Source organism: Butyricimonas paravirosa, assembly GCF_032878955.1.
GTDB classification, from domain to species: Bacteria; Bacteroidota; Bacteroidia; order Bacteroidales; family Marinifilaceae; genus Butyricimonas; species Butyricimonas paravirosa.
This window is the reverse complement of the sequence record NZ_CP043839.1, coordinates 4150408-4611780: the sequence shown is the minus strand read 5'-3', so window position 1 is coordinate 4611780 and position 461373 is coordinate 4150408. Positions and strand designations below refer to the sequence as shown.

The 461373-nt window shown below is 42.8% G+C and carries 343 protein-coding genes, 5 tRNA genes, 3 rRNA genes, 1 other RNA gene and 2 pseudogenes (1 of these 354 only partly in view); 121 read left to right on the top strand and 233 right to left on the bottom strand.

Going from position 1 to position 461373, the window contains the following annotated elements:
- From F1644_RS18595 to F1644_RS18525, 15 genes are all read right to left on the bottom strand, one after another.
- Window positions 1–2332, bottom strand: the 5' portion of a protein-coding gene (locus F1644_RS18595) for a SusC/RagA family TonB-linked outer membrane protein (protein ID WP_158571889.1). It extends 965 nt beyond the left edge of the window; 2332 of the gene's 3297 nt are visible here — the first part of the coding sequence; it begins with the start codon at window positions 2330–2332; its stop codon lies off the left edge, out of view.
- A gap of 143 nt (window positions 2333–2475) precedes the next feature.
- A complete protein-coding gene (locus F1644_RS18590) occupies window positions 2476–3642 on the bottom strand; it encodes a FecR family protein (RefSeq protein WP_118304868.1) in 1167 nt (388 codons plus the stop codon).
- A 97-nt stretch (window positions 3643–3739) separates the two neighbouring features.
- Window positions 3740–4279, bottom strand: coding sequence for an RNA polymerase sigma factor (locus tag F1644_RS18585; RefSeq protein ID WP_118304867.1), 540 nt, complete (start codon window positions 4277–4279; stop codon window positions 3740–3742).
- A gap of 287 nt (window positions 4280–4566) precedes the next feature.
- The gene (locus F1644_RS18580; protein WP_118304866.1) at window positions 4567–6870 is read right to left on the bottom strand and encodes a Gldg family protein; all 2304 of its coding nucleotides are present in this window, start codon (window positions 6868–6870) and stop codon (window positions 4567–4569) included.
- A 13-nt stretch (window positions 6871–6883) separates the two neighbouring features.
- Window positions 6884–7804: an ABC transporter ATP-binding protein gene (locus tag F1644_RS18575; RefSeq protein WP_118304865.1), complete on the bottom strand. Its 921-nt coding sequence runs from the start codon at window positions 7802–7804 to the stop codon at window positions 6884–6886.
- A 105-nt stretch (window positions 7805–7909) separates the two neighbouring features.
- On the bottom strand, window positions 7910–8833 hold the full coding sequence (locus tag F1644_RS18570; RefSeq protein WP_118304864.1) for a putative zinc-binding metallopeptidase: 924 nt from the start codon (window positions 8831–8833) through the stop codon (window positions 7910–7912).
- A 33-nt stretch (window positions 8834–8866) separates the two neighbouring features.
- Complete coding sequence (locus F1644_RS18565) at window positions 8867–10381, bottom strand: RagB/SusD family nutrient uptake outer membrane protein (RefSeq protein ID WP_158571891.1); 1515 nt, start codon at window positions 10379–10381, stop codon at window positions 8867–8869.
- A 12-nt stretch (window positions 10382–10393) separates the two neighbouring features.
- Window positions 10394–13906 carry a SusC/RagA family TonB-linked outer membrane protein gene (locus F1644_RS18560; RefSeq protein WP_229782458.1) on the bottom strand — a complete coding sequence of 1171 codons (3513 nt, stop codon included), beginning with the start codon at window positions 13904–13906 and terminating at the stop codon, window positions 10394–10396.
- Between the two features lie 175 nt (window positions 13907–14081).
- Window positions 14082–15245 carry a FecR domain-containing protein gene (locus F1644_RS18555; protein ID WP_168044431.1) on the bottom strand — a complete coding sequence of 388 codons (1164 nt, stop codon included), beginning with the start codon at window positions 15243–15245 and terminating at the stop codon, window positions 14082–14084.
- A 308-nt stretch (window positions 15246–15553) separates the two neighbouring features.
- Window positions 15554–16129: a sigma-70 family RNA polymerase sigma factor gene (locus F1644_RS18550; protein ID WP_118305738.1), complete on the bottom strand. Its 576-nt coding sequence runs from the start codon at window positions 16127–16129 to the stop codon at window positions 15554–15556.
- Window positions 16130–16185: 56 nt separating this feature from the next.
- Window positions 16186–17256, bottom strand: a complete 1071-nt coding sequence (mutY, locus tag F1644_RS18545; protein ID WP_118305739.1) for an A/G-specific adenine glycosylase — start codon at window positions 17254–17256, stop codon at window positions 16186–16188.
- A 123-nt stretch (window positions 17257–17379) separates the two neighbouring features.
- Complete coding sequence (locus F1644_RS18540) at window positions 17380–17865, bottom strand: Dps family protein (RefSeq protein WP_229782459.1); 486 nt, start codon at window positions 17863–17865, stop codon at window positions 17380–17382.
- Window positions 17866–17996: 131 nt separating this feature from the next.
- Window positions 17997–19616 carry a SusD/RagB family nutrient-binding outer membrane lipoprotein gene (locus tag F1644_RS18535; protein WP_118305740.1) on the bottom strand — a complete coding sequence of 540 codons (1620 nt, stop codon included), beginning with the start codon at window positions 19614–19616 and terminating at the stop codon, window positions 17997–17999.
- 12 nt (window positions 19617–19628) lie between these two features.
- The gene (locus tag F1644_RS18530; protein ID WP_168044433.1) at window positions 19629–22718 is read right to left on the bottom strand and encodes a SusC/RagA family TonB-linked outer membrane protein; all 3090 of its coding nucleotides are present in this window, start codon (window positions 22716–22718) and stop codon (window positions 19629–19631) included.
- A gap of 168 nt (window positions 22719–22886) precedes the next feature.
- A complete protein-coding gene (locus F1644_RS18525) occupies window positions 22887–24992 on the bottom strand; it encodes a M3 family metallopeptidase (RefSeq protein ID WP_124315780.1) in 2106 nt (701 codons plus the stop codon).
- Between the two features lie 172 nt (window positions 24993–25164).
- Here F1644_RS18525 and F1644_RS18520 point away from each other — a divergent pair, with 172 nt between their 5' ends.
- Window positions 25165–26364 (top strand): C1 family peptidase, encoded by a 1200-nt coding sequence (locus tag F1644_RS18520; RefSeq protein WP_229782460.1) that lies wholly within the window; start codon window positions 25165–25167, stop codon window positions 26362–26364.
- Between the two features lie 49 nt (window positions 26365–26413).
- Here the strand turns inward: F1644_RS18520 and F1644_RS18515 are convergent, their stop codons facing one another.
- From F1644_RS18515 to F1644_RS18495, 5 genes are all read right to left on the bottom strand, one after another.
- Entirely contained in the window at window positions 26414–28201 is a 1788-nt protein-coding gene (locus tag F1644_RS18515; RefSeq protein ID WP_168044435.1) for a vWA domain-containing protein, read from the bottom strand.
- Between the two features lie 10 nt (window positions 28202–28211).
- Window positions 28212–29060: an AAA family ATPase gene (locus F1644_RS18510; RefSeq protein ID WP_168044437.1), complete on the bottom strand. Its 849-nt coding sequence runs from the start codon at window positions 29058–29060 to the stop codon at window positions 28212–28214.
- 86 nt (window positions 29061–29146) lie between these two features.
- Complete coding sequence (locus tag F1644_RS18505; protein ID WP_168044439.1) at window positions 29147–29836, bottom strand: hypothetical protein; 690 nt, start codon at window positions 29834–29836, stop codon at window positions 29147–29149.
- A 261-nt stretch (window positions 29837–30097) separates the two neighbouring features.
- Window positions 30098–31315, bottom strand: coding sequence for a peptidase T (gene pepT / locus F1644_RS18500; RefSeq protein ID WP_168044457.1), 1218 nt, complete (start codon window positions 31313–31315; stop codon window positions 30098–30100).
- Between the two features lie 118 nt (window positions 31316–31433).
- Window positions 31434–33401 carry an OPT family oligopeptide transporter gene (locus tag F1644_RS18495; protein WP_087421681.1) on the bottom strand — a complete coding sequence of 656 codons (1968 nt, stop codon included), beginning with the start codon at window positions 33399–33401 and terminating at the stop codon, window positions 31434–31436.
- A gap of 134 nt (window positions 33402–33535) precedes the next feature.
- Between F1644_RS18495 and F1644_RS18490 the strand changes: the two genes are divergently transcribed.
- Complete coding sequence (locus tag F1644_RS18490; RefSeq protein ID WP_373291458.1) at window positions 33536–33895, top strand: DUF1622 domain-containing protein; 360 nt, start codon at window positions 33536–33538, stop codon at window positions 33893–33895.
- On the opposite strand, the gene F1644_RS18485 is transcribed toward F1644_RS18490, so the two are convergent.
- The 12 genes from F1644_RS18485 to rsmG form a co-directional block, all read right to left on the bottom strand.
- Window positions 33892–34668 carry a glucose 1-dehydrogenase gene (locus F1644_RS18485; RefSeq protein ID WP_209279545.1) on the bottom strand — a complete coding sequence of 259 codons (777 nt, stop codon included), beginning with the start codon at window positions 34666–34668 and terminating at the stop codon, window positions 33892–33894. The two genes, F1644_RS18490 and F1644_RS18485, sit on opposite strands and share 4 nt — an antisense overlap.
- A gap of 524 nt (window positions 34669–35192) precedes the next feature.
- Complete coding sequence (locus F1644_RS18480) at window positions 35193–35633, bottom strand: FtsZ/tubulin family protein (RefSeq protein WP_118305748.1); 441 nt, start codon at window positions 35631–35633, stop codon at window positions 35193–35195.
- 48 nt (window positions 35634–35681) lie between these two features.
- Window positions 35682–36656, bottom strand: coding sequence for a FimB/Mfa2 family fimbrial subunit (locus tag F1644_RS18475; protein WP_168044443.1), 975 nt, complete (start codon window positions 36654–36656; stop codon window positions 35682–35684).
- Between the two features lie 121 nt (window positions 36657–36777).
- Window positions 36778–38454, bottom strand: a complete 1677-nt coding sequence (locus F1644_RS18470) for an Mfa1 family fimbria major subunit (RefSeq protein ID WP_087421678.1) — start codon at window positions 38452–38454, stop codon at window positions 36778–36780.
- Window positions 38455–38567: 113 nt separating this feature from the next.
- A complete protein-coding gene (locus F1644_RS18465) occupies window positions 38568–40073 on the bottom strand; it encodes a DUF3868 domain-containing protein (RefSeq protein ID WP_168044445.1) in 1506 nt (501 codons plus the stop codon).
- Window positions 40074–40076: 3 nt separating this feature from the next.
- Window positions 40077–40652 carry a DUF3575 domain-containing protein gene (locus tag F1644_RS18460; protein ID WP_168044447.1) on the bottom strand — a complete coding sequence of 192 codons (576 nt, stop codon included), beginning with the start codon at window positions 40650–40652 and terminating at the stop codon, window positions 40077–40079.
- 25 nt (window positions 40653–40677) lie between these two features.
- On the bottom strand, window positions 40678–42339 hold the full coding sequence (locus F1644_RS18455; RefSeq protein ID WP_168044449.1) for a hypothetical protein: 1662 nt from the start codon (window positions 42337–42339) through the stop codon (window positions 40678–40680).
- Window positions 42340–42345: 6 nt separating this feature from the next.
- The gene (locus tag F1644_RS18450; RefSeq protein ID WP_168044451.1) at window positions 42346–45312 is read right to left on the bottom strand and encodes a hypothetical protein; all 2967 of its coding nucleotides are present in this window, start codon (window positions 45310–45312) and stop codon (window positions 42346–42348) included.
- Window positions 45313–45778: 466 nt separating this feature from the next.
- Window positions 45779–49315, bottom strand: a complete 3537-nt coding sequence (gene nifJ / locus F1644_RS18445; protein WP_168044452.1) for a pyruvate:ferredoxin (flavodoxin) oxidoreductase — start codon at window positions 49313–49315, stop codon at window positions 45779–45781.
- 56 nt (window positions 49316–49371) lie between these two features.
- Window positions 49372–50547, bottom strand: coding sequence for an AAA family ATPase (locus F1644_RS18440; RefSeq protein ID WP_087421673.1), 1176 nt, complete (start codon window positions 50545–50547; stop codon window positions 49372–49374).
- 219 nt (window positions 50548–50766) lie between these two features.
- Window positions 50767–52776 (bottom strand): transcription termination factor Rho, encoded by a 2010-nt coding sequence (gene rho / locus F1644_RS18435; protein ID WP_118305754.1) that lies wholly within the window; start codon window positions 52774–52776, stop codon window positions 50767–50769.
- A gap of 126 nt (window positions 52777–52902) precedes the next feature.
- Window positions 52903–53400: a 16S rRNA (guanine(527)-N(7))-methyltransferase RsmG gene (gene rsmG / locus F1644_RS18430; RefSeq protein ID WP_209279546.1), complete on the bottom strand. Its 498-nt coding sequence runs from the start codon at window positions 53398–53400 to the stop codon at window positions 52903–52905.
- 245 nt (window positions 53401–53645) lie between these two features.
- Between rsmG and F1644_RS18425 the strand changes: the two genes are divergently transcribed.
- On the top strand, window positions 53646–54824 hold the full coding sequence (locus tag F1644_RS18425) for an IS4 family transposase (protein WP_168044627.1): 1179 nt from the start codon (window positions 53646–53648) through the stop codon (window positions 54822–54824).
- 68 nt (window positions 54825–54892) lie between these two features.
- A complete protein-coding gene (locus tag F1644_RS18420; protein ID WP_008766692.1) occupies window positions 54893–56182 on the top strand; it encodes an IS1380-like element IS612 family transposase in 1290 nt (429 codons plus the stop codon).
- A gap of 169 nt (window positions 56183–56351) precedes the next feature.
- Here the strand turns inward: F1644_RS18420 and F1644_RS18415 are convergent.
- Both F1644_RS18415 and F1644_RS18410 read right to left on the bottom strand, forming a co-directional pair.
- A pseudogene (locus F1644_RS18415) lies at window positions 56352–56477 on the bottom strand (16S rRNA (guanine(527)-N(7))-methyltransferase RsmG); the annotation flags it as partial.
- 11 nt (window positions 56478–56488) lie between these two features.
- Entirely contained in the window at window positions 56489–57439 is a 951-nt protein-coding gene (locus F1644_RS18410; protein ID WP_229782504.1) for a lysylphosphatidylglycerol synthase transmembrane domain-containing protein, read from the bottom strand.
- A 171-nt stretch (window positions 57440–57610) separates the two neighbouring features.
- Here F1644_RS18410 and rsmA point away from each other — a divergent pair, with 171 nt between their 5' ends.
- From rsmA to F1644_RS18390, 4 genes are all read left to right on the top strand, one after another.
- Window positions 57611–58381: a 16S rRNA (adenine(1518)-N(6)/adenine(1519)-N(6))-dimethyltransferase RsmA gene (gene rsmA, locus F1644_RS18405; protein WP_118305756.1), complete on the top strand. Its 771-nt coding sequence runs from the start codon at window positions 57611–57613 to the stop codon at window positions 58379–58381.
- Window positions 58382–58391: 10 nt separating this feature from the next.
- The gene (mgtE, locus tag F1644_RS18400; RefSeq protein ID WP_087421668.1) at window positions 58392–59759 is read left to right on the top strand and encodes a magnesium transporter; all 1368 of its coding nucleotides are present in this window, start codon (window positions 58392–58394) and stop codon (window positions 59757–59759) included.
- A gap of 139 nt (window positions 59760–59898) precedes the next feature.
- A complete protein-coding gene (locus F1644_RS18395) occupies window positions 59899–61206 on the top strand; it encodes an acetyl-CoA hydrolase/transferase family protein (protein WP_118305757.1) in 1308 nt (435 codons plus the stop codon).
- Window positions 61207–61334: 128 nt separating this feature from the next.
- Window positions 61335–62681, top strand: a complete 1347-nt coding sequence (locus F1644_RS18390) for a deoxyguanosinetriphosphate triphosphohydrolase (protein WP_087421895.1) — start codon at window positions 61335–61337, stop codon at window positions 62679–62681.
- Between the two features lie 110 nt (window positions 62682–62791).
- Here the strand turns inward: F1644_RS18390 and rrf are convergent.
- The 18 genes from rrf to sufB form a co-directional block, all read right to left on the bottom strand.
- Window positions 62792–62902 (bottom strand): 5S ribosomal RNA (gene rrf / locus F1644_RS18385).
- Window positions 62903–63044: 142 nt separating this feature from the next.
- A 23S ribosomal RNA gene (locus F1644_RS18380) occupies window positions 63045–65930 on the bottom strand.
- A 139-nt stretch (window positions 65931–66069) separates the two neighbouring features.
- A tRNA-Ala gene (locus F1644_RS18375) sits at window positions 66070–66143 on the bottom strand.
- Between the two features lie 114 nt (window positions 66144–66257).
- A tRNA-Ile gene (locus tag F1644_RS18370) sits at window positions 66258–66331 on the bottom strand.
- Between the two features lie 81 nt (window positions 66332–66412).
- A 16S ribosomal RNA gene (locus tag F1644_RS18365) occupies window positions 66413–67937 on the bottom strand.
- The 16S, 23S and 5S rRNA genes sit together here with 2 tRNA genes alongside, the layout of an rRNA operon.
- An 878-nt stretch (window positions 67938–68815) precedes the next feature.
- Entirely contained in the window at window positions 68816–69334 is a 519-nt protein-coding gene (locus tag F1644_RS18360; RefSeq protein WP_118305798.1) for a hypothetical protein, read from the bottom strand.
- A 10-nt stretch (window positions 69335–69344) separates the two neighbouring features.
- Window positions 69345–70001 (bottom strand): hypothetical protein, encoded by a 657-nt coding sequence (locus tag F1644_RS18355; protein ID WP_229782503.1) that lies wholly within the window; start codon window positions 69999–70001, stop codon window positions 69345–69347.
- 2 nt (window positions 70002–70003) lie between these two features.
- Window positions 70004–71530: a RagB/SusD family nutrient uptake outer membrane protein gene (locus tag F1644_RS18350; RefSeq protein WP_087421666.1), complete on the bottom strand. Its 1527-nt coding sequence runs from the start codon at window positions 71528–71530 to the stop codon at window positions 70004–70006.
- 3 nt (window positions 71531–71533) lie between these two features.
- Window positions 71534–75070, bottom strand: a complete 3537-nt coding sequence (locus F1644_RS18345) for a SusC/RagA family TonB-linked outer membrane protein (RefSeq protein ID WP_229782502.1) — start codon at window positions 75068–75070, stop codon at window positions 71534–71536.
- Between the two features lie 102 nt (window positions 75071–75172).
- Complete coding sequence (locus F1644_RS18340) at window positions 75173–76342, bottom strand: FecR family protein (RefSeq protein ID WP_118305796.1); 1170 nt, start codon at window positions 76340–76342, stop codon at window positions 75173–75175.
- 97 nt (window positions 76343–76439) lie between these two features.
- A complete protein-coding gene (locus tag F1644_RS18335) occupies window positions 76440–77021 on the bottom strand; it encodes an RNA polymerase sigma factor (RefSeq protein ID WP_229128384.1) in 582 nt (193 codons plus the stop codon).
- Between the two features lie 105 nt (window positions 77022–77126).
- The gene (queG, locus tag F1644_RS18330) at window positions 77127–78020 is read right to left on the bottom strand and encodes a tRNA epoxyqueuosine(34) reductase QueG (protein ID WP_118305795.1); all 894 of its coding nucleotides are present in this window, start codon (window positions 78018–78020) and stop codon (window positions 77127–77129) included.
- 72 nt (window positions 78021–78092) lie between these two features.
- Window positions 78093–78407: a metal-sulfur cluster assembly factor gene (locus F1644_RS18325; protein ID WP_087421662.1), complete on the bottom strand. Its 315-nt coding sequence runs from the start codon at window positions 78405–78407 to the stop codon at window positions 78093–78095.
- 8 nt (window positions 78408–78415) lie between these two features.
- Window positions 78416–78832 (bottom strand): SufE family protein, encoded by a 417-nt coding sequence (locus F1644_RS18320; protein ID WP_118305794.1) that lies wholly within the window; start codon window positions 78830–78832, stop codon window positions 78416–78418.
- A gap of 5 nt (window positions 78833–78837) precedes the next feature.
- Window positions 78838–80058, bottom strand: coding sequence for an aminotransferase class V-fold PLP-dependent enzyme (locus tag F1644_RS18315; protein WP_118305793.1), 1221 nt, complete (start codon window positions 80056–80058; stop codon window positions 78838–78840).
- A gap of 3 nt (window positions 80059–80061) precedes the next feature.
- Window positions 80062–81423, bottom strand: a complete 1362-nt coding sequence (gene sufD, locus F1644_RS18310; RefSeq protein ID WP_118305792.1) for a Fe-S cluster assembly protein SufD — start codon at window positions 81421–81423, stop codon at window positions 80062–80064.
- 6 nt (window positions 81424–81429) lie between these two features.
- Entirely contained in the window at window positions 81430–82194 is a 765-nt protein-coding gene (gene sufC, locus F1644_RS18305) for a Fe-S cluster assembly ATPase SufC (RefSeq protein ID WP_087421658.1), read from the bottom strand.
- A 131-nt stretch (window positions 82195–82325) separates the two neighbouring features.
- Window positions 82326–83771, bottom strand: coding sequence for a Fe-S cluster assembly protein SufB (gene sufB / locus F1644_RS18300; protein ID WP_087421657.1), 1446 nt, complete (start codon window positions 83769–83771; stop codon window positions 82326–82328).
- A gap of 256 nt (window positions 83772–84027) precedes the next feature.
- Here sufB and thiL point away from each other — a divergent pair, with 256 nt between their 5' ends.
- Window positions 84028–85080 carry a thiamine-phosphate kinase gene (thiL, locus tag F1644_RS18295; RefSeq protein WP_118305791.1) on the top strand — a complete coding sequence of 351 codons (1053 nt, stop codon included), beginning with the start codon at window positions 84028–84030 and terminating at the stop codon, window positions 85078–85080.
- 9 nt (window positions 85081–85089) lie between these two features.
- On the top strand, window positions 85090–85692 hold the full coding sequence (locus F1644_RS18290) for a hypothetical protein (RefSeq protein ID WP_087421655.1): 603 nt from the start codon (window positions 85090–85092) through the stop codon (window positions 85690–85692).
- A gap of 45 nt (window positions 85693–85737) precedes the next feature.
- Here F1644_RS18290 and F1644_RS18285 read toward each other — a convergent pair whose 3' ends face one another.
- Window positions 85738–86043: an RNA recognition motif domain-containing protein gene (locus F1644_RS18285; RefSeq protein ID WP_087421891.1), complete on the bottom strand. Its 306-nt coding sequence runs from the start codon at window positions 86041–86043 to the stop codon at window positions 85738–85740.
- A gap of 315 nt (window positions 86044–86358) precedes the next feature.
- On the opposite strand from F1644_RS18285, the gene F1644_RS18280 reads away from it, so the two are divergent.
- Window positions 86359–86431, top strand: a tRNA-Phe gene (locus F1644_RS18280).
- 181 nt (window positions 86432–86612) lie between these two features.
- Window positions 86613–87758 (top strand): IS256 family transposase, encoded by a 1146-nt coding sequence (locus F1644_RS18275; RefSeq protein WP_273493712.1) that lies wholly within the window; start codon window positions 86613–86615, stop codon window positions 87756–87758.
- A gap of 472 nt (window positions 87759–88230) precedes the next feature.
- Here the strand turns inward: F1644_RS18275 and F1644_RS18270 are convergent.
- Window positions 88231–88303 (bottom strand) — tRNA-Trp (locus F1644_RS18270).
- A 204-nt stretch (window positions 88304–88507) separates the two neighbouring features.
- Here F1644_RS18270 and mnmA (F1644_RS18265) point away from each other — a divergent pair.
- The gene (mnmA, locus tag F1644_RS18265) at window positions 88508–89554 is read left to right on the top strand and encodes a tRNA 2-thiouridine(34) synthase MnmA (protein WP_118304308.1); all 1047 of its coding nucleotides are present in this window, start codon (window positions 88508–88510) and stop codon (window positions 89552–89554) included.
- Window positions 89555–89573: 19 nt separating this feature from the next.
- A complete protein-coding gene (locus F1644_RS18260) occupies window positions 89574–90137 on the top strand; it encodes a Crp/Fnr family transcriptional regulator (protein ID WP_118304309.1) in 564 nt (187 codons plus the stop codon).
- A 20-nt stretch (window positions 90138–90157) separates the two neighbouring features.
- On the opposite strand, the gene F1644_RS18255 is transcribed toward F1644_RS18260, so the two are convergent.
- The 5 genes from F1644_RS18255 to lysS form a co-directional block, all read right to left on the bottom strand.
- Window positions 90158–91819, bottom strand: a complete 1662-nt coding sequence (locus tag F1644_RS18255; protein ID WP_118304310.1) for a putative transporter — start codon at window positions 91817–91819, stop codon at window positions 90158–90160.
- 53 nt (window positions 91820–91872) lie between these two features.
- The gene (locus F1644_RS18250; protein WP_118304311.1) at window positions 91873–93072 is read right to left on the bottom strand and encodes a hypothetical protein; all 1200 of its coding nucleotides are present in this window, start codon (window positions 93070–93072) and stop codon (window positions 91873–91875) included.
- Window positions 93073–93076: 4 nt separating this feature from the next.
- The gene (locus tag F1644_RS18245) at window positions 93077–94033 is read right to left on the bottom strand and encodes a nucleoside recognition domain-containing protein (RefSeq protein WP_087421116.1); all 957 of its coding nucleotides are present in this window, start codon (window positions 94031–94033) and stop codon (window positions 93077–93079) included.
- A gap of 102 nt (window positions 94034–94135) precedes the next feature.
- On the bottom strand, window positions 94136–95140 hold the full coding sequence (locus F1644_RS18240) for an NAD(P)H-dependent glycerol-3-phosphate dehydrogenase (RefSeq protein WP_087421115.1): 1005 nt from the start codon (window positions 95138–95140) through the stop codon (window positions 94136–94138).
- 94 nt (window positions 95141–95234) lie between these two features.
- On the bottom strand, window positions 95235–96959 hold the full coding sequence (gene lysS, locus F1644_RS18235) for a lysine--tRNA ligase (RefSeq protein WP_087421114.1): 1725 nt from the start codon (window positions 96957–96959) through the stop codon (window positions 95235–95237).
- Window positions 96960–97279: 320 nt separating this feature from the next.
- Here lysS and recJ point away from each other — a divergent pair, with 320 nt between their 5' ends.
- Both recJ and recR read left to right on the top strand, forming a co-directional pair.
- The gene (gene recJ / locus F1644_RS18230; protein ID WP_087421113.1) at window positions 97280–98998 is read left to right on the top strand and encodes a single-stranded-DNA-specific exonuclease RecJ; all 1719 of its coding nucleotides are present in this window, start codon (window positions 97280–97282) and stop codon (window positions 98996–98998) included.
- Between the two features lie 3 nt (window positions 98999–99001).
- Window positions 99002–99619: a recombination mediator RecR gene (gene recR, locus F1644_RS18225; protein ID WP_118304312.1), complete on the top strand. Its 618-nt coding sequence runs from the start codon at window positions 99002–99004 to the stop codon at window positions 99617–99619.
- Window positions 99620–99698: 79 nt separating this feature from the next.
- On the opposite strand, the gene F1644_RS18220 is transcribed toward recR, so the two are convergent.
- From F1644_RS18220 to F1644_RS18160, 13 genes are all read right to left on the bottom strand, one after another.
- On the bottom strand, window positions 99699–101081 hold the full coding sequence (locus tag F1644_RS18220; protein ID WP_158572057.1) for a TlpA family protein disulfide reductase: 1383 nt from the start codon (window positions 101079–101081) through the stop codon (window positions 99699–99701).
- 8 nt (window positions 101082–101089) lie between these two features.
- Window positions 101090–102520 carry a RagB/SusD family nutrient uptake outer membrane protein gene (locus F1644_RS18215; RefSeq protein WP_118304318.1) on the bottom strand — a complete coding sequence of 477 codons (1431 nt, stop codon included), beginning with the start codon at window positions 102518–102520 and terminating at the stop codon, window positions 101090–101092.
- A 12-nt stretch (window positions 102521–102532) separates the two neighbouring features.
- Entirely contained in the window at window positions 102533–106033 is a 3501-nt protein-coding gene (locus tag F1644_RS18210) for a SusC/RagA family TonB-linked outer membrane protein (protein ID WP_118304319.1), read from the bottom strand.
- 39 nt (window positions 106034–106072) lie between these two features.
- Window positions 106073–107236 carry a FecR family protein gene (locus F1644_RS18205; RefSeq protein WP_118304320.1) on the bottom strand — a complete coding sequence of 388 codons (1164 nt, stop codon included), beginning with the start codon at window positions 107234–107236 and terminating at the stop codon, window positions 106073–106075.
- Window positions 107237–107304: 68 nt separating this feature from the next.
- The gene (locus tag F1644_RS18200; protein ID WP_158572056.1) at window positions 107305–107835 is read right to left on the bottom strand and encodes a sigma-70 family RNA polymerase sigma factor; all 531 of its coding nucleotides are present in this window, start codon (window positions 107833–107835) and stop codon (window positions 107305–107307) included.
- 541 nt (window positions 107836–108376) lie between these two features.
- Complete coding sequence (locus tag F1644_RS18195; protein ID WP_118304321.1) at window positions 108377–109987, bottom strand: PKD-like family lipoprotein; 1611 nt, start codon at window positions 109985–109987, stop codon at window positions 108377–108379.
- A 17-nt stretch (window positions 109988–110004) separates the two neighbouring features.
- Window positions 110005–110838, bottom strand: coding sequence for a DUF4843 domain-containing protein (locus F1644_RS18190; RefSeq protein WP_118304322.1), 834 nt, complete (start codon window positions 110836–110838; stop codon window positions 110005–110007).
- Window positions 110839–110850: 12 nt separating this feature from the next.
- Window positions 110851–112326: a RagB/SusD family nutrient uptake outer membrane protein gene (locus F1644_RS18185; protein WP_158572055.1), complete on the bottom strand. Its 1476-nt coding sequence runs from the start codon at window positions 112324–112326 to the stop codon at window positions 110851–110853.
- A 12-nt stretch (window positions 112327–112338) separates the two neighbouring features.
- Complete coding sequence (locus tag F1644_RS18180; RefSeq protein ID WP_118304324.1) at window positions 112339–115449, bottom strand: SusC/RagA family TonB-linked outer membrane protein; 3111 nt, start codon at window positions 115447–115449, stop codon at window positions 112339–112341.
- Between the two features lie 965 nt (window positions 115450–116414).
- Complete coding sequence (locus F1644_RS18175) at window positions 116415–116801, bottom strand: HIT family protein (RefSeq protein ID WP_118304325.1); 387 nt, start codon at window positions 116799–116801, stop codon at window positions 116415–116417.
- Window positions 116794–117879, bottom strand: coding sequence for an HNH endonuclease domain-containing protein (locus F1644_RS18170; RefSeq protein ID WP_118304326.1), 1086 nt, complete (start codon window positions 117877–117879; stop codon window positions 116794–116796). The genes F1644_RS18175 and F1644_RS18170 overlap by 8 nt, the downstream gene beginning before the upstream one ends.
- Window positions 117880–117958: 79 nt before the next feature.
- Window positions 117959–118747: a nucleotidyl transferase AbiEii/AbiGii toxin family protein gene (locus F1644_RS18165; RefSeq protein WP_118304327.1), complete on the bottom strand. Its 789-nt coding sequence runs from the start codon at window positions 118745–118747 to the stop codon at window positions 117959–117961.
- A complete protein-coding gene (locus F1644_RS18160; RefSeq protein ID WP_118304328.1) occupies window positions 118744–119361 on the bottom strand; it encodes a type IV toxin-antitoxin system AbiEi family antitoxin domain-containing protein in 618 nt (205 codons plus the stop codon). Before F1644_RS18160 ends, F1644_RS18165 begins: the two co-directional genes overlap by 4 nt.
- A 186-nt stretch (window positions 119362–119547) precedes the next feature.
- Here F1644_RS18160 and F1644_RS18155 point away from each other — a divergent pair, with 186 nt between their 5' ends.
- A complete protein-coding gene (locus F1644_RS18155) occupies window positions 119548–120597 on the top strand; it encodes an alcohol dehydrogenase (protein WP_118304329.1) in 1050 nt (349 codons plus the stop codon).
- Window positions 120598–120637: 40 nt separating this feature from the next.
- On the opposite strand, the gene F1644_RS18150 is transcribed toward F1644_RS18155, so the two are convergent.
- From F1644_RS18150 to F1644_RS18095, 12 genes are all read right to left on the bottom strand, one after another.
- Window positions 120638–122929 (bottom strand): Gldg family protein, encoded by a 2292-nt coding sequence (locus F1644_RS18150; RefSeq protein ID WP_118304330.1) that lies wholly within the window; start codon window positions 122927–122929, stop codon window positions 120638–120640.
- A gap of 11 nt (window positions 122930–122940) precedes the next feature.
- Window positions 122941–123870 (bottom strand): ABC transporter ATP-binding protein, encoded by a 930-nt coding sequence (locus F1644_RS18145; RefSeq protein ID WP_118304331.1) that lies wholly within the window; start codon window positions 123868–123870, stop codon window positions 122941–122943.
- A gap of 26 nt (window positions 123871–123896) precedes the next feature.
- On the bottom strand, window positions 123897–125363 hold the full coding sequence (locus tag F1644_RS18140) for a M20/M25/M40 family metallo-hydrolase (RefSeq protein ID WP_118304332.1): 1467 nt from the start codon (window positions 125361–125363) through the stop codon (window positions 123897–123899).
- Window positions 125364–125374: 11 nt separating this feature from the next.
- Window positions 125375–128467: a beta-galactosidase, LacZ type gene (lacZ, locus tag F1644_RS18135; protein WP_118304333.1), complete on the bottom strand. Its 3093-nt coding sequence runs from the start codon at window positions 128465–128467 to the stop codon at window positions 125375–125377.
- A 6-nt stretch (window positions 128468–128473) separates the two neighbouring features.
- Entirely contained in the window at window positions 128474–130450 is a 1977-nt protein-coding gene (locus F1644_RS18130; protein ID WP_118304334.1) for an MGH1-like glycoside hydrolase domain-containing protein, read from the bottom strand.
- A 1-nt stretch (window position 130451) separates the two neighbouring features.
- Window positions 130452–131975 (bottom strand): PKD-like family lipoprotein, encoded by a 1524-nt coding sequence (locus F1644_RS18125; RefSeq protein WP_158572054.1) that lies wholly within the window; start codon window positions 131973–131975, stop codon window positions 130452–130454.
- 11 nt (window positions 131976–131986) lie between these two features.
- Window positions 131987–132694: a DUF4843 domain-containing protein gene (locus F1644_RS18120; RefSeq protein ID WP_158581825.1), complete on the bottom strand. Its 708-nt coding sequence runs from the start codon at window positions 132692–132694 to the stop codon at window positions 131987–131989.
- Window positions 132695–132725: 31 nt separating this feature from the next.
- Entirely contained in the window at window positions 132726–134183 is a 1458-nt protein-coding gene (locus tag F1644_RS18115) for a RagB/SusD family nutrient uptake outer membrane protein (RefSeq protein ID WP_158572052.1), read from the bottom strand.
- A 10-nt stretch (window positions 134184–134193) separates the two neighbouring features.
- A complete protein-coding gene (locus F1644_RS18110) occupies window positions 134194–137577 on the bottom strand; it encodes a SusC/RagA family TonB-linked outer membrane protein (RefSeq protein ID WP_118304338.1) in 3384 nt (1127 codons plus the stop codon).
- A gap of 105 nt (window positions 137578–137682) precedes the next feature.
- Window positions 137683–138831, bottom strand: a complete 1149-nt coding sequence (locus F1644_RS18105) for a FecR family protein (protein ID WP_158572051.1) — start codon at window positions 138829–138831, stop codon at window positions 137683–137685.
- 47 nt (window positions 138832–138878) lie between these two features.
- A complete protein-coding gene (locus tag F1644_RS18100; protein WP_158572050.1) occupies window positions 138879–139439 on the bottom strand; it encodes an RNA polymerase sigma factor in 561 nt (186 codons plus the stop codon).
- Between the two features lie 696 nt (window positions 139440–140135).
- Window positions 140136–140600, bottom strand: coding sequence for a cytidine deaminase (locus F1644_RS18095; protein WP_229782376.1), 465 nt, complete (start codon window positions 140598–140600; stop codon window positions 140136–140138).
- 50 nt (window positions 140601–140650) lie between these two features.
- Between F1644_RS18095 and F1644_RS18090 the strand changes: the two genes are divergently transcribed.
- From F1644_RS18090 to F1644_RS18080, 3 genes are read left to right on the top strand one after another with little or no spacing between them, the layout of a single operon-like run.
- Window positions 140651–141568, top strand: coding sequence for a glucosaminidase domain-containing protein (locus F1644_RS18090; RefSeq protein ID WP_168044084.1), 918 nt, complete (start codon window positions 140651–140653; stop codon window positions 141566–141568).
- Between the two features lie 14 nt (window positions 141569–141582).
- Window positions 141583–142119 carry a DUF4199 domain-containing protein gene (locus F1644_RS18085; protein ID WP_087421082.1) on the top strand — a complete coding sequence of 179 codons (537 nt, stop codon included), beginning with the start codon at window positions 141583–141585 and terminating at the stop codon, window positions 142117–142119.
- A 2-nt stretch (window positions 142120–142121) separates the two neighbouring features.
- Entirely contained in the window at window positions 142122–143069 is a 948-nt protein-coding gene (locus F1644_RS18080) for a glycosyltransferase family 2 protein (RefSeq protein ID WP_087421081.1), read from the top strand.
- Window positions 143070–143150: 81 nt separating this feature from the next.
- Here the strand turns inward: F1644_RS18080 and F1644_RS18075 are convergent, their stop codons facing one another.
- Window positions 143151–144803: an MFS transporter gene (locus F1644_RS18075; RefSeq protein WP_087421080.1), complete on the bottom strand. Its 1653-nt coding sequence runs from the start codon at window positions 144801–144803 to the stop codon at window positions 143151–143153.
- A gap of 438 nt (window positions 144804–145241) precedes the next feature.
- Between F1644_RS18075 and F1644_RS18070 the strand changes: the two genes are divergently transcribed.
- Genes F1644_RS18070 through F1644_RS18060 form a run of 3 tightly spaced genes read left to right on the top strand, consistent with a single transcriptional unit; the run spans window position 145242 to window position 148730 of the window.
- Complete coding sequence (locus F1644_RS18070) at window positions 145242–146189, top strand: NAD(P)H-dependent flavin oxidoreductase (RefSeq protein WP_118304343.1); 948 nt, start codon at window positions 145242–145244, stop codon at window positions 146187–146189.
- A 16-nt stretch (window positions 146190–146205) separates the two neighbouring features.
- A complete protein-coding gene (locus tag F1644_RS18065) occupies window positions 146206–147447 on the top strand; it encodes a M16 family metallopeptidase (RefSeq protein WP_118304344.1) in 1242 nt (413 codons plus the stop codon).
- An 11-nt stretch (window positions 147448–147458) separates the two neighbouring features.
- Window positions 147459–148730, top strand: coding sequence for a M16 family metallopeptidase (locus tag F1644_RS18060; protein WP_118304345.1), 1272 nt, complete (start codon window positions 147459–147461; stop codon window positions 148728–148730).
- Window positions 148731–148806: 76 nt separating this feature from the next.
- Here the strand turns inward: F1644_RS18060 and F1644_RS18055 are convergent, their stop codons facing one another.
- The 3 genes from F1644_RS18055 to F1644_RS18045 all read right to left on the bottom strand — a co-directional run bounded on the left by F1644_RS18055 (window position 148807) and on the right by F1644_RS18045 (window position 151526).
- Complete coding sequence (locus F1644_RS18055; RefSeq protein ID WP_118594368.1) at window positions 148807–149454, bottom strand: energy transducer TonB; 648 nt, start codon at window positions 149452–149454, stop codon at window positions 148807–148809.
- A gap of 189 nt (window positions 149455–149643) precedes the next feature.
- The gene (locus F1644_RS18050; protein ID WP_118594367.1) at window positions 149644–151158 is read right to left on the bottom strand and encodes a M56 family metallopeptidase; all 1515 of its coding nucleotides are present in this window, start codon (window positions 151156–151158) and stop codon (window positions 149644–149646) included.
- An 11-nt stretch (window positions 151159–151169) separates the two neighbouring features.
- Window positions 151170–151526, bottom strand: a complete 357-nt coding sequence (locus tag F1644_RS18045) for a BlaI/MecI/CopY family transcriptional regulator (RefSeq protein WP_087421074.1) — start codon at window positions 151524–151526, stop codon at window positions 151170–151172.
- A gap of 125 nt (window positions 151527–151651) precedes the next feature.
- On the opposite strand from F1644_RS18045, the gene F1644_RS18040 reads away from it, so the two are divergent.
- On the top strand, window positions 151652–152218 hold the full coding sequence (locus tag F1644_RS18040; protein WP_118304348.1) for a DUF4251 domain-containing protein: 567 nt from the start codon (window positions 151652–151654) through the stop codon (window positions 152216–152218).
- Here F1644_RS18040 and F1644_RS18035 read toward each other — a convergent pair.
- The 6 genes from F1644_RS18035 to F1644_RS18010 all read right to left on the bottom strand — a co-directional run bounded on the left by F1644_RS18035 (window position 152178) and on the right by F1644_RS18010 (window position 158406).
- Entirely contained in the window at window positions 152178–153410 is a 1233-nt protein-coding gene (locus F1644_RS18035; RefSeq protein WP_087421072.1) for a nucleoside recognition domain-containing protein, read from the bottom strand. The genes F1644_RS18040 and F1644_RS18035 overlap by 41 nt on opposite strands.
- A 90-nt stretch (window positions 153411–153500) precedes the next feature.
- On the bottom strand, window positions 153501–154376 hold the full coding sequence (folD, locus tag F1644_RS18030) for a bifunctional methylenetetrahydrofolate dehydrogenase/methenyltetrahydrofolate cyclohydrolase FolD (protein WP_087421071.1): 876 nt from the start codon (window positions 154374–154376) through the stop codon (window positions 153501–153503).
- A 163-nt stretch (window positions 154377–154539) separates the two neighbouring features.
- Complete coding sequence (gene ffh / locus F1644_RS18025) at window positions 154540–155865, bottom strand: signal recognition particle protein (protein WP_087421070.1); 1326 nt, start codon at window positions 155863–155865, stop codon at window positions 154540–154542.
- A 162-nt stretch (window positions 155866–156027) separates the two neighbouring features.
- On the bottom strand, window positions 156028–156687 hold the full coding sequence (locus tag F1644_RS18020; protein ID WP_087421069.1) for an aspartate kinase: 660 nt from the start codon (window positions 156685–156687) through the stop codon (window positions 156028–156030).
- A 48-nt stretch (window positions 156688–156735) separates the two neighbouring features.
- Window positions 156736–157227, bottom strand: a complete 492-nt coding sequence (locus F1644_RS18015) for a prolyl-tRNA synthetase associated domain-containing protein (RefSeq protein ID WP_087421068.1) — start codon at window positions 157225–157227, stop codon at window positions 156736–156738.
- A gap of 240 nt (window positions 157228–157467) precedes the next feature.
- Window positions 157468–158406: a TIGR01212 family radical SAM protein gene (locus F1644_RS18010; protein WP_118304349.1), complete on the bottom strand. Its 939-nt coding sequence runs from the start codon at window positions 158404–158406 to the stop codon at window positions 157468–157470.
- A gap of 267 nt (window positions 158407–158673) precedes the next feature.
- Here F1644_RS18010 and ppdK point away from each other — a divergent pair, with 267 nt between their 5' ends.
- Window positions 158674–161406: a pyruvate, phosphate dikinase gene (gene ppdK, locus F1644_RS18005; RefSeq protein ID WP_118304350.1), complete on the top strand. Its 2733-nt coding sequence runs from the start codon at window positions 158674–158676 to the stop codon at window positions 161404–161406.
- Window positions 161407–161460: 54 nt separating this feature from the next.
- Here ppdK and F1644_RS18000 read toward each other — a convergent pair whose 3' ends face one another.
- Both F1644_RS18000 and F1644_RS17995 read right to left on the bottom strand, forming a co-directional pair.
- Entirely contained in the window at window positions 161461–164817 is a 3357-nt protein-coding gene (locus F1644_RS18000; protein WP_118304351.1) for an efflux RND transporter permease subunit, read from the bottom strand.
- 34 nt (window positions 164818–164851) lie between these two features.
- Entirely contained in the window at window positions 164852–165343 is a 492-nt protein-coding gene (locus tag F1644_RS17995; RefSeq protein WP_118304352.1) for a hypothetical protein, read from the bottom strand.
- Between the two features lie 230 nt (window positions 165344–165573).
- On the opposite strand from F1644_RS17995, the gene meaB reads away from it, so the two are divergent.
- On the top strand, window positions 165574–166686 hold the full coding sequence (meaB, locus tag F1644_RS17990; protein WP_209279490.1) for a methylmalonyl Co-A mutase-associated GTPase MeaB: 1113 nt from the start codon (window positions 165574–165576) through the stop codon (window positions 166684–166686).
- Window positions 166687–167379: 693 nt separating this feature from the next.
- On the opposite strand, the gene F1644_RS17985 is transcribed toward meaB, so the two are convergent.
- Entirely contained in the window at window positions 167380–167823 is a 444-nt protein-coding gene (locus F1644_RS17985) for a type I restriction enzyme HsdR N-terminal domain-containing protein (protein ID WP_118304353.1), read from the bottom strand.
- A gap of 4 nt (window positions 167824–167827) precedes the next feature.
- Window positions 167828–169051 (bottom strand): S-adenosylmethionine:tRNA ribosyltransferase-isomerase, encoded by a 1224-nt coding sequence (locus F1644_RS17980; protein ID WP_168044148.1) that lies wholly within the window; start codon window positions 169049–169051, stop codon window positions 167828–167830.
- Between the two features lie 143 nt (window positions 169052–169194).
- Here F1644_RS17980 and F1644_RS17975 point away from each other — a divergent pair, with 143 nt between their 5' ends.
- The 12 genes from F1644_RS17975 (at window position 169195) to F1644_RS17920 (ending at window position 180162) form a co-directional block, all read left to right on the top strand.
- A complete protein-coding gene (locus F1644_RS17975) occupies window positions 169195–169965 on the top strand; it encodes an AMP nucleosidase (protein ID WP_087421311.1) in 771 nt (256 codons plus the stop codon).
- Window positions 169966–170002: 37 nt separating this feature from the next.
- On the top strand, window positions 170003–170440 hold the full coding sequence (locus F1644_RS17970; RefSeq protein ID WP_118304355.1) for a DUF1573 domain-containing protein: 438 nt from the start codon (window positions 170003–170005) through the stop codon (window positions 170438–170440).
- Between the two features lie 12 nt (window positions 170441–170452).
- Window positions 170453–170773, top strand: a complete 321-nt coding sequence (gene yajC, locus F1644_RS17965) for a preprotein translocase subunit YajC (RefSeq protein WP_027202744.1) — start codon at window positions 170453–170455, stop codon at window positions 170771–170773.
- A gap of 95 nt (window positions 170774–170868) precedes the next feature.
- Window positions 170869–171858, top strand: a complete 990-nt coding sequence (locus F1644_RS17960) for a CdaR family protein (RefSeq protein WP_118304356.1) — start codon at window positions 170869–170871, stop codon at window positions 171856–171858.
- Between the two features lie 4 nt (window positions 171859–171862).
- Window positions 171863–172462, top strand: a complete 600-nt coding sequence (gene coaE, locus F1644_RS17955; protein ID WP_118304357.1) for a dephospho-CoA kinase — start codon at window positions 171863–171865, stop codon at window positions 172460–172462.
- Window position 172463: 1 nt separating this feature from the next.
- Window positions 172464–173198 (top strand): TerB family tellurite resistance protein, encoded by a 735-nt coding sequence (locus F1644_RS17950; protein WP_087421054.1) that lies wholly within the window; start codon window positions 172464–172466, stop codon window positions 173196–173198.
- Between the two features lie 108 nt (window positions 173199–173306).
- On the top strand, window positions 173307–173717 hold the full coding sequence (locus F1644_RS17945) for a DUF5606 family protein (RefSeq protein WP_087421053.1): 411 nt from the start codon (window positions 173307–173309) through the stop codon (window positions 173715–173717).
- Between the two features lie 111 nt (window positions 173718–173828).
- Window positions 173829–174536 carry a tRNA1(Val) (adenine(37)-N6)-methyltransferase gene (locus F1644_RS17940; protein ID WP_118304358.1) on the top strand — a complete coding sequence of 236 codons (708 nt, stop codon included), beginning with the start codon at window positions 173829–173831 and terminating at the stop codon, window positions 174534–174536.
- Between the two features lie 276 nt (window positions 174537–174812).
- Window positions 174813–175766 carry an ROK family protein gene (locus F1644_RS17935; protein WP_087421051.1) on the top strand — a complete coding sequence of 318 codons (954 nt, stop codon included), beginning with the start codon at window positions 174813–174815 and terminating at the stop codon, window positions 175764–175766.
- A 10-nt stretch (window positions 175767–175776) separates the two neighbouring features.
- Window positions 175777–177987 carry a GH92 family glycosyl hydrolase gene (locus tag F1644_RS17930; protein ID WP_118304359.1) on the top strand — a complete coding sequence of 737 codons (2211 nt, stop codon included), beginning with the start codon at window positions 175777–175779 and terminating at the stop codon, window positions 177985–177987.
- A gap of 24 nt (window positions 177988–178011) precedes the next feature.
- Entirely contained in the window at window positions 178012–178713 is a 702-nt protein-coding gene (ispD, locus tag F1644_RS17925) for a 2-C-methyl-D-erythritol 4-phosphate cytidylyltransferase (protein ID WP_118304360.1), read from the top strand.
- 21 nt (window positions 178714–178734) lie between these two features.
- A complete protein-coding gene (locus F1644_RS17920) occupies window positions 178735–180162 on the top strand; it encodes a capsule assembly Wzi family protein (protein ID WP_229128357.1) in 1428 nt (475 codons plus the stop codon).
- A gap of 507 nt (window positions 180163–180669) precedes the next feature.
- Here the strand turns inward: F1644_RS17920 and F1644_RS17915 are convergent.
- From F1644_RS17915 to F1644_RS17900, 4 genes are all read right to left on the bottom strand, one after another.
- Complete coding sequence (locus F1644_RS17915) at window positions 180670–181989, bottom strand: O-antigen ligase family protein (protein ID WP_229128358.1); 1320 nt, start codon at window positions 181987–181989, stop codon at window positions 180670–180672.
- An 80-nt stretch (window positions 181990–182069) separates the two neighbouring features.
- Window positions 182070–183368 carry an O-antigen ligase family protein gene (locus tag F1644_RS17910; RefSeq protein ID WP_168044086.1) on the bottom strand — a complete coding sequence of 433 codons (1299 nt, stop codon included), beginning with the start codon at window positions 183366–183368 and terminating at the stop codon, window positions 182070–182072.
- Window positions 183362–184270, bottom strand: coding sequence for an SP_1767 family glycosyltransferase (locus tag F1644_RS17905; protein ID WP_118304362.1), 909 nt, complete (start codon window positions 184268–184270; stop codon window positions 183362–183364). The genes F1644_RS17910 and F1644_RS17905 overlap by 7 nt, the downstream gene beginning before the upstream one ends.
- Entirely contained in the window at window positions 184270–185073 is an 804-nt protein-coding gene (locus F1644_RS17900; protein ID WP_087421308.1) for a glycosyltransferase family 2 protein, read from the bottom strand. Before F1644_RS17900 ends, F1644_RS17905 begins: the two co-directional genes overlap by 1 nt.
- A gap of 241 nt (window positions 185074–185314) precedes the next feature.
- Here F1644_RS17900 and F1644_RS17895 point away from each other — a divergent pair, with 241 nt between their 5' ends.
- A complete protein-coding gene (locus F1644_RS17895) occupies window positions 185315–186400 on the top strand; it encodes a CDP-glycerol glycerophosphotransferase family protein (RefSeq protein WP_147378873.1) in 1086 nt (361 codons plus the stop codon).
- Between the two features lie 30 nt (window positions 186401–186430).
- Here F1644_RS17895 and F1644_RS17890 read toward each other — a convergent pair whose 3' ends face one another.
- The 4 genes from F1644_RS17890 to F1644_RS17875 form a co-directional block, all read right to left on the bottom strand.
- Entirely contained in the window at window positions 186431–187153 is a 723-nt protein-coding gene (locus F1644_RS17890; protein ID WP_168044088.1) for an SDR family NAD(P)-dependent oxidoreductase, read from the bottom strand.
- A 9-nt stretch (window positions 187154–187162) separates the two neighbouring features.
- Window positions 187163–188506, bottom strand: coding sequence for a Gfo/Idh/MocA family oxidoreductase (locus F1644_RS17885; RefSeq protein WP_168044090.1), 1344 nt, complete (start codon window positions 188504–188506; stop codon window positions 187163–187165).
- A 133-nt stretch (window positions 188507–188639) separates the two neighbouring features.
- Window positions 188640–189704: a glycosyltransferase family 9 protein gene (locus F1644_RS17880; protein ID WP_168044092.1), complete on the bottom strand. Its 1065-nt coding sequence runs from the start codon at window positions 189702–189704 to the stop codon at window positions 188640–188642.
- Window positions 189701–190315, bottom strand: coding sequence for a DUF4254 domain-containing protein (locus F1644_RS17875; protein WP_118304367.1), 615 nt, complete (start codon window positions 190313–190315; stop codon window positions 189701–189703). Before F1644_RS17875 ends, F1644_RS17880 begins: the two co-directional genes overlap by 4 nt.
- 188 nt (window positions 190316–190503) lie before the next feature.
- On the opposite strand from F1644_RS17875, the gene F1644_RS17870 reads away from it, so the two are divergent.
- The 4 genes from F1644_RS17870 (at window position 190504) to F1644_RS17855 (ending at window position 194735) form a co-directional block, all read left to right on the top strand.
- Window positions 190504–191559 carry a CDP-glycerol glycerophosphotransferase family protein gene (locus tag F1644_RS17870; RefSeq protein ID WP_168044094.1) on the top strand — a complete coding sequence of 352 codons (1056 nt, stop codon included), beginning with the start codon at window positions 190504–190506 and terminating at the stop codon, window positions 191557–191559.
- 320 nt (window positions 191560–191879) lie between these two features.
- Complete coding sequence (locus tag F1644_RS17865; protein WP_087421307.1) at window positions 191880–192935, top strand: pyridoxal phosphate-dependent aminotransferase; 1056 nt, start codon at window positions 191880–191882, stop codon at window positions 192933–192935.
- A 13-nt stretch (window positions 192936–192948) separates the two neighbouring features.
- Window positions 192949–193686: a phosphocholine cytidylyltransferase family protein gene (locus F1644_RS17860; protein WP_168044096.1), complete on the top strand. Its 738-nt coding sequence runs from the start codon at window positions 192949–192951 to the stop codon at window positions 193684–193686.
- The gene (locus F1644_RS17855) at window positions 193683–194735 is read left to right on the top strand and encodes a CDP-glycerol glycerophosphotransferase family protein (RefSeq protein WP_168044098.1); all 1053 of its coding nucleotides are present in this window, start codon (window positions 193683–193685) and stop codon (window positions 194733–194735) included. Before F1644_RS17860 ends, F1644_RS17855 begins: the two co-directional genes overlap by 4 nt.
- Window position 194736: 1 nt before the next feature.
- Here the strand turns inward: F1644_RS17855 and F1644_RS17850 are convergent, their stop codons facing one another.
- The 10 genes and pseudogenes from F1644_RS17850 to F1644_RS17805 all read right to left on the bottom strand — a co-directional run bounded on the left by F1644_RS17850 (window position 194737) and on the right by F1644_RS17805 (window position 202270).
- Window positions 194737–195474 carry a Kdo domain containing protein gene (locus F1644_RS17850; protein WP_168044100.1) on the bottom strand — a complete coding sequence of 246 codons (738 nt, stop codon included), beginning with the start codon at window positions 195472–195474 and terminating at the stop codon, window positions 194737–194739.
- Complete coding sequence (locus F1644_RS17845) at window positions 195471–195959, bottom strand: dihydrofolate reductase (RefSeq protein WP_118304372.1); 489 nt, start codon at window positions 195957–195959, stop codon at window positions 195471–195473. The genes F1644_RS17850 and F1644_RS17845 overlap by 4 nt, the downstream gene beginning before the upstream one ends.
- Window positions 195960–196132: 173 nt before the next feature.
- Entirely contained in the window at window positions 196133–196927 is a 795-nt protein-coding gene (locus F1644_RS17840) for a thymidylate synthase (protein ID WP_168044102.1), read from the bottom strand.
- 90 nt (window positions 196928–197017) lie between these two features.
- On the bottom strand, window positions 197018–197659 hold the full coding sequence (locus F1644_RS17835) for an O-methyltransferase (RefSeq protein ID WP_168044104.1): 642 nt from the start codon (window positions 197657–197659) through the stop codon (window positions 197018–197020).
- Between the two features lie 8 nt (window positions 197660–197667).
- Window positions 197668–198885 (bottom strand): M16 family metallopeptidase, encoded by a 1218-nt coding sequence (locus F1644_RS17830; RefSeq protein WP_168044106.1) that lies wholly within the window; start codon window positions 198883–198885, stop codon window positions 197668–197670.
- A 1-nt stretch (window position 198886) separates the two neighbouring features.
- Window positions 198887–199927: a hypothetical protein gene (locus tag F1644_RS17825; protein WP_168044108.1), complete on the bottom strand. Its 1041-nt coding sequence runs from the start codon at window positions 199925–199927 to the stop codon at window positions 198887–198889.
- A 36-nt stretch (window positions 199928–199963) separates the two neighbouring features.
- Window positions 199964–200454: pseudogene (locus tag F1644_RS17820) on the bottom strand (DUF4924 family protein).
- A 140-nt stretch (window positions 200455–200594) separates the two neighbouring features.
- Window positions 200595–200966 carry an RNA-binding S4 domain-containing protein gene (locus F1644_RS17815; RefSeq protein WP_087421031.1) on the bottom strand — a complete coding sequence of 124 codons (372 nt, stop codon included), beginning with the start codon at window positions 200964–200966 and terminating at the stop codon, window positions 200595–200597.
- Window positions 200967–201110: 144 nt separating this feature from the next.
- Window positions 201111–201680 carry an aminoacyl-tRNA hydrolase gene (gene pth / locus F1644_RS17810; RefSeq protein ID WP_087421030.1) on the bottom strand — a complete coding sequence of 190 codons (570 nt, stop codon included), beginning with the start codon at window positions 201678–201680 and terminating at the stop codon, window positions 201111–201113.
- Between the two features lie 20 nt (window positions 201681–201700).
- A complete protein-coding gene (locus F1644_RS17805; protein ID WP_027202775.1) occupies window positions 201701–202270 on the bottom strand; it encodes a 50S ribosomal protein L25/general stress protein Ctc in 570 nt (189 codons plus the stop codon).
- A 367-nt stretch (window positions 202271–202637) separates the two neighbouring features.
- Between F1644_RS17805 and F1644_RS17800 the strand changes: the two genes are divergently transcribed.
- Complete coding sequence (locus F1644_RS17800; protein WP_071595998.1) at window positions 202638–202808, top strand: DUF362 domain-containing protein; 171 nt, start codon at window positions 202638–202640, stop codon at window positions 202806–202808.
- A 116-nt stretch (window positions 202809–202924) separates the two neighbouring features.
- Here F1644_RS17800 and F1644_RS17795 read toward each other — a convergent pair whose 3' ends face one another.
- Window positions 202925–203461 (bottom strand): 5-formyltetrahydrofolate cyclo-ligase, encoded by a 537-nt coding sequence (locus F1644_RS17795; protein ID WP_118304377.1) that lies wholly within the window; start codon window positions 203459–203461, stop codon window positions 202925–202927.
- Window positions 203462–203610: 149 nt separating this feature from the next.
- Between F1644_RS17795 and F1644_RS17790 the strand changes: the two genes are divergently transcribed.
- Entirely contained in the window at window positions 203611–205191 is a 1581-nt protein-coding gene (locus F1644_RS17790) for an NAD+ synthase (RefSeq protein ID WP_168044110.1), read from the top strand.
- A 22-nt stretch (window positions 205192–205213) separates the two neighbouring features.
- Window positions 205214–205933, top strand: coding sequence for a Crp/Fnr family transcriptional regulator (locus F1644_RS17785; RefSeq protein WP_087421027.1), 720 nt, complete (start codon window positions 205214–205216; stop codon window positions 205931–205933).
- Window position 205934: 1 nt separating this feature from the next.
- Here F1644_RS17785 and F1644_RS17780 read toward each other — a convergent pair whose 3' ends face one another.
- Window positions 205935–206390, bottom strand: a complete 456-nt coding sequence (locus F1644_RS17780) for a regulatory protein RecX (protein WP_168044112.1) — start codon at window positions 206388–206390, stop codon at window positions 205935–205937.
- Window positions 206391–206402: 12 nt separating this feature from the next.
- Window positions 206403–207263: a peptide chain release factor N(5)-glutamine methyltransferase gene (gene prmC, locus F1644_RS17775; RefSeq protein ID WP_168044114.1), complete on the bottom strand. Its 861-nt coding sequence runs from the start codon at window positions 207261–207263 to the stop codon at window positions 206403–206405.
- A 57-nt stretch (window positions 207264–207320) separates the two neighbouring features.
- Between prmC and cls the strand changes: the two genes are divergently transcribed.
- On the top strand, window positions 207321–208775 hold the full coding sequence (gene cls, locus F1644_RS17770; protein WP_087421024.1) for a cardiolipin synthase: 1455 nt from the start codon (window positions 207321–207323) through the stop codon (window positions 208773–208775).
- Between the two features lie 193 nt (window positions 208776–208968).
- Here cls and F1644_RS17765 read toward each other — a convergent pair whose 3' ends face one another.
- A complete protein-coding gene (locus F1644_RS17765) occupies window positions 208969–212337 on the bottom strand; it encodes a golvesin C-terminal-like domain-containing protein (RefSeq protein ID WP_168044116.1) in 3369 nt (1122 codons plus the stop codon).
- A 404-nt stretch (window positions 212338–212741) separates the two neighbouring features.
- On the opposite strand from F1644_RS17765, the gene F1644_RS17760 reads away from it, so the two are divergent.
- Complete coding sequence (locus F1644_RS17760; protein ID WP_168044118.1) at window positions 212742–215180, top strand: bifunctional UDP-N-acetylmuramoyl-tripeptide:D-alanyl-D-alanine ligase/alanine racemase; 2439 nt, start codon at window positions 212742–212744, stop codon at window positions 215178–215180.
- A 79-nt stretch (window positions 215181–215259) separates the two neighbouring features.
- Here the strand turns inward: F1644_RS17760 and F1644_RS17755 are convergent, their stop codons facing one another.
- The 7 genes from F1644_RS17755 to F1644_RS17725 all read right to left on the bottom strand — a co-directional run bounded on the left by F1644_RS17755 (window position 215260) and on the right by F1644_RS17725 (window position 225700).
- Window positions 215260–216459, bottom strand: a complete 1200-nt coding sequence (locus tag F1644_RS17755; protein ID WP_118304383.1) for a TlpA disulfide reductase family protein — start codon at window positions 216457–216459, stop codon at window positions 215260–215262.
- Window positions 216460–216470: 11 nt separating this feature from the next.
- Window positions 216471–217661, bottom strand: a complete 1191-nt coding sequence (locus F1644_RS17750) for a TlpA disulfide reductase family protein (RefSeq protein WP_118304384.1) — start codon at window positions 217659–217661, stop codon at window positions 216471–216473.
- A 4-nt stretch (window positions 217662–217665) separates the two neighbouring features.
- Window positions 217666–218643 (bottom strand): zinc-binding metallopeptidase, encoded by a 978-nt coding sequence (locus F1644_RS17745; protein WP_147344521.1) that lies wholly within the window; start codon window positions 218641–218643, stop codon window positions 217666–217668.
- An 11-nt stretch (window positions 218644–218654) separates the two neighbouring features.
- The gene (locus F1644_RS17740) at window positions 218655–220163 is read right to left on the bottom strand and encodes a RagB/SusD family nutrient uptake outer membrane protein (protein WP_158572079.1); all 1509 of its coding nucleotides are present in this window, start codon (window positions 220161–220163) and stop codon (window positions 218655–218657) included.
- Between the two features lie 10 nt (window positions 220164–220173).
- Entirely contained in the window at window positions 220174–223701 is a 3528-nt protein-coding gene (locus F1644_RS17735) for a SusC/RagA family TonB-linked outer membrane protein (protein ID WP_158572080.1), read from the bottom strand.
- Between the two features lie 175 nt (window positions 223702–223876).
- Window positions 223877–225049, bottom strand: a complete 1173-nt coding sequence (locus tag F1644_RS17730; protein ID WP_158572081.1) for a FecR family protein — start codon at window positions 225047–225049, stop codon at window positions 223877–223879.
- Window positions 225050–225133: 84 nt separating this feature from the next.
- Window positions 225134–225700, bottom strand: coding sequence for an RNA polymerase sigma-70 factor (locus F1644_RS17725; RefSeq protein ID WP_087421017.1), 567 nt, complete (start codon window positions 225698–225700; stop codon window positions 225134–225136).
- A 92-nt stretch (window positions 225701–225792) separates the two neighbouring features.
- On the opposite strand from F1644_RS17725, the gene F1644_RS17720 reads away from it, so the two are divergent.
- Window positions 225793–227073 carry a M64 family metallopeptidase gene (locus F1644_RS17720; RefSeq protein WP_229782375.1) on the top strand — a complete coding sequence of 427 codons (1281 nt, stop codon included), beginning with the start codon at window positions 225793–225795 and terminating at the stop codon, window positions 227071–227073.
- Window positions 227074–227185: 112 nt separating this feature from the next.
- On the opposite strand, the gene F1644_RS17715 is transcribed toward F1644_RS17720, so the two are convergent.
- The 12 genes from F1644_RS17715 to F1644_RS17660 form a co-directional block, all read right to left on the bottom strand.
- Entirely contained in the window at window positions 227186–228568 is a 1383-nt protein-coding gene (locus tag F1644_RS17715; protein ID WP_118304390.1) for a hypothetical protein, read from the bottom strand.
- 16 nt (window positions 228569–228584) lie between these two features.
- A complete protein-coding gene (locus F1644_RS17710; protein ID WP_118304391.1) occupies window positions 228585–230078 on the bottom strand; it encodes a RagB/SusD family nutrient uptake outer membrane protein in 1494 nt (497 codons plus the stop codon).
- Window positions 230079–230088: 10 nt separating this feature from the next.
- Complete coding sequence (locus tag F1644_RS17705; RefSeq protein WP_168044120.1) at window positions 230089–233592, bottom strand: SusC/RagA family TonB-linked outer membrane protein; 3504 nt, start codon at window positions 233590–233592, stop codon at window positions 230089–230091.
- Window positions 233593–233733: 141 nt separating this feature from the next.
- Window positions 233734–234852: a FecR family protein gene (locus F1644_RS17700; protein WP_118304393.1), complete on the bottom strand. Its 1119-nt coding sequence runs from the start codon at window positions 234850–234852 to the stop codon at window positions 233734–233736.
- Window positions 234853–234897: 45 nt separating this feature from the next.
- A complete protein-coding gene (locus F1644_RS17695; RefSeq protein WP_317147138.1) occupies window positions 234898–235578 on the bottom strand; it encodes an RNA polymerase sigma factor in 681 nt (226 codons plus the stop codon).
- A gap of 274 nt (window positions 235579–235852) precedes the next feature.
- Window positions 235853–237238 carry a hypothetical protein gene (locus F1644_RS17690; RefSeq protein WP_118304395.1) on the bottom strand — a complete coding sequence of 462 codons (1386 nt, stop codon included), beginning with the start codon at window positions 237236–237238 and terminating at the stop codon, window positions 235853–235855.
- 20 nt (window positions 237239–237258) lie between these two features.
- A complete protein-coding gene (locus tag F1644_RS17685; protein ID WP_118304396.1) occupies window positions 237259–238758 on the bottom strand; it encodes a RagB/SusD family nutrient uptake outer membrane protein in 1500 nt (499 codons plus the stop codon).
- 10 nt (window positions 238759–238768) lie between these two features.
- Complete coding sequence (locus F1644_RS17680) at window positions 238769–242275, bottom strand: SusC/RagA family TonB-linked outer membrane protein (RefSeq protein ID WP_158572092.1); 3507 nt, start codon at window positions 242273–242275, stop codon at window positions 238769–238771.
- Window positions 242276–242417: 142 nt separating this feature from the next.
- A complete protein-coding gene (locus F1644_RS17675) occupies window positions 242418–243533 on the bottom strand; it encodes a FecR family protein (RefSeq protein ID WP_118304398.1) in 1116 nt (371 codons plus the stop codon).
- Window positions 243534–243886: 353 nt separating this feature from the next.
- Window positions 243887–244444 carry an RNA polymerase sigma-70 factor gene (locus tag F1644_RS17670; protein WP_118304399.1) on the bottom strand — a complete coding sequence of 186 codons (558 nt, stop codon included), beginning with the start codon at window positions 244442–244444 and terminating at the stop codon, window positions 243887–243889.
- A 135-nt stretch (window positions 244445–244579) separates the two neighbouring features.
- Window positions 244580–245671 (bottom strand): TlpA disulfide reductase family protein, encoded by a 1092-nt coding sequence (locus F1644_RS17665; RefSeq protein WP_118304400.1) that lies wholly within the window; start codon window positions 245669–245671, stop codon window positions 244580–244582.
- Between the two features lie 77 nt (window positions 245672–245748).
- Window positions 245749–248049, bottom strand: coding sequence for a sensor histidine kinase (locus F1644_RS17660; protein WP_087421004.1), 2301 nt, complete (start codon window positions 248047–248049; stop codon window positions 245749–245751).
- A 110-nt stretch (window positions 248050–248159) separates the two neighbouring features.
- On the opposite strand from F1644_RS17660, the gene F1644_RS17655 reads away from it, so the two are divergent.
- From F1644_RS17655 to F1644_RS17640, 4 genes are all read left to right on the top strand, one after another.
- Window positions 248160–249536: a glycosyltransferase family 2 protein gene (locus tag F1644_RS17655; protein WP_118304401.1), complete on the top strand. Its 1377-nt coding sequence runs from the start codon at window positions 248160–248162 to the stop codon at window positions 249534–249536.
- Window positions 249537–249557: 21 nt separating this feature from the next.
- The gene (locus F1644_RS17650; RefSeq protein WP_118594406.1) at window positions 249558–250490 is read left to right on the top strand and encodes a DUF4922 domain-containing protein; all 933 of its coding nucleotides are present in this window, start codon (window positions 249558–249560) and stop codon (window positions 250488–250490) included.
- 2 nt (window positions 250491–250492) lie between these two features.
- Window positions 250493–251920, top strand: coding sequence for a SpoIID/LytB domain-containing protein (locus F1644_RS17645; protein WP_118304484.1), 1428 nt, complete (start codon window positions 250493–250495; stop codon window positions 251918–251920).
- A gap of 90 nt (window positions 251921–252010) precedes the next feature.
- Complete coding sequence (locus tag F1644_RS17640) at window positions 252011–253273, top strand: MFS transporter (RefSeq protein ID WP_087421001.1); 1263 nt, start codon at window positions 252011–252013, stop codon at window positions 253271–253273.
- 85 nt (window positions 253274–253358) lie between these two features.
- Here the strand turns inward: F1644_RS17640 and F1644_RS17635 are convergent, their stop codons facing one another.
- The 7 genes from F1644_RS17635 to F1644_RS17605 form a co-directional block, all read right to left on the bottom strand.
- Entirely contained in the window at window positions 253359–254540 is a 1182-nt protein-coding gene (locus F1644_RS17635; RefSeq protein WP_168044122.1) for a thioredoxin family protein, read from the bottom strand.
- A gap of 51 nt (window positions 254541–254591) precedes the next feature.
- Window positions 254592–255884 (bottom strand): BT_3987 domain-containing protein, encoded by a 1293-nt coding sequence (locus F1644_RS17630; RefSeq protein WP_087420999.1) that lies wholly within the window; start codon window positions 255882–255884, stop codon window positions 254592–254594.
- 16 nt (window positions 255885–255900) lie between these two features.
- On the bottom strand, window positions 255901–256938 hold the full coding sequence (locus F1644_RS17625; RefSeq protein ID WP_168044124.1) for a hypothetical protein: 1038 nt from the start codon (window positions 256936–256938) through the stop codon (window positions 255901–255903).
- Between the two features lie 21 nt (window positions 256939–256959).
- Window positions 256960–257502: a DUF4843 domain-containing protein gene (locus tag F1644_RS17620; RefSeq protein ID WP_140402583.1), complete on the bottom strand. Its 543-nt coding sequence runs from the start codon at window positions 257500–257502 to the stop codon at window positions 256960–256962.
- Window positions 257503–257515: 13 nt separating this feature from the next.
- On the bottom strand, window positions 257516–258931 hold the full coding sequence (locus tag F1644_RS17615) for a RagB/SusD family nutrient uptake outer membrane protein (protein ID WP_168044126.1): 1416 nt from the start codon (window positions 258929–258931) through the stop codon (window positions 257516–257518).
- A gap of 12 nt (window positions 258932–258943) precedes the next feature.
- Window positions 258944–262276: a SusC/RagA family TonB-linked outer membrane protein gene (locus F1644_RS17610; RefSeq protein ID WP_168044128.1), complete on the bottom strand. Its 3333-nt coding sequence runs from the start codon at window positions 262274–262276 to the stop codon at window positions 258944–258946.
- A gap of 95 nt (window positions 262277–262371) precedes the next feature.
- Window positions 262372–263529: a FecR domain-containing protein gene (locus F1644_RS17605; protein WP_087420994.1), complete on the bottom strand. Its 1158-nt coding sequence runs from the start codon at window positions 263527–263529 to the stop codon at window positions 262372–262374.
- A 152-nt stretch (window positions 263530–263681) separates the two neighbouring features.
- Here F1644_RS17605 and F1644_RS17600 point away from each other — a divergent pair, with 152 nt between their 5' ends.
- A complete protein-coding gene (locus F1644_RS17600; protein ID WP_087420993.1) occupies window positions 263682–264242 on the top strand; it encodes a sigma-70 family RNA polymerase sigma factor in 561 nt (186 codons plus the stop codon).
- Window positions 264243–264276: 34 nt separating this feature from the next.
- Here F1644_RS17600 and F1644_RS17595 read toward each other — a convergent pair whose 3' ends face one another.
- The 13 genes from F1644_RS17595 to metG all read right to left on the bottom strand — a co-directional run bounded on the left by F1644_RS17595 (window position 264277) and on the right by metG (window position 284655).
- Window positions 264277–265236, bottom strand: coding sequence for a FimB/Mfa2 family fimbrial subunit (locus F1644_RS17595; RefSeq protein ID WP_087420992.1), 960 nt, complete (start codon window positions 265234–265236; stop codon window positions 264277–264279).
- A gap of 114 nt (window positions 265237–265350) precedes the next feature.
- Window positions 265351–266706, bottom strand: a complete 1356-nt coding sequence (locus tag F1644_RS17590; protein ID WP_087420991.1) for a TIGR00341 family protein — start codon at window positions 266704–266706, stop codon at window positions 265351–265353.
- A gap of 208 nt (window positions 266707–266914) precedes the next feature.
- Entirely contained in the window at window positions 266915–268021 is a 1107-nt protein-coding gene (locus tag F1644_RS17585) for an OmpA family protein (protein WP_168044130.1), read from the bottom strand.
- Between the two features lie 131 nt (window positions 268022–268152).
- Window positions 268153–270831, bottom strand: coding sequence for a TonB-dependent receptor (locus F1644_RS17580; protein ID WP_168044132.1), 2679 nt, complete (start codon window positions 270829–270831; stop codon window positions 268153–268155).
- 295 nt (window positions 270832–271126) lie between these two features.
- Window positions 271127–272557, bottom strand: coding sequence for a thioredoxin family protein (locus F1644_RS17575; RefSeq protein WP_118304412.1), 1431 nt, complete (start codon window positions 272555–272557; stop codon window positions 271127–271129).
- A 158-nt stretch (window positions 272558–272715) separates the two neighbouring features.
- Window positions 272716–274089, bottom strand: a complete 1374-nt coding sequence (locus F1644_RS17570) for a hypothetical protein (protein ID WP_118304413.1) — start codon at window positions 274087–274089, stop codon at window positions 272716–272718.
- A gap of 31 nt (window positions 274090–274120) precedes the next feature.
- The gene (locus F1644_RS17565; protein WP_118304414.1) at window positions 274121–274813 is read right to left on the bottom strand and encodes a DUF4843 domain-containing protein; all 693 of its coding nucleotides are present in this window, start codon (window positions 274811–274813) and stop codon (window positions 274121–274123) included.
- A 12-nt stretch (window positions 274814–274825) separates the two neighbouring features.
- Entirely contained in the window at window positions 274826–276274 is a 1449-nt protein-coding gene (locus F1644_RS17560; RefSeq protein WP_118304415.1) for a RagB/SusD family nutrient uptake outer membrane protein, read from the bottom strand.
- A gap of 23 nt (window positions 276275–276297) precedes the next feature.
- Window positions 276298–279522, bottom strand: coding sequence for a SusC/RagA family TonB-linked outer membrane protein (locus F1644_RS17555; protein ID WP_118304416.1), 3225 nt, complete (start codon window positions 279520–279522; stop codon window positions 276298–276300).
- A 144-nt stretch (window positions 279523–279666) separates the two neighbouring features.
- Window positions 279667–280830, bottom strand: coding sequence for a FecR family protein (locus tag F1644_RS17550; RefSeq protein ID WP_118304417.1), 1164 nt, complete (start codon window positions 280828–280830; stop codon window positions 279667–279669).
- Between the two features lie 361 nt (window positions 280831–281191).
- Window positions 281192–281773, bottom strand: a complete 582-nt coding sequence (locus F1644_RS17545; RefSeq protein WP_118304418.1) for an RNA polymerase sigma-70 factor — start codon at window positions 281771–281773, stop codon at window positions 281192–281194.
- Between the two features lie 185 nt (window positions 281774–281958).
- Window positions 281959–282195 (bottom strand): hypothetical protein, encoded by a 237-nt coding sequence (locus tag F1644_RS17540; protein WP_147344511.1) that lies wholly within the window; start codon window positions 282193–282195, stop codon window positions 281959–281961.
- Between the two features lie 429 nt (window positions 282196–282624).
- On the bottom strand, window positions 282625–284655 hold the full coding sequence (metG, locus tag F1644_RS17535; RefSeq protein WP_118304420.1) for a methionine--tRNA ligase: 2031 nt from the start codon (window positions 284653–284655) through the stop codon (window positions 282625–282627).
- A 91-nt stretch (window positions 284656–284746) separates the two neighbouring features.
- On the opposite strand from metG, the gene F1644_RS17530 reads away from it, so the two are divergent.
- From F1644_RS17530 to mnmA (F1644_RS17505), 6 genes are read left to right on the top strand one after another with little or no spacing between them, the layout of a single operon-like run.
- Entirely contained in the window at window positions 284747–285637 is an 891-nt protein-coding gene (locus F1644_RS17530) for a S66 peptidase family protein (RefSeq protein ID WP_118304421.1), read from the top strand.
- Between the two features lie 58 nt (window positions 285638–285695).
- Window positions 285696–287456: a gamma-glutamyl-gamma-aminobutyrate hydrolase family protein gene (locus tag F1644_RS17525; RefSeq protein ID WP_118304422.1), complete on the top strand. Its 1761-nt coding sequence runs from the start codon at window positions 285696–285698 to the stop codon at window positions 287454–287456.
- A 48-nt stretch (window positions 287457–287504) separates the two neighbouring features.
- Window positions 287505–288125, top strand: a complete 621-nt coding sequence (locus F1644_RS17520) for an NUDIX hydrolase (protein ID WP_087420971.1) — start codon at window positions 287505–287507, stop codon at window positions 288123–288125.
- Window positions 288126–288139: 14 nt separating this feature from the next.
- Window positions 288140–288619, top strand: a complete 480-nt coding sequence (locus tag F1644_RS17515) for a gliding motility lipoprotein GldH (RefSeq protein ID WP_118304423.1) — start codon at window positions 288140–288142, stop codon at window positions 288617–288619.
- Entirely contained in the window at window positions 288606–289364 is a 759-nt protein-coding gene (trmB, locus tag F1644_RS17510) for a tRNA (guanosine(46)-N7)-methyltransferase TrmB (protein ID WP_087420969.1), read from the top strand. Before F1644_RS17515 ends, trmB begins: the two co-directional genes overlap by 14 nt.
- Before the next feature lie 10 nt (window positions 289365–289374).
- The gene (mnmA, locus tag F1644_RS17505) at window positions 289375–290505 is read left to right on the top strand and encodes a tRNA 2-thiouridine(34) synthase MnmA (RefSeq protein ID WP_229782374.1); all 1131 of its coding nucleotides are present in this window, start codon (window positions 289375–289377) and stop codon (window positions 290503–290505) included.
- A gap of 123 nt (window positions 290506–290628) precedes the next feature.
- Here the strand turns inward: mnmA (F1644_RS17505) and F1644_RS17500 are convergent, their stop codons facing one another.
- Together F1644_RS17500 and F1644_RS17495 are read right to left on the bottom strand one after the other, a co-directional pair.
- Window positions 290629–291153, bottom strand: coding sequence for a hypothetical protein (locus tag F1644_RS17500; protein ID WP_140402580.1), 525 nt, complete (start codon window positions 291151–291153; stop codon window positions 290629–290631).
- Between the two features lie 13 nt (window positions 291154–291166).
- Window positions 291167–292141: a D-alanine--D-alanine ligase gene (locus F1644_RS17495; protein ID WP_087420967.1), complete on the bottom strand. Its 975-nt coding sequence runs from the start codon at window positions 292139–292141 to the stop codon at window positions 291167–291169.
- Window positions 292142–292237: 96 nt separating this feature from the next.
- On the opposite strand from F1644_RS17495, the gene F1644_RS17490 reads away from it, so the two are divergent.
- Window positions 292238–293653 (top strand): MATE family efflux transporter, encoded by a 1416-nt coding sequence (locus F1644_RS17490; protein ID WP_087420966.1) that lies wholly within the window; start codon window positions 292238–292240, stop codon window positions 293651–293653.
- Window positions 293654–293850: 197 nt separating this feature from the next.
- Window positions 293851–294786: a malate dehydrogenase gene (mdh, locus tag F1644_RS17485; RefSeq protein ID WP_118304424.1), complete on the top strand. Its 936-nt coding sequence runs from the start codon at window positions 293851–293853 to the stop codon at window positions 294784–294786.
- A gap of 351 nt (window positions 294787–295137) precedes the next feature.
- Here mdh and F1644_RS17480 read toward each other — a convergent pair whose 3' ends face one another.
- Together F1644_RS17480 and F1644_RS17475 are read right to left on the bottom strand one after the other, a co-directional pair.
- Window positions 295138–296904 (bottom strand): RagB/SusD family nutrient uptake outer membrane protein, encoded by a 1767-nt coding sequence (locus F1644_RS17480; protein ID WP_229782373.1) that lies wholly within the window; start codon window positions 296902–296904, stop codon window positions 295138–295140.
- A gap of 12 nt (window positions 296905–296916) precedes the next feature.
- A complete protein-coding gene (locus F1644_RS17475; protein ID WP_118304425.1) occupies window positions 296917–300027 on the bottom strand; it encodes a SusC/RagA family TonB-linked outer membrane protein in 3111 nt (1036 codons plus the stop codon).
- Between the two features lie 299 nt (window positions 300028–300326).
- Here F1644_RS17475 and F1644_RS17470 point away from each other — a divergent pair, with 299 nt between their 5' ends.
- The 11 genes from F1644_RS17470 (at window position 300327) to F1644_RS17420 (ending at window position 312021) form a co-directional block, all read left to right on the top strand.
- The gene (locus F1644_RS17470; RefSeq protein ID WP_118304426.1) at window positions 300327–300980 is read left to right on the top strand and encodes a hypothetical protein; all 654 of its coding nucleotides are present in this window, start codon (window positions 300327–300329) and stop codon (window positions 300978–300980) included.
- A 20-nt stretch (window positions 300981–301000) separates the two neighbouring features.
- Entirely contained in the window at window positions 301001–301303 is a 303-nt protein-coding gene (locus F1644_RS17465; protein WP_087420963.1) for a winged helix-turn-helix domain-containing protein, read from the top strand.
- Window positions 301304–301368: 65 nt separating this feature from the next.
- Window positions 301369–302769, top strand: a complete 1401-nt coding sequence (gene creD / locus F1644_RS17460) for a cell envelope integrity protein CreD (RefSeq protein WP_118304427.1) — start codon at window positions 301369–301371, stop codon at window positions 302767–302769.
- Window positions 302770–302828: 59 nt separating this feature from the next.
- The gene (locus F1644_RS17455) at window positions 302829–303110 is read left to right on the top strand and encodes a hypothetical protein (RefSeq protein WP_118304428.1); all 282 of its coding nucleotides are present in this window, start codon (window positions 302829–302831) and stop codon (window positions 303108–303110) included.
- Window positions 303111–303235: 125 nt separating this feature from the next.
- Window positions 303236–303661 carry a retropepsin-like aspartic protease gene (locus F1644_RS17450; protein ID WP_087420961.1) on the top strand — a complete coding sequence of 142 codons (426 nt, stop codon included), beginning with the start codon at window positions 303236–303238 and terminating at the stop codon, window positions 303659–303661.
- Between the two features lie 97 nt (window positions 303662–303758).
- Entirely contained in the window at window positions 303759–306764 is a 3006-nt protein-coding gene (secDF, locus tag F1644_RS17445) for a protein translocase subunit SecDF (protein ID WP_118304429.1), read from the top strand.
- Between the two features lie 401 nt (window positions 306765–307165).
- Window positions 307166–307414 (top strand): (2Fe-2S) ferredoxin domain-containing protein, encoded by a 249-nt coding sequence (locus F1644_RS17440; RefSeq protein WP_018338306.1) that lies wholly within the window; start codon window positions 307166–307168, stop codon window positions 307412–307414.
- On the top strand, window positions 307405–309123 hold the full coding sequence (locus tag F1644_RS17435) for a [Fe-Fe] hydrogenase large subunit C-terminal domain-containing protein (RefSeq protein ID WP_118304430.1): 1719 nt from the start codon (window positions 307405–307407) through the stop codon (window positions 309121–309123). Before F1644_RS17440 ends, F1644_RS17435 begins: the two co-directional genes overlap by 10 nt.
- A gap of 11 nt (window positions 309124–309134) precedes the next feature.
- Entirely contained in the window at window positions 309135–310319 is a 1185-nt protein-coding gene (locus tag F1644_RS17430; RefSeq protein ID WP_118304431.1) for a SpoIIE family protein phosphatase, read from the top strand.
- Between the two features lie 36 nt (window positions 310320–310355).
- The gene (locus F1644_RS17425) at window positions 310356–310610 is read left to right on the top strand and encodes an NADH-quinone oxidoreductase subunit NuoE family protein (protein WP_118304432.1); all 255 of its coding nucleotides are present in this window, start codon (window positions 310356–310358) and stop codon (window positions 310608–310610) included.
- A complete protein-coding gene (locus F1644_RS17420; protein WP_118304433.1) occupies window positions 310600–312021 on the top strand; it encodes a monomeric [FeFe] hydrogenase in 1422 nt (473 codons plus the stop codon). The genes F1644_RS17425 and F1644_RS17420 overlap by 11 nt, the downstream gene beginning before the upstream one ends.
- Window positions 312022–312090: 69 nt before the next feature.
- Here the strand turns inward: F1644_RS17420 and F1644_RS17415 are convergent, their stop codons facing one another.
- Window positions 312091–313458: a Gfo/Idh/MocA family protein gene (locus F1644_RS17415; protein WP_118304487.1), complete on the bottom strand. Its 1368-nt coding sequence runs from the start codon at window positions 313456–313458 to the stop codon at window positions 312091–312093.
- 585 nt (window positions 313459–314043) lie between these two features.
- Here F1644_RS17415 and F1644_RS17410 point away from each other — a divergent pair.
- From F1644_RS17410 to F1644_RS17380, 7 genes are all read left to right on the top strand, one after another.
- Window positions 314044–315375 (top strand): TolC family protein, encoded by a 1332-nt coding sequence (locus F1644_RS17410; protein ID WP_118304434.1) that lies wholly within the window; start codon window positions 314044–314046, stop codon window positions 315373–315375.
- Window positions 315376–315400: 25 nt separating this feature from the next.
- Complete coding sequence (locus tag F1644_RS17405) at window positions 315401–316570, top strand: efflux RND transporter periplasmic adaptor subunit (RefSeq protein ID WP_087420954.1); 1170 nt, start codon at window positions 315401–315403, stop codon at window positions 316568–316570.
- A 21-nt stretch (window positions 316571–316591) separates the two neighbouring features.
- Window positions 316592–317335: an ABC transporter ATP-binding protein gene (locus F1644_RS17400; protein WP_087420953.1), complete on the top strand. Its 744-nt coding sequence runs from the start codon at window positions 316592–316594 to the stop codon at window positions 317333–317335.
- Between the two features lie 155 nt (window positions 317336–317490).
- A complete protein-coding gene (locus tag F1644_RS17395; RefSeq protein WP_087420952.1) occupies window positions 317491–318711 on the top strand; it encodes an ABC transporter permease in 1221 nt (406 codons plus the stop codon).
- A 138-nt stretch (window positions 318712–318849) separates the two neighbouring features.
- On the top strand, window positions 318850–319914 hold the full coding sequence (locus F1644_RS17390) for a sensor histidine kinase (protein ID WP_087420951.1): 1065 nt from the start codon (window positions 318850–318852) through the stop codon (window positions 319912–319914).
- Window positions 319915–319925: 11 nt separating this feature from the next.
- Window positions 319926–320642: a LytR/AlgR family response regulator transcription factor gene (locus F1644_RS17385; protein WP_087420950.1), complete on the top strand. Its 717-nt coding sequence runs from the start codon at window positions 319926–319928 to the stop codon at window positions 320640–320642.
- A 144-nt stretch (window positions 320643–320786) separates the two neighbouring features.
- Complete coding sequence (locus tag F1644_RS17380) at window positions 320787–321965, top strand: AIR synthase related protein (protein WP_118304435.1); 1179 nt, start codon at window positions 320787–320789, stop codon at window positions 321963–321965.
- A gap of 65 nt (window positions 321966–322030) precedes the next feature.
- Here F1644_RS17380 and F1644_RS17375 read toward each other — a convergent pair whose 3' ends face one another.
- The 8 genes from F1644_RS17375 to F1644_RS17340 form a co-directional block, all read right to left on the bottom strand.
- Window positions 322031–325111, bottom strand: a complete 3081-nt coding sequence (locus F1644_RS17375) for an AsmA family protein (protein ID WP_118304436.1) — start codon at window positions 325109–325111, stop codon at window positions 322031–322033.
- A gap of 95 nt (window positions 325112–325206) precedes the next feature.
- Complete coding sequence (locus F1644_RS17370) at window positions 325207–326364, bottom strand: exo-beta-N-acetylmuramidase NamZ family protein (RefSeq protein ID WP_118594379.1); 1158 nt, start codon at window positions 326362–326364, stop codon at window positions 325207–325209.
- Between the two features lie 3 nt (window positions 326365–326367).
- On the bottom strand, window positions 326368–327372 hold the full coding sequence (locus tag F1644_RS17365) for a DUF4837 family protein (RefSeq protein WP_118304438.1): 1005 nt from the start codon (window positions 327370–327372) through the stop codon (window positions 326368–326370).
- 132 nt (window positions 327373–327504) lie between these two features.
- Window positions 327505–328266, bottom strand: a complete 762-nt coding sequence (locus F1644_RS17360) for a DUF3108 domain-containing protein (protein WP_118304439.1) — start codon at window positions 328264–328266, stop codon at window positions 327505–327507.
- Window positions 328263–330176 carry an Ig-like domain-containing protein gene (locus F1644_RS17355; protein ID WP_118304440.1) on the bottom strand — a complete coding sequence of 638 codons (1914 nt, stop codon included), beginning with the start codon at window positions 330174–330176 and terminating at the stop codon, window positions 328263–328265. Before F1644_RS17355 ends, F1644_RS17360 begins: the two co-directional genes overlap by 4 nt.
- 82 nt (window positions 330177–330258) lie before the next feature.
- On the bottom strand, window positions 330259–330948 hold the full coding sequence (locus F1644_RS17350; protein WP_118304441.1) for a ComF family protein: 690 nt from the start codon (window positions 330946–330948) through the stop codon (window positions 330259–330261).
- Entirely contained in the window at window positions 330945–331718 is a 774-nt protein-coding gene (locus F1644_RS17345; protein ID WP_118304442.1) for an energy transducer TonB, read from the bottom strand. The genes F1644_RS17350 and F1644_RS17345 overlap by 4 nt, the downstream gene beginning before the upstream one ends.
- Window positions 331719–331722: 4 nt before the next feature.
- Window positions 331723–332952, bottom strand: a complete 1230-nt coding sequence (locus F1644_RS17340; protein WP_118304443.1) for an ABC transporter permease — start codon at window positions 332950–332952, stop codon at window positions 331723–331725.
- 529 nt (window positions 332953–333481) lie between these two features.
- Here F1644_RS17340 and F1644_RS17335 point away from each other — a divergent pair.
- The 5 genes from F1644_RS17335 (at window position 333482) to F1644_RS17315 (ending at window position 337805) form a co-directional block, all read left to right on the top strand.
- Entirely contained in the window at window positions 333482–334798 is a 1317-nt protein-coding gene (locus F1644_RS17335) for a pyridoxal phosphate-dependent aminotransferase (RefSeq protein WP_118304444.1), read from the top strand.
- 255 nt (window positions 334799–335053) lie between these two features.
- A complete protein-coding gene (locus tag F1644_RS17330) occupies window positions 335054–335281 on the top strand; it encodes a 4Fe-4S binding protein (RefSeq protein WP_087420939.1) in 228 nt (75 codons plus the stop codon).
- 18 nt (window positions 335282–335299) lie between these two features.
- The gene (locus tag F1644_RS17325) at window positions 335300–336385 is read left to right on the top strand and encodes a 3-methyl-2-oxobutanoate dehydrogenase subunit VorB (protein ID WP_087420938.1); all 1086 of its coding nucleotides are present in this window, start codon (window positions 335300–335302) and stop codon (window positions 336383–336385) included.
- 3 nt (window positions 336386–336388) lie between these two features.
- Entirely contained in the window at window positions 336389–337156 is a 768-nt protein-coding gene (locus F1644_RS17320) for a thiamine pyrophosphate-dependent enzyme (RefSeq protein ID WP_087420937.1), read from the top strand.
- A 97-nt stretch (window positions 337157–337253) separates the two neighbouring features.
- Window positions 337254–337805, top strand: a complete 552-nt coding sequence (locus F1644_RS17315) for a 2-oxoacid:acceptor oxidoreductase family protein (RefSeq protein WP_027202853.1) — start codon at window positions 337254–337256, stop codon at window positions 337803–337805.
- Between the two features lie 36 nt (window positions 337806–337841).
- Here F1644_RS17315 and F1644_RS17310 read toward each other — a convergent pair whose 3' ends face one another.
- The 10 genes from F1644_RS17310 to F1644_RS17265 all read right to left on the bottom strand — a co-directional run bounded on the left by F1644_RS17310 (window position 337842) and on the right by F1644_RS17265 (window position 352405).
- Window positions 337842–340019 carry a TlpA family protein disulfide reductase gene (locus tag F1644_RS17310; protein ID WP_118304445.1) on the bottom strand — a complete coding sequence of 726 codons (2178 nt, stop codon included), beginning with the start codon at window positions 340017–340019 and terminating at the stop codon, window positions 337842–337844.
- 2 nt (window positions 340020–340021) lie between these two features.
- Window positions 340022–341563, bottom strand: coding sequence for a PKD-like family lipoprotein (locus tag F1644_RS17305; RefSeq protein WP_118304446.1), 1542 nt, complete (start codon window positions 341561–341563; stop codon window positions 340022–340024).
- A gap of 24 nt (window positions 341564–341587) precedes the next feature.
- Window positions 341588–342448 (bottom strand): DUF4843 domain-containing protein, encoded by an 861-nt coding sequence (locus tag F1644_RS17300; RefSeq protein ID WP_158572042.1) that lies wholly within the window; start codon window positions 342446–342448, stop codon window positions 341588–341590.
- A 32-nt stretch (window positions 342449–342480) separates the two neighbouring features.
- Window positions 342481–343959 carry a RagB/SusD family nutrient uptake outer membrane protein gene (locus tag F1644_RS17295; RefSeq protein WP_118304447.1) on the bottom strand — a complete coding sequence of 493 codons (1479 nt, stop codon included), beginning with the start codon at window positions 343957–343959 and terminating at the stop codon, window positions 342481–342483.
- Window positions 343960–343979: 20 nt separating this feature from the next.
- Window positions 343980–347291 carry a SusC/RagA family TonB-linked outer membrane protein gene (locus F1644_RS17290; RefSeq protein WP_087421300.1) on the bottom strand — a complete coding sequence of 1104 codons (3312 nt, stop codon included), beginning with the start codon at window positions 347289–347291 and terminating at the stop codon, window positions 343980–343982.
- A 135-nt stretch (window positions 347292–347426) separates the two neighbouring features.
- Window positions 347427–348584 carry a FecR family protein gene (locus tag F1644_RS17285; protein ID WP_118304448.1) on the bottom strand — a complete coding sequence of 386 codons (1158 nt, stop codon included), beginning with the start codon at window positions 348582–348584 and terminating at the stop codon, window positions 347427–347429.
- A gap of 69 nt (window positions 348585–348653) precedes the next feature.
- Window positions 348654–348947: an RNA polymerase sigma factor gene (locus tag F1644_RS17280; RefSeq protein WP_317147137.1), complete on the bottom strand. Its 294-nt coding sequence runs from the start codon at window positions 348945–348947 to the stop codon at window positions 348654–348656.
- The gene (locus tag F1644_RS17275; RefSeq protein WP_317147136.1) at window positions 348920–349213 is read right to left on the bottom strand and encodes a sigma factor; all 294 of its coding nucleotides are present in this window, start codon (window positions 349211–349213) and stop codon (window positions 348920–348922) included. Before F1644_RS17275 ends, F1644_RS17280 begins: the two co-directional genes overlap by 28 nt.
- 387 nt (window positions 349214–349600) lie before the next feature.
- A complete protein-coding gene (locus tag F1644_RS17270; protein WP_087420929.1) occupies window positions 349601–351226 on the bottom strand; it encodes a sodium/sugar symporter in 1626 nt (541 codons plus the stop codon).
- A gap of 24 nt (window positions 351227–351250) precedes the next feature.
- On the bottom strand, window positions 351251–352405 hold the full coding sequence (locus tag F1644_RS17265) for a galactokinase (RefSeq protein ID WP_118304450.1): 1155 nt from the start codon (window positions 352403–352405) through the stop codon (window positions 351251–351253).
- A 148-nt stretch (window positions 352406–352553) separates the two neighbouring features.
- Here F1644_RS17265 and F1644_RS17260 point away from each other — a divergent pair, with 148 nt between their 5' ends.
- The gene (locus tag F1644_RS17260; RefSeq protein WP_158572040.1) at window positions 352554–353570 is read left to right on the top strand and encodes an aldose epimerase family protein; all 1017 of its coding nucleotides are present in this window, start codon (window positions 352554–352556) and stop codon (window positions 353568–353570) included.
- A gap of 10 nt (window positions 353571–353580) precedes the next feature.
- On the opposite strand, the gene F1644_RS17255 is transcribed toward F1644_RS17260, so the two are convergent.
- Both F1644_RS17255 and F1644_RS17250 read right to left on the bottom strand, forming a co-directional pair.
- The gene (locus F1644_RS17255; protein WP_118304452.1) at window positions 353581–355131 is read right to left on the bottom strand and encodes a DHA2 family efflux MFS transporter permease subunit; all 1551 of its coding nucleotides are present in this window, start codon (window positions 355129–355131) and stop codon (window positions 353581–353583) included.
- Window positions 355132–355133: 2 nt separating this feature from the next.
- Window positions 355134–355811, bottom strand: a complete 678-nt coding sequence (locus F1644_RS17250) for an efflux RND transporter periplasmic adaptor subunit (protein WP_118304453.1) — start codon at window positions 355809–355811, stop codon at window positions 355134–355136.
- 271 nt (window positions 355812–356082) lie between these two features.
- Here F1644_RS17250 and F1644_RS17245 point away from each other — a divergent pair, with 271 nt between their 5' ends.
- The 3 genes from F1644_RS17245 to F1644_RS17235 are packed head-to-tail and all read left to right on the top strand — an operon-like array spanning window position 356083 to window position 358280.
- A complete protein-coding gene (locus tag F1644_RS17245) occupies window positions 356083–356502 on the top strand; it encodes a hypothetical protein (protein ID WP_118304454.1) in 420 nt (139 codons plus the stop codon).
- On the top strand, window positions 356477–357781 hold the full coding sequence (locus tag F1644_RS17240; RefSeq protein ID WP_087420925.1) for a DUF3440 domain-containing protein: 1305 nt from the start codon (window positions 356477–356479) through the stop codon (window positions 357779–357781). Before F1644_RS17245 ends, F1644_RS17240 begins: the two co-directional genes overlap by 26 nt.
- Window positions 357768–358280 (top strand): IbrB-like domain-containing protein, encoded by a 513-nt coding sequence (locus F1644_RS17235; protein ID WP_087420924.1) that lies wholly within the window; start codon window positions 357768–357770, stop codon window positions 358278–358280. Before F1644_RS17240 ends, F1644_RS17235 begins: the two co-directional genes overlap by 14 nt.
- Here the strand turns inward: F1644_RS17235 and F1644_RS17230 are convergent.
- The 3 genes from F1644_RS17230 to F1644_RS17220 all read right to left on the bottom strand — a co-directional run bounded on the left by F1644_RS17230 (window position 358277) and on the right by F1644_RS17220 (window position 361783).
- On the bottom strand, window positions 358277–359845 hold the full coding sequence (locus F1644_RS17230; protein WP_118304455.1) for an ATP-binding protein: 1569 nt from the start codon (window positions 359843–359845) through the stop codon (window positions 358277–358279). The two genes, F1644_RS17235 and F1644_RS17230, sit on opposite strands and share 4 nt — an antisense overlap.
- A gap of 285 nt (window positions 359846–360130) precedes the next feature.
- Window positions 360131–361234 carry a pyridoxal phosphate-dependent aminotransferase gene (locus F1644_RS17225; RefSeq protein WP_087420922.1) on the bottom strand — a complete coding sequence of 368 codons (1104 nt, stop codon included), beginning with the start codon at window positions 361232–361234 and terminating at the stop codon, window positions 360131–360133.
- A gap of 15 nt (window positions 361235–361249) precedes the next feature.
- Window positions 361250–361783 carry a DUF4268 domain-containing protein gene (locus F1644_RS17220; RefSeq protein ID WP_209279491.1) on the bottom strand — a complete coding sequence of 178 codons (534 nt, stop codon included), beginning with the start codon at window positions 361781–361783 and terminating at the stop codon, window positions 361250–361252.
- A 183-nt stretch (window positions 361784–361966) separates the two neighbouring features.
- On the opposite strand from F1644_RS17220, the gene F1644_RS17215 reads away from it, so the two are divergent.
- The 3 genes from F1644_RS17215 to F1644_RS17205 all read left to right on the top strand — a co-directional run bounded on the left by F1644_RS17215 (window position 361967) and on the right by F1644_RS17205 (window position 365296).
- Entirely contained in the window at window positions 361967–362572 is a 606-nt protein-coding gene (locus tag F1644_RS17215; protein WP_118304456.1) for a ribonuclease HII, read from the top strand.
- Window positions 362573–362654: 82 nt separating this feature from the next.
- Window positions 362655–364169 (top strand): GH3 auxin-responsive promoter family protein, encoded by a 1515-nt coding sequence (locus F1644_RS17210; protein ID WP_087420920.1) that lies wholly within the window; start codon window positions 362655–362657, stop codon window positions 364167–364169.
- Window positions 364170–364273: 104 nt separating this feature from the next.
- Entirely contained in the window at window positions 364274–365296 is a 1023-nt protein-coding gene (locus F1644_RS17205; RefSeq protein WP_229782372.1) for an META domain-containing protein, read from the top strand.
- A 148-nt stretch (window positions 365297–365444) separates the two neighbouring features.
- On the opposite strand, the gene ispF is transcribed toward F1644_RS17205, so the two are convergent.
- Window positions 365445–365924, bottom strand: a complete 480-nt coding sequence (ispF, locus tag F1644_RS17200; RefSeq protein ID WP_118304489.1) for a 2-C-methyl-D-erythritol 2,4-cyclodiphosphate synthase — start codon at window positions 365922–365924, stop codon at window positions 365445–365447.
- 96 nt (window positions 365925–366020) lie between these two features.
- Between ispF and F1644_RS17195 the strand changes: the two genes are divergently transcribed.
- The 3 genes from F1644_RS17195 to F1644_RS17185 all read left to right on the top strand — a co-directional run bounded on the left by F1644_RS17195 (window position 366021) and on the right by F1644_RS17185 (window position 369586).
- The gene (locus F1644_RS17195; protein ID WP_118304457.1) at window positions 366021–367313 is read left to right on the top strand and encodes a UDP-N-acetylmuramoyl-tripeptide--D-alanyl-D-alanine ligase; all 1293 of its coding nucleotides are present in this window, start codon (window positions 366021–366023) and stop codon (window positions 367311–367313) included.
- An 11-nt stretch (window positions 367314–367324) separates the two neighbouring features.
- Window positions 367325–368080 carry a polyprenol monophosphomannose synthase gene (locus tag F1644_RS17190; protein WP_118304458.1) on the top strand — a complete coding sequence of 252 codons (756 nt, stop codon included), beginning with the start codon at window positions 367325–367327 and terminating at the stop codon, window positions 368078–368080.
- A gap of 174 nt (window positions 368081–368254) precedes the next feature.
- Window positions 368255–369586, top strand: coding sequence for a dihydroorotase (locus F1644_RS17185; RefSeq protein WP_118304459.1), 1332 nt, complete (start codon window positions 368255–368257; stop codon window positions 369584–369586).
- 1 nt (window position 369587) lies between these two features.
- On the opposite strand, the gene F1644_RS17180 is transcribed toward F1644_RS17185, so the two are convergent.
- Complete coding sequence (locus F1644_RS17180) at window positions 369588–370562, bottom strand: hypothetical protein (RefSeq protein WP_140402579.1); 975 nt, start codon at window positions 370560–370562, stop codon at window positions 369588–369590.
- Between the two features lie 8 nt (window positions 370563–370570).
- Window positions 370571–371839, bottom strand: a complete 1269-nt coding sequence (gene purD / locus F1644_RS17175; RefSeq protein ID WP_118304460.1) for a phosphoribosylamine--glycine ligase — start codon at window positions 371837–371839, stop codon at window positions 370571–370573.
- Between the two features lie 229 nt (window positions 371840–372068).
- On the opposite strand from purD, the gene F1644_RS17170 reads away from it, so the two are divergent.
- Window positions 372069–372644: a Fic/DOC family protein gene (locus F1644_RS17170; protein ID WP_087420914.1), complete on the top strand. Its 576-nt coding sequence runs from the start codon at window positions 372069–372071 to the stop codon at window positions 372642–372644.
- Here F1644_RS17170 and F1644_RS17165 read toward each other — a convergent pair.
- From F1644_RS17165 to F1644_RS17150, 4 genes are all read right to left on the bottom strand, one after another.
- Complete coding sequence (locus F1644_RS17165) at window positions 372625–372798, bottom strand: hypothetical protein (RefSeq protein ID WP_157232726.1); 174 nt, start codon at window positions 372796–372798, stop codon at window positions 372625–372627. The genes F1644_RS17170 and F1644_RS17165 overlap by 20 nt on opposite strands.
- A gap of 98 nt (window positions 372799–372896) precedes the next feature.
- Window positions 372897–373586, bottom strand: a complete 690-nt coding sequence (locus tag F1644_RS17160) for a DUF2461 domain-containing protein (protein ID WP_229782371.1) — start codon at window positions 373584–373586, stop codon at window positions 372897–372899.
- A 23-nt stretch (window positions 373587–373609) separates the two neighbouring features.
- Window positions 373610–374161, bottom strand: a complete 552-nt coding sequence (locus F1644_RS17155; protein ID WP_087420913.1) for a cob(I)yrinic acid a,c-diamide adenosyltransferase — start codon at window positions 374159–374161, stop codon at window positions 373610–373612.
- Window positions 374162–374258: 97 nt separating this feature from the next.
- A complete protein-coding gene (locus F1644_RS17150; protein WP_118304461.1) occupies window positions 374259–374879 on the bottom strand; it encodes a hypothetical protein in 621 nt (206 codons plus the stop codon).
- 123 nt (window positions 374880–375002) lie between these two features.
- Between F1644_RS17150 and recG the strand changes: the two genes are divergently transcribed.
- On the top strand, window positions 375003–377105 hold the full coding sequence (recG, locus tag F1644_RS17145) for an ATP-dependent DNA helicase RecG (RefSeq protein ID WP_118304462.1): 2103 nt from the start codon (window positions 375003–375005) through the stop codon (window positions 377103–377105).
- A gap of 451 nt (window positions 377106–377556) precedes the next feature.
- On the opposite strand, the gene F1644_RS17140 is transcribed toward recG, so the two are convergent.
- The 7 genes from F1644_RS17140 to F1644_RS17110 form a co-directional block, all read right to left on the bottom strand.
- Window positions 377557–378039 carry a DUF3332 domain-containing protein gene (locus F1644_RS17140; protein ID WP_087420910.1) on the bottom strand — a complete coding sequence of 161 codons (483 nt, stop codon included), beginning with the start codon at window positions 378037–378039 and terminating at the stop codon, window positions 377557–377559.
- 70 nt (window positions 378040–378109) lie between these two features.
- On the bottom strand, window positions 378110–379522 hold the full coding sequence (gene aspA, locus F1644_RS17135) for an aspartate ammonia-lyase (RefSeq protein ID WP_087420909.1): 1413 nt from the start codon (window positions 379520–379522) through the stop codon (window positions 378110–378112).
- A 284-nt stretch (window positions 379523–379806) separates the two neighbouring features.
- Window positions 379807–381444, bottom strand: coding sequence for a hypothetical protein (locus tag F1644_RS17130; RefSeq protein WP_118594359.1), 1638 nt, complete (start codon window positions 381442–381444; stop codon window positions 379807–379809).
- Between the two features lie 21 nt (window positions 381445–381465).
- Window positions 381466–383787 carry a fibrobacter succinogenes major paralogous domain-containing protein gene (locus F1644_RS17125; protein ID WP_118304464.1) on the bottom strand — a complete coding sequence of 774 codons (2322 nt, stop codon included), beginning with the start codon at window positions 383785–383787 and terminating at the stop codon, window positions 381466–381468.
- Window positions 383788–383804: 17 nt separating this feature from the next.
- The gene (locus F1644_RS17120) at window positions 383805–385220 is read right to left on the bottom strand and encodes a hypothetical protein (RefSeq protein WP_147344504.1); all 1416 of its coding nucleotides are present in this window, start codon (window positions 385218–385220) and stop codon (window positions 383805–383807) included.
- A 3-nt stretch (window positions 385221–385223) separates the two neighbouring features.
- Window positions 385224–386240 carry a FimB/Mfa2 family fimbrial subunit gene (locus F1644_RS17115; protein WP_118304466.1) on the bottom strand — a complete coding sequence of 339 codons (1017 nt, stop codon included), beginning with the start codon at window positions 386238–386240 and terminating at the stop codon, window positions 385224–385226.
- Between the two features lie 33 nt (window positions 386241–386273).
- Window positions 386274–387869: an Mfa1 family fimbria major subunit gene (locus tag F1644_RS17110; protein ID WP_118304467.1), complete on the bottom strand. Its 1596-nt coding sequence runs from the start codon at window positions 387867–387869 to the stop codon at window positions 386274–386276.
- Window positions 387870–388220: 351 nt separating this feature from the next.
- On the opposite strand from F1644_RS17110, the gene F1644_RS17105 reads away from it, so the two are divergent.
- Complete coding sequence (locus F1644_RS17105; protein ID WP_118304468.1) at window positions 388221–389198, top strand: hypothetical protein; 978 nt, start codon at window positions 388221–388223, stop codon at window positions 389196–389198.
- Window positions 389199–389538: 340 nt separating this feature from the next.
- Here F1644_RS17105 and F1644_RS17100 read toward each other — a convergent pair whose 3' ends face one another.
- Complete coding sequence (locus tag F1644_RS17100) at window positions 389539–390051, bottom strand: DUF4494 domain-containing protein (RefSeq protein ID WP_118304491.1); 513 nt, start codon at window positions 390049–390051, stop codon at window positions 389539–389541.
- 156 nt (window positions 390052–390207) lie between these two features.
- On the opposite strand from F1644_RS17100, the gene F1644_RS17095 reads away from it, so the two are divergent.
- Window positions 390208–391755, top strand: coding sequence for an ATP-binding protein (locus F1644_RS17095; RefSeq protein ID WP_118304469.1), 1548 nt, complete (start codon window positions 390208–390210; stop codon window positions 391753–391755).
- Between the two features lie 76 nt (window positions 391756–391831).
- Here the strand turns inward: F1644_RS17095 and F1644_RS17090 are convergent, their stop codons facing one another.
- The 14 genes from F1644_RS17090 to F1644_RS17025 form a co-directional block, all read right to left on the bottom strand.
- Complete coding sequence (locus tag F1644_RS17090) at window positions 391832–393661, bottom strand: protein-disulfide reductase DsbD domain-containing protein (RefSeq protein ID WP_118304470.1); 1830 nt, start codon at window positions 393659–393661, stop codon at window positions 391832–391834.
- A gap of 9 nt (window positions 393662–393670) precedes the next feature.
- On the bottom strand, window positions 393671–394876 hold the full coding sequence (locus F1644_RS17085; protein WP_118304471.1) for a TlpA disulfide reductase family protein: 1206 nt from the start codon (window positions 394874–394876) through the stop codon (window positions 393671–393673).
- 27 nt (window positions 394877–394903) lie between these two features.
- The gene (locus F1644_RS17080; protein WP_087420897.1) at window positions 394904–396343 is read right to left on the bottom strand and encodes a TlpA family protein disulfide reductase; all 1440 of its coding nucleotides are present in this window, start codon (window positions 396341–396343) and stop codon (window positions 394904–394906) included.
- A gap of 66 nt (window positions 396344–396409) precedes the next feature.
- A complete protein-coding gene (locus F1644_RS17075; RefSeq protein ID WP_158572038.1) occupies window positions 396410–397969 on the bottom strand; it encodes a PKD-like family lipoprotein in 1560 nt (519 codons plus the stop codon).
- A 20-nt stretch (window positions 397970–397989) separates the two neighbouring features.
- Window positions 397990–398745 (bottom strand): DUF4843 domain-containing protein, encoded by a 756-nt coding sequence (locus tag F1644_RS17070; RefSeq protein WP_118304472.1) that lies wholly within the window; start codon window positions 398743–398745, stop codon window positions 397990–397992.
- Window positions 398742–400223 carry a RagB/SusD family nutrient uptake outer membrane protein gene (locus F1644_RS17065; RefSeq protein ID WP_168044136.1) on the bottom strand — a complete coding sequence of 494 codons (1482 nt, stop codon included), beginning with the start codon at window positions 400221–400223 and terminating at the stop codon, window positions 398742–398744. Before F1644_RS17065 ends, F1644_RS17070 begins: the two co-directional genes overlap by 4 nt.
- Window positions 400224–400239: 16 nt before the next feature.
- Entirely contained in the window at window positions 400240–403575 is a 3336-nt protein-coding gene (locus F1644_RS17060; RefSeq protein ID WP_158572036.1) for a SusC/RagA family TonB-linked outer membrane protein, read from the bottom strand.
- A 158-nt stretch (window positions 403576–403733) separates the two neighbouring features.
- A complete protein-coding gene (locus F1644_RS17055; RefSeq protein WP_118304475.1) occupies window positions 403734–404861 on the bottom strand; it encodes a FecR family protein in 1128 nt (375 codons plus the stop codon).
- 128 nt (window positions 404862–404989) lie between these two features.
- Window positions 404990–405571, bottom strand: coding sequence for an RNA polymerase sigma-70 factor (locus tag F1644_RS17050; protein ID WP_118304476.1), 582 nt, complete (start codon window positions 405569–405571; stop codon window positions 404990–404992).
- A 361-nt stretch (window positions 405572–405932) separates the two neighbouring features.
- A complete protein-coding gene (locus F1644_RS17045) occupies window positions 405933–407330 on the bottom strand; it encodes a calcineurin-like phosphoesterase C-terminal domain-containing protein (RefSeq protein ID WP_118304477.1) in 1398 nt (465 codons plus the stop codon).
- A gap of 38 nt (window positions 407331–407368) precedes the next feature.
- A complete protein-coding gene (locus tag F1644_RS17040) occupies window positions 407369–407902 on the bottom strand; it encodes a hypothetical protein (RefSeq protein WP_087420889.1) in 534 nt (177 codons plus the stop codon).
- 9 nt (window positions 407903–407911) lie between these two features.
- Complete coding sequence (locus F1644_RS17035) at window positions 407912–409336, bottom strand: SusD/RagB family nutrient-binding outer membrane lipoprotein (RefSeq protein WP_087420888.1); 1425 nt, start codon at window positions 409334–409336, stop codon at window positions 407912–407914.
- A 20-nt stretch (window positions 409337–409356) separates the two neighbouring features.
- The gene (locus tag F1644_RS17030; protein WP_308424592.1) at window positions 409357–412566 is read right to left on the bottom strand and encodes a SusC/RagA family TonB-linked outer membrane protein; all 3210 of its coding nucleotides are present in this window, start codon (window positions 412564–412566) and stop codon (window positions 409357–409359) included.
- 409 nt (window positions 412567–412975) lie between these two features.
- Window positions 412976–413302, bottom strand: coding sequence for an RNA recognition motif domain-containing protein (locus F1644_RS17025; protein ID WP_087420886.1), 327 nt, complete (start codon window positions 413300–413302; stop codon window positions 412976–412978).
- Between the two features lie 240 nt (window positions 413303–413542).
- On the opposite strand from F1644_RS17025, the gene F1644_RS17020 reads away from it, so the two are divergent.
- Window positions 413543–414838 (top strand): alpha-L-fucosidase, encoded by a 1296-nt coding sequence (locus F1644_RS17020; RefSeq protein WP_118304479.1) that lies wholly within the window; start codon window positions 413543–413545, stop codon window positions 414836–414838.
- 235 nt (window positions 414839–415073) lie between these two features.
- Here the strand turns inward: F1644_RS17020 and F1644_RS17015 are convergent, their stop codons facing one another.
- The gene (locus F1644_RS17015) at window positions 415074–417467 is read right to left on the bottom strand and encodes a glycoside hydrolase family 3 C-terminal domain-containing protein (protein ID WP_087420878.1); all 2394 of its coding nucleotides are present in this window, start codon (window positions 417465–417467) and stop codon (window positions 415074–415076) included.
- Between the two features lie 121 nt (window positions 417468–417588).
- On the opposite strand from F1644_RS17015, the gene clpP reads away from it, so the two are divergent.
- Together clpP and clpX are read left to right on the top strand one after the other, a co-directional pair.
- Entirely contained in the window at window positions 417589–418266 is a 678-nt protein-coding gene (gene clpP / locus F1644_RS17010; RefSeq protein ID WP_118305788.1) for an ATP-dependent Clp endopeptidase proteolytic subunit ClpP, read from the top strand.
- Window positions 418266–419483, top strand: a complete 1218-nt coding sequence (gene clpX, locus F1644_RS17005; protein WP_118305787.1) for an ATP-dependent Clp protease ATP-binding subunit ClpX — start codon at window positions 418266–418268, stop codon at window positions 419481–419483. The genes clpP and clpX overlap by 1 nt, the downstream gene beginning before the upstream one ends.
- 247 nt (window positions 419484–419730) lie before the next feature.
- Here clpX and F1644_RS17000 read toward each other — a convergent pair whose 3' ends face one another.
- From F1644_RS17000 to F1644_RS16990, 3 genes are read right to left on the bottom strand one after another with little or no spacing between them, the layout of a single operon-like run.
- Window positions 419731–420447 (bottom strand): tRNA threonylcarbamoyladenosine dehydratase, encoded by a 717-nt coding sequence (locus tag F1644_RS17000; RefSeq protein WP_118305786.1) that lies wholly within the window; start codon window positions 420445–420447, stop codon window positions 419731–419733.
- A gap of 1 nt (window position 420448) precedes the next feature.
- Complete coding sequence (locus F1644_RS16995; RefSeq protein ID WP_118305785.1) at window positions 420449–421123, bottom strand: TatD family hydrolase; 675 nt, start codon at window positions 421121–421123, stop codon at window positions 420449–420451.
- Between the two features lie 9 nt (window positions 421124–421132).
- Window positions 421133–422413, bottom strand: a complete 1281-nt coding sequence (locus tag F1644_RS16990) for an L-cysteine desulfidase family protein (RefSeq protein ID WP_118305784.1) — start codon at window positions 422411–422413, stop codon at window positions 421133–421135.
- Window positions 422414–422560: 147 nt separating this feature from the next.
- On the opposite strand from F1644_RS16990, the gene F1644_RS16985 reads away from it, so the two are divergent.
- On the top strand, window positions 422561–423079 hold the full coding sequence (locus F1644_RS16985) for an SPOR domain-containing protein (RefSeq protein WP_118305783.1): 519 nt from the start codon (window positions 422561–422563) through the stop codon (window positions 423077–423079).
- A 203-nt stretch (window positions 423080–423282) separates the two neighbouring features.
- On the opposite strand, the gene F1644_RS16980 is transcribed toward F1644_RS16985, so the two are convergent.
- Window positions 423283–424272, bottom strand: a complete 990-nt coding sequence (locus tag F1644_RS16980; protein ID WP_118305782.1) for a GSCFA domain-containing protein — start codon at window positions 424270–424272, stop codon at window positions 423283–423285.
- 99 nt (window positions 424273–424371) lie between these two features.
- Here F1644_RS16980 and F1644_RS16975 point away from each other — a divergent pair, with 99 nt between their 5' ends.
- The 3 genes from F1644_RS16975 to F1644_RS16965 all read left to right on the top strand — a co-directional run bounded on the left by F1644_RS16975 (window position 424372) and on the right by F1644_RS16965 (window position 426788).
- Window positions 424372–424926 (top strand): manganese efflux pump MntP, encoded by a 555-nt coding sequence (locus tag F1644_RS16975; RefSeq protein ID WP_087420870.1) that lies wholly within the window; start codon window positions 424372–424374, stop codon window positions 424924–424926.
- A 60-nt stretch (window positions 424927–424986) separates the two neighbouring features.
- Window positions 424987–425388: a transfer-messenger RNA gene (ssrA, locus tag F1644_RS16970) on the top strand.
- Between the two features lie 170 nt (window positions 425389–425558).
- Window positions 425559–426788, top strand: coding sequence for a site-specific integrase (locus F1644_RS16965; protein WP_118305781.1), 1230 nt, complete (start codon window positions 425559–425561; stop codon window positions 426786–426788).
- 186 nt (window positions 426789–426974) lie between these two features.
- On the opposite strand, the gene F1644_RS16960 is transcribed toward F1644_RS16965, so the two are convergent.
- The 4 genes from F1644_RS16960 to F1644_RS16945 form a co-directional block, all read right to left on the bottom strand.
- Entirely contained in the window at window positions 426975–428237 is a 1263-nt protein-coding gene (locus tag F1644_RS16960) for a PIN domain-containing protein (protein WP_158572082.1), read from the bottom strand.
- 239 nt (window positions 428238–428476) lie between these two features.
- On the bottom strand, window positions 428477–430318 hold the full coding sequence (locus tag F1644_RS16955; RefSeq protein WP_118305779.1) for a hypothetical protein: 1842 nt from the start codon (window positions 430316–430318) through the stop codon (window positions 428477–428479).
- A gap of 180 nt (window positions 430319–430498) precedes the next feature.
- Complete coding sequence (locus tag F1644_RS16950) at window positions 430499–431404, bottom strand: hypothetical protein (protein WP_118305778.1); 906 nt, start codon at window positions 431402–431404, stop codon at window positions 430499–430501.
- A gap of 179 nt (window positions 431405–431583) precedes the next feature.
- Window positions 431584–432588 (bottom strand): hypothetical protein, encoded by a 1005-nt coding sequence (locus F1644_RS16945; RefSeq protein WP_118305777.1) that lies wholly within the window; start codon window positions 432586–432588, stop codon window positions 431584–431586.
- Window positions 432589–433674: 1086 nt separating this feature from the next.
- Here F1644_RS16945 and F1644_RS16940 point away from each other — a divergent pair.
- The 7 genes from F1644_RS16940 (at window position 433675) to F1644_RS16910 (ending at window position 442368) form a co-directional block, all read left to right on the top strand.
- Window positions 433675–434460, top strand: coding sequence for a hypothetical protein (locus F1644_RS16940; RefSeq protein ID WP_147344522.1), 786 nt, complete (start codon window positions 433675–433677; stop codon window positions 434458–434460).
- 129 nt (window positions 434461–434589) lie between these two features.
- Window positions 434590–435063, top strand: coding sequence for a hypothetical protein (locus F1644_RS16935; RefSeq protein WP_118305774.1), 474 nt, complete (start codon window positions 434590–434592; stop codon window positions 435061–435063).
- A 247-nt stretch (window positions 435064–435310) separates the two neighbouring features.
- On the top strand, window positions 435311–435754 hold the full coding sequence (locus F1644_RS16930; protein ID WP_118305773.1) for a JAB domain-containing protein: 444 nt from the start codon (window positions 435311–435313) through the stop codon (window positions 435752–435754).
- A gap of 251 nt (window positions 435755–436005) precedes the next feature.
- Entirely contained in the window at window positions 436006–437061 is a 1056-nt protein-coding gene (locus F1644_RS16925; protein WP_118305772.1) for a DUF3871 family protein, read from the top strand.
- 388 nt (window positions 437062–437449) lie between these two features.
- Window positions 437450–437683 (top strand): hypothetical protein, encoded by a 234-nt coding sequence (locus F1644_RS16920; RefSeq protein WP_118305771.1) that lies wholly within the window; start codon window positions 437450–437452, stop codon window positions 437681–437683.
- Between the two features lie 8 nt (window positions 437684–437691).
- Window positions 437692–441876, top strand: coding sequence for a BACON domain-containing protein (locus F1644_RS16915; protein WP_118305770.1), 4185 nt, complete (start codon window positions 437692–437694; stop codon window positions 441874–441876).
- A 66-nt stretch (window positions 441877–441942) separates the two neighbouring features.
- A complete protein-coding gene (locus tag F1644_RS16910) occupies window positions 441943–442368 on the top strand; it encodes a hypothetical protein (protein WP_087422668.1) in 426 nt (141 codons plus the stop codon).
- A 148-nt stretch (window positions 442369–442516) separates the two neighbouring features.
- On the opposite strand, the gene F1644_RS16905 is transcribed toward F1644_RS16910, so the two are convergent.
- The gene (locus tag F1644_RS16905) at window positions 442517–442696 is read right to left on the bottom strand and encodes a hypothetical protein (RefSeq protein ID WP_118305769.1); all 180 of its coding nucleotides are present in this window, start codon (window positions 442694–442696) and stop codon (window positions 442517–442519) included.
- A gap of 384 nt (window positions 442697–443080) precedes the next feature.
- Here F1644_RS16905 and F1644_RS16900 point away from each other — a divergent pair, with 384 nt between their 5' ends.
- Entirely contained in the window at window positions 443081–444022 is a 942-nt protein-coding gene (locus F1644_RS16900) for an ADP-ribosylglycohydrolase family protein (protein ID WP_118305768.1), read from the top strand.
- A gap of 573 nt (window positions 444023–444595) precedes the next feature.
- On the opposite strand, the gene F1644_RS16895 is transcribed toward F1644_RS16900, so the two are convergent.
- The 5 genes from F1644_RS16895 to F1644_RS16875 form a co-directional block, all read right to left on the bottom strand.
- The gene (locus tag F1644_RS16895; protein WP_118305767.1) at window positions 444596–445369 is read right to left on the bottom strand and encodes a LytR/AlgR family response regulator transcription factor; all 774 of its coding nucleotides are present in this window, start codon (window positions 445367–445369) and stop codon (window positions 444596–444598) included.
- On the bottom strand, window positions 445362–446393 hold the full coding sequence (locus F1644_RS16890) for a sensor histidine kinase (RefSeq protein ID WP_118305766.1): 1032 nt from the start codon (window positions 446391–446393) through the stop codon (window positions 445362–445364). The genes F1644_RS16895 and F1644_RS16890 overlap by 8 nt, the downstream gene beginning before the upstream one ends.
- A 36-nt stretch (window positions 446394–446429) precedes the next feature.
- Complete coding sequence (locus F1644_RS16885) at window positions 446430–447725, bottom strand: TolC family protein (RefSeq protein WP_087420861.1); 1296 nt, start codon at window positions 447723–447725, stop codon at window positions 446430–446432.
- Window positions 447722–450760, bottom strand: coding sequence for an efflux RND transporter permease subunit (locus F1644_RS16880; RefSeq protein ID WP_118305765.1), 3039 nt, complete (start codon window positions 450758–450760; stop codon window positions 447722–447724). The genes F1644_RS16885 and F1644_RS16880 overlap by 4 nt, the downstream gene beginning before the upstream one ends.
- A gap of 62 nt (window positions 450761–450822) precedes the next feature.
- A complete protein-coding gene (locus F1644_RS16875; protein WP_118305789.1) occupies window positions 450823–451878 on the bottom strand; it encodes an efflux RND transporter periplasmic adaptor subunit in 1056 nt (351 codons plus the stop codon).
- Window positions 451879–452042: 164 nt separating this feature from the next.
- Between F1644_RS16875 and F1644_RS16870 the strand changes: the two genes are divergently transcribed.
- On the top strand, window positions 452043–452426 hold the full coding sequence (locus F1644_RS16870) for an MmcQ/YjbR family DNA-binding protein (protein ID WP_118305764.1): 384 nt from the start codon (window positions 452043–452045) through the stop codon (window positions 452424–452426).
- Window positions 452427–452510: 84 nt separating this feature from the next.
- Here F1644_RS16870 and F1644_RS16865 read toward each other — a convergent pair whose 3' ends face one another.
- A complete protein-coding gene (locus tag F1644_RS16865; RefSeq protein WP_118305763.1) occupies window positions 452511–453989 on the bottom strand; it encodes a catalase in 1479 nt (492 codons plus the stop codon).
- A gap of 85 nt (window positions 453990–454074) precedes the next feature.
- Window positions 454075–454407 carry a diguanylate cyclase gene (locus tag F1644_RS16860; RefSeq protein WP_087420850.1) on the bottom strand — a complete coding sequence of 111 codons (333 nt, stop codon included), beginning with the start codon at window positions 454405–454407 and terminating at the stop codon, window positions 454075–454077.
- A gap of 162 nt (window positions 454408–454569) precedes the next feature.
- Between F1644_RS16860 and F1644_RS16855 the strand changes: the two genes are divergently transcribed.
- The 6 genes from F1644_RS16855 (at window position 454570) to F1644_RS16830 (ending at window position 459627) form a co-directional block, all read left to right on the top strand.
- Window positions 454570–454643 (top strand) — tRNA-Asn (locus F1644_RS16855).
- 251 nt (window positions 454644–454894) lie between these two features.
- Window positions 454895–456109 carry a site-specific integrase gene (locus F1644_RS16850; protein ID WP_118305324.1) on the top strand — a complete coding sequence of 405 codons (1215 nt, stop codon included), beginning with the start codon at window positions 454895–454897 and terminating at the stop codon, window positions 456107–456109.
- An 88-nt stretch (window positions 456110–456197) separates the two neighbouring features.
- Window positions 456198–456731 carry a JAB domain-containing protein gene (locus F1644_RS16845; RefSeq protein ID WP_118305323.1) on the top strand — a complete coding sequence of 178 codons (534 nt, stop codon included), beginning with the start codon at window positions 456198–456200 and terminating at the stop codon, window positions 456729–456731.
- Window positions 456732–457454: 723 nt separating this feature from the next.
- Window positions 457455–457868: a hypothetical protein gene (locus F1644_RS16840; protein ID WP_118305322.1), complete on the top strand. Its 414-nt coding sequence runs from the start codon at window positions 457455–457457 to the stop codon at window positions 457866–457868.
- 26 nt (window positions 457869–457894) lie between these two features.
- A complete protein-coding gene (locus tag F1644_RS16835; RefSeq protein WP_189021483.1) occupies window positions 457895–458899 on the top strand; it encodes a hypothetical protein in 1005 nt (334 codons plus the stop codon).
- Window positions 458900–458922: 23 nt separating this feature from the next.
- A complete protein-coding gene (locus F1644_RS16830) occupies window positions 458923–459627 on the top strand; it encodes a hypothetical protein (protein WP_118305321.1) in 705 nt (234 codons plus the stop codon).
- Window positions 459628–461373: the final 1746 nt, after the last annotated feature.

The following is a 461373-nucleotide window of genomic DNA, read 5'->3' as shown; positions in this document are numbered from 1 at the left end:
TTTGTTGTTTTAGGTTCGGATTAGCAAAACCATTCAATGTCCAACAAAGTCCTCCCAAATAAAGATCTTGCGAATTACGATTAAAAACCTCCATATAATCTTGAGGAGCTAAAGATGAATTTCCCACAACACCAAAGGAATAACGTAAACGCAATTCATTGATAAATGGAAGATTGTTCTGAATGAAAGATTCATTATTCATCAACCAACCACCACCAATAGAATAATAAGGAGAAAATCGACTATTTTCGCCAAAAGAAGATGCACCATTATAAGTAATAGATCCATCCACGAAATAACGTTGATCATAATAGTAGTTTGCGATATAGGAAAAACTTGCCCGACGAGTCACGCTCTTATCACCAAAAACATGACCATTTTCGGGATAGGCCAAGGACATCCCCGGATGATCAATATTATCAGCCATAAAGCCACGGGCCGTCCAATTAGCATTATCTTCTGTTGACTCCGATAATTCTGTACTAAATCCCGTAGAGAACATATGTTTATCTTTAAACGTGTTTGTATAATACAACGTACCACGCACTTGCCACTCTATATTTTCACGTTCACCTCTCGTAAAAGAACCTTTCTGCTCTAATTCTGTCACGGTATTAAAATTTTTGTGACTCGGCGGATAATAGGAATCCCCCTTCGTTTCTTTCCGAGAGATACCGAAAGATACCTCCGTGTAAAATCTTTCTGTAAAATTATATTTTAATCGAGTGTTACTACGAGTACTATAATATTTTGTTTTTGCCCAGACACCAACACTCTTGTCATATAACGGATTATCAATAGGATAGTTAAATCCTCCATTAGGATGATAATAATATTCAACAGGCTCCCCATCTTCATCATATGGTTTCCAGTAACGGTTCATATTCACATAATTCGAAAATTGTCCATAAGGAGAATCTTGATTACTATTTACCCCTATCGACAAAGATTGCCAAATATTCCATTTATCCTTACGGTATCCCAAGCTCATGGTACCATTGAAATTATTACGCTCAGAATCTTTCATAGCTCCACGAGTCGATTGATAATTCAAATCCAAAGAATAATTCCATGATTCCTGTCCTCCACTAACTTGTAATATATGATTTTGCCCAACCCCTGTACGAGTCGGAACCTTTAGCCAATTATAATTCAACCCATTAGCGATATTAGTTTCTATTTCATCATATAATTCTTTATATAAATCGCTCTCCCAAAGACCATACTCTTTCTCTAATTCAAATTTCTCTGAGGCTGACATCAAATTATCATAAGTACCAAGAGATGGAATTTGAACATTTACACGTCCTTGGTACATAATCCTCAAATTCCCAGCTGTATAACGATTCGTTGTAATCACGATCACGCCATTAGCACCTCTGGACCCATACATTGATGTTGCGCTGGCATCTTTTAAAATCGTAATATTCTCAATTTCATTCTCATTCATATCCATGACACGTTCCAGATCAACCTCAAAACCATCCATGATAAATAAAGGACGATTGTAATCCGGACGTCCACTTTCTTGTGATTTCAATTCCTCTGCTGTCAACATCGTTGAAACACCACGCAAACGAATCTCTGGTAATGTATTCGGATCCGATCCCATTTTATTATTCTGCACAATCCGTAAACTTGGATCAATATTAGCTAATGTCTGAAGGACATTACGAGAATAGTTTGCCTTAATATCATCTTTGGTTACCGCCACAACAGCCCCTGTAAAACTCTCTTTCGGTTTATTGAAAATACCTGTCACAACCACCTCTTCCACCTGTTGGAAATCCTCCTCCATCACGATCTGCAGCGTATCTGTTTTTTCCGTAAAAGCAATTTTCTGTTTTTTATATCCCACGAAAGAAAACTCCACCTCCCCTTTCGTCACAGGTAAATCTATCGCAAACCATCCTTGAGCATTGGTTGCCGTTCCCAAGCTCACCCCCACCATTCTTACCGTCACCCCTGGTAGCGGTTCTTTTTTCTTATCACGAACCCACCCTTTTAATCGCACGGATTTCTTTTCTTCTTTCACCTCCTGGGGTTGAATCACGATCACATGATCTTCAATCTGGTAAACGAACCCCGTGTTTCGAAGGACTTCATCCAGAATCTCTTGGATAGTAGCCTCATGTACGTTTATTGATTTTACCCGGATATTCCTCACGTCATCCATATTATAGATAAACGTGAACTCACTACTTTTCCGGATAGTCGAAAAAACATCCGTCAACGCAACATTTTCCAATGCCAGAGTAAACCTTGCATTCTGTGAATAACTTGCTGCTGATACCGAAACAGACAACAAGAAAAAAAAGCACAAAAATTTCATAACCAACAATGTTTTTCGCAGCCTTATTTTCATAAGACCACCAGAATTACATTTTTTTTTCATAACTTTGTTCTTGAGTTTTACATTGAATTAAATATTGAATGTATTCGGACAGATAGCATGGGGGTGCTGTCTGTCTTTTTTTATTCATACACGTTTATAGTTCTATCTTTTATTTCAAATTTTACACGTTTAGTTTGTTCTATTCTTCTCAGGATCTCGTTTATATCCCCATAACGTCTAATCTCGACAGAGAATTTCATCTCTTTCAACGCTGGGTTCATATAAAAAACATTCACGTTATACCAGCGGGCCATATCATCCAGAATTGTCTCCAAATCAACATCTTCAAAATAAAAAATCCCCTCTTTCCATAACACATAATTACGGGCATCTACCTGTTTCACTCTAAACTCGTCATCAGACCATATTGCTTGCTGGTTAGGCGATAAAATAACCTGTTCATTACCTTTTTTCAACTGCACCTTTCCTTCGACCAACGTGGCCACCACCTCTTCTTGATAAGCCGAAACATTAAAACTTGTTCCCAAGACCCGAATATCAACCCCATTCACGGTTACAATAAAAGGTTTTTCCTTATTCTTTGCCACTTCAAAATAAACCTCTCCCTCCATCTCAACTTTTCTCTCCTTACCCGTGAAAGCCACCGGATAACGCAACCTCGACTCCGCATTCAACCACACCCGAGTTCCATCTGCCAATTCCAACGAAAATTCACCTCCTCGCGGCACGATCAACGTATTATACTTTACTTCTGTCGATTGTCCGGCTAAAGAATCCTTCCCCGAATACTTTACCCTATTATCTGATGTCAAAATTCGGGTTCCCCCCTCCTCTTCTAATTGTAAGCTTATTTCTGGCCTCAAATCCACCTTTTTTCCATTAGCAAGTACAAGCTGCGCTTTCATGCTACCATGTTCAATTTGGGCAACAGTACCATTCTCCACCTCCTGCTTTTCTTCATTTACAAGCCAAAAAATTCCAATGCTCACGAATAACACGATAACCGCCACATACTTACTCCACGTAATCCACCGGTCAGTCTTCCGAACCGTATGAGATTTCACTGTCCCCCATCGGGATTCCATTAACTGCCTCCCCCGCTCCTGATCCTTCCAAGCCTCGTTCCCAGTCTTTAATGATTCTAAAATATTCGCATATTCCCCCCGGTGTCGTTCGTCCTCATCCAACCAACGGGCCAACACGACCCGATCCTTGTCATCAATCGTTCCGATCAACTCTTCGGCAATAAGCCGGGCAATATCCAAACGTTTTTTTAGTAAATCCATACTTTTACATTTGTAATTTTATCATAGAGATTACTTCAAATGAAAAGTGGGTAGGTCAAACTAGAAAAAAAATTCAAAAAAAGAAAAGATTTAACATTTACTCCCCTAACAGGAATATCAAAATCACAAAGTAATTTTGGGATAGGGTCCCCCTTAATGTCTCGTAAGCAGACTTTTTCAAACACTTCACCGTGTTCACGGAAATACCTAATTCTTCCGCAACCTCAGGGTTCGTTTTCCCTTCCAAATTCAAAAGGATCACGTTACGAGTCTGTGGTGGCAACTGGTCAATAGCAACATATAACATTCGCATGGTCTCCTGCCGGGTAACCTCCTGCAAGAAATCGTAATCATCCACGTTGCCCTCATCCAATTGCGCAAAATAATTTTCCTTCACCCGTTGATGCTTACAATGATTCCAGTACAAATGACGCGCAACCGTGTATAAAAAAGCTTTCCCGTAATCAACAGAAACAATCTCATCCCGCCGTTCATAAACCCGGATAAAAGTCTCTTGTGCTAAATCTGCCGCTAATTCATCATCCCCCGTGTAGCGTTTCATGAAAGCGTACACGGATGGAAAATTCTCCCGAAAGAATACTTCAAAGTCTTTATTGGTCTGAATAATAGCACTCATAGTGCTACAAAAATAAAGATTTATTCTGTTATCCCCAAATTGTTATATACTCATATAAATATTGATATTATTTCAATTTCAACTTTCCTCGTTACTAGCTCCTTGCCCTTTAGATAAATTTCCGGTCTAATAACTTTTACACCCTAATATACTCTAGCATTCAATAAACATATCCTGGGGAGATTGGTTGGTAAATTTTTTCCAACATTTTAATCACCCCAGGAATACTTCTTGATACAAATTGCATTTACCGACTCGTCATCACGACACGGATATACTCAAATTATTTAACGTCCTCTCCTTCTCAACCAAATAACCATAGCTAAAATTAGTATCAGACAAGGGAAAAGCCATTGAAATGACATAGTTATTAGTCCCATGTCACCTTCCTCCACAAGCAAATTATTATCTGTAAATGCAGGTCTACGCACATCAATAGGAACTTCCCCGTCCGATAACCAAAAAAACAAACTTTGAATAAGGGTAAAATTTGAAGCACGCACCCCTCTTCGACTAGTACTTAATTCTCCATTTGCAATACAATCTGCATCACCCAATATTGTTATCTTTTGTTCTTTTTCTCCCATTTTTCGGGTCAAAGCCAAACCTGTCACATATTTCTTTTGAATCTCACCACTACCATTATCAAGTGTAGCTCTTTGGTCCTCATTCATAAAATCAGTAGTTTGTAACTCATTCCAAGCAAGCGTATCGGTAGCAAGAATTTCTGTAACGTTAAATCCTTTATCAAGCGTATACTCTAACCCAACCGCATCAGGCATTGAAATGACCGAACCAAAATAACGTAATCCCGCTAATTGATACAAATTATCAATATTTTTAATATCTGCCGTAGGACGAGATTGTGTTAAATTAGAATACTCTCCAGAATTTGCCAAAATCCCTGGGACAAATTTCACTCCAAAACGCTCAATGAGAGAGTTTGCAACATCACGTCTCTTAGGCTCTGTCGCAATTACCAAATTATCTCCACGCTCAATATACTGATCCAAATTACGACGTTCGTTCTCGGTCAACTCCTGTTGAGGATCTGCAATCACTAATATTTTAATATCATCAGGTATAGGTTTATCCAAAATTACTTCTGCAACATCAAAACCTTGATTTATTAAGGCCGGACGAAATGTTTTATAATTAACAAAGGCAGAATAACTTCGGTTATCATCCTCTTTGATTGATCGTTCCCCGTGCCCCGACAAGAAACCGACAATCGGTAATCTCATCGTAATCCGCTTAAATGCTGCAGTTATTTCAGCCTCTGATGGTAATTTTTCGAAATCATTATAAATTCTAAGAAACGTTCTCTCACCGTTATCTCGAACCAATTCTCGTACGAAGGTTTTCCCCTCGCTAGAAAGATCCACCAATTTATCAACTTCACCCGGCTTTAAAAAGAGTCTGGAATTTACTTTATGAAGCTCCATAAGCCGCTCTGCACGCTGTTGCATCGACATATTGGGAAACCGATATTCCAAACTCGGACTGTATATTGAATCATAATAATATACATACTTAAGTTTAATTTCCGGCTTGAAACGTAAGTAATGACTAAAACGAGCCATATCATTATTCACAAAACGCGGGAATGCTATGGGATGATTCGTCTCATCAAACAAATTTACATAAGTTGTAATCGTCAAACCACCTTCCATTTTTGCAATTACATCCTGACTATTAGGCGTTAATGTATTAGCTTTAGTCGTCGTGGCATCATAGTAACATTTCATTACCGGACGAGACGTAATGTATCCTAAAATAATCGTAATTGAAAAAATCAACAAATATTTACTCATAGAATGAATCCATCGAGCTTTTTGTCGACAGGCTTGCAGACGAACTATCGTTAAAGAAAGAAATAACAGAATTACAATCAAGAAGTAAATCAAATCTTCACTCCCGATAAAACCGTATAAAAACGAAACAGAACGACCGGATATAGAAAACCAATAAGTTATATCTCTGACAAATTCAATATCTTGCCACATCACCTTTACATAATTCAACGCCGTAAGGATCACCAGAGTTCCAATTGCTGCAACAACTTGATAAGAAGTCAAGCTTGACATGAACAAGCCTATCGCCGCATAAGTACATATCAACAAGTACAATCCCAGTAAAGCAGTTAACAACCAACGCCATTCCACATTCTCAATCACACAACAACCAAATCCCACGTATATACCGATAATACAAATCAATAAAGAAGCATACACCACCATAGACAGGTATTTCCCTAAAATAATCTGCGTATTGGTGATCGGGGACGAGTAAAGTAAGTTTATTGATCCACTACTCAACTCTCGACTCATCAATCCCATCGTTAATAAAGGAATATACAGATAAAGATAATTCTGTACCTCGAATAAAAGCCCTCCCGACGGATTGGCAAATATGGCTTGCGTCAACATTGGTGTACGATACCCCAACAACATCTGCGTCACACGTAACTCCAAGGCAGAGGTAAATAATAAACTCACTTGAAATATAAAAACAATGATAATAAGCCAAGCTATTGGTGAATAAAATAATGTCTGCAATTCGGCTTTTGCTACCTCGTAAATTTTCCTCATGATTTCTACTCAATTATTTTTTTGACAATTCTGCAAATACCTCGTTTAACGAGCTCTTCTCAATATTAATCTCCGTCAGTCTCCATCCTCGGTTCACGCATGTTTCCACAATTTGCTCCATCGCATCTGTCGAGCGATCAAAAAACAGACGATACCGTGGCCCTCCCAACTCTTCAACCTTAATTACCCCCGGAAGTTTTAGAAGTTCATTTCTCGTTGGCATTGCCATTAAAATCGCAATTGCGGAATTAGGAGCCAGGTAATTATCAAACTCATCAACCGTTCCGGCAAATACGACACGTCCCTGTTCGATCATCCGGATATCATCACATAAGGCCTGTACCTCCGAAAGGATATGAGTTGATAACATCACCGTCCGTTCCTCCGCAATTTCTTTCACCAATCGACGTATTTCAAGAATTTGATTAGGATCAAGCCCGTTTGTCGGTTCGTCCAACACGACAAAATCGGGATTATGTATAATCGCCTGTGCAATTCCTACTCTCTGGCGATACCCTCCTGATAGATTTCTTATTACACGTTTCTTAAAATGAGAAATCGCACAACGTTCCATCACTTTATCCACCGCCTTCTGAACCTCTTTTCTTGGAATATCTCGCAATCCGGCACAATAAGAAAGATATTCATTTACGGTCAACTCCATTTGCACAGGCGGATTTTGAGGCAGGAAACCAATATATCGTTTGGCTTTCACCGCATTCTCCGTCATTGAAATTCCTTTAATCCAAACATTTCCTTCCGTCGGTCTCAACACCCCGCACATGATGTTCATAATCGTTGACTTCCCCGCCCCGTTAGAACCGAGTAACCCGAAAATTCCCTTTCCTGGTATTTCAAAATTGATATCTTTAATAGCCCATTGCACGCTATAGCGATGTGACAAATTCTCAATTTTCAAAACTACATTTTCCATAATTCATTACATATCAATACAACATATATAAATACAAGCCCCTACCCGATCTGTAATTCATACAAATCAGACTCGAACAAACTAGACTCGTGATAAAAAATTTTGTTACTCGCCGTAACTCGACAAATCGTTACTTATTTTCTGCAAATCAATTTGGTAGTTTGTCTTAAAAAACTCAATAACCAAATTATATTTCTCGCGTATCTTCCCTTGGGTATCTTTACTGGGATGTAAAAAACCCGATGGACCATCAGAAATCCATTCTTCATACGAATGATCTACAATTGCATCAATATATGAAAACCAATCTCTCTGTGGAGTACTCGAATTATCCCAATTAATAAACCCATAACGGTATATATACGGTTTATTATTCACGTTCGAAAATATCGTGTAATTTCCAATCGCAGCGAATTCTGCTGTAACCGGAATGTCTAAATAATCTAAGAATACCCGGTGTAATACCCTCTTGAATTCATACTTATCCGCTTTTGTCATTTCATCAATCCGACTACTGCCATAAGTGACCAAAATATAATCAACCCCTCTACAAACTAAATAATTATTATTCAAAAGTTCCACCGGAGATCCATACCCGCTTTTTGCTGAATACAAACTATCAACCAAGAAAACCTTAAGCGGTAATTGTTGTCTCAAAAACTCTTCGGGATAATAATCCAACCATAATTCTTGAAGCAATTTTACCTGTTTCCCAACCCAAGCTTCATCCGAAGGTACATCAAAAAGCCCGGCTGCCGTACTATCTTTTTCGGGAAAGTAAGTCCCGTTCACATACTCATCCGTATTATAATAAATATCCTTTGGATTATATTTGTAAAGGAACAACGTATTGTATTTTTTAAACATCTCCAGAATATCCTTGTCATAATCATGATCTCCTTGCGGCAAATCATATTCACTATAAACTTTTTCATTTTCCATTGATGCATGTAAAGCTCCTTCTTTATAGCATCCGGATAATCCCAACACGAGGGACAATATCAGTGACCAGAATCTTATTTTTTTCATAATTCATCCAATTATTAAATATGACCTATCATCTCAAGGATTTGCCTCCAAATTGTAATTTTTATCGAGAACAGAGCGCGGAATCGGAAGTACGTAACGATCACTCCCTTGCGGTAACACATAAGTAGCAGGAATCTCTGATTCACTCCCTTGATACACGTGTGTTATTTCCGGCATCCCGTACCTTCTTAAATCAAACCAACGATGATCTTCAAAAGCGAGTTCACGCCGACGTTCTTCCTTGTAAAACGTTAATAAATCATCTCCTGAATAATCAACATCTTTATATTCCACGTTACGAGTATCATAACGGGAAGAACGTAAAAAATTAAGATCAGTCAAAGCACTTACACGCAAACGTTCCTCTCCATTTTGAAGATAACGGCGCATGTTCGCCTCCGCCCTGTTCAAATAAAGTTCGGCCACGCGCATTCCTTTAATCGGGTAATTCGTCTCTGCGGTATATTCTCTTCGTATACCATATTTGATTTTAAACTCCATCAATGGAGATGAAAAATCCCTCATGTACTCGTAATAAAAACGCAAACGTAAATCTCCTCTGTTGTTCACGTTACTTTCTGTGAAATCATACAATTGTACAAGTTCGGGAGAAGGAACAAACGTAAATCCAGATTGAGCAAAATCATACTCGTAACTATTTCCGTACCCCAGCCAAATCACCTCATCACTCTCTCTTCCATAAACATTTTTAGCAGGATTGTAAGCTAACCCCCAAGTCTGATAAGGAGCATTTGCCATATCGAATAAACTGGAATTCTTTGCTAACCCCATAGATGCATATTTCTCTGCCTCCTCCCATTTTTCCATATAGAGATATAATCTTGACAATAATGTATAGCAAAACATTTCCGATGCCTTAAACTTACTATTTTCTCCTCCATACTCACGTAAAAGTGGTAGTGCCTCTAACAGATCCGTCTCAATACATGAATACACTTTGGCGATGGAAGCTCGCTTGGGATATTCATCCGAAACTTCCGATGTCATGATTAAGGGAACACCAGGAACTTTTTCAATATCAATTCCCGGAGCATTATAAGGCTTTGCAAAAAGATTCACTAACATAAAGTAAAAATAACCCCTCATCGCTAAACTTTGCCCTTTGACATTTGCTTTCTGTCCTTCACTACCCGTCACCTCGTCTAACATATCAAGAACAACATTACACCCCTTTATACAACGATAGTAATGATCATAAGTATCAGCTCCCTGTACACTACTATTTTCTAGCTGCTCGAACATATCAAATTGCCAAGCGTACACCGGCCAATATCGTTTATAATACTGTTGCACCATTTGATCTTTGGAGTAAACACAAGTAACATCATCCGTCATCATATCGAGATATAAATGAAAAACATTCTCACTATGCCCCGCAGAATATACTTCCCCCATGAGTAACTGTTGTAAATCATCCGCAGAACTGGGCCTCATTTCATTTTGACTGACTTCCTCCAAAAAATCTCCACATCCGCATATCCCGACTAAACAAATTAAAAAACATATATTCTTACCCATTCGTTTCATATTCATATGCTATTAAAAAGTGACATTTAAACGTATTGAATAAATTCTCGACAAAGGTTGACCTCCCGTTGCAACTTCCGGGTCTACCCCTTTGTAGTCCTTACTTACAATTATAAACGGATTACTCATAGAGCCAGAAATCGATGCTCCTTTCAAAGCTATACGTTTCACAAATTCTTGCGGTAAATTATAAGTTAATGTTAAATTATTACATCTCAAGAAAGAGGCATTAACCACCCGGACATCCGAATAATCATACATCTCATACACGTTACTATTAAGATAACCAGAAGGGAAACCGATATTAACATTTCCTGTTCCCGCTGAAGGGATAGACGGAATATTCGTATACTTCTCATCTCCCGGATTCCTCCATCGTTTCACGAACTCTTTTGAATAATTGTCATAAGCACTCGGGAGCGAATAAGGAAAATTTTTACTTTGGAACAAAGGATGCAAAAAACGCTTTCCCCCGATACTCAAGGTGAAACCACTACTCAACGATAAATTTTTATACCTGAAAGACATAGATAAACCACCTGTAAAATCAGGTTCCATCTTTCCCATATACTTCATGTATTCCGTTGCATCATTTACCCCGATACCCTCCGGATTATTCTGTTTATTCGGAATATCAAATATAGGTGTTCCATCTACAGGATCAAGTCCCTTTAACTCGAAAGCCCAGAAAGCAGAAACCGGATAACCACTCTTGTTCAATTGCCCACTAACAGCCGATAACCACGAATTATCCGGCAGTATAGTACTTTTAACCTTATTCCGGTTCTTAGATGTGTTCACTGAAATATTCCAAACGAAATCTTTCAGTCGGATCAACGTTGTACTCAAATTCAACTCGATTCCTTCATTTTTCATCGTTCCCCCGTTAATAGGCATCTCTTCAATCCCGTAACTAACCGGAACACTCTTATAAATAATCAAATCTTCAGCTCGTTTCATGTAATACTCAACGGATAACATAATCCGATTCTTAAACAACCCCATATCCGCTCCCAAATTAATAGTTTTCGTCTTTTCCCAGCGGAGATCAGCATAGGGTAATGATTTTATTTCTAACTCATACTCACCCGTCACGTTATTCACCACGTTGGTTGGAAGTTTGGCAATAAGATCCGGTCCAAAATTTTCAGCAACATTTCCCTGCCACCCATAAGAAACACGTATATTCAATTCACTGAACACCTTCTGATTTTGCATCCATGACTCATTATGCACATTCCAACGTCCACCTAGTGACCATACCGGAAGGAATTTAGACTTACTATCCTGTCCGAATCTATTGGAGGCATCCGAACGCACACTAGCCGTAAACACGTAACGTTCATCAAATGAATACGTCATACTACCATAAAAAGACAAGAAATTAGAAGTCCTATCCACTATCTCGGTTTTAATCTTCTGATAAATGGGATTCGCACCCGAAGAAATCAACTGAGGGGGCAAGGTCACATTTTTCCCTCTATTAGGAAAATAGCCATACGTCACCGCTGACACCTGCTTGTTTATCGTACTACGACTCTCTTGTCCAACGACAAAACCAATTCTATGCTTACCAAATAACTGATTGTACGACAAACTATTCCGCCACGTGAATGAAGAACTTCTTGCTTCCGTGTTATTCAATTCACCGCCATGAGGCAATTGCGAACGTTCATAAACAGGGTCTCCCTTCAAATATTGTCCGAACTCATACCCCCGAATAGCCGTGATATAATAACTATATTCTGACGCATACGACTCTCCCACCGTATTATTTGACCCAAAACTAGCCAAGGATTCGAATCGTACCCCCGGAAGAATGTCATAATCAAAATTCGCCGTCATATTAAAAGTCCGCCTGTCATTGGTATTCCCCGTTTCCGCCAGTTCATGCAGGATATTGAACTTGTATCCATCCGCCCGATCATAGAAAAACAACTCTCCATCTTCATCAAAACAAGGAATAGCCCGGCTCGTGGACAATGCATAAGAATAGGGATTGGCAATATAAAATCCATCGGTTACACCGTAGTTGGCATTCAACCCAAATCCAACCCTGATTTTTTTGCTCAAATGAGCATCCATCCGAAAAGAAGCTCCCAATTGTTCTGATTCATTTCCCTTCGCCGCCCCCTTATTTTGTACATAATTCAAAGAACTGTAATAAGTCACTTTGTCGCTACCACCTGAAACACTAATACTATGACTATGACTTAACTGAGTTTGATACAAAATATCCATCCAATCTGTATTCATTTCTTCAAGCTCCTTTACTGCCGCATTAAACTCATCATATGTGATTTCCTTATTCATATATCTTTCCATCTCTCTCTCATACCCCACGGAAGTTGTCGGAATTTTACCCAATAAACGTTTTTCATAAACCTCTCGAGAGAAATCAATTCTTTCTTTTGAATTCATCAAATTCATCTTCTTATAATTTAACTTCTCAGTGATGGTTAAACCTCCCGAATAAGTAACAGACAATCGTCCGTTTTTACCTCGTTTCGTGTTTATCACGATCACACCGTTAGCAGCCTTCACCCCGTATAACACAGTAGCAGAAGCATCCTTCAACACGGTAATATCCTCAATATCATTAGGATTCAGCCAAGCGATACTATTACCCACAAAGTTACTGATCATATCAAAATTATCTCCCAAGTCATTCAGAGCCTGCGCATCGAAAGGAAGTGGATCCTCTTGAATAATACCATCAACCACCCAAACCGGTTCTTGATTACCAAGTAAAGTCGAAGTTCCTCGTACACGTACTTTCTGACGTGTCCCCACCAAACCTCCCGTATTCATCACCACCACTCCGGGAAGTTTTCCCTGTAACATTTGTTCTATACTATTAGTTCCATCGAAAAACATATCTTCTCGTTTAACCGTATTCGTTGAGCCAACCATATCCGTCTTCCGAATTCTTTGGTAACCAGTAACAACAACCTCATCCACAGTCTCCGAAACCTCGCTCAAGACCACGTTAATCGTATCTTTCCCTGTATACGCAACTTCACGTGTTTCCATTCCGACAAAAGAAAATATCAAAGATAAATTTTTGGGAGGATTAGGAATTATCATTGAGAACTCTCCCTTCGTATTCGTAGCCACCCCAAGAGTCACCCCCTTCACCATAACCGTCACTCCGGGCAAAGGTGTTTTTTTCGTGTCACAAACCTGACCTCTCACCCGTATGGTTCGTACACTATCCTTTTCCACTTTTACCACGGGAGTGATCAAAATATAATCATCCACGAATTTATAGGTCATCCCGCTCCCAACAAGAATCTGTTCCAATATCACGGCCAATTCCACATCTTTAAAATTTGCCATCACCTTTTGTTGCATTGTTAACCGATCGTCATTGTAAATTACGACCTTATTGGTTTGTTTACGAATCTCCTCAAAAACCTTTTTGATGGATGTCTCCCCCAAATTCATGCTTAATTTCTGTTGTGACATCACATTTGCTGATAACGTACACACAAAACAGACACATAAAATCCAAGTTAACTTCATAATTCTCCACATTTGTTGCCGCTTATTTTTTATCAAAATAAGCCACAAGACATTACTTTTTTTCATACATTTGTAAGTTAAGTGATACTTAATGTTTCCCCTCAGGAGGAATTACCGGATCGTGGCCCTAACACTTTCCGGTATTTTTATTCCCTTAAGAAACTGGTTTTACAATTTATTTTTCATTAGCGACAATCACATCTCCATTAATTTTAAATGATACATTCGTGGTAGCCTCTATCAAAGCAAGAATATAATCTATATTATTATATTTCTTGAAAGCTCCGGAAAATTTCAAATGTTTCAAACTCTCCTTACTAAAAAAGAATTTCACTCCGTACCAACGCCCCAATTTATCCCCCAACTCCTCCAATGGCATGGCATCAAAATTCAGCAAACCATTTTTCCAATCGACATACGTACTCACATTCACCGCACGAGTCCGACATTTCCCACTCTCATTATCTACCACGAACTGACTGTTTGGAGTCAAAATCTCGCTAACATCTCCCCTTGTCACGTCCACTTTCCCATTCACCAAAGTTACTTCCGTGCGAGCATCTCCCTTGTAAGCCATCACGTTAAAGCCTGTTCCCAATACTTTCACGTTCAATTGTTCCGTACGCACTATAAAAGGATGCTTCTCATCACGAGTCACTTCAAAATATGCCTCACCCTCCAATTTCACGACTCGTTCATCCCCTACAAATTTTACCGGATATTTTAACCGAGATTCAGAATTCATGTAAACCACCGTACCATCTGACAAAACCAATCGATACTCTCCCCCCGACGGAACGATCAACTCGTTATACACAACATCTCCCTGTAAGGAATTTTCCTGTTTACTATAATCAATATATTCTTTCCCGTTCAAAATTGGGAAACCCTTTTCACGGATCGTATCCCCATTCGTGCATCCCAACTCAACCTCAAATCCAGATGACAACACCAAGCGAGCTTTCGCCTCACCCGGTTTTACCACCGGGGACTGAGCCACAACCGAAGAGGGAATTTCTTCTTCCCACGATCCCACAAGCCATGTAATCCCAATCAGCACAGCCACACTTGCAGCCACACTCCACCCGATTCGTCTGAAATGACGCCTTTGCCTCTGTTCCTTCCTGTGTTCCACTGCTTTCCATGCGGCACTCATCTCCACGTTCTTCCACCGGGCCACATACTTTCCCGTGTACCAGGCCCGCTCTATTTTTTCAAAGAAGACACGGTGTTCAGCATTTTCCCGCAACCACGCCTCGAACTCCTCCCGTTCCTCCACGCTCGCCTCTCCCACTAGAACTCGATAAATTAAGTCTTCCATGTAGTCTGAAATAGCCATACTTATTCTTATTTTTTACAAGTAGGACTAAATAAAAATCAAAACGGGTGAATGGAGGCACATTTTTTTCGAAAAAATAAACTTAAAAAACGGTAACTCCTACCATTCTCTCTAATTTTGAGTGACTGTTACCTGACCGTTGCCTGACTGTTGGGCGCTATCGCCGCCTTGTCGCCGCCTTATCGCCCACTTATAGCCGCCATTTTAACAGACATAATACAAATTAAACAGATCTGACATTACCACCTAAGTGATCTATAAACACGTAACAATAAACCAAACATAATACATCAGAGAATAGCAAGGGGTTAATCTCCCAAGCTCTTGGATAGGATAAGTAACAGAATCAATTCTTCATCTCCCTTTAATTCTTCCCGCAATATACGCATTCCATTACGTAACAACGTTTTCACCGTGTTTAGAGACACCTGTAACTCGTTGGCCGCATCCTGATATTTCATATCCCGCATCAGCACGCAATCCACCACTTTCCTCGTTTGCTCCGGCATCCGAGCGATAACAGTCGTCACCCGATCCACAATTTCCTGATTCAGCACCGTGGCCGTGTCTGCGGCCACGTCAATAGCCGTGTAATCCACCCGTCTACGCAACACATCCTTCTTGTGCGTGTAAGTGTAACAACTATTGCGAACAGAAGAAAAAAGATAAGAACTAAGAGCCTTTTCCTCGATATGCTTCAGATAATCATCTTCCCATAAACGCACGAAAAATTCCTGAACGAGATCTTCTGCCATCGTATCATCATCAATCAAACTTCCCGCATACAGCACGAGAGGCCGATAATATTGATCAAACAACATCCGAACTCCTTCCTTACGGTTCTTCACGAACACATCCAATATATCTCGATCACTTTTTCGCATTAGTGCAAAAATAAACTTTTTTCAACAGCGATCGACAAACAATGAACTTTTATTTCTTAAAACAACAAACCATCTCGCACTTCAAGATATGACTGAATTAATCGGGAAACGGCATATTCTCCCACCCGATCATCAGGCACTTTCAAATATTTTTCCATACTCTCTGAAAACGAATCGACCCGGATTTCATAAAATACAGGGTATATCACCCGATGAGACAAAACGTGTTTCTTTGCCACATACTCCCGGATAATTTCAACCTTTTCGATACCATCAAATAACTCTTGAAAAACAGCCATCCCGGACAATTCCTCCCACGTAACCGCACGTTCCGTTTCGATTAACGGGAACTCGTAGAGATTACGCCAAATATCATTCCCCGTTCGCTTAAATAAAAGGGTCATACCTTGCCCATGTATATACAAATAATTAAAATAACGGGGTTTCACCACGGTCTTCCCACTTTTCACGGGTAATCGCTCCACTTGCCGGGCGGCTAATCCCAGGCACTTCCCATTTAGAGGACAATGTTCACAATCTGGTGATTTGGGTATACATTGCAACGCCCCGAACTCCATCATTGCCTGGTTGAACAAATCCGGACGACGTTCATCCAACAGGGATTGAGCCAATGCCGTAAAATATTTCTTCCCTTCTCCCCCGTCAATGGGTAAATCTATATTAAACAACCGGGCCAATACCCGGAATACATTCCCGTCCACGGTTGCATAGGGTAACCGGTAGGCAAAAGAACAAATAGCCGCTGCCGTGTAATCACCAATTCCTTTCAACGAAAGCACTTCTTCACGTGTACGGGGAAAAACACCACTGAAATCATTCATGATCTGCCGGGCTGCCGCATGCAGGTTCCTAGCCCGGCTATAATACCCCAACCCTTGCCAGTACTTCATCACCTCGTCCTCATCCGCCCGGGCAAGAGCCGCCACGTCGGGAAATCGCTCCGTGAATCGGTTAAAGTACTCCAATCCTTGTACCACCCTAGTTTGTTGAAGTATGATTTCCGAAATCCAGATCAGGTAAGGATCGGAAGTCCTTCGCCACGGTAAGTCCCGTTTATTCTCCTCGTACCAACGAATCAATATATCGCTAATCTCTCTATCTTCCATCTCGTGTAATTATTCGCCACGAAGATACAAAAACATCGGATTAGAATATTATTATACACACAACAAAAGGGATCACCATCACAGCAATCCCTTTCCATTCACTAATAACAAAAAAATCTATCCCTATTCCAAATGGGCCCGGATCATCCAAGTTACTTTTTCTTTCTTCTCGATCATATCCTCCAAGAAATTGGATGTCCCGAAGTCCTTTGATCCTTCTTTCTCCATGGTTTCCAAATCGGTACGAATTTGTCGAATCACCTCGGCATTATCGTCCAGCAAAGCTGCCAGCATACCCTTTGCATCGGGAAGCGGTTTTTCATCATCATGTTCTTTGATACGATTATGCTCCAAACATCCCTTCAAAGAACCGATAGGACGTTCGTCCAAATCACGAACACGCTCGGCAATGCTATCTATATCTTCAATCAAGCCGTTATAAAGATCTTCCAAAAAAGTGTGATAAGACCTGAAACTCGGGCCCTTCATATTCCAGTGGTAATTCCAAGTTTTAGCGAGTAAAACAAAATGATCAGCCAACAGGTTATTCAAAATGGTTTTGCTGGATTTAATCATTGCAGCATCTAAACCGATATTTCCTTTCATCATAACTATAAATATTTAAAAGTTCGTTTTTATTTCGTTTTCAACACCTATAGAAACGAAAAGAACTTGATAAAGTTTCGATTTTATAGCCTAAAATTTTATATCTTTTTCTCTTGCCGCAATAAACAAGGTGCCTAAAAATTCCGTCCAGTATCCCACCACAAAGGAGTTCCGGCATGATCCGGACCTCCCAAGGCATCGACCAACATCTCGTATTGCCCGTTATCATTATCAAGAATAGAAGAGGGATAATTCAGACGACGAATCATCTTTTCCGTGTCAACACACCCGTTACGACTATTATTATACCGCACGGGGAATAATCTCGGATAACCTGTCCTTCGTTGTTCAGCCCATGCCTCGCAACCTTCCGGGAAAACTGCCAGCCATTTTTGCGTGATAATCCGTTCCAGTTTCATCTCGTCAGAGGCGGCATCATCCCAACGGGGAGTAACCAGACAACGAGCCTTGATATTATTCCCGGGGGTAAAGGCATCCTCGAAATCAGCCGCCCGACAATCACTCTGCAAATAAGTTTCCACATCGGGTACCTGCCACTGGGAGAATGAACACCGGATGCCTTGTTCGTAACAAATTCCGGGGTCCTCCGTCGTCCATCCCCGCAAAGCGGCTTCCGCCCGCAGAAACCAGACCTCGGCAGCCGTCATCAGAATCGGTTTCGTCCGGACATTCACGTATATTTTCGACAAAGCGGAATAAAGCGTGTGGGCAAACATGGTTCCTTGACGGATTCCCCGGTACTGCCCTTTCAAGGGGATACGAACCGAATCCCGTCCCTCCCGATCCTGCAAAAGAACATCATCGGGACAAGGCTCGAAAAAAGCCTCCCGCCGGGGATCATCAAAACCATTCAGAATAGATTCCATGGACGCATTCATGTACACCTCGCCCCACACCCGGTTAATCTCGCCCAACGGGTTAGTATATTCATTGTCTGTCGTCACGGCCACCTGTTGCGTGGGTTCTTCAAAAAAACCGTGGGGATCAGCGAAAGCGTCCACGAACTCTTGCCGGGCTCTATCCGGATCGGCCATTGCCATCCGGATTGCCAGACGCAAACGCAACGAGTTGGCAAACCGAATCCACGATTCGACCTTACCATCCAACAACAAGTCGAAACGGGAAAATTCAGGTGTGTAGCCAGCTAAATTCACGTGATTTTCCAATATCCCCACCGCCGTTTTCAAATCATCCAGAAAACGATAATAAACATCCTGTTGCGAATCCGGCAGGTATATCATTTTTTTATTTCCGAAACTCGTGTAAATGACAGGACCATAATAATCAGAGACCCGATGCATCACCTCCACTTTCAATATTTCAGTGACAGCATAGACGGCAGGGTATTTTAACCGGGTAGAATCCTCCAGTCGTTTAATCTGGGGCATGATGTAAGCGTAGGTATTCTCCCACAACGTCCCGTTCCACCCGTCTTGCAGATTATAATCGGAGTTATGACTTCCACCGTTTAGAGGTTTGTAATCGTGCATGTACCCGCTAAACATATCGGCACTCAGATTCTGCATCAACTGATAAGGCCAATTCTTCCCCTTCCCGTAATCATAGTTAAAATAAATCCCTTGCTGAATCACGTTTAACGGTATGCCCAGGTGATTCAGATCGACTTGCATATCCTCATCCGTGATTCCCGTATTATCCGTGTTCAAGTCCCTGAAACGTCCCGTGCAAGAGACGAACATCAACCCCATTATCATGTAGATTAAACCTCTCATTCTTTCTTCCAATTAAAACATGACACGTAAACTGAATCCCATACTTCTCGTGGTGGGCATCCCGTACACTTCTATCGCTTGGTTATCATTCCCCGTGGAAAGAATCAGATCCGGGTCAAAAGGCGCTTTCTTGTATATAAAAAATAAATTTCGGGCAGTAAAAGCCAGCTGAATATCCCGGAAAAACTTCGTTGCCTCCATCCAGCGCTTGGGGAAGGTATAGCCCAAAGCCAACTCCCGCAAACGGAAATTAGTGGCATCATACATATAATATTCCGTCACCCCGGCACGTCCCCCGACGATAGACTTGTAGAACCCTTTCACGTTAGTAATCTTCTCTCCTTCCAGCATCACGTACCCCTTGTCCCGTGCATCCCCGGTAACTTTTGTCACCCCGTACATATCCATGTCGGCCTGTGTCTGCGACAACACTTTACCCCCGTACCGACCATCTACCAGCAAGCTCAACACCAATCCCTTCCAAGAGAAAGTGTTCGTCCATCCCAACGTGAAATCCGGATTAGCATTTCCCACTTTCACCGTGTTCCCATCTCCTTCAATCATCGGCAATCCTTGATGTTCCCCATCCGTCTCGTAAAGAATTTTCCCGTCAGCATCCCGCTTGAACGCCTTACCGTATATATCCCCGAAAGACCCTCCTTTCTTCAATTTCATCGCGAAACTGGATGAAAAACCATAAGGCCCGTATTGAAACACGGGTAACTCGGCGTGCAAACGAACCACTTTATTCTTGTTAAAAGCGTAATTTATTCCTGTCTTCCAACTGAAATTTTTAATCTCAACCGGAGTACCCTCAATCATCAGCTCGACACCTGTATTCTGAATATTTCCAGCATTCACGTAACGATAGGCATACTCGTCACCATCTTTTGCCGGTAATTTGAAAAACTGATTCTTGGTATGCGTCTGATAATAGGTAAAGTCAACGTGCAGGCGAGAACCAAAGAATTTCCATTCCGTTCCCACCTCCATTGACAAGCTCATCTCCGGCTTCATCTCTTCAAAAGGAGCCGCATCCGATGCCTGTATTCCCCCTCCGGCCAGAACGTGAGCCACGGGATTCGTGATATACAAGGGAATGTCATTTCCCACCTTACTCCACGTGGCCCGCACCTTACCACTCGTCACCTGTTCGGGTAATTTCAGCACCCGATTCACCAACCATGAAAGACCAACGGACGGATAGAAAAAGCCTCTCGATTCCCTGGTCGTGTACGCTAAAGTAGAACTCCAGTCATTCCGGGCTGAAACATCCAGAAATAAATAATCTCGAAACCCTACTTGTGCCGTGAAAAACAATGACTGCATCTCCCGGACGGCATCAATCTGCTCTGAAATATAGGCAGATGTATTCATGTTTATGTTCGCTATATTAAACACGTTAGCGAATTTCAAAGAGGCGGTCTTCGAATCGTATCGAAGTTCATTGACTTTTTTCCGGTTAATACTGGCCCCTAAAGATACATCCAGCGAAAAGTCATTAAACTTTCCTTTATAAGTTCCAATCACATCCCCGTACGTTTGCACCTGTTCGTTCCCGGAATCTATATAACGCCCGTTATCTCCTGCCAGCGCGGGAGCCGTCGAGGCATAATATTTTTGACGGAATTTATCGTTCACGTAATCCACGTTTCCACGGGCCTGAACTGAAAAACAATTTGTAATTTTCAAGTTCAATGCGAGGGAAACAATAGCCCGTATTCGTTGATCCCGGCTCGTGATCCGCTCCTGTATCCAATATGGATTCTGCTCGAAATCCTCTGTCGGGGCATGCCAATTCTGCACGTTCAAATGCCGATCTTCATTCCATACTTCAAAATGTTCTTTATATTCGGTTATATCCATTCCCCGGGGGAAACGATACAGACCAACTAACGGATTCATGTAGAATCCTCCCGGAACAGGACGATTTTTCACGTGCTGACTCAATAGATTCACATTCCCGTCTATTTTCAAACGTCCCTCGTAAAATGTCGCCGTTTCCCGCAAGTTAATATTGTGTTTTGACAACTTATGATTCTCCAGAATCCCTTTCCCCGTGGTATTAGCATACGAGAAATAAGTTTGCACTCGCTCATTCCCTGTCATGAAGGACAAAGAGTGAATCGCTGTTACTCCCGTCCGGAAAAAAGAGGGTATCGGGTTACCCGTGGCTATATTCTCTCGCTCTCCCCAACTCTCGATTTCATCGCTCATCCCGTAATGATTCTGCAACTTTGGTAACATCATCGCCTTATCAAAAACCACGCTGGAAGTGAAAGAAACCTCTTGTTTCCCGGCTGATCCTTTCTTCGTGGTAATCAAGATAACCCCGTTGGCAGCCTGTGTCCCGTAAAGGGCCGCAGCCGGGGCTCCTTTCAAGATGCTGATACTCTCTATATCTTCCGGGTTCAAATTAGAAATTCCATCTCCGGCATCCCGATTTCCCGCATCAGCCGTTCCCCCGATAGCCGTGTAAGGTTGTTCACTGCTTTCGTTCAACATCGGTACCCCGTCAATCACGTACAACGGTTGATTATTCCCGGCCACGGATCGACTTCCCCGCATCACGACTTTCACGGAGCCACCCATTCCCGAAGAACTCCGGTTCACTTGCATTCCGGCCACTTTTCCCATCAACGCCACGATCATGTTCGGATCTTTCACCCGGACTAACTCATTCTTGTTCACCTGAACAGTAGCGTAAGACAAGGCCGATTCTTTCTTTTGCAATCCCAACGCTGTCACGATCACGTCATCCAAAAGAATATAATCATGCTCCAATGTGATAACGAAATCGGTTCTCCCGTCAATCGGGATGATCTGGGTTCGATAGCCGACAAAAGAGACGATCAACGTTCCATGCAAATCTACCTCAAGCGAGAATTTCCCTTCCCGATCGGTAGTTACCCCGTTCATCGTTCCTTTTTCAATAATATTGACCCCGGCTATCGTCTCGCCTTGTACATCATACACGACTCCTGTTACAACAGCACATTTTTCATTCCGAGCCAATGAATCAATTCCCCGTACCACGGCAAACAGTCTTCCACCCTGTACAGATAATAAACAAAGCAAAAGAACAAATACACGCACACACATCGCAATAAGTTTATAAAGTCCATAAAGTTCATAATGTCAAAAGTTTTTGGTATCCTTCAGACTATTTATTGGCAACAATGCCATCATGAACAAATCATCCACAAGGATTCACAAACTTTACAGACCTTATAAACTTTATAAACCTTACGAACTTTACGGACTTTCCTGTTATTTCAATCCTCTCTTATGCAACAAAGGATCTTCTGACGGTTCCTGACCACGGAATTTGATATACTGCTGCATAGGGTCAGCATATCCGCCTTCTGACAAGACATATTTTCTAAACTTGGCTGCCAGCTCTTTGTTATAAATATCCCCGGAAGATTTGAAAGCCTGGAAAGCGTCAGCGTCCAGCACTTCGGCCCAGAGATACACGTAATATCCGGCACTGTAACCGCCATCAAAAATATGAGAGAAATACGTGGAACGATAGCGAGGTAATATCTCTTTGATCAAACCGTATTTATCCATAGAGGCCTTCTCGAAAGCGTTCACGTCAAAATCTTTCACTTCTGTATTAGAGTACCAATCCATATCCAGTAAAGCCGCAGCCACGTATTCTACCGTCGCAAATCCCTGATTAAAATGTCCGCTCTCCTGAATCTTCTGGATTAACGCATCCGGCATAGTCTCGCCAGTCTGGTAATGTTTTGCATACATTTTCAACACTTCCGGTTCGCTCGCCCAATTCTCCATCACCTGTGAAGGTAACTCTACCATATCGTGAGGAATAGTACCCGCAATCCGCTGGTAATCGCCACGAGTAAAGAATCCGTGCAAGGCGTGTCCGAATTCATGGAACATCGTTTCCGTGTCATCCCAACTCAACAAAACGGGAGCATCCCCCACGGCCGGAGAGAAATTATAAACCACGGAAACTAACGGCATTTCTTCCTGTCCGTTCACTTTCGTGTAGTGACGGAATTCGGTCATCCATGCTCCTGCTGACTTGCTGGCACGAGTGTAATAATCCAAATACAAAATTCCGAGAGAAGTTCCGTCAACATCTTTCACCTCGTAAGTCTCCACTTGTGGGTGATATAACGGAATATCCGTTCTTTTATGCATGGTGATTCCATACAATTTATTGGCAACCGCAAACATTCCATCCCGCACGTTTTCCAATTTCAGATAAGGAGCCATCTCGGATTCGTCCAGATCATATTTCTGTTTCCGCAACTTCTCCGCGTAATACCACCAATCCCAACTTTCCAGTTTAGACGTCATTCCTTCTTTCGTGGCAATAGCTTGCATTTCAGCCAATTCCTGTTTGGCAACTTTCAATGCCGGTTCCCACACACGTCCCATGAAATCATAGATAGCCTTCGGGGTTTTGGCCATGTTCACATCTACCACGTAAGCGGCATAAGTGTCAAATCCCAACAATTTAGCTTTTTCCGTTCTCAAGTTCACCATTTTAGCTAACACGGCCTTGTTGTCATTAGCATTGTCATTATTTCCGCGCATATAATATCCCTTGTACAACTTCTCCCGCAAATCACGATTTTGGGCATACGTCAGGAAAGGAATCATACTTGGTTTTTGAACCGTGAAAACCCATTTACCTTCCATTCCCCGGTCTTTAGCCTCGGCCGCAGCGGCGGCAATAGAAGTTTCCGGAAGTCCGGCCAAGTCTTTCTCGTTATCAACAACCAACGTGAAAGCATTTGTCTCTTTCAATAGGTTATCACCATATTGCAAACTCAATTTAGCCAATTCACCATTAATCTGCATCATCTTAGCCTTATCGGCATCATTCAGATTCGCACCACCACGCACGAAATCATTGTAATACAGTTCCAACGTACGCAAAGCCAGAGCATCCAATCCCAAAGTCTCCCGTTTATCGTACAATGCCTTGATCCGGGCAAACAATTTAGGATTCATGTTAATCTCATCCCCGTGGGCTGTTACGGCAGGACTGATTTCCATGGCTAATTGTTGCATTTCATCATTCTTCATCGCCTCGTACAGGTTAAAGAATATCGATGAGGTCTGATTCAGCAACTCCCCGGCTTTATCAAGAGCCACGATCGTGTTCTCGAAAGTCGGTTCTTCCGGGTTATTCACGATAGCCTCAATTTCTGCCTTGTGTTGTTTCATACCTTCCTCGAAAGCCGGCTTGTAATCCGCCGGTTTTATCTTATCAAAAGGCGGAGCTTGAAACGGGGTTTCAAACTTCTGCATTAACGGGTTGTTTACCTGCTTAGCTCCATCCTTACAAGACGTTACTAATGCGGTAACACTCAAAAGTAATATAACGCTCTTTTTCATGAATAAAGTAATTTATATTTAAGTATATTTCTCCCCACGTCCACAAAAACAAGGTAAAGATATAGATTATCCGCTACAAAGCATTCGTTTTGCCGGTAAAAGATTATTTTTAGTGTATGCAAAATTTTAATTAACTTCGCCACCAAAGTAAAAATACCAAAATTAATCAGATATGATAAAACATTCGTTCTTATGCATGGTCATCCTGCTTGTTTCTATCAGCACGGCCGTGTTTGCACAAAAAGGCGGACCTCGTTCCGGCTACAACTTTACAACAGTCGTTGACTTGAAAACGACCCCGGTGAAGAATCAACAAAGCGTGGGAACCTGCTGGGACTACGCAACTCTCTCATTCTTAGAATCAGAATTACTGCGCAAAGGCAAACCTGTCTATGATCTCGCAGAACTTTACGTGGCTAAAAACGCCTACTTCGAGAAAGGATTACGTTACGTTCAATTCCACGGGAAGACAAACTTCAGCGAGGGAGGACAAGCTCATGACGTAATAGATATGATCAAAAAGTACGGAATTGTTCCGGAAGAAGTATATACCGGATTGCAATACGGACGAGACTTTCACATTCATGCAGAAATGGTGGCTGCTTTGCAAGGAATCCTTGACGCCGTGAACAAAAATCCGAACCGACAGATTACTCCCGTGTGGACAAAAGGTTTCATGAGATATATCGAGGCTTACCTGGGTGACACCCCGGAAACATTCACTTACGAGGGCAAGGAGTATACCCCGCAAAGTTTCGCGGCATCCCTAGATCTAAACTTAAATGATTACGTGGAATTGACTTCTTTCCAGATGTACCCTTTCTACGAAGAGGTGGAACTCACAATTCCCGATAACTGGATGCACGCCCGTTACTACAATCTACCGATTGACGAGTTAATGGAAGTGATGAACAACGCCTTGAAAAACGGGTACTCCGTATGCTGGGATGGAGACGTAAGCCACAATGGTTTCAGCCACCCGAACGGGTTGGCCATTCTCCCGACCAATAACCCAGAGGAAATGATCAATGCCGAGATCGACAAGTGGACCACACTTAGCGCAAAAGATCGGGAACGTAAAATGCAGTCTTTCGAATCTCCCGTACCGGAAATGAAAGTAGATGACAACAAACGTCAATTCACTTTTAACAACCGCCAGACAACAGATGATCACTTGATGCACATCACCGGAATGCTAAAGGATCAGAACGGAACGATCTATTATAAGACCAAAAATTCTTGGGGAGAAGATCGTAACCCGTTCGGTGGTTATCTTTATATGTCCGAACCATTCTGTCGCTTGCAAACCGTGGCAATCATGGTTCACAAAGATGCTATTCCGAAAGCAATACGTAAGAAATTAGGATTATAATAAGAAATGAAAAAACAGCATCCAAACCGATGCTGTTTTTTTATTATCGTTAAAACGAATTATCATCCGCTATCGACATGAATTTCTTACGAATCCACTGAGAAATCTTCGTTGTGATCTCCGGACCGGAATAAGGAATAAACTCTTCATACATATCCGCCTGTTCGAAATTATCAATTCCCACGGACAGAACCTCGATTCCTCTCTTCTTTCCTTCCCGCACAACCTCCCACACGTGTTCACGGGCATCCTCCCCGTCATATCCCGTGGCTGAGGGAGCCCCGTCGGAAATCATGAAGAACAATTTATTCTTAGCATCCGACTTGAACTTATCAAAACAATACAGCATGGCATACCCGTCAGCATTGGCATTTAACGCTTGTTGAGAAAACAGTTTTCCCAGTTGCAGTTTTTCGCCCCGATCGTGGAAACGAATAATCTCGATGCCCTCATCTCCACAGCGATGCCCGTATATCGAGTAATACACCACGTTCGGATACTTGTTGAAAGCCAAGGCTAACGCAGAAGAGATCACAATTTGCGTAGAAATCTTGTCTCCCGTACACATCGAACCAGACAAATCCAAAAGGATAACCACTTCGAGTATAGCCGAAGGAGCCATTACTTCCTCGAAAAATATATTCCGGTTATATCGGGATTGATACAATTCATCCTCATCCAGCTCCCCGGAATCCTGCTCGTATATTACCCGGCTACGATCCATTTTCCCGGAAAACATGGCCAGACTCAACTGTATTTTCGCCGCCAGTTCCTTTGCCCAGTTCAATAAATCATCCGAAATTTCGGCCACATCAGCCTCGAACTCTTCGATACGGTCACAAATTCCCAATGTTCCCTTCCATTCCAGCTTTGACCGTTCCGGACTCACGTATAACTGGGTCGAAAAGACAGGCTCTTGATTCAACGTTTTCCGCAAATCACGAATAACGGATTCAGCCATTTTAATCTGCTTATCCGTCTTGAAATCCTCGATCCCCTTCATCGCCTTCTTCATCTCCTGCAAAAAGAAATGATCCGGACATATCTCCTTTTCTTGAAACAACTCGGTCAACATTCCCGCGTACCAAACAACCTCCTTGTAAGTCAATTCCCCGTAATCTTTGATCGATTTCAAGATCGCATTCACTTGCCGTACTTTCCCGTCATTACCGGGAAAAGACAATACTTCCCGCATATAATTACTCTCGTCCAGAAGATTCGGGTACAATATTTTAGAACAGATATAATCATACAAAGCCTCGGAACCATCCATTCCCCGATGTACACCATCTTCACTCTGTCCGCCATAAAATCCCATATAATGTTCCACGGCATTCAATCCCATCGCCAACCCCAACTTACGAGCCGCATACAAATAATAGTGATAACCGGGAAAATCCTTTACGAGTTTCGACTCCACTCGCCGATCCTCAATAAAATGAATCATATCATAATGCATTGGCGTGTAGCGCAATTCATCGTCACTCAACTCTGCAATATCTTTTCCCGTGTAAATCAGATGTGCCAACTCGTGAACGAAATACCCAAAAAAGACAAATACTCTTGTCTCGTCCGACACGCCCAATCGCAACAATTTTAAATTCAGGGCAATATGCTTGGGATTCATCGACAGACTAGGAACCCGGTTAGAAAGTACCATTTTAGGAATCTCCCCCGTGACATGAAAAGCGATCCTTGCGCATACCGGAACCAATTTCAATAAATCCGTGGTTCCCAAATCCCGATCCAGTAAATTTCGAGCCATGGGAAAATTTCCCCACCAATCCCGGTCGATAAACTGCTCGTCATATATCTCTTCTATCCGTCGATAATCCATGACCGCACGTTCAAAGGGTCTGTATTAAGGAACGAGCCACCGTCTCTTCCCCTGTAATCACGTAGTTTGTGAGAATCACCCGCTCGATCACCTCATCCAGCCTGTACCCTAACGGGATATAAGCCGCCGCATCCAGCACCTGACGAGTCGAAAGTGAAACGGATAGCGTTTCTTTCTGTTCGGCCAAACGTAACACCTCGGCTACCTTGGCCAATTGAGTAGCCGCATCACGAGACACCTTCGGGAACCGAGCCCGAATCAATGCAGCCTCTTCCGTCGTGGTCAAGTAATTTAATCGAACTTTGATAAAACGATCTTCAAAGGCTGTATCCAAACGCTGCGTGGAAACATAGGCAAATCCCACGTTACCTGCTGCCACGAAAAGCACATTTTCGCCTTTATTATAGCGTTTCCCGGAATCCTCATCATAGATATACGATTGTTGACGGTCCAAGATAGTCATCAGGAAATTCGCCGCCACCATCGGGGTACGTGTCAACTCATCTAAGAATATTAACGTTGGTTTAGTCGACACAAAAGCTTTGAAAAACTCCGAACGCACCGCTTTCGTTTTCCCGTCATCCCCGATAATCAATCCTCCCACGAACATCTTTTTCGGCTTAAAAGCCTGCCCCATATCGAAAGCAAAATACTCCATCCCCATGGCATCCGCCAATTCCTTAGCAATGGAAGACTTCCCACATCCTTTCGGACCGAGTAAAAAAGGATACCGCTTTAAATAGAGCGTGTGACATAAAAATTCCCACGTCTGAACGGGAATACACAAACTATCCGAATGTTTCGGCGGGGTAAAAGGGAAAAGAGTAGCCTGTTCGGCCATGGACATATTATTTTTCATGTTTTAAACCTTACTTTATTAAGGTGTAAAATTAATATTTTCTTGACGTCAAACCTTGATAAAAATCAAGCAAACGATATTTACTTTCAATCAAATCGTTGATAAGTGTAGTAATATTCAGTATATACAACACCATCAACCCCATACGAATTACACGACAAAAGATTCCCCGCCTCATCGTATTTATGATCTTTAAGCACGTGTGCGGGTTTTCCATCTTGATATTCCTCCTCCAATATCAAGTAACCCTCGGAATCATAAGAATACTCCCACGTAGTAGTAAGCGTTCCAAAACTCAAATACGATGTCACCGTGCTTTTTTCTATTTTCCCAGCCCTATTATAAGTAGCCTCATATTTCATTTTAAGTTGCCCGTCTTTATCAACATCATGAACCAAAAGTAAATTCCCAGAATTGTCATACTTGTAATTCGTATGTACCCCAAGAACCTCGTCATTGAGGTAAGAAAGCTGCTGAATTTCACGATCCTGTTCATCATACGTGTATTGTGTCAGGTAATGGTCTGTCTCCGCCCCGTACCCGCTCTCTGCTATCGGAAGAAAAACTTTGTCCTCCACCAATATCTTTCCTGACGCGGAATAAGTATAATCCATCGTTAACCCTTTCCTCCCATCCGGGGCAAAAGCTTCCCAATGCAAAACTCGTCCCTGTTCATCATGCTTGTAATTTTTCCTTTCCTCCACGTTTTCACCATCAACGTACAAGATAAAACTATCTTCATACCCGAAATCGTTGTAAGTATAGACCTCCTTCATCTCTTTACCCTTTTGGTACTCAGTTGGCAACATTTTTACAGTCCTAGTCAATACTAAATACCTTGGTTGAGAAGGCTTGTTATCACTTTTCTCGCATGAACAAATTATACATGCGAAGATGAATAAGGTTATGAATTTCTGCATATCTTTTTGTATTTCTACAAATATATACATTTAAATCCTAAAATATCTATTATTCCCCATAAAAAACACCCCAAACTTAACAAGATTGGAGTGTTTGTATTTTTTATCGAGTTAATTCTATTCTGCCCAAAGCTGAATCAAGTTCAAAATCGTCTGCTGCGCACGTCTCATCGTGTCCAGAGAACAGTACTCGAACTTACCGTGGAAGTTCATTCCCCCGGTGAATAAATTCGGACAAGGCAATCCCATGTATGAAAGACGGGCGCCATCAGTACCTCCGCGGATCGGACGGACAATCGGGGTTACCCCGGCTTGTTCCATAGCCTTGAACGCCTTATCGATCACTTCCGGATGTGGCTCAACCATCTCACGCATATTATAATATTGATCCTTCAAGGTTAACGTCAACACACCTTCGCCATACTTCTGAGTCAACAATTCTACCACTTTCATCATGAATTGTTTTTTAGCCTCAAACTTCTCCCGGATATGATCACGAATGATATAGCTGATTTCCGCATTCTCCACGGAACCGCTCAATCCTACCAAATGATAGAAACCCTCGTATCCATCTGTATGCTCCGGACGCTCCCAGGCAGGCAACAGGCTATTCACCTCGGCTGCTACCTGCAAAGCATTAATCATCTTATCTTTAGCATAACCCGGATGCACGTTACGTCCTTGAATAGCAACCTTGGCACTGGCGGCATTGAAGTTTTCATATTCCAATTCGCCCTCGAACCCACCATCAATGGTGTAAGCGAATTTAGCGCCGAATTTTTCCACGTTGAAATAATCCACTCCCCGGCCCACTTCCTCATCCGGAGTGAAACCGATACGGATCTTCCCATGTTTGATTTCGGGATGTGCCATTAGATACTCGGCAGCCGTCATGATCTCGGCAACACCCGCTTTATCGTCAGCACCCAACAAAGTTGTCCCGTCGGTTGTAATCAACGTGTGTCCTTTAAATGCGGACAATTCCGGGAAATCCTTCACCGTCATCATCAGATTTTCGTTCAAACGAATATCCTTTCCATCATAATTCTCGATAATCTGCGGTTTGATATTCGCCCCGCTCATATCCGGACTCGTGTCCACGTGAGAGATAAAACCAATCACCGGACGATCCTCATATCCCGGAGTAGCGGGAATTGTACCCATAGCATAGCTATGCTCGTCCATCTCCACCTCGGTTAACCCAAGAGATTTCATTTCCTCTACCAAGTATTGCAGCAACACTTTCTGCTTTTCGGTAGAAGGGAAAGTCTCGCTCATTTCGTCACTTTGCGTGTCGAAACTCACGTATTTCAAAAAACGATCTTTTAAATCCACCATTTTTATTTTAGATTTTAAATTTTAGATTTTAGATTAAAACGGCTTAATCATTATTTTAGATTGCAAATTTCCAATTGCATTGTCCAATTTAAAATTTACAATCTAAAATTTAAAATTAATCTGTCAGTTTAGCTTTCATAGAATCGTAGATGAAGTAAAGGATGATCAAAATATACATCACGACAGCCAATACTTCAGCACCACTCCAAGTGATAAACCAGTCTGCACCGCAATATTTCAGAATAGCACTGATCACACCCATTAAAGCCCCACCGGCAATAAATCCGGAAGCAATTAATGTACCGCGTTCACGGCGAGCTTTATTCACATTCTCGTCTTTACTACGAGTACCCACGTACCAGCTAACCAAACCACCAATCAACAGCGGGGTATTCAAATCCAACGGGATAAACATTCCTAGAGCAAAAGCCAATGCGGGAACACCGATCATCGTCAAGATCAATGCCAAAGCCGCTCCGGCAAAGTACAACAACCAAGGAGTTGCTCCACCTTCCATTAAAGGCTTGATCACGGCAGCCATCGCGTTTGCCTGCGGGGCAACCAACGCGTTCTCTCCCACGAAACCATAAGTCTGGTTCAACACCATCATTACACCGGCAATCGTGGCGGCAGAAACAGCCGTACCCAAGAACTTCCAGCCTTCCTGTCTGGCAGGAGTTGTCCCCAACCAGTAACCGATCTTCAAGTCGGTAATGAAACCTCCGGCCATAGACAGTGCGGTACAAACCACCCCACCGATGATCATGGCAGCCATCATTCCGCTCGTTCCGCTCAACCCGGCACTAACCAATACCAGCGAACTCAAAATCAACGTCATCAACGTCATTCCGGATACCGGATTCGACCCCACGATAGCGATAGCGTTTGCTGCCACCGTCGTGAACAAGAAAGAGATAATGAATACAATCAAGGTAGCGATGATCGTGTGAGTTAAATTACCCAACACGCCAAATTGGAAAAACACGAAAGTAGCGATCAGCACGGAGATAATCCCGGACAGGATGAACTTCATGGAAATATCACGCTGTGTACGCTCCACCACACCATCTCCTTTTTTCTTACCACCCAATTCACTAACGGCCAAACCTAAAGCCTGCTTGATAATACTGGAAGAACGGATAATACCGATAACACCGGCCATGGCAATACCACCGATACCGATATGACGGGCATAATTCGAGAAGATCTGCTCCGGGGTCATATCCCGCAACAACACTGTAATTCCCTCACCAACAGCTAATGTCTGTCCATCAGCGAAATGGCTGATAAAAGGAATCAATACGAACCACACGGTGAAAGAACCGGCACAAATAATCGCCGCATATTTCAACCCGATAATATATCCTAAACCGAGTACTGCCGCACCCGTGTTCACTTTAAACACCACTTTCATCTTGTCGGCAAGCACTTCTCCCCATCCCATGATACGGGTAGAGATTCCTTCTGCCCACCAACCAAAGGTACTCACACAGAAATCATAAAGACCTCCGATCAGACCACTCACTGCCAATAATTTAGCCTGGTTACCTTTCTTTTCACCGGAAACCAGAACTTCCGTGGTTGCTGTTGCCTCCGGGAAAGGATATTTCCCGTGCATATCTTTCACGAAATATTTCCGGAAAGGAATCAATAACAAGATACCCAAAAAACCCCCGAACAGAGAAGAAAGGAATATCTGGTAAAATTGGGCCTCCAGTCCTAAAATGTAAAGAGCCGGTAGCGTAAAGATTGCCCCGGCCACGATTACACCGGAACTAGCTCCGATAGACTGGATAATCACGTTTTGTCCCAACATATTTTTCTTCCCCAACATATTGCCCACACCAACAGCAATAATAGCGATAGGAATCGCGGCCTCGAATACCTGTCCTACTTTCAGTCCAAGGTAAGCTGCTGCCGCGGAAAAAATGACCGCCATGATAATACCGAATGTCACGGAATAAGGCGTAACCTCCTTGGGCTTCGTGTTCGCCGGCATCATCGGCTTGTACTCCTCGCCCGGGGCGAGCTCCCGGTACGCATTATCCGGGAGTGAATTCATTTGTTTGTTCTCTTGCTCCATTGTTTCTTTATAGTAAGTGATTTATTTTTACAACACCCCAAAGATAACGATTTTAGCGAAAAAACGGGAATTGTAACAACCTTTATACAAAAAATCCGTAATTACGACATTATAAATACCATATTATGAAAATCATGTACTATCTTGAAATATTATCCACGGGAATCAGCGTCATCAGCCTGATCATCGTTATCTATGGGGCGATAATTGCTTTTTGCGCGTTCATCCGTAATGAATCCCGACGTTTTACCGGAAAATACTCGTTCACGGCAACCCGTGAACTTCGTGCCGATCTAGGAACTTATTTACTATTAGGCCTCGAGTTTTTGATTGCCTCCGATATTCTAAAAACGGTTCTGGAACCCAGCTTGAATGAATTGGCCATACTTGGGGGAGTTGTAATTTTACGGACGATCCTGTCCATTTTTCTCAACAAAGAAATCAAAGAATTACAAGTACAAAAAGAAGGAACGGGTGGTCTCGAAAAGGATTAATCCAACGTTTGGACACCGCCCCCGTTCACGAATAACACCTGCCCCGTGATCCAACTGGAAATCGGTGCTGCAAAAAAGAGGACCGCCCCGGCAATATCTTCTATTTCACCCAATCGCTTGATTGGCGTGTGTTCCAACATCTTTTTCTCGATCTCCGGAGTCAGCACGGATGCGAGTGCTTGCGTTTCCACGGCTCCCGGTCCCACGGCATTAATCCGTACATCGGGTCCGAAATCCATTGCCAAGTTGGCAGTCATGTGATTCAAAGCCGCTTTTGACGAGGCATAGGCACTCATGTTCGGACTCCGGTTGATACTCCCCATGGAAGTAATGTTCACGATCGAACCGTAACCAGATTGTTTCATATAAGGTACGGCCAACTGGCACAATCTCCAAGCACTGAACACATTTACCTTGAAAATATGTTCGAAATATTCCACCGTCACCCGAAAAGGATTTTCACGGCCTCCCCCGCCAACTCCCACGTTATTCACCAGAATGTTCAATTTACCGAACTCCACGATGGTCCGTTCCACGAGATTCATCAAATCCGCATCTTTCGTCACGTCACATTTCAGAGCCAGAGCCCGGCGCCCCATTCCACGTATATCTTCAGCCACCTCTTCGGCCGCTGCCAGATTCACGTCACCAATCACCACATCAGCGCCCGCCTCTGCCAAAATACGGGCACTCCCGCAACCGATACCATTACCGCCTCCCGTCACAAGAGCCACCATTCCCGTCAAGTTCAACATTTTATTCAAATCCATCATCTTTCTTGTTTAATTTTTACACATTACGCTTTTCCCCCTTTCAAGGTTACTTCGAAACGAGAAAATTCCAAAAACAAGCGACGGGAAACGCTATCTATTTCACGTATTTTCAATCTTTCTGAGATAGGTTTACTCTAGTTTACAATAAACTTTTTCAGGGTAATAACCGTGTTTACCCGTTGCATATTCAATGCACTTAGGGATTAAAGACGTATCAACTTCGCTACAAAGACGTATCAAAGACGTTCGTGAACGTCTTTGATACGAACTTGATAGGCTTTTACTCTATGATTATCTGGTAATTACCTTAAGTACTCATTCCTTCTTCACTTGATAACGGGTAGTCCTATACGCATTCTTGCATTTAGGAATTCACATTTCACTACAAAATTGTATACAAGTACCTTAAGTTACACTTCTATGTATTTTTCTCTTTGCCAGAAAAGAATACCTATCACGGGAATCTTGAAAAAGATTTCCGTGAATACTCTATTTTATATGACCGTTCAGAATCTCTCTGGTAATTACTTCCACCCGGCCAACAATAATATTTCCAATTGATTCCCTAATTCATCATTACGCCCGGCTCCCCAAACCATTTCTACTTCATTTCCAACCTTTTCCTCAAAATAATTCATTACCCGGACCAATTCATCCATCATCAAATCCTCCGCACCATATTCAATGTACATCAAATACCTAGCATGATCCGCTTCTTCGACAACCGATCCCAATTTTGTCAGCACATCTCCAATTGCATCTATGGCTCGACTTTCGCCGACTCCCGTCCCGATCTTCAACCGAAACTTATTATTACCATCCATAAGATGCTCCACATCCCCTCGATCCAGACCTACCAAATTCTCTCCATGCACGAGAGGAACAAGGTCTTTTATAAATACATTTCTTAATTCTTCAACTGTAAGTGACGAATTATTAAACAATTCTTCCAATCTTTTTTCCATGCAATATTATTGATTACCATTTTCTCAAAAATAATCAATTTTTGGAAATTACAAAACCTCTCCCTCATCTTGAATGTGCCACGTCCAATCATTAATGATCACTTGCACGGCATGCCATAGACCTTCCCCGTTCTCCCCGGCAAAATAGAAAACAACATCCCATTCATCCTGACGATCAAAATACTCTTGGGTACTCCAATTACGCCCGGCCATCATGGTCTTGCTAAAATAATCGGTAAGACTTATATTAAACACCGGTTTATTCGTGGCTTTTTCCGTCACGACAAAGCGAGTCGGTCGATCATCCATCAAACGCATCGTGTTCAATTCCACACCGATGGCTGCAGGACTGATCTGTTTGCTATAATAGGGACGAAAACTCAACTCATCATCATCTTTCAATTGATTCTGATGATCAAGATACCCGTTCGATTCGAGAATCTCGTAATCATAATCATCCACGGCAAACCCACCCCCACTATTCTCCGGTTGCTGAAAAATAAATCTCACCGTGTTCGTGTTCTTAATCAAGTTTATCGTCTCGACAAGATTCACGTTCCCGGTAAAATGAATATCATTGATTTCACCATACCAGAGAGGTTCCAACGCTTTATCAATAATAAGCGAAGAAGTTCTCTTCAATTTCAATTCCAAATCCGTGATTGACTCACCCGGGGCTAATTGCGGGACATCATACGAATCATGTACCCCCGCCCAAGCCATAAGCTTGTACTCTCCCAAAGGTAACGCCACGGACATCTGGTAATTACCGGTAGCTAACGCATCCCCCTCTTCGGCTTGTTGGAAAAGGAATTTGCCATCCTTGTCGAAAACATAGAGTTCCACTTTATCCACCTGTTTATGAAAAGCGCAGACGGATAGCATGTTATAGTCATATTTAAACTTGACAAACAAACGACACTCCGGCAAATTTTCATTAAAGGCATCACAGGATATGAAAATCCCTGTACCAATCATCAGAAGTCCAATGATCAGTAAATTTACATGACTTTTGAAATTCATTTCTTTCTTTTTTGGCATTCCATTTTACCAATGGCAAACAACATCCCCTCAATTTCAAGAGGTATTAAGTTTGCGAGGGACAAGAGTTGTCCCTCACAATTTAGTAGCATTATCGAACAAATTACAGTTCTTCAGTTTGAGTATACCAAGTCCACGGGTTAACATTGATTCTGATGGACAAATAATTATCCTCATCTTCATCTTTGGTACCCGGATCTGGTTCCGGAATATTCGGATAACCGGGATTATTTACCCTGGAAATATTCACGTCGTAAACAGAATTACGAACCACTCCAAATTCTCCCAGTTCGTTATACACGTCCCCGGAATCATCATGCTTGATCATGATCGGGTAGTAATTCACTCCGCCCACGTAGTATGAAACAGTACCGTGACGATCAGCGCCATGAGTTGTTACTGCATTTTTCTTTACATTAAAAGCATCAACAATATCTCCAGCTTGTTCCTCCGGACTTCTGGCATTATTTCTATCAATAGGAACTTTCACTTCATTAATTGCCTCCAAATAATTATTTAAAGCGTTTGTAAGTGCCGTATTGTGAATGATCGTGGGATCATTATCTTCACTTTGAAATTTGAACGTCAATTCCGCTTTAATATAATCCATCAGCAAATTCCACGTGTAATAACCACCATTCACCATAAGCCAGTCTTTTCCCGGATCCAACGCACCCGCGTTCACGAAATCTGCAGGATTATCATAAACGTTTTTATCAGGAGTTTGTAATCCTTTCGGAGAGAAAATAACTTTGAATAACACTTGGGTCGTATAAGCCCATACATTATGATCTTCAGTTTGAGTATTCTCTAGACAATATTCTGCATTATCCGAAGAAGCATCTGTCGGGTGCCACGCTCCTGCGGGAACATCCGTTGCATCCAGATAGTAGTTATAATCTTTCAAATAGTCTGTGAAAGCCGGAGGCAAAACTGTTGGCTGATTATCATAGTTCGGATCTATTCTATACGAACCTAATTTATACTGATCGAAAGGAGTAATACACCCTCTCGGTTGAGTTTCATACCAAGTTTTTTCACGTTTCGACACGGGGAAATACTTCTTGTTCGTTGCGTTCAATACCCAACCAGGTTCAGAAATATTAGCCTTCGTGTTATTAGAGGAAATACCAGTATTGTCTGTATATACCCTTACTTTTGCAACAGCACGATCAACATTGATGGAAAGGGCCTGACTTTCAGCTTTAGAGGCTGAATTATAAAGGACCAAATTCGCATCCGTCCCATCCGTATTCGATGCTGACGGTTCCAAACCACCTTTGGCATTACTCATCATAAAATACTCATCGCCAGAAAGAGAGGCAACAGCAAGAATAGCTTGATTAAAAACGGTATATGTGGTTGTCCCCACAGATGTTACGGGCAAATCCGGACTCGGATTCGCAATAATCAAAATTCGTTTGGATGAAGCAGGCACTTTAAAAGCTTTTCCTTGATCACCTTCCGGCTGATTCGGATTACCAGCTTCTTGATCTGTTCCAACTGTAAATGTTTTATCCGCTGTTACTTTTTCACTTCCATCAAAGAATATAGCCCGGATTTTTTTCACGTTTGATTCTTTGGTTGTTCCTATTATTTTATCAGGATCGTGTAAAGCCCGAGAAAATGAGGTCGTCGGGGGTCCCACGTTTAACGCAATCCAAGCCTCTCCAGTAGGATCAGTTACGATCCCATCATCATCTTGATCAATATGATCATTGGTACATGCCGCGGACAACAACACTAAAAGTGCCGCGACTAAAAAATACATCTTCTTCATAGTTACAAAGTTTAATTGAAAATTGGTTTACTTATTAAAAATCGGTTCGTTTGTTTTTATATTATTAATATTGGTTGTTTTCTCAATTCAATGATTGATAATTTCGTTATTCATTATTTTTTTCTTGACTTTATTTCAAGATCGGTTTGTTCTCTTTTTTCAAGTTCTTCCAGATTCTTCCCGGCAACCTCCAGTCCTGCATCCACCGCTATCTGCAAATACTTCCGGGTAGACTCGTAATCGTCCTTAAGCAAAGCTAACACTCCCGCCGCATTGGCATATTCCGGTAACTCCCGGTGTTTTACCTGATCCAAATATCGTTCTGCCGTTTCAATATCCCGGCGAGAAAGAGCTGCCACCGCCGCATTAAGCTTGGCAATGTCATCCTCAGGGAATAATCTCACGGCTGTCTCGAATACGTTGATAAACTCTTTCGAGCCATTCGGATAAGTATTTGCCACCAAGTACATCTCGTTAAGACTCAAATTTTGCGGCCGCACTTTCATAATCTCTTTGGCCTCCTCCACGTTGAAATTCTTAACGTGATACTCCACCTTACAAATAGCGACACGCAATTTGGGATAAACGTTTCTAAGCAAATAACGATAAGGCGCACCTCCCTGCAATCTCATCAAACGATCTTTCCGTTCCTGCCCATCGTAATCATCAATAATCGATTCTACCGCTACTTTATAAGGTTCGTCAAGATTCGTCAATGCCTTACGCAATCCTTCCCAGTTTTCACCCCCGAAAACGACATGATAAAGGGAAGGTGCAAAAGTGTAGCGTCTTGACAAATAGTTCTTCAATGCCAAAGCCCTTCCTTCCGACAACCGTTTATTACCAGCCAGAGACCCCTCGGGAGAGGCATAACCAATAAGATCCAAGCGATTAATCGTTATATCTTGATCGACACGTAATTCATCAATCATTGCCCGAATCTTCGCCAATTCCACGGGATTATTCATGTATTCCGGTTGAATATAAGTCTGATTCACCTCGAAATCCAGAAAAGCCTCCACCTGTTTCTCCCGGTTCTTAACGGGTTCAGGCACGGGTTGCACGTAAGCCATGTGGGGGATCACCCGATAAGGTTCCGGAATGAAATCCAATCTCACGGAATCGACAGTTTCCACTTCCATCCAAGCAATTTCCCCGCAACCGCACTCATCCTTTTGGACATCCAAGTACGCTTTGGCCATCCAAGGCTCGTAAGGCACGGTATGTCTATACTGAATCGTCCGGCTTTCAGGTTTCACGTTTCTCTCAACCAGATAAGGTATTGCACGATCCGAACGTTCCGAGTTACTCATCAAAGCAAGTATTCGCTCGTAAGTTGCATACTCGTTACGTCCTTTAAGCGAAACTTTCGGGAGTTCCAGCGTGTCGGAAGACGCCACTAAGCAAGGAATAATATCAACGGCTCCGGCAGACTTCACTTTAACCTGATCCAAGATAATATCCATCTCCACGTAAAGCATTTCACCCGCTTGTAACACCCGCACCGGTTTTACACTTATTGTTCCCACATAAGAGGGTCTTGACTGGGCCATCGAAGTTAATGTTCCCAATAAAAGGACCATCAACACGCAAGCCATATATCGTAACATGATTCTCATACTTTACTTGATTAAATAGATTAATGATATACCAACTTTCGTGGGGCCGAAATAATCACGATTACCGGATTTTAGCCGGGTACCACATACCGCACAAGGATACTTGTCATAAACGATCCGGGCATATCCTAGCCCGAGAGTAGCCTCTATACCCCAACGTCTTTTTAATATCCAAGCATGACCGATAGAAATCCCGGCACCATAAAGATGTCCCTCGTAACGGTTCTGTTGCATATTCTCGCTTATGAAAGACCAATGGGGTAAACTACCTACATTAAAATCTGCATAATGAGCATGTAACCCGATAAAAGTACGCCTGAAACGCTCGCAGAACCAGTAACGAACTTCAGGCTGTATTCCCCAGTGCCGTAACCGCATACCATCGCTAAATTTCCAAGGATTCATGTTCACGGGAATATCAAGCGTCCACTTCCGAGCCAAGCCGAGTTCCACCCCAAGATTAAAAGTAGCTGTTGCATCATATAGCAGGTTACTTTTTACCGCAACTTTCTGTGCCTGCATTTCGGAAATGGCACAACAAGCAAGTAAAAAAATAAATATCAATCGTAGTTTCTTCATAGTTTCATTTTATAGTTGATTCACATCAAGAGGCTATTACCGCTTGAGTTATATAAACTTTTATTCTTTGAGTTGAACCTTTACCTACCGCAACATATACAACTCCCACTCTCTTGCCAGATCCATTCCTCTCTACATTCAAGTTGATCTTTCCATCATCCACGTATATGTAATCCGGATCATTACGTACCCCTCCTTCCCCGGGAGATAATTTCAGCCAAGTATGACTCGCGTAATCTTCCACTTGGGCGGAAACATAATACCCGTTATCAATAAACTGGTTAATTACTCTCGCCACACCGGATAGCATATCGTTCCTTCTGACCGTTATTACTTTTCTCAGATTACCAAGATATAGTTCGATCTCTCCCGAGGTGAAACCGGCCAGCATCTTTATTTTCACCTCGTAAGGAGAATCTGTTGAAACCGGGATCCTACCATTAGCAGGAGAAACAATCTCCAGTCCACTCGTAAGCGAGGTTATAGTCCTTTTATCCGGGAATTCTGTTTTACAATCCGTTATCATGGTAAAAGCGGTATAGGTGTCACTTGTACCCGCAGAGGCGTAAATCTCGAAATGAGAATTGGTCACCCCTAGATAATACTCGTTATTACTCATGATCTCGTAACCCGCTTGATCCTGTACCAAAATAGTATAATTCAGATTGGTATTAGATGCCAACGAAGCTTTTACATCTGCAATTGTACCGTATCCCATCCCTTTAACAGAAGTAATCGTGAAAATGTATTCCGTGTTACGCTGAAGATTCAACATATCCAGGTGATCATCCACAAGAGCCATTTTGTAAAAGAACGGATCGTTCATATAACGTCCCCGAATAATAAGATAGGTATTATTTGACAATGTATGTGTCTCGTAAACATAAAGGGGATTATTCCCTGTCGTTTGCTCACCCACAACGATCGTTTCTGCATTCGCAATATTTGAACTATACAGATTATCTACTCTATATTCCACTAAATTTCCAGCTCCAATACTTTGTTTCAAGGTTCCATTTAAATTATATAATCTTGACTCTTTAGCAACATTTGTCACCGTTGTAATTCCCTCCAATACAAAATCCGGGTCTGTGTTCCGTACAATGATTTTCCCGACAACACGTTTCAATTGTACTTGGGGTATTGTCACGCTGGCATCGATCTTAGTCACATCAACCAAATCGCTCATAGGCAATTTTTGTCCGACATAAGGCACCGTCGTTTGCGGATCGGTCAATGCTGCCGTAAGCAAGTTCTCACTTGCATAAGTAAGTGTCTTATTTTTCAGACAAGTATTAAAATTCTCCGCGGTAAATGCATATAACGTGTTTCCCACATAGAAACCACTTGACTGATTCGCCAGTATCAATAACCGACAAGCCACGGTTTGTTCCGTCAGGTAAACGTAAGTTTTACCGTTAAGCTCATCAGCCTGAACTGCCTCCACAAATTCAGCATCCCCATTGGTTCCTCGAAAAACAAGTACCCAAGGTCGTTGGTCTACATTAGTTTCATCCGCCCCGGCCCGGGAAACAGGCAGCCCGTAGGCCCCAATCCGGGTGAAAAGCTCAAACCTGATCTTTTCTTCCGTGACCACAGGCCCACCTCTCTCCTCTTCCCGTATTGAACAAGTCGAGAAGGATAACAGCAGCGTGAATAAAACTAATATATATCTATACTTATACATCTCTTATTAATTTGAGCTTATTTCATCTTTTACACAACGGATAGAATGACCAAATTCCGGTAGCGTATGTAAATGGCCAGGATTCCAACTGCCAATTTCAACTGCCCAAACAGACCGGACAATGATTCCATCCCAAGTTGGAGTTTTAGGTGCCGTCGAAGAACTCCAATAATACGCAGCTTCTCCTGCATACTCCAATTGCCCTGCCGTATTCTTTCTCCGCCCGGAAGCAGGGAAAAAGACGGAGGCATTCGTCTCCGGATTATAAACTATTGTTCCTCGATAAGCCACACTAGGACTATTTACAGAAACTCCAACCTGAACAGAACTCGTCGTCGATGACTGAATCTTTTTCGGTCGCCGGTCAAAGTAGCCATCGGCATATAACCCGAACAACAAGAAAATATCTGTATTTGCTTGGTAAGCAGGTGAGGTTCTTTCTCTAACAGCTGTTTTCACCAGAGAAGTTCCAGCCCCAACTTTAACTTGCTCGTTTCCCGGAACAGTTTCCCCCTGCCAAGGATTTTTCCATAGAGATTGCCTCCATTCAGAAAAAGCGATATTACCAGAACTATTTGTCTGACTCACCTGATTACCATCAATATCAACATAAACACCATTCCATTTATAATTCGGATAAGGCCCGTTGTACGAAATTTGATTCGTGTACCCGTCCGTTGGTCGATGATACCCCGGAGGACAGATCTCAAATTCATTTCCATACCCATACTCGTAGTCTGTCGTCGCTCCCGCTCCCGAAGATGCCCATATCGGAATTTTATTTATAGCTTGATCACTCGCCCAGTATCCCGTGGGAGAAGTCCCGTTAAATGGCTGGGCCGGATGATAAGCCCGACGAAAGTAAGCAAGAAAAGTATTATCTGCCTTGTTTACCCCCCATTGATAGAAAGTTCCGGCCTGAGTCGGATAATCAACAAATTCCGCTCCTTTTTTATCCGTTTGCTCATATAATTCGACATAATTCTGATCCTTATTTTTCATTTTCGGATCTATCAAGTTAAATGGAGAAACTTTTCTGGCATAACTCCGCTGCACGCCACTCAAAGGTCCGCTGGCAATTGATGTTCCTTTATTCATAATATAGTCGTCAGCCTCTCCTTGTCGTAAATAAAGTTTATACGAAACCTCCCAATTGGCAGTAGCATAAGTTACTGTAAGCGTGGCATACTTAGGCGTTTTCTCTCCTGTATTTCCTGAATTATTATTCGCCTCCCGCCAAGCTACACGGAAATAAATTCGGCCTTTACCTTTTATTTCGGTTCCATCACTAACCAATTCTTCCGTTTTATATTCATTCGGACGCACAGGGTATAACTCCGGTCTTCCCGGATTATCCGTCCCGGCATAAGGATCAAAACTCGGTGTCGTACTCAAGATAACTTGACCTTTATATGAATTATCAACTTTCACATTCCAGAATCCAAGAGCCCCGTCCGTTCGTTTAGGTAACTGCATCGAAATAATTCGTTCACCTGTTTCATTTTCCCGGAAGAAAGCACCGATATATGTATACCCATCCCACGGATTAGCCGCAAAATGTATTCCATTCTGGCTTGTATTTACAGTGATTTCTCTTTGCAAGCTATTTCCCCCATTCTCATCTTCCGCCGACAACACAAGCCGGAATACAGTAGAACGCCCATTAGGATTCGTTTGAAAAGTCGCCATATCCATGTTATATTCGTCTAACAAAATATCCATGTATCCGGAACCTTTACCACTTACCGCATCGTAAGTATACGCGAAACGACTTGTTGAAGTCTCTCCTGTTCCAAGCACAAGATCATTAAATACTTTACCCGTTTCCATGGTCTGCGACCCACTCCCGACAATCACGTTGGGTAACACTTTTACCACGGGCATATTGGATGAAAATGTAATCCGGGCTCCATTATAATCAGTAATATTCACGTTTATGTCAGAAACATTCAAATACCGATTCTGAACTTGCCAGTCATGTTGCTCTTCTCCCCAGGGTGTTACTTGGATATTAAGATTCAAAGGAGCCTTAATCGTACCGGTAAGTAAAAGTGCAGAATTATAAGGTAAAGTGTAGTTATCCTTCGAGGCTCCAGCCACTCCCTTGGTCTGTATTTTCAAGTGACAAGAAGGGCTATACCGATTCTCCATATCAACTTTTAATGTAATAGCCTTGCTGTCGTCATCTTCAGGTGAAAAATTACTGAACGGTAAGATGAACCGAGTGATTTTCTTTACCCACACGATACCACGAGATTGTTGTTCCAAGCTGGGAGAAACACTCGTGAAATAGCCGGCATCGTCTGTCAATGTAAAGCTCCGGTTCTTACTTCTACCAAGCGAGGCATTACTTGCTGACATCAACGTGATCCCTTCCGGAAGATTATAAAAAGTAATTCCTTTAAAATAATCCGTTAAATCCTCTTCTCCTTCCAATACAATATCTACGCGAGTACCAAGCCGTTCCAATTGCAATTCAATCAGACTCTGTATTTCCCCTCCATCAACTCTCGCTCCACCCCGGTTAGGAAGAACCTCTACATTCTTTAATTCTTGAAACATCGGAACGGGTACATCAGATCTAAAAGCTTGTTCGGGATACGTGATATTTCCAAGATCAGCGTAGTCATTAATCCCATTCAAACCATCCAAAATACTCACCAAGTTCGGTTCATTCGCCAAAAACACGAAATCATATACACCCTCATCAATAGGGTGATTGATCACATCGTTCAATTCTGCACTATACAATTTGTTGCTTACGCATTGTCCCGTGCTTTTCTTGAACGCAAGTATCCTAAGGTTCTTAATCTCATTATCAAGCGGGTCTGTTGAACTTAACAAACTGTTCCCTCGCACCTGTAAATAGGCCGATGCACTCTCTGTATCATCTGCGCTCAAACGCTCTTCGATACAAGACACCAGTAGAACAGATGCCAAAATTATCCCCAATATATGTATTTTCTTAATCATTCCTTCCAACTACAAATAGTCTAATATACACTCATCAAATTGAGATAAACAAAAAGGTTTTATTTTACTTCTAACAACCCCAGCATGATCAAAACACTCTCAATCATCATTTCTACTTGAAATAAGTAACTGTAATTGTCATCTATAAAAAAATACCTAATTATTATCCATTATTCCTTCTCATTTTATACAATACAAAAATACTTTCAGTAAATCAAGAATTAGTACTATTTATAGTGTATTTACAATCTATCGTGCCTCTAATGAAGTAATTAAAATTAACAACTGAACCGTATTTAGGTAATTTCATCATATGCGGGTGCGTTTTGTTTCGTTTTTCAGAATACAGTAAAATGAAGACACGGATAATACAAAAGAGTCTTGTTTATGGCTTGCCAGTGGAATCTACAAAAAAATCGCCCGGAAATAATTCCGGGCGATCTTCTTCTATTATTAACGTGAGACATTACTCTCCATATTTCATTTCTGCACGGCGTTTGTAACCTTCATAACGCCATTTAGCATCAGACTGGGTCTTAGCAAATAATTTCTCGGCTTCTTCCGGGGCAGCTTTCAACAAGGAGTTGAAACGAACCTCACCCATCAGATAATCGCGGAATTTGCTATAATCCGGTTCTTTAGAATCCAACTGGAATGGATTCTTACCCTCTTCCTCCAAAGTAGGATTATAACGGTACAATTGCCAGTATCCACATTCAACAGCCTTCTTCTCTTCAGCCTGAGATTTACCCATGCTTGCTTTCAACCCGTGGTTAATACACGGAGCGTAAGCGATGATCAATGAAGGTCCATCATAAGCCTCTGCCTCTTTCAATGCTTTCAGGTATTGAGCTTGGTTAGATCCCATAGCAACTTGTGCAACATACACATAACCATAAGACATTGCCATTGCACCCAAATCCTTCTTGCGAACACGTTTACCGCTGGCAGCAAATTTAGCCACGGCACCAACAGGGGTTGATTTAGAAGATTGACCTCCAGTATTGGAATACACCTCGGTATCAACCACTAATACATTCACGTTGTGACCGCTTGCTAATACATGATCCAAACCACCGTAACCGATGTCGTATGCCCATCCGTCACCACCGAAGATCCATTGAGATTTCTTCGTGAAGTAAGCCTTCAATTCTAAAATCTCTTTAGCGATAGCTGAATTTTCTTTAGCTAAAGCAGCAGACATATTGTCGCTCACGGCTAAAGTCTTCTCTCCATCCTCGAAAGCAGCAAGCCATTCGTTAACAGCAGCCTGAGTTTCGGCAGAGAAACTTGACAAGTTCTCTTCCAACAATCTCTTAGCACGGTCACGCAAACGGTTATTACCCTCTGCCATTCCAAGACCATACTCGGCATTATCCTCGAACAATGAGTTAGCCCAAGCTACACCACGTCCTGATTGATAATTTTTGCAATACGGAGTTGAAGGAGCAGAACCTCCATAGATTGAGGTACATCCGGTAGCATTAGCCACCATCATTCTCTCTCCGAACAATTGAGTAATTAACTTAATATACGGAGTCTCACCACAACCGGCACAAGCTCCGGAGAACTCGAACAAAGGTTGTTGGAACTGAGAATTCTTCACGTTATTCGGCTCAACTACTTTCTTGTAGCCAACCTTCTTATCCATGTATTCGAAACGAGCGATTTCAGATTCTTGAGATTCAAGCGGCTTCATGATCAATGCTTTCTCCTTAGCCGGACAAACATCGGCACAGTTACCACAACCCGTACAATCTAACGGAGATACTTGAATCTTAAACTTCAATCCTGCAAGTTCTTTACCGATAGCCGGTTTGGTTTCTGTTCCTGCAGGAGCAGCAGCCAATTCAGCGTCAGAAATCAAGAACGGACGAATAGCAGCATGAGGACAAACGTAAGCACATTGATTACATTGAATACAATTATTCACTTGCCATTCCGGAACATTAATAGCGATTCCGCGTTTTTCGAACTTAGAAGTTCCGGCAGGGAAAGTTCCGTCTTCACGTCCTGCAAATGCACTAACAGGAAGATCGTCTCCTTTCTGAGCATTCATCACGTCAACCACGTTACGGATAAATTCCGGACGGTTCTCGTCATGAGCGCATTTCTCGTCTTTCAAGTTTGCCCATTCAGCAGGAACAGTAACTTTCACCACGTTTTCAGCCAAACCACCTGCATCAACAGCAGCATAGTTCATCTTCACGATAGCCTCTCCTTTCGTTCCGTATGACTTGTCGATAGCTTTTTTCATCTCGCTAACAGCCAATTCGTAAGGAATCACGTTAGTGATTTTGAAGAATGCAGACTGCATGATCGTGTTCGTACGATTACCTAAACCTAATTGCTGACCGATCTTTGTTCCGTTGATAATATAGAAATTAATCTCGTTTTCAGCCAAATAACGTTTCATCGCATTCGGAAGATGCTCTCCCACCTCTTTCTCATCCCAAAGAGAGTTTAACAAGAAAGAACCACCTTTCTTCAAACCTTTCAACACATCATACATGTGAATATATGCAGGCACGTGACAAGCCACGAAATCAGGAGTAGTCACCAAATAGGTAGAACGGATAGGATCATCCCCGAAACGAAGGTGAGAAGCCGTGAAACCGCCTGATTTCTTTGAATCATAAGCGAAATAGGCCTGGCAATATTTATTGGTAGCTCCACCAATAATTTTGATAGAGTTTTTATTGGCACCTACTGTACCATCAGAACCTAAACCGTAGAATTTAGCCTCGTACATATGATCTGAATTCACCTTCACCTCTGGTTCAACAGGAAGAGAACGGAAAGTTACATCATCCACGATACCAACAGTAAATTGGTTTTTCGGCTCGTTCATAGCCAAATTCTTGTAAACAGCAATGATTTGTCCCGGAGTTACATCCTTAGAACCTAATCCATAACGTCCGCCAACAATCATCGGGGCATTCTTCTGACCATAGAACACGTCTTTCACGTCAAGATACAACGGATCTCCGTTTGCACCCGGCTCTTTCGTACGGTCAAGCACTGCAATACGTTTTACAGTAGCAGGAACAGCCTCCATGAAATATTTAGCAGAGAACGGACGATACAAATGAACAGCCATCATACCTACTTTCTCGCCATTAGCAAGCTTGTAATCGATCACCTCACGGATAGTCTCGGTCACAGACCCCATGGCGATAATGATATTCTCGGCATCTTTAGCCCCGTAATAAACAAACGGACGATAAGTACGACCGGTTATCTTGGACATTTCATCCATGTAATTAGCCACGATGTCAGGTACTGCATCATAGAATTTGTTAGCAGCCTCTCTACCCTGGAAATATACGTCCGGATTTTGAGCGGTTCCCTTTGTTACAGGGTTCTCAGAATTCTGAGCCCGGTCACGGAACTCCTGCAAAGCCTTCATGTCAACTAAGCCACGAATATCTTCCATATCTAACTCTTCGATCTTCTGGATCTCGTGAGAAGTACGGAAACCGTCAAAGAAATTAACGAAAGGAACTCTTGACTTGATAGCCGTCAAGTGTGATACAGCAGAAAGGTCCATTACTTCTTGCACAGAACCGGAAGCCAACATAGCAAAACCAGTTTGGCGAGCAGCGTAAACGTCTGCATGATCACCGAAAATAGAAAGTGCATGAGCAGCCAAAGCACGGGCACTCACGTGGAAAACACAAGGAAGTAACTCACCTGCAATCTTGTACATATTAGGAATCATTAATAATAATCCCTGAGAGGCCGTATAAGTCGTGGTTAACGCACCAGCTTGTAAAGAACCGTGAACAGCTCCGGCAGCACCTGCCTCTGATTGCATTTCCATCACTCTTACTGTCTCCCCGAACAGGTTCTTTCTACCTTTAGCAGCCCATTCGTCTACATACTCTGCCATCGGAGACGACGGAGTAATAGGATAGATACACGATACCTCGCTGAACATATAAGCTACATGAGCAGCGGCCGCGTTACCATCACATGTGATAAATTTCTTTTCTTTTGCCATTTTTTTAAACATTAACTAACAATAGTTGATCACTCTATTTAAGATTTTTACTTCTCTCAATACACAAAACCGGCAAGCCACAAGGGTATAACATTCTTTTTACCTCGTTCGATCATATCGGTCATCAGAATTACTGAATCCCGGACTCGCCCTTTATCTCCTTGTTGCCGTACAGAAATCTCGTATTTCTGGTTCACGAATAAATCTTCATTTCCCGAAAAATTCAATCTTGCCACGGCACATAATTGACTAATTAAAAATGTTTTCCGAATCATCAATGAATCCGTCTGATCCAAACAAACCGCATTCAGCAAATTGGGATTATGCAAAAATACTTGATTCGGTTTTAGCCCGTTCTCATCATCACTTTCCCGATCAAACAACAAAGTCAACAACCGAGCATTCTTCATGTAATGCAGGTAATTTAACACCGTTGCACGAGAAACACCGATCTGCGCACTCAGCTTACTGATATTAATATTACTATTACCATTTGCCACGATAAAAAGTAATTGTTTCAATTTTGTCAAGTACTTCAGCTCGATTTGATTATTGTACGGAATATCAAACTCCAATGTTAAGTTGATGTTTTTCAGCAAATAATCAATATGTGATTTCTCCTCCAAATATATAGGATAATAACCATATTTCAAATAGTTATTAAAAAAAGCTAACGGACGCACCTTTTCAAGAATATCGTTCACGATTTCCTCGTGATGTTCCACGATTTCCTCAAAAGAATAAACGGAAAACTTATATCCCGTTTCTAACTCCAAAAACTCCCGAAACGACAAACCGCTCAGGTTGTACATCTCCACGATTCCATGCAAATATTTGTTGGATTTGACCCGTAAAATAGAAGATGCGGTGAAAACGATCTGCAAATCAGGGAAACGATCGTAAGCCTCCCGCAATTCCCGGTCCCAGTTTGGATACTTATGGATCTGATCCAATAACAATACTTTCCCTCCCAGCTTGTAGAAACGTTCCACGAAATTAAACAATCCTTCCATCGCAAAGAACAAGTTATTGATGTTCACGTAAAGACAAGAAGGATCGTCCTTGTAATGATCCTTGCAAAAGTCTAGTAGGAAATTGGTCTTTCCCACACCACGACTTCCCTTTATCGCAATCAACCGGGCACGAGAATCTATCGTATCCAATAAACCGCGACGGATAGCCGACGTCCTTTCTTTCATCAGGATCTTATGCGTGTTACGTAAACTCTCCATTTTTTATTCTTTGCAATGCAAAGGTAATAAAAAAAGCATGGTTTTGTAATCTACATGTTGCAAAACATACATTTCATACACCCCAAATGAACGTTCATTCACACATAACCCGCTACAGCATTGCGATATAAGCACGTACTTAAAATGATTCTATATTTGAGGCATCAAAAAAGCGAGTCCATTATGAACCCGCTTTTCCATATTATAAAACTTATAAAACTATTTATCATTCATCGAGATCAAGAATTCCTCGTTAGATTTCGTCTTTTCCAAACGATCCTTCACGAATTGCATTGCCTCAACAGAATTCATATCCGTCAAATAGTTACGCAAAATCCAGATACGGTTCAACGTGTAGTCCTCCAACAACAAGTCATCACGACGCGTACTTGATGCCGTAATATCCACAGCCGGGTAAATACGACGGTTGGACAACTTGCGATCCAACTGCAACTCCATATTTCCAGTACCCTTGAATTCCTCGAAAATCACGTCGTCCATTTTTGAACCGGTCTCAGTCAACGCGGTTGCCAGAATCGTCAACGAACCACCATTTTCGATATTACGGGCTGCACCAAAGAACCGTTTCGGTTTGTGTAATGCATTTGCATCCACACCACCGGAAAGCACCTTTCCGGATGCAGGAGATACCGTGTTATAAGCACGAGCCAGACGAGTAATTGAATCCAACAGGATCACCACGTCATGCCCACATTCTACCATACGCTTAGCTTTTTCCAACACGATATTGGCCACCTTCACGTGACGCTCTGCCGGCTCGTCGAAAGTAGAGGCAATCACCTCCGCATTCACGCTACGAGCCATATCGGTTACCTCTTCCGGACGCTCGTCAATCAACAGGATAATCAAATACACTTCAGGATGATTGGCTGAAATTGCATTAGCAATTTCTTTTAGCAACATCGTCTTACCCGTTTTCGGCTGAGCCACGATCAAACCGCGCTGTCCTTTACCGATCGGGGCAAACATATCCACCACACGAGTAGAAATCGTAGCCCGCCCACTTCCGGTAAGATTGAATTTTTCATTCGGGAAAAGCGGGGTCAAGTGATCAAACGGGATTCGGTCACGCACCGCTTCCGGAGACTTCCCGTTAATTTTCGATACTTTAATCAACGGGAAATACTTCTCTCCTTCTTTCGGGGGACGCACGGTTCCTTCCACCGTGTCACCCGTTGACAAACCAAATAACTTAATCTGACTTTGAGACACGTAAATATCATCCGGAGAATTCAAGTAATTATAATCAGAAGATCTAAGGAATCCATACCCGTCAGGCATGATTTCCAACACACCCGAGTTTAAAATAATTCCTTCGAACTCGTAATATTTATCGCGTTTGTCAAAACGCATCTTGTTTTGACTTTCTCTTTTTTCTTCAAACTCAGCAGGAACGCTTTCATAATTTTCATTTTCAGCCTCTTCCTTAACGCCAGATTCATTTTCGACATCTTCAAAATCATTCTCTTCCACATCTTGACGAATGGTTTCTTCATCTCTCTCAACACGTCTATTCCGTTTTACAAACTTCGGACGGCTGGGTCTTTCTGCCACCTGTTCCTCTTTAACAACCTCTTCAACCGCCTTCTCCTCTTTCACCTCTTCTTTACCTTCTTCACTTTTCACCTCTTCTCGATTGGTTTGTTTCCGATTACGCTTATCAAAAAACTTACGGTCTTGCTTTTGTCCGGCTTGCTCACGTTTAGGAGCCTCTGAAGTTTCATTCTTTACTTCCGTTTCCTGTGGTTCTGCAACAACCTCTCCTTTTTTCTCTACAACAATACCGTTTTCCGTACGACTGAAAACCAGATCCTTATCCAAAATATCACTATGCACGACATTGATCGGCTGCACTTCCTCTACGGGTAAAACTGCATCTTTCTTTTCGGGAGCCTCTTTGACAGTTTCATTTTGGGTTTTCTCCTGTTTCGCATCGGCCTTCTTATCTTTATTCCGATTAAATTTAGCCAATCCACCTTTGGAATCTCCCACTTTTTCAGCACCTCCCCTTATCACTCTCACGCGAGGTTTCTTCTCCTTCGGTTCAACGGGAGCTGTTTCCTCGGTAGCAATCATGGCTTGCTGATCTAAAATTTTGTATATTAATTCTTTCTTTTTAAAGGATTCAATCCTTTTAACATTCAGTTCTTTTGCAATTTGACGCAAATCTGAAAGTAACTTTTCATTCAGTTCTAAAATATCGTACATATAGTCACGTTATATTTGGATAATTCTCATTACGTAAGTAAAATCACCCGGCATGAACCAGGTGGAAATGTAAACTGCGACAAATTTAAGAAGAATTCTTCTTATTCCCAAATCGTTAATAGAAAATTATTTGAGGAATTTCATATAAATTAATTTCTTCGTTTCGAAAAACTCTTCCTCAAAAAAATCAGGAATATTATAAACAGAAATTTTATCCTTGAAATCCCGAATCTCTTCTTCAAAATCCCCTCCCTTCAGATACAAAATCCCATTGGACAAATCGTTGAAACTATTCTCTCGAATACGCTTTCTGGTCAAGGCTACAAAAGCCGGAAAAGCCGTCACGGCACGACTCACGATGAAATCAAATTTTTCTTTCATCGTCTCTACTCTCAATTGCCTTGCTATCACATTTTTTAAGCCTAAAGCTCCTGCAACGCCCTCTACCACTTTAATTTTCTTCCCGATAGAATCTACCAGGAAAAAATCTACCTCAGGAAACATAATAGCCAACGGAATTCCGGGAAAACCTCCTCCCGTTCCGACATCCAACACTTTTGTCCCCGCTTTGAAAGAAATCACCTTTGCTATCGCCAAAGAATGTAAAACATGATGCACGTTCAAAGCATCTATCCTTAATTCCGCAACACTTTGATTTAAATTAATTTATAAGTTCCTGAGCAACAAAAAGTTGCCCAGGATTTTGCTGTGTCAGATTTTTCACTTATCTTAGTGTTGCAATTATTAGTGGTGCGATAAAAACCACACCACTGTAGTTAAACGATTAATTTTTAGTCAAATATAAGCGTTCATTGATTTTTTGATTTGAAAATGATTTATTAGTCCTGTAGTTTCAACACATCAGGATTATGAATCAAGGCAAGTTTGTATTTTCCCAAGTTGTCGAGTATATACCGCGTTATCAGTTTGATAAACTCGTAAAGCAATATAAAGGAGATTGGCATACCAAAAATCTCAGCAGTTACAATCACCTCCTTCATCTGCTTTTCGGACAGTTGACAGGATGTGATTCTCTGAGGGATATTTGTCTATGCCTCGAAGCCCATAACAAGATGCTTTATCATCTCGGTTTTCGTAAGGCCGTGAACCATACCTCATTGTCTCGTGCAAACGAAAGCAGGGATTATCGCATTTTTGAGGGGCTGGGCCTTTATTTGATTGCCACGGTCAGACCGATGTTCTCAAATATCCAACTGTCTCAAATTACCATTGATAACGTGATATATGCGCTTGATTCCACGACCATATCAACCAGTATAAGGCTTGCAACGTGGGCTTTGGGGAAATACAGCAAAGGAGCTGTCAAGATGCACGCCCTGTTGGATTTGAGAGGCAGCATACCTGCCAATATCCATATCACGGACGGCAAGTGGCATGACAGCAACGAGCTTGATGCACTGGCACCGGAGCCTTATGCTTTCTACGTGATGGATAAGGCCTATGTTGACTTTAAAGCACTTTTCAGATTTCATCAGGCTCAGGCATTTTGGGTATCACGTCCAAAAGAGAACATGAAATTCGAGACTGTCGAGCAGATGGATATTTCCGATGTCAAGTCTGGCGTACTGGAAGACTCCCGTATAAGGGTAACGGGGTATAACTCAAGCAAGCTGTATCCCGAAGCCATGAGATTTGTCCGCGTTTATGACCCTGATAATGATACTATTGTGGACTTTATATCCAATAACTTTGAAGTCAGTGCCTTGGAAATATCCAACTTGTACCGCCATCGATGGGATATAGAGGTATTCTTCAAGTGGATTAAACAGAACATTACCGTAAAAACTCTGTGGGGATATTCGGAAAATGCTGTCAAAATCCATCTTTGGGCTGCCATCATATCGTATCTGACAGTAGTAAGAATAAAGGTTGCCAGCAACAGCCCTTATTCAATCACCGAGGTGGCTACCCTGATTAGAATATCCGCGTTGGAAAGGACTGACCTGCGGTCGTTGATAACCAAGCTAGACTCATCAATCATTTCAAACCAAAATGTCAAAGAACTCTCGTTATTTGATGATATTTAAAACTAATGCGATTTTATCGCACCAGTAGTATGTTGCAATTAGAAAACAAGCGAAAATCGTAACAAGGCATGGCAAAGGTACAAATAAAATCTGAGAAACTCACACCTTTTGGAGGAATTTTTTCAATCATGGAGAAATTTGACTCCATGCTTTCACCCGTTATCGACTCAACACTGGGTCAGAGATGCCGCAGTATCATCGGATATCAGTTCAGCGAGATAGTCCGTTCGCTGATGAGCGTTTATTTCTGTGGCGGCTCATGCGTGGAAGACGTAACGTCACAACTGATGCGCCATCTCTCGTATCATCCTACCCTTCGTACATGCAGCTCTGATACCATCCTCAGAGCCATCAAGGAACTGACAAAGGAAAACATCTCCTATACTTCCGACCAAGGCAAGACCTATGATTTCAATACTGCAGACAAACTCAACACATTGCTTATAAACGCTTTGGTTTCTACAGGCGAGTTGAAGGAAATTGAGGAATACGATGTTGACTTTGACCATCAGTTTCTTGAAACGGAGAAGTATGATGCAAAACCGACCTACAAAAAGTTCCTCGGCTACAGGCCTGGCGTATATGTTATCGGTGACAAGATAGTCTATATCGAGAACAGCGATGGCAACACGAATGTGCGTTTTCATCAGGCAGACACCCATAAGAGATTCTTCGCTCTTCTGGAATCCCAGAACATCCGTGTAAATCGCTTCAGGGCAGACTGCGGTTCCTGCTCGAAGGAAATCGTCAGTGAGATAGAGAAGCATTGCAAACATTTCTACATCCGTGCCAACCGATGCAGTTCGCTCTACAATGACATCTTTGCTCTGAGAGGATGGAAGACGGAGGAGATTAACGGCATCCAGTTCGAACTCAATTCCATTCTCGTTGAGAAATGGGAAGGCAAGTGCTATCGTCTTGTCATCCAGAGACAAAGACGCAACAGTGGCGACCTTGACCTGTGGGAAGGCGAATACACTTACCGTTGTATTCTGACCAACGATTACAAGTCATCGACAAGGGACATTGTTGAATTCTACAATCTGCGTGGCGGCAAGGAACGTATCTTTGACGACATGAACAACGGATTCGGTTGGAGCAGGCTCCCCAAGTCATTCATGGCGGAGAATACTGTCTTTCTTCTGCTTACTGCATTGATACACAATTTCTACAAGACCATCATGAGCAGGCTTGACACCAAGGCTTTTGGGCTCAAGAAAACGAGTCGCATAAAGGCTTTTGTCTTCAGATTCATCTCCGTACCTGCCAAGTGGATCATGACTGCAAGGCAATACGTGCTGAATATCTACACAGAGAACCGCGCTTATGCAAAACCCTTCAAAACAGAATTCGGATAAGAATCCTTTCTTTCCGGTTAGAATCTGCGTATTACCTCAAGTCGCATCGTGGGGTAAGGGGATGTTGGCTACATATTGATGTTGTGCTGTTGCTTTTTACTGAAAGCTACTACTAACGACTCATAAATCTACCCTTAATCGTGTATTGGATGATAGTTGCGGATTTTAGGTCTATATCTTTCCTCGAAATCACATTGATCTTTTCATTCCATTCCCGGTAAAGCCCCTCCAATTGTTGGAACTGTTCCAATTGTCTCTCACTTAACCCGGTAAAATATTTTTCAACAATATCCATAAACATGAAATTTACTTCCGATTATATATTGGCAAGAATAACAAACACAACACGCCTACCACGATATACAACAATGTCATCGTGCCGTGAGTCAACAAAGCAAATGTCTTAGACAGGCTGGCAATTTCTTCCGTATGCGGTAAATAAATCATCAAGGCTGCAATCACCATGAAATGCCACGCACCCACGCCACCTTGTACCGGAGCCACCATCCCGTAACTGGAAAGAACAAACACGGTCAAACCAACCATCGGTCCCAAGTGAGAGGTGAACTGGAAACAAAAGAAACAAACGTATAGCATCAGAAAATACATCAGCCAGATAAAAATCGTATGACCGATAAATAACCACTTATGTTTCACGTCCTTCACGGTCAATAAACCTTCTTTCATTCCCGATAAAAAATGATGTAACCGGGTGAAGAAAGTACCTTTCCGTACAAACCAGAAGAAACCTGCCACCCCCACGATCAATACTCCCAACACCACGTAAGTCCATGGGGAATGAAACATCGTGTATAACTTTTGTTTAATCTCTTCATTATTATCCAGGAATATCCCGACCTGTTTAAATTGCGAAACAACAACAACCAAAGTAAGCAACAGCAACATAATCATGTCAAATACCCGCTCGGTAACAACCGTTCCCAATAACTTCGAGAATGGCACGTTCTCATATTTACTCACCACTCCACAACGGGTAAACTCACCCATCCGGGGAATCGCCATATTAGCAAAATAACCAATCATCACCCCCATGAAACTATTCATGAAAGAAATCCGGTATCCCATAGATTTCGTCAACATCTGCCAACGCAGAGAACGACTCACGTGGCTAAGTAAACCGAAAACAATCGCTACCCATATCCACGTATAGTCGACATCATCACGCAAAACCTTCATCAAGTCATCGAAATTTTGATCTCGATACACCAGCCAGAACAAAAAAACTGTTACCAGCAAAAAGGCAAAAAACTTTATAACCTGTTTATAAAATGGCTTCATCCACAAAATTCGTCAAGATTGAGACTCTAATAATTTTCACAAATCAAAATAAAAGCATTATTTTGTAAGTCGTTTGCAAAAGTAAATAAATAATTGGAAGTTTAACCCATAACACCCTGAATTCATACTATGAGTATCGTTCGAGCAAAAAAACATCTGGGACAACATTTTTTGAAAGACCAAAACATCGCTTGTAAAATCACGGCGAGTTTACTACCTGTCACCAAAGGGGTACTGGAAATCGGGCCGGGTATGGGAGTACTGACACGTCATTTATTAAAAGATACGAAATTTTCCGTGCTTGCCATTGACATCGACCAGGAGTCCATTGACTACCTGCACGAAGAGCTACCTGCCCATAAAGAGCAGATTATTTACGGGGATTTTCTAAAATCGGATATTCGAAATTTCTACACAGAACCGTTTTCGATTATCGGGAATCTTCCTTATAACATCTCTTCGCAAATCTTTTTCCGTATCCTAGAAAACCGGGATCTAATCCCCCAAGTCGTCTGTATGATACAAAAAGAGGTGGCCGAACGCATCAGTGCCTCTCACGGGAACAAAACATACGGGATTTTAAGCGTATTCCTACAAACATTTTACGACATCGAGTATCTTTTCACCGTGGGAGAACAGGTTTTCGATCCACCACCAAAAGTAAAATCCGCCGTAATCCGACTCACCCGGAATAAAAGGGAAAAACTCGATTGTGACGAAAAACTTTTTTTCAATATCGTAAAATCAGGTTTCAATCAACGACGAAAAACCTTACGTAATTCTTTAAAATCAATTATTTCTCCGGATTTTGCCTCAGAAACGTTATCTTTGCGCCCGGAACAATTAAGTGTAGAGGATTTCATTACACTATGTAAAGAGATTCAGCAGGCAAACAAGTAATTGATGAACTATGCAACAGTTTGAACTCTCGGAAGAATTAGTTTCCCAGATAGAGGGACTGATAAAAGCGGATAATAAAGAAGATGTCGCCAAGTTGGTAGAACCTCTTCATCCGGCGGATATTGCCGAAATCATGAATGAATTGGACACCAAAGAAGCCCAATTCCTGTTTCTGTTGCTAGATGAAGAGAAAGCCGGAGACGTTCTGGCAGAAATCGAAGAAGACGAAAGACAACGATTTATCGATTCTTTCCCCCCGGAAGTTATAGCCAAACGTTTCGTGGATAACATGGACACGGACGATGCCGCCGACCTCGTGGGTAGTATGCCCAACGAACAGCAGCAAGAAGTTCTTTCACACATGGAAGACCTCGAACAAGCGGGAGACATCGTCGATCTGTTGCATTACGACGAAGATTCTGCCGGTGGACTTATGGGTAAAGAGCTAGTGAAAGTCAACGAGAATTGGACCGTCCTCACCTGTCTACGCGAACTTAGTCGACAAGCAGAGAACCTAGATGAAATATTTTACATCTACGTCGTTGATGACGACAACATCTTGAAAGGAAGACTTTCATTGAAAAAGATGATTCTTTCCCCGACATCTACCAAAATCCAAAGTATATATAACCCGGACGTAACCTACGTGACCACCGATGAACCAGCCGAATCCGTGGGACGTATCATGCAGAAGTACGATTTAGTCGCCATTCCCGTGGTTGATTCTATCGGACGTCTTGTCGGACGAATCACGATCGACGACGTGGTTGACGTGATCCGGGAAGAAGCAGAAAAAGACTACCAGATGATGTCCGGTATCTCGCAAGACGTGGAATCATCCGACACGATTTGGGACCAAACGAAAGCTCGTCTCCCGTGGCTGATCATCGGTTTATTCGGAGGAATGCTTGCAGCCTATATGATTTCTTTCTACGAGGCAGACATTGCCTTATTCCCAGCAACAGCCATGTTCATTCCTGTTATCACCGCCATGGGGGGAAACGTGGGTATCCAGTCTTCCGCCATCGTGGTAAAAGGACTTGCCTCCAACACCCTGACATCAAAAAACATATTACAAAGTATCTCAAAAGAAATTTCATGTGCGGTCATAAATGCCTGCATCTGTTCTTCCATCATTTTTATCCTATCCCTTTGTTTCAACCTAACATCACTTGCCATGCCCATCACGGTAACTATATCCTTGTTTATCGTGATCATGTTCGCATCCATGTTCGGTACAGCATTCCCGTTATTACTCAATAAACTAAAGATAGATCCGGCTCTAGCTACCGGACCGTTTATCACCCTAACGAACGACATCATCGGTTTGAACATTTATCTTTTCACGGGAAAGGCCATTCTAGGCTGGCTACTGTAAGTAAAAACCGTGTCACAAATTGGACACTAATAATTACGGAAAAAATTGTTTAATTAAAAGAGTGTTGTTAACTTGCACCCCTCTTTCAAGAGGTTAGCTAATAATTAAATCATAAGAAATCAAAACAAAATAACTTGCTATGTATCAAGGAATCAAAACAGTGTCATTTGAAGAGGCTGTAAAAGTTGTAAAATCCGGAGACCGGATTCACATTCACAGTGTGGCTTGTGCCCCCCAAGGTCTAATTCAAGCTCTTTGCAACAGAGGACGTGCAGGAGAATTGAGAGACGTCAAGTTGCAACACTTGCACACGGAAGGTAGTGCCCCGTATGCAGAAGCAGAATTCGAAGGAATCTTCTTCCTAGAATCCTATTTTGTGGGCAGTAATGTGCGTAAACCGACTCAAGAAGGATATGCAGATTATGTACCCGTTCATTTGAGTGAAACCCAGAAACTGATCAGAAGCGGTATTCACCCGGTTGATGTTGCCATGATCCAAGTTTGTCCCCCGGACAAGCATGGTTTTGTATCCATGGGAACCTCCGTTGATGCCACGTTAGCTGCCGTACAGAATGCGAAAACAGTTATTGCTGTTATTAACCCGAATGTTCCGAGAGCATGGGGAGATGCAATTATCAGATTATCTGACATTGACATTTTCTGCGAAGATAATACTCCACTTATCGAAGCTCATCCGGCAACGTTAACAGAACAAGATATTGCTATCGGTAAAAATGTAGCTTCCTTAATCGAGGATGGAGCTACCCTGCAAATGGGAATCGGAGCAATCCCCAATGCGGTACTTTCCCAATTAGGGAACCACAAAAACTTAGGTATTCACACGGAAATGTTTGCTGACGGAGTATTACCCTTGTATGAAAAAGGTGTTGTCAACAACATGAATAAGAAATTCGACAAAGGTAAGATCGTATCAACCTTCTTGATGGGATCAAAAAGAGTATATGACTTCATCGATGACAACCCAGGAGTAGCCATGATGGATGTAGGTTACACGAACGATCCGTTCATCATCGCACAACAACCGAAAATGACGGCTATCAATTCGGCTCTTTCTGTTGACATCACAGGCCAAGTCAACGCAGACTCTTTGGGTATTAAATTTTATAGTGGTAGTGGTGGTCAATTAGACTTCATCCGCGGAGCAGCAGCCAGCGAAGGTGGAAAACCGATTATTGCCTTACCGGCAGTAACAAACAAAGGCGTGAGTAAAATTTGCCCGACCTTGTTAAACGGAGCCGGAGTTGTTACCACTCGTTTCGATGTACACTACATTGTTACGGAATTCGGTATCGCAGACCTTTATGGTAAAACCCTTCAGGAAAGAGCAAAGACTTTAATCAATATTGCTCATCCCGATCACCGAGAAACGCTTGATAAAGCAGCATTCGAAAGATTTGGTAGTCACTACCACTTCATTTCAAAATAAAGATCGAAAGAGGAAGCAGTTTGCTTCCTCTTCTTTTTATTACTACATTTGTATAACCGTTACAGGTCTCCAACTGACATACTTTACTTAAACCTGTAACCTATAAATTTGTAATCTGAACTACCATGATGGACTGGAATAAATTATTATCATCGAGACGTTATCAACCGGGAAGTACTATCACCATGTTTCGATCTCATGACCGATCACAATTTCAAAGAGACTACGATCGTTTAATCTTTTCCTCTCCATTTCGACGATTACAAAATAAAACACAAGTATTCCCGTTACCGGGCAATATCTTTGTACATAACCGTCTAACTCATAGCCTAGAAGTAGCTAGCGTGGGACGTTCGCTAGGAAACAAGATTGCACAATTTGTTAAAACCAAAGAGGCATTGGAACACCCGGAAATCCTCGAAGAAATCGGTACCATTGTTAGTACGGCCTGTTTAGCTCACGATTTGGGGAATCCTCCTTTCGGACATTCCGGAGAAGAGGCTATTTCTTATTTTTTCACGGAAGGAGAAGGACAATACTTGAAAAAACTCCTGACGGACGAGGAATGGGCTGACATCAGTCATTTCGAAGGTAACGCAAATGCTTTCCGGTTATTAACCCATAGCTTTAACGGACGCAGACCAGGTGGTTACACGATGACCTTTACCACTCTTGCATCCATTGTTAAATACCCATTTGAATCTAAAGCCTCCCTCAAAGGACATAAATACGGATTTTTCCAAAGTGAAAAAGAAATATACAAGGAAGTAGCCGAAGAACTTGGTATTATCCAACTCAACTCAAAACCTTTGCAATACGTCCGCCATCCACTCGTTTATCTGGTTGAAGCCGCTGACGATATTTGCTATCAGATCATGGATATTGAAGACTCTCACAAGCTAAAAATTCTATCCTATGATGAAACTACCCGGATACTTCTTAATTTCTACGACAAAGATACAGACAAGGAAGATTTAAAGACGATCTCCAGAACCTTCAAAATTGTCACGGACAAAAACGAATGTATCGCATTTCTACGTGCAGGTATTATTAATAAATTAATCAATGCCTGTGCAGACATCTTTTGCCAAAACTACGAGGCAATCATGAACGGAACCTTTCAAGGCAGCTTGATACATCACTTAACAGGCACCAATAAACAAGCCTATGAAACCTGTACCGAATTAGCCTATTCCCGGATTTATCACACGAATATCGTTACACAAATACAGATTGCAGGTTTCAAAATCCTTGCCACCATATTAAAAGAATATATTGATGCTGTTCTGAAACCAGAAACCTATTATGCCCGGAATATTCTATCCGTTATGCCAGAACAATACAAAGTTCATCAAGATGATTCCATTTACACGAAAATACAAACGGTAACGGATTACGTCTCAGGAATGACGGATTCTTACGCTTTAAATTTATACCGCAAAATAAAAGGTATCGAGTTACCAGAAATCAGATAAATTGCCTTCGGCAAGCTACAGGTTACAAGTTAGCAGGTTACAGGTTCTCCACGATCGGAAGCGAGAGAAAATAAAAAAGAGCGAGTTTTTGAACTCGCTCTCTCTTCTAAATTCAGCATCGACCTACTCTCCCACCTGTCGGCAGTACCATCGGCGCTAACGGGCTTAACTTCTCTGTTCGGGATGGGAAGAGGTGGATCACCGTCGCTATAGACACCTTTTAATGTTTTCCAGTCACTTCATCGAGCCCTCCGGCCGCTCGTGACAATATCTTTAAAGTTTCTTCATCTCATGCTTTCTATCGACCGTCAATCACCTTGATTGACAATCGCTTGGAACGTTAACTGAATCATCTCACCCACCGAACGTCAACTTTCGGGTGATTAGTACCACTCGGCTTTGCCGTCACCGGCTTTACACCTGTGGCCTATCAACGTCGTCGTCTACGACGACCCTGTAAGGAGATCTCATCTCGAGGCAGGCTTCGCGCTTAGATGCTTTCAGCGCTTATCCCGTCCGCGCGTGGCTACCCTGCCGTACGACTGGCGTCATAACAGGTTCACTAGCGGCGCGTCCAACCCGGTCCTCTCGTACTAGAGTCAGGACCTCTCGAATCTCCAGCGCCCACGACAGATAGGGACCGAACTGTCTCACGACGTTCTGAACCCAGCTCGCGTGCCACTTTAATCGGCGAACAGCCGAACCCTTGGGACCTTCTCCAGCCCCAGGATGTGACGAGCCGACATCGAGGTGCCAAACCGCCCCGTCGATATGAGCTCTTGGGGGCGATCAGCCTGTTATCCCCGGAGTACCTTTTATCCTTTGAGCGATGACCCTTCCACGCGGGATCACCGGATCACTATGCCCTGCTTTCGCACCCGATCGACTCGTTGGTCTCCCGGTCAAGCACCCTTGTGCCATTGCACTCTACGGTTGATTACCAACCAACCCGAGGGTACCTTTGGAAGCCTCCGTTACGCTTTTGGAGGCGACCACCCCAGTCAAACTACCCACCACGCGGTGTCCCCTATACTTAGGGTTAGATCCCAGACAAGAGAAGGGTCGTATTTCAACGATGGCTCCACGAATCCTGGCGAATCCGCTTCAAAGCCTCCGACCTATCCTACACGTCCCGTGCCCGGGAACAACGCGAAGCTGCAGTAAAGGTTCACGGGGTCTTTCCGTCCCGTCGCGGGTACCCGGCATCTTCACCGGAACTACAATTTCACCGAGCTCATGGTCGAGACAGTGCCCAGATCGTTACACCATTCGTGCAGGTCGGAACTTACCCGACAAGGAATTTCGCTACCTTAGGACCGTTATAGTTACGGCCGCCGTTTACCGGGGCTTCAATTCAAACCTTCTCCTCGCGGATGAGCTCTCCTCTTAACCTTCCGGCACCGGGCAGGTGTCAGGCCATATACGTCATCTTTCGATTTGGCATAGCCATGTGTTTTTGGTAAACAGTCGCCTGGGCCATTACTCTGCGGCTCTATCACTAGAGCGTCCTTTTTCCCGAAGTTACAGGACTATTTTGCCTAGTTCCTTGACCATGAATCACTCGAGCGCCTTGGTATGTTCTACCCGACCACGTGTGTCCGTTTACAGTACGGTTCCTCGTCACTTGAAGTTTAGCGGGTTTTCTAGGGGGTAAATTGCCTGGACGCTATCCCCTCGGCCGAGGCCTCGAGGTACTATCGACTTTCGCCTCCGGTGGCGTGCTTGACTACCACCGTCACAGGGTACGGCCTTCAACGCGCTATTCCGTCAGCGCGCGGTCCATTCATCACCCCGTCACCGCGTCACGGTGACGAGAAGCACGGGAATGTTAACCCGTTTCTCGTCGGCGTCCCCGTTCGGGTTAGCCTTAGAGGCCGGCTGACCCCCGGCTGATTGACATTGCCGGGGAATCCTTGGTCTTGCGGCGTGGGGGGTTCTCGCCCCCATTATCGTTACTTATGCCTACATTTGCTTTTCATGCCGCTCCAGTCACTCTCGCGGGTGACCTTCTAAGCTGGCAGGAATGCTCTCCTACCGGTCAGTCATTAACTAACCCCACGGCTTCGGTTGACAGTTTGATGCCCGTGTATTATCCACGCGGGATCGCTCGACTAGTGAGCTGTTACGCACTCTTTAAATGAATGGCTGCTTCCAAGCCAACATCCTAGCTGTCTCCGCGATCCCACCTCGTTTGATCAACTTAACTGTCCATCCGGGACCTTAGCCGGTGGTCCGGGTTCTTTCCCTCTCGTCCGCGGACCTTAGCACCCGCGGGCTCACTCCATGATTTCGTGTTCCAGCATTCGGAGTTTATCCGGATTTGATAGGCGGTGAAGCCCTCGCGTCCAACCAGTAGCTCTACCTCTGGAACAGAACATCACAGGCTGCACCGAAATGCATTTCGGAGAGTACGAGCTATTTCCCAGTTTGATTGGCCTTTCACCCCTACCCGCGAGTCATCCGAAAACTTTTCAACGTTTACCGGTTCGGTCCTCCATCACGTGTTACCGCGACTTCAACCTGCTCGTGGGTAGATCACAAGGTTTCGCGTCTAGCGCCACCAACTCGACGCCCTGTTAAGGCTCGCTTTCACTTCGGCTAACGGGCCTGAAGCCCTTAACCTCGCTGGTGACGACTAACTCGTAGGCTCATTATGCAAAAGGCACGCCGTCACCATATTTCATGGCTCCGACCGCTTGTAGGCGCGCGGGTTCAGGGTCTATTTCACCCCCCTGCTCGGGGTACTTTTCACCTTTCCCTCGCGGTACTGGTTCACTATCGGTCTCTCGGGAGTATTTAGCCTTGCCAGGCGGTCCTGGCGAATTCAGGCAGGATTTCTCGTGTCCCGCCCTACTCGGGATCCCGCTATCTTCGTGAGAGGTGTCGTGCACGGGGCTGTCACCCTCCACGGCTTACCTTTCCAGGTAATTGCACTTCGTCTCACGTCGAATGTCGCGGTCCCATGACCCCGCTGTCGCCGAAACGGCAGCGGTTTGGGCTCTTCCCCGTTCGCTCGCCACTACTGGGGGAATCACTGTTGTTTTCTTCTCCTGCGGGTAATGAGATGTTTCAGTTCCCCGCGTTCGCCTGCATTACTGCATGACCGTCATCTAGACGGCCGGGTTGCCCCATTCGGAAATCCACGGGTCAAGGGTTACTTGCACCTCGCCGTGGCCTATCGCGGCTTATCGCGTCCTTCATCGCCTCCGAGAGCCTAGGCATCCACCGCGCGCCCTTGGTTGTTCACGTTCGTTAGCGTCGTGTTCTTAAATAATTTTACCTTGTCCCGTGTATCGCTACAGGGACGGCTCTGTGTTATTCTACTACATTTTTACTTCGTGGATCAAATGATCCATTAACGTTCCAGCATGTCAAAGAACTTTATACGTGGAGAATAAGGGAGTCGAACCCTTGACCTCCTGAATGCAAATCAGGCGCTCTAGCCAACTGAGCTAATCCCCCGGGTAATCTGGAAACTTAAAACTAAAAACTAAAAGTTAAAAGTTTCAAGCATCGCGGAAGTTCGAGCCGGGTAAACTTTTAGTTTTTACCTTTTACCTTTTAACTTCTCGCTCGTAGTCCCTCGCGGAGTTGAACCGCGGACCTCTACATTATCAGTGTAGCGCTCTAACCAACTGAGCTAAGAGACTATGGTTAACCCGTCACGGGCAATCATCTAGCGTGAAAAAAAACGTGAAACGTGTAGCGAGCCACATGAGCTCCTGCTCCAGAAAGGAGGTGTTCCAGCCGCACCTTCCGGTACGGCTACCTTGTTACGACTTAGCCCCAGTTACCGGTATTACCCTAGCCCGTTCCTCGCGGTCACGATCTTCAGGTACTCCCGGCTTCCATGGCTTGACGGGCGGTGTGTACAAGGCCCGGGAACGTATTCACCGCGCCATGGCTGATGCGCGATTACTAGCGAATCCAACTTCGTGGAGTCGGGTTGCAGACTCCAGTCCGAACTACGACCGGCTTTAGAGATTCGCTCCGGGTCACCCCGTGGCTGCCCTCTGTACCGGCCATTGTAACACGTGTGTCGCCCCGGGTGTAAGGGCCGTGCTGATTTGACGTCATCCCCGCCTTCCTCGCACCTTACGGTGGCAGTCTCGACAGAGTGCCCGGCCTCAGCCGCTGGCAACTGGCGATAGGGGTTGCGCTCGTTATGGGACTTAACCCGACACCTCACGGCACGAGCTGACGACAACCATGCAGCACCTTGTGAAGAGTCCCGAGGGAAAGAACTGTTTCCAGCTCATGCACTCCACATTTAAACCCGGGTAAGGTTCCTCGCGTATCATCGAATTAAACCACATGTTCCTCCGCTTGTGCGGGCCCCCGTCAATTCCTTTGAGTTTCATCGTTGCCGACGTACTCCCCAGGTGGCTCACTTAATACTTTCGCTTGAACCCTGGCAGTGTATCGCCAAGATCCAGTGAGCATCGTTTACGGCGTGGACTACCAGGGTATCTAATCCTGTTCGCTACCCACGCTCTCGCGCATCAGCGTCAGATCGAGCCTGGGAAGCTGCCTTCGCTATCGGGGTTCCAAGTGATATCTAAGCATTTCACCGCTACTTCACTTGTTCCGCCTCCCTCGTCTCGTCTCGAGGTCGCCAGTTTCAACGGCGTGCTACAGTTTAGCTGCAGTCTTTTACCGCTGACTTGGCGTCCCGCCTACGCGCCCTTTAAACCCAATAAATCCGGATAACGCTCGCATCCCCCGTATTACCGCGGCTGCTGGCACGGAGTTAGCCGATGCTTATTCGTCAAGTACTGGCAAAACAGCACGCGTGCCGTCTATTCTTCCTTGACAAAAGAGGTTTACAGGCCATAGACCATTCTTCCCTCACGCGACTTGGCTGGTTCAGGCTCTCGCCCATTGACCAATATTCCTCACTGCTGCCTCCCGTAGGAGTCTGGACCGTGTCTCAGTTCCAGTGTGGGGGACCTTCCTCTCAGAACCCCTAGACATCGTCGGCTTGGTGGGCCGTTACCCCGCCAACTACCTAATGTCGCGCGTGCCCGTCCCGTACCACCGGAATTTTAAATCCAGAGCCATGCGGCTCTAGAGTCTTATGGGATGTTAGTCCACGTTTCCGCGGGTTATCTCCCGGTACGGGGTTGGTTGCACACGTGTTACTCACCCGTGCGCCGGTCGCCACCAGTGTATTGCTACACCGTGCTGCCCCTCGACTTGCATGTGTTAAGCCTGTCGCTAGCGTTCATCCTGAGCCAGGATCAAACTCTTCATGGTAAAGTTATTTACAGAAATTTTTATTCTGGCCGGGTCATGTGTTTCATGAATCTCGACTACCGTCGATTATCGATTCACGCTCGCTACGTTGTTTATTTTCACGTCAATATTGTTAAAGAACTCTTCTTGTCATTTTCATCGCCCTCGCTTTTTCAGGAGCGAAAGCGGATGCAAAGATAAGGCGTTTTTATCTTTCCTTCCAAATCTTTTTCGAAGTTTTTTCAAACTTTTTTTCGAGGGCCTCGTTTAAGGGACTTCCCGTCGTCAAAGATCGTCATCAACACCACCAGAACGCCGCCTCCACGTGAACTCTACTCCCTCTTTCATCCTCCCCCTGTCCCGTTTTAGCGGGTGCAAAGATAAGGTAAACATTTACCCTTTTCCAAACTTTTCAACCACTTTTTTTCAAACTTTTTTAATCGACACTGGAATCCAGACTTTTAGAACGAGAAGAGCCAGGCAAGAACCAACCCGGGAAGCGGGAGGAAACGGGGTAAGCCCCCTTCAATACCCGGACAGGCACGCTTCAAGGACACTCCCGAACGCCTTTGAAACGTCTTTGATTCGAATGTGATACGTCTTTGAACCCTACCTTCTCCCTCTCTTCAACGGGAAAACTACGGGAAATGGACCAGTACTCTACACTTAAGCTAAGGAAGGTCCGCAGATGGACTGAGGCAAGACCCCAACAATGATAATACTCGAACTCTCCAACTACACCCACCCGTGTTCATGTTATGTACATACTATGAAGATGCTATGTTCTTGTCCTAGCCCAACGGTTAACAAGCGACGAGGGGACACCAAACAAGAACGGGGCAAAAGAGGTGATTGTATCTTGTAATCACCTCTTTCACTAATATCACCACACGTACATTCTATTTCACGATAATCGTAAAACAGTCATTCACATCCTGAGTATATCCTTCATTCGTAAAAGTCAGAGATATCCGATAACGCCCAACAGGGACATCACTATATACTGGCATAGAAAAAGTTCCGTCACCGCTGACCTTCAACACTTCCCACATTTTTTCCGCATTACCCAATTCCGTGGTAATACTTTTTATACTGACAAAAATAGGTCGAGTACCTTCTACCCCTTCTATCGGCGTACTCGTCCAAGGCCATCCGTACTTATCACGTTTATATTCATCTCCTCCTATTGTCGGATAAATACCATTCTGCACGCAATATTCCGGAGTATATCCATAATTATTTACATACATCTCAAAAGTCGGATTCGGTTCGGGAGGTGTCAGATCCAGCACTTTTTTCACAACCATAGAATCCATAGTATAACCCGCATATTCTGTCTGTAAATAACCGGGAGTAACATCCTGGCAAGCACCCAGCAACATACACACTCCCATCATTAATATCAATATTACTCTCATAATCTTTCATTTAAATTTTTCCAAAATCATAACCATAATTCAAGGCATGAACTACTCCGTTTTTAGGTTGTATATTCGGTGTTGCTAAAGGAATCATTTTCCCGACGGTTACAGAATACAAGAACATTTCTATTGCTCCGGCCTCCGGAATCCCCTTATAAGTATCCCGTTCCAGATAAGCAATGACTTGATTCTCTCCTATGCAAGTAAAAGTTGTTCCTCCATCCTGTTCCTCCGCATATATTGCGTAGTCCATATTCCGAAAGTCGATATTCTCTTTCAAATATTTTCCCACGACAACATGTTTCAATATTAGTTCTCGACACAAATCAACAGGCATTTCCTCTATACTCTCATACCTCTCCTCCGAAACTCCATCATATTTACAATCCATCACATAACGATAAACAGCAAAAGAAGGTGGGGCAAAAAAAGTCATTGCCGGCACGGTATCCACTCTTCCTTCAAACAAATCCGTCAATCCCGCCCGTTCTATCATCTGTACCGTATACCCCCATTGCTCAGAATTTGAACGCAAGTACTCCATAATAGTACCGTCGTAATAAGGAGAAGCAACTCCTCCATCAATGACTTCTTGCTTAGTTGTGCATGCAAAACAAACGATACACATACTCAATCCTATCAATATTTTCTTCATATTCTTCATAACTATTGTCTTTTTAACCAATATAGATTCTGTCGCATCAAGGGATTTTCCTTAAAATCAATACTCTTATTCATCAAGAAAAAAGCCCCATCAATACAATCCTGTTGTGTCACCGTCTGATAACCTCCTTCCAAGAAAGAATGCACGTAATCCAATCCGTTCCGGATAATATCATAATAACGATACCCCTCTACCAGTAATTCTTTTTCACGTTCCCGGAACACCGTCATCTGTAAATCACCATTATCTTCCGAGGATTGATAGAGAGCCGCACCCGCCCGTTTCCGGATCGTGTTCAAATCTTCGATGGCTCCTTCGATTTTATCACCTCCTAAATGTACCCGACATTCCGCTCTCAACAAGTAGATATCAGCCAATCGCCACCAAATACGATTAGAATTGAAAGAAGCAAATTTCTTTTTAGTACCCGTGACCGTAATATTCACACTTCTCTCCTTATAAGGGTAAGCAAAACCACCTGTTATACTCTTATCCATGGCATCCATCCCGTCAAGATCATAGAAATAGGCATATTTTCTAGTATCCGCACCCGGATACATTTTCCGAACTGAAGTCGTGAATATACGTAATGTGAAATCTTGCACGACACCCGGGCCATATTCAGGACGCACGGGATAACCCACATAATCCGTACCCAGCGAATATACCCGTTTTCCTACCTCGTTATAATAATCTTTCATTACCGTTTCATAAACTCCTTCCTTGCTATTACCAACAAGTACCGAAGCACAAACCTCTTCCGGCGTAGCTACCAAGTCATATAAAGGAGATTCTATCACCTTGGTACAAGCTTTTTCAGCCATATCCCACAATTCTTTCTCATCATAATTCCGATCAACTTCAGCTGCAAAATACTTACCTCCGGCTTTCCAAGCACACAAATGAGCCAGTAAAGCATAGGCCGCCCCCTGACAAGGTGTTGATTTTGAAAGCATAGTATTCCCGTTACAATCCGTCAGTTTGTCAAAAGGAGGTAAAATCTCGGCAGCTTTTTCAGCCATCTCTATCGCAAAATCACACACCTTCGGCCAAGGAGTTTTAGCCACAGGTTCCCAGTTAATCCCCCCCTTCTGTAAAATACAGTCACCCCAACGACGTATCAAATCAAAATAAGCTAAAGCTTTAAAGAAGTAAGCCTGCCCTTTATAAAACTGTCTCCGTTCATTCGGCATCTCAACAACATCGACATGCGACAGCACGGTCTCTGCTCCCATAATCACCTGATACCAAGCTTCCCACAAATCAGCCGTCCCGGCTTCCAATTCCAACATCCGGGCACCCCTCCGTGATTCATCCGCCTCATCAGCATAAGCTCCTTTTTCCACTTGCAGCAAAGCATTCCAACATACCATATCCCGTACCCCCGCTCCAACACCGTATACTAATGCTTCAACATCCTTTTCTTTCGTGATATTTCCAAAAGTCAGGCTGTTTTCCGGTTCAACCCGTAACAGGTCCGTACATCCCACAAAGAACGACATACATAATAAAATTACTATCAATTTCATAACTTAAAATTTCAAGGTTAAACCTATTGTAAACTTTCTAGCAAGAGGATAATTTCTCCCGCTATCGATACCGGTTCTAATATCCACGATCTCCGGATCAATGCCTGAATAATTCGAGAAGGTTAGCAAATTTTCTCCACTAACAAAGAGACGTAACTGTTCAATCTTCCAATTCCGGATCAAGAAACGAGGCAAATCATACCCCAAAGTCACGGTTTTCAATTTTAACCAATTCACTTTTTCTACATAACGATCAATCACGCTCATTTCATTCGGAAAGAACTGCATCTGGCTATCGGCTTGTAATTTGGCATAATCCGAATTATCCCCCGGTTGTTCCCAGAAAGTGACATTCCGCACATCCATCAAAACAGGATGCTCCAAACCATTGTAATTAGGAATAATTGAACTTCCGGGAAGAGTATTGTACATATGACGTCCCAACTGGTAAGCCCATGAAAAATTCAAATCAAATCCTTTCCATTTCAACTCACTAACAATTCCACCACTAATTTGAGGTAAAGCACTACCTAAATATACCCGATCACTACTCCCAATAGAACCGTCACCGTTTACATCCACAAATTTCAAATCTCCGGGTTTGTAGTACTGGATACCTCCCATTGGAGAACTCATGCCAACATTATTGTATACAATAGGCACCTCATCTTGACTGTTAATATATCCCTCCGTCCGATAACCATAAATCCCATTCAAAGCTTTACCGATAATTCCCCTTGAGTTATCTTTACCATTATATGATTTCTCATAACGATTCCAGACTTTTGCACCATTAACCGACACTCGCCATGAAAATTCGGGCTTTCTAAATATATCATATTTAACCAACAATTCGATTCCCTCATTTGAGATGGCAGCTGCATTCTGCCACTGAGAACCGAAACCGTTATGCTCTCCCGGCAAAGAGACCGGGAACAGGAGCTTATCGGTATAACGGTAATAATAATCCAAGGTAATTCCCAAACGATAATCCAGTAAATCCAGATCCAAACCGAAATCATACTGGTCTGTCTCCTCCCAAGTCAAATCTTGATTATACGCTCCTAAAGACCACGAGGGTTCTAATGTACTATTCCCTTCAAAAGGAGCACCATTTTGCATAATTCCCAATGCGAGATAAGCCGATTCGAAATGTTTCCCGGAACGTCCCCAGCTAGCCCGGATTTTACCGAAATTCAACCATTCTAAATTTTCCCGAATAAAACTCTCCTCGGAAAAAGTCCATGCTGCAGCAACGGAAGGGAAAGTTCCCCATTTCTTATGTTCCCCGAAAGTCGAACTTCCATCCCGCCGGATACTGGCTGAGAACAGATATTTCTTTTTATAGTTGTACTCCAAACGAGCAAAATAAGAAATCAGGACCTGTTCCGTCATATCCGAAAGGTAGTGCTGCAAAGCTATTTTACGGCTAAGTGTAGGTGTCAGTTGTTCATCCCCTAAATCCGGGAATCCCGGACGCACGTAATAAATCTGATCACTAGGAGAATTCTCCCCGCTTCCTCCATTATACTCGGTCTGATCATACTGATAGGACAGACCGGCCACCGCACTTATATTATGATTCTCGTTAATTGTAGTTTTATAATTCAATAAATTTTCATTCAATACCATCAAACTTATCCCGGTTTCACCAACACTCATAGACCGGTTGGTAGACATCAGGTAAGAGGGTGTAAAACCATTACGACGATTTAATGAATAGTCTGCAGCCAAGGAAGTTGACAATTGTAAACCTTTGATAATCTCATAGCCTAACTTGAAATTGGTTCTCAAACGAATTGAACGGTTTTTTTCTTTTATATTTTTCATCTGGTCGACAATATAGTCCCAAACAGCCGAACCTTCCCCCGGATATAGAGAACTAAGATAATAAGGGTCCCCCGGTACAACGCCGATCATCGGTGAACTCTGGAAACTAGAACTGAACGACCCGTATCCCTGTTTCCGATTAGCCAAAGAAGCGTTCAAGCGCAAATCCACGGTCAGTTTATCTACTGGAATTATGTTCATACTGGAGTTCAAATCTATTCGATTAAAACCGCTCCCTTTTAATATACCAGATTCATCGTAATAGCCTAATCCCAAACTATAAGCGATTTTTTCCGAACCGCCATAGGACTGGATATTAGCATTCGTCACTTTCCCCTTATGGTAATACATCGGGAAAAAGTTCGTGGCATTATTATAGAAATCGTTCAAACTATCCTGGAAAAAAAGCCCATTTGAAGTAGAAGTAACCGGATGCATCAAAGCATCCATCGTTCCTCCGGGATGCAAATAATTCTCCTCCCAAGTTTCAGGGTATTTATAACGCAAAGTTTCCATATCCAAATAAGCTATCAACTCTTTTCTCAATGCCTTTAAACGAAAATCTCTTTCATAACGCCCCACCATGATCGTCGGCAATTCCGGCAACACGCTCCAACTCTGTGAAACATTTACCGATAAAGAACTTTTTTGGTTTTGACGTCCCTTTTTCGTTGTCACGATAATCACCCCGTTGGCAGCCCTAGAGCCGTATATGGCTGCAGAAGAAGCATCTTTCAAAACTTCAATGGATTCGATCATATCGGGATTAATGTCTGACAACAAATTCGTTCCCGTGATCGGAGAAGTAAACGAGTTCAATGGAACACCATCGACAACCCATAATGGATTAGAAAAACGTCTCTCCAACTCTATGTCCAAAGAGTTGTATCCCCGAATGGTTATCGCGGCTCCGCCACCTCCCGGGGCCCCGGAAATATTCGTAATATCCATCCCGGCAACCCTTCCTTGCAATAAAGTTGCAATATTCGGGGAGGGGATTCCTTCTAAATCTTCTCCCTTTACTGTGGATATTGCTCCTGTCATTTCACGACGGGTTGTCGTTCCGTAGGCTACCACAACCGCTTCATCCAACGCCTGAATATCTTCCTCCATAATAACCCGTAGGGTATCGGATTGAGCATTAAAAGTTACTATTTTCTTTTTAAAGCCCACGAAAGAAAATTCCAACGTCCCACTCGTTACAGGCAGATCCATGGCGAACCATCCCCTTGTATCCGTCGCTGTCCCCAAAGATACACCTGCAACCTTCACCGTCACTCCGGGAATGGGATCTCTCCGTGTATCATACACGAATCCTTTTACCCGCAATGATTTTTTTTCTTTCTCCTCTTTTTGCACCAACATCACCACGTCCTTATCAAACAAAAAGGTAAATGGGGTTTCAGCCAACGCATCACGTAAAACATCTTTAACTTTCTTCTTTTCCGCATGAATGTCCAACTTGTCCATTTTCTCTAGTTGGTTCGTGTTATAAATAAACCGTAACCCCGTCTGTTTATGAATTTCATCAAATAACTGATAAAAACTCACGTTTTTCAAGTTCAAGCTAATCACCTGATCTTGTGCTACACTATTTGCAAATGCGGTAAATTGCAAAAAAAACATAAAAATAACACACAACCTCATGATCATCCAATTTTTTTTATGTGACTCATCCAAGATGTGCCACATGATTCTCTTTTTTTTCATACATTTGTAATTGAACTAAAATTAATACTGGACAGGTTCAGGCTCAATTGAACCTATCTATTGTTTAATTGTAAGTGATGAAGAGGCTCATTTCTTCGTCACTTATTTTTTACTTATGACAACTGTTCGTCCATTCAGAGCAAACCGGGCATTTGAGGTTTTCTCCAAAAAGAAAAACAAATCCCTAATATCAGCATACCGTCTCATGTTACAATCAAACCGCAGATCCTTTAGACTTTCATCTTGAAAAAACACGGTTACATCATACCAACGAGCCATTTTTTCCATGATAGATTCTAACCGCTCGTTGACAAACACAATATTTTGATTTTTCCATGCGATATAAGGGTATATATCCACCTGATGTATTTCACTCTGCCCCGTCCGGGAATCCGAAACAGCTAACTCGTTGGGTGCCATCATTCGCTCCGGAGTACTTATATTCGCCTTAAACCCTATTGATCCGTTCACAAGAACAGTCTCAATATTTTGTAAATCGTAAGCATTCACGTTAAACTCAGTCCCATATACCTTCAACGAAAATTCCCCTGCACGTACGACAAAAGGCTTATCATTTTTTTTCGTAACACAGAAATAAGCATTTCCTTTCAATTTTACCTCTCTGAAATCTCCAGAAAAAAATACCGGATACTCTAATTCAGAGTCCGCATCCAACCACACTTTCGTACCTTCACTTAGTGTCACAAAATATTCTCCTCCTCGCGGAACGACAATTTTGTTATAAATCGGCTTTTCAACTCTCTGTGTAGATAAAGCATCATATTGTACTCCCATGACACTGTCGATCTTCAACACGGAACCGTCTTGCTCCTGAATCTTTTGTGTCGATTTTGTTAACTGAATTTGTTCACCCGTGGACAGAACTAACATTGCCTTTGATTGAATTGGCTTTATTTCCGAAACAACAAGTTTTTCAGAAACGACCTGTTTATCCTCTCGAATAAAAAAGAATAATGTCACAATCAATAACACTGCTATTGAAGCTGCCACTCCGTAATAAGGCGTCAGATTCCTTTTCTTTTTCAAAGAAGAGAATATTATCTTTTTTGCCTGTTCTTCCCGTATATGTACATCTTCTTGTACCCACCGGATTCGTAAATAATCCTTCATCAAAGATTCGTAAGCATTCCGATTCTCTTGACTCGCCTCCAACCATACACGCACATTTTCTTCTTCCCGCTCGTCTAATTCACCACTCAGAAAAGCAATTAACCAATCTTCTGTTTCGTGATCCAATTTCGTTTTTTCCATAGATTTGATCCTTTTTCATCTTATGTACAAAAAAGAGGATGAAAAAGTCTAGTGATTTTTGAAGAAAAATCATCAATTATCCAAAAAACATTATTTTTTAACAATACCGGCAATAAACGAGCAAAAAATCAAGAAATCCTTCACGCCCCATTCGTTCTCGTAGTTTCCGTATAGATGTTCCTAACAAAGTTTTTACTGTAGAAACCGAAATATTGTAACGATCTGCCACTTCTTGATATTTCATTCCCTCAACAAAAACGCCATTCAATATTTCCCGACTACGATTCGGAAGAAGAGCAACTTCATCCATCACTTTAGCGATCAACTGGTCCTTCGAATCATCATATTCCTCAAACATACAATCGACACGTTCCACACTCACAAAACACGTGAATATATCACGTTTCGTCAATCGATTATAGCAACGATTTCGAACCAACACCCGTAAAAAAGAAGAAAGTGTTTCCGGCTTTAATTCCCGGTGAATCTCTTGATTCCACAGAGCGATAAAAAATTCTTGAACAACGTCCTCGGCTACCCCGAGATCGTTCAAAAAAGTATTAGCCCATGAAACCAGAGATTTATAATAAGCTTCGAATAAAAGCTCCATCCCTCGTTGATCACGAGCATTTAACAAATCACAAATTTCTTGATCTTTCACCGACCGCTGTCCCATCATAACAGATTGAATCCATTTTGATACAAAAATAAAATTTTTATCCGGTGAATCTATAACCAAGGGGAATTTTAGCAAGAAAAAAAACAATGTATAAATGATCCGAAATTACAAGTTGTGTTTTATCCGTTCCAAACCGGGCCTCTGGAGCGGCGATTCCTTAAAGCGGACTTGAAATGTTTCCTCATCAAGTGCCAACCACTCTTCCCGGCTCATCCGCATCAACCATTCATTCGGGGAAAATTCCTCTACATGATGCAGTACGGCTTTCCGATTCCACGGACAGACCTCCTGACAGGCATCACACCCAAAAAAGCGATCTCCCATCTTTTTCTTTATTTCTGACGGGATGTCATCTTTTCTCTCTATTGTGTTATAAGAAATACAAAGATTGGCATTCACTTCATGCGAGGAAAGGGCTCCCGTGGGACAAGCCTCCACACACCGGTTACACTGACCACAAAAATTCCGCTCTTCGGGCAGAGAATACCTTGAAGGTTCAAAATCCGATATAATAACACCAATAAAACAATAGGACCCCAAACGAGGATGAATCAACAAAGAGTTCCGGCCAATCCATCCCAACCCGGCCCGTCGAGCCCACTCGTGTTCAAACACGGGAGCGGAATCCACGAATGCCCGGCCCGTAATCTTTCGTCCGGTCACTTCTTCCAGACAAGTATGCAATTTAAATAACCGGTCTTTCACCACCCGGTGATAATCTTTCCCGTATGCGTAGCGGGCAACTACCGGAATGCCTTCCGATTGGAGTTTTGGAGTATAATAATTAGTCAGAGTTACAATCACAGAGCGGGCCCCTTCAACAAGTAAAGCGGGATTCTCCCGCTTCTCTATATTATTCGCCATATAATTCATTCCTGCATGAAATCCTTGTCCGATCCATCGCTCCAACCTCTCTCTCTCCCGAAATAAAACATCCACCGGAACAATGCCACAGGCATCAAACCCGCACTCTTTGGCCTTTTCTAATAATGCCTCCATTTATGAAATTATAAGGTTTATAAAATTTGTAAGGTACAAGACAACTTTATAAACCTTACAAACTTTATGAACTTAAATATCAAACCCCAATTCCAACCGGGCCGTTTCGCTCATTCTTTCCGGAGTCCACATCGGTTCGAAAGTCAGGTTTACCGTGGCTTCATCAATCCCGTCAATCGTCAACACGACATCATGCACCTCCTGCACGATCTGGTCGGCAATCGGACATCCCGGAGCAGTAAGGGTCATGGTAACAATCACCTCGTTTTGTTTCGGGAATTCAATATTATAAACGAGTCCTAACTCCCATATATTCACCGGAACTTCCGGATCATAAACGGTAGATAATTTCTCGATCACTAAATCTTCCATTAAACTTTTTCCCATATCTCTCGTTATTTTCCCTCGTATGCCAAGGCGTAATACTTTATTTGTTTCACCATCGACAACAACCCGTTAGAACGTGTCGGTGACAGGTGTTGAGTTAAACCGATCTTGTCGATAAAATCCAGATTAGCATTCACGATGTCGTGAGGCGTCTGACCGGAGAATACCCGGATCAATAATCCGGCAATACCTTTCGTGATAATGGCATCACTATCCGCTTCAAAATACAACTTACCATCTCGCAATTCGGCATGAAACCACACCCTGGACTGACATCCTTTAATCAGATTGTCATCCGTCTTATGCGTTTCGTCCATCGCATTCAAGCCATTACCTATTTCTATCAGATAAGCATATTTATCCATCCAATCATCATACATGGAAAACTCATCCACGATTTGATTCTGAATCTCTTCTATCGTCATTGCTCTTATAATTTGAAAATCTTTTCTATCTTTCTTAACCCTTCACAGAAAACATCAATTTCTTCCCGGGTGTTATACATGGCTATGGAGGCGCGAGCCATTCCCTGTACCCCGTAATGTTGCATCACGGGTTCGGCGCACAATTGTCCCGTACGTATGGCAATCCCCATCTTATCCAGCAAAGTGCCCAGATCAAAAGGATGTATGCCCTCGATTCCGAACGAGATCACGGAAGACTTATTCGCGGCATCCCCGTATAAGATAATGCCCGGAACTTCCCGAACCTGTCTCATGGCATAATCCATCAGACCATGTTCATATTCGGCAATCTCTTGTAAACCGATACTTTTCACGTACTCCAAGGCCTCACCTAAACCGACAACCCCGATAAAATCCGGAGTTCCTGCCTCGAATTTAAAAGGCAATTCGTTGTAAGTCGTTTTCTCGAAACGAACTTCCTTGATCATTTCTCCCCCGCCCTGCCAAGGTGGCATCTGTTCCAACAGGCAACGCTTTCCATACAGGACACCAACTCCCGTGGGCCCGTACACCTTATGCCCCGAAAAAGCGAAAAAGTCACAATCCAATGCCCGCACGTCAACCGGGATATGCTGGATAGCCTGAGCTCCGTCAACCAAAGCGTATGCTCCCAAAGCGTGTGCCGCGTCAATCATCTCCTTCACCGGATTCACCGTACCCAACACGTTAGAAACATAAGCCACACATACCAATCTTACCCGCTCATTCAAAAGCCCCCGGAACACCTCCATGTCCAGCTCGCCCTTATCATTAAAAGGAACTACTTTCAACACGGCCTTCTTGCGTTCACATAACATTTGCCAGGGAACGATATTGGCGTGGTGTTCCATTTCCGTCACGATGATCTCGTCACCTTCCCGGATAAAAGCCTCCCCGAAAGTGTAAGCCACGAGATTGATACTCTCGGTCGTTCCCCGGGTAAATATCACCTCATCCGTGGACTCCGCATTGATAAACTCTCTCACGGTTTCCCGGGCTTGTTCATTGGCATCCGTACATTTATTACTCAGATAATGCACTCCCCGATGCACGTTGGAATTGTAACGTAAATAATATTCCGTCATCTTTTCCACCACCCGCAAAGGTCGCTGGGTTGTTGCCCCGTTATCCAGGTAAACCAACGGTTTGCCATAAATCTTTTCCTCCAGTATCGGGAAATCTTTTCTAATCCGATTGACGTCAAACATAATTTATTTCTTACAATGCATCACGCAATTGTGACACTTGGTTAATTCTCCTCTTAATCGTTTATCCACCAAACTATCAATCTCTTCCCGGAGCGGCTCAAGTTTCACCCGTCCGACAATCTCATGCGCAAAACCGAACATCATCATCATTCGAGCCTCTGCCTCCCCGATCCCGCGGGAACGAAGATAGAACATTGCCTCCTCGTCGATCTGTCCGACCGTAGCCCCGTGACTACACTTCACGTCGTCGGCATCAATCACCAGCTGGGGTTTCGTGTTCACTTGAGCCGTATCCGTCAATAATAGATTATTGTTTGCTTGATAGGCCTCCGTTTTTTGAGCATCGGGACGCACGACGATCCGTCCGGCAAAATTAGCCAGTGCCGCATCGTCCAACACGCCTTTGAAATGTTGATTACTTGTACAATGAGGTGCAATATGGTCGATAAAGGTGAAGTTGTCCACCTGTTGTTTTTTATCCGACAAATACATCCCGTAAAGATTACTCTCGCATCCTTCTTCCGTCAAAGCGGCAAAAAGATTGTTACGAATGAACCCGCCATACAGGGTAATCACGTTTGCATCATACCGGGAATTGCGTTTCTGGGAAACGAACACGCTGTTTATCTGGGAAGCCTCGATATGTTGATTCTGAACATGGTAGTATTCAAAAGCCGCATTCTCCCCGACAACCACTTCCGTGGTATTATTCGATAAAAAGCTATCATCGGAAAGCGTGTGGTCGCAAACCAAAATAGTCGCCTTAGCATCACGTCCCAAGATAACCATGTTCCTCTGGAACGACATCAAGTCCGCATTCGCCCGCATCAGGTTCACAATCTGCAACGGACGCTCCATCACCACCCGATCCGGAACATACACGAATACCCCGTCTTGGGCAAATGCCGTGTTCAGTGCCACTAATCCATCCGCATCTGCCGGTTTCGTGTACTGATTATAATGTCTTTCAAATAACTCTTTATACTTCACGCTGGCCTCTGCCATACTGCAAATCACCACACCTTCGGGAATTTCCGGTACAACATTCTCCTGCACGAACCAACCGTTGATCGTCAAAATCAAATTGGTGTCCAAATTCGGCACGTGACACTTGAAAATCTCACCCACTTCAACCTCTTGCTTGATATATTTCAGTACCACCCTATAATCCCGGTCAAACACCGGTAAGGTATCCGCGTAAAGATAGTCCTCCGTTTTATAGGGGATTCCTCCCAAGGCCTCGAAACGTTGAAACGCCTCCTCCCGGTGTCGGTTCATCACGTCACCGCATCCTTCCTGCAGTAACCGTTGTCCCTCCCGAAACAGAGTCGCGAAATCATTATTTATCTTTTCTAATCTTTCCATCTTCCATTACTTACCGGACTCAACTTCCTGTTTAATCCAATCATAACCATACTTCTCTAACTCCAAGACCAACTCTTTTCCAGCCGTCTTCACGATACGGCCGTCATACAACACGTGTACAACATCCGGCACGATGTAATCCAACAAACGCTGGTAGTGAGTGATCACGATAGTAGAGTTATCCGGTCGTTTCAGCTTGTTCACCCCGCTAGCAACAATACGTAACGCATCAATGTCCAAACCGGAATCCGTTTCGTCCAGAATAGCCAGTTTCGGTTCCAACACCGCCATCTGGAATATTTCGTTCTTTTTCTTCTCCCCGCCGGAAAAACCTTCATTCAGTGAACGGTTCAACAAACGACTGTCAATGTTCACCATCTCCATTTTCTCCCGGATCATTTTCAGAAACTCGCTTGCCGGGTAAGGAGGTAATCCCTTATACTTACGTTGCTCGTTTACCGCGGTCTTCAAGAAATTAACGGTACTCACACCCGGAATCTCTACCGGGTACTGGAAACTTAGGAATATCCCTTCCCTTGCCCGGTCTTCTGCCGGAAGTTCCAACAGATTCTTCCCGTTAAACCAAACTTCCCCTTCCGTCACCTCGAAACACTCCCGTCCCGTAAGCACGGCCGACAAAGTACTCTTCCCTGCCCCGTTCGGTCCCATAATCGCGTGAACCTCCCCGGCATTCACCTCCAAATCAATCCCTTTCAATATTTCTTTTCCGTCTATCGCGGCATGTAAGTTTTTTATCTTTAGTAAACCCATTTTATTTTAGATTTTAAATTTAGATTTCAGATTCCAATCTCTCGAACCGCCTCCATTCCAAAATCATAAATCGTAATTCATAAATCATAAATCTATAAACTTTTAGCTTTTAGTTTTTAGCTTTTAGTTTCCTATCCCACGCTTCCCGCCAAACTGATTTGCAACAGCTTTTGTGCCTCGACAGCAAATTCCATCGGCATTTTATTGATCACGTCTCCGGCATATCCTTTGATGATCAAACCAATGGCATCTTCTGTTGAAATTCCTCGCTGGTTACAATAGAATATCTGGTCTTCCCCAATCTTGGAGGTTGTAGCCTCGTGTTCCACCTGTGCCGTGGGATTCGCCACTTCCAAATAAGGGAACGTATGAGCCCCGCATTTATCTCCCAATAACAAAGAATCGCATTGTGAAAAATTCCGGGCATTCTTACAATTTTTCACCACCTTCACCCGGCCCCGGTAAGAGTTGGAACTATATCCCGCCGAAATACCTTTCGATACGATCCGGCTACGAGTGTTATTTCCGATATGGATCATCTTGGTTCCCGTGTCTGCCTGTTGGTAATTGTTAGTCACGGCCACGGAGTAAAACTCGCTGACAGATCCGTCTCCCTTCAATATCGTACTCGGGTATTTCCATGTAACCGCTGATCCGGTCTCCACCTGAGCCCATATCAATTTGGCATTCTCCCCTTTGCAGATGCCCCGTTTGGTCACGAAATTATAGATACCACCTTTCCCGTTCTTATCTCCAGGGTACCAATTTTGCACGGTACTGTATTTCACTTCCGCATTCTTTTCCACCACGATCTCCACGATGGCAGCATGTAACTGATTCTCGTCCCGTTGCGGTGCAGTACATCCTTCCAAGTAGCTCACGAAACTCTCCTCTTCTGCCACGATCAAAGTACGTTCAAACTGTCCAGTATTTGCCGCGTTGATCCGGAAATAAGTGGACAACTCCATCGGGCAACGAACCCCTTTCGGGATGTAAACAAACGATCCGTCACTAAACACGGCCGAATTTAATGCGGCAAAGAAATTGTCAGCATAGGGGACAACCGAACCCAGATAACGTTTCACTAAATCCGGGTGATTCTTCACGGCCTCGGAGAACGAGCAAAAGATCACTCCCCGTTCTGCCAGCGTCTCCTTGAACGTGGTCTTCACGGACACGCTATCCATCACGGCATCCACTGCCACCCCGGATAACGCTTTTTGTTCGTCCAAAGGAATACCCAATTTGTCAAACGTCGCTTTCAACTCGGGATCGACCTCATCCCACGATTTCTTTACCTCCTGTTTCGGGGCTGCGTAGTACACGATGTCCTGATAATCAATCGGAGGAATCTCCAATTTCGCCCACGTGGGCATTTTCATCGTAAGCCAGTGACGGTAAGCCTTCAAGCGGAATTCCAAGAGCCATTCCGGCTCTTCCTTCTTCTGTGAAATCAAGCGGATCACCGATTCATTCAATCCCTTCCCGATCATCTCGGTTTCCACGTCAGAAACAAAACCGTATTTATACTCACCCTCAGTTACTTCATTCAATATATCGTCTTGTTCTTTAGCCATAACTTTTTTACCCTATTATCTCCAATTTATCAATCTGTGCAAAAGTACAAAAAAATATTACCTATCAATCATCTATCAGGTAGATAATATCTATTACGTGATAAATCCCCGTTATGATTCATTCTCTCTTGCGAAATACCTCATCATAAACTTATAACCTGCAAACTTGTAACCTGTAACGTGGCGTAGCCACATTATCATTTGCTCGATTCATCAATTTAGCGTATTTTTGTTTTCAATATATAAGAACTGAAACATGAGTGAAAACAAACCATTGACGAAACTATCCACGTTAGGGGAATTCGGCTTGATCCGCCACCTGACACAAGATATAAAATTAAAAAACGAATCTTCATTGAAAGGAGTCGGCGACGATGCGGCCGTACTCGATTACAAGGACAAAAAAGTACTGGTCAGCACGGATATGCTGATCGAAGGAGTACATTTCGATCTGGCCTATGCCCCGTTGAAACATCTAGGGTACAAGGCTGTAGCGACAAACGCCAGCGACATATACGCCATGAACGGGACTCCCCGGCAGATCACGGTTTCCCTTGCTGTTTCCAATCGTTTCTCTTTGGAAGCGGTCGATGAATTGTACGAGGGCATTTATCTTGCCTGCGACCACTACGGGATTGATCTCGTGGGCGGTGACACGACCTCTTCCCAAACGGGAATGTGTATCAGTATCACGGTGATCGGAGAGGCTGACGAGGAAGATATTGTTTATCGCAATACCGCACGGGAAAATGACCTGATTTGTGTCAGTGGGAATTTGGGTGCCGCTTACATGGGACTTCAGTTGTTGGAGAGAGAAAAAGTCGTGTTCAAGGAAAATCCCAATGCCCAACCGGACTTCTCGGGGTATGAATATATCCTCGAACGCCAGCTAAAACCGGAAGCCAGAATGGATATCATCCAATTACTCAAGGAAAAAGGCATTAAGCCGACTGCCATGATGGACGTTTCCGATGGTCTTTCATCCGAAGTTTTGCACATCTGCCATGATTCCGGCCTAGGTTGCAACATCTACGAGGAAAAGATTCCAATTGATTACCAGACTTTCAAAATGGCCGAGGAGCTTAACATGAATGCCACGGTATGCGCTCTTTCCGGGGGAGAGGATTATGAACTCTTGTTCACCGCACCACTGGATGCCTACGATAAACTGATTACCATGGAAGAGATCAGTATCATCGGACATACTTGTGCCAAAAGCGAAGGTTATAATTTAATCACGAAGGACGGTAATTCATTCGAGCTGAAAGCCCAAGGCTGGGTAAACTTTAACCCGTCCGAAGAAAAATAACAGACAACCATGAACAAACTGGAAAACATACTTGACGAATCTTTACTACACAGTGCCAGCGGGGACCGGAAGGCCCTCCGTCTGTTATTGAAGAAAGTCATCCCCGATCGTTTTCATTATTACCATGAAAGCCGGGACATCACCCGTCAGGAGGAATACGCCGATTTGTTGTACAAGATTCTCCTACTCGAACTGGATGAAGAAGAAGAGGAAAGCATCGAGCTGGCAGAACTTGCTTATCTGGGCATCAGCGAGTGTATCTCGTCAGCCCCGGCACACATCTACGAGTGCCTCAAAAAGCGTATCATCTTGATGCACTATTTCGCAGACTATTTCACGGATAGCCTAATCGAAGTCTTCTTGAAAAAATACCGGGAGAACAACCTGTTGGAAGCCCGAAATCTAGCCTTGGAATCCATCGAACGGATGCAATTGTTCGATATTTTCTTGATAGAACAGAATTTCGATGACCGTATCGACCGGGATGAACAATTGACAGATGTCTGCAACGGCATAGAACTCGCTCCCAACCTCACGGACGAAGAACTGACGGAAGCACAATTAATGCACCAAGTGTTATACGCTTATTTGAAAGCGAAGTACCGAAAATGATACAAAAAAACAGAGAGCTTTTCCAAACTCTCTGTTTTCTCATTCTTAACGATTCGAATTAAATCTTCTTTCTCTTGGGAATCTTTGACCTCTGTCGTCGCCACCTTCTTCTCTGGGTCTAGCCTTTTTCACAACGATTTTTCTTCCTTGGAATTCAGTTTCGTTTAAGGCATTGATCGCGTTGAAACCTTCCGTTTCATCTTCCATCTCAACAAAACCAAAACATTTAGAGTTACCAGTTTCTTTGTCCATAATAACTTTGGCTGAAGAAACAGAACCATGCTCTGAGAAAAGAGCTTGTAAGTCCTCACTTGTGGTCGTGGAACTTAACTTTGCAACAAAAATATTCACAATAAAAATAATTAAAATTAATAATACATATAGAAGGGTACGTAGAGGTATATCTTTGGTTTCAACGATAAACAACTATTTATCTTCTAATGCGACAAATATAAGTAATTTCTTAATAATCAAAAATTAATCACGCATTTTTTCTTTATTTTACACCAGATTTATTCCCTTATCATAGATATTGAATCACAGCCTGTTTTCATCAATTCGATTTCATATTCATCATTTTTTTTACATTTCCCTCCACTTTTTCTCCCTAAACGCTTGCGATTTCAAAAATTTTCCCTACTTTTGCACCCGTTAAACAATAACGATGGTGCCATAGCTCAGTTGGTAGAGCAAAGGACTGAAAATCCTTGTGTCCCCGGTTCGATTCCTGGTGGCACCACTGAAAATGAGAGAGTTACAAAAGTAGCTCTCTTTTCTTTTACCCTCAAAAATGCCATTTTTAGCCCAATATTTAAACTACGGTTAAACCAATTTGTCAACCAGAATGTGATAGTGTTTCAAAAAGTGTGTAAATTCCGAATTGATTATTTTTGTAATGCAATTTTCAAAAATGAATAATTATGGAATTTACACATGAACAAATCTCGGAAATAATTTCCGAAATCACAAACGGTGAACTAGGTTTACAAGGCTTGGTTAAACAAGGTTTAGAGAGTTTAATGTTATCGGAACGTGATCTTCATAACGAGACACGTGGTGACGTGAGTAACGGTTTTCGTGGTCGTCGAGTATGTCATGGCGGTAAGGTCTTCGAACTTCGGGTCCCGCGTAGTCGTAACAACCATTTTTACCCGATGTTACTGGGGGTGCTAAAAGACCAGGAAGAAGAGGCTCAAAAGCTAGTGAGTAGCCTTTATTGCAGCGGTTTAACCACGGAACAGGTGGGTAAAATTTACGAGCAATTTTACGGCAAACATTACAGTAAAAGCCAGGTTAGCCGCTTGTTGAACACGGCCCGCGAGGATGTAAATGCCTGGCTAGGTCGTGAACTGGATAATCGTTACCCGATAATTTACATCGATGCCACCTATGTCCTCACCCGTCGTGATGATTCCGTTTCCAACGAGGCTTACTACACGGTTTTGGGGGTGAAAGAAGACCGAACCCGCGAGGTGCTGGCCGTGGTGAATTTCCCCACGGAAAGTGCCACGAACTGGAAGGACGTGTTTGAAGACCTCAAGGAAAGAGGCGTGGCCGTGATTGATCTCCTGGTGTGTGATGGATTGCCCGGTATTGAAAACGTGCTGGCAGAAACCTTTCCAAAAGCAGATTTACAATTATGTACCGTGCACCTGAAGAGGAATATAGCTGGGAAAGTCAAGCCCAGGGACAAGAAACAGGTCATGGAAGAACTCAAGCAGGTTTGCGCTCCCGACCAGTGGGAGATCTCCCCGGAAAAGGCTTTCGAAAAATTTAAAGAGTTTATTGCCAGGTGGCAGAAAAGTTATCCCGTTTTGAAAAGATATTGCCACGACAGGTACAGGTTCTATTTCACCTACTTCAAGTACGAGAGGGAAATCAGGGGGATGATTTACACCACAAACTGGATCGAAAGGCTGAACAGGGATTACAAGAGGGTCATCAACATGAGGGGCGCCATGCCAAACCCCCAAGCCGTTATTCTCCTAATGGGAACGGTAGCCCAAAATGCAGATATTTATAAATATCCTATTTATAATTTTTTAGAATCAAGATTATTTTATTGAACTATTTATAATTTTGCAGTCATGAGAAAAGAAGGTATTTACACACTTTTTGAAACACTATCTTTTTAGTGATGACAAAAGTATACATATCCGGGGAAACGGCAAAATCGAGTTATGCGTGGACACGATTCGCAACATTCATTAACACGATTCTTAATTAATGTTCAATACAATACAAGTAAAGTTCGCAGTTCCCCATCATGTTCCATCACTTATTTCACTATATTTCAGTACATTCTCTCCCGTCTCCCGCCGTACCTTCACTACTAACTTAACGATAAGTCATCGATAAGTTACCGATAAGTCATCGATCCTCAGCCGACAAGTTATAGTCAATCAAACCTGAACTTCCTGCCAAGATATAGGCGAGACAGGCTTGCAACTACGATAAAAGTCATGATCAACAAGCGACAGACATTATCCCAATGGCATAACACACGAAAAAAGAGGTTGCCGTAACAACCTCTTTCTGCACGGGAGGAGAGGTTCGAACTCCCGACCCTCGGTTTTGGAGACCGATGCTCTACCAACTGAGCCACTCCCGTATTTCGTGCTGCAAATTAAGGTAATTTAAACGAGAAAAACAAGTCCCATCCGGAAGTACACGTAAAAAATATTGCCTTAAAAATACTTGCTATCCCACAAGTATCAGGAGTTCAAGCAACAAATTCATCCAATAAAATACAAAACCTCATGACAATTCTAAAATTAAACCGTATTTTTGTCCCCCGACTTCAATAAAAAGGAACATGGAAAAAGTTGTAGTTGGTCTCAGCGGAGGCGTGGATAGTTTCGTTACGGCACTCCTGTTACAACAACAGGGTTTTGAAGTTATTGGTGTCCACCTGCAATTATGGGAATCACGGGCCGGCTCCTCGCAAGAACCGGAAGTCGAGGAATTGTGTAAACAAACGGGCATCAAACTCTACCGGTTAAATGGTAGACAACTTTTCCAAGAACAGGTGGTCCAACCCTTCATCCAAGGTTACCTTTCGGGAATTACCCCCAACCCGTGCGCCACGTGTAACAGCTTTGTCAAATGGAATCTACTTCGAGACTTGGCAAACGAACTAAAAGTACACCATGTCGCCACGGGACACTACATTCGGATTCACCCTTTCGCGAACCATTATTACGTCCATAAAGGAGTTGACCCGAATAAAGACCAATCGTACTTCTTATGGGGCGTACCGGAAGAGATTCTATGCCGGGCCATCACCCCATTAGGAGATTACACGAAAACACAGGTAAAGGAAATGGCCAAAGAACACGGGTTTATCCACTTGGCTGAAAAACAGGAAAGCATGAGTATCTGTTTTCTTGAGAAAGGAGACTACCGGGATTTCATCGCCCGCCAGCCGGGGACAGACTCTTGTTTCACACCCGGCCGGATCGTGGATGAATTCGGAAATCACGTGGGAGAACATACCGGAATCGTGAATTACACCGTGGGACAAAAGAGAGGAATCCCACCCAATGAACAATTCCCACAATATGTTTCACGCCTATCCCCGTCCACGAACCAAATCGTCGTGGGAGATAAGGCAAGCCTACACCGAAGGACCTTTACTCTCGGGCAAGTTCATTTTATTAATCCCGAAGAAATTCATTCACAAGACATAGAAGTTAAAGTACGGGGTATCGGGCTGAACCCGGAAGGATTCGTACAACTATCTTTCCAACCCGATCGGACATTACACGTACAACTCTCCTCTCCCGCATGGGCTATTGCCCCCGGACAACCGGCTGTCTTTTATCGGGAAGACCGGGTAATCGGTGGCGGGATCGTCCTATAACCTTTCAAAACATCATGACATGACATTTTCAGATATACTCCAACAACAATATAAACTATCCTCGGATAGTATCCTCCTTCTCCTTAAAGATGCAATAACCATCTCTTTCAACAAAAAAGACCCCATCGTGCAGGAAGGGCAACGCAATGACTATATTTATTTCGTGGAAAAAGGTTCTGTCCGTGGATTTATCGAACGGGAAGGTAAGGAGTTTACCCTATTGTTTGCATTCGAGGGAGATATGGCCGCCACCATGCCAGACCTGTCACAAACACCGACAGCTAAATTCACACTAGAAACCCTCGAATCTTCCACGCTCGTGAAAATCTCCCGTTCTCACTTGGAATACCTCTTCCTTCATTCCCTGGAATTGGCAAACTGGGGACGCAAACTGATGGAAAAGACCATGCAGGAGTACGAACATTATTTTATCGAGTACTACTGGGCCGATAAAGGCCACCAGTATCAAATGCTAATAAAAGAATTTCCACAACTTTTACAACGAGTTTCGTTAAAAGAAATCGCCTCATACCTAAACATCACGCCTCAATCATTAAGCCGGATTCGGGCTCATTTGAAATAAATCTTACACGAGCATCACCGCTAAACAAAAAATAAAACCAGCATCTGTGCCGTCAGTACCCGCAAGAACATCGTGAGCGGGTACACCGTGGCGTAACTCACGGCAGGAGCATCATTTCCCACGATTCCATTGGAGTAAGCCAATGCTGGCGGGTCGGTCATACTTCCGGCCATTAACCCCATCAACGTGAAATAATTCACTTTATATATGGTGCGGGCAATTATCCCGATAATAATCAAAGGAACCACGGTAATAATAAAACCGTAACCAATCCAGGCATAACCACCTCCATCAATAATGGTCTCCACAAACCCATCGCCTGCACCCAACCCGACACTCGCAAGGAACAAGGCAATCCCCACTTCCCGCAACATCAGATTGGCACTCATAGTCGTGTAAGTCACCAAACCGTATTGAGGACCGAAACGACTGATCAAGATAGAAATAATCAACGGACCTCCCGCTAATCCCAGCTTTACCGGCTGAGGAATACCGGGGAAAGTAAATGGAATACTCCCCAGCAAAATTCCTAAGAATATACCCAAAAATATGGATACCAGATTCGGTTCACGCAAACGACGTAAAGAGTTACCCAACACCTTTGCCACATTCGTAACGGCAGCTTCCGGACCGACAATCGTCAAGCGATCCCCGATCTGTAACTGCAAATTCGGTTTAGCCACCAAATCCACCCCGGCTCGATTCACCCGGGTCACGTTAACCCCGAAACAATTCCGCAACCGCATCTCTCCTAACATTTTCCCGTTCACCTCTCCTTTGGTGATCACGATTCGACGAGACACCAGTTGCTTATCCAACTGTTCCCAAGCAACTTCAACCCGTTCCCCGAGAAAAGCAGTGATCGCATCAATATCTTGTAAGGCAGCCACGACAAGTAATTTATCCCCCTCGCGCAAGCAAGTCTCGGAAGAACCTATTTCAATCCGGTCATCCTCGTGGCAAACCCGCGAAAACACGAACTTTCGGTTTATCAAACGGGTAATTTCCATCAAATCCTTACCAAACAAAGCCGGATTCGTTACCCGCACGGAAAACTGTTGAGCCCCGTTGGCCCGATCCCCGTCCTGCCGTTCCAAATCCTCGTTCTCCTTTTCGAACTTCACCCGGAAGATCACCCGCATCAACAAGATCGACCCGATAATCCCGATCACGCCCAACGGATAAGCCACCGCATACCCCAAAGCAATCGTGGGATCATTCACTCCCGCCATATCCGAATAGGCTTGTTGAGCGGCACCCAATCCCGGCGTATTAGTCACGGCCCCGGAAAGAATACCGACCATCGTTGTGATCGGTAACCCGGTAACAACATGGATAACATACGTGGTAACCACCCCCAACAACACGATTCCCGTGGCCAGCATATTCAAAGTTAAACCACCCTTCCTAAAAGAGGAGAAAAAACCGGGACCAACCTGTAATCCCACGGAATACACGAACAGGATCAAGCCGAATTCTTTCATGAAATGCAACGTATGCCCATCTACCCGCATCCCGAAATGACTGCAAATAATCCCAACAAAAAGAATCCAGGTTATTCCTAACGAAACTCCCCAAATTTTCACTTTCCCAAGCACGATCCCCAAAGCGATAACGATTGCGAACATTAACACCGAATGAGCAACCCCCTGTCCAAAAAACAGCTCACTTAACCAAGACATACTTATTTTAGATTTTAAATTTTAGATTTCAAGTTAAGTAACTCGCTATTTTATCACTCAGCACTCTCCGGGTCTTTTACCTTTTTATCGATAGAACGGCAAAATTCAATATCATCCCGAAACAACTTACGATAAGTAATATAAGTCTGAGATTGTTTTGCTCCGATATAATCCATCAAGTGCATCATCTGTGGGTTGAAATCTCCCACCCAACTCATATCCAACCAATCATATGTCTTCTTCGACAAAATGATATTCTTACAGAAAGCATAAATCATAGCAGCCTCCACCCCACGCCCCTGGAATTCGGATGCAACTCCAAAGATCAATCCCAAGGCCACACGTCCCCGCTTGATATGACGATAGTACAGGAATTTCAAAATACCCAACCCGCTAATCTTACCATTCACGTGCTTCACGATATAGTTCAATTCCGGAATCATGATAAAAAAACCGATAGGTTCCCCTTTATAGTAAGCAAAATACAATAAATCAGGATCAAGCACGGGTTTCAGGGTCTTGAACAACGCCTCCACCTGTTCCTTATCCATTCCTCCAACGCCATGTACGTTCAAGTTCCATGCCTTATTATAAATGGTCAGGAATGAATCTTTTGCCTGCCGGGGAGTCATTTCACGATAGGAAATAATCCGGTAATCTTCATTCTTCAACAACCGTTCCGATTTCCAAACCACGACCTTGGAAAGACTTTCCTCCACCAAGCGAGTCCGGTAGATATATTGTTTGAAATAGTCACGGAACCCGTAGTTCTCGAAGAACGGAACATAATACTTGTGCGTGTAAGGCATTTGGAATACAGGCGGTTTGAAACCGTCTACCAACAATCCCCACCACTCGTTACGCTCCCCGAAATTCACCGGCCCCTCCATGGACTCCATTCCCCGTTCCTCCAGCCATGCCCGACAACGATCGAACAGCATGAAAGCGGCCTCCTGATCATTAATACACTCGAAGAAACCCATTCCCCCCACCGAGTAGGAATCCAAATGGCAGGAACTTCTATCAATAAAAGAAGCCACCCGCCCAACACATTGGCCTTTCTCATCCCGTAACAGCCAACGGGTACACTCGCCATGCTTGAAAAACGGATTCTTTGCCGGATCGAAAACCTTTGTGATGTCATTATCTAAAGGCCGTACCCAATTTTCGTCATTCTTGTAAAGGGATACAGGTAGCAGCAAAAATTCTTTTGCTTGCTTTTCGTTCAAAACCTCTTCAATAGTGTATTTCATATCTTTATAAACTAATATTTTCAACTTTTACCGGTGAGTGTACACGCACCTGTAATAAATAAATGCCCCGACGAATCCACACAACAATCACGGCTAACACGACACGGGGAAATATCAACCATCCCGCAGGTAATCCCATCACGGCAAACAACAGCGGATCCTCCAGTTGCGAATGAGAAATCGCCAGATGATGATTCAGCAAATCTGCCTCCTGATGTCCCAGTTTTCCCATCTTGGCATAATCCATCATGATCGCGGAACCGTAAGCCAATCCGACCGTGTTCCCCACCAACCACAGAAAAGCCACATCCGGATTCAGCCCGAACAAACGCATTAACGGGGATAACATGGCAGACAATATTTTCAAAATGCCGAACTCTTCCAACAACCGTTGCAGTATCATCAACCCCGAAATCACCAGTACGATTTTCAGCCCCAGCATCACACTACTCTCCAGCCAATGTAACATCGTCTCCCAGAAACCGAGAGAAACCGCCGTTTCCGCCATCATCTTCCCGCTCATTTCCGGCAGCAACCAATTCAAACCAATTGCCGCAACGAAACTTCCCAAGACTCGCAAGATCACCATCCACACCGCAGACGAACCGGTCTTCTGTAACACGATAGTTTCCACGACAAAGTTATGGGAAATCAAACACATCGTCGCCATGATCAAACTTTCCCGCACGGAAAAATCAAGCGTGGAAAGCAAGGCGATTACGGTATATATATTCGTAAATATACTGGTAACGAACACTAAGGCTGCATCTCCCGGCAAACCGATCAAGGTAAACAAAGGGGATGCGAATGAAGAAATATAAGGCAGAATATTAAAGTATGACAGCAAGGTCACGAACAAAGATACCGGCAACATGATTTTCAAAAACCATACTGACGTCTTTATCGCCACGGGTAAGGCCTTTTTCACACATTCCCAAACCCTCGCACTGTAATTTGACATACTTTTTAATTGAAAATTGAAAATTGAAAATTGAAAATGATAAAACCTCATTTACACTTTCCAAATTTTCTTATTAAACTTTTAGCTTTTATCTTTTAATTTTTATCTCAACTCGTCGGTTAACAATCTGATTTCCATTGTCGGACTGATTCGCTCGTAGAGGATGTTATAAACGGCCTCCGTGATAGGCATGTGGACTTTATACTGCTGATTGATTTCATGAATTCCTTTCACGCCAAAATACCCCTCGGCAACCATCAACATCTCCATTTGCGCAGACTTCACGGAATATCCTTTCCCGATCATCGTACCGAATGTCCGGTTCCGGCTGAACTGGGAATAGGCTGTTACTAACAAATCACCCAAGTATGCAGAAAATTTAATATCCCGTTGAATCGGATGCACGGCATTCACAAAGCGTTCCATTTCCTGAATGGCATTAGCAACCAACACGGCCTGAAAATTATCGCCATATCGCAATCCGTGACAGATTCCCGACGCAATAGCAAAAACGTTTTTCAGCACCGCGGCATACTCGGCCCCGTATATATCATCGGAAATCGTGGTTTTCACGTAGAAACACTCGAATAATTGAGCCACAGTCCGTGCTACCCGCAGGTTCTCACTGGAGAATGTCAAATAAGACAAACGCTCCAAGGCTATTTCCTCCGCATGGCAGGGACCGGAGATAATTACAATCTGTCCTAGAGGTACCTCGTATTTCTGGTGGAAGAACTCCCCGATAAGTAGATTCTCATCCGGAATCATCCCCTTGATGGCCGAAACGATAATCTTATCTTTCAACGACACTTGCAACCTTGGAGTTACCACGTTTTGCAGGAAAGCACTCGGGATAGCGAACACAATCACATCGGAATTCATGATCACCCAATCCAGATCATCCGAAAATGAGATTTTGTCTATATCAAAATCGACACCACACAAATACCGCGGATTGTGTTTTAATACTTTAAAGGCCTTTATCGATTCAATGTTTCTCATGAACCAATTAATATGCCCGTTATTTTCTGTCAGCATTTTAGCGATAGCGGTAGCCCAACTACCCCCACCAACTACTCCAATCCTTGGTTTCTCAACTATTTCCATGATACCAATAAGTTTATAAAGTTCATAAAGTTATAAAGTTTATAAGGCAAAAAAATAACTTTATAGACCTTATAAACTTTACAAACCTTAGAACCTATTTTATCCAGCTCTTTACCTCATCCGGAGATAAGGTCTTCAAGCCTAATTTCATTTTTTTATTTAAACCGCTCAATTCCTGATGCAACTTGTTCGGGTTCTCTACCGCCTTCAAGGCTTCCACGGTCTGGTAACCGGCTTTACGAACCACGGCAACCCAATCAGCCGGGATTCCCAACTCGATAAATTTCTCGTCAGCATCCACGGTAGCCACTTTCTCCGGTTTCATTTGCGGGAACAACAGCACATCCTGTATAGACGGGCTATTAGTCAGGATCATACAAAGCCGATCGATTCCGATACCCATTCCCGAGGTCGGGGGCATACCGTATTCCAAGGCACGCACAAAGTCGTAATCGATAAACATGGCTTCATCATCCCCTCTTTCCTGAAGTGCCAACTGATCTTTGAAACGATTCAACTGATCGATCGGGTCATTTAACTCGGAATAAGCGTTCGCCACCTCCTTACCATTCACGAACAACTCGAAACGCTCCGTTAATCCGGGATCTGAACGATGCATCTTAGTTAGCGGAGACATCTCCACCGGATAGTCGTAAATAAAGGTCGGCTGTATATAATGACTTTCACATTTCTCTCCGAAAATCTCGTCAATCAACTTACCCTTACCCATCGTCTCGTCCACGTTCAAGCCGATAGACAAACAGAATGCCCGGATCTCATCCTCACTCTTACCTGTGATGTCAAACCCGGTATATTCTTTAATCGCCTCGGACATCTTCACGCGCTTGAACGGACGCTTGAAATCCACCTCGTTCTCCCCGAAAGGAGCTTTAGTTGTCCCGTTCACGGCCATTGCCGCTGCCTCGATCATTCTCTCTGTGCTATCCATCATCCACAAATAATCCTTGTACGGCACGTACACCTCCATACAAGTAAATTCCGGGTTATGCGTCCGGTCCATACCCTCGTTACGGAAATTACGGGAAAACTCGAACACCCCGTTAAAACCGCCCACGATCAAACGTTTCAGGTACAACTCGTTCGCGATACGCAAATAGAACGGAATATCCAGCGCATTATGATGCGTGATAAACGGACGCGCCGAAGCCCCTCCCGGTATAGCCTGCAACACCGGAGTCTCCACCTCCAAACATCCCATTTCCGTGTAGAACTGACGGATGGCGTTGATCATTTTCGTACGCTTGATAAACACATCCTTCACCTGCGGGTTCACGATCAAATCCAAATAACGTTGACGGTATCTCAATTCCGGATCGGTAAAAGCATCAAACACTTTACCATCCTTTTCTTTCACAACCGGTAGTGGACGCAAGGACTTGGACAACATCACCAACTCTTTCGCGTGAACTGAGACCTCTCCCATGTTCGTGCGGAACACGAATCCCTTGACTCCCACAATGTCACCAATATCCATTAACTTTTTGAAAACGGTATTATACATCGTGCAAGCTTCATCCCGACTCACATCATCCCGACTCACGTAGACCTGAATCCTACCTTCGGCATCCTGTAATTCAAAAAATGAAGCCTTACCCATAATCCGCCTGCTCATCATTCGCCCGGCAATCACAACCTCTTGCAATTCCTCCGGTGATTTTTCAAATTTATCCAGAATCTCTTTAGAAAGGTGAGTTACTTTAAATTCCGGTGCCGGATAGGCATCTATTCCCAAATTTTTCAACTCGTTTAAAGAGTTCCGGCGAATAATTTCCTGTTCGCTTAATTCTGCAAGACTCATTTTTATATGCTTTAAAAGGTTATATAAAATCTATTTTATCACCGGGCATACGCCCGCTCTAAATTTTATTCAAAAATTAATGTGCAAAGATAATAAATAAAGTGCAAAGAAGAAAGTAAAAGGGCTGCTCTCCCTCGTTATTTACATTTCCCCTGCTTTTTGTTAAAATTTTATCACCAAAAATTCAATCTTATTTTTATACAACTGAAACACAACCGCATAACCTTATTTAGAACAAACCTGTTAAAAAATATAATCAGTATTCTTTTGAAATCCCAAGGAATTTCTGCTTCTTTGTAGCAGAATAGGAGAAAGAGATAATGAAAAAAAGATGGGTCATCAACACCCCACCCGAGTGGGAAAAAATTGACAAACTATCCAAAGAACTTAACTGCAGTCATGTTATCGCGAACTTGCTTTTGCAACGCGGTGTGGACACTGCAGAAGAGGCCCATGCTTTCTTCAATCCAACCCTCAACATGCTCCATGACCCGTTCTTGATGAAGGATATGGATAAAGCAGTTCTCCGGTTGGAAAAAGCAATCAGCACCGAGGAAAAAGTCATGATCTACGGCGATTACGACGTGGACGGTACCACGGCCGTTGCTTTACTCTATAAATACCTGAAAAATAAATGCGAGAATCCGGAGTATTACATCCCGGACAGGTACACGGAAGGCTACGGGGTTTCCATCTTGGCCATCGATTATGCGGCCCGCAACGGGATCACACTCATGATCGTAACCGATTGTGGAGTGAAAGCCGTGGAGAAAGTCCGTTACGCAAAATCCAAGGGTGTGGATGTCATCATCTGTGACCATCACACCCCGGGAGACGAACTTCCGGATGCTGTCGCCGTCCTCGACCCTCAACGGAAAGATTGTCACTACCCCTACCGGTGGTTAAGCGGTTGCGGTGTCAGCTTCAAACTGGCACAGGCATATAGCATGAAACACAACTTACCAATGGCAGACTTGTACAAATTGTTGGACTTGGTTTGCGTCAGTATTGCCAGTGACATTGTTCCAATCACGGGAGAGAATCGTATCCTCGCTCATTTTGGTTTATTACAATTAAATAGGAAACCCAGCCTGGGATTAAAAACGATACTAAGTTTCTCCGGAATCGGTAAAGACCTGACGATAAATGACATTGTTTTTCGCATAGGCCCAAAAATCAACGCGGCAGGGCGAGTTGAATCGGGGAATAAATCAGTTGAACTCCTGATTGCCGATGACGAGACCAGAGCCACGGAAGTCGCCGCAAGTATCAACAACTTCAACGATCAACGCAAAAAGCTGGATCACGACATCACCGAAGAAGCCCTCGAATACATCAATCAGTCCCACTACGACCAATCCCAAAAAGCAACCGTACTTTACAACCCGAACTGGCACAAAGGTGTCATTGGAATCGTTGCTTCACGTCTGACGGAATATTACTACCGCCCGACCGTGATCCTGACAGAATCCAACGGTTTGGCTACCGGATCTGCTCGCTCCGTGGAAGGATTTGACCTGTATTACGCCATTTCACAATGTAGCGAATTCTTGGAAAATTACGGGGGACACAAATACGCAGCAGGACTGACATTAAGGCTTGAAAACATCGAACCTTTCAAGGCTAAATTCCAAAAAATCGTGAGTGAAACGATCACGGAAGAGATGTTGACACCCCAGATCAATATTGACGCCCAAATCAAATTAAACGACATCACCCCGGATCTTTATGCCATGATTCAGAAGTTCGCCCCGTTTGGTCCCAACAACACGATCCCCGTGTTCATGACTGAAAACGTGACGAATTTCATTGGTTCAAAACAAGTGGGACGTAACAACGAACACCTAAAACTGGTCGTCGTGGATGACACGAGAGTCTGCAACGACCGGAGTGGTATAGCTTTCGGTATGGGAGAGGCATTTTCCCGTATCAGTAAAGGTGAATATTTCGATATTTGCTACACCCTTCAGGAAAACGAATTCATGGGGAAAAGCGACATTCAAATGATGATTCGGGATTTAAAATTCAAAGAGGAATAAAACATGCAATCTTTATCTTCCAAACTATTGGAAAAAGCAGTGGAACAATTTGCATCCCTTCCGGGAATCGGACGCAAAACAGCTTTGCGTTACGTACTACACATGCTGCGCCAAAGCCCCGAAGAGGTAAAGCAATTTACAGCCAGTATCACCGCCTTGAAAGAATCTATCAAAGAGTGCCAGTACTGCCATAACATTTCAGACAGTGACACCTGCGAGATTTGTTCCGACCCGAAACGGGACTCTCAGACCATATGTGTCGTGGAAAACATAAAGGACATCATGTCCCTTGAAGCCACGGGCCAATACCACGGGCTTTACCACGTTTTAGGAGGGATTATTTCCCCCATGGACGGCATAGGCCCATCCGACCTTCACATTAATTCTCTACTAGAACGAGTGGCCAATCCTTCCGTGAAAGAGGTTATTTTCGCCTTGCGAGCCACCATAGAAGGTGATACCACGGGTTACTACATTTTCAAAAAACTCCCCCGCCGGGATGAAATCACGGTCAGCACCCTTGCCAAAGGTATCGCCATAGGTAATGATCTCGAATATACCGACGAACTCACTCTGGGACGCTCCCTCGTAAACCGGGTAAAATTTAGTCTAAATGGATGATTTTCCTACATATTAAAAAGAATCCGGACGGAGTTCCGTCCGGATTCTTTTTTTAATTACACTTTGAACTACATGATAATTATTTCACCAATTGTTCCAACTGCATCCGCAATTTAGGATCCGAGGGACGTTTGGCATTCGCATCCACAATTTTCCCCTCTTTATCCACGATCACAATACGAGGAACCCCACGAATCAGGTATTTCTTTACCAGATCCGATTTAAAACCTCCCGGCACGTTCAACTGTAACTCGGCACCTTTCTTATCTTTAACCATCTTTCTCCACAAAGCCATCAACTCATCTCCCGTATCCACGGACATCGAGATAAACACGATATTTTCCCCTTGCATATCATCAGCCAACTTCTCCATATAAGGCATCTCCGCACGACAAGGAATACATCCCGTAAACCAAAAATCCAACACCATCACCTTGCCCTTAAAATCAGCCGAAGTATATTCTTTTCCCTTCACGTCAACCGCCTTAAACTCCGGGGCCATCTGTCCTCTTGCGATGATTTTATGGGTTTCTTTGGACTCTTGGTAACGAGCCTCCAAAGCGGGTAATGCCGCCAATGCCTCCGGATGGGTAATATATTGACGAACCCCTTCCAGATAAGTCGGGAAATCATCAGAATATCCTTTCTGTAATGTAAGATTCAACAATTCCACCAAGAACATAGAACGAACCTTCTCATCCCCGATCTTCTTCGCGTAAATTTCCATATATCTCTCCGGAGAAATCTCAATCCATCCCTTCTTTTCCATCTGTTCAAATGTCCCCAACATCATGTTAAACCATTTTGGTATCTGCACGAGAGATGAATCCGAAAAGTTCACCTCTTTCATGAAATCATAAAAATTATCTGCCAGTTCAATCTTCAACTGAGGAGCAAACATCGCAGTATTCGCAGGACCATTTAATCTTTGCAAGTAAAAATCACAACGATACTTTAATTTTTGCAGCCGAATAAAGTCCTGATCCAAACCGGAAGTTTCCAAATTTCCAATCAAACGATTCACCTCCTCTGTGTTCAGTCTCACCCACTCTGCCGAGTAAAGCGAAACATCCTCAGGTACAGAACCTAAATATACATTTTCAGACAAAAACGTATTCTCGGCAGCATGATCTCCCACAAACACAACACCATCCGCACCTTCTTGTATCTCTACCCGTGCACCCGGAGTCAAATAAACCAAATAAAATTTCTTGTTCACCCCTACATAACGGAAATAACCCGGTACATTCAAATCCACCTCATAAGCATAATTTCCCAAAGAATCCGGTTCCATTTTCGTGTACCCAGCTGTAGACCCCTCTGGAATAAAAAAGAAGTTTCCTTCAACCGTATTCTTAAACTCCACTCTCGCCTTAGTAGATGATTCCGTCTTATCCTGACATCCGGTTCCGGCAAAAGCCAGAACCGTTAATATCAAAAATACACAACATATTTTATTCATATGAAATATCATTTCGTATTTTGAACCAAATTGCTTGTCTCCATCGCTTGCTGTGGGAAAGGCCACACTAACAGAGGCGAATCCGGGCGCAAAGAATACGTTTTAGTTTCTCCGGCCTCATTCACATAGGTCTTTGTCAACGTTTCATTAAATTCTGTACAGAAACGTCTCATATCAAAGAATCCGTTATAAGTCAAAACTAATTCTCTCTTTCTCTCCTCACGAACCAATTTAAATGCTTCATCGGCATTAGCAGCAGTTAACTCTGCCGTTCCAGGGAACACCCGATTCCGATACAAATCATTCAGGTATTTCATCGCATTATCTTTATCGTCCTTTCTTGCATAACATTCAGCTATCATCAAGTAAACTTCTGACAAACGCATACCTCCCGGATTCCACTTCACATTCATACTTCCAAACATAATAGCCCCTGTTTCTGCCGTAGGACGTGCTGGCATATAGTATGCCCAACAAGTGATATAACGCAAATCATTATCCTTATCATACAAATCGATCATTTCTTTCCGCGCATACTGCGGGTACGGATCTGTATTAGTATGTGCAAACTGATATAATAAATGTTCTGGATTCGAATCCTCAAGTTTAGCAGACATCATCCATCCGCTTGCCATTGATGGAAGCAAAGGATTTTGTGCAAGCGCCTCATTATACATCTCATTTATATCCCAAAGTTTATGATAGCTTGACTTTAAGGCATTCAACCCGGACTCCAAGGCCAAGTCGATCTCTCCTTTATACAAACGCACCTTAGCCTGCAAAGCATACCCGAAACCCTTGGTCGGACGATAGGAATTCAAAGCCTGTTCTGGTAGATCAGCTAAAGCCTCCTCTATATCCTGTTCAATAAATTCATAAACTTCCTTAACCGTATATTGCTTACTTTCAGACTCCAAATCAAACTTTTTATGAATAATAATACCCATATCGGTTGCCGCAGTCTCTTTCTTATAAGGTTTTGCAAAAGTGTTCACCAAGAAAAAGTAATTATACGCCCGCATTATTTTAGCCTGAGCAATTCCCAACTTTTTATCCGTATCCGGTCCCTCTGCATCATTCATATGTTCTACTACAACATTGTACGACGCAATTCTGGAATAACAATCAGAATATAACTCTGCAATCTCTCCATCTACCATATAATTATAACGATCAACACTCTCATCCCAAAAGAACCCGATAGAATACATCGGATACAAGTAAGATTCCAACTCTGCCTTTTTATAATAGGTAACTTCATTTGCCATATACCAAAAAGGAGTCATAGAAAATTTCGGACTAGCCGCTTCGATCAACCCCAAATAATCATCCGTTGAATTCAACACGGCTTCCCCTTTAGGTACAACATCCAGATAGTTATCACAGGACACAAGCCCCATAACCAAAGATAACCATATAATTACTATATATTTTTTCATACATACACTCAATTAAAAGTTAATATTCAAACCAAGACTATAGGTCGGCATCAGCAACTCCGTACGAGTTCCCGCATTTGCATTGAATGATTCCGGATCAATCCCTTCCCCGTTACTTGCCCAATAGAACGGATTATCCACTTGAGCCCGAAGACTAACATTTTGTAAATTCACTTTCTTAATCAAATCTTTAGGTAAAGAATAGGTAATCCCGATATTACGACATTTGATAAAAGAAGCACTCAACACGTGTACATCGGCATATTTCCAGAGATAATTACGATCCGTGTTTGCCCCGTACGCTCCCATAGCAGGAATATCCGTGTCCTTATTCGTCTCAGTCCACCGTTTCGCCATATCTTTATGCATACTGCCCGTGATATCCGTGTAAGTAGAATAAAGAGGTGTTACATCATTTCTCAAAGAATGTCCCGTGTAATACACGAACTTCGTAAAGAATTCTAAACTCTTCCATCTTAAGTTGATCGTCAAAGCCCCGTTCCATTTTGGAGTCAATTGCCCGGCGTTTACCAAAACAGCAATATCACGTACAGGTTCATTTGATTTTATCTCACCATTCTGGTCATACACGGAAGGATCTCCTGTCTCCGTCAAACCTGCATAGCGATAAGCGTACACCGAATTATAAGAATCTCCCTTCAAATAATTACTTCCCGGATATTGCAACATATCAATGGCATTAGAAGGCACGTAACCCACTTTTTTAATCACATTCTTATTATTAGCCGCAGTTAACGTCGTGTTCAAAGCCCAATCCTTCTTCTTTAACCAATCGTATGACACAGAAATTTCCAAACCGGTATTTCTCATGGCTCCATTATTTACCCTGGCAGTCTCGAAACCTAATGATGGATCTAACGTCTTATTAGCCAATAAATCCGAACTATAGCGACGATAGAACTCCAAGGATCCGCTCAATCTTCCGATTAACGCAAAATCCATACCCACATTAAACGTGGATGTTTTTTCCCAACGTAACATTTTATTAGGAGCTTGCGTGATTAAGGTGATGCTGGCCTGCGTGTAAAGCGAGTTCGCGTAAGTTCCCAGCAAATAAGGAGAAGAAGACTGATCCACGTTACCCGTAATACCATAAGTAACACGTAATTTCAACATATCCAACCAAGCGATGTCATTCAAGAATGATTCCCGGGTCATCAACCAGCTCGCCCCCACGGACCACAAAGGACGATAACGATATTTCGGGTCTGTACCGAAAAGGTCTGCCTGATCCACACGAATACTTGCATTCAGACTATATTTAGAATCATAAGTGTACCCGGCATTAGCATAAGCTGAAACATAACGGTGTTTCGTATTCGTCACATTCAACAATTCAGACTTTTTCTGAAGAGCATCTGTCAATTGTCCTTGTACACCATCCGTCATCAATGTTTCCCAGTTCACTTGCTTATAAGTCAATTTTCTACCATCATAACCGTAACGTTCACTTTGAGATTCATTCCATTCATCTTGGCGAATTTCACCTCCGGCAAGTACCGTCAAATCATGCCTATCAGCAATTGTTGTCTGGTAATTCAATTGTGCTCGGAAATTAAAGAACTCCGAATCAGAATGTTTTTCAGCCAAATGTCCTCCTTGAGGAATATGATATACAAATTTCCCAACAGAACCCGATGCGTAACGATTCACCATGTCCCGCATAATATAAGAATCCGCCTCGTCATATTGCTTAGCATCTGATTTAGTACGTTCATACTGGAATTTTACTCCTAAATCCAATCCTTTGTATAATTTGAAATCGGCATTCGTAAACAAACGTACGTACACACTTTTCGTGGTAAGCATATTTTTATACATCTCCTCTTTCAAATTATACCCCATAAATTCCAACCCTTCTGTTTCATTTATATCCATAGCACGATAATAATTTACCTTGTATTGGTAAACCGGATCACCCTCATCAGACACAACCCGCTCGTACGGCATCGCATCCAGCCAAGACACTCCTGATTGAGATACTTCTGTCTTGGTAAGGTAAACATTAGACCCGTATGTTAATGTGAACCAATCCGCTAACTTCAACTCGTTTTTCAGATAAATACTATACTGATTAGCCGAATTCGATCTTAAATATCGTCCGCTATCTTCATAACGAAGTGAAAAATACAAATTAGACTTTTCCCCTCCTTTTAGTAAGGACAAATTATAATTCTGGCTCAAAGCCGTGTGCGCCAATACTTTTTGTGCTTCTCGACGATAATCATTACTTCTCATCGCATTTATCGCCTGATTCACTTCGCCTTCTGTCATATTGCCGTCGAGCATCTCCCGGTAATAACGTTCAATGCGAGTATATGATCTCGGGGAATTAGAGGCATCTTTATTGGCAAAATACCCACTGGGATCACTTCCATATTCCGTATGATTAAACAAGAAATCTTGTTCAAAATCAATAATATCACTCGTGGATGCATAATCCATATAACTGATTTTAGGAAGTGGATTTATGTAAAAACTAGCGGATAAATCAATATTCACTTTATCCCCTTTTCCTTTTTTCGTCGTGATTACGATCACACCATTAGAAGCACGTACCCCGTATAATGAAGTGGCCGCAGCATCCTTCAACACGGTTATCGTTTCCACATCATCCGGGTTGATGGAACTCAAAGATTGATTCATCACGATTCCATCTACTACAAGTAAAGGGGTTGAACTCACCGCGAAAGAAGATGCTCCCCGAATCTCCAACTCATCCCCATAAGTAGACAAACCGGGAGTCAAACCTTCAATCTTGGAAACCAAACTCGTACTTTGTACTTTTCCTAAATCTTCCGCTTTCAAAATCGTCACAGAACCCGTTGAACGTTCACGAGAAATCGTCTGGTAACCGGTAGCCACCACTTCTCCCAACATCTCAACCTCTTCCTCCATCGTCACGTCCAATAATTTATCCGAACCATCATACAACAGTTCCTTCGTCTTCATTCCAACAAATGAAAATACCAAGGTAACGTTCTTTTCTGTTAATTTAAACTCGAATCTCCCATCTACATCGGTAGCCGCTCCCAACGTCGTACCTCTCTGAATCACCGCTACACCGGGTAGAGGCATCCCTGTCTCATCCTTCACCACTCCTCGAACCGTGTAAATTTTCTTCTCGTCATTACTTTTATAGGAAATAACAATTAATTCTCCCTCATGGCTATATTTAAAAGGCATTCCCTTTAACAAAATATCCAAACATTCCTCCACACTCTTATTTTCCAATTTTGCAGACACTTTATAACTATTCAAGTCATCATAATTGAAGATAAACTTACAATCAGCTGCTTCACTCAAACTTTTCAATGCTTTCGACAATTCCACGTTTTCAAAGTCCAAGCTCACCACCCGATTTTGAGTCACACCGGATGCGATACTCGTGAAAAAACACAAGGAAAACACGAATTGTATCAAAAACATTTTCACAATTCTCCTACTAACGTTCCTGTCAATGGAACGCTTCTTACTCAAAAGTATTGCCATAAATGATAGTTTTGGTTATAAATTAAAATGATTACTTATTTATCTAATTACCTCGGAAACGACTAACGTCTTTCCATTTACCTTTACTCCAATTCGATTCGTCTTCATCAACAAACCGGTAATCACCGAAATCTCGCTATCCCGACTTGCCCACAATTCAAATCGATAATCTCGAACCTTATCCCCCACGTACATGACATCAAAATCATACCACCGTTTCAAATCATCCATGATAGATTCCAATGACTCGTTCTCGTAATAGAAATACCCATCCTTCCAAGCAATATACCTGTTCACGTTCACCTTCGTGATCTCCGGCACGCTCTCGGCGAAGCGGGCATTCTCTCCCGGGTTTAACGTATACTCCGAACCGTTCTCCGTTTTCTTCACGGCAACCCGGCCCTGTACCAATGTCACGTGAACATTCTCCTCTCCGTAAGAACGTACATTAAATTCTGTCCCGTACACCTTCGTGTAAATATCAGAAGACACGACTATAAAAGGATGTTTCTCATCGTGAGCCACGGAAAAATAACCTTCTCCTTTCAAAAATACCTCCCGTTTTTCACCCACGAAAGAAGTTGGGTAACGCAATTCCGATTCAGAATTCAACCATACAACGGTTCCATCATTCAAGGTCAATTTATACTCTGCCCCCTTGGGTACTCGAAGCGTGTGATAACTGACCACAGCCCCCTTGGCCAAATTGTAATTAATCCCTCTCAGACTATCGTACTCCACACGGATACCTTCACCCAGCTCCCGACTTTCACTCCCGGATGCACTCAAAACAAGTTCCTCTCCGGATTCCGTAATCAACACAGCTTGATTTTTTCCGGGGACAATGTGCTCTGCCACCGGAATCACCTCTTGCTTTTTCGACGACAACGAATTTTCCAACAACCACCAACTGGCGGAAATAAGTATAACCACGGCTGCAGCCACAGAAAACCAAGTCATTCGTCGAGACCGACCACCGGATTTCATCTTCCGGGTAAAATTCCGATATTCTCCCTCCACATCCAACTGATCACCCACGGTCAGCCGAAGCCCTCCTTCCAAGTACCTCCGACATTCCTCGTACAAATCCTTGTTACGGGGTTCTGCCAACCATTCCTGCACCCGAACTTCCTGCAATAACTCAGGATGATTCAGTATCTCAATGACAAAATTTAAACGATCTTCTTCTTTCTCGAATTTCATAACTTCACGTTCATTTTACTATTACACGTAAAGCATGGTAAATGATGTGGGTCAAAAAACAATATTTTTTATTTTTTTAAGAAAAACGCATATAACAATATCATTTCGACATCAGACATTTGTCCCCTTAATATACTGATTGCCTTCGTTATATGCCAACGAACCGTGTTAATAGAAATTCCCAACTCATCCCCCGCCTCTTGATATTTTTTCCGCTCGATAAAACATTTTTTGAACACAGTAGCTGTCTGTTGGGGCATATTCTCAATAATATGCATCACCTTTTCGATGAGTTGCTCATACTCCACGTATTCCTCCTCCTCTTCGGGAAAGGTCTTTTTATAAGCCAAAAACTTTTCTTTTGTTTTTTCCTTCCTCAAAAAATCAAGAGAACGGGAACGAACCAGTGAATATAAAAAGGGACGCAGAGAAACCGAAGAATCCAATTTTTCAAAATTCTTCCACACGTATTCATAAACATCCGTCACGATGTCTTTTGCTTCTTCTTCATCCCGAACAAAGCTTAAAGCATGAATATACAACTCTTTATAATGAGTTTTATACAATAACTCAAACGTGTCCCTCTTTTCTTTATCCACTATAATCTTTCAATTTGATCCATACTTTTTGCATCGATCCTTTTTTCCTCATGTCCAGTTCAAAGATAAATATTTTTATTTTAATCATAATCTTATTCAACAAACCTTCTTTCCACAAAAAACAAATTCCCCTTCCATCACATTTTATTTACATCACATTCCCGATTACAAAACAGATCAGGGGGAAATAAGGCCACACGCACAGATCACAGACGTTTCGTCCTCGTTCGATAATCGCTCCCCTTGAACGTCTTTACACCGACGGGGACACGCCTATCTGAAATCTGTATGCCCTTATTTCCCCCCATCCTCGCGGAGATCTCTTCCCACTCTTTAGCCGTAGACCGATCTCACGCATAACAAAGAGTAAAAAGAGAATTTATCAAAAGGAAAAGAAATCATCTTTTAAACAACTACCTCCCCTAACCCCTCCTTACACAGGAGGGGGAACCGCTTGGTAATCATCCCTTCCCCTGTGTAAGGGGGAGTTGGAGGGGGTAGTCATTTAAAACAAGACTTCTAACACTTTTTCTCTATCACGTTATCGCCGCTCACGATACACGACATCCTTTATCTTTGCAAAACCACTGTATTCCGCCCTTTTCGTCACACTATTATTCACCCCATCCACCGGGTAGAACCCTAGCTTCCCGCCATTGTTATCCGGAGCCGCCGTATTATACGAACCCACCATCAACTCATACTGCCGAGCCATAAACTCGTCGGACTGATTATTCAGATCGCTTAACGAACATTGCCTGTACAGGTTAAATTTCAACATCGTAACAGTCTCGTTTTCCCCTAAAGCAATATTATTCATCGGGTAAGTCGTGTTTGTTCCTAAATTATGCAAATACACCTTATTCCCCACGGCATAGAACATATAAGGGAATTGAGAATGGAAAGCAAAAATCGTCGCCTTGTCAAAATCGGGTGCATTCAAATTCTCGTACTTCGCCTCCTGTACGAAACCGTTATTCGACATATTGATCCCGTAAATACAACGCTTTCCTCCGGCATCCTGCAAAACGGAGTATACCAAACCATTGGAATAACGGGTACTCTCCATATACACCAGCTCCATCCCCGTCTTGAAACTGAACAAACTGTTCTCCGGGTCAGCCACGGGAGTCAAAGTTTGCATGGCATCGGCAACATAACCATACTTCCATCCCATGAAACGCTTGTTGTCCATGTCATAAAACAGAGCCGTTTTCCCGTTACCCAAGCGGGCCATGCTCACACCCACGTACGGGGCTACCCGGTACTCCGGAGCTTTCCCTCGTTCCGACGTGTTGATCGGGTACTCGAAAGCGGCCCCACCATAATCCAGTACCTGTGCGTAGGCATTTCCGGCATCCGTCACGCAAAGGCAGGCCAACGCACCCGCGTTACTCGCGTTATTTACCGTCTCATAGCGTACGACATACTCTCCTTCCGGGGGAAGGATAAAATCGACAAACCCGATCTCCCATGATTTATCCGTCTTGAACGTTTCCCGATCCAGTTTATACGCCCCCTCGCCCGTCATCACGTAGATCAGGTCGTTGGGACTATAATACCGGTTCGGGTAGAATGCGATTCCCTTTGCCCCCTTCGATTCCGGTAACCCCAAGGGTGCCAACAAGTCATAAGCCGGTATAATCCGCTCGGCCGAGATCACGGAAATCATATCCATCCGCACTCTTGCGTTCTCTCCCTCCTCACAAAGTATCATCCATCCCTCGTAAGTGGGGGACGAAACCCTTATATCGAACGTTGCGGACGTCTGTATGCCGGAGCGTTTGTCCGTCACGGCAAACCAACCGATATACGTATCAGCGGAAAAAGCGGCCAACGTGTCCAAGTTCAACGTCCCGGCAGGATTCAGGTTTACCCAATTTTGGTTAAGCACGATCGTTCCCCCGGATTTTTTCTCAATCTTGTAACTAAACTCGAAATTGGTGTTCCCCGTCCCGATCTCTCCTTCCAGTGAAGAAACCACCTTAGGATTCACGATGATATGATCGGAATTTCCCAGCACCTCAATCACCTCCGGAACATTCTCAATGGTTATTTCCGCCACCTCATGGTAATCGTAATTTCCCTTGTCATCAAAGCAAGCACAAAGAGAAACAACAAGTAAAAACAATATAATATAATTCATTTTCATAACATCTCGTTTTAATATTATTCATACCGGGAGTAATCGACCGAGTAGGACGGGTCAAGTTGCATATATTCCCCGTCAGAGTCCAGTTCCGGGGTTCCGGCATCCGCCTGTTCCTGCAAATATTTCTGCACGGCGAGAGCGAAAAAATTAAACCGTCCGTATTGCACCTTCGCCCCGGCATACCCAGCACCACTCCAATCCGTGGGAGTCAACCCACAAACCGAGTTAACCACGACATACTTTTCAGGTGTCCAATTCCCGAAAAATTCTGTCCCGAAATCCGTCCAGTAGCCCGGTTCCGTGTACATCTCGCTCACCGAAAAGGCAAACAGATTCCCGTGAATCATCACCCCCGTGGACGAGTACGCATTCGTGTTCTTGTACTCCGGAAAATAACACTTAAAATATTCGTTATCTTCCAGCCGGAGAACCAACCGTATCGTTCTTTTCATCAAGTCTGCCGTGCGAAAAAAACGTACACGCACTCTCGCGGAACTCTCCCCCGCACGAACAACCAGCGTGTCCAGGTCGATCTCGTAATGCTCGCCTTCAACAGCCGTCGAACCTTCTTTATCCACGACTACCTTGAAAGGACGATCATAGTCAGCCACTTTACCCATCGTCCGAACCGTAGCGGCAAGCACCGCACTCTTCGCCGAGGCTCGAACAGACGCGAAGGAAGAAGAGAGCGAATCCGTGTAATATTCCGTGGTCGTCCCGTAAATAGACATCGTCACCATTTGAAAATAAATCCCGGCATCATCTGTGGTAAAAATCGAGCTATCCTGTTTTTCACAAGCACTTGCGACAAAACCCAGTCCCACGATCAATAAAATATTTTTCCATTTCATAACCTTGTCATTTTAACGATTAGCAATTTCCTTGGAAGGCACCGGTAGCACGTAGCGTTCTTCCCGGGCCCCGTAAGTATTGGTATCATACCCGTTCTCGTAACTATTGATATTTATATACAGCCGTTTATACATGAAAAAGATTTGCCCCTCGCCGATAAACTCCCGCACGTACTCCGAACGCAACCGCTTCATGAAATCATCCTCTGAAACGACAGGCGCGTCGGGTAACCCTCTCCGGGCTCGAACCCGGTTCAGCCAACCATACTTGTCCGCCAACAGGGGCTCGCTCTCCGCCGCGATGTAATATACTTCGCTCAACCGGATCAACGACATGAAAACAGCGTAGAAATACTCTGATCCCGCCGTCCCGTCAGGTTGGTCTATCTCCTTGTATTTAATCATCACGTGACCGCTCTCACCCACGCCGGATGCTACCTGCCACCACGTCTGGAATCGATAATCCTGTGTCTCTCCGGCAAAAAGGCTCGTTCCCACGAAATCTTTCCGGGGATGCAGGAGATTATTTCCCGCCTGCTCCGAGCTGAAATAACGGGTATAAATCTCCTTTCGGTCCTTTTTATAAATTCCCGTCAGTACTTCCGTGGAGAATACCCGGTCGGGATTGCTCTGGTTGGCCAGCAGTTTATTCGGGTCCACCGCCGGGAAATATTCATCCACTTTCGGGTCCGTCAACAGTTTCCGGGCAGCAGCCAGCGCGTTCGCCTGTTCTCCCGCGTACAGGTACACCCTCGCCTTCAATGCCAACACGGCGTAATAATTCATCCGCAACTGGCGATAGCGCAGGTAAACTTCCTCGTCTTCCCCGAGAGAGGCCATCGGCCCGTTCTCGATCACCGGGTCACTATCCGCCAGTAACTTCTCGGCCTCATCCAGATCCCGCAATATTTTCTCGTGTAACACAGAATCGGCCGTCATTAACGGCAGGGCCGCCACTTTCGACGATTCGTTGTAGGGAATGGATGCCGCCTCCGGGTGGAGCTTGTAAACCGGACCGAACAAACGCAACATATCAAAGTGCAGGAAAGCTCGAACGGCCAGCATCTCGCCTTTCAGCACGCGATACTCCTGCCCCTGCAACACGCCTTCGCTCTCTTCAAGATTCTCCAGCAACACGTTGCAATTCAACACCGTGTTGTAAGCCGTCGTCCACGTGTTCTCCAACTCTTTCTCGACCTCTTCACCCGTGTAAGCAAAGGTACTTAACGCGGTCAAGTACGTGTTCACAGAGAGAGGCAGGTAGCGTTTCGAAATCACGTCCACCAACTCGTAGGAAAGATTTTTCCCGTAAAGAGCCGTGGAGGCCACCTTGTTATATATCCCGTTTACCGCCGTGTAGAATCCGCCTCTCGTAGCGAATAATTGTTTCTCCGACTGCTTGTCCTTGGGTTGCACGTCCAGAAAGCTCGAACACCCGGCACCACACACGAGCATGACCCCGATCCAAATGATATTCCATAATTTCATAACCATTCTTCTTTAAAAATTAAACGAAAGTCCTGCCTCCATACTCCGGGCAAAAGGATAAGATATTCCTCTTTCAGACCGGATTGTCGATGCCCGGAACACGTCACGCATGGAGAATTGTAGTTTCAGGCTACTCAAGCCAAGTTTCTCGATCCACCCGTTGTAAAACTCGTACCCCAGATAGAGAGACTCCAAGGTCAACACGTTCTCTGTCTGCACGAAACGGGAAGACATCGGGGTCGTCTCCGCACTGGCAATATCCTTGAAACGCACGATGTCCCCCACTTCCTGCCAACGTTCGTACAACGCCCGCTTATCCTGATTCTTGTTCAAATCACTCCTTGAAATATTTTCCACCTTACTATAAAGGGCCTCGTTGAACACGTCCGCACCCATCTGGTAACGGAAATTCAAACTCACGGAAAATCCCTTCCAGTTGAGCGAGGTCCCGATCACACCTTCCACGTCGGGACGGGTGTTCCCGCAAATCACCTCGTCATCATACGAGAAATCGTACGTGTAGCTACCATCCTTGGCATAGAACAACTCCTTCCCGTTCGAGGGATCAATCCCCGCGGACTTCACCGCCCAAATATCATCCGGGTCTGCCCCGTCATAATACCTCACCGTGTTTTCTCCCTTTCCACTGGCGTTCAACGTGGAGAGCTTGTTCCCGATCTTGTCAATCCGGGTTTTCTGAGTTCGCACGTTCGCCCGTATCATCCACGAGAAACGTTTCTCAAAATCTTGGAAAATATAATAAGACACCGATGCCGTCAATCCCTGTGACACCTGTTCTCCCGCATTCGTCATGTAAGTCGGCGTTCCGGAAGAAAGCGGCGTACTTACCTTGATCAACAACGGGTCGGTCACCTTGTAATAATAATCCGCCGTCAGCGAGAAACGCTTGTTAAACAACGTCACGTCGAGACCAATATTTTTATCGACCGTGATCTGCCATTCCAAATCGGGATTACCGATTTGTGACAACACGGCACCCAGCCCGAAATAGTTCATCGAACCGTACTGGAAAGAATAAGTCAACAAGGATTGCGCCGAGTCAAAACTCTGGTTTCCGGGATTACCGATAGAGGCCCGCAGTTTCAATATGTTAATCCATTCCACGTGATCCATGATAAACTTCTCCTTGTGCAAGTTCCAGCCTAACCCGACCGACCACGTCGTGTTATACTTTCGGGAGGTTCCAAAAACCGAAGACCCGCTTGTCCGCAAACTGAAATCCATCAAATAACGATCGTCAAAAGAGTACCCCGCGTTGAAATAACCGTTCACCGAGCGGGACACCGTCTCGTAGTATGTCGGCGTGCCATTTTCCGGGTAACCGTTCGAGAATGAGGGATAAGAAAAATTACCCTCCGGGAATCCTAATGCTGAATATCCCTGCGTTAACGACTTGTTACTGGAAATATTTCCCCCGGCCACCAAGTTAATCCGGTGTCTCCCCAACATCTTGGCATACGTGACACTCAATTCCGCCTCCACTTGATTTTTTCTGGTATTCGTTGAACGATATTCCCCTTTCTTGATCGTTTCCACATTCTCGTAACGGGTATCATTCCGGGAATAGAACTTTTCCGTGTCGTCATTCCCGTAAGTCAGCCCTAACCGGGCACGTACCCGCCATTCCACGGTGGGGAAATACTCCGCCATGAAATAATTACTAATAGAGAGATTTTTCCCCTCGTCCCGACTATTCTGTCGGGCATTCCACAACGGGTTAGCCGCCTTGAAAAATTTGTTATTCTCCAACCATTTATCCACGGTTCCATCCTCGTTATACTTTCTGTAATAAGGATTCGCCGCGGCATACGCGCTGAAAGCCACGATCGGGTTCTTGTAATCAGTTGAAGTCAACGAGAATTTATTGGAGAACTGAAATTTCGACATCCGGTAAATCAAATCAATATTACCGCTAAGCACCTCCCTATCAGACTTCTCCATAACCCCGGTTATCCCGTTATATCCCGCACCTAAACCAAACAGGAAGTTTCCTTCACCGCCCTGCACATAGAGCGAGTGTTTCTGGTTCACCCCTACCCGTAAAGGTTCTGCCAGCCAGTACGTGTTTACACCGCTCTCGATTTCCTTCAATTTCTCGTTATACAACCGATTCATTTCCACTTCGTTCGCTGTCGACCAATTCGCCGGGTCGTACCTTCCTGCCAATAATTCAAATTCCAGTTTTTCCCTTGAATTCATCAAGTTATAACTCGACAAATCGGGTATCGAGAGATTCATGTTCCCGTTGTAGCTCACCTGTAACTTCCCCGCTTCCGGTTTCACCGTTTCTACCACGATCACCCCGTTAGCCGCCTTCGAACCGTAAATTGCCGTCGATGCCGCATCTTTCAAGATCGTGATCGAGGCCACCCGGTTTATATCCAGATCATTAATCGCTGCCAACGTAGACTCGAAACCATCCAGGATAAACAATGGCTGGTTCGGGTCGGCATCCAGCTCGTCCCGCAATCCCAACATGCTCGACTTTCCCCGGATTTCCATGTTCGGCAAGCGATTCGGGTCAGAACCGAACTGGTTATCCTCGATAATGGCGAAAGCCGGGTCCAAAGTCTTCAAGCTTTGTAACACGTTCTGCGTACCCATCGTTTTCAACTCGGCAGCCGAGTAAGTGGAAGCCGATCCCGTGAAACTTTCCTTCTTACGGGTGAAGATACCCGTCACCACCACGTCTTCCAGTTTCACGTCCTCTTCCCGCAACACGATCGTCAACTCCTTTTGTTCCGCACCCGTTTTCAGCCGGGGAATCTTCACGATCTCGGTCTTCATCCCGATAAAGGAAACTACCAGCGTGGCCGTGTCAGCCGGGATCAACAACTTGAACTTCCCATCAACATCAGTGGCCGTTCCCATCGACGTTCCTCCCAGACGCACCGAGACTCCCGGTATCGGCAGCTTCTTCTCGTCCACCACCTTTCCCCTCACCTCCCGATTCGCTACACGAGTGGAATCCACCGTCCCGGCCCTCGTCAATAGCGGGAAGCCCAACAATAAAATCATAAATAACCGGATTGTCACGGTTACCGTCCTTCGATCCGACAGTAACTTTCGCTTAAAAACTTTCCTGTCATAAGTTTTTTTCATAACTTTGATTGTTAATTAATTGATAAAATTGATTTACACAAGGGGGTGATATTCAACGTTTCTCAGGCATAGAATACACCCCTCTTTTATTTTTCTGTTTCTTCTTTCACAATTTACATTTCGTAACAATTTGACATACCCATCCCTACCTTTACCATACAAGATAAAGATTTTACAAAACTGATCAAAAGATATAAAGATCAAAACATTCCTAACTTCGAATACTCTCCTAGCCGACCTAATTACAAATCAATAGTAAAATCAAAGAAATATGGAAAGCAGATCAGCAATTCCCCTCACAAAAATATGATCACGATTTACCCTCATAAGCCTTTTTGTTTAAAGATTAGGACGAAAAAAAACGGTTCCGCCTGTCCCGCTGCGTAACACCTCAAGGGCTGTGGGTGCATTACACACTCCATCACGGGGGTTCGGAACCGCCGTATGGAGATAACAGGCATAAAAAATGCCTGCTATGCAGTGGCAGGATTCCCTACCCTTGAGTATGTTACGCATTACAAATATATAAACATTTTTACAATAAACAAATATCACTTCACAAATTAACAGTCAATAATCATACAACATAGCTTTTTTTACATTTACACCGCTACAACATATTACAACTCTACATCTAGAAAGCATATATTTAAAGCTTCAAAATGGGATCTTCCGTAAATTCGGAGATTATATGAGACATATCTTGTGAAACCTTTCTTTACCGTTAGATAAGGATACCAAGGGAGTGCCAACACACCATTAACAAATCATAAACATAGACAAGTGTATATGCTATGTTCATACTATATTCATGTTACGCCAATAATCAAGGGAAAGGATAGTCCAACCTTAGTTATCTATGAAACAAGGGATAACTTTATAACTCTTTTGCGTGATTTCGTTTTGATCGTATCCTCTGAATTCCTGCTAACAATAATCTACCCTAAATTACAATCAAGACTAATTCAATATTTTTGCTTACAAGGAATCACCCCACGGACTCCCCCCTTCGGATTCTCCATATCCCCCTTATATCTTGGAATAAGATGCATATGTACATGAAATATAGACTGTCCTGCAGACTCGTTTACATTGACCCCAATATTATACCCATCCGGATGATAACGTTCATCTATAACCTTCTTTACATACCACAACATCTCTTGCATTTCCAGAACTTCATCACGAGTAAGTTCAAAATAATTAGACACATGACGTTTAGGAATTATCAACGCATGCCCCGGATTCACAGGGAAACCATCATAAAAAGCAATACAACTTTCAGTTTCAGAAATAATCTCGATTTCCTTTTTTAAATTACAAAAAGGACATTCAACAATCGTTTTATTCATAATTAAATGTATAATTCCATAACTCAAATCCCATATTCATAGCAATTTGAACCATTGGAGAAAATGTCTGATAAAAAATCTCATAAAAATGAACGTCATTCATATTTGCTAATTCATTTGGAGTATGCCCCAATGACAAGTAATCTTCTAACACCATCTTGTTTTTATCCAATGTTATATAAGTACACAAAGCCCTATGGTGAGCATTTGCCAATCCGGGGAGATAAACATCTAATAATGGTAATTTGTTACTCTTCGATGAATTAATACTTGGATCAGCAGGTAATAGATTCCACAATAAATCGTGAGAAACAAAACTCCATGGGATAAAATGATCTAAATCATAATTTCCCACATGCAATTCTCGTCCCGTATAAATACACGTTAATTGTCCATTTGTCTGAATCACTGTATTCCAAAACATACGCTGCCTTGTAAGTGAATCCCGGTATTCTGGTTTAATTAATTTATTAGGGATATTAGGTACATTGGGATTACGAGTTTGCAAAAACAATGTAAGATTCCAATAAGCAAAATCCATCAATATCCGGTAATTCTCCTTCAAATAATCACTCCAAGCAGGATTTATCTCAATCCACCATTCATTTTCCTCTTTTTTCAAGGCATACAAACAAACATTTTCAAATGCCTGAGAACGTACAACCATCTGTTTATCATCAGATGTATCTATCCACGGGCGAAGAAATCGAAAAGGGACATTCAACGTGAAAACACGTAACAACGACTTAATTTCTTTGCGATGCAATTCTTTCCTTAAAGCATCTACAATATCTTTTTTATTTGCATCTATTGGTATTCCGGCCAACACTTGGAGCTGTTTAATTGCCCCATACATCGAATCATTTTTCCCAAACGAAAGACGAAAATAATGAACCGGATACCATGCATTAGCAATCATCGAAATAATAATATCCCAAAGCTTTATCCGTGAAGTTTCCGTCCCCACATATATCTCTAAAATAGAAATAAACCAATAATATTTATAAGTAGCTACTGTCGAATTAAATACCCGACTCAAACAATTGGTGGTCAAAACCTTTGATGAAGGAATTTCCATACTATAACTATATCTTTAGAAATTACGCCATGCTAATATACATAAAATAATAAAACAGGCAAATATCATCCTCACATAATTATTCTGTCAGAGAATCCACAAATTCCCCAAATCTTAAGATCTTCTCACTATTCACTTTGTTGAAAAGTAAATGTTCAAAATCCTTTTGTTTCTCCTTCAAATCAACTGTTTTTAGCAATTCGACCGTCACTTGCTTAAATTCTTGCAAATTATGTATTCCACAACGTTGTGATAGATAATTGTAATCCGTTTTTGCTTGTGAAAGCAAAAACATCAGGTCATAAAAATCACGACCTTTAGCACGAGCTAACATAGCTGCAATTTTCATACTGCATAATACACCATCAGAAGGAACGGGAAACGGAAAAAAGAATCCACACTCCTTGATATTTGTAACAACCGGGGAATAATTAACTTGTTGATCTTGGCTCCCGACCTTTATTAAAAAACGTTCTTCCTTGTGTCCATTCAATCCTAAATCGAACAAGAGTTCCGGGAAATAGATATTACGCCTAAATGCTGTTAACTTCGGATTTTCTTTATCTTTCGCTTCGACCCTTAACCCTGAACGCTCCAAAAACCGGATTACCCCATTTGTCATTTCAACAAACTCTTCTTTCGATAATTCTTTACAATCAAAATCCAGGTCTTCGGAGAACCGATCGATCCCTTTGACTAAACGCAGGTTTGTTCCCCCGATAAAAACCATCTTTTGAATGGTTGGAGTAGAAGAAAGGTAATCTAAAATCATCAACTGCAAATACTCTTTCAACATATACTTATCGAAACTTGAATTTCCACGAATCTGAACTGGAAAATAATTTCTTATCTGCTCTATTTGTATCATAAATCATAAGTCTTAAAAAGTAATTTTATCCGACGGTCAAGTGCCTTGTTTTGAAACTTGCCACAATAGTCCATCAATAAATCCTTATTTAAATCATCATGTAGATAATCTTCATCCAAACGCAACTCCTCTAATTCCTGCTCGTTATCATAAAATGGATAAAGATACAGTAAATCAAGCAATGCTTTTTCAGGTGTAGCAAACTGCATGGTACGATTATCTGCCACTGGCTTTAATTCATACCCGAACATTAGATTCTCTTTGAGATTTTTATAGGAGTATTCACCAAAGTCGTTATTAAATGAGACAGTTTTTAGTGATGTCACACTGGTAATTTGCACTACTGCTTCCGGTATCATCCCGTAAAACGCTAATGCTGTATGTAGACTAATATAAGAGGGCCGGTAAATCCGATTAGCAAAATAAAGGGAATAATCCAGCTTACTCTTGTATTCAGAAAAAGCAAAATATCCTTGCCGTAAACGGACAAGATACCCTTTTTTCACCCAACGGGTAAGATTATTGCGGTCAAAATCCGGTTGCCATGCATATACCTGATAGATATTGAAACATGCTAAATCGAATAGTTGATTCTTAAATTCTAAAAAGGTCATTCTTTTATTTTGTTTCCATTATGCTGTAAATATAATGCATTTCAGAAATAAAACTAGATAAAACTAGCTTTTTTCTCCTAATTCAGAACTCTCGAAGTTCTCTTTTGAGATTTATACCTTATATTTGAAACCCGATAAAAAACGCTTTTTATTAATTGCAATATTTAAATATATATCTACGCCCCTATGTTAGCATACACCTACATCAGCAAGGAAAATTTCAAGCTTCAAGAGAAGCCGCTCCCCAAGATAGAAGATTCACGAGATGCTATCGTGCGTGTCACATTAGGCAGCATCTGCACCAGCGATTTACATATCAAACACGGAAGTGTCCCCCGTGCTGTACCAGGAATTACCGTCGGGCATGAAATGGTGGGTATTGTAGAACAAACAGGAGCTGACGTGACGACCGTAAAGCCCGGAGACCGAGTCACCGTTAACGTGGAAACCTTTTGCGGAGAGTGCTTCTTTTGCCAAAAAGGATTCGTAAACAATTGTACTGATCCCCATGGCGGCTGGGCTTTGGGATGCCGCATTGACGGGGGACAAGCCGAATATGTATGTGTCCCCTATGCCGATAGCGGACTAAACCGTATTCCCGATATGGTTAGTGACGAACAAGCTCTTTTCGTGGGTGACGTACTTGCCACCGGCTTTTGGGCTGCACGTATTTCTGAAATCACGGAAGACGATACTGTATTGATCATTGGTGCCGGACCAACCGGAATATGCACGCTACTTTGTGCGATGTTGAAGAATCCGAAGCGAATTATTGTCTGTGAAAAATCCCCCGAAAGGATTCAGTTTGTTCGGGAACACTATCCCGATGTATTGATAACCGAACCGGAAAAATGCAAAAAATTCGTCCTTGAGCACAGCGATCATGGCGGAGCCGACGTGGTACTAGAAGTAGCCGGAAGCGATGATTCCTTCCATCTTGCATGGGAATGTGCCCGTCCCAACGCCATTGTAACCGTAGTTGCCCTCTACGACAAACCGCAACTTTTGCCGTTACCCAATATGTATGGCAAAAATCTCACGTTCAAAACCGGCGGTGTAGATGGTTGCGATTGTGCCGAAATTCTTCACCTGATAGAAGAGGGCAAAATTGATACTACCCCACTCATCACACACCGTTTTCCATTAAACGAAATTGAAGAAGCCTATCGCATATTCGAAAACAAACTTGACGGAGTGATCAAGGTTGCGATAACAAAAGTTCATCCGGTAATTTAATATTACCGGATGAACCTTACATATATTTAAATATTTATCCCTATTTTCCTCTTCTTCTCACCCAAATAAATACACTACAAATTAACAGTAATATCGGCAACACACCCAAGAATCCAACTTTCGCAACAGCCATCGCATCCATACTCAAACTCACACTATTATCTTCTGCTTGTTGACGACGAACATCAATAGGCACCTCATTATCCGAGAACCAAAAAAACATAGCATTGATAAAAGAGTAGTTAGAAGCCACAATATTTGATCTCTGGCGACTAATTTCCCCATTACTAATACAATCAGCATCTCCCAAAATAATTATTTTCTGATCTTTATTCCCAACTTTCCGATTCAAAGCTACTGCAGTTAAATTCGCCTGTTCCACTTCTCCATCTTCTGGATTCAATTCTACTTTATCATCTATAAAATCAGTTGTTTTATATTCAATCCAGCTACCCTTATTTGGGGTTACTAAAAGAGGTGTTAAAATAAATCCTTTCGTTGTATCACATTCCAAAGCAACTGCATCCGGCATTGTCACACTATAGAGACGGAACATATCACTAAACATATAATTCAAGCTACAACTTTCCCTCGTCACATTCCCCACAATTAAATTAGCAACATGTTCACTTGATTGCACCAAACGACCAGGTAAGAATTTCACACCAAACGGAGCGATCACTGGATTCATAATTTCCTGTCTTTCAGCATCTCCTGCAACTAACAAATTACCACCTCGTTCTATATACTTGTTTAAACGTTCCATTTCTTCAGCTGAGAATGGAGTTTTCATCTCGGCAATAACCAATACATTAATATCCTCCGGTACATCTTGATCTAACGTCAGTGAAGTCACATCAAAACCTTGATTCAACAGAGAATAACGGAATATCTTATTATGAGCAAAATTGTAATAATCCAAATCACCCGTTTTCCCTATATCACGCATACCATGTCCTTGCACGAAACCAACTTTCGGTAAATCCATCACCAAACGTTTCATTGCTGCAGAGATTTCCCGTTCATGTGGATGTTTTTGATTATCCTCGTACACTCTCAAAAATGTCTTTTCCCCACTCTCTCTTTCTAACACTCGAATAAAACGATTATACTCATCTGATAAATCAATAATCTTATGAAATTCTTCCGGTTTCATAAACATCTTGGGATTCAGACTCATCGTTTCGCACAATTTTTCCACGATCTCTTCGTCACTTAATCCCGGATAACGTTGTTGTAATGCAGCGTGATTATAAGTTCTATCATAGTAATACACGTACTTCATTTTAATATCCGGTTTAAAACGGATATATTGAGCAAAACGACCAATATCTCCATTTCTACTGATTGGTAAACCTGACCAGCAATTGTCCTCAAACAGATTCACGTACGTTGTTATTGTCAAATCACCTGTCATCTGGCTCATGATATCTTGACTACTTTTAGTCAACGTTTTTATTTTATTAGCAGTAGAATCATGGAAGAATTTCAGCATCGGCCGAGAACTGAGATAACCCAAGAAAATTGCAACAATAAATACTCCTACATACTTGCTAAACACCATATACCAAGTCGTCCGTTGCTTACCTGATTGCAACTTAATGATACAGAAACCTAAGAATACAGCGATAACGATAATAAAGTACAAAATATCTTCACTACAAATCAATCCGGCAATCAACTCATCCGCACGTCCGGAAATAGAGAGCCAATACGTGATATCGCGAATCAAATCTACACCTTGCCACATTCCTCCCACGAAATTCAAAGCAGCCAACAAGGCTAAAGTACCGATAGCAGCAACCACTTGATAGGAAGTCAAACAAGACATGAATAACCCGATGGCCGCATAAGCACAGATCAACAAGTATATTCCCAGCAATCCGGTAAAGACCAGTCCGCAATCCATATTCTCTATCGTGAATAGGTTAAAGATAACCATCACACATAATATGCCGATCAATACCAAACCATAAATCACCATAGCCAGATATTTTCCCAGAATAATCTGCCAACTCGTGACTGGAGAAGAATACAACAATTTAATCGAACCACTGCTCAACTCCCGGCTCATCAACCCCATAGTCAGCAATGGCATATAAAGATACAGGTAATTCTGTACATTCGAGAATACACCCGTCCAGCTTGCATATAGACGGGAAGTAACACTATACACCCCATAACCAAGGGCTTGAGACCTTACATATCCTTCCATTTCCTGTACGAAAACCATACAGGTCTGAAAAGTGAACACGATAAGAATTAACCAGGCTATAGGGGAATAGAACAAGGTTTGCAATTCCGTTCTTGCTATTCTATATATTTTTCTCATAAGATTCTTTATTAATTGATTTTTTTACCCGATAATTTAGCAAAGATCACATCCAATGAACTCTTTTCCATATTGATCTCTTGCAAATGCCATCCGTTAGCCACGCTCGCTTCGATCACTCTTTCCGAAATAGCATCCATTGTGTCAAAGTGCAAACGGAAACGCTTGTTTGTCAAATTTTCCACGCTTACGATTCCCGGAATGGCTCGCAGTTCATTTTCACTTGGCGGAGCATCCATTAGCACGACTAACGAATCCGGTTTGATGTAATTATTAAATTCATCCATGGTCCCCGCAAACACCATATGCCCGGACTCAATCATCCGGATCTGATCACAAGTCATTTGCACTTCTGGTAAAATATGCGTGGAAAGCATCACGGCTCGATCCACCGCAATCTCCTTTACCAAATTCCGGATTTCCACAATCTGGTTGGGGTCCAACCCGTTTGTCGGTTCATCCAATACCACGAATTTCGGATCATGCACGATAGCCTGCGCTATTCCCAAACGCTGCTGGTATCCTCCGGAAAGATTACGCACCAAACGCTTGCTGAAATGCATAATTCCACATTTATCCTTCGCCTTCTCCACGGCAGCTTTGATATGCTTGGGTTCCACGGAACGCAAATAAGCGCAATGTGTTAAATATTCATCCACATTCAAATCCAGATGTAAAGGCGGTTTCTGCGGCAAAAAACCGATATGCTTCTTCGCCTCCACCGGGTTATCCCGCAAACTCACCCCGTTAATATATACTTCCCCCTTCGTCTGTTTCAACACGCCACACATGATATTCATCGTGGTTGATTTCCCGGCTCCATTCGAGCCCAATAACCCAAGGACTCCCGTCTGGTTAATCTCAAAACTAATATCCTGTATAGCCCACTGGGAACTATAGCGATGAGAAAGATTTTCTACTTTTACAATAGCGACATCCATACATTTAAATTTTATAATTTACACGTCTATTTTTCTCTCAAAACACCTTTGATCTTTACAATCTCCGGTAATGCCAGAAACAACATTCTAGCTGCATCCTCCATAATTTCAGGAGTCAATGTTTCAGCCCGATCTCTCGGATCATGATAATACATAGGTTTCAACTCCTCGGTCGTGGCTATATATAAGGCCGGAATCCCCCGTTTGGAAAATTCATCACCATCCGCCTGGGAATAACTCACGGCCCGCTCATAAGGAGTTACCTCAAATTCCCGGTGCAACCATCGATCGTTCACTTGAGCGAATATTTTTGCCACCGCCGGAAAGCTTTCTGCCCCCCAAACCGATAAACCATTTCCATTTCCAACCATATCTATATTCAACATACACATGGTTTTGTCCAGCGGAAACGTAGGATGATTCAAATAATGAATTGCTCCTTTAATACCTCTTTCCTCCGCCCCGAAAAAAGCGAACACGATATTCTTCTCCGGTTTGATTCCACTAGCAGCCAAAGCCTTCGCTACGGCTAACTGTAAAGCAACCCCCGAAGCATTATCCAAAGCACCGGGAAACATTAATCCATTGTTACCCAAATGATCGAGGTGTGCCCCCAATACAATGGAAGAAGTCGTATCCACCCCCTTGATCACGCCGATCACGTTACAGGTGGTCGCATAAGGATAGTGACGAGTCACAACATCCATATTCAAACGACATCCGGTATTAAAAGAACAGGGCTTTTGTTTCTCACTGATCTGTTTTTTTAACCCGTCCCGCGTATACCCGGCTTTTGCAACCAATTCATCCACCATGGAAGGATCCACGTGAGTATAAATCATCTCTTTCGAAAAAGCAATTCCCGTGTGTGCCAGTTTTCCAACCAACAACACCGCTGCCGCACCTTTCTTTAAAGCCTGAGGTAATTTATAACTCTCGGAAGCATAGCGCATATAAAGATCAAAACGTTTCTTCTCATCCTTATCCCGATATGGTATACCCCGTTCAATGATCACAATCTTTCCCTTTACATCTATCCCCTCGTAATCATCATACCCGTATTCCGGGGCCGTGATCCCATACCCGGCATACACCACTTCTGCATTTTCCACCTTCCTCGAATCAGAGTTCATTCCCGGATAAAAATCCCGCGGGAAGACATACTCTTGTTCATTTCCCACTTTTTTCAATCTACAATCGATCAAACTCGTCGTAGGCATCCGAAAATGTTGTAAATAAGAACCATCATCCCCCGCGGGTTCTAACCCGAAATCACACAATTGTTCCGCGCACCAAAAAGCACATTTCATATATTCTCCCGTTCCGGCAAGCCGTCCGTTATATTCTTCCTTGCATAATTCATGCACATATTCCATAATTTCATCACTTGAAATAGAGTGAAACACATCCATTATCTCCTTGGACATCTTTTCATGTTGGGCTTTCACCGAACAACACCAACCGATCAATAAAATCAAAATCCAATATCTCATACTCGAACTATTTACATTTTAACAGGTAATACCCGGAAAGTGAAATCATATATCCCCGGCAAAATCAAGTACTGCGGATGAGTCACTGCCCGCAAACTCCAAGTCGTATCCCCGCCAACACCCATTTGTCGCCAATCAATATTCCAAGTAATCAAATTTTCCTCTTTCACTTCATTCAAATGACGCTGTGTCTTTTCGGCACCCGGTTCATCCAATACATTATTGGAGAACCGGTAAACAGATGATCCGAAAGGAACATCCCCGATCACTTCCAAGCCCAAATCATCGCTCTCAAGCCTCATCCGGCGAATATCCGTCCGGTTTCCATTCTCTTGAGGACGGGCATAAGGCACATACCAATCTTCCACCGGACATTCATACCGTCCGACGAAAGCCCCAGAACAACGGTCTATGTAATTTTCCCGCGGTCCCCGGCCATACCATTCTACACGGGTAAAATCAGGAACAAGCTGCCAAGTCAGTCCTACCCGGGGAATCAATTCCGAAGTACAATTCCGGGCGTCCACATGATAGCGGACTTCCATTTCTCCCATCCCGTTCAAACGGTAACACAACTGATATGTCGTATTCATTTTCTTCAATTCGAAATCAGTTCGAATCTCCACGAATTTTCCTTGTTGTTTCACGTCGAAATTCACCAATTTCGCTTGTGAAGCAGCCCCTTTCCAACCGATACATTCCGGGATAATATACTCACTGCCAAAATCATTATCCGTTCCCGGCCGCCAAAAATTAGCTTCCAGACCATTCACTAGAATCTCTTTGTTGTTTACCTGATACGAGATCAATTTACCAGTTTCTCGATCAAACTCAAGCATGACATCTCGTCCTTGCACAGAAACCCGATTCCCGTTCTCAACCACTTTAACCTCACCATTTTCCGCGAAAGCAGATAGTTTATTCAAACAAGGTAATACAAACTGTTCCGCGGCCAACACATGCCCTTTCTTGATCAAGGAATAATCTTCATTAGCAATAGCATACACGTTCACGCAATATTCTGCACTACGGTCTTCAAGTTTCGGGAACGGCAATTCCAACAAACACGTTTCCTGTGGCATCACTTTTAAATTAGGTACCATACCGGAGTCCACAACAATTCCATCCTTCAGCAATTCCCATTTCAGATCCGTATGCTCCAAAGATTTAAAAAACAACTCATTAAAAATCTCCACGATGCCCCGGTTATAATCCAGCAAACGAAATGCCACATCTTGATATACCTTTTTCACCTCCCAAGCCGCAGGGCTCCATGAACGGTCTGCCCGAACTATGCCATTCAAACAAAAGTTATTGCCGGAAGGAATCTCCGGACCTCCGAAGTCTCCCCCGTAGGCCCAATATTTCACTCCGTTACTATCCACTTGTTCGATACCTTGGTCAACCCAATCCCATATATGTCCCCCTTGCAAATAAGGATATTTCCGAATCACATCCCAATACTCCTTCAGTCCCCCGACACTATTTCCCATCGCATGAGCATACTCACACAAGATCAAAGGCTTATCTGGCCGGGACAACACATGATTAATCAGAACATCAATCTGTTTATACATCGGACAGTAAATATCCGTAAACTCTTTCTTCCCGGCATCCTCTGAATGAATCGGACGCCGTGACAAATCATGCTCCTTCAACCATTTATAGGTTGCCAAGAAATTAATTCCGGACCCAGATTCGTTTCCCAGCGACCAAGCTATAATACAAGCATGATTTTTATCTCTCTGGAACATCCGTTCCGTACGATCAATAAAGACATGCGTCCATTCCGGTCTGTTCGCCAGAGACTCCCGGGGATCATAACCAATTCCATGGCTTTCAACATTCGCCTCATCAACGACATACAAACCATATTCATCACACAACCGATACCAAAGAGGATCATTGGGATAGTGAGCCGTACGCACACTATTTACATTCATCTCTTTCATCAAGCGAATATCGGTCAACATCGATTCCCGATCCACCACATGTCCCTTTTCAGGATCATGTTCATGACGATTCACCCCTTTCAACAAAACAGGTTGTCCGTTTACCAGCAATTGCCCTCCCTTAATCTCTGATTTACGGAAACCTACCGCTTGGGTCAATACCTCCCGAACCACGTTACGCCCCCGCTCCTCAACACGGGTCTCGATGATCAAATCATATAGATTAGGCGTCTCTGCCGTCCATTTCAACGGATTTAAAATCTTCTTTTCAATACAAACCGTATCCATACCCTCCTTCTTTCCGGAAGTAATCACTTCTGAAAATATCGTATTACCCTGTCTGTCATTCAACGTCAAGGTTACATCATACTTTTCTCCCCGGTTTTCCAATTCCATATTCAGACGCAACAAAGCATCCCGGTAATCAGCATCCAAATCCGTTGCAAGCTGAAAATCATATACATTTGAACGGGGACGGGCATAAAGAAATACATCCCGCTGGATACCGGAAAAACGCCAGAAATCCTGATCCTCAACGTAAGTACCATCACACCAACGGAAAACCTGCACGGCAATTTCATTCTTTCCTTTCCGTACACAAGAAGTTACATCAAATTCCGCCGGAGTTTTCGAATCTTGAGAATAGCCAACCAATTGACCGTTTACCCACACGTAAAAAGCCGAACTCACGGCCCCAAAATGTAACACGATCTTGTTCCCAATCCAATCATCGGGTACACGGAATGTCCTCTTGTAAGAACCAACCGGATCGTTCTCCGGGTCCACATTCGGCCACTTGGCTTTAAAACCGAATCCTGTTTCCACGTAAATCGGTACCCCGTAGCCTTTTAATTCCCAGTTAGAAGGGACCTCGATATTATCCCATTTACGAACATCATACCCAACCTTGTAAAAATCCATCGGACGGTCTGCCGGCTTACTCACCCACTTAAATTTCCACACCCCGTTCAAAGAAAGATAACGAGAGGAATTTTCCACATCCCATACCAATGCCTGTTCCCGATTATCAAACGGGATATAGAAAGCATGGCTACGCATCCGGTTTCTCTGGAGAACATCCAGATTTTCCCAGTCATTCTGCGCCCCTGCCGACAATGTCATCAGCATAAAAACAAACAGCAAACATCTCATAATTAATTATTTATATTCAAACATCATTAATAACAAATGTGCTGAAGACCAACCAAAATGCGGAGCATTCAAGGTCTCTCCGGTCAAGGGGTTATAATTTTCATGAATAGGTTGATCCCCCAGCAACCCCTGGCAATTATTTAATATTTTTAATGTCAATTCATTTGCCTCTTTATCATACCCGTAATTTCTCAACCCCCGAATACCGAAATACGCCTGATCCAACCAAACCGGTCCCCTCCAATAACCTCGTTCCGGTTCCAGGCGGGGATGACTTAGATCCAAGGTTCCCAAAGGCACAAAGGAATTGAACCGATTCACATCCATCATAATATTTCTCACCTGATCCGCTTGTTTTTGGTTTGCTACTCCGGCCCAAAGAGGTAACCAACCCTCCGGTCCGTAAACCGGAATAAGAGCGTGTGATTTTAACCGAACATCAAAGAAATATCCATTCTCATCATCGAACATGATTTGTCGAATCCTGTCGGCCAGAATACCCGCATCTTTTTCCAACTGATTAGCAAACTCTTCCCGGTTTAGCAAGCGGGCAAAGCGGGCAAGCGTCATCTTTTCATCATACAAGTAAGTATTCAAATCCACACTTTCCTGACTCATAGACCAAGCTTTCGGTAACTCACCCTTCAACATCTCTGTACTATCAAAACGCACAGCATTATCCATCCCGCTTTCCCAAGCCGCAGCCTGCAAAGTCCCGTCCGTTGCCCCGTACTCACACAGTCCGTTCTGATCAACATCCCGATAAGCATACCACCAATTATGATACCTCAACAACCGATCAAACATCTCCTCGACAAAGGACAAATCCCCGTCCGCATCATAAATTTCCTCCACGGCCCATGAAGCCAGAGGGGGTTTCGTGTCCCGCAAATTATTAATATACTTTATCCGGCTGACAAAATCCGGAATCATACCTTCTTCTGTTTGGTAATCAAACAAAGCCCGAATATGATCTTTAGCCAACTCCGGTTCCCAACGCCCGATCGCCGCAGCAATCTTCCAAGAATCCCATGACCAGAATCCCGTACTGAATCCCCAATAAGAAGGATAACCTCCATCATGCAATAAATCATGTGCAGCACTCCGCCAATTCGCCATCAACGTCATCAAGCACTTGACTGCTATTCTTCTGTATTTCAAATTAGTAAATAATTCCGACTTATTTTCAAACAACTTTTCAATATAGCGCTCCCATCGTTGAGCGGCCATTTCAAAAAATGGTTCACTCTCCTCGAAAGGATTTTCCTCCAATACCGGATGCTTCACGTGTTCTGGTTCATCATTAAAATAAGCGGAATAAACAAACATATCCTCCCGTTCCTCACCTCGCCCGAATTTTCGCACCTCCGTTTCAAAACGATACTTTCCATCCCGAACTACCGCATGACAGCCTTCACCCGCCTCTATTTCAAAACAACATTTCGTTGCGGGAAACTCCAAATACACCGTCCGTCCGTCAATAACCTGACCTTGGAAATATTGAGTAAAAAAGCTCCCCTCATAAATAATCTTAACCTCTTTGGGACCTCCCGTGTTGCGGACCCGAGTCCGCAACAAAGAAGTCCGATTGTTTACAAAAACAATCTCCTGTGTCAAGGTTAGAGTCTCCCAGGTAAAGGACTGAATCATCCGACCCGGAAAATAACTTTTTTCAACAATAGCATTCGTAACTTCCTGTAATACTCCGTCAACAACCACTGATGCAACCGCAGTATAAGAGCCCACGGCATAATTGGATGCCATAGACATGGGACCGGAAAAACCTCCTGCCATTCCGACACTATCCGGAATAAAGGCAAATCCATGCCATGCCCCCAAATCGGAGAAAAGAGAAACTCCTTCTCTGATGCCTTGAGGCCAGTTAGATATATTCAGTACATTACGATAGTCAGCTTGTACATTTAAAAACGATTGTCCTGCACACCCGCACAGAAGGATTACAAAAAGCCATATATATTTCATACTATTCCGCTGCTTTATGAATAATCTGTTTTACCATACCAACATTTTGATCCATCTTCATGACCAAACGTCCCGCCTCGTCCGACGCAAATCCCTCTGAATTAATCTTCAAGAGGTAAACTGCACCATTAGCCAATCCAACACACAAATATTCATTAGCATAGAATTCATCCTCCATCGCCTTAATTTCTGCCGGAAAACTATAATACCGTTCCGGCACAATCTCACCCTCCGCATCTTTTCCAAAATAATACAAAACATTACCGGAAGCAATGAAAGCATACGGACAACCAAATCCCCGGCCTCTACCATTATCCGGAATCAACAATAAAATATTGTCATTCATCATATCCCCCTTAAATTCCCGTTGAGACTCTGCCACAATATCTTCAGGGTCATCCGTTAACAACATTTGTCCCACGTAAGTTCCATCCGCACGTTTGATGATATTATACAACCCGCCAGCCGGAATATAATAGTCATTCCACCAATACCCGCTTGTTGCTATTAACTCATTATTACCCAAGTTATCCATGGGAATAAATCCATTCGGATAACCAGCACATTTCGGCTCTCCAATAGTTCCATAGCTGGAAGCCCCCCGGATATACAAGAATCGTTTTCTCTCTTTTTCATACACGAACACGTACCCATTTTCTGTATTCATATCATACACGAAACGATCTGCATTCAATTGATGAGCAACCTCTTCACCCACAGCATCAGGTTCCATATACACCATCGGATATTGCGAAAAATATCCCGTATGGAAAGCTTCTGAACTAAAATTCTTACGCCCGAATACCCGTCCGTCCTCGGCCAGCAAAAAACTATACCAATCATCAAAGAATACTTGCTTAGGTCTCACGTTCTCCGGGATCACTTGAAATTCTTTCGACAATTCCAAAGATTTTTCCAAATTCGCACCATCCAAGTCAAGACATTTATAAAAATCATCCTGCAATAGCATAATATGTTCGTCTGTCTGATTTCCTAAATCATGCAGATGAATCTGTACAGGCTTCCCATCCAAAGAAACGCCTTCAATACCTTCATAAATATCATAGATACACCGAGCCCACTCCCCTTTCACTCTTTTTAAAAAACTTAATGATGACACACCATTTTTTTCTGATAAAATCAAAAAACCATCGGAATAAAGTGAACTAACCCTTACCATCGTCTGGGTCATAAAAGTTAATCCACTCAATGTATCAGTTACCTGCAACACCCATTTCATCTGCTCCGGAGCATCCAGGGGAATAATATATTCTATATTTTTCTCCCGGGAAAACACAGAATCAAGCTCCACGGACCATTCGTACTTTAACCCAACTTTCGTTTCCAAATCGAACACGATCTCCGGCTCAATAATCAACGTATCTCCAACAGACACATGGTATGATCCATTTACATTTCCGATTGTACCTTCTGCCAAATTACGATAATCATAATCACCTTTATCTTCGTAACATCCTGTTATGCTCCAAGCCATCACAAGACACAATATCAATATCTTTTTCATAACATTCATTATTAACCGATTACTGTCACTGTTATTCTAGTTCCATCATCCTCGTATTCCGGATGAGCCTCCAAATAACGCTTAAACTTCAAGGCATACTCCCGTATATATTTTTCCTCAACACCCGTCAGATCAGTCACACCCACTTCCCGACAAAAAATCTCGTATTTCCTGGGTGTAAATCCACCTAAATAATATTTATCAACCGTCTCATCCCACCATCCTGGAATTGAAATCGCTGAAGTAAAGTATATCTTTGCTTGGCTATAAACAGTTTCACCTACTTCAAAAAATTCATTCGGCTCAATTTGTAATACAACCCGACAATAAGCATCCTCCAATTGAGCCGTTTTCTTCAATACTACAAACACCGAATCGACATTCATACCTTTATGAAAAACCATCTCATCCGGAAATGCAAAATCCGCATCTGAAAGCGGAGATACCACCTTCCCATCTTTCAACAATCCCGACAAAGAATCCACCACACACAACTTGATCGGGCAATCCTCGGTCAATAACTGGCCTCCCAAATTAAATTTCACGGGAACTTCAATCGCATCCTTCCCCTGATGAAAGAAGAAGGTTTCCACGATGCTATCCGTAGCCGGATTATTATAAAAACTCAAATAATTAACACTACTATATGTATCGAACTCATCTTCCTTACATCCGAAAACGGCCAAAAGAAGAAATAAAAAGAGAAACTGTCCTTTCATAATCTTTATATTTTTGGTGACCATTATTTTTCTATTGATTTAAAGTTACATCTTCACTATCCGGAATTTCGAAAACAAACGCCCCATCCTTCATTCCCGAATAAAATTCTGTCCCCAACTTCTTATACAAGAAAAATAACTGTCCTTCACCGATAAACGTACGGTAAGCATCATTTATCCATGTCTTATGGTAATCCTCAAGACTTTGTACCGTTACCGGGGTATAGGCACCCGATGCCTGCTTTACCACCGTGATACGAGAAGCTGCCGTCGCATAATCTTTAATAGAGGCATAATACTCTCCCGCAATATACTGCATCTCACTTGTACGAATAATCGGGATGATTTCATTAGGGATCGTTCCTTGATCAGAACTTACAGGAAGATACTTTTTACTCACTTTATTCGCTCCATCCAAATTTTGCATATGATAATACCCACGATAATCATAAGTATCGGATCCCAATATCTTATTTAGCGCCGTATTCGACACGCATAACACCTTATTGGTTCCGGTATAGTAAGCCTCAAAAAGTTCTGTCAATTTCCGATTACTCAATGCAAATATAACATCCTCATATTGCTTGGGCTTAGCATAATCTCCCTTAACCGGAAAAGACCCGTTATCTATCACTTCCTGAGCTTGTTCTGCCGCTAATTGCAGCTCGCCTTTATAATTATATACACGAGCCAACATTGCGGTTGCCGCATAGTAATTCATCCGGAACCCCCGGAAACAATAGAATAAATCCTCTACCGCTCCTGCAGTTCCCAATAAACGATTAGTTGTTCTTAATTGATCTTTTCTCACAGAAGAAACAGTATCAAACGTAGCCAATAAAGTTTTGGCATCTTTTAAATCCCGAATAACTTTGTCCAAATAATCTTGCACATTCTCCCGTTTCTGGAACACTGCAGGATGAGTCTCACAATAAGGAAGATACTCGTTATTATCATTAACAGGCACGTATCCCGTTTTATCCCCATTTAGTTCAACAGCCACGGGAGCAAACAAGCGTAATAAATCAAAGTGCAAAAAAGCCCGTAAAGCCAAAGCTTCTCCCTTCACCATATTCTTTTCTCCCTCACGCCCCAAAAATTTTGTAACATCCTCCTTATCTATATTCTGAATCAAATTATTACAATTTGCTATTGACTTGTAAGCCCCCTGCCAAATATTCTCTAAAATCCCTTTGACCTCATTATTATCGTAATCACCTTTGTAAGCTTTAGGATAAGCTCCATATTGATTCATTTTGTCAAAATTATAATATTGAGCCAGCACATCCATAAATCCCCAAGTCAATTGTTGAGCATACATATCCGATTCCGAAATCCGGGAATAAACGCCGTTCAACGAATTACGATACCCTTCCCCGTCTGCAAAAAGGTCTTCTTCATCAACTTCCGATTGCGGAGTGACATTCAACCAGCCATTGCATCCAAACAATAGCGGTAAAAACAATAGTAACAATATTTTGTTTTTCATACTCATCGCATTAATTGAAATTAATTTTAATAGAGAAATTATACGAATGGGCATAAGGAAACTCCGTTCCCCGCTCTTGCTTGATCGTTGAGATTCGGAACAATTCATTTGCACCTAATTCAAAACGAACCAAGCCAAATTTATATTTTCGTAAGAATTTAGAATCCAAATCATAACCTAATGTAATAGAATTCAAACTAAGTTCATTATCCTTCTGCATAAAACGAGATGTCGGTTTTGTGTACCCATCTTGATTTCTAATATCCTTATATTTAGCGTTGTCTCCTGGTTTCTGCCATCTTTGTTTCAAAACACGTTTATCCACATTTTCCTCGTAAATCTTAGCATTCTCAACCTTCGTCACCAAAGTAGAATTATAGGCATCGCCACCAAACTTATACATAAACGAAGCGAACAATGACAAATTTTTATAACGTACATTAAACCCGAAAGACCCCTGAGCATCCGGTTCTGTATCACCGATAATCACCATCTCGTCTCCAGACCAAGTATAAGTAATCGTCCCATCTTTCTTTAAAAACATCTCTTTACCGTTTGCCGGATCAATTCCTAAAGATTTCATACCATATTTGGCTGTATTAGAACCTCCTTCTTCATATTTTGTTAAAATTTCCGAAGACGATTTCAAATTTGAACTCCGTTGGTAATACTGATTTACCCGGTCATTATACCGTTTTAAAGCTTCAGAGATCGCTAATATCTCGTTTTTATTATGAGACAAATTTCCATAGACAGAGAAATTCCAATCCTGACATCTTACAATCTCGTACTTCACATCCAACTCAATACCTTTATTCAAAACATTACCCATATTATCATAGTAATCATTGAAACCAGAGGATGTCGGAATAGCTACCGTGGTAATCAAACCTGTCGTTTTCTTGTGATACCAACTTCCCGTGATAAACAAACGGTCATGCATAAAACCTAATTGGAATCCAGCATCAAAAGTTTTCGTTTTCTCCCAAGATAAAGCTGGATTACCCAATGCTTTCAGTAATGCACCAAATCCCGTACGATACCATTGATCAGTTAAAACCTCATAGGTTGTTTTCGCTACATACGGGGGAAAATTCACTTTACCCGTGGCCCCGTATGATGCCCGCAATTTTAAAGTTGACAACACACCTTGTTGTTTCATGAATTCATAGTTATGAATATTAATACCGAGTCCAGCCGACCAGAAAGGAGCAAACTTTTTATCCTTACCAAAATCTGAAGAACCGTCAAAACGACAAGAAGCATCCAACAAATAAATATTATTATACGTGTAATTCAATCCAGCCAAAAAACCAATCATTCTACTCAAACGCTCATTAGCAGTCGGCTTTTCATATATTTCCTCTGCATAATTAATAGAATTCAACGAGCCGGACGGAAAACCTTTATATTGACTAGAAGTCCCCTCACTCTTATTTGCCATAATATTCAACCCGGCAGTCAAATTTATATTATGCCTATTCACCATTTGATTATATGCAAACAAAATATTGGTATTCCAACTAAGTTCTTCACTCTTACTTAAATTATACGAGCCAGAAGACATATTATTTACAGACAATGATTCATTCTTATTTTGTAAAGACTTTGGATCAACGAAACGTTCTGTCGTAGAAAAACGGCGGGTCACACTAAAATCACCCTTTAACTGAAAATGCTCGGCAAACATCCAATTCACACCAAAGTTATCAATTAACTCCTCATACTTTGATCCACTGAAATTATTCAAAGTTGACTCGTACAATGGATTTACCCGTCCCAAATCCTCAGTCGTCATCCCGGATCTATTATGCCATTGAGGCAAATTTTGGGCAATTACCCCATTTTCATCTTTATAACGATCATAAGGCAATGCTGATGCATAACTAGAAAAAGAACCGTATGGAGAATCCTCTGAATTCATCACGCTATAAGAGATATAATTTCGCACCGACAAGCCTTTAACTTGATAATTAATAGAAAATCCTCCCCCTATTCTCTTTCGGAAAGATTCTTTCATCACCCCTTTATCATTCCGATAACTAAAATCAATCCCATATCGTAAACCTTGAGCCCCTCCTTCCATGTACAAACTATGCTGCGTGTTGAATTCTGTACGTAAAGGTTGCGACAACCAATAAGTATTCACTCCCCGCGCTATATTCGCCTCCTTAGCTAACAATTCCTCCCGCTTAGAATACAATTCGGGAAAAGTCTCTGCCTCATAAAAACCTGCCGCAATTTCTGTATCCAACAATTCTCTGGCATTCATTAAATTATAATCACTCAAATCAGGAGTAGAAACTTTTCCGGTCAAACTATACGTTACAGACAACTGTCCGGCTTTCGGAGCCACGGTTGTAATGACCACCACCCCATTGGCAGCACGAGAACCGTAAATCGCAGTTGCAGCAGCATCCTTCAAAATTGTAATGTTTTGAATCCTATTGGGATCAAAATCGTATAACTTCTCCGCACTAATTTCGAAGCCGTCCATAATAAATGTCGGTAAATTTGAATTATTCTTCAAATTCGATTTATCCAGCGGATCGGCATCCAACGCCTTCACTCCCGTACTGGAAGTACCCCGGATATTCACCTCTGGTAATGCATTCGGGTCTGATCCCCATTTATTATTTTCCCGAATTCTAAAGGAGGGGTCAAACACTTGCAACGCTTGGATCACATTCGACTTGGAAACTTTCAGTAATTCCTCTTTGCTCACGCTAACAGCATTTCCGGTAAAGCTCTTTTTATCAATATTGGCATATCCTGTAACGACCACATCTTCCAAAGCACTTGTTTCGATCTTCATCCGTATATTCAGTTTCTTGTCACCTTGTACTTTTATCTCCTGTGTTTCATAACCGATAAAGGAAACAAGTAATATCAACGAGTCTTTAGCAGGCAGAAGTAATGTAAAATCTCCCGTCTCATTAGAGGTTATACCGATCGTCGTACCTTTCAATATAATCGTGGCACCCGGCATGGGCTCACCCCTCTCATCCTTTACATTTCCTTTCACCACAATCTCCTTCTTTTCTTGAACAACCACCTCTTCTTTCTCGGAAATAACATATACCCCATCTACTTCCTTGTACATGTACTTTGTCCCTTGCAAACATTTATTCAGGATATCAGGAAGAGCTTTGTTCGTCAATACGACATTAATCCTCACGGATTTATCAATCCGCTCATGATTGTATAATATCTTTCCACCCGTTTGTTTGCTTAAATGTCCCAAGGCATCCAAAAGAGACATATTTTCAAACTTAACACTCATTTGTTGCGTTTGGGCTGAAACCTCTTCCCTTAGCATGGTCCCGTAAGCCAGCAACAGAGTCACGAAAATAAACAAGAATTTCCGCGATTGAATCACAACTTTTTTCATCATAAGTTATTGGTTTTAATTTATATGATTAAAAAACATTAGTATATAGTATTCCCATTATTGAACATTTTCACGTTCAATATCACACATTATTTACTCAAAAATTCCTTATTTCTTCGATCGGGAAATGAGTACTTTACCTTTTTCTAAAGAAAAATCCAAATGGGTAGCGAACTCCAGTATATCAAATACTTTTTCAATATCGGTATACTTGGGCACATTCCCTGTAAAGTGTAATTCCCGAATGCCCAGGTCCGCATAACACACCTCAATTCCATACCAACGAGCCATCCGTTTCATAATCGACTCCAGTTTTTCATTAAAAAAGTAAAGCCGATCTTCCATCCAAGACGTATAAGGCAAAATATTCACCTCTTTCACTGATAAGGATTGTTCTTTAATCAAGGCTTGCTCCCCGGGACTCAATATTTTTTTCTGATCCCCAAGGGCTACTTCAATCTTTCCCGAGGCAAGAGTCGCCAAACCAAATTCATCATCATTATAGCAACTTACATCAAAAGATGTCCCCAAGGCTTTCACCGAAAAAGTGGCACAATTTACGATAAAAGGTTTTGACGTATCCCTCGCCACGTCAAAAAACGCTTCACCTTCCAAATACACTTCCCGAGAAGTTCCCACAAAATTAACCGGATACTTTAACCGGGAGGTTGCCGCCAACCACACCTTTGTACCATCTTCTAGGGTCAGACAATATTCTGCACGGGCGGGAACACTCAATGTATTATAAATTAATTCCTTGGAAATGTCATCATGATTCTCGTACACGATTTGATCCCTTTTCTCCGTCATCCTAATTTTCATCCCGTTCTTTTCCAGTACTCCAGTCGAATCGAACTGACTAATGTTCACCCGCTCCCCGTTAGAAAGAAACAACATAATACCATCCTCATTAGCAGTAACCTCCACGCTTGACTCCACATCTCCCGTCTTCAGTAGCCACCAAGCAAACAAAGCCACGAACGGTAATAACACAGCGGCATAACGCATGAAAGAACGTCGCAAAACTCGTACTCGTTCTTTTTTCCGAGTCTCATCCAACACCCGGTTCCATATAAGTTGTCGATTAAACGATTTTTTTATCCTCAAATCGCTTGCAGCCTGTTGCAGTGCTTCCTCGTAACATTTCTGATGTTCCTCGGATTCTTTCAGCCAAGCCACGAACTCCACGTCATCATGAGGACGTTTCCCTCGTAAAACCTCTTTTAGAATATTCATATTTGATCTGTATTCTTCCATATTCAAATAGCCTTTCATTAACAAGTCACATCAACTTGAAAAAAGTATTACTCGGATTTCAAAAAAATCAACAAAAAAATAGAAAATTGTTCTTTCGTCAATTTTTCCCGTAAAATCCGGTACGCTTTACTGACTTGTACTTTTACTGTATTTACCGATAGATCATACTTTTGCGCCACCTCAACATAGCTACATTCCTCGATACAGGCATCCACAAAAATAGCTTTACATTTTTCCGGCAAAGAATCAATTGCCAGATGTATTTTCTCACTTAACTCCGCCCGTTCCATTTCATACTCCACACAAGACGGATCCTCTAATTCTTCAGATAATTCCGTATCCCTGTATTTCGTCCTTGTCGCATTTAATGAAGCATAATGTATTGCTGAAAAACAATAATAACGAAAGGATTTATATATCTGGACCTTTTCCCGATTCATCCACAGCTTCACGAAGAAATCCTGCACAACATCTTCCGCTACCGCCTTATTTCCCGTGATACGATAAGCAACCACATACAAATCCGGAGAATACCGATTAAATATATTCTCAAAACAAACTCTATCCCCCCGCCGTAATCCTTCTACATCCTTATCTTCCACCATCATAATGGGCATATTATATATTCCAAAAAATCTTTCCTACGAAAGAATCACATCTTTTTTAAATCCCCACACACTATATCAAAAGACGATCGTTTAATAATTTAAGATTTGATATTAGCTATTATTTCCTTTATCTCTGTTATCACGCAATTACGCTTTTCTAATCCATTCATATCACCAATCATTAAACGATCGTTTAATAATCACAAAAGTAATAATATTTTATTATTCCATGCCTTCCGTAAACAATTTCGTCCGTTCTACATCTTTCTTTGAATAAGTCACATCAACTTCAAAAAAGTATTATTCAAAACTTATAAAAAATAGACTATATTTCTTCCTTTTTTCCACCACCCTTACGCTTACACCCGTCCCTTCATTGTTTCGTTATGTTATTGTTTTCACTTCAACAATGATATAACGAATACAAAACGAATAAATGTAAAGCAATGTATTGAACAACAGATAATAACCAGTAAAATTCAACAAATCTATCCGAGAACAAGAAGAGATTTAACCGAAAAGCTATCCCTCTTTCGAAGGCTCCCCAGAACTTAAACAGAACTCAGATAACAGCGACAGGCGAATCAACGGTTTATCTCTGAATGATCAACGAAAAAGGGTACTGTTCTCTATTAGATTACAACTGTATTACACCTAATTCTAGTTTAATCAAACCACTCTCTTGAGGAAGACATTTTAAGGCATGACAAACGAAAAAGGTAATAACTGGCTGGCCTTGATCAAGAGGGTTCTTTTTTTGCCTATCATGATAACATCAAAATCCGCTTTATAGCGTTGAACAATCTCGGCCATCACCTGACGACAAGCCCCGCACGGGGTAACATTGTCCTCCACTTCCACGCCATGATCCCGGGCTGCAATGGCAATTGCCTTGATCCCCGCCTCCGGATACGTAGAACAAGCATAAAATAATGCGGTCCGCTCGGCGCACAACCCGGAAGGATAAGCAACATTCTCCTGATTGGTACCACAAACGACCTCTCCGTTATTCATCAACACGGCGGCCCCCACGGCAAAACCGGAATACACGCAATACGCATTTTTCGTGACATCCAAGGCTGCACGACACAAGTCCTCGTACCCTTCCGGGTAAGATTCCCGGTACACCGTGTAATCAATCTTCAATTCCGCTTTCTCCATTCTATTTTTTTTCGTAATTTTACCGCCAATATAAAACATTATCGGAAACTATGAGCAAGATTTACGTTATTTTATTTTTGAGTTTTATATGTGTTAACATATGTGGAGCCTCTACGGACAGTCGCAAAGCGTTCATCAAAAAATATAAAAGTATTGCCATCGAAGAGATGGATCGTACGGGAATCCCCGCCAGTATCAAGCTGGCACAAGGGATGTTGGAATCCGGATGCGGAACATCCAAACTGGCGGTCAACGCCAACAACCATTTCGGTATCAAATGCCATAACTGGAACGGGGCCAGTTTCACCATGGACGATGATAAACGAAACGAATGTTTCCGAAAATACAGGAATCCAGAAGAATCATGGGTAGATCACAGTGAATTCTTACTCACCCGCCCCCGCTACGCATTCTTGTTCGACCTGCCAAAAACAGATTACAAAGGCTGGGCTAAAGGATTGAAAAAAGCGGGATATGCAACCGCCTCCGATTACGCGCAAAAACTCATTAAAATTATCGAGGAAGAAGAGTTATATCAATTCGATCGTCCGGCAAAAAAAGTTCATCCGATACCCAATGAATTAAACTACAAACTCAGCGAAAGCAAAAACTACCAGAGCCGGGTAGTATATATCAATCGGATTCCTTCCGTGAAAGTGAAAGAAGGGGACACATTTGAAAGTATCGCCCAGTATTTCAACATTCCGTTGAAGAAATTATTAAAATACAACGATAAAAACGAACTTTCGATTCGTACAGGAATGCACGTGTTTCTGGCAAAGAAAAAGAACAAAGCCCCCAAAGGTTACACGTTCCATAAAACGAAAGCCGGAGACACCATGTACATGATCTCCCAGATATATGGAATCAAGCTCGCCAAATTGTTGCAATATAATTACATGGAAAACGGCGAGCAACCTCAGGTCGGTGAAATGATCTCGTTAAGAGGTCCCGCCCAATTATACTAAAGGAGAAAAATTAAATGGAAAAAAATAACGAGCTATTCTTAAAACAGAATTCAATATTCGGGTGCCTAATCGGGGGCACCTTCATTTTCGCGTCTTTGTTATTTATCCTGGCAGGAAAAGGAATCGTGGTAAACGCACAATTCCACAACATCATCATGATGCTAACCATTTTCGGGATATTCATCGGTGTTCGGAAATACAGGGATGAACAGTTGGCAGGTGTCATTTCTTACGGGAAAGCACTGAAAACAGGCATTTTCATCCTTTGCATCGCCTCGTTATGCTATGCCGTGTACGTGTTCTTTTTATACACGTTCAACGCAGACTTACTGACCGAATTCAAAAACGTGACAATAAACACACTGAAAATTACCGGCCAAAATTCCCCGCTCTTCAAAATGCTCGAAGAAAACGTTGATGTATATTTTGTTCCCGCCAGTATCGCTTTCGGGGAACTATTCAATAGAATCATCGTGGGAGCAGCCTTCTCGCTATTTATAGCCGGGTTGGTCAGAAGAAGTAAATTACCGTTTAACCCGCAAGAATTTTAAACATGGATATTTCAGTAGTCGTACCGTTATATAATGAAGAAGAATCCTTGCCAGAACTTTCCGCATGGATCGAGAGAGTCATGGTTGCGAACAATTTTACCTACGAAATTATTATGGTAGATGACGGGAGTAACGACAAATCATGGAAAGTGATCGAACAACTGTCTGCTAAAGACGATCATGTACGTGGCATTAAATTCCGCCGTAATTATGGGAAATCGGCCGCATTACATTGTGGTTTCGAGGATGCACAAGGAGACGTGGTAATCACCATGGATGCAGATTTACAAGATAGCCCGGACGAGATTCCGGAACTCTACCGCATGATCACGGAAGAAGATTATGACTTGATTTCCGGCTGGAAAAAGAAAAGATATGACCCGATAACCAAAACACTCCCGACAAAGCTTTTCAACGCTACTGCCCGGAAGTTCTCCGGCATAAAGTTACATGACTTTAATTGCGGGTTAAAGGCTTATAAAAACACGGTAGTGAAGAATATCGAAGTGTACGGGGAGATGCACCGCTACATCCCGATTTTGGCCAAACAGGCCGGATTCACCCGGATCGGGGAAAAGGTGGTTCATCATCAAGCCCGAAAATACGGGGTAACGAAATTCGGACTTAACCGGTTTATTAACGGTTTTCTCGACCTACTTTCCGTAACTTTTATTACCCGGTTCGCTAAAAAACCCATGCACTTATTCGGTGCACTGGGAACGCTGTTATTTATTATCGGATTTTGTGCCGCCGCTTGGATCGGTATTGAAAAACTGATCGCCGTGGCCCATAACCTAAGAGCCCCTCTAGTGACAAATAATCCTTACTTTTATATCGCTCTGACCTGCATGATCATCGGTTCTCAACTTTTCTTAGCCGGTTTCTTGGCAGAATTAGTTTCCCGAAGTGCCAGCGATCGGAACGTGTACAGGATCGAGAAAAAAATATAAACCACAAGATATATTCTAAATTAAAAATGTCCACCTCGTTTGAAGTGGACATTTTCAATATGAATACAATCAATTTTCTTCTTACTGTTGAACGTTCGGTAATTCCAAACCGAGACCTTTCACCTTATCAACACGTTTCAGGATTATACCGATAATCAAAGCGGCAACACCCAAGCAAGCCAACATGACAAGAGGCCACGTATAATTATAGGAAACAGCAGCTTGTTCCGGGGTGATCACGTGATTCTTCAAGTCATTTACAACTTGAGGATTTGTGTTATCCAACACTTTACCGATCAATAACGGGAAAAGCCACAAACCGATATTTTGAATCCAAAATATCAATGCATAAGCAGAACCGATCACTCTCTGATCAACCAACTTCGGAACACTCGGCCATAATGAAGCCGGAACCAGCGAGAACGATGCTCCCAGAATTAAAATGGTCACGTATGCAATCAAAACACCTCCGATTGCACTACCTTTAAACAGAGGTAAGATAAATGCAAAGGTCAAGTGACACACGATCAACAAGATTGAACCGAACATCAACATGGTAGCAGCCTTACCTTTATTGTCAACCACTTTACCAAGTATCGGCGTGATACCCACTGCCAACAACGGGAATACGGCAAAAATAGTCTCTGCCGACTGACGCATATAACCCATGTAGCAGAATATAATCAAACCTATTACAGAGATAGCTAACAACAAAGTTTTCAATGCCTTCTTGCTTGTAAAGTTAAATGCAAATGCAGTAGCTGCAACAACCAGCATGATACAATATTGAATAATTGTCACAGTATTCCCAGCCCAGAAAGAACCTTCGGCAGGAGGAGTAAATGTCAAATTACATTGTAGCATGTTAACTGCATATTTCTGGAACGGGAAAATAGCCGAGTAATACAATACACAAAGTAATGCAACCAACCAGAAACCTCCACTTGACAGGATTTTCCCAATATCTTTAATTTTAAAGGGCTCATCTTTTTCTTCAGCCTCTCCGGTCTGTGCATCCAATTTCTTATCCATGAAGAAATAAACAATGAACATGATCAACGCGATCATCAATAACACCACGCCAAAAGCGACTGAACGAGAAACGTCAACCTGTCCACCAAGTTTGGCGAAGAACGGAGAGAAAATCATACAAGTAGCAACTCCTAAACGTGCTAATGCCATTTCGGACCCCATTGCCAAAGCGATTTCACGTCCCTTAAACCATTTTACAATACCGCGAGAAACCGTGATACCAGCCATTTCCACACCACAGCCGAAGATCATGAAACCAACTGCAGCCAGTTTAGCAGATGCCGGCATTCCCTGGTAGAACGGGGAGATTCCCAACTCATCAAAACCCGGGATGTAATTCAAATTGTTCGTAAACCATGCTTCCAACCCGCTTCCCTTGAAACCTTCTGCAACAGCATACCATTTAATAACCGCACCGATTAACATTACCCCACCTGATAAAAGAGCCGTGAAACGAACACCCATTTTATCCAGAATGATACCGGCAAAAATTAAAAAGAATACAAATACATTCAAGAATGTTTCAGAACCTTGCATTGTTCCAAATGCCAATGAATCCCAACCACGTTCTGACTGCATCAAATCTTTAATCGGTGATAAAATGTCCATAAATATATATGAACAAAACATGGCTAATGCCAGCAACAATAAAGCGGCCCACCGAACGGCTGCATTGTCTCTTAGAGTAAGCTTTTCTGTCATTTGAATTTATTTTTTATAGAAATGAAGAAAATAAACAATGTTTTCCTATAACCACGCACCTTTACCTCTTCACATCTAAGTAAATAATTTATTTTGCAACAAAAATAGTATTTATTTTTAATAGAGAATCATTGTTATTCTTTAAAAATACGGGAAATCCAAAATAAAAGGAAATTGCCGGATTTCAGCCCGGAATTACTGAATATCAAGAAATAATCTATCGTTCAAAAAACGAGTGTCCGGAAACTTTAGGGCCTAATGAAAGCCTTTTGCTATCCGCAGTGAACAATTTTAAAGAAAAATACTTTTCAACAGCAGCATTTTTCTCTATCTTTGTTTAATGTCACGTCTTTCCTGAAGAGTGATTTTATAGCTAGAGGACATCCTTATAGCTAATTTTTTACAAGAGATGATTACAAACGATTTTATTTATACATCATGAAAAATAGAATAACAAAACTTTTCAATATAAAATACCCGATTATTCAAGGGGGTATGGTATGGTGTAGCGGATGGCGGCTAGCTTCCGCAGTAAGCAACAACGGGGGATTAGGATTACTGGGCGCCGGTTCCATGCACCCGGAAATGCTGGTGGAACATATCCGGAAAATGAAAGAGGCCACGGATAAACCGTGGGGGATCAATGTCCCGTTACTTTATCCGGAAATTGACCGGCTTATGGATATAATTATTCAAGAAGGCGTTAAAATTGTTTTCACCTCTGCCGGAAGCCCGAAAAAATGGACTCCCCTGTTAAAGTCGCATGGTATCACCGTGGTACACGTGATCAGTAGTGCCCTGTTCGCAAAGAAATGTGAAGAGGCAGGAGTAGATGCAGTTGTCGCTGAAGGTTTTGAAGCCGGGGGACATAACGGACGGGAAGAAACGACCACGCTCACCTTGATTCCCAATGTTGTGGAATCCTGCTCCCTACCCGTTATTGCCGCAGGGGGAATATCCTCTGGAAAATCCGTGGCAGCCGCCATGACTCTCGGAGCGGAAGGGGTACAAATCGGAACCCGTTTTGCCGTTGCCGCAGAATCTTCCGCCCATCCGACATTCAAACAACGGGTATTTGACACGGAAGAAGGTGGCACCATGCTGGCATTGAAAAAACTCGCCCCTACCCGTCTGATTAAAAACGACTTCTTCAATCAGGTAAAAGCACTGGAAGACGCCGGAGCAGAGGCTGCCCAATTAACCGAACTTTTAGGTAAAGGACGGGCTAAGAAAGGAATCTTCGAAGGTGACATGACGGAAGGCGAGTTAGAAATCGGACAAATCGCATCCATGTTGCACAAAGAAGAAACCGTGGCTGAAATTATGGAAGATATTATCGCTGATTTCAACAAAACAACAAGCAAATTGGGCGATCTGAAACTATGAAAATGAATTTACATTTATGATAAAATTTACACGCCACACACTAGACAATGGCTTAACAATGATCTGTAACACGGATACCAGTACTCCATTTGTATCCGTGAACATCCTTTATAAAGTAGGTGCCCGGGACGAAGATTCCAATCGCACGGGCTTTGCCCATCTTTTTGAACATTTAATGTTCGGGGGCTCCAAACACATCGCTGATTACGATTATCACGTTCAGAAAGCGGGCGGGGATAGTAATGCATTCACGAATAACGACTACACAAATTATTACATCACGATCCCGGCCCCCAATATCGAAACGGCCTTGTGGCTGGAATCAGACCGGATGCTGGCACTCGATTTCTCCCAAAAATCACTTGATGTTCAACGTAACGTGGTCATTGAAGAATTCAAACAGCGCTACTTCAATAATCCTTACGGGGACATTTGGTTGAAATTACGTCCTTTAGCCTATAAGGTACATCCGTACCAATGGCCCACTATCGGGAAAAACATTGACCATATCGCAGGGGCATCCCTGGAAGAGGTGGAAGACTTCTTTCATCGTTTCTATGCCCCGGATAATGCCATACTAAGTATCAGCGGTAATATTACCGACGAAAAAGCCCTTGAACTCGTGAAAAAATGGTTCGGGGACATTCCTCCCGCCCGTTATAAGAGAAAAGCATTACCCATGGAACCGCAACAAACCGAAGAGCGTCGCCTCGTATGCGAGCATAACAAAGTTCCGGCAGATGCAATCTATAAAGTATACCACATGGGCGACCGCCGATCGGATAATTTCTACACGTGCGACACGATCTCAGACATATTATCCAACGGTCAATCCTCCCGCTTGTACATCAACCTCATTAAAAACGGGAAATTATTCTCGGAAATTGACGCTTATATCACCGGAGACATGGATCCGGGATTATTCATTTTCTCCGGGAAACTCTCGGAAGGAGTAGCGATAGAAGAAGCGGAAGCCGCCATCCAAAACGAGATTGATCGTTTTATCGAAGACCCGATTTCAGAACGGGAACTCCAAAAGGTAATCAACAAAACTGAAGCCCGAATCTCTTACAGCGAGATCAATTATCAAGGGAAATCAGCCAACTTGGCATTTTTTGACTATCTAGGAGATATTAACCTGATTAATTCGGAGTCTATCCGATACGCGGAAGTATCTCTTGATTCGATAAAACAGACCGCCCGAGAATTATTCTCCACACAGAATTGCTCTACCTTGTGGTATCTTAAAGACAAATAATTGCTACTTTTATGAATAGAAATATAGAACCGTCCATCACTGAAATCTCCCGTCCATCGCTGTGGGGGCATCAACAAATCACGCTTCCCAATGGAATCGAAATCGTGTACCTTCACGATCCCAATCAAGAGGTTTTCAAGATGGACGTGGTACTCTCAGCCGGGATTTACAACCAATCCCGTCCGGTTATCGCATCAAGCATGATTAACATGCTCAACGAGGGAACCCGTCAACATACCTCTGCCGAAATTGCAGAGTTGTTTGATTATCATGGAGCATACGTGGACTTCAATTGCGGTATGCACAAAGCTGAATTAAGCCTGATTTCGCTTAATAAATACGCCCCACAAACCATTCGTATGCTGGCAGAAATGACACTTGAAAGTACATTCCCGCAAAAAGAACTGGAAACGTATATCCGTAACCGAAAACAGCAACATCTGGTAAACATTGAAAAGACCTCTTACCTTGCACGGATGGAATTCATATACCGTATGTACGGGAAGGAACACCCTTATGCAAATTACTTCACACTGGAAAATTTCGACCAAGTGACTCCGGAATTATTACACGATTTCTACCGGGAAAGAGTGCAGGCATCACAATGCAGAATCATGCTTTGCGGGAATGTCAGCGATACGGTTTTACAAGAAGTAAGCCAAGCCTTTTCGCCCATGAGCAGTACTCCCCTGCCACCAGACAAGACCTACTCAATACAACCGAGCGGCCCCGGTAAATACCATATATCCAAACCCGATGCCGTACAAACCAGTATCCGTATCGGGAAAAGCGGAGTCATGTTACTGGACGAAGACTACACGTATTTCCAGCTTTTGAACATGGTACTCGGCGGCTATTTCGGCTCCCGCCTGATGTCGAACATCCGGGAAGAAAAAGGGTATACCTATGGCATCGGCTCATACAACGTTACCATGCCGCAAGCCGCTCACTGGATGATTGCAACGGATGTCAATGCCGACGCAACGGAGGCAACAATAGCTGAATGTATAAAAGAGATTCGCCGCCTGCAAGAAGAACTCGTTCCCGAAGAAGAATTAAGTCTCGTAAAGAGTTATTTTAACGGGGAGTTGTTACGAGAACTAGACGGTGTTTTCTCCCAGTCCGATGCCTTGAAACACAAACTCAATTACGGACAAGATAACACGTTCTATCTCCAGGCTATCGACAAGATCCGTTCTTGCACCCCCGAAGACATTATGCGTCTGGCTCAAAAATATTTGAACGTGGATGATATGTATATCGTGACAGCCGGGAAAAATTGAAACCTCCCCTATCCACTCCTAAAATGACTTCATGGAGCGGATAGGGGGGCGCCCTTGAACGCCTCTCGGGAGTATTTTATTGCAACATGAAATTTATCGGGATCGTGTAGGAAACTCTCACGGGCTTACCTTTCTGAATTCCAGGCCGCCATCGAGGCATTTCCCGTATTATCCGACACGCCTCATAATCCAAAGAAGGATAAACGGGACGAAGAACTTTTATTTCCGACACACTCCCGTCTTTCTCTATAATAAATTGCACGTAAACTTTCCCTTGAATCTTCATCTCCAACGCATCTTTCGGATATTTTATATTCCGCACGATATACATTTCCACCCCCTCGCCTACAAATCGTGGCATTCTCTCTTCGATATATTCCTCGTCAATCAGCACCACTTGCATCTCCTTGTCAACCTTTGCCCGGATCTCTTTATCCATCTTGCCCAAAAGAGAAACTACGAGTTTCGTCCCTTTCTTAACCGCCAGCGAGAATTTCCCATCCACCCCGGTATATATTCTCTCGTTCGAGTTTTTCACCATGACACAAGCCCCGTATAAGGGCTGTTTATTCTTATTTACCACGATCCCTTTCGCCACGAACTTCACCGAATCCTTTTCTGCCGCTTGCAGACAAGTAGTTAAAAACAAAATGCCCAACATGAAAAAAAACGGGATACACCAATCCCATTTTATCTTTAAACCTCTTTTCCCCTTTGTAGTCATAACGAACCTTTTTAATAATTAATAAATTCGCCCAAAAACAAGTTCAAGCCACACACCTACTTCAACCTGTTCCTATACCTTCACACTATTTTTCAAAGATATTAAAATAATTTACAAATCTCCTATTTTACATTATATATAATGCAAAATAGGAGATTTATATACAACAAGAGGTTTGTATCTTTACAACTACTGCAATTGGAAATTAATCGGAACAGTATATTCAACACTAACAGGCTTTCCTCTCTGTGTACCCGGCTTCCAGTTTGGCATCAACTGCAGGACACGTATGGCCTCTCGATCCAACAAAGGATCTACACTCCTTGCAATCTTAAAATCTACAGGCTCCCCGTCTTTATTGATGATAAAAGTCACGAAGACTTTTCCTGTAATATTTTTTTTCATCGCTTCAAAAGGATAACGAATTCTTTTTGCCAAAAATTTCATCACACTACCATCTTCACCCACGAATTTAGGCATATCCTCTACAATTTGGAAAACCTCTTCATCCTTATCACCTTTTTCTTTATATCCTACAACCACTAGCTCATCCAACACAACCGGTTCTGTTGTCATTTTTATCCGCATTTTTTTGGCATTCTTCACGGGAAGAAATTGATTTGCCTTTCCCACGTAAGAGAAAATAAGCACGGTTCCCGGTTTCACTGTAATCGAAAATTCTCCCTTATCATCCGTCATCGTCCCAATACCTGTCCCCTTTATTATAACACTTGTTCCAACAAGAGGTTGGTCATTGGTATCGACAACAATTCCTTTGGCAACTATAGAATCCTGCCCCGTAACACCCATTACATTTTCGTTCACTTGTACAATTGCTTGCACATTACTGGATAAAATCAACAGTCCTGCAATCGGAACAAGCAAGGCATATTTGATTAACCCCATTCTGGAAGTTCTTTTTTTATTCATCATCATAATACGTTTTTTTAATGGTGACACATTAAATTTATTTACTATTTGAGCTGCAGCCGAAGGATGGGATAAACGGAGAAGGTGATATTGGTAAGCCTTACGGTCAAAACCGGAGTGAACGACACACTTGTCCGCTAAAAATTCAAGGTTACGACGAATCTCGCGTTTCAGTAACCACATGGCGGGATTCATCCAAAAGAAAGCACATAAAATTTCAGAAACCATCACGTCCAACGAATGATATTGTTCCGCATGAATCCGCTCGTGAGTGATAATCTCTTGCATATCATCAGAATTGTATAACGATGGACTTACAAATATCCATTTAAAAAAAGAAAACGGTGTAATCTTCCCCGATAACGTAATCACCGAAGTCGAACAACAACACGCCCTTTCCCCTTTATAGACTAACCGAATGATTGAAACTAATTGAATAACAATTCGACCGAGTAAAAGTGTTACGATTCCCCAATAACAAAACCTTAGAATATCCCAGACTCCCACTGATACTTGATGTCCTTCCGGGAACACGCTTACTTCCGGAAGTAAATTGGGTGCATATTGAACAACCGCTTGTTGAATAGCCATCTTTTGTTCTTCTTCGAATGAAAATACAACCAAAGGATAAATAAATGATACACCCAATATTGTCCATAAACAAAATCTCCGGATGACAAAGAAGGTATCCTGACTAAATAATAGCCGATAAAAAAGATAAAAAACGACCAGCGCAATATTTACCTTTATCAAATAAATGAACGCCCCATCCATAATTGTATATTTTATTGTTTCTCTATTAGCTTGATGATCTCTTCGAGATCTTTTGCCGAAATCTTTTGCTCTTTAGCAAAGAACGTCACCATCTCCTTGTAAGAATTTTCAAAATAATTACGTACCACCCCGGACATAAATTTCGTTTTATATTCACTTTCATCCATGACGGGAATATACTCGTAAATATTTCCATGCTTCTTACTGGTCAGGAATCCTTTTTTCTCCAAGTTCTTCACAATAGAAGCGACCGTCGTGTAAGGCGGCCTCGGTTCTTCCATCCGATTCAAAAAATCTTTTATCACGCCACTTTTCACCTGCCAGATGATCAACATTACCTCTTCTTCCTGATGTGTCAATTTTTCCATACGAACTATTTATTTACGATTCTTTCGCAAATCTACGAAAATTTCGTAATAATACAAACTTTTCGTAGAAAATATATTTATAACATTTTCAATCTACCCACGTATAGTACTCAAAAAAGGGAAATATGAAAAGAATTACATTCATCTTTTTGATTGGAATACTGTTCTTTACAACAGGTCAAGCTCAGAATAAAAAAGAAATTCGTTTCGAAAAAGAGTTTCAGAAAACACTGGCACTGGTGAATAGTGATCAATTCACTGTTAAGTTCTACATTGCGACCCCTACCGTACAAACACTTTTCACACCACCGGGGGCGGGTGCCAACATTGACATTAACCCACAAAATTGTTATCTAAGCATAAATGACTCCCTGGTAACGACACAACTTCCTTATTTCGGCAGAGCTACATGGACATCAAATTCACACTTAGATTCAGTTTCTTTCAACACGGTATTATTCAGTCGCACGGTAAAAATTTATCAAGACGGAAAAAAGAAAGCTATTGCCTATCAAATAACCGTTCGCTCCAACCAAGATATTTGTTATCTGAACATGGATATTCAATATGACGGAACTTGCTATTTATATTTTAGTGACCGTAAGCGAGCTCCGATCAGTTATGTCGGGCAAATAACACCCTTAGATTCTACTATGCAAAAAAGATATAAGCCATCACCAAAGCAGCAATGATACCCGCAAAATCGGCAATCAATCCACAAGGTATTGCGTAACGTGTATTTTTAATCCCCACTGCACCAAAATACACGGCGATAATATAAAATGTCGTATCTGTAGCCCCTTGGAAAGTTGACGCCAATCGCCCGGCGAAAGAGTCTGCCCCGAACGTGTTCATGGTGTCAATCATCAGCCCGCGCGCCCCACTTCCACTAAGCGGTTTCATCAAGGCCGTAGGCAAGGCCGGTATAAAATCAGCATCTAATCCACAAGCCAGACACAAACGTTCCAATCCACTCATCAACATATCCATCGCTCCCGCTGCCCGAAACACCCCGACAGCCACAAGAATCGCCACTAAATACGGAATGATTTTTACTGCAATGGAAAAACCCTCTTTTGCGCCATCAATAAACGCATCGTACACATTTATTTTACGCCAAGCCCCCATGGCAATAAAAGCTGTGATGATCGAGAAAAGAATAACGTTACTAGCTACCGTGGAAATCGTTGTGATCGTTTCCTTGTCCAACCCGGAAAAATACCAGATTAAACCACCCACGGCCAAGGTTCCTCCAATCAAATAAGCCATAACAACCCGGTTAAACAGGTTCAAGCGCTGGTACACCGCCACCGCAATCAGGCCGGCTAACGTGGACACGTAAGTAGCCAATAATATCGGAATAAATATATCCGCCGGATTCGCTGCCCCCATTTGAGCCCGATACACCATAACGGAAACCGGGATAATCGTCAAACCGGAAGTATTCAGCACCAGAAACATAATCTGCGCATTGGAAGCCCGATCTTTATGAGGATTCACCTCCTGCATTTGTTGCATCGCTTTCAGTCCCACGGGAGTTGCGGCATTATCCAACCCAAGCATATTCGCCGCAATATTCATCATAATTGAACCGTATGCCGGACTATCCGGTGGTAATTCCGGAAACAACTTCCGAAAAAAAGGACTAATCAACCATGACATCACTTTCACAGCCCCTCCCCGCTCTCCAATTTTCATGATTCCCATCCACAGAGTTAATACACCCGTTAAACCTAGCGAGATTTCAAACCCCGTTTTTGACATATCAAAGGTGGCCTTCACGATGGCAGAAAAAACTTCTGTATCACCCATGAAGATCAATTTACAAAGCGCCACGATAAATGCCGCACCAAAAAAGAAAATCCAGATATAATTGAGAACCATAGATCAATTGAAAATGCAAAATTGAAAATTGAAAATTAAAAAAAGAAATCATCTTTCATTTTCAATTTTCAATTCTCAACTTTCAATTATTTAATGTTTTGCTTTACAAGCTTTTATCGTGTTTTGCAACAAAGTCACGATGGTCATCGGTCCCACACCACCGGGAACCGGAGTAATATATGAACATTTAGGAGCCACGTGGTCATAATCCACATCTCCTACTAATTTCCAACCATTCTTTGCTGTTTCCGAAGGAATACGATGAATCCCGACATCCACCACAACAGCACCTTCTTTCACCATATCTTCTTTCAGGAAGTGCGGAACACCAATCGCCACGATCAAAATATCCGCCTGCCGAGTAATATCTTTCAAATTCGCCGTTCTGCTATGACATAAAGTAACGGTACAATTGGCATTTTTGGCTTTCCGGGACATTAACACTGCCATAGGTGTTCCCACGATATTACTTCTTCCGACAACAACACAATGTTTGCCTTCTGTCGGAATATTATAACGGGTCAGCAGTTCCACGATACCTGCCGGGGTTGCCGGTAAATAAGTCGGTAATCCTAACACCATGCGGCCCACGTTACAAGGATGGAAACCATCCACATCCTTATCCGGATGAATACGGTTCAAAACTTTCTCTTCGGAAATATGTTTCGGGAGAGGTAACTGCACAATAAACCCATCTACATCGGGGTCCTCGTTCAACTTATCAATGACTGCCAACAACTGCTCTTCAGTGATGTCATCACCATAACGCAATTCTGAACTTTTCATCCCTACCGCCTGACAGGCCTTCACTTTACTAGCAACGTACGTTTCGCTAGCCCCGTCATTTCCTACAAGTACAGCAACCAAATGCGGAACCTTTTTCCCTTCTGCCACGAAAGCAGCGATTTCATCTGCAAGCTCTTGCTTTACCTGTGCTGAAATTTTTTTACCGTCAATAATTTCCATCTAATCAATTTTAAATTTTAGATTTCAAATTTTAAATTTCACATGAACATTCACGTAAAATCTAAAATTACAATTTTATCTATTTGATTTTAAATCTTAAACCTCAAATTCAAACCTGATAAAAGGATTAAATCTAAAATCTAAAATTTAAAATCTAAAATCTTTAGCGTCTCTTCATAGGGGCATTCCCCATCATCTTACCGCCCTTGGATAACATTCGCATCATCTTTTTGGATTCATCGAACTGTTTCAACAAGCGATTTACATCTTGAATAGTGGTACCGCTACCGGATGCAATACGTTTACGACGAGAACCGTTGATTAGTTCCGGATTCTCCCGCTCTTCCGGGGTCATCGAGTAAATGATAGCCTCAACTCCTTTAAACGCATCATCATCAATATCCACATCTTTCAATGCTTTACCCACACCCGGGATCATGGATGCCAGATCTTTTATGTTACCCATCTTCTTGATCTGCTGAATCTGGCTCAAGAAGTCATTAAAATTAAACTGATTCTTGGCGATCTTTTTCTGTAACTTCTTCGCCTCCTCCGCGTCAAATTGCTCCTGAGCTTTTTCAACCAAAGAAACAATATCACCCATACCCAAGATACGGTCAGCCATACGTTCGGGATGGAACACATCAAGAGCCTCCAGTTTTTCACCCGTACCGACAAATTTAATCGGCTTACTCACCACGGTACGAATAGACAATGCCGCTCCACCACGAGTATCACCATCCAGCTTGGTCAGGATCACACCATCAAAGTTCAGACGATCGTTAAATTCCTTCGCCGTGTTCACGGCATCCTGTCCGGTCATGGCATCCACCACGAAAAGGGTCTCTTCCGGATCGATTGCTTTCTTGATGGCAGCAATTTCATTCATCATCTGCTCGTCAATAGCCAAACGTCCCGCAGTATCGACAATCACGACATCTTTACCTGTAGCCCGGGCCTCTTTCACGGCATTCAAGGCAATTTTCACAGGATCATTGTTTCCTTCCTCGCTATACACGGGTACCCCGATCTGCTCACCAAGCACTTTTAACTGCTCGATAGCTGCCGGACGGTAAACGTCACAAGCTACTAACAAAGGATGTTTTCCCCGCTTTGTCTTCAGTAAATTAGCCAGTTTACCAGAAAATGTTGTTTTACCGGAACCTTGCAGACCCGACATCAAGATAACAGCCGGATTACCTTTTATATTAATATCGACATGGGTCCCTCCCATCAACTGGATCAATTCATCGTGAACAATCTTCACCATCATCTGCCCCGGTTTCACGGCAGTCAGCACGTTCATTCCCAATGCCTTTTCTTTTACCGTGTTGGTAAACTCTTTCGCGATCTTATAGTTTACGTCGGCATCCAACAATGAACGTCTCACCTCTTTAAGCGTTTCGGCCACGTTGATCTCGGTGATCTTTCCCTGTCCTTTTAAAATCTTAAACGATTTTTCTAACCTCTCCGATAGATTCTCAAACATAATTTATCAATTGAAATTCGAAAATTGAAATTACAATGCACTCGCATCTAATCTTCAAAATTCGCTATTATAACTCTTAATTAATTCATTCCCCGCAAAATTAATAATTTTACCCGAAAACATACATTTTCACTTTTCAATTTTGCGACACTCTTCTTTTTACTATTTCCGACTGATGTTCTTCAACACCACAAACGTTTTGTCTATTAACGAATTATCTACCACAACGGTAAACTCGTTGGTGGAAGAAATAACCTCCGTCAAGTTGATCCCCTCCCAAGATAACTCCTTCATTATGCAATAATAGAAACCGGGTTGCAATATATTTCCTTTAGGGAGCTTCAACGTAACGGACGACAAACCATTCTTTTTGAAAATACACTGTTCCTCCTTGAAATGTTCATCCACCATCCCTTCCATGATTTCACTCACGACAAGGTTGGTCTCGAAAACCCCCTGCACCATCGTGTAGAAGACCTCATCTCTTCGTGCAATGGATTTCAGCACCCGGATATGGCAATCCATCAGAGTATTCGAATTTTTAAACGTGTAATCACACAAGTTACTCCTCAGGATAATATCCCCCATGTTATTCAGCAACTTGTTTAATTGTACCTGTTCCCGCACTTGTAAATAAGGAGCCAACCGATTCAACGCCATCACGATTGCACCTGCATTTACCGGCTTCCCCAATAATTTCTCCACTTCTTCCTGTATCTGTCGGGCCAAAGCCGAGATATTGATAATCCCTGCCGCCAAAGATTCCGACAAATAAGGCTTGTGCTTCACGATTCCTTCCACTGCCTGGGCTACACTGATCATGTTAATTGAAAATTGAAAGTTAAAAATTGAAAATTATTTCTCTCTTTATTAATATAGTTCGATCCACTCGTAAGCATTTCCCACGTAATCCATATAACGGATGAAATCTTCCGTTTTTATGGCTAACGAGGCGTGATTGTCATTCGGGTGGAATGATAATCTTTTCGCTTCTTGCAGATGTTTATCCAAGAACACGTACACGTGGTGTTCCACGTCATTCAGCAAGCCGAAAGGACTTACAGATCCGGGATGCAATCCCAGGTATTTTTCCATTCGAGCTTCAGAGGCAAAACTTAACTTACCCTGCTTCAACATTTTTTCCATATCATGGATAGCCATATCATGATCACATTGAAGAATTACCAAATAATGACGATTCCCCTTGTGATTTCTGAAAAACAAGTTCTTGCAATGTGTACTATCCAGATTTTTCCAATATTGTCTGGCAATCTCGATCGTCGGTGCAGCCGGATGTTCCGTATATTCAAACTCTATCCCCAGAGCTGCCAACGTTTCATATACTTTCTCCTGTCCTACCATGTATTAATTAATTTTTGATTTTATGATTTTAGATTTTACCTTTCCAACTACCCCCTCTAACTCCCCCTTACACAGGGGGAGGACTCGCTGCATTGCTACATTGAAACACCTTCTTGCGTCCGTCTCTCCCCCTGTGCAAGGGGGAGCCGGTGGGGGTAGTCCTTTCATTCTAAATTCTAAATTTCAAATTCTACATTACCCGAAACCATAAACTTCATTTAAACTTTTAGTTTTTAACCTTTAACTTTTATCCTTCAACCTTCCCTGCCACGTATCCAATTCCTCCAAACGTTTATCCAATTTTGCCGTGAACTCGAAATTTTTAATTCCCCATTGTGGAGCGATTAAATATTCGGGAGGTGATTGATTCACGAAACGCTCCAAATAAACATCGGGCCGGATACGTTCGATAACTTCCACGACAAAATCCAAATACTCATCCAACGTGTAAAGACGAAAGAGTGCCGGATTTTCCAAGTATTGTTCCGCCAATCGAGTCCCTTTCACGATTTGCAACTGGTGAAGTTTTAATACTTGAATTGGCAATTCACACAAACGAATAGCCCCCTCCAACATAGATTCACGACTTTCCCCCGGTAACCCGAAAATCAAATGCGCACCAATCGTTATTCCACGTCCCGCTGTTGCACGGATAGCCTGTTCTGCAACGGCAAAATCATGTCCCCGGCTTACCTGACGTAAAACAGTATCATTCACGGACTCCACCCCGTATTCCACGCAAACATAATATCGTTGAGCCAACTCTTCCAGATAATCCAGAATTTCCTTGCTCACGACATCCGGTCGCGTCCCGACCACCAATCCCGAAATCATCGGATGAGCCAAAGCCTCTTCATAACGTAACTTCAACACGTCTAATGGCGCATACGTGTTCGAATACGCCTGAAAATAAGCCAAATATCGTTGTCCCTTATACTTCCGGGCAAAGAAACGGATGCCTTCATCGATCTGTTCCGTAATTCCCCGCACCGCTCGACAATAATCGGGGTTAAAACTCTCGTTATTACAAAACGAACATCCCCCCACACCCTTACTCCCATCCCGGTTAGGACAAGTGAATCCTCCATCTATCGACAACTTTTGTACTCTTTCCTCGAAAAGAGTTTTAAAAAAAGTCGGATAGTCATTATATCGTTTTTTACCGGGTTTAAATTTCATCTGGAACAAAATATTAACAGGTCGCAAAAATAAATATTTATCTGTTTAGAATTTAACAAAGATCACTAATTTTTTATGACTACCCTCATTTTTACCGGAAAGTTACCTATTTCATACGTTTGCGTAGATTTTAACTATTTTTCCCTATTTATATATTCAAGAAAAAAAATTATCTTTGCATCCCTAAGATGAAATTTTGAGAAAAGAATGATCTATAAACAATCACTCCTGAATGTCAGGAGGTAAACGCAAAAATCTAACAGAATTATGAGTACGAAGTACGTTTACACCTTTGGTGACGGAAAAGCAGAAGGAAAAGCAGACATGAAAAACCTGCTAGGCGGTAAAGGCGCCAATCTTGCCGAAATGAATCTCATCGGAGTTCCTGTTCCTGCTGGTTTTACTATTACAACAGAAGTTTGTACCCTTTATAATCAAGAAGGAAAAGACGCTGTCGTAAAACTAATTGAGAATGACGTTAAAGCTGGCATTGCAGCTACAGAAAAGTTAATGAATGCCAAATTCGGATCAAAAGGAGAGGCCTTCCCTCTTTTAGTTTCCGTACGTTCCGGAGCCAGGGTGTCCATGCCGGGTATGATGGACACAGTGTTAAACTTGGGAATGAATGATGATGCCGTTAAAATCGTGGCCGAAAAATCAGGTAACGCCAGATTTGCATGGGATTCATATCGTCGTTTCGTACAAATGTATGGAGATGTCGTGATGGGCGTTGCAGCCGGAAAAGGCGAACACAACCCGTTCGAAGTTGAAATCGACAAATTAAAAGCAGAAAAAAATATTTCTAACGACACAGAATTCTCGGCTGAAGACCTGCAAGAACTTGTTCGTCGTTTCAAAATTGTCGTTAAAACCAAAACCGGTAAAGATTTCCCGACCTGCCCGTGGGAGCAATTATGGGGAGCCATCTGCGCCGTGTTCGATTCATGGATGACGGAGCGCGCCGTTCTGTACCGCCAGTTGAATCAAATCCCGGAAGAATGGGGAACAGCGGTGAATGTTCAAGCTATGGTTTACGGAAACATGGGTAACAATTCTGCGACCGGAGTTGCTTTCACGCGTGATGCCGCTACCGGTGAAGATATTTTCAACGGAGAGTACCTGATCAATGCGCAAGGAGAGGATGTTGTTGCCGGAATCCGTACCCCGCAGGAGATTACCATCGAGGGATCTCGCCGCTGGGCTAAAATGCAGAATATTTCAGAAGAAGAGCGTGCCGCTAAATATCCTTCACTGGAAGAATCCATGCCAGCCGCCTACGCAGAATTAAATGCCGTTCAACAAAAATTGGAAGACTATTTCCACGACATGCAAGACCTTGAATTTACCATCCAAGACGGTAAATTATGGATGTTGCAAACCCGTAACGGAAAACGTACCGGTACGGCTATGGTAAAAATGGCGGTTGACATGCTCGAACAAGGCATGATCAATGAAGAAACAGCAATTCTTCGCCTTGAAGCAGCAAAACTGGATGAATTACTTCACCCGGTATTCGACAAAGAATCACAATCCAAAGCAAAAGTATTAACCAAAGGTTTACCGGCATCCCCGGGAGCCGCTTGCGGACGTGTCGTGTTCTTTGCTGACGAGGCGGAAGAATGGAAAAACAGAGGCGAGCAAGTAGTATTAGTTCGTTTGGAAACTTCTCCCGAAGATTTACGCGGAATGAACGTTTCCGAAGGTATCCTCACCGCACGCGGGGGTATGACCTCTCACGCAGCTGTTGTTGCCCGCGGTATGGGTAAATGCTGTGTTTCCGGAGCCGGAGAAATCGTTGTTGATTACCACAAACGTACCTTTACCGTGAAAGGTGTTACCATCAATGAAGGCGACTGGATTTCTTTGAACGGTTCTACCGGAGAAGTTTACTTGGGTAAAGTAGCCACCACCGAGGCGTCACTGGACCATGACTTCAGAACTATCATGGATTTGGCCGAGAAACATACTCGCATGTACGTGAGAACCAATGCAGACACACCTCGTGATGCCAAAGTAGCACGTGATTTCGGAGCCAAGGGTGTTGGTCTTTGCCGCACGGAGCACATGTTCTTCGAAGGCGACCGTATCGACGCCATGCGTGAAATGATCCTGTCTGATACCGTTGAACAACGCCGTATCGCTTTGTCAAAAATCCTCCCGATGCAAAGAAGTGACTTCGAGGGAATCCTTGAGGCTATGGACGGATTCGGAGTTACCATCCGTTTGTTAGACCCGCCATTACATGAATTTACCCCGAACGAGCCGGAATCTCAAAAATATATGGCTGAAAAAATGGGTATTTCAGTAGAAGTTGTCAAAGAAAAAGTGGATGCGTTACACGAATTCAACCCGATGTTAGGTCACCGCGGTTGCCGTTTAGGAATCACTTACCCGGAAATCACAGAAATGCAAGCCCGTGCAATCATTGAAGCTGCTTGTAACTTGAAGCTGAAAGGCTTTAACCCGAAGCCGGAAATTATGGTTCCGTTGGTAGGTACTGTGAAAGAATTAAGACAACAAGCGAACATCATCCGTTGCACTGCTGACGTGGTATTTGCAGAAAAGGGCGTAAAAGTAGATTACATGGTAGGAACCATGATCGAAATTCCTCGTGCCGCGTTAACCGCAGACCAGATTGCAGAAGTTGCAGAATTCTTCTCTTTCGGTACGAACGACTTAACCCAGATGACTTTCGGATATTCTCGCGATGACGCTGGTAAATTCTTACCGGAATATATCAAGAAAGGTATCTTGAAAACCGATCCGTTCGCCGTATTGGATCAAGAAGGCGTGGGACAATTAGTTCAAATGGGAGCCCAAAAAGGACGTTCAGCCAACAGCAAGTTGAAACTCGGAATCTGTGGAGAACATGGTGGAGAACCCTCTTCCGTGATCTTCTGTGACAAAGTGGGCATGGACTACGTTTCATGTTCACCGTTCCGTGTACCCATCGCACGTTTGGCTGCCGCGCAGGCTGCTATCATGCACGCGAAAAAATAAAAACAGCATAGTTTATGAAAAAACCACTTGTTTTCACAAGTGGTTTTTTTATCCCTATTCAATCCGCACCCATTTCACCGCATCGGCCATCAAGACCTCATTATTTTTCAGGCCATCATCATGCAGCACTAACTTCACGTTCCCCTCTGCTAATTGAAATGTTCCGGCCGCCACCCATCCTCCGCGAGAAGTGAAAGGAGTCGTCCAAAATTCAATAGGCTCTTTACCTGCATAACGAATAACACTTTTCACCCCAGCACTCAAACCATTAATATACAATATAATACTCTCTTCCAAACCATCATGACAAAAAGTATAACGATGAAGCGGCTGCACCCAATCATTCAAAAACATTCCCATGTAAATATACATTTCATACGTTCCATTCCTAGGAATTCGAGCATTCCACTCCACGTCCGCCTGCTTTCCCCCGGCACCTTTACAATGGAACCCCCGGACAAATTCGCCATAACTATTTATATCATCATTAAAAACAGGGCTCCACGAGGTTGGACTAAAAATGTGTCTTTGATAACCTTCCCGCTTACGGGTAAAAAAGAAACTTTCTCTTTTTATAACCTTGAATCCTTCGTCCTCATCATCCACGATGATTTCATTTTCAGAAGGATAGAATAACGACGTGTCACAATCAAAACGACCTGCATCCAACCTTGACAAATTACAGGATTCCATTGCATTTTCGTATTCACCCGGTAAATTCTGAGACAAATTAGTATTTAACCGTACTCTCAGGAAATCAGAACTTGGTTGCATCAGATAATAATTCACTTCCCTGGCACAGCCTGCTTCAATCAAGTAATGTTGATCTATTATTTTCTTCCTCGCGCTCTCCCACGCCTCTAAAGAAACAATCGCATCCACTCCCGTGGGGTTCCATACTTTAAAATGTACAAATCGTTTCTCTGAATTCTCCGTCTGGATTCTTCGCGTATGAAAATTTCGTACAAGTAGCTTCGGCACGCCACGTTCATGCAACCATTGAGGGATATATTCCCTTAAATCCCAATCAAACTTTGCCTGAAATGCATCCAGAAAATAATCCAAACTCACTTCTTGAAAAGGATGTTCTTTCAAAAAGTCATCCATGAAGACCGAAAAATCCGCCCACGCCACTTGAGTCAAAATATAACGTTGAAGTTGCAATGCTTTCAAGTAAATAACACTCTCCATGCAAGAACCAGCACTATCCGCATGTAAAGCATCCCATAAACTATGATGCATAAGAAACTTCACACCTTCCCAATGATAAGATAATTTATCCGGCAAGGCCATTTCCCTCATCTCTGCCTGCCTTTGCACGATCGTCATCATCCGGTGGATAACGGGGATTTCATCGGACACGATCAACGTGCCACACGCCATCAAAAGCGGTCCTATACTATATTTATTCTTCGGCCAAGCACCAAATAAATTTTCACTCCTCCTCCGACTCCGTTCCTGTTTACGATTAAATAATACTTCTTTAACAGACAATTCCGGGACATCATGTTTTTGCACCCTACGCGCGTATTCTTCGCCTAAGATATATTTCTGAAACCATTCCGCGGACCTTTCTTCTTTGGTTTTTACTTTTTTCATCCTTCGTCGAAATTCAGAAGGGACAACACCCCTCCATTCCCTGTAAAACTGCATTTCTGGATGAACATAATCATTCTTCTCTTTCCAAGAACGCTCGAAGGCATAAAAAGAAACAGGCACTTCCACGAAAGTCAACTTATCAAACGGGTACTTTCCCCCGGGACTCATCCACTGAAGCGCGGTAAATGTACGCTTCAAACTCGATTCCAGAGCTTGTGGATAGTCCCCCCAAGCACTCCCCAACATCGATTTTTTCGTTCCATAAAACTCGAAAAGCAAAGGATTGCCCGCAAGTCGAAACGAGTCTCGATAAAACTGACCGGAAATCAAGGTAATTCCCTGTAACTTACGGCTATTAGTGAAATAGCTTGTATCTCCCGAGACCGTCAACTTACCTTGCGATACAACCGTATTGCCTTGAGCGGGCACAACCGTAAGCGTGTAATCCGTGTATTCAGAAGTGTTCACGTAAGGATTCATTAACTCAGTCACGGATTTACTCACAGGATACCATAAAGCTTCCGGGGTTAATAACGTGAAATCTTTTCCCGTGAAAACAAATCTTTTCCCGTAACAAGCGAAAAGCTCATCCTGTTCCTGCTCATCGTATCGCTCCGGAGATATATCCAAATAACAAATCCGCGGATCAATCGCTCCCGAATAAGAAAGGTCCAGCTCACACCGTTCATCCGGGTGTAGCGATTTTTCAATCACCACAATCTGCTGATTCCTCGTGAAATTCACGTTATGGCTTCCGGCTGTGACTCCTGTCACTTCCAAAGAAGGATTCAAATAAAAAATCACAGAATCCACCCGGAATAAATTACTATTTCGGACAGAAATCACGCTACGAGCTAATATCTTTTCACCACGAATATCATACTTGATTTCATGCTGCTCAATCTTTACTTTAGGATATGCATCGTACTTTTTCTGGATAGTGACCCAATCGTTCCTTGTCTCTCGCGCCACTTGATGTGGTAACCAATATAACCAACCAGTCAGGAATCCCAACAGCACGAACACCACCCCAACTACACCCAACCTTCTCGACCGTCCTGTATTATTAGGGAGACGTTTGAATCCATACACGGAAATCACGAAACATCCCACCCCAACCAACACGAACACCAACCGGTGCAACAAATAACTCCCCATAGCCGGATGTCCCACCATCGAAGAAAATATATGAGGGACCCGGGATGCCATGAAATCAAATATTCCCAAGGTTTTTGTTGAAAAGACAAAAAGGGAAAGAAACAAGAACATCACCAGTCCCGTTAAAGCAAAAAAACGGAATTTTATCCATATTTTTATCATGAAAACCAAACCGGACATGAATAACAAGGCTGGCAAAGAAACTGTCAACAAATAGAAAAGGTAAAGTCCGACATTAAATCTAAAGCTACTCGCAAATAAATGAACGAGCATACAAATAAACATGGAAATAACATTCAATACCAAAAATACGACCACCACCCCAACAAGCTTTCCTGTCAAATATTCCAAATTACTGAAATCCCGTGCCAGAAACACATCATTTGTCTTTTCAATGTTATCCCGATAAACAAAATCTCCCACAACAAAAATCACAAGAAACGACTGCATGATCCCCCAAAGATAAGCATTAGCGTATGGCATCCCGGAAGGTAAATTCACCGAGTACTCAAATACCCGCCAATCACTCTGGAGAAAGACATGAAACACGACAATCCCCAACAACATAAAGCCACACAATAATAGAAATACAAAATTACGACAAAGTAATTTTCCCTCGTAACGAGCAATCAATAAAATCTTATAACTATCCATAGAACAAAACAAAATGGAATTATTATTCGGTTATCTAACTCCCTGCAAATTGTATAACATCGCTTTTTATACAAGTCCAGTCATAAGGACAAACAAAATTTAATTTATTAAACACAAATAAGCTTCTTGACGGAGATTGATCTATTCTTATACGAACAGTCGTTTTTATCCCCGATTCCGGTTCCGGGTAAGTGATAAACACAGTTCCAATCCCTACGCAGCCATCATATCTCCCCGTTATCGTTATTGTAGCACTTCCATCCCCAACAACAACAACCTCAATCCAACCTACCCCGTATGTTGCATGATGGTGATCTCCTCTCCTAACCCAACAAACACTTTCATTACTACTTTTTGCATCAAAATCAACCGTAGAATAAATTTTACCCCCACCTCTATCTCGAAATTCAATTCCAATGGTATAAATCGGAATTACTTCCTCCTCTTGCGCACAAAGAGGAATAGCAAAACTCGTCGTTACAAATAATAACAACATTTTTTTCAAAAGAATCTGTATTTCCTTCATAAGCATAAATTTTAAGTTTCATTCCATTCTGCTTTATTCATTAATATTTACATTTTCATCTTTATAACACAAAAAATAGCCTTTCATACTATTCAAATTTCATTTTTTTTTGCATAACCCATAAAAATTTATTCCTTTTCTGGCGAGCTATCACCAAAAGAAGATATACCCCATCACTTGTAACTTCCCCACATTAACCCTATCTTTGTCGAAGATTAATTTAAAACGCTATGCAACAAAATATAGAACATCCTGAAAACGAAGCTTGTTATGAAGGACTAGCCGTCAACAAGGGTATCGAACAGCCGGATCCCGTGAACCCGGCAATCGCGGAAAGATTGAAGCATCTGAGGAAAAAGACGCTTACCGCAGACGAGTACGTGGCAGGTATTCTTCGCGGGGACATTAACATTTTAAGCCAAGCCATTACCCTTGTGGAAAGCGCCCGCATTGACCACCAAGCCATGGCACAGGAAGTGATCAACCGTTGTCTCCCGAACACGGGCAAATCCGTCCGTATCGGGATCACGGGAGTACCCGGAGCCGGGAAAAGTACTTTTATCGAGGCTTTCGGGAAATTCCTCACCGGACAAGGACATAAAATCGCCGTGCTTGCCATCGACCCGAGTAGTGAACGCTCGAAAGGGAGTATTCTTGGAGACAAAACCCGTATGGAAGAGTTAGCCTGTGATCCACACGCCTACATCCGCCCTTCCCCATCGGCTGGCTCGCTAGGTGGCGTAGCCCGCAAAACGAGAGAGGCCATGTTACTCTGCGAGGCTGCCGGATTTGACATCACCTTGATTGAAACCGTCGGGGTCGGTCAAAGTGAAACCGCCGTGCATTCCATGGTCGATTTCTTCCTGTTGGTACAAATTGCCGGAGCCGGGGATGAATTGCAAGGCATCAAGCGAGGCATCATGGAAATGGCCGACAGCATCATCATTAACAAGGCTGACGGTAACAACATCACCCGTGCCGAACTTGCTAAAGTTCAGTTGCAAAATGCTCTTCATCTCTTTCCCCCTCATGAATCAGGCGTGGAACCGAAGGTCATGACCTGCTCTGCTTACGAGAAAACCGGGATCAAGGAAATATGGGAAAACATACTGCACTATTGCAGCGAAACCCAACAAAGCAAATATTTCGACATCCGTCGCAGCGAACAAGCCAAGTACTGGATGTACGAAACCATTGACGAACAACTAAGGAATCGTTTCTACCAGAGCCAGAAAGAACAAATAAAAGAGGCTGAAGAAAAAGTGCAACATAACGAGGAAAGTTCTTTTGCCGCGGCCTTCCGCTTGTTAGACAACTATTTCAAGGAAGACACGAAACTATAATCGTAAAAATATTTCCGGCATACTTAGAACGGGAGAATATCTAAAATCATTTTTGGATACTCTCCCGTTCCGGTTTCATATAACGTGAGTGCATCTTCTTATTGGGCTTTTCATGGAAATCACCTGACTATTGGGTGATTATTGGCAGACAATTAGGCGCCATTGCCGCCTTGTCGCCGCCTAGTCGCCCGATTATTGCCGCCATTTTAACAGATGATTAGTAAAAGAAACATCGTACACATCCGCACGGGACAAACCAACAACAGGTCAACATAGAGGCAATTTCAAACTTTTATCTATTCTAAGCCCCGATAAAAGTATTGATTTATGTTAGGACATGCCAACACATATTCTAAAAATACAGTTTTAAGATAAGTACAGGCGTCAAATATTCCTTTGTAGAAGAATCATTAAACGAACGTTTAATAAAATTCATTTCTCCATGCTAACAAATATTTTTTTTAATCTTGAATTGTGATACTCAGATTCAAAAAAAAAAATATTTGTGAGATTGGCGAAATGATATTTTATTAAACGTTGGTTTAATGATACAGAAGGATCAATGTAGCCTTAAAAAATTCAGAGTCCGCCTCTATGGTTGCAAATTGTATGTGAAAGAACATGTTACATTCCCATCGGCATCGCTTAGGCGATGCCGGGGACATGTTCAATTCTTTTAAACAAAAATCCTGTTTACCCGCAAAAATTCGGAATTTCGGCTAACATTTGAAATTTTCCATCATCGGAGATCTCCCCGCAAAAATGCAAACACCCGTTCGTTATCGCGATAAAACGAGCTGCAATGGACAAATTATACTGGAATGCCTGATCGAAGACGACTTGCGACAACGCCACGGAAGGCGCTTTACACTCCACGATCAAGTAAGGGTTCGCCTGCCGGTCATAACATACCAGATCGAAACGCCTCTTCATACCGCACACTTGAATCTCTTTCTCGACAGCAATCAACTGGGCAGGATAACCTTTATTCTCGATCAGGAAATGAATGAAATGCTGCCTTACCCACTCTTCCGGGGTCAAAACGACGTACCTTTTCCGGATCATATCGAAAATCCAGATCTGCCCGTTCTGCTTTTTCACCTTGTACTCGAAAGGAGGTAAGTTCAAACTTTTCACGCGATCACTTTTTATCTTTTCTTACTTTCAACAAACTACTATCACCATAACTCAAAAAACGAAAATCATGAGCCAAGGCGTAATCATACACTTTGTGCCAATCTTCCCCGATAGCCGCCGCAACCAATAATAATAACGTACTCTGAGGCTGATGGAAATTAGTAAACATCGCCGTGATCACACGGTACGAATAGCCGGGAACAATAATAATCGTGGTCTTAGCCTTCAACAATTCGGCATCTCGTTCATCGAACCACCCCAGCAAGGCAGTCATAGACTCTTTCAACGAGTAACCGGAAGGCAAGTCGTAAGCCTCCCACTGGCCCAGAGAACTGAAATCCTCATCTCCCAAAATTCGTTTCACACCCATCCAGTAAAGGCTTTCCAGCGTACGGACGGATGTCGTTCCCACGGCAATTATATTTTCCGGGTGAGTACACAGATGCTCCACGACTTCCCGTCGAACGGAAATATGTTCCGTGTGCATATCGTGTCCCCCGATCGTCTCGCTTTTCACGGGACGGAAAGTCCCGGCCCCCACGTGCAAGGTCAGCTCCTCGATCGTTATCCCTTTTTCCCGCAAGGCTTTCAACACGGGGATGCTGAAATGCAACCCGGCCGTCGGGGCTGCCACCGATCCTTCGTTCTTGGAATACACCGTTTGATAGCGAATCTTGTCATCCTCTTCCGACTCCCGGTTCAAGTATGGCGGGATCGGGATTCGTCCGCAACACTCCAGCACGTCACTGAAACTGGCCGGAGCATCCCAGGTAAATTCCACGATAACATCATTCTCTTCTCGAAGTTTCCGTGTCGCAGCCAACTGATACTCTTTCCCCTCAAACCGGTAATGACAAAAAATCGTTCCCTCTTTCCATTTCTTCAGATTTCCGATCATACATTTCCACTCGCACTTCCCGTAAGCGGCAAAGCTCTGCACGTAGTCCGAAGGCTGGTAGGGTTCCAAACAGAAAACCTCGATCACGGCTCCCGTGACCTTCTGAAAAAGAATCCGGGCATAGATCACCTTCGTGTTGTTAAACACCAACATCTTCCCGGCATCAAGAATTTCCGGTACCTCGTAAAAATGCCTCTCGTCAATCCTACCCTCATCATAAATCAACAACTTCGACGCCTCCCGATTTTCCAGTGGAAACTTGGCAATCCGTTCGTCGGGCAAATCATACGTGTAATCCTCAATCCTAATTTCTTTTAGCTTTTCTACCATTTCACGAGAATTTTCGATTGCTATTTTTTTTGTCATTCGGCAATAATATCTTACTTTTAAGGCTGCAAAAGTAATGATAAATAACGAAAAAAAAGGAAATGGGATACTCCATTCTCAAATTTCCCAACCGACATATTATGAGCATGAAAACAAAAAAAGATATAGTGGAGGATTGGCTGCCCCGGTACACGGGACGGGCCTTGGAAGATTTTTCAAAACACATCATCCTGACCAACTTTGATTACTACCTGGACTTGTTCGCTGAAAAATACAATGCTCCTATCATCGGCGAGAATAAAAACATGCCCAACGTTTCGCACGACGGGATCACCATGATTAACTTCGGAATGGGTAGCGCCAACGCCGCCACCGTCCTGGACTTGCTTTCCGCCATAGAACCGGAAGCCGTGCTATTTATCGGGAAATGCGGGGGACTGAAAGCCAAACACCACGAGGGGGACTACATCCTTCCCATTGCCGCCATTAAAGGCGAGGGTACATCCAACGACTACATGCCGAAAGAAGTCCCTTCCCTACCTTCTTTCAGCGTTCAGAAAGCCTGTTCAAAAATAATCACGAATCATGACAGGCAATATTACACGGGAGTGGTGTACACCACCAACCGACGAGTATGGGAATTCGACGAGAATTTCAAAGAATACTTGATAAAAACACGGGCGCTGGCCGTGGATATGGAAACCGCCACGATTTTCACCGTCGGGTTCGCCAATCGTATACCGACGGGAGCCTTATTGCTAATATCAGACAGGCCCATGATTTCCGACGGCATAAAAACGTCTGAATCAGACAAAATCGTCACGCAAAATTTCGTCCGGCAACATCTCGATATAGGCATTGAAACCATGCAATACATCAAGGATAAAAATTATTCTATGAGGCATCTTATTTTTTAAATATTATGTCGTATTTTCGTTGTCAAATTAATTACATATGCTGAAGGGACTACTTTACATCTTTTTAGGGATCATGCTCGCCTGCTCATGTGACAGCAAAAGTAAAAAACAAAACGAACAGGAAGTAAATACCTCGACCAGCGTGAATGATTCTAACACGATTGCCAAAATTGAATTCCCGCAAAAATCATTCAACTTTGGCGACCTGCAAGAAGGAGAAATCGTCACGCACACGTTCCGTTTCAAAAACACGGGGACCAAAAGTCTTGTTATTCTAAACGTGGAGGCCAGTTGTGGCTGCACTACCCCCAAGTATGACAAAAAACCGATCCCGCCGGGAGGAGAAGGAAAAATCGAGGTTGAATTTAACTCTTCGGGCAGATATGGTAAACAATACAAAGTAATTAATATCTTTGCAAACGTTCCGGAAAAAGTGATTGAACTAAAAATAATCGCAAATATCAAGAATAAATAAAAAAGTAAATTTATGAACACAATTTTCATGTTAACATTACAACAAACTGCTACACAAGGTAACGCTTTCATGCAATTCTTACCCCTTATTCTTATTGTCGTTGTATTCTGGTTCTTCATGATCAGACCCCAGATGAAAAGACAAAAAGAATTGAAAAAATACCGGGATGAATTGAAGAAAGGCGACAAAGTCATGACAACCGGGGGAATCTTCGGAAAAATTGTCGAGATCAACGACTTTACCGTTATCATTGAGGTAGAAAGTCAAGCCAGATTAAAAGTAAGCAAGGAAGCCATCGTGAAAGACATGACGGACGTTCCGGCTAGCAAATAGTTTATAAAGTTCATAAGGTTCATAAAGTTCACAAGGTAACAAGACGAACTTTATGAACCTTAAAAACTTTACAAACATTATAAACTTTTCGTTATATGCGTGGTCTTATCGGTAAAATATTCAGTTATTTCGGTGCATCCCATGAATTACACATCAAACGTAATGTAGTCACTTACGGGATATGCGTTATCATCGCAACTGTGCTATGGTTTTTAAACGCGTTGAATAAAGAATATACCACGGAAATCACCTACCCGATAAAATACACGGATTTCCCTAAAGGGAAACTACTCGTTTCCGAACCACCCAAAGAGATGACGTTGGCCATAAAGGCTCACGGTTTCGCCTTACTGCGTTACAGCATCAGCACCTCTTTTCTACCGATCGTGCTTAACGTGAACTCATTACTGGACAAAAAAGACCAGTTGGAATACACGGTGAACACGTCAGAGATAAAAGATCGCATCAGTTCACAATTGAACACGGACATCCAGCTAATCTCCATTAAACCGGAAAGTATCACATTTCAGTTCTCCCGGTTCGAAAGTAAAAGAGTTCCGGTAATTCCCCGGGTCGATTACACATTAAAACGGCAGTACATGCTGAAAAACGATATTTCTGTTACCCCCGATTACGTGGACATCAGTGGACCAGCCTCCATTCTTGACACGCTAAAAGCGGTGTACACGGAACCGATCTCTTTAAAAAACCTCTCGAAAGACGTGACCAAAACGGTATCGTTTGAGGAAATCTACGGAACCCAGATCAATGAAAATGACGCGAAAGTCAAGGTCGAAGTGGAACGATTCACGGAATCTAAAAAAACAGTACCCCTCGTCGTTAAAAATCTCCCGGACTCACTTTTGATCCGCCTGTTCCCTCACTCCATTGACGTGACGTTTGACGTGGGATTAAGCCGCTATGAAGTAGTTTCCGACACCAGTTTCTCTTTCTACGTGGATTACAACCAAATCAAGAACAACCCGGCATCCTTGAAAATCCAGATCGAGCGATCTCCCCGTCACATAAAAGACTTGGTATTCACCCCGGAAACCGTCGAGTATCTTATCGAAAAGAAAAAATAATTCCATGTTAAAAATTGGTTTGACAGGAGGCATCGGAAGTGGAAAATCCACGATAGCCAAAATTATCAAGACATTGGGGTACCCCGTGTATATTAGTGACTCCAAGGCATCCGAGCTAATCAACCGGGATGAAGAAATCAAGAGACATTTAACCGAGCTATTTGGCAAAGACATTTACCAGCCCGACGGGAACCTGGATAAAAAACGGTTGGCAACAATCATATTCAATGATAAGGAAGCGATCAAGAAAGTAAATGGCATTGTTCATCCTGCCGTAACACGGGATTTCATGACGTGGTGTTCGGCACAACGACGCCCGTTTCTGTTCTTCGAATCGGCCATTCTGTTCGAAGCAAAACTCGAACACCTTTTTGATTACATTATTCTAATCTCGACAGACTTGGAAACCCGCGTGGAACGGGTGATCTCAAGAGACGCTACCACCCGGGAGAAAGTGATTGAACGTATCAACAATCAAATGCCCGATGAAATAAAACAATCGAAATCGAATTTCGTAATTTACAACAATAATGATGACAAGGTAATAAAACAAATCCTTTCCATCATTCATCAATTAAACAATATTCATTCAAAACAAGCATAATATGGCAAAATACGGAAAATGGATAGGAGCAGGTTTAGGTTTTGTCATGGGAGGTCCCATCGGAGCCCTGTTCGGTTATTTCATCGGTTCCACATTCGACACGGCAACAATTGTAACATCTGGCCCGGCGAACGATCCGGGTACCCGCCCCACGGGAAGAGGTGACTTTTTGCTGAGCCTTGTCGTCTTGGCAACGGCCTTGATGAAAGCCGACGGAAAAGTGACCCGCAACGAACTGGACTACGTGAAAAAATTTTTCCGGGATAATTTCGGGCTGGAAGGAGAGCGAGAGGCCTTGACGATTATCAAAGACCTATTGAACAAAGACATCGAGGTGGATCAAGTTTGTACCCAGATCCGCATGAACATGAACGTCTATTCCCGTACACAATTATTATATTTCCTGTTCGGACTGGCCAAAGCCGACGGAACGGTATGTAAACACGAAATTTCCCTGCTGGATAAAATAGCTAATTTACTGGGAATTGATTCAACCACATACCAGTCAATCAAAGCCATGTACTATGACGATTTGGATTCTGCTTATAGCATTCTAGGCATCAGTTCCTCCGCTACCGACGAGGAAGTGAAAAAAGCTTACCGGAAAATGGCTATCGAAAACCACCCGGACAAAGTCGGATACATGGGAGAAGATATTCGTAAGGCTGCCGAGAAAAAATTCATGGCCATCAACGAGGCTTACGAGAAAATCAAAAAACAACGGGGCATCAATTAGTCGGGTAGAGTGGATTGAAATTAAAAAAATAAATATTTCATTGCTTTTACTTTTAAACATTGATTCGTACTTTTGCCCACCAATAACAAAACACAAAAAGAAAGCAATATGTTGAAAGAAATTTTATCCATATCAGGAAAACCCGGGTTATTCAAATTAATCAATAACACCGCAAACGCCTTGATTGTAGAATCATTACTTGACGGGAAACGCTTTCCTGCATATTCTAATGCTAAAATTATCGCCCTCGAAGATATTTCAATTTACACGGAAGATGAAGACATGCCTCTGAAAACCGTGTTCAAACGTATGTATGAAAAAGAAGAGGGTAAACCGGCTATTAATCACAAAGAATCATCCGCCGTTATCACGAATTATATAGAATCTGTCATCCCGGAATATGATGCGGATCGCGTTTACGTTTCAGACATGCGGAAAATGATCCAATGGTATAACTTATTATTAGACAAGAACCTTCTGAACTTCGACGAACCGGAAGAAGAAAAGAAAGAAGAATAAGTTTATAAAGTCCATAAAGTTTGTAAGGTTTATAAAGTTATATCTCTACCAACATAGTGAGACTTTATAAACCTTATAAACTTTCAAACTTTACAAACCCATTATCCCGTCATGGCAAACGACTATTTTCAATTCAAACAATTCACCATTCGGCAAGAAAGATGTGCCATGAAAGTCGGCACGGATGGTGTCCTTTTGGGAGCGTGGACTGATGTAACCCATGCACGACGTTTGCTTGATATCGGTACGGGAACCGGACTTATAGCCATCATGGCAGCACAACGCAATCCCGAATTAATTATTGATGCTATTGAAATTGATCCGGCAGCTTTTGAACAGGCACGGGAGAACGCAAACAGTACATCGTGGCGGGAACGTATCCATCTTTTTCAAGGTGAAGTACAAGCATTTGCTCCCCCGTATAAATACGACATCATTGTTTGTAACCCACCTTTCTTTATCAATTCTACTAAAAACCCGGAACTCAATCGCACGTTAGCCCGGCATTGCGAAACATTATCACACGAGGATCTTCTCCAAGTTAGCGACAATTTACTCTTACCGGAAGGCAAACTTTGTGTCATACTACCTGTTAACGAAGCCAAACATTTTATAGAATTAACCCAGGGGAAAAAATGGTTTGTTAACAAATTATCAACAGTTTACCCCACTCCCGACAAGGCTCCAAAACGTCAACTCATCGAACTCTCGAAAGTAAAAAAACACTTCGTAGAAGATTCAATAACTCTTGAAATAGAGAGACATATACTTCACGAGAGTTACGCAAACCTCACCAAAGATTTTTACTTGAAACTCTGATTCCCGAAGGTTTATCCCGTTCCACATCTTCATCAGGATTTAAATCTCCTTACAGAAAAGATTAACGATCTATTAACTATCGAATATAGGAATACCCCCTATCTTTGTAATGTAGAAAACAGATAGAAGACACAGTTTTTTTTCATAAGTTTGTATGTTTAGGTTAGTAGTTAGTAATTAAATAAGAGATCGCCCCATCGGTCTCTTATTTTTTTTTATTACTTTTAACCACGCATTAGGTTGCAATTATTTTTGTTGTCAAATTTATATATTATTATGCAAACAACTGTCTCACTAGGTATTGATATTGGAGGAACCAATATCGCATTCGGCATCATTGATAAAAGCGGTAACTGTCTGGCAAATGGCTCATTACCCACAACTGCATATAACACGCCACAAGATTTTGTTCAGGACCTGTACAAAACAGTGAAGAAAGAACTGGACAACTTAGACGTACAACTTGTTGGAATCGGGGTTGGCGCTCCCAACGGGAACTACTTCAACGGAACCATCGAAAACGCAGCAAACTTATCCTGGAAAGGGACCATCCCGATGGTAGAACTTCTGACCAAACAATTTGGCGTACCCGCTTTTATCACGAATGACGCGAAAGCAGCCGCTATCGGTGAAATGGTGTACGGCGGGGCAAAAGGGATGAAAGACTTCGTCGTGATCACGCTGGGAACAGGCTTGGGAAGTGGCATCGTGATAAACGGGAAATTAGTGTACGGGCATGACGGGCTGGCAGGTGAAGTAGGCCACACACTAGTTTGTGGTGGGGATAGATACTGCAATTGCGGACGTCGGGGGTGCTTGGAAACATACGCCTCTGCCACCGGAATAAAGCGCACCGCCTGCGAATTACTCGCCTTGGAAAATACGCCTAGCGCATTAAGAGATATTCCTTACACGGAAATCACGGCCAAAAAAGTATATGACGCGGCACAAAAAGGAGACCCGATCGCCTTGGAAGCCTTCCGGATCACGGGCGAGCAACTGGGTAAAGCCTTGGCTAACCTAGTAGCCATTATCAGCCCGGAAGCGATATTCCTTCAAGGAGGGGTTGCCAACGCGGGCGAATGGCTTTTCAAAACCACACAGGAACAAATGGAAGCCAATATGCTATATATATTTAAACAAAAAATCAAAATACTTCGTTCGTCTCTTCCCACGAATGCCGCCATTTATGGAGCATCCGCACTTGTATGGACTGAATTAAACAATTAGACTAAACACCATGAGAACACGACTCCTTCTACTCCTGCTTTGTTTTATCGGCCTTTTGACATCTTGCCAAAGAGAAAAAGAAACTCGAGTAACGGATTTTGTTGATCCATTCATCGGCACTGCCGGTCAGGGACATTGTTTCCCGGGGGCGACCGTCCCGTTTGGTGGTATCCAACTTAGTCCGGATAATCCAAGAAGTGGCTGGGAGTGGTGTTCCGGTTATCATTACAGCGATAGTATTATATCCTCGTTTTCCCATTCGCACTTGAGCGGAACAGGTATCGGGGACTTACAGGACATTCGCCTGTTGCCTGTCACGACCCGCCCGCAAGCAGGAGAAAAAGCAATTGATTTCATCACGAAAGGATATGCCAAATTCTCTCATGCCAATGAAACGGCTGAACCGGGATATTATAGCGTGACCTTCGACAACGGGATTAAAACCGAGTTAACGGTAACCTCTCGTTGCGGGATGCACTCCTATCAATACCCGACCAACTCGGTTTACGGATTAACTCTCGACCTGACAACCGCACGTAACTGGGACCGGACCGTGATGACCTCAATCAAGAAAATCAATAACCGGACCATACAAGGGTACCGGAAGTCAACCGGATGGGCAAAAGAACATAACGTTTACTTTTTCATGGAATTCTCCCAAGATGTAGATGTCTGGGCTGGAAATGACACGCTGAAATTATTAAAGAACGGGCAGAAACTGGTTTCCAATCAAGGATACGCATTCATCGATTTCGGAACAACCACCAATAAGGTCCTCGTGAAAGTAAGCCTTTCCTCCGCAAACTGCGAGGGGGCCGCCGCAAACCTAGACAAAGAACTTTCTCATTGGAGTTTTGACAAAGTGAAACGGGAGGCAAAACAACGATGGAAACGAACATTATCCAAGATTAAAGCGGAAGGTGCCAGCAAAGAAGAAATGAGAGTTTTTTACACGGCATTGTACCATGCCTACCTGGCTCCCTATCTTTTCTCTGACGCACACGGGAATTACAAAGGACCGGATGGAGAAATTCATAGTGTGGGTAAAGCAAATCAATACACCGTATTTTCATTGTGGGACACCTTCCGTGCCGCTCATCCCCTATTCACGATCACCCAGAAGAACAGGGTAAATGACATGATAAAATCATTCATTCGCCATTACGAGGCTCACGGCTTGCTCCCGAACTGGGAACTGATGGGCAACGAGAGTCATTGCATGATCGGGAATCACGCCATCCCCATCATCACGGAGGCTTACTTGAAAGGCATTCGGGATTTCGATGTTGAAAAAGCCTACGAGGCCATGAAAGAAACGTCTCTATCCCAAGGGAATGGACTGAGACTATTCAGAACTTATAACTATATTCCCTGTGACCTCGAAAAAGAATCTGTTTCCAAAACCCTCGAATACGCCTATGATGACTGGTGTATGGCTCAAATGGCCAAAGCTTTGAATAAAGAAGATGACTACCTCTATTTCATGGAAGCCTCTAAGAACTATAAAAACGTGTTCGATTCCTCTACCGGGTTCATGCGGGCAAAGCTTTCCGACGGGAAGTGGAAAACGCCTTTTTCCCCCTTCGCCTCGGCCCACAGGGATGATGATTACACCGAAGGAAATGCGTGGCAATATTCGTGGTTTGTACCACATGACGTGGAGGGACTTATAGCGTTACACGGGGGAAAAGCCGCTTTCGCCAACAAACTGGACAGTTTGTTCACCCTACCCTCAACCATCGAGGGGGACAATGTTTCTCCCGACATTAGCGGGTTGATCGGGCAGTACGCCCAAGGGAACGAACCCTCTCACCACGTGGCTTACCTGTTCAATTACACGGATACGCCCAACAAAACACAATATTACGTGGATAAAATCAGACGGGAACTCTACACGGATCGTCCCGACGGACTTTGTGGCAATGAAGATTGCGGGCAAATGTCTGCATGGTATGTTTTCTCTGCCATGGGTTTCTATCCCGTGAACCCTAGTGACGGTAAATATCAACTGGGAACACCCATGTTTAAGAAAGTAACCATCAAGCTGGGACAAGACCGTAAATTTGTCATTAAAGCAAACCGGGAAAATGATCAGTATATCTATGTGAAGGAAGTCTTGCTAAATGGAGACGAACTCAATCGTACTTGGATTACTCATGACGAGATCATGAACGGCGGAGAATTGGAATTCGTGTTAACATCTGAAATTCCTCAAAAATAAAAGGTTAAAAACAGGATCAAGAGAATGAAAAATATCGGAGTAATTCTAGCCGGAGGTTCCGGACGAAGGCTAGGAAGCGAGTTACCCAAACAATTCATCGTAATTGCCGGGAAAACCGTATTGGCACACACGCTTCACACATTCGAAAAACATGAACGCATTGATGAAATTATCATTGTCGTACACAGAGATTACATCAAGGAAACGGAAGAAATTGTTCGCCTTGAAGGATTTCAAAAAGTGAAACACATTGTCCCGGGGGGCAAAGAACGCTATCACTCTACTCTCGCCGCCTTAAACGTGTATAAAGAAGAGAAATGTAATTTAATCATCCATGATGCTGTTCGCCTGCTAGTCACGTCGCAAATCATAGATAGTGTCATTGAAACACTCGAAAACCACAAAGCCTGCACCACGGCAATACCTTCAACCGACACGATATTACAAAGCGATACCTCTCGCCAATTCGTGAACAACATCCCGGATCGCTCCACACTCTTTCAGGTTCAGACCCCTCAGGGATTTCATTCTGACATCTTAACAGCAGCCTATAACAAGGCGCTGACGGACCCCGAATTTTTCAGCACGGACGATTGTGGGGTTGTTAAACGATATATGCCGGAGATTCACATTAAAATAACCAAAGGTTTACCATTTAATATTAAATTAACTTACAAAGAAGATATTTCTATCATAGAAAAGTTACTTTTGTCCCAGCAAAAATAACGACGTGCGTAAAACAGCGAAATGAAAAAAACAGCATTATCCATCTTGATGTCCCTACTATTTTTTTACTCGCAGGGACAAGAACGAAGTGTTGACTACAAAACTTCACTTACAGGATTCGTGGCATACCAGAATACATTACCCTTTTGGGCAATAAACAACAAACATGGTTTAATTCCCAACGGAAACGGGGCCTTACTGGAAGTAGGTCTTTTCTCGGATTTCACGGATCGCCATAAAATTCAATTCGCTTATGGAGTATCTGCCGCAGGATTTTTATCCCGTCCGGACAACAACGTTATTTTAGACCAGCTTTACGCGAGCGCACGCTGGCGGAATCTTCGCCTAGACCTCGGAATGATTCATCCCAAGGAAGAATATAACGGTATTTCCTCTACGAACGGAAATTTCATCCGTTCCGGAAACTCCCGAACTTTCCCGGGATATAATTTGAATAGTGAATACATGAAAGTTCCCTGTACCAAAGGAGTTTTATCTATTAAATTCAACTGGGCAGACTACATGATGATTGACGATCGTTACGTGGAAGACACCCGTTTACACAACAAATCAGCTTTCTTAAAAATAAAGCCTCATCAACGCTGGGAAATCATTGTCGGCCTTGAACATTGGGCTCAATGGGCAGGAACCTCTCCCGATAGAGGCAAACAACCTTCATCATTCAAGGATTATATCCGAATCATTTGTGCCAAAGAAGGAGGAACCGGGGCCAGTGTAAGCGATTCGATCAATGCGTTAGGAAATCACCTGGGAAGGGAACATTTGACCATTAATTATTTGGCAGACAACTATATTTTATCTTTCTACCACGACATCCCTTTTGAAGATGGTTCGGGTACGGATTTTCGCTCTTTCCCGGATGGAACTTATTGTTTTTATTATGGTTCCAAGAAAAAGGATCAATGGATCACGGACGTTATTTATGAATTCTATTACACGAAATACCAATCCGGCTCCCGGCATGACCGTCCCGCCACCCCGGAAGAAATGGAGAAACAAGACCCGAACAGTCACTTCTATGGCCGAAAAATACTTGGCGGATGCGACAACTATTTCAACAATGGCGAATACAGAAGTGGATGGACTTTATACGAGAGAGTTATCGGTAGCCCGTTCATGACGCCCGGTCTTTCCGGGGGTATCACCCGAATCATTAACAACCGAGTTATAGCCCACCACATCGGGATGAAAGGTATGGCGTGGCAAACCACTCCCTATAAACTCATGCTTTCCTATTCCAGGAACTACGGTATTTACGGAAGTCCCATGAAAAAGAATCAATTCTCCGGAGCATTGGAAGTAACATTGCCATTCAAAAACTTACCGTTTGCCGTGGAAACAGGTATCTACGGCGATTTAGGAGATCTGTTTAAAGATAATTTCGGATTCACGATTAAACTTAGTCGCAAGGGTAAACTTATTAAATAATACAAGTTCGACACAAGTAATTGTTTTTCCTTCGCCCCATTTTAGGGTATTAAACTCACGTTATAATCCCGTTTGGAGGGAAGTTTCCCTTTTGTCCCTTCGATCTCACATTTTTATCCCGCATACTCAACCTCGCTAGCGAGTGATTTGAGTATGCGATGATTTGTCCCAGTAAAGTGAGCATTCTGATAAAATTTCCATCTGATGGAATTATTATCCTATATCTAAATTGTTATAATAGACTTATCCCCTACATTAACAACTACTATTTTAATTTAATATTTCATTATTATAATAGGGGCGGAATAGAGGAGGAATGGGAGCGGAATGGGAGCGGCTCACCATATGATGCCAACATCATAACATCTCAACAACAATATTTCACATTAATTCAAACCTATTTTTTATTGAAAATTTCTAAACCTGTAAATGTAGAAACACGAGATTAGGGGTATTTTAAGGTAACGAATAAACGACCTAATGCAAATTCAATAAAAACACGGTGAGTTATATCGAACTCTTGTCAAAAGCAGGTTCATCCTCCGAAAACTCTTCAAGTCGGGCGAAAAGATCACCGTAAAAGCAAAACATAGCCAGAAAGAGTAACATGAACAACCTGGAATTGGCCCAAGAGAGGGTAACGCATGTATTACTCACCGCAAAAAATGGGAGCAATATGCCTATAATCAAATAAGAAATCTTTTTTTTCCGGATCATCCTGTAAACCGGTGCGACAAATAAAAAAAGTACAAAAGCCAAGCCCGGTATTCCACCTGTAACCCAATACTGTAGAAAAATATTTCCGACATTTTTATAGCGAGCAATATTCATGTCAGAGGCATCGAACCATGCTTTTATACGATGTTTCGTAGAAACCCCCAATCCCCACAGACCAAATTCATCAAAATGCTTAAAACTCTCCCGAATAAATGCAACCCGGGGAACGATAGTTCCCCCCGAGAACTCCCCCCTCCTAACATTCTCGATTTCCTCCCTGACCTCTTGCATCCTTGCTTCATACATGGCGACGTTATCCAACAAGACAAAGCCACATAAAACGATCAATATAACCGTTGCTAGTTTATAACGTACTTTTACCCAGGACCTTTTAAACAAATAAATATTAAGCACAAAAAATCCAGCCAAAAATCCTATAATAGCAGATTTGGTAACGGTAAATGAAAGAAAAACAAGCAAGGCCAAAAACAAAAATATGAACATGATTTTCTTTCCATTTTGTCTTTCCTTGATGATCAAGAAATAAGATATAAGTGCCGACACGGCGAGCATTAATGCCTGAATCTCTAACCAGAACTTATCCCCTAACACGAATCGATTTTCTCCAAATCGCGTATTGTATATCAAATTTAACGTCCCTACCGGATCTGAAAATAATTTTGTCCCGGTTAAAGCAAAAAAGATATAAACATTTATGCAGAAACATCCTATACAAAAATAAGTTAGAAATCGTCGTAATAATTCAGGTGTTAGCCAGCTCCTGAAAGTTGTAACATACACGGGAACAAGTATAAAATTCAAGATCAAGATTTCGAATGTACCGTAACTTGGTTCCGCAACAGGATTCCCTTTCAACAACACAATCATCGTGTGCAAGGAAAAATAACCCAAGAAAATAATCATCGCCCACAAATATTTTCGCTCTTGCCGCAAGTTTGCCAATACTTCCTTTCGATTCATGCCAATCTGCACAAACATGAAAACAATGAGTATAAAATTAAACGCATTGCCAAACAAGGGGATTAAACTTCCCAACAAGAAACCTGTCGCAAGAAAAAAATACTTCTGAAACCTTACCATTTGATCCATAATCTTCAATTATGGCACAAATATACATGATTTGATATTCACTTGATTATCAAATACGGGAAAAATCTATTTGGGAACAATCAACTTTTTTCTAATTCATAAAAAACATCCCCATGAAAATAAAACATGGAAGACAATAACACAATTATCAATCTCGAATTATTCAAATCCAATAAAATACAGGTGCTATTCGTGATGACAACAACGACCACAAGGGAAATTATCAGATAAGAATATTTCCGATTTTTCACCATGCAGTAGAGCGGTACACCCCAAAGAAACACGACCAAACTGATCCCTAAAATGCCACCCTGTATCCAATAATGTAAAAATGTATTATGCACGTTCCTAAATTCTCCAAGCCCCGCATCCGAATCCCGCAACCAGATCTTCACCCGCTCCTTAGCATAAACTCCTAACCCACAAACTGCAAATTCGTTAGCATGCCTATAAGCTTCCCGAACAAACCCAATTCTAGGCGCAATCGTACTCCCGTCATAAATGCCTTGCCTGACATTCATAACTTCGGTTAAAACTTCGTCCACCCTCTCTTTATATTTCTGTTCAAAACTATCTGATGCAAACAACATAAAACCTATGCACAATACACAAACAGAAAATACCCAACAAAACTTCCATGCGTTTTGTTTCATAAAACATATATTCATTACTATAAAACCGAGAGAAAAGGCCAAAATACCGGCTTTCGACACGGTGAATGACAAGAATAATAGTAACAACAGAAACATGATGCCACACGCCAACTTCACACGCTTCCGACCACTCCAAAAAATCAACCCGTACGAAACCAGCGCCGCCAAAACGATGTAAAAAACTTGTGGCTCCAGCAATAAATTTCCTCCCAAGAGAGAGGTTTTATTCTCGCCAAAACGATTTATGTATAAACGCCCTAAAGCTTCCTGAGCATTCGAGAATGCTTCTCCTGCCAATAAATCGAACACGATATACCCATTCAATAACACGCATCCCGCACAAAATAAAAACAGGAAACGTTTCAGTAAAGGAACCGTCAACCATCCTTTTAACATGGCAACATACACGGGTACCAAAATAAAATTAAGCAGTGTCGTCTCGAATATGCCATAATGCGCATTTCCTTCTATACCGGAATCCCAAAATAAGAAAAACGTTTGTAGAACTAAATACAGGAAATAACCGATGAACACCAATATATATTTTCGTCCTGCATGTAACCGCTCCACACATGAATCCCAATCCAAGATGGCGTAAAACAACACCATGCTCAAAAGAATATAATGAAAAGTCATCCCGTATAATATTCCAAGGCCTCCCGACAAAAAACCGACAAGCAGGAATAATAATCTCCACGTTTTCTCCCGCACGAACATTTTTAACATGATAAACCGGAAATGCGTTCTACAATCGTTTTCTCGTAATTTTCATCCTGGATTTTCTTTTCACGAAAAACATCACCTTTTGCCTCATTAACATACTTCCCGGCTACCGGAAGTTTATCTTTCGCACCCCGTAAAAACCACTCGTATTCAATATCAACATGCCCTATATCAATCGCCCAATAACCTAATTTAGCCAAATCATAGCTCAACACGGTTGCCGTTTGCCCCAAAGCAACAAGAATCAATTTATTACTTCCATATTTTCGAGCGGCACACATTATATCAACATATCTCTCAAAAGCATCTTTCGCGGGACATAAAATCCGTTTCAATGAACGAGCGTGAATAAAAAGATCATTATTTACTCCCAAACGACTATATTCACCCTCTATCAAGAGAATATCCTGATCAAACCATATTTGTCGTATCTTTTCCAAATACCCCTCACATACACGTTTATCCTTGTACGCAAAATAAAATCGAGTAAACGAGGCATCGTAATACACGTATCCCGATTTCAGATAGCGAATGAAAACATCGTACGCTTTTATAAAATAAGATAACCAGAAAACTTTCGTACGCAAGTTCAAGTTTTCTCGTGAAACAAGCGCATAAGGTAAACAAACAATATGACAGGGAAGGGGTGCCGTTAGCACTTCTTGTAATCTTTTGGCCAAGGATTGATTAAAAGCGCAAAATCCATTCCCTTTCTGACGTAAAAGATTGAACTCTCCATCCCCAAATCGACTGACAGAACAATGCTCCCGTAATATTTTATCCAATGTCTCGTCGGTTGACCTTATATCTGGAATAAACCCTAACGCCTTTTGTTTTTTATAGAAACGTCGTCTGTATTTCAAAAGACGGATATAACACTCCATGTAATAAAAAATGCTTTTCATCACATTTCGTTATTATCTTTTAAATATTGATCGATCCCATTTTCGCACCATGTCGCTTTTTGCTCGACCTTCTCATTGTAATAATCAAAATTCTTTTTCCGATTCTCCATGTATTTATCTTCATGCCACAAATGAAACCCAATGGCGGCAAATTTTAATGCTATTTTTTTACAACCCACGTTCAACAAACGCACGCTGAAATCATAATCTTCCCCACCCCATCCAACGTAATATTCATCATAGCCATTGATTCGCAAAGCATCTTTCCGCCAAAAAGAAGTATTACATCCTAATCCCGGACGAGTTTTACGATACGGAGCCAAGCACTTGGCCAAAAATAGACAGTGAATCGCATTTTCCCTTCTCGTCAAGCCCCATGTAAAAAATCCTAACGGGGTATATTCACGATTACATAATCGTTCTGTCTCCATTCTAGTTATATTCACCCGGCCCCCTTTTATATAATATCCCCTACGAGCACACGAAAGATGATCCGTTATAAAACTTGAATGCAAAACCATGTCGCCATCCACTTGTACGATATAATCGTACTTGGCTTTTGCAATACATTTATTCCGTATTTTCCCGACACGAAATCCTTTATCTTCCTGCCACACATGTAATAACGGTACAGGAAAATCTTTTTGAAATTCACGAATTAAAGCTGCGGTTTCATCCCCGGAACCATCATCCCCAATAATAACTTCATCAGGTAACCGATTTTGCCGCTTAACGCTTTCCAAGCACAATTTCAACGCACTGGGTCGATTATACGTGGATATAATAAGCGATATTTTCATCATTGACATTTGCATTATAACCATTATAATATTATAAAAAACGATCGTTTTTTAACATTCAATCTTTTAACATTTGTCTTTTATCAAGAAAACGCACAACAATCTAGCTATCAAGACAGATAATAGGCCCTTATTCATTTGCATTTATCATTGTTATTCCCTAATTTTGTCTATCAATAAACGATCGTTTTTTGATCGTTTTCAACACGAAATCAAAGGAGAAAAGATATACCAACAATTACGTATGGAAAATTACACGATCGGCTTTTATCTTGAGAAACTATATTATATCCCTCACTTCGAACCCGTCATCAAAGAAATCATTAAACGAAACATATCATACGTCATCATTATCCCTAAAAACAGGGGAAGGGATGAATTGAATCAACGGGAAGAATCCATCAAGTATTGCCAAGAAAAGGGATTCACGTATTGTCTTGATGAAGAGCACCGGGAGTGTAATATCATGGTTTTCGGGAATGCCCCGCGTCACATTTCGACCCCATTCAAAAAATCTGCCCTCATCATGCACGGCACGTGGGGCGGGAAAACGGTCAATTACGCTCCGGATCTGAATGATGTAGATTTACGTTTCTTGGATGGAAAATTCATGGAAGACAGGTTACTCGAACTCTTCCCGGAGAAAAAATCAATCTATTATATATCCGGATATTCTAAACTGGATAATTACTTTCAATTAACAGAAGAAGATCGTATCAAATTTCTCCAAAGCTGTCATTTAGACATAAACAAAAAAACCATACTGTACGCTCCCACTTTTTACCCGTCATCCATCTTGAAAATGGGTAAGAAATTCCCGGAAGACTTTGCCGAATATAATATCATTTTAAAACCGCACTCTCATCTATTTTTGCGAAAAAGATACCGGAGAGATTTACATCGTCTAGAAACGTGGGCCAAATACCCGAACGTGTACCTAGCCCACTTTAACGAAACAGATATTCTGCCATTTTTAAACGCTTCCGATTTAATGATTTCCGATATGTCAAGTGCCGTATTCGAGTTTGCCGGAATAGGCAAACCGGCTATTGTCAATATGTTTTTGAGATACAGATTGCATGATCGCTTATTTCCTCACAAAGCGAGAAAGCGATTAGACACGGAAAATTTCTATCTATGGGAAGTGGCGGACACCCCAAAAAGGTATCAAAATATGGTGAAAAATGCACAAGAGGCCCTTGCCGGAACGGATAAAAACAAGGCCAAACGAGAAGAATTGATCCACTATGTCATGGGTGCGGTGGATGGAAAAGTATCACCAAGGATCGTTGACAAATTACTAGAGCTAAACAATAGCATAAAAGCATAAAAACAAGGGGCAAATTCAGCCCCTTATTATTTATTTAAAACAATAGCCTCCACTAACCTCGATAACGGAGCCATTTACAAATTGATTATCCAGACAAAAAGCAACAGCGTTTGTAATTTCATCAACGGCTGCAAATCTTTTTATTGCAGTCTTACCATAAATATTTTCCCGAATGTTTTGGGGCTTATTCTTTTGCCACTCGGTTTCAACAAAGCCGGGAGCAATAGCGTTAACGGTGGTTCCCGTTCCCTCAAATTCCTTAACTAGATTCTTTGCAAGAGCATGAACTGCCGCTTTAGAAACACCGTAAGGCAACGATGTTCCATGAGGCAATACTCCCATCATTGAGCCTATGAAAATGATCCGGGAATCAGGCTCGATCATTTCATAACAATCCCGGATCAAATAAAAGTGAGAATTAACAGCCACTTGCATCACTTGTTCCCATTGCTCATCCGTAATTTCCATGTTAGGTTTCCGTATGGTCATCCCCGCGTTACAAACAATACAACTTATGGACTCGGCCTTAGACTTCACGAATTGAACAAATCGTGCAAAAGACTCCTTATCACTTTGATCGGCTTGAACAATACTCAAACGATCCTTCCATTGTTCTAACTCTTGTCCCACCCGTTCTGCCGATTCTTTATCACGAGCGTAATTCGTAAACACGTGAAAACCTCTTTCTAACAATACTTTTACAATCCCCAACCCGATACCTTTTGTACCTCCCGTTACAACTGCATACTTCATACTACAATCCTATTTTAAATATGTTGTATTATTCGAATCTCGGTAACTACCAATAATCTTGGCGATCGTGATTGATTCATTATGATTCAATTTGTAGCTACTTGTCCGCCCGCTCAACACCATCGTCACGAACTCCTGAATCTCATAACGTAACCCGTCACCCTGATAAGTATAGAAATATTTCTTATTCAAATTCTGATCCTCGTATCTCACCTCGAAATAATTCGTCAACCACCAAGGGGATGGAACAAGCACGTATCCTTTTGTACCCGAAATGACCAAATTGCCTTCAGTTTTCACTCCCAAACCCAGCGTGATGGAAGCAACCGCGTTCCCATAAACGATTTCACCTTTCGTGAAAATATCCACCCCATCCTGCATTTTTGAAAAGAAATGCATCCCTAAATAATCCTTGCCAAGCAACTTCACGATAGCCATCAAAGGGAATGGGGCTAGTTCTGTAACACTACCACCAGCCTGATTAACATCCATCTCTCTGACGTTATTGGGCACGAGTTTTGACAAAGAAGCCTTGACATCAACCACTTCCCCGATCACCCCACTTTTCACAAGCGTGAGTAAATGATTCCATGCCGGGCAGAAGGCTGTTTTAGATGCTTCAAGCAATACCAAGCGCTTTTCTTCAGCCAGCGAGTAGAGTTCTTTGGCCTCCTCCCCGCTCAAGACCATTGGGATTTCACACAAAACATGCTTACCGGCCATCAATGCCATTTTTATATATTCATAATGCGTGAGATGAGGTGATGCAATATACACGGCATCAATCGCACTTAGAAAACCTTCATATGAATCGTAATTCGTCACGCTAAATCTTTCACAAAACTGCAAAGCATCCTCTCGCATGGGATTATAAACAGCCGTAATGGAAATGCCATTCACGAATCCTGCTTCAGGAATAAACCTGTTTGCAATTCGTCCACTTCCCACAACCCCCAGCTGCACGATCTGTTGAGATTCATTTCTTATTTGGGTTGATGACACTCCTTCCGTACGAGGCAAGTACACCACTTTACAAAATTCATTCAAATAATCGAATTTACCCACCCAATCGGAACCGACAGTAAAAATATCTATATTATATTTTTGTATATCATCTATCTTTTGCCCCACGTAATCTTCAATAATAATCTCGTCGGCATAACCTGTTTTTCTGACGGCCTCCACGCGCTCCAAGACATTATTTTTGACATTGAGTTTACCCCGCTCCCGATCAAAACGATCAGACGTCACACCTACAATAAGATAATCACCTAGTTCTTTCGCCCGTTTCAATAAATTTATGTGACCTTGATGCAAAACATCATAAGTGCCGTATGTTATAACCTTACTCATAAAATCATCTTTAGTATTCTTTCCAATACCTGTTAAATTCTACCACTCCATCTATCGAAAACAAAATTAAAGAAATTTATCGTCTTACCGACATTTTCGCGATGAATTTATAGTATAGGTAAAAACACGTCACTCATTCAAAAGCACAATTAATGAAAGCCTCATCCATCATAGGTTGCAGACGTTCCCACACGTATTCCACGGAAAGTAGATCAAATAACTCTTTTTCCGTTCTCCCCTCAATTACCTGCCCGGGAAACATATCAAAAGGACTCACGCTCTGATAACGCGGATCATTGGACGGCAGCCATCTAGGTAGTTCAACCCAAGGCGGGTAAATAGCCAGTCCCGGCAAGTGACACGCCTGCGCGATATGCCGGGGGCCACCTTCATTTCCAAAAAAGAAATCGGCTGTTTCCAGCATGGATACCAATTTCCGTAACGAATCGGCCTCTATATTAATAAAAATATGCTCGTCTTTCCCCATATCCTCGTACAATGTCAAAGCCGCAGCCTTTTCTTCCCGAGAATAATTAAAAATCAACTGGGCATCATAACGCTGAATGATACGAGACAATATCTCCTTCATTTTCGCCATATCCCAAGCCTTCCTCGCCACTCTGGTAAAAGGAGTACATACCACGATAAAGCGGGAAAAATTAATCCCCTCTTGTTCCATGTAGCTCTTGAATTCTGCCGTTTCCTGTTCTGTCACGTACAACCGGAAATCAGTGGTCATTACCAACTTCCCTTCTCGCTCCAAGGGCTGTAACAATAACAGATTTCGCACAACTTCGTCCAAGTCATCATTCACGTGATTACGCACCCGGTAATTATGAAAAAAATGATTATAAAATTTAGATGTTCCGATACGATATTTCGTTCTTAAAGAAAAGGCACTGAACCATAAAGTTTTTATCGTGGCACGAGTATCGATGATCACGTCATAGCGTTCCGTTTTCATCAACTGCCGGACTTTTCGCAAGTATTTAAAGAAATGATTATTTTCTTCATTTGAAAAGGTGATAATCTTATCTATATCCGGATGATTTTCAAACAAAGGAGCAATATGATCATTCAACACGTAATGAATCTCCGCCTCCGGAAAACTTTTTCGAATAGAGCTACAGATCACGACTGACAATACCGCATCTCCTATTCTCCTAAAGCGAATCACCAATACTTTTTTTACACTCATAATCCTTGCCCTTTTCTATATAATACGGGATTCAATTCCGGATCGTTATACATTTTCATCTGTTTGTAGACTTTCATGTATTTACGTCCCGTTTCTATATCTTCCAAAAGTTGATTGATCGCGAGTATTAAATCTCTTTTCTGTTCCAGCAACACGCTCAGCTTATCATCACACTCCTTCACATGTACTTGAGCAACCTCTCTACGCTGCACCTCCTGTTCCATGTGATAAATTTTCAAACACAAAATAGATAACCGGTCTATCGCCCATGCCGGACTCTCCGTGTTCACGGTAGCACAAGATAAGATTCTCACGTTTTTATATTTATCCCAGAAATATCCATCCAGCAATTCGACCAAATCCGTCCGACGTTGATTCAACCGATCTATACGTCGTTTGATTTCCAACGCTTTTACGGGGTCTATATCCGGATCTCGAATGACATCCTCCAAATGCCACTGGACTGCATCTACCCAATTTTTGAGAAATAAATAATATTCGATTGATTTATACTCGTATGGATTTTCCATGTCAGCATCAACACAATCCTGCACGTGATAACATGACGTACTCTCCTCAAAAATCCGATAGCATAATTCTGCAAATAACATAATACCCTTTTTCAATCCAATTATTATTACAAAAATAGCAAAAAGTATTCCAATTATAACCTTTCCCTATGCAAATCCCCTTTAAGATCTTATAACAACTTTATTTCGGCCATAAAGCTTTATTTCGAGATATTCCTATTCGAAAAAATTATATTTTTTATCTTTGTTCCAAAATAAATCGGCAGTTTATGAAAAGGTATTTATTCTTTGTTTCGTTATCATACGCTTATCCTATTTTAAGACCCATCCAATCAGAGATTTGGCGACGAGGAGATGATGTCGCATGGTTCTTCACCTCTCCTTGTGATCAATATTTACATGAAGGGGAAAAACAATTGAAAACAATCAAAGAAGTCATGGAATACAATCCGATTGCCGTCTTTGCCCCGGGGAATAAGGTACATGATTTCTTTCCCGGTGTTAAAGTCCAAGTTTTTCATGGTTTCTCGATAGACAAGCGTCCCGGAAGAGGCGATCATTTCCGCATCCGGGGATTATTCGACATATTCTGCACGCAAGGAAGTACTTCCACCCCTCATTTTCTGGAACTTGAAAAACAATATCGGCATTTCAAGGTATATGAAACTGGTTGGAGTAAAACCGATCTATTTTTTCCGCTCGTCCCGAAAGAAAAAAATCCGGTACCGACTATTCTATACGCCTCAACGTTTACTCCCGGCATAACTTCTACCCCCCATTTATACGATGAAATCGCACGGTTGGCCAAAGAAAAAAACTGGCAATGGTTAATTACCTTCCATCCGAAAATGTCTCCGGAAATCGTGGAAAAATACAAGAATCTGGCCAATTCATTAGATAACGTCAGTTTCTACGATGGAGATAATAACGTGGAACTTCTGCAAAAAGCGGATGTCCTCCTATGTGACAGTTCATCCATCATCATCGAATTCCTGTTCTTTGACAAACCTGTCGTAACTTACAAAAACACGTCTCCGGGGAATTATCTTATCGATGTAGATTCCCCCGAGTTGATTGAACCTGCTATTGAAAAAGCCCTAACGCATCCCAAAGAACTAATGGATAATATCCGAAAATACACCGATAGTCATCAACCTTATAGAGATGGGCGCTGTTCAGCCCGCATTCTCGATGCCGTGGATGACTTTATCGCCAAGTACAAGGGGAAAATTAAAAGAAAACCGCTCAATCTTTTTCGAAAATTACAAACCCGTTGGCAGGTAAAGTATTTTCCTTTCGGACCCCGCCACACGGCCTCAAAATGAACGATTTTAAGCACTCAAATTATTATATAACAAATAGATACACTACCATTTCGTTCACAATTTCTCATCATAAATAGAGGAAAGTTTTTATCTTTGCAAAGATAATAACACCAATAATCACTATTATCTCCAAAAGATAGAAAACAGCAAATTGCTAAAATTAATAAATGATCGTTTAATAATACGCAAATTTAACCAATAAACTCAACAAATACAAACAAACACTCATTTATTAATCACAGCTGTTAATCAGCTAGTTGCGCTTATTCTTCTTGGAGAAAATTACATGCAGAAAAATGTCAACAAACGATCAATTTATGATGGGAAAGAAAATTGCATACCTTGACCGCAATGAATACAACTACGGTCCCGCCCCGGAAATTGAAAAAGTCTTAAGAAACTTTGATCCGGACAAATTATGTTTTTACACAAGAATTTACGATGAAGGCAAAAAGAGTATTCTATCCGATTACATCGCCGAACTATATGATATTCCGGAAAAACAAGTCATTTTGGGATATGGTGGAGAAGATATATTAAAACAAGTCGTTCACTACTTCCTATCCGGTGGCCAAAAACAAAAAACACTATTAATCCCTAAATTTTCATGGTGGTACTACAAATCCATCGCAGATGAGGTAAACGGACGAACCATTTTCTACCCGCTATTCGAGGACGGAAACACCTTCAAATATGATATTCAGAGCATCCGGGAAACGGTAGAACGGGAAAACCCGGAAATCGTGTTAATTGCCTCCCCGAACAATCCGACCGGAAATTCCTTGTCAAAAGAAGAGTTACACGAAATTCTCTCCTTTATTCCCCGGGAAACAGCCATTGTCATTGACGAGGCTTACGCGTCTTTTAGCAATAAAGACACATCATACATAAAACCACTCATTGAAGAGTTCCCGAATTTACTGATCATCCGGACCCTCTCCAAGTTCTACGGACTTCCCGGATTACGTCTCGGCTTTGCCTTTATCGGGAAGAATTTGTCCTCGTTCTTGAATTACAGCACGAAATATTTAGGTTATAACCGACTTTCCGAAGAAATCGGTATTGCCGTATTGAAAGCAAACGATTATTATCAGAACGTGGCAGACCTCATGGCAGAAGACCGGGAAACCTATATGCGGGAAATCGGTGCCTTGGAAGGATTCAAAGTGTATCACTCGGAAGCAAACTTTATTCTGGTGAAATACCCGATTTCATTAAAATCCCAATTACAGAACGCGTTCAAAGCGAAAGACCTAATCATCAAGTTCATGAACGAGGAAGATATTAACACGCACATGCGGATCACGTTGGGAACCCAAAAACAAAACCGTTTGGTGATAGACACCATCAAAGAAGTCGTGTCAACCCCATCCTAACCCGGCAACGTGTATGAAAGCTATAATCCTTGCCGCGGGCATTGCCTCCCGGTTACGACCGCTCACAAACGATCGGCCGAAATGCCTGCTAAAAATAGGCGATCGTTCTTTGTTGGAAAGAACGATTGATGCCTTATTGGAAAATAATATCCGTGAAATTGTTATCGTTACCGGATACTTGCATGAAATGCTGGAATCCTTCGTGCAAACTCGCTACCCTTCTTTAAGCGTCAAATTCATCCACAATGAACTTTACGCCACCACCAATAACATATATTCCTTGTGGCTGGCATTACCCGAAGTTCAACAGGAAAAAGAAATTATTCTACTTGACAGCGACATTTTATTTGATCCGCTCATGATAAAAATATTACGGGATGCCCCTCATGCTAACTGCCTGGCACTGGACAGTCATAAACTCGGGGAGGAAGAGATCAAAGTCATCGTGAACGGGAAAAATCAAATCACGGAACTCAGCAAAACGTGTTCCATAGAAAAGGCCATCGGTGAATCCATCGGCATTGAAAAAATATCTCATGCCTATCTCCTTGCCCTACACGAAGAACTGGAACACATGATCCTACACGAAAAACTGGATAATGTTTTTTATGAATTAGCCTTCGAACGCTTGATTGCACGAGGACAATATTTCTATCCGGTGGACACGAGCGCCTATTTCTCCATGGAGCTTGACACTCCCGAAGATTTTCACGACGCCATCAATCGAATACCCAAACACCTACAAGCATGAAAATTGTACTATTTTGCGAACAAAAATACGCGATAAATATTTTACAACCTCTCGAAGTCGAGGCCAATAAAGAAGGGGGACATTCCGTGATATGGTATGTTCAACCTAAAAATATTCCGGACTTTCCGTTAAAAGACGAGGTGAAATGGACAAACAGCATACAGGAAATCTACGATTTTTCCCCGGATGTCCTATTCGTTCCCTGCAACATCGTTCCCTACTATTTGCCGGGAGTGAAAATACAAATCTTTCACGGCTACGCTGCCGAGAAAAAGGATCATTGGGTAATCCGCCGTTATTTTGACACCTATTTTACCCAAGGCCCATTCTTCACGGAAGGCTTTAAAGCACTTGCCAAAAAATACAAGGATTTTGAAGTTGTAGAAACAGGATGGCCTCGCCAAGACTGGATTTATGAAAATCTCCACACTTTTGACGCTGAAAAAAACGCACTACTCCGAAAGCACCGGAAAAGCAAATTGGCCTTGTATGCCCCAACCTTTTCTCCATCGTTAACTTCCTTGCCATTCATAAAAGAGGGACTGGAAAAATTAGCCCGGGAAAAAGATGTCTTACTCATTCTGAAATTTCACCCGTTAACCCGGAGTGAATGGATGGAAGCATACAGGCAATTGGCCGAGAAACATGAAAATATGCTTTGGGTAGAGGATCACAATATCACGAAATACCAGATCATGGCCGATGTCATGATTAGTGACACCTCTTCGACCGTGTACGAATTCTTGCTACTCGACAAACCAGTCATCACGTACAAAACCATTGCCAAAGATATTTACTGGCTGGATATTCAACATCCGGAAGATCTTCCCGACGCCTTCGATCTCGTACTTCAAGATGCAGCACTCGCCTCAAAACGCAAATGGATCATCGACAACTACGACCCCTATCTGGACGGGAAAGTCTGCCACCGTATGCTTGACGCCGCCAGAGACTATATCTCCCGCCACGGAGTACCCAAGAAACGAAAATTAAATCTTTGGCGTAAATACACCAGTATCAAGAAGTTCGGCAAAGTCAAAAGAAGATAAACTAACTCTTCTTCTTGGCTTTCCGTTTGAGCACCTGCTCATCGTGGGCATGAGTCCACTCTTTCAACAGGCGGGTCATTTCCATCGCGTCCGAATGTGTCAACCGGGCATATTCGTCCGCGATAATATCAATCATATCATCTGTTGCATTCAAGCGGTAAAAGTTCTTCAATCCCACCAACGGGGAAATCGTCATGAACTTGATCCGGTTCAAGTCAACCAACATAAAATGAACCCGTTCACCCTCTCTCCGGATCAACGTGTTCCCCGGTGAATGATCGATAAAATAGATGGATTGCGTGTGAAAATGATACGTGAACCGGGTGAACTCCCGTAAAATAAATTCCAGATCAGCCGGACGTTTCACCCGCAAATCCCGAAAAGTATAGTCATACTCTTCCTGCCGGGAAATATAAAAACTACGGGTTACCCCGAAGACATTCCGATAAACGATATAAGCAATCGGTTCCGGGGTATCCACACCCCTCTCCAACAACGTATTCGCGTACTCGAACGAACGTTGAGCCTTTCCCTTCCGCACGTAAGCATACGCGAATTGATTAATGACATTGGGTGTCTTAAAGGATTTCACGTTAAAACGTTCTCCTTCCACCTCCAATATCTTAATCACGTTCCGCTTATTATCAATGACCTCTCCTTCCCGATCAAAACGACGAGGAATATCCAGAATGGCCTTTTCCAATGACTTGTATTTCGGATTAATTTGGTAATCAATCATTTTACCCGCTCGTAATTTATAAACGTGTAATCACATTCATTTTTCTCATCCGCCTTCCCCACTTCTCTCGCGACCTCTCTCCAAACTTCGGGGTCAACAGACGGAATCACCGTATCGCCCTCGCATTCCTGATGGACAACAGTAAGATACAACCGATCTGCTTTATCCCACAACTTCTTGTAAATCGTCCCGCCCCCGGTCACGAACACCTCGTCTTCATTTTTCGTCAACTCCAAAGCCTCCTCCACGCTATGCACTACCTCGCATCCAGCGGCCTCGAATTCCGGATTCCGGGAAATAACAATATTTCTCCGGTTAGGCAATGCCCGACCGATCGACTCGAACGTCTTCCGTCCCATTAATATCGTATGCCCCGTGGTCAAAGCCTTAAAACGTTTCAAATCAGCCGAAAGTCGCCATATCAACCCGTTATCCCTTCCGATAACATTATTCTCTGCCGCTGCTACTATTATTGATAAAACCATCGAATTAATTTTAGATTTAATGATTTATGATTTTAGATTTCTACCCACAAAATCAACGCTTCTAAATTTACTACTTTCAACTTTTAGTTTTTAACTTTTACCTTTTAGCTTTCTCTGACAGAGAGCGTCTTCGGGAATCTTTTCATTCTAAATTTTAAACTCTAAATTCTACATTATACCGATATCGCCCCCTTTATATGTGGATGCGGGTTATAATCGCACAACGTGAAATCTTCGTATTTAAAATCGAATATGCTTTTCACGTCCGGGTTAATTTCCATCCGGGGTAAAGCACGGGGTTCACGTGTCAACTGCAATTTCACCTGTTCGATATGATTCAAGTAGATATGCGTGTCACCCAAGGTATGTACAAATTCTCCCGGTTTCAAACCGCACACTTGCGCCATCATCATGGTCAACAAAGCATACGAGGCAATATTAAACGGCACGCCTAAAAAAGTATCGGCACTACGCTGATACAATTGGCAGGACAATTTCCCGTTAGCCACGTAAAACTGAAATAACGCGTGACAAGGGGGCAATGCCATATTTTCAATATCCCCCGAATTCCACGCGCTCACGATCAACCGACGGGAATTCGGACTATGCTTGATGTCATGCACCACTTGGGAAATCTGATCCAGAGAAGTCCCGTCCGGCTTAGGCCATGAGCGCCATTGGTAACCATAGATATGTCCCAATCCACCCTCTTCATCTGCCCATTCATCCCAGATACTCACCCCGTGATCGTGCAAATACTTCACGTTCGTATCGCCGTTCAGGAACCACAACAACTCGTATATAATTGACTTCAAATGCAATTTCTTCGTGGTCAGCAAAGGGAAACCTTCTTCCAGGTTAAACCGCATCTGGTGACCGAACACGCTAATCGTTCCCGTCCCCGTCCGGTCCTCTTTCACCGTCCCCTCCGTCAAAATCCTATCCAGTAAATCTAAATATTGCCTCATAATAATTGAAAATTGAAAATTGAAAATTGAAAATGCGCTATTCAATTTTCAATAGATGATAGAACAAAGATAGCCTTTAAATTTTAAATTCTAAACTTTTCTCACGATCATTAGCCCGTGACGAACAGGCAACAGGATATTCTCCACCCGGCTATCAGCCTGCACCATTTCATTAAAGTCCAATATACCTTTCGTTTGGGCATCCGGTTTCACCCGCGGGTCCGCCACCTTACCATCCCACAACACGTCGTCCGCGACAATGATTCCCCCGTGACGAACCTTATCAAACACCAAGCGGTAATATTCCGAATATTCCCGTTTATCGGCATCGATAAACACCAGGTCAAACATTTCATCCAGCGTGGGAATAATCTCACAAGCATCCCCCACGTGAAAAACGATACGCTCTTGCAAACCGCTTTTTTCAATATATTGGCGAGTGAAATCTTCCAACTCATCGTTCACGTCGATCGTGTGCAGCACACCCCCTTCCTCCAACCCGGCAGCCATCGAAATAGCGGCATACCCCGTGTACGTCCCGATCTCCAGCACCCGACGGGCGCCTATCATCCGGCATATCATTTTCAGGAACTGCCCTTGCAAATTCCCGGATAACATTCTCGGACGCAATACATTCAGATGGGTCGCCCTTGACAACTCGGCCAACACTTCCCCCTCCGGCTCGCTATGCGCCAGTATATATTGTTCCAATTCAGCATCCATTTCCAACATGACAGTCTCTATTTATATAGTAATACAGATTGCTTCTCCACGTCGAAGACCTCCTTCGCCACCCGGATCAGCAACTCCGGTGTAATTTCCTCGATCTGGGTATAAATATCTTCAAGGCTATCCACCTTATCGTAAATCAAGAAACTCTTCCCGATCGACAACATCAAGTTCTCGTAATTCTCCGACGAGATCGCCAGTTGCCCCACCATCTGAGCCTTTGCCCGTTTCAACTGCAAGGGTCCCAACTTTTCTTCATACAAGGCCCGCATCTCCTTCTTGCACAAATTCAGACACCATTCGGCATTTTCCGGGTCACAACCGAAATAAATCATGGATACCCCCGTGTCCGAATAAGGCGTGTACGACGCCTCGATATTATAAGCCAAACCGTACTTTTCACGGATATTCAAATTCAAACGGGAATTCATCCCCGTCCCTCCCAACAAGTTCATCAACAGCGATAACGCCAATCGGTTATCCTCCGTGTAATCGTAAGCGATATTCCCGATAATACAATGACTTTGGTGCGTGTCCCGATCCATCTCCACGAAACGGGGAGTGTAAATCTCCGGCTTAATCCGGTTCCTCAATGGAGTTCCGGCCTCGTAAGGCGAAAAATACTTTTCCACCAGACGCACCAACTTCTCGAACGGGATATCCCCGACCGAGCTAATCACCATCCGGTTCGTGAAATAATTACGTCTCACGAAATCCAACACCATATCCCGGGAGATCCGTTCCACGGAAGCCTCGTCACCCAAGATATTCCGTCCGATCGGGTAACCGGTATAAATCAGCTCCTCGAAATCGTCGAAAATCAACTCTCCCGGGTTATCCTTGTACGAGTTTATCTCATCCAGCACCACGTCTTTCTCCTTCTCTATCTCCTTCTCCGGGAACACAGAATGAAACACGATGTCGGCAAACAATTCCAACGTACGCTCGTAATCCTTTGCCATAAACGTGGCATACACGCACGTGTCCTCCTTCGTGGTGTAAGCATTTAACTCACCCCCGACATCTTCCAGACGACTCAATATATGATAGGCTTTACGTTTCTCCGTACCTTTAAAAATCACGTGTTCTATAAAATGAGCCATTCCCAGTTCATCCTCCCGTTCATCCCGGCTCCCCACGTTTATAATCAACCCGCAATAAGCGGCTTTATTCGGAACATAGTTATGGATTAATCGTAATCCATTAGCAAATATATGTGTTTGATACATTTTATTGAATAAAAAGACTTCCTCCCGACAAATTCAGATTCACTTTTCCCGCGTATTTTTTATTCCCGATAAACCCGGTCTCCAGCACGGTATTCTTATCCGTCGTCGGTTTACTCTCCAGCGTCACGCCCTCGGGCAATTCCACCTTCAAATTTTTATTACGTGCCAACTCCAGGGTGTAACCGCATCCTTCCATGAAAGTCAACCCCACCTTCGTGGAAGAACCTTTCACGTCAACAGTAGCGAACGAGAAATTGATATTACGCACGTTCAACTCGCCCCAACGCATATCCATCTTGAGCGACCCGCCAATATCCTGCACCTCGTATTTCGTGTAGAAAGAAGTCCCGTCCATATCCTCGACCATCCCCAGGTAACAGGTTCCTCCCGATGTCTTCAACGAAAGTTTATCCGCCTCCATCAACTGCAAAGTCGTTGACGTGCAATCCAGTTTCATCTCCTTCCCTTCCCCGATCTTCACCTTACAGGATTTGAACTCGGCCGTCATGTTTCCCAATTTCTCCACCTCAAATTCTCCCTTATTCTGTTTCACGGAAAACTCTCCCCCCGTCACTGAATTGGCCTTAAAATTACCGGATACGATCTCCACGCTCATATCCCCCACGAAATCGGCCACCAAGGCGCCTCCCTCCGTGCATACCAGACGTACTTTCTTACCTTTCGGAACCTTAATATGATAGTCAACGCTCACCGTCACCCCCGCGAACATCTGCCGCAGGCTCATATCCTTCTGGAACAACGTCTCCACGTTCAACACGGCCCCCTGCTCCTTGGCCGTTATGGAAATATACTCTAATATCTCGTCAACCTTGGCTTTTGTTTTTGCCTCCACCCACACGGAAGTCGTGATGGAAAACTCATCACCTTCCTGCTTAACATCGATATTCCCATAGCGGTTCGTAACCGTCAACTCGTTAATGGATGCCGCAGGAAAGCTCTTCTTAAACTCCTTTGATCCCTCCTCAGCCCAAGCGTTTACCGCTCCGAACAAAACAATTACCAATAATAATAATCTCTTCATATCGATTGATTTAATCATGAATTACTCGACAACAAATCACATCATCTCCTCGTTCTCCTCCACCTCTTTGTACCGCAGTGCCAGGTAAGCCAGCATCCGGCTAAACGTCTCCATTGCCATTGTCGTTTGCGAATTTATCTCTTTTTTCTGTAATCGCAACATCAAATGACCATAAAGAGCATGAAGTGCCAGCTCGACATCGGAAACCTCCTCCGGCAAGTTCGTCTTCCGGCGATAATCCAGCAAATTATTTGCGGCCATCATGAACAACTGCTTGTACTTCATATCCTGCACGTTATGGAGTAAATGGAAATGCAACTCCGTCAACTCGTTCACCATGTTCTTCACCACCTGCACGTGCCCGCTCTTCGTCACCTCCTCTTTCCTCATCATCTCGATCAAATTGTCATACCAATCGCTGATCTCCTTCCGTGTCGCGTCATCCCCCCGAACTGGCTCACCACGTTCCGGTTCACCAGCTCAATATCCATCTGCATCGCCCTCAACATATCCTCCACCTGCCACATATACAGGATATATTCGGCCACATTACTCTTTCTCTTCTCGCGTGCTATCAACATACTAATTTATGATTTACGATTTATGATTTACGATTAGAAACATGAGCCTTGTGCGGCTGGAATCTAAAATCATCAAATCTAAAATTTCAAAGTTCTTTGAGTTTATCAATCAACCTCCGATCCCGTTTCGTGGGACGTCCTGTTCCTCGATCCCGGCTCTCGAATTGCATGAAAGTTCCCCGGAGAATATCCAGTTTCTCCTGTGGGGTGATCTCTTCCACGAAATCGACGGCCAACTGGGCAGACATTCGTTTATCGGTGATTTGTTTCACCACGTACTCCCGTTCAATCGGCGGAACCCGTACTTTCACGACATCCCCGACCTTTACCTCCCGGGACGCTTTCACGTGCGCATCACCGATAGAGACGTGACCTTTACCACATTCTTCTGCAGCTAACGAACGGGTTTTGAAAATCCGAACCGCCCATAACCATTTATCTATTCTAACCTTCTCCACGGCTTATTCATTTATAACTTACAATCTGTCAAAGCTAAAACTTATTCTGCAAATGACAAAACAAATGCCGACCTGAAATCACGAACCTGAAATCTTCATTTTAAAATTCGGAATCACGACTTCAAAATCACAAATCGTAAATATCTAAAATCGCAAATTATTACACAGGCTCATCGTCTTATCTACCCCTATAAAAATAAAATTCTCGATCACCTCCCCACAATGCTTCAACATGGCTGGAAAACGTTCCTCTTCCTCCGAAGACCACTCTCCCAACACGTAATCCACCTGTTTTCCCTTGGGGAACTCGTTCCCGATACCAAAACGCAAACGAGCGTAATCCTGCGTGCCCAGCAACTGGTTAATACTCTTCAAACCGTTATGTCCCCCGTCACTTCCCTTGCCTCTCAAACGGATCGTCCCGAAAGGTAATGCCAAGTCATCCACCACCACGAAAAGGTTCGACAACTCGATTTTCTCTTTTTGCATCCAGTAACTGACCGCCTTACCACTCAGGTTCATGTACGTGTTCGGTTTCAACAAAATCAGGGTACGTCCCTTCAACTTCACCGTGGCAACCGCACCATAACGCATATCTTCAAAAACAGCATTGGACGCCTTAGCAAAGGCGTCCAATACTTTAAATCCGATGTTATGTCGTGTATTCTGGTACTCGGGACCTATGTTGCCCAATCCCACAATAAGATATTTCATCTGTCTATTTTTTCAAACTACTATTGAGCGCTTTGTGCAGCTCTTGCAGCTCTTGTCAATTTAACCTGAGCAACCACAACGCTCTTAGCATTCATTAACTCTACGCCTTCCACGTGAATATCCTGTACTTTAATAGCCTTACCAACACCTAAAGAAGTAACATCAACAACCACTTCATCCGGCATATCTTTCGGAAGAGCTTTTACTTTCAACTTACGAGTGATTATAGCCAACTTACCTCCGGCTTGAACTCCGGCAGCGTGTCCCGTTACCCGAACAGGAACGTCCATTACAACTGGCTTATCCTCTGAGGTCTGGTAGAAATCAATATGTAAAACCTTATCCGTCACCGGGTGGAATTGAATATCTCTCATCACGGCTCCGTAAGATTTACCATCAAGATCCAAATTTACCAGATATACATTAGGAGTGTAAAGAAGTTTCTTCAAATCTTTATCCAAAACTGCGAAATGAACGTTTGCCTCTCCACCATAAAGAACGCATGGAACTTTCTCCGCATATCTTACAGCCTTGGTAGCTTTTTTACCTAAATCGTTTCTTACTTCTCCTTTTAAATCAAATACTTGCATAATAATAACATTGCTTGTGCTACTCAAATCCAGACTGATGCCCCGGGGTTATAAGCCACGTCTGCATTCCCATTACACGTTTAAAACTATCCCCGTACTTTTAATGCGGCGCAAATGTACGAACAAATTATCAGAATCACAACACTTTTTCCTTTTTCCAAAGTTTACAATCAATATAAATAAGCATTCATCAATACCACATCAACGCCCAAACAACACACTGACAATCAATTATAAACAATCAAAAATCCACCATTTTCAATGACAAGTTTTCACACGGAACAACCCTTTTTATTCTGAAAAAGTTTTTTGTTTCAATTATAGGTCTTATTTTCGCGTCATTATTAACAAACAAATTTTTTTAGAAATGGCTTACGTAATATCTGATGATTGTATTTCTTGTGGAGCATGTGAATCAGAGTGCCCGGTAGGAGCAATCTCTATGGGTGATGATCACTATCAAATCAATGCTGATGAATGTATCTCATGCGGGGCTTGCGCTGGTGTATGTCCTGTTGGAGCTCCGAAAGAAGCTTAATCATCATAAAAAGAAAAGAACAAAGCTGCCTCTCTCGGGGCAGCTTTCTTTTTGTACCTATTCGAAACCATTACCGATAACTCCCTCAAATCACCCCTTCTCACGGGGTTACCCCGTTAAATCCCATGAATCACGAGATCCATCCGCACGTCCAGCTCATCGACAGGCACCTCTTCCACGAACTGGAATCCGAAACAAATCCCCACTTTCCGGGCAACACGTGTCTCTTTCAAAATCTTATCGTAATACCCGCGACCTCGTCCCAGACGATTCCCGTGGCGATCAAAAGCCACGCCCGGCACGACAATCAAGTCAATCGCGTCGTAATCCGTGTACAATTCGCCAACAGGCTCCAGTATGCCGAAAGCCTCCCCCGGTTGCAGGGATTCCATGCCCTTGAACACTCGCAATTCCAACACGTCCCCTTTCACGCAAGGCAACAAGACGGTCTTCTCCCCCGCCCACTTACAGACGTAATCATGCGTGAACACCTCGTCGTCCATCGACCAGTAGAGCAACACGGTCCGGGCCTCCTTGAAAAAATCCGTCTGTTCCAACTCCTTCCACAAGGGACGAGACATCTCCACCTTTTGTTCCAGAGAATACTGGCTTTTCAAAACTTTAACCTGTTTCCGCAATTCTTTTTTATCCATGGTAAACAATCTTCCTAATCTTTATTCATTATTTTGCGCAAAAATCGTACTTTTGCAGCAATAAACAAAACAAGCTGCCAAAGAGTTACCAGATTTATTTGGACGCTTACCAACAATCCATCCCGTCAAGGGATACAACGTGCAGAATTATGAAAATAGCGATACCTCAAATCAACTACCACATCGGAGATATTTCCAAAAATAAGGACCTTATTATTGCTGCCATAAAAAAGGCGAAAGCCATGAAAGCGGAACTCGTTCTTTTTCCCGAACACGCCATCTGTGGGGCTTACCCGCAAGACCTTTTCGAGAAAGAATATTTCGTGAACGAATGTCGTGTCAGCATTGAAAAGATCGCCGAGCAATGTCATAACATAGCGGCATTAGTGGGCGGCCCGAACCTAGACTTGGAAGATGGCATCTTGATGAACGCCATGTTTTTCATGTACGACGGGGAAGTGCGAGGCGGGGTAAACAAAACCATATTGAGCGACTACGACGTTTTCGACGAGAGCCGGTACTTCATCCCGGGAGAATCCAACACGCCCCTACGCTACAAGAACCAGAATATCCGGGTCATCTTCGACGAGTACGAATCCAACATGATCGAGAAGACCGACACGATCATCGTACATGTCGGTTCGACACCTTTCACCACGGAAAGTTTTGCTTACCGGAAAGAAAGTCTATCATACATCGCCCGGAAACAGAAATGCCCGCTCATATCACTCAATCACGTGGGAGCGAACGCCTCCCTGATATTTGACGGTAACTCCTTCGTGGTCAACAGCAAAGGGATTTCAACATACAAACTAGCCGCGTTCAAAGAAGATTTCATGATCATCGACACGGAAAGACTGCTTAATGCCCCGGCCCTCAAAGAAAAAGGACCGGATACCATTGCTCTTATTCACGATGCACTTATCCTCGGAATAAAAGATTTCTTCCACAAAAACGGATTCTCGAAAGCCGTACTCGGACTTTCCGGGGGAATCGATTCGGCCCTCGTTGCCGCATTGGCAACAGAGGCCCTTGGCAAAGAAAACGTGCTGGGCATACTGATGCCTTCCCGATTCTCCACCGACCACTCTGTCACAGATGCCGTTGACCTAGCCAAAAACTTGGGCATCTCTCACGAAACCTTACCCATAAAAGAAATATACGACAATTTTATCGCCACGCTACACCCTGTTTTCAAGGATGCACCCTTCAACGTGGCCGAAGAAAACCTGCAAGCCCGTATTCGCGGGTCTCTCGTTATGGCCATTTCCAATAAATTCGGTCACATCCTTTTGAACACCTCCAATAAAAGCGAGGCAGCCGTGGGTTATGGTACCCTGTACGGGGACTTGTGCGGATCGCTTTCCGTGCTGGGCGACGTGTACAAAACCGACGTGTACAAATTATCCCGTTACGTGAACCGAAACGGGGAATTAATCCCCGAGAATACCATCACGAAAGCCCCCTCTGCCGAACTACGGCCCGGGCAAAAAGATCAGGACTCTCTACCGGATTACGACACGCTGGACGCTATCTTGAAACTATATCTCGAAGAAAATAGTTCCAAACAGGAAATTATAGCGAAAGGATTCGCCCCGGAAATCGTTGAAAAAACGATAACCCTGGTCAATCGTAACGACTACAAACGGGCACAATGCCCGCCGATACTGAAAGTCAGTAAAAAAGCGTTCGGCAGCGGACGCCGTATGCCACTTGTTGCCAAACTATAACACCAGATAAGAGAACGAGTTTATGAGAACGATAAAAGACAAAGAGTTACACGAAAAATATTGCAACATTTGCATTGATAGTCCCAACTCCCTTTTTGCAAGTCTTGACGAAAGTAGCAAAAGCATTATTCGCCAAACCAGCATTTGCAAAATGTACAGGAAAGGAGACTTGATTTACGAAGAAGGGAATAAACCTTTCGGGTTAATTTGTCTGATCACCGGGAAAGCTAAAATCGCCAAGAAAGGTATCGCGGGACGGGAACAAATCGTGCGTATGGCAAAACCCGTCGGGTTTATCGGCTACCGGGCTTTCTTTGCCGAGGAAATGCACATCGCATCAGCGGAGGCTCTTGAGGAATCCATTGTCTGCATCATGAAAACAGAACTTATTTTCGGTATCGTGCGCAGTAACTCGGATGTTGCCATGAACGTGATCCGGGCGTTGGCTACCGACCTCGGATTCTCGAACCGCCGAACAGTAACACTCACGCAAAAACACATTCGCGGACGTCTGGCAGAAGCCTTGCTCGTGCTGAAAGACACTTACGGGTTCGAGGACGATAACATGACCTTGAAAATTTGTCTCTCGCGGGAAGACATGGCCAATCTCTCGAACATGACCACCTCCAATGCCATCCGCACGCTCTCCAACTTTGCCTCGGAAGGCATACTGGAACTTTCCGGCAAGCAAATCAAGATTACGAACATGGAGGCGCTGGAAAAAGTAAGCGAGATGGGATAATTCAATCCTGCAATTGATCGATACACCGACTGATCGTTTCATAATCAAAGCCACGACTCAAAGCAAAGCGGAAAAGCTTTGCTTTTCGCTTATACGGGTCCTCCTCTTTTAATCCCCGATTCTTTTGTTTCAACAGCGCCAGACACGTGGCGTCACTTTCCTCATCGGGTAAAGAAGACAAAGCCTGTTCGATAATACGTTCCGGCACACGCTTTTGCCGGAGCATCTGCATGATCTTCAACTTTCCCCAACGATTAAAACGATGCTTATCCCGGGCATACGCCTCTGCAAAGCGAGTATCATCCAAGAAATGATTCTTCACCAAAAACTCCATAACCGCGGCAATATCCTTTTCCTCTAACTCCCACCTCTGTAACTTTTTAAAAATATCAAAACTACAATACTCCTTTTTACTACACTGCCCGGCAACAATATTCAACGCTTTCTTCGCATCCACTTTCGATGTAATTTAGAATTTAAAATTTCCCCGGGCTTTCACCATTCTCTCCCGTTCATTAATATCCTTCCTCAATTCAACATCCTCGTACCCCATCTCCCGAAGTAACTCGACGGTTTCTTTCCCAAAAGCCTCGTTGATCTCTAAAAACAGCAATCCACCCCGGTTCAGATGATCACGACCGAATCCGGCAATCTTCCGGTAAAACATTAACGGATCAGTATCCGGCACGAAAAGAGCTCGGGAGGGTTCATAATTCAACACCCGATCGTGCATAAGCGCCTTCTCAGACTCCCGCACATAAGGCGGATTACTCACGATCACGTCGAAACCGGGCCATTCCCATTCCTCGTAACTCAATATATCACGTACTTCAAATTTCACCTCCACGCCATTTCTCCGGGCATTGTCGGCAGCTTGTCGCACGGCCTCCGGGGAAATATCCACCCCACAAAGCCGTACTCCTTTCAACAACTTACCCAACGACACGATGATACACCCACTCCCCGTTCCAATATCCAAAACACTTGCACCCGGCTGCACTCCCGATTCCACGATCCACATCACCAGTTCTTCCGTCTCCGGCCGGGGAATCAAGGTTTCACTATTTAGCTGGAAATCAATACCGGCAAATTCCGTTTCTCCCAATATATACTGGATCGGTTTATCCGTTTTTAACTCTTCCACGACGAGAAGGAATTTATCGATAAAGCTTTTTGCCAAAAATTCGTGTTTGTTAAGATGGATTTCTATATTTGTACAATGCAACAGTTTGCAAAAGGCAAGAGAGCATAAAACTTTTATTTCATGCTCGGTATAAGTATCCTTTAGCTCCTGTAATGCGTATTGTTGTAAATCAAACATCGTATTCATGGAACAAAGATACGGTTTAATTGAAAATTGAAAATTGAAAATTGAAAATTTAATTGCGTGAACTGGACGGGTATTGCGATTGACATTGGCATTGTACTGTATATTCTCACCATCTTGGCGATCATATACACGATCATACTGGAAAACAGGAATCCGGTACGTACACTTGCGTGGATACTCGTACTCGTGCTGGCACCCGGCGTCGGGCTATTCTTTTACATCTATTTCGGCATGAATTACCGGAAGATCAAGATGTTCTCCATGAAAGGACTGGGTGACTTCAAGTGGTTGCAATACATGAGCGAAGACCAGAAACAACGTATCAAGAAAGCCGAATTGTTGAAAAAAGAAGACATGGAGGCGGTGAAACCGTTGATGACATTACTCTTGAACAACAGCAAAGCCCTTCTTTCCCGAAATAACACGATCGAGATTCTGAATAACGGGGAGGCTACTTTCGGTTCGATCTTCAAGGCCATCGCCAAAGCCCGAAAATACATTCACCTCGAATACTATATCATTGATAAAGGAGAACTCGGAGAGAAACTGAAAGAATTACTTATCGCCAAAGCCAAGGAAGGCGTGGAAGTTCGTGTGATCTATGATGACGTGGGGTCGTGGAAATTACCCAAACGTTACATCAAAGAGATGCAGGCCGCCGGGATTCAAATTTACCCGTTTCTTCCCGTGCGCTTTCCCTTATTCACGAATAAGGTGAACTACCGGAACCACCGGAAAATCGTCGTCGTGGACGGGGACACCGGGTTCATTGGTGGGTTAAACTTCGCCGACCGTTACCTGCACGGATTACCCGGCATCGGCATCTGGCGTGACACCCACCTGAAAGTGAAAGGAGAAGCCGTCACCTCGTTGCAAGTGGTTTTCCTGTTTGACTGGTACTTTGTTCGCCAGGAACTTCTACTGAACAAGGCGGAATACCTTCCCAACAAGAAAGTCGATGGCAACGTGGTTGTTCAAACCGTGGCATCCGGTCCCGATAGCGATTGGACATCCATCCAACAAGCCTACTTCACGCTGATCAACATGGCCAAGAAGTACGTTTTCATCTCGACCCCCTATTTCATGCCGGGAGAGACCACGATCAACTCGCTGAAAACCGCCGCCATGAGCGGCGTGGACGTGCGCATCATGATCCCGTATAAATCCGACTCGCTACTCACGCACTGGTGTACACGCTCCTACGTGGAGGAACTACTGGAAGCCGGGGTTCGAGTATTTCAATATCGTAAAGGATTCAACCACAGTAAAGTGATCGTCATGGACGGACTGGTATCTTCTGTGGGTACCGCCAACATGGACATCCGTAGTTTCGAACAGAACTTCGAAGTCAACCTCATCATCTACGACCGCAACGTCAGTCGCCAACTCGGTTCTGATTTTCTGGACGACCTGAAAGGTAGTTCCGAAATCAGCATCCACCGCTGGAAATTCCGCCCGAAACGGGATAAAATCCGGGAATCTCTAGCCCGACTTTTCGCCCCGTTGCTCTAACCCTATACTTCACCCCCTGTTCAGTCAGAGTTTAGCGGGAAATTGGTCCCCACCCCCTCATCCCCCAAACTCACCCCGCACAACAAACACAGTTACCAAACGGCTCTGTAACCTAGGGGACACGTCCATCTTGCGTTTGTCGTGGCTTATTTCCCCAAAAACTCCCAACAAACACATCAATAAGATAAAATGCTTAATCCACTCTTACCCACTTCACCGCATCAGCGATCACGATCTGCCCCGGTTCACCTCTGTCATCCAGAACGATTCGAGCCTCTCCCTCTGAAAGATGGTACTTCCCTAGCGACTTCCACCCCTTCTGCGTCGCTAACAGGACCAGACTCGTTTCCTTGTTACACCCTCCCCCTTCTATACGATAAAAATACTCTTGCCGTCTTTTTTTCTCTCGGTAATAACCATCCAGTTCGTGAGTGAACACGAATATTTCATAGGTTCCTTCCCGTTCGATCCTGGTTGTCCACTCCGCCTTAAACCTACCCACTTCCGCCAACTTTCCGTACACGCTACGGATACTATCCCCCCAATACATCCCCGCATAATGCTTGCTCCACACCCCCGTTGCATTCGTAAAAGATAAGTTCTCGACATACGGCTTGTCATCTTTCCCCAGCAAAGCCTGTAACCATTTCCTCCCAGAGGTGATCAACCGGAAACCGGGGGATTCGTTATCCACCAAGATCACCCGGTCGTCTTCCCGGTCAAAGAGGGAACCAGCTATCTCGAACACCCCGCAACAAGTATCTCGACCCCATGCAGGAACCATTAGATTTCTCGCTTCCCTCTCAAGGTCCACGTACATCTCTGTCGGAATATTTCTAGAAACACCCGTGCTCAATGCGAAACGATATCCCCGCTGCCCCAAGGGGAACCTGACCTGGTAACACTTCCCGGGTTCAAGGCTGTACACCTCTCTATCCTGTTTACCCCAGGTGAACGGGTTATCCGTGGAGACTGCGACAACACCCCTCCGGGTCCCGCAATGCTGTATCTTAAACTCCCCATAGGCTTTCCCCCTTCCTAGATCTTGCACTTTCACGATATCCATGTCTTTCACCCGGTACACGTTTTGGGAGCGAGAATTGAGCCAACCCACATAGTCCTCCACCGTAACCCCGAGAGAATCCCTCAATTCTCCTAGAAATATTTCCACGGGGACCTCACCCGAGTACCGTTTATAGAAGTTTTCAAAAAAGTCCCACAAGCTATCCCGAGGAGCCTGAACACACATCAAATCAAGCAATTCCTGCGCTTTCTGTTGCGTATAAATTTCCCGGGCTAGTGGATCAAGCAGGGGATCTCGCATTGCCTCTATCAAGCTATGCTCCCTGGCGTATAAAGTCACGTCCTTCAACTTGCCTCCCCTACCCCGATTCATCCAAGGCCCCTCACCTATTCTCTGACGTACCCATTCTTTATACAACATGTCCATAAACGGATAATCCCCGGAAGACAGGCAAACTCCCGGCTCGTACATCAACGTGAAACCCGAGCACAACTGACGTTCCGGGAAGAATCCTTCACGCCCGAAACTCCGGTTGAAAAGTCTTTTCTGAAAGGGGTTCTCGAGCGGCTCCCATCCCCCATTTTCTAACAAGTAACCGACAAGCTGGCTAAAAACGCTCCTCTCCAACTTCCGCTCGCTCTTGTCAAACCTTTCGAGGTTCAGGCGCTTGTTCTGCCCGGGGGGCACCAAGAATTCCCACCGGCTCCCCCGTTCCGGGAAAAATAGCATCCCCGGTTGGGAAAAACCGCTCCGGTTCTCTCTTGGGTCATGAAAAGAAGTCACCGATAACGGCAGTTCCGCCACGATTAAACGACTCTCCCTAGAGTAACACCAGTCCGACCGGAAACGGATACCTGACACACTATCGGCGAGCGACATGCTAGAACCCGTTAAAGCTGAAGCTCCCCCTATCTTGTTTTCCAGTACCTCCCGAATATCCTTTTCTTTCAGGTGACCGAAAAACATCCTGTCGATCCCCTTCCCTCGAAACATGTACAGTTCCACGAAAAAACCGCTTGTCCGGACTCGTTTACGCTCGTAATCCCCGAAGCAAAGGCTAATACCTTCCAACGGCTTCGGCGTTTTGAAACGCCAAGTTCCCCCTTCCCGGCTCACCTTCCCCTGGGATAGTACGGTCAAACCGGAAGCACACGTCACCTCGAGTTCGTACAACGTGTAGTCCCGGCCGGAATTCCCTCCCATCCGAGGATTTACCGGTATCGATACCGGGTACCAACCACACTCAGGTACCAACCACGTGAACTCATCGCTCACGTACGCATAACGGTTGCCAAAATTAAAAAAAGCGTCCTCACGCCACGGGTTATAGTATTGATAATCGTGAACCCAAAGGTAACCGTAACGCTCCTCCACACACCCCGAATAACTTATTTCCAACCGGACCGTGTCCCGGGCCCCCAGTTCTCGATCAATCAGCAAAACTTGAGCATTGCGAATGAATTTAACATCTTGGCCGGACTCTCGCACGCTAGAAACCGGCAAACCAGGGTTCAGGTATAACACGATACGCGGCAAAACAACATCTCCGGGGTTAAACAGCAACATGTCACTAACGGAGGACAGGCGACCCGCTTCCTGGCTGAAACGAATTCCGTGTTCCCGCACACGGCAAGTCGTATCACGCCAATAACGTTCATAATTCAGGCGGTAAGTCTCCCGCACGGCAGACTCGTGAAAATAAAAACATAAACGCCCCGAGACACACACCACGCCGAATACGACAAACAGGAACCCGACACGTTGCCAACCTCGAACACGTTTGATACTATTCGGCAACCTCCGTGCTTGGCAAGCGCCCACACACACCAGTCCAGCTCCCACAAGCAAGATCGAGAGACGCTGGAACAGGTAAAATCCGAGACTGGAATGGCCCGTGATATCGGAAAAAAGATTAGCCAATGCGCTCCCCATAAAATCAAAACTCCCGTGACTGATCCCAGGCAACCAAGTTACGGTTAGGTAGAACACGATCAACAGTAACACCTGGGACAAGAAGCGGGAACGTAACAGCTGGGTAACCAAAAAACTCAACCCGGTAAAGAAAAGAAGAGACGGAAATGTTAAAGTCAAAAAATAAAACAAGTAAACCCAAGGGTCCCACGGGGCCTCGCTCCCGAACAAGTTTACCGCCGAGCATATCACCCCGGACACCATGCCCAAGCAGGAGAATACCCACAAGATTGCCATCACCTTCCCCAAGAAATAGTCTGTATTGTTAACCGGACGGGCATGAATACACTCTAGCGAGCCTTGTCGTTGCTCCCGGAGATCGTAGTCTGTCACGAGAAAAACGATCATGAAAGCTTGCGCTATATTGAACAAGTAGGCGTTCACCAGCGGCATGGCGGAGGACGTCGAGACCATGGTCCAACTATAAGCTACCCCTGTGCCCTGCAGTGCCACCTGCAGCCAAGTTACCCCCAACAGCGCTAGCAATGTCAACACTCGAAACACCACTCCCCGACTGATCACTAAGAACTCGTAGCGAGCCACTATAAATATTTCACGTGCATTCATACCCTAATTGTTTAAACTACAATCGCCTTTCCCCTCCCTATACAGCATTCAATCAACGCCTTGTCCTATCTCAGCCGTATTCCACTGTTGAAAATCAAAAAATACCCAGATTACCATCTCTCCTATTTACACGATTATAAAGGTACGAAAAAAAATAACTAGTGTATTTTTCATTAATAATTTTAATTAAAAAATATGCATAAATTTTACAAGACACTTTTCTTTTTCTAACACTCGTGTACCCTGAATAAAATCATTTCTAGCAAACAAATACACCCCCAAAATTTTTATCAAAAATAAAAAAACAAACTCCTAAAATCCGTAGCTTTGCAGTTATAAGAACAACACCATTGAAAATTGCAAATCCCTCATTTTCAATTTTCAATTTTCAATTATCAATTATTATGAACGAGATCGCCGAAATCATTAACGGTACTTTACATAGCGGGATACCCGTAAAAATCACGGAATACAGCATTGACAGCCGCACGGTTGTTTCTCCCGAGCACACGCTATTTTTTGCCTTAACAGGAAGCAATCATAATGGCCATGACTACATCTCTACGTTATATGCCAACGGGATGCGGGCATTTGTAATCAATGAATACCGGGAAGAATTCACCACTCTTACCGAAGCCAATTTCATTCACGTGGAAAACGTACTGGTTGCCCTACAACAACTAGCTCGCCATCATAGACAACAAATAATAACACCTGTCATCGGGATCACGGGAAGCAACGGCAAAACCATCGTGAAAGAATGGATATACCAGTTGATGTCTGCCAGCAACTCCCTCAAAATATATCGGAGTCCCCGGAGCTATAATTCGCAAGTAGGCGTCCCTTTATCTTTGTTGGGTATCGAACATGACACGGATTATTCCATTATCGAGGCAGGAATCTCCCGCAAGGGCGAAATGTCCCGGTTGGAAAAAATGATTCAACCCACCATTGGTATCTTCACACACCTGGGAGACGCACACGATGAAAATTTCACCTCTAAAGAAGAAAAACTTGCGGAAAAAGCCAAACTATTCCGTTCATGTAAATGGGTTATCGGACAAGCGGGAGAAACTCTTGAACACATCCGGAGTTACTTACCTTCATCTGTTTCCTTCCTACTATGGGGGGAAGACAAAAATGCCGACGTACAAACAGAAACCCTATACATCTCCAAAGGGCACCGCCACGTGCAAGTCTACTACAAAGGTCACGTTTTTACGTTGGAAATTCCTTTTTCAGATCTTGTCTCATACGAAAATTGTATGAATGCAGTCTGCCTGTTATTATGGATGTCTACTCCCGTTGACATACTTGCCGAACGAGTACGTCATCTCTCAACCATCGCCATGCGCATGGAAATCAAGGACGGCATTAACCATTGCACGCTCGTGAACGACTATTATAATTCCGACCCCTCTTCTTTCCGCATGGCTCTAAACATGTTGGCAATTCAAGATGCAACAAAAGAAAGGGTAGTCATTCTATCGGATTTCATGGATACAGGAATGGACAAGGAAGAACTTTATACCCTTGTTTCCCAAATGCTTTGCGTGGCAAACATCTCCCTGTTCATTGGCATCGGGAAACAATTGTGTAAATATCGCCATATATTCCCCGATAATTCCCGGTTCTACGAGGACACGGAACATTTTCTCCGTCAGGAAGAACGGGATAATTTCAACAACCAGATCATCCTGATCAAAGGTGCCCGGGCGTTTCAATTCGAATACATCGCCGGATTCCTGCAAAAACAATCACATAGCACCATATTGGAAGTTGACTTGGACGCCATGGTTCACAACTTGAATCATTTCCGGTCACTGACCGACGCACATATCGCCGTCATGGTCAAAGCCTTCTCGTACGGTAGTGGCTCCCGTGAAATTGCCTCTTTACTACAATATCACCGGGTAGATTACCTCATGGTCGCTTTCGCCGACGAAGGCATCGAGTTACGGGCCGCGGGAATTACCATCCCGATTGCCGTCATGAACCCCGAACGGGAAGCATTTGACAACATGATCATGTTTAACCTCGAACCGGAAATCTACGCGCTGGACATTCTCGAAGATTTCAACAGGGCGCTGAATAAACACGGAATCAAACGATTCCCCGTACATATCAAACTGAATACCGGCATGAATCGTTCCGGTTTCGACGAACAGGACCTCCCGCACTTACTGGAATTTTTCCAAACGGAACGCTCCGTGTACATCCGTTCCATGTTCTCCCATCTCGCAGGAAGCGACGAGACCATGCATGACGAGTTCACTCTGGGACAAATACATCTGTTCGAACGCATGACTGAACGTATTCAAGCTCAATTCAACTATAAAATCTGGCGACACATTCTGAATTCCGCCGGGATCGAACGCTTCCCACAATACCACTTCGACATGGTTCGCCTCGGGATCGGTTTACACGGTATCAGTGCCACGCACGCCAACCTCCAGCCTGTAAGTAGTTTTAAAACCTACATCTCGTCCATCCGCAAGGTTCCGGAAGGCCAATCCATCGGGTACGGGCGCAAAAGTTACACCACCCGTCCTTCCCGGATTGCCGTAATCCCGGTCGGGTATGCCGATGGGCTAAACCGCCATTTGAGTAATCGTGTCGGTAACGTGTTCATCAAAGGGAAAAGAGTTCCGATCATCGGCAACATCTGCATGGATACCTGCATGATCGATGTCACGGACACGAATGCCGCCATCGGGGACGAGGTGGAGATTTTCGGGAAACATATCCTCGTCTCCGAACTATCGGAGCAACTGGGAACCATCCCGTACGAAATTCTCACAGGCATCTCTCACCGCGTAAAACGAGTATATTACAAAGAATGAAATAAATAAAAACCCTTCCCGCCATTCTTTCCAGAACCGGGAAGGGTTTTTCCACTGTGTATGGTTTACGAGAAGCTATTTACTCTTCATAACGATCACCCAAATACTTGATCAACACGACATCCAACTCCGAACCTCTCACCCCGTGATCTATAATACGTCCTTCCTTATCCAGAATCAAACAGAAAGGAACGCCTTGTATTTTGTATTTATTAATTACCTCACCTTTCCAACCCTTTAAATCACATAATTGTGTCCATTTCATATTCTCTTCTTTCAAGGCTTGTTTCCAATCTTTTTCCTTGTCATCGATCGAAACGCTGATCATGTTAAAGGCATCTTTCCCCTTTCCATAAGCATCGTACACGTGGCGCAAGTGAGGAATCTCCCCCCGACACGGACCACACCAAGAGGCCCAAAATTCTACCATATTATATTGACCCGGTTTCACGTAATCAGACAATTGCACCGTTTTACCGTTCTCATCCACCAACTCCAGGTCCCTGTACTTCTCTCCTAAAGCAATTGGAGCTATTTCCTCCAGACTTTTCTGTAACTGCTTATAACCAGCAGTTTCACGCAAAGAAGGATCTATAGTCTGTAACAAATTTTCCATTTCAGCTTTTGAAAACTTTGCAGAATAAACCATATTCTGGGCCACATCCACGGAAACGGGAGACTTCGGGTTAGCTTTTATGAAATCCCATTGGATTCGGGTAATCTCTTTCTGGGCATCATTCATTTCCCGGGCTAATGCAATTCCTTCCCGGGTATTGAACACTCCATCAAGAGCCGGAATATGATAAACTTTTAAATACTTATTCCACGCTTCACTATTCTTAGTTCGATAAGGTTTAATCTTTTCCTGATAACTCAGAAATAAATCATGCACGGGAGAACCTGTTACGATCACATTCCCTTTCACGTTCCGCAGGAAAGAGTTACGAGAAGGCAAGGAATCAATGGAAGGACTTTCATACTTTATATCCACATTCTCCACAAACACATCTGATCCCCGTAAATCCTTCTCGTACGATTCCACCTTATCCGGAGATAAATCAATCAGCAACTGATAACGTGTCGGAACATCCACTTTTCCTGTTAACACGAATTTTCCCCCTTTCACGACACTGGAATCTACCGGGGTATTCCAATTGTATAAATACACTTTCATGCCGTCAGGCGTTCCCGGCACGGAACCGCTAATCTTATAACCAGGTTCCCGTTGACAGGCTACCAACGTTCCCCAACAAACAATACCATACAATAATCTTTTCATTCTTTTCACTTTTAATATTTATCTCCGATAAGCTCTATCAATACATTATCTAACTCCGCACCACGTACTCCTCCGGCAACAATTCGCCCCTCTTTATCAAGTATCAGCGAGAACGGAACTCCATTAACTTTATATTTCTGGGGGACAGGTCCTTTCATACCCTTTCGATCATTCAGCTGGGTCCATGTCATCTTTTCCTGCTTCAACGCTCTTTTCCAATCCTTTTCCCGTTCATCAATAGAGATACTGATGATATGAAACACACCCTCCTCGTACAACTCACTCACGTGACGCAAATGTGGGATTTCCCCTCGACACGGACCACACCAAGAAGCCCAGAATTCAAGCATATTGTACTGTCCCGATTTCACGTAATCAGCTAAGCGAACAGACGTTCCCTCTTCATTCGTCAACTCTATATCCGTATATTTCTCCCCTTTTGCCACGGGATACATATTTTCTGCCTGTTCTTTCAAAACTTGATATGCAACATCGTCATGTAAGACAGGAGTTATCGTATTTAACACGTTATTTATTTCCTCTTTCGTGTATGAGCTTCCCGCACTCAACAATATATCCAAGGCGGCCTGAATCCCGACCACGGAATTACCATGATTTTTCAGGAAGTCCCAACGTAATTGTTGCATTTGTTTTCTCAACACATCCATCTTCCTCACAATAGCGATCCCCTCTCGTACATTAAACACTCCTTCCATTGCCGGGCGATGATACTCTTCCAAGTACTTTCGATCCAATTCCCCGTATTTTTTTTGCAAAGGGATTAATGAAACCATATATTGCTGATACAAATCATTGATAGGAGACCCCGTCACCTTGACATTCCGACTATCCCGGTATATCCGGGGAAAAGAATCCACGGATTCACATGAATAAGACATAACTGAATTATCCAAAAATATCCACGATCCCCGTCTCTCTTTCTGGTACATATCCTTTACCTCCGGACTCATATCAACAAATAGCATACACAACACCGGATGTTCTAGTTTCCCTTCCAACATGAATTTTCCATCTTTAGTTACGGCCGTGGCATCTACCACTTTCTCGTAGTTATTGTCATATAACCCAACTTCCAAACCGTCCTTGATTCCCGGAATCGAACCGTTAATCACAAACCTCTTGCTATCCTGCCCCCATGCAACACTGCACAGGAACAGGAAAATGATACATACACCTTTCATAAACTTACTCTACCGTTACGTTTAACCAGAATTTACTAAACTCTTCCAAATCGATCTTCAGGTAATCCTTGTAAAATTTGAGTGTTAAATCATACTTCTTCTTTACTAACGGATAGGTATCCAAAATCTCCTGACGTTCCGAAAGCGAGTTACACACAATCCACGTTGCATAAGTTGCCATATCCTCATTTTGATAGCTCTTCGTCGATGCCATCACGAAAGAATAAGGATGAATAAATCCCATATTCATAAGGTAGTCCATGTCCACTTCAAAAGTATCCCAATCATACATGGCATCCATTGCATCCAATTGATCCGCCTCCGGCATCTCACTCAAATAATACCCCGCAGAAACTTGAATAAACTCAGTTGGTACAGGTACGTTATGATTATAATAAGTTGACGTCCATGTTCTAAAGAAACTTATAGCAATACTATATTTCCAAACATCCGGTTGCACACCAATCGCATCATCCATCTCTCCCCAATAAACAATACCCTGTTGCGCCTCGTCAGTAAAAGCAATAGAGTAAATTTCAGGAATCCAGAAACCGTAATAGTTTAATAATTCATCATTCCAGAGATTTATTTTAACCAATACTTGCCGCTTTATCACGGAAGTTTTCGCCGTTTCAACAGGCAAAGCGTTATAAAATAAACGTAACAAAGTCAAAAAAGATTCGGATGTTGCCTCATCCCCTGCCTCCAAAGGTAACGCATCCTCTGGAAGATACCACAACATACCCGTTTGAGTTTGTCCGACATCCGTTCGCAAAGCATCGTCTCCACTTAACGTGTAATACACGTGATAATCATATTTCTGATACAAGTCGTAACAAATTTTCTGGGCCTCCGAAGGTCCGTTAGTGATCTCTGGGATAGGACCATTATATTCATATTCAGCAGATAAGCTATCTTCATGACAAGCCGTACCCGTGACCAGCAAGCCAAATACTATTAACATTCCATATATTGTTCTCATATTCATTCGTTTTATCTAGGGTTAGCACCAATTTCCGGATTCACGTTCAACTCTTTTTGCGGAATCTGTAACACGTACCGGGGATCATCTTTTTGTAATGTAGCACTTCCGTTCAATCCGCTATGCGTGATTGAAGGTCTTGTCGTACGTCGAAGATCAAACCAACGTTGTTCCTCGAAACAGAATTCACGTCTTCTTTCTTTCCAGACAGTTTCCAGTAGAGTCTGTTGAGTGAAATCTTCTGCTTGTAATCTTCCGGTTGTTTCAAAATCTTCCGTCCGAAACTTAGTTTCACGTAACGTGTTCAGATACCCAACAGCTGTAGCTACACCATCCGTTTTATGAGCGTACGCTTCTGCTAGGATCAAATACATCTCTTCTGTCCGAAGAACACGAGTGTACCCATAATCTGCACTTAATTGTACTACAAAATCAACATATGTCATGGAATAGTAGCGATTCTTTATATAGCGAATCCGTCCATTTGATTTACGCCTCATGAAATAATATTTCCGGACATCCCCTTTTTCGTAAGAATTATATAACGTTTCACTCGGATAAAAAACGGTTTGAGCAATATCACTACTCAAAATAATGTAAAGTTCATTAATACCATTCACAAACAACACATTTGCATTTTCCTCACTCAAATACCCAACGCCAGGAACAGCTTCTGTTGTCCATTCTGTCAAAGGAGCTTCCGTGTAAATAACAGGGTTTTCTCCTGCTGATCGCAAATCAAACAACATCGGATTACTTTCAATCACCGCACTGGCCTGTTCTATAGCAAGATCCCATTCTTGCATATACAAATACGTTCTCGCCAACAAAGCCCTAGCAGCAAGTGCGGAAAAACGGGTCTTACCGGTAGTCATCGGATTCTCTTCTAATAACGGGATAGCTTTTTTCAAATCATCCACGATCTGCTCGTAAACTTTCTTCAAAGATTCACGTCTATACACCTTATCATCTGCCGTTGTTTCTAAATTCACCGGAATCCCGGGAGTCGTTTCACAAGTCGCAGGATCATACGGAGCCGCATACATATTTACCAAATAAAAATAACGAAATGCACGTAAAGCATACGCCTCTCCCTTTACATGATTCCGAGTTATTTGTACCACGGTTTCATCCAATACAGAACCTGTTGCATCATCTATATTATCAATGACAACATTCGTATTATAAGCACTATTATAAAATTTCTCAAAAACTTCATCACCATTAGGCATTGTTGTTTCTATACTATTGTCCCACATATGCGCCCCCAAATAGGTGTCTGAAGAATTCGCATAATAAGGTTTTCGATCTGCAACAATATAGTCCATATCATCTGTTAGAACATCAATATATGGCAACACAGACTTTGTCAAGTAAGCATTATTTAACAACTGTTCGTAATCCTCTGTTGTCGAAAGTTTTTGTTTGTTCTGTGGTATTTCCTCCAAATAACCGTTACATGCCCAAAGGACCGAACTCATACACATGAACAATAATCTATATAAATATCTTTTTTCCATAATCATTCATTTAAAAATTGATATTCAATCCCAAAGTAAACGTCCTAGCCAATGGCAAAGAACCATAAGATGTTGTCGTATAATTAATCGTCTCGGGATCATACCCCTTCAAACGTTTATCCGCTATCACGAATAAATTTTGTGCCTGAAATTTCAAGGTAACATTACCCATCTTACGATCTCCAACAACCACTTTATTTGTCCACCGGGCTGGTAATTGATACTCAATCATCAAGTTTCGAAACCGGAGGTAATCACCAGGAACAACCGTTTGATCTGATAAGTTATACCAATCTGTGGCATAAAAATTACCATCAGCAGTTGTAATATATCCATCGCCAGCAGATAAAGCTGGAATTGTTTTACCCGTGTTATCCTGTCCCGGACGCCAACGATCCTTGATGCTACTGTTTGCGTTCTCGTCCTCCGCCGGAGTCGTTACATACGCACGTGCAGGCAAACGTACCACGTTCTTCAAACCGAACGCAAACAACATCGACAATGAAACATTCTTGTATGATACTCTCGTGTTCAAACCTCCGGAAAACAGTGGATCACGAGTTCCTTCATATTTCAAGTTACCCAAGTCATACGGGTAATTCACGATTTCCTCACTATCCACTCCAAGTACATTCCCGTCCTTGTCGTAAAACATGGGCATTCCTTTATCATCTAATTTGGCAAAACGATAAGAGAACATCCCGTCCACGGGTTTCCCCTCGTACACCTCACCAGGAGTATAAACACTTTGCACTAAATATTTTGCTTGTGCCGTACTCGTCGATTTCGTCACTTTATTTTTCACATACCCCATGTTAAAAGCAGCCGTCCACCGCCAATCCTTATTTTTAAGGAGAGTTCCACTCAAAGAAACATCAATCCCCTGATTACGCACATCTGCATAATTGACATACTTTCCAGAAAAACCAGATACAGATGAAACACTCTTGTAAGCAATCAAGTCTTTACTTTCATCCAAATAATAATCAACATCTAAAGATAACCGATCATCAAACAGACCAAGTTCCAGTCCCACGTTAAACGAAGCTGTCGTTTCCCATTTCAAATCAGGATTTGGAGCTTGTTGGATTTCCATTTCAAACAAACCGGTCACCGCATTAGGTGGTAATGCTGCGGCAATAATCGATGGACTACTGTCTTCCACGATATTACCTCTTAAACCGTAAGATGCCCGAAGAGCCAAATTACTTATCGTGTTGTTATCTTGCAAAAATGATTCATTACTGATAATCCATCTTCCGGAAATAGACCACAAGGGTAGATAACGATACTTAGGATTAGACCCGAAAAGATTCGATCCGTCAAAACGAATATTAGCGTTCAACACGTAACGATCACCATACATGGCAGAAACTACGCCATAATAAGATATATTGGAACGATCGACCAAACTACGGGTAACTTTATTCCGTTTTAAATGACCTGTTGATTCTCCCAACGCTGGTTCATAAAACGTATTCCCCCGATCATGGAAATAACCGAATGTATTTGATTTTAAACCTTTATAATTTGTATTTCTAAACTCCTGTCCTAATAATACATCAATAGATAAATCCTCTGTAAGACTTCCTTTATATGTCAAACCATTACGAATTAGCGAGGAACGTTGTTCATACGTTTGCTCATTATACACTCCCCCGTAAGGTAAAGGTGATTTTTTTATATCCTCTTCTGAACCTTCTCCATACTCGTACCCTCTTATATCAGCCACATAAGCACTTTTCTCTGTAGCATAATCCCGGGCCGTAGAATGGGAAGAAGCGTAACTAAATAATCCTTCGTATTTCAAGCCTTTGTATAGGTTTACTGTAAGATTGACAATTCCTTTTATATCGGTTTGTGTACTCTCATTTCCAGTATTCGCCAACTCATTCAGGATATTAAATTTATGCCAACGACCTGACACTGTTCCGATATAATAATGTAAATCCCCATTGTCCTCATGTAAAGGAATTGCCCTAGAAGTACGAACTGCATAATTAAATAAATCAATAGAAGAATGGTACATCTCCCGGTCCCTACGATCCATTTGAAGAATAGCTCCCATGTTCACACCCTGAAATAGCCGAGTATTCACTTTTACCATACCTCCATAATTCTTATACTCACTTGCTTTATCCACCCCTTCTTCTCCGTTATAATTCAGTGAAATATAATAATTAGTTCTCTCTGTTCCCCCAGAAACGCTCAAATTATGAGTTTGCGTATAGGCATTCCGGAATAGAGTTTTAAACCAATCCGTATTTGTCTCTTCCAACTTATTAGCCATCGAATTCAATTGCTCTCGGGTTATTTGTCCAAGAGCATAACTATTCAGTAACCCTTCTAAACCGGGAGTCCCGTTAAAATGAGTTCCACCCCAAACAGATAACCCATCCTCGTAATTTTCCCAAGCTAAAGCTATGCGTTCTTTCGAATTCAACAAATCAAAATTATCGTAGTAAGGACGAATACTTAGGGTTGAGGTATGTTGATACGCTATGTTAAAACTATTGGCCTTCCCCTTCTTCGTGGTGACCACGATCACGCCATTGGCAGCACGTGTTCCATAAATAGCAGTTGCAGAAGCATCTTTCAGCACGGTAATACTCTCGATGTCATTCGGGTTAATACCGCCAATCACCGAATTGAACATATTCATCACGTCCGGACTGTTCAAATCAGCAGCCGTCACCGGGACGGAATTTTCCAGAATCACGCCATCCAATACCCATAACGGGTCTGCATTACCGGAGATGGTCGCCGTACCGCGAATACGAATCTTAGGGGCCGCACCCGGAGCCGCGGATGTATTCACCACGGAAAGCCCCGGAACCACACCTTGCAACATCTGTTCGATACTCGAAGCTCCAATTGTCTTTAGTTCACTTGTTTTCACCGTCACCACAGAACTCGTCAAGTTACGTTTCTCGATTTGCTGGTATCCCGTTACCACGATCTCCCCGATACTCTCCGCTTCTTCCTCTAACACGACAACCAAAGCGGGTTGATTTTTCTTATAAGGAACATCCTTCGTTTTCATCCCTACAAATGAAAAACGCAGTCTCACGCTGTCCTGTTCCGGAACCCGTAACAAGAAATCACCATCCATTCCCGTGGCCGTTCCTAACTGGGTCCCCACGATAAGCACGGTTACGCCCGGTAATGGTTCCCCGCTTTTATCTTTCACTACACCACGAATTTCCATCTCTTTATTTGCTTGCTGCACGGAATTTTTCCCTTCGAAACGGACCATGATAATATTATCCCGGAACGTGTAAGTAAAACCTGTTCCCTCAAAAACTCTATCCAACACGGATTTCACGGACTCCTCTTTTGCTTTTACAGTCAGTTTATTTAACTGTTCTGTTTGTTCCGTGTTAAAAATAAAATGCAGATTCGTCTGACGCTGGATCTCGCTAAATAACGTTTTTATCGATACTCCTTGTAGATCCAAGTTGACTTTCTCCTGTTGGGCAAAACTATTTGCCGAAAGAGAAAATGTGAAACAACACATCAAAAAAATAAAAAGCTTCATCGTTTTCCAAAATTTTTGTCCATGGGGTCGGTAAACCCTAAGGCATAATAGAATTTTTTCCATACCTTTGTAGTTAGAATGTTAGTATTTACAATCAGGCATTGCTCGTAACATTAGCCTGTTGTCCTATTATCATTAATGGCGGAAGATGCTCGTAACATTTTCCGCTATTCTTTTATTCCATCACGATAATTGTCCTTCCTTTCACAGAGAATTTCACCTGAGTCACTCCTGATATAGCATCGAGAATATGGGAAACTTCCTCGTAACGTCCCAAATGCCCGGTAAAATGCAGTTGTTTCAAACTTGCCGTCTGGAAGAACACATCCACGTCATACCATAAAGACAACGTGTTCATAATCTCTTCCAAACTCTCGTTATCAAACATAAACTCATGCTCTTTCCACGCCACGTAAGGCCGCACATCCACATCTCGAATTTCCATAGTGCCTTTCTCTCTGTTATAAAGAGCCAACTGTCCCGGCATCACCGAATATTCAACGTCCGAATTCGTTTCTTGAATACCAATCTTTCCCTCGACCAAAACAGTCTCAACATTTGCAAGATTGTACGTGTTTACGTTAAAAGAAGTTCCATAAACCCGGATTTTTAATTTATCCGCATTCACGAAAAAAGGCCGTTTTACATCTTTTGCCACTTCAAAATATCCTTCCCCGGAAAGAAACACGTCTCGCCGTTCAGTCCCGAAAGCCACGGGGTAACGCAATTCACTGCCCGAATTCAGGTAAACAACCGTCCCGTCGGACAAGGTAACCGTGTATTCTCCTCCACGAGGAACTTCCAACACGTTATATTCCGTCTTTCCCGTTGCCACCTGCTCCGGGTAAACCATTCCTAACGAGTTATTGGTAGCCGCAATACCTTCTGCCACGTCAAAACGAGTTTCTTGTTCTCTCGTGATTTCAATCACCCGATTATCAGCCAACCGAAGAATAGCCTTGCTCTTTCCGGGCTCTATACTGGCCAATTCCGTACCCTTTTGTTCGGCACCCGGTTTCGTTTCTCTTATAAAATATCCCGCTGCCACCACCATCAAGGGAATCATCACGGCAGCCACGAATTTATACCACCCTAAACGACGGGTATTATGCTTCTCTTTGATGTTTCCCTTCAAAATGACCTTCTCCCATGCAGAATTTTTATTCACATTCTCGTAAATACCAAAATCATGGGCTACATTCTTTTCATCACAAATCTCTTTAAAAAGTTTTTCATGCGAAGGATCTTGACTAACCCACTCCTCCAACTTCACTTTTTCTTCCCCGGATAAATCCCCCACGAGATAAAGTTGGATTAATTGTATGATATATTCATCGTAATGTTTCATCATCCTTGTTATTTTACACCAAAGACGACAAGAGCAAAAAAAAGGAGTATAAAAAATCGACTTTTTTTAGAAAATATTTTCCAATCACATGAAACCCACTTTAAACAAGGCATATAGCACATATACACCACCCAATCTTTTTCGCAAATAAACAATAGCATTCCGTTTTTGAGTCTTCACGGTTAATTCGGATATTTGAAGGATTTCCGCAATTTCGCTATTCTTTTTTCCTTCCAGGTAATGTTTAAACACTTCCTGGCACCGTTTAGGTAGTTCATCCAATACCTGGTATAAACGGCGGTACACCTCATCTTTCATAACCTCCAATTCAGGCATTTCGCCCGCCTCTGATGTCCGAAGCGTGTAACGCACATACTTTCCCTCCACTTCCTTGTGTTTCAAATAATCCAACGAGGCATTCTTCACCGAGTTATACAAGAAATTCTTAAAACCATAATAGGAACTGTAAATCGTATCCCGTTCCCACACCTGCACGAATAAGTCCTGCACGACATCTTCCGCAATCTCTTGTCTCTCTACCCACTTCATGGCATATAGCACGAGATAACGATAAAATCGGTCAAACAATATTTTAAAAGCTCCCACCTGCTTTTGATTCAATTGCTCTATTAATAACTCATCTTGAACCATTTTCCCTAAGGATTATTATACAGATTTATTCGTGTATAAAAATAGTAAAAAACTATCTTTGCACAAAGATAAACACATAATAAAACAGATTTATGAAACGAATCATAGCACTCTTGCCCTGTATCATGTTATTATTACAAGCAAATCAATCCTGGGCCCAATTCGACAAATACTTTCACAACAAAACTTTACGTATGGATTACGCCCATTGCGGGAATAGCCAGCATGACGAAATTTATTTCGAGGAGTTATTAGAGGAACCTTACTGGGGCGGTTCGAAAACCAACCTCATTGATACCATGTTCTACGGGAATTATTATCTCAACGTGTACGACGTGGCCTCCAACCAACTCATCTATTCCCGGGGATATTGCACTCTTTTCTGGGAATGGCAAACCACCGATGAAGCGAAAACAACTCAACGTTGCTGTTCAGAGAGTGTAGTCATGCCTTTCCCGAAAAATGACGTACGCATTGAAATATCCACCCGGAACAAGAAAGGTAAATTCGTAAAGAAATTTGAATACACGGTGGATGTTGATAGCTATTTTATCAAGAAGGATCGCCGGATGCAGTTCCCGACTTATGACGTGCATTACACCGGAAACCCGTCACGCCGGGTGGATATCGTCCTGCTCCCCGAAGGTTACACGGCAGATGAAATGGACAAATTTAAAGCCGATTGCAAACTTTTCGCAGAAGGCCTGTTCAGCCTTTCTCCCTATAAAGAAAATCAAGGTCGATTTAACATCCGGGCTGTCCTTGCCCCTTCACAAGAATCCGGTGTCGATATTCCCGGTGAATACATTTGGAAGAATACCATACTGAATTCTTCCTTTTACACTTTCGATTCCGAACGTTACATCATGACCTACGATAATAAAAGTTTACGGGATTTATCCGCTAACGTCCCCTATGACTTCATCTACATTATTGCCAACACGCAAAAATATGGTGGTGGAGCCATCTATAACCATTACGGTATCAGCATTTCCGGTAATCTCCATGCAGCCAAGGTTTATGTTCACGAGTTCGGCCATCTGTTTCTCGGCCTTGGAGACGAATACGTGGAAGTCGGTAGCAGTTACAATGATATGTACCCGACCAACGTGGAACCTTGGGAGGCTAATCTTACCACACTGACAAACTTTAATAAGAAATGGAAAGATATGCTTGATAAAGATACCCCCGTTCCCACTACCTACGATCCCCAAAATCCCAAGAAACTCGGGGCCTATGAAGGAGGTGGTTACGTGTCCAAGGGTGTTTACCGTCCTCGTTATGATTGTTTGATGAACACCCTATCCGGTGATGACTTCTGCCCCGTTTGTATCCGGGCTATCAAGAAACAAATCGATTTTTATACCCGATAAATAAGAAAAACGTACCTTCAACGGTACGTTTTTCTGCATAAAGTGTACCACGGAAGGTACGATTTCGACCTACAAGACCCAGCATCGAGTCTTTAAACACTACACACAAACATCAATTTCCTCCCGTAAAAGCCCAATCAGATTTATAAGCCCAGCGAGAAGGACATTGTTGCAAAACCATTCTTAAGCGTTTCACTTGATCGATAGAAAGTGAATTTTTATAACTATACATATCCATCACATTGAACGAAGTGAAATACTCCAAAGGACGAGTTGGATCATTTTCCGGTTGTCCATCCAAGTTATTAGCCTTAAACACAGAAGGATAAAAACCATAATCAAAACTATAAGTATCCGGACAATAATCACTATCACCATCTTCATTCAAATACTCATACATATCACACCTCGTTTGAAGAATACCAAAATATTCTGCCATAGGGGTAGCCAGACTGAATTCATTTGATCCTTGTACTGCTGTTGGCGTGTAAAGAGCTGCCAGATTCACCATGAAACCAACTTCCCGACAGTCCTCAACATCATCTAAGGTAAAGGACTCCTTATGTTCCAAATCCAAACCCGGAATAGAAGCTAAGTCATAGTCCGGATGCATCACCATGGGAGGCCACATCTGATATGACGTAGAAGTACCCGTTGCTGAAGTCGACGAGGTAAACTTAGCCAACCAAATATTCAAATACTTATTGGGGTCCCAAATAAGACGTTTCCATTTTGTCAATATATATGATAAATAAGGTTTAGTCTTATTGGAAGAAGTTCCCATATTTGTAAAATCTGATGCTGAAATATTCTCTATATTCTTTCCCGGCTCCTGCATTTTTAATCCATTTTGATCATAAGTTGCCAACTTAAACACGACTTTAGCGTTTCCTGCATTAGGATCAGTTGTTATCTTACGATTAAAGGCATCAGAAACTCGCTGAAGTTGTTCTTCCAAAAATTCCACGCTTAAATCATAAGCAGGAGCCGCTGTTGCCGGAGGAACGAGTACATGAAAGACAACAGGAATCACAATCTCCTCATAATCCTCTTCAGGCAACTCCCTTATTGTAATCTCTAGACGATTACTTTCCATATTTCCCCCTTTTGCATAAAATTGTAATACAGTTCCAGGCACATCGCTCGTCGTTGCATAATACCCATCTTCCAATACATTACCATTCTGGTCATACACTTTCACATAACCAGCCGGAATTTGATCGTCTGGAACTAAAAACTCCTCCTCAATCTCTTTGCCATAAAATTCATCTGTCTCTTCATCCCGACCGTAAGACATCACGTTTCTTTTAGCATATACAAACGTATGGAATCCCATTTTACTAACTCCATTAGGGACTAACGTTTTATGATCTGCACGCAATTCAATTTTTGAAATCTCATCTGGAGAAATATTCAAATCATGAATTATACTCTCCTCTTTTTCACACGAACTTAGCATAAGCAGTGTGACAAAAATAACTATTATATATCTCATAATATATATATTTACATTACTTCCAACCAGGATTCTGGGGAACATTATTATACATCAATTCATAATCAGCAGGAAGAGGGAATGTATAGCGATAGTCATTACCTTCCAGCGTATAGGTCTTGATTTCATCAGTTTCTTCATCTTTTGCCGTACGGGAAACACTAGCCCCAGTCCGTTTCATATCCAACCAATTCATCTGTTCTTCATAGACAAATTCTTTACGACGTTCTTTTAATATCTCCCCGATGACATCACTCCCCGTATAACCGGAATACCCGGGGATCTTACTACTCTTGAATTCATTCAACAAATCCAAAGCCCCGTCTTTACCCTGTCTAGCCAAGGCCTCTGCTTCAATCAATAATAAATCAGAAAAACGGAAAAGAATGTGTACATCATTAATATCATGTTCATCTGTACATTGCCATTTTGTAACATATACTTTACCATCTATCTCCTTAAAATAAACTTCCCGACGAATATCATTCTCATCATAAAGATCATACAATTCTTTGGAAGGACGCTGAACCAACATTTGTTCCGGTCTTCCCCAAGGTGCATAATCATTCCCACCATAAGCATATAAAGAGAAACGTAACAAAGCAAATCTATGAGGCTTTGTCGTGGATTTCGTCAATGGCACCGTTGTCAATTCAGCTTGCTCGTCAATAGTACTTTCCACACGTGCGCCTTTCCTTGCTTCTTTTGCATAAAACTCGGCCTTACTCCAATCATCCTCCTCTGCAGCACAAGACCCGGCTTTAAATTGATAAGTCTGGGCTAAGATCGCATACATAATTCTTTTATTAAAGAAGATATTCCAAGAATCTTCCGGAACAGTTTCATATTCTAGAACATCAGTGATCTCCCCGATCAACTTCTTATACAAATCTGTTTGTTTCCATCTTTTTCCTCCTTGCACAACATCAGCATCAAAATTAAACGGGATACCATAGTCATTTTTATCATAAGGAGCAAATAATTGATTCAATCTCAACAAATAATAAGCTCGCATCACTCTACCCTCTCCTGCTATCCGTTCATAATCTGTTTTGTTATAATCTGGTACATTTTCAAGATCTTTCAAGACCATATTGATGTAACCAATCGAAATAAATACTTCCTTCCACAGATCGCTTGGGAATAAATACCCTTCCCAATTCTTTATCTCTCCATATTCTTTAATAAAGTTTTGTCCTCCACGAGAGGGATTTGCAAAATCATCAAACAAGAAATTTTCCAAATCCAAATCATTTGTATACAAAATAGAAGAAACATTGTTACGTCTCGTAAAGGGATATTGTACATACTCCCCGTTAAACAGCACGGTATTACTTACATATCCTTTACAATAACTTGATGAAGTAGTCGCAAACAATAAAGTAGACATTGCACTACGTACATCTTCCATTGTATAAACAACTTTCGTATTTTTAGGTGGCATATTTAAAAAGTCCGAACATGCCCCACATAAAAATACAACAAGCACTAATAATATATTCTTTTTCATAATCCTAGAATTAAATACCTATTGATAAAGAGAATGTATATGAACGCGCACTCGGATAAGTGAAGGCTCCTTTTGTTTCAGGATCTATTCCACGGAATTTAGTCAATGTAAACACATTCGCCATATTGAAATTCAATCGAGCCCGCGTGATATGCAGTTTATCACAAATACTTTGTTCTAAATTATATCCCAGTGAAATATTATTACATTTCAAATAATCCCCTTTTTCAAAACGGAAATCAAATAATTGATACAAATATTCAGTTCGTGACGTACCATACTTAGGAATTTCAGTTATATCCCCAGGTTTTCTCCAACGATTTGCCTCGATCTTAAGTACATTTTTGGCTGATGCATAAGCTGTTCCTCCGGAATAATATTGGAAAGAACGAGCCAAATGGCCTGTCATATAAGTAAACTGGGCAAAAAGACTGAAACGCTTATAATTAAATTGTGTTGTGAAGCCTCCGGTAATCGGTGGATCACTCCGCCCTAGATAGCCACGGGAAGCATTTGCCAACTGAGTTGTTAAATCATTATCCATATTATAAACATATTTTCCCTCAGCATTTAATGTTCCCAATCGATTCCCATCATCATCAAAACCATCCACATAAGCTAACGTATTTCCCGTATACGGATCAACCCCAGCAAACTTATATCCATAAAAGGCCCTTACCGGCTGTCCTTGAATATACAAACTATACAAAGATTCAAACGTAGAATTGGTACTTGCAGAGATTTCACTCAAATCTTGATAATATGTTTCCGTAACCTTATCTTTATTCTTGGTAAAATTAACTGAAGTCACCCAACTAAAATCATCAGTACGAATATTCAATGTCCTCAGGCTGATTTCCCAACCTTTATTATTAACGGAAGCTACATTCGCAGTAACAGAAATACGCCCTGTTGATGCTGCAATTTTCTTATCATCTAATAAATTACGAGTATCATTATTATAATAATTGACTACCAAATTAATTCGATTGTTAAATAACGAAGCATCAAAACCAATATTCCGATTTTCCTGACGTTGCCACTTAATCGAAGGATTCGAAGGATCATAGCGATCCATGATCTTTTCTCCATTATACGAGTAATTACTCACTTTACGCAAAACAGAAAAAGGGAGGGCATTACGGTCAATACTTCCAACAAAACCATAAGAGGCTCTTATTGCCAATTGATTAATAAAACCAAATCGAGTCATAAAAGGCTCATTATGCAGATTCCATTTCCCACTCACGTTCCAAAGAGGAGAGAAGCGGTTCTTCGTTCCGATAATATCAACGCCATCCAAACGCGCACTTCCCTGCACCACGTAACGATCCTTGTAACTATACGATCCTGTTACAAACAAGGAAACACTTCTATCTTGTGATTCAGAATGTCCACCTAGACTTGACAATGAACTTTTAAATGCTGATTTTATCGTCATTCCAGTTAAATCAGGATAACTTGCCACACCATAAATATCGCTCCATTCAGGAATCATGCTTGAAAAACCGTATCCTTTTGTTGAAGAAACTTCCTGCCCCAAATAAGCATTAATATAATGATCTCCGTCTGAGAATCCACGGGCAAATTCCAACTGGTTACGAATCGTCCATTGTTGAGAGCGAGACGTTGATTCTTTCATCATTCCATTATTCATTGCATCCGGAATTTCTTCCTCCGAATAAATTCCTCCTAACCATGAATTATATTTAGAAGCAAATGACCCCGGTACCAATTCTTGCATAGAATGATTATTTGAATTCGCAAACGTTCCCATGGAAGAAAGCATCAAACCTTCTATGATTTTGAATTCCAACTTCAAACTTACTTGGTTACTCAAATATCTTGATTTCGTCGTGTTATTATTTAAATCCTCTAAAATATTAAAATCATACATGTAACCATCTTTGATTGAACTTTTGGTTGAATAAGAACTACGGTCATAAGCATAATTTCCATTTTCATCATACAAACGTTCGTATGGATTTGCATAAGTAGCATAATCCAGCGGATTTACCGGAGAAGCAGAACTACGATCATTCCTTAATGTACTACGCACATCAAAATGAACTCGCAAGAATTTATTAAAATCATGGGTTAATTTTATCGAAGCTCCCATGCTTTCATATTTATTATTCGGCATAACTCCTTCTTGAGAAAGGTAAGAAAGACTACCATAATATTGTGTTCTTTCATCTCCTCCGGAAAGAGAGATACTATAATTTTGAGTCTGAGCCACTCGGAAAATTTCATCAAACCAATTCGTATTGATCTTGCTTAAACGATCTATCTCGGCATCAGCTTCTACTTTAGATATTTTTCCATTATCAACATCCTTCAATAATTGGAATACCCGTCCCCCGATATCCAACCCTGGGAAATCCTCATAAATACCACGTTCAAAAGCAATTTTTTCCTTCGTATTCATCATTGTTAAACGATTACTAGGAGCTTCACTCAAGCCATAGGATGCTTGAATATTTATATACGAACGCCCGACAGATCCTCTCTTTGTGGTAACAACAATAACTCCATTAGCAGCCCGTGATCCATAAATCGCTGTTGCTGCGGCATCTTTTAGCACAGTAATACTTTCAATATCATCAGGAGGGATATTACCAATTCCACTAGTTAATACTGTCTCCTGAAATTCCGTACCTCCCATACTAATTTCCGGAACATCTCCCGAAAGAGGCATTCCATCGATGATCCAAATAGGATCCGTATCTCCTGTCAACGAATTTATACCTCGAATCCGGATTGTAGCTTGAGCCCCTGGTCGCCCGGACAAATTCATAACAGCAACTCCCGCCATCTGACCTTTTAACACATCTTCTATACTTGTATACCCCTTATTGGCTATATCTTTAGAAGTCACGACCTCAACGGAACCTGTCATTCTTGTTTTCTTAATTTCTTGGTAACCAGTTACCACAACTTCATCCATCTCGGTAACATCATCTTCAAGTATTACAACGATTGGTTTCTCTTGCTTTTTATACTCTATTGTTTTTGTTTTCATTCCAATAAAAGTAAACATCAGCACGATCTTCTCCTGTTCCGGGATGACTAACGTAAACTCACCTTTCACATCAGTAGCAACACCTATCGTGGTCCCTTTCAGTAAAACGGAAACACCCGGTAACAATTCTCCCTTTTTATCCTTCACCACGCCCTTAATCGTAACTTTCTTCACCTCATCCGGTGCGTTCACCTTTCTTTCTGAAATAAGAACATAGTTATCTTTGACCTGATACTCGTACTTTTTGCCCAACACCTGTGCCAGAATCTCATCCAAAGTCCCGCTAGTAGAAGTCAGCATCACGTTCTGTTTCACATCCAAAATTGCCGTGTTGTAAAAAAACTCATAGTTACTCTGTTTCTTAATTTGCTTGAAGATCGACTCAATAGTCCCGCTCTTCACGCTGAACATCTCCTGCGCACCTTGGGAATAAACATCTTTCGCCCAAACGCTGGAGGCTGAAATCAATAATAGAAAAAATAGATTTCGCATGTACCTTAAAAATTTTACCGATCCATTTTTTTTCATACATTTGTAATTAAAGTTAATGACTCACTCACGAACATCGTCTGGTAAACTTTTTCGTGAATGTTGTTATCCATAGATACAGGGAAGGTGAGATTTCCCTGTATTTTATTTTCGGGTAATTAATATATTCTTTCCGTTGACTTGAAATTTCACTTCCGTAATCATCTCGATCAGTTCCAGTAGATAACTGGCAGGACGATCCTTCTCTGCAGCCCCGGTGAAACGTAAATCCCGCAAAGCGTCGTCAGAATAAGACACCGTACAATCATACCAACGATTCAACGTGACCATGATGTCCTCCAAACGCATATCCTCAAACCGGAACTTTCCCTTCATCCAGGAGACATAAAGTTCCGGGTCTACCTCAGCCATCTTCACTTGATAATTCTCTCGATTATACTCGAAGCGCATCCCCGGGGTAATATCGAAATCCTGTTGTAACTGGTGATTACGCACGGTGACTTTCCCGCTAACCAACGTCACCGAAACATCTTGATCCGTCGTGTAACCGGAAAGATTAAAAGAAGTTCCCAATACACGCACGTCAATATCTGCCATTTTCACGATGAAAGGTTTATCCGATTTCGTCACGTCAAAATAAGCCTCGCCCGTTAACTTCACCTCTCGCACGTCCCCGGTGAAAGGCACCGGGTAAGTCAAGGCTGAACAGGAATTCAAGCGCACACTTGACCCGTCAGACAAGAGTACTCGAAACTCTCCCCCGGCCGGGACTGTAATCGTGTTATATAAAGGTTCCGATTTAGTCGTAGCCAACGTGTAATCCAGCACCCGGGAAGAATCATTTTTTATGACCACGCCTTCTTGTTCCTGAATAATGGCCGTACTATTTAAAGGCACTTCCCGCCCATCACTCAATTGCAAAACTGCAACACCTTGTGCTGGTAGAATATCCTGCCGAGTCAGCTCCTGCCGTTCCGGTTCACCCGATCCTCGGAAATAAATCACGCTACTTCCCACCATCGCTAAAATAATAATAGCCACGGCATAACGATAGAACACAACCACTCGCCGATTCCAAGGCACATGTATCTTGCGTTTGATTGAAAACCATAATTGTTCTAGTTTACCTTCAGGAACTTCCGGTAAATTCTCGACGTCGTCATCAAATTGCTCGTACCACCGGGCAATCCGCTCTTCCTCTTCCGGGGTACATCGATGCTCCCGGTACTTCTTTAAAAGATCGTATATTTCATTTATCCCCATATTCGCCGTATTTACCTTAAAGACAATTCCGGGGAACAAAAGGTACTATATGAAAAATAAAAAATTTTTACGACTCACCTCGTATCGGAGCCTACGTGTAATATCACCTAGTTGATTCTTAACGGTTTGTTCGGATACGGCCAACTTCTCGGCAATTTCTTTTATCGATAAATTTTGTTCCTGCCGGAGCATGTACACGCATTGCAAACGAGGTGGAAACCCATCCACGATTCGCCGGATATTTTCATCCAAATCCTTGGCCACGATCTTCACCCACGTGTAATTGTCCTCTTCATTCGGGGCGCATATATCCTGGTATTTATCACGAATCTGTTCTTGTTTTATTGAATTCAATATATGATTTCTCAACCAAATCAAGAGATACCCTTTCACGGAAGACGAGACCTGAAAAGCATCTCTTTTTTCCCACACTTGGATAAAAAAGTCTTGGAAAATATCATCCGCATCAAAGGAACTGTTCACACGTGCAAGGATATTCCGATACACAATATCAGCATACCGGGAATACAACTCTTGAAAGGCAGAGACACTCCCGTTCTTTATATCACGTACAATTTCAATGTCCGATTTTTCCGACACGATCCAAGCTTTAAAGATAAATATTCGAACGTTTAATAATATTTCGGAAAGACCGATTTCCTTTTTAGCCTCATTAGTGAAATCCTTGATTGTTAATAGAAAAAAGTATCCGGATTCTTGGGACATATCGTAAAATTGGATAATTTTGGAATATTATTAAACGTTCGTTTAATGATTCTTTCAAAAGGAGCATTTAATCTCATACTCCATACAAGAATAATCTGTCACAAGCCGATGTAGTTTATATGTATTATTTCCAACTTATTATTGAATATCAACTCGATAACTTCCGTATAAATTTTTCATTCCTCGACACGTCAACATTCCCCCAAAAACAGAACCTTCGACAGGACACCCTAATGTCCTGCCAAAGGTTTTAATTTACCACACTACACGAAAATCAATTTTCTCCCGTGAAAGCCCAATTTGATTTATAAGCCCACCGGGAAGGACATTGTTTCAAAACCATTCTTACCCTTTTCACCTGATCGATAGAAAGGGAATTCTTGTAACTATACATATCCAGCACGTTGAAAGACGTGAAATATTCCATCGGACGGGTCGGATCATTCTCCGGCTGACCATCCAAATTGTTTCCCTTGAACACGGTTGGATAATAACCGTAGTCAAAACTATACGTGTCCGGGCAATAATCACTATCGCCATCCGCGTTCAAATAGCTATACTTGTCGCACCTCGTCTGGAGAACACCCAAATACTCTGCGATCGGGGTTGCCAAGCTAAACTCGTTTTTCCCCTGCACCGTCGTCGGGGACAACAGAGCGTTCAAGTTCAACATAAACCCGACTTCCAAACAATTTGTAACATCACTAAGATTAAAAGCATCCTTATGCTTCATCGTTATCCCCGGGATGGATGTCAGTTCATAATCGGAGTGCATCACCGTGGGTGCCAGCATTCGGTAAGACGTCGTGGTTCCCGTGTTGGAAGTCGACATCGTGAACTTTGCAATCCAGATATTCATGTATTTATTCGGATCCCAGATAATACGCTTTGAATTCGCCAAAATATACGCCAAATACTGGGTCGTCTTCGTGGAAGACGTTCCCATAGCCGTGAAATCTGCCGCAGTTATATTCTCCACGTTCTTTCCGGGTTCCTGCATTTTCAGTCCGGTCTGGTCATACGTGGCCAGTTTAAACACGACCTTCGCATTTCCCGCATTAGGATCTGTCGTAATTTTCCGGTTGAAAGCATCCGACACCCGTTGCAACTGCCGTTCCAGCAACTCCACGCTGACATCGTAAGACGGGGCCGCCGTGGCCGGTGGCACAAGCAGGTGAAACACCACGGGAATCACCACTTCTTCATAGTTTTCATCCGGCAACTCCCGGATCGTGATACTCAATCGCTCGCTTTCCAAATTTCCTCCTTTCGCGTAAAATTGCTTTACCGTCCCGGGAGCATCCGTCGTGGTCGTGTAATAACTTCCCTCCAACACGTTTCCGTTTTGATCATACACCTTGATATAATCCGCTGGCAACTGATCCTTGGGAATCAAAAACTCTTCCTCGATCTCTTTCCCGTAAAACTCTTTTGTCTCCTCGTCCCGCCCGTATGACATCACGGTTCTTTTACCATACACGAAAGTATGAAATCCCATCTGGCTCACCCCGTTAGGTACCAACATCTTGTGATCTGCACGTAACTCGATTCTTGAAATCTCATCCGGTAAAATATTCAAATCAAAAATCACGCTCTTTTCTTTTTCACACGAACTAAAAAACAGCATCGTGATAAAAAAAATGATTATATATCTCATCATATTCTATTCATTTACATTTATTACTTCCAACCTGGGTTCTGGGAAACATTATTATACATCAACTCGTAATCGGCAGGTAACGGGAACGCATACCTGTAATCATCGCTATCCAACGTGTACGTCACCACTTCATTCGTCGCCTCGTCCTTCACTCGGCGAGTGAGCGTAACCCCGGTTCGTTTCATATCCAGCCAGTTCATCATTTCCTCGTAAGCAAATTCCTTACGACGCTCCACCAGGATCTCCCCGATCACGTCATTCCCGGAATACCCCGTGTACCCGGGAATCTTGCTACGTTTAAATTCATTCAGCAATTCCAAAGCCCCGTCCTTCTCTTGATGGGCTAACGCTTCCGCCTCGATAAGCAACAAATCAGAAAAACGGAACAGCACATGCACGTCATTCGCATTATGATTGTTCGTGTATTGCCACCGAGTCACGTATATCTTCCCATCAATCTCCTGGAAATAAACTTCCCGACGAATATCGTGTTCATCATAAAGACCGTACAACTCTTCCGAAGGTTGTTGCACCAATAGTTGCGAAGGTCTTCCCCAGGGTGCGTAATCGTTCATGGCGGAGGCATACAAAGAAAAACGTAACAAGGCAAACTTGTGAGGTTTCGTGGTTCCCCTTGCCAGAGGGACAGTTGTCAGTTCAAACTGTTCGTCTACCGTATTTTCCACTCGTTCCCCATTGCGGGCCGCCTTCGCGTAAAACTCAGCCTTACTCCAATCATCCGCCTCGGCCGCACAAGACCCAGCCTTGTACTGGTAGGTCTGGGCCAGAATCCCGTACATCACTCGCTTATTAAAGAATAAGTTCCAAGCCTCCTCCGGTACAGTCTCATACTCCAATACCTCCATAATCTCCCCAATCAATTTCGCATACAAATCCGTTTGTTTCCACCTCTTTCCTCCCTGCACCACGTCTGCATCGAAATTAAACGGGATACCATACTCGTTCTTATCGTAGGGAGCAAAAAATTGATTCAGCCGGAGCAGGTAGTAAGCCCTCATCACCCGTGCCTCTCCCGATATTCTCTCGGCATCTGTTTTATTATAATCGGGTACGTTTTCCAGATCCTTCAATACCATATTAATATAGCCGACAGAAATGAAAACATTCTTCCACAATAGCGCCGGGAAAGTATATCCCTCCCAATTTTTCCCCTCCGTGTACTCTTTTATAAACCCACGTCCTCCCCGGGCCGGGTTAACAAAATCATCAAACAGGAAATTCACCATATCCAAGTCATTCGTGTACAAGATGGATGCCACGTTACAATACCTCGTGAAAGGAAACTGCACGTACTCGTCATTAAACCTCACACTATTACTTATGGTCCCCCCGCTATGATAACTAGAGGAAGTAGTTGCGAATAACAGAGTCGACATCGCATCGCGGACATCGCTGATCGTATAAACCACTTTTGTATTCTTGGGAGGCATATTCAAAAAATCGGAACACGCCCCGAATAAAAATACCATGCTAAAAAATAACCATATATTTCTTTTCATAATTCTTACATTAAATTCCAATTGATAACGTGAAACTATATGTCCGAGCGCTTGGATAAGTGAAAGCTCCCTTTGTTTCCGGGTCTATTCCCCTGAACTTTGTCAACGTGAAAACATTCGCCATATTCAAGTTCAGACGGGCTCTCGTGATGTACAGCTTGGCACACAAAGCCGGGTCCAGATTATATCCCAATGAAATATTATTACATTTCAGATAGTCCCCCTTCTCAAAACGGAAATCAAATAACTGGTACAAGTACTCGGTCCGGCTAGTACCATACTTGGGAACATCGGTCATGTCACCCGGTTTCCGCCAGCGATTCGCCTCGATCTTCAACAAATTTCTCGCAGAGGCACTGGTTGTTCCTCCCGACACGTAGTACTGGAACGAACGAGCCAAATGTCCCGTCATATAAGTAAATTGCGCGAAAAGGCTAAAACGCTTGTAATTAAACTGCGTGGTGAAACCTCCCGTGATAGGCGGGTCACTCCGTCCCAAGTAACCGCGGGACGAATTAGCCAACTGAGTGGTCAGGTCATTATCCATGTTATAGACATACTTACCTTCCGGGGTCAAAGTCCCCAAACGATTCCCATCATCATCAAACCCGTCCACGTAAGCCAGCGAGTTTCCCGTGTAGGGATCGACTCCCGCATACTTGTAACCATAGAATGCTTTCACGGGGCGTCCTTGGATATACAAATTATATATGCTCTCGAAAGTCGAGTTCGTACTAGCAGAGACTTCACTCAAATCCTGGTAATAAGTTTCGGTCACCTTATCTTTATTCTTCGTGAAATTCACCGAGGTCACCCAACTGAAATCAGTCGTGCGCACATTCAGAGTTCGCAGACTGATCTCCCATCCCCGGTTATTCACGGAAGCCACATTTGCAGCCACGGAAAGGCGTCCCGTCGAGGCGGCAATCTTTTTATCATCCAGTAAATTCCGGGTATCATTATCGTAGTAGTTCACGACCAAGTTGATCCGGTTATTCAATAGAGAGGCGTCAAAACCAATGTTCCTATTCTCCTGCCGTTGCCACTTGATTGAAGGGTTGGAAGGATCATAACGGTCCATAATCTTCTCCCCGTTATACGAATAATTGCTCACTTTACGTAAAACAGAGAAAGGCAAGGCATTCCGGTCAATACTCCCGACAAAACCGTAGGACACCCGGAAAGCCAACTGATTGATAAAACCGAACCGAGTCATGAAAGACTCATTATGCACGTTCCATTTACCACTCACGTTCCAAAGAGGTGAAAAACGATTATCCGTACCGATAATGTCCACCCCGTCCAGACGGGCACTTCCCTGTATCACGTAGCGGTCCTTGTAACTATAAGATCCGGTCATAAAGAACGATGCACTCCGGTCTTGGGTTTCGGAATGGGATCCCAGTTTCGCTAATAAATCGGTAAAAGAAGATTTCAACGTAACTCCGGTCAAATCCGGGTAACTCGCCACACCGTACACGTCACTCCACTCCGGAATCATGCTGGTAAAACCGTATCCTTTCGAAGAGGAAACCTCTTGTCCCAGGTAAGCATTCACGTAATGATCGCCACCGGAGAATCCCCGGGCAAATTCCAACTGGTTCCGGATGGTCCACTGCTGGGAACGGGAAGTCGACTCCTGAACCATCCCGTTGTTCATATCGTCCGTAATCTCTCCCTCCGTGTATATACCTGCCAACCAAGAGGCCCGTTTCGAGGCATAAGAACCGGGAACCAATTCCCTCATCGAATGATTATTCGAGTTCGAGAATGTCCCCATGGAAGAAAGCATCAGCCCTTCCATAATCTTGAATTCAAGTTTCAAACTCACTTGATTACTCACGTATCTTGATTTCGTCGTGTTATCGTTCAGATCCTTCAGGATATTAAAATCATACCTGTACCCGTCCCGAATGGAACTAAGCTCGGAAAACGAACTGCGGTCATAATCATAATTCCCTTCCTCGTCATACAAACGCTCGTAAGTATTCGCATAAGTCGCGTAATCCAGCGGATTCACCGGAGAGGCAGAACTACGATCGTTACGCAAACTGCTACGCACGTCAAAATGTACTCGCAGGAATTTATTGAAATCATGGGTCAACTTCATGGATGCCCCCATGCTCTCGTATTTATTATTGGGCATCACCCCCTCCTGCGACAAATAAGAAAGACTGCCATAATACTGGGTCGTTTCGTTACCTCCCGAAAGGGATATGCTATAATTCTGGGTATGTGCCACCCTGAAAATTTTGTCAAACCAATTTGTATTGATTTTACTCAATCTCTCGATTTCTGTTTCAGCCTCGACCTTAGTCAACAACCCGTTATCCACCTTTTTCAACAACTGGTACACCCGTCCCCCAACGTTCAACCCCGGAAAATCCTCGTATATACCTCTTTCAAAAGCAATCTTTTCTTTGGTATTCATCATCTTCAATCGGTTATCCGGAGCCTCACTCAACCCGTAGGACACTTGAACATTAATGTATGAACGTCCAACCGTTCCCCGTTTCGTGGTTACCACGATCACACCGTTTGCCGCACGGGAACCATAAATCGCCGTGGCCGCCGCATCCTTCAGTACCGTGATACTTTCAATATCATCCGGGGGAATGTTACCGATACCGCTCGTCAGCACCGTCTCTTCAAACTCCGTTCCTCCCATGCTCACCTCCGGCACGTTTCCCGTGAGTGGCATCCCGTCCACGATCCAGATCGGATTCGTGTCCCCGGTCAAGGAATTGATGCCCCGAATCCGGATTCGAGCCTGGGCTCCCGGTCTTCCCGACAAGTTCATGACGGCCACCCCGGCCATCTGTCCCTTCAACACGTCCTCCACGCTGGTATACCCTTTATTCACGATATCCTTTGAAGTCACGACTTCCACGGAACCAGTCATCCGTTCCTTCTTAATCTCCTGGTACCCGGTCACGATAACTTCCTCGACTTCCGTAGCGCTCTCTTCCAGCACGACAACAATCGGTTTCTCCTGCGCCCGGTAAACCACGTCTTTCGTCTTCATCCCGATAAACGTGAATCGTAACACGATCGTGTCCTGCGCGGGAATCGTCAACATGAATTCTCCTTTCACATCTGTCGCCACGCCCACCGTCGTCCCTTTCAACAGCACGGATACGCCCGGTAAAGATTCCCCCTTTCTATCCTTCACAAGACCTTTTATAACGATTTTCTTCACCTCATCCGGCAAAACATGTTTCTTTCCCGAAATCAGGATATAATTATCCCGGATCGAATAACTGTATTTATTCCCCAGCACCTGGCTCAAAATATCCTCCAACGTCCCGTTCGGAGTGGCCAACGATACGTTTTCCTTTACATCCAGCACCGCCGTGTTGTAAAAAAACTCGTAACCACTCTGTTTTTTGATCTGTCTGAAAATAGACTCGATCGTCCCGCTCTTCACGCTAAAAATCTCTTGAGATTTTTGGGAATAACCATCTCTTGCCCAAATGCTAGAGGCGGAAATCAATAATAGCAAAAAAAGATTTCGCATGTACCTTAAAATTTTACACATCCATTTTTTTTTCATACCTTTGTTATTACAGTTTATAAATCACTCACGAAAAATAGTGTTGATTCATTTCGTGAATGGTATTTGTCAATTGAAAACGGGGAGGGTGAGAGCTCCCTGTTTTTTATTTATGTGATATCCTTATCTTTTTTCCCGACACGTCAAATTTCACATCTGTCACTGTCTCGATCATTTCCAGCAAGTAACTTGCCGGACGGTCTTTCTCCGCGGCCCCGCTGAATCGCAAGTCCCGCAACGTATCGTCCGCGTATTCCACGTTACAATCATACCAACGATTCAACTTGCACACGATGTCCTCCAGCCGCATATTTTCAAACTTGAACTTTCCCCGCATCCATGACACGTACAATTCCGGGTCCTCCGCCTTGATTTTAATCTTTCCATTATCCTTTTTATACTTAAAGGTCAATCCCGGTTCCAAGACATAGATTTCCTCCTGATCACGCTTGTTCACCACTACCTGCCCCTCGACCAAAGTTGTCGTTACCCGGCTATCATCCGCATAATCAGAAACATTAAAGGTAGTTCCTGTTACCCGGACATTCACGTTGGATGTTTTCACGAAAAAAGGATGAACGGATTTTTCTACCTCAAAATACGCCTCCCCCTCCAATTCCACCGTTCGATTTTCTCCCGTGAAAACGACCGGGTATCTTAGCGATGAACAAGAATTTAACCGAACCCGGGAACCGTCGGACAAAAGCACCAAATACTCGCCCCCGGTTGGTACCGTGATCTTATTATACACGGGTTCAACTTCTTTTTCCCGAACACCGGTATAATCCAGCACCTTCGCGGAATCATTTTCAATAACCTGCCCTCCCCGTTCCTTGATAATCGCCGTTCCCGTTAACGGAATACTTCGCCCGTCACTCAATTGTAACATCACGACACCCTTCGCTGGTAACAAATCCTGATGAACGGTTTCCACCGGATGATTCCCCCTCTTCTCTTTGGCCAGATAAAAAATACCTCCCCCCACGGAAAACATGATGATCAGCATGGCTGCATAACTAAAAAACAAGCTTCTCTCCCGTCCCCGCATTTTACGCTCGATTGAATACCACAGCTGTTCCAATTTCTTCCGGGGAATCTCGGGTAACTGCTCCACCTCGTCATCCTGTTGTCGATACCAACGCACGATCCGTTCTCGTTCCTCCGGTGTACACGTGTTCTCCCGGTACTTCTTCAATAAATCGTATATTTCATCTACTCCCATATCGTTTCACTTTACATTAATTCCCGTTCACTTTCACACTTCACAACATAATTGTTATCAAACCTTAATCCCTTTCGGAGAAATATCGTGTTTTTCATCGGTTATCCGACTGTATTCCATGACACTTACACCTATGTCCCACCTATAACTCTTCGATAAGTTACCGATAAGTCATCGATAAGTCACCGAAACACGGCGTTCATTTTACCCTGACTTTACCCTGATATACAATCAAGATACCGACGAGTCACCGACGGGAGTCACCACAAACACTACATGAAAAAGCCTGGAGTCCCTTTATTTATTCCAAGCTGTCATAAATAGGACAGCTCCATACATTAAGTAGTACTATTCTATAAACAAAAATTTTCTCGACTAATTTCTTTCCGCAGTCTTTTCAATATATCAGTCAATTGATTTTTAACCGTTTGTTCCGACACGGATAATTTATCGGCAATCTCTTTCACCGACAAATGTTGTTCTCGACTCAACATATACACTGACCTTAATCGGGGAGGGAATTTACGAACGATATGTTTGATCTTGTCATCCAGATCCGCCGCCACGATCTCAACCCAGGTATAATCATCGGCCTCGCTCTTACCTTCCCCGGACATCTCGTGATAACGATCCCGAATCTGTTCTTTCTTGATCGAATTTAAGATATGGTTTCTCAACCAGACTAGTAGATAATTTTTTACGGACGAAGTTATTTCCAGCGACTCTCTTTTCTCCCATACCTGAATAAAAAAATCCTGAAAAATATCGTCCGCATCAAAAGACGAATTTACACGCACCAAGATGTTCCGATAAATCAGATTAGAATAGCGGGTATACAAATCCCGAAATGCAGAAACCTTACCTTCACGCATCCCTTTAATAATATCTATATCTGATTTATCCGATTGCATCTAATATCTCCCTATGCACACGTTCATGATGATCAAATATAACCCATTTTCAGACACAGTCAAAATATTGCACAAACTTTTTATCTAATAATCAATAAATAATAAATCATCATTTACACTAAAACTTTAATTATATCATTCTATCATCAGGCTGTCCAGCACCTGTTCCAGCTGTTTTCCGCGTAAAAAACTCCCCACAATCCGGTTATCACTATCCAACACGAAAATGGAAGGTACTGCACTTATTTTATAACGTTGTGCTGCTGAACATTTCCACCCTTGCAAATCCGACACGTGCTTCCATATCAAACCATCCTCCCGGATCGCTTTGACCCAAGGTTCCCGTTTTGAATCTAAAGACACGCTTAGAATCTCCAATCCCTTGTCTTTATACTTCTGATACAGGGCCACCACATTGGGATTTTCCGCACGACAAGGGCCACACCAAGACGCCCAGAAATCCAGCACTTTCACTTTTGCTTTCACAGAATACAAAGACAAAGAATCTCCTTCTGGTGTTAACAAGGTGAAATCAGGAGCTATCTCTCCTACCGCGGTAATTTTAGCATCCCGGTAACGTTGCGTGATCACTTGCCCGTAAGGACTATTCTTCATCTCCTCGCTTAACCGATCGTACATCGGTTTCAAACGCTCGAAACGCATTTTCGGGTGATGCCGGGAGACGAGGTAAACAGCCACCAACGTGTTGCCCCATTCTGCCAGGATTTGTCGTTCAGCCTCATTATAGATGGAATCTAACCGCTCCTCTTCTTTAATAAGCTGTTCACATCGGCTCCAATTTTTTTGCTCACGAGCTTCTCGGAAAGCCTTCTCCATCTCCGGCATATCCTTGTATATTTCAGCTTTCACATCATTAAACTCGTTACTGATTCTTTGAAGTTCTCCTCCTGTCACAACGGGACGTTCTCCGGTAACCTTCACCAGAAACGGAACATTCTCCAAAAATAACGGGATAGATTGTCGTTTCTCGATTCCCCGTATCTGGGCTATCCGGGGTTCGGGGATCTTTCCCTCGATTTTGAATTTCCCGTTCTCGACAACACTCATCCCCAGCGTATCCCACTGGCTATTCATGGCTAAAGCCACCAAGTAAATCGTTCTGCCATTTTCCACATCCGGGACAACACCATCAATCGTGAAACCTTTATTTATATCACATCCGGCTAATAAGGCCAAACAAAAGATTAAGAAAAAATTCTGTTTCATACGTCTTTTATTAATTCTACAAACAATATCAAATAAAAGACAATTGAACAACTAGAAAAGTACTATTATAAAGCGAATTATTCTTCAGAAAGCGGGTCCAAGTGCAACGGGTGGCGAACCACAAAACGGGCCCCCTCTTTATAATCCCCATCCACCCAAATGTCTCCGCCCATCATCGTGATCGTCAACTTACATATGGCCAATCCCAAACCGGTACCCTGCACGTATTCATCCAGTTTTTCGAAACGTTCGAACACCTTCTTCTGTTTATCCTCCGGAATTCCCCGTCCCGTATCGGTCACGCTAAAATAAACACAATCCTGCTCTTCATTGATCTCGATTCCCAACGTGATACTCCCCTGTTCCGTGAACTTATTGGCATTCGACAACAAATTAATCAATATCTGTTGCAAACGTTGCACGTCTGTCTCCAGTATAAATTCTTCACAGGGTGTCCGGAACACGTACTCCACCACATCCCGTTTCCCGTAACTAGTTGTCGCCAACACGCTCTGGCACAAAGAAACGATCTCAACCTCCTCGTAAGACAACTTCAATCGTCCCGTCTCCAAACGGGATATATCCAGAATATCATTGATCAAGCGAAGTAATAAATCTGAATTTTTTTGGATGATAGCCACGTACTCATGACGGCTTTCCGCGTCACAATCGTCCGAAGTCAGAACCCCGGAAAATCCCACGATAGCATTCAACGGGGTACGAATCTCGTGACTCATGTTAGCCAAAAATGCAGACTTCAACCGATCAGACTCCTCTGCCTTTTCCTTTGCCTTCCGTAACTCTAGCTCCGCCTGCTTTTGCTTGGTCATATCCTCCATACGCACCACGACACCCAACAAATTATTATCATCATCAAAAACAGGATTCGCCAACATATACACGTAATAATTCCCATGTTTCACAACAACATCAGCCACTTTTCCCGTTTTCATGGCCATTACCGCCGGACAGAAAGAACAAGGTTCATCCAGTCCTCTCAAAACTTTATAACAAACTTGGCCCTTGGAACTTTTAATTTTTTCCGGATCGACATCATAATCAATCCCGTTATGCCATTTTATCGTGAAATCCGGATGAATAAACTTGATCCCGGAATTAACATTATTCAGTATTAAGATATTATCTTTCTGGGCCTGCCACAAGGCATCTTTAAAACGTTTGGTTCTAAAATAGAAATATAAGGCTAGGAAAAAACCGAACAGCAGAACTAAAAAAGCCGAAACAACCCCTATAATCTGGTATTTATATTCCTCGAAATAGGACAACTTCTTGTTGTAAAGAACAGCATTCTCGACCTCCGCTTTATTCAAGAATCCCTCTGAACATAACTTGGTATAATCAAAACAATACTCGTTCGGAATGATCTGCATACCCGCCAGCACGGTCGAATCATGTTGTCTCTCTAACGCCAAAGCTTGTTTGGCCATATCTTTTCCGACAGTCCGGTACTTCGGTACACATCCCCCGACAGCCCAATGCCCCATCCCGATAGAAGTAATCGTGAAAGCCGGAATTTTAGGATTCGCCATCATCATCGAATACGTGGCATTCCGCATAAAATAACCATCATTTTTATCTACTCGCCACGTCCCCAACAAGATAACCGTTTTCTCCGGTAACCGGGCAATAGCATCACTGATCGAATAAATCGTGTGTTTCCGGCCATCCAAAAGAATCAAATCCAGCTCTGGGAATTTCTCCTTCATCTTCTTCTTCACCAAAGCCTGCAGAGAGACTCCCCCGTAACTATTATCCGTGATAAAAGCGATATGCTTGGTTTCCGGGTAAAAATCCAGAATTAACCGAAGATTCGCTACCACGTCATACTCGTAAGCAAAGCCAAAAACCTCTAATTCCCGAATATTATCACTCATCACGTCCACACTCTCCGCCTCCCAGTTCTCCAAATCGGTACCCTCCTCCGGTAACAAGACTGCATTCCGACTCACCATCCCTCCCATGATCGGGACATCCCGGGTAATCAGTGAATCCTGAGACCAATAAGCCGTCCATGCCTCCTGCCCCAACAGAATAATGAGCTTCGGTAAACCCTTTTCGATATTCTTATCCAGTAATTCTTTCATCCGCCCTTCCCATGTACAAGCCTCGGAGAAACTTTTACAATTCATATTCTCTATGTCAATCGAAAATTTTCCACCAAGTAGGCCATATTCTTCTATAAAATCCGATATATTCCTAGCCGTCTGGGAAGTTTCCGGGTTGTAGGAACTGATAATTAATATCCGGGAATCGGGCTCACCGGTCCCTCCTTTTGTTGTCCAGGAAACGAACAACAAAACAAGTAACACCCCCGTGTACCTAAGATTCCTATATAGCTTTATAAAAAACTCCAACATCTTCTATTTGTAACTTCGCAAAGATATTTATTTTCACTTAAAATACGCCAAAATTCATGCACTTTCTACAAAAAGATATATCTTTGGCTTAAACCTTAAATTTGTAATTTATGTCTATTATTTCTTGTACCATTTCCCGGCTAAAAAGGGACGAACAAACAGAGACCTACGTGCATTTTGAACAAACGGCCACGTTACGGGAAATCGTTACCACGATAGATTCACCTTATGTCTTTTTCTACACGAAATACCCGACTCCACGATTAGGAGAACATGCGCAAAAACGTTTTCTTCAGGTAGCACAAGCCACGGGAGCCGTCATGCTTTACTCGGATTATTACACGGAACAAGATGGTTCGCAAACGGCACACCCGACTATTGACTATCAATTGGGGAGTGTCAGGGATGATTTTGATTTCGGATCGATACTTTTATTCAGAACAGACGTTTTAAAAAAAGTGATCAGCGAAATGGACTCGGAGTACAATTTTGCCGCACTCTACGATCTACGCCTGCGTCTTTCCCGGGAAGGATTGATTTTCCGGATTCCCGAATTCCTGTACTCGGAAAAGGAACACGATCCCCGACGTTCCGGTGAAAAGCAATTTGATTACGTGAACCCTCGTAACCGGGAAGTACAAATTGAAATGGAACAGGCTTTCACGGCTCACTTGAAGGCCATAGGCGCCTACTTGCCTCCTGCATTCAAAACCGTCCCGTTCCAAGACGAGCATTTTGAAACTGAAGTCTCGGTTATTATTCCCGTCCGCAACCGGGAAAAGACCATTGCGGAAGCGATACGATCCGTCTTTTCACAACAGACCAATTTCAAGTATAATATTCTCGTTATCGACAATCATTCCACCGACGACACGACCGCTATTGTTAAAAAGATGGCCCAAAAGCACTCGCAAATAATCCATATCATTCCCCCTCGCACCGACCTCGGCATCGGGGGATGCTGGACACATGCCATCATGAGCGAACATTGCGGACGATTCGCCATCCAGTTGGATAGTGATGATTTGTACATCAATCGACACGTACTCCAACGCATTGTCGACACGTTCCACAAACATCAATGTGCCATGATTATCGGTAGTTACAAGATGGTTAATTTCAAGCTGGAAGAAATACCTCCCGGCATCATTGACCACAAGGAATGGACGCCGGACAACGGGCGTAACAACGCCTTACGTATTAACGGGCTGGGGGCGCCCCGAGCATTTTACACGCCATTACTCCGGCAAATCAAAATCCCGAACGTCAGTTACGGGGAGGATTATGCCACAGCACTCGCAATCTCCCGTGAATACCGGATCGAACGTATTTATGAACCGCTATATTTATGTCGTCGCTGGGAAGGTAATTCCGACGCGGACTTGAACATCCAACGTGTAAACGCAAATAATTACTATAAAGATAAAATACGTATGATTGAAATATTGGCAAGGCAACAGAGAATTGAAAATGAAGAACAATCTTAAATCAAAAATTAATTCCTTATCATGTTTTTCGACGAATTTACGAAATCACAACTAGCCTCCTGGCCCTTGGCCCGGAATAATTACGAACGCTTGCGGAATGTCATTTATCGTACGATTGATTTCGAGGGGTTCCAGATTCGCATCCAGTACAACCCGGACCGGATTCAATCGGCCGTGGCTAAAATAGACGAGCAATCAATCAAGGCAAGAGCCTGTTTCTTGTGTAAAGGAAACATTCCGCCGGAACAAGCTAGTTTCGATTATAACCCCACACTGGATATACGGGTAAACCCTTATCCAATATTCGATCGCCATTACACGGTTCCGGCCAAGCAACACATACCCCAGCTCATCAAGGGACATTTCCAAGATATGCTGGCCATTGCACAAACTTATCCGGAGTACACGATCTTTTATAATGGTCCCCGTAGCGGAGCCTCCGCCCCGGATCATTTTCATTTCCAACTGGCAGCCCGTCATATCATGCCCCTGGAAACCGATGTAAACTCCTGCCCGAAAGAAATCTTGTGGACTTCCGAATCACGGGAAACCACAATCGAAAGTATTCATCACTATCTTCGCAAGAATATCATACTTCATTCGAGCAACCGGGAGCAACTAATGGATATTTTCGAGCAATTAGTGTCACTCGTGGGCCAAATCACCCCGAACGACCCGGAACCCATGATGAACCTCTTTGCCTGGTACGAAAACAACGAATGGTGGGTAGTCATGTTTCCCCGTCGTCAACACCGCCCGTGGCAATTCTTCGCGGAAGGAGATGAAAACATACTGTTCAGTCCCGGCTGTGTAGACTTTGCCGGTCTGATCATCTCACCCCGGGAAAAAGATTTCAACCGTCTGGACGCCCCCTTGCTGGAAGAACTTTTTTCCCAGTTAACCCTTACCGACGAACAGTTTGAGAATTTACGATTTATGATTTACGATTTATGAAGATGAAAGAACCTGTAACTTGTAACCGATCAACTTGTAATTCGCCGAAGGCGACTTCTCTTTCCATCGGCATCCTTTTCGCTCCTGCCATCACCTTCCGCCTGAACGGAACCTACTGGAATAAGGATCAAAAATATTCCGGAGAATATACCATTTCCAAAGAAGGGAAGAACTTGATTCTACATTCATCTTCAGGAACACAGATCGTACCGGATCACTTCACCCTTACACCGGAGAACGATGAAACGACAAACTTTGATTTGTTAAATGTCATGATCGGGATCAATTTCCACTGGCAACGCACAGAAGACCAGAAGTTCAAAGGTACATTGAAAATCATGGACGAGGGCAAACATCTGACAGCAATCAACATATTACCCCTAGAAGATTATTTACTAAGCGTGATCTCTTCCGAAATGAGTGCCACCTCATCTTTGGAACTCTTGAAAGCCCACGCGGTCATTTCCCGCAGTTGGCTGATCGCACAAAAAATAAAGAGCGAGAAACTAACCGACACTTACCAGTCCTGCATACAGGATGAACAACAATATATCCGGTGGTATGACCGGGAAGACCACGAGCATTTCGACGTGTGCGCAGACGATCATTGTCAACGCTACCAAGGTATTAGCAAAGCCTACACGCCATTTGTCCAACAAGCCATCGAGGCCACCCGGGGGGAGGTCCTTGTGTATGCCGGAGAGATCTGCGATGCCCGGTTCTCTAAGTGCTGCGGGGGAGTAACCGAGTATTTTGAAAACACCTGGGAACCCGTGAATCATCCCTATCTTACAAAAGTGATTGATAGCGATACCCAGTCTTCAACTCCCGACTTATCCCAAGAAGAGAACGCCCGAAAATGGATTCTCTCCACCCCGGATGTATTCTGCAATACCCGGGACAAGGCTATCCTGTCCAACGTTCTCAATGACTATGATCAGGAAACTCAGGACTTTTTCCGCTGGCAAGTGTCCTACTCCCCCTCTGAACTATCCGCATTAATAACATCCCGTATCGGGATCGACTTTGGGGAAATCCAATCCATAGAACCCGTGGAAAGAGGTGTCTCCGGGCGCATCACCCGTCTCCGCATCCAAGGTTCAAAACGAGACATGATTATCGGAAAAGAACTTGTCATTCGCAAAGCTTTCTCCCAATCCCACCTGTATAGTTCGGCCTTCATCGTGGAAACAGAGAAAGATACCTCCGGAGCTATTACCCGTTTTACCTTGAAAGGTGCGGGATGGGGACACGGAGTCGGTCTCTGCCAAATCGGAGCTGCCGTCATGAGTGCCAAAGGCTATGATTACAAACAAATCCTCTCACACTATTTTCCCGGCACCCAACTCGAATCTATTAAAAATGTAAACTCCTCCGTCAGCTTTGCTGCCACCTCCTCTATAAACAGAGGAGGAGCTGGTGAGTCTTAACGAAAAACGGCGAGCAACTCAACTCTCCCTCTGTTTATAGAGGGAGTACCCCGAAGGGGGGAGGGAGTTCAAAATCTAAAATCATAAATCATGAAATCTAAAATCACTAAATCGGCCTGGTCCTGGATCCCCACTCTATATTTCGCACAAGGTCTACCCTATGTCGTTGTCATGACACTTGCCGTTATCATGTTCAAACGGTTGGGAATAAACAACACGGACATAGCCCTCTACACGAGCTGGCTTTATTTACCCTGGGTGATAAAACCCTTATGGAGTCCGCTGGTGGACATCGTGAAGACCAAACGCTGGTGGGTGATCACCATGCAATTAGTGATCGGTGGAGGATTAGCCGGAATAGCACTGACTCTTCCCGGACCTCATGCCTTCCGCTACTCGTTAGCATTCATGTGGTTATTAGCTTTCAGTTCTGCCACCCACGACATCGCAGCAGACGGGTTCTATATGCTGGGACTCGACACCAAGAAACAAGCCTTCTTCGTCGGTATCCGTAACACGGCTTACCGCCTCGCCATGCTCACCGGACAAGGATTGATTGTCATGTTTGCCGGTTGGCTTGAAAAGACCTATTCCTCCACGCTCCCGGAAGAGATTGCCGTTCCCAGGGCATGGTCAGTCACCTTCTATCTATTAGCAATCCTATTCGTACTTCTCTTCCTCTACCACCAATTCATCCTCCCCAAACCGGAAAATGATATTCCCATGAAAAACGGTAACCCGCTGAATGCCTTTTTCCAAACCTTTATTACCTTCTTCCAAAAGAAAGGAATCATTGCAGCCTTAGCCTTTATTCTGCTCTTCCGTTTTGCAGAATCACAACTTGTAAAAATCGCTTCCCCTTTCTTACTGGACAATCCCGAAGTCGGTGGCTTGGGACTAAACACCATGCAAGTCGGCACCATCTATGGCGTCGTTGGCCTTATCGCCCTCACGATAGGCGGAATCCTAGGCGGTATCTTCATGGCCAAGAATGGCCTAAAACACTGGATCTGGTGGATGACCGCCGCCATGAACCTGCCTAATATCGTGTACGTTTATCTGGCATTCGTCCACCCTTCCAACATCTGGCTAATCTCCTCCGCCGTCGCCATCGAACAATTCGGTTACGGGTTCGGTTTCACGGCCCTCACCTACTTCATGATGCTCTTCAGCAAAGGTCCGCAGCAAACCGCTCATTACGCCATCTGCACCGGCTTCATGGCCCTCGGCATGATGCTCCCCGGCATGATCTCCGGCTATATCCAAGAACTGATCGGCTACCAACACTTCTTTCTCTGGATCATGCTTTGTACCATCCCCAGTTTTATTGCCGTGAAATACATCAAAATATGAAAGTCGTTCGTTTTCGAACGACTTTCCCAAACAATATAAAACACAAACACATGAATATCCCTTATCTCAACACTCTTATAACATTTTATTTCCTATCATAGAAATGCGGATTCAATATTTTAGTCGCTAAAGTATCTACTCGCATCGCCTCTTTCTCATATCCGGCAGCCCTCAACATATCTCGTTTCAGATACATCAACCGGGAACGGATTCCTGCATCTTTTTGACTCTCTACAACCCGATCAAGTTTCTCTATTCCGGACAGGATTTGTTCCGGACTTCCATTCTCCTTTAACTTCTCGCAAAAGATATACACGTATTCTCCGATCTTCTCATCACCGACACCGTATTTCTTAATAAAACGTTTCAAATATTTTAAAACATCATCATAATCACCTTGATAGGCCTTCTCTGCCATGTTTAACACGAACAAACTGAAATCCCTCTCCTTCCAATCCATAGAATTGATGCAGTCTCTGAAAGCAACTAATTTTTGGTAATTCTTTTCCGATCTTCCCCGGTCAACCCTCCTCACGTTGTCTTTGACCTGCCAAGTCAAAACTTCTTCTAATTTACTTTTTACTCGTTCATCACCTATTTTAGTGGCTATCGGCTCCCGTCCATGCCAAGCTAATTGAAAAACTGGCATCAAAGCATCATTCCCCTCTTTTTCAAATAAACTCCAATTTTCCGGTATAGCTAAACGTTCCACTGTCATATCTTTAAAATATCCGGCTAATACCTCACTATATTCTCCGTAATACAAAGATTTTAACACTCTCAGATAAGGAATAAGCAAAGCCTCCCCTCGCTCTCCCGCCTGATAACGTTCCCGCATTCCCGCCAAATTCCGTTTACCATCCAAAGCTTCCCGTCCAAGCTCCAACATCCCCGATTCATCAATTCCCCCCAAAAATCCATGCACGATTTTCAAAGTTGAAGGATTCACGAATAACAACAAGGGAATAGATGAGATTTTAGGCATATCCAAAAACTCCGGAGACTTATCTCTCTCTATATCATAGGAAACGCTCACGAAGTTCTCGTTATAAAAGTCTGCAACAACATTCCTGCTGAACACGTCTTTCACCAAAGCCTTACACGGGTTACACCATACGGCATTGCAATCGATAAAAAGTAATTTATTCTCTTCTTTCGCTTTCGCTATAACTCGCTGCCAATCCGCTTTTTCCAATCGAATAGAACGATCTTGTGCGTACGTGGAACCACATATCCATACACTTAAAAACACAAAAAACAAACGCATTTTTTTACTTTTAGATGACAAGGGAGATAATCTCCCTTGTCAGTTACAATACTACTTATCTTTTATTTCTCCCATTGCCGCAACCTCTCTAAAACCGATATATGGAGAATTCTCCCATTCCGCTATATTTATTTTGATATGCTTTCCTGTAATCTTCGGAAAATATACTCGTTGAGCGTCAAGATTAGGTTTTCCTCCCTCAGTTTTAAAATTATAAGTCCCGGCTAGTTCCCATTCCTCCTTATCCATGCTGACATAAATCTCTGCTTTTTTTTGTCCCACCTTATTGGGGTCATAATCTTGAACATACATTTCCACACCTGTAAAGTTAGCCACTTTATTTTCATCTTTAAGCGATAATATCACCCAAAACTCTGATGCCTCACCTGCCACCATCCAATTGTCTCCCAAAGAACCATCAATTAAAATATCCCCACTTCCTTTCCACGTCTTGGATACTGATGCTTCCCAGTTACTTTGAGCTATCATATCATTAAAAAACAAGAAATATTTTCGATCACTCAGAGGATCAACACTAACACCCTGACTATCTACATCCATCCTTATTGGCAATAGAGAAACACCTACCGGAATCATATCCCCCTTCACGTTAAACAACACTTTTTTCTCCGTCTCTTTTCTTTCAAAACTGACCTGACTTGTTTCCCAGGTAACAACCTCGGAAGGCACAGCCTCATAATCCGCACCGTACTCAGCATTAAAATCGCTCACAAGAGTAGCATCAGCAAAAAAGTTCACCGGTATAGTCAAACGATTATCAAAATTCAAGGAACATGAGAAATCCAAGCTTAACTCGTCTTCATGATGAAAATACACGGAATCAATTCCGGCTTCAATCAAAGCCAAGGGCTGCAACACATTAAAAGCAACAATCACAGTCCCGTAACGATCCTCTGCAGCCTGCCCATTAACATAGATACGATAAGGTAATGCGTACTCTATTTTTCCATATGTTCCCAATTCCACAATCTTATCCGGAGAACACATCACTTTGAACTTGGCATATTTCATCTCATCCGTTACCTCAAACACAGTTTGTTCCGCATGATAACAAGATTCCGGCAAAAGTTTTAACGTTGTCCCGTGTTCTTGATTATAATTATCCAACACACTCGCATCTACCACGTACTCGACTTTAGATACCCCTTTATCTGCCCAACTTTTGGTTGCCCACAAATAAACAGCTTGATCTTCCTTAAAATTGTAAATGGTCTCCTCCACGTAATCCCTTACCTCTAAAGTCACGTCCGAGGATTCCACGTCATCATTTGAACATGACGCAAATACCCATAAACTTAAAAATATATAACAAAATCTCTTCATAACTTTCTATTTAATGCTATTCCACGTCCTCAACATTTCCATCCCGTACACAACGAACGGCTATCGCAATCCCCTTCAATTCCATCTCTTTCATCTCCCAAGGATCATCCTTCCAATCCCCGGAATTGGTAGCCTGCAAAACCCAAACTTTTTTAGTCTCAGGATTCCATGTTGAAGTCCATAACATACCATGTTGCCACTGCCAGTTTCCCCCAGGTATTTGTTGATAACCAGACATCGCAACACCCAACTTTTCACGTAAAGCTCTCGCAGCCGTTTTTTCTTGTTGAGTATTAAAATTAGCAACATTGGTCATATAAATTATTTTCTCACACTCTTCTTTTGTCGGTAAACGCCACCCACCAGGGCAAGGAGTTTCTCCCCCCTGACTCCAATCCGAAAAATGTTCTCCCTCGGCATTCCATGACGGATCAAATTCCGGATATCCTCCCAAAAGAGTCCGCCCATTGGGATACGTGTAGTAACCTCCACGTCCATCATCTCCTCCGAATTCCTTATTGGCAACCGGAGTATTATTCCCCCAATGATAATAATTTCCCTTAAGTCCAGCCGCCATATTATTTGTTACGGTCTTATCAAAAGCCATCGTTGCACCCATATTTCGATCAATCACAAATAATCCCAACTCCGCTCTTAAATCCAAATACTTATAGACTCCCATGGTATTTCTTACTGTAATCCGACATTCTCCTTTCACATCTTTCCTTGTCGCACTTGTTGCAGAAATTACCACTTCACAATTTCTCACGGTTCCCCATTTCAGCTCTCCGGTTTCCGGATCTACATCTAACACCTCCGGAGTATCAGAACTCCACACGACAACAGAATCTACCGTATTAGTCGGAACACTCACATAAGACATAGATGGGAATTCGCTATCTACATATAACGTGAAAGCACTGGGACTCACTAGAATCGTATTCACCGGTCCCCCTTCTGCCAAATCTTCCTTATAATCTTTTATATCACCAGCATAATCACATGCATAGAACATAGCTATCATGGATAACAACAAAAATATACCTTTTTTCATAATCTTAATTTTACCGAATTACTATTCTATGGTTATCTGGCATTTGGTAAATTGGGGATCACCCACTTTCACCGTTTCCGTATCCACCAACCGAATCAACAATGTTAATTTCTCCGTCATTTCCGGATCTTTCCGCATCACCACGGGAACATCCACACGAAATGCATTTGCGGGAATCTTTAACAATTCGCGTAACCCCGGGTCATCAAACGCAACATAGTGTTTTCCCTCCACGGCTTGATTAGGAATCTCGTAAGAAAGCGAATCCACGATATTCCCCACGTGGTCATAGACATAATCCCAACCCACGGCTTTTTCCTGAACAAGTTTCAAATAACGGTCATAGTTTTTAGCACGTCCCATAGTCTGTACCGGAATCCAGCATGTATCATACTCTGCATTCGGATCAAGAGCCATACCCCATGAATATTCGACCACAATGTCCTCATCAAAATTCGTGGTATAAAATTGAACTGTATCATTTCCCGTGTAAGGTTCTAGTTTTTCCTCCTCACAAGCAATAAACATACAACAAACGAAAAGACTTAATAATATATTTCTCATAACGGTCTACAATTTATATAATTTCAGACTCTCTTCTAGGAATTGGTAAAACATACTGGGCCTCTGCACATTTCTGATTTCCCCACAACATTCTCTCCACTCCGAGACGTTTACTCATATAAAACACCTGTCCTTCCCCGATAAACTCTTTATAATATTCTCTCTGCAATATATCCATACGACTCCCTTCCGTCAATTCCTTATACCCCATACCCCGGGAATTGCAAAATTCTTTATACAAAACATTAGCAACATCCAAGGGCGCACACTCTATCATGATCAAGTACATCTCTGCCAAACGAATCTGAGGTATCCAATTATTGTTATAAGCTTTATACTTATAAGTCGTAACATTTTGTGGCTCACCCGTAAAAACATCCGGATCAACTTTCCAACATAAGGTATACCTAAAATCATTTTTATCATCAAATAACCCCTCTATATTAGAGATTGGTGTTTTAAAATCAGCAGTATTATCGTTAAACTCTTGTTGCCAATTATAATATGACAAGTAATATCCAAATAAACACTCAGCTTTCAACGTGTTTACCGCCTCATCAGTACTTGTGATATTTATATCATTTGCAGTTCCCAATCGAAATTTGACACTTCCATCCACATTTAGAGTTTCCTTCACCATTTGCGCATATGTCAATGCACGTTCTTTATCTCCCATCCAAAGCGCAATTCTGGCTTTTAATCCCCACACGGCATAGTAATTAAAATGATTCTGACGCCAATAATACTCTAAACGATCATAATCATCTCCTCCATTCTTATTCAGCTCATTACAAGTATGAGTCAATAAAGGCTCATACTTGCCCAACAAAAACTCAGCCGAATCCAAATCTGCCTGCAATTTCTCCATGTACTCCCCATATGTATCATAAGTATTTACCTTTTTAGATACCTGTTGCACGTAAGGCAAATACCGGTAACTAGCATCAACATTATTCGGCATAGGTCCCCACAAACGTATCAAATCAAAATGGAGCATAGCCCGCATCCCCAAAGCCTCTCCTTTGATTATATTATACGATCTTTCCGGAAGGAAATCCTGCTGTTTTAAGTATTCCAGAATAGTATTAGCATGAGCAATCATATTATATTGATTCAAGAAGACATCAGCTAGACGAGAATCCGCATCAGCATCCTTATATTGATGATCAATCAAACGTTGCTCGACACTCTCGGAACTAGCAATCCATATACTTGCCAGGAACTCAACATCTGAACATTGCAAATGCCCCGTAGGGCCATAATTTGAGCCCATAATAGAATACAAGCCATTTAATGCTTGCCAGAATCCCTCTTCTGTCTCGTACAATTTTGTTTTTTCGATCTCGTTTTCCGGGCGTATTGTCAACCACTTATCACAAGAGGTCAAAAAGAAAAAACATACACCTAAACTTAGTATCACTTTTTTCATAACAAATTCTTATTAAAATGAACATGAAATTCCGAATGAGGGTTGAATCGCAAAAGGATAACTGGTTCCTCTCTCTTGCTTTATTGTCGACCAATGGAAAACATTACCGATACTTGCAGTCAATGCTAAACGGGAAAAACCTGCCTGTTGAACCCATTTTTGACGGAAATCATAAGTCACGCTTATATTGTTACACTCAAAAGTACTTTCATCCTGTATGTAACGATCCGTCATATAATAATTCTTGTAATCCAACCCTGAAAAAATCGCCTCATCCCCCGGATTCATCCAACGCTCACTGCTCACCCGACGGTCCACGTTAAAAGCTAAATTCACGTTCTCAATTTTATTTGCATAAGTTTGATTATACTGTTGTCCTCCCGTACGAATCGTGAAACCCGCATACACGGAGAACCCTCGCCAAGAGAAAGAAGTATTTAAACGTCCATCCAGTTTCGGCATACGATCTCCACAAACCACACGCTGTGAAACATCGTACTTGTAACTTTGTGTCCCGTCCTTATACAGATAAACCAACTGCCCCGTACTTGGATCTACACCTACAGTTGGAACAGCGTAAATAGCGTCGACACTGTTCCCCTCCTCGTAGACATAATACATTCCTGAGGATTGTTGACTTCTCAACTCGTTCATCTGCTCTTTTACGGCCTCGGAAAGTTTTAACAATTTATTCTTATTATAAGAAGTTCCGAACGTCATATTCCAGAACACCTGTTTATCTTCATTCCGAACCATATAGAAAGAAACATTCAAATCAAAGCCTGTATTCAGAATCTCTCCGGAATTTCCCGTGTAACTTTCAAAACCATTACTCAACGGTAACGCCATATCCGTGATTGAATTATCCGTTAATTTACGATAGTAATTCGCCGTGATTGAAATTTTGCTTTCCCAGAAACCGAAATCAACCCCGACATTATGTTGATATGTATTTTGCCATTTCAAATCAGGATTTTCCAATCCCCTGATCGTAGCCGCAATTGAACCATGATACACGTTTCCATTACCAAAGGTATAAGTTCCTTGAGATTGCCACGGAGAAAAAGCCATTGAACCAGAACAACCAAACGAATATTTTAATCGCATATAATTTATAAAAGGTACATATTCTCTCATCCACACCTCGTCACTTACAGTCCATCCGGCTCCCAACGACCAAAATGGAGCGAAACGAGAATCAGAACCAAAAGAGGAGGCCCCATCGATACGATAAGACGCATCAAAGAAATAACGATTATCGTAATTATAATTTATTGTCCCCGTAAAACCAACAGCCCTAGATTTAGAGTCACTACTCGATGGACGATCTCTATAATATTTATGTCCATTTCCCAAACTATTCATCTCGTCATTCAGAAAACCTTCAACTGACATAGAACGACTTGTTGTGACACTCTCCCGAAATTCCATGTTAAATCCGGCAGAAAGAATATGCTTATCCCATTGTTTAAAATAATTCACAGTACCACCTATTGACCAACTGGAACTCTCAGTACTATTATAATCCCGTTGTCCTCGCTCTAAAATATCCTCTTTCCAAATCTGGTTGGAATGTTTAGACGACTGGTAATTATCAGAAGCCGAAAAGGTCTTGTTGAAACTAACATTAGCCGTTGCCTGCAAAGAAGTTATCGGCTTGTAAGTTATCGCCAAGTTATTCGTTATCCCGTTATATTTTGATTTTGAGAAACTACCAGAAAAAGCATCCCACAATGGATTGTCTACAGGACTCGTAAACAAAGCGGTACTTTCTGTTTCAAACTGTCTCACCACATACCCTTCTTTATCATAAGGCTCCCAATAAGGATTCATCTTCACATAACTAGAATAGGTCCCATACTGACTCTCTGATGAATTATTAATATTAAACGACATCGAATTATTCAATTGGAATTTTTCTCCTAGATAAGACAACGTCACAGAACCATTCAACGTGTTACGTTTAGATCCCTTCATTGCACCGACAACATTATTATAAGACAACCCCATACTATACCTGAAAAGAGCATCACCTCCACTAACTCCCAAATAATGATTCTGGCCAACTCCCACTTGCACGGGAATGGACTTCCAATCCGTATCGACACCTGCCAGTACTCTCTCAAGCTTTTTTGCATATGAATTCTTCAACTTCAGATCTTCTGTCGCCACACTATTCTCATACAACCCGGCATCCCATTCCAACTGTAACTTCCCGGCAGCATCCATCAAGTTATAACTGCTTAGACTTGGTATCTCCAAGTTCAAATTACCATTATAAGAAATCTTTAATTTCCCTTGCTCCGGCTGGACACTTTTTATCACTACAACCCCATTAGCTCCCCGCGACCCGTAAATTGCGGTGGCACTTGCATCTTTTAAAATCGTAATTGACTCGATCTCATCATTATTCAAGTCCATCACCCGTTCCAACGTGATCTCAAAACCATCTAGGATAAACAAGGGGGTACATAACTCCGCCCTCATATCCGTCTGTAAATCACTCACGCTCGGTATTGTGGAAACACCACGCAAACGAATCTCGGGTAACTTATTCGGGTCCGAACCAAAAGCATTGTTTTCAACAATCTGGAAAGAGGGATCAATATTAGACAATGATTTCAATATATTCCGATTCCCGGCAGCCTTCAATTCTTCCCGAGTAACTTTTACTGCAGCCCCCGTGAAACTTTCCTTCGGCTTGTTAAATATACCAGTTACCACGACCTCATCCATGGAAGTAACCTCTTCCTCCATCACCACGTTTAAAGGTTTACGATCCTTCACTGTCACAACTTTCTTTTTCATTCCAACGAAAGAAAACACCAGCCTCGTGTCAGGAGCTTCGGGTACTGAAATAGAGAACTTCCCATTAATATCTGTCGTCACCCCGACTGTCGTTCCTTCTAGAATAATTGTTACCCCCGGTAAAGAATTTCCCACCTTATCCTTCACAATCCCGGAATAAGTCACAGTTTTCTTGGGTACTTCCTTTTTCAATTTTGGAGAAATAATAACGTGTTTATCCTCGACCTTGTATCCCAGATCGGTTTTCGCCAGACACAAATCCAACACGTTCTCCAAAGATCCATTACTCACATTAACAGACACTTTCCCGACTTTTTCCAAAATCGTACTGCTATAAACAAACTCGTAACCAGTTTGCCTGGTAAGCTCGTCAAACACTTGTAAAAGTGTCACGTTATTCATTTTCAACGTCAAACGGACATCTTGACTGTACCCTTTCACAGGAATCAGCCACAGCCACAAGAACAAACAACAGTAAAAAATACTTTGTTTCGTATAAGATTTCCATCTTACACCAAAATGTTCATACTTTTTCATAACTTTGTTATGTTTTTACATTTATAATTGCCTCACCCAACTGTGAGACGTTATTAAATTGAACGGCAAGGAAGTATTAGGCGTACTTCCTTGTTTTATTTATCCATTGAAACCACTATCGTTTTACCTGAAATACTACATTTCACACACGTTGCCAATTCAATAATATGAAGTACATCATTTATATTTTCATACCTTGGAAATATTCCCGTAAACTTCATGTTTCGAATCGCATCATTACTCATAAATACATCAATATCATACCAACGCTCCAATTCGTTAAACACCTCTGGCAGTACTTGATCTTCAAAAGCGAAATCTCCGTTTTTCCAACTCACAATCGATTTTATTTTCACCTCGTGAACTTTAGGGCCATCTTTTTCCAGTACCCATTGTTGTCCCGGCCTTATCTTCATCGTCTCTCCCAAATATCCTACAGCAACACTTCCCTCAACCAAGGTGGTTTTGTATTCTTCCCCTGGATAGGCTCGTACATTAAACGATGTCCCCAACACCTTCACAACCACATCCCCCGTTCGTACCAGAAAAGGACGTGCTGAATCTTTTGATACCTCAAAATATACCTCACCTTCCACCCGCACTTCTCGTCGATCACTCCTGAATACAGCAGGAAACTGGATGCGACTGGAAGCATTCAACCATACCCGAGTTCCATCGGACAAGGTCAACTTGTACTCTCCCCCAACTGGCGTGAAGACGGTGTGCAGGGAAGGGTCGATCGGACTATCTTTAACGACAAGCCGGGTACTATCGCCAGCAACGAAAATCCGGGTTTCTCGCTCTACAATTTCCACTTGCATTGTATCTCTTAAATCTACATGTTCTCCATCACTCAAAACTAAAACAGCTTTACGTTCTCCAGGTACGATGGAATTTTTCTCTAATTTTACTAAAGGCACACTCTCTTTTTCCTGAAGAATAACCCATCTTCCCAGACAGACTCCGATCAACAAGACAAAGGTTGCCGCAATCGTGGCCACTCGACGAAACACACGCCGTTTATCAATCGTTCGTTTTGCCAGTATAAACCGACGAAATCCCCGCTCTTCGTCAAACCATTCATGTTCTACACGCTGTATATTTACAAATTCCTCACTCTCGAAAGTTCGGAATAATTCCCGATGCCGATCACTTTCCTCTATCCAATGCTCCACTTCTTCACGTTCTTCCGTGGAAACCTTTCCCGAGACATAAGCCTGAATCAATTTCGCTATCCGATAAACATTCTTCATAATTCTACCATCATTTTGAATATATAACAGGATGTCATTCTAAAAGTGTCAAAGAAACAATAAAAAAAATTGAACATTATAATATTAATTCTTGCACTTGTACTGCATGAAATATATCCTATCTTTGTTCACTCAAAGAAGACCAGAATAAAATGACAGACACGGGAAATCATAATATTTGGGTAAAACAACTTATCGAGGGTGACGAAGCTGCATACAAGATCTTTTTTAAAGAATACTACCAGATATTCGCACACTTCGCTTTTAAATACGTGAAAGACATTGATGTTGCAGAAGACATTGTCCACGATGTCATTCTAGATTTATACAGTAACAAACGAGATTTTACCAGTCTCAACAAACTCAAATCTTTTCTCTATCTCTCTATCAAAAACCGTTGTTTCAATTACATTGAACACGAAAACGCAAAACAAAATTACTTACAAGCAAGTACACTCCAGCAAGATGAAGATTATTTTCTGGACGCAATCATCGAAGAAGAGGTCTATTTTCTCATGCATAAAGCCATAAACGAACTTCCCGACCAGATACAAACAATATATGAACTTAGTTTAAAAGGAAAATCCAACGAGGAAATCGCTCGAGTTCTCAACTTATCACTCGATTCCGTGAAAAGCTACAAGAAACGGGGGAAACAAATATTAAAAGAAAAATTAAAAGGCCTCATCTGTTTCCTCTCCGTTACGCTATAATTCTTTTGTTATATATATCCCGCTCACCCATTGATTAGTCGACAACCGGGAATTCGATCGTCTCACTTTCCTCGTTCCAACTCTCAATCGTAAAATTTCCGGGATCACCACCGGGTAATATTTTACCGACAACAATATTCAACGTGAGCCGCGTATTGGGAGATAACGTGGAAGTCAATGATTTAGAAAGAGTATGCACGGAACCATCCGCCAAGGTGATAAACAACTCCAACAAAGGATTCGGGGCGGAAGGAAACAACATCACGGTAGGATTACTCATGATGGTGGCATCCTCAGAACGGGACAATTCGAATTTCACGGTTTTCGTCATGTTCTCCGCCTCGGCCGTGTAAAAATTCATCTTCTCGGCAATATTTCCAATATGAACGTTCACGCTTGTTATGCTGGAACTGAACGCACTATTATCCTCTTGTTTCAGTATTACCTTCAAACCAGCGGTAACCCGTGTAAGAGAAGCCGTCAAATCCTCCGTTCCAATATGTGCCGGTTTTATCGCGTGGACCAAATCATACACGGGCATATAAGTCCCGTCAGTATTGGGTCGCAAGCTAAAATAGAGTTTTGCCAGATCAGCTCCATTCGTTAACCCCGGGTGAGTAATTGCCGGAGAATTATAAATCGGCTCATCGTATTTGGGTGTCCCCCAATACACCATGTTATACTCGCCGATAGGCAGGTGAAGTTCTCGGTTATTGTCCCCATACACGTCCCCCTCTGATATGACGTAATAACCATTAAATACCGTGAGCTTTCCATTTATGTAGTTTCCATAGTAAATAGAGGTTTCATCCTTACACGGATATACCTCAAGAATCCCCGTGAAAGGATTCTGATTAAGCGGATCGGTTACCCGAGCTCTTATTTTAGGAGTAATTAATCCAGACGTTACCCCATAAGATCCCTCATCATCATTGTCTGAACATGCCGAAACTAAAGTCAGAAGACCAAGCATTACAATCATTAATTTCTTCATAGTACCTTATTTTAATTCGATTATCAACCAAAATACGGTCTATATACGAAATAAAACAGGTAAAAGTTTATGAAATCAACAAATCTCACTTAGTCTAAAATACCTCACCATCACTTACTCTTTTATCAACTTCAAATTCTTCACCCCGATCCGGGCTGCCAACCAAGCCGAGAACTGCTCTTCCTCCGAATCAGATAATTGTTGTCCGAACGCCACGATAGCAATATGTAACGTATCAGCACGTAAAGAATCCACTTGATTACGAATCACCCTGGATATAGCAAGACTTTTCACGGAAGGATAAAGAATCTTCACCTCGGGAGTAACCTGATGCCCGATCGTATCATATAACAGGTAAGAGTTCAACCTCTCACGCAACACGGAAATTTCTTTCTCTTGCGAGGCAATCCGCTGTTTATTCTGCATGTAGTAATCCTGTAACAACATATTACTAACGTCATTTTGCATCTCGGTATCCTCTTTTCCGAATCCCTGATGAATCACCAGAGGGACATCATGCAACCCGTAATGCAACATCTTTTCTTTCAACGACACGATCACTTCCTCTGATATTTCCTTACCAATCAATGATACTTCAATCCGACGTTCCGGATTCTCTGTTTTCACGTAACGATCCACCACCAACGTATTCGGAAAATTAAATTCATTTTTGATAAATCGACTGGCATTCGTCTCGAAGATATTCGTCTTCACCATATTGTAGGTGATATACACACTCGGAACCATCGTCAGGAAAATGATTGAGTACACGATACGGTGTACCTTCTTTTCCCGTTCCTTATCCATGAATTTCTTTTTCGAGAAATGCATCAACCGTACCCCTAAAGTCGTGGCAACCGCAATAAATACCGAATTGATCGTGAACAAATAGAATGCCCCGAAGAAATAACTCAGATTGCCGCTTGCCAACCCGAACCCGGCCGTACATAACGGCGGCATCAAGGCGGTAGCAATAGCCACTCCCGGAATCACGTTTCCTTTCAACTTCGTCGAAGACGCCACGATTCCCGCCATCCCACCAAAAAAAGCGATCAACACGTCATAGATCGTGGGGGTTGTCCGTGCTAGCAATTCCGAACGAGCTTCGTTCAAAGGCGATAACAAAAAATATAACGTAGACGTTAACACGCTGAATATAGTTGCGATCAGCAAATTACGGAAAGCCTTCTTGATCAGTTCAAAATCATTGATTCCAACTCCCAGACCGATCCCCATAATCGGCCCCATCAGCGGAGAAATTAACATGGCTCCGATAATCACGGCCGTCGAATTCGTGTTCAATCCCAAAGACGCAATAAACGTGGCAAAAATCAATACCCACAAATTTGTCCCCCGGAACACGATTCCCTTACGGATAGCCTCCACCGTATCTTCTTCCCGCTCCTGTTCATCTGACGGGTCCAAGATTTGACGCAAATACACCCGAAAACGCTGTAATAATATCATCATTCTTTAAATCTATACATCTACAAAAAGCTCAAAATAGCTCATATTCTTTAAATCTTCGCAAAAGTATAAAATCTATTACATATTCTTCCATTTTTCCCCATATATAAAAGAACTAACAATAAATGAAACGCCCCCAAGAGCTTATTATCAAGTTTCTTGGGGGCGACTTCATGCAAGAACAAAATTGTTCTTATATCATAATGAACTGTTATTTTATAATCTCAACAAGAACGCAACGATTCCAATCATCCTTGTCATAACGAGAACTAACTCCTTTATGATCTTTCACAATACGGTCTTTATTTATTCCATATTTACTAATAAACATATCTGCAACCACATTTACTCGCTTTTCAGAAATAATCATATTTGCCTTCTCAGTTCCTCGTTTATCGGCAAAACCTGTCAAACGAACACGCACCTCTGGGTTCTCCTTCATAAATTGAACCAAGTTATAAACTCCAACCTCCTGAGTAGGATCAATTTTGTAACTGTTGAAAGCGAAGTTTATCGTTGTCGGTAAAGCCTTAAATACCACGTTCGTTTCAGTTGTTGGCACCTCTTGTTTTACCACTTTAACAACGGTATCCGGGGTACGGCTAATCAATTCTTTGATTCGTGCGTCTTGTGCTTTTGCTAAATTCTGAAGGTCTGCATACTGTTTCTGGCTAACAGCCTTTTTAAACGAACGATTCTTAAATCTGAAAGTAACTCCAACACTCAGATTACTAATCCCGTCATTAGGGAATCCGCCTCTGGTCACGAGATCATCATCCAAAATTATCCCACCATATTCCAAATTCAAATCAAAACGTTGAGATAACCGGAAACGAGCTTGAATACCAGCATTAATAGTAAAAGATTGATCACTACCGATAAAAGCACCACCTATTCCTGCAAAAGGTACCAAATCAAAGCAACGATTCTCATTGTAACGACCAAAGAAGTTTAACAAACCAAACATAAAGTCTCCATGAACAGCTCCATAATGTTTGTGCAACATCATTTTCCCATCATTTTGAAAACCATGTAAAGCACCTCCCAAACCTTGAACTCTCAATCCCCACCAAGGCGTAAACCATTTACCAACAGACAAGGCCGGCATAAAGGTTAATCGATCACCGAACTTTGCATCAGTAGACCCCTCAGCATAGAGGGTTTGAGCCCCTAAATTCAATGAAATAAACCAATTATCCCAAAATTTGTTGGTTTCAAATGATGTTTTATAACCCGGCAGTTTCTTTTCCTGATTATTCTGCGCAAACGTAGAAATGTGTAATACTACCAATAGTACTAAAAATACGATTTTTTTCATTTTGAAATAGTTAAAGTTTATATTGCAACCTTTCTCAAATAAATTTGGAGAAAAACGCCGCAAATGTATAAAAAAAATAATTACTGTATTTTATTATACACAAAATAACTACATCTTTATTTCCAATAATCTTAGAACGTGATCTTCAAGTTCACGGAAAAAGTACGTCCGAAACCATAGAAAACCTTGGCTGTATCTTTATCATGCCCGGCACCATCCTCCGCGTCAGCGATATACTCTTTATCCAAAAGATTATTCACGTTTGCGGAAACCAGCACGCCAAACACCTTACTCAACGGGAAACGATAGTTGATATTAGCATCCAAAACACCATATGCCGGCATCCTCCAAGGAGATTCAAATGCCTTTTCAGCTCCCAGATCATACCCCAAGGAAGGAGTAAATTTTGCATAATTCCGAGCGAAATGAGAATAATCCACTCCCACATGCGCCCTTTTCAAAAACTGATAACTTCCTCCCAATGCAAAAGTTGTCTGCGCGGAATTACCCACCCGCACATCCTTCATCTTTACTGTATTCTGAGCATGATTCTCTCCCCCGACCTGACTCACCGGGTCTCCATTTTTATCAACAGGTTCTCCTAATGAATTATAAGCATATCCTTTGCCATCCCCATCCCAATGCCAGTCTCCCATGGAAAACATCCCGGTAACCTTCAGATCTTTCAACGGACGTAACACGAAATCAACCTCAATCCCTTGATGTAACGCATCCAGTCCGGTCAGATTCACCCGTACCCGTTCCCCGTTCTTCTCAAAGAAATTAGCCATTGTCTTATCCATCCACGAAGTACGATACAAATTCACGTTGGCATCCAACCAAGATGAACGAAAACCGTACCCCAACTCAAAAGTAAACACCTTCTCGTTCACGGCATCCGGGTTCGTCTCGTTACTCACATCCTGCTGCAAAAATACTCCGCCTTGCATGTAAGGAGCCCGGGAGAAATACCCGATATTGGCAAACACGTTATGCTGATCTGTCAAGTTATAATTAGCTCCGGCTTTCACCGTACCTCCCAAGAAACTCTCCTTATCCGATTTCGCCTCATCTTTCAAATAATAAAAACGATCTTTCCGCCAATAAGTTATATTAGAAAGAGACCCGGAAACGAACACACTCAAAGCATCCCGGTTATATTCCCCTTGCGCGAAAAAACCTTCCTGCACCATGTAACCGTCATAATCCCGGTAAACAATATCCCCTTTCTTCAATTCCTTATTTTGCCACGTATAATCGTCCGCCTTGTATTTTACATTCATCCGACTATCGTCAATAAAATACCTTCCCCCGTACAAATCTACAATCTCGTTATAATGTTTCCCCTTGTAATAACGCAAATCGACACCCCCGTACACATCAAAATATTGTCCCAGTTTGGTCGTGTAGGTAGAAATCAAGCCATACCAATTATGCTCGTTCCGGCTCATAGCCATAATCATCTCCGAACCGATCACGCTTGCCGAATTTAAATTATAAACAGCCGTATAATTAAACGTCCCGTCTGCCGCTCTGAAATCGCCCGTTGTTGGCTCCCCTTTGGAAGTTCCGTACCAATCATATTTATGAGCCTTATTAGAACGTCCTCCATATCCGCCCCCTCGTCCTAAAGACAAGTAAAGTACACTGGACAAACTTGACTTTTCATTGATCTCCCAAAGGTGATTCAATGAAATTTGAGGCTTGTGATATTTATTATATGCCGAAACCTTCCGCACCTTCTCTCCATTCCAATCCGCAAAACCATAGGACGGGTTATACTTCGTATCACCCAATTTTTCCCAAGCCTTGATCAGCATCTTATCATTCCGATTACGTTGATTATGCCATTGTGGAGCGCCAAGAGCAGTCAAGGACAATTCATGATTCTCTCCCAATTTCTTGGAAATATTAATAAAATAAGAATACCCCACGAAATCCGTTCCTTGTATATACCCGTCACCCCAAGTTCTTGCCCCCAAAATAGACATGGCCCATCCATTTTTTAACAAACCGGTAGAGAAGCTAAAAGCCACCTTATTATAACCGTCATTTCCCACCCCGTATAAAATAGAGCCTCCGGCCTCTGCATTTGTCGTATTCGTCACGATATTGATAGAACCGCCAACAGACGGCACGGCAATCTTTGATGCCCCTAATCCCCGTTGTACCTGAATAAAACGGGTCACATCCGACAAACCTGCCCAGTTAGACCAATAGATTCCACCCCATTCCATCTCGTTCACGGGAACACCGTTCACCATCACGGCTATATTCTCCGTCTCGAATCCCCGCAAATTAATCCGTCCATCTCCAAACGCTCCCCCCTCTTTCGTGGCATAAACACTCGGCAAAGATTTCAATATCTCCGGGAATTCCTGTGTTGAAAGTTTCTCCTCGATCTCTTTCGCCGTCACCACCGACAAAGCAACCGGGGTCTTCCGGTCCACGGCTAAAGAACCACGCACCACCACATCCGACAAATTAATATACATCGGCAACATCCCCACGGTCCCCAGATCAACCTTTTTATCATCCACAACAACACTTTTTTTCACTTCCGAATAACCTACACACCGGAACACCAATATCACGGTTCCCGATTCTTCCACCTCCAATTCAAAATATCCTTCCGCATCCGTAGCACACCCAACACTCGTTCCCTCCACGCTCACGGTAGCCCCGATCAACACTTCTTTTGACTGAGAATCAACGACTCTACCCTTAATTACCTCTTTTGCCATAACATTCCACGACATACCTAACAGGAACATAGTCCCACAAATCACTTTTAACAACATACTACCCATAATACATTACTTTATGAAACACAACGTGACACGCCAGGCATCTTTAAGTCTATTTAGTGTCAATCTCGTTGCGAAAGTAAGTATTTATTTACAACACACCTAATCATTTATTAAAACTTTTTACATTCCGGTAAATTTTAATCCAATCACATAAACGAGAATGCACCTTTAAATCCAATCACCTGAATAAAAAAGAGCCTTCCCTCTTTAAATTTACACGATACTACTCAAGTTTATTCATCAGTATTTCAAACCTTTTCCCATCTCACTTCTTTTGTAATCTTCAAAAATCGTATCATTTATCATTCAAACCTTCTTTTACTTGCTCAAGAAAAAATTCTGGATCAACCAACCCCTCTATCCGATGGCGAATACCCCCATCGGGATTCACGAGCAAACAGACCGGATAAAATTCCATGTTCCACTTCTTTGCCAATACAAGTCCCTCTCCCACCTTCATGTCATACTTCACGCACACGTAATTATCTTCTAGGCATTTTTTTATATCCTCTTTTTTTAGTATGTCATTCTCCATGCCATCACAAGGGGGACATGAATTTATTCGACAATAAACAAAAAGCATTCGTCCTTGCCTACTTGCCTCTTTCAACGCATCTTCGTAACTTAAACTCTGAAAATTCACCCCATCAAGAAGATCCCGCTTAAGCTTTTGGAAAAATCCGGCAACTTGTTCACGTCCATCACCAGAAACTAACTCCAGATACCTGTTCTCCAAACGAATCATTCGTTTTAAATCCACTTCCGAAACCTTCTGTTCTATTGCCATGAAAGCCCTCATTACAAACCAAACCTTATTATTATCATTATCCCTTACATCCTCGGCAATCGAAATCAATTGATCGAGATCATTTGCCAAGCAAGCCTGATTTAATTCAATCGCATACCATAAAACCTCCTCATTAGTTATATCTACTCGGGCCAATTCCTCTTGGACTTGTTTTAACGTTTCTCCCGAAGTCCGTGTAGCAGCATTTAAAACTCCATCTATCGCCCGGAAAAAATTATCCATCAAATAACTATCTATTTGTTCTTTACCGACATTTTTATACAAAACATCCGAGTGGTCCAGCACAAACTTAAATCCCTCCGAACCGTAAACTTCTTTTTTCAAGATAGGCCAAAATTCTTTCTGCAACTTATCCTCATCATTCAACTGTACATTCAACTCCTCGAGAACTTTCCCGGACTTCATTTCCTCGTTCGCATCCAACAACGCAATTTGATACCTCACGAGTTCTTTCTTGTTTAACTTTCCCTTCTCGTATTTTTTATCCAGGTAATCAAGAGACGTCTTCTCATTTAACCCTCGTTCAACCTTCTCAATAAACATCTCAATCATACCGGTTCCTCCAACAATTTTATGTTGTAAAGTTCCATCCGGCCGAAGAATCAAAAAAGTCGGGTAAGCCTTCACTCCAAATTTTTCATTTAATTCCTTCCCTTCCCCCCGTTCCATATCAAACTTCACAGAAACAAACCTCGGATTGAAAAAATCACCCATACTTTTCTGCGGGAACACCGCTTGAGCCATGTATTTACAAGGACCACACCAACTCGTGTAACAATCCACGAACACGAATTTATTTTCCGCTTTCGCTTTCGCCAAAGCTTCGTCAAAAGTAAGATCTTCAAAATTTACCCCCTCTTGAGCAAAAGTCGCCATATGAACCAATAACAAAACAATAATAAAAATAGAATTTTTCATAACTTCAATAGATTACATTTAAATGAAAGGAACTGCTATCACGAGCATATTCCTTTCAACTCTTGATACGATTATTCAAATATCACACGATGGTCACGAATCCCAAATAAACATCACCCAATGCTCGATTTATACAATTAACTCTTCTATAAATTCGTCTATTTCTGCTCTTTATAAATCATTTGTACAATCTCACCTGCAACGCCCCGTTCTTTCCATTTCAGAGACTTTGTTGCCACATCGTAACAATACACGCAACCTTTATACTCCTGATTTCCTGCCGCATCCAAAGCCACGTATAAATTTTTTTCCTGTGGGTCCAGCATCATGCCTTTAACAATATCCCCCTCTTCGCCCACCGTGTAATCCGAACTACCCGGAAAATTCCCATCCGACTCGAAATTATACCGGAAAATCTCATTCCCTTTTGAATAGTACAAAATGCTCTCTTTCTGACTCGTGAGAAACACACTATTTTCCACGATATTTCCTTTCGTTTCTGGCCATACGGATTTCAACACATTATTTTTCGCATTCACATAAGCCACTTTCATTTGATTCGCAACATCTTTCATGATAATGATCCCCTCTCCATCATTCTTACTACTCAACATACCCAATACAGAAACGGCCTCAAGGTCATCATAAACCGGCATAACCATACCCCAATCTCCCGGAGCCAAAAATACCTTATTCCGTGTATCAAAAACCAGATAACTTGTTCCGGAATAAGAAGACGAAATAATAGCCTGATTTGCCAGATAAGCGTCGGGGAACATACCTCCCATCATCTCGTTGGTTATCCCCTGCTGAAAATTATTCAAAAAATCTTCTCCTTGACAATTCATATCGGCAATACGTCCTCCCCCCAAAAATGTAATTGACCCTTCACCATTGGGCAACAGACGTTCTACCCTGGGTTCCGGACAATTAATCATATTCAGAATTTCCATAGAATTTGCCTCCACTTTAGCAATTTTCAACGGCTCCTCCGTAGCAATGTATATATAATTAATTTTCGCATTATAAAGAATAGATCTCGGGACATTTCCCAAAGTCACACCCGGGTTATTAAACTGGTAAACTCCCTTCTCAAAAACGCTATCTTCTCCTTCTATATTCTTGAAAGAAACCATTGATTTTCCATCATGTGAACTTAGCACCACGATACCATCCTCGTAAGGATAAGGCACTTTCAGATTAAATGTTTTAAATATCGCCCCATCTTCATTATAGACTTTTAAACGACACAAAAAAGTCCCGCACGTTGTACATTCATACGTCAACACATTCGACGTAGACTTCACTTCATGATCTATCTGCCATTCATAAAAAAGAGGTTTATCTCTATTTTCCTGCTCTATATCAGGAGCATTCAACGTAAAAACATGCATCTTTTCCCCGACATAAACACTATCCAATGGATTCACGAAAGAAAGTAGGGAAATAGCATCTCCCCCCAAGTCCGATTGATCGTCAATACAAGAAACCAACGTGAATAAACCTAACAATATATATATCAACTTTTTCATAATTCACTCGTTTTTTATCCGTATATACTCTTTACTCGTAAGGCCAGAAAATATAAGGAGGGAACTCCATCCCGTACTCGGGATGCTCCTGAAAATATTCATACATCTCCTTAGCAACATTGATCAACTTCACCATTTTATAGGAATAATCATCCAAGGTGATCGGACCTCCCCAAATTTCTATCATTTTCTGGTACTTCTCCTTCTGGTAAGGCCCCCAGAAAATATCTTTAAGGCCAACCCACCATACCGGTTCGGCCAAATAATTACTGAAAGTGACTGTTGCACGAAGTCCCTCTTTTACCCCTAACTGGAAATCAGAACTTGTTTCCAGTTGCAAAACAACCCGAAAAACAGTATCTCGTTCATCCATAACATTCTCCCGGATAATCTCCACCGGAACATACCCGACAATAGAATCCTTGGGAATCGTGATTTCGGAAGGAATCGCCGTGTAAGCATCGTCCATAGCTGTTGTAGCTGTTAAATCCACTTTCACCTTTACTTTCATATCTGTATGTGCCGGTTCTCCTAGCATCTGAACCGGAACCTTCACCGTGTATCTGGTCATCTCCACTGGTTTATCTCCAAAAGCATAATGCAAGCTATCTAACGGAAAATACACCCGATACAAATTATCATAGAAACCATCATCACCATTTTCACTACACCCGGAAACCCAGACTCCAAGGCATATTACGAGAATATACAATATCTTTTTCATCGCTATATAAATTTACTTGTTAGTACCTCCAAATTCCTGTTCACTCTTTGGCCAAGGCAAAACGAACACATCAACAGACGGAAGAATCTCTTTATCATTTGCCGCATTCATAAAACCGGAATTATCCCGTTTATAAGAAAAAAATACTTGTCCTTCACCCCAGAACTCACGGCAACGCTCCACGAGTAATTCCTTGTTGAATACATCTTGTGTCGGAAACCTGGATATCTCCAAATCTTTCAAACCCCGACTATTCCGAACATCATTCAAATAACGTAGAGCCTTCTCTTTATCTTGTGGATAAATGGCCTCAGCCAGAATATAATACATTTCAGGAAGGCGAAGCAAACATACCCCTTGAAAATTATATGCTTGTTCATCCTTTTTCAATAGCCGGGTAAAAGCGTATTGCTGGGAAATCGACTCGTCCTCCGTGAAAAACTCCGTGTAACGCATATCTTTACTGTCCGCCTCAAAACTTCCCACCTCATAAATGGTACGCATTCCTTCCCGGACTCGCACGACACTGCCTGATCCTAGCGAACCTTTTAAAAACAGATCGTTATAAGGAGTGTACAACAAGTTGGAATAGAGTCCCCAAATTAATTCTCTATTGGCTCCATACCTCTTCACTCCGGCAAAAACTTTCGAATCCGTTAACCTGAGCTCCGGATGAGCAATAACTTTTTCAGCGTTATATGCCGCACTATCTAAATCTCCCTTATAATGAAAAACACGCGCCTTCAAAGCCCACACGGCATACTGGTTACAATGCTGATAACGTGTCCCCCGGTACACGGAAGTCGCTAAAGAATCCTTTACCAATTTATCGTTAACCAAAATCTTTTGAGCCTCGGTCAAATCATTCAGTACATTATCATAACATTCCTTCAACGTGCATATCCGCTTGTTCTTCAAGTCAAACGAATAGGAATAAGGAATCCCGCCTGCACCGGAATTTATCTTTATATTATCACAAAACAAACGCATAAGATCAAAATGCAAGAAAGCACGCAAAGCGTACGCCTCCCCCCGAATAACCGTGTAATCCGGATCTTTGCCCACCTCTTCTTTCTCCACGTTCTCGATCACATTATTCACGTACATAATACATTCATACGCCTTAGACCAAATCCCATCTACCGTTTCGGAAATAGCCTGATCCGTGTATTTAAAATTCGTGGCAGCATAAACATCCGCCATACCATTATAAGGATCGTAAAACAATTGCCCCACCTGATCTATAAAACCGTAACTCATCGCTTTCCCGTACAGGCTCGTTTGTGCCATCGAGGCATAAATACCATACATGGCGTCTCTATACCCTTGCACATCCTTGAACTGTTTGCCTTGTTCGACCGTACCTTTAGGTTGTACATTTAAAAAACTATTGCACCCACACAGACATACCAACAAGCAAAGCCCGAACAGCAACTTAGATTGTATATTTTCTCTTCTCATAACTTTCGTTTTAATTCATTCTTTTAAAATGCAGCACTTATAGAGAACTCAAAACTTCTCGCAAAAGGATAATCAAGCCCCCGTTCCTGCTTAATCGTGGACACCCGGAATATATCATTCATCAAAAATTCCACCCGTAGACGGTTCAAATACAATTTTCGACACAAATCCGGCATGAAGTCATAGGATAAACTCAAACTCTTCATGTTCAAGAAATATTCATCCCGGATAAAACGACTCGTAACATCAGGAATACTCTTATCAGCAATATCCTTATACTTCGTATGATCCCCCACTTGACTCCAACGACTGTAAAACACCCGTTTATCCGCGTTACATTGAGGGTCGGCACCCTCCACCCGGGTAACCAAAGTCTGGTTATAAATCGTTGCACCCAAAGAATAATCAAACATCATGTTTAAAGAAAAACCCTTGTAAGTCAAATAACTGGCAAAAACACCAGACAAATCAGGATCAGAATCCCCGTACACCCGCTTATCCCAATAATTATACTCGAAAGTCGGGTTCCCGTCCTTGTCTATAAAAATCTCCCGTCCGGTAGCCGGATCGATACCTCCCGACTTAACAGCCTTCACGGCACTGATAGAATGTCCTTCCTCGTAGATAGGCGGCGGCATCCGTGACGCTTGGGTATTCAAAGAATCATTTAATATTTTCAACGAATTACTGATCTTCTTTATCTTATTCTTATTATGCTGCATCGTGACAGACAATGACCAGTTCCATTCTTTATTCGTCACGGCAACCACTCGCGCCTGTAACTCAATTCCCGAATTTGCCAATTTTCCCATATTCTCTTTAGCGGTAGGCATCCCGATTGAAGGAGCCTTCGTCACATCAAGCAAAAGATTATCCGTGATCTTATTATAATAATCCACGGTCATATCCAACCGATTACGAAAAAAAACAACATCAATTCCCACATTATAATTCAATGCCCGTTCCCATTTCAACTCCGGGTTTCCAATAGCCATTGGCACCGCACCAATACCTTTCCCGTAATCCAATTCCCCTCGATATTGATAGGTCGTCATTGCTTGATAAGGGGCAAAAGACGCATTCCCGGTATATCCCACGCTGGCTCTCAATTTCAAACGATCCGTTGATGAAGAGTGCATAAACTTTTCTTTATGAATATTCCATCCCGCACCGACACTCCAGAACGGAGCATAACGCTGATCCTCCCCAAATTTAGAATCTCCCTCGTAACGAATAGAGGCATCCAAAAAATAACGATCATCGTAAATTATATTCGCGTTCATAAACGCACCCATCGTACGGGAAATATTTTGTGATCCACCAGGTTTTTCACCTTCCGGATATTTTGTACTAAAAGCCGGATGTGCCAATTTATCCGAGAAAATCCCAACACCTACATACGAATTTGAATTACTCTCGGTCGACTGAATTGTTCCCCCACCAATCACACTCAACAACGTACCGACACCGAACATACGATTATAGGACAACATCAATCTCCCTTGATAATCCATGCTTTTCGTGTTAGAGATACTGATTTTTCCCGACTCCGAAGCAGATTTCCCCCTAAAATCATTCGATTCCGGGGAACGGAAAATTTCCGTATCATTCTTTGCTTTATTTAAAGAGAATGACCCTTCCACCCGAAAGTCCGGTAACACTTCCACCTTCAGATCCAAAATCGTATTCAAATAAAACTGTTCCCCTTTATTATAACTCCCCAATGATGCCTCGTACAAAGGATTGGGCGTGTTATAGCTCAACGTCCGATTCAAAGAACCATCAGCCAGATATACCGGATCATAAGGATTCAACTTCACGTATTCACCAAAAGTCCCATAAGGAGACTCTTCATTATTCACGGATGTAATAGTCGTCGTGTTCGACACGAATACCTTATCCTGTTTATTATACGAGAGCTTAAAACCCAATGAATACCTATCCCGGTTGGATTCTTTCATCACCCCTTGCTCCGTCCCATAGCGAGCGGTCAGACTATAACGTATATAATCATCTCCCCCGGCAGCATTAATGGAATGGTTATGTGAAACCGAATTACGTAAAGGCTTAGAAATCCAGTCCGTATTCACACCTTCCCGTACCCGCAAAAACTTCTCGTTATACAGCTCGTCTAACTCGTATTGATTACGACTTGTCCCCATGTACAATTTAGCCCTTTTCTCGTATTCCAGCTTTTCTGCCGCATTCAACAAATCATAGTCACTCAAATCCGGCATGGAAACCCGAAACGTCCCGCTATATGACACTCTCATTTTTCCCGCCTTCAAAGGCTTTGTCGTGATTACGATAACCCCTTTTGCCGCCTTAGCCCCATACAAGGCGGAAGCAGAGGCATCTTTCAGTACAGTCACGTTTTCCACGTCATTTATATCCATGTCAAAAACATAGTCCAAATCGACTTCCGCCCCATCCACAATAAAAGTCGGGACATTGGATGATCCCTCAAAACTACTTCTTCCCCGGATCAAAATTTCCGGCCTCGTGTTCGGGTCCGATCCCATCTCATTATTCGTAACGATCTGCATACCCGGCACAAAAGCAGCCAAGCTCTGTAACAGATTTTTAGTACCCACACTCAACAACTGTTCCCGCTTTACCGTCGTGGCCGCACCCGTGTAACTATTTTTCGACTTCGTTCCGAATCCGGTAATAATCACCTCTTCCAGTTCATCCACGTCCGGTTTCATCACGATGATCAAATCCTTCGTTTCCACACTTTTAATTTCCCGTTCCTGTGTCTTCATTCCCACAAAAGAAAACACCAGCACCACGCTATCCCTTTTCGAGAATTCAAACTTGAACTTCCCGCCCGCATCAGTAGCCGTTCCGATTGTCGTCCCTTTCAACGCAACAGTCACCCCGGGCAAAGGTATTCCACTCTCATCTTTCACCGTTCCGGTGATTTTCCATACCACCGGACGCTGCCCCTCTGTTTTAGGAGAAATCACGATCACATTATCCACGATGTGATAAACCAATGAAGTCCCTCTCAGTACACGTTCCAAGATTTCCGCCAGCGTTGCGTTTTTCACGGAAACCGACACGTTTACCCCGGTCACCTCATCATCATTGTAAAAGAATTCATAACCGGACTTCTCTCCCAGCTCATTTAAAACTTTTACCAAGCTTTCCGATTTTTTCTCCATGGATAACCTGACATTCTGTGCCACGCTTTCTGCGGACACCGAATAAATAGTAATTAGTAATAGAAAAAGACAGAGTTTCATAACCGTACAGATTTTTTTTAGGACAGACTTTTCCCCTGCCCTTACGTTTGGCTTTTTTTTCATAACTTTGTAAGGTTAAATTGTTTGTACTAGAATCAATTTTTCAGTTTATACAGGAAATGTTCGCTGCATTTCCTGTATTTTTTATTGTATCATGATTGTATGCTCTTTTATCTCGAATTTTATATCCGTAGTCATCTCTATCATTTTCAACACTTGAGATATATCCGCATATTTCGGTAATGACCCCGTGAACCGTTTCTGTTTCATAGATGAATTCGCGAAAAAGAAATCCACGTTATACCACCGGGATAACTTCCGAATCACCCCTTCCATATCCTCGCTGGCAAAAGTAAACCGATCCAGCCTCCACAGAGTATATAACTTAGTGTTTACCTCCCGGACGGTCATCTCGCCCCCTCGCAATAGCGCTTGTTTCCCGGGAGTCAACACAACCTTTTCCCCGTTCACCTTATCATTCACTTCAACCCGTCCCTCCACTAACGTTGCATGACAACTTTCCTCATCCTCGTACACCGATACGTTGAAAGAAGTTCCCAATACTTTCACATCCATATCCCGTGTCTCCACGATAAACGGGGCCGCCTCGTTCCGTGCCACTTGAAAATAGGCCTCTCCGGTTAATTGCACTCGACGCTCGTTACCAACAAAATGGGCAGGATATTTCAATTCGGAAGCACTATTCAACCAAATTTCCGTACCGTCATCCAGCACGATTTTGTACTCGCCCCCCTTCGGAATTCGTAACGTGTGCCATTCCGACATACTCGAAAGTGCGGATAAAGAATACTTCAAACTACCATCCTCTCTAATATTCAAGGTCTCCGTTCCCGTAATATTCAAACAGGTATCTTTCAGGCCCTGTAATACCACTTGTTGCCCCGTCTCTGTAATCAACACAGCCCGCATTCCCCCCTGCTCTATCCGGGCGATAGCGACTTGTTTTACTTCCGGTTGAGGAGAACCGGTCATTTGCCAATAAAGCAATCCTCCCACGAAAGCCACCACCACGGCAGCCACCGCTCCCCACACTTTCAACAGAGAACGTCCCTTCCGAACCGGTTCTTCCATCGCCTCCTTCAACTGTCCCCACCGCCGGGACGTGTCAAACGACACATACTCCCCGATCTCCCGTTGCAAAACATCCTTATCCCGCAACTCTTCCAATAACCTCTGATGCCGCTCGTTTTCATCCAGCCACACCCGAAGACGGCTCATTTCCTCTTCCGAAATGTCCTCCCGTAAATAAGACAGAATCAACTCATGTATGTCTTTTGTAACTTTCATATACCTGAATTTTACACCTTAAACACACTCAATCGACAAATAGGTGACAAGAGAATGAAAAAAATATCATCACGTACACGTAATACCACATAACCTCTAATGATCCCCTATAATAATAAATGCATGAAGACACCTTCTTACTTGCGAGAAAATTCTTTATCGTATGCCAAAATAGAATTTCAGTTTGAGTTATTTTTATTTATTGTTTGTTAAAATGGCGGCTATCATCGGGCAATAATGGGGCGAGTAGGCGGCGACAACGCCTAACTGTCACCCAACAGTCTAGTAACAGCCTAGTAATTCCCATAATTAAGATAAGATCATCCCCGGCAAAAGAGGAATCATAACAAAAAGACCTTCGTTACAAACCAGGAAAAAACATCCCTGCATAAACAAACAAATCACCTAATCTACCCCGTAAATAAGACTTTGCCCGTTGTTTCTGTGTTTTGATGGTATTCAACGATATATCCAACTCTTCGGCAATCTTCTTATCCTCCTGTCCATCCACGTAAGAACGTTTAAAAATCTCCTTGCACTTATCCGGCAGCTCATCAATTGCCCCAAAAAGTTCAGCCACCACTTCTGCCCGAATCTGCTGACAAAGAAAATAATCCTCATCCAACTCTTCCCGTTTCAGATTTCGATAATTCCGATCCCGAATCTCTAAATCCCGGAGATAATTTAAACACCGATGTTGCACGCTGTTATATAGAAAGGTTTTTATCGTTTTCAAGTTAGGGAACCCACCTCGGTCCATTTTCCAAAAGGAAAGGAAAACATCCTGCACAATGTCCTCCGCCTCCAAATGATCCCGCACAATACGAGCCGCAAAAAAGCATAGCGCTTTATGGAACGTCTCGAACAATCGCTGGAAAGCCTCCTGTTCCCCCTGCTCCAAACATTTCACAAACTCCGGTGACTGAATATCAATATTACACATCAAATCCCTATCTTAATTTGCTTATCGCACATTCCTATCAAAACCGCCAATAAATAGGATCACTCACAAAAATAAATATTATTTTATCAAATCAAAACAAATACTTCAAATATTAAAAAGAGCCGTCTTCCTTATGGGAGACAGCTCTTTTTCCTTTTTACTTATTCTCAGTAGATAACCTTATCTTAAATAACCTGACTTACTTTTCTTTTTACATTTACCTTTACTTCGGGAAGACTAACCGGTCCGAAGATCGTGTCCTGACTTGCTACTTTCTGTACCGGAGCAACTGCGGTAGTGTTTTCTACATTCTCTTGATCGGCATAAACACATACGATTTTTTCAGCTTTAGCTTGGTTTAAACTACGTCCACCGATAAACACTGTAATTACAGCCACGAATACTATTATAATATACTTCATCATTTTATTTTATATTTAAAAATTAGACAACTATTTTTATTAACTCTCTTTATTTCGTTGTTATTGTCTTTCAACAATACAAAAGTACGACTCTTCCCCCTACCGGGAAAATTATCCAAGTTATACTTTAGTTGTCATAAGGTTAAATATATGTTAGGCTTAAAAAAGATAATCCTCTCTTTTATAATAATTAACCAAAGCGGATTTCCCCGTCTATCCAAGGAATGAAAGGGTATTTCATGCTCACAACAGGGCGTTAACGAAATCATAATTTACCCGCTCAAACCTCAAATTTTTAAGGGAAACAATTTATCTGGAAATTCTGATTTTATATACAACAGACATAAAAAAAAGAATGTAACGAGAGGCATTTTAGAGCCATTCGTTACATTCTACTACAATTTTTCGGGATACCCCGTACAATAACCATTATCGAACTTCCGATCCCGGTTTCACCTCTTTATCCGGTGAAACAAAGGAAAGCGTTCCATCGGCATTCTCGGCCATCAAGATCATTCCTTGTGACACGATACCTTTTAACGGTTTCGGTTCCAAGTTAACCAACACGCTGACTTGACGCCCGATCACCTCCTCCGGCGTGTAATGCTCGGCAATACCCGAAACAATCGTACGTTCGTCAATTCCCGTGTCCACGGTCAATTTCATCAACTTCTTGGTCTTAGCCACTTTCTCGGCAGCGATGATCTTACCTACCCGAATATCCATCTTCATGAAATCCTCGTACTGGATATTCTCCTTGGCAGGGACGGCCTTCACGGAAGCCATCTCGTTTGCCTTCTTGGTAGCCAACAATTTATCAATCTGAGCCTGTATTGTTGCATCCTCGATCTTCTCGAACAACAATCCGGCCTCACCTAATTCATGCCCGGCAGGAATCACGCCATCACCCATTTTAGCCCAATCAATCACGTCAATATTCATGAACTCACGTAATTTCTGAGAAGAGAAGGGCATGAACGGTTCCATCAACGTGGAAAGGTTGGCAGAAATCTGTAAACAGATATTCAGAATCGTCTTCACCCGTCCCTCGTCCGTCTTGATCACTTTCCAAGGTTCAGTATCTGCCAAATATTTATTACCCAAACGAGCCAGATTCATCGCCTCTTTCAACGCGTCGCGGAAATGGAAGGTCTCCAGACTCTTCTCAACACGTTCCACGATTTGCGGAATCTCTGCCAAGACCTCTTTATCGTAATCCGTCAACTCGCCCCGTTCCGGTACCCGGTTGGCAAAATACTTTTGTGTCAGCACCAACGTACGGTTAATGAAGTTTCCATAGATTGCCACCAGCTCGCTGTTATTCCGGGTTTGGAAATCTTTCCAGGTAAAGTCATTATCTTTCGTTTCGGGAGCGTTTGCCGTCAACACGTAACGTAACACGTCCTGTTTACCGGGGAACTCCACGAGATACTCGTGCAACCATACCGCCCAGTTCCGGGAAGTGGAAATCTTATCTCCTTCCAAATTCAGGAACTCGTTGGCCGGCACGTTATCCGGTAATATATAAGAACCATCGGCTTTCAACATGGCCGGGAAAATAATACAATGGAAAACAATGTTATCCTTCCCGATAAAATGAATCATCCGGGTTTCCGGGTCTTTCCAGTATTTTTCCCATTCCGGGGTCAGGTCTTTTGTGGCAGAGATATACCCGATCGGGGCATCAAACCACACGTAAAGCACTTTTCCCTCGGCTCCCTCGATCGGAACGGGTACTCCCCAATCCAAGTCACGGGTCACCGCACGAGGTTGCAAACCGTTGTCCAACCAAGATTTACATTGCCCGTAAACATTCGGTTTCCACTCTTTATGTTCTTCTAGAATCCACTCTTTCAACCAGCCTTCATACTGATCCAAAGGTAAATACCAGTGCTTTGTTTCTTTCAATTCCGGTTTGTTTCCCGTGATCGCAGACACCGGGTCAATCAAATCGGTAGCGTTCAAGCTAGTTCCACAAGCTTCACACTGATCCCCGTATGCCCGTTCGTTACCGCAATGAGGACATTTCCCCACGATATAACGGTCTGCCAGGAATTGCCCTGCCTTCTCGTCGTAGAACTGCATCGAGGTCTTTTCGATAAATTTTCCCTCATCATACAGCTTCTTGAAAAAAGCGGAAGATAACTCGTGATGCGTCTTCGAACTTGTCCGGGAATATATATCAAACGAAATACCCAATTCTTCGAAAGAATCCTTGATGATCTTGTGATAACGATCGACAATATCCTGCGGGGTCACACCCTCTTTCTGAGCCTTGATCGTGATCGGCACCCCGTGTTCGTCCGATCCACCGATAAATGCCACATCCTCACCTTTTTTCCTCAGATACCTCACGTAAATATCGGCAGGCACGTACACCCCCGCCAAGTGTCCGATATGCACGGGTCCATTCGCATAGGGCAAAGCCGTGGTAATCAAATTTCTCTTGAACTTACTCATATATCCAGTTTATAAACTTTTGAACTCTAGTGGCGCAAAGTTAGAAAAATATTAGTTACCTTCGTACTATAATAACAAAACTTCAACTTTTATGTTACGACCTATATACCTGCAGCCGGGAGATAAGGTGGCTTTAATTTCACCCTCCGGCGTTGCAACAAAAGAACAGCTGGATGCGGCCTGTTCACTCCTGACCTCTTGGGAGTTGGAACCTGTACCCGGACAACACGTTCTTTCCCGACACGGGAGATTGGCAGGCACGGATGAAGAACGATTACATGATTTACAAACAGCCCTTGACGCCGAGGACATCCGGGCCATCTGGTGCATGGCGGGAGATTACGGGATGTTACGTATCGTGCAAGAGGCGGATTATTCCATATTTCAAGGAAACCCCAAATGGGTGATCGGGATGAATGACATCACGGTGTTACACTCCAAACTCCATTCCCTCGGAATCGAGAGTTTACACGCCTTCATGCCTTCCGATTACAACACAACTTCCCCGGAAGTGGTCACGCAATTACGGAATTTTCTTTTCGGGATTATTTCTTCATACGCCATCCCTGCACACCCGTTCAACCGACCGGGAATCGTGGAAACAGAAATGATCGGTGGAATGTTGCAATGGGTGCATAACCTGCATGACACTTGCATCGAACGGAACACGAAAGGGACGATCCTTTTCATCGAGGACCCGTCTGACGATCTGTACGAAATTGACCGGAACGTGAAATGTATGAAATACGCTGGGAAATTCCAGCACTTAGCCGGATTGATCATTGGGGAATTCGGGAAAGACTCGACCCCGGAATTTAAAGAAGAAGTGTATAAATTGATTCATGACGCAGTGGAAGATTACACGTACCCCGTGTGTTTCGGTCTTCCGGCCGGACACGTGCGCAACAATTTTCCCCTGATCCTGGGAGCAAACGTGGAATTAATCGTTCACCCGAAAGGAGCGGAACTACATTTCCCCTGATCACGTACAAGCCATGCACAAAATTTTATTGGTAATTCTATTTTTAATTTACATTGCAATGAATAATATTGTTTATCCGGCAAAGCTGGACACCCTATACCGGGCGATTGACTATCGCCAGTCACAACACGATTTGCCCTTGATCGGCATTTCTGCCAATTTCGAAAACGGGAACTCATGTATCGAACACTCGTACGTGATTTCAATCCTGCAAGCGGGCGCGATACCCGTGCTACTTCCCGTGCATAACGATATCGAAACACTCCGGAAGACCATCGAAACACTCGATGGATTAATGCTTACCGGAGGTGGGGATATTAATCCGCTGTACGGGAACGAGGAGCCTCTCCCCCCGCTCGGAAGTATTGATGCCGCCAGAGATCAATTCGATTTCACGCTGGTAAAACTGGCTGCCGACCGACAAATCCCCATCTTCGGAATCTGCCGCGGGCACCAGATCATTAACATGGCTTTTGGGGGGACAAACTACCAGGACATCTATTCCCAGCATGAACAGCAACTACTGAAACACAGCCAGTCCATCAGCCGGGAATTCGGTTCCCACACGGTAAACATTGTCAGCAACACCGTACTCCATTCTGTTCTCGGAACAGACTCCTTGATCGTGAATTCATACCATCATCAAGCAGTCAAAGACGTGGCTCCCGGATTCCGGGTAAGTGCCACCTCTCCCGACGGGATCGTGGAGGCCATGGAAGGGATGCCCGGACACCGCGTATTCAGCGTGCAATGGCACCCGGAGAAAATGGCCGTTCGCCCGGACGAGCAAATGATGAAATTATTCCATTATTTCGTGGACGAGGCAACCTTGTTTAAGAAAGCCAAAGAGATTCACCGAAACAGTCTTATCGTGGATTCCCATTGTGACACCCCGATGAAATTCACCGAAGGATTCAATTTCGGGGAACGTCACGAGGATGTCAAAGTCGATCTCCCCAAAATGCAGGAAGGACGAGAAGATGCCGTTTTTATGGTAGCCTATCTTCACCAAGATGCCCGGGATGATGAATCCCTGCAAGCTGCCACGCAAAAAGCCGTGGATATTCTTTTCCAGATTTCCGAGCAGGTAAAACTCAATGAAAACCAAGTAGGCATTGCCTATAACGTAGATGATTTGATCTACTTGAAAAATGCCGGAAAGAAAGCCATCTTCCTTGCTATCGAGAACGGGTATGCTATCGGCAAAGATCTCAACAATCTTTCCATGTTCAAAGACATGGGAATCACGTACATTACCTTATGCCACAACGGCAGCAATGATATATGCGATTCCGCCAAAGGTGAGCCGGAACATGACGGATTGAGCCCGTTCGGTCGGGAAGTAGTGAAAGAGATGAACCGCCTCGGTATTATCATCGACATTTCACATACCAGCGCGAAAACGGTGCAAGATGTTCTGGAACTCAGCACGGCACCCATCATCGCATCCCACTCTTCCGCACGAGCTTTATGCGATCACCCGCGGAACCTCACGGATGATCAGATCAGAGCAATAGCAGCTAAAGGTGGAGTGGTACAGGTATGCCTCTACAACTGGTTCCTAAGCAAACAACCCAACCCGACAATTCTGGACGCCGTGGCACATATCAACCATATCGTGCGACTTGTCGGCATTGACCACGTGGGTATCGGCACGGACTTTGACGGCGATGACACGGAAAAACTAACCGGTTGCCGGGCTGCCAATGAAGTGATTAACCTCACGATTGAACTTCTCCGACAAGGGTACACCGCCGAGGAACTGCATAAATTATGGGGAGATAATTTATTGAGAGTATTGAATACCGTGCAAAATTAAAATACAAGCTTGCAATTTCAGCTCATGCTAAATTTCACATTTTAAACCATGACGATCGAAACGTTACACCAGAAATTTATACACAAACTACCCGGTGAAACAGCACAAGAACGGATGTCTCCCCAGCCGAAATACGTGGAAGGGAAAGAGGGAATCCACCAAGGTCATCCCATCAACAGTGCCGTTATGATGCTCCTTGTTCCCTACCAAGGAGATTTGGCGATACCTTTCATCAAAAGAACAAATGCAGGGAAATATCATGGGGGACAAATGGCCTTACCCGGTGGTAAAAGTGAACCGGGAGACGGGAATAGCCTGAACACGGCATTACGGGAATGTGAAGAAGAGATTGGGGTACCCCCCAAGGAGGTCACGGTTATCGGAAAATTAAGTGACGTGTATATTCCATTAAGTAACTTTAATATAACGCCCTTTGTTGGAACTATCCCAGAAATGCCTAATTTTGTACTCTCGAAAAATGAGGTAGAAAAAGTGATCATCATTCCGTTAAAAGACTTACTGGACGACAAGAATAAAACAAGTCAGGTATTGTACCGGCAGGAACAAAAAATCATAGCCCCGGGTTACAAAATCGGAGAAAATTTCATCTGGGGAGCCACGGCCATGATGATCTCAGAACTGGAAGCCATGGTAAAAAACGAACAATAACGACTGAACGCAAGATGAAGAACAAATTTTGTATATACATTCTCTTCCTGTTACTCGGCTGCATGGCTTGTAACTTTTCCTCCACACAGGAAAAATACAAAACACTTGGCAGCGAAACATGGGAACGAGACAGCAATTACAAATTCGAATTCGACATCACGCAACCCGGCAGTTATCATATCAGCACCTGCATCCGTCACACTACCGACTATAAACAAAGAAATATCAGTTGCTACTTGATCATCCGACATCAAGGGGTAGAAGTGGATAAAGAGAATTCAGATATTATCATTGTCGACAATAACGGCAGGTGGGTCGGTCAAGGACTCACGGGACTAAAAACAGTCGTACAATCGATTGAACGGATTTTCCATTTTGACTCCACGGGTATTTATACAGTGGAAATCAAACACCGGATGAAAGACAAACAACTGAAAGGGATTAAAAATATAGGAATTAAAATAAAATCCATAACTTATTATGGCGAAGAATAAACTGGCGAAATTTGCCGAAATGGAAACCTTGGAAAACGTGTTCCAACCCACCCATGAAGAAGTATTCCGCACGGATTACAAGTTAAAGGGAAAATGGGGAGAACAAGTTTTCGGCAATGATCACCCGATCGTTTTAGAAGTGGGATGCGGCAAAGGAGAGTACTCCGTGGGATTAGGCGAACTCTATCCCGAAAAGAACTTTATCGGACTTGACATCAAAGGGGCCCGAATGTGGACAGGAGCGAAAGCCGCAAAAGAAAAAGGAATGAAAAACGTCGTTTTCCTGCGTACTCACGCGGAAGAACTGGAATCCATTTTCGCTCCCGGAGAAGTTTCCGAAATTTGGATTACCTTTCCCGACCCTCAAATGGCAAAAGCCCGCAAACGACTCACGGGAACCCGTTTTCTCTCCCTGTACCGAAAGTTTCTGAAGGAAGACGGCCTGATCCATTTGAAAACAGACAGCCCTTTCCTCTATCAATACACGGCAGAACTGGTCAAGGCGAACCACCTCCCCGTGAACGTCAACACGGATGATCTTTACGGGGTTGGACTGGATGATAAAATTTTAGGCATCAAGACTTTTTATGAACGGCAGTGGCTGTCACGAGGTAAAACCATTAAATACATCCAATTTTCATTAGCTGGGCCTATCCAACTCGTGGAACCCGAAATCGACATTGAAAAGGATGATTATCACAGTGAAACACAATTCATGACGAGACAATTGAAAGTTGAAAATTGAAAATAAAGAAATGAAAGAACCTGTAACCTGTAACCTACCAATTGGTAACTCGCCGAAGGCGAATCCTCCCCGGGTATTAATGGCCATGAGCGGCGGAATTGATAGCACGGTGGCAGCCATGTTGCTACAAGATCAAGGGTACGAGCTGGTAGGGGTTACTTACCGGGTATACGATCAAATCTCCCAGGCCTGCATGGAGAAAGAAAAAGGGTGTTGCAGCGTGAACGCCATTTTCGAGGCTAAACACATGGCCCTGCAAATGGGATTTGAACATCACATTCTCGATATTCGGAAAGATTTTAATGATCTGGTGATTCGGAATTTCATCGATGAATACTTGCAAGGACACACGCCCAATCCTTGCGTACTCTGCAATTCCACGATCAAATGGGGAAAATTGATTGCCATGGCCGACGAGTTAGGCTGTGATTATATTGCCACGGGACACTATGCACGCATCGGTCAACAGGACGGACGTTATTTTCTGCGCAAAGGAGTGGACGAGACCAAAGACCAGACTTATTTCCTCTGGACGTTAACCCAGGAAAATCTTGCCCGCACGATCTTTCCTCTGGGGGAATTAACAAAACCTGAAGTACGACAAATTGCCTTGGAGAAAGGATACGAGAAACTCTCCAAGAAAAGCGAGAGCCAAGAAATTTGCTTTATCCCAGATAATGATTACCGTACCTTCCTCGCGGAGAACGTGGAAAACTTTACAGAGAAATACGGTCCCGGATTGTTTGTTGACACTTCCGGCAAACGCTTGGGAGAACACCGGGGATTCCCCAACTACACGATCGGACAACGCAAGGGACTCGGCATCGCCCTAGGACATCCCATGTTCGTGGTCGACATCCGACCGGAAAGCAATGAAGTCGTGCTGGGAACCCGGGAAGAACTACAAGGAAAAACGTTCCGGGCAAAGGATATTAACCTAATGAAGTACGCCTCCCTACCCGATGGCTTTGAAGTAAACGCCAAAATTCGTTATCGCAACCGGGGAGCGCAAGCCTCCGTCTATCACGAAAATGACTTACTCCGGGTAGAATTTCACGAAGGAATGGATTCGATCACCCCGGGACAAAGTGCGGTTCTATATGAGGGAACCGATGTCGTGGGGGGAGGAATTATCATCTAAATACAAAAATTTAGGCTGGAAAAAGAAAATAAAACTCTCTTCTTCCAGCCTAATGTATTATAATCCTTCAACCTAATTGCGGGTACAAAATCCCTTACTCATACTCGTGAAGTGAAAGTGGGATTATTTTATTCCGGTACCCAAGAACTTCATAGAAAAAGAATCAAACTGGTCTATGGCCTCCGGCTGACGAGCCAAGGCATCCGGAACTCCTTCCAAAGCGTATAAACGGGAATATTTCAATATTTTCTCGGACATCGACTTTATCTCTGTTGTCCCTAGAAACTTCTCGGCAGCCCAGACAATATTATCATACGCTTCCGGTTGGCGGGCAATAGCGGAAAAACAAGCCGCCAGACATTTTCCCCGAGCCGTTCCCCGTTCCACTTCCGCCTCTTTATCCAATGGAGCGATAGCAGTAATCGTGTCATACTGAGCCAATTTTGCCGTAGCTTGTATCAGCTCTTTTGTCATTTCCGGTTGACGGGCAATACTTTCATATAACGAAAGGGTAGAATACATTTGATTCGCCTTGTAATCAGACGTGAATGTATCACCATTATATATAGTAACATCATCCCCCTCATCCGAACAAGCGACAAAAAATAGTAGGCAGGCAGCCATTAATGTGGTAACAATTCGTCTCATTTGTAATTTAAATTTATCTGTTTAACTTGTTATCTATAATCTTCGTCAATACCTCCCGCAGCGTCCCCCCCATGGCACGCACCATCTTCGGCACGAAACTATTGGAAGTCATCCCCGGAGTAGTGTTCACCTCCAACATAAAAATCTCGTCCTCCCGCACGATATAATCCACCCGGATGATCCCTTCACATCTTAATATATCGTAAATCATCGAAGACAATATCTTGATCCGGTTAGTCAGTTCGGGTGAGATACGAGCCGGGATAATTTCATCCGACTTTGTCGGGTCATATTTGGCCTCGAAATCAAAAAACTCGTTCTTCGGAACCACCTCGGCAATCGGCATGGTAATATCCATATCCCCAGCCTTCACGACCCCGCAAGTCAGTTCCGTCCCGTCGATAAATGTCTCGATCAACACTTCCCGACAGAGAGCAAAAGCCTTTTTCAAGGCATCTTCCAACTGGGCAGCCTCCTTTACTTTTGTCACCCCGAAACTGGAACCCTCGGCATTCGGTTTCACGAAACAAGGCAACCCCACCTCGTTGATAATCTCGTTCACGTCGTATGCCATTCCCCGAATCAACATCACGGAATCGGCCACGTTTACCCCGTAACTCTTCAAATAAGTATTACACGTGTGTTTATCGAAAGTCAAAGCAGAGGCCAACACGTTACAGCACCCGTAAGGCACACCCATCATATCCAGATACCCCTGCAACAACCCGTTCTCCCCCGGAACACCGTGTATCGTGATATAGGCAAAATCAAACAAGATCTTCTCCCCGTTCCGGGTAAACGAAAAATCATTCTTATCCACGGGGAACTTTTCCTCCCCGATCTCCACGTGCCAGTCCCGTTCTTTCAGAACAACGAGATATTTATTGTACCTGGTTTCATCAACCTCATCATATATATTCTTCCCAGATTTCATGGAAACCTCATATTCTGAGGAATTTCCACCGGCGATAATTGCAATATTTTTCATTTTGAATTCATCTTTTATAACACAACAAAAATACAAAAAAGAGAATAGGAGATGATAAAAAGTTTATATTTTTGCAAGCCTCAATAACACAAGGATATGACAAAGATAAACGACCTGACACAAGGGAGCATCAGCAAGGGAATTTGGAGCATGGCAATTCCCCTTATCACGGCCTCTTTCGTTCAAATGGCATACAGCATGACCGACATGATCTGGCTGGGACATTTGGGTAGCGAAAGCGTGGCCGCAGTCGGTGTCGCCGGATTCTTCACGTGGTTAGGTAACGCTTTATCATTCATTAGTAAAGTCGGGGCCGAAGTCACGATCTCGCAATCCTTGGGGGCTCGTGCAAGCAAAAGAGCCCGGGCATACGCCAACCAATCGGCCATGTTGTCATCCATCATTGCCTTGGGTTACGCTTGTTTTATTTATATCGCGGCTCCCATGCTGGTCGGGTTGTTTCACTTGGAAGAGAATATCTCGGAACTGGCCATCATGTACATGCGCCTAATCACCCCCGGACTGTTCTTCACGTTCAATAACAACACGTACAGCGGACTGTACAACGGGCAAGGAAACAGTAAAACCCCGTTGAAGATTGTCGCCACCGGATTAATATTCAACATTGTCCTCGACCCACTATTAATATACGGGTACGGTTTTGTTCCCGCAATGGGAACGGCAGGGGCAGCCATTGCCACGACGTTCTCCCAGTTAGTCGTGTTTTCTATTTTCATTTGGAACCTTTATTTCCGTAATTCATCCATCGGAAAACTATATTTTATCACCCGATTAAGAGCCCGGTTCGTGAAACGTATCGTCTCGCTCGGCTTACCCGTGAGTATGCAAAGTGCTTTATTCGCCATGTTCTCCTTGACACTGGCTACCGTGGCCGCACAATGGGGACATATCGGGGTAGCCGTGCAGAGCGTGGGCGCACAAATCGAGGCCATCACTTGGATGACAGCCGCCGGTTTTTCCACTGCCCTAGCAGCCTTCACGGGACAGAACTTCGGGGCCCGCAACTTGGGCCGCATACGCTTGGGATACCATTACACGTTGAAACTCGCCGGGGGGATCGCCTTGATCGCCTGCCTGGCCTTCTTGTTCTTTAGTAAAGAAATATTCAGCGTGTTTATCAACGAACCGCAGACACTTGTTGCAGGAAGCGCATACCTGAAAATTCTCGCTATTTCCCAGATATTCTCGGCCATAGAACAGGTCACTGCCGGGGCTTTCAACGGATGCGGACGTACCACCCCGCCTGCTATCGTGGGCATCATTCTTACAGGAGCCAGAATCCCCTTGGCCTACTACCTGGTTACGTTCCCCTCACTCGGGCTAAACGGTATCTGGTGGAGCATTTCACTCTCCAGCGTGATGAAGGGTATCGTACTGGCTATCTGGTATCAATCTTTTCAGAAACGTCTGGAAAACGGACAATACAAACCTGTCGGTATTCTGGGAAAAATGCATGCCGTGGCAAGTCGTCTTTGGCAGCAATTTAATTGAAAATTGAAAGTATAAACCGGGATTCAATAAGAATCTCGTTCTTTTCGTGTCAAAACGACATGAAATTATTACAGAAAAAATTCTGTAATTTTTCGGCATAAAGATTGTTGATGTAAAAAATAAGGCTTACATTTGACGGCGTTAAAAAGCAACAAATAGCCATTTAAGAAACGTATAACAATAAAAAAATTACAGAAATGAAAGTAACAGTTGTAGGAGCAGGAAACGTTGGTGCAACTTGCGCGAACTGCATCGCTGAAAAGGACATCGTGAATGAAGTTGTTCTTCTGGACATTAAAGAAGGCGTTGCTGAGGGTAAATCATTGGATATGTGGCAAACCGCCCCGATCAATCTTTATGACACCCGTATCAAAGGTGTAACTAACGATTACGAGGCTACCAATAATTCAGAAGTTGTGGTAATCACTTCAGGTCTTCCCCGTAAACCGGGAATGAGCCGTGATGACTTAATCGCAACAAACGCCGGTATTGTAAAATCAGTTACTGAAAATATTATCAAACATTCTCCGAATGCCAAGATTATTATCGTGTCTAACCCGCTTGACGTAATGTGCTACTGCGCTTACTTGACTGCCAAAGTCGATTCAAGCCGTGTATTCGGTATGGCTGGTATTTTGGATACCGCTCGTTACAGAGCATTCTTAGCTGAAGCATTGAATGTTTCCCCGAAAGATATTCAAGCCTTGTTATTAGGTGGACACGGGGACACGATGGTTCCGCTCCCAAGATACACCACGGTTTCAGGTATTCCTGTAACAGACTTGATTGACCATGACACGTTGAATGCCATCATCGAAAGAACGAAAGTTGGCGGTGGCGAGCTGGTTAAATTGATGGGCACTTCAGCATGGTACGCTCCCGGTGCAGCCGCTGCTCAAATGGTTGAGGCAATCGTGTGCAACCACAGAAGAGTATTCCCGGTTTGCGCTTTGTTGAATGGCGAATACGGAATGAACAACATCTATTTAGGAGTTCCGGTAATCTTGGGCAAAAATGGTATCGAAAAAATCATCGAGGTTAAACTTGACAAGGACGAACAAGAGTTATTAGCTCAATCAGCTAAAGCTGTAAAATCAGTTATGGACGTACTTGACAACATGAAATTATTTTAACTAACAATAGTACTTCACGATCATTCTTTAAAAAACCGTCCCGGGGCGCCGGGACGGTTTTTATTTTGGTACTTATATACACCTTGTAGTGAAATGTGAATTCCTAAATAAGAACACGTGTTATCAAATGAAGAAAGGATAAACATTTAAGGAAATCACCAGATAATCAAAGAGCAAAAGCCTATTAACTTCGTATCAAAGACGTTCATGAACGTCTTTGATACGTCTTTGTTGCGAAGTTGATACGTCTTTGATCCCTGAACACATCGAATATGCAACGGCTAAACACCGTGTATTATCCTAAAAAAAGCTACTGTAAACCAGGGTAAACCTATGTCTGAATTTAGTTTTCTAGTTCCAACCCGGATTCTGTTCCAGCTTGGCATCTATATTTGCGTCAATCGCTTTCTGCGGGATCGGGAATAATTTCCACTCGATTGTTCCCGTGTAAGTCGGGTAATCAGCAATATAATACGCATGAGCCCGAAGTTGATCCTCCATGACAGAGCCTTGCATACGTAATAACGTACACCATCTTCTTTCCTCCATGAACAACTCTCTTGCTCTCTCGTCCAAGATAAAAGCTAAAGAAATATCTCCCGCTGTTGCCATACGGCTACATTGCGCCCGACCGCGCAACTGGTTTATGTCATTAGCGGCACTACCGGCATCCCCCATACGGAAATAAGCCTCCGCCCGTAACAAATAAGTTTCAGCTAAACGACAAGCATACTCGTCCCGGAAAGTATTCGTACGATTTCCCCCGTACACTAAATCCTCGTATCCCCAATCATCCACGGGAGCGAATTTGGTCCATACCGGGTAATAATGATCCATGTTTGATTCATCCAACATATCGGCTGTCACGATCTGACCGTATTTACTGTGTTTGGTATCGATACACACGAATTCCCGACGGATATTCGCCTTTGAATTCCGAATATCCGTGGCAAAATCACCCGCCCAAATATCATTGATCATGTAGTTTGTCGGGGCATTAAAAGATACTCCCCGGCCACCAACATAGGCACAGAGGTTTCCCCCGGGATAGATTGATTCATCAATATTCGTGTTCCACGGGCCATACCCGGCATCCGATTCCGAATATTCGCTTTTCCAACGCATCTCCCTCAACACGGGAGAAAAACTTCCGGCATAAGGCAAGAAATGATTTCCCCCGAAGTCATGCCAGACCGTCACATCATTTTGCAACGTCCACAAAGCCTCGGTATTTCCCTCGGCATAATCCAAATTTCCCCGTTGAAAAAGATCAAAAAAGACATCCCCGTCCGGGTAATAAGCCTCGACTCCATTCATGGCTTCACCAGAACCCGGTTTTACCCGGGAACCGAACCGCTCGGTCATCAAAGAGTGCAACTCGGTAACCTTGGTCGCGTAAAGAATAGATTGCTGCAACAATTCCCGATCATCCCCCAACTCGGTAGCCAAAGCCAGATAAGCCTCTGCCAAATAATGATAGGCCGCACCTTTCGCCACGTATCCCGCCTCTCCCGGATAATCAGGCAAAGTATCCGCCGCATTCTCCAAATCTTGAATGGCGAACCGATACGTTTCCTCCCGGGTCATCCGGGTGAAATCATACCGGGGTTCCTGATAGAATTTCGTCACCTCGGGAACTCCCCCGAACAACTCACCCAAAGTGAGGTAAGCAAATCCCCGGAAGAAATTAGCCTGTGCCCGTACCTGCGCCCGGTCATTCTCGCTATCCCAGTTCAAGGTCTTTACTTCTGTCCCCTCCAAAGTCTGGTTGGCATAACTCACTAACTGATAATAGGCCTCGTAAATATTCTTCACTTCATTTTTATCCGTGGACCAAGAAGAGAAATTAGACATCCCGTTACCACTTGACCGCCACATCGGGGTATCAAACATATCGGTACCTGCCCCTTTTAAAAACACGTCATTCTGTAACCAATAACGAGCGTGGGCATACATATTCGTCACGCAAGCTTTTACCTGATCCACGGTCTTGAAAGCATCTTCAGCCGTGTAAAACGTGTCGGGATGTTCTTCCAGAAAAAGATCATCGTTACACCCGGAAATTCCCATTACCATAGCGGCAAAAATAACCGCAATATATTTTCTAGTTTTCATCATCACGCTCCAAATTTAAAATGTCAAATTAACTCCAAATGAATACATGGCTGCTAACGGATAACCGTAACTTCCTCCTAACGTTTGTTTGATTTCCGGATCACCACCAACCCAATTGGTTATCGTGAACACGTTCTTTGCAGCAAAAAAGACTTTCAACCCGGTGATCTGCAAACGACTCAACCAATCCTGATGGAAAGTATAGGAAAGGCTTAAATCCTGCAAACGCACGAACCCATAACTTTGCAGCGGGGTAAAACGACTGTCTGCATAATCCACACGGGGATATTTGTTACTTCTGTTTTCCGGGGTCCACCAACCATGATTCAAGTTATTATCCCACACGGTTCCTGTTGCCGTTTGGTAAGCATACGTGTTCTGGCTCAGTCCGTAACCATTTCCCCCAAACACGCCCGCGAACAAGAAATACAATTCCAGATTCTTGTATTTGAGCGTGTTACTCAAACTCATCCGGAAATTTTCTTTGTTATATCCCAAGATGGTACGATCGTCTGCCGTGATCCTACCATCCTCACTCCCGTCCAGATTAGCAAATTTCACGTCACCGGGTGCCGCGTTATTTGCCTCGATGTATTCAATATCTTCTTCCTGTACAATTCCTATCGACTTATAACCGTAAATGGCCCCCAAAGATTTCCCGATAAACAGACTATTGGAAATATCATCTTTCCCGTCACCGTATAAATCTTTCAATTTATTCCGGTTTAGATAGAACGTGACAGCCGTACTCCAATTCCAGTCTTTCGTTCGGACATTCTGCGTGGTCAACGTGGCCTCTATCCCCCAGTTATCAATCTGCCCCATCGTGGCTTTCATACTTGTCAACCCGTTATTCATCACGGGCAACAATCGATCAAAAATCTGATCGGTCGTCTTCGAGAAATAACCGTCAAATTCCAAATAAATCCGGCTACCCAATAAACCGAGGTCAAACCCATAGTTAAATGCCTCCGTTGTCTCCCAACCCAGATCGGCATTTCCGAGTTTATCATAGCGTTGTCCCCAACTAATCGTCGATTCATTCCCGAAAGGATAACCGATACCACCTTGTTGTCCTAATTTTATCTGAGACAATGTCATATACGGGTCCAGAGATTGATTACCATTCTTACCCCACGATCCCTTCAACTTTAAATAATCAATGAACGACACCCGTTTCATAAAACGTTCATTCGAAACCGTCCATGCCACCCCGACTGCCGGGAAAACACCCCATTTCGAGTTCTTCCCGAACACGGACGATCCGTCCCGACGCACGGAAACACTTAAATGATACGTGTCGTTATAATTATAGCTGATTCGTCCCAGATACCCGATATTATTATGTTTTGTCTTATCGATATTCGTAATCTTCTGTGTTTTAGCATACACTAGCCCATCGGCTCCCAGCACGGTATTCCCTTGATCCGAAAAATCACTTCCGGTCATCTTCCGGTAATCATACCGTTTGGAATCCCTCGTGTAAACGTAGGTTGCATCAATAAAATGTTTCCCGAATTGACGATTAAAATTCACGATATGGTCCATCACCCAGTACGTGTTCTTCGTGCGGGCGCTATACCCGTTCGCCTTACTCAAGAAACCGGATAATGCCGAGGCCGAATACCGATCTTCAGAAGTTCCTTCTGCCACAAAATACCCCTCATGCTCGAAATAATCCCGTTCCACGTTCTCCCAGGAATAAGCAGCATTTACCCGGTAAGTCAGTCCTTCCAACCAAGGACATTTCACAAGTACATGCCCTTTTATTAAAGTCGTGGCATAAGTGTCATGATCATCCACCGTACCACTATTCACCAACCACAAAGGATTTGTCAATCCGCCTCCCAATTCTCTCGGGTACTTCTCCAGTTCACCGTTCGGACGTGTGACACGGCCGTAAGGAGTCAAGCGCAAGGCCTGTACCAGATTGTAAGTCGTGGGACCGGAGTAATCATTAAAGGTATATCCCATTTGTGTCCCGACTTGCAACCAAGAAGCCACGTCACTCTGCAAACGGAGCGACAAAGCCTCCCGTTTATAATCATCTCCAATAATTACACCTTCCTGATCAACGTGAGAAGCAGATAGGAAATAATTCAATTTTTCCGTCGCACCGGATACGGATGCCGAATAACTCTGCATCAATCCTACCCGGCTCACGTAATCCAACCAATCCGTAGTCTTGCCGTTTTTATAATTCTCTAGCTCGAATCCACTCATCCAAGCTGAAGGATCGGCATCCTCCGCTAGATGCTGGGTTGCATTAATCTTTTTAATATAATTCTCAGGACTCAGCACCTCCGGACGATTCGCCATCTCCGACAATGTCCACGATGCATTAAAATTCAGCACGGGTTTTCCTAATTTTCCCTGTTTCGTCGTGATCATCACCACTCCGTTAGCAGCTTGTGATCCATAAGCAGCCAAAGAAGTCGCGTCTTTCAACACGCTCATGCTTTCGATGATATTGGGGTCTATATCCCGCAAACTCCCCATAAAAATCACCCCATCCATCACGATCAACGGGTTAGATGTCGATCCCCCGATCGATTTTTGCCCCCGTACTTGTAAAGAAGGTGCCTGTCCTGCTCCTTGTTGTTGCGACACGGTAATACCCGTTACCGTTCCCCGCAACGCATCCATCGAGTTCGTATTCGGTAACAAAGCCAAAGGAGATTCCGCAGTGTTAATCACACTCACGGACCCCGTAAAATTCTTCCGGGCCACGGAACCATATCCCACGACAACCACCTCGTCCAACTCTTCATTATCCACCCGTAACCGGACATTTCGCATCCCTTCCTTTTTTAACACTATTTCCCGGGTAACATACCCGACAAAAGAAACCCGAAGTACGGCTCCAGCCTTTACCGTTAACTTGTAATTGCCCAAAGTATCGGTCACGCATCCATTTGTTGTTCCTTGTTCCAAGATAGCGGCCCCGATAATTGGTTCTCCTTGTTCATCAATTACTCGACCAAATATTTTCCACTTTGCCACTTGCGCCGAATTGATTTCACCCGCAACACTTCGGGACATTATTCCCACCATACACAGGCCACCAAGCAATAAAATCATTCCGAACTTGATAACGCCTTTCTGAAAAAAATCTAGATCCTTCATTTTATATCACGTATATGCATTAATTTTCCTTCAAAAATTCACGTAATTTTTCCTACACAACAAACACGCCAAAACACAAGGAAGAAAATATCGAATTGATTTTCTGCAAAGAAGGTCTCTAGGTTTCATCATGGGCCAACAAAAAAGTGTGGAATTTTTACACATGCCAAACACCAATATTCCACACCGTTTAAATTTATATAAATTTCAACAACAATATCCCTTGCAAAATAATTCACCTTTTTATTGATTTAATAAAAAATCTATTTTAACTTTGTAACGCAAAGAACTTTTAGAATATGGAAAATAAAGAAGCGCTCGATACATTACACGACATCAAAGAACTCATGGAAAAATCCACGAAATTCATGTCGATAAGCGGAATTTCCGCTATTCTCGTTGGCATTTATGCCTGCATCGGAACCGGATTGGCCTACTTTATTCTAAACAAACAAGACTCTTTTGACACCTTGTTTAATATACCATTATTAAATATCAACACCACTTACCAGCTCGCATCAATTTGCTTGATCGCGCTAGGAGTACTCGCTCTTTCACTCCTCACCACATTCACGATGAGCTACCAGAAAGCAAAAAAAGGATGTAGAAACATCTTTAAAGATAAATCCGTCCACCGTTTACTTTGGAACTTCTTCCTTCCCTTGCTGACTGGCGGGATTCTTTGTTTCTCTTTAATATGGCAGCAATATTACGGATTGACTTCTTCCATAATGCTCATTTTCTACGGGTTATCTCTAGTGAATTGTTCCAAGTATACCTATTCGGACATACGCTACCTAGGTTATGCGGAGATTCTGTTAGGTCTCGTTGACAGTTTCGCAATCACCCATGCCCTTTTATTCTGGGTTACCGGTTTCGGATTACTTCATATTGCGGCAGGAATATACTTTTATTATAAAGTTGAACACAAACAGCATCCGGCAAGACCGTAACCAAGTGTAAATCGCAATCCATGAAAGAATACCTGGAAAATATAAACAAGGCTTTTGAAAGCAAGGCACGCTTGGGGATCATGTCCATCTTGATTGTCAACGAATCGGTAGATTTCGTAACCCTCAAGAATTTACTCGATCTCACGGACGGGAACCTAGCCAGCCACACCAGAAGTCTTGAGGAATTGGGATACATCCAATGCCAGAAACAATTCATCGGACGACGCCCCAACACGACGTTCTCCGTCACGCAGAAAGGCCGGGAGGCTTTTGCAAAGCACTTAAACGCTTTGGAAGAGTTTTTAAAGAACCAGAATATATAATTTTTTTTACTTATTATACTTTGAAATTCAAAGTTCTTTTCAAATAACATTAAATACAATACACCATGGACGAACAAACAGCAAAAAATCAAAAAGAGAACAGCACACGAAAAAGTCTCAACAAACAAGACTCTTTAGTTCTAAAGATTGTACTCATTGCCTTCCTAATCCTCTTGTCTTTCATTCCCATGAGCATGATTCGAGGACTAATCAATGAAAGGGAAATGACAGCAAATGCCGCCGCACAAGAGGTGCAACAGAAATGGAGTAAGTCTCAAACCCTCATTGGCCCGATATTAACCATCCCTTATTTTTACCAGAACCAAAAAGGAGAGAACCAAAAGGGATATATCAATTATCTCCCCGAACAACTGAACATCACCGGAGATGTCAACACGCAGGAACTCAAACGAGGACTATATGAAATTATCGTTTACAATTCCACGCTGGAGATTACCGGGACATTCTCGGCCAGAGACCTGAAAGAAAGCAATCTATTCACCAACGACAAATGGATTGAAGGTGCCACACTCAACCTTGGGATCAGTGATTTGCGAGGAATCAATGAACAAATCTCGCTTGAATGGGACAACCGGAAACTGAATTTCACACCCGGGGTTGATCCCCACAGCCTCGTCGTTTCCGGCATATCATCGAAAATCACACCACAACAACTGTTTGCAAACGATTCGGTCGTTCATTTCACGATAAAACTCAAACTGAAAGGCTCCGAATCCATTCAATTTACCCCTCTTGGCAGAACAACAAAAGTCGCCATTCGTTCAAATTGTCAAACCCCAAGCTTCAATGGAGCCTTTTTACCCACCGAACGAGAGGTCTCGTCAGAAGGTTTTACGAGCAAATGGGAAGTACTGGAATTCAACCGGAACTATTCACAGATTCTCAAAGAGAGTCCCTATCGTGCCACCACGAACGAATACAGGGACATGACGGATGACAATTTGGGATTCCAATACACGAACTACGCCATCACGGAATCCACATTCGGGGTAAATCTCCTGTTCCCGGTAGACCAATACCAGAAATCCACACGCTCCGCTAAATACGCCTTTTTAATCATCATATTGACTTTCGTTGTCAGTTTTTTCGTGGAAATATTCCAGAAAAAGAACATTCACCCGGTTCAATATCTACTTGTCGGACTGGCCCTATGCTTGTTCTACACGCTATTAGTCTCCACGTCCGAACATATCGGTTTCACCCCCGCCTATATCATCTCCGCCCTCATGACCACTTTACTCATCACGTTCTACATGGTCGGCATTTTAAAAATAAAGAAAACGGCATTCACGATCGGGGGACTTCTGGCTTGCCTTTACGCCTACATTTTCTTCCTGATCCAACTGGAAACCTACGCCCTGCTGGTGGGGAGCATCGGATTATTCGTTATCTTGGCGATTATCATGTATTTCTCTCAAAAAATAAACTGGTACAATAATCAATAACCACTTTTTCCTCTTTCCGGGACCAACCGGAAAGGGGAAAAATAAAAACCGACAACATCATGAAAAAATTCTGGATACACAATTTATTTATCACGCTATCCCTACTCGTTGTTTTCCTAGTCACCTTGTACTCGATAGGAATATACAACAACCGTTTCGGCCATTATCTTGCCCTAGCGATCTTCGGGATTTCCGGATTGCAATCCATAGCCAGTTTGATCATAGGTCTTTACAATATCAAGCTCCAAACTGCCAATATGATTTTACTGGGAATTTTATCCGTGGCATTTTCCTCTCTAATAACCATTTACACGTTCAATTGTTTATTCATATCGTGCTAAAAACAGCATACACGAGGATTAACGAATTGTAATTATTAGCTTTATTCCTTGATTTCTTTCCGAAATTAACATTCCTCTTTTTTGGATTTCACCGAAAATGCGTAAGTTTGTGCAAACTTTAAAATATGGAGATAAAGATTCCGATAGAGATCGTTGAACTGGAAGATAACAGCTTTCACATCATCGTCTCTTTGCAAATCGGTAGCATTGAGGGAGATTTCATTATAGACACGGGAGCATCCGTGACGGTCATAGACAAACTTACACCGTTTAGTTATGAACCGCTGGATGATGTTTCCGAGATTAACTCCGGGGGTGTGTGCGGAGAAATTAATGAGGTTCAGCTTGTGAATATCACGGCTCTACAAATCGGCAACCACACGATCGAGAATATCCACGCGGCAGTCATCGACTTGCAGTACGTGAATTCTCTATACGACAAACACCTGCAACGCAGGGTTGCCGGATTGTTGGGGAGCGATTTTCTCGTCAGGCATGAGGCGGTCATTGATTATGGAAATAAGGAGTTAACATTAAAAGTATCTGCCTAATTGTATAGCAATTTTGAAAAAATTGTTATACTTTTGCGCACTAAATATGTGTTAAAAGAAGAATTGAAGCTTAAGTAATTATAAATTCATTAAACAGATGCAGAATAAAGGAGCGATTACACTACTCGCTGTTGCTTTGGCATTGGTGAGTCTTTATCAGTTGTTTTTTACTTATAAAACCAACCAGGTAGAGAACGCGGCGAAGGAGTTCGCCAACGGTAACCCTATTAAAGAGAAAGAGTATTTAGATTCGGTCGCAAACCAACCCGTCTACAATTTCCTTGGTTTAGCCAAATTCACTTACAAGGAATGTAAGGAGTTGGAACTGAACCTCGGTTTGGACTTGAAGGGTGGTATGAACGTGACCATGGAAGTTGACGTGGTAGACGTGATAAAAAGTCTGGCAAACCACAGCACGGATCCCGCTTTCAATCAAGCAATCGAGGAGGCCGTGAAGATGAGAGTTTCCAGTCCGAAAGACTTCGTGACCCTTTTCGGTGAGGCATTCGAAAAAATTGCCCCGGGAGCGCAACTGGCATCCCCGGCTATTTTCGGTACTCACGAAATGAAAGAAAAGATCAAAGTCGGAGCTAGTAACAAGGAAGTTCTTGACGTGATCCGCAAAGAGGCTGACGGAGCTATCGACAACACGTTTAATATTCTTCGTACTCGTATCGACCGTTTTGGTGTTGCTCAACCCAATATCCGTAAAGCAGACATCTCCGGAAGAATCGTTATCGAGTTGCCGGGTATCAAGGAACCGCAACGTGTGAGAGAGTTGTTACAAGGAACTGCCGCTTTGGAGTTCTATGAAACATTCGACAATGCAAAAGGACAAGATGCCGGAGAAGATGCATTCTTCAACTATTTGGTTGCCGCAGATCAAAAACTAAAAGAGGTTCTTGACGCCCAAGCATCCAAAGTTGCGAATGAAGAAACAACCGCTCAGGTAACTGACACGACTAAAGTGCAAGATAAAGAATCAGCCATCCTAGACGCGATCAAAGGTGAATCTGATTCATTGAAAACGGTAACCAGCATGGCTGAATACGAGAAAGAACACCCGCTTCTTGCCATATTATCACCTAACGTAACTCAACAATTTCAACCCGTGGGTGGTTCTACAATTGGATATGCCAACATTAAAGATACGGCTAAAATCAACGCCTATTTGAGATTACCGCAGGTAAAAGCAGCTTTCCCCAGAAACGCACGTTTATTGTGGGAAATGAAAGCTGTAAACGGTATGGTTCCTTTACACGCCATCAAAATTACCACGCGTAATGGTAAAGCTCCGCTTGAAGGAGACGCTGTAATTGATGCAAGACAAGACTATGATCAACAAGGTCGTCCGGTTGTTTCCATGCAGATGAACGGAGAGGGAACCAAAACATGGGCTCGTTTGACAAAAGATAATATCGGACGTTGCATCGCTATCGTACTTGACGGTATGGTTGCATCCTCTCCTAACGTAAACGACGAGATTAAGGGCGGTAGCTCTCAGATTTCCGGACGTTTTGACGTGAAAGAGGCAGGTGACCTTGCAAACATCTTGAAATCCGGTAAATTACCCGCACCCGCACGTATCATTGCTGACGAGGTAGTTGGAGCATCACTGGGACAAGAGGCTATTCAATCCGGTATGTGGTCATTCATCATCGCATTCGTGTTGGTATTGGCCTATATGTTATTCTTTTATAGTAAGAATGCCGGTTTGGCTGCCGACATCGCATTGCTCGCCAACTTGTTCTTCTTGTTCGGTATTCTGGCATCCATTGGAGCCGTGTTGACCTTACCCGGTATTGCCGGTATCGTGTTGACCATGGGTATGGCCGTCGATGCCAACGTGTTGATCTACGAACGTATCCAAGAGGAAATCAGAGCCGGTAAGGGATTGAAACTTGCTATCAAGGAAGGTTACAGTAATGCCTACTCGGCTATTATCGACGGTCAGTTGACCACGTTATTAACCGGATTTATCTTGTACTACTTTGGAGAAGGCCCGATCAAAGGTTTCGCAACCACGTTGATCATCGGTATCCTTTCTTCACTATTCACGGCAATCTTCATCACTCGTTTGATCCTTGAAAGAGCTGCATCCAAGAGTGACAATGTTACCTTCACAACCCCGTTAACTGCAAACTGGTTGAGAAATACCAAGTTCCCGTTCTTGAAAAAACGGAAAATCAGTTACACGATTTCCGGTATCGTGATTGTACTTTGTTTCGTATCCTTGTTCACCAGAGGTTTGGATAAAGGTATCGACTTTGTGGGAGGTAGAACTTATACCGTGACTTTCGCACAAGACGTACAAGTGGGTGATGTTGCAGAGAAACTGGCAGGAGTTTACGGAAGCGCTCCGGAAGTGAAGACCGTGGGAACTGCAAATAACGTGAAGATCACCACGAAATACCGGATTGCTGAAACCGGAGCAGATGTTGACGCAAATGTAGACTCATTATTATATATCGGGTTACAAGAAATTCTTCCTGCCGGAACAGACTACGAAACTTTCCGCAGCGTGAACTTGCAACAGACTCAAAAGATCGGCCCAGCCGTGGCTGAAGACATGACAAGAGCTGCCGTTTGGTCGGTATTGTTTGCCTTGGTTGGAATCTTTATCTACATCATGGTACGATTCTCAAAATGGCAATATGGTGCTGGAGCAGTTGTCGGTTTGGCTCATAACACGATTATCGTGATCGGAGCATTCTCCCTATTTGCCGGTCTCTTACCGTTCTCTTTGGAGGTTGACCAATCCTTTATCGCTGCCGTGTTGACGGTTGTGGGTTACACCATCAACGATACCGTGGTTGTATTCGACCGTATCCGTGAGTACCGTAAACTATACCCGAAACGAGATGATGAACAAGTAGTAAATGACGCATTGAACTCTACGTTACGTCGTACATTCAGTACTTCATTGTCAACCATCGTCGTGTTGTTAGCGATATTCATTTTCGGTGGTGCTTCAATCAAGGGATTCATTTTCGCCTTGTTAGTAGGTATCATTGTCGGTACATACTCATCACTGTTCATCGCAACTCCTATTTCTTTCGACTTGACCAGAAGATTCAAAAAGAAAGTAGAAGAGAAGAAATAAAAAAATATTTCAAGTTTATACAAAGTAGCTCCTTTTTACAGGAGCTATTTTTTTGCACACAGAATAAAGGTACTCACTCCGGTATTACAGTATACATACGCCGGTGTCTCGCTCGTAAGTCAACGGAAAGTTAACGGGAAGTCAACGGGAAGTCGACTGGATAAAGAGGTTCACTTGTGGGCGATATTTCCTTGATATTAATTTCATATATACAGGAAAATACGGAGAGACCCCGGAGAGAGTCACTCGCAATCCCCTTTCAATAACATCAAAAAAGTTACAAATTGAAAGTAAAAATGATATATCAATATTAAAGTTGCAATATAATTGGGTTTGTAACAATAAATATCCTACTTTTGTAACGTAGAAAGCAGCAACAGGATAATCGAACAATTACAAGTATGTCAAAGCGTCAGATCAGAATCTGTTTAGGAAGTTCTTGTTTTTCCCGGGGAAACAATACCAACCTCGGAGCGATCAAGAAATATCTGAGTGAAAATAACTTGGAGGCAGAGATCGATTTCTGCGGGCATTTGTGCGAGGAATTGTGTAGTAAGGGTCCTATTATCCGGATCGATGACAAAGTGTATGAAGAAGTAAATCTATCGCGTTTGTACAAAATCTTACAAGAAGAATTCCCATGCAACTAAGACCCATCTATACAGAACCGGACAATTGTCAGGATTGTTATAAATGTATCCGGGAATGTCCCGTGAAGGCAATCCGGATGGAAAACAATCAGGCATCTATCATTGAAGATCGTTGCATCTACTGCGGGCATTGCACGCAAGTATGCCCAACCGGGGCTAAAAAGATACGTGACGGGTTAACCCGGGCGAAATTAACCCTTACGCAGAATCCCAAAGTCATTCTATCACTGGCTCCATCGTACGTGAGTGAATTCGAAGGAATTCATTCCAGCGTGCTAATTGCCGCCATCAAACGTTTAGGTTTCACAAGTGTATCGGAAACTGCCCTGGGAGCAGAAATCGTCACGGATAGAACCGAGAAATTCCTGGAAGAAGCCGAAAATGGCGTGTACATCTCTTCGGCTTGTCCGGTTGTTGTTGAATATATCCGAAAATATTCCCCGGATCACGCACGTTTTATCACACCGATTATTTCTCCCATGCTGGCTCACGCCAAGATTTTGAAACAGTTATATGGAGAAGATGTGAAAATCGTGTTTGCAGGTCCCTGTATCTGCAAGAAGTTGGAAGCGGACTACTTTAATAACCTCGTTGACGTGGTAATCACGTTCAAGGACTTGAAAAAATGGTTCGAACAATCCGACATCAACTTGAAAAATATCGCACCGAATCAACCGGAGGCTCGTTTCGTGCCTTACCGTTCCGGGATGGGCGCCTACTACCCCATCGAGGGTGGAATGCTGAAAGGGATGCAAGAGGGCAAAAAACAAATACATCACATGGCTTTCTCGGAACTTTCAACCGTGAAAGACGTGTTGAAAGAACTGGATTCACACCGGGAGAACGATTCCATTTTCTTGGAATTATTGGCTTGCAAGGGCGGATGCATCAACGGTCCTGCCAAATTGAGCCATATATCCCCGGCCTTAAAAAGATACGAGATTATTCATCAATCGGAATTGGGAAATCCCAAGGATGATTTCAAAAATATCGATTTGCAGATTCTGTTCTGCAAAGACCCTCACGTGCAAGATCACACCTACACGGAAGAGGAAATCAAACAAGCTATGGCCGTCGTGGGCAAAACCGGACCTGAAGACGAATTAAATTGTAGTGGTTGTGGTTACGACACTTGTCGTGACTTCGCCATTGCCATGCTGGAAGGGCGGGCCGAAGAAAATATGTGTGTATCTTACATGAGAAGAATCGCGCATGATAAGGCCACCGTACTCCTCCAAAAGATTCCGGCCGGAGTATTACTCGTCAACTCGGAATTGAAAGTCGTGGACATGAATCAATCCTGCGCCACTCTCATGGGAGAGGACATTGCCTCTATTTACGAGGTCGATCCCGGTTTGAACGGCATGGAGCTGAAAAACATCTGTTCCTACGAGGACTTGTTCCGTGCCGTGTTGACAACCGGTAAGGAAATTATCGAACGACAGGTACGGGAAGAAGACCGCACATGGATTATATCCATCTATAACATACAACCTCACCGGTTGGTTTTCGGGTTATTACAGGATTTACGCGAACCTTATGTCCGTAAAGAATGGATGCTCGAAAAGACTCAGGAAGTAATCAAGAAACACATGGAAACCGTCCAACAAGTAGCTTGTTTGCTTGGGGAAAATGCTGCTTTCACGGATGCCACGTTACGCACCGTAATGGAGGCTTACAAGAAAAATGATCAAAAGAAACCACTCTAATTTCATTTGTCTTGAGAAACAACGGTAATTTCATCGAGGTTGACTTCTTCCAGAAGAATAAAGCGGGCAATGTTGTCTGCGGGGATTGTTTCATGTCTCAAAAACTAAAAGGTGAGGGACGTGTCATCAGCGTGTTATCAGATGGTCTTGGAAGCGGGATCAAAGCCTGTGTCCTATCCACGATGACGGCAACCATGGCCATGAACTTTACCGCCATGAACGAGAGTATCCTGCGCACCTCCACCTCGATCATGAATACCTTACCGAAAGATATGGTGCGAAAGATCAGTTATTCGACCTTTTGTATCTGTGACATCGACTGTTTCGGTAACGTGAAAATTATCGAATATGAAACTCCCTCCTACTACTTGTACCGGAACGGGCGTTTTGTCAGTATTTCCAAGGAGAAAATTCCGGTGGAACGGGAGGACCTTGAAAATACGTTTCTGTGGATTTCCGAGTTCACGCTGGAAAAAGAAGATCGAATTATCTTCTTCAGTGACGGGGTTAGCCAATCCGGAATGGGAACGGCTAAAATGCCCTTTGGCTGGGAAGACGGGGCAAAAGAATATATTGCAAACCTGGTAAATCAATATAATAATATATCCGCCAAGGAATTGGCACATAAAATAGTGAATCAAGCGGAAAAGAACGACGGTTACTCGCTGAAAGATGACACGAGTTGTTGTGTCATTTATATGCGAAAACCCCGTAACCTGCTTGTATGCACCGGACCTCCCTACGACGAGAAGAACGATAAATACCTGGCCAACCGGGTACGGGAATTTCAAGGGAAAAAGATCCTGTGCGGGGGAACCACGGCAACCATTATCTCCCGTGAACTGGGAGCAAAAATGGAAGTTGACATGAATATCGTGGACAAAGAACTCCCTCCCATCTCCAAGATGGAAGGTGTCGATCTTGTCACCGAAGGAATTCTGACGTTAGGTAAGGTTGAGCGTATCCTGACGGAAGGAGATATTGACCGCCGTCGGGAAGCCGGACCGGCAGAGCTGATGGTGAGAATGTTGTTGAATAGTGATAAAATCACGTTACTCGTGGGAACCCGTATCAACACGGCGCACCAGGATCCCAATCTTCCCGTGGAGTTAGAGATCCGGAGAAACGTGGTCAAAAAAATAAAATTTTTATTGGAGACAAAGTATTTGAAAGATGTCGAGATTATGTATATTTAGGGGATAAAATCAAAAACAAAACCAACTCACAACACTATGGAAAAAGTAAATGTAAAAATATGCGTAGGAACCATGTGCTATGTCATGGGTGGCGCAGAGTTGAGAGACACGATTGAATCTCTTCCCCAAAATATCCTCGAACATCTGAATGTAAGCTATTCTCCATGTTTAGGGTGTGGCAAAGGTGAACAAGCCCCACCGTTTATTGAAGTAAATGGAAAACGTATTGCTGGCGTTAGTAAAAATAGTTTAATACAAATCGTTAAAGAGGAAGTAAGAAATGTTATATGACAATTTTGCGATGCTCACGAAACGTGAGTTACTGATTAGAATTGTAAAACTTTTAAAGGAAGAAAATCTAGTAGATGGGGTGAAATACATTCCGGTGGAAATGCGCCCAAAAAATAAAAGACCGATCAAGTGTTGCGTGCATAAAGATCGCTACATCTTGAAACATAAGATTATCTCTATCTTGGGCTTCGAGATCACGGACGAGGAAATCGACCTAATCCCTTTGTCTGACTTCGCACAGAAAGCACTTGATAACAAGAATACGAAAGAGAATATTCTTTCCGTGGTCCACGAGGCTTGTAGTGCTTGTATGCAATCCCAGTACTTCGTGACTAACATGTGTCGCGGTTGCGAGGGACGTCCTTGTTTGATGAACTGCCCGAAAGCGGCAATCTCTTTCAAGGGGGGTAAAGCTTGCATCACGCAGGAAGACTGCGTGGGTTGCGGACTATGTTCTAAAGTCTGCCCTTACCACGCGATCGTGTACACGCCCGTACCTTGCGAGGATGTTTGCCCGGTGAAAGCGATCACCAAAGGCGAAGACGGAACCGAGCATATTGACAAAGATAAATGTATCTATTGCGGAAAATGTATGCAAACTTGTCCTTACGGGGCGATCATGGAACGTTCCAAGGTGATCGACGTATACAAGAGCATTACCGCCCCGGACAAGAAAATCATAGCTATTCCGGCTCCGGCTATCTACGGACAGTTCAATGCAACTCCGGGACAGATTCTTTCCGCCATCAAGGCCATCGGTTTTGACGACGTGGTAGAAGTAGCTTTGGGAGCAGAAGATACTTCCCGCAACGAGGCAGCCGAATTCTTGGAACGCATGGAAGAAGGGAAACCTTTCATGACTACTTCCTGCTGCCCAGCTTACGTGGGTTGGGTCGACAAACACGCCCCTATGGTAAAACCGTTTGTTTCCGACACCCGTAGCCCGATGGTTTATGCCGCCCGCCGGGTAAAAGAACAATATCCGGATGCCGAAGTCGTATTTATCGGCCCGTGTCTGGCTAAACGTTACGAGGCTGAAATGTACGTTCCAGAAGTAGACTACGTGATGAGTTTCGAAGAATTGGGAGCATTCATGGTGGCTTATGACATTAATCCGGAAACTTGTGAAGAATTACCATTGGATCCGGAAGTTACGAAATTCGCCCGCGGATACGCTCAAGCCGGTGGGGTTCGCAATGCTATTGTAGAGGCTGTTGGAAATGGTTACACGACTCTTTCCATCGAAGGACTTGACAAGAAGAACCAGACTTTACTGAAAACTATGGTGAAAAAACCGGAAGCCCAGTTTGTCGAAGTAATGGCGTGTGATGGTGGCTGCGTGAACGGACCTTGTTCACTAGCTCCGCTTACATTAGCCAAACGGCAGATCAAAAAAGCGTTAGAAAAATAAAATAAGGCAGCTAAAAATAACGGCCCTCTGAAAAAAGAGAGCCGTTATTTTTATATCTCAAATCGTGATTTACTTCACCATCGCGTGACGATATCCTTTCGTCTTGTTCCAACCTCCGCGGGTGAAATCAGGAATCGCCACCGGAGCACTGTTATTCTCTAAAGAAAGAGCTGTCAGCTCACCCAAACAACACCATTCTGCCAAATCATACACATCCATATCTAACGGTAATCCATTTCGCAAGCAATATACCAAACGGTAATCCATGATAAAATCCATTCCACCATGTCCCCCCACTTTTTTGGCTTGCTCTTCCAACTCGATCTGAATCGGGTGTTTATATTTTTCCATCAAAGCCTTCTTCACATCCTCCGGAACAAAACCGTGAGAATTCAAATCCTCGTGATCGGGAGCCACATCTGATGAAATTTGTGTCGGCTTCAAAGCATATCCCGCAACCGGATATTTATTAGCAAATCCTTTGGTTCCCGTCAATTGGTACATCCGGCTATACGGACGAGGCGACACCACGTCATGCTGAATCTGGATGGTTTTCCCGTTTTCCGTGCGAATCAACGTGATCGTGTGATCCCCGTTCTTGAAATCTTTCACGTCCTCCCCGGTCTTGTTTTTCAAATATTCGGGAGCAGAAACAGCCTTCGTGTCCATACATACCAAATAATTCATCTTGTCCCCCCGGTGAATATCCAGCAACTGGCAAGCCGGTCCCATACCGTGAGTAGCATAAACATCTCCCCTGTGTTTCCGGTTATAATCCATACGCCAGTTATTCCAATAATAAGGCCAAAATTCCTCCAAATTATGAATATAAGCCCCCTCCACGTGCAAAACTTCACCAAACACACCTTGTTGAGCCATATTTAACGTCGTCAACTCGAAGAAATCATACACGCAATTCTCCAACATCATACAATGTAACTGTTTCTTCTCTGCCATATTAATCAACGCCCAAATTTCCTCCATGTTCATAGCAGCAGGCACCTCGATCGCCACGTGCTTCCCATGTTCCATGGCATACAACGCCATCGGGGCATGATGTAACCAATCCGTAGCAATATACACTAAATTAATATCCTCCCGTTCACAAAGCTGTTTCCACGCATCCTCGCTCCCGGAGTAACCGGCAGCCTCCGGAACCCCAGCCTTCTTCAAAATTCCCTGACATTTTTCCACTTGTTCCGGGCGAATGTCACACAAGGCAACCACCTTCGTTCCGGGTATATGCAGGAATCGTTCCACCGCACCGGGTCCCCTCATTCCCAAACCGATAAACCCTACCCGCACGGTATCCAGTTTCGGCGTCACCAAATTTACTACATCCTTCTGCCCAACAGGACGCTCGGGAGCAGGCACCTCGATCATTAAACTTTTCTTCGTCTCTTTTTCTGATACACCATTGGTACAGGAACAAATCATCCCGCACAAAATGGCTGCCACGACACATACAAACGTTATTTTCCTCATAAATTATCAAATTAAAAACACAACAAACATATCACGTGTAAAGATACAAATTTTAAATAACATCAATACCTATTCCAGCTATTAGTTAATTTGTTTTTACCAATAAACACGTTTCATCTAACTCGCATAGCAAACCGTCTCTCGCTATCCTTTCGATCTTTCTGGATATACAATGAGTATACAACCCCAGTAAACCAAGTATACCTTTCCAAATAACTAATATACTACATATACCACCCAATTTGCAAACATAACCATATCAAAAACCAATTTTATCGAAGGTGAATGCAACATGAATCCAAGATGAATGCTCCATGGTCTAAATGAACTATAAGGAAACAATCTGGAAATTATTACCTAGGGCAAAAGGATATATTACCCAGAATAAACGAAGTCACCTAAGAATCCAACCTAAAAACAACATCCCTCGTCGACAAAAAACACTCATTCATCGGGAAAAAATCTCTCAACATCTAAATTAATTGTATTCGTTTTCAACACCTTATATCTTTGTAAAAAGCAAAAAAAGAAAACAAGATGAATATACAAACGAACATTGCAACCATCCTTTTTATAATCATTCCGTCCTTAGTGGGCTTTTCTCAGGAAAAGCCCACTTCTTCCTGGAATTTGAAGGATTGTATCGATTATGCCCGGAAAAACAACATTCAGGTGCAATCGGCAAAAGTAACGCAACAAAGCGCTAACGTGGATTTGTTACAGGCGAAAGCCCAGCTTTTCCCCTCGTTGACATTTAGTAGTTCTCAAGGCTGGGGACACCAGAAAACAGAACAGACAGATGGCAAATTCAAATCTCAAAGCGCCTACACGGGCAGTTACACCTTGAACGGCGGACTGACAATCTATAATGGGGGTAAATTAACCCGTTCCATCCGTCAACAGCAAATCACGAACACGGCACAGGAGTATCAGGTAAACATGGCCGAAAATGACATCGAAATTGCCGTCACCGAGGCCTACCTGCAAATACTTTACGCAAACGAATCGCTAAAAACCAACCGTCAAACGTTGGAAACTTCTGCCGCCCAGCTGGCACGTTCCAAAGAACTATTGGCTGCCGGTTCGATTGCCCCCAGCGATTATGCCCAGATCGAGGCACAGTACAGCAACGATCAGTACAACGTGACGATGGCTGAAAACACGCTCACTTTGAACAAATTGCAATTAAAACAATTGTTAGAACTGGAACCAACAGATAGTTTCGATGTCTATTTCCCGGAACTGGAGGACACGCAGGTACTCACCCCTGCACCTTCCCTCTTGGAAGTTTACCAGATCGCCCTAGAAACCATGCCGGAAATGAAAAACAGTCAGTTGAACGTGGAATCGGCACAGCTGGAAGAAAAGATCGCGGCAGGAGATCGCTTGCCCAGCATCTCGCTCAGCGCATCCGTGGCCACGAACCATGACTCGGAATCAGACCACTCTTTTTCAAAACAACTAAATAATCGATTAAACGAGAACGTGGGGATCAACATCAGTATCCCCATTTCTAAAAATCGCCAGATCAAATCTGCCGTTGAAAAAGCAAAATTACAAACGGAAACAGCCCGTCTGGAAGAACTGAATACACGCAAGGAACTGTGGAAAACGGTAGAGACTCTCCACCAGAACGTGATCTCCGCACAAAGCAGGTATGTCGCTGCCACGAACAGCGTGAAATCGGCCACGATGAGTTACAACCTCGTTCAAGCCCAATTCGACGCCGGTATGAAAAACACGGTGGAACTACTCACGGAAAAGAACAATTATCTTTCTGCCTTGCAGGAACAAATTCAAGCAAAGTTCGAGGCGATTCTGTCACTCAAACTGCTCAACTTCTATCGAAATCAACCTATCGAAATCTAATGTAAAATATTAATTATAGAACAACATGAAAAAGATTGTTACCATAATCATCGTCATAGCCGTTATTGTCGGGGCCTTTTTCTTCTTCCGCTCGGGAGATAAGAAAGTGACGACGTACGAAACGGTCGAACTAAAAAAAGGCTCCATCAACAACACGGTGACCGCCACGGGAACGATAGAACCGATTACCAAGGTGGACGTGGGTACGCAGGTATCCGGAACGATTTCACACATCTACGTGGACTACAATTCCGTCGTGACAAAAGGACAATTACTTGCCGAACTCGACAGGAAACTACTGGAAGCCGAGTTGAAATCGGAAATGGCAAACTTGAAATCAAGCAAAAGCGAATTCGAGTATCAAGATAAAAACTTCAAACGCCTACGCCAGTTACACGAAAAGAACTTGATTAGCGAAACAGAATACGAGGAAGCATTATATCAATACGAGAAAGCACAACAAGCTTACGAGAAAGCACAAGCCACGATGGTAAAGGCCCAATCAAACCTCGATTACGCAACGATTACCTCACCAATTGACGGGGTTGTATTATCCAGAGAAGTGGAAGAAGGACAAACAGTTGCCGCCAGTTTCGAAACCCCGACCATGTTCACCATCGCTAACGATTTGCGCAAGATGCAAGTGATCGCTGACGTGGACGAGGCTGACATCGGTCAGGTACTCGAAGGACAACGCGTGACGTTCACGGTTGACGCTTTCCCGGATGACACGTTCGAGGGCGACGTGACTCAAGTGCGTCTAAACCCGACAACAGAATCCAACGTGGTCACTTACGAGGTGGTTATTGATGCCCCGAATCCGGAATTGAAGCTGAAACCGGGATTGACCGCCAACATCACGGTCTACACGATGGAGAAGGACAACATTCTACTGGCCCCGTTGAAAGCTTTCCGCTTTACCCCAGAGACCAACCCGGAAGACCCACAAACCGCACAAGCCCCGCAAGCGGGAAGAGGTGAAAAAGTCGTTTGGTTACAAACGGCAGAAGGTATCGTTCCTAAAGTAATCAAAGTTGGAGTCAGCGACGGAATATACTCGGAAGTGAAAGACGGTCTACCGGAAGGCGCTCGTTTGATCGTGGGAATCCAACGCAGTAAGAACGTGGCACCCCAAGGAGGCAGCGAGGAATCCAATCCGTTCATGCCGCCACGTCCGGGACAAAAGAAAAAATAGTTACCGTATAAGATTGAACTCATGACAAATGATATTATAAAAATAGAAAACCTGAGGAGGGATTTTAAGGTGGGATCGGAAACCGTTCATGCTTTGCGCGGTATATCATTCTCGATCCGTGCCGGAGAGTTCGTGACGATAATGGGTACGAGTGGTTCCGGGAAATCCACCCTACTCAATATCCTCGGATGCCTCGACACTCCCACCTCGGGGGACTATTACCTCGATGGCATCGCGGCCAGAGACATGGGAAAAAATGACCGGGCCACGTTGAGAAACCGCAAAATCGGTTTCGTGTTCCAGTCCTACAATCTGTTACCCAAAACGACCGCCTTGGAGAACGTGGAGTTACCGTTACTTTACAACCCGGCCTTTTCTTCCCGCGAACGTCGGGAGAAAGCCATGAATGCCTTGAATGCAGTGGGACTGAGTGACCGTATCAACCATCGTTCCAACCAGATGTCCGGCGGACAGCAACAACGTGTAGCAATCGCACGGGCTATCGTGAATGACCCGGTAATCCTGCTTGCCGACGAGGCCACGGGAAACTTGGATACTCGTACTTCATTCGAGATACTCACGCTTTTTCAACGCCTTCATGCGGAAGGAAGAACCATTATATTCGTGACTCATAATCCCGAAATCGCCCAGTTCAGCAGTCGCAACATCGTTCTGCGGGACGGCCACATCACGGAAGACACAATTAACCAAAATGTAGCATCGGCTAAAGAAGTATTGGATGCGCTACCCAAGGAGAACGATTAAAAATTCAGAGTTTAGAATGAAAAAGATTTCGTGATTGCCGATTCGATGATTGGGTGATTAAAATCACTTAATCGAAAATCATTAAATCACTTAATCGATAGGATCTAAAATCATAAATCAAGAAATTAATAGGATCATAAATCTAAAATTAACACATGAACTACGCAAATTTAATACGAATCGCTTTACGAGCCTTGGCAAACAACAAATTCCGGGGATTCCTGACTATGTTGGGAATCATTATCGGAGTGGGGTCCGTGATTTCCATGCTGGCAATCGGGCAAGGCTCCAAACGTAGCATTCGTGACCAAATATCAGAGATGGGTTCCAACATGATCATGATCCATCCCGGAAACGGGAAGTTCGGGGGAGTCCGTCAAAGTGCCAGCAGTATGCAGACGCTGAAACTGGAAGATTACGAGGCGATCGTTCGTGACGTGGACTTGATCGACAAATGTACCCCTTCCGTGAATTCAAGCGGTCAGGTTATATACGGAGCCAATAATGCCCCGACAACCATCTACGGAGTAAACCAGGATTATCTTGACATCCGGAAGTTCAGCGTGGGGGAAGGTGAGATGTTCACGGATCACGACATCAAAACTTCCGCAAAAGTATGCATCGTGGGACAAACCGTTGTCGACAACCTATTCACGAAGGGAGAAGAACCACTGGGAAAGACCATCCGGTTCAACAAAACCCCCTTCCGCATCATCGGGGTATTGACTCCCAAAGGATATAACTCCATGGGACAGGATCAGGATGATATGATTATTGCCCCCTATACCACTATACAGAAACGTCTATTGGCCATCACCTACATTCAAGGAATATTCGCCTCGGCCGTCACGGAAGACGATTCCGAAGAAGCAATCGAGGAAATATCCGCTATTCTGCGCCAAAATCATAAAATAGCCACGGGAGATGAAGACGATTTCCACGTGCGCTCGCAAGAAGAACTCAGCTCCATGATGAGTACGACAACCGACTTGATGACCGTCCTGTTGGCCTGTATCGCCGGAATATCATTACTTGTCGGCGGAATCGGAATCATGAACATCATGTATGTATCCGTCACCGAACGAACCCGGGAAATCGGCCTTCGCATGTCCATCGGGGCAAAAGGACGACACATCCTATTCCAATTCCTTATCGAGGCGGTCATTATCAGCGTCACTGGAGGTATTATCGGGGTAGTTCTTGGAATCGGTTCATCACTTATTATTAAATACGCTATCGGCTGGCCCATATACATCCAGATGTATTCTGTCGTGCTTTCCTTCCTGGTCTGCACGGTTACCGGAATATTCTTTGGCTGGTATCCGGCACAAAAGGCATCCCAGTTAAACCCAATCGATGCTATACGATACGAATAGATTGCCGGGAAACCCGGCAGTTACGGTTGCAAGTTTTCAAGTTACCGGTTCGACAGAACTTCTTCCATAAACTTGTAACTTGCAACCCTGTAACTTGTAACTTTTTTTATACCTTTGCAAGTGGAGAAAGACGATATAATGCAAAAGACACGGAACAAGAAGATATTAACGGGAGCCATCCACGTGCTTGGATGGGGAATATTCTTTGCCCTTCCCTTTTTCTTCTATCGCGGAGAAGGTGTTTCAATTACCCTAAACAGATATTTGGGATATTGTTTCGTCCCGTTAAGCTGCCTGATCATATTCTACACGAATTTTCTCTGGCTGATCGAACGACAGCTTTTCCGTAGAAAAGTATCAACATTTATTCTAAGTAACATCGTTCTCGTGATGCTCCTGGGAGCTAGTCTTCATTTCTGGCAGGACTTTCACCGGAAACATTTATCTGAACCCGTTCCGAAAGCATTGAAAGAGTTACAAGAGTCCTTACCTAAACCGCCCCGGTACGTGTTTATCGCCCGGGACATGATGCTCATGGCATTGACCGTCGCCCTCAGCGTGGCAATCAAAATGACCGGGGGATGGTATGAAACCGAGAACGAGAAACAAGAACTAAAAAAAGCTCAGGCCGAGGCGGAACTTCAAAACTTGAAAAGCCAGTTGAACCCGCACTTCTTATTCAATACCTTGAACAATATCTACTCGCTCATCGCTATCAACCAGGACAAGGCCCAGTATGCCGTTCATGATCTCAGTCGTATGCTCCGTCACGTACTATACGAGAATAACCAACATTTCGTGTCGGTAGATAAAGAATTCGAGTTCATGAAAAGCTATATCGAACTAATGAGTCTCCGCTTACCTAAAAGTACTCGGCTGGAAGTTTCCATCCCGGAAAGAGGCAACGGAATCATGATCGCCCCGCTCTTGTTTATCCCGCTGATCGAAAACGCGTTCAAACACGGGGTCAGTAGCACGCAGGAATCATTTATAAACATTAAGTTCGAATTGCAAGGGAATAACCGGATCAACTGTCTCGTGGAAAACAGTAACTATCCTAAAAAAGACAACGACCGGAGTGGCTCCGGTATCGGGTTAACCAACTTAAAACGCCGTCTGGAGTTACTCTATCCCGGAAAATATATCTTTAAGGCTGAAACCCTTAACAACCGATTTATCACGGAATTGCTTATTCAACTTTAAAATTAAAGGACATGACTCTGAATTGCCTCATCGTGGATGATGAACCGTTAGCCTTGGATTTGCTCGAGAGCTACGTGAGCCGGACACCATTCCTACACCTGGTCGCACAATGTGATAGTGCCGTGAAAGCGCTTTCCGTCATAGAGGAAGAACCAATAGATCTGGTTTTTCTGGATATTCAGATGCCCGAACTCAACGGGCTTGAACTGTCCCGTCTCGTGGGCAACAAAGTGAAAATCATCTTTACCACCGCTTTCGAACAATACGCACTGGAAGGCTTTCGGGTTGATGCGCTGGATTACCTGCTGAAACCGTTCAACTACACGGAATTTCTCCGAGCTGCCACGAAAGCCTTACGTTGGATCGAGATGAGCCGGGCGGAGAATGTTTCCGCCAACGTGCCGGATTCCATTTTCGTGAAAAGCGATTACAAATTGATCCAGATCCAGTTGAAAGACATTCTTTACATCGAGGGTCTAAAAGATTACATTCGTATCCAAACCGAGGACAAGGAGGGCGGTATTCTCACGTTGATGAGCATGAAAAGTATCGAAGACCATCTTCCCGGCGATATATTCATCCGGGTACACCGTTCCTATATTGTCAATATCAACAAAATTAAAACCATCGAACGGAACCGAATCGTGTTCGGGAAACTCTACATCCCTATTTCCGATTCCTACAAGGAACGTTTCATGGAATTGCTGGATAAACGAGCAATTAATTGAAAATTGAAAATTGAAAATTGAAAATTATATCTACCTTTGCGAACAGATAAATAGAATTAGTATTAGGAAAATTTGAATTCTTGAAAATGAGAAATTCATGAAAACATTTCATTTTCAATTTTCAATTTTCAATTTTCAATTGCCATGAGAAAAGACGAAAGATATAACCAGCGAGGAGTGTCCGCATCCAAAGAAGATGTGCATAACGCCATAAAAAATATCGACAAAGGTATTTTCCCGAAAGCTTTCTGCAAAATCATCCCCGATTACCTCGGAGGACAGAAAAGCTACTGCAACATCATGCACGCCGACGGGGCCGGAACCAAATCTTCACTCGCCTACATGTACTGGAAAGAAACCGGAGACTTATCCGTGTGGAAAGGCATCGCACAGGACGCCTTGATCATGAACATCGACGACTTGCTCTGCGTGGGTGCCGTGGATAATATCCTGCTCTCTTCCACGATCGGGAGAAACAAGAAACTGATACCGGGAGAAGTTATCGCGGCCATCATCAACGGAACGGAAGAGCTGATCGAGGAATACCGGAAATTGGGAGTAAACATTTACTCTACCGGAGGTGAAACCGCAGACGTGGGGGATCTTGTGAGAACCATTATCGTGGACTCCACGGTGACTTGCCGGATGAAACGTTCGGACGTGATTTCTAACGATCGTATCAAAGCGGGAGATGTAATTGTAGGACTTTCGTCATACGGGCAAGCCTCTTACGAAACAGAATACAACGGTGGAATGGGGTCCAACGGACTAACTTCTGCCCGTCACGACGTATTTGCCAAGTATTTGGCGAAGAAATACCCGGAAAGCTATGACAACTCCGTGCCGGAAGAACTCGTTTACTCCGGAAAATGTAAACTGACAGACGAAATTGCCGGATTGGGCATTGATGCCGGGAAACTGGTATTGTCTCCGACCCGTACGTATATCCCGGTAATCAAGCAGGTGCTTGACAAGTACCGGAAACAAGTTCACGGTATGGTACACTGCTCCGGTGGGGCCCAAACCAAAGTGATGAATTTCGTGGAGAACATGCACATCGTGAAGGACAATATGTTCCCTGTTCCTCCCCTGTTCAAATTAATTCAGGAACAATCGGGAACCCCGTGGGACGAAATGTACAAGGTATTCAACATGGGTCACCGTATGGAAATCTACGTGGACGAAGAAATTGCAGATGACATCATCGCCATTTCCAAAAGCTTTAACATCGATGCCCAAATCGTTGGTCGTTGCTACGATAACGATGAGGGAAAAGATAATAAGCTCACGATAATCAGCGAACTCGGGAAGTTCATATACTGAACCGTGGGTTTGATTCTTAAAACCTATATATAAAATAAAAGGATGCCTGCAGAGGCATCCTTTTATCATTCCCTCGCTGATTGCAATATCCGTCGAATTTGATTACGTACATTAATCTGGGCGCTATCCACCTTCGCTCGTTTGGAAGGGATAAACAGGTTCTTGTATTTAGCCTTCGTAATCTTGAATTTCATCTTCTCCATCGACCCGTAAATATCTACTCCCAATTTGAAAGGTACGGGTGATTTTAACACGGAAATATGGTAATTAAAAGTCATGTCGATCTTATGTTCTCCACCCACGGCCACCTTGTAACGATCCACCTCAACCAAGAAGGGGAACACTTCAATCATACCATCCTTGATGCGGAAGTCCACGGCCACGCTATCAATCAGATTACGCTCCTTGTTTTTAAACATCAACATCTTGGAAATTTCCGAGAACGTCTCCCCGTCCATCAACACCAAATCCTTACCATCAATGTAAGCTACAGCCCTCAAGGTCGGTAAATCAACCATCATTGTAGAATCCAGATTTGTCTCCGCCGCCATATGGAAATCTACCAATCCATCGAAAGAGCGCAGCATCGGGACGATCGAATCCAAAGATGGCATAAAATTAATCAACGCCCCCACGTCAATATCATCCATTCGTAAATCGAAACCGGTATACGCTTTCTCTTTCCCGGAAGCCTTGTACAACATCGTGGTCTTCACATCTGCCGCCATAGAACGCATACTCAAATCCGACAACTCGATACATTGATTTTGCATCACCACTTTCCCGTGAATACTGTCCAATTCCAATTTTCCATACAACACCTTCTTAATATTCGTTTCAAACGTGAAATCAACACCGGGAGGAACAACAAAAACAGACATGGTAGAGTCAGCCACGTACGTGGAATCTGCCGCTAAATCCACATCAGACAATTCATCCTCACTCAATTCCTCTTCTGTCCCCCACTTCATGTTCATTCGATTGGCAGCCCCAACTTCCATAGCTTTCATCAATTGATTGCAATTAATCATATTCGATCTCACCTTCAAATTAGCTTTCAAATCCTCCTGCCGCAAAAATGCACCCGCCAGATTGTACACTTCCCCGGTTAACAAAAGATCAGAACGTCCCATCTTCAACTTTGCACCATTCAATTTAATATGTCCGGGACTTAAAGTAATCTTCGTCCCCGGCATACGCATCCGCAGAGGAAACAAGGGGGTGTATACCCGCATATCCTTAAAGCCGACCACCCCACTGGCGAGCCATTGACGTTTATTTTTCCGGTCCGGAACTCCCGAAAGATCAAATCCGGCATTCGCCAGTCGTAAACGATTCCCTCTAGCTCTTACCCGTAAACTATCCATATTGACCTTCGCTTTTACTAACGGGAGCTTTTTATCTTCCGGAGAGGGAGCCAAGGCAAAATTAGCCGTGCTATTTCCCATCCGGAACCGCAGGGAGTCACCCATCACCAAGTCAATCCATCCGAAACGAATGTCTGCCGACATAGAGGCAACAGCCGTGGTATCCCGCAAGGGAGAAGTTTTTACCTTCACGTAAGAAGTATCCATGTGAAAGGTTAAAGCATTCTTCCACTGTATATCGACACTATCAAAACCAAAGATTCCATTCAACAGGTTCTTTTCCTGCAAGATAGTCTTATCTTCCATGTTGGTTCCGAATCCCAATATCACAGATTTTGAACGTAATCTCAAACTATCCTTTTCGCTGGCTAACAAAACATTCTTTAATTGACATCCCCCTCGAATGTCCAGTTTTCCATAGTTTTTATTCTTTATGTCAGCCAATAAAACATTTCCTTTTAACCCTGCATTCAAACTTCCCGTCAATGTCACCCCCTCTTGTATCGGGAATATTTTGGGTAATATAGAGAAATCGACATCCGCCTTCACGCTTGCGGTAATCAAAGGATTGGAAAGTAATTGATCCACCCGGCCATTTAAATCCACATCCACATCTGTTCCCTTCACGCAAAACCGGTTTAATTTCAAAAACGAAGGTTGTTCTTTCTGTAAATCAACGACACCTTCCAAGTCAACATCCAATTTATCCAACGAATAAGGCATCCCCGCATATTTCACGGAGCCTTCATTTATTTTGAAACGAGCATCCAACACGGGAACTCGATCCTTTCCATATTTCCCCTTCAACGTTCCCCGGCATAACACCTCTCCCGATACCGTCACATTTTCATCATGTTTAAGTACTGTTTCCGGAACAAGGTCAAGCAGGGTTTTCAAAGAAGGAACTTTTATCCCAAAGGTCAGGTCCACGTCCAACAAACGATTCAATGTATCTGCCTGTAAACGTCCTCCTACCCCGAATTTCATTCTATTCACCCTCATAACAGCTTTATCCAACACGTAAAGCATTGAATCTCGATCCAGACGCATTCCTGTTTGCAAAGCAAACCGCAAGCGTTTCACGAGTAAATTACCTTCTTGCCAGAAAAGAATATTCCTTGCTTTCACATCCAACTGCAAGTCCGCCTTCCGCTCCATAAAATTTCCATCGATTTTCAAACCGAACCCCTCCAATCGGGCATAAAGTTCATTCGCACGATCATCAAACACGAGTTTTCCACCCTCAATACGAATGTTACGAATATCAATACTTTCAATCAATTTTTCTTGAATCGTATCCGTCTCCACCATGACCACGGAATCCTGTTCAGCAGACTCCCGCATTACATTCCAACCGGGAACCCCGTTCGTGTCAATATAAGCGTAAATCTGCGGTTCTTCCAAACGCAATTCTTTCACGATAACTTCCTTTCGAGACAGATAAGCCATCGGGTTCACGATCAGCCGACAACGCTTGAAACTCATCAATGAATCAGTAGCGGCATAAACATTCTCCTGTTTCAACGAATCCTGAAAGACTTTCGTCACCACGCTACCATTTCGCATTTCAAGCCCGAATTCCGGGAAAGTCGAGAAAAAGGTTAACTCGATCGCATCAAAATGTACTTCCGCATTCAAAAACTCATTGGCACTTTTCTCCACGATAGGAGTCAACTTCTCCGGGGTAAAGATAAAATTCAACACGATGCCTATCGAAGCACACACTAAGATCACCAACACTAACAGTGAAATAAAGAAATACTTTAATAAACGCCACATGACATTTCTTGATTTATAATTTCAAATTTTAGATCCTATCAATTTCTTGATTTATGATTTTAGATTAAGTGATTTCCTCCCGCTAACCAACATTTTTAATCATAAATCAGATACTTTTCTCTCACCTTCATAAACTCGGCAACCTCATCCTTCCATCCGGCACGAATCTCTTCTTCCGTTGCTCCATCCTTCAGTTGTTGCTGCACTCTATCATTTCCCACCAGCTTGTTGAACAAAGCATTAAAGAAGGGTTCCTTGCCTTTATACTCTTGATAAGCCAGCAATAACCAAGCCAGATTCAGACGTTTCATCTTTAAAATAGTGTGGTATTCTCCCTGCAAATCCATGCCGTAACAAATTTGTCCCTTGCATTTGGGCTGCATACTCATTCCCTTAATCGGGCGAGGCACGTAAGAATAGGGCATACCTATCAAGCTCGGATGCCCGAACACCTGAAACGGACGTAGCGTCCCTCGTCCCTCGTTGATCGCTGTTCCCTCAAAAAAACAAGTTGACGGGTAAAGCATGATGGAAACAGAATCCGGCAAATTCGGAGACGGGGCATAAGGTAACGCCACGGGTTGTTCCCGACTCCATCCCTCGCAAGGGATCACGGTCAGATCACAGGTCACGCTATCTTTCAACCAACCTTCCCCGTTAATCATTCCGGCATATTCACCTATCGTCATCCCGTACACGACCGGAACCGGGTGCATCCCGACAAAAGACTTAAACTCTTTCTGCAGGACCGGGCCATCCACGTAAAAAGCATTCGGATTAGGACGGTCCATCACGATCAAGGGAATGTTCTGTTCCGCACAAGCCTCCATCACGTAATGCAACGTGGACAGATAAGTATAGAAACGTACTCCCACGTCCTGCATATCAAAAATCATCACGTCAATTCCCGACAGATCCTCCGGCTGGGGTTTCTTTTTTTTCCCGTACAGGGACACCACCTTCAAACCACTCCCGGCATCAATATAATCTCCCACGGTCTCCCCGGCATCAGCCGTACCCCGAAATCCATGTTCGGGACAAAAAATTCGTGCCACGTGAATACCTTTTTCCAACAGGAAGTCCACACTATGCACCGTGTCTACCCGGGAAGTGTGGTTTGCCACGATTCCAACTCGTTTTCCCGTCAACAGATTCCGGTAAACCTCAAAACGTTCTATCCCGTCTCGTACATTCACGGAAATAGCATCCGTACACGCGGATGCTATCACCAAAAATAATATTAAATATCTCATCGATTACTTCGTCTTCTCTTCCTTATCTTTATAATCAATCACCATGGTGTTCAGGATAGCATCCACTTGTTTCATCATATCCCGTTTCTCCTCGTTCGGATAGTACACGTATCCCATCATATAGATCACTCGCTGATGTTCCTCGTCCAGCACCACGTTCAGCTCATACGGCCCCGCCATGAAATCATTCACCACCGTCCACAGGCCACGGAACAACACGGCATAATGCCCGTTATATTTATATTGCACTGCAGTATAAGGGATCTCCAAATCCAGTGCCATATACGATCCCTCACGCGGGCCGGGAATATGTTTCTTCAGCTCCTCGTTCACCCGATCAAAAATAATGGCATAATTAAACTGGCTTTCATGCTCGTACTTTTCAGTAAAGAATATAATACCTTTACTGTTCTTAGTCGTTTCACTTGACATCCACACGAAATCAGTCGTATCCTTATTCACGTAATATCCTGTAGGACAATACAACAATATATTATACTTCTTCTTGAACAAATTAAAGATCCGGGTATCCGCGGTTCGCTTATAAACCGATATTAGCCGATCACGCTCAGCCTTAGCATAGATACCAAGAATTCTTAACTTATTCTCATCAAACAACTTGAAAAACGTTTTCCTATCCGGGGCTGCAATCTTTATATACTTCTGTGTTTTGGCCCACGGGCTATCTGCATACTGCACGTAAGCAGAGTCAATAGAAGGAGAAATCACGACTTGCAATACGTTACGGTGTCCCTTCATATTCTTATCAAAATACCTCTCCGGCAAGTTAAGCACATCAAAAATCGGTTCTGCCTGTGGCAAACCATCCTGTTCCTGTCCAAAGAATTCCCGGATCGTATCACCCACAGGACCATCCCACGTGTTCTTCTCGGCAATAATCAATACCTGATTGATTTTTCCTGTCACGGCAGGCATCAGGTTCTTCGTGGCATCCTTACAAGAACCTAACATTAAAACCATCACGAAAACAAATACAATATTCTTCATAATAATAGAATTGAAAGTTGAAAATTGAAAATTGAAAATGAATCTCACCCTCAATACAATATTAATTAAACCCCTTCCTAACGATATATATAATCAAAAACACAGCATATTTCAATTCTGCATTTTCAATTGCTAAAACTTACTATTGGCCTCATCCAAGATACCTTTCACCGATCCCACGATAATCTTGGCCTCAACCATCACGGGAATACGATACTCGTCATCACTTACCCATACCTTCATGTTCTCTCCCCCTTTAAACACGTCACCGGCCACGAGCAAGGGAGAAAACACGTGACACATCCGCCGCCCGCTATCCGTTTTCACTTTCTCTTTCCCCAAGTAACGAACATATAAATCATATATTTTATCATCCAGTAGAATACGTATCGGGATCTGGTCTCCTTTCTTGTAGTTATCAAAATCCAATTCCCTTGCATACCATGCCACGGACAACATATCGTACGTGTCCGGCAACAATTTAATCGTATCCTTACGTTGGTATTTTCCAATCCGGTGTATATCAGCATGGATCACCCCGCTATCGTAATTCCACACGTAATCAAACGTTTTATGGTAATTCCCCTCGTGCGCTTTTCTCGAAAACTCGTAAGGTTTATAGGTCATACTATCATGATGCGATATCAACGTATCTCTCAGCTTGAACACCCAGTCCCACGAAGGATTCGAATACCCCACGGCAAATATACACTGGGCATTCGGATACTTGTCGGAAGGCTGTACGGTCATTTCCACCGAACCTGCGTTAATCCAGATAAAGCTCCAGTTGTAATAGCCCCTGTAAGTCAGTTTCTCTATCACGTTAGGCAACTTCTTCTGCGATATGGCAGGAAGGCTCACAAACAATGTAACTATCAATATAATCGTTCTCATCGATTAGTTCTATTTCTTTTTTTATCTCCTTCTGTATTCTTCTTTTTACTCGGATCTTCTCTCTTATACGTTTTACTCATGTCAAAGTCTTGCTCGACATCGAAATTCTTTTTCAATTTTATCTCCGCGGGCAAATATTTTATCTCTTCCGGCTGCAAATGTTTCAAGTAATTACCCGTGTCCCATTTCCCGTTTCCGTTCCGGTCGAGAATAGCCCGGATCATATAAGTTCCCTCTCCCAAGTAATCAAAGATGACCTTCCCATCTCCCTTGATCGTCCGTTCTTCCAGCACCTTGATCTCCTTATCGCCCTGGTAAAGTTGCAAGATAATCGGGGTTGTAGCCTCCTTCACGTTCACGATAATATTCCCGTAATCCTCGATCGCTTTCGTTTTAAAATCCTTCACGAGCTTGTTATTATACAACCCGTAAATACTATATATACCCATCGAATCGATCAACAGCTGATATTCCGTTTCCGGCTTCCATTCTTTCTCCACGTAATACCTACGAATTTTCAGACTATCATGTTTCAAGTTAAAGTCAACCGGGGTCAAAACGGAATCCACCATTTCCAACAATTGGATATTCTTCAACCCCTCCTCCACGATCGGACGATCAAACTCCAGTGTGATGTTCTTATTCAAATCCACCGTACTACCAACACCCGCACTAATCTCCATAAACTTAATTGCCGGAATGGAATCCTGTTCCTTCTTACGCTTACCCTTGGGCTCCGGTTTGTCCTTGTAATAGAATTTAATCGTATCCGCAAGCAACACTCGTTTACCAAGCGAATCCGTCCGCAAATAACTGGCCTCTGCCACGAGCGAATCGATCTTGTACACCAAAGAGTCCTTTATCCACAACTGAATCGTATCCCTCCCGGCAGAACGTTCCTCGATATACCAATCATCCTGATTAATCTTATCTAACAGATGTACTCCTAACAATCGCACGTTCAACTGGTTATCAGCAGGTATACTGAAAGTAAAATCCAATCGTTCCCGCTCCTTACGAGCCTCATCAACCAGATACAATTGAGTCTTTTCCTCGTCAAACATCGGGATAAACAAGTTTGTAGGTCCAAACATGGTAAAATCACGCCGGACAATCGTGTCTTTAGACACCACTTTGAACTCCATTCCCTTCTTCGTTCTCCGTCCCTCGACAACCGTCGTGTCCGGATGAATCGTATCATAAACTGTCGTGGGGAACGATATAGTCTGAATCAAAGAATCAATGAAACCCACTTTTGTCTCTGAAGGCACAAACAAATAATTTCCTCTCGCATCATCGATTGCCATTACCCGATAGGTATCATTCTTAATATTAGTCACCCGAAACATTCCGGCACTATCCGTTTTAGCCACGTAACTCGGCAAATCGGTCAGCGCCACGGAATCCGCGGTATTCTGGTAGAACATCACGGTAGCACCCAGCACGGGCAACTGCGTTTGCATATCAATGACCTGTCCCCCTAGCTCCATCGAATCCAGTTGCGGCCCCGTGGAAAACACGTAGCGATAGAAACCGAGCGGGTTTCCCTCGTTATTATCCACGATCGCGTCGGCAAAGTCCAGCGTATAAGTCGTGTTCGGTTTCAAAGAATCCTGAAACGTCACCCGCACGTATTTTCCCCGCAAGCTCACCCGGGCTTTCTTCTTCATCGGGGGAGACATCACGAATTTCTTGTTAATATCCTTTAACTGAACATATTCGTCGAAATAAATATCGATCTGCTTTCCCTTGAAATTCGTTGAAAAAGATTCCGGAACCTCCTTGATAACCTGAGGGGGTGTCACGTCCTTCTCTCCTCCCTGCGGGTAACCCCTGTTTGCACAGGCATATATAATCAACGCCACGATAATAGCGACAAAACAGAATCCGTTCCAAAAAAATTTATTCATAGTCCTCAAAAATATTAACTTTACAAAACTAGGGAAAAAAAGCTAAAATCCTTTCAATTTTAGATTTAAGATTCAAGTTTTTTTAGATGCTGCCGGACTTTCCCAAACAAGCACCACTTACCCGTACTCCCTTGATTTTACTCAATTCCATCATACACGCCCGGATCGTGGCTCCACTTGTCACGACATCATCTACCAGCAACACGTGGCATCCCTCTACCCGAGTAGTATTCCCCAGCTCGAAAGCCTCGACCACGTTATCAGCCCGCTGTCCCCGTTCCAAACCTGTTTGTGAAGGGGTGTTTACCACTCGCCTTAACACTTCCGGCTCGATCCGTCCACCTAAAACACTTGCAATCCCCGTGCCAATCAGAAAAGCCTGATTAAATCCCCGTTTCTTCTCCCGTTCGGGATGTAGCGGCACGGGAATAATACAATCAATCCCACGGACATCTTTCATCCGTTCTCCCAACATTTTCCCGGCCCACACGCCCAATTCCCGGTTGGAACGATACTTGATAGCGTACACTAATTTATGAAAATCACTTGCCCGGTCATAACGGAACAACCAGTATAAATGCTCGATTCCCAAATCATCCGCAAGCACCTTGTCCGCCTCCTCATCAACACCCTCGTTCAAAGGCAAACCGCTTAAACAAGCTGAACACAAAAAAAGCTCACCATCAACCAAAACATCACCACACACCACGCACGTGCGGGGATATAACAATCTGAAAAAGCGGGAAAAAATAGAAGAAACAAACCGTGTCATTGTTTGACAAAATTATACGTGATCGTTCCCGTCTGTCGTTCCGGGGCTTTCTCGTCAACGTTAAATTCCGACTTCAAGGCTGCATCTACTGCCACCTCACGCAAAGAATCATCTTTATTCGACTCCGCATCCACCACCTCAGCCTTAATAACCCGTCCTTGCCGATTCACGACTACCGCAACCACGATTTTTCCACCGAACTCGCATTTATAAACAGGAATCGGCAGATAAGTCTTGTAACGCCCTTTTATATTATATGACACGCTACTCTTCCCCACGTAAACCGTGGATTGGAGTGAATCCAACATCCGTTCCTTCTTATCTCGCTGGACACGAATACTATCCTCCTTGTAATGCTTGTTTTTATTCGCCCGGTAACGTCCCCCGTAATCACTATCAATCTCCTCCTGGATCTGTTCAATATACTCTTCTACTCGTTCGTGAGGCTGGGTCTCAGCATTTTTCTTCACGGCATCCTCGTTCACCGCCAACGAACGCAACATCTCGTTCACCTCCTCGTCAGCGCTTTGTTGGAGAATTTGCTCCTTCTTTTTTTGCTCCTCTTGCTTTTGCTGAACGATTTCCGGTTCCGGCATATCAATCTCGATTTCCATCCTCTGTTGCGAATCCAAACGTGAAATTCCGACACAAACCAAAAAGATAGCAAGCACGAGATGAAAAATTACCGTACCCATCACACCATGTCGGTGTTCCTTCAACCAATCCAACAGAGAATCTCTAATAGCATATATATCATTTTTCACGCTCATAACTTTACTCGAATTTAATCGCCTTCACCGGGCTAATCTTGGAAATCAGCATCGTTGGGACAATCAGCATTAAAACGGTTATCACGATTACTCCTACATTCAATAATATCACGTATCCGAGACTAAAATTAATTGGAACCGTGTCCATATAATACGTCACAGGATCAAGATGAATTACACGGAATATCGCCTGAATTCCTGCCAAAACAAAGGCCAGCACATTTCCCCATAACATTCCTTTAATAATCAATCCTGCCGATATGTACAGGAACAATTTTCGCAAAGAAACATTTTTGTAGCCTAACGCTTTCAATATCCCGATCAAAGTAGTCTTATCCAGAATCAAAATCAATAACCCCGACACCATATTAAAACCGGCCACCGTGACAATCAAAATCAGGATCACCCACACGTTCATGTTCAACAACGCCAACCAGTCAAAAATTTGCGGAGCCACGTCGGCAAGCGTCTGTACCTCGTAATTTCCACTCGCATCATACACGACACTTTCCACCTCCTCTACCACCTCGTTTAATCGCTCCACATCCTCCAGTTCGATAGCAATCCCGGAAACCTCCCCCGGCCCCCAGTCATTCAATTTCGCCAGATGTCGTTCATCAACCAACACCATCACGTCATCATACTCCTTGAAACCCGTGTCGTAAATTCCGGCAACGGTAAACACTCTCGCTCTCGGCGGGTCCTGCACGAAATGGGCCGTGACTTTTCCACCGACACCGATTTCTAGCATATCCGCCACGGAGGCAGAAATTAATATTTCATTTGACGCCCGTTCCGTTTTAAAATCAGGCATTTTTCCCTCCTTCAGATTCTCCCTGAAAAAAACAACATCATACCCCACATCTATCCCTTTCAATACCACCCCGTGAATCTCCTCTTTACTCTTGAAAATTGCGGGCTTTTCGATATACCCGTACACGTTCTTCACACCTTCCACCTCTTTCAAGCCTTTCACCAGACTCTCCGATTCACGGACCACTCCCCCCTCACTCGTCGAACCGGGAACAAAAGGCACCACGCTCAAATGAGCCGTGAAACCCGACAATTTCTCGGTGATCTCGTACTTAAACCCCGTGATAATAAACAACGACAATAACATCACGCACAACCCCAAAGCGATCCCAACAATCGCAATCTTTACGATCGGCACCGACACGGATTTCGTGCCGTCCCCTTTCAACAACCTACGCGCAATGTACCATTCCAGATTCATAACAATTGAAAATTGAAAATTGAAAATTGAAAATGACGATCACTTCAATATTTCAATTTTACTATTATCCAACTGCAAAACTACGAAAACAAAAACAGATTCGAAAGAGGGTGTCCAAGAATGTATTTAAGAATCACGAAATGCACCACCACACAGATATCCTTCACCCATTGCAATAACGTACAAACACAACCATAATAATCTTCTTATTCCCTTTCATCACCCTTTCAACGCCCATGCATAACCCTTTGTCAATAGAGCAACAACGACTACAAAAAGAGAGTAAAACATTGAGAACAGACTTTTACAATAGGAAAACCCGATTATTTCCATCTCTAAAAGTATTCTAAACAAGGATATATCAAATCACTTGCAGCACACAAGCAAAAAGAAAATAATCAATTTCAGAATCAAACTAAATTAGACACTCCACTTCAAATTTAAAACGATTTCGGAATATATAATGACAATTTTTTATTAAACTCGCGTACATGCTGAGAAAAAATAGAATAAATCATATAAAGTAGTCATGCAAAATAATCTAATTGACAAAAAGATCGTTGACCAGAAGCTGGCAGCCTGCGGGATCAGTGACATGGAAGATGCCACGATACGCGACATCGTGAAAGTGGTGAATATGGTGGAAGCCGAAAGCGGGGAAAAATTCATCCGTATGGAAATGGGTGTTCCCGGACTTGCCCCTTCTAAAATAGGTATCGACGCCGAAATCGAGGCGCTACGTGCCGGATGCGCTCAATTCTACCCGATGCTCGAAGGCCACAAGGAATTCAAGGAAGAAGGTTCCAAGTTCGTGAAGAACTTCGTGGACATCGACATCAAGCCGGAAGGTATCATCCCGACCGTGGGTTCCATGCAGGCCTGTTTCGCCGCCTTCATGGCAGTAACGGAATGTAAAAAAGGAAAAGACACCGTTCTTTTCATCGACCCGGGATTCCCCGTTCAAAAAACACAAATGCAAGTTATCGGAAAACCGTTCGAGTCATTTGACGTTTATAATTACAGGGGCGAAAAATTACGGGAGAAACTGGAAGAACATCTTTCCAAGGGAAATATCGCTGCCATCCTGTACAGCAACCCGAATAACCCGGCTTGGATATGTTTCACGGACGAGGAATTGAAAATCGTCGGGGAACTGGCCACCAAATATGACGTGATCGTGCTGGAAGACTTGGCCTACTTCGCCATGGACTTCCGTCGGGATCTTTCCGTACCGGGTAAAGCCCCGTTCCAACCCTCAGTTGGTAAATACACGGATAACTACATCGTCATGATCTCCGGTTCCAAACTATTTAGTTACGCCGGGCAACGTTTGGGAATCATGTGTATTTCTGACGCTTTATACAACCGGAAATACGACAACCTGCACGATCGTTTCGGGGGAATGGGTACGTTAGGTTACACCATCGTGAACCGGATCATTTACACGTTATCATCCGGAACGACTCATTCCTGCCAATACGCCATGGCCGCCATCTTGAAAGCCGCCAACGAGGGACGTATCAACATCCTCGATGGGGTACGGGAATACGCGGAGAGAGCCCACGCCATGAAAGAGCTGTTCACCAAATACGGTTTCGAGATCGTGTATGACCGGGATTTGGAAGAACCTATCGCCGACGGGTTCTATTTCACGATCATCTACCCGGGATTCACGGGTGGTGACCTCACGAAAGAAATCCTGTATTACGGCATATCAGCGATCCCGTTGCGTGACACGGGTTCCAAGAAACAAGGTCTCCGTGCTTGCGTTTCTCAAACCGGACTCCACCGGATGCCGGAACTGGAAGAACGTTTAAAACGATTCGCGGCAGATCACACGAAATAATTGAAAATGGAGAATTGAAAATTGAAAATGTCTTGCAAAAATCTCATTTTCAATTTTCAACTTCGAGTTTTCAATTTACTGAAATTGAATCGGGAAAAGCTCCAGCGGAATGGCCTTAACATGAAAGTAAAACAATGTTAAAATACAGGGAAACTATTTCATGATTCAATTTAAGTTTGTAATTTTATCCCGTAAATGTGTTACAAAATATAAGGCAAAAAGAGAATTTATTTATAAATCATAATCAATTCAATTATGGCAAAATTTAGAGGCGCTGTCGTCGTTGACAAAGAAAAATGCAAAGGATGTAACCTTTGCGTGGTCGCGTGTCCTACCAAAACTCTCGACTTGGCGAAAGAGGTAAATGGAAAAGGATACCACTACTCCGAGATGGTAAACCCGGAAGCATGTATTGGATGTGCCAGCTGTGCGTTGGTATGCCCGGATGCGGTGATCACCGTTTACAAAATGAATGTACAATAAGAATAAAAACTACCGAAAATGGCAGAAGTAAAATTAATGAAAGGGAACGAGGTATTAGCCGAAGCTGCTATCCGTTGTGGATGTGATGCTTATTATGGTTACCCTATTACCCCGCAATCCGAAGTCATGGAGACTCTCATGTTACGCAAACCGTGGGAGGAAACAGGAATGGTCGTATTGCAGGCCGAAAGTGAATTGGCCTCTATCAACATGGTATACGGTGCCGCTGCTTGCGGTAAAAAGGCAATGACATCATCATCTAGCCCCGGTATCTCGTTGATGCAAGAAGGTTTAACCTACTTGGCAGGAGCAGAACTTCCCTGCTTGGTGATCGATGTAGTACGTGGAGGCCCAGGATTGGGAACCATCCAACCGGCACAAAGTGACTATTTCCAGGCAACCAAAGGTGGTGGTCATGGTGACTATCACTTGATCGTACTTGCTCCCGCTTCCGTTCAAGAAATGAACGATTTCGTAGGACTTGGTTTTGACTTGGCATTCAAATATCGTAACCCGGCCATGATCCTTGCCGATGGTGTTATCGGACAGATGATGGAAAAAGTTCAATTGAGCGAATATAAACCCCGCTGGACACAAGAAGAAATCGACAAGATGTCTGATAGCTGGGCTTTAACCGGTAAGAAAGCACACCGTTCTCACAACACGGTAACTTCTTTGGAACTAGACTCTTACAAACAAGAGGTTTTCAACCACAAACTTCAAGAGAAATACAAAGCGATGGAAGAAAACGACGTTCTTTTCGAAGAAATTCAATGTGAAGACGCAGAATACATATTTGTGGCTTATGGATCAGCATCTCGTATTTGCCAAAAAGCAGTACAACTATGCCGTGAAAAAGGAATCAAAGTAGGTATCCTTCGCCCGATTACCCTTTATCCTTTCCCGAAGAAAGAAATTGCACGCTTGTCTAAGAAAGTTAAAGGTATCTTGACTGTAGAGATGAGTGCCGGTCAAATGGTAGAAGACGTTCGTTTGAACGTGGCCAATAACATCCCGGTAGAACACTTCGGACGTTTCGGAGGAGTAATCCCGACACCGGAAGAGATCGTTGAAGCACTTGAAAAACAAATTATAGGAGCATAAGCTATGTCAGTAGAATTAAAAGATATAATAAAAGAGGAGAATATTGTTTACAAGAAAACTCCCGTGCTTACCGATAACGTGATGCACTACTGTCCGGGATGTTCCCATGGCGTGGTTCACAAAATTATCGCGGAAGTGATTGAAGAAATGGGTATCCAAGACAAAACCATCGGTGTTTCTCCGGTAGGATGTTCCGTACTCGCTTACAACTATTTGGATATTGATTGGGCAGAGGCAGCACACGGACGTGCACCGGCCGTTGCAACCGGTATCAGCCGTATTCATCCCGATCGTTACGTGTTCACCTATCAAGGTGATGGAGACTTGGCATCTATCGGATGCGGGGAAATCATGCACGCTTGTAACCGTGGTGAAAACATCGTGGTAATCTTTATCAACAACGCAATCTACGGTATGACCGGAGGACAGATGGCACCAACCACCCTTTTGGGACAGGTAACCGCTACCACTCCTTACGGACGTGACGCTAAATTGAACGGATTCCCGATGAAATTAACCGAATTACTTGCACAATTGGATGGAACTTGCTACGTAACCCGTCAGTCAGTTCACACCCCGGCTAACGTGCGTAAAGCAAAAGCCGCTATCCGCAAGGCATTCGAGAATACCCGGAAAGACAAAGGAACTTCTTTCGTGGAAATCGTTAGTACATGTAACTCCGGTTGGAAAGTAACCCCGGTAGAAGCCAACAAATGGATGGTAGACAACATGTTCCCGAAATACCCGTTAGGAGACATCAAAGACATTTAATCAGTTCATAAAGTTCATAAAGTACATAAGGTCCATAAAGTCTCTGTACTTACCTTATAAACTTTACAACTTTATAAACCTTATAAACTCTAAAATTATGACAGAAGAAATCATTATAGCAGGATTCGGTGGACAAGGAGTTCTTTCTATGGGAAAGATTCTTGCTTACTCCGGAATTATGCAAGATCAGGAAGTTGCTTGGATGCCTTCTTACGGTCCTGAAATGCGTGGTGGTACTGCCAACGTGACCGTTATCCTGAGCGACGAGCGTATCAGCTCCCCGATCTTAACGAAATACGATACCGCTATCGTCTTGAACCAACAATCTATGGACAAGTTCGAAAGTATGGTAAAACCGGGTGGTACTTTAATCTATGACCCGAACGGTATCACTCACGAACCGACGAGAAAAGACATCAATATCTACAAGATCGAGGGAACCGCCATTGCCGCAGAGCAAGGTAACCCGAAAGTGTTCAACATGATCGTTCTTGGTGGATTCTTGAAGGTAAAACCGATCGTGAAACTTGACAACGTGGAAAAAGGTTTGCAAAAATCTTTACCCCCTCGTCATCACAAGATGATCCCGATGAACATCGAGGCCATCCAGACCGGAATGAACAGCGTTGAAGTTGTTAACCAACTATAAAAGTAAATAACCCCGCCTTCCGGCGGGGTTATTCGTTCATTTACCCAGCACTTTCTTTAGAATCTCCCCCGCATCAACCATTCCCCCGACCATTCGTGAAACCACGACACCATTGGGATCAATTAATACCTTCGTCGGAAACGAGGAAATATTAAATAAACGTACCACGTCATACTCGTCCCGTCCCTCGTTATTCAATATTTGAGTCCACGTCATTCCATCCTCTTTAACTGCCGTCTTCCAAAGTTTCCGGGCCTCGTTCAAATCTTTCACGTTCTCTTGGGCCACGTTGATAAAAACGACCTGTTTTTTGTACTTTTCATACAACTCTTTCAAATGAGGATGCGATGCCCGGCAAGGTCCGCACCAGCTTCCCCAGAAGTCCAGCAACACGTACTTTCCCCGTAACTTTTCAAGAGACACCGTTTTCCCGTTCATATCTTTCTTCACGAAATTCTTTGCCGGTTGCCCCGTTCTCGAATCCTTACTCCGCTCCAGACGCTGCGCGATCACCCGCCCGTAGGGACTTGCTTTCAAGTTTTCGGGGAAACGATTATAAATATCTTCGGCCTCGTTCTCGTCAAACCAGATGTAATGTTCCCACAACTCCATCACCGAGATAAAACTATTCGTATTCTCCCGGATAAATGCCATGACCCGACGTTTTCCCGCATCCCATGACGCTTGGAACTCGTCCGGGTAATCCCGAATATCACCACCACGAATAATATTATCCATCACCAATTGGTTATAATCTCGCTCGTCTGCCTCCAACAGATCATAATTCAGACGAACAAAATCATGAGAAATCGCTCCGCCTCTTTGCCATTCCAACTCGGCTACCTTCCCTTTCTCTGCATCAACCTTCACCACGGCAGCCTCTCCCGGAACAACGATAAAGTTGAAATGAGGATAATAATCATTCCCTCTTGCCGTGGGACAAGCCAGTTCTTCACACAACAAACGTACACTTGCGGCCACCGTGTCCCGTCCCGCAAGGCTAATATCTATCATGTGATTATCGAACTCGTAATCTTCCCGTTCAAACTTTCCACGCAAGAAGTAAGAAACCGTCACTTTCCCTTTCTTCACCCCATCTATGGAGGCCCGCAGACGGTATTCCTTCTTTCCCTCAAGATTCAACAGCGTCATGTAAAGCACTCGCCGATTCGTATTTTCAAACTCATCCAGATGATCCCGGAGTAACCCGGCCGCCAAAGTCTTTATAGCGTCATTCTCTTCTTGCAAGGCCCCCAAACCAAGCAATATGGAAAAACGATCCTTGGATTCCAGCGATGCAAACTTTTCCCTGCAAATATCCAGATAAGCCTTCAAATCACCTTCCCAACGAACCCTCGCAATCTCATCCAGTTCCGACATACAACCGAGATTCGCCAAAGCGGCCTTCTGAATCTTTGTTTCCAAATCCTGCAAAGCCTTTAAGTTTTCTCCCGTATCCGGGACTCCCTTCGCCATCACGAAAGGGATCATCTCTTGCCGTAGCCAATTATACAACAAAGGCTCGACAACCTCTTGTCCGTTTGCCTTGATAAAACGATCTTTGTTAGCAAACACGTAATCGGCCTTCGGATCCTTGTAACTCAACGTGTAACGGGTATAAAGAAAGAAGTTTTCCGGTTTCACTCTCTTCTTATCCGATAGTTTATCAAAATACTCCTGTACAACCTTTCCACCGATCTCCCCGTTTCCCGTCTCCATCTGTAACAAAGCATACTCGTTCACCAACTCCGGTGTACGCTCTCCCTTCTCGTAACGACGTGTCAAACCTTCAGGCGACCATTTAGGATCAATTCCTTTCCTAATCTTGTCGACAAACTCATCCGCCGGACGGGCTCCTGCCGTTCGATAAACTTCCGTCCCATCCGCCCGTAACACCACGAATGTCGGGTAAGCCTTCACTTGATATTTCTTTGCCAACTCTACTCCTTCACCCTTCTCCGCATCCACTTTCAGATTCACAAACGTCCGGTTAAAATACTCGCCGACCTGATCTTGGGTAAATACCTCCGAAGACATCATCTTACACGGTCCGCACCACGTCGTGTAGAAATCAATGAATATCATCTTCTTCTCTTTCACCGCAACAACCTGCGCCTCCTTCATCGTCAACGACTTAAAATCAACTCCCTGAGCAAAAGATGACAGCGGTAAAATTACCGCTATCATCCAGAATAATATTAGATTTTTTCTCATACTTATTTCGTACTATTTCTCCAATCCATATCTTTCACCTTCACTAAATCCGTCCAATGACAACGCTCATCTGGTGTCAATTCAAATTTGTTCTGATCCGTCCCTAACACATACTTCTGTAAAGTTCCCCCTGTCGTACTGTTATATGTCGCTATATACAAATCATTATACGTTGTATTCGACTGAATATCAAACTTCAACATAGTGATTTCATCATCCAGTTCCATCTTATACAATTTTTCATACCCCTTATTGTAATCATACGCATACAAGGTCTTTCCCACGGCATAGAGGAACATTGAACGTTTTGACGAAAAAGCAAACAATTTTGCATCATTTATCCCGGTCGCCAAAGAAGAATTTATGGCATAATAAGCTCGTTTATAAGCATTACTATAAGCATAGAACTTATAAATATGAAATTGATTGGTTTCAGTATCTTTCATCAAGGCAAATGAATTTCCGTTAGAACTTCCCCCCTCCGTATCCATCGTATTCTCTGCATACCATAACACCCGACCTTCCGGTTGAATCCACGGGAAAATATCTCCCGTTCCATCAGACAACTCTCGAGAATAAGTGTCAAACGTTCCAAAACGCAAGAAACGATTATCGTCCGTATCATAAAGCACCGCACCATACACGTACCCCGGAGACGAGAATATATAAGGATAAGCTTTGAACAACACATCCTGAGATTTTGAAGCCCTATTCATCGGATTCGGATAATACTCTCCACTATAAAGAGACACCATGAAAACATATCCGTTATCACAAACAACCATACGATTCGTGGACATATTTCCAGCTCTATTTTTAGCAATCATGTGTACGGGATTCAATTGCTCCGGCATTTCAAAACTTGAATAGACCATACGTTCGAAAGTATTTAAAGGATCACCCTCAAATGTCGTCGTATTCACGTAATAGGAACGATCCTCCGTAGCAACCCATAATTTCACATACGGGTCCATAGACGCAGTATAAGCACTCGTGTACATAATACTTTTTGCTCCTCGCATAGGTGGCAATCCATTATTTGACAATAGGTTCTTCAACACGATCGTGTCTCCCGGCATGGCAATCATGTCCACGTTCACGAATCCATCCTCATCATCCCCAATCAAAAGGAATCCACGGGCAACCTCCGTTCTCACGACTAAAGAGGTATAATTCATCCACAACAGTCCGGTTTGCTTATCCCTCACTTTCAAATAAAGGGCGTAAGATCCCGGGTAAAGCTCCATAAAATACTTCAACTCCCGTTCCGTTCCTATCACTTCGCTAGAAAGATCACTAGCCACTCCCGGAACAGCTTTCCACTCATACTCATATCTATCGGGTGTTAAACTGTCTAGTGAAAATAATAGCTTGGGTTTAATTTTCAGTGTATCTTTTTTAAAGATCATACTATAACCATCCCCCAGCTCGTCTATCACAATCTCATTCACCTCCGTGTAATCATAAGATCCCTTATCATCATAACAAGAAACTACGACACATGAAAAGGCTAACATCAAAAACAATATTATATTTCGTCTCATAACATACTATTTTATACATTCAACCTATTGTTCTGGTACCCAAGGTACTCCCACGACAGACGTCCAAGATACTCCCATGAACCACATCAAACGTCCATCATCCTCCAATACTGGAGTTCCTTTATCATAAAGCTCTTGTAGATAGTTAGCCATATGTTCTTGAATCACGGCTTGTTTCGCTCCCGGCATAGTTGCTTCAGTTTGAAAGTCTTCATACGTCAAATCAAACTGGTCACAAATCAACTTGTACTTCTTTACCGTGAAAACTCCCCAACGTCCACTTTCCGTATCTCCCGGCTGATCGTACACTCCCCCGATCCAACGAGCCGGTTTCACGATAAAGTCACTCATGATAATCTTATGCACGGAGGCATCAAATTCACTAGAACCTTCGCTAGACCACATTCCGGCTAACTTGCCCCATTCGGGAATACCGATAATAAAATCATTCGTTGGAAGGAGTCTTAAACCCAGCACTTTTTCAACCTCCATAATATTCTCGTTTCTTTTCAAATGGATAACCACATCCGCATAAGTCTGTCCGGCTTTAATCACCTGCATCTCCTCAAACGGTTCATAATTCTGATTCACCACAGCTGTGGTAGAATCTTTATCAACCACCATCTGGAAAGTCCGGTCATAATCCTTCACTCTTCCGGTTGACATCACTCTCACTTTCACCTCGTATGTATCTCCCAAAATGTTCACAAATTCGACGGGTGTGTAAGACTGGTTTGCCCATTTCGTCGTGTCTCCCCACTCGGCACCCCATTGCACGTAAAAGTAAACACCTTCTTCCCCATCATAATCTTTCACCTCTTTTTCACAACTGATCATTCCGATAGCCGCCCAAAAAAGAGCGATCATATATATTATCTTTTTCATATTCATGTCTTTTTAGTAAAACCATATTCCGTTTACTCCGCCCGCTGGCTCGTTTCACTATCCGGTAAGGGGAACACGTAACTATCCAAAGAAATATTCTTTATACTATTCACCGTACCTCCATCCGGGATGTGTTGCAAAGCATTCCGTTTATAATAGAAAAACAACTGTCCCTCACCAATAAATTCTCTCACATACTCGGCCCGAATCAAACTCTTTAACTCTTCCGCAGAAGATGCATTTTGATTCACGCAATTACGACTAAAACGCAACGGGTTAAAATACTTGTCTAAAGCCGTTTGTACATTAGTTTCACATTCTGCCGCAATCAAGTACAATTCGCTCATCCGAATCAGCGGAATCATATAACGATAAGCCTCCGACCCCGTCCGGGTTTCATCCATATACTTGATAAAATAGGTTACTTCCCGGTTATTCTCCACGGTAGATTCCCACATACGATAACGATAATCATTCTTATCATCATACGTTTCATTAACCCTACCCGTTGCCAGATCTCCCGCCATCGTCAATATACTCGTTGTCGCCAATGTCGGTACGAACAACGTCTTGTAAACAACATCCGGGCGAGAAGTATTGTAAAGAGAGAACAGTACCTCCGGGGAGAACACCCGGTCTGAATTAGCCTCCATGTAATCGGCATCAATCAATGGAAATAAAGGCGTATTCTTATCACTAACCTTTTCTATCACGGTTCGGGCATACTCGCCAGCCTTCTGCGTGTTTCCACTCCACAAATAGGCACGTGCCATTAAAGCATTTATTGCAAAATAATTCAACCGATACTGACGATAATTCATATCATTTGAACCAACCTCCTCCCCGTAATTCTTTGCCCCTTCGGTAATCACCGGATCAACCGTTGACAATAGACTGGAAGCCGTTTCCAAATCCTTAATAATATAACTCATCACGCTATCAGCCCGTAACAAAGGCTGCACGACACGATCCGCCACCGTCATATAAGGCATACAAACAGTTTCTTTACCGGTAGCCGACCAGATCGGACCGAACATTCTCAACAGATCCAAATGCATCATCGCCCGCAAGCCAATAGCTTCACCTTTAATCATACGATAATACTCGTCCGGTAGCACAGAATTTCCATTGCCACAATGCTCTATGATAGCGTTACAATTTGCAATCATCGTGTACAATCCTGACCAAATATTATCAATCTGAGTTTTATAAGTAGCATCCTCGTAGGAATAATCCATATAACGGGCATAAGCGTGATCTGCAATATTACAATTATAATATTGCGCCATCACGTCAATCATTCCCATTGTCAGATTACGACCGTACAAAGACGTCTTGTTCAATTCCGAATACACGCCATTTAGTGCGGTCATGAATCCCTCCTTATCCTTAAATAAGGTATTATCCATAATTCTATCTTCCGGGTCCACTTCCAGCCATGAATTACATGACACGAGTAATAATACCAACCCCGTGGCGAATACTGATTTTATCTTTTTTATTGCATTCATAATCAATCTACTTTAAGTCATTAAAACCTCACACCAAGGGAAAAAGCCACCGTACGGGCAAACGGGTAATCCAATCCCCGCTCATTTTTCACCGTGGAAATTCGGAATATATCATTCATGTACCCTCGAATTGTCATGGAAGACGCTCCTATATACCTTAGCCATTTTGCTTGAGTCTCATAACCCAAAGAAATAGACTCACCACTCAACGTGTTTTCATCCGCAACAAAACGAGAAGACATCGGGGTCGTTTCGGTCAATGAAATAGCTTTAAACTTACTCACGTCCCCCGGCTTTTGCCAACGATCGTACAAGGCCCGTTTATCCTGATTATATTTCAAAGCATTATCAGAAATATTCTCTACTTTATCATATAACGTGGATAAAAATATCTGGCCACCTAACCGATACCGTAAATTAATTGAGGCCGTGAACCCTTTATAATAGAATGAAGTCCCGATAACACCTTCTACCTTAGGATCGGAATTTCCCACAACAACTTCATCCGCATAATCATGTACAAAAGTCTGCGTTCCATCCTTCTTGATAAAAATTTCCCGTCCGGTTGCCGGATCAATACCGGCGGAACGTACCGCCCATAAATCAGAAGGACTACCGCCATCGTAATATCTTGTCAGATTCGAACTTCTGTTATCTTGATTGTATTTATCCAAAGAATTCCCGATATTTTTATATTCGGACGTGATATGTCTGGCGTTCAGGTTAAAATTCCAATTCATATGCTCTTTCTGTAATATCGTGTAATTCAACACGGCTGTCACTCCCTCCGTCACCTGTTTACCCAGATTCATCGGGGCTGTACTCGATCCCGTGGATGAAGGCATCTGCACGTAAACTAATAGAGGGTCGGTATTTTTAATGAAATAATCTACCGTTACCTTCAACCTGTTTTTCAAGAAAGCCATGTCAATCCCGTAGTTCTGATCAATCGTCTTCTGCCACTCCAGATTATTGTTTCCCCAAGTAGAGATTACAGCACTTAATCCGAATGGATTAGGATAAGCGGTAGAATACCCGTACACGTTCATTGAAATATAAGCATCGAAATTCTGGTTTCCGGGATTACCGATAGAAAAACGTAACTTCAAATAGTTAATCCAATCCTGTCCTTTAAAGAAAGCCTCGTTATGCACGTTCCAACCTAATCCAATGGCCCAAGTAGTCGTAAATTGCTGTGATAACCCGAAAACGGATGATCCGTCCGAACGAAAATTCGCATCCAGTAAATAGCGATTATCATAAGCATAACCGGCATTTAGATAATAACTAGCCGACCGTTTTTCCGTGTTGGAATAGTTCGGTTTGCCCCCGGAAGGATACCCCGTAGAAAAAGACGGATTAGAATAACGATCATCAATAAATCCCCTTGAAACAAAGCCACTCGATTTGGCCTGATTAGATGCTAAACGTATACCACCCACGGCATTTACCATGTGTTTCTCATTAAATAACTTTCCGTAAGTCACATTAAAATCACCGTCGTAACTCAAGTTCTCTTCATTCGTTTCCGTGTAAGTTCCTTTCTCCGTAGACTCGGCACCGACAAAATCAGAGGCTTTCGGAGATTTAAACACTTCCGCTTTTGCAGATGATTTACTAATACTGAAACGTCCCTTTACCCGTAACTCATCATATACTCGCCAGTCGATCTCGAAATTATTTCTGAATCCGAAAGAACGACTCTCGTTTGAACTATTCAATATCATATCATACAACGGATTATACACGTTCAGAGTCTTCAGATATGAAGATGAATTAATGTCAGAATCCGTGTAAGTTTCCATAACTTGATCCGGCTCTCCATACTCGTTCAACTTCCGATGATACGGGTTCGCCCGGGAGAACTCAGAAAAGGACACATTCTCACGAGAAGACATCGTGTAATCCAGATTCAAATAGTTCGTGAACGCCACGGTTTTATAACGATACATCAACCTCACGTTACCATTCAACACATCACGATCAGAACCTTTCATCACACCTTGTGTCTTATTATAACTGAAACCAATCCCGTAACGCATCCGGTCATCCCCTCCCTCTGCAAAAAGATTATGACTATGAGAAGTTGCAAACCGCAAAGGTTCACTCATCCAGTAAGTATCAACCCCTCGTTTCACTTCCGCCAAACGCTGATAGTACAATTGCTGGTATCCCTCCGACACGATCTCTCCATTAACATCTAAATCTCCATAATACCCAGCTAAACGTTCAAACTCTAATTTCTCTGCAGAATTCATCAAATTATAATCAGACAAATCTGCAAACGTGAAATTCAAATTTCCGTTATAATTCAACCTGAGCGTCCCTGCTGCCGGAGCCTTTGTTTCCACCACAACAACCCCGTTGGCAGCCTTTGCACCGTAAATAGCCGTGGCTGCGGCATCTTTCAGTACCGTAATACTCTCCACCCGATCCATACTCAAATCACTAATTGTAGCTAACGTCGTCTCAAAACCGTCCAATATAAACAACGGTTGATTCGGGTCTGTCTCGTACTCCTGTGTCAAACCAATCACGCTCGTTTTACCACGCACGTTAATATCCGGCAAACGGTTGGGGTCAGAACCAAACTGATTGTTCTCCATAATGGCAAAAGAAGGGTCCATCGTCTTCAGACTCTGCAACACGTTCGTGTTACCGATCGTCTTTAATTCCTTCGCCGTATAAGTTGTCGACGATCCTGTGAAACTCTCTTTCTTACGAGAATAAATACCCGTCACGACAACCTCGTCCAGTCCCTGTACTTCTTCTTTCAATACAACGGTCCACTCTCCGCTTTTTGGAATATTTTTATAAGAAATTGTTTGAGAAACCATCCCAATAAAAGAAAATACAAGTTCAGCGTGAGTTGTATCAGTAACAACAATTGAAAACTCTCCTTCCAATCCCGTCGTTACGCCTAACGTTGTCCCTTTTATTAATACCGTTACCCCCGGTAGCGGATGTTTTCCCTCGTCAACCACTTTTCCTTTTACGGTCACGGCTTTTTTATCCGTACCACGAGTAGACTGTTCCGTCTTAGCCACGATCACCACGATATTATCCTCGATATAAAAATCGAGAGACGTTCCTTCCAGACATTTTTTCAGAATATGCGTCACGTTATCAGAGGTAACATTCACGGAAATCTTCCCCACGTTCTTCACCACTTGATCATTGTACACGAAGGTGTACCCCATTTTCTGTTTAATTTCGTTAAAAGCAACTTGTAATTCCACGTTGTCCAGTTTGATCGTCGTTCGTTGACCCAGCGCTGTGGCCGTGAACGAGACAAACGTCATCAGTAGGGACAACATTGTTAACCTCATCATCAACAAAAAATTCCCATGGGCTCGCCTAAAAAACCCACTCGTTCTGATTTTTTTCATAACTTTGTATCATTAAAATTTCACATTGTGCCTCAGGCACCTTACTTAAACGGGGGATGGTCCAGATCTCCCGTTTTTCTATTTTACAGTCACCGTATGGCCATCCACGGAGATAGTCACCATGCCAGTTCGTTCTATTAATCTCAATACTTTATTAAAATCATCAAATCGTTGCATCTCGATCGTGAAACACTCGTTCATCACCGCCGGATTCTCAAAAATAACCTGCACGTCATACCAGCGAGATAGTTCCTCCATTATATCTTTCAAGGAAACATGAACAAAATGGAATTTTCCCTCATGCCATGCCACGTAAGGAGCCACATCCACGTCAAGTACTTCAAGATCGTTTGTACCCGGAGCCTCAAAAGCTTGTTGACCCGGTTTCAACAGCACAGTGTTATCCGCCCCCTTCACCTGTACACGTCCTTTCACCAGAGTTGTCGCCCGGGAAGACCCGCCATACGCACGAATATTAAATTCAGTTCCGAGTACCCGAACCGTGTAGTCTTTCTCCACCTCCACGATAAAAGGTTTCGCCTCATCATGTTTCACGTCAAAATAAAGCTCCCCCTTCGCGTACACTTTCCGTTCCTTCCCTGTAAACACGGTCGGGAAACGAAGAGACGATTCCGCATTTAACCATACCACCGTTCCGTCGGGCAGCACGACTTTATACTCTCCCCCCCTCGGAATCCGGATTTCGCTGTATTGGGCCGCACTTATTTCCGCACTATCACTTTTGTAGGTCAACGTCCCTCGTTCATTCACGAACCGGCCACCTTCAAACAACTGTAAGTCACAAATACTGTCTTTACCCAAATCGACCACTTTGCCATCAGGTAAATAAAGCTGTGCCGTTGATACTCCCGGAACAATTCGCTCTTGCCGTAGCTCCGGCACTCCCGGTTCTACCTGCCGCATATTCAAGTACATTATCCCGATCAAAAGAGGAACCATCAATGAAGCTGCCACCGCCCAGCGACGCATCACAAGACGACGACGCAACCCGGTAGCCCGTTCCAAACGGAGCCACGTTTTCTCCCTTCCTTTATCCAGTCGATCAAAATAGAACGACTTTTCCAGCATATTCTCCTTGTTGCAAATTTTCTCGAACAATTCCCTATGCCTTCCTTCACGTAACCAGGATTCGAGCATTTCCCGTTCAGACGCAGAGAGTTCCCCACGTAAAAAACGATAAATAACAAGCTCTATCCTAGGATCAATTTTCTCCATTTTTCAAAAATTTCCCCTAAAACGTGAACACCTCCCCACAGGGTGACACCCTTTGTAAAAAAAAATTCTTTAAACGCCCAAAAGAAGTAATAACAACCACTGAATACCCTTCAACCGTTCCCGTAACACCCTGTAAGCACGCAATTTAATCGTCTTCACCGTGTTCACGGAAACTCCTAACTCTTTCGCAATTTCAGGATTGGAAAGGCCCTCCATCGTCAGAATCACGACCCGACGGGATCGCTCCGACAAATCCTTTATCGCATCGTACACCATCGCATGGACCTCCTCTTCAAGAATAAATTCTTCCTCCCCCTCTTCCGTGAGCCACAGGATTAATTCCGGCTCATTGCGACGTTGCACTTTTGGTGACGCAGGTAATCCAAACAAGCATTTCTGACACTCATATACAGGAAACTTTTAATTGCCGCAACAAAATAAAAGTCCGCCCGTTTCTCCCACACCTTCAGGAAAGCATCTTGCACGAAATCTTCAACAATCTCATCATCCTCAATATACTGGAAACCGTACGACTTCACGGGGAGATAATATCGATCAAAAATCTCCTTGAAAATCACACCATTTCCAGCCCGGAACTTTTTTATTAGAACATCCTCTGATTTCGTCAAAACAATAAGTACTAATTACAAGAAACACTTACTTTACATGAACTCAAAGTTAATATTTTCTTTCTTTCAATACAACTCCCTTAACAATTTTAATGACAATATCTTGCCTTTAAAGGGCAAAACATGCTGAAGAACATACCAGAGGAGACGAGGTCGCTTCCCAAAATTAGTTTACCAAACTTACCTGCTTATAGTAAACCACATCCCCGACAAGACAGGATGAGATAAGGCAGAAAACGGGGATCAACTTCGGTACACTCTCGGTATTCCTCCGCTACTCCCTCGCTCGTGAGCGAACGTGTACCGACCGTGCGAGGAAAATAAATCGGGGGTAAAGGCTTATCACACCCTTTACCCCCCAAAACATCTTTTCGTTCTCTTCCTAAATCACCAACAAGCCGTATAAATCACGGCTAACAAAATACAAATCACGTAAGCACAAATATTAAATACCTTATCGGTCTTGAACATTTCAGAGGTCAACACCAAGCCTTTCGGGTCGTCATCCGTCTTGCAGGTAGCCAAACTAACCATACCGATTGTTACCATCGTCAACAAGAACGTGTACATCATCTGATCGAGGAACGGCATTTCGATGGGCAGGAACTTCAACAACAACGCCACGGGAATAGAGATCAGCACTCCGATTATAGCCCCCCGGTTCGTAGTCTTCTTCCAGAACAATCCCATCAGGAAGACGGCCAGTATACCGGGGCTCACTAACCCCGTGTACTCTTGAATATACACGAACATCTGATCGAAATTAGCCATCATAGGAGCAATCAAACCCGCAATCACCAACGCCACGGCTGCCGTGATCCGTCCCACACTCACTAATTTTTTGTGCGAGGCCTCCCGATCCATGTAAGGTTTATAAATATCCATCGTAAATATGGTAGAAGTCGAATTCAGCATGGAGGCCAACGAAGAAACAATAGCCGCTGCCAATGCCGCCAGCACCAAACCCTTCAAACCCGTGGGTACAAACGTCCCGATCAGCCACGGATAGGCTTTATCATTTCCTCCCGTCATCTCGAACATTGCCGTCACGGACGGGTCTTTAGACTCGGTGTACATCACGAAAGCCACGATTCCCGGAATAACCACAATCAAAGGCACGATCAATTTCAGAAACGCCGCAAAAGCAATACCTCGTTGAGCCTCTTTCAATGACTTGGCCGCCAACGTCCGCTGGATGATGTATTGATTGAACCCCCAATAATAGAGGTTTGCCACCCATAAACCACCGATAAGCACGGCAATACCCGGCAGGTTTTTAAACTCCGGGTTATCCTTCGAGATAATCATATGGAACTTATCGCCCGCCGTGTCCACGACGTGGTTAAATCCCTCCACGACACCGCCACCGGGCAACACGTTATCCAAAGCGATAAGCGTGGTTATAACGCCCCCGACGATCAACAAAGCCACCTGAATCACATCCGTCCAAGCCACTGCCGACAATCCCCCGTAAATGGAATATGCCGCGGCAACAAAGGCCAGCCCGACAATGGCAGGAATGAACAACTCCCCGTTACCCGTACCAATAATCGTATCAATAGCTTTTGCCCCCAGGAAAAGCACTGAAGTCAGGTTCACAAAAATAAACAAGGCGATCCAGAAAACGGCAAGAATAGTCTTCAGGTTTGTCGAAAAACGTTTTTCCACGAATTCGGGGATCGTGTAAAGCCCCTGTTTGATAAATATAGGTAAAAAGAATTTACCCACAATGATTAAGGTCAAGGCTGCCATAAACTCATACGAGGCAATGGCCAGTCCCACAGCGAACCCCGATCCGGACATCCCGATAAATTGTTCGGCAGAGATATTCGCCGCAATCAACGAGGCCCCGATAGCCCACCATGGTAACGATTTGCTCGCAAGGAAATAATCCTCCGTTGTCTTTTGCACGCCTTTCTTACCTCTTGACACCCACAATCCCACGGCGATAATCATTAAGGCATACGCCCCGAAAATGAAATAATCCCAGAACTCAAAACTCGTGTTCAACATTTTTCCAATTGTTATGGTTTATACTTAGTAGATTTTCCTCACCCCATCACCAATGTCCGCCACGTAAAACTCTGCATTCAATCCAATTTTATCATGATACACGGAAGCTAATTTCTCGATAAATCCCTGCACGTTATCCTCATTCACAAGACTCACGGTGCAACCACCGAAACCGCCCCCCGTGATCCGGGACCCCAGCACACCCGGCAACTTCTGCCCTTCCTCCGCCAGCGTATCCATCTCGACACCGGTAACCTCGTAATCTTCCTTCAATGACCGATGCGACGCGTTCATCAATTCCCCGAAACGAACCAAATCCCCCTTTTGCAACACGTCAATGGCCTCGTTTACCCTAGCGTTCTCCGAGACGGCATGACGAGCCCGGCGATAAACGGTTTCATCAGAAATCAGATGCCGCACCCACTCCAATTCTTCCTCGCTCAAATCACACAGATGTTTCAAGTTCAGTCCTTGATTTATATCGGCCAAAGCCTGTTCACACTGGCTCCGCCGCACGTTATACTCGGAAGTAACCAGATCATGGTTCTTATTTGAATTGGTGATTACCAATTTATACCCATTGAGGTTTAGCGGGATCAAATCATAATCCAAAGTACCGCAATCCAGCGCAATAGCGTGTCCCTTCTTTCCCATACCCACGGCAAACTGATCCATAATCCCGCAATTCATACCCACGAAAACATTCTCTGCCCGTTGTGACATTTTCACCAACTCCACCACGTCCAGCCCGGCATTCAACTGATCGTTCAGCATAAACGCCGTCACGACCTCTATCGAAGCTGACGAGGATAACCCGGCCCCATTCGGAATATCCCCGAAATACAGAATGTTAAAACCCCACGGGTCAAGCCCCCGATCCGAGAACTCCTTCACCACGCCCAAAGGATATTTCACCCATTCACTGGGTTTATTCTCAAAAATACTTTGATCACATTCCACTTGAAAAGTTTGGTTCATACTGGCGAAAGCAATCTTCCGATCCTCCCGACGAGCCACGGCCAGATAAGTCCCGAAACTTAACGCACACGGGAATACCCGTCCCCCGTTATAATCAATATGTTCCCCGATTAGATTTACCCGTCCGGGAGCAAAGTACAGATGTTCAACCTTTGCCCCGTAAATTTCCTCAAATCTTTTTTCCAACACGCCTGTATCCATTTTAATTAATTTAAAATTTAGAATTTAAAATGGGGTCTAACGCCATATGTCTACAAAGTTAAAGTATTTTCTTTAAAATTTTATATTCAACACGAATGAAAATTACATTCTATTGCTTATTTTTATGAGTCGATTAAAATCATGGATCATGGAATTGAAAGAATATATTCTCAAGAATGAATGCCTTGAAATTCACGTATGTAATCTCGGCGGGATTATAAAAAACATATTTGTACGCGATTGCAGGTGGAAACTTGTAGACGTGGTTTTAGGATTTGATACCCTTGAACAATATATTGACCCGGAGTACCGGAAAAATTACCCTTATTTCGGGGCGCTCATCGGACGCTATGGTAACCGCATCAAAGGCGGGGAGATCACGATTGACAACAAGACTCACGTGTTGAACAAGAATGAAAAAGAAAATACCCTCCACGGGGGAACACCCGGATTCGATCAACGTCTTTGGGACGCGGAGCAACCGGACAACGAACATCTCATTCTGCACTACACTAGCCCGGACGGGGAGAACGGTTTCCCCGGTACACTGGACGTCACGGTTCGTTATTCCATTGAAAACAACGTGTTCCGGGTGATTTACGAGGCTAGTTGCGATCAACCGACACACGTGAATCTCACGCAACACCCCTATTTCAATCTAAGGCCGACCGACGAGAATATCGGGAATCACGAACTACGGCTTTATACCTCCCACTATCTGGAAACAACTCCTGATTTAATCCCAACGGGAACTGTCCTCTCGACAGACAAAAAACACGCTTTCAATTTCAACAAACCGCTTTTCCTCGCCTTGCAGGAAGACGGGTTGGATGATTGCTACACGTTCGGAGATCCGATAGAACCCCAACTCATGGCCGAGTTGTCCCACCCGAAAAACGGGATCACGGTCACCATCCTGTCGGATTACCCCGGCTTGCAGGTTTACACGGGTAAATACATCGACGTGGCCAACGGGAAAGGCGGAAAGCATTACGGTCCCTATTCGGGAATTGCCCTAGAGACACAAATGCTCCCGGACAGTCCCCACCATCCTTGTTTTCCTTCCACCCGTTTGAACCCGGGCGAACGGTATCTTCACAAAACGATCTACTCGTTCAACTGTATCAGTGTGGAAGAAGACTACGAGGACGAAACCGAGGGATAAATCGATAGATTTATTTTCGTTTGGTTTTTAAGAAGAACATCGGGATCACAGCCAATAACGTAGTAACGAATGCCACGAAAAACACATCGTTAATCCCACTGATATAGGCCTCCATGTCCACGTGCTCAAGTATATATTGTTTCGCATAGGACACGGATTCCGCACGTCCCAATCCACCACTCGAACTAAAAAAGCGGCTTAACCCATCCACCACGTTCAAGTAAGTCTCTCCCGTGTAAGCAATGGCCTCGTGATAACGTTCCGTGTGATACGTCTGTCGCTGGCTCAACAAATGGCTGAACATGGCCACCCCGAAACTTCCCCCGATTTGCCGCACTATGTTCGTCACGCTCGACGCTTGAGCCATCTGTTGGTTACTGATTTGCCGCAAAGAGACGTTGAGCAAGGGCGGGTAAAGAATCCCTAACCCGACTCCCCGCAAATAGAGGCTGATCATGATGTACCACTTATCGGTCAGAAAGGAAAAGGAGTAATTCATGTAAAAACTGGTACATAACAGGAACAATCCCAACACGATCACGACCTTTGGGTTTACCCACCGGGAAGCATTTCCGGCCAACGGGGATGCCACCGCTTGTAGAAATCCCACGGGCAGGAAGAACAAACCCGTCTGGTAGGCCGAATACCCCAGCGAATCCTGCATATACAAGGGAATCAGAAAAGTACTCCCGAACATCCCGATCCCGAATATAAACACGATCAGGTTCGCCAGCGAGAAATTGTGGTCCTTGAATATCTTGAGATTAATCATAGGATGTTTTACCGTCAATTCCGTGTACAGGAATAACACGAAACTAACCACTGCCACCCACATACATCCCAACACCAACGGGCTGGACCACCCTTTCGTGTTCGTACTTGAGGTCACCTCGGACAGACCATACAGGAAAACGGGCAAAAACACGGCAGACGTGATAAAACCCGGTATATCAAACTTCTGCCTCATACCCGTCTTGTACTCCTGTTGCACGATCATCGTGTATATGATACTGAATATCCCGATAGGAATATTCACGAAAAAGATATAATTCCAATTCAAATTATCCACGAGATAGCCACCGATAAGCGGACCAAAGGAAACAGAGGCAGCCGAGGCGATCGCCCAGAACCCGAGCGCCATACCCCGTTGCTCCACTGGGAAAACGGTCGTTACCACAGCCATCCCCACGGGCATCAGCAAACCACCCCCGATTCCTTGGAATATACGCCAGAATACCAGTTCCCCGATAGCCGTGGAATTGCCACACATGAACGAACCCACTGTAAATACTGTCAACGAGAAAATAAAGATTCGCTTGTAACCGAAACGATCAGACAGCCACCCTGCAGCCGGAAGAATGGTTGCCATGGAAAGCATGTAGCCCGTCAGAATCCATTCGGCACTATTCATCGACGCCCCAAGCGTTCCCATAATCACGGGTAAACCCGTGTTGACTACCGTGGAATCAAGCACGGCCATAAACGTGGTCAACATGACGTTAAACAGCACGAGCCACTTGTAACTTCCTCCACCGATCGGTGTTGCGGTAACGACATTCATGGTCACTCCTTCTCGATTTTAACCGTTGCAGACATACCTGAAACCAACTTCACCCGAGCCTTTTGCCCGTCATCACCTTCAACCCTATCAATAGAGATCTTCAACGGTATGCGTTGGGTTACTTTCGTGAAATTACCGGATGCATTATTCGGTGGGACAAGGGCGAATTCCGAGGCCGTGTTGTCCCCGATGTAATACACCCGTCCCTCGAAAGTTAGCTTATCGTAAGCATCCAAAGTGAATTGAGCCTTCTGCCCGAGATAAATCTCCTTAAACTTCGTTTCCTCCAAGTAAACCGCTACCCAAATATCTGTTCCCCTATTCAGGGTAAACGCAGTCTGTCCCGCCTCAATCCGATCTCCCGGTAGAACCCAACGTTTTCCGACAACGCCATCAACGGGAGTCATCACCGTACAAGCGCTATCGTCAAGAATAAACAACGTGTCACCCTGTTTCACGGCATCCCCCTCCATCGCGTACAAACGGGTCACTTGTCCCGCCACCGGAGCCGAAACACTCACTCGAAACGAATCGAGATTCGCATCGTCCGTGCGGATATACTTCCTGTAATCCAGCCACCACAAAACGGCAATCACGATTGCCACGATGATAAAGATAATCAGGAATATAATCTTCCTCTTCTCCCCTTTACCGGAGACTGTTGTTGTAGTATCTGCCATAAATCGAGTTTAGTTTAGTTAGAATTAAAATATTCACCTTATAAACGTCAAGACAAGCCGTTAGGTTATAATCACAATACAGGAATCGACAACAAGAGCTGCAAACAAATGAAAAAGAGAACACAAATTACTTTTCCGGATATTTCACATAAGAAACAGATGATAATATACACGTTCGACATTTACTTTGTAAAGCCTATATTAAAAGGTTTATTTATTATTCTTTTGAATCATTGCTTAATTTTATTAGTTTTGCAAAAAGCGATCGGTAATGGACATAGAAAAATTACATGGTACGGACCCTCGGTTATACCAACTCGTGGCACCGTTGGTAATGAGCATTCCCGTACTCCGGTACAATAACAACTATCCGTTCAAGACCTCCGTCCACCACAAATGGCTTGTGGCAACAGAGAAGGGAGTGGTGAAAGGTTTCATGCCTATTGACATAAAGAGTACGGGCGCCTGTATTGATAATTATTACGTATCAGGAGGCAATTCCTTGTTACTATCCGCCTTGATTGACTTCGCAAAAAAAGAATTTGCAGGGGAACAACCTCTTTTTGCCGTTTCCCACACCCGAGATGCAGAAACCTTCAAAACAAACGGTTTTATAGTTTCAAAAGAGTGGAAATTGTATATAAAAATGGTATATCCTCCAGCTTATGAGAATAAAAAAAAGTGTGTATGATGTCGTGCAAAACCGACTAGAACGAATTTTTTCTGATTTTGATAACGTGTACGTGTCTTTTTCCGGCGGCAAAGACAGCGGGGTTTTACTAAACCTCTGTATTGACTATATCCGTCAGCATAAACTAAAACGGAAACTGGGCGTTTTTCACATGGACTACGAAGTGCAGTACAACGAGACGATCCGGTACGTGGACCGCACGCTCGCCGATAACGCTGACTTGCTGGAAGTCTACCGGGTATGCATCCCGTTCAAAGTCTCCACGTGTACTTCCATGTACCAGCGTTTCTGGCGCCCGTGGGAAGACAATTTACGAGATCTGTGGGTCAGGGATATGCCCGAAATATGCTACCGCAAAGAAGATTTTGATTTCTACACAGAAGAGATGTGGGACTACGATTTTCAAGTCAAATTTGCAGAATGGTATCACCGGAAGAAAAACGCTCAACGTACTTGTTGCCTCATCGGGATTCGCACGCAAGAAAGCTACCATCGCTGGCAAGCCATCCACCGGGACAGGAATTACCACAGTTACAAGCACTTGAAATGGACTCACAAAGTAACAGCAAATATCTTTAACGCCTACCCCATATACGACTGGCTTACCACGGACATCTGGACCGCCAACGGAAAATTTCAATGGGACTACAACCACCTGTATGATCTCTACTATCAGGCAGGAGTTCCTCTTGAAAGGCAACGCGTAGCCAGCCCGTTTATCTCGCAGGCACTTTCCAGCTTGAAACTCTACCGGGCCATAGATCCGGACACATGGGGCAAAATGATTAACCGGGTCAACGGGGTCAACTTTACCGGGTTATACGGGGGTACTTCCGCCATGGGCTGGCAGTCCATCACCCTCCCGGAGAACATGACCTGGTCATCCTATTTTAAATTTCTCCTTTGCACGCTGCCGGAAGAGGCCAGAGAAAACTACTTGCACAAACTCTCCGTGAGCATGGAGTTTTGGCGAAACAAAGGCGGCTGTCTGGCAGAAGAGACCATCGCCAAACTCCGACGAATGGGAATCCCGATCTCGGTTAGCGAAACGACAAATTACAAGACAGATAAAAAGCCCGTGCGCATGGATTATCAGGATGATGTACGTATTCCGGAGTTCAAAGAACTCCCCACGTTCAAACGTATCTGCATTTGTATCCTGAAAAACGATCATGCCTGTAAATACATGGGGTTCGCCCCCTCGAAAGCCGAACGGGAACGCCGGGCCAAGGTGATGCAAAAATATAAATCTATCATGGAATCTTATGGAAGAATATAAAAGTCCCGTATACAACGTTATTTCCGTCCCGATTGATAAGGTAGTCGCCAACACCTATAACCCAAACGTGGTGGCTCCCCCGGAAATGAAACTATTGGAACTATCCATCTGGGAAGACGGTTACACGATGCCCTGCGTTTGTTACTACATCCCGGAAAAGGATATTTATGAACTCGTGGACGGTTTTCACCGCTACAAAGTCATGAAAACATCCCAACGAATATTCGAACGGGAAAAGGGATTGCTCCCCGTAGTCGTCATCAACAAAGATATTTCCAACCGCATGGCCTCCACCATCCGGCACAACCGGGCAAGAGGTACGCATAGCATCGAATTAATGACCGAAATCGTGGCCGAACTGACCAAAGCCGGAATGTCCGACACTTGGATCATGCGTAATATCGGAATGGATAAAGACGAATTACTACGCCTGAAACAAATCTCCGGGCTGGCAGAATTATTTGCCGACAAGGAATTTAGCCTGACAAGAGATGATTAGTTTATCTTCCAGTCCCCGATGTTTCTCTCCTTCGGGTCGAAATTGACACCGATTTTCATGAGTTTCCGCCCATCGACGGTATAGGGAATAAGATAACCCCGATCGTCAATCTGGGCGAGGGCTTGCTCTGCACTGCCGTCCAGCTTAAACTCGAAGACGTAAATGTAGTCGGCAGTTTTCACAACGGCATCGGCTCGTCCTTTGGCACTTCGCACTTCAGCTTCGGAGAATTGTCCCATGAGCTTGAAGACGAGGTAAAAAATGGTCTGATAATGACGTTCCGTGCGGTCGTTCAGCTCGTAGGAAATCCCAGCAAAGAAAGCTCGAAGGCGGGTGAGGAAGGCATCGGGATCACCTTCCCGTAGCTCCCGGATGAATTTACCGATATAGAAACTCGTGTCCGTTTCCTTAATCGGGGTATAGAACGGGGTAACAAAGTTGAGGAAACCGTATTTTACTTCCTCGTTGGGGAATCCCAATGTGTATATTTGAAATTCGTTATCGTATTTTTTGATAGTCAAGTAACCACTCTGGTAGATCATAGGAACAGGGTTATTGATGTCGGCCCGATCGTCAGTGAGTGATGCGGCAGAAACCTCTATACCGTCGAGTTCTCGCAGGTCAAAATCAGTCTTCTTCAGTATCTCGACAAGGAAGGTAGGAGTCCCGCTAGCGAACCAGAAATTATCGAACATGGTCGTATCAAGCACGTTAAGTATGCTGAACGGATTATAGACACCCACCATATCTCGGTAGTTGAAGTGATACCCGTCATACATACGGGTGAGACGTTCCATGCAAGCCTCCCCGTCGAGGTGGTTTGCCTCGGCCAATAACTTTAACTCCGGAACGAAGTTCGCACGTATCTCTTCACCAGTAAGGCCACAAAGCGTGGCGTATCGGGGATCGAGACTAATATCTTTAAGTTGATTGAGATTACTGAATATTCCCATCTGGGCAAACTTGGTTACCCCGGTGATGAAAACAAGACGCAACCACGGGTCGGCACTTTTTAGCACGGAATAGAATGCGGTCAGCGTGTCCCGGAAGGCTTTCTGCAAAGTCTCGTCATGAAAACTGTTGAGCAAGGGTTTGTCATACTCGTCAATCAAGACAACAACACCCCGTCCGGTCTTCTCATACGCTTTTCGAATGACTTCCATGAAACGACCGGAGTGAGTGATACCCTTCCCCCCGGTTTCATAAATCTCTTCCCAGTGCAGTAACTGCCGCTCCAACATATCGTGCAATCGATCAGGTGAATCGTATTTCTCAGCATTCAGGTCTAGGTGTAGCACAGCGTGAACGTTCCATTCCGTTTCCAACCGCTCAATGGCAAGACCCTTGAAAAGTTCTCGTTTGCCTAGGAAATAGGCCTCCATCGTGGAAAGCAACAAACTTTTACCAAAGCGCCGAGGGCGGCTGAGGAAATAGGGCTTCCCCATAGTCGCAAGACGATAGACAAACTCTGTTTTATCGACATACACGAAGTCATTTTGACGAATGTACTCGAAACTCTGTATGCCGATAGGCATCTTGCGAGGAAGGGATAATATTTGATTCATGAACGTTCTCTTTACTTTTATTTAGGCAAAGTTACGAAAAACTTATTTATAAAGTTCATGGTTCATAAAGTTTATAAGCCCCATCCGGAGTATCTAGCCCATTTGTTCGCCCGTCGTTATTCCTTTGTCTACCGATGGACTAAGATAAAAACATAGCATCTTCATAGCATGAACATAGCAAGAACAATCTTCCATGTACTTGCCGTGTTCCTGTGATGTAATTGTTTGGTATTTGTCCTAGCCCATCCCTAGCCATACCCTAGGGCAATGACAAGGCAGCAATGATCAAATCGTTTCAAAGTATTTCACCAACTTATCATGAGGCACGGAAACACAGATACGGGAATAATTCTTCGCATACTCCTGCCGGGTTTTCGTGAAGAAAGAAAGTGATACGGCACCGATATAGTGTTCCAGCAACTCCTCCTCACCACGATTCACGATCACGAAAATGCCTCGTGGCGTGGTTCCATGATAAAATTCTTCCGCCAGCAAGCCTCTCGCCCGCAAATACTCGATATTCAATGCTATATCCCGGGTAGTACGCTCTTTAAATGCCGTCACGGCCTTTTTCCCTTCCGGCGTTGTCAGCAAGCGTAACACGAGTTCCTGTGCAAAACCGTTAATCCCGTTCGTGTTATACATCACCCTCACCTCCAATTCATCATGCAACTCCTTGTTACACGTGTGGATAAACCCAAGTCGCTGGCCACTCAACCCGACCGACTTGCTAAAGCTTTCCGTGATAATCACGTTATCCAGATTCATCAGACGTGTGTAGTAATCATCCGAAGCATCCATAAACAACCGACGATAGGGACAATCATAAAAAATCACCACCCCGGCATCATTCAACGCCCGAATAATATTCAATTGTTCCTCGTCATCATGTTTGTCTCCCAGCGGGTTACTCGGATCACTAATTAACACGGCATTTCCCCGCAAACGATCGATCATCGGGAGTAAATCCGCCTGACTGTCATATCCTTCGCTCTCCACTGAACGAATCTTGAGCATTTTGAAATAACATCCCCAATAATACGAGGGCAGGAATAACTTCCCGATATTCACGGTCTGCGCCACGAGATCAAGGGCATGCATTCCCCCTGCCGTAATTAATATATTATCCGGCGAAGACTTTCCGGCAAAAAACTCCTCGTTAATTGCCGCTCGTAAGTCCGGACGCCCGGCTCCATGCGGGTACACCTGTATCTCCGGAGAATTAAAGTTTATCGATTTCACGACTTCTGTCAAGTCGATATTTACCACTTGATTCACACCCCGGTTCAAGGGCAAATACTCCTTCCCACTCTTCTGGGAAAGTTCTTTCAGCGTCTCCCCGATTTGCACGATACGGGAAAGAGCGGCCCCACTCTTGTTTATTTTCATCGCAATCCAGCGTTTTTAATTATCGTTCTGTTTCAATCGTTCGTTAATCAAATCCCTGTATTCGTAATAAAGGTCTTCCAGCAAAGGCATCTTCTCGGCAAAGAAAGCGTATATCCGCTCGTGATCCTCCACCCGGTAAAGGTTCACCCCCCGCAACTCGAAATAAATCGCGCTGATCTCCTGCCCCTCGATCCCGGTATACTCCTCTTCCCACTTCAACTCATCACCGCACTCCGCCCGAAATAACGTCTGGTAAGATAACATACACTCGTACACCTCGAACCGACGTAACTCATTTTTATGGTCTATTTGGAATAACACGAGAGCCTTCTCCCGGTCCGCGTAAAATTTTAACTGCGTGGATCGTATCTTCACCCCCGTGAGTACCCATTTCCGGTAAATATGTTTCCGCTTGCAATAGCGCTTGAAACCTTCCCAGAATTTCACCCGAATCTCTTTTGCCTCTTCTTTCGTGAACACCTCTGATAAATTAAAATTAGTATGCAGGGACAACCCCGCAAATATAGCAAAAATTGCAAAGTATTTCATATATTTGCGGGAGTGATAAAGTTTAAGGTTCATAAAGTCCATAAGGTCTATAAAGTTTATAAAGTCAATGAACCCTTGCGGGCGTTTGGTCCACGATAGTCCAAGTTGCCGTTAAACACCGTCCGAAGGACACCCGTCACTTTAGACCTTATGAACTTTATGAACTTTATAAACCCATTATTTATGTTGACATTAAAATACTATCAAGATAAAATCGAGGCAGGATGTGACGAGGCCGGGAGGGGATGTCTGGCAGGACCGGTTTTCGCGGCAGCGGTAATCCTTCCTGAAGACTTTTCCAACGAAATGCTTAACGACTCGAAACAACTCTCTGAAAAGAAACGGGATGAATTGCGCACGATCATTGAACGGGAAGCCCTCGCGTGGGCCGTGGCCAGCGTGGATAATAACGAAATCGACAAAATCAACATCCTCAACGCCTCCATCGAAGGGATGCATCGGGCGCTGGCACAACTAAGTGTCACCCCGGAACATATTCTGATTGACGGCAACCGGTTCAAACCCTACCGGAACATCGAACACCATTGCATCGTAAAAGGGGACGGGAAATACATGGCTATCGCGGCAGCCTCCATTCTGGCCAAAACACACCGGGACGAATACATGAAAAAATTGCATGAAGAGTACCCCGTTTACGACTGGATCAGCAACAAAGGCTACCCGACCAAAAAGCACCGGGAAGGCATTTTGCTCCATGGAGTTACCTCTTATCATCGACAAAGTTTCACGTTGCTCGACCCGCAACTAAAACTAGATTTCGATCACTAAAAATAACAAATGGTACGATAGTTGTTACCCCTCAATAGAGGTTAACTTTTAGTTTTTAACTTTTAATTTTTAACTTAATCCTATGCCCGTAATCAATTCCATCATATCCATGTTCTCGACCAAAAGGTTGGCACAAATCGATTTCTTCAAAGAAAACCCGATTCAGGTGCAACGAGACACGTTGGTTGAATTACTTCGCAGAGCCGCTGACACGGAGTACGGACTGAAATATGATTTCGACTCTATTTTGACGGCAGAACAATACCGGGAACGCCTGCCCATCATTCACTACGAAGAGCTGGCCCCCTATTCAGAGCGATTAATGAACGGCGAGCAAAACCTGTTATGGCCGGAACCCATCACGTGGTTTGCCAAATCGTCAGGCACAACAGCGGCAAAAAGCAAGTTTATCCCGGTCAGCAAAGAATCTTTGGAAAGCTGCCATTTCCGAGGCGGTAAGGATGTTATCTCCATTTTCAATAAACTATACCCGGATGCACAAGTATTCAACGGGAAGACCTTGGCTCTAGGGGGAAGTAGCGAAATATCCAAGACAAACAACAACTGCCGTTACGGAGACTTGTCCGCCATATTAATCTCCAACACCCCGTTCTGGGCCAACATGATGAAGACCCCCGACCAATCGATCATGCTCATGAGCGAATGGGAAGAAAAGATTGAAAAGATATGCGACACCACAATCAAAGAAGATGTACGTAGTCTCGCGGGGGTACCCTCTTGGTTCCTCACGCTCATCAACCGGATTCTGGAACGCACGGGAAAAAGCAACCTTCACGAAGTATGGCCCAACCTGGAACTATTCATTCACGGTGGCATAAACTTCACCCCCTACCGGGAACAATACAAACGCCTGTTGCCCGACCCGAAAATGAAATACATGGAAACCTACAACGCATCGGAAGGATTCTTCGGATTACAGGATGATCCCGGCGACTCGTCTATGCTGTTAATGCTGGACTATGGCGTTTACTATGAATTTGTTCCGATCAGCGAACTGACGAAACCGCATCCCCGGGCTCTTCTATTGGAAGAAGTAGAAACCGGGGTGAACTACGCTCTTGTTATTTCCACGAATGGTGGATTATGGCGCTACATGATCGGTGATACGATTATGTTCACCTCTACCCGTCCTTACAAATTCAAAATCACGGGACGCACAAAGTTATTTATCAACGCTTTCGGGGAAGAATTAATTATCGACAACGCCATCGAGGCCCTAAAACAGACCTGCGAAAAAACCGGTGCCACGGTAATGGCCTTCACGGCCGCCCCGGTATTCATGGAGGATGGTAAAAAAGGAGCCCACGAATGGATTATCGAATACGGGACTCCCCCCGCAGACTTGGAAAACTTTGCCAATATCCTTGATACAGAACTGAAAAAAGTAAATTCCGACTACGAGGCCAAACGCTACAAAGATATGTCTCTTCAACGATTAATCCTTCACACGGCTCGTCCGAACCTCTTCAATGACTGGCTGAAAGAAAAAGGAAAACTTGGCGGACAGAATAAAGTGCCACAGTTATGGAACGACCGCACGCACATCGATGAATTACTAAAAATGAATCAAGGATAAGATTCAGATAATGAATCCCTCGCCGACAAAGCAAGAAAAAGTTTATAATAATTATAAACTTTTTCTTGTTTTAGCCCGTATCTTTGTAAAAAATTCACACACATATGAGAAAAACAACTATTTTAATGATGATCGCCGTGACGCTTGGCTTCTCCGGCTGTAAAAGTAACAGCGGAGACAAAGCGCAACTGACTGCCAACGAATGGCAACTGAAAGAGATGACCACCACAAAGGGGAAAACCACTCTTCCGCAACGAGTACCCACCCTCATGCTGACCGACACCAATACGATGTACGGATTCTCCGGGTGTAACCGATTTTTCGGAAGATACTCCACGGAAGGTAACACCATCAAGTTAGAACCGGGTGGAAGTACCATGATGGCTTGTCCGGATCTCCAATTCGAGCATGAATACATTCAGACTTTGGCTGCCATGACCTCGTACAGCATTGCAAACAAAGAATTGAAATTAACGGATAAAGACCGGAAACAAACTCTTGTTTTCGTGCCTAAAACAGAAGAAAAAGTAATTGGTGTCGCAAACGACGCCCACGGATGTAACGGTGCGGCAGGCTACACTTGGTCTGAAGCTAGAAAAGACTGTATCCGCCTGTTCGAATCCGGTGTTCGTATGAACCCGGTTAACGATCCGCAAGCCACGCTTTCCACCTTCATCGTGTTCTCCACCGATTCCACGTTGGCCGAAGTATTTATTCCCAACATGGAAAACCACCCGCTACTGAACAGACGTGAACTACCGAAAGGCGGTTATGCATGGAACGTGGAAGATGACGACACCTATAACGTAAGGCAAGTAAACGGACAATGGGTCATCGAACAACGCGGTGAAACATTGTACACAGAAACCCCAGAAAGCGTGATTAACGTGGTATTCCAAGGCGGTGACGGTAAAACCAAAATGCTATACCAAGTAGAAGTAACCTTCTACCCCGCGGAAGAACTGGCAGTCGTGACACTTGACGACCAGACCTACGAGCTACCGCAGCAACGCATGGCTTCCGGTTTCATGTACAAAAACGATCAAGTAAGCCTGATGGGAAAAGGGAAAGAAGCCGAATTAACCCTCCCCGACGGAAAAGTATTGAAACTACACGAAAAGAAGTAGGAAATGAGTTCGTAAAGTTTATAAGGTTCATAAAGTTTATAAAGTGACGGGTGTCCTTCGGACAATACTTACGGCAGCTCAAGCTACCGCAGACAAAGCGCCCTGAAGGGGTTCAAGGACCTTATAAACTTTATGAACCTTACAAACTTTATAACTTAATAATCAGCACCGTCACGTAAGCCGAAACCCCCTCTTCTCTCCCCTCAAAGCCCAGTTTCTCCGTCGTGGTAGCCTTGATGGTTATCTCATCTACATCAATCCCCATAATTTCAGACAAACACTCCCGCATCTCCAAGGTCCGCATTTTAATTTTCGGCCTTTGCAGGCATATCACGCAATCAATATTACCGATAACAAATCCCTTGTTCTCAATCATATCGATCACCTTCTTCAATAGAATTTTACTATCAATACCCTTGTAAGCGGGGTCCGTATCCGGGAAATATACCCCAATATCATCCAGCCCGGCAGCTCCCAAAAGTGCATCACATATCGCGTGAATCAACACATCCCCATCCGAATGGGCCACGCACCCTTTTTCATGCTCCAGTTTAATCCCTCCTAACCAAAAGTCCAGTCCCGGCTCCAGCCGATGGACATCGATCCCTATACCTGTTTTTATTTTCATTGTAATAATATTATTATCCTGCAATATTAATGAAAAAACCGTTCATGGTTCATTTATTTTTATAAATTTGTCACTCTGATCGGATATTATGAAAAGATGAAAGAGCTTGAATCAATATATAATTCTTTTCTGGCAGGTAGCCGGATTACAACAGACTCCCGAGAGGTAAAAACAGGAGATATATTCATTGCCTTAAAGGGTGAAAATCACAACGGTAACACCTTTGCAGAGAAAGCCGTGGCCCAAGGAGCGAAACACGTCGTTATTGATGAGGCCGCCTACAATACGGCTCCCCAATGCGTACTCGTTCCCGACACCCTGCGATTCCTACAACAACTGGCCAACCACCACCGCCGGAAATTGAACATCCCCATCTTGGGAATCACCGGGACAAACGGCAAAACCACCACGAAAGAATTATGTCACGCCGTTCTTTCCAAAAAATATAATACCGTTGCCACGAAAGGCAATTTAAACAACCATATCGGTGTACCCCTCACCCTGTTAAGCATGGATGCCTCCACGGAATTCGGTATCGTGGAAATGGGGGCCAACCATCCGGGGGAAATAAAAGAATTATGTAAGATTGTTGAACCGGACTACGGTATCATCACGAACATCGGGTACGCCCACTTGGAAGGATTCGGGAGTTACGAAAATATCATCCAAACCAAAAGAGCCCTTTATGAATCCGTGAAGGAAAAATCGGGAATTTTATTCGTGAACGGGGAGGATAAATTGTTGTGCCAACTATCGGAAGACCAAAAAAGATACACCTATGGCATCGACGGACATTTCACGAACGGGGAAGTCGTTCAGACCACCCCTTACCTCGTGTATGCCTTGAAAACCCATCACGGACAACTATACATCCGGACGAAACTCATCGGGGGATATAACTTTGACAACGCCATGGCAGCCACTACGGTAGGAACATATTTCAATATCGATCCTCTACAAATACAGGCCGCCATCGAGGCTTACACCCCCTCCAACCTTCGCTCGCAATTACTGAAAACGGAACGCAACACGATCATTCTGGATGCCTACAACGCTAACCCGAGCAGTATGCAAGTCGCCATTTCCAATTTCGGGGAAATGAAAGCAGACAACAAATTACTGATTATCGGGGAAATGCGTGAACTGGGAGCCATTTCCGAAGAGTCCCATAAAAACATCGTGGAACTCATGAAGAAAAACAACTTTCCCCAGGTATTCCTCGTGGGACCGAGTTTTGAATCCATCGCAAATAACTATACCTTTACGCGTTACTTCCCCGACACGGACACGCTGATCGAGTATCTCAAAGCGAACGAGATCCGCCACGCTTTTATCCTGATAAAAGGTTCGAGGGGAAATAAACTGGAAAGGATTACAGAATACTTATAAAACAACAGACCATGAACGACAGAGTTGTCATCATACCGACCTATAACGAAAAAGAGAATATCGAAAACATTCTCCGTTATGTTTTTAAACTGGAACCGAAGTTTGATGTGCTCGTGATAGAGGACAACTCTCCCGACGGCACGGCCCAGATTGTAAAACGTCTGCAATCCGAGTTCCCACAACTTCACATGATCGAACGTAAAGGAAAGCTAGGACTCGGAACGGCCTATATCACCGGATTCAAATGGTCTCTGGAACACGGGTATAACTACATCTTCGAGATGGACGCGGATTTCTCACATAACCCCGATGATCTGGTCAAATTGTATCACGCCTGCGAAAGCGGGGAAGGCGATATGGCGATCGGTTCCCGTTACGTTACAGGTGTTAACGTCGTGAACTGGCCCATGGGACGGGTTCTCATGTCCTATTTTGCCTCCAAATACGTAAGATTCATCACGGGCATGAAAGTACATGATGCCACAGCCGGATTCGTTTGTTACACCCGGAAAGTCTTGGAATCCATTGACCTCGACAACATCCGTTTCAAAGGCTACGCCTTCCAGATCGAAATGAAATTCACAGCGTGGACCTTGGGATTCAAGTTGAAAGAAGTCCCCATCATTTTCACAGACCGTACCCTCGGCACGTCCAAAATGAGCGGAGGCATCTTCAACGAGGCCTTTTGGGGTGTCATCACGATGAAACTCCGGAGCTTGGGAAAACGTAAGAAAATTGAAAATGGAGAATGGAGAATGGAAAATTAAGCTACCCCCTCTAACTCCCCCTTACACAGGGGGAGGATGTGCCGCAGAGGAACATTGAAGCGCCTTCTCGCGTTCGTTTCTCCCCTTGTGCAAGGGGGAGCCAGAGGGGGTAGTTAAAGCGTCAGCCTCGTGCGGCCGGAATCTAAAATTTAAAATCTAAAATCTAAAATCAATATGCGTATATTACTTCAAGGCGGAACTATCATAAACGAGGGGAGAACCTTCAAAGGGGATCTCCTGATTCACAACGATCGTATCGAGAAAATCATAGAAGGCGAATTGGATTCAGTTCCCGGGGACATCAAAGTTATCGATGCCACGGGGAAATATATTATACCGGGAGTGATTGACGATCAAGTACACTTCCGCGAACCCGGTCTCACGCACAAAGGAGACATCCGGGAAGGTAGCCGGGCGGCAGCAGCCGGGGGCGTGACCTCTTTCATGGATATGCCTAACGTGAAACCTCCCACCGTAACCAACGAGTTACTCCGGGAAAAACAACAGATTGCCAAGGAAAATTCGGCTGTCAACTACTCGTTCTACCTCGGTGCTACCGTTGACAATATCGACGAGATTAAAAAGGTCGATCCGCACACGACTTGCGGCATTAAAGTTTTCATGGGTTCCTCCACGGGTAATATGCTGGTGGATAGTCTGGAGGCCTTGGAAAAGATATTTGCCGAATCCCCCATTCTTATCGCAACCCATTGCGAGGATTCGCCCACGATAGACCGTAACTTGGAACTATACAAGCAACAATACGGGGAAGACATTCCTCCTTTCTGCCATCCTTTGATCCGCAGCCGGGAGTGTTGCTACACCAGCTCTTCGCTGGCAGCCGAGCTGGCACGTAAACACAACAGCCGCCTGCACATACTTCATTTAAGCACGAAAGAAGAACTGGAATTACTAGATCAAGGTCCCCGCACCCAAAAACACATCACCGGGGAAGTATGCGTTCACCATCTTTGGTTCAATGATCAGGCCTACCACACCAAAGGCAACCTCGTCAAGTGGAATCCTGCCATCAAAACCGAAGAGGATCGGCAAGCCCTGTTACAAGCCTTGAATGACAACCGTTTGGACATCATCGCCACGGATCACGCTCCCCATCTCCCGGAAGAAAAAGCCGGAGTGTACACCAAATCAGCCAGCGGTGGCCCGATGGTACAACACTCGCTGACCGTCATGTTAGAACTCATGGAGAAAGGCCAGATCACGCTTGAAAACATCGTGGACAAAATGTGTCATGCCCCTGCCGACATTTTCCATGTCGAAGAAAGAGGCTACCTGCGGGAAGGCTACAAGGCTGACATCGCTATTTTCGAAAAACACCCGTGGACCGTGAAGAAAGAAAACTTACTTTACAAATGCGGCTGGTCACCACTCGAAGATATGTCCTTTACCTACCGGGTAAGCATGACGCTCGTGAACGGGCAAATCGTGTACGATCATGGTAAGATCAATGACGATGTGCGCGGGGAAATGCTGACGTTCTATTAATCTACAAAACCAAAAGCACACAGGCCGCAATGAACAACAGGAACAACACGTTCCCCAGCCAACGGGTTCGGTGTGAAATAAAATATTGAGTAAACATATAAGATAACGGGATCGCTGTAATCAAGGTGATCCCGTGACAATTAAACGGGATAAAAAACAAAGAACTCCCCACGAAAAGCAACATGGACAACATCGACAACATACCCCGCCGTTGCGCCACGATCGCCATCGGGTAGTTCACCACAACATTATACAAGGATACAACGATCAGCACACCGATCACGACAAAAGCAACCACTTTCTCAGGCATTATTTTCCAGAACACTTGTCCGCTTGTCAATGCCTGTACGAACACATCCGGTAATGTTGCCAACCGATCCGTCAAGAAGTAATAACATCCCGTGAAAAATAACGCGGAAAAGATCCCGATAAACAGCGCCACTAAATCCTTCAACGCCGCCCTTCCCGAAAAAGGTAGGACGATAATCGCCCAAACGATCAGCATGATCAATTTCGGGCAAAGCAAAACCGCCAGCGTGGAAAAAAGCCCGAAACCAAACACCGGCGAGTTGGATTGCGTGTTCACGATGGCCGATTGCAAACGAGCCACAGCCAACACGACACACAAGGCTGCCACCAGATAATTACTCACCCCGTAACGACAAATCACCCCGATACACAACAAGGCATAAACCACGGCCGGGAGAACCGTGATATGGGACAAAAACTTATACCGATCGGCAACAAAGAATACCAGAAACGACAAGCACAACAAAGCCAGTACCCCAATTTCCTTCCACCACAAACCGCCTTGTTCCTGGAAAGCAGGAATGGAAATAACGCCCAAATCCGGACAAACGGAAAAATCATCCGGCCCGAAAGTAAAACGTAGAAATGCAATTGCTGCCAAAATAAATGGCAGCAAATACAGCATATAAACCCTCTTGGTTTTTAAAATGGCGTTAAATCTCATCATCCACCATTTTACAAATCAAAACCTATATCTCTTCTGAAATTCATCCCGTCGAAATGAATCTTGGCCACGTTCTCGTAAGACTGGGCCAAAGCCTCCCGCATTGTCTTCCCGAACGAACTCACGGCAATCACGCGTCCCCCGTTCGTCACGACCTTCCCGTCTGCCAACTTCGTCCCCGCATGGAACACGATACTCCCCTTCACGTCCGGTACACCCGTGATCTCCTTTCCTTTCTCGTAATCCCCGGGATACCCTTGAGAAACAAGCATCACGGTCGTACAGAAACGATCATCCAGTTCGAACGCCGCCTGTTCCAGCTCCCCCTTGGCCATCGCCTCGAAAAGAGACAAAATATCCGTTTTCAATCTCGGCATCACCACTTCCGTCTCCGGGTCTCCCATACGCACGTTATACTCGATCACGTAAGGATCACCACCAACATTCATTAGGCCGAAAAAGACAAATCCTTTGTAGTCAATCCCGTCTTTTTGTAATCCCTCGATCGTGGGGCGCACCACCCGCTCTTCCACCTTCCGGTTGAACTCTTCATTGGCAAACGGCACCGGAGAAACGGCACCCATACCACCCGTGTTCAACCCCATATCACCCTCACCAATACGCTTGTAGTCTTTGGCAGAACCCAATATTTTATAACTTCTCCCATCCGTCAGCGCGAACACGGAAAGCTCTATACCTTTCAAATACTCCTCGATCACCACCTGATTCCCGGCCTTCCCGAACTTTCCTCCCAACATCAACTCCAACTCCCTCTTCGCCTCTTCCAAATTATCCAGAATCAACACGCCTTTCCCGGCTGCCAACCCGTCCGCTTTCAACACGTAAGGCGGTTTCAACGTCTCCAAAAAAGCAAACCCTTTTTCAAGATTATCCTTCGTCACCGTCAAATAACCGGCTGTCGGGATATGGTGGCGGAACATAAATTCCTTCGCAAAATCCTTACTTCCTTCCAGAATAGCACCCGCTTTTCCCGGTCCCACGATCATCAGTCGGGCAAAACGAGCGTCTGCCTCAAAATAATCCCGAATACCCTCCACCAGAGGATCTTCCGGTCCGACAACCAGCATATCGATAGCGTTATTCTCCACGAAAGTCGCCAACGCCTCGAAATCCGTTACCTTGATATTTACATTTTCAGCTATCTCTGCCGTCCCGGCATTTCCCGGAGCAACATATAACTTTGTTAATCTTTCACTCTGATTTATTTTCCACGCCAACGCATGTTCGCGTCCACCGCTACCCAATAATAATACTTTCATCCTATTTTAGTTACAAGTTTACAAGTTACAGGTTACAAGTTGAATCCCGACACGTTCATCGGCAGGTGCGTTATTATTCCCAAGAACTTGTAACTTGCAACCTGTCAACTTGTAACTCGGCCTTGCCGAATGCACAAAGATAAGGCTTTAGCATAAATCATAAATCATAAATCACAAATAAATTTGGAGTAATTGACGGATTTCTATAACTTTGTTAAAAATCAAGGCCATGAACAGATACACTACCAATGGCGAAGAGGGAGAAATTCTCCCGAATTTACTCGGAATCACGGACGAAGAGACTCTTCATAATGCGGAGTTCGAAGGCTTCTTGATGGCGGAAATCTTGTTCACGGAAAAGCTAACGCCCAAGACAAAATTTTCAGTCAAATACATCTGTGACATTCACCGTACGGCGCTAAAAGAACTCTACTCCTTTGCCGGGCGTTTCCGTTCCGTCAACATTTCCAAAGGCGGATTCGTGTTCCCGGCCGGAAGATTTATCCCGGATAGTATGCGCATTTTCGAAGAAGAAATTCTTTCCCAACTCCCTGATCACTACACCAGTCAACAAGCTCTGATAAAAGACATCGCCAAAGTACACGGTGAATTACTCTTCATCCACCCGTTCCGGGAAGGCAACGGCAGAACATCCCGTATTCTCGCCAACCTCATGGCACGAAAACAAGGTTATCCCGGCTTAAACTTCAAAAGGATTGATTTTAATGAATATATTATCGCTGTTCAGCAAGTAGCACGAAAAGACTACTCCAGAATGGAGCAGATTATCGCTTACACATTTTAAGCTTCAAATCCACCCGCTCCAAAATAGTATAAGCAGTTTCTTGGGAAATCTTTATCCCTTCCAGTTGAAACGAGGTAATCATTCCTTGCAAAATCTCTTCCCGAACCGTGGCATTTTTTACAAGCTGCGGCATCTTTTCTTTTATTTTTTCCATATTACAAATATACGACTTTTCCCCTTATTATCAAAGCAATTCAGCCACAAATTCCCCTCTTTTTAACCTGAAACTTGCAACCTGCAACCACCCTGAGATCACCTCCACGTTTCCTCCACCGTGTAATTCAAAAAGCGATTAAAAGGCTGCATCAGTAAAAGTCGCTCCACACACCGTTCAACCACGTCCTCCCCCTCGAAAAACGAATCGGGAACATAATTCGATACCGTGTAAGATTTGTATTTCAACAAATCCCCTTCCGGAAAATCGGCAGGAAAAGGTGCAGGCACCTTTTTCAACTTCTCCCCCTCCAACACGTAATGTTTTTGGAACTCCGCATCCCGGATAATTCCCGTAAACTCATCTATATTATCATACACGTCTTTCCGCAAAGCCTTCAGCAACGATGGTTCCGGACACCAAATTCCACCCCCTATCATACAATTCCCCGGTTCTATATGCACGTAATATCCCGCCCGGGGACTTTGCTTACCACCCTTCACCATGTATGCCCCGATATGCGTCTTATAAGGTTCCTTATTGGGTGAAAACCGGACATCCCGGTAAATTCTGAAAATACAATCTTTCGCCGTCAACCCATCTACCTCCGGCTCCGTCACAGCCAATGCCGGAATTACCCGGTTAATGAAATCCTCATGTCCGGCCTTTACAGCCAAATACCACTCCTTATGCGCATTAAACCACTCCCGGTTATTATTCTCCCTCAGCTCTTCCAAAAACCGGAACACTTCCGCCATTGAAAAGTTACAAGTTACAGGTTCTTTCATTTTCAATTCTCCATTTTCAATTTTCAATTTCTCGGCACCCATTTCACCTCTTCCAGCCCACAATCCTTTGCCAGCTTACGCCCTAGCACGAACAAATAATCGGAAAGGCGATTCACATACCGCACGATAATATCCTCCACCTCTATTTCCTCGCTCATATCAATAATCCGGCGTTCCACCCGACGGCAAACCGTACGGGCAATATGACAAGCCGACACCTCCGGCCGTCCTCCCGGCAACACAAAATATTGCAGTGGCGGCAACTCCTCGTCCATCTTGTCTATCGCCCTCTCCAAAAAAGCCACGTCCTCATCCGTGCAAGGCAATTTTTTCTGCATATTACTCACCGCCGTGTCCGTCGCCAAGTTTGCCCCGACCACGAACAACACGTTTTGAATCTCGATCAACTGTTTCACGCTCTCCCCATCAATCGGGTACGACCGAATCATCCCCAAATGACTGTTCAACTCGTCAACACCTCCGTAAGCCTCTAACCTCACGTTATTCTTTGCCACCCGGGTTCCCCCGATCAAAGCCGTCGTCCCCTTATCTCCTGTTTTCGTGTAAACCTTCATACTAATTTTAAATTTTAGATTCCAACCGCACAAACCCTACCCCTTCCATTCTAACTTTTAGCTTTTAACTTTTAGCTTTTAGCTCTTAACTTTTAACTTAAATAATCACATTATACCTTCCCTTCTGCAATCTCGTGTCAAAGAACACGACCCCGTACCACATCATGTCGATCGAAACCGTTCCCTCCTGCCTCAATTGTCTCCATGCCAAAGAATTGAAGCGCCCCTTGTAAATATCTTTAATCACTATACATAGCGGGCCTCGCCTGCGCACTCGCAAAACCTCTTCCCAAGTTTCATCCCAATCCTCCTCGAACGCTCTCCCCAAGAAAACCATATCGATCTCGCGACCTTTCAAATCTCCCGGCTTCACCTGTTCCGTGTACTCGCCCCCCGGACAAGCACGTCCCCCGTTCAACAACACCATCTGTTTCGAAACAGCCGCCAGATACATGGAAACCCACGGCGATCGAACCCCGACGCACAGCACATTCCGGTAAGAAAAATATTCTGCCAAACGAAAAAGCAAACGATACAATTTCCGCTCTTTCTCCCGAATATTTCCCTTCGATTCAATTCGTTCAAAATCGTAATAAACCGCTTTTTCCTTTATTACATTCGTGATCAAATCAAAAACGAACGGGGAATGTACCCCGTATCCCCTTTTATGTCGAAAACGAATGGCATGTTTAAATCGTTGTTTTAAATAATTATACATCTCCCGGTAAACTGTCTGTCCAAATTATTTATTCCACGAAATTAAAATTTATTCCCGATATGCTCAACTAAAGTCATCTATTTTTTTTACTTTCGTTCGAGAAATGAACCATCGAAAACTTGTATTTTGGAACTGGCAGGACTGAACATAAAATTCGTACCGGGTGTTGGAGAGAAAAGAGCCTCGTTGCTGGAGCAGGAAATGGGCATCCAAAGCTACGAGGATATGCTCTATTACATCCCCTACAAATACATTGACCGGACCCGTGTCTACACGATCCGGGAACTTACATCAGACCTCCCCTACATTCAGGTAAAAGCTAAAATCACGAACCTCACGTCCGTCGGCGTGGGCAAACAGACGCGCATGGTCGCCACGGCCTACGACGGAACCGGGGAATTGGAACTCGTGTGGTTCACGGGCCACAAATACCTCTCCAGCCAGATCACCCCTGACAAGGAGTACCTGATTTTCGGCAAGCCCACCATCTTCAACCACAAGATGAACATCGTCCACCCGGAAATGGACCTGTACGAAACGAGTGCCAAGCAACTCGTGGGTTTCCAAGCCATCTACCCGACCACGGAGAAGATGAAAAAAAGTTACCTGACCTCCCGGCTGATCAACAAGATACAAGCGAACATTTTCAAAGCTATCAACGGCAGGATTCAAGAAACCCTCCCGGCATGGTTCATCAAAAAACACAACTTGATCTACCTGCACGAGGCTTTGCACAACATCCACTTCCCGGAAAACCCGGATATGCTCCGCAAGGCACAATACCGGCTTAAATTTGAAGAGCTGTTCTACATTCAGCTCAACATACTGAAACTAAAATTCAACCGCAAGGCAGCCTTCCAAGGCCATCTCTTTACCACGGTCGGGGATTATTTCAACAATTTTTACCACAATCACCTACCCTTTCCTCTGACCGACGCGCAGAAACGGGTTATCAAAGAAATCCGTTCCGATTGCGGTTCCGGCAAGCAAATGAACCGCCTGTTGCAGGGAGACGTGGGAAGCGGCAAAACCCTTGTCGCCGTGATGTGTATGCTGATCGCCCTCGACAACGGTTACCAAGCCGCCATCATGGCCCCGACGGAGATTCTCGCCACCCAACATTACGAAACCATATCCGGGCTTCTGAAGGACACCCCGATCAGCGTCGGCCTACTCACAGGTTCCACCAAGAAAAAAGAAAGGGAAATCATTCACGAGGCCCTGTCCGACGGACGTCTGCAAATCTTGATCGGGACTCACGCTCTACTGGAAGACGTGGTGAATTTTAAAAACGTGGGACTTGTCGTTATCGACGAGCAGCATCGTTTCGGAGTTGCCCAGCGAGCTAAACTGTGGCAAAAGAACACGATTCCCCCACACATGCTGGTCATGACGGCCACTCCCATTCCCCGGACTCTCGCCATGACCCTCTACGGCGATCTAGATGTATCGGTGATCGACCAACTTCCTCCCGGCCGGAAACCTATCACCACACATCATGCATTCGAGGCAAGACGCCTGCAAGTCTATAAATTCATCCAGAAAGAACTGGAACTCGGTAGGCAAGCCTATATCGTGTACCCCATGATCTCCGAATCGGAAAAGATGGATTACCGAAACCTAGAAGAAGGCTATGAACACGTGATGAGTTATTTTGCCCCCCTAGGGTACACGGCGGACATCGTTCACGGGAAACTCAAACCGACAGAGAAAGAGGAACACATGAGGCGTTTCGTATCGGGAGAAACCCGTATTCTCGTGGCAACCACCGTGATCGAAGTCGGGGTGAATGTTCCCAATGCCTCCATCATGGTCATTGAAAGTGCCGAACGTTTCGGACTATCCCAATTGCACCAGCTACGCGGGCGTGTAGGACGGGGAGCCGAACAATCATACTGTATTCTGATGACCTCCTACAAACTGTCTAACGAGTCCCGTAAAAGGATCGAGACCATGACCTCCACGAATGATGGCTTTGAGATTGCCGAAGTCGATTTAAAACTACGCGGTCCGGGAGACATCGAAGGAACACAACAAAGCGGGTTGACTTGCAACCTGAGAGTTGCCAATCTCGGTAAGGACGGGCGTATCCTGAACGAGGCAGCCCAAGCGGCCACGATTATTCTGGAAGACGATCCCCTCCTACAAAAAGAAGAGAATCAAACCTTTGCCACCCAAGTCAAACGTCTTTTCAAAACTAAAATCAACTGGAGATATATCAGTTAAAACCCCAAAAACAGTTACGTCTCCATTTTCACTATCATCCAAGTACCCCGCCCGTTCAACCCAACAATCCAAGCAGAACAAGCCTAAGACGATGGGAGTCAGCGACCAAGCAATGGCATATTTCATAATAATGAATAGATCTGTTCCGGACGAATACCGTCATGAACCTTATAGATACCTTATAGAAACCTTATATGAACCTTATATATAATAAGGTTCATAAAGTATATTTACAATTTAATTAAAATACTATATTCGGTATTCATCCGAATTTTATCAGTTAGTATAAATGCATTTTTTATTCACGTCCCCATTTACAGGCGACGAACTCTCCCTTTACCTTCAACATGCCAATACAAAAACGGCGAATAGATTCCCGTTATCACGCAACAAAAAGGCACAAAAAAAAGGACGCCCGAAGACGTCCTTTCATTATCTGAACCGAAAAAAATTAGTCGATAGCTACAACAGCTTTCATCATCTTTTTCGTGTTTTTCATCAACTTAGCCTTGTTCTGACCATCCATTAAATACCAAGATTCTTCTTCCGGGAAATATTGGAATTCAGCAACAGCATCAGTCTCTTCACTTGCAACTACCATCTTATTCAAAGATTTAGTTACATGGTAAGGATGTCCGGCGTACATTACTTGACCTTCTTCCACGTCTCCGGCTTTCATGGCAACCGGATTCTGGCCACCCCAGAACTCGATAGAGTTGAAGATCAAGACATCACCCAAGCAGCACAACTCGTATGCCGGAAGGATACACAATCCCAAGAATACTAACTCGTTCACGAATTTAGCGTTAGACACTTGTCCGTTCCAGTTATGTAACTTAGAAGTCAAAGAAAAAGAACCATAACATCCTGTGAAAGCCACTGATGACACCGCGATCATCACAACAGCAATCATTTGATTAAAACTTTTTTTCATAACCTATGCTTTAAATTTAATTAGTTTTACGAAGGTAACGCTTTTTGTTACGAAACTAAAGCACTTTTTGTTATTTTTTCTTGTAGAATTTTTTCGGAGCAATCATTAATTCCGGACGGAGCACGTTATCCAGCTCTTCTTTCGTCAATAATTTTTCTTCCAAAACCAAGTCGTAAACACTTCTGTTTTCTGTTAAAGCTCTCTTGGCGATACGAGATGAATTTTCGTAACCTAAAGTCGGGTTCAAAGCAGTAACGATACCGATACTGTTCATCACCATATCTTTACAACGGTCAACGTTAGCAGTGATGCCGTCTATACACAAGATTCTCAAACGATCCATAACCTTGGTCAACATCTGCATGGAGTTGAACAAAGCGTAAACGATTACCGGCTCCATCACGTTCAATTCCAACTGACCAGCCTCAGCAGCCATCATCACGGTCGTATCGTTACCAATCACGCGGAAACAAACCTGGTTAACCACTTCCGGGATAACCGGATTCACTTTACCCGGCATGATAGAAGATCCCGGTTGCATCGGAGGCAAGTTGATCTCGTTCAAACCACATCTCGGACCACTGGACAACAAACGCAAATCGTTACATACTTTAGACAATTGAACGCAGAAACGTTTCAATTCTGAAGAGTAAGACACGCAAGCACCCGTGTCAGGAGTTGCAGCAATCAAGTTCGGAGCCAGAACGAACTCTTCACCACTGATGATGCGAAGTTCGCGAGCGCAGATTTCAGCGTATTCCGGTTCTGAGTTGATACCTGTACCGATAGCCGTAGCACCCATATTCTCTACCAAGAACAATTTAGCAGCCGCATTCAAACGCTCGATATTTTCTTCCAACGTGTAAGCGTATGCCTCGAACTCTTGGCCCAAAGTCATCGGAACGGCATCCTGAAGTTGGGTACGCCCCATTTTCAACACGTGTTCGAATTCTTTTGCTTTTCTTCTGAAAGAATCAACCAACAATTTAATTTCAGCTACCACTTCTTTATTGGTCAGGATAATTGCCAAGTGGAATGATGTAGGATAAGCGTCATTCGTTGATTGAGAAAGATTCACATGATTATTCGGGTGGCAATATTGGTATTCACCTTTCTGATGTCCCAACAGTTCCAAAGCACGATTGGCAACGACCTCGTTGATATTCATATTCGTGGAAGTTCCGGCTCCACCTTGAACCATATCTACCGGGAACTGGTCAGCCAACTTACCATCGATGATTTCCTCGCAAGCTGCGGTGATGGCATTTGTAATATCAGCAGGAATCAATCCCAATTCAAAGTTTGCTTTTGCAGCAGCCCATTTCACCATAGCCAAAGCCTTCACGTAGTTCGGGAACATTCCGATCGTGTAATTACTGATACCAGCAAAGTTCTCGATAGCTCTCAAAGTTTGAACGCCATAATACGCATCCATTGGCACTTCTTTGTTGCCTAGTAAATCATGTTCTATTCTTGTTTTCATAACTTTATAGATTAATTATTTCCAAATACGTTTGAATTTCTTTCAAGTTTCACCCGATCGTTAAAAACAATAACTAAATGTCTCTCGTCCATAACAAACGACCCGAAGAAAATTAATCCGGCAAAGGTATAAAGTTAATAGTATAAAGCCAAATTTTAACCCATAATTTACGCTCCGTTTTTAGAAATACATATCTCTAAAAATCAATCATATATACAAATATTTAACAAAATAAAGCTCGCCGCAATCCTTTTTTACAAACGTTTTCGATAACAGAGGTAAACTTACCCCTCGTCATCGATAAGATTTATCACGATTTTTGCCAGTGACGAACGGTATTTCTCCTCGGCATAAGGCGTATGTTTCCCTTTAACATCATACCAAATAACGACTTCTCCCCCTACTCCTTTTTCCGGGAAAAACATCATTTCACCCGATTCCGGGTCGTATTTCCATTTCCCGACACCCTCTTCTTCATATTCGAACACGCCATTCCCCAGACAATGTTTCTCATCGATCCACATTCTAAAGCTCGTTAAATCAAGATTATCATAACTGGCATTCGGTCGGTCCCCACCAAGCTGGTAAGCCACGTCGTTATCCAAAGGACGTACGATAACGGGACCACGGCGATGGTCATAAATATCATCCTCAGAACTAGCCCCGTACAAGGGGGTTATTCGTAGATTCCGGATAATATTCGTGTAAGCCGTGAGCTGCCCCGTCGATGCCATGAAACCGATCACCAGTTTCGAAGGTCTTTCAAGCGCCAGCTCGGTTTGGGGTGGATTCGAATAATAAACTACCGTGGGATATTCACCGGCAACAAGTTGGAAAGGAAGGCCATTCTCGGTATATTGCAAAGAGGAGGGATAAGTGTAATCCTCAATCACGACCGTTTTTTCCGTTTCATGCTGGATGGTTACCGTGATCCGGAATCCACCCCCAACGATATTCGGCTCCAAGGCAATAATTGCTTTCCGGTAAGCACTTTCACCGGAATGATGAAATTCCTTTCCCCCGGCAATACAGAAAGGTTTATCGATTCTCGGTGTCACGTACTGTTCATATTCCCCGGTTTGGGTGTTCAACCTGAATCCGGCCTTGTTTCTCAACCCATCGGAATAAGGGTCTTCCAGGCCGGTCTTCTCGTTCCACCCCGTGTGGCGAGTGATGAGAACGGGAAAACCCCAGCGACCATCTTGTATTCGGTGAGTTTTTTGAGACGTGGTTATCACTTTTTCGTCCCTTCCCGCGGCTCCCCGAATCGTCACGTTACTCCGGGTATTATACGTTTCAGACTGAATATTAGCGATCCCGGCACTCCCGTACGGTATCCCGTTTCTCATTTCGTAATTGTCGAAACGCCAATTTTTAAAATGTCCCTGATCCAAAGCCACCGCAAGGTATCCTCCCTTAATCCCGGTAATCGAAGTTACACCATATCTAATATCCGTGTGTGCCGACCGTCGATGAGTATAACCAAACCCGGCCCCCTCAGCCCCGTATTTTAAGTTCGCACCTATATATTCATTCGTGGTCGCATCGACAAGAAACATACAAATACCATCTGTAACACCTGCCTCTCCCACGTTCGTGTACATCATAATATACTCGAACTCGATCAACAACCCGTCTTCCGTGGAGAAAATATATTCCGGTAAATAAAATGCCCCGATCTCTTCCTTACCTTCCGTTAATTGTAATCCCCAAACACTTTCTGCCGCTCGGTTCTTTCTCTTGTAGTTTCCTTTTGAATCCCAACCGGAAGCCCCGGGTTCATTGGGTTCGGGAAACGTGATTTTAGTCAGGTTACCATCTAAAAACGACCGGAAAAAAGGGAGTGGTCCTTCAAGGATCTGCGCCGATAAACCGGAACACATTCCCCACATAAACAAGCAAAAGAATAATCTCTTTACCATATATCATTATGTTAGTGAATATCAATAATCTTTAATACAACGAACGGGAAAAGCGTACGAACGATCAGCGGCATTAAAATCAACCCCGCTTTTATATATAAAAAGATAGTCAGCAATATACCCGCCATTCACCGAATAGGGTGTAGAGGCCCAATAATAACCGTAGGCTCCCACATGTACCACATCCCCATTACCATCCGGATAACGTTGCCCGGCCGAGGGCAGGAAGACCGTCCCAGAAGGGGGAGTTGTTCTATTGGCAGGTGTTGCCATTGATCCCGTCACGTTCGCCCCTAGAAACCAACCGCTTTCGGGGTCGAAGTTCCCATGTAAATAGTTTCCAGCATCCCGATTCAACTCGGCCGTCATGTTAACAAACCCACCCATAGATACCGTTTTTATCCCGGTTTCTTCGTACAACAATTCCAGTTCGGCATTTGTCGGTAAACGCCATTCGCCCTCAACCCATCCTTTACCTCCCGGCCCACTGGAAATATAACGACATATATCACCGACACCCACGTTTTCATTGAACCCGGTATTACCGGAGTAACCCGCAAAAGCGTCCACGTCCTCGCCAGTACCAGAAGGCATAGAAAAGTTGAAATTCGAATGAGCATATGGGATTTTATCCCACCCGATCAAACCACCTTTCCAATCAGACGGGTTCAGATGGGGCGGATAATAAACGGCTTGCACCTCCGGGTCATAAGGATTACCGGCAGAAGCCAACGCAATCAGTGAACCCCATTTGAAAAATACCCCTTGGGACCAAGCGGGAATATCCCGGTTATCTTCGGCAGTCACGGCAAAAGTCAGTACCCCGGAATTTAACACAACATTGCTCCGGGCAAACATTTCCGCAATCGGAACCCTTCTCACGGTCAGGGTATCCCGCAGACGCCCTGCCGTGAACTCAATCTGTCCGGTCACGTAATCACGCCCGCTGCCCGGGGAGAACACGGACGAAATCACCAGTTCCAAACCGCTCCCGTTTATATCTGCCCCCTTCGTGACGGACAGTCCCCCGGCCAAGCGCAACCAAGTATTTGTTTCCGAATGGAGAACTTTTGCCTCCCAAGCCCCATGATAATCAGAACTTACCCGATACGTGAGTTGCCGACTCACACCATAAGGTAGGTCCAGCGTGCGACTTTCCACTCCCATAAAGAATTGACCATCATAAACAATGTGGTTTATCCCTTCTAGATTCACCACCAATATTGACGTTTTCAAATTCGATAACACGCCAAACGAGCGAAGAGCCTCCGCAAAAGTCCGGTAACCGATTCCCTCGGCATCGGTTACGGTAACAACATACTTGTGATTACGATACAGCGGCATATACGCAATATCTATCGGCAATTCAGATTCCAGCGTGAAGTCCACCCGGTAATAATAATCCTCGCCCATGTATTTTCCTTTAATAATCAGGCAAACCCCGTTACCCGGATCATCTTTCACGTTTTTAACAGCCTCATAGGTATAGATTTCTCCCGCCATCAAGGCCCCGGGGGCGTTAATGGCCTGTTTGTACTCGTATTTCATTGCCGCTTCTTCTACACCCGGTTGTTTTCCGGAAGGGACGGGGATCATCGGATTCTCATTTGTCGCATAAGGATTCGGAACAAGCACGCCATCCGCTTCGTTCCATTTCGGGGCGATATACCCGGAAGTATTATAGTTCACCAAATAAATCTCTTCCAACTTGAAGATCTCTCCGCTAACCTTGTTTTCCACGTCCACACGAGCCAACATCCGAGTCAACGAAACCGACACTATATAACCCGGCACAAGTCCCTCCATTACCACTTCCCCGTACATGGGTAGCGGGGTATATCCCGGTACACGCACGTTCCATTTATAAGAATCATTCTCATCTTTGAATGTATTAAAAGTCAGAGCTTTCAATATATCCTGTTTTTCCGCATCTGCCGGATTACTTTCCAAGGCATGCCGAACCGCCCCCGCTGCATTCACGACAACCACGATTAAACCGACTTGGTCATCTTTGGCAAGGTTCAGACTAAATTTCACTTTATAGTCTGCCCCCGATGATTCCTGCCTAAAATCGATCACGTTCAGATGTCGAAGTAGTTTTGCCGATGGAGTAGACTGGTCAAAGAACAAAAGGTCCAACTCCCGTACCGCAGCCTCCCCGTTATCCCCCTCTATCGAGCGGGTAAGGGGGACTTCAAATCCCGGAATAACTAGTTCTATATCTATAACTTTCCCCAACTGATCCGGTCCATCCAACTTATCATGTACACACCCCAGTAATCCCGTCAAGAGTAACACTCTCACCAAGCTAAACCGTTTCCATATTATGAATCGTTCCATCATATTTTACTCGTAATTTATCATGAACGGGTAACCCGAATTATTTTAATCAGGTTTCCCGCTTTAATTTCAACCAAAGCGTAATACCCCGCGGGAACACTATTCAAACTTGTCTTCGCGATAAACTCGATATTCCGAGATAAATCCCCGTCCACGCCTGACATATTAACCGCCAACCAATCCCGTCCCCCGGCGGTAGCCTCCAAGGGATGATTATCTTTATCATAGTAACTAATCTCACCCAACCGCACCCCCTTCGGAAATCCCCGGTCACCCCTGTTATAATTCGTCTCCACCGAGATCGTGACAGCATCACCCGCAAGCCCGACATGAAGAACATCCCGACTTACCCGCAGGTAATACTGGGGATCAATGATTGTTCCTTGTCCCGCCTCGGTCCACGGAAGTACGGCCTGTTCAAATTGTACCGTCTTTTCTTTCACCGTACCGATGATCCGGTAGACATTATTACGCCGGATCTCGGTAAGCACCCGTGGGGTGCCTCCACCTTTCGGAGTAAACTCCGTGAGTGCGGTTCGGGTTCCTCTCTCTCCGTCCGGGGAAGTGATTCCCCGGATGTCCAAAAACAATTTATTCCGGTCATCGGAGACCTCGTAAGTCCGCTCCGGCGTATAGAACACACATATAAGCTGGGGAGAATCCGATAGTTCCAACACATTTACACCTCGATAATTCCAAACCACGTGTTCAAAGCCGGAAGACGGGATTTGCATATAACCGAAATTATTCTCAATGTCCAATCCGGTTTGGAATCGGGTTCTATCAGTCTCCGTTCCTGTTACTAAATACCCTCTCCCATAAGTATTTTCCAAAAATACCCGGGAATTCATGGAAGTCGAAAGACGAGCGAAAACAATCTCGTCCGCTTTCTTTAGCCAGAGTTCAACACGAGCCACGACACGCTCGATCGTGATCACCTCGTTTGCCGAGACATTTTTCTCCACCACGATTTTCCGTTTCACCCCGGACATCGGAATCCCGGACATTAAGGGTTGCACGTGATCAAAACTAAACGCATCGTTCATCTGAAAAAGTATCTCTTCCAGTTGTTCCGGAAAAATAACCGCACCCAATGTATTCGTCATAACTTGAGGTTCATTCACTATCACGACAAGCATTTTATCCGGATTGGTTTTCACATCCAAGGTAGTTTTGAATCTGGTTGCATCCCGTTCTCCTTCCCCCAAAGTTACCAATTCGTTTATATCCAGAGTCGGGGTAACCGAGGCATCATCGAACACGACAAAACGAACCGTTCGAACAAAATCATGTTCATCAGCCTCCCGCACAAGTATTTCCACGTCAATTTTCCCTCGTGTACCCAAAAACTCGTCCCCGTCACCCGTCGAACGCTCCCCGATGCAAGCAACCAAGAAGAACATGATCCAAATGATATGTAACACGTTACTTTTCATACATTAAACCTCTATATCATTACGCCACACGATCCACCCGTTAACTTCAATACTCAAAGCCACGAAACCGGATGGATTTTCTCCTTCCTTGTACAGAATCACCATACGCCACTCGCTCTGCCTGTCGAGGAATTCCGGCATAGGGAGCGCACTCCCATCCGGCCGCAAGATTGGTTTTCTCGATTCCAAGAGTTTCATCAAATCATAATCCCATACCCGCAAGCCGGTTCGCGTATCATAGACAATCAATTTATAAGCATAATCATCATCATACAATAACCTAGCCGTATTCACGTGCCCTTCCGACAAGACTTCCGGCCCCTCTCCCACCTCTAGGGAATAGGGCATATAGGTCACAGGTACCTGCACCCGGGGAGCATTATCATGTCCGTAGACCGCTCCCTCAGGTGTCAGGATTTCAAAAGTAAAAACGGGACGGTCCGCACGTCCCGTACTACTACCACCCACCTCAGCCAGTAACACGTGAAAATGATTCGTGTTTTTAACCAAAGACACCGGGTATACCTCCCGATCAGCCTTATAATCCACCTTTATTGTTTTCCCGGTCCACAAAGGGAAAAATTCGTGAGACACGGTCTGAGAGAGCCGTTCCAAAGCGACCTGCACGTCCCCTAGCATCGTTTTTCCCGGAGAAAGCCTATTTCCCTGCACATCCGATACCCGGAAATGATTCGTCAAACCTCCCACGGTCAGCACCTTGTAATGCCCCACGGATAAATCATCAGCCAATAACATTCGCTTTCTCCCAACAAGTTCTTCCCGCCGGGCTTGTTTGGTAAAGAGAAAACGATCATCAGCGTCGAACACGAATATGTCGACCGTGTTAACCCACGGATCGAACGAGTCGACATATTCCATATTATAGTCATAAATAAATTCCAAGTATACACCACAGTTGTCTGTATCCTCCTTCATCACGTCGCATGATCCTAAAAACAGGCATACTAACACAATTCCCATTCTTTTACTCAAATCCCGATATAGCCCACCCGTGTTCATACCTTGATGTTTTATAGTCCTGTTACCCAATCACTAAATATCGATCTCGTTTTCCCAGACAATCCATTGCGCAACATCCACCGTGATTCCCAAATACCCGGTTGAGGTGTCGATTGGATCACCCGGGTCCGGATCACCGGGACCAGGTTTGTCCACATCCGGGAACCAAGGAGTTCCTGCCCCTTTCACGGACCCCAAGGTCAGCTTATACCAGTTATTGCGCACAACCCCGTATTTTCCGAAAGCCATATGCTCATCGGTATCGTTATCATGCCGAATCTCGTAATAGTAATAGCAAAGCCCTCCTTGATACCACCGGATGATCGGATTTTTTCCGTCTTTAAGTACCTCTCCTCCATTCTTGATTTGTGCTAAATCGGACACCTCCAACGTTTTGAACGATGTTCCGATAAGATCCACACCACTATTTTTATCCGCGTAAGCCCTTATGCTCACGTACATTTTCTCGCAGGCTGCTTTCAAGTTAGGGCCCACGTCAATGGCATTATATGCCTCTTTCAGCTTATCAAAATTAGCATAGGTTTTACCGGCAAAACTAAACCAATCGCCTGTTCCCACATGATTTTCAGGATAATAAACGCCTTTAATCACAACACGAGTGGCATTCTCAAATATCTGATCATTCGCATCCATCGTGTTCTCAATGCAATAAGTTCCGGTTGCTGCCGCCATCCAGGTGTAAGGGGCTACCAACTCTGGTTCATACGTCGTTTCGTTGACGGCAGCATTCACGATACCAGTGGCATTCGTGAAATTCGGATCCTTGGTATAAAAGTTACTGACGTAACTTCCCCCGGACGAATGAATCACGGTAAGTAGAGTTTTATCGGCAAAAGGATAAAACGTACTGTTCATCACGTCAATCGCCCAATTTTTAAAAGTAAAGGTCGCACCGGTAGGTTCAACAACGATCTTATCATTATTGTCCTCTTTAAGCTTTAATTCCACCTTAGAGGCCAGACGTTCAATTTTCACGTCTACACGGTTATTGTCATCCTCAGCCTCTTTAATAGCATCCTCTTCTTGCAGATCTTTCGAGACAACTTGAATCTTACCAACAAGACTGATCAAAGGATCGGTAATTTTTTCCCCGGCCTGCTTGTTACTCTCATCCCCGCTATTAATCATCGTGAATCCCCTGGTTATTGCATTCACATTATCTGTAATCTCTGCCATAGTAACCCCTTTTACCGCTGCATTTATCGTGGGAAACGTGGTTCGATCGTTGATATTTTCAATCACGTCCAACAACTCATCTCCCGGATTGGCAATCACCAATAGTTTTTCTGAAGCTGCCGAAATCTTGATCGCATCCGGTTTTGACGCCGCATCCTCAATTTTGGTATAGTATTCTGTTGTCTTGGGAATACCGACCACTTTTTCCGTTTCGTCAAAAGTTATCAAGTAGAGAGTCTTCAAATCACTTTCATTCATTCCCGCATTTTCACCCGAGGAACGAGCCTCGTTTTTTTCTGTCTTAACTTTGAGAGAAATGTAAGCCACATCAGCTATCCCGCCACTTGTCAATGACTTATCTTCCTTCTCTTCCACGCAACCGGCAAAAACGATTGCCGCCAATGCTAACCTTAGAACCATCCTATTTTTCATCTGCTTACTTTTATAATATTATATTCTAAATACAAAAGTAGACCATCGGTATTGCTTGAAAAAGACAACTTTAGTCCATTCTCCCGGATATGATCATACATTTTTGCGACATCCCCATCATTTTTGATTTTATCCATACAATAAATAGAGGTAAACATTGTATTTCCTCCATCTTAGAGGATTTATATTCTTGACATTCTCCGAAACGGAGAATCATTCAAGGCAAAGCATCTATTCTTAAAACAGCCCGCATTTTAACGTAATATTTTAAAAATTCCTCTGGATTTATGTTTATATTTGATTATTGTTCCACAATTACCAGTATCAAGTATATGACTAAATAGAACAAACATGAGAAAAAAAGATCTTCATGATAAATTCATCGAGGAACTACACAAAAGAAATTCCAAGAGAGCCGAACTTATTAATCAGGTATCAGACATTCTGAAACTGGAAAAAGAGTCAGTTTACCGGAGAATGGCAGGTAAAGTCAACTTCTCCATCCGGGAAATGGGCATACTTGCCAAGATTTTAAACATCTCTCTCGATAGTCTTTTATACCAAGAAGAAGATATTCAATGGCTCCCATTCATACTGGAAACCCCGTTAAAGTTTCACTCCATTGATGCTTTATGCGATATGATAGATCTTAATTTTAAACAAATCGAGGAGATTAACCAAGATGAACCCGGTACCAGCGGAAACGTTTACCACTCGCTACCCTTGGAATTTTTCGTACATTCCCCGCTTATAATGAAGTTCATGTTCTTTAAATGGGGGTACTATTTCGTACAATCCGACGAGTATAACAATTTTTCCCAGTGGAAACTTCCTCCCAGGTTATCAGCTATCAGTGAAAAATACAATGACATTTATAACTTTCTGCACGTTTTTTATATTTGGGATAGCTCGCTGATTTGGGCATTATCTAAAGAAATAAGTAATTTCTACAAAACGCATATTATTTCCGAACAGGAAAAAGAGGACATCAAAAATGAACTCAAACTTATATTGTCGCAATTAGAAAAGACACTAAACGGAACACGTACTCCTAGCATTCCCTTTCCACCCGAAACAGATTTTCTCGTATCCTCAATCAATGTGGGTTTTTCCAGCAGTTACTTCTTTTCCGGCAACAGGCATCTCGCCTTGTTCCAAACTAATTTCAGCTTTTCGATGATACAGGATTCGGAAGACAATTTTAATAAAATAAAAGAATGGATCAATTCCTTATGCCATATTTCCACCCTTCTTTCTAGGAGCGGACGCATCGAGAGACGGTTGTTTTTCAACACGCAATACCGGATTATCGACGAGGTGTTAAAATAATGATGGAGCTGTACAAAAAGTCATTCTTCAAACTCCCTCCCCCCTTCGGGGTATTGAGCCTGCAAGCAGTCTCGAATCGGCTCTCGCTCGACAGACAACGAGTAAACTCCCTGTCTGTTCTCGCTTACTCGCCGATTTCCCTCTATAAACAGAGGGAGAGTTGAAACACTCCCCATCTTCGGAGTGAATCACCAGCTCCTCCTCTGTTCTCCCTCCCCATCACCCCTTCGGGGTACTTCCCCTCGGGCAGGGGAAGAAAGAGGTGGCACGAAGTGACGGAGGAGTTTCTTGAAATAAAATTGACTTTTGGTACAGCCCCATTATTTCAATATATTTTACACTAAGCGTCTATCTCTGCCTCATGTTCAAAATCACCCAGCGGTTTCAGATTGGATGGGATTTCTTGATTCGCATCATCCGAGAAATAAGGGAACACGTCCATGATATTCGTATCGGTCAGAGAACTGATCTCGAAAGGTACCACGTAGGTTGACAAACTCTTCTGCAAATTAGCCAATGCTTTCTCAATATCCGCTGCCGCCACCAAATAATACTGGTGAGATTTTTTCTCCTTACCACTGATCTGGTCCGCATCAATAATCGCCACTTTCGCCTTGAACCATTTATCGTCATTCCCGTCATTCGACTCCACCAACTCCGTGATGTTCGATTTCTTCAACCCCACGATATAAAAATCTCCCTGAATCATCTCCCGCAGATTTTCCGTGATCCGGCTCTCCGCCTCCGTGTAGGACATAGCATCTAACAAATACAACTCGGACATCTTCTTCTCTTTTCCATCCTCGCCCACTTTCACGTATTTTACCTTCGCTTCAAACCAATTTGCTGTCATTTCTTCTCTATTTTTTATGTGTTTAATTCTACAGCAAAAGTAAAATAATCTCCCCAAAATTATTCCACGGGTCACAAAAATATTCCGCATACAACACGTACGAATCATTGTTTTTAGCTAAGTTTGTCTTAGAAGAATTCACTAGCAAGAGAAATCATGAGCGAGAAACTGTATCCTATCGGTATTCAAAATTTTGAAAGTCTTCGGAAAGACGGGTATCTTTACGTTGACAAGACAGCGCTGATCTACCAATTAGCCAAGAGAGGACGTTACTATTTCCTTAACCGTCCCCGCCGTTTCGGGAAGAGCTTGCTCATTTCAACGCTCGAAGCGTATTTCCAAGGCAAGCGAGAACTTTTCCAAGGCCTTGCCATGGAAGAACTAGAGAAAGAGTGGTTACAACATCCCATTCTACACCTCGACTTGAACATCGAAAAATATGACTCGATCGAAAGCTTAGGAAATATTCTTAACAACGCTTTAACCCGTTGGGAAAAAATCTACGGGGACGAGCCGTCAGAAGCCTCTTTCTCCCTGCGTTTTGCCGGAATTATCCGCCGGGCTCATGAATTAACCGGGCAACGGGTGGTGATCCTTGTTGACGAATATGATAAACCCATGTTGCAAGCAATCAATAATGAAGAGTTACAACGGGAATTCCGAAACACGTTGAAACCATTCTACGGTGCCTTGAAAACCATGGACGGGGATATTAAATTTGCCTTACTGACCGGGGTTACCAAGTTCGGGAAGGTCAGCGTGTTCAGCGATCTCAATAACTTGAACGATATTTCCATGGATAAACAATACGTTTCTCTATGCGGAATGACAGAAGAAGAGATTCATCGCTATTTTGAAGATGATTTACGGAGATTAGCCACGGCACAGGATATGACTTACGAGGAAACCTGCACCCGATTAAAAGAGGCATACGACGGCTATCATTTCCGTCAAAACAGCGAAGGGATCTACAACCCGTTCAGCGTGTTAAACACTTTTGCCAAACAGGAATTCGGTAGTTACTGGTTCGAAACAGGTACTCCCACCTACTTGGTCGAATTATTGAAACAAAATCATTATAACCTCGAACAGATGTCTCATGAAGAGACGAATTCCGAGGTACTCAACAGCATTTATGCCGATGAAAGTCCTATCCCCGTGATTTATCAAAGCGGGTATCTCACGATTAAGGATTACGATCCCCGATTCGAGAATTATATTTTAGGATTTCCGAACCGAGAAGTCGAGGAAGGATTTATCAAATTCCTAATGCCCTTCTACACGAACGTGAACAAAGTGGAATCCCCGTTCGAGATACAACAATTCACACGAGAGATTGAATCCGGCCAACCGGATGCCTTCCTACGTCGCCTGCAAAGTTTCTTTGCTGATACACCTTACGAGTTGATCCGGGATTTGGAAGTACACTATCAAAACGTACTTTTTATTGTTTTTCGTCTTGTAGGTTTCTACGTGAAAGCGGAATATCACACATCCGAGGGCCGGGTGGATCTCGTACTGCAAACCGACCGTTACATCTACGTGATGGAATTCAAACTGGAAGGTTCTGCCGAAGAAGCCTTACAACAAATCGAAGCGAAACATTACGCCCGACCATTTGAAGCGGATTCCCGACAGTTGTTCAAAATCGGGATTAACTTTGATAATAATACTCGGAATATTGAGAGGTGGATTGTGGAATAACTTCTCTATATCGACTAAAAGAATTACCTCCCATTCGATCAATCTCGGATGGGAGGAGTAGAACAAATAGATTTATTTATTTTACAATTAAACTTAGCTCTGCAGGCGGCATACACATTTGATCATTACAACTTTGGTATTCAATGACACAAGTCACGTTCCCCGTTCCTCGAACTTCTTGAGTAAATATCGCCTCTTCTTCCACAATAACGGTTCCGGCACTATTATACGCCCGTCCTGAAGGCTGCTTTAACTCTCCCACCTTTTCAACTCCTTTCGGTAAAACAAAAGTTATTGTCGTGGGAAGATAGGGAGCACTTTTATCCACTTGGGTATAAATTCGATACCCCGGATGGATTTTCATCCGAATTGTAATCAATCGATTCCCATTCGACATTTTCTTTGTAAAAGCCTGTACTTTTACAGGTTCCTTTTCATCCGTTTCCTCTTCTTTCAACGTTTTTTTCTCGATTGGTTCTTTAATTGATTCCGTACACAAAACACGATAATCGTTTCCCGGCACATTTTTATCCCGGGTGTTTACTAAAAAGAACCATCCTCCGGATTCCGTGAAAAATAAGCGAGATTTATTTGTTTCAAACCAAGTACGCCATTCTGCCGGAGTCTCGAAACGACAAAGCGTGTATCTTTCTAACAAACGGTGTCCTTTCGCCACGTCTGTTCCCTCTTCCAACAAACGGATCGCCTCATCTAAAAGACGAATGTCATGATTAGAGATACCCAGACTTCTTGCATCCTCATCCAAAAGAAAAGAGACCCGGCCCGGTCGAGGCATAAAATAACCGGCATTATTCATATAATAATCCTTGTACGCTTTTTCATCCGTACCAAATGAAAAATACAATTCCGGGAACATACTCTTTAAATACTCTCCATAAGTCGATTCTTCTTTCCCGATCCTTTTTAATGTAGAAACCCGCTCTTCGTACGCAGCACGAGTAGCCCGTAAAATCGTTGATTTTAAGTGTTCCCCGGTCACGATAAACGGATTAAACTTCCTAGCTATCGGGGTCTGCCCTGCAAATTGGGAAATATAGACAATCGCATTGGCAAATACTGATTTTGCCTCCTCCGTCATCTCTTCAGGTGAGGCTGAAAATCCCCAATGTAAGAAATTCCCATGTCGTCCGATGGCCACTTCCTCCAAGCCCTTTGCAGACACGCCACCTGAAATAAATTCTACATCAGGAGAATCCAGAAAACCGGCAGACTTGGAGATCATCCCCGGGCGTATGGCTTTCGTTGTATATCCTTCTTTTTGCACTCGCCACATCAAAATGGAATCAGGCACGACCTCTCCTTCGGATTTCGCAATAGATTTAGCACTTTCCGGTGTAGGTTTCATTACCATACTCATTTTAACGGGGAATGGTCCTTTAAACATAGGATGTTCTGTACGTATATGATGAGCATCAGCATCCAAGCACAGACAGCACCAGTCCGTTTTCAACCCAAGACGAGTACCAATTAAACTACTCAATTCTGCAATCAACAACATGGGTCGATCAAAATCCTGTGGTAAATATCCTTCTCTTTTCTCCCCGTAAAACCGTCCAAAGGGATCTTCTTGCGTAGTCGGAGGAACTATCGGTTGAGGTAATCCGTCCATCACGGTTACATCGTAATCCTCAGACAACACTGGCTGGTAGTCTTTCGCATCAATAGCCGTCACATATTTAAAATATTGTTTCAGCAGTTTTTCGAAGGCCACAGTCCGTTTTTTAGCTCCTTCCAACAATAATGCAGAATCCACCTTGCCTCTGTTTATATTAGCATACACGTCCGAAGATCCTCCAACATAAAGCACTTTCAGTTTACTTTTCCTTATCCCTGCCTGCAAATCAAAACATAACAGAAATAACAAGCCTAATAGAATTATTTTCATATCCGAATTTTATTTATTCCGAATCAACTCTTCAATTTTATTTTTTAAAGCCTGATCACGAAGATTATCTTCAACGACAATACCATTTCCATCCACCAAAATAAACATCGGGATCGCCCTACCGTCAAACTTTTCTGCAAAAACATTTTCCGTATCAATTAAACAAGGCCAAGGTAATTGTTCTTCGTCAAGAGCTTTCAACCAATCAGCATTACTCTTATCGATTGAAATACTGATTATCTCCAATCCTTGATCAACAAGGTCCTGATACATTTTCTTCAAGAATGGAATCGACTTACGACAAGGTCCACACCACGAAGCCCAAAAATCAATCAATACGCATTTCTTTCCCTTACTCAATTCTTTCATTGAATATACCTTTTCATTCCGATCAGGTAAAGAAAATTCCGGAACTGACTTTCCTTTCAAAGTCTTGGGAAATATTTGTTTCTTCAAAGCTTGACCGTAAAAACTATTCTTCGCCTCTTCCGAAAAACCATTGAATAGTTCCTTAGCTTCTGTATCATTTGACGAGAAATAAGCCCTGTTATTCAGCAACAAAAGAGGTCCCCAAAATGAATCTCCGTTTGCAACCACGCTATCATGAATGACTTTTTCGAGCGTTTGGAAAGCCTCTCTTTCAGCTTTCACCAGATTCTTATAATCATCTGTCTGCATAAAATCAGTTATCACTTTTCGATCTCCATTTTTCCTTAATTCCGATAGTTTCTTTATCGTCCCTGCATGTGCCTCCCGATAATCGACAAACATTTGATCTAACTTTTCACGAAAAGCCATCTTCTCTCTGAAGATTTGATCCGTCACAGAGCCTTTCAATTGAACATCTTTCAGTTCCACGTATGGCCTTCCTTCTTGTTGTTCCCCTCTCACCGCAGAAAAAGTAATATCACTATTTTCCAGCATAAACCCGTAAGTACCCCGTACTCCTGTCGGTTCTTCGATTGTCAACATATAATAACGAGGTTCCACCAATTTTCCTACAAATGTGAATTTCCCATCCTGTACAGTTGTTTCCATTTCCTTTTTCTCATCTTGATGCGTGGCTGCCAATGTCAGGCTAACTTTCGTATTGTCGGCAAAACCATAGAGCATTCCGGTGATTTTATAGCCGTCAGATGTCTCACATCCTCCTCCAATAAATAACAGGATAAGAACAACAGATATATTAATATACTTAAAATGCAAATATTTCATACCTAATATTTTAAAGCACTATTTCTTTTAATTCTTTTTTTCACGTGCCATCTCTATCATTTGAGATAATTCGGCCACGATCTCATCATCACTCCCTGCAGCCCCAGTCACGTGAAACCGGATTTGTCCTTGTGGATCGATCACAAATTTTGAAGGAATCCCGGTTACGCCATAACTCTTCACGACTTCATTTGCTTTTGTTTTCGGGTCTTTTAAATCCATCAACAAACGAAACGAGTAATCGTTATCTTTCAAATATTTCACGGCCTCTTCAGTCGCATTGTTCTCTTTTTCCCACGTGTGGATGAACAAAAATACCACATTCGGATCATCACGATATTTCTCTACGGTCTTTTGCATCGCCGGGAACGAACGCTTACACGGGCCGCACCAAGTAGCCCAAAAATCCAACACGACAACTTTTCCACGCAAGTCTGCAAGTTTTACAACCTTTCCCTCCGCATCAGGCAATGTGAAATCCGGAGCAGACCGGGAAATCATACTCTTAATAATTTCCTCGTTTCGTTGATCAGCACGAGCTTTCCGCAATCCTCCGATATAAGTATCACATCCTTTCCCACTACCGTTTAGTTGTATATAAAGTTCCTCTATTTTATGATTCACTTCTTCGTCTGCCTGCCCCGCTTTGATCATATCCGCCAAACACAAAAATGATTCCAACGGTCGTCCGGCTTCTGCCATTAACAAAGCGTAAGATTTATCACGTCTATGGGGAGGCATTTTTTCCATAGTCGCTAACGCCTCTGAATGTAAACCCGCCTCGTAACAAGCTGTTGCATAATTAGACAAATACGAGGGATAACCTCTCATCGCGATGGCTAAACTTGCCTTATCACCCTCTTTTTGCAATTGTTCGCAGTTATCCACGGCAAGCTTGTAAAACATAAGAGCATGTTCCATATCCCCGCATTTACTTAAAGCACCCGCAACCACAGAACACGGTTCTCCCAACCATCCCTTCGTAACGATCCTATCAATATACTCCTTTGCCTTTTGCCAATTACCATTTCTCGCATATGTTCCCGCCACGCTACTCCGGGCATAATCATACACGATACTTTCTCCCAATTTTTCCGGAGGAAAACGTTTCATCCATTTTTTGAATAATACCTCTTGTTTCTCCGGATTCATTTCCGAGTAGATATAGGTGTTTAAATAGCGATTTCTGGCTAAAACCCCATGAGGGAATTTTTTTACAATCACATTTTGTATTGAATCAAATGTAGCCTCCATTCCCAAATAATAGAAACACTGTGCCACGTCCGAATAGACACTTTCCTCTTTTCCTTTAAGCTTATAGAGAAGTTCCGATTTAAAACGAGCCAACGTCTCGCCTCCGGCTTTTTGAGCCTCTAACGCTTTTTTCTGATTTTCATTCATCGGCCGCTGAGCCATAGCACACAATGCCAAAACGATATATAATATCGTCAACACAATACTTTTCATAACAATACGAATTAAATTTATGAATGAAGGCGCCTAAGAAATTCTTAGGCAACCTTCACTAGCTGATTATTGAGCGATAAAATCGAAATCGGCAATACGACCGTCAAATTCATACACGGCAACCGGCTCCGCACCGAGTACTCCACTGGAAATATCCGACTCGATCACATAAATCTTACCTTTACCCGTCGAGCTATAAGTTGCTACAAGCAAATACTTATCCTTTGTACTATTTTCCAGATTCAAACCTGCATTCTTGAAAAGTTCGATGCGTGTAATCACTTCCCCGGCAGCAGGAGTCCAAACCGCAGTTGCACTTGAAGTTGCGTCATCCACATTGTAATTCATTCGATATACGTTAGCGTCAGTAGCATAAAAAACAACCGGACCACGTTCCCCCGTCGCAAAACTATGGGCCAAAGCGATGTCCGGACAAGCACTTATATCCATCGCACACTTAGAAGTATAGGCACTGGCTGTCGATTTATCCGCAACAAATACATACATATAACGTTTGCCGTCGTCAACGGGATTTTTGAAGAAACAATAATTTATTTGATTGTCACTTTGCCAATAACCATTTGACCAATGAATCAAATCCTTTCCCACGTTGCCAAAATCAAAATGTGCAGCCGAATTAATAACCGGATCAATTTCAGCACTCCACATTTTGGAGAAAATAAACCGACGATGCAGACCATCGTAAAACAACGAATTCACTTGCCAAGTTGTATTTCCGGCCACCGCATAATAATCATCATTTTTCATGGCCATCGGCGTTAACTGTAAACCTCCCGAATTCGCTTTATAAGCCACACCGTTATTGATAAAGAAAGTATTATAATTACGAACAAAAATTCCGTTCAGATCTTTAACAGCAGGAATCTTCCCGGCAAAAAGTCCATCAAACTCATCTGCAATACTCATATCTATTGACGAAAGACGAACCACGTCCTCCCCGGATGTCATATATAAATAATAAAGATCATAAGAAGCATATATTGCACTCACCAATTCTTTTGGTTCTCCGGTAAGCGGACGGGTGGGATTTACCGTAGAATAAGCATTACGATTATAAGAGGTCTCTGTTAACGAACCATTAAATAGCGGAGAGTACACAATATCAATATCACTTCCCCCTGCATTTTTATATAATACAGCTAACCCGGAACCAATCACACCCTCTACCGTCAATCGCCAATCCATTGTGGTTTTCAATCCACTCGTCGTATCAGTAGCTGTAAATACCAAATAATACGCACCCGGTATTGCCTCGATCTTCACGTCCAATTCTCTCTCGGTCGAAATCGTGTAATCCGGATAGTCATCACGTGTATAATCATGTGAATAACCGGTTCCGTATGACGAAGGCCCTATATATGGCTCATCCGATTTGTAGAGTTCCCATTTATATTTGAGTACACTTTTATCCCCATCATAAATAAACTTGGGCGTCAACGCGAAAGAACTAAATTGCTTGATCGTATACGTATGTTGTATCCCCACCGTATCCACGTAAAAATTTCCGAGGTCGGCATAATTATAATTCCCCTCGTCATCCAAACATGCCGTTAGTCCCATGACGAACAACAGAAAGATAACTTTTATCGATGTATATTTTTTCATAATAACTTCTCCTCTCATGATTAATTCGCTAATCCGGAACCGATTTCCAACGGGTCCCCATTATCATTCATATAAGGCTCGTCATGAGTCGCATTGTACTCGTTCAATAAATCGATCAATTCAGCGATGAAAGCATATAATTTGTTACCATCATCCGAATAACCTGTATTCGGATCGATCATTCCCAGCTCGAACAAATCCACATCACCGTAATAATCCAGAATAAATTTATAACGAGCTTGAGTGAAAGGCCCCGCAACATTCGTAAAACCGACCTGCCACCAAGCCGGCTGAATCAAATAATCACACCAAACAAATTTATAAACAGCATATTCCTCCGGTCCTTCCTCAAAGTTTTCATTTGCCTTTACCCGAACGGTCAACGAAGCGACCTGTTCTGCAAGATCTATTCCCTCCACCTTACGTTTCACCGTAACGGGTAACGTCGCATAATAAGCTCCGGCCGGAATCTCCATATCTCCCAACGTGTAATCGTTGGAAGAAACATTCGTTCCGTCCTCCAACACTTCTAAAGCAAAAGTACGCGCTCTATCAGAAACCACCCCGGTTACATAAACCATCAGATTCAAATCATAAGATTGTACCGCATCATCATATTTTTTGAACGAGAAGATAACGGAGTCTGCCGTTGCATTCTGTTCTTTATCACCTCCGATGTAAATTGACGGATTATCGCTGAAAGTATTTTTCTCATTCTCGCAAGCGAACAGAGCCATCAATATCGCACCAAGAATTACATATTTAAATATTTTCATAACTCATTTTCTTTATTTCTATTTCCAAACTCAATCTCTTCTTCCGGCATGGGCCATACATATTTAGCCTGATCCATGGCCATCGAATATGAATATCCATAACTTAAATAAGGAATACTTTTCTTATTCAGCCTTTTATAATAATACCACATGAGTCCTTCACCATAAAACTCCCGTCGATACTCGTTTAAAATCTCATCCAACACCTGTGTTTCAGTTGAGGTTGCTGAAAATTCTTCCGTAATTCCCCGGTGAGAACGTATCTCATTAATAATCTCAGCACCTTCAGTGGTAGGATTACATTCGGACACAATCAGTTTCATTTCCGGGAACCGGATGATCGGCATCAAATTTTTGAACTCGGCAGGCATATCCTCATATTGCCAAAACTTATTCGGCAAACGATAAATAGAGGAAGAACTCAGTCCCAAATCCTCACTCCAACCGTAACGGGTATTCCAACCGCGCCAATCTGTCGCATGCGGGTAGATTATTGCCGCATCCCGATCCATCACTGAAAATGAATACCCGGTAGCCCATGCCATTGTAATCGAAAATACGTATTCAATATTCTTTTCCATCTCCTCAACCCTCAATCTGAAAATATGTTCCGGAGTAAATGTATGATCCCGCTTTTCCTCGGCTATCGCAATATCATCAATCGAAGTCCACTTACAATCACTATCCGAAATAACCTCTTTTGCTTTTAATGCTGCATTAACCTTATCCCCCTTCCACATATACACCCTCGCCATCGTCGCCACCACGGCATAATAATTAAATCTAAACGTACGATCAAGCAAATAACCATTATCATCGGAAGTCGTGATCGCTCGTCCGGTACAAAGCGGATCCGCCACTTTCAAAAGAGCTGCAGCATCTTCCAAATCTTTCAGTATAAGATCTATAGTCTTGCTAACAGTCTGTACCTCCGTGATATTATAATCAAAACGATCCACGTAAGGAATCCCTTGGGCCTCCGGATCATCTGCATACGCGGGAGCAAAAAGCCTCAGTAAATCAAAATGAAGAAATGCCCTCAAACCCAAAGCCTCACCATAAATAACGTTATAATTGTCTCTTGAAAACATGGCCGGATCTGCCTCTCGAATATTACCGATGATATTATTCACGTTAGCTATTGTCGTGTAAGTCTTTTGCCAAACATCGTTAATCAATGATTTGGCCTTCGTACTCGTATAACTATACGTACTGAGAGGATATTGAGTAGCCGACGTCCCGACACGGGAATAAATTTTTGCCATGGCATCCAATGACACCGTCATGTTTAACCCGTACATTGATTTCTGTACCATCAACGTGTAAACACCCCAAAGAGCATCTTTATAACCGGCTTCATCTTTCAGTAACTCCGACGACTCAACCTGAGTTTTAGGTTTCACATCAAGCCAATCATCGCATGAAATAGAGAAAAGCGAGATGATGATAAAAGAAAGAATAATTTTTATTGTTTTCATTGTCATGCGGTTTTAATTAAAACATTACCTGAAGCGAAAACGAGAACGTACGTGCAAACGGATAGGAAGTTCCTCGTTCTATTTTCACGGACTGCATTCGTCCGAAATCAGTCATATCAAACGAAAGTCTAAGACGTTCCATCCCGATACGTTTAATCGCCTCAATTCTCGTCAACTCGTAAGAAAGATTAAGAGATGAAATCACAAACTGATCATCATCCTCGACAAAGCGGGAAGTTGCTTGAGTTGTCTCTTCATTCTTTATATTTTTATACAAACTCACGTCTCCCTTTTTTACCCAACGATCGGAAAAAATTCGACGATCAACGTTGTTTTCCAAGTTCGCATTTTCTACCTTATCAACCAATGTCTGGTTATACACTTGTCCTCCGAACTGATAACGGGCAGTCACATTCAAACTAATTCCCTTGTAATCAAAATTAAATCCAAGGTTCCCTTGAAGTGTCGGTTCTGTATCCCCACAAATCTGAAGATTATCGGAATCCCATTCATACGTGCGTGTTCCTTCCGATGTAATAAAAAGTTCATCTCCACACGCAGGATCGATTCCCATTGATTTCACCGCCCAAATCGCTGACATAGACTGACCTTCCTCATAACGAGTAATCGGTTTATTGGAAACAGAGGACGTTTGGGTATCGTTATACGTCTGCAAAAAGTTAGAAATCTGTTTGATCGTATTTTTATTATGTGATGCGGCCACAAATATATTCAGGAAAGCATCCTTCGACTGCTCCTGCCAAACCCGGTATTTAAGACTGATTTCATAACCAATATTCTCCACTTTTCCCAAATTCTCTTTATATGAAGTAAATCCGGTAGAAGAAGGAATCGTTACATCGGTTAATAAATCGTCTGTAACTGTCGAATAGTAATCAAAACGCCCCTGTAACCTCCCGTTAAACACACCAAAATCAACCCCGAGATTCCGATCATATTTTCTTTGCCACTTCAAACGAGAATTAGGCATCCCAGCCAAGACAGCTCCGATATTACCGTTGTAAGCACTGGACGTGTAGTAGGAATAAGTTGCAATCGACTGGTACGAATTGAAATTTTGTGAACCCGTGTATCCCAAAGAACCACGAAGTTTCAACTGTGAAAGGATACCTGAATCCGTCAATGAATGAAAGAATTTTTCTTGATGCAGATTCCATCCTAAGCCTAACGACCAGAATGTACCCCAACGATTATCACTACCGAATTGAGATGAACCGGACAAACGAAACGACGCATCAAAAAGATACCGATTATCGTAAGAGTAGTTCGCAGCACCGACAAAACCAATATCACGAGTAGTAGATTCGGAAGCAGAGGGACGTCCATCTTTATAATACTGTCGTGCAAAAGCTAAATTATCAAGTTTATCATTAGAAAATCCTTCTGCTTTAAAGGTCACCGACTCCGATGTAGAATTATTCAAACTCCATCCCACGTTAGCAAAAATCATGTGTCTTTCACCTAGCTGCACGGAATAGTTTGCCAGCACGTCTGCAGACACCGCAAAAGATTTTCCGTCACCATAGATATAGCTGCCGCGTCGATAAATCTTTTCTTCATCCTCTTCCCAACCGATAAAATCCGTGTGTGATGCAGGATGAAATATTTCACTACCCGTATCGCTCTTGTTCAAACTCACCCGTCCGGTAAATTTAAATCCTCGTGCAGGCGTCCATTCCACGTAGAAATTATTTACAAACTGCGTGTATTCGGAAAAGTCCTTCGTGTTGATCGTGGCGTTCCATACAGGATTATAAACATTCGTATTTTGATATGTACCAAGACGTTCTCCAAGTATTTTTATAACGTTACCATCATCATCCCAACAACGATAATAAGGATTCATCGAGGTATATTCACTAAATGAACCATACGGAGAATTCTCTCCCTTATTATAGGTTACTGAAAAACTATTCTTTAGCATGATATTATTATACCGGTATGAAAGTGTCACACCTCCAGAAAACGTGTTCCGATTAGAACCTTTCATCACACCAACCACATTATTATATGAAACATCCAGACCATACCGGAAAAAATCATCCCCTCCTTCAAGGTAGATAGCATGTTTCTGCCCAATACCATTTCGTAACGGTATCGACTTCCAATCAGTATTAACCCCGGCAATCACCTCTTTCATCAGTCCGTTATAGACCTGATCCCATGAATATTGTTCAACCGGATTTCCCCATATAGACGAACCGTTATCCCTGAAATAGGTATATTTCCCTGCATTGAATTCTACTTCCAACTTTTCTGCTGCATTACAAAGATCATAACTGGTCAAATCTGGAAGTTGAACGTTCATTGTGCCCGTGTAACTCACTCTCAATTTTCCCTTTTCCGGCTGTAACGTTTCAATAACTACCACCCCATTGGCAGCTTTCGATCCGTATATGGCCTTGGCCGCGGCATCTTTCAAAAGTGTCACGCTAGCCACACGATTCATATCCATATCCATCACATAAGTTAGCGATTGCTCAAAACCGTCAACAATAAATAACGGATTATTAGGATTCGATGAATATTCTCCTTTCAAATCCGGGAAACCGGACTGCCCACGCATCGTGATCTCGTATTGCTGATTCGGATTCGAACCGTTCGCAAGACTTTCAGCGATACGAAAGGAAGGATCAAGATTCTTGATACTCTGCAATACATTCGTATTTCCTACCCGACGAATTTCCTCCCGAGAAAACGATTGGGCTGCACCAGTAAAACTATTCGCTTTGCGCGTAAACATACCGGTAACCACGACCTCATCAACTTCTGTAACATCTTCTTCCATCACAATCCGTAAAGTATCTCTCGTGTTGGCTGTAAAATCTACTTTTTGCGATTTATAACCAACAAAAGAAAACTCTAAAGTTCCCGCATTCGCAGGAATATCCGGCAATTGAAACCACCCGTCCATGTTAGTTGCAGTCCCGATAGAAGTTCCAACTAACTTAACCGTCACGCCCGGCATAGGTTGTTTTTTCGTGTCTGATACAAAACCTCTAAGTTGAAGTCCCTTTTGATTCTGTGGGATTTCAGTTTTTGGAGCTATCACGATAGTCTTACCGACAAATTGATAGGTAAAATGTTCCCCAAGAACCAAACGTAAAACGTCTTCCACATTCACTGTTAAATTTGGGAGCCGAACCACCTTAGCCACGTCAATCTCATCATCGCTGTAGAAAATGTCATATTTCAACTGCGTGGTTATCGTACTAAACACTTGATCAATCGTCAGACTCTTCTTCTCGAAAGCCACACTCTCGGCCTGACCATAAGCGGTTGCATGCACTTGCATCAACCCGACTAGAATCCAAAAACAAATCAGCTTCATAAGCAATAACATTTTTTTTATTCTACTTTTCCAGTAAAATAAACCTACATCCTCATTTTTTTCCATAAATTTGTAGTTACATTAAATATTTATTAATCCATACGGGTTAAGATAAGAACGGGAGCCGCAATCTCTCGTTCTTTTGATCTCGTATATGTTTATCTATTTTTCAAACTTGCCGTTACCACATTTCCTTTCACGTTAAATTGTACATCTGAAGTCATCTGAAGGAATTTAAACATTTCTTCTAAAGGTTGGTACTTGTTGACCACTCCCGAAAAACGTCGAGTTTTAATCTCCTCGTTCATGTAAAACATTTTAAAATCATACCACCGCTCTAATTTCTCGACCAATTCTTCAAACGTGTATGCTTTAAAATAGAATTTTCCATCTCGCCAAGACGTGTACAATTCCGGCAAAACTTCTCTCAGTCCAGCTTTTCCGGTTCTTACATCAATCTGGTATTGCTCGTTCGGTTTCAGTAAAACTTCTTTTTCCTCTTGATTAATCATCACGGAACCTTCAACCAAAGTAGTCTGCCAAAAACGATCATTCGAATACGCACACACGTTGAAAGCTGTCCCTAATACCCGAACTTTTCCTGCCTCCGTGTGTACATAGAAAGGTCTGTTCGCATCTTTTTTCACCTCGAAATAAGCCTCTCCTTCCAAAAATACCTCTCGTCGGTTGGAAGTAAATTTCTCCGGAAAACGTAAAGCAGATTCAGAATTAACCCAAACCACCGTTCCATCTGGTAATTCTAAAGAATACTCCCCACCTTTCGGAACAATCAAGGTATTAAAAACCAAAGAATCTTCCATTCCTGTCTCATTTACATGATAGGAAACTTTCCCCGTCACCGTGTCATTCACAATCTCCACGCCCGCATTTTCCGAGGAATAAACTCCTTGATGCTCGTTTAACGCTAACCGTACTCCCGTTCCCAAACGCAATTCCGCCTGTAACCTACCGGGTTTTATCACTTCAGCACGTACAATTTTTTCCTCCGGCTCCGGACGGGTAGCGACATAAACCAAAGAAACACCCAATACAAACATGGCCGCATATTTACAAACCGACAATACCCATTTTCTACCCCTTTTCGGTTGTATTTTCCGCCAAGCGTTATCCACGTCATAACGATGGGAGCCCAATCCGTGCATGGCCTGCCGGATTTCGAATTGTTGTTGCAATATCTTTTTTTCCTCCTGAGATAGCTCTCCTTCCTCCGGCCTTCGCCACAGAGAAGTCAAACGCTCCCAATTATTTTCCAGAAAATCGTTCATTTCGTATCTATTTTCCTATACGACAATCATCCTTCAAAAGAAGGTGAGTTAAAAATGAACTTTTTTCAAAAAAATATCACACATAAAAAAACAATCTGATTACCAAGAGTAATATCTCCCATCAATCCTTATCCTTGCAAAGCTATAAAAAGCAACACGGGAGACTGTTCTCCACCTACCCTAGCTCGAATATCCCGATACGCTTTCATCACGTGAGACTTTACGGTATTCACCGATATTCCCAATTCATCCGCAATCTCCTTGTATTTTTTTCCGTCTAAACAACTCATTGTGAATACCGTCCGACATTGCGCAGGTAAAGTTTGCAAAACCTCTTTTATTTGCTCCACACGTTGCATCTCCTCTTCCGAGTAACCGGAATTTTGTAGATCTTCAATAAACGCCATCAATGACGCCCCATGTTTTCGCTCTATCATTTTATGTTTCAACACATTTAAAGCCCGGAAACGTACCGAAGTAAAAAGATAAGATTTCACGGACTCCTGCACCTGAACCTCCTGCCGACTTCTCCAGAGATACGTGAAAAGATCCTGCACCACGTCTTCTGCCTCCGCCTGATCACCAAGAATCATGACTGCATAATCGCACAATGGCATATAGAACATTCTAAACACTTGTTCAAATGCCCCTTGGTCTCCATTCTTTATTTTAGCGAAAACTTCTTCCATGATACAATTCTCACCACTCATGGAGACAAACTTATATAAAAATCCGGATTCTCGAACAATCAGATGGAAAAAATAATCCAAAATAATATCACGAATATACGATATCCACTAGAATAATTATTTGGCACAACTAGACACACGTAACAAACTCCAAGAACAGATCCTACAAAATTACCAAGTTGTTCACCTAGGCACATTATACAAAATCAGAACTTCAAGAGCATATTGAAAAGGCGATCTGTCAACTTCTTCTCCAATATCAAAAGATTTTCCTAATGAATCGTTTCGGATGGCAAAAACATTCTCCAGATTGTCGAAAAACAAAAAGTCGTGCTTTCCCCAAAATAAAGCACGACCTTTTCAAAATTCAACTAAACTCAAGCTACAAATTAACTATTTTCACATAAGTTTCCCCGAATCTGTTGATAACTTCAACTTTAATCTTTTTTGCCGTAACCGAAGGTTTGACCCGGAATAAATGATCGGTTCTATAAACCTTCACTCTACCAGAATCCAGAAAATCCTGATCTATATCCGAAAATTGTTCCATATCTCCCTTTAAAACACCGTCTTCATACCATCTCACTTTATAGGAATTATCCCAATCCCAAACATTGGCAACGACATATTCAGGTTGAGAATCGAACTCACCAGGCCTGTACACCTTAAATTGATAATCTAAATCATGCCCGGTTGATTTAAAATGCCATTGGACATTATTCCCGTCAACCTCAACACTCATAAATCCATTCGGGGTTCCACATCGACTCGCATTTCCCTGCCAGTGGAATCCACATACTGCCCCCACATTATGCTCGTAAATATTTTCCGCCAGAATCTCATTTTTATGAAAATGCGTATGCCCGGAAAAAATATGTACATTATAATCTTTGAGGACATCCAATACTTGCTTGGAATTTGCAATATTAAATATAGGAGCATGTACGTTTAAAAATACAGTCGTTCCGGTTTTCACGTAACTCAAATCTTTCTTCAGCCATTCCAACTGTTCTGCCGTTAATTGTGTATAATACTTTTTATCCCCTAAATACTCAATATCTTTCATACAAATAACATGAATATTCCCGATATTCAAAGAATAATCAGTCGGTCCAAAGAAAGCCTCGTACGTTTGTTCGCCATAACCTTTCGTTTTATCAAGAGTCCGGCCAGCCTCTGCATACCGTTTATCAAAATCATGATTCCCTATAACATGCATCATCGGAATATTCCATGATGCAACGGCACTGGTATACAACGGGTATAAATGTAATGCATCACTCACGATATCCCCCTCGACAAAACCATAAACCTCTCCTTTTATTGTACTCAAAAATTTTTTCACGTCGGGTACTGTCTCCGTGAAAAAACGAACAAAATGAAAATCATCTTTAGGTTGGGGATCAGAAAAAACCAGATACGTGAATTTCCCTGTAGCCTGTTCCCTTTTTTTCAAAATAAAATCATACGAAGTAGACAAATTTTGCTTTTCAATTGGCTTGTAAAATTCTATCAAATTAAGCTCGTTAACCGGTACATGACAATTAGAAGGCACGGTAATCCTGACATAACGGCATTTAGCAGTATCGGTAAGCAAATGATATGCCCCTTTTTGATCGGTAATCGTAAAATTTATACCATTATTTACAATAACCCCCGGAATAGGACGATGTTGTAAATCCATCACTTTACCCTTTATGTTTACTTCCGTCTGACCAACAGCACAAAAACTAAACATACTGATCCAAGAGAACAATAATAATTTCAATGTTTTCATCATTCTAAAACTTATTACGTTATATAACAATCTATCACTTATTACGCTTTAACAAGCTTGATTTGCTTGAATATTTTAATTAACAGTTCCGGTTCTTTTGTTGAAGCCAGACTTTTCTCCAATTGAGTTGTATCGTCTTCATATAAAAGCGTGTTCGCACAGTCCAGCACGTGACTCAGTAAACGAATGGCTTCCTCTCTCGTTACATTTTTTTTCTTGACTGCTTTCACGATATATTTATTTATCTTATTAACAGCATGATAAATAGCTGGTTTGGCAAATTCTACTGTCGTGCTGGAAAAACCGACATTCTGATCGTATGTACGAGTGTAATTAGCTTGAAATCTACTCCACTTTTCCGTACAAGGCTCTCCCAAATAATGAGGTATTTCAAATGCTACCTTACTCGTCGTTTCATATACATGATACACGTATTTTTCTTTTTCAGTTTTCTCAGAACCAGCCCCGGTATGTACAAGGGATTCCTTTCCTGAAATCGCATTTAACGCCTGACCAAAACCACAATAAGGATATAACAATCCTAAAACACAAATAATAATCACTCTTGTATTCATATTCTATTTTTATTGTTGCCAAATAAGTTTTATCGTCAAATCATCGCCTCCCATAGACTCTTTCGCAGCCTGATAATTTTTCATATTTGTTCTCTGTAAAACAGACGGATATTTAAAACGACGGGGAATTTCCTGATCTTTGGGAATACCGTCCCCCTTAGGAATTGCGGGTAAACCCGTTCGATTATATTCAAACCATTGCTGATAATCACAAAAATACAAGGCGAAATATTTTTGCAGCATAATTCTTTCCAAGGTCCCGTCATAGCCTGCTACCGGATTATTAAAATACCCTTCCGGAATTTCACCTCCCCACTGTTCGATAGAAGCTCTTACCCCGTTTTCATAAGCTATCCGTTCATCTAATGTTACGATGCCTTTCTGGGCCAATTCGGCCTTAATCAATTCCAACTCTGCATAAGACATTAATGGTAATTTCATCGGGGCAACGGCCAGTGCCTTATTGGGAGTCGAAGCCTTTCCTGCCGGTTGTATAGCAAAACCCGCAGGCCACCCGATGTAGTCATCCTTCTGTTTAGACACGAACAAAGGAAGTCTCGGATCATTCCATGATTTCAACGTGTTAACAAGAAATTCCGAACAAGCCCGATAAGAAGTAAAATCATTAGCCCTATTAAGAGGAGCCTCCTGGGGATAAACCCCGGAAATCTCAACTAATGCCGCATCGCTATTAGACTCAAATACAGGATACATTTCAGGGGTATTGATCATTTTTTGTATTTCACTTCTAGCATCATATTCCGCGACATTCAACATTTTCAGAAGAACACGCAAGCGCAACGAATTACAAAATTTTTTCCATTTGAGAATCCCCTCGCCGTCGACCGTCTTGTAAAGCATATCTCCCGAAGTATTATACTTCAGACTACCAGATACATCAAACAAAATATTAGCCGTTTCCAATTCTTGTAATATATTTTTATATATGGCCAGTTGTTTATCGAAAACCGGATAATATAATTGCTCGTCTCCGCGACATGCCTCCTCCATCGGTACATCCCCGAAAGCAGAAACTAACACATCAAACATATAACTTTGTAATACTTTAGACACAGCCTGATAATTGACCTCTCCAAGTTTTTCAGCCTCTTTTTCCATAGCTTTCGCATTTGCCAACCATTGATAATAAGTACTCCAGCTACCGTCACCTTCACTATCAGAAACATACCACCAGCCTATATCATTCGTATTACGATAAGAAATAATGTTTCCCATCAACTCGTAAGTATAGTTATTAAAACGTTTCCAGCTAAAAGAAGATACATTATACAAGATCGGATCGAGAAACGAACCAGGATTAGCTTCATTAAGTCGAGTCGGGTCCGTGTTCAACTTCTCGAATGGAGTACATGCTGAAAACAGTCCTCCTATAAAAATTCCTCCCAATAAAATATTCCGAATACTTTTTTTCATGTACGTATTATTTTGTCAGATTAAAAACTCACATTTAAACTTACACCCATTGAACGGGTCGTGGGTAAAGAACCAGCCTCAACACCAGGCACGATATTTCCACCATTCAGAGCCCCAGTTTCCGGATCGAATACCGGGTAATCCGTAAAACAGAAAAGATTTCTCCCGTACAAAGCGATCGATGCTGAACTTAACGGGGTTTTTCGCAGTTGTCTTTTCGTAAAAACATATTCCAAACGAACTTCCCGAATTTTTAAAAATGAAGCATCAAACAAGTTCGTTTCCACGTTCTCCACTTTATAATACTCGCCATAATACACTTGTGCCGTAACAGGTTTCGTGTTCGGGGTATAAGATCCATCCGAATTTGCGACCACGCCCGGGGCAATGATATACGTTCCACCCATCGGTAGCAAACCAGCTTGAGCTAAACGGGAATCATCACCGGAAATATAAAGAGGTGTGCCAGGTAAACGCCCGTTCAAAGTAGCTTTACTTTTCCCTTGAATACCTAATTTTGCATTTGTTGTTGAATATATTTTTCCTCCATGTTGTCCGTCAAGTAATATACCAAGAGTGAAATTTTTATACTTGAACTCGTTGTACCAACCAGCCTTCCAACCGGGATAAGCACAACCTACATACTCAATCTCATCCGTTGTTACAGGAAGTCCGGAAGCATCGACAATCACCTGTCCATCCGTCGTCCTTTTCAATTTATATCCCCAAATATCACCAATCGTTCCGCCAACTCTCCCGATAATAGAAGCACCTCCGATCTTACTGATCAACTGGTTTTCATCTGCACTTTTTGATAAAGACAAGATCTTATTTTTATTCTTCGACCAGTTGACCCTACTCGTCCATCTGAAATCATTTGTAATCACAGGAATAAAATTTAATGCCACTTCGAATCCCATATTCTGCACGGTTCCCGAATTTATTGTCGCTTTGGAATAACCGGTTGTCGGGTCCATAGGGGCATCCAAAATCTGATTCTTTGTCCGGTTGTAATAATACGCGAAGTCTACATTCAAACGGTTTCCAAATGTCCTTATATCCATTCCAACCTCATAATTGGTTGAAATCTCAGGTTTAAAATCAGCATTAAACAAAGTCGTCGGGAGTTTTACAGAACCGGCAAAATTAGTCGTCTCGTAATACCGAGAAGTTTTATAAGGATCAGTATCATTTCCGACCTGTGCCCATGAAGCTCTTAACTTCAACAAGTTAATTTCCCGAGGCATATTAAACCATTCATTAAATAAAACACTTGCCGAAACAGAAGAATAGAAAAAAGAATTATTCCTTTCCGGTAAAGTCGAAGACCAATCGTTCCGTCCACTAATATCCAAGAATAACTTATTTTTATAAGCAAGATTAGCCGTGAAATAAACACTATTCACCCTTTTATTAAGAATCTTCTGATTAAATTCAATGGCTGAAATCGCATTCGCAAGTTTATAAACACCAGGGGTGATTAACCCGTTGGCAGCATTAGATAACATATCCAATTTAGAGGTCATCATGTTACCTCCCACAGCAGCATTCAGCGTAACTCCATCAAGGAAACTATTGTGATACGTCAATAAAATATCACTATTCAATTCATAATTGAATATATTTTGCTTTTTAAAATACCCTTTGGGATAAATCACATCACTCATCGGACGGTGCTGTTCACGCATATCTATCTCCATCTGCAAAGCCGAACGAACCATAAAATCAAAATGATTACTGAGTTTCAAATTAGCTGAAATCATGGATATAGTCGCATGCTTTTCCGTCGGGTTCAACGACTCGTACAAAGTCACGTATGGATTCCCGATAAGCTTGCTGAAAGGTTGTAATTGAGTAACATTTTCCTCTCCCTTTTTCCACATCGGGCGATACCAATCCAAATTAACATTGGGATTCTGAAAAATCAAAAAATAAGAGATCGAATTACTACTATAACCTAATGCCGGAAGATTATCACTCTGTCGCCACGTATAACTGGTCCGGTAATTAACGCTCAACAACCTGGAAACCTTTTGCATACCGGAGATTGTTGCCGTAACACGTTCAAATCCCGTGTTAGGAAGAATCCAGTTATTTTTCATATATGTTAAAGATGCCCTCAGTGATCCCCTATCATTTTTCCCCGAAACGGCGAGAGAATTCGTGGTCGTATACCCCAAACGGAATAGGTCCTTGCGGTTATCTTTATAAGCTCTCCACGGAGTTGCATTATCTCCTCGGTCTTGTTTTCCCTTATCATACTGATAAAACAACTGATTTTCAAATCTCGGCCCGTAAGCGCTACTTGTCCCGCTTGTTCCACTGATTGAACCATCTGGGAAATCCCCGTAGGAATAGTATTGTTGTCCCTCGTAAACACTACCTTCTGGCCCTATATTACTTGGTTGTCCTTGTCCGAATTCATATTGATAATCCGGCCACATTAACACATTTTCAATACTCGTGTTTGACGTGAAAGTAACTCCTAATCTTTTTTCCTGTTCATTTCCATTTTTGGTGGTAACCATTATCACCCCATTAGCTGCACGGGAACCATATAAAGCGGTTGCACTGGCTCCTTTCAAAATCTGGATACTCTCAATATCCTCCGGATTCAAGTCTGAAAAGCCATTTCCAAAATCTATTGAGGCTTCTCCGGATGCACTTTGCGCATTTCCCGTGTTAATCATGGGGGCACTCATGGGAACCCCGTCCACGACAATCAATGCATTGTTTCCCCCTTGATTCAACGAAACATCCCCGCGCAATGCTATTCTCGTAGATCCTAATGGTCCTCCCGAAGAATTAATACTAAGCCCGGCCACCTTTCCAACCAAACCTTGTGACCAGTTAGAAGAAACCGCACGCATGATTTCATTTCCATCAAGTTTACTTGTCGAATACCCTAATCCTCGTTCATTTCTTTTAATCCCCAATGCCGTTACAACGACATCATTCAAGGCAACGTTTTTTTCATTCAACCGGATGATCCACTCAGTATTCTTCCCGTGATAAGAAACAATTTCTGTCTCGTATCCCAAATAACTGAAGACAATCTTATCCGTAGTTTTAAGTGTTTTCGGAGATTTAAGAATGAACTTTCCATCGGTATCCGTAACCGTTCCTAGAGTTGTGCCTTTTACAGACACACTAGCACCAACAAGCGGTAAATCATTTATATCAACCACCTTCCCTTTAATAACTGTTTGTGCTTGAACAGTCATAGCCATCAGACTAAATAAAAGAATAAAACTTTTCTTTAAAATAAACACCATAGACAACATTTTTAATTTTTTGATGCACGAAAGTATGCGCACAATGTTTCAATAGTGTTACATCACAATTAAGAATAGATTTTATTTTACAATCACCAGATCCATTTATCAACCAAAATAGGGCCATTCAGACATAGTCCCAACAATATACATCAAAATAGGAAAACCTATCAATGCCTAATGATCATACTTGCTGATTTGGAAAACAAAACGAATTGATTAAAATTTAAGAGGGTATGGACAGAAAATCCATTAGAACGAGAATAATTTATACCTCTTACAATTTTTCAAGAAAATATAGTGTAAAAAAATACCTGCAATCACTTAAACGAAAATGCGTTTAAGCAATTGCAGGTAAGAAGTTTTAATATCTTCTATTTGAATTATAACCTCCGCGACTTCCGCCACCTCTGTTATATCCTCCGCGACCTCCACCGTTTGATCTTTCTTCTCTCGGTTTAGCCACGTTAACGTTAATTACCTTACCGTCATATTCAGCACCGTTCAACTCATCGATTGCTTTTTGTCCCATAGCATCATCTGAGATTTCAACAAAACCGAAACCTCTTGATCTACCTGTTTCACGATCCATAATAACTTTAGCTGAAGTAACTTCACCGTATTCAGCAAACAAAGTTTGCAAATCAGCGTCATCAACGCCATAACTTAAATTTGAGATGTAAATGTTCATCAAGTACAAATTTTAATTGATTAATAAATTACGATTGAGATTGCACAATGAAAGAAAGTCTACTTAACGATACAAATACATGCTAGGAAAGTGATTTAAATACAATGGATTCAACTCAATCTGGGACAAAGGTACTCTTTATTTTGGATATCCAACTATATTTCCCTGTTTTATTTGTTAAATATTTGATCATTTTCTTTACATTGATTACTTTCGTCGAAATTTAATCTAATCCTTAGCATGAAAAATACATTCATTACCACGCTCTTATTATTAACCGTCGTATTTTGCTCTGCCCAAGAGAAATACGTTCCTTCACAAGAAAACCTTACCAACCGGGAATGGTTCCGGGATGCCAAGTTCGGTATGTTCATCCACTGGGGAATATACAGCATGCTGGCCGACGGCGAATGGGTGTTAACCAATAAAAGCCTGAACGAGGCGGAGTACCAAAAACTGGCTGACGGGTTCTACCCCTCCAAATTCAATGCCGACGAGTGGGTCCGCATCGCCAAGGACGCCGGCATGAAATACATCTGTTTTACCTCCCGCCATCACGATGGATTCTCGATGTTCGACACGAAACAATCAGATTACAATATTGTCAAGGCTACCCCTTTCAAACGGGATGTTATCAAGGAATTGGCCGAGGCCTGCCAGAAACACGGGCTTAAATTATTCTTCTACTATTCCCATATTGACTGGCACCGTCCGGATTATTATCCGTGGGGACGCACGGGACGGAATACGGGTCGTACCCCTTCCGGCACGTGGGAAGATTACTTGAAATTCATGGATGCCCAGTTAACCGAATTACTTACCAATTACGGCCCGATCGGTGGTATCTGGTTCGACGGTTGGTGGGATAAACCCGATGCGGACTGGCAACTGGAAAGACAATACACATTGATCCACCGCCTTCAACCGGGATGCCTGATCGGGAATAACCATCACAAAGCCCCTTTTGACGGGGAAGATTTCCAAATGTTCGAACGGGATCTACCGGGACAAAACAAAGCCGGGTACTCTGCCGATGCAGAAATCAGCGCCCTACCGTTGGAAAGCTGCGAGACCATGAATAACACGTGGGGCTACAACATCAACGACCGAAATTTCAAATCCACGAAACAACTCATCCACACGCTGGTGGGTGCCGCAGGGAACAATGCAAACTTATTATTAAACGTGGGCCCCCGTCCGGGTGGAGATTTCCCCGAAGGATCAGTTACGCACTTGAAAGAAATCGGAGAATGGATGCGCACCTATGGTGAAACTATCCAAGGAACCCGTGCCGGAACCATCCCTCACCAAGACTGGGGAGTCACGACCCAAAAAGGAAATAAACTCTACGTTCACATTCTAAATTTGAATAAAGACCAGCTTTTACTCCCGATCACCAATAAAAAAGTGAAGACCATCGTGCATTTCAAGGATAAAACTCCGGTGAAATACACCAAAACAAAAGAAGGAATCTTGCTACAACTGGGAAGTGTCCCCACGGACATAGATCATGTTGTTGAAATCACTTACCGATAATAGCGGTCAAAAAACCTGTTCATCGGAAAGAATATAACATGGGATTACCCCTAAGCTCCCCTTGATTCATGATTGGGCTATCCTTTCGCTATATCATAAACATAGCATCAACATAACAATAACACAGCATAAGCACATTCTTATATTTATGTCGTGTTATTGTTATGCCAAAAGAGTACCTTTGATGTAACGCAAAGATAGCCCAAGGAATAAGAACGATGAAACCAAGAGGCGATCAATCTATTCTAAATCTAGTCCTTTGCCGAATATCTTGTGATGAGGCCCCGATCATCACCGTGAACCATCCCGGCTCAACCCGCCAGTTCAACGAGGTGTCAAGCACTCGTAAATGTTCTTCTGTAAGGACAAATTCAACCCTCCGGGATTCTCCCGAAGTCAAATGAACCCGTTGAAAAGCCTTGAGCTGCATGAAAGGAGTAACCACCGATGCCTGTTCGTCCCGCAAATACAATTGAACCACCTCATCTCCGGCACGTCCTCCCACATTCTTCACATCTACCGAAACCCGAACCGAATCCCCCTCGACACGCACATCAATTCCCTCGTAAACAAAAGTCGTGTAACTCAACCCGAACCCGAAAGGATATAACGGGGCAGCAGTTCCCTCCACATAATCATGTCGTTCGGCAGATTTATGATTATAATACACGGGTAATTGACCCACGTGACGAGGATAAGACAAGGGGAGCCTCCCGGCAGGGTTATAGTCCCCGAACAACACGTCCGCAATGGCCCGACCACCCTCACCGCCCGGATACCAAGTCGTTAAGATCGCCGGGATATGTTCCGCAGCCCAGTTCAACTCCAAGGGACGCCCTTGAACCATGACCAGCACGACGGGCCTACCCGTGGCATATAACGCTTTCAATAATTCCACTTGCTTGCCCATCAGCGACAAACCAATCCGGTCAAACCCCTCTCCTGACTCCATATCACTCACCTTGCGTTCATTCGCAACGGCAGCCCCTGTCTCCAAAAAATCCGTTTCAAAATCTCGTGCGCTAGAGCCCCCCAAAACCACCACAACAACATCGGAATTTTTTGCAGTCTCACAAGCCTCCCCGATCGACGTGTCCAACGTGTCCCGCACAGCACACCCTTTCACGTAACGGACTTCCGCACCGGGCAACTTTTGCCGGATACCTTCGAGTACAGTAATTACCGAACCGGGTGCCTGTGGTGCCGTATAGTCTCCCAACTGATTATAAACATTATCTGCATTCGGCCCGATAACCGCTACCCGTTTCACCTCCTTCGACAAGGGTAACAATTGATTTTCATTTTTCAGCAACACAACAGACTGGCGAGCCACTTCCCTCGCCACCTCCCGATGCCCGGACGTGCCGATCAGCTTTTCTGCCTTCTTCACCTTCACGTATGGATTATCAAACAATCCCATTTTAAACTTTAACCGTAAAATACGACTCACGGCCCGGTCAATGTCAGCCTCGGCCAATCGCCCCTCCCGGCAAGCTCTCACCAAATCAGCACTGAAACAATTTCCACCCAAATCGGAATCCACTCCCGAACGTAAAGCCAATATCCCGGCCTCGTCCCTACCGGCTGCCACTCGCTGCGACATCAACCCATCTATCGCGTAGAGATCCGAAACCACAAAACCAGAGAATCCCCACTGATCCCGTAAAAGCTGATTTGTCAGGAATGGATTCGCCGTACAAGGAATCCCATCCACCTCGTTATAGGCCGTCATCAATGATAACGCCCCCGCTTTCACGGCCATCTCGAAAGGATAGGACAACTCTGTCAACAATTCCCGCACTCCCACATGAGCCATCCCGGCATTATGCCCGCCTTCAGGTACCCCGTAAGCCGTGAAGTGTTTCAACGTGGCTATAACATTTTCGCCACTCCCCACGTTTCCTCCCTGCAACCCCCGGACATAAGCACTTCCCATACTCCCACTCAAGAAAGGATCTTCCCCGTATCCCTCTTCCACCCGAGACCAACGCAATTCCCGGGCAACATCCAGCACTGGCCCGTAACCGATATGCCCCCCTTGTAAACGGGCCTCCAATGCCACGATTTCGGCCACTCGCTCCTCCAGTTCCGTGTTCCACGTGCTTGCCCTCCCGATAGCCGTGGGAAACACCGTCGTCCCGATAGCCATATGCCCGTGCGGACACTCTTCCGCCAAAAACAAGGGAATTCCCAAGCGAGTGCTATCCCGTGCGTAACGCTGCATGGCATTCGTCATTTCTGCCGCCTCCCGCGGGGACAAGCCTGTCCTTAAAGTCTTTCGGGTCCACGGGTCAGCCCTCAACGTTGCCCAAAAACACCCGATATAACGATTTTTCAGATCCGACCGAAACAAGTCCGTCAACCGAACCTGACCATTTTCATCCTTCTCGTAATAATTCCAGCCTAAGGTATGAGCCAACTGTCCCACTTTTTCTTCCAGCGTCATTTGCCGGAGTAAGTCCTGCAAACGCACCTCCACGCTCTCTGCCGGATTCTCGTAAGGGTCCAGCTTGCCATTCTTGTTCAGGTCCCGAAATCCCTTTCCACTCTTCTTGTAAACCCCATCCCCGCAAACGGAAATCACCGGGAGAAAAAACACGAGAAATAACCAAATCTTTTGTTTCCGCATAGCAACACATTATTCGATTAAACACAACAACACAAATTTTAAACCCAAATATAGACAAAAGTATCTTTTCCCCTTCTTTTTTTTCGTAACTTAGCACCCGTATAACTAAAATACATAGATTATGTTTTCACAAGATGAATTTAAAAAATATGCCACCAAGCATAAAGGGATTAGCAGCTTGAACCTTCACCGGTTCGAATCTGCCATCTCCAGCTATATAAACCCGACCATTATCGAGGAACGCCAGCTAAACGTGGCAAGCATGGACGTGTTTTCCCGGTTAATGATGGACCGGATCATTTTTCTCGGAGTACCTATCGATGACGATGTAGCCAACATTATCATGGCACAATTACTATTCTTGGAATCGGCAGACCCGTCCAAGGATATTCAGATTTATTTCAACACTCCGGGCGGTTCCGTTTATGCCGGATTAGGTATTTACGACACGATGCAATACATTCAATGCGACGTGGCAACCATCTGTACCGGGATGGCCGCATCCATGGGTGCCGTGCTGATGACTGCCGGAACCAAAGGAAAACGTTCCGCATTACAGCACTCACGCATCATGATCCATCAACCGATGGGTGGAGCCCAAGGCCAAGCCTCCGATATTGAAATCACGGCTCGCGAGATTATGAAATTAAAAAAAGAACTTTACCAGATCATCGCTGATCATTCCGGAAACCCGATCAAGAAAGTAGAGAAAGACTCTGATCGCGACTACTGGATGACCGCAGCCGAAGCCAAAGAATACGGGATGATTGACACAGTATTAATTCGGGAACACAAGTAATGCAAGACAAATGTTCATTTTGCGGAAGATCACGCAGTGAGGTTGATCTTCTGATTTCCGGGGTAGACGGTTTTATCTGTGATATGTGCGCACAACAGGCGTATGACATTGTACAGGAAGAACAAAGAGGCCATTCTACCCCCCTTGACATGGATCATATCGAAGTCAAAAAACCGATAGAGATCAAACAATTTATGGATCAATATGTAATCGGACAAGACGAGGCGAAAAAGCACCTCGCCGTGGCCGTTTACAACCATTATAAACGATTGACACAGAAACATTCCAATGATGACGTGGAGATCGAGAAGTCAAATATCATCATGGTAGGACGCACGGGAACCGGGAAAACCTTGTTGGCCCGCACGATAGCCAAGATGCTGCACGTCCCTTTCACCATCGTCGATGCCACCGTGTTGACGGAAGCCGGCTACGTGGGCGAGGACATCGAATCCATCTTGACCCGCTTGCTACAAGCTGCCGACTACGACGTGGATGCCGCTGAAAAAGGGATCGTCTTCATCGACGAGATCGACAAGATTGCCCGTAAAGGAGACAACCCGTCCATCACGCGTGACGTGAGCGGTGAAGGAGTGCAACAAGGATTATTGAAACTACTGGAAGGTTCTATCGTGAACGTTCCCCCACAAGGCGGACGTAAACATCCCGACCAGAAGATGATCCCCGTGAACACGAAAAACATCCTGTTCATTTGCGGGGGAGCCTTCGATGGAATTGAAAAGAAAATCGCCCAACGCATGAACACGCAGGTAGTCGGGTTCACGGCAAGCAAAGAAACAGCCGTTCTTGACAGGGACAATATGTTGCAATATATCGCACCACAAGACTTGAAATCTTTCGGGTTGATTCCCGAAATCATCGGTCGTCTACCGGTACTGACCTACTTGGAACCACTTGACCGTCAAGCCTTACGCAACATTCTCACGGAACCCAAGAACGCTATTATCCGCCAGTACGTGAAATTATTCGAACTGGATAATATCACGCTGAACTTCAATGAAGAGGTCTTCGAATACATTGTAGACAAGGCTGTTGAATTCAAACTGGGAGCCCGCGGACTACGTTCTATTTGCGAGGCCATCATGACAGACCTGATGTTCGAGATTCCTTCACAAAATTGCGAATCGATCACGATCACCAAAGAATACGCCGAATCCAAGATGGACCGGCTGACTGCACAAAAGCTAAGAGCTTAAAAAAGGGGGGCAAAAGTCATTTATCCCCCCCTCATTTTCTTTATTTACTAAAGAGAACCCCAAGAGAACCTACCAAAATTTAATGGAAATACTATCACTTATTCGAAACTCTCTCGAAGATTCCTCGGAGATCCGACATTACATAATATTTAAGCCACGAATCATCTTCGAATAATCTCTGAAAAAGCGAGATTATCTGGGTTAATTTACTTCTTTATTTGGGGTGGATTTGTGTAAAATAATGTCGTCAAATCGGATTCGCAATATCCCGGATCACCACCGAAGCACAGAAACACCCAAACAAAGGTGGCATATAAGAAATTGTCCCAACATTCGACTTTTTATTCTCACTCTCGCTTAAAACAACGGTTTCCGGGTCAACTTCTTCGGGGGAAAACACGACTTTTACTCCTTTATAGACACCCAGTTTATGCAGCCTTTTCCGCAACATCCGGGCTAGATTACAATTATATGATTTGGAAATATCGGCTATCCGGATTTGTTCAGGGTCCATCTTGCCCCCAGCTCCCATGGAACTCACGACCCGATACCCCTTTTGCAAACTATGGTATATTAAAAATATCTTGGGTGCCAATGTATCAATGGCATCCACCACGTAATCATACTTCGCCATTTCCAGAATATCAATCATGCGGTCATCCTTAATAAAGTCATTGATTACGTGCAATTGAATATCCGGATTTATATCCCGAAACCGGGTCGCCATGATCTCGGCTTTTGCTTTACCGATATTACTATCCAACGCCGGAAGTTGACGGTTTTTATTCGTCACGTCCACGCAATCCCCGTCAATAATCGTCATCTCTCCGATCCCGGCCCGACATAATTGTTCGGCAGCATACGCCCCAACGCCTCCTAATCCTGCCACTAACACATGAGCTTTCTTCAACAAACCCAACCGTTCTTCTCCCAAAAGCAATTCCGTTCTACTCAACCAATCCATACTATTTTCCAAAAACTTGATTATAATTCATTCTCATCATTTCCTTCAATGCCTCCACCTCTATCCCTAAAATGGCAGATGCGGCCTCGTAAATAACGTGAATCTCCACCTCTTTGTCATCATTCTCCAAAAACAACGCCCCCAACGGGATAACCCGCAACAATTGAAAAGCATTCGAGTGCGAATTCAGCAAAGCCGCTCCCACGGAAATATAAAACCCGTGATCCAACAACTGCCGCAATATCTGTTCGTTATTGTTATACCCGTGAATAATCCAAGGTACGGAAGAACCCGTTCGTTTCTTCACGGCAATCAATTCCGAATACGCCTTCACGCAATGGATAATCAACGGCTTACGCAACTCTTCCGCCAAACCGACTTGAACGTCCAGTATCTCTTCCTGCGTCTTCATACAAATAGGAGAGCGACGGTCCAAACCGCACTCTCCTATTGCTATTACTTTTTCCATCCGTGTCGTATCCTCTATCCCCGTAAAAACATTCTCTCCCAGCCCGGCTAATTTCATGGGATGAACCCCCACGGAATAAAACACCTCCTGCCCCTCCACCGATTTCCGTTTTTCTTCTCCTTCTACCCACGCCTTTCCTTCACCAACATCCAGAATGTTAATTCCTTCACCAACATGATGCGTGTGTATATTTACGTACGGATTCAATTCTTTCTATTATTTCTTATTGCACATGATATTCAAGATCGTCTTATCCGTCTCCTCCATACCCTTCGTTCCGATCAAACCCACGTTACGAATGGTACGTTCAATATCTTCCTCCACGATTCCATCATTATTCGTCTTGATTCCTCTCATGGACAACAAAGCGGCCTGTACGGCAGCCGATACCCCGGAATATACCTTCAAAGCACATCCCTGTTTTGCCCCGTCACACATCATACCCGTCAAATTAGAACACATCGTCTTGATCGTGTTCACCATGTTATCGTAAGTTCCTCCCATCAAATAGGTGATTGCGGATGCCGCACCAGTTCCGGCAATCAGAATACCACAAAGAGCTGAAAGGTGTCCCATGTAATGGTGAATATGCACGGCTATCAAGTTACTCAATGCCAAAGCACGAGCCAATTGTTCACGGGATGCCCCGAATTTCTCGGCAGCCACCACCACCGGCAGATATACCGTGATTCCTTGATTACCACTACCGGAGTTCGTCATCACCGGTTTCGGGCATCCATCCATACGGGCATCCGATGCTGCCGTAGCACGAATCAACGTGCGGTTTAGCAAGTCATCTTCCAGCAACCCTTTATCTATATTTTCTTTTAATGTCTTACCAATCTGTAACCCATACTCCGAGTTCAATCCCTCGGCCGAGATTGCCTTGTTCATTTCGGCACCCTGTAACACGAACTCGATGTCCTTCACGTCCACTTCATGCACGAAATCCCAGATACGTTTCACGCTCAATTCCGGTCCTTTATCTTCCGGTTTTGACGTATCCAGACGGAATTCTCTTTTGAAAATCTCATCCCCGTTCTTCTCCACCAAAACGATATTAGTATGCGTGTGAGCAATAATCACCTTCACCGTATCATTTCCTTTCGTGGCCAGAGCCTCGGCATACAATTTATCCGGCGCATCCTCTTTCAAAGAAACCGTCACCTGACCTAACATATCTTTCGCACGCTGCAAGTTATCCCCCACGTTCACCTCTTTCAACACTTCCAACCCGTACTCCGATTTTCCACAAACAGCTCCCAAAGCGGCAGCAATAGGCAACCCGACCATTCCTGTTCCCGGAATGCCGACACCCATACCATTCTTGTAAATATTACCACTAACCAGTACGTCCAAACGCTCAGGCACACCCCCCAATACTTCTTTACACTTTGCACACGCCAAAGCACAGGCTACCGGTTCGGTACACCCCAAGGCCGGAACGGCCTCTTTTCTCAATATTTCAATGATTTGTTGATCTGTTACTTGATTCATCTTATTATTCCTTTTTCATGTAGAACGCTAAATTTTTGCGACTACAAAAATAGTGTTATTTATCTATTTTTCTACCACAAAAAGACAAATTATACTATCTTTGTCGATTGAAGTCGAATTAGTTGAACGCACGATAGAGATTTACCCATGAAATTAACACTCGTCATATTATCACTTTTCATCACGTCCCTCGTTTGGGCACAAACAGATTCTATTCCCCCGGTCAAAAAAGAGATTGACTTCGTGAAACAACTCTCGGAAACAGATTCCATTACCGGAGGTAAAGTGATCATTCATGCCGATCCGAAAATCGAACAACTATTAAAACTGAATATTTCCGTGAACCGGAAAGAACAGCTTTTTCAAGGGTATCGCATCCAAATCCTATCCCGTAGTTCATACGGTACGAACGTGGACACGCTGAAAAGCTATACCAAACGATTCGAAGAAGAGTTCCCGGACATTCCGGCATACCTGCAATACACCGATCCTGATTTTAAAATCCGGGTAGGTAATTTCCGCACCCGCATCGAGGCAATCCCCGCCTTGAAACGAATCCGTAAAAAGTACTCTGGTGCTTATCCGGTAAAAACGACTATTTACCTACAAGAACTGAATCCCGTCGTGGAGCAAGACACGGTTACGGCACCACCCGTGGAATTTTAGATTTTAGCCCGGATTCGCCTTTGACGAGTTACAGGTTTCTTCAACTTTCATCTTTTAGTTTTTTATCTTTTAATTTTCCAACTACCCTCACAGTCTCCCCCTTGCACAGGGGGAGGATGCGCTACATTGAAACATCGTGAAGCCTTCTTGCATTCGTCTCTCCCCCTGTGCAAGGGGGAGACTGTGAGGGTAGTTTCTTCATCCTAAATTTTAAACTCTAAACTTTTTAATTTTTCCTCCTCCGCCGAGAAATTAATCATCGGATAGGAATGGGAAATCATGGCAATTTCAGCCAACATTTTCTTTACCAAACGCTGATAATCCTCGGAATGCGGGTCGAACGGACGATGCGCCACCCCTTTATTAATCCGTCCGATCTGGTTCATCAACCCCAACACATCGGGAGTAATGAAACTATACAAAAAACGTTCCCAAATGTAATCCACCGTGAGACCGGACATATGTAACATATCATCCGCGTAAAAACGATAGTCCCGCAATTCATCCAACACGATCTCGTAAGCCGGAAAATAATACACGTGATCCAATTTCTCCCGTAACTGATCAATCGCCAGCAACAACGTGGCCTTGCTCAACTGGTTCCCATGAGCGCCATCCTTCCAATGGCGGATCGGGCTTACCGTGAACAATACTCGAAGTCCCGGATTAATCTCCCGTAAACGCCCAATCAACTCCACGTATTCCTTCACAATATCCTCCACACTTAACCGACTACGCTCGAACTCCTGCGAAGGGATCTTGTGGCAATTCGACACAACCATATTTTCCCCCACATGCTTGTACACCCACGCTGTTCCCCAAGTGATTACCAATAAATCTAAAGAACGAAGTTCTCTTGTGGCCCTCTCCAAACGCTCGTTTATCCGACGCAGACACTCTTCCGGATCAGTGGACGAGAATGCCCCGTGATGGTACAGACTCACCCATTTCTCACCGACTTTCCTTAAATCATCCTTCCCGAACGGCTTTCCTTCCATGATCAGACGCAACACGTTTGCCACGGACAGCGGGTTATAAATAATTCCGCAAGGATTCACATCCACGTCAAACTTGTAATACGAGAACTTACCACCCATATTTTCCGCAAAACACGATCCCAACATCATCAGCTTGGAATTATAATCTATCGAAAAATCCGGTGCCGCAATTGTAATCTTCGTCTGTAAATTCATATCTATACTTATTATAAATAATCACTCTATCTTTACAAAGTTACATTTTTTACGCTCATTTCCTCCATCATTTTTATACTTTTGTCAAAAATTTCATGCATGGGAATCATCTCCATTTTATTGATCGCCGTAGGCCTAGCCATGGATAGTCTTGCCGTAAGTATCAGCGGCGGTATTGTCATGCGCCCTTTCTGCATGCGGCAGTCTTTACGTCTGGCCCTTACCATGGGAATTTTTCAAGGAGGGATGACCTTGCTCGGTTGGCTCATGGGAGTCAGCTTCAGCTCGTACATTACCGCCTTTGACCACTGGATTGCCTTTATCCTTCTTGGTTTTCTAGGTGGTAAGATGATCTACGAATCTTTTGGGGAAGAAGAAACCACCATCTCGTCCTTTTCCACCAAAACCTTGCTCACACTGGGAGTAGCCACCAGCATAGATGCCCTTGCCGTCGGAGTCAGTATGGCCTTCCTTAAAACAAGCATCTATTTCCCTGCCTTCATCATCGGCTTCGTGACATTCGCCCTCTCCCTGATCGGGGTCATCAGCGGTTACCGTTTCGGAAAAATCAAAGGTATCAACGTCGAATTATTCGGGGGAATCATCCTCATCGCCATCGGAGTCAAAATCCTCATCGAGCATCTGATGGAATAATTTTCAATTTTCAATTCTCCATTTTCAATTATATTCGTATCTTTGTACCCATATATCTATGGGGTAGACGTGGATTTGACAGCATGAAGAATAGGTATGTAAGCATGTCGGGCGTAGTGAAGCCGGCCCGTAAATCCCGGACGCAAAATTTTAATTGGCGAAAGAAATTACGCTCTTGCTGCCTAATCGAATCATAGTAGATTGAGGCTTAATCTCCGCTCAAGGTAGTGGAGACGAGACATCCCGCTGGCGGTCCCACCTTGTGCTAACCAGCATTCGGGGTGCAGGCAATACGAGGTTAGTCAACATCTTGTTTCGTGGTGCTGATGAAATAACAGAAACTAAGGTATAGTTTGGGTGCTTTTTTCCGGGCTATATTCGAAAAACAACAAAAAGCTAAGCATGTAGAAAGCATATGGATTCCGTGTTTGGACCAGGGTTCGATTCCCTGCTACTCCACTTAATTATTGAAAATCAATTAGTTACAATTAAAATTATTGATTTTCATACATAGAAACGGTACAAATTGGTGCACTTTTTGGTGCACCTTTTTTCATTTTTTTGGTGCACTTTTAAAAGTGCACCAACTTCCCTCATAAGACACTGATTATGTGCACATAACACAACATCAAATGATACCTAAAGTTAGTATTTATTACTTCATTTACACGTTCAAAAGTAATGCTAAAGGAGAGGCTCCCATTTACTGCAAAGTTTCTGTAAATGGAAAACACAAACGATTCTCAACTGGTATATCTATTTTGCCCAAACTCTGGGATGCAACAAAGCAAAAAGTAAGAGGTAAGAATCTTATTGCAGAAGATATAAACAGTACACTCTATTTACAAACAGAGCATATACAAACTATCGCCAAAAAACTGCAAGAAAACAATCCCAATGGATTTAGCATTGACGACCTGTATTTTAACTTAAAACAAGGGATACCAGATGAACAAACCTTTCTCAAACTGATGAAGGAACGTTTAGATAAAATGAAAGAACTTATTGGCAAAGAATACGCCAAGGATACATATCGTAAATTCAAAGATGTGTACAACCATACTACAAATTTTATAAAATACAAATACAACATGAATGACATACCATTAAAAAGACTCGATTATCAATTTATCTCTACATTCCAACAATACCTCCTAACAGAACGACACCAAGTACCAAACTCTGTAAACAAAACATTACAGAAGGTTATTGAAACAGCTAAGTATGCCGTAAAATGCGGTTTACTTGAAAAGAACCCATTTATGGCTTATGAACGATTAAGAGTTGGCTCCAAAAGTATTACCTTTCTAACTGATGATGAAATTGAACGTTTGGAAAACTACCATTTCAGCCAACAGAGATTAGAACACGTGAAAGATTTGTATCTATTCTCTGTATATAGTGGTTTAGCTTATACAGAAGCATCTCTATTGTGTAGAAAGCATATTGTTAAAGGTTTAGACGGAGAACTCTGGATTAATATGGTAAGGCAAAAAACAAATAATAGTATGCAAATTCCATTATTACCTCCCGCTTTAAAGATTATAGAGAAATATAGTAACAAAAGTCAACCAATAGACAAACCTATATTACCTATGATTAGTAACCAACGCATAAATTCCTATTTAAAGGAGATTGCAGAAATATTGGGTATTAATAAACGGTTAACACATCACACCGCCCGTAAAACTTACGCAAGTACGATTTTACTAAATAATGATGTACCTATCGAGATTGTTAGTAAGCTATTAGGACATTCTTCTATCCGTGTAACAGAAGCCGCCTATGCACAAGTCATGAATAAAAATATCAGTAAGCATATGAAGCGACTAAAACAACAATTAAATGATGAGAATGAATAAGTTTTTCTAAATAAGCAAATGGACGAAGCTATGAGTAATTTACTTTAGCTGCATCTAAAGTTGATAAATTTAGTAAGGTGAGTTTTAGCCAGAATGGTGTATAACAATGTATCTTCTGGCTATTATTCACTGAGCTTACTTTCGTTTAATTACGAACACTTAATAACAAAATGATTAAAACAATAATTATTGTATGATAATATTTAAAGAACCTTTTATACCATCTATTAATTTTGAATCAACAATAAACCAATCAACGCTAAAACTATGACAAGAGGCAATATCTATATATAATGAATCTGGTATTTCCAATATCCGATAAATATTATGATTCATTTTTGTTTCCTTGAAATTAAATTCATTTACATTTAGAATATCTTCTACATTCCAACAATATATCTGAGGTATTCCTGTACCCTTAAAAGGATCAACCCATTCATTAAATCTCATTGATTTTAATAATTTTCTGTCTAATACACCAAATCTAAGTTCTGGTTTTATGGGCTCTTCTTTATCTTTTTTTATCTTACAATTTTTATTATAAAGCTTTATATCATGAGGAAACCTTATAAAAATATTCATATCACCCGTCTGAGCGGAACCATCATTATGAAGTTCAAAAGTTATTTCTTTAAAACGTTCATCTAAAATATTTTTTTGTATAACAAAGCTTTGGTATTTTTCGCATTCTTCGAAATATTCCTCCAATTCTGTATTATATTTTTCAATTTGTTCATCCGTATAAAGCATAGAATTCAATGACAAATTTCCCAATAAATTATATGTATCTATTTCTTCATATTTTTGAAATGGATTCTCTATTTTCAAATTATCCATGTAAAGCTTAAGTTCTTCTTCTACAATTCGTTTTGAGGGTTTCTTGAATACAATTCGTTCTTGCTCATTTGCAAAAGTAATACATGGTTTGGGGAGCCTGTTTTTATATTTATCGAGTTCTGCTTTTAAATTATTTATTTCTTTTTCTTCATCAGAAAGTTCTTCTTTCAATTTATATTTATCAGGCATTTGGTAATAATTTAATCCAACCTGTTTGGCCTTGACTAATATACCATTATCAGCAGCAACTAGTATCACCTCAATATTTTCTTCATTTTTTAAACGAATGGCTGATAATAATATCCAATTATCTGCAACATCTTTATTAAAAATGTCTTCATCAAATTCACTTGCTCTAGGATCTTTACAAGTTTTCACCTGATATTTCCCACTTTTGTCATTTAATAAATAATCAGCAATTTTAGCTGATGCCTGCTTTGCTTTTTTCCTTTTTTTGGGGCTTGTGCTTTGATCCTTAAGTTTATCTATTTCTCTTTGTACTTTAGGAGGAATCACGATACAAATATTATCATTAAAAATCCTCATCCAGTCAATTTGTTCGAAATCAATAAAATGGATATATATATTAGTGTCTAATATCAAATATTTCATCTCGTAAAAAAATCTTTTTACAAAAATAAAAATAAATGAGCAAAGAGAGTGCATTTCAACTTTGATATTAATTCTCAAAATTAATCTTGCAAGTGAAAAAATACCGTCAAATTCCTTTTATATTACCCATTCCGTAAATAATTCACCAACTGTAATTTTACCATCAGAAATACCTATCAAGCAATTAAAAATCAATGTCATCAACAGGTACACCTTCTATTAGTTCATTAACTATGCTTTTAGTTGGTTGGAAACTTTTTTATCGCTTTAAGAGTGTATGTATACGGTTTCTTGTGATACGAGGGACTTGCATCGTAATAATCCTCAATAGTGTTTTTCCTTACCTTGTAATCAATGCCATACCGCTTGTATATATCCTGTAACTGGTTTTTAATATCTTCTTGTGGCATTGACACGTTTAAAGGGAAGGCTTCTTTAACTTCTTGTACAACCATCGAGCTAAACCGCAATAATTCTGTATTGTATTTATCCAGTTCCTTTTTAATATCTGCCCTCTGGTACTTCTTGTTTGCAAGTACCTCAACACCCAACTTCTCGTACGCTTCAATTATCAACTCGCCATCTTTTTCCTGTTTAAGAATATTGATATAAAAATCACGATCTGGATCATCTTGTAACTTGTTCAACTTATCAACCATCAATTTACAGCGCTCCATGAATGTTGGAAGTTCTTTTAATTCTAACCTGTCACTATCTCCAACAGCAAGAAACACGTTCCTGTAATTCACTGTAAAATGGTTCGTTCCTTCGTACGCTTCCCTTAAAGCATTGCCAGATAAATAGTACCGTTTCACCCTCTCGTTGTTGTAATAGTTATCAATGGCGAAATGATCTATTTCAAGCAATCCATCATCAAGTTTCGTGGCAAACTCCGCTAAACCTAACCTATTTATATCATCAATTATTGCCTTCTTGCGAGTTGCATCCGTTGTTTCGTTATATCTCGCTTGTAAACCCTCGTAAGTTTTCAACTTCTCTTCCAGTTCAATATCAATCTCTTCATCCGTTTTCACTTTTAAGGTGTTGCGAACGTTAGTAAGGTGCGTGATAGAATTGAAAGTGCTACCATCAATTTCTTTTCTAAAGCGACCGCATATTTGCACCGCTTCCGTGTAAGGATCAATCATTGAATGTTCCGCTTCATATAGGTTGGTAAGCATAACTATATCTGGTTTCACCTTCAATATAATATCTAATGCGGAGTAAAAGCGACAAGTTAGAAAGTTATACTTGGCGATAGGTTCAGAATACAAGCTTGCAACGTTAGTGTAACCTTTCTTTTTCAATTTCTTCACGCTTTTTTCTGAACAGAATATTTTCGATTGTCCTTCAATACCTAAAGAGTTCACTATTTTCTCAATTCCATTCGTTGTGTTCAAGAAAATAAACACACGAGAACTATTTACCAAGTGTTCCAGTAACAACTGGCGGACTGAATAATCGTAACTGTTGGTAACTATCAAGTTTAGCGGTTTCTTGTAATCAAAATCTGGCGTGATCTTTATCCTCTGGAAACCTTCAAAACGTGGATCGCTTACCTCTAGCGGGGTCGCTGACACGAACGCATTACCTTTAAACTGGAAGAAATCTTTCATCGGCATGGTAATTTTCCTGCGAAAATCGCTATCCTCCGTCAACCTCTCGCATTCATCGAACAGGCAGAAAAAGGTATTGTACATGTTCCATTTCAACTCTTCACAAGCATTCTTTATCTTCCAGAAACTTTCTGGCGTGGTAAGAACTTTCTTGTATTTCACTTCTGCTCTTTGTAAATACCGTTTCACGTCAGGAACTTTGCAATTTTCATAAACTGGCAATATTTCATCTTTACCGTACGCTTTATCGTGTATCACAGGCAACGTTGGTTCAATAATAATGGAGTGACGTTTAGCGTGTAATTCTTGATAAGTGGCACCGATACCTGTAAGCGTTTTATCCAGTATCACGTTGCTTGGTATGTTATCATGCCCGATTGATTTCAAGGCGTTAAATAAACGTTGCCCCTTTTTTATTATAGCGGGGATAACTTCAAACTTCAATTTTTGAAATAATCTTTTCATGTTGATTATCTTTTACTTGGTGGTATTTTCCCCCCGATTAGCTATTATATGCCCATCCAGACATTTTCTCACCGACCTTAAATTTTAAGGCAAAGAGATTGCCTTAGTCTAATTTTCGTAACCAGACTTCAACTAAACCAAGAATATTCTCTTTGCCGTGATTTTAACTTGCAGAATTGACTATGCAACCTCTTGTTGCTCTTTCTGGTATTGTAATGCCAGTTCGATGAAGGGGGTTATAGTGTTTGACAAGCACGTTTCCTTGTCCTCGCAGCCCATTTGGTTGTAGAGGGCGATGCGAGCGGCGGGTATTAACTGCAATGCAGTTTCCACGACATTGATACCGTGTAACTTCTCGAAATAAGAGGTCACCTTGATCGGGTAGCGTTTGGCGGCACTACTTTTGCCTAAAGTTAATACGATTGATTCATACAATCTTTGAGCCGTTTCCACGGGTCTACCAATTTTAACCTCTGGCACCGAGGAATCTCCCGTCATTAACCGTAGTGTTTGCTCGATACTAGTTTTCACGTCCAAGTACAAACGGGAGGAATTTATAGAAAGACCATTCTTTCTTGCAAAATCGTATATTTCTTGGAATGTTTGATTACCAGAAGCTTGTGCGGCAATACCCAGTTGCTCGATTTTATTCGGGTTGCGACTGCATAAAATAGAACATCCGATAGCTTGGAAACATTCTTGAACGGATTTGAAGTCATGCACTCGCGCCAACTTCACCTCTTCCTCCATCCCTACCCGCCAGTAGGTATCGGGAGTTTGGCATAGCACCAACACTTCATCCCAATTTGTACCAGCAGGCAATTCTTTGCCGTTTAAATCAACTAGCGGTTCTCCCGCCTCGATAAACGGCTTGGGGTGAGCAAAATTATAGATAACCTCAAACATCTTGTCTTTATCCAAACTTTCCAGTAACTTCCCCTTGTTCTTGGGCTGCTCCATCTGGTAGTTTTTAGGAAGAGCGATGATCATCGCTTTCGTTTTGCCGTTTATTACTACATTTTTACGGAGCAAGCTCTCCTCGTTGTTTACTTGGTTTTCTAAAACCACATTGTTTAAATCTGTCATAATTTTATGATTTAAAAGATTAGCCTCTATCCCTGCTAGAGGTTTGCAGATCAATCATTGTTGATTGACGATGCAAAACTACAGAACTCGCAAATGAAAATTCGCAGATAAATGGACCCCTATATTATCACCATTCTCTGCGAATTTTTCAAGAAAAAAATGTATGGCGGCTAGTGTTGTTACCAGAAGTAAAGTTTGGAGGGATTATTGGGAGAAGTTTTGTAATTACCTTGTGATAATGGTATCCATTGGGGTTTATAATCGTCACCTTTGAAATGTTCAACCACTGATTTTATCTTTATGTCAATCATATCCCCTTCTTCGATTAAACCGATGATCACCATGTACTTGTATATAAAAGAATATATTTCACTATTCTTTGCTATAAAATGGTCTTCCAGTAAATGATATACCCCCATTATTACAAGGTTTCGTGTCGGGTCATCAGCCTTTCGTCCTTTCTTGGCAGAATAGACTTCTTTCAATTCCTTCTCGGCTTCCTCCACGGAATCCACACCCAGATAGATGTGCAAGTAAGAATCTAAAAGATTGGTAAACCAGTTCTCCGTGGCGTTGTTTATGGTGATTTTTTCTTGGTTGTTACTTAAAGTGATTGATTTGTTTTTCTTCCTTCTATCCCCTTTCAAAAACAGGTAAAGTTGTAACATTTCTGGTCTTATTTGCTTGAAATAGGTGTCCATGTTACACGTGGCGTCCAGTAATTCTGGATCGAGGATTGGTTGAAAAGCTTCATGTTTCTTGTAGATAATGGCTAGTATCCAGAGAACGTGAACCATGGCAACTTGATATTCTTCTGGGATATTACTTCTCTCAACTAGTTCCTCTATCTTTTTCTTCACCCCGTCATCTTTAAAAAGGATACCTTGAATGTTATCTGTCATGTAAGCTAAGCTATCAAACGCTTTTATCATCTTTTGCTCTCTAGGAGCGTAACGCAAGTAATCAAATGGATTATCACTTGTTGCCAGTTCATCTAACGTGTTTGGAACCTCAATCATGTATTTATCATCATTAAGTACACCGTAAAGTCCTTCTGGGTGAATAGCCAGATACATGCTTTCAATCTCTTTATATAACATCGCCCTGTCATAAGCGAAATATTTTTTTAACGCAGGCTCGATAGCCTTCAACGTTTCTATTAAAATCATCTCGTCTTTTACCATAATAACTCTTTTTAGCTGGTTAAAAGTAAGAAATATTCCCCCTATCTAAAAGAAGTGACAAGAAAAATAACAGGTATGATTTCCTGTGTATATTTCACCATGCAGTGAATAATTGGTAGTATTTTACTGTTATATACCCGATCCGTTAAAAACTCACCAACCAGAATATCACAAGTACAAGTACATCTACAATTAAAAAACTTGCTTGTTAGCTCCCCTTATCCCCTAAACTTTTCCAATAGCTATATCTCCACTCTATTTTTTAAGAATCCCCGCAATCTATTTGTCGGAATATTAAACACTTACTATCTTTGCATCACGTTAAAGATACCACTTTAAACAACCATATAAACAGTAGATGATTGACCTCCATTCCAAATGAAGATCATCTTTACTCCTTGCAGTCCACCCGTGAGGAGTAATTTTTGGATTTAAAGTGTCACCAAGCTAGATACACCATTTAACTAACCAAACCTCTATAAATCATGTACACTTACGAGCAATTAAGACGATTAGCCGTGCAATCAGGTATCCCAGATAACAAGGTATCCATTGGTTTCTGGATAAGGTCTAAAGGGCTGAAAAAGATCAAGAAACAGGTAGATAAAGTTAGAAAGATATACTATATACCAGATAAAGATACTAGAATCCAAGTATTGCCACCTTATAAAGATTAATCCATAAAGCTACATGATATAACTGTATTCCATGTAACCAGAGATTCCAACCAGAAATAGAGAGATTATCCATGCATAAAGATCAATATTTAAAAGTTGGGGATTTCACTGGGTGTCACTGTTGCAGGTTTGACAGGGTATATACTATTAACTATATAATACTAATAACTAGTAATGGTGACACGGGCTTGCCAGTCCATGCCACTAACCCAGATACTCTCTTTTAAATACCTCTAGATTATCAATATATGGATGTTTAAATGGTTTATTTATAATGACAAACGAACAGAAAGGAAGCAGGAAATGTATAATAACAAGAGATATAGCGGGTAAATTGAACTTGGATGAAACTTATGTATTCATGTGGCTACTTTACAAGTCAAATTGCAGGACGGGTGAATCCCATGTATTGAGAAAAACACTTTGTAACGTTACAGGCTTAAAAAATGAAGACACTATTAGCAAATACACGAACAAGTTTAAAGAATTGGAGTTACTAGACAAGTATTCCATTAAAGGGTATAACGAGGAGGCTGGTAGGATCAGCACAAGTATAACTTACACGATAAACATTCCCACGATGAACTGGGTACGGTTTGATGCTAGTTTATTAACGGAAGAGATTCCAAACAAGTTGAAGGCGTTCTTGGTATTACTTAAATGCTTGTGCCTAAATAACACGAATGCCACGTTTTACAGCAAGAACAAGATCGCTCAACTATTAAACATGGATAGAGGAACGGTAAGTAAATACATGGAAATGGCGATAAAAGAGGGTAAGGTCATAGAGATTAACAAGGTGTTCTTTATAACAGATACCAATATAATCATGGACTTACCTCATGTAAAGGATAGCTTCACGTTTTTAGACGGGATCGCAAGAGAAAAATACAAGATTATTCACGATTATTGTGTAGAGAGGAACGTTGTACCACCACCATACGATTACAAGTTAATGGAAATATTGTACCTGTACAGGTATAATCGCCCAGAACCAGATTTAGAAACAGCAATTTCAAATGAAACAGAAGCAAACTACTATTCTCTAAAGTATAACCTATCCAAGTTATGTGCCAATTTGCCAAAGCAAGTATATAGTTTACAATACTTCCTAACTTCCTTGATAAATAGAAAAATATACAAGGAGAGGTTTGCACAAGAAGAGGTAAAAGAGAAAGTGGAGTTATATCTTTAAGTATCCTCTAAAAAACACCCCCTCCCCTCTAATTTTAGGTTGGCATTATATATATCGTGAGAGGGTAGTGTACTATTTACATCCCCCACCCACCACTGAAAAAAAAACAATTAACTAAAACAAATTGCCATGAATAAAAGAGATTTCAAGGTAAATCAAATTACCTTACCAAAAGGTGTTTCTGAAATTAGTCATACTAAACTTGCCAGTCTACTGGTTGCATTCCCAGACCCGCCTAAAGTGGGAGATATTCTAAAAGTGGTTGGGTTTAAAGGTGGCGATCCTACCTCTATTTCGTTATCTTGCCTTAAAGGCGAGGAACAAGTGGATATAAGAATCCGTAATCTTGTTAGACGTTCCAAATTAACTGGGATAACACCTAATGACGTTCCCCTTGATCCCGTTATAGAGGAACAATATAAAGACAGGTTACAGGATATTTACCCGTTAGCTGTCAATACAAGTTACGAGGATTTATTCGCTATTTTGGAGGGACAGACTATTATCTGTTGTGGTAGCATGGAAACCAGGGCTAGCTATGGTGGAAATGAATGCGATATCGTTATATGGAGGTTTGCCATATTGTTTGATGAAGAGGAGTAGAGAGTAATCTCTATTCCTTTTTTTTGTAAAAGCATTACTTGTTAAGTGTGCTGCACTATAAAAAATACAGGGACAGAGAGCGCACAGGGGAGGGAAACGAGGTTTCGATATTAAAGCGGGGGAAGTCATTCAGGCTTTCCAAGCAGGTAATATAGGAACACGAAGTTTCTCTTCCCTTGCCAAACCCAACAAGCTAACGTGAACTTGAATTATTAAAATGACAACGTGATTAAAGTGTAAATAGATCATGAACGAGCAAGTGAAATTACCAGTGGTAGAACTGGTGTACAGGAGGAAACCTTCTAAAAAATACAAGATTGAATCCGCAAGGGACGCTTACGAGTTACTGGTATCCCCGTTTAAGGATACAATAGAGCATCATATCTCCACGAGGGTTATTCTATTAAATGGCAGTAACAAAGTGCTGGGAGTGTCTACCGTAAGTGAAGGTGCCTTATCTTACAACATTACGGATGTAAGGTTTATATTGCAACTGGCGATACTCTCTAATTGTAAAGGAGTGATCATTTGCATAAACCAACCTTCTGGTGATCTTGAACCTACTAAACTGGACGATGAACTGGTGAAACAAGTGAAGATCGCACTTTCATATGTAGATATAGATTTACTGGATTACATCTTGTATTGCGAGGAAGACTATTACAGTTATTCAGATAACGGTAAACTTTAAAAATTGAAGTTGGTGAATAATTCCCAGTATTGGTATATACGACCAAGAGGGGAAATAATTCTCACCACTATTGACAATTAAACTGCAAACATACTTCCAGTTTAATTTTTCAACTGGCTTGAAGCTAGAAAATGAATAAAACAAGTAAAAGTGATAATGAATTTTAGAAACTTGGGTTGGTGGGAAATTTATCAATTCCATATATAAACTGAAATTTCAAATATTTCCACCACCGTTAAATAGATTAGATTATGAACACGTCAACATTAATTCCAAGTCAAAATGAAGGGTTATTGCCAGTTTTATTTGGTAGTAATGATACAAAAAAGGAAGAACCTACCTACACTCCTTATGAGGTAGTAAATGATCCTGTTAGAAAGGACAAAAGGAGAAAGCATTTCATTGAAGCTAACACGGAACCAATTGACATGATCCGTTTAAAAAGTGATTGCATCGTGCCAGTGTTCAGCAAGGATAACGAGATGACAATATCTCATCCCTCGTTTATTGAAACGGTACACAAGGTAGCGAGTGAGCTGTTTAGAGGGGAAAGCATAGAGGAACCAGATATAATGGTAAGTCACGTTATAAAGGGAAGGATACCAGAAGCCATACATAAGCCAGTTGCTCAACTTTTAGAAAGTGACAAGACGATCTATTACGAGAGAATGGCGTTTGCTTTTGAAATACCTACCATTTATGAAACGATAGACGGTAACAGGGTGAATTTATGTATTACAGGAGTGAGAGCTTATAACAGGGAGAACCTTTATTCAAAGAAAGTGGCAGAAAGGTTTAGTGTGGCTATTGGTTTCCAAAACAAGGTATGTTGTAACTTGTGTACGTTTACTGATGGTTTTAAAACAGACCTTAGAGCGATGAGCCAGCATGATCTCTTTAGAGAGGTTATGAAGTTATTCCAACAGTATAATGCTGAAAAGCATTTACGGTTGATGAAGAGCTTCACTAGTTCTTACCTCACTGAACATCAATTCGCCCAGTTCTTGGGGAAAAGCAGGTTGTATCAATGCTTGCCCGCAAAAGAGAAGAAGTTACTCCCCAACATGGAATTAACGGATTCACAGGTAAATATTATTGCCAAGGCGTATTACCATGATGATAACTTTAAAAAGGAGCATGGTGCGAGCGAGATCAGTTTATGGAAATTCTATAACATGCTTACTGGTGCTAACAAGAGCAGTTACATAGATAACTTCCTAGATAGATCGTTAAACTCCACGCAATTAACCGAAGGGATAGATAAGGCGTTACATGGTGATAATACTTATAAATGGTTTATAGAGTAAAACCGTTGGAAATTAATTCTTTTAATTCAATTGATTACTCTAAATTTGCCACACAGCAACCCTAAAAGCGTTTGTTAGATGCTGAAATTTGTTTACTTTTGTGTTGTCTTCCAGTTTAACTGGTGGGCAGACATATTGAATTAATGGAAGCGTTTAGCTTTATCCTTTACAAGAAAAACGACCAATTTTAGACTGAAGGGATAAGCAGATACAAACGCTCATGCTTGCCGTATATGTATCTACTATATACATGGTTTAGCGTGGGGTTGCTGTTTATTTTCAGTCGGGTTCTTGGTCGTTCCCTCTTGTAAGATAAGTTGACAACTACCACGCTTTCTTGTTTATACTAATTACTTCTTGGGTGGTTGGAAGTAAAGATTAATTCATCATGGAAAACTCTTTAGACAAGTGTCATTTCTTCGTGAAAAAAGACGAGTATGGGAATGTTGTGTGCATCTATCAATTAGATGAAAATTCAAAAATGTTTCTTCTCGAAACAAACGGGGAAAAAGAGGAGGATATTACCTGTTTGGAAGAAATCGAGTATGATTCCCTTGATGGAAACATGAAAGGTTATTTCAATGCTTTAATCAATAAAATTTTAAATCAACAATTAAAATAATAGTGTTTATGAAAAGGTTATTTGTATTTTTAGCGTGTTTGATATCACTCGCTATTTTTAGTTGTAGTGATAGTAAGGATGATAACGGGGATGATCCCAACGGTGGTAATTCAAGCAACGTCACGCTTGAACTTTCAACAACAGATATTGTTTTTGAAGCGGGAGGCGGGGAGAAAGAGTTTTATATCACTTGCAATGGAGATTGGACTATAGCTAACGCTAGCCAGTGGTGCAAAACGGATATAACTAGCGGTAATGGTAATGCCACGATCTCTGTAACGGTAAATCCCTCGGAGCTATACGATGATCAAAATACCAACATCACTGTAAAGGCTGGAACTAACACCAAAATTTTAACGGTAACGCAAAAGAAAAAGGATGCGCTTCTTTTGACCAAGGACAAGTATGATCTACCAACCACGGGTGGTGATATAACGGTGGAGGTTAAAAGTAACATCACGTACACCACAACGATCCCGCAAGAATTCAACTGGATAAAACAGGTTAATTCAAAATCACGTGCTTTAGAAACTAAAAACTTAAATTTCAAAATAGAAGCCAATTCAAACACGGATAAAAGGGAAGGTTTCATTATTTTTAAAGATAACGCTAGTGAACTTGCAGACACGGTTCATGTTTATCAAGCGCAAAAGGATGAATTGATCTTGACGCAAGACACTTATAATGTCCCCGCAGAAGGAGAAACAATTAACGTTGAATTAAAAACAAACGTTGATTACGAGGTGATTATTCCAGAAGATGCAAAAGAGTGGATCGAGCAATTGGCAAGCAAGGCATCTAGGGTGGATAAATTGTCATTCACGATTTTAGAAAGCACTATTTATGATGACAGGCAAGCAGAGATCATTGTAAAAGACAAGAATAGCGATTTAGCAGATACTCTACACGTGATTCAGAAACAAGTTGATGCGATTATTTTGAGTCAAAATAGATACGAAATATCATCTGCAGGAGAAACTATATCTGTTGAAATACAGCATAACATTCAATATGAGATTATCATTCCCGATACCGTTTCTAGCTGGATCAAATTAATTCACTCTAGAGCTATTCAAGCAAGTAAATTGAATCTCAACGTGCTTGAAAATAAGAATCATGAAAATCGAACAGCTCAAATTATATTTAAAAAGAAAGACGGTAATATATCAGATACTCTCTATATATTACAACAACAGAGGAAAAAAATAATCCTATCTCAAAAAACACTCAATCTACCAGCTAAATATAGCCTAAACAAGGTTGAAATTAATGGAAATGATTACCGTTATTATGATGTTATTATTCCACAAGATGCGCAAAATTGGATAAAATATAATGGATATACTTCTAATGCGTCAAATCTATGGCTAAATTTTGTGGTTGAAGCAAATTCAATGAATGAATCAAGAAAATCAATCGTTGTAATCAAAGAAAAGAGTACTTCGTTGACAGATACATTAATTATTAATCAAGACGCAATGCCCGAAGTATATATAGGAGATTTGATTTTAAAGGAAGTCAAGGATCTTAAAAATTTCAAATATAAAAAGATAATTGGAAATCTTACAATTGACGCTACTACATCTATAGAAGAATTAGGAAATACCTTAGAAATAATTGACGGGAATTTGACAATATCAAATTATAGCTTATCTTCTTTTAAAGGATTAAGTAACCTGATACAGATAACTGGTGATTTCAAATTGGAAGCAATTGCCCATTCTGGAGGTGGAATGAATGAATTACAATCTTTTGAAGGTTTAGAAAATTTAGAATTAATAGGTGGAGATTTTGAAATATATTCTTCTGCTGCAGGAGATAAGTTTAACTCTGCTAATTCTTTAAACAAACTAGAATCGTTTAAAGGATTAGGAAAGTTAAAAACAATAAAAGGTAATTTTAAAATTACTTCTATTGAGCATGGGACATATAGTCATGCGATGGTGGCCTTAAAGAGTTTTGAAGGATTGGAGAATTTAGAAACAATCGGAAAAGATTTGGAAATTATCTCATGTAATAAAACAGAAACAGGAAAATCTCTAAAAAATTTATCTTCTTTTAAAGGGTTAGATAAATTACAACAAATAGGAGGAAACTTAAGACTCCTTTCAAACCTTCCTGAAAAAGGGAAAGGATATTATGCTGCTTTACATGCATTTACTTCGTTTGAAGGATTAGGAAATCTAAAGTCAATAGGAGGAAGTTTAGAAATAGGTATTAATCGTTCTACAAGATTGGCAAATCTTTCCTCTTTTACAGGAATGGAGAAATTAGAGTATATTGGAAATAATTTTATTGTCCAAGGAGAATTACCAAATTTTACTTCATTTTCAGGTCTAACAAATCTGAACATGGTTATGGGTGATTTTGTTATGCAATTTGAAGCATCAAAAACAGATGTATCTTTACAAGGATTAAATAATTTGCAATCTATTGGAGGTAATTTAACTTTAAGTATTGTTCGCTTGAAAAATTTGAGTGGATTAAATAATTTAAACAACATAGGTGAAGATTTTACGGTTGATCATATTGCTTCTTTTGAGGGATTGGGAAATATATCTACAATCAAAGGAAATCTTTCCATTGGATATAATACTTTCACCTCTTTTAAAGGGTTGGAAAACTTAACTTTGATAGAAGGGAACATGTTGATGTATGAAGGAGGAGATCAATTACTTTCATTCGAAGGATTAAATAATTTGAAAATAATCCAAGGTGATTTAGAATTAAATTCTGGAGAAAATGGCAATACATTTAATAAAATTATATCGTTTGAGGGCTTAAATAATCTACAAGCGATTGAAGGTTGCTTTAAGCTTACATCTATCAGTTCTTCTACTATACATAATGCAACTTCATTTAATGCATTGGAATCTTTTGAAGGATTAAACAATCTTGAACGTGTAGGTGGAGATTTTATACTTAGCTCCACGGCTCGAGCTTCTGCTTCGATTTCTTCTTCATTCCAAAAATTAAAGGATTTCAGTGGATTAAGTAAATTAAAGAGTATTGGAGGTAAATTCACTTTGCTTTCTAATGCAAAAGAGGTAAATTCAAATGCAGGTATGTCGCAGTCATTCACAAATTTAGTTTCATTTGAAGGCTTAGAGCATCTAGAAAATATCAAGGGAGATTTTAGCTTAATCTCTTCTACCAATTATGTAGAAGGATCTTTCAAGATGTTAAACTCCTTTGCTGGATTGAATGCTCTTGTAAATATTGAGGGAAGTTTGCATTTAAAAGGAGCCCATTTTGATAACCTTTCTTCATTTTCGGGATTAAATAATCTTCGAACCATAAGTGGTAATCTATATTTAGGAGAAGGAGAATTTAATAAAATTGAATCATTCGATGGTTTGAATAACCTAGAATACATAAATGGCGATTTACAATTAGAAAATGCGGCTTTTGAAAATTTCAAATCTTTCCAAGGGCTAAACAAGCTTACGAGCATAAAAGGAGGGCTAATTCTAAGGCATGACGGTTTGTCTAGTAACCATACTTTTTTCAATAAATTATCTTCTTTTGCTGGTTTAAATAACTTAGAAACAATAGGGGGGGATTTCCTTTTGCAAGGTTCTTATGTTGGAAATTCTGGATTTAATTCTTATGTCTTTAATTCTTTAGAATCTTTTGAAGGATTGAATAATTTGAAACGAATAAATGGAAACTTCCAAATATATGTATCAGCTTATTATGGTTCTAAAGTATTTAATTCCTTGATTTCATTTAAAGGTTTAGAAAACTTGGCTAATGTTGGTGGTAAATTTCAAATATACACGACCAATTCTATCCATAAAGAATATACGACATCTAGTTTTAGCTCTTTAAAGTCTCTAGAAGGATTAAGCAACTTAACTTCAATTGATGGAGATTTATTAATTTGCGGATCAAATAATGAAAAATATTCCTTTTTGAAGATAAACACTTTAACAGGCTTAGATAAATTATCAATGGTGGGAGGTAACATAAAAATAGAATCTTGTTTTACTTTAGAGAATATATCATCGTTATCTTCCTTAAAGACCATAAGAGGAAATGAATTTACAATTCATAATTGTAGAGTACTAAATAATTTCACATCTTTACTTGAAGTCTTACAAAATTATGGTGGAATTTTTACAACAAGTGCTAATGCTTATAATCCAACAATGGAACAAATTTTGAACGGGCAAGGAAAACCACAAGAATAATTTATAAATATATCACTCCAGATACTTGTTATGTATTGGGAGTGATATATTAAAGCATACAAGATTATGAATAAAAAGCAAATAGTAAATGGACTAACACGAGATGATATAGTCTTATTATATAGATATCTTGAGTTCTACGAGAAGAAGCAAATTAAAACTTTTACCACGGACAAGCAACTTAAAGCTTTACTTTTTGGCAATGTTTCTCAAGTATGGTTGTTAGTGAGAGGATGCAATTTAAAATCCACTAAAAAAGGAAATATACCAACGGACCTTCCTCCTAAAAATACCATATATTTCGTGAAACATTACACAATAATGCTTTCATTGTTATATCATCTTAGAAATTCAATAGCACATGCTTTAATGTACAAAGTAGGTAAGGAATATCATGTCTGTGATATTGAATCAAACAAGAATAAACGATTAACTATGATTGGAAATATTGATGTAACTATAGTCAAAAGTTTGATAAAACTAATTGTTTAGTAAATGCTTGTGTGTTTTGTATTGTTTATATCCCCAAAAAAGCCAGCACCTAAAATCATAAACCAAAATGGCAGAAACGCTAATAAATTGTTTATATCCCCAAAAAAGCCAGCACCTAAAATATATAATAGGTACTGGCTTCAATCATTTAGTTGCGCTGTCTTTTCTTGACGAGCTTCGTCTTGGGTTTTCCAAAAATATCAGGATATAACATTTTTAATCTCTCCATGTTTACATACCTGAATAAATCCATTTCATGGAAAATTCGATAATGTTCTACACCAAACCATTCTGAATTGGAGGTTTTTCCTTTCTTACGTAATTTCATAGGAATAAATTTTTCTAACAAACAAAAGAGTATCTAATTCAGGAAAGAACATCAGGTCAATCATTTACATGTACAAAGATACTTGTTGAATAGGATAGTACCAAGTAAATGTACCAGAATATCAAACATTTACATATTTAATAACGTGTTGATTTATTGTTATGTTGACAGCTTTGAAGATAAAGAATATTGCATTTTAGATATTCCTCATGACAGAATTTTAGTTAGTGAGTAATTCTCTCCATTTTAGCTATTATATACCAATTCAGAAGAAAAGTCACCATCTATGGATATGAGATTTAGAGCAACATATTGCATTAAAAGTTTCTATTGGTAAAGAGATTTATGTATATTTAGAACATTAAATAGACTATATAAACAGGTATGGCAAACTTGAATAAAGATATATTATTAGGAACAGCTATAGGCGATGCTTTAGGTGTTCCTGTTGAATTTGAACATAGACAAGAGTTAGGGAAGAATCCTGTTGTTGGGATGAGAGAGTATGGTACGCATAATCAACCTAAAGGTACATGGTCTGATGATACTTCTTTAGCCCTTTGTTTGGCAGAATCACTGTGTAAAGGATACGATCTAAGTGAAATTGGAAACAACTTCGTGAAATGGTATTATGAAGGTTACTGGACACCTCACGGAAGAGTATTTGATGTTGGTGTTACCACAGCAAGAGCAATATCCTATTTGCAAAGTGGATGTAAACCAGAACTGGCAGGAATGGATAGAGAACGAGATAATGGTAACGGATCACTTATGAGAATATTACCATTGGTGCCTTATATCTTGAACATGGAAGTTGAAGAGAGGTACAAGATCATAGGTGAAGTATCATCATTGACACATAGACATCCAAGAAGTATTCTGGCTTGTATTGCATTATGCGAGTTTGCGATACAGTACATCAACCAACAATCATGCGAGAAGGCTTACCAGACAATGCAACAAATACTATTACAGCTTTTGAAGAGGGAAATATTTATTGAAGAAGATGTTCCTTTTAAAAGGTTGGTAGGACTGTCTTATAACGAGTTTAAGGCAATTGAATTAAAGGACATACGTTCTACTGGCTATGTAATTGATACTTTGGAAGCTAGTTTGTGGTGCATCTTTAATACTTCCAGTTTCAAAGATGCGGTATTAAAAGCTGTAAACTTGGGTGATGATACTGATACAGTTGGAGCTATTGCAGGAGGATTGGCAGGTATCATATACGGTTATGATACGATTCCTTCTGAATGGATAAATGTATTAGCAAGAAAAGATGATATTATAGAATTAGCTAATAGATTAGATGCTGCAAAAGGATAACAATTCAATTATGCTATTATAGAGGGTTTGCTTCACCAGAGGTAAACCTTTTTTTATTCCAGATAAATTTAGAATGTAAAATTCCAATAGGTGAGAAATTATAAGGTGTTAAGCTTTATACACCAGTTCGCAAGAAAACTCACCAACCAGTATATTGTAAACAGAGAGATAGATAAAATTAGAATTTAATGTATAACCAATTAATAACAGAAAGTATGTATATAAAAATCATATCTCGACCACCATAATTCAGTGGTAAGTTACTTGTGTATAAGCTATATGTTGCTTATATTTGAGCATAAAATAAGAGTGAGTTCATTAACATTATTGTCAAACTTAGTGCACTTTTAGGTGTCCTAACATGAAGGAAATTGGTATACTTATTCAAGTGCACCAGTTCTTAGCTTTCCAAAATGCAATTAACTAATTGAAAAACAACAAAAAGCTAAGCATGTAGAAAGCATATGGATTCCGTGTTTGGACCAGGGTTCGATTCCCTGCTACTCCACCATCAAACAGAAAAGAGGCTAAAAAGCCTCTTTTCTGTTTATCTTCAAACGGGAATGTATTACATCAAAAATTCAACCACAACTTAAATGCTGTAATCTTTTCCTCGCTAATAATAATCTGTGATTTATAGGATGGTTTCACGAAAACCACAATTCGACCATTAAAATAAGGTTCCACATGACTAATAGCTTTCACGCAAAGCAATACTTGTCGATTAGCTCGAAAGAACTGATCTGGGTCCAATTGTTCCACCAACTTATTCAAAGAAAGGTCAACAATATGTTCCTGCCCGGTATAGGTCACCGCAAATGTGATTTTATTCTCGGAATAGAAATAAGCCACGTCACTCACTTCCAACGGACGGAAACGCTCCCCTCCCGCAATGAGAAAGCGAGTACGATAGGCTTTCTCCCGATGCCGGAGACTATCGAGGATAACATCCAAGTAACCGTTTTCCGGAGATGTATTTGCAGCAACCAGTGTTTCATATTTCACGATCGCCTCAAGCAAACGTTTCTCATCCACGGGTTTCAGGATATAGTCTACACTATTTACCGTGAAAGCCCGAATCGCGTACTGATCATAAGCCGTGGTAAAAATAATCACGGAAGAAGGGCGAGCAGATGTCAGAAAATTGAACGAATCTCCATCCGATAACTGAATATCCAGAAACAATAAATCTGGATGCGGGTTCTCGGCAAACCATTGCACCGCCTCTTCCACGCTCCCCGGCAAAACCATAACCTCCCAAGCGGGACGCAATCGCCGGAGCATGGAGTGTAGCAAACGGGCTGCCGGCACCTCATCTTCAATAATGGCTACTTTCAAATTATTCATCAGCAAAAGGTATTTTTACTGTAAATGCACCTAATTTATCAACTATTTCTATCTCTTTACCTGTAATCAACTTACAGCGGTTTGCCAGATTCTGAAGCCCGATTCCGGAAGACTGGACATCCTTCCTAGGGTGAACCAAATTACTCACTACCAGAAAATTCTCATCAACCCAAATGGCAATCCTCATCGGATGAGTGGTAGAAATCGAATTATGCTTGATCACGTTCTCCGCCAGTAATTGCAACGTCAGCGGCGGCACCATCCGTTCCCAGCAATCATCCGGCACTTCAATATCGCAGGTAATACAATCTCCCAATCTCACTTTATGCAAAAACAGGAAAGCATCCAGAAAATCTAGTTCATCTCCCAACGTCACAAGAGTCTTATCCTGACATTGCAACACGTAACGATAAACATTCGAAAGATTCCGGGTAAACTCCACAGCATTACGAGGATTATACTCGATCTCGGCAATCAGCGTGTTGAGACTATTAAACAGGAAATGCGGATTCACTTGATTCTGCAAAGCCACGTACCGCGCCGTATTATTCTCTTCCTGCAAAGCCGCAGTATGTTGCTGCAACCGCAACATCTCTCGTATAGCCCTGAAAGCCAGCAATAACCCCAAGATAACTAATTCCACCAACCAAACGAGAACCAGTACGAACTTTCCCCCGCCATAGAAAGTAAAAGGATGCGATGCCCCCGCCAGTAACTTAGCCGAAACCAGTAAACCATAGTTCAGCAAAAAGAACATCAACATCACCAACAGGTAAATCACAACGATCCTCCACCTTCTCCGGATATTCAAAGCGTAGCTCACGTTCAGCCACGAGCTGATACGCATGGTGAAATACCCTAAAATATTGAATGCAAGAATACAGAACAGACAAGCCCCGAAAGAATACAACTCTTCCTGTACCAATGGTGAAAAACCGGAATAACTCACTAACAGGAGATATGAAAATACCCCCAACCCGGAAAACAATCCGGCATACAGCAAAATATCCAGTTTCTTATTCATGTCGTGATCCTGTTTATTTAGCAAAGTTAGTCTAATTTACAAAGATTCGTACGCGTTCAAGGCTTTTATTAACCCGGAATAATAGCTCTGCGCCTCCGTCTTAGCCTGCACGTAATTAAGTTGCGAATTTTCCCGATAGGTTTGAGCATCGATCACTTCCAATATAGACGTTTTTCCCTCCCCATACCGCTCCAACGCTTTCGTCTCATTTTCTTTGGCCTTCTCCAACGAATTTCCTGTCAATTTCACCTGTTCTAGTGCCTGTAACAAATTCAGCCGTGCCGTCTGTACTTCCAGTGCCACGTTGTCTTTCACCCGGTTCAACTGATCGGAAGCCATACCGACTTGCCCCCGGGAAGCTCTCTTCTCACTTCGCCGCTTTCCCCACTCAAACACCGGGATGGATACTTTCGCATACGCCACGTAATTCGGGTCCATATCCGTGCGGAAGTTATACCCCGGAGAAGAATAACTCCCGTCAACCCCGACATAGACCTGTGGCTTATACTGCGCATCATTCACTCGCAACGCACTTTCCGCCATCCTCACCTGTTCCTCGGCCATCCTGATCTCCGGCCGATTACTCCCGTTTCCCCGAAGAACCGAATCCTCAACCAGCAATAAAGGAACATTCTCTTCTATCATGGTCGGGTTAGACAACTCTAGCCCAATAATCGAATTCAAAGCCATACGCCCCGTCTCGAAACTACTCTTTGCCTGCAACAGACGGTACTCCGCCTCGTTCAGTTGCACCTCCGCCATCAATAAATCCTGCGGGTCCACCAACCCGGCATCCACCCTCTCCCGGATCGTTTTTACCAACGAGGACATCGAATTTCGAAAATCCGTGGCCACACCCACGATCTCCTGCCGGGCCACCGTGTTCCAATACTGAATATCCGTCTGGTAACACACGGCATTCTTCACCACCTCCGCCTGTTGTGCCGCCACGGCTTGCCGTGACTGGGCCATCCGAATCGTTTCAAGCACCCGTCCCCCGGTATAAAGCGGTTGCATGAGCGACATCGACACCCCGTATTTCATATTTTTCCCCTTAAATCCCACGGAACGCCCCAACGAAGGCACATCTGCCGATAGTTCCATGGGATTCCCCGTGTACTGAAAATTTCCTCCCGCCTCCACTTTCGGCTTCAAATCGGCACGGGCGGATTTCTCCAGTTCCATACTCACCGAAATATTCTTTTCCGCAGCCTTGAGATCATGGTTATATTCCAAAGCCATGTTCCGGTATTTCTCAAGAAGAGAGCTTTGTTGGGCGGACACGGTAAACGCACCCGCCAGCATACAACCTAATACAAATATCTTTTTCATCGTTGATTTTCTTTTACATTATAGAATATGGCATAAAGAGCCGGGGTAACAAACAGCGTCAATAGCGTGGCAAATGTCAACCCGAAAATAATCGTGGCTGCCATTCCCCCAAAAGCAATATCAAACAACAAAGGAACCATCCCGAAGATCGTGGTTGTTGCAGCCATCAAAACCGGACGGGTGCGTACAACCGTGGCCTCCACGATACAAGTGTACAAGTCCACCCCGTTCCCATGCTGCACGTTGATCTCGTCAATCAACACAATCACGTTTTTAATAATCATACCCAATAATCCCAGCCACCCCGCAATAGGGAAGAACCCGAAATCAAATCCCGTGAGCAACATCCCGACAGCCACGCCAATCAGTGATAAAGGTAACACGCAAAGAATAATGATTGGTTGCCGGAAGTTTCCGAACAAGGCCACCAGAATGACAACAAGCAACAGAAATGCCAACGGGAAATACATCACGATGGCCTGTATGGCCTCCTTTTGATCCTTGAATTGAGCATCCCAAAAGAATGTATATCCCTCAGGGAGTTGTATTTTCTCAACTTCTGCCCGGATCTCCCCGTGTACTTCCGCCATAGTAGTACCCGGTTTCACCCCGCACATGGCGGCCATGGACAACTGCCGATTATACGTCCGCATCTGCGGGAACTCCCACGTGGTTTCAATCCGTTCCGTCACTTGCGACAGCGGGGCAGAATTCACCCCGTTCCACACGGAGAAATTACCCAAAGCCTCGGCATTCGTAATATTCGCCCCGGCAGATTTCAACAACACAGGTACTTTCTTCTCGTCGTCCCGGTACACGCCAACCGTCACCCCATCTTGAATGGATTTCACAGACTGCATCATATCCGCCTTCGTGATCCCCAAGGCTCCAGCCTTCACGGGATCATACACCGGACGAATCATCATCGCCATACTTCCCCACTCGTTACGGGCATCCGCCACTTTCGGATTGCGACGCATAATATCCACGGCAACACCCACCAAAGAATCCAGCACCGCCGGGTCCGGTCCCAGAAAACGAGCTTCAATCAACGCCTCGTTCAACGGGCTCAATTCGAAACTATTCACCTTGATAAATGCCTCCGGGTATTTCGCCGGGAGAGAATCTTGTAACACAGCATATAGCTGACGGGATTCCGACGATGTTCTACATTTTATCAATAATTGAGCATAATTGGATTGAGGCCCGAATGACACGTTCGACAAATAATATCGTGGCGGAGTTCGCCCCACGAAAGCCGACACCATCTCCATTTCGTGATAAGTACTGACATAATCAGCCATATCGTCCGCCACCCGATCAGTTTCTTCAATACGAGTCCCTTCCGGCAACCACATATCGACCGTGAAATATTGTTTATCCAACGAAGGCACGAAAACTTTCGGGATAAACCGGAAACTCCACGCCGACACGCAAAGCATAACCACAAGACAACCCACCACCACATATTTACGACGGATCACCACCCGCAACGAGCGTCGGAAACGATCATACCATTTACCGGTAAACAACTCTGCCGTCAACTCATCCGGACGTGGACGACGCACAAATTCCTGTATGAAGAACGGCGTTTGCGTGAGGGCAAATACCCAACTAAACATCAATGACACCCCGATCACAACAACCATCGAAGACAGCAATTCCCCCGTAATATGCGGTGAATAATAAATCGGCATAAAAGTCAGGATAGCAATAACCGTTGCGGCTAATAATGGCAAAGCCGTTGCAGAGCAAGCCCTCATAATGGCTGTCCGCTTGCGCATCCCCCGTTGCATATTCACCAACGCGGAGTCCGATACCACGATCGCATTATCTACCAGCATACCCATGGCAATGATAATCGCGGCCAAAGACATACGCTGTAAGGCAATCCCGTCAGCAAACATCACGATCAACGTGGCAAAAATGGAAAACACCAACCCACTGCCGATCAACAACCCGTTTTTAAAACCGATAAAGAAGAGTAATATCGCCACGACAGTCAGCACGGAAACGATCAGGTTGACAATGAACCCCCGATTTGCCACGGCAGACTCGTACCCTTGATCATAAATGCAGGAAAGAGCATATCCTTCAGGCATCTCGGATGCAAACCAATCTATCTTTTCTTTTACCGCCTCGGCCATATCCACCACGTTCCCCGTCGGAACCGTAGAAATAGCAATTCCGATAGCGGGTTCCCCGTTCACACGCATCATATTGGAAGCCGGCGTCTGGTAGGCTTCCTCGATTTCGGCAATATCCGCCAGCCGGAAATGCTCCCCGCCTTTAGAAACAATGGTCAGATTCCGAATATCATCCAACGAATAGAAATTCCCGGTTGACTCTATACGTACCCGATTCTCCCCGACATCTATCCCCCCGGCATCCACCACTTTATTCTGTCCCTCGAAAGCACGGGCAATATCCGCGGTCGTGATACCGCTAAGTGCCATCACCGAAGGACTGATTTTCACATCAATCGTCGGGGTCTGTACCCCATATATCTCGACCTTGGCAACATCCTTCACCTTGAGAATCTCATTCTTGATTAACTTCGCCTGATCCTCCAGTTCCCGGTAGGTATGTCCCATTCCCGTCAGCCCATAGAAAACACCCAACACATCCCCGAAATCATCATTCACGACAGAAGGCCCAGCTCCTGCCGGTAGTTTTCCCTGTACATCACTCACTTTTCTCCGGAGTTTATCCCAAAGTTGCTGCATCTCATCCGCCCGGATCTCTTTCTTCACGTAAACCGTGATTTTTGACAGCCCGGCCCGATTCTCCGTCTTCAAATAATAGAGTTCCCCCAACGACTGTATGGATTCCTCCAACACGTCGGTCACCTGCGTCTGCACTTCCGATGGAGAGGCTCCCGGATAAGGGGTAAGCACCAAAGCCTGTTTGATCGTGAACGGGGCATCTTCCAGTTTCCCCATTTTCACGTAAGCGAACAATCCCCCGAACAGCACAAGCAAAAGCAACAGGATGGTCAGAGACTTTTTCTGTAAAAAATATTTAACCAGTTTCATGATAACATTCTTTTTAGCGAGTAATATCTTCCCTTAAAAAGGGCTATAACGAACCGAATCCATTAAATACGTTTCTCGTCAGCCACTTGCACCGCCATATTCTCCGACAAAAAACGAAGTCCGCTCACGACAATTGTCTCTCCCACTTCCAAGCCGTCCACAACGGCGATCCCTCCTCCCGGCAACAATGTCCCTAAAGTCACGTTTTTTCGGCTTACCCGGTTCCCATCGGCATTCAGCGTCCAGACATAATCGCCAACCACCGGGCGATGACAAACGGCCTTCTGCGGGACAATCACACCCGCCTGTTGCAAAGTGCCATCCGAGCGCAGGAATAGTTTCCCGGACATACCTGCCGGAAGATGCTCTTCCCGATTCGGCAATAAAGCTGTCAACAGATAAGACAAATTGTTCGAGGTCGTACTTTTAGAAATCTCTTCTACCTTCGCCTTATAAGTCTTACCGGGCATGGCATCAAATTCCAGTTCAACCTCCCGGACATTTCCTCGTCCGAAAGCGATCTCCTGTGTCACGTAGGCCTCCAGTTTCAACTGGCCGAGATCAACAAAGGAAATAACAGGTTGAGAGGCTTTCACATCTTGAAACTCCTCGATATACACCTCTCCCACATACCCGTCGAAAGGAGCGACCAATCGGGTATCGTTCAACTCATTCATGGCTGTCTCGTAAGCGGTCTTCGCCGAAATATACTCCGCCTTGGCTTTCTCGAACGTACTTGCTGAAACGTTATTTTTCCGGTAAAGGACTTCGATACGCTCGTATTCGGCCTTCGCCTGATTGTATTGCGCCTCCATACGTTCCTTTCGGATTCGGAAATCACGAGGATCGATCTCCGCAATCACCTCTCCCCGTTTATAATACGTTCCGGCATACACCTCAAACCGCTTGATCGGTCCTCCTACCCGGAAGGACAATTCCGAAGTACGGAAAGGCTTCGATATAAAAGAAAATTCTTTCTGATCCCCCTCGGGAGGCTTCACAGCTTGTGTCACTCGGACCACCATTCCCTGTTGACGGTCCTTTTGTTCAGCATCTTTACATGAAAATAACATCATGCAAAAACATAGTAATATTCCAAAATTCCCTGTTGTTTTCATTTTCATATTTTTTGTTCTGAAACAAAAATAACAAGGGGAGCCGTACCGAACCGACTTTATTTTCCCCAAGCCGGGAAATCCGTAACCGAAACAGGAATAGAAAAGATGAAGTTTTCATCGAGATAAACAAAAATCCCTATCTTTGTGGAAACAACATCAATTTTATGGACATTGTAGAACTCCGAGAGTTATGTCTCTCTTTTCCTCACACGACTGAAGAATTTCCTTTTGACGAAACTACGTTAGTCTTCAAGGTCTTCAATAAAATGTTTTGCTGCACGGACATCATGCCATTCGAATGGATCGCCGTGAAATGCAACCCGGACTGGGCCACCGAATTACGGGAAAAACACCCGGAGATCACTTCCGCCTATCACTTCAATAAGAAATACTGGAACGGGATTAATATGCACGGAACTCTTCCCGATAAGTTCATTGAAGAACTCATTGAACACTCGTACCGGGAAGTTATCAAGAAACTTCCGAAAAGTTTTGTAAAAGAAAATTTCCCGGAGTTTTCACTCACGGAATCTAATCGGGGAAAATAAAGACTGACAATTGGGGAAATCCTATCTCGAATTATTCCAGAACACACAACGTATTCCTCAGCCGTCAGTCAGTAAAAATTATTATTAATCTTCTTGTTGTTGGCGTTTCACCTCGGCAAGAACTTCTTTCATATCCAAGCCTGCCGCCTCGGCAATACCTTTACCACAACGTTCGTCTGCTTGGTAAAAGCGAGCTGCCACCCGCACTTTTATATTCACGGGCACTCCTTCCATAGCCGCAGCAACATTCGTGTGTATTCGCTTTTTCTCGTCTTCAGGTACCAGACGATACAGGTCTCCCGGTTGCGTGTAGTAATCTTTATCTTGTTGGTAATGACTACCCATTCCCCGGATATCAAAAGGTGGTTGATTATAAGCATGGTTATCTACCGGTCCGCCGAAACTATTCGGCTCATAGTTCACCGCACCACCACCGTTACCATCCACTCGCATAGCTCCGTCCCGGTGGTAATTGTGCATCGGGCAACGAGGCGCATTTACCGGGATGGAATCCGCGTTAATCCCCAAACGATAACGATGAGCATCCCCGTAAGCGAACAGACGTCCCTGCAACATCTTGTCCGGCGAAAAACTGATTCCCGGTACCACGTTAGCCGGGTTGAAAGCGGATTGCTCCACGTCGGCAAAATAATTCTCCGGATTCCGGTTCAACTCGATCACCCCCACCTCGATCAACGGGTAATCCTTGTGGCTCCACACTTTTGTCAAATCGAACGGGTTAAAACGATACGTCTCCGCGTCCTTTTCCGGCATGATCTGCACGCACATTTTCCATTTCGGGAAATCTCCTTTCTCGATACTCTCGAACAAATCCCGCTGGGAATGTTCCCGGTCTTTCGCCACGATCTTTTCCGCTTCCTCGTTTGTGAAGTTCGCGATTCCCTGCATACAACGCAAATGGAATTTCACCCAGCAACGTTCGTCATACTCGTTATAAAAACTGAACGTATGACTTCCGAACCCGTGCATATGACGGAAATCTCGTGGAATACCCCGGTCACTCATCAAAATCATCACCTGATGCAATGTCTCCGGCGACAGGCTCCAGAAATCCCACATCGCCGTGTTACTCCTCAGGTTCGTCTTCGGGTCTCTCTTTTGCGTGTGAATAAAATCGGGAAACTTCAACGGGTCCCGGATAAAGAAAACAGGCGTGTTATTCCCGACCAGATCCCAGTTCCCCTCGTCAGTATAAAACTTCATGGCAAATCCCCGAACGTCCCGTTCCGTATCGGCTGCTCCCCGTTCTCCCGCCACCGTGGAAAAACGCATGAACACATCGGTCTTCTTGCCAACCTTGGCAAAAATGCTTGCTTTCGTATAACGGGTAATATCATTCGTCACCGTGAACGTACCAAACGCCCCGCTTCCCTTGGCATGCACAATACGTTCCGGAATCCGCTCCCGGTTAAAATGAGCCAATTTCTCGATCAGCCAAACGTTTTGCAAGAGAGCCGGTCCATGAGGTCCCGCTGTTTGAATGTTTTGATTATCACCTACCGGAGCCCCGGCTTCAGTGGTAAGTTTTTGTTTCTTTTCCATGGTTAATAAGGTATATTCGTTATCATCTATATCCCGATTATACCTTATTAACCATTAAAAAGTTTTACAAACGAATCAAAAATTTTTATTCCGTTTTCGGCTTGCGAATGTAATGAGGCATCTCAAAAGGAATTTCCAAAGAAAATTCTACCAACCCCATAAACTCGCCATTCTCATACCACGGGGTCTGATAAATCAACTTCTTCACGCCGTTTTTCTCGATCGTGTAAGCATTCGTGGCATGTTCCTCCATCAACTGCACCAACTTCGTCCGGGCAGGCTCCGGGTGACAATCCAACACGTTCTGCCCGACAAGATCTCCGTGATTCGTCATTTGAGATTTATCATTCATTTGAAGAATCTTACCCTCTTTATCGCAAACCGTGATAGCCACGTTTAATTCTTTCATGTAATCCATAGCAGTCATTTTTTAATTGATTCGCAAATCTACAATTTTTCATCATGCAGATTCCCATTTTCCCGAATTAATAGCCATAACCCACATTTTTCTGCAAATTTTCCTGCAAATATTTTGCGGAATTCAACAAAACCCCTATATTTGCATCGCTTTTGAGAAAATTCCTTAGTAGCTCAGTTGGTTAGAGCGGCGGACTGTTAATCCGTAGGTCGTAGGTTCAAGTCCTACCTGAGGAGCTAAGAAGCTGAAAGCCAGTATTTCTACTGGCTTTTTTCATGCTCAGAATTTTGATATTTACATTGAATATCAACACTTTAGCCACAAGACACCATTCCATACCAGTACATTTCAACAAAAAAAACAGGGTGAATTACAATGGAAATATCAACAAAAGTGGTCACAAAAGTGGTCACCTCTCTTTCAAAAAGTGGTCACCTTTTTTAAAAGAATAAGTTATTGTTTTAAAGGCTATTAAAGCCAATAAATTATGATAACAAGAGTAAATATTTCATTTTTCAGGTATCACTCAAGGGAAACTGAAACAGGAGAAGCACCTCTTTATTGCAGGCTATGGCATGAGAGCAAGAGAAAAATTTTCTCCATTGGGTTCAAGGTTACTAGAAACAAGTGGAACCAGAACAAGCAAATAGCAACAGGAAAGTCTGAAATGACACAAAGGATTAACACCCAGATGGAGGTTATAAAGAAGAAACTTGTTGAGATTGAAACAAAATTAATCATGGAAGGGTCTGAAGATATTCTGGAAGATATGTATGCCTTGTACATTGGGAAAACAACTGTCAGCAGGTCATTCATAACCTTGTTTGAAGAGAGGTACATGACTGCAAAGAGAATGGAGGGGATAAAGTTCAAGAAAAGCACCCTGGATAAATTCAAAGATGTGCTGGAACTGGTGAGGGCATACATTAAAAAATCCTATCATGCATCAGATATTCCCATGAACAAGGTTAATTTCAAGTTCATATCTGGATTGGAAGACTACCTTCTCACTGTGAGGAGGCAGAAACCTGTCACTATCAACAAGAACATGCAGAGGGTAAAGCAAGTCACCACCTATGCAATGAAATGCAATTACATCAAGGTAGATCCTTTCATTGATCATGCCCCATTGAAGGTGGAGAAAGAACTGGTATTCTTAACCACAGAAGAACTTCACAAGCTAGAAAGCTATCAATTTGCACAGGAAAGATTAGCCAAGGTGAGAGATTTATATTTATTCAGTGTATATACAGGTTTGGCTTATCATGAAGCATTTGCCTTGCAGAAAAAGCATATTATCATGGCATTTGATAAAAAATTCTGGATTGAGATGAAGAGGGAGAAGACTGGAAAGGGTATCAGTGTCCCCCTCTTACCACAGGCAATGAAGATCATGGAAAAATATGATAATGGTGGGGATAAAGAGGCTCATGTGTTGCCAGCCATCAGCAACCAGAAAATGAATTCATACCTGAAAGAGATTACTGAAATTGTGGGTATTAACAAGAAATTAACCCACCACACAGCAAGAAAGACCTTTGCTACCACCATCTTATTGTATAATGATGTTCCTATTGAGATTGTCAGCAAGTTACTAGGCCATTCATCAATAGCTGTCACCCAGAAACATTATGCCAAGGTGGTCAACAAAAAAGTTAGTGCCTGCATGGAAAAGCTAGAGAAACAACTGAATCATTGTTAGGGGAGAGACAACATCTCCCCTTCCACATTCAAATAAAAAACAAACCTCCTTTTCCATGTTTTGGTTGCAAATTTAAATATAGCAAATAATGAAATCACTAGAAAAATTATTAAATGTGGCAGAAGTTGAACTGTCTTACAAAAGCCACATAAAGCCAGCAGACAGGCTAAAAATTTCAGATGAGAAAGATGTGTATTCACTAGCCAGAAGTCTCCTAGAAGACAGGATAGAACACCTTGAAGAAATGTATATGGTGTTACTAGATCAAGCACTAAAGGTATTGGGTGTGGCTCTAGTAAGTAAAGGTGGGGTTTGTAACACTGTGGTTGATCTCAGGATCATATTTCAAACTGCAATCCTTGCTAATGCAAGCAGGATAATTCTAGTTCATAATCATCCCTCTGGTAATCTTAAACCAAGCCTGCAGGATGACAAGATCACCAAAAGAGTTTATCAAGTTGCATCCATTCTAGGAATAGAATTAACTGATCACCTGATCATTTCAGAAGAAAGTTATTATAGCTATGCAATTGAAGGCAGGATAGATGTTATGAATCCTAGCAGGGATGATTATTCTTCACCATTTTTGAATCTGGATGAGGTTGTCTTGCCAATTCATTAAAGAGTGTTAAAATATGGCAAATAAGGCCTCAAATCCTTGATTTAAGCCACTTTCTTCTTCCTTTCATAGGATTCTCTTCACCACTCCTAAAAATGGCAATATAAAGGCTAATTAGCCTTGTTTTAATCATGCAATTTTGGAAGAAGTGTAGGAATTGTCCCAGATGTTTTTGAATGATTATTATATATAAAAATGAAAACAAGTGGGACAATGTTGCACATAGATGTATATAATACACTAAACTAAGTGCAACAATCATTCAAATCTTCTCCACCCTATGATGGTACAGTTCTAATTTTTACCTTTATATAGAATTAGACCTGTACACCATCTTAAGAAAAAGAGAAGATATTTTACTCTTTAATGTGAATTAAATTTATTTTTGTCATAGAGCAGCCCACTAAAGCACTTGCTTATAATGCTGAATATTCCTATTTTTGTAAAGTTGGAGTGAGGAATCACTCTAGCAGACATAGTAGAACAAGAGGCATTAGTTTATCCTTCATTTGGAGATCTGGTAAATTTTTGAATTGATATAAGGGTAAAAGCAAGTGCTTGTCTTCTCATGTATATTATTATCAAGATAATATATGAGTTAGGCATGGGCTGTTTTTATTTATATCAAGGTTATTACCAGAACCACCAAATGAAATAAATTACAGTTTCCATGCCTTCTTTTTGTGTAATTACCTTTAGGAGCTGAAGGAACAAACATTCACTAATATGCTAATTATCATCTTTATTGTTGTTGTGATTATCAGCTATATTCTGTACAAAATTTTTAATAATAGGAAATCAATCTTGCAAAAGCAAGTAGAAGGTTATGGGGGTATGCTGAATAAGTATGAATTTTTAATCCATCATCTAACTTCCTACCCCAATGCTATTATTCAAAAAGTACAAAAAGACAAGATTCAAATTTATATTGATTTGAGTATTATTAGCTCTACAATGAATTTTTACATCAAAGAAGGCTTCCAGTGTGTAAACATACAATGGATTGGGATTTCAAAAAAACTAGGTAAGCATAAAAAAAGTTGGAAATTTCCAGATACTTATTCACAAGAAAAAATGGTTCAAAGAATCAATGAAGACTTGAATAATCAAATGGATAAAATCTTAGGCAACAAATACTAAAAACATAATAACTAATTTAATTAAATATGTGGTGGATAATTGTAATTTCTATAGTGATATTTATTTTCTATCGCTTTACTAAAGATCATAGAGAACATGTAGAAACCCATATCACTCAGTTTGGAGGCATGAAAGGCAAGTATGAGTTACTTATTACAGCCTTAGAAATTAATGGTTTCAAGATACAAAGGATGACAAAAGAAATTGTAGAACTATCTAGTTTTAGCTCTCATTGTACATTAGCTTATGTTGGTACTAATTTGGAAGTATGTTTAAGTGAGAATGTGCCAATATTAGGGCATACAAAGAAAAAATGGATATTTCCAGATGGATATCCCCAAGAAAAAATGATTGAAGAAATGAGGAATCATGCAATTTGGCAATTAAATGAAATATCAAAATACTATGACACAATACAAAATCAAGGAGATACTCCTTTGCCTACTCAAGATGAAAAGAATCAAGAGAACATCAATCAAGGTCATACAGAGGATGTAGATGAAGAGAAGGATATTTTAGCAAATATTCCAACAGAAGACAAAATACAAAACAAGGTTATTATCATTCCATTTGATGATTCAGACCCTCAAAACATTATTAATTTTGGTGAATCATCTCAACCTGATTTCATAAGAATCAGAGTTGAATCTAAAGAATTAGTATCAAATGAAGGATCTTTGTTAACTTTCCAAACAAGGAGACATAGATTCACTATTGCTAAAGAAGTCCTAGAAAAATATAAATTAGGTATTGGATCAGACTTCTGTAAGTATTTCCCAGAATGTAGAATTTCAGTAAGAGAACAAGTAGGTGAACCATTCTGGAAATTGGAAGATAGAGTACAATCTCCTAAGATGACACCTGCAAATGAAGAAAAAGGTACACCAGCAATGGTTCATCTTCATGAAGGATTACCTATTTATAGACAGACATTCTTCAATGTAAATGCTGGATCTCCTAACTATGATGATGTATTTGTACAAACCACAGAAATGATTACTGAAGAAGAATTCAATGCAATATACAAATAAAAACTTCAAAATCAGTATAGACCATGAACCAACAAGGAACAGCATTTTTAATGTTATTACTGCCTATCATTAAGATTGGAATAACTATATGGGCAGTTTATAGAGCAAAAGAATTAAACAGAAGTAGATGGGGGTGGGGTATATTTACTTTCTTCTTAACACTACCTGCATTTATCATTTTATTGTGCTTGGGTAAGAAGAAAGACAATTCTAGTAAGAAAATAGATTCCTCTCCTATCAGCAAGAAAATTGCAAATAAAATTCCATTCATCAGTTTGGAAGTGTTCAAACAACATTTGATCAACAAAAATTGGGTATTATTAAGAAATTCAGAAGGTCATAGACAAGTGTATATCTTTCAAAAAGACCAAACATTGCTAATCTCACAAGCAGGAGAGGTTGATAAGGGAAGATGGGAAGAAGTTGGTGACAATTCCATACTAATAGAGGTTGACAATAAAAGCACCTTGTACAAACCAACTCATAAAACAGAACATTTGTTGATCTTAAAGGTAGATGGAAAAGAGGAATATCTTCATTTTGTGGATGAAAAACTATATGAAGAGGGGTGTAAGACTACTGACAAAATCAATGAATTAATATCTTCTACAAACAATTCCAATGAAATAAAAGAAGATGATATTACTGGACTTATAGGAACAATTATATTCTCTATAGTTGCTATGACCATAGGTATCCTGATAGCAGTAGGACTTTCTTCAAGGTAACATATGAGGAGGGAGTACAATATAAACACTCCCCCTTCCATCCATAAGATACCTTTCATCCCCCCTATCAACAATAAAAAACAAACATCACATATTGGAAACATGGTGTTAATAGGTATTTTTTGAATCAAGATTGTTGTATTCTCCTAGGAATCAGGAAGTCAAAAAATATTTAAGTTACTCCATATCCTTAAGTAGAGAGGAGGCATCAGCTTTGGCTGGTGTTTCCTTTCAAATACCTGTTTATTCTCCATCCCTAAGAATCAAGAAAATTGAAGTGAATCACAACTGTCTTTACTTTTAATTGTTTTTGTTAATAAATATTAAATTATAAATAATATTGCCCCCTCTATTTGCTTAAAATTGATTGATTTCACTCTCTCATCAAGTAATTTGATGGTGCATAGTATAAGGCTGGGGGCTAGAAGCAAATGAAGAAACACCTTGCTATTGAACACAGGAGTAGCTACCTGATCCAACAATGCTCCATTTCACTAATTTACTCACCCAAAAGGAGAGAAGGACATTGAAGTTTAAGATAGATTTTAATATGGATTCTGACTGTTTCATCAATTCTTCATCTGGTAAGGTTGCCTCTATCTTTAAAAGCAAAAGTACATGGTTTCTTCCCATTGTACTATAATAAAATTCTTTAATAATGCAAATATAATACATTTTTTAACAAATTCCAAATTTTAGAGCAATTATTTTACATTTTATATCCACATCACCCTATCAGCTAAGACTAGCCAGCACCATAACAAGATGCAAAATAAGGCCTATTTTAGGCTCATACAGGCACTTTAATTCAAGAATAATACATTTTATTAACTCAAAAAATAACATTAAAATATGAAGAGAAAAAAGCACTATTTACATTCTGGATAAGAATAGACAATATACAACATAAACAACTAGTTATTAATTAATTACATGAGAATTACTATCACATTCTTATGGTCTATTCCATATACTCCATCAGCCTTTACAACAACTAACTATCTAATTTTCAATCACTTTTTAAGTAGGTTCAAGTCCTACCTGAGGAGCTAAGAAGCTGAAAGCCAGTAGAAATACTGGCTTTTTTCATGCTCGCAAGTTTCGATTTTCATGCGAAAATTCAAACCGTCCATTAAATAAACACCTGTTTTAAAACAACTTAGCTACTTTATCCAAAATCATAAACACATTCAGACAAACAAGGTATTAAAATATCATATTTGCCATCATTTACACTTCATTTGCTATCAACTGGTCACCAAAGTGGTCACCTCTCTTTCAAAAAGTGGTCACCTTTTTTAAAAGAATAAGTTATTGTTTTAAAGACCATTAAATAGCTTACATAAAAAAATTAGGAAAAACATTTTCAAACGTATTATCTTCGTATACTTAATCAATATAACGTCAATGAAAAAACTTCTAGATTTAACTTTACTCCGGGAGATTCTCAATTCTTTCAAGGTGGAGAACATAACAAGCACTAGCAACCAAATTGATATATACCTTGACGAGAAAATCTATATCTATTAGCAACAAATAAAAGCAAATCATACCTAATTCCCTACCTCAAACCGGGTTGAAAATGGAAAAAGGATTTGAATTGCTGATCTATTGCCCCATGATTGCATTCCAACCTCGGAACACAGTGTATGTTATTTTTCCTTATATCCTGTTAAAATGGCGGCTATAATCGGGCGATAAGGCGGCGACAATGGGGCGACAGCGCCTAATTGTCACCCAACAATC

Coding starts and splice junctions, on each gene's coding strand:
- F1644_RS18590 (WP_118304868.1), bottom strand. CDS start 3,642: ATGGATTTACTAAAAAAACGTTTGGATATTGCCCGGCTTATTGCCGAA.
- F1644_RS18585 (WP_118304867.1), bottom strand. CDS start 4,279: ATGAGTGCTATTATTCAGACCAATAAAGACTTTGAAGTATTCTTTCGG.
- F1644_RS18580 (WP_118304866.1), bottom strand. CDS start 6,870: ATGAGGAAAATTTACGAGGTAGCAAAAGCCGAATTGCAGACATTATTT.
- F1644_RS18575 (WP_118304865.1), bottom strand. CDS start 7,804: ATGGAAAATGTAGTTTTGAAAATTGAGAATTTGTCACATCGCTATAGC.
- F1644_RS18570 (WP_118304864.1), bottom strand. CDS start 8,833: ATGAAAAAAATAAGATTCTGGTCACTGATATTGTCCCTCGTGTTGGGA.
- F1644_RS18565 (WP_158571891.1), bottom strand. CDS start 10,381: ATGAAACGAATGGGTAAGAATATATGTTTTTTAATTTGTTTAGTCGGG.
- F1644_RS18560 (WP_229782458.1), bottom strand. CDS start 13,906: ATGAAGTTAACTTGGATTTTATGTGTCTGTTTTGTGTGTACGTTATCA.
- F1644_RS18555 (WP_168044431.1), bottom strand. CDS start 15,245: ATGGCTATTTCAGACTACATGGAAGACTTAATTTATCGAGTTCTAGTG.
- F1644_RS18550 (WP_118305738.1), bottom strand. CDS start 16,129: ATGCGAAAAAGTGATCGAGATATATTGGATGTGTTCGTGAAGAACCGT.
- mutY (WP_118305739.1), bottom strand. CDS start 17,256: ATGGAAGATAGAGAGATTAGCGATATATTGATTCGTTGGTACGAGGAG.
- F1644_RS18540 (WP_229782459.1), bottom strand. CDS start 17,865: ATGATGAAAGGAAATATCGGTTTAGATGCTGCAATGATTAAATCCAGC.
- F1644_RS18535 (WP_118305740.1), bottom strand. CDS start 19,616: ATGAGAGGTTTAATCTACATGATAATGGGGTTGATGTTCGTCTCTTGC.
- F1644_RS18530 (WP_168044433.1), bottom strand. CDS start 22,718: ATGTGTGTGCGTGTATTTGTTCTTTTGCTTTGTTTATTATCTGTACAG.
- F1644_RS18525 (WP_124315780.1), bottom strand. CDS start 24,992: ATGAAAAAGAGCGTTATATTACTTTTGAGTGTTACCGCATTAGTAACG.
- F1644_RS18520 (WP_229782460.1), top strand. CDS start 25,165: ATGATAAAACATTCGTTCTTATGCATGGTCATCCTGCTTGTTTCTATC.
- F1644_RS18515 (WP_168044435.1), bottom strand. CDS start 28,201: ATGGATTATCGACGGATAGAAGAGATATATGACGAGCAGTTTATCGAC.
- F1644_RS18510 (WP_168044437.1), bottom strand. CDS start 29,060: ATGAAAAATAATATGTCCATGGCCGAACAGGCTACTCTTTTCCCTTTT.
- F1644_RS18505 (WP_168044439.1), bottom strand. CDS start 29,836: ATGAAGGAGGTCTATACTTACAACGATTTCGGGTATGAAGATAGTTTT.
- F1644_RS18495 (WP_087421681.1), bottom strand. CDS start 33,401: ATGGAGCAAGAGAACAAACAAATGAATTCACTCCCGGATAATGCGTAC.
- F1644_RS18490 (WP_373291458.1), top strand. CDS start 33,536: ATGTACTATCTTGAAATATTATCCACGGGAATCAGCGTCATCAGCCTG.
- F1644_RS18485 (WP_209279545.1), bottom strand. CDS start 34,668: ATGATGGATTTGAATAAAATGTTGAACTTGACGGGAATGGTGGCTCTT.
- F1644_RS18480 (WP_118305748.1), bottom strand. CDS start 35,633: ATGGAAAAAAGATTGGAAGAATTGTTTAATAATTCGTCACTTACAGTT.
- F1644_RS18475 (WP_168044443.1), bottom strand. CDS start 36,656: ATGAATTTCAAAAGTCATGTAAATTTACTGATCATTGGACTTCTGATG.
- F1644_RS18470 (WP_087421678.1), bottom strand. CDS start 38,454: ATGAAGAAGATGTATTTTTTAGTCGCGGCACTTTTAGTGTTGTTGTCC.
- F1644_RS18465 (WP_168044445.1), bottom strand. CDS start 40,073: ATGAGAATCATGTTACGATATATGGCTTGCGTGTTGATGGTCCTTTTA.
- F1644_RS18460 (WP_168044447.1), bottom strand. CDS start 40,652: ATGAAGAAACTACGATTGATATTTATTTTTTTACTTGCTTGTTGTGCC.
- F1644_RS18455 (WP_168044449.1), bottom strand. CDS start 42,339: ATGTATAAGTATAGATATATATTAGTTTTATTCACGCTGCTGTTATCC.
- F1644_RS18450 (WP_168044451.1), bottom strand. CDS start 45,312: ATGATTAAGAAAATACATATATTGGGGATAATTTTGGCATCTGTTCTA.
- nifJ (WP_168044452.1), bottom strand. CDS start 49,315: ATGGCAAAAGAAAAGAAATTTATCACATGTGATGGTAACGCGGCCGCT.
- F1644_RS18440 (WP_087421673.1), bottom strand. CDS start 50,547: ATGGAGAGTTTACGTAACACGCATAAGATCCTGATGAAAGAAAGGACG.
- rho (WP_118305754.1), bottom strand. CDS start 52,776: ATGTACGATATTTTAGAACTGAATGAAAAGTTACTTTCAGATTTGCGT.
- F1644_RS18425 (WP_168044627.1), top strand. CDS start 53,646: ATGAATCAAGGCAAGTTTGTATTTTCCCAAGTTGTCGAGTATATACCG.
- F1644_RS18420 (WP_008766692.1), top strand. CDS start 54,893: ATGGCAAAGGTACAAATAAAATCTGAGAAACTCACACCTTTTGGAGGA.
- rsmA (WP_118305756.1), top strand. CDS start 57,611: ATGAGTATCGTTCGAGCAAAAAAACATCTGGGACAACATTTTTTGAAA.
- mgtE (WP_087421668.1), top strand. CDS start 58,392: ATGCAACAGTTTGAACTCTCGGAAGAATTAGTTTCCCAGATAGAGGGA.
- F1644_RS18395 (WP_118305757.1), top strand. CDS start 59,899: ATGTATCAAGGAATCAAAACAGTGTCATTTGAAGAGGCTGTAAAAGTT.
- F1644_RS18390 (WP_087421895.1), top strand. CDS start 61,335: ATGGACTGGAATAAATTATTATCATCGAGACGTTATCAACCGGGAAGT.
- F1644_RS18360 (WP_118305798.1), bottom strand. CDS start 69,334: ATGAGAGTAATATTGATATTAATGATGGGAGTGTGTATGTTGCTGGGT.
- F1644_RS18355 (WP_229782503.1), bottom strand. CDS start 70,001: ATGAAGAATATGAAGAAAATATTGATAGGATTGAGTATGTGTATCGTT.
- F1644_RS18350 (WP_087421666.1), bottom strand. CDS start 71,530: ATGAAATTGATAGTAATTTTATTATGTATGTCGTTCTTTGTGGGATGT.
- F1644_RS18345 (WP_229782502.1), bottom strand. CDS start 75,070: ATGAAAAAAAAGAGAATCATGTGGCACATCTTGGATGAGTCACATAAA.
- F1644_RS18340 (WP_118305796.1), bottom strand. CDS start 76,342: ATGGAAAAAACGAAATTGGATCACGAAACAGAAGATTGGTTAATTGCT.
- F1644_RS18335 (WP_229128384.1), bottom strand. CDS start 77,021: ATGATGGGACAGCGGTCGGTGAAAGATCAAGAAATTTGTGATTTGTTA.
- queG (WP_118305795.1), bottom strand. CDS start 78,020: ATGGAGGCATTATTAGAAAAGGCCAAAGAGTGCGGGTTTGATGCCTGT.
- F1644_RS18325 (WP_087421662.1), bottom strand. CDS start 78,407: ATGGGAAAAAGTTTAATGGAAGATTTAGTGATCGAGAAATTATCTACC.
- F1644_RS18320 (WP_118305794.1), bottom strand. CDS start 78,832: ATGACGATAGAAGAGATTCAGAATCAAATCGTGGATGAGTTTTCCATG.
- F1644_RS18315 (WP_118305793.1), bottom strand. CDS start 80,058: ATGTTTGACGTCAATCGGATTAGAAAAGATTTCCCGATACTGGAGGAA.
- sufD (WP_118305792.1), bottom strand. CDS start 81,423: ATGGAAAGATTAGAAAAGATAAATAATGATTTCGCGACTCTGTTTCGG.
- sufC (WP_087421658.1), bottom strand. CDS start 82,194: ATGGGTTTACTAAAGATAAAAAACTTACATGCCGCGATAGACGGAAAA.
- sufB (WP_087421657.1), bottom strand. CDS start 83,771: ATGGCTAAAGAACAAGACGATATATTGAATGAAGTAACTGAGGGTGAG.
- thiL (WP_118305791.1), top strand. CDS start 84,028: ATGAGTGAAAACAAACCATTGACGAAACTATCCACGTTAGGGGAATTC.
- F1644_RS18290 (WP_087421655.1), top strand. CDS start 85,090: ATGAACAAACTGGAAAACATACTTGACGAATCTTTACTACACAGTGCC.
- F1644_RS18275 (WP_273493712.1), top strand. CDS start 86,613: ATGGAATTTACACATGAACAAATCTCGGAAATAATTTCCGAAATCACA.
- mnmA (WP_118304308.1), top strand. CDS start 88,508: ATGGAAAAAGTTGTAGTTGGTCTCAGCGGAGGCGTGGATAGTTTCGTT.
- F1644_RS18260 (WP_118304309.1), top strand. CDS start 89,574: ATGACATTTTCAGATATACTCCAACAACAATATAAACTATCCTCGGAT.
- F1644_RS18255 (WP_118304310.1), bottom strand. CDS start 91,819: ATGTCTTGGTTAAGTGAGCTGTTTTTTGGACAGGGGGTTGCTCATTCG.
- F1644_RS18250 (WP_118304311.1), bottom strand. CDS start 93,072: ATGAAATACACTATTGAAGAGGTTTTGAACGAAAAGCAAGCAAAAGAA.
- F1644_RS18245 (WP_087421116.1), bottom strand. CDS start 94,033: ATGTCAAATTACAGTGCGAGGGTTTGGGAATGTGTGAAAAAGGCCTTA.
- F1644_RS18240 (WP_087421115.1), bottom strand. CDS start 95,140: ATGGAAATAGTTGAGAAACCAAGGATTGGAGTAGTTGGTGGGGGTAGT.
- lysS (WP_087421114.1), bottom strand. CDS start 96,959: ATGAGTCTTGCAGAATTAAGCGAACAGGAAATTATTCGCCGGAACTCT.
- recJ (WP_087421113.1), top strand. CDS start 97,280: ATGAAAAAAAGATGGGTCATCAACACCCCACCCGAGTGGGAAAAAATT.
- recR (WP_118304312.1), top strand. CDS start 99,002: ATGCAATCTTTATCTTCCAAACTATTGGAAAAAGCAGTGGAACAATTT.
- F1644_RS18220 (WP_158572057.1), bottom strand. CDS start 101,081: ATGAATAAAATATGTTGTGTATTTTTGATATTAACGGTTCTGGCTTTT.
- F1644_RS18215 (WP_118304318.1), bottom strand. CDS start 102,520: ATGAAAAAATATATAGTAATTATATGGTTATCTTTGGTTATGGGGCTT.
- F1644_RS18210 (WP_118304319.1), bottom strand. CDS start 106,033: ATGGCAATACTTTTGAGTAAGAAGCGTTCCATTGACAGGAACGTTAGT.
- F1644_RS18205 (WP_118304320.1), bottom strand. CDS start 107,236: ATGAAATTCGAGAAAGAAGAAGATCGTTTAAATTTTGTCATTGAGATA.
- F1644_RS18195 (WP_118304321.1), bottom strand. CDS start 109,987: ATGAAAATGAATTATATTATATTGTTTTTACTTGTTGTTTCTCTTTGT.
- F1644_RS18190 (WP_118304322.1), bottom strand. CDS start 110,838: ATGAAATGGAAAAATATTTTATTGATCGTGGGACTGGGTTTTGTCGCA.
- F1644_RS18185 (WP_158572055.1), bottom strand. CDS start 112,326: ATGAAATTATGGAATATCATTTGGATCGGGGTCATGCTCGTGTGTGGT.
- F1644_RS18180 (WP_118304324.1), bottom strand. CDS start 115,449: ATGAAAAAAACTTATGACAGGAAAGTTTTTAAGCGAAAGTTACTGTCG.
- F1644_RS18175 (WP_118304325.1), bottom strand. CDS start 116,801: ATGAATAAAACGATTGTTGAATGTCCTTTTTGTAATTTAAAAAAGGAA.
- F1644_RS18170 (WP_118304326.1), bottom strand. CDS start 117,879: ATGGAAATTCCTTCATCAAAGGTTTTGACCACCAATTGTTTGAGTCGG.
- F1644_RS18165 (WP_118304327.1), bottom strand. CDS start 118,747: ATGATACAAATAGAGCAGATAAGAAATTATTTTCCAGTTCAGATTCGT.
- F1644_RS18160 (WP_118304328.1), bottom strand. CDS start 119,361: ATGACCTTTTTAGAATTTAAGAATCAACTATTCGATTTAGCATGTTTC.
- F1644_RS18155 (WP_118304329.1), top strand. CDS start 119,548: ATGTTAGCATACACCTACATCAGCAAGGAAAATTTCAAGCTTCAAGAG.
- F1644_RS18150 (WP_118304330.1), bottom strand. CDS start 122,929: ATGAGAAAAATATATAGAATAGCAAGAACGGAATTGCAAACCTTGTTC.
- F1644_RS18145 (WP_118304331.1), bottom strand. CDS start 123,870: ATGGATGTCGCTATTGTAAAAGTAGAAAATCTTTCTCATCGCTATAGT.
- F1644_RS18140 (WP_118304332.1), bottom strand. CDS start 125,363: ATGAGATATTGGATTTTGATTTTATTGATCGGTTGGTGTTGTTCGGTG.
- lacZ (WP_118304333.1), bottom strand. CDS start 128,467: ATGAGATGTTTGCTGTTTGTTTTTATGCTGATGACATTGTCGGCAGGG.
- F1644_RS18130 (WP_118304334.1), bottom strand. CDS start 130,450: ATGAAATATATATGGCTTTTTGTAATCCTTCTGTGCGGGTGTGCAGGA.
- F1644_RS18125 (WP_158572054.1), bottom strand. CDS start 131,975: ATGAAAAAGATATTGATATTGTGTCTTGTGATGGCTTGGAGCATAACA.
- F1644_RS18120 (WP_158581825.1), bottom strand. CDS start 132,694: ATGAAAGGACAGTTTCTCTTTTTATTTCTTCTTTTGGCCGTTTTCGGA.
- F1644_RS18115 (WP_158572052.1), bottom strand. CDS start 134,183: ATGAAAAACAAAATATTGTTACTATTGTTTTTACCGCTATTGTTTGGA.
- F1644_RS18110 (WP_118304338.1), bottom strand. CDS start 137,577: ATGATGAAAAAAGTTGTGATTCAATCGCGGAAATTCTTGTTTATTTTC.
- F1644_RS18105 (WP_158572051.1), bottom strand. CDS start 138,831: ATGGAAGAATACAGATCAAATATGAATATTCTAAAAGAGGTTTTACGA.
- F1644_RS18100 (WP_158572050.1), bottom strand. CDS start 139,439: ATGATGGTGGAAGATAAGGATGTAGAAGGATTACGGCGGGGGGATAGA.
- F1644_RS18095 (WP_229782376.1), bottom strand. CDS start 140,600: ATGGAGAAAGCGGAATTGAAGATTGATTACACGGTGTACCGGGAATCT.
- F1644_RS18090 (WP_168044084.1), top strand. CDS start 140,651: ATGAGCAAGATTTACGTTATTTTATTTTTGAGTTTTATATGTGTTAAC.
- F1644_RS18085 (WP_087421082.1), top strand. CDS start 141,583: ATGGAAAAAAATAACGAGCTATTCTTAAAACAGAATTCAATATTCGGG.
- F1644_RS18080 (WP_087421081.1), top strand. CDS start 142,122: ATGGATATTTCAGTAGTCGTACCGTTATATAATGAAGAAGAATCCTTG.
- F1644_RS18075 (WP_087421080.1), bottom strand. CDS start 144,803: ATGACAGAAAAGCTTACTCTAAGAGACAATGCAGCCGTTCGGTGGGCC.
- F1644_RS18070 (WP_118304343.1), top strand. CDS start 145,242: ATGAAAAATAGAATAACAAAACTTTTCAATATAAAATACCCGATTATT.
- F1644_RS18065 (WP_118304344.1), top strand. CDS start 146,206: ATGATAAAATTTACACGCCACACACTAGACAATGGCTTAACAATGATC.
- F1644_RS18060 (WP_118304345.1), top strand. CDS start 147,459: ATGAATAGAAATATAGAACCGTCCATCACTGAAATCTCCCGTCCATCG.
- F1644_RS18055 (WP_118594368.1), bottom strand. CDS start 149,454: ATGACTACAAAGGGGAAAAGAGGTTTAAAGATAAAATGGGATTGGTGT.
- F1644_RS18050 (WP_118594367.1), bottom strand. CDS start 151,158: ATGGATGGGGCGTTCATTTATTTGATAAAGGTAAATATTGCGCTGGTC.
- F1644_RS18045 (WP_087421074.1), bottom strand. CDS start 151,526: ATGGAAAAATTGACACATCAGGAAGAAGAGGTAATGTTGATCATCTGG.
- F1644_RS18040 (WP_118304348.1), top strand. CDS start 151,652: ATGAAAAGAATTACATTCATCTTTTTGATTGGAATACTGTTCTTTACA.
- F1644_RS18035 (WP_087421072.1), bottom strand. CDS start 153,410: ATGGTTCTCAATTATATCTGGATTTTCTTTTTTGGTGCGGCATTTATC.
- folD (WP_087421071.1), bottom strand. CDS start 154,376: ATGGAAATTATTGACGGTAAAAAAATTTCAGCACAGGTAAAGCAAGAG.
- ffh (WP_087421070.1), bottom strand. CDS start 155,865: ATGTTTGAGAATCTATCGGAGAGGTTAGAAAAATCGTTTAAGATTTTA.
- F1644_RS18020 (WP_087421069.1), bottom strand. CDS start 156,687: ATGATCAGTGTAGCCCAGGCAGTGGAAGGAATCGTGAAGCACAAGCCT.
- F1644_RS18015 (WP_087421068.1), bottom strand. CDS start 157,227: ATGGTAGGACAGGAGAAAGTATATGAAACGTTGGCAGCTCTGGGGATA.
- F1644_RS18010 (WP_118304349.1), bottom strand. CDS start 158,406: ATGAAATTTAAACCCGGTAAAAAACGATATAATGACTATCCGACTTTT.
- ppdK (WP_118304350.1), top strand. CDS start 158,674: ATGAGTACGAAGTACGTTTACACCTTTGGTGACGGAAAAGCAGAAGGA.
- F1644_RS18000 (WP_118304351.1), bottom strand. CDS start 164,817: ATGGATAGTTATAAGATTTTATTGATTGCTCGTTACGAGGGAAAATTA.
- F1644_RS17995 (WP_118304352.1), bottom strand. CDS start 165,343: ATGAAGGAAATACAGATTCTTTTGAAAAAAATGTTGTTATTATTTGTA.
- meaB (WP_209279490.1), top strand. CDS start 165,574: ATGCAACAAAATATAGAACATCCTGAAAACGAAGCTTGTTATGAAGGA.
- F1644_RS17980 (WP_168044148.1), bottom strand. CDS start 169,051: ATGGTAGAAAAGCTAAAAGAAATTAGGATTGAGGATTACACGTATGAT.
- F1644_RS17975 (WP_087421311.1), top strand. CDS start 169,195: ATGAAAACAAAAAAAGATATAGTGGAGGATTGGCTGCCCCGGTACACG.
- F1644_RS17970 (WP_118304355.1), top strand. CDS start 170,003: ATGCTGAAGGGACTACTTTACATCTTTTTAGGGATCATGCTCGCCTGC.
- yajC (WP_027202744.1), top strand. CDS start 170,453: ATGAACACAATTTTCATGTTAACATTACAACAAACTGCTACACAAGGT.
- F1644_RS17960 (WP_118304356.1), top strand. CDS start 170,869: ATGCGTGGTCTTATCGGTAAAATATTCAGTTATTTCGGTGCATCCCAT.
- coaE (WP_118304357.1), top strand. CDS start 171,863: ATGTTAAAAATTGGTTTGACAGGAGGCATCGGAAGTGGAAAATCCACG.
- F1644_RS17950 (WP_087421054.1), top strand. CDS start 172,464: ATGGCAAAATACGGAAAATGGATAGGAGCAGGTTTAGGTTTTGTCATG.
- F1644_RS17945 (WP_087421053.1), top strand. CDS start 173,307: ATGTTGAAAGAAATTTTATCCATATCAGGAAAACCCGGGTTATTCAAA.
- F1644_RS17940 (WP_118304358.1), top strand. CDS start 173,829: ATGGCAAACGACTATTTTCAATTCAAACAATTCACCATTCGGCAAGAA.
- F1644_RS17935 (WP_087421051.1), top strand. CDS start 174,813: ATGCAAACAACTGTCTCACTAGGTATTGATATTGGAGGAACCAATATC.
- F1644_RS17930 (WP_118304359.1), top strand. CDS start 175,777: ATGAGAACACGACTCCTTCTACTCCTGCTTTGTTTTATCGGCCTTTTG.
- ispD (WP_118304360.1), top strand. CDS start 178,012: ATGAAAAATATCGGAGTAATTCTAGCCGGAGGTTCCGGACGAAGGCTA.
- F1644_RS17920 (WP_229128357.1), top strand. CDS start 178,735: ATGAAAAAAACAGCATTATCCATCTTGATGTCCCTACTATTTTTTTAC.
- F1644_RS17915 (WP_229128358.1), bottom strand. CDS start 181,989: ATGGATCAAATGGTAAGGTTTCAGAAGTATTTTTTTCTTGCGACAGGT.
- F1644_RS17910 (WP_168044086.1), bottom strand. CDS start 183,368: ATGTTAAAAATGTTCGTGCGGGAGAAAACGTGGAGATTATTATTCCTG.
- F1644_RS17905 (WP_118304362.1), bottom strand. CDS start 184,270: ATGAAAAGCATTTTTTATTACATGGAGTGTTATATCCGTCTTTTGAAA.
- F1644_RS17900 (WP_087421308.1), bottom strand. CDS start 185,073: ATGATGAAAATATCGCTTATTATATCCACGTATAATCGACCCAGTGCG.
- F1644_RS17895 (WP_147378873.1), top strand. CDS start 185,315: ATGGAAAATTACACGATCGGCTTTTATCTTGAGAAACTATATTATATC.
- F1644_RS17890 (WP_168044088.1), bottom strand. CDS start 187,153: ATGAAGTATGCAGTTGTAACGGGAGGTACAAAAGGTATCGGGTTGGGG.
- F1644_RS17885 (WP_168044090.1), bottom strand. CDS start 188,506: ATGAGTAAGGTTATAACATACGGCACTTATGATGTTTTGCATCAAGGT.
- F1644_RS17880 (WP_168044092.1), bottom strand. CDS start 189,704: ATGAGTGTAAAAAAAGTATTGGTGATTCGCTTTAGGAGAATAGGAGAT.
- F1644_RS17875 (WP_118304367.1), bottom strand. CDS start 190,315: ATGTTATTTGCAGAATTATGCTATCGGATTTTTGAGGAGAGTACGTCA.
- F1644_RS17870 (WP_168044094.1), top strand. CDS start 190,504: ATGAAAAGGTATTTATTCTTTGTTTCGTTATCATACGCTTATCCTATT.
- F1644_RS17865 (WP_087421307.1), top strand. CDS start 191,880: ATGGGAAAGAAAATTGCATACCTTGACCGCAATGAATACAACTACGGT.
- F1644_RS17860 (WP_168044096.1), top strand. CDS start 192,949: ATGAAAGCTATAATCCTTGCCGCGGGCATTGCCTCCCGGTTACGACCG.
- F1644_RS17855 (WP_168044098.1), top strand. CDS start 193,683: ATGAAAATTGTACTATTTTGCGAACAAAAATACGCGATAAATATTTTA.
- F1644_RS17850 (WP_168044100.1), bottom strand. CDS start 195,474: ATGATTGATTACCAAATTAATCCGAAATACAAGTCATTGGAAAAGGCC.
- F1644_RS17845 (WP_118304372.1), bottom strand. CDS start 195,959: ATGGTTTTATCAATAATAGTAGCAGCGGCAGAGAATAATGTTATCGGA.
- F1644_RS17840 (WP_168044102.1), bottom strand. CDS start 196,927: ATGAGGCAATATTTAGATTTACTGGATAGGATTTTGACGGAGGGGACG.
- F1644_RS17835 (WP_168044104.1), bottom strand. CDS start 197,659: ATGTTGGAAATGGATGCTGAATTGGAACAATATATACTGGCGCATAGC.
- F1644_RS17830 (WP_168044106.1), bottom strand. CDS start 198,885: ATGTATCAAACACATATATTTGCTAATGGATTACGATTAATCCATAAC.
- F1644_RS17825 (WP_168044108.1), bottom strand. CDS start 199,927: ATGAAGAGATTATTATTATTGGTAATTGTTTTGTTCGGAGCGGTAAAC.
- pth (WP_087421030.1), bottom strand. CDS start 201,680: ATGAAATATCTTATTGTGGGATTGGGCAACATAGGTCCCGAGTACCAG.
- F1644_RS17805 (WP_027202775.1), bottom strand. CDS start 202,270: ATGCAAGTATTTGATTTAAAAGGAGAAGTAAGAAACGATTTAGGTAAA.
- F1644_RS17800 (WP_071595998.1), top strand. CDS start 202,638: ATGGCTTACGTAATATCTGATGATTGTATTTCTTGTGGAGCATGTGAA.
- F1644_RS17795 (WP_118304377.1), bottom strand. CDS start 203,461: ATGGATAAAAAAGAATTGCGGAAACAGGTTAAAGTTTTGAAAAGCCAG.
- F1644_RS17790 (WP_168044110.1), top strand. CDS start 203,611: ATGAAAATAGCGATACCTCAAATCAACTACCACATCGGAGATATTTCC.
- F1644_RS17785 (WP_087421027.1), top strand. CDS start 205,214: ATGAGAACGATAAAAGACAAAGAGTTACACGAAAAATATTGCAACATT.
- prmC (WP_168044114.1), bottom strand. CDS start 207,263: ATGAATACGATGTTTGATTTACAACAATACGCATTACAGGAGCTAAAG.
- F1644_RS17765 (WP_168044116.1), bottom strand. CDS start 212,337: ATGAATGCACGTGAAATATTTATAGTGGCTCGCTACGAGTTCTTAGTG.
- F1644_RS17760 (WP_168044118.1), top strand. CDS start 212,742: ATGAACGAGATCGCCGAAATCATTAACGGTACTTTACATAGCGGGATA.
- F1644_RS17755 (WP_118304383.1), bottom strand. CDS start 216,459: ATGAAAAGATTATTGTATGGTATTGTTTGTTGGGGAACGTTGGTAGCC.
- F1644_RS17750 (WP_118304384.1), bottom strand. CDS start 217,661: ATGAAAGGTGTATGTATCATTTTCCTGTTCCTGTGCAGTGTTGCATGG.
- F1644_RS17745 (WP_147344521.1), bottom strand. CDS start 218,643: ATGAGAACAATATATGGAATGTTAATAGTATTTGGCTTGCTGGTCACG.
- F1644_RS17740 (WP_158572079.1), bottom strand. CDS start 220,163: ATGGAAAAAAGATATTTATATAGATTATTGTTCATGTGTATGAGTTCG.
- F1644_RS17735 (WP_158572080.1), bottom strand. CDS start 223,701: ATGAAGCTTTTTATTTTTTTGATGTGTTGTTTCACATTTTCTCTTTCG.
- F1644_RS17730 (WP_158572081.1), bottom strand. CDS start 225,049: ATGAAACATTACGATGAATATATCATACAATTAATCCAACTTTATCTC.
- F1644_RS17725 (WP_087421017.1), bottom strand. CDS start 225,700: ATGGTTCAAGATGAGTTATTAATAGAGCAATTGAATCAAAAGCAGGTG.
- F1644_RS17720 (WP_229782375.1), top strand. CDS start 225,793: ATGAAACGAATCATAGCACTCTTGCCCTGTATCATGTTATTATTACAA.
- F1644_RS17715 (WP_118304390.1), bottom strand. CDS start 228,568: ATGAGATATATAATAGTTATTTTTGTCACACTGCTTATGCTAAGTTCG.
- F1644_RS17710 (WP_118304391.1), bottom strand. CDS start 230,078: ATGAAAAAGAATATATTATTAGTGCTTGTTGTATTTTTATGTGGGGCA.
- F1644_RS17705 (WP_168044120.1), bottom strand. CDS start 233,592: ATGCGAAATCTATTTTTTCTATTATTGATTTCAGCCTCCAGCGTTTGG.
- F1644_RS17700 (WP_118304393.1), bottom strand. CDS start 234,852: ATGGGGATAAATGAAATATACGATCTTTTAAAGAAGTACCGGGAGCAT.
- F1644_RS17695 (WP_317147138.1), bottom strand. CDS start 235,578: ATGTCCCAAGAATCCGGATACTTTTTTCTATTAACAATCAAGGATTTC.
- F1644_RS17690 (WP_118304395.1), bottom strand. CDS start 237,238: ATGATGAGATATATAATCATTTTTTTTATCACGATGCTGTTTTTTAGT.
- F1644_RS17685 (WP_118304396.1), bottom strand. CDS start 238,758: ATGAAAAGAAATATATGGTTATTTTTTAGCATGGTATTTTTATTCGGG.
- F1644_RS17680 (WP_158572092.1), bottom strand. CDS start 242,275: ATGCGAAATCTTTTTTTGCTATTATTGATTTCCGCCTCTAGCATTTGG.
- F1644_RS17675 (WP_118304398.1), bottom strand. CDS start 243,533: ATGGGAGTAGATGAAATATACGATTTATTGAAGAAGTACCGGGAGAAC.
- F1644_RS17670 (WP_118304399.1), bottom strand. CDS start 244,444: ATGCAATCGGATAAATCAGATATAGATATTATTAAAGGGATGCGTGAA.
- F1644_RS17665 (WP_118304400.1), bottom strand. CDS start 245,671: ATGAAACAGAATTTTTTCTTAATCTTTTGTTTGGCCTTATTAGCCGGA.
- F1644_RS17660 (WP_087421004.1), bottom strand. CDS start 248,049: ATGTTGGAGTTTTTTATAAAGCTATATAGGAATCTTAGGTACACGGGG.
- F1644_RS17655 (WP_118304401.1), top strand. CDS start 248,160: ATGTCTATTATTTCTTGTACCATTTCCCGGCTAAAAAGGGACGAACAA.
- F1644_RS17650 (WP_118594406.1), top strand. CDS start 249,558: ATGTTTTTCGACGAATTTACGAAATCACAACTAGCCTCCTGGCCCTTG.
- F1644_RS17645 (WP_118304484.1), top strand. CDS start 250,493: ATGAAAGAACCTGTAACTTGTAACCGATCAACTTGTAATTCGCCGAAG.
- F1644_RS17640 (WP_087421001.1), top strand. CDS start 252,011: ATGAAATCTAAAATCACTAAATCGGCCTGGTCCTGGATCCCCACTCTA.
- F1644_RS17635 (WP_168044122.1), bottom strand. CDS start 254,540: ATGCGTTTGTTTTTTGTGTTTTTAAGTGTATGGATATGTGGTTCCACG.
- F1644_RS17630 (WP_087420999.1), bottom strand. CDS start 255,884: ATGAAGAGATTTTGTTATATATTTTTAAGTTTATGGGTATTTGCGTCA.
- F1644_RS17625 (WP_168044124.1), bottom strand. CDS start 256,938: ATGAAAAAAGGTATATTTTTGTTGTTATCCATGATAGCTATGTTCTAT.
- F1644_RS17620 (WP_140402583.1), bottom strand. CDS start 257,502: ATGAGAAATATATTATTAAGTCTTTTCGTTTGTTGTATGTTTATTGCT.
- F1644_RS17615 (WP_168044126.1), bottom strand. CDS start 258,931: ATGAAAAAAGTGATACTAAGTTTAGGTGTATGTTTTTTCTTTTTGACC.
- F1644_RS17610 (WP_168044128.1), bottom strand. CDS start 262,276: ATGAAAAAGTATGAACATTTTGGTGTAAGATGGAAATCTTATACGAAA.
- F1644_RS17605 (WP_087420994.1), bottom strand. CDS start 263,529: ATGAAGAATGTTTATCGGATAGCGAAATTGATTCAGGCTTATGTCTCG.
- F1644_RS17600 (WP_087420993.1), top strand. CDS start 263,682: ATGACAGACACGGGAAATCATAATATTTGGGTAAAACAACTTATCGAG.
- F1644_RS17595 (WP_087420992.1), bottom strand. CDS start 265,236: ATGAAGAAATTAATGATTGTAATGCTTGGTCTTCTGACTTTAGTTTCG.
- F1644_RS17590 (WP_087420991.1), bottom strand. CDS start 266,706: ATGATGATATTATTACAGCGTTTTCGGGTGTATTTGCGTCAAATCTTG.
- F1644_RS17585 (WP_168044130.1), bottom strand. CDS start 268,021: ATGAAAAAAATCGTATTTTTAGTACTATTGGTAGTATTACACATTTCT.
- F1644_RS17580 (WP_168044132.1), bottom strand. CDS start 270,831: ATGGGTAGTATGTTGTTAAAAGTGATTTGTGGGACTATGTTCCTGTTA.
- F1644_RS17575 (WP_118304412.1), bottom strand. CDS start 272,557: ATGAAAAATTCTATTTTTATTATTGTTTTGTTATTGGTTCATATGGCG.
- F1644_RS17570 (WP_118304413.1), bottom strand. CDS start 274,089: ATGAAAAAGTTGATATATATATTGTTAGGTTTATTCACGTTGGTTTCT.
- F1644_RS17565 (WP_118304414.1), bottom strand. CDS start 274,813: ATGAAAAAGATATTGTATATTCTCGTAATATGCCTTGGAGTCTGGGTT.
- F1644_RS17560 (WP_118304415.1), bottom strand. CDS start 276,274: ATGAGAAGAGAAAATATACAATCTAAGTTGCTGTTCGGGCTTTGCTTG.
- F1644_RS17555 (WP_118304416.1), bottom strand. CDS start 279,522: ATGAAACTCTGTCTTTTTCTATTACTAATTACTATTTATTCGGTGTCC.
- F1644_RS17550 (WP_118304417.1), bottom strand. CDS start 280,830: ATGAAAGTTACAAAAGACATACATGAGTTGATTCTGTCTTATTTACGG.
- F1644_RS17545 (WP_118304418.1), bottom strand. CDS start 281,773: ATGTGTAATATTGATATTCAGTCACCGGAGTTTGTGAAATGTTTGGAG.
- F1644_RS17540 (WP_147344511.1), bottom strand. CDS start 282,195: ATGAAGTATATTATAATAGTATTCGTGGCTGTAATTACAGTGTTTATC.
- metG (WP_118304420.1), bottom strand. CDS start 284,655: ATGAGTAAGTTCAAGAGAAATTTGATTACCACGGCTTTGCCCTATGCG.
- F1644_RS17530 (WP_118304421.1), top strand. CDS start 284,747: ATGTTACGACCTATATACCTGCAGCCGGGAGATAAGGTGGCTTTAATT.
- F1644_RS17525 (WP_118304422.1), top strand. CDS start 285,696: ATGAATAATATTGTTTATCCGGCAAAGCTGGACACCCTATACCGGGCG.
- F1644_RS17520 (WP_087420971.1), top strand. CDS start 287,505: ATGACGATCGAAACGTTACACCAGAAATTTATACACAAACTACCCGGT.
- F1644_RS17515 (WP_118304423.1), top strand. CDS start 288,140: ATGAAGAACAAATTTTGTATATACATTCTCTTCCTGTTACTCGGCTGC.
- trmB (WP_087420969.1), top strand. CDS start 288,606: ATGGCGAAGAATAAACTGGCGAAATTTGCCGAAATGGAAACCTTGGAA.
- mnmA (WP_229782374.1), top strand. CDS start 289,375: ATGAAAGAACCTGTAACCTGTAACCTACCAATTGGTAACTCGCCGAAG.
- F1644_RS17500 (WP_140402580.1), bottom strand. CDS start 291,153: ATGAGACGAATTGTTACCACATTAATGGCTGCCTGCCTACTATTTTTT.
- F1644_RS17495 (WP_087420967.1), bottom strand. CDS start 292,141: ATGAAAAATATTGCAATTATCGCCGGTGGAAATTCCTCAGAATATGAG.
- F1644_RS17490 (WP_087420966.1), top strand. CDS start 292,238: ATGACAAAGATAAACGACCTGACACAAGGGAGCATCAGCAAGGGAATT.
- mdh (WP_118304424.1), top strand. CDS start 293,851: ATGAAAGTAACAGTTGTAGGAGCAGGAAACGTTGGTGCAACTTGCGCG.
- F1644_RS17480 (WP_229782373.1), bottom strand. CDS start 296,904: ATGATGAAAACTAGAAAATATATTGCGGTTATTTTTGCCGCTATGGTA.
- F1644_RS17475 (WP_118304425.1), bottom strand. CDS start 300,027: ATGAAGGATCTAGATTTTTTTCAGAAAGGCGTTATCAAGTTCGGAATG.
- F1644_RS17470 (WP_118304426.1), top strand. CDS start 300,327: ATGGAAAATAAAGAAGCGCTCGATACATTACACGACATCAAAGAACTC.
- F1644_RS17465 (WP_087420963.1), top strand. CDS start 301,001: ATGAAAGAATACCTGGAAAATATAAACAAGGCTTTTGAAAGCAAGGCA.
- creD (WP_118304427.1), top strand. CDS start 301,369: ATGGACGAACAAACAGCAAAAAATCAAAAAGAGAACAGCACACGAAAA.
- F1644_RS17455 (WP_118304428.1), top strand. CDS start 302,829: ATGAAAAAATTCTGGATACACAATTTATTTATCACGCTATCCCTACTC.
- F1644_RS17450 (WP_087420961.1), top strand. CDS start 303,236: ATGGAGATAAAGATTCCGATAGAGATCGTTGAACTGGAAGATAACAGC.
- secDF (WP_118304429.1), top strand. CDS start 303,759: ATGCAGAATAAAGGAGCGATTACACTACTCGCTGTTGCTTTGGCATTG.
- F1644_RS17440 (WP_018338306.1), top strand. CDS start 307,166: ATGTCAAAGCGTCAGATCAGAATCTGTTTAGGAAGTTCTTGTTTTTCC.
- F1644_RS17435 (WP_118304430.1), top strand. CDS start 307,405: ATGCAACTAAGACCCATCTATACAGAACCGGACAATTGTCAGGATTGT.
- F1644_RS17425 (WP_118304432.1), top strand. CDS start 310,356: ATGGAAAAAGTAAATGTAAAAATATGCGTAGGAACCATGTGCTATGTC.
- F1644_RS17420 (WP_118304433.1), top strand. CDS start 310,600: ATGTTATATGACAATTTTGCGATGCTCACGAAACGTGAGTTACTGATT.
- F1644_RS17415 (WP_118304487.1), bottom strand. CDS start 313,458: ATGATTTGTTCCTGTACCAATGGTGTATCAGAAAAAGAGACGAAGAAA.
- F1644_RS17410 (WP_118304434.1), top strand. CDS start 314,044: ATGAATATACAAACGAACATTGCAACCATCCTTTTTATAATCATTCCG.
- F1644_RS17405 (WP_087420954.1), top strand. CDS start 315,401: ATGAAAAAGATTGTTACCATAATCATCGTCATAGCCGTTATTGTCGGG.
- F1644_RS17400 (WP_087420953.1), top strand. CDS start 316,592: ATGACAAATGATATTATAAAAATAGAAAACCTGAGGAGGGATTTTAAG.
- F1644_RS17395 (WP_087420952.1), top strand. CDS start 317,491: ATGAACTACGCAAATTTAATACGAATCGCTTTACGAGCCTTGGCAAAC.
- F1644_RS17390 (WP_087420951.1), top strand. CDS start 318,850: ATGCAAAAGACACGGAACAAGAAGATATTAACGGGAGCCATCCACGTG.
- F1644_RS17385 (WP_087420950.1), top strand. CDS start 319,926: ATGACTCTGAATTGCCTCATCGTGGATGATGAACCGTTAGCCTTGGAT.
- F1644_RS17380 (WP_118304435.1), top strand. CDS start 320,787: ATGAGAAAAGACGAAAGATATAACCAGCGAGGAGTGTCCGCATCCAAA.
- F1644_RS17375 (WP_118304436.1), bottom strand. CDS start 325,111: ATGTGGCGTTTATTAAAGTATTTCTTTATTTCACTGTTAGTGTTGGTG.
- F1644_RS17370 (WP_118594379.1), bottom strand. CDS start 326,364: ATGAGATATTTAATATTATTTTTGGTGATAGCATCCGCGTGTACGGAT.
- F1644_RS17365 (WP_118304438.1), bottom strand. CDS start 327,372: ATGAAGAATATTGTATTTGTTTTCGTGATGGTTTTAATGTTAGGTTCT.
- F1644_RS17360 (WP_118304439.1), bottom strand. CDS start 328,266: ATGAGAACGATTATATTGATAGTTACATTGTTTGTGAGCCTTCCTGCC.
- F1644_RS17355 (WP_118304440.1), bottom strand. CDS start 330,176: ATGAATAAATTTTTTTGGAACGGATTCTGTTTTGTCGCTATTATCGTG.
- F1644_RS17350 (WP_118304441.1), bottom strand. CDS start 330,948: ATGACACGGTTTGTTTCTTCTATTTTTTCCCGCTTTTTCAGATTGTTA.
- F1644_RS17345 (WP_118304442.1), bottom strand. CDS start 331,718: ATGAGCGTGAAAAATGATATATATGCTATTAGAGATTCTCTGTTGGAT.
- F1644_RS17340 (WP_118304443.1), bottom strand. CDS start 332,952: ATGAATCTGGAATGGTACATTGCGCGTAGGTTGTTGAAAGGGGACGGC.
- F1644_RS17335 (WP_118304444.1), top strand. CDS start 333,482: ATGCAAAATAATCTAATTGACAAAAAGATCGTTGACCAGAAGCTGGCA.
- F1644_RS17330 (WP_087420939.1), top strand. CDS start 335,054: ATGGCAAAATTTAGAGGCGCTGTCGTCGTTGACAAAGAAAAATGCAAA.
- F1644_RS17325 (WP_087420938.1), top strand. CDS start 335,300: ATGGCAGAAGTAAAATTAATGAAAGGGAACGAGGTATTAGCCGAAGCT.
- F1644_RS17320 (WP_087420937.1), top strand. CDS start 336,389: ATGTCAGTAGAATTAAAAGATATAATAAAAGAGGAGAATATTGTTTAC.
- F1644_RS17315 (WP_027202853.1), top strand. CDS start 337,254: ATGACAGAAGAAATCATTATAGCAGGATTCGGTGGACAAGGAGTTCTT.
- F1644_RS17310 (WP_118304445.1), bottom strand. CDS start 340,019: ATGAGAAAAAATCTAATATTATTCTGGATGATAGCGGTAATTTTACCG.
- F1644_RS17305 (WP_118304446.1), bottom strand. CDS start 341,563: ATGAGACGAAATATAATATTGTTTTTGATGTTAGCCTTTTCATGTGTC.
- F1644_RS17300 (WP_158572042.1), bottom strand. CDS start 342,448: ATGAAAAAGATAATATATATGATCGCTCTTTTTTGGGCGGCTATCGGA.
- F1644_RS17295 (WP_118304447.1), bottom strand. CDS start 343,959: ATGAATGCAATAAAAAAGATAAAATCAGTATTCGCCACGGGGTTGGTA.
- F1644_RS17290 (WP_087421300.1), bottom strand. CDS start 347,291: ATGATGAGGTTAACAATGTTGTCCCTACTGATGACGTTTGTCTCGTTC.
- F1644_RS17285 (WP_118304448.1), bottom strand. CDS start 348,584: ATGGAGAAAATTGATCCTAGGATAGAGCTTGTTATTTATCGTTTTTTA.
- F1644_RS17270 (WP_087420929.1), bottom strand. CDS start 351,226: ATGTTGAACACGAGTTTTGAGTTCTGGGATTATTTCATTTTCGGGGCG.
- F1644_RS17265 (WP_118304450.1), bottom strand. CDS start 352,405: ATGGATACAGGCGTGTTGGAAAAAAGATTTGAGGAAATTTACGGGGCA.
- F1644_RS17260 (WP_158572040.1), top strand. CDS start 352,554: ATGGAATTGAAAGAATATATTCTCAAGAATGAATGCCTTGAAATTCAC.
- F1644_RS17255 (WP_118304452.1), bottom strand. CDS start 355,131: ATGAATGTCGTTACCGCAACACCGATCGGTGGAGGAAGTTACAAGTGG.
- F1644_RS17250 (WP_118304453.1), bottom strand. CDS start 355,811: ATGGCAGATACTACAACAACAGTCTCCGGTAAAGGGGAGAAGAGGAAG.
- F1644_RS17245 (WP_118304454.1), top strand. CDS start 356,083: ATGGACATAGAAAAATTACATGGTACGGACCCTCGGTTATACCAACTC.
- F1644_RS17240 (WP_087420925.1), top strand. CDS start 356,477: ATGAGAATAAAAAAAAGTGTGTATGATGTCGTGCAAAACCGACTAGAA.
- F1644_RS17235 (WP_087420924.1), top strand. CDS start 357,768: ATGGAAGAATATAAAAGTCCCGTATACAACGTTATTTCCGTCCCGATT.
- F1644_RS17230 (WP_118304455.1), bottom strand. CDS start 359,845: ATGAATCAAATATTATCCCTTCCTCGCAAGATGCCTATCGGCATACAG.
- F1644_RS17225 (WP_087420922.1), bottom strand. CDS start 361,234: ATGAAAATAAACAAGAGTGGGGCCGCTCTTTCCCGTATCGTGCAAATC.
- F1644_RS17220 (WP_209279491.1), bottom strand. CDS start 361,783: ATGAAATACTTTGCAATTTTTGCTATATTTGCGGGGTTGTCCCTGCAT.
- F1644_RS17215 (WP_118304456.1), top strand. CDS start 361,967: ATGTTGACATTAAAATACTATCAAGATAAAATCGAGGCAGGATGTGAC.
- F1644_RS17210 (WP_087420920.1), top strand. CDS start 362,655: ATGCCCGTAATCAATTCCATCATATCCATGTTCTCGACCAAAAGGTTG.
- F1644_RS17205 (WP_229782372.1), top strand. CDS start 364,274: ATGAGAAAAACAACTATTTTAATGATGATCGCCGTGACGCTTGGCTTC.
- ispF (WP_118304489.1), bottom strand. CDS start 365,924: ATGAAAATAAAAACAGGTATAGGGATCGATGTCCATCGGCTGGAGCCG.
- F1644_RS17195 (WP_118304457.1), top strand. CDS start 366,021: ATGAAAGAGCTTGAATCAATATATAATTCTTTTCTGGCAGGTAGCCGG.
- F1644_RS17190 (WP_118304458.1), top strand. CDS start 367,325: ATGAACGACAGAGTTGTCATCATACCGACCTATAACGAAAAAGAGAAT.
- F1644_RS17185 (WP_118304459.1), top strand. CDS start 368,255: ATGCGTATATTACTTCAAGGCGGAACTATCATAAACGAGGGGAGAACC.
- F1644_RS17180 (WP_140402579.1), bottom strand. CDS start 370,562: ATGATGAGATTTAACGCCATTTTAAAAACCAAGAGGGTTTATATGCTG.
- purD (WP_118304460.1), bottom strand. CDS start 371,839: ATGAAAGTATTATTATTGGGTAGCGGTGGACGCGAACATGCGTTGGCG.
- F1644_RS17170 (WP_087420914.1), top strand. CDS start 372,069: ATGAACAGATACACTACCAATGGCGAAGAGGGAGAAATTCTCCCGAAT.
- F1644_RS17165 (WP_157232726.1), bottom strand. CDS start 372,798: ATGGAAAAAATAAAAGAAAAGATGCCGCAGCTTGTAAAAAATGCCACG.
- F1644_RS17160 (WP_229782371.1), bottom strand. CDS start 373,586: ATGAAAGAACCTGTAACTTGTAACTTTTCAATGGCGGAAGTGTTCCGG.
- F1644_RS17155 (WP_087420913.1), bottom strand. CDS start 374,161: ATGAAGGTTTACACGAAAACAGGAGATAAGGGGACGACGGCTTTGATC.
- F1644_RS17150 (WP_118304461.1), bottom strand. CDS start 374,879: ATGTATAATTATTTAAAACAACGATTTAAACATGCCATTCGTTTTCGA.
- F1644_RS17140 (WP_087420910.1), bottom strand. CDS start 378,039: ATGAAAAAAAGTTTTAATCAAATGATTGCTGTTGTGATGATCGCGGTG.
- aspA (WP_087420909.1), bottom strand. CDS start 379,522: ATGAAAACAAGAATAGAACATGATTTACTAGGCAACAAAGAAGTGCCA.
- F1644_RS17130 (WP_118594359.1), bottom strand. CDS start 381,444: ATGGTAAAGAGATTATTCTTTTGCTTGTTTATGTGGGGAATGTGTTCC.
- F1644_RS17125 (WP_118304464.1), bottom strand. CDS start 383,787: ATGATGGAACGATTCATAATATGGAAACGGTTTAGCTTGGTGAGAGTG.
- F1644_RS17120 (WP_147344504.1), bottom strand. CDS start 385,220: ATGAAAAGTAACGTGTTACATATCATTTGGATCATGTTCTTCTTGGTT.
- F1644_RS17115 (WP_118304466.1), bottom strand. CDS start 386,240: ATGAACACGGGTGGGCTATATCGGGATTTGAGTAAAAGAATGGGAATT.
- F1644_RS17110 (WP_118304467.1), bottom strand. CDS start 387,869: ATGAAAAATAGGATGGTTCTAAGGTTAGCATTGGCGGCAATCGTTTTT.
- F1644_RS17105 (WP_118304468.1), top strand. CDS start 388,221: ATGAGAAAAAAAGATCTTCATGATAAATTCATCGAGGAACTACACAAA.
- F1644_RS17100 (WP_118304491.1), bottom strand. CDS start 390,051: ATGACAGCAAATTGGTTTGAAGCGAAGGTAAAATACGTGAAAGTGGGC.
- F1644_RS17095 (WP_118304469.1), top strand. CDS start 390,208: ATGAGCGAGAAACTGTATCCTATCGGTATTCAAAATTTTGAAAGTCTT.
- F1644_RS17090 (WP_118304470.1), bottom strand. CDS start 393,661: ATGAAAATAATTCTATTAGGCTTGTTATTTCTGTTATGTTTTGATTTG.
- F1644_RS17085 (WP_118304471.1), bottom strand. CDS start 394,876: ATGAAATATTTGCATTTTAAGTATATTAATATATCTGTTGTTCTTATC.
- F1644_RS17080 (WP_087420897.1), bottom strand. CDS start 396,343: ATGAAAAGTATTGTGTTGACGATATTATATATCGTTTTGGCATTGTGT.
- F1644_RS17075 (WP_158572038.1), bottom strand. CDS start 397,969: ATGAAAAAATATACATCGATAAAAGTTATCTTTCTGTTGTTCGTCATG.
- F1644_RS17070 (WP_118304472.1), bottom strand. CDS start 398,745: ATGAAAATATTTAAATATGTAATTCTTGGTGCGATATTGATGGCTCTG.
- F1644_RS17065 (WP_168044136.1), bottom strand. CDS start 400,223: ATGAAAACAATAAAAATTATTCTTTCTTTTATCATCATCTCGCTTTTC.
- F1644_RS17060 (WP_158572036.1), bottom strand. CDS start 403,575: ATGAAGCTGATTTGTTTTTGGATTCTAGTCGGGTTGATGCAAGTGCAT.
- F1644_RS17055 (WP_118304475.1), bottom strand. CDS start 404,861: ATGAACGATTTTCTGGAAAATAATTGGGAGCGTTTGACTTCTCTGTGG.
- F1644_RS17050 (WP_118304476.1), bottom strand. CDS start 405,571: ATGAGTGGTGAGAATTGTATCATGGAAGAAGTTTTCGCTAAAATAAAG.
- F1644_RS17045 (WP_118304477.1), bottom strand. CDS start 407,330: ATGATGAAAACATTGAAATTATTATTGTTCTCTTGGATCAGTATGTTT.
- F1644_RS17040 (WP_087420889.1), bottom strand. CDS start 407,902: ATGAATACAAGAGTGATTATTATTTGTGTTTTAGGATTGTTATATCCT.
- F1644_RS17035 (WP_087420888.1), bottom strand. CDS start 409,336: ATGAAAAAAAGTATTCGGAATATTTTATTGGGAGGAATTTTTATAGGA.
- F1644_RS17030 (WP_308424592.1), bottom strand. CDS start 412,566: ATGGCTATGACTGTTCAAGCACAAACAGTTATTAAAGGGAAGGTGGTT.
- F1644_RS17025 (WP_087420886.1), bottom strand. CDS start 413,302: ATGAACATTTACATCTCAAATTTAAGTTATGGCGTTGATGACGCTGAT.
- F1644_RS17020 (WP_118304479.1), top strand. CDS start 413,543: ATGAAAAATACATTCATTACCACGCTCTTATTATTAACCGTCGTATTT.
- F1644_RS17015 (WP_087420878.1), bottom strand. CDS start 417,467: ATGCGGAAACAAAAGATTTGGTTATTTCTCGTGTTTTTTCTCCCGGTG.
- clpP (WP_118305788.1), top strand. CDS start 417,589: ATGTTTTCACAAGATGAATTTAAAAAATATGCCACCAAGCATAAAGGG.
- clpX (WP_118305787.1), top strand. CDS start 418,266: ATGCAAGACAAATGTTCATTTTGCGGAAGATCACGCAGTGAGGTTGAT.
- F1644_RS17000 (WP_118305786.1), bottom strand. CDS start 420,447: ATGGATTGGTTGAGTAGAACGGAATTGCTTTTGGGAGAAGAACGGTTG.
- F1644_RS16990 (WP_118305784.1), bottom strand. CDS start 422,413: ATGAATCAAGTAACAGATCAACAAATCATTGAAATATTGAGAAAAGAG.
- F1644_RS16985 (WP_118305783.1), top strand. CDS start 422,561: ATGAAATTAACACTCGTCATATTATCACTTTTCATCACGTCCCTCGTT.
- F1644_RS16980 (WP_118305782.1), bottom strand. CDS start 424,272: ATGAATTTACAGACGAAGATTACAATTGCGGCACCGGATTTTTCGATA.
- F1644_RS16975 (WP_087420870.1), top strand. CDS start 424,372: ATGGGAATCATCTCCATTTTATTGATCGCCGTAGGCCTAGCCATGGAT.
- F1644_RS16965 (WP_118305781.1), top strand. CDS start 425,559: ATGATACCTAAAGTTAGTATTTATTACTTCATTTACACGTTCAAAAGT.
- F1644_RS16960 (WP_158572082.1), bottom strand. CDS start 428,237: ATGAAATATTTGATATTAGACACTAATATATATATCCATTTTATTGAT.
- F1644_RS16955 (WP_118305779.1), bottom strand. CDS start 430,318: ATGAAAAGATTATTTCAAAAATTGAAGTTTGAAGTTATCCCCGCTATA.
- F1644_RS16950 (WP_118305778.1), bottom strand. CDS start 431,404: ATGACAGATTTAAACAATGTGGTTTTAGAAAACCAAGTAAACAACGAG.
- F1644_RS16945 (WP_118305777.1), bottom strand. CDS start 432,588: ATGGTAAAAGACGAGATGATTTTAATAGAAACGTTGAAGGCTATCGAG.
- F1644_RS16935 (WP_118305774.1), top strand. CDS start 434,590: ATGAATAAAAGAGATTTCAAGGTAAATCAAATTACCTTACCAAAAGGT.
- F1644_RS16930 (WP_118305773.1), top strand. CDS start 435,311: ATGAACGAGCAAGTGAAATTACCAGTGGTAGAACTGGTGTACAGGAGG.
- F1644_RS16925 (WP_118305772.1), top strand. CDS start 436,006: ATGAACACGTCAACATTAATTCCAAGTCAAAATGAAGGGTTATTGCCA.
- F1644_RS16920 (WP_118305771.1), top strand. CDS start 437,450: ATGGAAAACTCTTTAGACAAGTGTCATTTCTTCGTGAAAAAAGACGAG.
- F1644_RS16915 (WP_118305770.1), top strand. CDS start 437,692: ATGAAAAGGTTATTTGTATTTTTAGCGTGTTTGATATCACTCGCTATT.
- F1644_RS16910 (WP_087422668.1), top strand. CDS start 441,943: ATGAATAAAAAGCAAATAGTAAATGGACTAACACGAGATGATATAGTC.
- F1644_RS16905 (WP_118305769.1), bottom strand. CDS start 442,696: ATGAAATTACGTAAGAAAGGAAAAACCTCCAATTCAGAATGGTTTGGT.
- F1644_RS16900 (WP_118305768.1), top strand. CDS start 443,081: ATGGCAAACTTGAATAAAGATATATTATTAGGAACAGCTATAGGCGAT.
- F1644_RS16895 (WP_118305767.1), bottom strand. CDS start 445,369: ATGAATAATTTGAAAGTAGCCATTATTGAAGATGAGGTGCCGGCAGCC.
- F1644_RS16890 (WP_118305766.1), bottom strand. CDS start 446,393: ATGAATAAGAAACTGGATATTTTGCTGTATGCCGGATTGTTTTCCGGG.
- F1644_RS16885 (WP_087420861.1), bottom strand. CDS start 447,725: ATGAAAAAGATATTTGTATTAGGTTGTATGCTGGCGGGTGCGTTTACC.
- F1644_RS16880 (WP_118305765.1), bottom strand. CDS start 450,760: ATGAAACTGGTTAAATATTTTTTACAGAAAAAGTCTCTGACCATCCTG.
- F1644_RS16875 (WP_118305789.1), bottom strand. CDS start 451,878: ATGAAAACAACAGGGAATTTTGGAATATTACTATGTTTTTGCATGATG.
- F1644_RS16870 (WP_118305764.1), top strand. CDS start 452,043: ATGGACATTGTAGAACTCCGAGAGTTATGTCTCTCTTTTCCTCACACG.
- F1644_RS16865 (WP_118305763.1), bottom strand. CDS start 453,989: ATGGAAAAGAAACAAAAACTTACCACTGAAGCCGGGGCTCCGGTAGGT.
- F1644_RS16860 (WP_087420850.1), bottom strand. CDS start 454,407: ATGGATTACATGAAAGAATTAAACGTGGCTATCACGGTTTGCGATAAA.
- F1644_RS16850 (WP_118305324.1), top strand. CDS start 454,895: ATGATAACAAGAGTAAATATTTCATTTTTCAGGTATCACTCAAGGGAA.
- F1644_RS16845 (WP_118305323.1), top strand. CDS start 456,198: ATGAAATCACTAGAAAAATTATTAAATGTGGCAGAAGTTGAACTGTCT.
- F1644_RS16840 (WP_118305322.1), top strand. CDS start 457,455: ATGCTAATTATCATCTTTATTGTTGTTGTGATTATCAGCTATATTCTG.
- F1644_RS16835 (WP_189021483.1), top strand. CDS start 457,895: ATGTGGTGGATAATTGTAATTTCTATAGTGATATTTATTTTCTATCGC.
- F1644_RS16830 (WP_118305321.1), top strand. CDS start 458,923: ATGAACCAACAAGGAACAGCATTTTTAATGTTATTACTGCCTATCATT.